At 72.5% G+C, this 461,373-nt stretch carries 342 protein-coding genes, 2 tRNA genes and 5 pseudogenes (2 of these 349 cut by a window edge); 187 read left to right on the top strand and 162 right to left on the bottom strand.

The genetic code is table 11. The features are described from left to right. The 4 genes from WME98_RS51060 to WME98_RS51075 form a co-directional block, all read left to right on the top strand. Window positions 1-173 carry the 3' portion of a type IV pilin protein gene (locus WME98_RS51060; RefSeq protein WP_437948856.1) on the top strand. 445 nt of this gene lie to the left of the window's left edge, so the window shows 173 of its 618 coding nt (coding positions 446-618); the start codon falls outside the window, past its left edge; the stop codon is at window positions 171-173. Between the two features lie 78 nt (window positions 174-251). After that, window positions 252-863, top strand: coding sequence for a type IV pilin protein (locus tag WME98_RS51065; RefSeq protein ID WP_437948857.1), 612 nt, complete (start codon window positions 252-254; stop codon window positions 861-863). Window positions 864-925: 62 nt separating this feature from the next. After that, window positions 926-1,423 carry a hypothetical protein gene (locus WME98_RS51070; protein WP_437322304.1) on the top strand — a complete coding sequence of 166 codons (498 nt, stop codon included), beginning with the start codon at window positions 926-928 and terminating at the stop codon, window positions 1,421-1,423. Continuing rightward, complete coding sequence (locus tag WME98_RS51075) at window positions 1,423-2,409, top strand: hypothetical protein (protein ID WP_437948858.1); 987 nt, start codon at window positions 1,423-1,425, stop codon at window positions 2,407-2,409. The genes WME98_RS51070 and WME98_RS51075 overlap by 1 nt, the downstream gene beginning before the upstream one ends. A gap of 188 nt (window positions 2,410-2,597) precedes the next feature. Here the strand turns inward: WME98_RS51075 and WME98_RS51080 are convergent, their stop codons facing one another. After that, window positions 2,598-4,919 (bottom strand): PEGA domain-containing protein, encoded by a 2,322-nt coding sequence (locus WME98_RS51080; RefSeq protein WP_437948859.1) that lies wholly within the window; start codon window positions 4,917-4,919, stop codon window positions 2,598-2,600. Between the two features lie 410 nt (window positions 4,920-5,329). Continuing rightward, complete coding sequence (locus WME98_RS51085) at window positions 5,330-8,122, bottom strand: hypothetical protein (protein WP_437948860.1); 2,793 nt, start codon at window positions 8,120-8,122, stop codon at window positions 5,330-5,332. A 178-nt stretch (window positions 8,123-8,300) separates the two neighbouring features. Between WME98_RS51085 and gatC the strand changes: the two genes are divergently transcribed. The 7 genes from gatC to WME98_RS51120 all read left to right on the top strand — a co-directional run bounded on the left by gatC (window position 8,301) and on the right by WME98_RS51120 (window position 15,995). After that, on the top strand, window positions 8,301-8,612 hold the full coding sequence (gene gatC, locus WME98_RS51090) for an Asp-tRNA(Asn)/Glu-tRNA(Gln) amidotransferase subunit GatC (protein WP_012236913.1): 312 nt from the start codon (window positions 8,301-8,303) through the stop codon (window positions 8,610-8,612). Between the two features lie 5 nt (window positions 8,613-8,617). Beyond that, window positions 8,618-10,159 carry an Asp-tRNA(Asn)/Glu-tRNA(Gln) amidotransferase subunit GatA gene (gene gatA / locus WME98_RS51095; RefSeq protein ID WP_437948861.1) on the top strand — a complete coding sequence of 514 codons (1,542 nt, stop codon included), beginning with the start codon at window positions 8,618-8,620 and terminating at the stop codon, window positions 10,157-10,159. A 17-nt stretch (window positions 10,160-10,176) separates the two neighbouring features. After that, window positions 10,177-10,773 carry a GNAT family N-acetyltransferase gene (locus tag WME98_RS51100; protein ID WP_437948862.1) on the top strand — a complete coding sequence of 199 codons (597 nt, stop codon included), beginning with the start codon at window positions 10,177-10,179 and terminating at the stop codon, window positions 10,771-10,773. Between the two features lie 93 nt (window positions 10,774-10,866). Next, window positions 10,867-12,039, top strand: a complete 1,173-nt coding sequence (locus WME98_RS51105; RefSeq protein WP_437322310.1) for an NAD-dependent epimerase/dehydratase family protein — start codon at window positions 10,867-10,869, stop codon at window positions 12,037-12,039. Between the two features lie 107 nt (window positions 12,040-12,146). After that, window positions 12,147-13,337, top strand: a complete 1,191-nt coding sequence (locus WME98_RS51110; RefSeq protein WP_437954134.1) for a lysophospholipid acyltransferase family protein — start codon at window positions 12,147-12,149, stop codon at window positions 13,335-13,337. Further along, window positions 13,334-14,470: a tRNA pseudouridine synthase B gene (locus WME98_RS51115; protein WP_437948863.1), complete on the top strand. Its 1,137-nt coding sequence runs from the start codon at window positions 13,334-13,336 to the stop codon at window positions 14,468-14,470. The genes WME98_RS51110 and WME98_RS51115 overlap by 4 nt, the downstream gene beginning before the upstream one ends. 232 nt (window positions 14,471-14,702) lie before the next feature. Then, on the top strand, window positions 14,703-15,995 hold the full coding sequence (locus WME98_RS51120; RefSeq protein WP_061624785.1) for a hemolysin family protein: 1,293 nt from the start codon (window positions 14,703-14,705) through the stop codon (window positions 15,993-15,995). A gap of 297 nt (window positions 15,996-16,292) precedes the next feature. On the opposite strand, the gene WME98_RS51125 is transcribed toward WME98_RS51120, so the two are convergent. Then, window positions 16,293-17,225, bottom strand: coding sequence for a formin (locus WME98_RS51125; RefSeq protein ID WP_437948864.1), 933 nt, complete (start codon window positions 17,223-17,225; stop codon window positions 16,293-16,295). Window positions 17,226-17,930: 705 nt separating this feature from the next. Between WME98_RS51125 and WME98_RS51130 the strand changes: the two genes are divergently transcribed. After that, entirely contained in the window at window positions 17,931-18,905 is a 975-nt protein-coding gene (locus tag WME98_RS51130) for an alpha/beta fold hydrolase (RefSeq protein WP_437948865.1), read from the top strand. Window positions 18,906-19,195: 290 nt separating this feature from the next. Here WME98_RS51130 and WME98_RS51135 read toward each other — a convergent pair whose 3' ends face one another. Both WME98_RS51135 and hutI read right to left on the bottom strand, forming a co-directional pair. Then, window positions 19,196-21,595 (bottom strand): Tex family protein, encoded by a 2,400-nt coding sequence (locus WME98_RS51135; RefSeq protein ID WP_437948866.1) that lies wholly within the window; start codon window positions 21,593-21,595, stop codon window positions 19,196-19,198. A 55-nt stretch (window positions 21,596-21,650) separates the two neighbouring features. Next, on the bottom strand, window positions 21,651-22,949 hold the full coding sequence (gene hutI, locus WME98_RS51140) for an imidazolonepropionase (RefSeq protein WP_437948867.1): 1,299 nt from the start codon (window positions 22,947-22,949) through the stop codon (window positions 21,651-21,653). 540 nt (window positions 22,950-23,489) lie between these two features. Here hutI and WME98_RS51145 point away from each other — a divergent pair. Further along, window positions 23,490-24,398 carry a hypothetical protein gene (locus WME98_RS51145; protein ID WP_437948868.1) on the top strand — a complete coding sequence of 303 codons (909 nt, stop codon included), beginning with the start codon at window positions 23,490-23,492 and terminating at the stop codon, window positions 24,396-24,398. A gap of 110 nt (window positions 24,399-24,508) precedes the next feature. On the opposite strand, the gene nagZ is transcribed toward WME98_RS51145, so the two are convergent. From nagZ to WME98_RS51160, 3 genes are all read right to left on the bottom strand, one after another. Continuing rightward, window positions 24,509-25,624, bottom strand: coding sequence for a beta-N-acetylhexosaminidase (nagZ, locus tag WME98_RS51150; protein ID WP_437948869.1), 1,116 nt, complete (start codon window positions 25,622-25,624; stop codon window positions 24,509-24,511). A 127-nt stretch (window positions 25,625-25,751) separates the two neighbouring features. Next, window positions 25,752-26,762, bottom strand: a complete 1,011-nt coding sequence (locus WME98_RS51155; protein ID WP_437322320.1) for a zinc-dependent alcohol dehydrogenase family protein — start codon at window positions 26,760-26,762, stop codon at window positions 25,752-25,754. A gap of 132 nt (window positions 26,763-26,894) precedes the next feature. After that, window positions 26,895-27,878 carry a DMT family transporter gene (locus WME98_RS51160; RefSeq protein WP_437322321.1) on the bottom strand — a complete coding sequence of 328 codons (984 nt, stop codon included), beginning with the start codon at window positions 27,876-27,878 and terminating at the stop codon, window positions 26,895-26,897. Window positions 27,879-27,994: 116 nt separating this feature from the next. Between WME98_RS51160 and WME98_RS51165 the strand changes: the two genes are divergently transcribed. After that, complete coding sequence (locus WME98_RS51165; RefSeq protein ID WP_437948870.1) at window positions 27,995-29,071, top strand: CAP domain-containing protein; 1,077 nt, start codon at window positions 27,995-27,997, stop codon at window positions 29,069-29,071. Beyond that, window positions 29,068-30,258: a GspE/PulE family protein gene (locus tag WME98_RS51170; RefSeq protein WP_437312363.1), complete on the top strand. Its 1,191-nt coding sequence runs from the start codon at window positions 29,068-29,070 to the stop codon at window positions 30,256-30,258. The genes WME98_RS51165 and WME98_RS51170 overlap by 4 nt, the downstream gene beginning before the upstream one ends. Window positions 30,259-30,310: 52 nt before the next feature. Here the strand turns inward: WME98_RS51170 and WME98_RS51175 are convergent, their stop codons facing one another. The 7 genes from WME98_RS51175 to WME98_RS51205 all read right to left on the bottom strand — a co-directional run bounded on the left by WME98_RS51175 (window position 30,311) and on the right by WME98_RS51205 (window position 40,545). Beyond that, window positions 30,311-31,702 (bottom strand): GH1 family beta-glucosidase, encoded by a 1,392-nt coding sequence (locus WME98_RS51175; RefSeq protein WP_437948871.1) that lies wholly within the window; start codon window positions 31,700-31,702, stop codon window positions 30,311-30,313. Window positions 31,703-31,720: 18 nt separating this feature from the next. Beyond that, window positions 31,721-32,776 carry an ABC transporter ATP-binding protein gene (locus WME98_RS51180; RefSeq protein WP_437948872.1) on the bottom strand — a complete coding sequence of 352 codons (1,056 nt, stop codon included), beginning with the start codon at window positions 32,774-32,776 and terminating at the stop codon, window positions 31,721-31,723. 2 nt (window positions 32,777-32,778) lie between these two features. Continuing rightward, window positions 32,779-33,738, bottom strand: coding sequence for an ABC transporter ATP-binding protein (locus WME98_RS51185; protein ID WP_437322325.1), 960 nt, complete (start codon window positions 33,736-33,738; stop codon window positions 32,779-32,781). Continuing rightward, window positions 33,728-34,684: an ABC transporter permease gene (locus tag WME98_RS51190; RefSeq protein WP_437948873.1), complete on the bottom strand. Its 957-nt coding sequence runs from the start codon at window positions 34,682-34,684 to the stop codon at window positions 33,728-33,730. The genes WME98_RS51185 and WME98_RS51190 overlap by 11 nt, the downstream gene beginning before the upstream one ends. A gap of 21 nt (window positions 34,685-34,705) precedes the next feature. Then, the gene (locus tag WME98_RS51195) at window positions 34,706-35,683 is read right to left on the bottom strand and encodes an ABC transporter permease (RefSeq protein ID WP_437948874.1); all 978 of its coding nucleotides are present in this window, start codon (window positions 35,681-35,683) and stop codon (window positions 34,706-34,708) included. A 48-nt stretch (window positions 35,684-35,731) separates the two neighbouring features. Beyond that, window positions 35,732-37,462 (bottom strand): ABC transporter substrate-binding protein, encoded by a 1,731-nt coding sequence (locus tag WME98_RS51200; protein ID WP_437948875.1) that lies wholly within the window; start codon window positions 37,460-37,462, stop codon window positions 35,732-35,734. Window positions 37,463-38,199: 737 nt separating this feature from the next. After that, window positions 38,200-40,545 carry a right-handed parallel beta-helix repeat-containing protein gene (locus WME98_RS51205; protein ID WP_437948876.1) on the bottom strand — a complete coding sequence of 782 codons (2,346 nt, stop codon included), beginning with the start codon at window positions 40,543-40,545 and terminating at the stop codon, window positions 38,200-38,202. A 1,082-nt stretch (window positions 40,546-41,627) separates the two neighbouring features. Between WME98_RS51205 and WME98_RS51210 the strand changes: the two genes are divergently transcribed. Continuing rightward, entirely contained in the window at window positions 41,628-42,338 is a 711-nt protein-coding gene (locus tag WME98_RS51210; protein ID WP_437948877.1) for a hypothetical protein, read from the top strand. 234 nt (window positions 42,339-42,572) lie between these two features. Continuing rightward, window positions 42,573-44,114: a Glu/Leu/Phe/Val family dehydrogenase gene (locus tag WME98_RS51215; protein WP_061629141.1), complete on the top strand. Its 1,542-nt coding sequence runs from the start codon at window positions 42,573-42,575 to the stop codon at window positions 44,112-44,114. An 89-nt stretch (window positions 44,115-44,203) separates the two neighbouring features. On the opposite strand, the gene WME98_RS51220 is transcribed toward WME98_RS51215, so the two are convergent. Further along, window positions 44,204-46,168, bottom strand: coding sequence for a sigma 54-interacting transcriptional regulator (locus tag WME98_RS51220; protein WP_437948878.1), 1,965 nt, complete (start codon window positions 46,166-46,168; stop codon window positions 44,204-44,206). A 178-nt stretch (window positions 46,169-46,346) separates the two neighbouring features. Between WME98_RS51220 and WME98_RS51225 the strand changes: the two genes are divergently transcribed. Both WME98_RS51225 and WME98_RS51230 read left to right on the top strand, forming a co-directional pair. Further along, a complete protein-coding gene (locus WME98_RS51225) occupies window positions 46,347-46,673 on the top strand; it encodes an Mpo1-like protein (protein WP_437948879.1) in 327 nt (108 codons plus the stop codon). A gap of 354 nt (window positions 46,674-47,027) precedes the next feature. Further along, a complete protein-coding gene (locus tag WME98_RS51230; protein ID WP_437948880.1) occupies window positions 47,028-47,876 on the top strand; it encodes an SDR family NAD(P)-dependent oxidoreductase in 849 nt (282 codons plus the stop codon). Here the strand turns inward: WME98_RS51230 and WME98_RS51235 are convergent. Then, window positions 47,854-50,067 carry a response regulator gene (locus tag WME98_RS51235; protein WP_437948881.1) on the bottom strand — a complete coding sequence of 738 codons (2,214 nt, stop codon included), beginning with the start codon at window positions 50,065-50,067 and terminating at the stop codon, window positions 47,854-47,856. The two genes, WME98_RS51230 and WME98_RS51235, sit on opposite strands and share 23 nt — an antisense overlap. 209 nt (window positions 50,068-50,276) lie before the next feature. After that, complete coding sequence (locus tag WME98_RS51240; protein ID WP_437948882.1) at window positions 50,277-51,128, bottom strand: ferritin-like domain-containing protein; 852 nt, start codon at window positions 51,126-51,128, stop codon at window positions 50,277-50,279. Window positions 51,129-51,517: 389 nt separating this feature from the next. Between WME98_RS51240 and WME98_RS51245 the strand changes: the two genes are divergently transcribed. The 10 genes from WME98_RS51245 to WME98_RS51290 all read left to right on the top strand — a co-directional run bounded on the left by WME98_RS51245 (window position 51,518) and on the right by WME98_RS51290 (window position 61,187). After that, window positions 51,518-53,077: an HAD-IG family 5'-nucleotidase gene (locus tag WME98_RS51245; protein ID WP_437948883.1), complete on the top strand. Its 1,560-nt coding sequence runs from the start codon at window positions 51,518-51,520 to the stop codon at window positions 53,075-53,077. A 50-nt stretch (window positions 53,078-53,127) separates the two neighbouring features. Next, window positions 53,128-53,460, top strand: a complete 333-nt coding sequence (locus WME98_RS51250; protein WP_437322336.1) for a hypothetical protein — start codon at window positions 53,128-53,130, stop codon at window positions 53,458-53,460. A gap of 83 nt (window positions 53,461-53,543) precedes the next feature. Next, window positions 53,544-54,764, top strand: coding sequence for a tRNA pseudouridine(13) synthase TruD (gene truD, locus WME98_RS51255; protein WP_437948884.1), 1,221 nt, complete (start codon window positions 53,544-53,546; stop codon window positions 54,762-54,764). A gap of 60 nt (window positions 54,765-54,824) precedes the next feature. Then, entirely contained in the window at window positions 54,825-55,589 is a 765-nt protein-coding gene (locus WME98_RS51260; RefSeq protein WP_437948885.1) for a MotA/TolQ/ExbB proton channel family protein, read from the top strand. Beyond that, the gene (locus WME98_RS51265) at window positions 55,589-56,092 is read left to right on the top strand and encodes an ExbD/TolR family protein (protein ID WP_437312382.1); all 504 of its coding nucleotides are present in this window, start codon (window positions 55,589-55,591) and stop codon (window positions 56,090-56,092) included. Before WME98_RS51260 ends, WME98_RS51265 begins: the two co-directional genes overlap by 1 nt. Window positions 56,093-56,111: 19 nt before the next feature. Continuing rightward, entirely contained in the window at window positions 56,112-57,128 is a 1,017-nt protein-coding gene (locus WME98_RS51270) for an energy transducer TonB (protein ID WP_437948886.1), read from the top strand. Window positions 57,129-57,195: 67 nt separating this feature from the next. After that, window positions 57,196-57,669, top strand: a complete 474-nt coding sequence (locus WME98_RS51275; protein ID WP_061621876.1) for a cyclic nucleotide-binding domain-containing protein — start codon at window positions 57,196-57,198, stop codon at window positions 57,667-57,669. 118 nt (window positions 57,670-57,787) lie between these two features. Beyond that, window positions 57,788-58,471, top strand: a complete 684-nt coding sequence (locus WME98_RS51280) for a hypothetical protein (protein WP_437948887.1) — start codon at window positions 57,788-57,790, stop codon at window positions 58,469-58,471. A gap of 260 nt (window positions 58,472-58,731) precedes the next feature. Beyond that, window positions 58,732-60,171: an amidophosphoribosyltransferase gene (gene purF, locus WME98_RS51285; RefSeq protein WP_437948888.1), complete on the top strand. Its 1,440-nt coding sequence runs from the start codon at window positions 58,732-58,734 to the stop codon at window positions 60,169-60,171. Continuing rightward, window positions 60,168-61,187 (top strand): hydroxymethylglutaryl-CoA lyase, encoded by a 1,020-nt coding sequence (locus WME98_RS51290; RefSeq protein WP_437948889.1) that lies wholly within the window; start codon window positions 60,168-60,170, stop codon window positions 61,185-61,187. The genes purF and WME98_RS51290 overlap by 4 nt, the downstream gene beginning before the upstream one ends. A 135-nt stretch (window positions 61,188-61,322) precedes the next feature. On the opposite strand, the gene WME98_RS51295 is transcribed toward WME98_RS51290, so the two are convergent. Together WME98_RS51295 and WME98_RS51300 are read right to left on the bottom strand one after the other, a co-directional pair. Then, window positions 61,323-63,002, bottom strand: coding sequence for a MopE-related protein (locus WME98_RS51295; protein WP_437948890.1), 1,680 nt, complete (start codon window positions 63,000-63,002; stop codon window positions 61,323-61,325). After that, window positions 62,993-63,541, bottom strand: a complete 549-nt coding sequence (locus WME98_RS51300) for a hypothetical protein (RefSeq protein ID WP_020737138.1) — start codon at window positions 63,539-63,541, stop codon at window positions 62,993-62,995. Before WME98_RS51300 ends, WME98_RS51295 begins: the two co-directional genes overlap by 10 nt. A gap of 211 nt (window positions 63,542-63,752) precedes the next feature. Between WME98_RS51300 and WME98_RS51305 the strand changes: the two genes are divergently transcribed. Continuing rightward, the gene (locus WME98_RS51305) at window positions 63,753-64,667 is read left to right on the top strand and encodes a lamin tail domain-containing protein (RefSeq protein WP_437948891.1); all 915 of its coding nucleotides are present in this window, start codon (window positions 63,753-63,755) and stop codon (window positions 64,665-64,667) included. A gap of 78 nt (window positions 64,668-64,745) precedes the next feature. Here the strand turns inward: WME98_RS51305 and WME98_RS51310 are convergent, their stop codons facing one another. Next, window positions 64,746-65,555 carry a peptidylprolyl isomerase gene (locus tag WME98_RS51310; RefSeq protein ID WP_437948892.1) on the bottom strand — a complete coding sequence of 270 codons (810 nt, stop codon included), beginning with the start codon at window positions 65,553-65,555 and terminating at the stop codon, window positions 64,746-64,748. Window positions 65,556-65,621: 66 nt separating this feature from the next. Here WME98_RS51310 and WME98_RS51315 point away from each other — a divergent pair, with 66 nt between their 5' ends. Next, entirely contained in the window at window positions 65,622-66,341 is a 720-nt protein-coding gene (locus WME98_RS51315) for a DUF192 domain-containing protein (protein WP_437948893.1), read from the top strand. 56 nt (window positions 66,342-66,397) lie between these two features. Here WME98_RS51315 and WME98_RS51320 read toward each other — a convergent pair whose 3' ends face one another. After that, window positions 66,398-67,243 carry an MBL fold metallo-hydrolase gene (locus tag WME98_RS51320; RefSeq protein ID WP_437322345.1) on the bottom strand — a complete coding sequence of 282 codons (846 nt, stop codon included), beginning with the start codon at window positions 67,241-67,243 and terminating at the stop codon, window positions 66,398-66,400. 137 nt (window positions 67,244-67,380) lie between these two features. On the opposite strand from WME98_RS51320, the gene WME98_RS51325 reads away from it, so the two are divergent. From WME98_RS51325 to WME98_RS51350, 6 genes are all read left to right on the top strand, one after another. Beyond that, entirely contained in the window at window positions 67,381-68,778 is a 1,398-nt protein-coding gene (locus tag WME98_RS51325) for a hypothetical protein (protein ID WP_437948894.1), read from the top strand. Between the two features lie 333 nt (window positions 68,779-69,111). After that, window positions 69,112-69,984, top strand: a complete 873-nt coding sequence (locus tag WME98_RS51330) for a formylglycine-generating enzyme family protein (RefSeq protein WP_437948895.1) — start codon at window positions 69,112-69,114, stop codon at window positions 69,982-69,984. A 206-nt stretch (window positions 69,985-70,190) separates the two neighbouring features. Continuing rightward, window positions 70,191-71,048: a 1-acyl-sn-glycerol-3-phosphate acyltransferase gene (locus tag WME98_RS51335; protein WP_437948896.1), complete on the top strand. Its 858-nt coding sequence runs from the start codon at window positions 70,191-70,193 to the stop codon at window positions 71,046-71,048. A gap of 166 nt (window positions 71,049-71,214) precedes the next feature. After that, window positions 71,215-72,768, top strand: a complete 1,554-nt coding sequence (locus tag WME98_RS51340; RefSeq protein WP_437948897.1) for a serine/threonine-protein kinase — start codon at window positions 71,215-71,217, stop codon at window positions 72,766-72,768. Further along, entirely contained in the window at window positions 72,765-73,784 is a 1,020-nt protein-coding gene (locus WME98_RS51345) for a hypothetical protein (protein WP_437948898.1), read from the top strand. The genes WME98_RS51340 and WME98_RS51345 overlap by 4 nt, the downstream gene beginning before the upstream one ends. After that, window positions 73,784-74,806 carry a hypothetical protein gene (locus tag WME98_RS51350; RefSeq protein WP_437322350.1) on the top strand — a complete coding sequence of 341 codons (1,023 nt, stop codon included), beginning with the start codon at window positions 73,784-73,786 and terminating at the stop codon, window positions 74,804-74,806. The genes WME98_RS51345 and WME98_RS51350 overlap by 1 nt, the downstream gene beginning before the upstream one ends. A 48-nt stretch (window positions 74,807-74,854) precedes the next feature. Here WME98_RS51350 and WME98_RS51355 read toward each other — a convergent pair whose 3' ends face one another. From WME98_RS51355 to WME98_RS51375, 5 genes are all read right to left on the bottom strand, one after another. Next, window positions 74,855-75,658, bottom strand: coding sequence for a hypothetical protein (locus WME98_RS51355; protein ID WP_437954136.1), 804 nt, complete (start codon window positions 75,656-75,658; stop codon window positions 74,855-74,857). Window positions 75,659-75,676: 18 nt separating this feature from the next. After that, window positions 75,677-76,348 (bottom strand): DUF2914 domain-containing protein, encoded by a 672-nt coding sequence (locus WME98_RS51360; RefSeq protein ID WP_437948899.1) that lies wholly within the window; start codon window positions 76,346-76,348, stop codon window positions 75,677-75,679. A gap of 296 nt (window positions 76,349-76,644) precedes the next feature. Next, the gene (locus tag WME98_RS51365; protein WP_437312399.1) at window positions 76,645-76,839 is read right to left on the bottom strand and encodes a hypothetical protein; all 195 of its coding nucleotides are present in this window, start codon (window positions 76,837-76,839) and stop codon (window positions 76,645-76,647) included. A gap of 245 nt (window positions 76,840-77,084) precedes the next feature. Beyond that, complete coding sequence (locus tag WME98_RS51370) at window positions 77,085-77,321, bottom strand: hypothetical protein (protein ID WP_020737154.1); 237 nt, start codon at window positions 77,319-77,321, stop codon at window positions 77,085-77,087. A 116-nt stretch (window positions 77,322-77,437) separates the two neighbouring features. Beyond that, window positions 77,438-78,031 carry a hypothetical protein gene (locus WME98_RS51375; RefSeq protein ID WP_437948900.1) on the bottom strand — a complete coding sequence of 198 codons (594 nt, stop codon included), beginning with the start codon at window positions 78,029-78,031 and terminating at the stop codon, window positions 77,438-77,440. Window positions 78,032-78,130: 99 nt separating this feature from the next. Between WME98_RS51375 and WME98_RS51380 the strand changes: the two genes are divergently transcribed. Next, window positions 78,131-79,420, top strand: a complete 1,290-nt coding sequence (locus WME98_RS51380; RefSeq protein ID WP_437948901.1) for a serine/threonine protein kinase — start codon at window positions 78,131-78,133, stop codon at window positions 79,418-79,420. Further along, window positions 79,417-82,659 (top strand): hypothetical protein, encoded by a 3,243-nt coding sequence (locus WME98_RS51385; RefSeq protein ID WP_437948902.1) that lies wholly within the window; start codon window positions 79,417-79,419, stop codon window positions 82,657-82,659. The genes WME98_RS51380 and WME98_RS51385 overlap by 4 nt, the downstream gene beginning before the upstream one ends. 159 nt (window positions 82,660-82,818) lie before the next feature. Here the strand turns inward: WME98_RS51385 and WME98_RS51390 are convergent, their stop codons facing one another. Then, window positions 82,819-83,676, bottom strand: coding sequence for a hypothetical protein (locus WME98_RS51390; RefSeq protein ID WP_437948903.1), 858 nt, complete (start codon window positions 83,674-83,676; stop codon window positions 82,819-82,821). Between the two features lie 309 nt (window positions 83,677-83,985). On the opposite strand from WME98_RS51390, the gene WME98_RS51395 reads away from it, so the two are divergent. The 7 genes from WME98_RS51395 to WME98_RS51425 all read left to right on the top strand — a co-directional run bounded on the left by WME98_RS51395 (window position 83,986) and on the right by WME98_RS51425 (window position 97,859). Next, window positions 83,986-86,370: a cyclic nucleotide-binding domain-containing protein gene (locus WME98_RS51395; RefSeq protein WP_437948904.1), complete on the top strand. Its 2,385-nt coding sequence runs from the start codon at window positions 83,986-83,988 to the stop codon at window positions 86,368-86,370. A 226-nt stretch (window positions 86,371-86,596) separates the two neighbouring features. Next, window positions 86,597-89,500 carry a vWA domain-containing protein gene (locus WME98_RS51400; RefSeq protein ID WP_437948905.1) on the top strand — a complete coding sequence of 968 codons (2,904 nt, stop codon included), beginning with the start codon at window positions 86,597-86,599 and terminating at the stop codon, window positions 89,498-89,500. Further along, entirely contained in the window at window positions 89,497-91,200 is a 1,704-nt protein-coding gene (locus WME98_RS51405; protein ID WP_437948906.1) for a DUF4215 domain-containing protein, read from the top strand. The genes WME98_RS51400 and WME98_RS51405 overlap by 4 nt, the downstream gene beginning before the upstream one ends. Beyond that, window positions 91,184-93,634: an NAD(P)-binding domain-containing protein gene (locus WME98_RS51410; protein WP_437948907.1), complete on the top strand. Its 2,451-nt coding sequence runs from the start codon at window positions 91,184-91,186 to the stop codon at window positions 93,632-93,634. The genes WME98_RS51405 and WME98_RS51410 overlap by 17 nt, the downstream gene beginning before the upstream one ends. Window positions 93,635-93,718: 84 nt before the next feature. Further along, on the top strand, window positions 93,719-95,278 hold the full coding sequence (locus tag WME98_RS51415; RefSeq protein ID WP_437948908.1) for a vWA domain-containing protein: 1,560 nt from the start codon (window positions 93,719-93,721) through the stop codon (window positions 95,276-95,278). 116 nt (window positions 95,279-95,394) lie between these two features. Continuing rightward, window positions 95,395-96,666: an endolytic transglycosylase MltG gene (gene mltG / locus WME98_RS51420; RefSeq protein ID WP_437948909.1), complete on the top strand. Its 1,272-nt coding sequence runs from the start codon at window positions 95,395-95,397 to the stop codon at window positions 96,664-96,666. 542 nt (window positions 96,667-97,208) lie between these two features. Continuing rightward, window positions 97,209-97,859, top strand: coding sequence for a hypothetical protein (locus WME98_RS51425; RefSeq protein ID WP_437948910.1), 651 nt, complete (start codon window positions 97,209-97,211; stop codon window positions 97,857-97,859). 12 nt (window positions 97,860-97,871) lie between these two features. On the opposite strand, the gene WME98_RS51430 is transcribed toward WME98_RS51425, so the two are convergent. Genes WME98_RS51430 through WME98_RS51440 form a run of 3 tightly spaced genes read right to left on the bottom strand, consistent with a single transcriptional unit; the run spans window position 97,872 to window position 102,804 of the window. Continuing rightward, window positions 97,872-99,356, bottom strand: a complete 1,485-nt coding sequence (locus WME98_RS51430) for a cation:proton antiporter (protein ID WP_437948911.1) — start codon at window positions 99,354-99,356, stop codon at window positions 97,872-97,874. Window positions 99,357-99,367: 11 nt separating this feature from the next. Continuing rightward, the gene (locus WME98_RS51435; RefSeq protein WP_437948912.1) at window positions 99,368-100,672 is read right to left on the bottom strand and encodes a cation:proton antiporter; all 1,305 of its coding nucleotides are present in this window, start codon (window positions 100,670-100,672) and stop codon (window positions 99,368-99,370) included. Continuing rightward, window positions 100,669-102,804: a mechanosensitive ion channel domain-containing protein gene (locus WME98_RS51440; RefSeq protein WP_437948913.1), complete on the bottom strand. Its 2,136-nt coding sequence runs from the start codon at window positions 102,802-102,804 to the stop codon at window positions 100,669-100,671. Before WME98_RS51440 ends, WME98_RS51435 begins: the two co-directional genes overlap by 4 nt. Before the next feature lie 142 nt (window positions 102,805-102,946). Here WME98_RS51440 and WME98_RS51445 point away from each other — a divergent pair, with 142 nt between their 5' ends. Next, window positions 102,947-104,056, top strand: a complete 1,110-nt coding sequence (locus WME98_RS51445) for a glucokinase (RefSeq protein ID WP_437948914.1) — start codon at window positions 102,947-102,949, stop codon at window positions 104,054-104,056. A gap of 180 nt (window positions 104,057-104,236) precedes the next feature. On the opposite strand, the gene WME98_RS51450 is transcribed toward WME98_RS51445, so the two are convergent. From WME98_RS51450 to zwf, 5 genes are all read right to left on the bottom strand, one after another. Next, window positions 104,237-105,385, bottom strand: a complete 1,149-nt coding sequence (locus tag WME98_RS51450; RefSeq protein WP_437948915.1) for a sensor histidine kinase — start codon at window positions 105,383-105,385, stop codon at window positions 104,237-104,239. Continuing rightward, entirely contained in the window at window positions 105,376-106,050 is a 675-nt protein-coding gene (locus tag WME98_RS51455) for a cobalamin B12-binding domain-containing protein (RefSeq protein ID WP_437948916.1), read from the bottom strand. The genes WME98_RS51450 and WME98_RS51455 overlap by 10 nt, the downstream gene beginning before the upstream one ends. A gap of 150 nt (window positions 106,051-106,200) precedes the next feature. Further along, window positions 106,201-106,926 carry a 6-phosphogluconolactonase gene (gene pgl / locus WME98_RS51460; RefSeq protein ID WP_437948917.1) on the bottom strand — a complete coding sequence of 242 codons (726 nt, stop codon included), beginning with the start codon at window positions 106,924-106,926 and terminating at the stop codon, window positions 106,201-106,203. A 22-nt stretch (window positions 106,927-106,948) separates the two neighbouring features. Continuing rightward, complete coding sequence (locus tag WME98_RS51465; protein ID WP_437322373.1) at window positions 106,949-108,025, bottom strand: glucose-6-phosphate dehydrogenase assembly protein OpcA; 1,077 nt, start codon at window positions 108,023-108,025, stop codon at window positions 106,949-106,951. Beyond that, complete coding sequence (gene zwf / locus WME98_RS51470; protein ID WP_437948918.1) at window positions 108,022-109,599, bottom strand: glucose-6-phosphate dehydrogenase; 1,578 nt, start codon at window positions 109,597-109,599, stop codon at window positions 108,022-108,024. The genes WME98_RS51465 and zwf overlap by 4 nt, the downstream gene beginning before the upstream one ends. Window positions 109,600-109,933: 334 nt before the next feature. Here zwf and WME98_RS51475 point away from each other — a divergent pair, with 334 nt between their 5' ends. From WME98_RS51475 to WME98_RS51530, 12 genes are all read left to right on the top strand, one after another. Next, complete coding sequence (locus WME98_RS51475; protein ID WP_437948919.1) at window positions 109,934-110,266, top strand: DUF433 domain-containing protein; 333 nt, start codon at window positions 109,934-109,936, stop codon at window positions 110,264-110,266. Window positions 110,267-110,541: 275 nt separating this feature from the next. Further along, complete coding sequence (locus WME98_RS51480; RefSeq protein ID WP_437948920.1) at window positions 110,542-111,810, top strand: hypothetical protein; 1,269 nt, start codon at window positions 110,542-110,544, stop codon at window positions 111,808-111,810. A gap of 378 nt (window positions 111,811-112,188) precedes the next feature. Further along, window positions 112,189-115,947, top strand: a complete 3,759-nt coding sequence (locus tag WME98_RS51485; RefSeq protein ID WP_437948921.1) for a serine/threonine-protein kinase — start codon at window positions 112,189-112,191, stop codon at window positions 115,945-115,947. After that, the gene (locus tag WME98_RS51490; RefSeq protein ID WP_437948922.1) at window positions 115,944-116,753 is read left to right on the top strand and encodes a lysophospholipid acyltransferase family protein; all 810 of its coding nucleotides are present in this window, start codon (window positions 115,944-115,946) and stop codon (window positions 116,751-116,753) included. Before WME98_RS51485 ends, WME98_RS51490 begins: the two co-directional genes overlap by 4 nt. Window positions 116,754-117,391: 638 nt before the next feature. Beyond that, the gene (locus WME98_RS51495) at window positions 117,392-118,690 is read left to right on the top strand and encodes a polyprenyl synthetase family protein (RefSeq protein WP_437948923.1); all 1,299 of its coding nucleotides are present in this window, start codon (window positions 117,392-117,394) and stop codon (window positions 118,688-118,690) included. Window positions 118,691-118,707: 17 nt separating this feature from the next. Continuing rightward, window positions 118,708-119,427, top strand: a complete 720-nt coding sequence (locus WME98_RS51500) for a hypothetical protein (protein WP_437948924.1) — start codon at window positions 118,708-118,710, stop codon at window positions 119,425-119,427. Beyond that, window positions 119,424-119,816 carry a hypothetical protein gene (locus WME98_RS51505; RefSeq protein WP_437948925.1) on the top strand — a complete coding sequence of 131 codons (393 nt, stop codon included), beginning with the start codon at window positions 119,424-119,426 and terminating at the stop codon, window positions 119,814-119,816. The genes WME98_RS51500 and WME98_RS51505 overlap by 4 nt, the downstream gene beginning before the upstream one ends. Beyond that, complete coding sequence (locus tag WME98_RS51510; RefSeq protein ID WP_437948926.1) at window positions 119,806-120,105, top strand: hypothetical protein; 300 nt, start codon at window positions 119,806-119,808, stop codon at window positions 120,103-120,105. Before WME98_RS51505 ends, WME98_RS51510 begins: the two co-directional genes overlap by 11 nt. Beyond that, window positions 120,102-121,169 carry a hypothetical protein gene (locus WME98_RS51515; RefSeq protein WP_437948927.1) on the top strand — a complete coding sequence of 356 codons (1,068 nt, stop codon included), beginning with the start codon at window positions 120,102-120,104 and terminating at the stop codon, window positions 121,167-121,169. Before WME98_RS51510 ends, WME98_RS51515 begins: the two co-directional genes overlap by 4 nt. Then, window positions 121,141-121,581: an SCP-2 sterol transfer family protein gene (locus WME98_RS51520; RefSeq protein WP_437948928.1), complete on the top strand. Its 441-nt coding sequence runs from the start codon at window positions 121,141-121,143 to the stop codon at window positions 121,579-121,581. Before WME98_RS51515 ends, WME98_RS51520 begins: the two co-directional genes overlap by 29 nt. 13 nt (window positions 121,582-121,594) lie before the next feature. Further along, window positions 121,595-124,021, top strand: a complete 2,427-nt coding sequence (locus WME98_RS51525) for an FAD-dependent oxidoreductase (protein ID WP_437948929.1) — start codon at window positions 121,595-121,597, stop codon at window positions 124,019-124,021. Window positions 124,022-124,077: 56 nt separating this feature from the next. Then, a complete protein-coding gene (locus tag WME98_RS51530; RefSeq protein ID WP_437948930.1) occupies window positions 124,078-124,623 on the top strand; it encodes a hypothetical protein in 546 nt (181 codons plus the stop codon). Here WME98_RS51530 and WME98_RS51535 read toward each other — a convergent pair. Together WME98_RS51535 and WME98_RS51540 are read right to left on the bottom strand one after the other, a co-directional pair. Then, on the bottom strand, window positions 124,620-128,477 hold the full coding sequence (locus WME98_RS51535) for a serine/threonine-protein kinase (protein ID WP_437948931.1): 3,858 nt from the start codon (window positions 128,475-128,477) through the stop codon (window positions 124,620-124,622). The two genes, WME98_RS51530 and WME98_RS51535, sit on opposite strands and share 4 nt — an antisense overlap. 76 nt (window positions 128,478-128,553) lie before the next feature. Continuing rightward, on the bottom strand, window positions 128,554-130,059 hold the full coding sequence (locus tag WME98_RS51540; RefSeq protein ID WP_437948932.1) for a sigma 54-interacting transcriptional regulator: 1,506 nt from the start codon (window positions 130,057-130,059) through the stop codon (window positions 128,554-128,556). 353 nt (window positions 130,060-130,412) lie between these two features. On the opposite strand from WME98_RS51540, the gene WME98_RS51545 reads away from it, so the two are divergent. Then, window positions 130,413-131,303: a hypothetical protein gene (locus tag WME98_RS51545; RefSeq protein WP_437948933.1), complete on the top strand. Its 891-nt coding sequence runs from the start codon at window positions 130,413-130,415 to the stop codon at window positions 131,301-131,303. Window positions 131,304-131,475: 172 nt separating this feature from the next. On the opposite strand, the gene WME98_RS51550 is transcribed toward WME98_RS51545, so the two are convergent. Continuing rightward, window positions 131,476-131,733, bottom strand: a complete 258-nt coding sequence (locus tag WME98_RS51550) for a hypothetical protein (protein ID WP_437948934.1) — start codon at window positions 131,731-131,733, stop codon at window positions 131,476-131,478. A gap of 407 nt (window positions 131,734-132,140) precedes the next feature. Between WME98_RS51550 and WME98_RS51555 the strand changes: the two genes are divergently transcribed. After that, entirely contained in the window at window positions 132,141-133,157 is a 1,017-nt protein-coding gene (locus WME98_RS51555) for a hypothetical protein (RefSeq protein ID WP_437948935.1), read from the top strand. On the opposite strand, the gene WME98_RS51560 is transcribed toward WME98_RS51555, so the two are convergent. Continuing rightward, a complete protein-coding gene (locus WME98_RS51560) occupies window positions 133,139-133,480 on the bottom strand; it encodes a hypothetical protein (RefSeq protein WP_437948936.1) in 342 nt (113 codons plus the stop codon). The genes WME98_RS51555 and WME98_RS51560 overlap by 19 nt on opposite strands. Before the next feature lie 241 nt (window positions 133,481-133,721). Further along, the gene (locus tag WME98_RS51565; RefSeq protein WP_437948937.1) at window positions 133,722-134,639 is read right to left on the bottom strand and encodes a hypothetical protein; all 918 of its coding nucleotides are present in this window, start codon (window positions 134,637-134,639) and stop codon (window positions 133,722-133,724) included. Window positions 134,640-135,495: 856 nt separating this feature from the next. On the opposite strand from WME98_RS51565, the gene WME98_RS51570 reads away from it, so the two are divergent. From WME98_RS51570 to WME98_RS51580, 3 genes are all read left to right on the top strand, one after another. Then, a complete protein-coding gene (locus WME98_RS51570) occupies window positions 135,496-136,512 on the top strand; it encodes a leucine-rich repeat domain-containing protein (protein WP_437948938.1) in 1,017 nt (338 codons plus the stop codon). A 293-nt stretch (window positions 136,513-136,805) separates the two neighbouring features. Further along, a complete protein-coding gene (locus WME98_RS51575; RefSeq protein WP_437948939.1) occupies window positions 136,806-137,618 on the top strand; it encodes a hypothetical protein in 813 nt (270 codons plus the stop codon). A gap of 139 nt (window positions 137,619-137,757) precedes the next feature. Next, complete coding sequence (locus tag WME98_RS51580; protein ID WP_437948940.1) at window positions 137,758-138,867, top strand: hypothetical protein; 1,110 nt, start codon at window positions 137,758-137,760, stop codon at window positions 138,865-138,867. A 1,663-nt stretch (window positions 138,868-140,530) separates the two neighbouring features. Here the strand turns inward: WME98_RS51580 and WME98_RS51585 are convergent. Next, window positions 140,531-140,872, bottom strand: coding sequence for an EthD domain-containing protein (locus WME98_RS51585; protein ID WP_437948941.1), 342 nt, complete (start codon window positions 140,870-140,872; stop codon window positions 140,531-140,533). A 118-nt stretch (window positions 140,873-140,990) separates the two neighbouring features. Between WME98_RS51585 and WME98_RS51590 the strand changes: the two genes are divergently transcribed. The 4 genes from WME98_RS51590 to WME98_RS51605 all read left to right on the top strand — a co-directional run bounded on the left by WME98_RS51590 (window position 140,991) and on the right by WME98_RS51605 (window position 148,261). Continuing rightward, window positions 140,991-141,923, top strand: a complete 933-nt coding sequence (locus WME98_RS51590; protein ID WP_437948942.1) for an AraC family transcriptional regulator — start codon at window positions 140,991-140,993, stop codon at window positions 141,921-141,923. A gap of 1,453 nt (window positions 141,924-143,376) precedes the next feature. After that, on the top strand, window positions 143,377-146,790 hold the full coding sequence (locus WME98_RS51595) for a CheR family methyltransferase (protein WP_437948943.1): 3,414 nt from the start codon (window positions 143,377-143,379) through the stop codon (window positions 146,788-146,790). 46 nt (window positions 146,791-146,836) lie between these two features. Then, complete coding sequence (locus tag WME98_RS51600; protein WP_437932986.1) at window positions 146,837-147,211, top strand: response regulator; 375 nt, start codon at window positions 146,837-146,839, stop codon at window positions 147,209-147,211. 57 nt (window positions 147,212-147,268) lie between these two features. Beyond that, complete coding sequence (locus tag WME98_RS51605; RefSeq protein WP_437948944.1) at window positions 147,269-148,261, top strand: chemotaxis protein CheB; 993 nt, start codon at window positions 147,269-147,271, stop codon at window positions 148,259-148,261. A 27-nt stretch (window positions 148,262-148,288) separates the two neighbouring features. Here the strand turns inward: WME98_RS51605 and WME98_RS51610 are convergent, their stop codons facing one another. Continuing rightward, window positions 148,289-149,050: a Uma2 family endonuclease gene (locus WME98_RS51610; protein ID WP_437948945.1), complete on the bottom strand. Its 762-nt coding sequence runs from the start codon at window positions 149,048-149,050 to the stop codon at window positions 148,289-148,291. Between the two features lie 349 nt (window positions 149,051-149,399). Here WME98_RS51610 and WME98_RS51615 point away from each other — a divergent pair. Further along, window positions 149,400-150,050: pseudogene (locus WME98_RS51615) on the top strand (DNA alkylation repair protein); the annotation flags it as partial. A 341-nt stretch (window positions 150,051-150,391) separates the two neighbouring features. On the opposite strand, the gene WME98_RS51620 reads toward WME98_RS51615, so the two are convergent. The 3 genes from WME98_RS51620 to WME98_RS51630 form a co-directional block, all read right to left on the bottom strand. Further along, window positions 150,392-150,940, bottom strand: a complete 549-nt coding sequence (locus tag WME98_RS51620; protein WP_437948946.1) for a DUF892 family protein — start codon at window positions 150,938-150,940, stop codon at window positions 150,392-150,394. Between the two features lie 156 nt (window positions 150,941-151,096). Continuing rightward, window positions 151,097-153,406 carry an alpha/beta fold hydrolase gene (locus WME98_RS51625; protein WP_437948947.1) on the bottom strand — a complete coding sequence of 770 codons (2,310 nt, stop codon included), beginning with the start codon at window positions 153,404-153,406 and terminating at the stop codon, window positions 151,097-151,099. Between the two features lie 118 nt (window positions 153,407-153,524). Beyond that, the gene (locus tag WME98_RS51630) at window positions 153,525-156,074 is read right to left on the bottom strand and encodes a DEAD/DEAH box helicase (RefSeq protein ID WP_437948948.1); all 2,550 of its coding nucleotides are present in this window, start codon (window positions 156,072-156,074) and stop codon (window positions 153,525-153,527) included. A gap of 295 nt (window positions 156,075-156,369) precedes the next feature. Between WME98_RS51630 and WME98_RS51635 the strand changes: the two genes are divergently transcribed. The 3 genes from WME98_RS51635 (at window position 156,370) to WME98_RS51645 (ending at window position 162,969) form a co-directional block, all read left to right on the top strand. Further along, window positions 156,370-159,192: a hybrid sensor histidine kinase/response regulator gene (locus WME98_RS51635; protein ID WP_437948949.1), complete on the top strand. Its 2,823-nt coding sequence runs from the start codon at window positions 156,370-156,372 to the stop codon at window positions 159,190-159,192. Between the two features lie 594 nt (window positions 159,193-159,786). Then, entirely contained in the window at window positions 159,787-162,564 is a 2,778-nt protein-coding gene (locus WME98_RS51640) for a hybrid sensor histidine kinase/response regulator (protein WP_437948950.1), read from the top strand. Between the two features lie 78 nt (window positions 162,565-162,642). Beyond that, entirely contained in the window at window positions 162,643-162,969 is a 327-nt protein-coding gene (locus WME98_RS51645; protein ID WP_437948951.1) for a rhodanese-like domain-containing protein, read from the top strand. 103 nt (window positions 162,970-163,072) lie between these two features. Here WME98_RS51645 and WME98_RS51650 read toward each other — a convergent pair whose 3' ends face one another. From WME98_RS51650 to WME98_RS51665, 4 genes and pseudogenes are all read right to left on the bottom strand, one after another. Next, entirely contained in the window at window positions 163,073-163,396 is a 324-nt protein-coding gene (locus WME98_RS51650; RefSeq protein ID WP_437948952.1) for a hypothetical protein, read from the bottom strand. Window positions 163,397-163,425: 29 nt separating this feature from the next. After that, complete coding sequence (locus WME98_RS51655) at window positions 163,426-165,354, bottom strand: serine/threonine-protein kinase (RefSeq protein WP_437948953.1); 1,929 nt, start codon at window positions 165,352-165,354, stop codon at window positions 163,426-163,428. A gap of 273 nt (window positions 165,355-165,627) precedes the next feature. Beyond that, the gene (locus WME98_RS51660) at window positions 165,628-165,897 is read right to left on the bottom strand and encodes a DUF5615 family PIN-like protein (RefSeq protein WP_437948954.1); all 270 of its coding nucleotides are present in this window, start codon (window positions 165,895-165,897) and stop codon (window positions 165,628-165,630) included. A gap of 64 nt (window positions 165,898-165,961) precedes the next feature. Beyond that, window positions 165,962-166,024 (bottom strand): annotated as a pseudogene (locus WME98_RS51665) (DUF5615 family PIN-like protein); the annotation flags it as partial. A gap of 404 nt (window positions 166,025-166,428) precedes the next feature. Here WME98_RS51665 and WME98_RS51670 point away from each other — a divergent pair. Together WME98_RS51670 and WME98_RS51675 are read left to right on the top strand one after the other, a co-directional pair. After that, the gene (locus WME98_RS51670; protein WP_437948955.1) at window positions 166,429-167,682 is read left to right on the top strand and encodes a sensor histidine kinase; all 1,254 of its coding nucleotides are present in this window, start codon (window positions 166,429-166,431) and stop codon (window positions 167,680-167,682) included. Further along, the gene (locus WME98_RS51675) at window positions 167,675-168,502 is read left to right on the top strand and encodes a LytR/AlgR family response regulator transcription factor (protein ID WP_437948956.1); all 828 of its coding nucleotides are present in this window, start codon (window positions 167,675-167,677) and stop codon (window positions 168,500-168,502) included. The genes WME98_RS51670 and WME98_RS51675 overlap by 8 nt, the downstream gene beginning before the upstream one ends. 49 nt (window positions 168,503-168,551) lie before the next feature. On the opposite strand, the gene WME98_RS51680 is transcribed toward WME98_RS51675, so the two are convergent. After that, complete coding sequence (locus WME98_RS51680; protein ID WP_437948957.1) at window positions 168,552-168,980, bottom strand: MarR family winged helix-turn-helix transcriptional regulator; 429 nt, start codon at window positions 168,978-168,980, stop codon at window positions 168,552-168,554. Between the two features lie 87 nt (window positions 168,981-169,067). Between WME98_RS51680 and WME98_RS51685 the strand changes: the two genes are divergently transcribed. Continuing rightward, on the top strand, window positions 169,068-170,618 hold the full coding sequence (locus WME98_RS51685; protein WP_437948958.1) for an FAD-dependent oxidoreductase: 1,551 nt from the start codon (window positions 169,068-169,070) through the stop codon (window positions 170,616-170,618). Window positions 170,619-170,682: 64 nt separating this feature from the next. On the opposite strand, the gene WME98_RS51690 is transcribed toward WME98_RS51685, so the two are convergent. Further along, window positions 170,683-171,708: a hypothetical protein gene (locus tag WME98_RS51690; RefSeq protein WP_437948959.1), complete on the bottom strand. Its 1,026-nt coding sequence runs from the start codon at window positions 171,706-171,708 to the stop codon at window positions 170,683-170,685. Window positions 171,709-171,996: 288 nt separating this feature from the next. On the opposite strand from WME98_RS51690, the gene nudC reads away from it, so the two are divergent. Genes nudC through WME98_RS51705 form a run of 3 tightly spaced genes read left to right on the top strand, consistent with a single transcriptional unit; the run spans window position 171,997 to window position 173,508 of the window. Continuing rightward, window positions 171,997-172,833: an NAD(+) diphosphatase gene (gene nudC, locus WME98_RS51695; protein WP_437948960.1), complete on the top strand. Its 837-nt coding sequence runs from the start codon at window positions 171,997-171,999 to the stop codon at window positions 172,831-172,833. Between the two features lie 52 nt (window positions 172,834-172,885). After that, the gene (locus tag WME98_RS51700) at window positions 172,886-173,116 is read left to right on the top strand and encodes a hypothetical protein (protein WP_437948961.1); all 231 of its coding nucleotides are present in this window, start codon (window positions 172,886-172,888) and stop codon (window positions 173,114-173,116) included. Continuing rightward, window positions 173,113-173,508 (top strand): type II toxin-antitoxin system VapC family toxin, encoded by a 396-nt coding sequence (locus WME98_RS51705; RefSeq protein ID WP_437948962.1) that lies wholly within the window; start codon window positions 173,113-173,115, stop codon window positions 173,506-173,508. Before WME98_RS51700 ends, WME98_RS51705 begins: the two co-directional genes overlap by 4 nt. A 79-nt stretch (window positions 173,509-173,587) precedes the next feature. Here WME98_RS51705 and WME98_RS51710 read toward each other — a convergent pair whose 3' ends face one another. The 5 genes from WME98_RS51710 to WME98_RS51730 all read right to left on the bottom strand — a co-directional run bounded on the left by WME98_RS51710 (window position 173,588) and on the right by WME98_RS51730 (window position 177,484). After that, window positions 173,588-175,048 (bottom strand): MATE family efflux transporter, encoded by a 1,461-nt coding sequence (locus WME98_RS51710; RefSeq protein ID WP_437948963.1) that lies wholly within the window; start codon window positions 175,046-175,048, stop codon window positions 173,588-173,590. Between the two features lie 86 nt (window positions 175,049-175,134). After that, on the bottom strand, window positions 175,135-175,260 hold the full coding sequence (locus tag WME98_RS51715; RefSeq protein WP_437948964.1) for a hypothetical protein: 126 nt from the start codon (window positions 175,258-175,260) through the stop codon (window positions 175,135-175,137). Between the two features lie 208 nt (window positions 175,261-175,468). Next, on the bottom strand, window positions 175,469-175,789 hold the full coding sequence (locus WME98_RS51720; protein ID WP_437948965.1) for a hypothetical protein: 321 nt from the start codon (window positions 175,787-175,789) through the stop codon (window positions 175,469-175,471). 149 nt (window positions 175,790-175,938) lie between these two features. Next, the gene (locus WME98_RS51725) at window positions 175,939-176,310 is read right to left on the bottom strand and encodes a hypothetical protein (RefSeq protein WP_437948966.1); all 372 of its coding nucleotides are present in this window, start codon (window positions 176,308-176,310) and stop codon (window positions 175,939-175,941) included. 76 nt (window positions 176,311-176,386) lie between these two features. Next, entirely contained in the window at window positions 176,387-177,484 is a 1,098-nt protein-coding gene (locus WME98_RS51730) for a Nif3-like dinuclear metal center hexameric protein (RefSeq protein WP_437948967.1), read from the bottom strand. A 67-nt stretch (window positions 177,485-177,551) separates the two neighbouring features. Between WME98_RS51730 and WME98_RS51735 the strand changes: the two genes are divergently transcribed. The 3 genes from WME98_RS51735 (at window position 177,552) to WME98_RS51745 (ending at window position 182,453) form a co-directional block, all read left to right on the top strand. Beyond that, complete coding sequence (locus WME98_RS51735) at window positions 177,552-178,451, top strand: MOSC domain-containing protein (RefSeq protein ID WP_437948968.1); 900 nt, start codon at window positions 177,552-177,554, stop codon at window positions 178,449-178,451. Window positions 178,452-179,118: 667 nt separating this feature from the next. Beyond that, the gene (locus WME98_RS51740; protein ID WP_437948969.1) at window positions 179,119-180,891 is read left to right on the top strand and encodes an RICIN domain-containing protein; all 1,773 of its coding nucleotides are present in this window, start codon (window positions 179,119-179,121) and stop codon (window positions 180,889-180,891) included. Between the two features lie 149 nt (window positions 180,892-181,040). After that, window positions 181,041-182,453 carry a WD40/YVTN/BNR-like repeat-containing protein gene (locus WME98_RS51745; RefSeq protein WP_437948970.1) on the top strand — a complete coding sequence of 471 codons (1,413 nt, stop codon included), beginning with the start codon at window positions 181,041-181,043 and terminating at the stop codon, window positions 182,451-182,453. Between the two features lie 151 nt (window positions 182,454-182,604). Here the strand turns inward: WME98_RS51745 and WME98_RS51750 are convergent, their stop codons facing one another. After that, the gene (locus WME98_RS51750; protein WP_437948971.1) at window positions 182,605-183,186 is read right to left on the bottom strand and encodes a hypothetical protein; all 582 of its coding nucleotides are present in this window, start codon (window positions 183,184-183,186) and stop codon (window positions 182,605-182,607) included. 261 nt (window positions 183,187-183,447) lie between these two features. Between WME98_RS51750 and WME98_RS51755 the strand changes: the two genes are divergently transcribed. After that, a complete protein-coding gene (locus tag WME98_RS51755; protein WP_437322428.1) occupies window positions 183,448-183,786 on the top strand; it encodes a hypothetical protein in 339 nt (112 codons plus the stop codon). Between the two features lie 37 nt (window positions 183,787-183,823). On the opposite strand, the gene WME98_RS51760 is transcribed toward WME98_RS51755, so the two are convergent. Further along, entirely contained in the window at window positions 183,824-184,414 is a 591-nt protein-coding gene (locus WME98_RS51760; RefSeq protein WP_437954137.1) for an ATP-dependent Clp protease proteolytic subunit, read from the bottom strand. A 126-nt stretch (window positions 184,415-184,540) separates the two neighbouring features. Here WME98_RS51760 and WME98_RS51765 point away from each other — a divergent pair, with 126 nt between their 5' ends. Beyond that, window positions 184,541-185,473, top strand: coding sequence for an AraC family transcriptional regulator (locus WME98_RS51765; protein WP_437948972.1), 933 nt, complete (start codon window positions 184,541-184,543; stop codon window positions 185,471-185,473). Window positions 185,474-185,558: 85 nt separating this feature from the next. Here the strand turns inward: WME98_RS51765 and WME98_RS51770 are convergent, their stop codons facing one another. From WME98_RS51770 to WME98_RS51780, 3 genes are all read right to left on the bottom strand, one after another. Then, complete coding sequence (locus tag WME98_RS51770) at window positions 185,559-187,208, bottom strand: tetratricopeptide repeat protein (protein ID WP_437948973.1); 1,650 nt, start codon at window positions 187,206-187,208, stop codon at window positions 185,559-185,561. Between the two features lie 229 nt (window positions 187,209-187,437). Beyond that, window positions 187,438-187,764, bottom strand: a complete 327-nt coding sequence (locus WME98_RS51775; RefSeq protein ID WP_437948974.1) for a hypothetical protein — start codon at window positions 187,762-187,764, stop codon at window positions 187,438-187,440. A 9-nt stretch (window positions 187,765-187,773) separates the two neighbouring features. Further along, the gene (locus WME98_RS51780; RefSeq protein WP_437948975.1) at window positions 187,774-194,217 is read right to left on the bottom strand and encodes an FG-GAP-like repeat-containing protein; all 6,444 of its coding nucleotides are present in this window, start codon (window positions 194,215-194,217) and stop codon (window positions 187,774-187,776) included. Window positions 194,218-194,848: 631 nt separating this feature from the next. Between WME98_RS51780 and WME98_RS51785 the strand changes: the two genes are divergently transcribed. Beyond that, window positions 194,849-195,715, top strand: a complete 867-nt coding sequence (locus WME98_RS51785; RefSeq protein WP_437948976.1) for a hypothetical protein — start codon at window positions 194,849-194,851, stop codon at window positions 195,713-195,715. Between the two features lie 106 nt (window positions 195,716-195,821). On the opposite strand, the gene WME98_RS51790 is transcribed toward WME98_RS51785, so the two are convergent. Continuing rightward, window positions 195,822-196,382 (bottom strand): hypothetical protein, encoded by a 561-nt coding sequence (locus WME98_RS51790; protein WP_437948977.1) that lies wholly within the window; start codon window positions 196,380-196,382, stop codon window positions 195,822-195,824. Window positions 196,383-196,562: 180 nt separating this feature from the next. On the opposite strand from WME98_RS51790, the gene WME98_RS51795 reads away from it, so the two are divergent. The 3 genes from WME98_RS51795 (at window position 196,563) to clpA (ending at window position 202,105) form a co-directional block, all read left to right on the top strand. Next, entirely contained in the window at window positions 196,563-199,133 is a 2,571-nt protein-coding gene (locus WME98_RS51795; RefSeq protein ID WP_061626340.1) for a glycogen/starch/alpha-glucan phosphorylase, read from the top strand. Between the two features lie 327 nt (window positions 199,134-199,460). Next, the gene (gene clpS, locus WME98_RS51800; protein WP_020737250.1) at window positions 199,461-199,784 is read left to right on the top strand and encodes an ATP-dependent Clp protease adapter ClpS; all 324 of its coding nucleotides are present in this window, start codon (window positions 199,461-199,463) and stop codon (window positions 199,782-199,784) included. After that, entirely contained in the window at window positions 199,781-202,105 is a 2,325-nt protein-coding gene (gene clpA, locus WME98_RS51805; protein ID WP_437948978.1) for an ATP-dependent Clp protease ATP-binding subunit ClpA, read from the top strand. Before clpS ends, clpA begins: the two co-directional genes overlap by 4 nt. Before the next feature lie 301 nt (window positions 202,106-202,406). On the opposite strand, the gene apaG is transcribed toward clpA, so the two are convergent. Beyond that, the gene (apaG, locus tag WME98_RS51810; protein ID WP_061627952.1) at window positions 202,407-202,790 is read right to left on the bottom strand and encodes a Co2+/Mg2+ efflux protein ApaG; all 384 of its coding nucleotides are present in this window, start codon (window positions 202,788-202,790) and stop codon (window positions 202,407-202,409) included. A 377-nt stretch (window positions 202,791-203,167) separates the two neighbouring features. On the opposite strand from apaG, the gene WME98_RS51815 reads away from it, so the two are divergent. Next, complete coding sequence (locus WME98_RS51815; protein ID WP_437948979.1) at window positions 203,168-204,049, top strand: rhomboid family intramembrane serine protease; 882 nt, start codon at window positions 203,168-203,170, stop codon at window positions 204,047-204,049. 9 nt (window positions 204,050-204,058) lie between these two features. On the opposite strand, the gene WME98_RS51820 is transcribed toward WME98_RS51815, so the two are convergent. Further along, complete coding sequence (locus WME98_RS51820; protein ID WP_437948980.1) at window positions 204,059-205,270, bottom strand: hypothetical protein; 1,212 nt, start codon at window positions 205,268-205,270, stop codon at window positions 204,059-204,061. 150 nt (window positions 205,271-205,420) lie between these two features. Here WME98_RS51820 and WME98_RS51825 point away from each other — a divergent pair, with 150 nt between their 5' ends. Beyond that, window positions 205,421-206,053, top strand: coding sequence for a hypothetical protein (locus WME98_RS51825; protein WP_437322438.1), 633 nt, complete (start codon window positions 205,421-205,423; stop codon window positions 206,051-206,053). A 64-nt stretch (window positions 206,054-206,117) separates the two neighbouring features. On the opposite strand, the gene WME98_RS51830 is transcribed toward WME98_RS51825, so the two are convergent. Both WME98_RS51830 and WME98_RS51835 read right to left on the bottom strand, forming a co-directional pair. After that, on the bottom strand, window positions 206,118-207,308 hold the full coding sequence (locus tag WME98_RS51830) for a 1-aminocyclopropane-1-carboxylate deaminase/D-cysteine desulfhydrase (protein WP_437948981.1): 1,191 nt from the start codon (window positions 207,306-207,308) through the stop codon (window positions 206,118-206,120). 17 nt (window positions 207,309-207,325) lie between these two features. Then, window positions 207,326-208,288 carry a ferritin-like domain-containing protein gene (locus WME98_RS51835; RefSeq protein ID WP_437948982.1) on the bottom strand — a complete coding sequence of 321 codons (963 nt, stop codon included), beginning with the start codon at window positions 208,286-208,288 and terminating at the stop codon, window positions 207,326-207,328. A 217-nt stretch (window positions 208,289-208,505) separates the two neighbouring features. On the opposite strand from WME98_RS51835, the gene serC reads away from it, so the two are divergent. Continuing rightward, on the top strand, window positions 208,506-209,591 hold the full coding sequence (serC, locus tag WME98_RS51840; RefSeq protein WP_437948983.1) for a 3-phosphoserine/phosphohydroxythreonine transaminase: 1,086 nt from the start codon (window positions 208,506-208,508) through the stop codon (window positions 209,589-209,591). A 511-nt stretch (window positions 209,592-210,102) separates the two neighbouring features. Next, window positions 210,103-210,423, top strand: coding sequence for a KGG domain-containing protein (locus WME98_RS51845; RefSeq protein WP_020737259.1), 321 nt, complete (start codon window positions 210,103-210,105; stop codon window positions 210,421-210,423). A gap of 105 nt (window positions 210,424-210,528) precedes the next feature. Here WME98_RS51845 and WME98_RS51850 read toward each other — a convergent pair whose 3' ends face one another. Further along, window positions 210,529-211,473 (bottom strand): fatty acid desaturase family protein, encoded by a 945-nt coding sequence (locus WME98_RS51850; RefSeq protein WP_061622340.1) that lies wholly within the window; start codon window positions 211,471-211,473, stop codon window positions 210,529-210,531. A 382-nt stretch (window positions 211,474-211,855) separates the two neighbouring features. On the opposite strand from WME98_RS51850, the gene WME98_RS51855 reads away from it, so the two are divergent. Beyond that, window positions 211,856-212,914, top strand: coding sequence for an agmatinase family protein (locus WME98_RS51855; protein ID WP_437948984.1), 1,059 nt, complete (start codon window positions 211,856-211,858; stop codon window positions 212,912-212,914). A 52-nt stretch (window positions 212,915-212,966) separates the two neighbouring features. Here the strand turns inward: WME98_RS51855 and WME98_RS51860 are convergent, their stop codons facing one another. Next, window positions 212,967-214,262 carry a M18 family aminopeptidase gene (locus WME98_RS51860; protein ID WP_437954139.1) on the bottom strand — a complete coding sequence of 432 codons (1,296 nt, stop codon included), beginning with the start codon at window positions 214,260-214,262 and terminating at the stop codon, window positions 212,967-212,969. Between the two features lie 242 nt (window positions 214,263-214,504). On the opposite strand from WME98_RS51860, the gene WME98_RS51865 reads away from it, so the two are divergent. Genes WME98_RS51865 through WME98_RS51875 form a run of 3 tightly spaced genes read left to right on the top strand, consistent with a single transcriptional unit; the run spans window position 214,505 to window position 217,546 of the window. Continuing rightward, a complete protein-coding gene (locus WME98_RS51865; RefSeq protein WP_437948985.1) occupies window positions 214,505-215,644 on the top strand; it encodes a quinone-dependent dihydroorotate dehydrogenase in 1,140 nt (379 codons plus the stop codon). Further along, window positions 215,634-216,794, top strand: a complete 1,161-nt coding sequence (locus WME98_RS51870) for a GNAT family N-acetyltransferase (protein WP_437948986.1) — start codon at window positions 215,634-215,636, stop codon at window positions 216,792-216,794. The genes WME98_RS51865 and WME98_RS51870 overlap by 11 nt, the downstream gene beginning before the upstream one ends. 59 nt (window positions 216,795-216,853) lie before the next feature. Continuing rightward, window positions 216,854-217,546 (top strand): hypothetical protein, encoded by a 693-nt coding sequence (locus WME98_RS51875; RefSeq protein WP_437948987.1) that lies wholly within the window; start codon window positions 216,854-216,856, stop codon window positions 217,544-217,546. 255 nt (window positions 217,547-217,801) lie between these two features. Here the strand turns inward: WME98_RS51875 and WME98_RS51880 are convergent. Together WME98_RS51880 and WME98_RS51885 are read right to left on the bottom strand one after the other, a co-directional pair. Further along, window positions 217,802-217,903 (bottom strand): annotated as a pseudogene (locus WME98_RS51880) (hypothetical protein); the annotation flags it as partial. 77 nt (window positions 217,904-217,980) lie between these two features. Then, a complete protein-coding gene (locus WME98_RS51885; protein ID WP_020737266.1) occupies window positions 217,981-219,282 on the bottom strand; it encodes a sigma 54-interacting transcriptional regulator in 1,302 nt (433 codons plus the stop codon). Window positions 219,283-219,674: 392 nt separating this feature from the next. Between WME98_RS51885 and WME98_RS51890 the strand changes: the two genes are divergently transcribed. Next, window positions 219,675-222,020, top strand: a complete 2,346-nt coding sequence (locus WME98_RS51890; RefSeq protein ID WP_437948988.1) for a DUF1588 domain-containing protein — start codon at window positions 219,675-219,677, stop codon at window positions 222,018-222,020. An 8-nt stretch (window positions 222,021-222,028) separates the two neighbouring features. After that, on the top strand, window positions 222,029-223,303 hold the full coding sequence (locus WME98_RS51895) for a DUF1501 domain-containing protein (RefSeq protein WP_437948989.1): 1,275 nt from the start codon (window positions 222,029-222,031) through the stop codon (window positions 223,301-223,303). A gap of 61 nt (window positions 223,304-223,364) precedes the next feature. Here WME98_RS51895 and WME98_RS51900 read toward each other — a convergent pair whose 3' ends face one another. From WME98_RS51900 to WME98_RS51915, 4 genes are all read right to left on the bottom strand, one after another. Next, the gene (locus tag WME98_RS51900; protein ID WP_437948990.1) at window positions 223,365-224,345 is read right to left on the bottom strand and encodes a Shedu anti-phage system protein SduA domain-containing protein; all 981 of its coding nucleotides are present in this window, start codon (window positions 224,343-224,345) and stop codon (window positions 223,365-223,367) included. Continuing rightward, entirely contained in the window at window positions 224,342-226,480 is a 2,139-nt protein-coding gene (locus WME98_RS51905) for a sensor histidine kinase (RefSeq protein ID WP_437948991.1), read from the bottom strand. Before WME98_RS51905 ends, WME98_RS51900 begins: the two co-directional genes overlap by 4 nt. 202 nt (window positions 226,481-226,682) lie before the next feature. Then, entirely contained in the window at window positions 226,683-229,202 is a 2,520-nt protein-coding gene (gene pbpC / locus WME98_RS51910) for a penicillin-binding protein 1C (protein WP_437948992.1), read from the bottom strand. A 3-nt stretch (window positions 229,203-229,205) separates the two neighbouring features. Further along, entirely contained in the window at window positions 229,206-234,977 is a 5,772-nt protein-coding gene (locus tag WME98_RS51915) for an Ig-like domain-containing protein (protein WP_437948993.1), read from the bottom strand. A 364-nt stretch (window positions 234,978-235,341) separates the two neighbouring features. On the opposite strand from WME98_RS51915, the gene WME98_RS51920 reads away from it, so the two are divergent. Together WME98_RS51920 and WME98_RS51925 are read left to right on the top strand one after the other, a co-directional pair. After that, entirely contained in the window at window positions 235,342-237,558 is a 2,217-nt protein-coding gene (locus tag WME98_RS51920) for an ATP-binding protein (RefSeq protein ID WP_437948994.1), read from the top strand. Beyond that, window positions 237,555-238,184 (top strand): response regulator transcription factor, encoded by a 630-nt coding sequence (locus WME98_RS51925; protein WP_061622704.1) that lies wholly within the window; start codon window positions 237,555-237,557, stop codon window positions 238,182-238,184. The genes WME98_RS51920 and WME98_RS51925 overlap by 4 nt, the downstream gene beginning before the upstream one ends. A gap of 428 nt (window positions 238,185-238,612) precedes the next feature. Here WME98_RS51925 and WME98_RS51930 read toward each other — a convergent pair whose 3' ends face one another. Both WME98_RS51930 and WME98_RS51935 read right to left on the bottom strand, forming a co-directional pair. Beyond that, complete coding sequence (locus WME98_RS51930; protein ID WP_437948995.1) at window positions 238,613-240,286, bottom strand: hypothetical protein; 1,674 nt, start codon at window positions 240,284-240,286, stop codon at window positions 238,613-238,615. A 22-nt stretch (window positions 240,287-240,308) separates the two neighbouring features. Next, window positions 240,309-242,303, bottom strand: a complete 1,995-nt coding sequence (locus WME98_RS51935) for a CHAT domain-containing protein (protein WP_437948996.1) — start codon at window positions 242,301-242,303, stop codon at window positions 240,309-240,311. A 179-nt stretch (window positions 242,304-242,482) separates the two neighbouring features. Between WME98_RS51935 and WME98_RS51940 the strand changes: the two genes are divergently transcribed. Beyond that, complete coding sequence (locus WME98_RS51940; RefSeq protein ID WP_437948997.1) at window positions 242,483-243,751, top strand: hypothetical protein; 1,269 nt, start codon at window positions 242,483-242,485, stop codon at window positions 243,749-243,751. A 26-nt stretch (window positions 243,752-243,777) separates the two neighbouring features. Here the strand turns inward: WME98_RS51940 and WME98_RS51945 are convergent, their stop codons facing one another. From WME98_RS51945 to WME98_RS52060, 24 genes are all read right to left on the bottom strand, one after another. Further along, the gene (locus tag WME98_RS51945) at window positions 243,778-244,353 is read right to left on the bottom strand and encodes a hypothetical protein (RefSeq protein WP_437948998.1); all 576 of its coding nucleotides are present in this window, start codon (window positions 244,351-244,353) and stop codon (window positions 243,778-243,780) included. A gap of 2 nt (window positions 244,354-244,355) precedes the next feature. Continuing rightward, the gene (locus WME98_RS51950; RefSeq protein ID WP_437948999.1) at window positions 244,356-246,047 is read right to left on the bottom strand and encodes a hypothetical protein; all 1,692 of its coding nucleotides are present in this window, start codon (window positions 246,045-246,047) and stop codon (window positions 244,356-244,358) included. Beyond that, window positions 246,047-247,402, bottom strand: a complete 1,356-nt coding sequence (locus WME98_RS51955; RefSeq protein ID WP_437949000.1) for a metallophosphoesterase — start codon at window positions 247,400-247,402, stop codon at window positions 246,047-246,049. The genes WME98_RS51950 and WME98_RS51955 overlap by 1 nt, the downstream gene beginning before the upstream one ends. 42 nt (window positions 247,403-247,444) lie before the next feature. Further along, window positions 247,445-248,665: a hypothetical protein gene (locus WME98_RS51960; protein ID WP_437949001.1), complete on the bottom strand. Its 1,221-nt coding sequence runs from the start codon at window positions 248,663-248,665 to the stop codon at window positions 247,445-247,447. After that, the gene (locus WME98_RS51965) at window positions 248,662-250,359 is read right to left on the bottom strand and encodes a peptidoglycan-binding domain-containing protein (protein ID WP_437949002.1); all 1,698 of its coding nucleotides are present in this window, start codon (window positions 250,357-250,359) and stop codon (window positions 248,662-248,664) included. The genes WME98_RS51960 and WME98_RS51965 overlap by 4 nt, the downstream gene beginning before the upstream one ends. A 98-nt stretch (window positions 250,360-250,457) precedes the next feature. Next, a complete protein-coding gene (locus tag WME98_RS51970) occupies window positions 250,458-251,744 on the bottom strand; it encodes a hypothetical protein (protein ID WP_437949003.1) in 1,287 nt (428 codons plus the stop codon). Between the two features lie 70 nt (window positions 251,745-251,814). Next, window positions 251,815-253,098 carry an eCIS core domain-containing protein gene (locus WME98_RS51975; protein WP_437949004.1) on the bottom strand — a complete coding sequence of 428 codons (1,284 nt, stop codon included), beginning with the start codon at window positions 253,096-253,098 and terminating at the stop codon, window positions 251,815-251,817. Between the two features lie 78 nt (window positions 253,099-253,176). Then, the gene (locus tag WME98_RS51980) at window positions 253,177-254,688 is read right to left on the bottom strand and encodes a contractile injection system tape measure protein (RefSeq protein WP_437949005.1); all 1,512 of its coding nucleotides are present in this window, start codon (window positions 254,686-254,688) and stop codon (window positions 253,177-253,179) included. Beyond that, window positions 254,685-256,277, bottom strand: a complete 1,593-nt coding sequence (locus tag WME98_RS51985; RefSeq protein WP_437949006.1) for a hypothetical protein — start codon at window positions 256,275-256,277, stop codon at window positions 254,685-254,687. Before WME98_RS51985 ends, WME98_RS51980 begins: the two co-directional genes overlap by 4 nt. A gap of 4 nt (window positions 256,278-256,281) precedes the next feature. After that, a complete protein-coding gene (locus WME98_RS51990) occupies window positions 256,282-258,273 on the bottom strand; it encodes a hypothetical protein (protein ID WP_437949007.1) in 1,992 nt (663 codons plus the stop codon). Window positions 258,274-258,289: 16 nt separating this feature from the next. Next, window positions 258,290-259,123 carry a hypothetical protein gene (locus WME98_RS51995; protein WP_437949008.1) on the bottom strand — a complete coding sequence of 278 codons (834 nt, stop codon included), beginning with the start codon at window positions 259,121-259,123 and terminating at the stop codon, window positions 258,290-258,292. Between the two features lie 70 nt (window positions 259,124-259,193). After that, on the bottom strand, window positions 259,194-263,408 hold the full coding sequence (locus WME98_RS52000; RefSeq protein WP_437949009.1) for a baseplate J/gp47 family protein: 4,215 nt from the start codon (window positions 263,406-263,408) through the stop codon (window positions 259,194-259,196). A gap of 15 nt (window positions 263,409-263,423) precedes the next feature. Beyond that, entirely contained in the window at window positions 263,424-263,858 is a 435-nt protein-coding gene (locus tag WME98_RS52005; protein WP_061622686.1) for a hypothetical protein, read from the bottom strand. A gap of 7 nt (window positions 263,859-263,865) precedes the next feature. Continuing rightward, window positions 263,866-264,282 carry a GPW/gp25 family protein gene (locus WME98_RS52010; protein WP_437949010.1) on the bottom strand — a complete coding sequence of 139 codons (417 nt, stop codon included), beginning with the start codon at window positions 264,280-264,282 and terminating at the stop codon, window positions 263,866-263,868. After that, window positions 264,272-264,460: a hypothetical protein gene (locus WME98_RS52015; RefSeq protein ID WP_437949011.1), complete on the bottom strand. Its 189-nt coding sequence runs from the start codon at window positions 264,458-264,460 to the stop codon at window positions 264,272-264,274. The genes WME98_RS52010 and WME98_RS52015 overlap by 11 nt, the downstream gene beginning before the upstream one ends. Continuing rightward, window positions 264,457-266,082 (bottom strand): type VI secretion system tip protein VgrG, encoded by a 1,626-nt coding sequence (gene vgrG / locus WME98_RS52020; protein WP_437949012.1) that lies wholly within the window; start codon window positions 266,080-266,082, stop codon window positions 264,457-264,459. Before vgrG ends, WME98_RS52015 begins: the two co-directional genes overlap by 4 nt. A 5-nt stretch (window positions 266,083-266,087) precedes the next feature. Further along, on the bottom strand, window positions 266,088-266,810 hold the full coding sequence (locus WME98_RS52025; protein WP_437949013.1) for a CIS tube protein: 723 nt from the start codon (window positions 266,808-266,810) through the stop codon (window positions 266,088-266,090). Beyond that, window positions 266,807-266,971, bottom strand: a complete 165-nt coding sequence (locus WME98_RS52030; RefSeq protein WP_437949014.1) for a DUF5908 family protein — start codon at window positions 266,969-266,971, stop codon at window positions 266,807-266,809. Before WME98_RS52030 ends, WME98_RS52025 begins: the two co-directional genes overlap by 4 nt. 2 nt (window positions 266,972-266,973) lie before the next feature. After that, window positions 266,974-267,450 (bottom strand): phage tail protein, encoded by a 477-nt coding sequence (locus WME98_RS52035; RefSeq protein ID WP_437949015.1) that lies wholly within the window; start codon window positions 267,448-267,450, stop codon window positions 266,974-266,976. Window positions 267,451-267,513: 63 nt separating this feature from the next. Beyond that, on the bottom strand, window positions 267,514-267,963 hold the full coding sequence (locus WME98_RS52040; protein ID WP_437949016.1) for a phage tail protein: 450 nt from the start codon (window positions 267,961-267,963) through the stop codon (window positions 267,514-267,516). A gap of 9 nt (window positions 267,964-267,972) precedes the next feature. Continuing rightward, the gene (locus tag WME98_RS52045) at window positions 267,973-268,446 is read right to left on the bottom strand and encodes a phage tail protein (RefSeq protein WP_061622682.1); all 474 of its coding nucleotides are present in this window, start codon (window positions 268,444-268,446) and stop codon (window positions 267,973-267,975) included. A gap of 3 nt (window positions 268,447-268,449) precedes the next feature. Then, on the bottom strand, window positions 268,450-269,766 hold the full coding sequence (locus tag WME98_RS52050; RefSeq protein ID WP_437949017.1) for a phage tail sheath family protein: 1,317 nt from the start codon (window positions 269,764-269,766) through the stop codon (window positions 268,450-268,452). Window positions 269,767-269,790: 24 nt separating this feature from the next. Next, complete coding sequence (locus WME98_RS52055) at window positions 269,791-270,603, bottom strand: hypothetical protein (RefSeq protein WP_437949018.1); 813 nt, start codon at window positions 270,601-270,603, stop codon at window positions 269,791-269,793. Further along, on the bottom strand, window positions 270,600-271,178 hold the full coding sequence (locus WME98_RS52060) for a DUF4255 domain-containing protein (protein WP_437949019.1): 579 nt from the start codon (window positions 271,176-271,178) through the stop codon (window positions 270,600-270,602). Before WME98_RS52060 ends, WME98_RS52055 begins: the two co-directional genes overlap by 4 nt. Before the next feature lie 321 nt (window positions 271,179-271,499). Here WME98_RS52060 and WME98_RS52065 point away from each other — a divergent pair, with 321 nt between their 5' ends. From WME98_RS52065 to WME98_RS52095, 7 genes are all read left to right on the top strand, one after another. Further along, window positions 271,500-272,858, top strand: coding sequence for an ATP-binding protein (locus WME98_RS52065; protein WP_437949020.1), 1,359 nt, complete (start codon window positions 271,500-271,502; stop codon window positions 272,856-272,858). A gap of 215 nt (window positions 272,859-273,073) precedes the next feature. Further along, window positions 273,074-273,796, top strand: coding sequence for a tectonin domain-containing protein (locus WME98_RS52070; protein ID WP_437949021.1), 723 nt, complete (start codon window positions 273,074-273,076; stop codon window positions 273,794-273,796). A 175-nt stretch (window positions 273,797-273,971) separates the two neighbouring features. Further along, entirely contained in the window at window positions 273,972-274,400 is a 429-nt protein-coding gene (locus tag WME98_RS52075) for a hypothetical protein (protein ID WP_437949022.1), read from the top strand. 33 nt (window positions 274,401-274,433) lie between these two features. Further along, window positions 274,434-275,453 carry a hypothetical protein gene (locus WME98_RS52080; RefSeq protein WP_437949023.1) on the top strand — a complete coding sequence of 340 codons (1,020 nt, stop codon included), beginning with the start codon at window positions 274,434-274,436 and terminating at the stop codon, window positions 275,451-275,453. 76 nt (window positions 275,454-275,529) lie between these two features. Then, the gene (locus tag WME98_RS52085) at window positions 275,530-279,084 is read left to right on the top strand and encodes an nSTAND1 domain-containing NTPase (protein ID WP_437949024.1); all 3,555 of its coding nucleotides are present in this window, start codon (window positions 275,530-275,532) and stop codon (window positions 279,082-279,084) included. Further along, window positions 279,081-279,848: a hypothetical protein gene (locus WME98_RS52090; protein WP_437949025.1), complete on the top strand. Its 768-nt coding sequence runs from the start codon at window positions 279,081-279,083 to the stop codon at window positions 279,846-279,848. Before WME98_RS52085 ends, WME98_RS52090 begins: the two co-directional genes overlap by 4 nt. A gap of 11 nt (window positions 279,849-279,859) precedes the next feature. Continuing rightward, on the top strand, window positions 279,860-281,281 hold the full coding sequence (locus tag WME98_RS52095) for a PEGA domain-containing protein (RefSeq protein ID WP_437949026.1): 1,422 nt from the start codon (window positions 279,860-279,862) through the stop codon (window positions 281,279-281,281). 105 nt (window positions 281,282-281,386) lie between these two features. Here the strand turns inward: WME98_RS52095 and WME98_RS52100 are convergent, their stop codons facing one another. From WME98_RS52100 to WME98_RS52120, 5 genes are all read right to left on the bottom strand, one after another. Next, on the bottom strand, window positions 281,387-282,586 hold the full coding sequence (locus tag WME98_RS52100; protein ID WP_129576974.1) for a calcium-binding EGF-like domain-containing protein: 1,200 nt from the start codon (window positions 282,584-282,586) through the stop codon (window positions 281,387-281,389). 518 nt (window positions 282,587-283,104) lie between these two features. Beyond that, complete coding sequence (locus WME98_RS52105) at window positions 283,105-284,178, bottom strand: AraC family transcriptional regulator (RefSeq protein WP_437949027.1); 1,074 nt, start codon at window positions 284,176-284,178, stop codon at window positions 283,105-283,107. Window positions 284,179-284,590: 412 nt separating this feature from the next. Continuing rightward, a complete protein-coding gene (locus WME98_RS52110; RefSeq protein ID WP_129576976.1) occupies window positions 284,591-284,905 on the bottom strand; it encodes a hypothetical protein in 315 nt (104 codons plus the stop codon). A gap of 180 nt (window positions 284,906-285,085) precedes the next feature. Next, a complete protein-coding gene (locus WME98_RS52115) occupies window positions 285,086-286,381 on the bottom strand; it encodes a Kelch repeat-containing protein (protein WP_437949028.1) in 1,296 nt (431 codons plus the stop codon). A gap of 344 nt (window positions 286,382-286,725) precedes the next feature. After that, complete coding sequence (locus WME98_RS52120; RefSeq protein ID WP_437949029.1) at window positions 286,726-287,724, bottom strand: hypothetical protein; 999 nt, start codon at window positions 287,722-287,724, stop codon at window positions 286,726-286,728. Window positions 287,725-287,924: 200 nt separating this feature from the next. Between WME98_RS52120 and WME98_RS52125 the strand changes: the two genes are divergently transcribed. The 5 genes from WME98_RS52125 to WME98_RS52145 all read left to right on the top strand — a co-directional run bounded on the left by WME98_RS52125 (window position 287,925) and on the right by WME98_RS52145 (window position 293,007). Beyond that, entirely contained in the window at window positions 287,925-289,025 is a 1,101-nt protein-coding gene (locus WME98_RS52125; protein WP_437949030.1) for an ABC transporter permease, read from the top strand. Beyond that, entirely contained in the window at window positions 289,025-289,954 is a 930-nt protein-coding gene (locus tag WME98_RS52130; protein WP_437949031.1) for an ABC transporter permease, read from the top strand. The genes WME98_RS52125 and WME98_RS52130 overlap by 1 nt, the downstream gene beginning before the upstream one ends. A gap of 82 nt (window positions 289,955-290,036) precedes the next feature. Then, the gene (biuH, locus tag WME98_RS52135) at window positions 290,037-290,735 is read left to right on the top strand and encodes a biuret amidohydrolase (protein WP_437331286.1); all 699 of its coding nucleotides are present in this window, start codon (window positions 290,037-290,039) and stop codon (window positions 290,733-290,735) included. Then, on the top strand, window positions 290,735-292,336 hold the full coding sequence (locus WME98_RS52140; protein WP_437954140.1) for an ABC transporter ATP-binding protein: 1,602 nt from the start codon (window positions 290,735-290,737) through the stop codon (window positions 292,334-292,336). The genes biuH and WME98_RS52140 overlap by 1 nt, the downstream gene beginning before the upstream one ends. Continuing rightward, a complete protein-coding gene (locus WME98_RS52145) occupies window positions 292,333-293,007 on the top strand; it encodes a cysteine hydrolase family protein (RefSeq protein WP_437949032.1) in 675 nt (224 codons plus the stop codon). The genes WME98_RS52140 and WME98_RS52145 overlap by 4 nt, the downstream gene beginning before the upstream one ends. Before the next feature lie 21 nt (window positions 293,008-293,028). Here the strand turns inward: WME98_RS52145 and WME98_RS52150 are convergent, their stop codons facing one another. Continuing rightward, a complete protein-coding gene (locus WME98_RS52150; protein ID WP_437949033.1) occupies window positions 293,029-294,222 on the bottom strand; it encodes a BMP family ABC transporter substrate-binding protein in 1,194 nt (397 codons plus the stop codon). A gap of 103 nt (window positions 294,223-294,325) precedes the next feature. Between WME98_RS52150 and WME98_RS52155 the strand changes: the two genes are divergently transcribed. Further along, complete coding sequence (locus WME98_RS52155; protein ID WP_437331289.1) at window positions 294,326-294,715, top strand: cupin domain-containing protein; 390 nt, start codon at window positions 294,326-294,328, stop codon at window positions 294,713-294,715. Between the two features lie 161 nt (window positions 294,716-294,876). On the opposite strand, the gene WME98_RS52160 is transcribed toward WME98_RS52155, so the two are convergent. Genes WME98_RS52160 through WME98_RS52175 form a run of 4 tightly spaced genes read right to left on the bottom strand, consistent with a single transcriptional unit; the run spans window position 294,877 to window position 298,749 of the window. Next, window positions 294,877-295,518, bottom strand: coding sequence for a hypothetical protein (locus WME98_RS52160; protein WP_437949034.1), 642 nt, complete (start codon window positions 295,516-295,518; stop codon window positions 294,877-294,879). Window positions 295,519-295,527: 9 nt separating this feature from the next. Beyond that, complete coding sequence (locus WME98_RS52165; protein ID WP_437949035.1) at window positions 295,528-296,295, bottom strand: ankyrin repeat domain-containing protein; 768 nt, start codon at window positions 296,293-296,295, stop codon at window positions 295,528-295,530. Further along, complete coding sequence (locus WME98_RS52170) at window positions 296,289-297,518, bottom strand: DUF4150 domain-containing protein (protein WP_437949036.1); 1,230 nt, start codon at window positions 297,516-297,518, stop codon at window positions 296,289-296,291. Before WME98_RS52170 ends, WME98_RS52165 begins: the two co-directional genes overlap by 7 nt. Further along, on the bottom strand, window positions 297,511-298,749 hold the full coding sequence (locus tag WME98_RS52175) for a DUF2169 family type VI secretion system accessory protein (RefSeq protein WP_437949037.1): 1,239 nt from the start codon (window positions 298,747-298,749) through the stop codon (window positions 297,511-297,513). The genes WME98_RS52170 and WME98_RS52175 overlap by 8 nt, the downstream gene beginning before the upstream one ends. 221 nt (window positions 298,750-298,970) lie before the next feature. Between WME98_RS52175 and WME98_RS52180 the strand changes: the two genes are divergently transcribed. Next, entirely contained in the window at window positions 298,971-300,839 is a 1,869-nt protein-coding gene (locus WME98_RS52180) for a DUF2169 family type VI secretion system accessory protein (RefSeq protein WP_437949038.1), read from the top strand. A 9-nt stretch (window positions 300,840-300,848) separates the two neighbouring features. Here the strand turns inward: WME98_RS52180 and WME98_RS52185 are convergent, their stop codons facing one another. Continuing rightward, on the bottom strand, window positions 300,849-302,774 hold the full coding sequence (locus WME98_RS52185) for a type VI secretion system Vgr family protein (RefSeq protein ID WP_437949039.1): 1,926 nt from the start codon (window positions 302,772-302,774) through the stop codon (window positions 300,849-300,851). A 302-nt stretch (window positions 302,775-303,076) separates the two neighbouring features. On the opposite strand from WME98_RS52185, the gene WME98_RS52190 reads away from it, so the two are divergent. From WME98_RS52190 to WME98_RS52220, 7 genes and pseudogenes are all read left to right on the top strand, one after another. After that, window positions 303,077-303,967 carry a hypothetical protein gene (locus WME98_RS52190; protein WP_437331296.1) on the top strand — a complete coding sequence of 297 codons (891 nt, stop codon included), beginning with the start codon at window positions 303,077-303,079 and terminating at the stop codon, window positions 303,965-303,967. 306 nt (window positions 303,968-304,273) lie between these two features. Continuing rightward, the gene (locus tag WME98_RS52195) at window positions 304,274-305,353 is read left to right on the top strand and encodes an ABC transporter ATP-binding protein (protein ID WP_437949040.1); all 1,080 of its coding nucleotides are present in this window, start codon (window positions 304,274-304,276) and stop codon (window positions 305,351-305,353) included. Then, the gene (locus WME98_RS52200) at window positions 305,350-306,075 is read left to right on the top strand and encodes an ABC transporter permease (protein ID WP_020737327.1); all 726 of its coding nucleotides are present in this window, start codon (window positions 305,350-305,352) and stop codon (window positions 306,073-306,075) included. The genes WME98_RS52195 and WME98_RS52200 overlap by 4 nt, the downstream gene beginning before the upstream one ends. Continuing rightward, window positions 306,072-308,030: a Gldg family protein gene (locus tag WME98_RS52205; protein WP_437949041.1), complete on the top strand. Its 1,959-nt coding sequence runs from the start codon at window positions 306,072-306,074 to the stop codon at window positions 308,028-308,030. The genes WME98_RS52200 and WME98_RS52205 overlap by 4 nt, the downstream gene beginning before the upstream one ends. Further along, window positions 308,027-309,070, top strand: coding sequence for a DUF4340 domain-containing protein (locus tag WME98_RS52210; protein ID WP_437949042.1), 1,044 nt, complete (start codon window positions 308,027-308,029; stop codon window positions 309,068-309,070). The genes WME98_RS52205 and WME98_RS52210 overlap by 4 nt, the downstream gene beginning before the upstream one ends. Window positions 309,071-309,216: 146 nt before the next feature. After that, entirely contained in the window at window positions 309,217-309,861 is a 645-nt protein-coding gene (locus WME98_RS52215) for a hypothetical protein (RefSeq protein WP_148313911.1), read from the top strand. Window positions 309,862-309,964: 103 nt separating this feature from the next. Continuing rightward, window positions 309,965-310,498, top strand: a pseudogene (locus WME98_RS52220) (protein kinase domain-containing protein); the annotation flags it as partial. A 29-nt stretch (window positions 310,499-310,527) separates the two neighbouring features. Here the strand turns inward: WME98_RS52220 and WME98_RS52225 are convergent. Further along, entirely contained in the window at window positions 310,528-310,920 is a 393-nt protein-coding gene (locus tag WME98_RS52225) for a hypothetical protein (protein WP_437954168.1), read from the bottom strand. A 167-nt stretch (window positions 310,921-311,087) separates the two neighbouring features. Here WME98_RS52225 and WME98_RS52230 point away from each other — a divergent pair, with 167 nt between their 5' ends. Then, window positions 311,088-311,672: a hypothetical protein gene (locus WME98_RS52230; protein ID WP_437954169.1), complete on the top strand. Its 585-nt coding sequence runs from the start codon at window positions 311,088-311,090 to the stop codon at window positions 311,670-311,672. A gap of 15 nt (window positions 311,673-311,687) precedes the next feature. Here WME98_RS52230 and xerD read toward each other — a convergent pair whose 3' ends face one another. After that, complete coding sequence (gene xerD, locus WME98_RS52235; RefSeq protein ID WP_063823690.1) at window positions 311,688-312,578, bottom strand: site-specific tyrosine recombinase XerD; 891 nt, start codon at window positions 312,576-312,578, stop codon at window positions 311,688-311,690. A gap of 189 nt (window positions 312,579-312,767) precedes the next feature. On the opposite strand from xerD, the gene WME98_RS52240 reads away from it, so the two are divergent. The 3 genes from WME98_RS52240 (at window position 312,768) to rpmB (ending at window position 315,184) form a co-directional block, all read left to right on the top strand. Then, window positions 312,768-313,628, top strand: coding sequence for an N-formylglutamate amidohydrolase (locus WME98_RS52240; RefSeq protein WP_437949043.1), 861 nt, complete (start codon window positions 312,768-312,770; stop codon window positions 313,626-313,628). 13 nt (window positions 313,629-313,641) lie between these two features. Further along, the gene (locus WME98_RS52245) at window positions 313,642-314,745 is read left to right on the top strand and encodes a hypothetical protein (RefSeq protein WP_437949044.1); all 1,104 of its coding nucleotides are present in this window, start codon (window positions 313,642-313,644) and stop codon (window positions 314,743-314,745) included. A gap of 214 nt (window positions 314,746-314,959) precedes the next feature. Then, entirely contained in the window at window positions 314,960-315,184 is a 225-nt protein-coding gene (gene rpmB / locus WME98_RS52250) for a 50S ribosomal protein L28 (RefSeq protein ID WP_061623235.1), read from the top strand. A gap of 268 nt (window positions 315,185-315,452) precedes the next feature. On the opposite strand, the gene WME98_RS52255 is transcribed toward rpmB, so the two are convergent. From WME98_RS52255 to WME98_RS52300, 10 genes are all read right to left on the bottom strand, one after another. Further along, window positions 315,453-316,502 (bottom strand): hypothetical protein, encoded by a 1,050-nt coding sequence (locus WME98_RS52255; protein WP_437949045.1) that lies wholly within the window; start codon window positions 316,500-316,502, stop codon window positions 315,453-315,455. Continuing rightward, window positions 316,499-317,224 (bottom strand): DUF72 domain-containing protein, encoded by a 726-nt coding sequence (locus WME98_RS52260; RefSeq protein WP_061621385.1) that lies wholly within the window; start codon window positions 317,222-317,224, stop codon window positions 316,499-316,501. The genes WME98_RS52255 and WME98_RS52260 overlap by 4 nt, the downstream gene beginning before the upstream one ends. Before the next feature lie 89 nt (window positions 317,225-317,313). Then, entirely contained in the window at window positions 317,314-318,210 is an 897-nt protein-coding gene (locus WME98_RS52265; protein ID WP_061621384.1) for a lysophospholipid acyltransferase family protein, read from the bottom strand. Between the two features lie 136 nt (window positions 318,211-318,346). Next, entirely contained in the window at window positions 318,347-319,528 is a 1,182-nt protein-coding gene (gene queG / locus WME98_RS52270; protein ID WP_437949046.1) for a tRNA epoxyqueuosine(34) reductase QueG, read from the bottom strand. Window positions 319,529-319,598: 70 nt separating this feature from the next. Next, window positions 319,599-320,174 (bottom strand): RNA methyltransferase, encoded by a 576-nt coding sequence (locus WME98_RS52275; protein WP_437331306.1) that lies wholly within the window; start codon window positions 320,172-320,174, stop codon window positions 319,599-319,601. After that, window positions 320,171-320,974: a tRNA (guanosine(37)-N1)-methyltransferase TrmD gene (trmD, locus tag WME98_RS52280; RefSeq protein ID WP_437949047.1), complete on the bottom strand. Its 804-nt coding sequence runs from the start codon at window positions 320,972-320,974 to the stop codon at window positions 320,171-320,173. Before trmD ends, WME98_RS52275 begins: the two co-directional genes overlap by 4 nt. A 40-nt stretch (window positions 320,975-321,014) precedes the next feature. Continuing rightward, complete coding sequence (rimM, locus tag WME98_RS52285) at window positions 321,015-321,527, bottom strand: ribosome maturation factor RimM (RefSeq protein WP_061625140.1); 513 nt, start codon at window positions 321,525-321,527, stop codon at window positions 321,015-321,017. A 12-nt stretch (window positions 321,528-321,539) separates the two neighbouring features. After that, window positions 321,540-321,791 (bottom strand): KH domain-containing protein, encoded by a 252-nt coding sequence (locus tag WME98_RS52290; RefSeq protein WP_012237070.1) that lies wholly within the window; start codon window positions 321,789-321,791, stop codon window positions 321,540-321,542. A 1-nt stretch (window position 321,792) separates the two neighbouring features. Beyond that, on the bottom strand, window positions 321,793-322,059 hold the full coding sequence (rpsP, locus tag WME98_RS52295) for a 30S ribosomal protein S16 (RefSeq protein ID WP_012237071.1): 267 nt from the start codon (window positions 322,057-322,059) through the stop codon (window positions 321,793-321,795). Between the two features lie 465 nt (window positions 322,060-322,524). Continuing rightward, window positions 322,525-322,707: a hypothetical protein gene (locus tag WME98_RS52300; RefSeq protein WP_080682315.1), complete on the bottom strand. Its 183-nt coding sequence runs from the start codon at window positions 322,705-322,707 to the stop codon at window positions 322,525-322,527. Window positions 322,708-322,926: 219 nt separating this feature from the next. Between WME98_RS52300 and WME98_RS52305 the strand changes: the two genes are divergently transcribed. From WME98_RS52305 to WME98_RS52345, 9 genes and pseudogenes are all read left to right on the top strand, one after another. Continuing rightward, a complete protein-coding gene (locus WME98_RS52305) occupies window positions 322,927-324,390 on the top strand; it encodes a DUF4350 domain-containing protein (RefSeq protein WP_437949048.1) in 1,464 nt (487 codons plus the stop codon). Further along, window positions 324,387-325,364, top strand: a complete 978-nt coding sequence (locus WME98_RS52310; RefSeq protein ID WP_129577008.1) for an AAA family ATPase — start codon at window positions 324,387-324,389, stop codon at window positions 325,362-325,364. Before WME98_RS52305 ends, WME98_RS52310 begins: the two co-directional genes overlap by 4 nt. A gap of 6 nt (window positions 325,365-325,370) precedes the next feature. Then, window positions 325,371-327,047 (top strand): DUF58 domain-containing protein, encoded by a 1,677-nt coding sequence (locus WME98_RS52315; RefSeq protein WP_437949049.1) that lies wholly within the window; start codon window positions 325,371-325,373, stop codon window positions 327,045-327,047. A gap of 9 nt (window positions 327,048-327,056) precedes the next feature. Further along, complete coding sequence (gene rsmA, locus WME98_RS52320; protein WP_061625143.1) at window positions 327,057-327,887, top strand: 16S rRNA (adenine(1518)-N(6)/adenine(1519)-N(6))-dimethyltransferase RsmA; 831 nt, start codon at window positions 327,057-327,059, stop codon at window positions 327,885-327,887. A 227-nt stretch (window positions 327,888-328,114) separates the two neighbouring features. Continuing rightward, window positions 328,115-328,711 (top strand): annotated as a pseudogene (locus tag WME98_RS52325) (F0F1 ATP synthase subunit beta); the annotation flags it as partial. A 55-nt stretch (window positions 328,712-328,766) separates the two neighbouring features. Then, on the top strand, window positions 328,767-329,324 hold the full coding sequence (gene atpC, locus WME98_RS52330) for an ATP synthase F1 subunit epsilon (protein ID WP_437331313.1): 558 nt from the start codon (window positions 328,767-328,769) through the stop codon (window positions 329,322-329,324). Between the two features lie 199 nt (window positions 329,325-329,523). Continuing rightward, entirely contained in the window at window positions 329,524-331,473 is a 1,950-nt protein-coding gene (gene dnaG, locus WME98_RS52335) for a DNA primase (RefSeq protein ID WP_437949050.1), read from the top strand. A 120-nt stretch (window positions 331,474-331,593) separates the two neighbouring features. After that, window positions 331,594-333,513 carry an RNA polymerase sigma factor RpoD gene (gene rpoD, locus WME98_RS52340; RefSeq protein ID WP_020737349.1) on the top strand — a complete coding sequence of 640 codons (1,920 nt, stop codon included), beginning with the start codon at window positions 331,594-331,596 and terminating at the stop codon, window positions 333,511-333,513. Between the two features lie 135 nt (window positions 333,514-333,648). Continuing rightward, a complete protein-coding gene (locus WME98_RS52345; protein ID WP_437949051.1) occupies window positions 333,649-333,951 on the top strand; it encodes a hypothetical protein in 303 nt (100 codons plus the stop codon). Between the two features lie 74 nt (window positions 333,952-334,025). Here the strand turns inward: WME98_RS52345 and WME98_RS52350 are convergent, their stop codons facing one another. Both WME98_RS52350 and bamA read right to left on the bottom strand, forming a co-directional pair. Further along, window positions 334,026-334,787, bottom strand: a complete 762-nt coding sequence (locus tag WME98_RS52350; RefSeq protein WP_020737351.1) for a rhomboid family intramembrane serine protease — start codon at window positions 334,785-334,787, stop codon at window positions 334,026-334,028. 295 nt (window positions 334,788-335,082) lie between these two features. Further along, window positions 335,083-337,746, bottom strand: coding sequence for an outer membrane protein assembly factor BamA (bamA, locus tag WME98_RS52355; protein ID WP_437949052.1), 2,664 nt, complete (start codon window positions 337,744-337,746; stop codon window positions 335,083-335,085). 310 nt (window positions 337,747-338,056) lie between these two features. Between bamA and WME98_RS52360 the strand changes: the two genes are divergently transcribed. The 3 genes from WME98_RS52360 to WME98_RS52370 all read left to right on the top strand — a co-directional run bounded on the left by WME98_RS52360 (window position 338,057) and on the right by WME98_RS52370 (window position 343,385). Next, window positions 338,057-340,459: a DNA gyrase/topoisomerase IV subunit A gene (locus WME98_RS52360; RefSeq protein WP_437949053.1), complete on the top strand. Its 2,403-nt coding sequence runs from the start codon at window positions 338,057-338,059 to the stop codon at window positions 340,457-340,459. A 2-nt stretch (window positions 340,460-340,461) separates the two neighbouring features. After that, complete coding sequence (locus tag WME98_RS52365; protein WP_437949054.1) at window positions 340,462-342,399, top strand: DNA gyrase/topoisomerase IV subunit B; 1,938 nt, start codon at window positions 340,462-340,464, stop codon at window positions 342,397-342,399. Between the two features lie 404 nt (window positions 342,400-342,803). Then, on the top strand, window positions 342,804-343,385 hold the full coding sequence (locus WME98_RS52370) for a helix-turn-helix domain-containing protein (protein ID WP_437949055.1): 582 nt from the start codon (window positions 342,804-342,806) through the stop codon (window positions 343,383-343,385). Between the two features lie 85 nt (window positions 343,386-343,470). On the opposite strand, the gene WME98_RS52375 is transcribed toward WME98_RS52370, so the two are convergent. Further along, window positions 343,471-344,289 carry a carbon-nitrogen hydrolase family protein gene (locus WME98_RS52375; RefSeq protein WP_061625149.1) on the bottom strand — a complete coding sequence of 273 codons (819 nt, stop codon included), beginning with the start codon at window positions 344,287-344,289 and terminating at the stop codon, window positions 343,471-343,473. A 59-nt stretch (window positions 344,290-344,348) separates the two neighbouring features. Next, window positions 344,349-345,071 carry a hypothetical protein gene (locus tag WME98_RS52380; protein ID WP_437949056.1) on the bottom strand — a complete coding sequence of 241 codons (723 nt, stop codon included), beginning with the start codon at window positions 345,069-345,071 and terminating at the stop codon, window positions 344,349-344,351. Window positions 345,072-345,222: 151 nt separating this feature from the next. Here WME98_RS52380 and WME98_RS52385 point away from each other — a divergent pair, with 151 nt between their 5' ends. Both WME98_RS52385 and ligA read left to right on the top strand, forming a co-directional pair. Next, entirely contained in the window at window positions 345,223-345,708 is a 486-nt protein-coding gene (locus tag WME98_RS52385; RefSeq protein WP_437949057.1) for an NUDIX hydrolase, read from the top strand. Window positions 345,709-345,721: 13 nt separating this feature from the next. Then, a complete protein-coding gene (gene ligA, locus WME98_RS52390) occupies window positions 345,722-347,746 on the top strand; it encodes an NAD-dependent DNA ligase LigA (protein ID WP_437949058.1) in 2,025 nt (674 codons plus the stop codon). A 19-nt stretch (window positions 347,747-347,765) separates the two neighbouring features. On the opposite strand, the gene WME98_RS52395 is transcribed toward ligA, so the two are convergent. After that, complete coding sequence (locus WME98_RS52395) at window positions 347,766-348,761, bottom strand: DUF2804 domain-containing protein (protein ID WP_437949059.1); 996 nt, start codon at window positions 348,759-348,761, stop codon at window positions 347,766-347,768. A gap of 170 nt (window positions 348,762-348,931) precedes the next feature. On the opposite strand from WME98_RS52395, the gene pruA reads away from it, so the two are divergent. Further along, window positions 348,932-350,572, top strand: a complete 1,641-nt coding sequence (gene pruA / locus WME98_RS52400; protein ID WP_437949060.1) for an L-glutamate gamma-semialdehyde dehydrogenase — start codon at window positions 348,932-348,934, stop codon at window positions 350,570-350,572. Between the two features lie 33 nt (window positions 350,573-350,605). Here the strand turns inward: pruA and WME98_RS52405 are convergent, their stop codons facing one another. After that, complete coding sequence (locus WME98_RS52405) at window positions 350,606-350,884, bottom strand: hypothetical protein (RefSeq protein WP_437949061.1); 279 nt, start codon at window positions 350,882-350,884, stop codon at window positions 350,606-350,608. A 255-nt stretch (window positions 350,885-351,139) separates the two neighbouring features. Here WME98_RS52405 and WME98_RS52410 point away from each other — a divergent pair, with 255 nt between their 5' ends. Both WME98_RS52410 and WME98_RS52415 read left to right on the top strand, forming a co-directional pair. Next, window positions 351,140-352,660, top strand: coding sequence for a hypothetical protein (locus WME98_RS52410; RefSeq protein WP_437949062.1), 1,521 nt, complete (start codon window positions 351,140-351,142; stop codon window positions 352,658-352,660). 100 nt (window positions 352,661-352,760) lie between these two features. Then, window positions 352,761-354,908 (top strand): M3 family metallopeptidase, encoded by a 2,148-nt coding sequence (locus tag WME98_RS52415; RefSeq protein WP_437949063.1) that lies wholly within the window; start codon window positions 352,761-352,763, stop codon window positions 354,906-354,908. Between the two features lie 55 nt (window positions 354,909-354,963). Here WME98_RS52415 and WME98_RS52420 read toward each other — a convergent pair whose 3' ends face one another. Then, entirely contained in the window at window positions 354,964-357,756 is a 2,793-nt protein-coding gene (locus WME98_RS52420; protein ID WP_437949064.1) for a tetratricopeptide repeat protein, read from the bottom strand. Window positions 357,757-357,905: 149 nt separating this feature from the next. On the opposite strand from WME98_RS52420, the gene WME98_RS52425 reads away from it, so the two are divergent. Continuing rightward, on the top strand, window positions 357,906-358,202 hold the full coding sequence (locus WME98_RS52425; RefSeq protein ID WP_061623652.1) for a hypothetical protein: 297 nt from the start codon (window positions 357,906-357,908) through the stop codon (window positions 358,200-358,202). A gap of 13 nt (window positions 358,203-358,215) precedes the next feature. On the opposite strand, the gene WME98_RS52430 is transcribed toward WME98_RS52425, so the two are convergent. Together WME98_RS52430 and WME98_RS52435 are read right to left on the bottom strand one after the other, a co-directional pair. Then, complete coding sequence (locus tag WME98_RS52430) at window positions 358,216-359,565, bottom strand: serine/threonine-protein kinase (protein WP_437949065.1); 1,350 nt, start codon at window positions 359,563-359,565, stop codon at window positions 358,216-358,218. After that, window positions 359,562-360,788, bottom strand: a complete 1,227-nt coding sequence (locus WME98_RS52435; protein WP_437949066.1) for an FHA domain-containing protein — start codon at window positions 360,786-360,788, stop codon at window positions 359,562-359,564. Before WME98_RS52435 ends, WME98_RS52430 begins: the two co-directional genes overlap by 4 nt. Before the next feature lie 105 nt (window positions 360,789-360,893). Between WME98_RS52435 and pilB the strand changes: the two genes are divergently transcribed. From pilB to WME98_RS52465, 6 genes are all read left to right on the top strand, one after another. Next, a complete protein-coding gene (gene pilB / locus WME98_RS52440; RefSeq protein ID WP_061627747.1) occupies window positions 360,894-362,594 on the top strand; it encodes a type IV-A pilus assembly ATPase PilB in 1,701 nt (566 codons plus the stop codon). A 4-nt stretch (window positions 362,595-362,598) separates the two neighbouring features. After that, a complete protein-coding gene (locus WME98_RS52445; protein WP_437949067.1) occupies window positions 362,599-363,738 on the top strand; it encodes a type IV pilus twitching motility protein PilT in 1,140 nt (379 codons plus the stop codon). Between the two features lie 205 nt (window positions 363,739-363,943). Further along, a complete protein-coding gene (lexA, locus tag WME98_RS52450; RefSeq protein ID WP_061627745.1) occupies window positions 363,944-364,636 on the top strand; it encodes a transcriptional repressor LexA in 693 nt (230 codons plus the stop codon). A 175-nt stretch (window positions 364,637-364,811) separates the two neighbouring features. Further along, entirely contained in the window at window positions 364,812-365,090 is a 279-nt protein-coding gene (locus tag WME98_RS52455; RefSeq protein WP_020737372.1) for a DUF4398 domain-containing protein, read from the top strand. Continuing rightward, entirely contained in the window at window positions 365,087-366,250 is a 1,164-nt protein-coding gene (locus tag WME98_RS52460) for an OmpA family protein (protein WP_437949068.1), read from the top strand. Before WME98_RS52455 ends, WME98_RS52460 begins: the two co-directional genes overlap by 4 nt. A gap of 132 nt (window positions 366,251-366,382) precedes the next feature. Next, window positions 366,383-368,128, top strand: coding sequence for a hypothetical protein (locus WME98_RS52465; protein ID WP_437949069.1), 1,746 nt, complete (start codon window positions 366,383-366,385; stop codon window positions 368,126-368,128). Window positions 368,129-368,643: 515 nt separating this feature from the next. On the opposite strand, the gene WME98_RS52470 is transcribed toward WME98_RS52465, so the two are convergent. Then, entirely contained in the window at window positions 368,644-369,009 is a 366-nt protein-coding gene (locus WME98_RS52470) for a PilZ domain-containing protein (protein WP_061627742.1), read from the bottom strand. Between the two features lie 299 nt (window positions 369,010-369,308). Between WME98_RS52470 and WME98_RS52475 the strand changes: the two genes are divergently transcribed. After that, entirely contained in the window at window positions 369,309-370,859 is a 1,551-nt protein-coding gene (locus WME98_RS52475; protein WP_437954141.1) for a TIGR02266 family protein, read from the top strand. Between the two features lie 39 nt (window positions 370,860-370,898). After that, the gene (locus WME98_RS52480; RefSeq protein WP_437949070.1) at window positions 370,899-371,855 is read left to right on the top strand and encodes a hypothetical protein; all 957 of its coding nucleotides are present in this window, start codon (window positions 370,899-370,901) and stop codon (window positions 371,853-371,855) included. A 275-nt stretch (window positions 371,856-372,130) separates the two neighbouring features. On the opposite strand, the gene WME98_RS52485 is transcribed toward WME98_RS52480, so the two are convergent. From WME98_RS52485 to WME98_RS52525, 9 genes are all read right to left on the bottom strand, one after another. Beyond that, window positions 372,131-372,202: transfer RNA gene (locus tag WME98_RS52485), tRNA-Val, on the bottom strand. A gap of 334 nt (window positions 372,203-372,536) precedes the next feature. Beyond that, window positions 372,537-373,679, bottom strand: a complete 1,143-nt coding sequence (locus tag WME98_RS52490) for a pyridoxal phosphate-dependent aminotransferase (protein ID WP_437949071.1) — start codon at window positions 373,677-373,679, stop codon at window positions 372,537-372,539. Between the two features lie 294 nt (window positions 373,680-373,973). Beyond that, on the bottom strand, window positions 373,974-375,089 hold the full coding sequence (locus tag WME98_RS52495) for an MlaD family protein (protein WP_437949072.1): 1,116 nt from the start codon (window positions 375,087-375,089) through the stop codon (window positions 373,974-373,976). Between the two features lie 35 nt (window positions 375,090-375,124). Then, window positions 375,125-375,904, bottom strand: a complete 780-nt coding sequence (locus WME98_RS52500) for an ABC transporter ATP-binding protein (RefSeq protein ID WP_437949073.1) — start codon at window positions 375,902-375,904, stop codon at window positions 375,125-375,127. Window positions 375,905-375,944: 40 nt separating this feature from the next. Continuing rightward, window positions 375,945-377,717, bottom strand: coding sequence for a single-stranded-DNA-specific exonuclease RecJ (recJ, locus tag WME98_RS52505; protein ID WP_437949074.1), 1,773 nt, complete (start codon window positions 377,715-377,717; stop codon window positions 375,945-375,947). A gap of 85 nt (window positions 377,718-377,802) precedes the next feature. Beyond that, on the bottom strand, window positions 377,803-379,044 hold the full coding sequence (gene secF, locus WME98_RS52510) for a protein translocase subunit SecF (protein WP_437949075.1): 1,242 nt from the start codon (window positions 379,042-379,044) through the stop codon (window positions 377,803-377,805). 76 nt (window positions 379,045-379,120) lie between these two features. Beyond that, window positions 379,121-381,274 (bottom strand): protein translocase subunit SecD, encoded by a 2,154-nt coding sequence (secD, locus tag WME98_RS52515; RefSeq protein ID WP_437949076.1) that lies wholly within the window; start codon window positions 381,272-381,274, stop codon window positions 379,121-379,123. A 55-nt stretch (window positions 381,275-381,329) separates the two neighbouring features. Continuing rightward, the gene (yajC, locus tag WME98_RS52520; protein ID WP_437949077.1) at window positions 381,330-381,764 is read right to left on the bottom strand and encodes a preprotein translocase subunit YajC; all 435 of its coding nucleotides are present in this window, start codon (window positions 381,762-381,764) and stop codon (window positions 381,330-381,332) included. A 218-nt stretch (window positions 381,765-381,982) separates the two neighbouring features. Next, window positions 381,983-383,125 (bottom strand): transketolase, encoded by a 1,143-nt coding sequence (locus WME98_RS52525; RefSeq protein ID WP_437949078.1) that lies wholly within the window; start codon window positions 383,123-383,125, stop codon window positions 381,983-381,985. 555 nt (window positions 383,126-383,680) lie between these two features. Between WME98_RS52525 and WME98_RS52530 the strand changes: the two genes are divergently transcribed. The 3 genes from WME98_RS52530 to infC all read left to right on the top strand — a co-directional run bounded on the left by WME98_RS52530 (window position 383,681) and on the right by infC (window position 386,819). Beyond that, a tRNA-Val gene (locus WME98_RS52530) sits at window positions 383,681-383,752 on the top strand. 33 nt (window positions 383,753-383,785) lie between these two features. Beyond that, complete coding sequence (gene thrS, locus WME98_RS52535; protein WP_437949079.1) at window positions 383,786-385,852, top strand: threonine--tRNA ligase; 2,067 nt, start codon at window positions 383,786-383,788, stop codon at window positions 385,850-385,852. A 244-nt stretch (window positions 385,853-386,096) separates the two neighbouring features. Further along, window positions 386,097-386,819, top strand: coding sequence for a translation initiation factor IF-3 (infC, locus tag WME98_RS52540; RefSeq protein WP_437949080.1), 723 nt, complete (start codon window positions 386,097-386,099; stop codon window positions 386,817-386,819). A gap of 174 nt (window positions 386,820-386,993) precedes the next feature. Here the strand turns inward: infC and WME98_RS52545 are convergent, their stop codons facing one another. Continuing rightward, entirely contained in the window at window positions 386,994-388,550 is a 1,557-nt protein-coding gene (locus tag WME98_RS52545; RefSeq protein ID WP_437949081.1) for a serine/threonine protein kinase, read from the bottom strand. Between the two features lie 187 nt (window positions 388,551-388,737). Next, window positions 388,738-389,424 carry an SMI1/KNR4 family protein gene (locus WME98_RS52550; RefSeq protein ID WP_437949082.1) on the bottom strand — a complete coding sequence of 229 codons (687 nt, stop codon included), beginning with the start codon at window positions 389,422-389,424 and terminating at the stop codon, window positions 388,738-388,740. 136 nt (window positions 389,425-389,560) lie between these two features. Between WME98_RS52550 and WME98_RS52555 the strand changes: the two genes are divergently transcribed. The 6 genes from WME98_RS52555 to WME98_RS52580 all read left to right on the top strand — a co-directional run bounded on the left by WME98_RS52555 (window position 389,561) and on the right by WME98_RS52580 (window position 395,669). Then, window positions 389,561-389,815, top strand: a complete 255-nt coding sequence (locus WME98_RS52555) for a hypothetical protein (RefSeq protein WP_437949083.1) — start codon at window positions 389,561-389,563, stop codon at window positions 389,813-389,815. After that, a complete protein-coding gene (locus WME98_RS52560) occupies window positions 389,812-391,440 on the top strand; it encodes a hypothetical protein (RefSeq protein WP_437949084.1) in 1,629 nt (542 codons plus the stop codon). Before WME98_RS52555 ends, WME98_RS52560 begins: the two co-directional genes overlap by 4 nt. A gap of 79 nt (window positions 391,441-391,519) precedes the next feature. After that, a complete protein-coding gene (locus WME98_RS52565; protein ID WP_437949085.1) occupies window positions 391,520-393,001 on the top strand; it encodes a hypothetical protein in 1,482 nt (493 codons plus the stop codon). Between the two features lie 23 nt (window positions 393,002-393,024). Next, on the top strand, window positions 393,025-394,398 hold the full coding sequence (locus WME98_RS52570; protein ID WP_437949086.1) for a protoporphyrinogen/coproporphyrinogen oxidase: 1,374 nt from the start codon (window positions 393,025-393,027) through the stop codon (window positions 394,396-394,398). An 87-nt stretch (window positions 394,399-394,485) separates the two neighbouring features. Further along, on the top strand, window positions 394,486-395,049 hold the full coding sequence (locus WME98_RS52575) for an FMN-binding protein (protein WP_437949087.1): 564 nt from the start codon (window positions 394,486-394,488) through the stop codon (window positions 395,047-395,049). Beyond that, window positions 395,046-395,669: a hypothetical protein gene (locus WME98_RS52580; protein WP_437331352.1), complete on the top strand. Its 624-nt coding sequence runs from the start codon at window positions 395,046-395,048 to the stop codon at window positions 395,667-395,669. The genes WME98_RS52575 and WME98_RS52580 overlap by 4 nt, the downstream gene beginning before the upstream one ends. 534 nt (window positions 395,670-396,203) lie before the next feature. On the opposite strand, the gene WME98_RS52585 is transcribed toward WME98_RS52580, so the two are convergent. After that, window positions 396,204-396,815, bottom strand: coding sequence for a response regulator transcription factor (locus WME98_RS52585; protein ID WP_437949088.1), 612 nt, complete (start codon window positions 396,813-396,815; stop codon window positions 396,204-396,206). A 588-nt stretch (window positions 396,816-397,403) separates the two neighbouring features. Beyond that, window positions 397,404-399,644 carry a 1,4-alpha-glucan branching protein GlgB gene (gene glgB / locus WME98_RS52590; protein ID WP_437949089.1) on the bottom strand — a complete coding sequence of 747 codons (2,241 nt, stop codon included), beginning with the start codon at window positions 399,642-399,644 and terminating at the stop codon, window positions 397,404-397,406. Between the two features lie 372 nt (window positions 399,645-400,016). Here glgB and WME98_RS52595 point away from each other — a divergent pair, with 372 nt between their 5' ends. The 4 genes from WME98_RS52595 to WME98_RS52610 all read left to right on the top strand — a co-directional run bounded on the left by WME98_RS52595 (window position 400,017) and on the right by WME98_RS52610 (window position 406,543). Then, the gene (locus tag WME98_RS52595) at window positions 400,017-401,597 is read left to right on the top strand and encodes an aldehyde dehydrogenase family protein (protein ID WP_437331357.1); all 1,581 of its coding nucleotides are present in this window, start codon (window positions 400,017-400,019) and stop codon (window positions 401,595-401,597) included. A gap of 360 nt (window positions 401,598-401,957) precedes the next feature. Continuing rightward, on the top strand, window positions 401,958-402,191 hold the full coding sequence (locus WME98_RS52600; protein ID WP_437604753.1) for a hypothetical protein: 234 nt from the start codon (window positions 401,958-401,960) through the stop codon (window positions 402,189-402,191). A 641-nt stretch (window positions 402,192-402,832) separates the two neighbouring features. Beyond that, entirely contained in the window at window positions 402,833-403,168 is a 336-nt protein-coding gene (locus WME98_RS52605) for a cupin domain-containing protein (RefSeq protein ID WP_437949090.1), read from the top strand. 294 nt (window positions 403,169-403,462) lie between these two features. Further along, window positions 403,463-406,543, top strand: coding sequence for a hybrid sensor histidine kinase/response regulator (locus WME98_RS52610; protein WP_437949091.1), 3,081 nt, complete (start codon window positions 403,463-403,465; stop codon window positions 406,541-406,543). A gap of 309 nt (window positions 406,544-406,852) precedes the next feature. On the opposite strand, the gene lon is transcribed toward WME98_RS52610, so the two are convergent. The 4 genes from lon to WME98_RS52630 all read right to left on the bottom strand — a co-directional run bounded on the left by lon (window position 406,853) and on the right by WME98_RS52630 (window position 412,840). Beyond that, a complete protein-coding gene (gene lon, locus WME98_RS52615; protein WP_437949092.1) occupies window positions 406,853-409,252 on the bottom strand; it encodes an endopeptidase La in 2,400 nt (799 codons plus the stop codon). A gap of 235 nt (window positions 409,253-409,487) precedes the next feature. Next, window positions 409,488-411,296, bottom strand: a complete 1,809-nt coding sequence (locus WME98_RS52620; protein WP_437949093.1) for an LA_2272 family surface repeat-containing protein — start codon at window positions 411,294-411,296, stop codon at window positions 409,488-409,490. A 54-nt stretch (window positions 411,297-411,350) separates the two neighbouring features. Further along, window positions 411,351-412,241 (bottom strand): hypothetical protein, encoded by an 891-nt coding sequence (locus WME98_RS52625; RefSeq protein WP_437949094.1) that lies wholly within the window; start codon window positions 412,239-412,241, stop codon window positions 411,351-411,353. After that, entirely contained in the window at window positions 412,238-412,840 is a 603-nt protein-coding gene (locus WME98_RS52630) for an RNA polymerase sigma factor (protein WP_061623474.1), read from the bottom strand. The genes WME98_RS52625 and WME98_RS52630 overlap by 4 nt, the downstream gene beginning before the upstream one ends. Before the next feature lie 493 nt (window positions 412,841-413,333). Between WME98_RS52630 and WME98_RS52635 the strand changes: the two genes are divergently transcribed. Then, a complete protein-coding gene (locus tag WME98_RS52635; RefSeq protein WP_437949095.1) occupies window positions 413,334-413,864 on the top strand; it encodes a hypothetical protein in 531 nt (176 codons plus the stop codon). Window positions 413,865-413,888: 24 nt separating this feature from the next. On the opposite strand, the gene WME98_RS52640 is transcribed toward WME98_RS52635, so the two are convergent. Continuing rightward, window positions 413,889-414,212 (bottom strand): hypothetical protein, encoded by a 324-nt coding sequence (locus tag WME98_RS52640; protein WP_437949096.1) that lies wholly within the window; start codon window positions 414,210-414,212, stop codon window positions 413,889-413,891. A 282-nt stretch (window positions 414,213-414,494) separates the two neighbouring features. Then, on the bottom strand, window positions 414,495-415,835 hold the full coding sequence (locus WME98_RS52645; RefSeq protein WP_437949097.1) for a S1 family peptidase: 1,341 nt from the start codon (window positions 415,833-415,835) through the stop codon (window positions 414,495-414,497). Window positions 415,836-416,550: 715 nt separating this feature from the next. Here WME98_RS52645 and WME98_RS52650 point away from each other — a divergent pair. Further along, window positions 416,551-417,552, top strand: a complete 1,002-nt coding sequence (locus tag WME98_RS52650; RefSeq protein WP_061623478.1) for a hypothetical protein — start codon at window positions 416,551-416,553, stop codon at window positions 417,550-417,552. A 95-nt stretch (window positions 417,553-417,647) separates the two neighbouring features. Here WME98_RS52650 and WME98_RS52655 read toward each other — a convergent pair whose 3' ends face one another. The 3 genes from WME98_RS52655 to WME98_RS52665 form a co-directional block, all read right to left on the bottom strand. Further along, window positions 417,648-418,649, bottom strand: a complete 1,002-nt coding sequence (locus WME98_RS52655; protein ID WP_061623479.1) for a response regulator — start codon at window positions 418,647-418,649, stop codon at window positions 417,648-417,650. 91 nt (window positions 418,650-418,740) lie between these two features. After that, window positions 418,741-424,041 carry a trifunctional serine/threonine-protein kinase/ATP-binding protein/sensor histidine kinase gene (locus tag WME98_RS52660; protein ID WP_437949098.1) on the bottom strand — a complete coding sequence of 1,767 codons (5,301 nt, stop codon included), beginning with the start codon at window positions 424,039-424,041 and terminating at the stop codon, window positions 418,741-418,743. Between the two features lie 448 nt (window positions 424,042-424,489). Further along, the gene (locus WME98_RS52665) at window positions 424,490-425,113 is read right to left on the bottom strand and encodes a TetR/AcrR family transcriptional regulator (RefSeq protein WP_437949099.1); all 624 of its coding nucleotides are present in this window, start codon (window positions 425,111-425,113) and stop codon (window positions 424,490-424,492) included. A gap of 313 nt (window positions 425,114-425,426) precedes the next feature. Between WME98_RS52665 and WME98_RS52670 the strand changes: the two genes are divergently transcribed. Further along, on the top strand, window positions 425,427-426,950 hold the full coding sequence (locus tag WME98_RS52670) for a serine/threonine-protein kinase (RefSeq protein ID WP_437949100.1): 1,524 nt from the start codon (window positions 425,427-425,429) through the stop codon (window positions 426,948-426,950). A gap of 10 nt (window positions 426,951-426,960) precedes the next feature. Further along, a complete protein-coding gene (locus WME98_RS52675) occupies window positions 426,961-428,043 on the top strand; it encodes a hypothetical protein (RefSeq protein ID WP_437949101.1) in 1,083 nt (360 codons plus the stop codon). A gap of 6 nt (window positions 428,044-428,049) precedes the next feature. Here WME98_RS52675 and WME98_RS52680 read toward each other — a convergent pair whose 3' ends face one another. After that, window positions 428,050-429,480, bottom strand: coding sequence for a PQQ-dependent sugar dehydrogenase (locus WME98_RS52680; protein ID WP_437949102.1), 1,431 nt, complete (start codon window positions 429,478-429,480; stop codon window positions 428,050-428,052). Between the two features lie 256 nt (window positions 429,481-429,736). Here WME98_RS52680 and WME98_RS52685 point away from each other — a divergent pair, with 256 nt between their 5' ends. The 15 genes from WME98_RS52685 to WME98_RS52755 all read left to right on the top strand — a co-directional run bounded on the left by WME98_RS52685 (window position 429,737) and on the right by WME98_RS52755 (window position 445,304). Beyond that, window positions 429,737-430,387, top strand: coding sequence for a cytochrome c3 family protein (locus tag WME98_RS52685; protein WP_129577074.1), 651 nt, complete (start codon window positions 429,737-429,739; stop codon window positions 430,385-430,387). 113 nt (window positions 430,388-430,500) lie between these two features. Further along, window positions 430,501-433,527 (top strand): TAT-variant-translocated molybdopterin oxidoreductase, encoded by a 3,027-nt coding sequence (locus WME98_RS52690; protein ID WP_437949103.1) that lies wholly within the window; start codon window positions 430,501-430,503, stop codon window positions 433,525-433,527. Then, entirely contained in the window at window positions 433,524-434,867 is a 1,344-nt protein-coding gene (gene nrfD / locus WME98_RS52695) for an NrfD/PsrC family molybdoenzyme membrane anchor subunit (RefSeq protein ID WP_129577076.1), read from the top strand. Before WME98_RS52690 ends, nrfD begins: the two co-directional genes overlap by 4 nt. After that, a complete protein-coding gene (locus WME98_RS52700; protein WP_437604772.1) occupies window positions 434,867-435,400 on the top strand; it encodes a DUF3341 domain-containing protein in 534 nt (177 codons plus the stop codon). The genes nrfD and WME98_RS52700 overlap by 1 nt, the downstream gene beginning before the upstream one ends. Continuing rightward, on the top strand, window positions 435,397-436,029 hold the full coding sequence (locus WME98_RS52705; protein ID WP_437949104.1) for a c-type cytochrome: 633 nt from the start codon (window positions 435,397-435,399) through the stop codon (window positions 436,027-436,029). The genes WME98_RS52700 and WME98_RS52705 overlap by 4 nt, the downstream gene beginning before the upstream one ends. After that, window positions 436,026-437,213 carry a hypothetical protein gene (locus WME98_RS52710; RefSeq protein ID WP_437949105.1) on the top strand — a complete coding sequence of 396 codons (1,188 nt, stop codon included), beginning with the start codon at window positions 436,026-436,028 and terminating at the stop codon, window positions 437,211-437,213. The genes WME98_RS52705 and WME98_RS52710 overlap by 4 nt, the downstream gene beginning before the upstream one ends. After that, entirely contained in the window at window positions 437,210-437,602 is a 393-nt protein-coding gene (locus WME98_RS52715) for a hypothetical protein (protein WP_437949106.1), read from the top strand. Before WME98_RS52710 ends, WME98_RS52715 begins: the two co-directional genes overlap by 4 nt. Then, window positions 437,602-438,438 carry an SCO family protein gene (locus WME98_RS52720; protein ID WP_437949107.1) on the top strand — a complete coding sequence of 279 codons (837 nt, stop codon included), beginning with the start codon at window positions 437,602-437,604 and terminating at the stop codon, window positions 438,436-438,438. The genes WME98_RS52715 and WME98_RS52720 overlap by 1 nt, the downstream gene beginning before the upstream one ends. Continuing rightward, complete coding sequence (coxB, locus tag WME98_RS52725; protein WP_129577082.1) at window positions 438,435-439,520, top strand: cytochrome c oxidase subunit II; 1,086 nt, start codon at window positions 438,435-438,437, stop codon at window positions 439,518-439,520. The genes WME98_RS52720 and coxB overlap by 4 nt, the downstream gene beginning before the upstream one ends. Further along, on the top strand, window positions 439,517-441,175 hold the full coding sequence (locus WME98_RS52730; protein WP_437949108.1) for a cytochrome c oxidase subunit I: 1,659 nt from the start codon (window positions 439,517-439,519) through the stop codon (window positions 441,173-441,175). The genes coxB and WME98_RS52730 overlap by 4 nt, the downstream gene beginning before the upstream one ends. Then, complete coding sequence (locus WME98_RS52735) at window positions 441,150-441,815, top strand: cytochrome c oxidase subunit 3 (protein ID WP_437949109.1); 666 nt, start codon at window positions 441,150-441,152, stop codon at window positions 441,813-441,815. The genes WME98_RS52730 and WME98_RS52735 overlap by 26 nt, the downstream gene beginning before the upstream one ends. A 15-nt stretch (window positions 441,816-441,830) precedes the next feature. After that, entirely contained in the window at window positions 441,831-442,172 is a 342-nt protein-coding gene (locus tag WME98_RS52740; RefSeq protein WP_437949110.1) for a cytochrome C oxidase subunit IV family protein, read from the top strand. A 246-nt stretch (window positions 442,173-442,418) separates the two neighbouring features. Then, window positions 442,419-443,126, top strand: coding sequence for a hypothetical protein (locus WME98_RS52745; protein ID WP_437949111.1), 708 nt, complete (start codon window positions 442,419-442,421; stop codon window positions 443,124-443,126). A gap of 208 nt (window positions 443,127-443,334) precedes the next feature. Then, window positions 443,335-444,405, top strand: coding sequence for a hypothetical protein (locus tag WME98_RS52750; protein WP_437949112.1), 1,071 nt, complete (start codon window positions 443,335-443,337; stop codon window positions 444,403-444,405). Between the two features lie 101 nt (window positions 444,406-444,506). Continuing rightward, entirely contained in the window at window positions 444,507-445,304 is a 798-nt protein-coding gene (locus WME98_RS52755) for a ferritin-like domain-containing protein (protein WP_437949113.1), read from the top strand. 56 nt (window positions 445,305-445,360) lie between these two features. Here the strand turns inward: WME98_RS52755 and WME98_RS52760 are convergent, their stop codons facing one another. The 3 genes from WME98_RS52760 to WME98_RS52770 all read right to left on the bottom strand — a co-directional run bounded on the left by WME98_RS52760 (window position 445,361) and on the right by WME98_RS52770 (window position 449,451). Continuing rightward, the gene (locus WME98_RS52760; RefSeq protein WP_437949114.1) at window positions 445,361-447,145 is read right to left on the bottom strand and encodes a glucuronyl esterase domain-containing protein; all 1,785 of its coding nucleotides are present in this window, start codon (window positions 447,143-447,145) and stop codon (window positions 445,361-445,363) included. 630 nt (window positions 447,146-447,775) lie between these two features. Next, window positions 447,776-448,780, bottom strand: a complete 1,005-nt coding sequence (locus WME98_RS52765) for a Rieske 2Fe-2S domain-containing protein (RefSeq protein ID WP_437949115.1) — start codon at window positions 448,778-448,780, stop codon at window positions 447,776-447,778. A gap of 62 nt (window positions 448,781-448,842) precedes the next feature. Further along, window positions 448,843-449,451, bottom strand: a complete 609-nt coding sequence (locus WME98_RS52770) for a TetR family transcriptional regulator (protein ID WP_061624898.1) — start codon at window positions 449,449-449,451, stop codon at window positions 448,843-448,845. Between the two features lie 577 nt (window positions 449,452-450,028). On the opposite strand from WME98_RS52770, the gene WME98_RS52775 reads away from it, so the two are divergent. Both WME98_RS52775 and WME98_RS52780 read left to right on the top strand, forming a co-directional pair. After that, window positions 450,029-450,622 (top strand): hypothetical protein, encoded by a 594-nt coding sequence (locus tag WME98_RS52775; protein WP_061621211.1) that lies wholly within the window; start codon window positions 450,029-450,031, stop codon window positions 450,620-450,622. Between the two features lie 478 nt (window positions 450,623-451,100). Continuing rightward, on the top strand, window positions 451,101-452,309 hold the full coding sequence (locus WME98_RS52780) for a hypothetical protein (protein WP_437949116.1): 1,209 nt from the start codon (window positions 451,101-451,103) through the stop codon (window positions 452,307-452,309). A 76-nt stretch (window positions 452,310-452,385) separates the two neighbouring features. Here WME98_RS52780 and WME98_RS52785 read toward each other — a convergent pair whose 3' ends face one another. Next, the gene (locus WME98_RS52785; RefSeq protein ID WP_437949117.1) at window positions 452,386-453,915 is read right to left on the bottom strand and encodes a phytoene desaturase family protein; all 1,530 of its coding nucleotides are present in this window, start codon (window positions 453,913-453,915) and stop codon (window positions 452,386-452,388) included. A gap of 171 nt (window positions 453,916-454,086) precedes the next feature. On the opposite strand from WME98_RS52785, the gene WME98_RS52790 reads away from it, so the two are divergent. Together WME98_RS52790 and WME98_RS52795 are read left to right on the top strand one after the other, a co-directional pair. Next, on the top strand, window positions 454,087-455,793 hold the full coding sequence (locus WME98_RS52790; protein WP_437949118.1) for a protein kinase domain-containing protein: 1,707 nt from the start codon (window positions 454,087-454,089) through the stop codon (window positions 455,791-455,793). 176 nt (window positions 455,794-455,969) lie between these two features. After that, window positions 455,970-461,096 carry a translocation/assembly module TamB domain-containing protein gene (locus WME98_RS52795; protein WP_437949119.1) on the top strand — a complete coding sequence of 1,709 codons (5,127 nt, stop codon included), beginning with the start codon at window positions 455,970-455,972 and terminating at the stop codon, window positions 461,094-461,096. Window positions 461,097-461,130: 34 nt separating this feature from the next. Here WME98_RS52795 and WME98_RS52800 read toward each other — a convergent pair whose 3' ends face one another. Then, a protein-coding gene (locus WME98_RS52800; RefSeq protein WP_437949120.1) for a hypothetical protein crosses the window boundary here: on the bottom strand, window positions 461,131-461,373 show its 3' end. It continues 267 nt past the right edge of the window; only the last 243 of its 510 coding nucleotides appear in the window; its start codon lies beyond the right edge, outside the window; the stop codon is at window positions 461,131-461,133.

Consider the following 461,373-nt stretch of genomic DNA (forward strand, 5'->3'; position numbering starts at 1 on the left):
ATGCTCCTGCGGCTGCTGGGGACGCCTACTTCGAGGCGGGCGCGGTCGGAAACCTCGACGCGGACACCGCCCCCGCCGTTTACAGCGTGTTCACGCGCCTGGGTTCGGTGACCAACGCGACGGGGCAGATCACCGTGGCCACGCAGGTCCACGTCGAGCGCGAGTACGAATGAGGTGAGCTCGGGCTGCCCGGCTCACGGATGAGCCGGGCAGCGCACGCGGAACGAGGCCACCGGTCATGAGGGTGTACCATGCGATACACGGCGACGTCTCGTGTGCGCGGATTCACGCTCGTCGAGCTCATGATCGTGGTGGCCATCCTCGGCGTGCTCGCCGCCCTGGCGATCACCGGGGTGCGCAGCTATCTCACGACCGCGAAGACGGCTGAAGCGAAGCAGATCGTCGGCGCCATCACCCGCAGCGCCATCAACCAGTACGAGCGCGAGCGCGATCTCTCCTTGGTGCTTCCTGCCACGGGAACCGCCGCGGCGAGCACCCACACCCTCTGCGCCTCGGCCTCGCCGGTCCCCCTCGATTTCACCTACGTCCTGGGGACGAAGTACCAGCCGAGCGCGGCGCCCGGCGTCGACTTCATGTCGGGCTCGACGACCGAAGGCTGGCAGTGCCTCGGCTTCACCATCAGCCAGCCCATCTACTTCCAGTACTCGTACCAGGTCGGCGGCGGCTACCTCAGCGAGGGCATGACGGACGCGCCCCTCCTCGGCACGGAGGCGTTCGAGGCGGGAGCGCGCGCGGACCTGGACGGCGACGGCCGACCGTGCACGCTGGTCCGCACCGGCGAGGTGCGCGACGGCGAGATCGTGACCAGCACCGTGATCTTCACGAACAACGACCCGGACTGACGCGGGCCACGGCCGTCGGTCGCGCTTGTTGGATCGTGGGGGGGTGAGGTAGACAGGAGCCCATGTCCTGGCGCTCCTGGAGCGCGCTGGAGCTCAGCGCGGCCTTCGCGGTCGGCGGCAGCGTCCTCGCCGTCGCCGTCCCCGCGTTCTTCCGAAACCTCAGCGCATCCAAGCTGAGCGAGCCGATCGAGGGGCTCGACCGGCTGGTGACCAGCGCGGTCGCCTACGCCGAGTCGCGGCCGCAGGAGATCAGCTTCCCCCCGTCCGCCCCGCTGACCCCGGCGCAGGTGCCGCGCGGCGTGCGCGCGGTCGATCCGCCGGAGTCGTGGGAGCACCTCACGTGGCGGTCGCTCGACTTCCGCGTCGAGGGGCCGCACGCGTTCGCCTTCCAGTTCACGAGCGAGCTCGACGCGTCGAAGGCCATGCGCTTCATCGCGACCGCGCACGGCGACCTCGACGGCGACGGCGCGCTCTCCACGTTCGAGGTGCGCGGCGAGCGGATCCCCGGGGAATCGGCCCGCGTGCTCCCGGGCATGTTCGTGGACCGCGAGGTGGAATGATGGGGGCTCGTCCGGCGCCCGGGTCCGCGGACCGTCCGGAAGCCCGCCCGCTCCTCTCCCGCATCGCGCGCGCGCGCGACGCGCTCGTCACGGCCGCGCTCGCGGCCGTCGCCGCCGTCGCGATCGGGAGCGTGCGCGCGCCGGCCGCGGCGCTGGAGAAGCGCGTCGCCGAGACCTCCGACGTGTACGTCCTGCCGCCGCCGGACGAGGTGGTCCCCCTCTCGCTCGGCTATCGCTCCGCGCTGGCCGATCTGCTGTGGTCCCACGTGCTCGTCTCGCAGGGGCTGCACACCATGGAGCGCCGCAGGTTCGAGAACCTGACCCTGCTGCTCGACGCCATCAACGCGCTCGACCCGACCTTTCGCGAGCCGTACCTGCTCGCCGACGCGCTCATCACGTTCCAGACGAGCACGACCCCCCACGACGAGGTCGTCAAGGCGCGCGAGATCATGGAGCGCGGGGTGCAGAACCGCCCCCTCGACGGCGAGCTCTGGCTCGTGCTCGGCCAGTTCGTCGCCTTCATCGCGCCGGCCTCGTACCTGACCGATCCCGCGGAGAAGGCGCAGTGGCGCCTCGACGGGGCCCGGATGCTCGCGCGCGCCGCGGAGCTCGGGGGCAACGACGCGAACATCAGCTGGCAGGCGCTCGGCGGCGCGGGCATCCTCGGGCGCGCGGGCGAGCGCGACGCAGAGATCCGGTTCCTCCAGCGCACCCTCGCCGTCACGGACGACGAGGAGCTGAAGCAGAAGATCCGCGGGCAGCTCGACGTGCTCCTCGGGGAGCAGGCCGCGGAGGCCTACCGCCGGCGCCTCGACGGCTTCAGCGAGATCTGGCGGCGCGATCTGCCGTTCGTCAGCAAGACGGCGATCCTCGTGCTGGGCCCCCCGCGCGACCCGGCGTACTGCGCGGGCGGCGCGCACGCCGAGGAGCCGCGGTGCGCGACGACGTGGCGCTCGTGGGCCGAGCGGGTCGAGGGCGAGCGGTGAGGCTCCTCGACGCCGCCGGGGTGCGGGCGTCGCCCCCGCGACAGCGCCGTTCGAGACGAGCTGTGTCAGGGAGGGTTCACGTGGGGAATCGCGAGATGGCGTCGGCCTCGCCCGACGCCGCGAGGTAGCTCCTCGGCGGTCCGAGCAGCCCCGCCCGTGCGCCGGGCGCCGCGGGCCACCGCGGCGCGTCAGTCAAACCTGACGGCCGCGGTCTTGGTCTCGCCGGCCTTCACCGAGACGGTGACCGACTTCTTCCCGAGCTCCGAGTGGATGAAGGTCACCGTGTGCGACCCCGCGGGGACGCTGACGCCGACCTTGGGCGTGCTCCCCAGCGGCCGCCCGTCGAGGACCACCTTCGAGACCGGGATCGAGTTGATGTTCAGGGTCGCGTTGCCGGCGGCGGCCGCAGGCGCAGCGGCCGGCGCCTCCGCCTTCGGCGCCGCGGCGGGCGCCTCCGACTTCGGCGCCGGGGCGGCCGGCGCAGGGTCCGGCGCGGGCGCGGGCGCGGCGGCGGCGACCGGGGCGGCGGCGGCCGGCTCGGGGTTGCTCGCCTCCTCCAGCGCGATCCGGATCGTCTTCTCGGCCTGCCCGTCCTCGAACGAGATCGCCTGGGAGAAGTCCGTATACCCCTTCTTCTTCGCGACGATCTTCCAGCCCTCCGACGGATTGACATCCACCTTGACGGGCGGCTTCTTCCAGGCCGAATCCGGCAGCTTCTTCTCCGTCCCCTTGGCGCTCACCAGCTTGACCGAAGCGCCCGACGTCGCGAGATCGAGCGTGACCTGCCCCTTCAGCACCTTGAGCGCGACGGTGCCGAGGTCCTTCGTCTGGCCCTGCCCCACCTCGACCGTCTGCTCCACGGGCTCGTAGCGCTCGCCGCCGTCGAAACGGATCTTGTGCTCCCCCGGAGATACGCTGACCTCCAGCGGGAGCGTGCCTTTCTCCACACCGTCGATGAAGACCTTCACGCCGGGCTGCGCGCCCGACGCCTTCACGCCGGTCGCCGTGGACCCGTTGGTCGAAGCCCGCGCCGCGGCCGCGCCGTCGAGCGTGATCACGACGACCTTCTCCTTGCCGCCCTCGACGACCTCGACGGCGTCGTGCGGCGGGAAGTCGGGGGCGAGGATCTTGACCACCTTGGAGCCGGGATCGAGCTCGCGCACGACGCAAGGCACGGTGTCGCAGCGCTTCTGGCCGTCGATGAAGATCTCGGCCCTCGCGACCGAGGTGCCGCCCGGGGCCTTCAGGTCGATGGTGAGCGCGCCCTTCTTCGGCACGAGCATGACCACCGCCAGGATGAGCACGGCGACCAGCGCGAGCCCGCCGAGGAGCACGCCCGCCTTGCCGGCGCCCTGCTGCGTCGCAGGGCGCGGGCGGATCGCCGTCGGCTCGTCGTTGCGCGACAGCGAGCGGTGGCCGATCTCCGAGGGCAGCGCCGGCGCCGGCGGGGCGCTCGGGATCGGCGGCGGCGTCGGGATCGGGGTGCGCGTCCTCGCGGCCGGCGCCGCGCCGCCCGAGCTCGCGAGCAGCGCCGCGGCCGCCTTCGGGAGCGCCGGCGAGCTCACCGTCGGCAGCGGGGTCGTCCGCCCGGGCATGCTGTCGCTGCCCGGCCGGTCGTAAACGTGGGTCGACTCCTCGTCGTCGTCCCAGTCCATGTCGACCGCGGCGCCCTTGCCCGACTGAGGCTTCCCCTCGTCGGCCGCCTTCTGCGGCGGCTTCACCGACGGCACGCGCACCGGCGGCGGGACCACCGGGGGCAGCGCGCTTGTCGGCGCCGGCGGCACCGGGCTCTTCGACGGCAGGGCCGGGGCGGTGACCGGGGGTAGCACCGATTGCCGCGAGGGCGGCGCCACCACGGGCGGCAGAGAGCCCGGCTTGACCGAGGGGGGCATCGGCGGCGGCAGCGAGCCGGGGCTCGTCCCCTTCGCCGACACCGGCGGCGGCAGCGAGCCGGGGCTCGTCCCCTTCGCCGACACCGGCGGCGGCAGCGAGGCCGGCTTGACCGAGGGGGGCATCGGCGGCGGCAGCGAGCCGGGGCCCGTCCCCTTCACCGGCACCGGCGGCGGCAGCGAGCCGGGACTCGCGCCCTTCGCCGACACCGGCGGCGGCGGCAGCAGCGGGGAGGCCATCCCCCCAGGGAGCGTCACCGCAGGAGCGGGCGGCGGCACCGCAGGAACGTTGGGGGGCGGCGGCACCGCGGCGCCGACGAGGGTGCGCTGGCGCGTCGGCGGCGAGGGGGGCACGAGCGCGGGGCTCGTGGCGCGCGATGACTTCTTGGCGAGCCCCTCGAAGACGTCTAGATCGCTGCCGCCCTTGTTATCGGCCATGTTCGAGAACTCCTCAGGACATGCGGCGCCGTTCGCCGCGGCTTCCGAGAAACGATCGCGCATGCGTCGCGCGATGAGCGTGATGTTGAAGAGCGGGCCCTCGTCGCGGGCGAGCTCGGAGAGCCCTGCGCGACCCTGACCCGCTGCAGCGTACCGCTGGTCCGGTGACTTCGCGAGCGCCATCGGGACGATCCCAGGCGCGGCGCCGCGGCGCGCGCGCCGCGATCTCGCGCGGATCTCGCGCGTCGCGGCCGGCGCAACGCCCGATGACGTCCGCGGCGCTCGCGACCTCGGACGAGCGCTCGCCTGCCGTCATCGTCCGGAAACAGACGCCCTGCGCGGCGTGAATCGCGTGGATCGCGTGGATCGATCGCGCGCGGCGCTCGATTGCGCGCCTCGACGCGATCGCGCGCCCGCGCTCCCGACGCGCTGTGCGCGCGACCTCCGCCAGCGAGCCCACGCCGATCCGCGCCACAAGGTCGCAAGCTGCGAAGAACGGCAAACGGTGCACCGACCCCCCGTTTCTAATCCCTCGGACCGCCGACGCACAAGCGCCTACTGCATCCCAGGCGAGGATCCGGGCGCCGCCACGCTCAGTGGTCGCCGTCCGCGGTTTCCTCTTTCTTCGGCTTTTTGAAGTATCGAACGCGCTTCTGCTGGAGCGGATACCAGACGCTGTGCGGAACGATGGGTGTGGACTCGAACATCCGACCCGCGCCGGGCGCCTCGGCGCGGGTGAGCCCGACGGCGCGCGGGCCCGACGGCGGGTGGACGGCGGCGCCGGCGAGATCGGTATCGCCGCCGAGGGCCACCGAGAGCGGCCGGGGGAGATAGATCCGCGAGGAGCACCCGAGCCCCACCAGGAAGTCCTGGAGCAGCTTCGCATCGCGCGGGTCCACGGGCGTCGGGGGCGGCGCCGAGGCGTCCGGCGACAGCGCGGGGTCCGGCGCGCTCGACGGGCCGGCCGCGGCCCGCTCGACGTAGATCAGCATCCCGTCCTCGTCGTTGACCCCGAGCGCGGCCACGGCGCCCGCGCTGCTGTCGGCCCCCGTCGCGATCCGGACCGCGCCGCGCACCGGCGGGGTCGGCGAGGCCGAGAACGCCCCGGCCGAGTGCCAGATGCTCGACGCCCCGCCGTGGCCCGCGCCGGGCGCCGCGCCGCCGTCGCCGAGCACCGCCACGAGCGGGCCCGCCCCGGCCGGCGGGGGCGCCCCGGGCTCGCCCAGCGGGGCGGCCGCGACCGTCCGCGGGTCGACCTTGAGCACCCGCAGGCGCACGCCGGGTCGCGCGGGATCGGGGCGGATCTCGGTGATCGCGAGCGCGTACGGGAAGCCGTGCTGCGGGAGCCCCTGGGTGCGCCAGACGCCCTCCCCCGCCTCGGCCGGCGCGGCGCGCGGCGCGAGCGGCGGCCCCGGCAAGAGGTGCCGCAGCGTCATGTAGAAGAAATCGCGCGCCTCCCGCCGGATGTAACGCGGGAAGTTCATCAGGCCCATGCCGCGGATGAGCCGGCGGCCGCGGAACCGGTAGCCCGAGAGCCCCGAGACCTCGCCCTCCGCCTCCCATTCGCCCTGGAGCGGGCGCCCCAGCGCGGGCAGCTCGCCGCTCGGCGCCACGTGGTAGAATTCGAGCCCGCTGTGGCCCGCGTTCATGTCGAGCGCGATACCGTAGGAGCAGCGGGCCTGGATCATCGCCTGCGACAGCGCCTCCGGGCTCACGTCGGCGCCGTAGAAGTACGCGACGAAGCGCTCCCGGGTCAGGCAGATGCCGGTCCTGACCGTGTGCGTCTTGTCGGCCCAGCCGGGCGGCGTGCCCCCCCACCACGTGCGCCCGAACGGATTCCATTTCTCGTCCTGGACCATGACCGTCATGTTCTGGCGGTACGAGAGCATCCACTCGGGGACGGTCTCGTCCTCCGACCAGGTCCCGAAGAGCGTGCTGCCGTCGCGCCGGACGGCCACGGTCGCGGCGTACGGCTTCGGCGGCAGGTACATCACCCCGTCGGCCATCATGCCGAACTCGCCGTGCATCGCCTGGAAGCCCGCGTTCGACGCGGCGACCACGCGCTTCATGACCTCGGGCGTGCGCGGGATGAGCCCCGGCCCCGCCTCGCCCGTCGCGCCCTTGGGCTCCACCGTGCCCGCCATCATGTGGAGCTCCACCTGCCGCGGATCCCAGAGCGCGATGTAGACGCGCGTCGCCTTGCGCGAGCGGTCCGCCCGGATGAACGTGGTCATGAACGCCGGCGGGAGCCCGTCGAGCTTGCGGACGAAGGCGTCGCCGCCCTGCGGTTTCCACTGCCCCTCCCCGGGCAGCGCCGGCGTCACCCAGGGCTCGAGCGGCGCGGGCGGCCAGCCGATCTCGGGATCGATCGGGATCTGGCGGACGGGCGGATCCAGCGCGCTCTGGCCGAGATCCGCGGCGATGTCCTCGGCGCCCGTGTCGCCGGTCACCGCCTCCTTGTTGCGGAGGACGAAGTCGAGCGCCGTGAACGCCACGGCCTTGACCGTCTGCATCGCGGCGTCGCCGATCACCAGGCGCACCCGGTCGACCGCCCAGGTGACGAGGTTCCCCGGCCGCGCGATCTCGAAGGACTCGGCGCGGATCCACGCGGGCAGCGGCGCGTCCGCGCCGCGCAGCGGCAGGCGCGCCTCGCGGCCGCCCGCGCGGACGACGACGTCGCCGTCGCCCTCCAGCGCGACCGCGACGTCGACCGCGCTCGCGGCGCGGCGGCCCTCGTCGGGCGCCGCGGCGCCGGGGCCCTCCGCGGCGCCCGCGGCGGGGTCCTCCGCGGCGGGGTCCTCGCCGCGGGCGGGGTCGATCGCGAACGTCCGGCGGCCGATCCCGCGCAGCCGGCCGGTCGTCTGCCAGCTGGTGATGGCGTGCTGGAGCCGCTCGATCGGCGACCAGTCGGCGCCGCCCGGGGGCGCCTGTCCGTCGAGGTCGAGCACGTGCACCGTGGGCGACGCCGCCTCGATCAGCGGGCGCGAGACGTACGCGAGCGCCTCGCGGCGGAGCACGGGCTTCGACTCGTCCGCGCCGCTCGTCTCCGTGAGGTTGTGGATGCCCGAGACGTCGAGCAGGACCCCCTCGGGCGAGAGCCGCGTGTCGACGAGGTAGAGGTCGGTGGGCTCCCCGCGGACGGCGCCGCGCGCGACGGCGCGCGCCTCGACGCCGAGCGGCCGGAAGCCGCCGCGCGGCGGGTCCACCCACACCACGTCGCCGGACGCGGCGGCGATGCCCCGCTCCGCGAGCTCCGCGACGAGCGCGGCCGATCGATCTCGAGCCCCTCCGCCCACGTCGGGCGCCATCGCCGCGGCCGCGGCCGCGCAGAGGACGATGATGCCGATGCGCTCGCGGCGCAGGGTGGGCGTTTTCGGGGACTGCATTCGCCTACAACGCGCGGAGGGCCGGGGCTCCTGCCCGAGCGGCCGAGGGCGCGCGAGAGCCCGCCGTTATCACCGTTTTTGTACCGCGGCCAGATTCGGGCGGGCGCCCGCGGAGCGGCGCTGCATGCGTCCGGCTCTAGCGTCCGCCGAACCGGCGGTGCTACATCGGGCGCTCGCCATGTCGAACGCTGACTCGCCCCCTCTCCGCCGCGATGAGGCGCTGACGATCGCGCGCCTCGCTCACCTCGATCTCTCCGCTGAGGAAATCGAACGCCTCACCGGTGATCTCGGCAACATCCTCAGCTACGTCCGGCAGCTCGAGGAGCTCGACGTCTCGGCGGTGCCGCCGACGGCGCACGTGCAGATCGAGCGGCTGCCGCTCCGCGCCGACGAGGAGGCGCCGAGCCTGCCGCGCGAGGTGGCCCTGCGGGAGGCGCCGCGGGTCGAGGACGACGGGTTCGCCGTGCCGGCGTTCGTGGACGAGGGGTGAGGCCGATGGACACAGCGATCCTCGACCGTTCGATCCCGGAGCTCGCGGCGCTCGTGCAGCGCGGCGAGGTGAGCGCCGAGGAGGTGGCCCGGGCCGCGCTCGCGCGCATCGAGCAGCGCGACGGCGCGCTCGGCGCGTTCCTCACCGTGCAGGGGGAGCAGGCCATCGAGGCCGCGCGCGCGCTCGACGCGAGGCGCGCGCGGGGCGAGGCGCTCGGCCCGCTCGCCGGCGTGCCGATCGGGCTCAAGGACGCGCTCTGCACCGAGGGCGCGCCGACGACCGCCGGCTCGAAGATCCTCACGCGGGCGCCGGCCGGCGGCGCCTCGAAGGCGCCCGACGCGGCGCGCGGGTACCGCCCGCCGTACGACGCCACGGTCGTCGCCCGCCTGCGCGAGGCCGGCGCGATCCTGCCGGGCAAGTGCAACATGGACGAGTTCGCGATGGGCTCGTCGAACGAGAACAGCGCCTTCGGCCCGGTGAAGAACCCGTGGGACCGGACGCGCATCCCCGGCGGGTCGTCCGGCGGCAGCGCCGTCGCGGTGGCGGCGGGGATGACGGCTGGCTCGCTCGGCTCGGACACGGGCGGCTCGATCCGCCAGCCGGCGAGCCTCACCGGCGTGGTCGGCGTCAAGCCGACGTACGGCCGCGTCTCTCGCTACGGCCTCATCGCGTTCGCCTCGAGCCTCGACCAGATCGGGCCTTTCGCGCAGGACGTGAAGGGCGCCGCGCGGCTGCTCGAGGTGATCTCGGGCCGCGATCCGCGCGACGCGACGAGCCTCGACGCGCCGGTGGGCGCGTACGAGGCCGCGTGCGGCCGCGACGTCGCGGGCCTGCGCATCGGCGTGCCCGAGGAGTACTTCGCGAAGGGCATCGACGAGCAGGTCGAGGCGAAGGTGCGCGAGGCGATCGAGGGCCTGCGCGGGCTCGGCTGCGAGGTGAGGCCCGTGCACCTTCCGCACACGCGCTACGCGGTGGCGGCCTACTACATCGTCGCGACGGCCGAGGCGTCGTCCAACCTGGCGCGCTTCGACGGCGTGCGCTTCGGGCTGCGCGTCGACGGCGAGCGCGGCGGGAAGGCGGACCTCCAGGGCCTCTACGGCGGCACGCGCGGCGAGGGGTTCGGCCGGGAGGTGAAGCGCCGCATCCTGCTCGGCACGTACGTGCTCTCCGCGGGCTACTACGACGCGTACTACCTGCGCGCGCAGAAGGTCAGGACGCTCATCCGGCGCGATTTCGACGAGGCCTTCCGCGACGTCGACCTCATCGCGGCGCCGGTCTCGCCGACGGTCGCGTTCCGGCTCGGCGAGCGCGTCGACGACCCGCTGTCGATGTACCTGGCCGACGTCTACACGCTGCCCGCCAGCATGGCGGGGCTGCCCGCGATCAGCGTCCCGTGCGCGACCGCGGCGGCCCCCGACGGCGGGCCTCCGCTGCCCGTCGGCCTGCAGCTCATCGCGCCGGCGCTGGAGGAGGCGCGGCTCTGCAGGGCGGCCTACGCGTGGGAGCAGATCTCCCCGGTGCGCGGCCTGCGCGCGCCGGTCGCGTGACGGAGGGGGGCGCGAGGGTGAGCTCCACGATCTCGGTGGCGGCGGCCGGCCCGGAGCACCTGGCCGGGCTCGAGGCGCTCTTCGAGGCCGCCGGCACGCCGTGCTACTGCCGCTACTACCACTTCGAGGGCACCAACAACGAGTGGCTCGCGCGGTGCTCGGACGGCCAGGGCGAGAACCGCCGGGAGTTCGCCGCGGCGCTGGCCGCGCGCAGCGATGAGGCGCGCGGCGTCGTGGCGCTCGCGCAGGGCGCGGCGGACGTGGTCGGGTGGCTCAAGGTCGCGCCCGCCGCGGCCGTGGCGAAGGCCTACGAGCGCCGCCTGTACCGGGGGCTGCCGTGCTTCGCGGGCGATCGCGCCGGCGTCTTCCTGATCGGGTGCGCCGTCGTGCACCCGCGCCATCGCCGGCGAGGCGTCGCCACCGCGCTCGTCGCCGGCGCGGTGGAGCTCGCGCCCGCCTGGGGCGCGCGCGCCCTCGAGGCCCTGCCCCGCCGCCCGCGGGAGCCGGTGAGCGACGAGGAGCTGTGGACCGGCCCGGTCTCCGCGTTCACGCGGAACGGATTCGTCGAAGTGCACACGTTCGAGCCGTATCCGGTCCTCCGCCGGACGCTGTGACGTCGCCGCGACGCGGATCTTGCGGCGAGGCGCGCCTCCGGTCGCGCTGCGCTTGCGTGCGCCGGCCGACCAGGTAGTGTCGCGCCCGCGCGCATGGCTCCCCCGTCCGAGCACCCCGACGCTCCGGCCAACGACCTTGCCGAGCAGAGCTCCTCCGCCGGCGTGGACCGCGCCGCGCCCGCCCCCGGCGCGGGCGCGGCGGCGAGCGGCCCCGGCGCGCCCGCTGCGCCGGCGTCCGCCGAGGCCTCGCCGCTCAGCCGGCAGGCATCGTCGCGGCCGCGGGGCCGGGTCGTCGCCCTCACCGGCGCCGCGTCCTTCCTCGGGCGCAACCTCATCGGGATCCTCGAAGAGGACCCCGGCATCGCCCGCGTGGTGGCCATCGACATCAAGCCGCCGGACACGGGCGGCTCCAAGCTGCGCTTGCACACGGTCGACCTGACGGCGCCCGCCTCGGAGGAGCGCGTCGCCGAGGTGCTCGCGGCCGAGCAGGTGGACACGCTCGTCCACCTCTGCTTCCTCTCGTCGCCGACCCCGGCGACGGCCTGGGCGCACGAGCTCGAGTCGGTGGGCACGATGCACCTGCTCCACGGCGCGCGCCAGGCGAGCCTGCGCAAGCTGATCCTCTGGAGCCAGACGATCCTCTACGGCGCGCACCCCACCAACCCCAACTTCCTCACCGAGAAGCACCCGCTCCGCGCCGATCCGGACGAGCGCTTCTTCGCGGACAAGATGGCCGCCGAGCGGGAGTTCAACGCCTTCGGCGCGAAGGCCAAGGGCACGACCGTCACCATCCTGCGGACCGCGCCGATCCTCGGGCCGACCGTCCAGAACTACCTCACCCGGTACCTGGCGCGGCGGCTGGTCATGACGATGCTCGGCTTCGACCCGCTGTGGCAGTTCATCCACGAGGTCGACGCGATCGCCGCCTTCAAGCTCGCCATCGACGGCGATTTCCCGGGCACGTTCAACATCGTGGGCGACGGCGTGCTGCCGGTCTCCACGATCGTGCGCCTCGCGGGCCGGACGCCGTTCCCGGTGCTGCACAGCGCGGCCGGCCCGCTCGTCGCCGCCCTCTGGGCCGCGCACGCGGCGATCGCGCCGCCCAGCTTCCTGCGCTACCTGCGCTACGTGTGCGTGGCGGACGGCGAGAAGGCGGCGCGGGTCATGGGGTTCCGGCCGGTGTACACCACGCGCGAGGCGCTCCTCGATTACATCAGCGCGCAGCGGCTGCGGGACGTGCGGCTCCTGCAGGAGACACCCGCGTGAGGCGGCTCGGGGGGTAGGGCATGGGCACGGAGCACGATCGAGAGCGCAAGGGAGCAGTGAACGGGCCGCCGGCGTCGACTCGGAAGCGCCCGGAGCGGCCGGGGTCGATGCCGGTCGTGCCGAGCATCGACGTCGAGGAGGAGGAGACCCGGTACCTGGCGCCGATCGGCCCGACGGAGGCCTCCGACGATCGCGAGACGCAGTCGTCCGAGGCGCACGCCCCGGTCGTGCCGGTGACCGCCGACGAGCTGCAGCGCCAGATCCGGGAGCTCGAGTCGCGGCTCAAGGGCGTGCTCGCCGGGAGCGCCCCGCAGGACGCGAGCGGCGGGGCCGCGGGCGGGCCCGAGACCGAGCGGAGCCCCCGCGAGGGCGGCGAGCACGTCGGTCACGGCGGTCACTTCGGTCACCTCGGTTACGCCAGCGAGCCGCCGCTGTCCGAGCCCGGGACCGCGCGAGACGTCCTTTCGACCGATTTCTACCTGCGGCAGTGGGGTCGCGCCGGCCTGCGCAGCCGCTCGGAGGAGGTCGACGAGTTCGGCTTCGATCCCAAGTACGAGGCCCGGTACAGGCCGCTCTTCGACTTCCTGTACCGGCACTACTTCCGGATCGATCTCCAGGGCGTCGAGCACATCCCCGCCGAGGGTCGGTGCCTCGTGGTGTCAAACCACTCGGGCGGTCCCATCCCGTACGACGGGCTCATGCTGCGGGCCGCGGTGCGGCGGGAGCACCCCGCGCGCCGGGAGCTCCGCTGGCTGGCCGACGACTTCGTGTACTACCTGCCGTTCGCCGGCACGATCATGAACCGGCTCGGCGCCGTGCGGGCTTGCCAGGAGAACGCCGAGCGGCTGCTCGCGGGCGAGCGGCTCGTCGCGGTGTTCCCGGAGGGGGCCAAGGGCAGCGGCAAGCTCTACAAGGACCGCTACCAGCTCCAGCGGTTCGGTCGCGGCGGGTTCATCCGGCTCTGCCTGCGCACGCGCACGCCGCTCGTCCCGTGCGCCATCGTCGGGGCCGAGGAGACGAACCCGCTCTTCTACCGGGTCGAGCACGTCACGCGCGCGCTCGGCATCCCGTACCTGCCGATCACCCCCACGTTCCCCGCGCTCGGGCCGCTGGGCCTCGTGCCCGCGCCCACCAAGTGGAAGATCCGCATGGCCGAGCCGGTGCGGTTCGACGCCTACGGCCCCGAGGCGGCGGACGACCAGATCCTGGTGCGGCGCCTCGCCGAGCGGGTGCGCGTGACCATCCAGGGGCTCCTCGACGAGACCCTGGCCACCCGGAAGTCGATCTGGTTCGGATGAAGCAGACGGTGCCGGCGGCTCCTCCGCCCATGCCCGAGCACGCCGCGGAAGGGGCTCCGCCCCCCGCCCCCGAGCGGGCGGCGGCCGTGAGGCCGCGCCCCGAGGGCGTGCTGGTGATCGACAAGCCGCGCGGTCCCACGAGCCACGACGTCGTGGCCCGGCTGCGCCGCGCCCTCGGGGTGAAGCGCATCGGGCACGCCGGCACGCTCGATCCGATGGCGTCCGGCGTCCTCGTGGTGCTCGTCGGCGACGCCACCAAGCTCGCCCCGTACCTGACCGCGCAGGACAAGCGCTACACGGCGCGGGTCGTCCTCGGGGTCGGGACGGACACGCTCGACGCCGACGGGGAGGTCACGGCGGCCCAGCCGCTTCCGGCGTGGCTCGACGAGGAGCTCGGCGCGCTCGCCGGGGCTGGCGGCCCCCCCGGCGGCGAGGCGCTCGCGGCGGCGGCGCCGCGCATCGCGGCGGCGCTCGACGCGGAGCGGTCGCGGCGGGAGCAGACCCCGCCGGCCTACTCGGCCATCAAGATCGCGGGGCAGCGCAGCTACGCCCTCGCGCGCGCCGGCCAGGCGGTCGATCTGGCGGCGCGGGCCGTCGAGGTCCGGTCGCTCGCGGTCTCCGGCGCCTCGCGCGGCGGCCCCGGCGCGCCCGACGCGGTCGCCACCCTCGACCTCGAGCTCGAGGTGAGCAAGGGCTACTACGTGCGCTCGCTGGCGCGCGACGTCGGCGCGCACCTCGGCGTGCCCGCGCACCTGTCCGCGCTCCGCCGCACCGCGAGCGGCGCCTTCACCGTGGCGCGGGCGGTGCCCCTCGACGCCGGCGCCGAGGCGCTGCGGGCGTCCCTGCGCCCGCTCGCCGAGGCCGCCGCCGAGAGCCTCCCCGTCGCCCGCCTGACCGAGGACGGCGCGCGGCGCGCCCGTCTCGGACAGCCGCTCACCGACGCCGACTTCTCCCTGGCTCCTGCGCACCCTGGCGCCGCTGTATGGCTCGATCCGGATGGAGGCGTCGTCGCGCTCGGCGCCCCGGAAGCCGTCGAGGGTGCCGACGCCGAGGGCGCCGAACGCTCGCCAGCGCTGCCCGCGACTCGATTTTCCGTCCTGCGTGGTTTTTCTGGGGAAGATCGACGTCCGTGAAAATCCTGCTCGGTAGGGGAAAAACCACAACAGAGGGCAATTCCCTGGACTTCAGCAGATCCACGGATCATGTCATTGGACAAGCTCGGCGCAGACGACCGAGCCTGGGAGTCTGTCTTGCATCGAGTCCGGAGAAAGCGCGAGGATCCCTCATCTCCTGAGATTTCGCGCCCCGGTCCGGTTGCGCTCCCCTCGCCTGTTCCGTTACGATTCGTCCGTTAGGAGCCTCGGTTTGAGTCCCGATTTCGTTCCATTGCCAGCGCTCGGCGCTGCAGTTCTCTCCGCTGTACTTGGCTCGCTGTTCGTCGGCGCCGACACTGCACTGACGACGCTGAGCGCGACGAGGCTCGGCGCGCTGATTGAGCAGTCGACGGGCCCGACGAAGGCCGCCTACGAGCGGATTCGTCAAGAAGACGCCAAGCTTCGCTCGCGTTACCTGCTCGGCTGGGTCGTATCGACCAGCCTGACCGCCGCCTGCTTCGACCTCTTCTTCCGGCGGAGCTTCCCCGAGGTGGCCCTGCTCCTCGGGCTGGCGACGACGATCGTCGTCAGCGGGGCCCTGTACGAGGTGAGCTCGACGCTGGGCCGCAAGCACGCCGATCGGGCGGCGTCGATGGCGGTGCGCTTCTTGCGCCCGCTGGAGATCGCGATGCTGCCGCTCGCCGTGCCGCTCGGCTGGATCGGCTCCAGGCTGGGGCCGCGGGAGGGTGAGCAGCCGTCGGATCCGCGGGTCGCGGAGGCGGAGGTCGAGATCCTGGTCGATGAGGTCGAGCGCTCTGGCCTGTTCGGGCGAGAACCGGCGGAGATGATCCGGAATGTGCTCGAGTTCGCCGATCGCACGGCGCGGGACGTCATGGTGCCGCGCTCCAAGGTCGAGGCGATCGAGATCTCCACGCCGCTCGAGAAGGTGCTGGAGATCGTGACCGAGAGCGGTCACTCCCGGTATCCGGTGTACAAGGATCAGATCGACAACATCGCTGGTCTTCTCTATGCGAAGGACCTGTTCAAGGTCCTCGAGGAGCGGCGGCTCAAGAACACGACGCTCCGGGAGATCACGCGGAGCCCTGCCAATTTCGTCGCCGAGTCGCAGCCGCTCTCCTCGCTGCTGCGGGAGATGAAGAGCCGGCGACAGCACCTTGCCATCGTGGTCGACGAGTTTGGCGGGATGTCCGGGATTGTCACCCTGGAGGACGTGCTCGAGGAGATCGTGGGCGACATCCGGGACGAGCACGACGAGACGGACGACGGGGCGGCGATCCAGGACCTCGGCGACGGCCGTCTGGTCGCTGACGCGGCCGTGTCGATGAGCGATCTCTCGGCGTACCTGGGCGCGGAGCTCGACCGGGAGGGGAAGTACGAGTCGCTCGGCGGCATGCTCACACAGCATGTGGGCAAGGTGCCCGAGGTGGGCACGGCCGTGAGCAAGTTCGGGTTGCGCTTCATCGTGCGCGACAGCGACGAGCGTCACATCGGAAAGGTCGAGATCGTCCGTCCGCGAGCGATGGGCGCCGGCGGCGCGGCCTGAAGCGGCCGAGTCGCCCCGAACGGACGCCCTGAAGCGGTCGACTCGGACATGACGGCCTGAAGCGGTCGAGTCGTCCCGAACGGACGACCTGAAGCTATCGAGACGGGGGGCGGTCTGAAGCGGTCGAGACGACGGGCGGCCTGCTTTCGGCCGCCTTTCCGGTCTGCCGCGGCCGAGCGGCGCGCGCCCGCACAGGAGACGGGCCCAGATCGGCGTTTTCGGCGCACAGGCGTACTCTCGTACGCCGAGCACCGAAAACGCCGAGGTGGGCCCGTATCCGCAGCGGGCGCGTGCCGCTCAGCGGGCTAGGGAGATTTTGCGGAGCTCGTTCGCGAGATCGTCGCCCTCTTTGATGAGGCCGGGCGTCTCGGTGGCGGGGTTGTCCTTGTTGCCCTCGAGGAGCTGGCGGACGTCGATCATCGCGCCGCGCAGCTTGAAGACGATCTGCTCGCTCGTGAAGGCAGCCACGGACTGAGGATCGACCGGAAGGGCCTGCAGGTCGCCGCCGGCGATGTCGCCCTTCGTCCAGCGGGTGGCCTCCTTCTCGGCGGGCTTCAACCCCTGCTGCGTCCGCTCGAGACGGGTCACCGTGTACTTCGCCGGCCAGTCCTTGCCGAACGGGAACGGCGCCTTGTTCGGAACGAGCTCGGCCAGCGTCTTGTCGCCGTCCCGGCGGAAGACCACCGAGAAGTTCACCACCGGCTCGTCCGCCTCCTTCCACGACTTCTCGACGGGCCCCTGCGCCGCCGCGAGCAGGTTCTTGAGGCTGTCCTTCGTCTTGTTGAGATCCTGGACAGACGTGGTGTAGGCGAGCACCTGGCGCATCACCCGGCCCGGGAGGCTGCCGATCTGCTTCCCCTCCAGGTTGGTGGCGTCGAACGGGACGTTGATCGCGCCGAGCTCGGTCGTGAGCTGCGCGGGGAACTTCTTCTGCGCGAGCTCCGCGGCGGCGTCCTCGAGCTTCTTGTTCAGCTCCTGCATCTTCTCGTTCGCGGCGCGCACGTCCTTCTCGAGCGCCGCGGCGCCCTCGACGGCGGCCTTGCCGCGATCGCCGCGCTCCTTCGCGCCGCCGATCGCGAAGCCCACGGCGATGCCGACCAGGGCCGCGAGGCTCGCGTAGAGCGCCGTCTTCTTCGAGGCCTTCCGGCGCTCCTGCTCGACCTCCTCCCCGACCTCGACCTTGATGGTCTGCGCGGCCGCCGTCGGCTTCGGCGGGGGCGTCTGGATCACGGGGCGCGGCTGCGGCGCGAACGGAGGCAGCGGAATGCCTGGAGAGATGCCCGGCGGGGGCGCGATGCCTCCCACGGACGGCATCGGCGGCCGCGCGCTCGGCGAGGGCACGCCACCGGGGACCGGGCTCCCGTCGGGCGGCGGCCCCGATCCGGGCTGCGGGCCAGGCACGGGGAGGGGGACGGCCGCTCCCGGTGCCCCGCCAATCGACGTTTTGCCAAGCCGAGCCTTCAGATCGATTTTGCTCTTCTTCTTTTCTTCAGCCATCGGCTCCTCGGGGACGGGATCGCTGCACCACTTCGCCCTGAAACTTCCAGCCCGCCCGAGGGAACCGACCCACCACGGCCCGAACCGGAGCTGCTCCCGCGCGAGCGGCGACAGGAGGTGACACGGGCCGGCCTCCAGCGGACCGACATGGGAGCGGGCAGGAAAAGATCAGCAACACAACGGGAGCGTCGGGCGAGCGGACGACCCGCCGGGCACGTTAGCGGCGCGCCGCCTGGAATGTCAACGCGATGGCGATGCTGGCGCGGGATGTGTTTCGGCAGGCGATCGCCAGGCCGCTCCACCGCCGCGCGACGCCGCACCGCCGCCGCGATCCGCGGCAGCGCCGTCGCCGCGGAGTGAGGCCGCTCCCGACCGTGACGCAGGCGGTCATCGGCAGCATGGCCCTCCGCGGGGGGACCGGGTAGGAAGCAGGGGCGCATGGTCTCGTTCAAGTTCGGCGGGGGCCGGCAGGCGCCGCCCCCTTCTTCCCCCGGCGGGGGCCGGCAGGCCTCACCGCCGCGGCGACCGCCGCTCCGGATGGAAACCCGGCGGGTGACGAGCTTTGATGGAACCGACATCGCCTACCGGGTGACGTCGCCGCCGTTCGAAGGGGCGAAGGTGGTGGTCCTCGTCAACGGGCTCGGCGGGCCTTACCTCGCCTGGCGGGCGCAGATCGAGTACCTCGCCGACCAGTACCGCTTCATCACGTGGGACTACCGCGGGATGTACGCGTCGAAGCGCCCGTCGCCGGACGCTCCGGACGCCTACGCCGTCGCGCGCCACGTCCGCGACCTGGAGGCGGTCCTCGCGGCCGAGGGGGTGCGGCACGGGTCGCTCATGGCGTGGAGCATGGGCGTCCAGGTCGCGCTCGAGGCGTTCCGCCGGCTCCCGGGGTTCGCCGCGAACCTGGTCCTGCTGAACGGAACGCATCGCCCGCCGCTCGAAACGATGGGGCCGCTGCCGGGCCTCGGGCGGCTGTTCCCGCCGCTCGTGGCGCTCGCCGCGCGCGCGCACACGGCCGCGAGCCGCGTGACGCGTCGCACGATCGGCCAGGCGGACGCCGTGACGTGGCTGAGGCGGCTGGGGCTGCTCGGGAAGACGCTCGACGGCGAGGTGTTCGCGGAGCTGGTGGAGCCGTTCGGCGAGGTGGACCTGGAGGCGTTCCTCCGGAACCTGCGCGCGCTGGGGATGCACGACGCCGAGGAGGTGCTCGATCACGTCGAGGTCCCCACGCTGCTCATCACCGGCGACCGGGACGCGTTCACGCCCCGGGCGCTGGTCCAGTCGATGGCGCGGCGTATTCCGCTGGCCGAGATCCTCGTGGTCCGCGGGGGGACCCATACGACCGCGCTGGAGTTTCCGGAGCTCGTCTCATTGAGGATCGAGCGGTTTTTTGCGGATCACGGGTTCTAGATCTTCGACCACCGCCTCCCGTCTCCGTCTCCCGTCTCCCGTCTCCCGTCTCCCGTCTCCCGTCTGCGTCTGGCCTCCGCGTGCGCGTGCGCGTGCGCGTGCGCGCTCCCCGTGGAACGGACGACGCGCAGGAGCGCACGAAGACGAAGACGAAGACGAAGACGGTGACGGGACGGCGAGGCGCGGACGAACACGCGCACGCGCACGAAGAGGAACACGGAAGACGAGAGACGAGAGACGAGAGACGAGAGCCGGAAGACGTGACGACGGATGCCGGCGGGGCTCGCCGCTTACTTCCGCAGCAGATCCGCAAACGGATTGTTCCGGAACCCCCCCGCCGAGCCGCCCTGCCCCTGCCCCTGCCCCTTCCCTTGCCCCTGGGCCGGCCTGCGGCCGTCGTTGCGGCCCCGCGCGTCGCCAGCCGGCGGGCCGCCCGCCTGGGGGCGCGCGCCGGCGGGGGCGCCGCCCTTCTTCGCCGTCAGCGAGATGCGCTTGCGCACGAGGTCGACCTCCAGCACCCGCACCTTGATCTTCTCGCCGACCTTCGCGACCTCGTTCGGATCCTTCACGAACCGATCCGCGAGCTGCGAGACGTGCACGAGGCCGTCCTGATGGACGCCGATGTCGACGAAGGCGCCGAACGCCGTCACGTTCGTCACCACGCCCTCGAGCTCCATGCCCGGCTTGAGATCCTCCATCGTCCGCACGTCGTCGCGGAAATTCGGCGGCTCGAACGTGGCGCGCGGGTCGCGCCCGGGCTTCTTCAGCTCGCTCAGGATGTCGTTCAGCGTGAACGAGCCGACGTCGCCGGACTCGTACTTCTTGGGATCGATCCGCGCGATCGCCGCCGTGTCGCCGATGAGCGACCCGACCGGCACGCCGAGATCCGTCGCGATGCGCTCGACGAGGCCGTAGCGCTCCGGGTGCACCGCGCTCGCGTCGAGCGGGTGCTCCCCTCCCCGCACCCGGAGGAAGCCCGCCGCCTGCTCGAACGTCCGCGGGCCGACGCCGGCCACGTCGAGCAGCCCCTTGCGGCTCTTGAACGCGCCGTGCAGGTCGCGGTGGGCGACGATCTTCTTCGCGAGGCTCGGGCCGATGCCGGCGACGCGGGCGAGCAGCGGGGCGCTCGCGGTGTTGAGCTCGACGCCGACAAGGTTGACGCAGCTCTCCACCACCTCGTCGAGCTTCCGCGCGAGCAGGCCCTGGTAGACGTCGTGCTGGTACTGGCCCACGCCGATGCTCTTCGGGTCGACCTTCACGAGCTCCGCGAGCGGATCCTGCAGCCGCCGGGCGATGCTGATCGCGCCGCGCACCGTGAGGTCGAGGTCGGGGAACTCCTCGCGCGCGACGTCGCTCGCCGAGTAGACGCTCGCGCCCGCCTCGCTCACCGGGACGCAGTACAGCTTCTCCGTGGGTCGCGGATCGGCGTTCGCCGTCTGCTCCTTCAGACCCTCCGACGCGAGCACGTCCTTCACGAACGCCTCGGTCTCGCGGCCGTGCGTGCCGTTGCCCACCGCGACGGCGCGGAGCGGGTACTTGCGGCAGATGCGGCGCAGGTCCTGCCGCGCGCGCTCGAGCGCGTCGCTGCTACCGACCAGGTAGATCGTCGTGTGCTCGAGGAGCTTGCCGGTCTCGTCGACGACGGCGCACTTGCAGCCGGTGCGCTGGCCCGGGTCGATGCCGAGCACCGCCTTCGTGCCGAACGGCGCCGCGAGGAGGAGCTCGCGGAGGTTCTGGGCGAAGACCTCGACCGCGGCGCGATCGGCCTGCATCTTCAGGTCGACGCGCACGTCGCTCTGCACCGCCGGGAGCAGGAGCCGCTTCACCGCGTCGTCCGCGGCCTTCGTGAGCTCGCCGGCCCACGGCGATTTCGGCTTCAGCCCCACCGCCGCGTGGATGGGCGGGACGAGCGGCTCGGGCGCGAGCTCGATCGCGGCGCGGAGCACGCCCTCGGCCTCGCCGCGGCGGATGGCGAGGTAGCGGTGCGACGGGATGTTCGCGACGGGCTCCTCGAAGCTCGCGTACATGTCGAACTTCGTCTGCTTGCCCTCGTGCTCCTCGTTCTTCTGGACCTTGATGACGCCCTCCTTGGCGTAGGCGTCGCGGACGAGCTTGCGCACGTCGGCGTGCTCGGCGATGCGCTCGGCGCAGATGTCGCGCGCGCCGGCGAGGGCGGCCGCCGTGTCGGGGACCTCCTTCTCGGCGCTGACGAAGGCGCGGGCCTCCTCCTCCGGGTTGCCGTCCGCCGCCTGCGACCACATGCGATCCGCGAGCGGCTCGAGCCCCCGCTCCTTCGCGATGATCGCGCGCGTGCGGCGCTTCGGCTTGAAGGGCAGGTAGAGGTCCTCGAGCTCGGCCTTGGTGCGGCAGGCGCGGATCTTCGACGCGAGCGCGTCGGTGAGCTTGCCCTGCTTCTGGATCTCCGAGAGCACCGTGCCGCGGCGCTCCTCGAGCTCGAGGAGGTAGGCGCGGCGCTCCTCGATCGCGCGGATCTGCACCTCGTCGAGCCCGCCGGTCGCCTCCTTGCGGTAACGGGCGATGAACGGCACCGTCGCCCCCTCGGCGAGCAGCTTGGCCACCGCCGAGACCCCCTGGCGCGGGAGGCTCAGCTCCTCGGCGAGGAGCGGGACGGGATCGAACGAGCCGTCCGTGCGGCTCGGGACAGCGACAGGGCTCTGCGTCTCAGTCATGGGCGCGGCATACGCGCAGGGTGCACGCGCGTCCAGGCTTGACTTGCGGGCCGCCTCAGCCGGCCGCCGCGATGACCTCGCCGTCGCGCAGCACGGCCAGCGCGCGCGGCGCGCCCCAGGGCTGCACGATCGCGTTCTCGTGCGGCAGGTCCCAGACGGCGAGATCGGCGCGGAGCCCCGGCCGCACGGCGCCGCACACGCCGCCGAGGCCGAGCGCGGCCGCCGCCTCGCGCGTCGCGCCCAGGATCGCCTCGGCGACCGTGAGGCCGTAGAGGCGCACCGCGAGCGCGAGCGCGAGCGGGAGGCTCTCGGTCGGCGCGGTGCCAGGGTTCGCGTCGCTGCCGACGATCAGCGGGACGCCGGCGGCCCGGAGCGCTGCGACGGGCGGGGGCTCCTGCCGCAGCGTGAAGCTCGCCACCGGCAGGAGCGCGGCGGCGACGCCTGCCCGGGCGAGCGCCGCGATGCCCGCGGGCGCGACGTGCTCGAGGTGATCCGCCGACGCGGCGCCGAGATCGGCCGCGAGCTCGGCGCCGCCCACGTCCGCGAACTGCCCGACGTGCACGCGCACGCCGAGCCCCAGCGCGCGCGCCCGCTCCAGCACCGGCCGCGCCTCGGCGACCGAGAACGCGCTCCGGTCGACGTAGGCGTCGACGTAGCGCGCGAGGCCGGCCGCGGCGATCGCGGGCAGCCAGGAGCGCGCGACGACGCCGGCGTAGGCGTCGCGGTCGCCGCCGGCCTCCGGCGGCAGCGCGTGCAGGGCGAGGTACGTCGGCACGACGCGGGGCAGGCGCGCGTCCCTCCCCGCCTCGGCGACCGCCTCGAGCTGCTTGCGCTCCGAGGCCTCGTCGAGGCCGTAGCCGCTCTTCGCCTCCACGGCGGTCACGCCGAGCGCCGCCATCCGGCGGAGGCGGGCGCGGAGCGCGCCGACGAGCTCGCCGGCCGTCGCGGCGCGCACCGCGCGCATGCTCGCGACGATGCCGCCGCCCGCCGCGGCGATCGCCTCGTAGTCGCCGCCGGCCATGCGGACCGCGTACTCCGCGTCCCGCGAGCCGACCCAGGGCGCGTGCGTGTGACCGTCGACGAGCCCGGGCGTGACGACCCCCGCGGCCTCGATCGCGACCGGCACGCCGGCCTCGGGCCGCAGCACCTCGCGCCGCGGCCCGACCGCCTCGATGGCGCCGCCCCGCACGACGATCGCGGCGTCCTCGATGACCCCGAGCGCGTCGCCGGCCGTGGCGCGGGACGGATCGCACGTGACGAGCCGGCGAGCGACGATCGCGAAGCGGCCGCCGCTCAGGAGAGGGCCTCGAGGAGACGGTGTCGGCCGATCCGGGTCAGGTCGCGGGAGAACCATCAGGGCCTCGTGGTGGCTGCCAGCATCACGGCGCGGGCCAGCTCAGGTGCGCTCCCCGCCGTCGCTCCCGCCGGTATAGCCGATGAGCCCTCGCCGCGCCTCGGCGTCGCCGTCGAAGAAGATCCGTCCTGCGCCCGGCGCGAAGCGCACGGGCGACGCGGGGCGAGCGCGGCCGTCGGAGCGCGTCGCGGCAGGCGCGACCGCTCCTCCGTGAGCGTCGGCGCGTCTCCTGAACGCGCTCGATGCTCCGAGACCTCCGCCGGCGCGCGGCGGGCTGGAGAAACGCCAATTGAAGTGACGACATAAGCGTCACCAACATGGAACTTTGACCGATTGAGTTAACAGTCTATCTTCCACTTGGTGGCGGCGCCTACGAAGCGAGCCCACCAGTGCGCTGCGGGCGTGGTCTGTCCGCGTGCTGCCGGCAATTCGGCATGACGGCGATGAGGCTGCTTTCCGCGGCCGCAGCGCGCCATGCCGCTCCAACAACCATGCAGCAAGACTGCGGGCCGTGCTCACGGCCCTTCGCGAGGTATTGCAATGCATCCTTCCAGATATACCGCAGTGGTCCGCGTCTTCTCGATAGCGCTCCTCGGGTCGCTCTGCGCCGTCGGCTCGCCGGGGTGCAAGGCCGAGGAGGGAGCAGAGATCGCGGGCGGGGAGACGTCGGTGCAGCGGGTGCACCACGGCTCGGTGCTGATCGAGGAGCGCTTCGCCGCGCCGGAGCACGACCTCCTGTGGGTCCGCGCCGATCGACCTCTCCAGATCGAGTTCGCCGTGAAGCAGGGTCAGGCGACCTTCGCGGGCGGCGAGGCGCGTCAGGCCGTCTCGGTCTCGTCCGATGGCTTCGTGCGCCTGCCGGCCATCCAGGCGGGGCCCGCGCACGACGAGAGCTTCATCGAGGTGTCGGTCGACGGCGCCGTGCTCTTCGATGATCTCCGCGTGGCCACGCTGCCCGAGGGCGCCGTGGCGCAGCTCGGCGAGCTCGCCGCGCCGAGCTCGGACGCGTTCGTCGCGCTGAGCGATCGCTTCGCGATCGTGGATGAGGTGGTGTTCGCGGACGACGCCGGGTGGTCCGGCAAGCGCGTATCGAGCGAAGACGACGAGGGCGACGGCGCCGGGATCGAGGCGCGCGGGCTCTGTGTCCGGGCAGCGTGGGGCCCCGGCCGGGTGGAGTGGTCGATCTCCAACCCTTCGAGCTGGGGCTACTCCGTCAAGCCGGAGACCACGACGAGCCTCGTATGGGCCGCCTCGCCCGGCCAGGACATCGACGGCATCTACAACAGCAGCTGGGGCTGCGGGACCGCCTACAAGGTGCCTGACTCGTGCACCGCGACGGTCACGAGCAGCGGCATCTCCTGCTGCTGCAACGCCGCGATGGCAGCGCTCGGCCATGTCTGTGCCTGGGTCAACCCCGGCGCGATCGGCTGGGCGAACTGCCCCTTGTGAGGGCGAGGCCCGCCGCGCGCTCCGCGTCGTTCCTCACGGGCCCTCGGGCGGAGTGATCGAGGACGGGAGCCAGCGATCGCAGCGGCGATGAGGCCGTCGCGCGCGCGATCTCACGTCGCCGCCCCGGCCGCGCGCGCGGCCTGCGCCCGCTCGATGTCCGCGAGCACCGCCCGCGACGCGGGCCCGCCGACGACGTCGGCGAGCGCCTCGGGCGACGCGACCGGTCGCGGCGGGCAGCTGCGGCGCAGCTCGAGGCAGCGGCCGGCCGCCTCGGCGCAGCGCTCGCGAAAGCGCGGATCGCGCTCGGCCCTGCGCACGAGCGCCTCGTGCGCGCGATCCTGCAGGTCCTCGTCCTTGCAGACGAGCAGCGCGTCGCAGCCGGCCTCGATCGCCGCGGTGGCGGCCTCCTCGACCGGATGGTGCGCCGCGATCGCGGCCATCTCGAGGTCGTCCGAGAAGAGCACGCCCCGAAAGCCGATCTCGCCGCGCAGGAGGCCGGTGCAGACGGCCCGGGAGAGCGTCGCCGGCACGCCCGGATCGAGCGCCTCGACGACGATGTGCGCCGTCATCAGCGACGCGACGCCGGCGCGGCAGGCGGCGCGGAACGGCGGCAGCTCGATCTCCTCGAGGCGGCCGCGGCCGTGGGCGATGGTCGGGAGCGCGAGGTGGCTGTCGAGCGCGGTGTCGCCGTGCCCCGGGAAGTGCTTGCCGCACGCGAGCACGCGCTCCTCCTGGAGCCCCTCCAGGAACGCGACTCCGCCCTGCGCGGCCGTGCGCGGGTCGCGGCCGAACGCGCGATCGCCGATGATCGGGTTCGCGGGGTTCGAGTCGACGTCGAGCACGGGGGCGAAGTTCAGGTTGATGCCGACGGCCCTGAGCTCGGCCGCGACGGCGCGCGCCGCGCGGCGCAGCAGCGGGAGATCCAGGAGATCGCCGAGCGAGCGCATCGGCGGCAGCTTCAGGAACGGCGCGGGGAGCCGCGTGACGCGGCCCCCCTCCTGGTCGATGCCGAGGAAGGGCGGCCGATCCGGGCCGCACGCCGCGGCGAGCGCCGAGGAGAGCCGCAGCGTGGCGGCCATGTCGGGGACGTTGCGCCGGAAGAGGATCGCGCCGCCCCTCCGCCCCTCGGCGAGCGCCCGGAGGTACCGGGCCGGCGGCTCGGCGCCGTCGAAACCGCCCACGATGAGCTGACCACACAGGACCTCGAGCGCCAGATCGAGCTGCACCGTCCACCACCTCTCGCGCGGCGCAGGCGCGTGGCTGGCCGCAGGGTCCGTTCGTAAACGACTCGGGCCGACGAGGCCACTTTTGAGGGGCGCGCCGGCAGCGAGCCCCGCGCCGCGGCCAGCCCGGTCAGAACCGGAGCGCGATCTTGCCGAAGTGTCCGCCGCTCGCCATGTGGTCGAGCGCCTGCCGGATCTCGGTGAAGGGGAACACCCGGTCGACCACCGGCCGGAGGCCGTTCGCCGCGATCGCGCGGTTCATGTCCTCGAACATCGCGCGCGAGCCGACGAAGATGCCCTGCGCGGTGATCTGCTTCATCAGGAAGGGGAACAGGTTGAGCGCCGGCGCGCCGCCCGAGAGCACGCCGATGAGGCTCACCCGACCGCCGACCCGCACCGCGCGGAGCGACCGGGCGATCGTGCCCTCGCCGCCCACCTCGATCACGTGATCCACCCCCGCGCCGCCGGTGAGCGCGAGCACCTGCGTGTCCCAGTCGGGCGTCGTGCGGTAATTGATGGTCTCCGACGCGCCGAGCGACCGCGCGCGCTCGAGCTTCTCGTCGCTGCTCGAGGTGACGATGACGCGGGCGCCCGCGGTCCGGGCGAGCTGGAGCGCGAGGATCGAGACGCCGCCCGTCCCCTGCACGAGCACCGTGTCGCCCGCCTTGAGGTGGCTCGACGCGAAGAGCGCGTTCCAGGCGGTCACCGCGGCGCACGGCAGCGTGGCCGCCTCCTCGTCCGTGAGGTGCGGCGGGACCGCGACGACCCCCTCCTGATCCACGAGCACCTGCTCCGCGAGCACGCCGGGCAGCTCCCCGCCGAGCGCCGCCTTCGTCTTGGCCCAGGAGATCTCCCCGTCGATCCAGCGCTGGTGGAAGATCGGGGACACGCGATCGCCGACTTTCACCCGCGTCACCCCCTCCCCCGCGCCGATCACCTCGCCGACCCCGTCGGAGAGCGGGACGAGCGGCAGCGAGAACTTCGGGTTGTAAAGGCCCTTCGTCACGAGCAGGTCGCGGTAGTTGAGCGACGCGGCCTTCATCCGGAGGACGATCTGCCCGGGACCGGGCTTCGGATCCGGAAGGTCCATCGGGCGGAGCGCGTCGAGGCCGAACGAACCCTGAATGGCGAACGCTTTCATGCGGATCCTCCTTGAGCGACGGTGGCTATCTCATGAGGGCTGGACTCGGTCAACGTGAGAGGCAACGTGAGAGGCAACGCGAGCGGCAACGCCGGAGGCAATGCGAGAGGTAACACGAGCGGCAACGCGAGGTCAGCGCGGTCGGCGCCGCGCGTCGCGCATCGCCTGGGCGGCGAGCCAGAGGCCGGCCGCCATCACCAGCGCCGCGCCGAGCAGCTGGCGCGCCGACGGGATCTCGCCGAGCCAGGCCGCGGCGAGCACGTGCGAGAGGACGACCCCGACATAGCCGATCGCGCCGATGCGCGCCGCGTTGTCGAGCCCGTAGGCGCGCGTCATCGCGAGCTGCCCGAGGCCGCCGGCAAGCCCCGTCCCGACCAGCAGGACGAGGCCGAGGGCGTCGGGCGTCCGAAAGACCGGGATCGACAGGAAGATCATCGCGGCGCTCGCCACGAGCGAGAAGTGCAGCGCGATCGACTCGGGGCTCGCGCGCGTCCCGCTCCCGCCGATGCGGCGCAGCCAGATCATGGCGAACGCCGAGAAGACGGCGCCGAGCGTGGCGACGAGCGCGACCTCGCCCGCGATCGCGAGCCGCGGCGCGGCGACCAGCGCGACGCCGGCGAACGCGAGCACGGTCGCGAGCCAGAGGCGCGGGCTGCTCCGCTCGCCGAGCAGCCGCGGCGCGAGAAGCGCGACGAAGATCGGGCTCGTCGCGCCGAGCGTGACCGCGTCGCCGAGCGCGATCTCCGGCGTGCCCAGCGTGTAGAAGGTGCAGAGCATCGCGCCGGTGCCGCAGAGCGAGCGCGCCCACGTGAGGCGCCGGTCGCCGCGGCTCATGGAGAGCGGCGCTCGGCGGACGAGCGCGACGCCGAGCGCGGTGGCCGCGCCCACCAGCGTGCGCGAGGCCGCCACCTCGGGCCACGGGGCGCCCTCCGACGAGAGCCGCGCGAGGACGTTCATCGCGGCGAAGAGCGCCTGGGCCAGGATCATCCACAGGACACCCGCGGTCGGGTGCGCCGCGCGCCCCTCGCGCTCCGCGGCGAGGACGATCGCGGAGGCCCCGGGCGGGTGCGCGGCGACCGCACCCTGTGACGACGACGACGTGCTCACGAGGCGCATCGCTTACCACCTCGCCGCCGCGCGCGCCGCCGCGCTCCCTGGTGCGCGCGCGGCAGCGAGGCGCTACCGTCGCAATGATGCGCGCGATCACGAGGAGAGGACGAAGAGCAGGAGCGATGTGCGGCCGGCGGGAGCGCTGGCGCGGGGCGCCCTGGCTGGGGCTCATCGCCGCGGGCGCCCACGCCCTCGGGTGCGGCGCGAGCGCCGGGAGCGCGCCGCCCGAGGGGCCGCCGTGGGACATGACCGCCGAGGCGGCGGCGGAGGAGGGCGCGCGGCCCTCGGGCGGCGAGGCCGCGGGCGCCGAGCCCCGCGGCGGCGGCGCGGCGCAGGCCGCGTCGGCGCCGCCCGCGCGGGGGAAGCTGATGACCCGCGCGGAGGCGGGGCGGTACGTGATCGAGCTGGTGAACCGCGATCGGAAGGCGCACAAGCTGCCGCCCGTCCGGTGGGACGAGACCGCGGCGCGCGCGGGGCGGCGGCACGCGGAGGACATGGTCCGCGTGGGGTTCACCGGCCACTGGGGCAGCGACGGCGCGGTCCCGGAGGAGCGCTACACCGCGGCCGGCGGCGACGGCTTCGTCATGGAAAACGCCGGCTGCTTCGCCGACGCGATCCCGCGCGAGCTCGACCCGGACCCGCGCTTCTCCGCGGAGAGCCTGGAGCGCGTCCACCACGCCTTCATGAACGAGAAGCCCCCGGCCGACGGGCACCGGCGCAACGTGCTCACAGCGTCGCACACGTCGCTCGGGGTCGGGCTCGCCAAGGCCAAGGGGCTCGACATCGCCTGCATGGCGCAGGAGTTCGTCGACGACTACGGGACGTACCAGCCGCTGCCCAAGCGGGCCAAGGTCGGCGAGGTGATCCGGGTGGCCGGCGAGATCGACGCGCCGGCGAAGATCGCGGGCGTCGGGATCTCGCGGGTCGAGGCGGGCAAGCCGATCCCGCCGGAGAAGCTGCTCAAGATGGGCGGATACCCGATCCCGCCGCCCTACGCGACGTTCTTCCCGAAGGGCTTCAAGACGCCTATTCCTCTTCAGGTGAACGGCAATCGATTCGACATCCAGGTCCCGCTGGACGACCGGAAGCGCCCTGGCCTCTACGGCGTCAGCGTCTGGGCGACGTTCCCCCCCTCCAACGAGCTCAAGATGGTCTCGCTCCGCACGATCGACGTCGGCGGCAAGGGAGGCGGTCGGTGAACCACAGCCGCCCCCCCGCGTCATCGGCGTCGGAGGAGCTCGACGCGGTCAAGGTGCTCGATCACCTGGTCCGCCGCGCGGTCTCGATGGGCGCGAGCGACATCCACGTCGAGCCGAAGCGCGACGGCATCCGCGTGCGCTACCGCGTCGACGGCGTGATGGTGGCGCAGGGGCAGATCCCGATCGAGATCGCGCCCGCGCTCACCTCGCGCGTGAAGGTGCTCGCGCGGATGGACATGACCGAGCGGCGCCTGCCGCAGGACGGCCAGTTCAGCCTGGAGCTGTACGGCCACCCGCTCATCCACCTGCGCGCCTCGACGTTCCCCGCGATCCACGGCGAGACGCTGGTGATGCGCGTGCTGCTCAGCCACCAGCTGATCCCGCTCGACAAGCTCGGGCTCTCGGAGGGCGACCTGCCGCGGGTCCAGGGGCTCGCGGACCGCGCCTCGGGGCTCATCGTCGTGTGCGGGCCGACCGGGTCCGGCAAGACGTCGACGCTCTACTCGCTGATCAAGGTGATGAAGACCAGCGAGCTCAGCATCGTGACCCTGGAGGACCCGATCGAGGTCGAGTTCGCCGACATCACGCAGGGGCAGACCAACCCGAGGCAGGGCTTCACGTTCGCGACGGGCCTGCGCGCGATCCTGCGGCAGGACCCGGACGTGATCATGGTCGGCGAGATGCGCGACCCCGAGACGGCGCAGATCGCGCTCCAGGCGAGCCTCACGGGGCACCTCGTGCTGTCGACGCTGCACACCTCGGACGCGGTCGACACGGTCGCGCGGCTCGTGGACCTCGGCGCGGAGTCGTGGATCGTGGCGAACGCCCTGCTCGCCGTGATCGCGCAGCGGCTCGTGCGGCGGCTCTGCGAGGAATGCGCGGAGACGTACGAGCTCGAGAGCGACGTGACGGGCGAGGAGGACGAGGTCCTCATCGAGAAGGGCACAGAGCTGAAGCGCGCCGTCGGTTGCCAGACGTGCCACCTGACGGGCTACCGGGGGCGGATCGGGCTGTTCGAGATGCTGGAGCTCGACGACGACCTGCGGGATCTCGTCAAGGCGCGGGCGGGGAAGCGCGCGTACCGGGAGGCCGCGCGCAGGGTGGGGCTCGTCCCGCTCCGGGAGGCCGGGCTCGCCCGGGTGAAGGAGGGCGTCACCTCCCTGGACGAGGTGCTCCGCGTGACGTGACGCGCTTCTGATGCAGAGAGCGGCGCTCGCCTGGAGCAGCGAGCGCCGCCGGTCAGGTGGCCTGCGAGGCGCCGTCGTCGACGGCGTTCTCGGCGATGACGCCCTTGTACCAGAGCGCGCTGTCCTTCGGGGTGCGGCGCTGCGTCTCGTAGTCCACCCAGACGATGCCGAACCGCTGAGAGTAGCCGCGGTCCCACTCGTAATTATCCATCAGCGACCACACGAAGTACCCGGCGACCGGCGCCCCGGCGTCGATCGCGCGCCGCGCCGCGACGAAGTGATCGCGCAGGAACTTCAGCCGCTGCTCGTCCGGGATGCGGCCGTTCTTGTCCGGCCCGGTCGAGTAGGCCGCGCCGTTCTCCGTCACGTAGAGCTTCGGCACCCCGTACTCCACGTGCAGCCGGATGAGCAGCCGACGCAGGCCTTCCGGGTACACCTCCCAGTTCATCTCGGTCTGCTCGGACGCGGGGGCGACGTGCACCGTCCTCGGCAGGTTCTGCTCCTCGGGGACCTTGGTGCTCCGCAGCACCGCCCGGGAGTAGTAGTTGAGCCCGAGGAAGTCGCACTGCGTCGCGATGATCTCGAGATCGCCCGGCTTGCACACGGTCAGCCCCTCCGGCGGGAGGTAGCCCAGCTTGATGTAGTCCGCGATCATGTCCGCCGGGTAGTGCCGGCCGTAGAGCGGATCGAGGAACCAGCGGCTGAAATACCCGTCGTAGTGGCGGGCCGCGTCGTAATCGGCGGCGCTCGGCGACGCGGGCATCGCGTAGTTCATGTTCAGCGTGATGCCCACCTCGGCGCCGGGGCTGTTCTTGCGCAGCACGGGCACCGCGAGGCCGTGCGAGAGCAGGAGGTGGTGGCTCACCGTCAGCGCCTTGCTGAAATCGCGCATGCCCGGCGCGTGGATCCCCTTCTCGTAGCTGAGGAACGCCGTGCACCACGGCTCGTTGTGCGTGATCCACTTCTTGACGCGATCGCCGAGCTTCCGCGACACCGCGTCGGCGAACTCCACGAACGCGTCGGCCGTCGAGCGGTGCAGCCAGCCCCCGACCTCGTCCTGGAGCACCTGCGGCAGATCCCAGTGGAACAGCGTCGCGTACGGCTCGATCCCGGCCTCGAGCAGGCCGTCCACCAGCCGGCTGTAGAAGTCGAGCCCCTTCTGGTTCACCGCGCCCCGGCCGTTCGGGAGGATGCGCGGCCACGCGATCGAGAACCTGTAGGCCATCAGGCCCAGGCTCTTCATCAGCGCGATGTCCTCAGGCCACCGGTGGTAGTGGTCGCACGCGACGTCGCCGTTGGTCCCGTCCGTGATCTGGCCGGGCGTCTTCGCGAAGCGATCCCAGATCGACTCGCTGCGCCCGTCCTCGCTCGTGGCACCCTCGATTTGATAGGAGGACGTCGCGGCCCCCCAGACGAACTTGTCGGGAAATCTCAGAGACGGCATGTTGTGTTGTGATTCTCCTCAGACAGGCACGGCCTCGACGGAGGCGGGCACCTTGCGGTCGTAGTGCGCGGAGGGCGCGACCGAGCCGGGCGAGTAGAGGTGGCAGCGGACCCAGTGCCCCGAGCCGACGTCGACGGCCGCCGGCATCGCCTCGCGGCACGTGTTCATCACGCTCGGGCAGCGATCGGCGAACGGGCACCCCGGCGGCGGGTTGATGAGCTTCGGCGCGCCGGAGCGGGCCGGGAGCTCGCTGCGGATCGAGCCGTTCGGGTCCGGCACCGCCGAGAGCAGGAGCTTCGTGTACGGGTGCGCCGGCTGCTGCATCAGCTCCTCGCTGGGCGCGCCCTCCACGATGTGGCCGGCGTACATCACCATCGTGCGATCCGCGACGTAGCGCGCGCTCGCGATGTCGTGCGTGATGTAGAGGTACGAGATGCCGCGCTCTTCCTTGAGGCGCTCCATCAGGTTGAGGACGCCCATGCGGATCGAGACGTCGAGCATCGAGATCGGCTCGTCCGCGAGGATCACGCTGGGATCCACGGCGAGGGCGCGGGCGATCGCGACGCGCTGCCGCTGGCCGCCCGAGAGCTGGTACGGGAACTTGGCCGCGACCTCCGCCGGCGGGTTCAGATCGACCGTCTTGAGCAGCGCGTGCACCTTCTCCCGGAGGATCGCGGCGTTCGGCGCCTTGTTGTGGAGCAGGAGCGGCCGCTCCAGGTGGTAGCCGATCGTGTGCACCGGGTTCAGCGAGCCGAACGGATCCTGGAAGATCATCTGCACCTGCCCGCGGTAGGCGAGCGAGGCGCGGTTCGGCTCCTCCTTCAGCACGTCGCGACCCTTGAACAGGATCTGCCCGCTGCTCGGGGGCATCAGCCGCGCGAGCAGCCGCGCGATGGTGCTCTTGCCGCTGCCCGACTCCCCGACCAGCGCGATGACCTCGCGCTCGGCCAGCGAGAACGAGGCGTCGTGCAGCGCCCGGAGCTGCTGCGTGCGCAGCCCGCCGCCGACGGGGAAGAACTTGGCGAGGCGCACCACGTCGAGGACAGGCGAGACATAAGGTTGCGTCATCGTCATCGTCAGTAGAGGTGGCAGGCGCCGCGGTGCTCGGGCGCGATTTCACGGAGGACGGGCAGCTCGTTCTGGCAGGTCGCGAAGGCCTGCGGACACCGGGGGTGGAAGCGGCAGCCGGGCGGCGGGTTGCGCATGTCCGGCGGCGAGCCCGGGATGCCCTGCAGCCTGCGGCGCGGCCCGCGGACCGAGGGGAACGACCCGAGGAGCCCCTGCGTGTACGGGTGCTTCGGATCGCTGAACAGGTCCTTGGCGCGGGCCGTCTCCGCGAGCTTGCCCGCGTAGAGGATGGCGATGCGCGTGGAGAACTCGGCGATGAGCGAGAGGTCGTGCGTGATGAAGAGGATCGAGAAGCCCAGCCGGTCCTTGAGGTCGGCGATCTGCTGCAGGATCTCCTTCTGCACGACGACGTCGAGCGCCGTCGTGGGCTCGTCCATGATGAGGAACGGCGGCTTGAGCGCCATGGCGATCGCGATCACCACGCGCTGGCGCATGCCGCCCGACAGCTGGTGCGGGTAGCTCGACAGGCGCGACGTGTCGATGTTCACGAGCTTGAGCAGCGCGGCCGCGCGCTCCATCGCCTGCGCCGGCGTCACGCCGTCGTGCGCGATGATGGGATCCGCGATCTGCTCGCCGATCGTCAGCACCGGGTTGAGCGCGGTCATCGCGCTCTGGAACACGAGCGCCATCTTCCGCCACCGGAAGGCTCGGAGCTGATCCTCGGTCATGGACAGGACGTCCTGCCCGGCGAAGAGCACGCGTCCGCCCGTGATCACCGCCGGCGGGCGGAGCAGCCGCATGATGGCCATCGCCACCGTCGACTTGCCGCTCCCCGACTCGCCGGCGAGGCCGAGCACCTCGCCCGGGGCGATGTCGAACGAGACGTTGTCGACCGCGCAGACCGGACCCGTCGGGGTCATGAACTCGACCCGCAGATCCTGAACCGAGAGAATCGGACTAGGCGCCATGAGCCCTCACTACCGGCGTTGACGGACCAGCCGCGACCTTGCGGCTCTTGAGCATACGCGACCAGGCCCCCTCCGCGCGGAGCCGCGGATTCGAGATCTCGTCGATGGCATAGTTGATCAGGGTGAGCGCGAACCCGACGAGCGCGACGCACACGCCGGTGGGCACGATGGTCCACCAGGCGCCCGTGAGGAGCGCGGCGTTGTTGCTCGCCCAGTAGAGGTTCGTCCCCCAGGTGACGGCGCTCAGATCGCCGAGCCCGAGGAACTCCAGGCCGACCTGCGCGCCGATGGCGTAGATCGTCGCGTTGATGAAGCCGGACATGAGGAGCGACGTCATGTTCGGCAAGATCTCGAGGAAGATGATGCGCGCGCTGCCCTCGCCGCTCACGAGCGCCGCGGAGACGAAGTCCTTGTCGCGCAGCGCGAGCACCTGCGACCGGAGCACGCGCGCGTTCCACGCCCAGCCGGTGAGGACGAGGACGAACAGGATCGTCAGCGGCCCGGCCGGCAGGTAGGCCGCGATGACGACGGCCATCGGCAGGCCGGGGATGATCAGGAACACGTTCGTGAGCAGCGAGAGCACGTTGTCGATCCAGCCGCCGAAGTAGCCTCCGGCCATGCCGATGATCGCGCCGATCGCCATCACGGCCAGGCCCGTGGCGACCCCGACGGCCAGCGAGGTCCGCGCGCCGACGATCGTCTGCGCGAGCACGTCCTGACCCTGGCCCGTCGTGCCGAAGAGGTGCTCGGCCGAGGGCGCCTCGTGCGGCATGCCCACGAACGCGTGCGGATCCTGCCGCACGAACGTGGGGCCGAGCAGCGAGAGGAGCAGGAAGAAGAGCACGATGAGCGTGCCCACCATCGCCTTGCGGTTCGAGAGGAGGAGGCGGAACCACCCCGCCGCGCGGGAGACGCCGCCCCCGCTGTTGCTTTGTTGCGCAGCCATCGCTTCTCCTGGAGCCAGACCTCAGCGCGTGCGAGCGCGGGGATCAAGGAAGACGTAGATGATGTCGACCAGGAAATTCGCCCCCAGCACGGCGAACGTGATGGTGAGGAAGATCCCCTGCATGAGCGGGTAATCCTGGTTGCGGACCGCCTGGATGAGCAGGTAGCCCTGCCCCGGGTACGAGAAGACGATCTCGGTGAGCAGCGAGCCGGCGAGCACGAACCCGAGCGCCATGCCGAAGCCGGTCACGTTGGGCAGGAGGGCGTTGCGCGCGGCGTAGGTGAACATGACCCGCCACTGCGAGAGCCCCTTGGCCTGGGCCATCGTGATGTACTCCTCGGACAGCACGGTGACCATCGCGCTGCGCATGCCCAGCATCCAGCCGCCGACGGTGGCGATGACGATCGACAGGCCGGGCAGGACCATGTGCGACAGCACGCTCCCGATGAACTCCAGGCTCCACTCGGGCGAGAGCGTGTCGCTGTAGGCGTGGCGCAGCGGGAAGAGCCCGAGCACGAAGCCGAGGATGTAGAGCGACACCATCGCGAGCCAGAAGTACGGGAACGCGCCGAGGAACATCAGGACGGGCGGCATCACCGAGTCGAGCAGGCCGCCCCGCTTCCACGTCGCGATGATGCCGAGCAGCGTCCCCAGGCCGAAGCTGATGACCACGGCGGCGCCCGACAGCAGCAGCGTCCAGCCGAGCCCCGTCGCGATCACCTCCGTCACCCGCGCGGGGAAGTGCGCGACGGAGGTGCCGAGATCGCCCGTCAGGGTGTGGCCCAGGTAGGTGATGTACTGCTTGTAGAGCGGCTCCCCCGTGAACCCGAACGCCTTCCGCAGCGCCTCGATCGCCTCCGGCTGGAGCTGGCCGCGGAAGCGCGCGAACATCGCCGAGGCGGGATCGCCCGGCATGAGCCGCGGGATGATGAAGTTCAGGGTGAGCGAGGCCCACGCCGCGATGAAATACAAGCCCAGCTGTCGAAGAAGGTAACGCACAGAAGCTCTCTCTTCTAACCTGCTCTCCGGATCAGATCACGCCCGACGTCACTTCGGCTTGAGCTCGGTGAGGACGAGCAGGTACTCGGGCGGGTTGTTCGGCGACAGCTTCGCGTACGGGTTCTCCTTGCTGGGGAACCCGGTGAAGCGGCGGGTGTTGAACTCGCCCCACGACGGCCCGGGGAACAGCGGGACCGAGGGCGCCGTCTCGGAGAAGATCTCCTGGAGCTGCTCGAGCAGCTTCTTCTGCTCCGCCGGATCGGTGGCGGCCTCGAACGCCTCGAAGAGGCCGTCCGCCTGCTTGGCGCCGAACCGGTGCCAGTTGCGCGCCGACGACTCGCCGACCGGCTTCACGGTCGCGGAGCCGAGCAGGTCGCGGTAGAAGTTGTACGGCGTCGGCTCCTCGTTCGACCAGCCCATCGACAGGTCGAAGGTGCCCTTCTGGAGCGCCTCGAAGAACGCGCTGAAGTCGTACGTCTTCAGCGTGGCCTCGACGCCGATCTGCTTCACCTGCTGCGTGACGATCTGCGCCGCGCGCACCCAGTCGGACCAGCCCGTGACGACGTTGATGTCGAAGCGCAGCGGCTTGCCGTCCTTCACGCGGATGCCGTCGGCGCCCTTGGCGTAGCCCGCCTCGTCGAGGATCTGGTTCGCCTTGGCCACGTTGAACTTCACCCAGTCGCCGCTCTCGACGACCTTCTGGCTGCGCCAGCGCTCGTGCGCGTCGCTGAGCGCCGTCGCGTCCGCCGGCCGCGTGTAGTTGTTCATCGCGACCTTGACGATCTGCTCGCGGTCGAGCGACATGCTGATCGCCTTGCGCACCCGCACGTCGTCGAGCGGCTTCTTCGTCGTGTTCGTGTAGACGAACACGGTGCTGCCGACGAGCGGGAACCAGTAGTGGTGATTCGTCGGATCCTTGCCGACGTAGACCTTCTCGATCTCCGGGACGAAGTTGCCGGCCCAGTCGACCTCGCCGTTCAGGAGCGCCAGGTTCGCCTGGTCGTTCCCCGGGTAGGCCGGGAAGCGGAGCCCCTTGATCGCGGGCTTGCCCTGCTGCCAGTAGTTCGGATTACGACCGAGCTCGTAAATCTGGTTCTGGAAGTTCTTCACCTCGGTGAAGGGCCCCGTCGCGACCGGGTTTTCGTTCGTGAAGGTGACCGGATCGGCCACGTCCTTCCACTTGTGCTCCGGCACGATCGGCTGGTGGCCGAGGAAGACGAGCCCGGGGACGTACGGCCGCGTGAGCGAGAACTCGACCGCCGAGTCGCCCTTGGCCTCAACCGCGGTCAGCCACTTCCAGACGCCCTGCAGGTCGAGGGCGGCGTGCTTCTTCAGGAGCCCGAAGGTGAAGGCGACGTCCTTCGCCGTGAAGGGCTGGCCGTCGGACCACTTCACGCCGGGGCGAATCGTGAAGGTGAGCGTCTTGTTCCCGTTGCTCCAGTCGTATTTCGAGGCGAGCCAGGGGGTGAACTCGCCCTTCATCGTGTTGTAAACGAGGAGCGGCTCGTAGATGCCAGCGACGGTTGGCCAGCGAACGTTGCCTGGGGCCAGCAGAGGGTTGAAGTTGCGCACCCACGACGCTTGCTGCTCGATCGAGACGGTCAGGAAGGTGTCCGCCGCCGTGGGGTTCTTGACGGCCCCGGGAGCCGTCGGGGCGGTGCCAGCGCCGCCCCCGGGGTCCTTCTTCGCGTCGGGCTTCGGGCAACCTGCCACGGCGCCGACCGAAAGAAGCAACGCCGAGAGAACCAACGTTCGACGCGGCAACAACCAGTTCCTCATGAGAATGCTCCTCGCGGGGCCCTCGTGGACACGCCCGAGCGCCCACCGTCCCTCTCCCACTCAACTGATCTTCCTGGAAGCCGCCACGTGACCCAGCGACTCGCCGGACCCCTTCGCTGCGACGCAGCGCACCATACCGGTATCCAGCCGTCGGCACTGTAGCCGTCTTCGCACAGCAGTGTCAACGGGGATTCGAGGTCGCTACCAAGTTCTCGTGCCGCTCACTCAGGCGCGTTTTCAAGGGAGATGTCGTGGCGCGTCATGTATCGCGGCAGCAATTCCGTCTCATGATGTCATCGCGCGTCATGACACCTGAGCACTCTGGCGCTCACACTGTTATTTTCTTCGATCGCAACAAGATAAGGAGGCAGTCGATGACTGCATCGTGGACGCATCGTTGACGCATCGTTTCAGGGAGCGGACGGGGCACGTCTATACAGATGTCCGCGAGCGATGACAAGACCAGATTTTTCCGGCTCGTCCCTGCGCGCGGACGGGCACTCCACGGGCCGGCGAGGGGCAGCGCGCCCCCTGCGCAGGCGGCGGGAGATCGTGTTCGGAGCGCGCGGCGACGCGCGATACGCAGGTGCGCGCGGCGTCGATTCGGGGGGCGCGATTCGACGTGTGGAGCCTCGATCCGCGCGGCCGTGCCCCGACTAGGATGTATCGGGGGAGATTCCATTCCATGTCTTCTAGGTTTCGCGCGATGGGGCGCGGCGCCATCCGGCAGGCGCGCTTCACGGAAGCGAGGGAGCGGACGCGGGCACGAGGAGGCCGGCGTCGAAGCGCTCGTCTGCCGCGATGTTGCCGGTGAACGCGTTCTCGCCGCCCTTCTTCAGCTCGGGCGCGGGCGAGCCCTGTACCACCAGCCCGAAGAGGTTGTCCCAGGCGCGCACCCGGGAGAGGCGACCCGAGCTCCGATCGAACAGGATGCCGGCCCGCGCGCAGCGGGTCACCCGCACGCCGTCGAGGGTGGCTGTGGATCCGGCGAGCGCGAGGACGCCGTCGGCGACGAGGTCGCCGTGCGGCGCGCCGTTCCCGGCCTGGCCGCCCCCGGTCACGCCGTCGATGACGGTCTCCGCGATCTCCGCCTCGGCGGCGAACAGCGCCACGCCGGCCGTGCGGCTCGCGCGGATGAGGGACGAGGCGAGCCGCAGCTGGTAGCCGGCGGCGGCGACGCCGATGCCGGCGCCGTCGTCGCCCGACGTGCCCTCGATGAGGTCCCCGGTGATCTCGACCTTGCCGCCCGGGAGCTCCGCGCCGGCGAGGACGCCGACCGAGCGACTCCCGCGGATCAGATTGCCCGAGAGCGCCGCGGTGGCCCCGCGGTAGATGACGATCCCCTGCCCGGCCGGCGCGCGCCGGTCCGGCGCGACATGCCCCTCGACGAGGTTGCCTGTCACGGTCGCCTCGGTTCCGGCATATCCCACCGCCAGGCCGGTCCCCTCGTTGTCGCGAAGGACGTTCGACGCGAGCGTCGCGCGGCCCTCGATCACGGACACCCCGGCGCCGTCGCCCCAGGCCCCTCCGGCGATCGTCCCCTCGACGAGGTTGCCCGTGGCGACCAGCTCGGCGGAGAGATCGCCCACGTGAACCCCGGTCCCGCGGTTGCGGACGATGGCGCTGTCGTGGAGACGCAGCGCCGCGCCGCGGGCCACGGCGACGCCGAACCCGCCGAGCAGCGACAGGGGCGCGGCCGCCACCGTCTCCTGGACGAGGCTCCGCGTCATCGTCGCCGCCGTGCCCTCGCCGAGGACGGCGACGCCGATCTCCGCGTTGCCGAGGAGCACGCTCGAGTCGATCGCGACGCGCGCTCGGCTCGCCGCGTACACGCCGACGCCGTAGCTCGGCTCGACGCTCCCGGGCATCGTCCCCTCGACGAGCACGCCGGAGATCGTCGCCGACGCGCTCCCCGTCGCGACGATGCCCGACAGGCGGTTGCCGACCACGGCCGTGCGCTCGACGGACACCTCGGCGCCGTCCCGGGCGACGATCCCCTCGCCGTCCCGGAGGCGCTCCGACGGCGAGGTCCCCTCGACGAGGCTGCCCACCACGGCCGCGGAGGCGCCCGCGTAGAGCGCGGCCACGCCCGCCGCGCGGCTGCCCGTCACGGCGCTCTCCCGCACGAACAGCGCGCCGCCGGCGTCCGCGAGCGCGCCCATGCCGTCGCCCGCCGCGCCGGCGCGCGTCCCCTCGATCCAGCTCTCTGCCACCGAGACCCGCGCGCCGTCGCCCGAAAGGACGCCGGCGTTGGCAGCGCCCTTGATGTGCACGCGCTCGAGCGTCACGGCGCTCGAGCCCTTCGCGACCACGCCGGCGCCGTCGCCGCCGATCTCCAGCCCCCGGAGCGTCACCTCCCCTGCGCCGAGCACGGCCACGATCGCGGGCGGGACGACCAGCGGGCTCACCCCGCGGATCCGCACGCGCGAGGCGCACCGGCCGGCGATGGCGACGGGCCTCGTGATGACGGCCGGCTCGTCGTAGGTGCCGTCCGCGAGCGCGATGGTCCCGCCGTCGGCGACGCGCTCGAGCGCCGCCTCGAGCGTCGTGACCGGCCTCGCCTCGGAGCCGTCGCCGTCCGCGCCGGCGTAGCTCGGGTCGACATACACGTTGCCGGGCGCCCGGGGCACGTCCCCCCACGGCCCGCGCCCGCAGCCCTCGGGGCCGTCGACGCTCACACACCCCGCTTCCGGCGTCGCGAACGTGCCCGCCGGACATTTCGCCATGGCCGGCCTGCAGAGCCCGTCGTCGCCGACGAGCTCGGGAGCGCAGCGCGGCAGGCCGACGGGAATGCACCCCTCGTCGAACTTCGGGATCGTCCCCGGAGGGCATTGGGCCATCGAGGGGCGGCAGAGATCGTCTTTCCCGACGAACAGCTCGGCGCACCCCTGGATGCCCACCGGCATGCACGCGCCCCCGGGCCCGAGGACGTGCCCGCGCGCGCAGGGCGGCGTGCCGGGCCAGCGGTCGAGCGGAGTGTCGGAGCCGCCCGAGGGGTCGCTGCACCCCGCGACGAGCAACGACAGGACCGCGATGCCGGCGGTCAGCCAAGACGAACCCGGGCGCGTCGCGCAGAAGCGCATGCGATACCCTCCTCGGACAGCGCTGCCTCGGCGCGCGCCCCGCGCGCCCCCGCGCGCCCGGATGGGCGAACGGGGCCGAGGAGCCGCCGCCGCGGCGCGAAGACCGCTTGTCGTGCATGAACCGGCGCTCCGAGCGCCGGAGATCACCGTCGAGTCCGCGGCAGGATGACGAGGACAGCGCCTCAACGGCGCCGCGCGAACTCCTTCGGAGTAATGAATCTTACAACAGGAGCCAGCCTCCGGCCAGGCAGAGGAATCGCGATCGCGCCGACTTTCCCTGCGTCGCCGCGGACGTCTGCGCGGCGCCGAGGTCCCGGGCGCGCGCGCGGATCTCTCCGGGCGCGGGGCTCGCGCGCGCCGCCGATCGTGCGGGTCGCACGCTTTCTGTCAACCACGTTGGGCCGCGCCGAGCGCCGCCGGGACGCTCCGCGGAGGAGGCCGTTCCCGCCGCGTCGCGGGGCCGCCGTCCGCGGCCGAGTCCCGCGTCGGCGCCGGCGTTCCGGACGACATGGCGACGGCGCGCGGCTCGGGCGCGCGCTGCGCCGGCGCGGTCGCCGCAGGGGGAGCGCCGCCCTGGGCCGTTGTCGGCTCACGTGGGCTGCGCAGGGCGTGACCAGAGGGCGCCGGGCCGCGGGACGTTGCCGCCCATCAGCGATGATGTCGAGTCCGCAGCCCTCGATTGCAGAGATCGACCAGGTCTTCGGAAATGCGGTTTGCAGGGCCCGATAAAGCTGCAAGTCGGGTCGCCCTCGTCCCGTCCCGCCGCGCGCCGCGCGCCGCGGGCGCCCCGCTGCGCGCGTCGACATTTGCCTTTCTCCAGCGCCCGGGAGCCTCCCACATCGGCGCTGCGAGGCGGCCTCGAAGCGCGCCGGCGCGGCGGCGCTCGGGCGCGATGATGCGGGGCAGGGCTCCCACACGGCGCGGATTCAGACAATGCACTTTCGCCGTCGCCGTCCGGCAGCCGCAGAGGGCCGACGCGGCAGGCTCTGCACACGGCCTGTCAGGCACGCAGCCTGCTCTCCACGCCGCTCAACATGCCACCGCGGCTCTGACAGCCATCGCGGGGCATGGAAGGAGGACGGATGGTTAGCTCGATCGATATGAAGATGGCGCAAGCGGCGATGCTCTTGTCTGCGTTGATGACCGGCTGCGCGGTCGGCGCGGTGACGCCGGCAGAGGCCGACTTGGAGCAGGCCGACGTCGACGTGGCGTCGAGCGAGCAGGCATTGGAGGGAGATACAGCGGGGGATACGGGGGAGACGGGGGAGACGCGGGGCGGCGGCCTGCTCCCTCCCGGCAAGGGCGATCTCGGCGGGCCGCTCGTTCAAGGCCCCGTCGGCAAGGGCCCTGTCGGCCAGGTCCCTGGCGGCATCCCGGGCGGGCCGTTCGGCGGCATCCCCGGCGGGCCGTTCGGCGGCATCCCCGGCGGGGGCATCCCCGGCGGGGGCATCCCCGGCGGGCCGTTCGGCGGCATCGGCGGGCCCTACGGCGGCCTCGGTGGGCTCGGTGGGCCCTACGGCGGCCTCGGTGGGCTCGGTGGGCCCTACGGCGGCCTCGGCGGTCTCGGCTCGCCTTACGGCGGCCTCGGCGGTCTCGGCTCGCCTTACGGCGGCCTCGGCGGTCTCGGCTCGCCCTACGGCGGCCTCGGCGGCTTCGGCTCCCCGTACGGCGGCCTCGGCGGCGGCCTCGGCGGCGGCCTCGGCTTCCCGGGCGGCGGCTTCGGGTGGCCGGGCGGCGCCGGCGGCTTCGGCTCCCCCTACGGCGGCGCGACCCCCGGGATGTTCTCCCCCTGACGTCATGGCCTGAGGGCGCCGGCCACGCTGCCGGTCGGGGACAGCGGTGACCGACGCGACGGGCCGCCGGAATCTCCGCGGGGAGCCGCACCAGCTCCCCGCGAGGCCGGCGGCCCGTGGTCGATCGGCATCTCTCGAGATCGCGCGCCCGCGCGGCGCGCTGGCTCGCTCGGCGCGCCGCGCGGGCGCTCGAAAGGTTGGACCCCCGCCGCGTGGACGAGGCAGCATAAGGCGATGGAAGACGCCCCCCTCCTAGAGCGCGAGCCGGAGACCAACATCTTCGGTGAGTCCATGGCGGTGTTTCACACGGCCGCGGACCTCATCGGCCTGGCCCCGCGCATCCGGCTGGAGCTCGAGCAGCCCGACTACGAGCACATCTTCTACATCACCACGCAGCTCCAGGACCGCCTCGTCCCCTTCCGCGGGGAGGCGGCCGCGACCTACGAGCGGCTCGCTGCCTCGGTGATCCCGAACCGCGCCGCCATCACCCCGCTCTTCAACGGCAAGCTCATCCTCCGCCCCGAGGCGCTCCGGAGCGGCTCGATTCACGTGCAGGACGGCGTGATCCGCCTCGCCGACCAGGGGCTTTACCGGATCCAGCCCGGCGGGTTCGTCCGCTTCAAGGCCTATCGGGTCCAGCACAACCAGGCGCGGGGGCCTTATAAGGGCGGGCTCCGCTTCCACAAGGCCGTGTCGCTCGACCTGTTCAACGCGCTCGCCGCCGAGATGACCTGGAAGACCGCCATCGCGCATGTCCCGTTCGGCGGCGCCAAGGGGGGTATTCGCATGGATCCGCGCGAGCACAGCAAGGAAGAGCTCGAGGCGATCTCGCTCCGGTACATGTACCGGCTCAAGCAGCTCATCGGGCCCAACGTCGACATCCCCGCGCCCGACGTGGGCACGAACGGCGAGGTGATGGCGTGGCTCCTGCGCCAGTACAGCGACGGCGAGCGCGAGCGGCACAACCACCGCGGCGTCGTCACGGGCAAGGACGTGCGCATCGGCGGCTCCGAGGGGCGCGTCAAGGCGACGGGCCAGGGGCTCGCGTACTGCATCGAGGAGTGGTACGCGCAGCGCGGCGCCTCCCTCGCCGGGGCGCGCTTCATCGTGCAGGGCTTCGGCAATGTCGGCTCCGCCGCGGCCGAGATCCTGTGCAGGATGGGCGCCCGGTGCGTCGCGGTGCAGGACGCCGACGGCGCGGTGTTCGACCCGAACGGCATCGACGTCAGCGCGCTGATGGCCTACGTCAACGAGAACCCGCAGAACCTCCGGCGGTCGGTCGCCGGCTACACGGGAGCCCAGGCGATCGCGCGCGACGACTTCTGGAGCGTCGACGCGGAGATCTGCATCCCTGCCGCGCTCGGCGACGCCATCACCGGCGAGGTGGCCGAGCGGCTCAAGGCGAAGCTCGTGGCCGAGGGCGCCAACCGCCCGACCACGACCGAGGGGGACAAGGTGCTGGCGGAGCGGGGCATCAGCGTCATCCCCGACATCATCGGCAACGCGGGCGGCGTGACCGTCTCGTACTACGAGTGGATCCAGAACAAGCGCATGGAGCACTGGACCGAGGGCGAGGTGAACGCGCGCCTCGAGCGCGCCATCAAGAGCAACTACCGCCTGATCTGCGACATCGCGGAGGACCGGCCGCGCCGCACCGAAGACCACGACTCGTCGGGGCTCGTCGTCGGAAAGCGCCTGCCGATGCGGCTCGCCGCGATGGTGCTCGCGCTGAAGCGCATCGAGGCGCACTACATGCTGGAAGGGTTCTCCCAGTAGGCGGCGCCTCCGGCCGCCGGACCGCGGGCGCCGCCGGCGGTCGGTCACCGGAGGAGCGCAGGCGCGCGCCCATGCTCGTCCGGGCGGCGCTACCGGGCGACGCCGTACCCGAGCTTCTTGATGCCGTAGACCTTGATCTTGTGCTGCAGCGTCCTGAGCGGCAGCTCCAGGCGCCGCGCCGCCTCGGTCTGGTTCCAGTCCGACGCGCGCAGCGCCTCGAGCAGGAGGTCGGCCTCGATCTGCTCCAGGCGCGTCTTGAGGCCGCCCGTCGAGGGGGCCGCCGACGACGCCGGCTCCGACAGGCGCGACGGCAGCGGCTCGGACGGGCGCTGGGACAGGGCCGGCATGCCGGGATCGGACGAGCGCGAGGGGTCGTGGGCGCGCTGCGGCGCGGACGGCGCGCTGGGCGCGGTCACCGCCGTGCGGATGCGCTCCGGGAGGTCGCGCGCCATGATCGCCTCGCCCTCGGCGATCACCACCGCCCGGTCGATCGCGTTGCGGAGCTCGCGCACGTTGCCGGGCCACGAGTAGCTCTTCAGCAGGGCCAGCGCCTCGGACGTGATCGACTGGACCCTGCTGAGGCTCGCCGCGTTCGCCTGCTGCAGGAAGCCCGCCGCGAGCGTCGCGATGTCGTCGCGGCGCGCGCGGAGCGGCGGGATGTTCAGCGTCATCGCGTTCAGCCGGTAGAGCAGGTCGAGCCGGAACGTGCCCGCGTCGCACATCGCGTCGAGGTCGCGGTGCGTCGCCGCGATCACGCGGACGTCGACCTCGATCTCCTTGGTCGCGCCGACGCGCGTCACCCGCTTGGTCTCCAGCACGCGCAAGAGCGCGGCCTGCGCGGCGGCGGGCAGCTCGCCGATCTCGTCGAGCAGGACCGTGCCGCCGGCGGCCGCCTCGAAGACGCCCTTCTGTTGCTGGCTCGCCCCGGTGAAGGCGCCGCGCTCGTGGCCGAAGAGGGTGCTCTCGATGAGCAGCGCCGGGATCGCCCCGCAGTTCACGCAGATGAGCGGCTCGCCGCGGCGCGGGCTGCGGTCGTGGATGAACCTCGCGAGCACCTCCTTGCCCGTCCCGGTCTCGCCGCGGAGGAGCACCGGGATCGAGGAGCGCGCGGCCCGCAGCGCCACCTCGACGAGCGATCGCATGAGCGGGCTCTTCGTCGCGAGGACGTGGCCGTCGGCCTCCCACTGGCTCTCGGGCACCGCGCCCGCGGCGCCCTCCTCCTCGGGCGGCCGCGCGCCTTCGACCTTCGGCGCGACGTAGAGCAGCGCGCCCTCCGGGGCCGCGAGGTACACCGGCGCCGCGGGGCTCGCGCTGCGCGACGCCTCGTGGCTCACCTCGATGAGCTTGTCGATCGACGTCGCGGCGTCGGGGAACACCGCGACGCCCGACACGAGCACGGGCTCGCCCTCGCGGCGCGCGACGATCGCCTTCGCGAGCTCCTCCGCGAGCTCGGGCGTGACCTCCGGGAGCAGGATCTCGAGGGTGTCGGCGCTGTAGAACGCGACGCGATCGACGGGCCGCAGCGCCTCGCGCACGCGGAGCCCCCAGTGGCGGAGGTGGCTCGCCTGGGCGCCGAGCGAGCGGACCACGACGAGCGCGAACTTCCGGCTGAAGAACCGGGACCGCACGATCTCGGCCTGCAGGGCGACGCGGAGCGCGTCGGAGCCCTCCAGGCCGAACGGCGGCAGCTCGCCGCCGGCGAGCACGTGCACCGACGCGACGATGCCGCCGAGCAGCACCTCGTCCCCGGCCTTGACCACGCCGCTCTCGACCCGCTGCCCCGAGATGCGCGTCCCGTTGCGCGAGCCGAGGTCCTCGACCACGACCTCGCCGCCCACGAGCGTGAAGCGCGCGTGCCGGCGCGAGATGCTCCTGTCGCGGATCACGACGTCGGCCGGGGGCTCCCTGCCGACGACGACGCCGACGCCGGGGCTCATCGGGGCCATCTCGACGCCGTCATGGTGGTAAACGAGCAAGAGGACACGCCGCTTCTCGGAGCGCGCGCCCTGGATGAGCTCCCCTGTCTTGACTGACAGCGGTGCAGTCGTCGCCATGGGACCGGTTCTTTGACCGCTCACACTGCCCAACTACGCCTCATTGCTCCAAGCGGCAACCGGGAAGCAACGGCGCGGCCGGTCTTCGACGAAAGCGCGGCTGAACGCCGGGTCCGCGTTCGCCGCCCGCGCGCCCTCCTCGCGCGGCGCGGGCGCGGCAGCGTGGTAAGATGGTCGCATGCTCCGTCTCAACGCCGAATGGACAGAGGTGCTCCGCCGTTACAAGGAAGACCACCAGGATCCACGCAACCAGGCGTGTCACAAGGTCGGCATACCGCTCATCGTCGCGAGCTTCCCCGTGGGCGCCACCCTCATCGGCCTCCCGCTCGCGGCCGCGATGTTCGCGACGGGCTGGGGCTTCCAGTTCGCCGGCCACGTTTTCGAGGGGAAGAAGCCGTCGTTCGTGGACGACAAACGCAGCCTGATCATCGGCGTGCTCTGGTGTCTCGAGAAATACGGCGTGCGCGTCTTCGAGGAGACGCCCGCCCCTGACGCGTCGCACTAGACTCGTCATCCCTCCCATCCCGCACGCAGCGGTCCGACGTGGACACACGGTCGGACCCCGCCACCCGACGGCGGAAAATCTGGAATTTACCCACTTCACGCCCGTGCTGCGATGCGCCACGCTCGCTTGACGTGATGCGTGCATGGTCGTACCTGTGTCGCGGGCGGGGGGACGACGACTCTTCTCTTGGGGGTTTCCAGCGGGCATCGCGCCGCTCTGGCGCTCCGGTGCGCGCCGCTGAGGGCTCCTGTCGCCGACGCGCTCCCGGAGCGTCGTGACCGGCCCGCCGCCGCAGGCGATGAGATGGACGAGGACGGCGAGACGAGGAGACGGCAGATGGGGTGTGCGCAAAGCATGAGGGGGAAAGTCGCCGTGATCACCGGGGGGACCTCGGGGATCGGGCTCGCGACGGCATCCGCGCTGGCGCGGCAGGGCGCCCGGGTGACCGTGCTCTGCCGCAAGACCGGCTCCGAGGGCGCGAGGAAGCTCGCCGCGCTGAAGGTGCAGGGCGAGGTCCACCTCGTCGAGTGCGACCTCGGCCGGCTCGCGTCGGTGCGCGCCGCGGCCCGGCAGGTGGCCGACCGGTGCGGGGCCGTCCACCTGCTCGTGAACAACGCGGGGGTGTTCCTGCGCGAGCGCGCGGAGTCCGCGGACGGCCTCGAAATGACGTTCCAGGTGAACTACCTGTCGCATTTCCTGCTGTCGAACCTCCTGCTCGACCGGCTCAAGGCCGCGCGCGACGCGCGCGTGGTCAACCTGGTCGCGCCGGTGGACAGCATCCGGCTCGACTTCGACGACCTCATGTCGAAGCGCTCCTATTCGTTCCTCGCCGCCTCCGCGCGGTCGAAGCTCGCGCTCGTGCTCGCGGCGCGGCGGCTGTCGGACGCGCTCTCGGGCAGCGGGGCGCGGGTGCTCTGCTACTACCCCGGGCTCGTGCGGTCGGGGCTCTTCGACGGGACCTCGCGCGTGCTGAAGACGCTGATCGACGTCGTGGGCGCGACCCCGGCGCAGGCCGCCGCGAACCTCCTCGCGATCCTGGCCGACGCGCCGCCCGCCGCGAGCCCCGCCTTCTTCGAGCGCACCCGGGCGAGGCCCCTCAAGGGGATGGCGACCGACGCCGAGGCGGCCGCGCGGCTCTGGGACATGAGCGCGCGGCTCGCCGGCCTCACCCGCGCGGACGTCACCGTAGCCCCCGCTTCTTGAGGTCCGCCGCGAGCGAGGACTGCACGCGCCCGACCTCCCGGGCGATGGCCTGCACCGCCTCGGTCGCGCTCTCGATCGTCCCGGCGCGCGCCTCCCGATCGAGCCGCGCGCAGAGCTCCTTCAGGTTGAACGCCGCGAGCTCGTCGGCGCTCTCGTAGAGCGCCCAGGCGAGCCGCTCGAGCTCGCCGAGCGCGCCCCGCGCCGCGGCCTCGCCCATCGCGGCCACCCGGCTCGGCGCCTCCGTGAGGAACAGCTCGGTCACCTCGCTGACGACGTCGGGCGGGGCCGCGCGCAGCCCGGCCCGCGGCCTCCCCGGCGCCGCGGCCTGGACGCGCGCCCCGCCCGCCGGCGGCGGCGAGGGCGTGACCAGCGTCGGCGGCGGGAGCTCCACGCTCGGCGGCGCGCTCTCGGGGCGCACCGCCTCGTACGCGCCGGACCGCGACGCCGCGGCGAAGGTCCGCAGCGCGCGATCGACCTCGTCCTGCCTCAGCGGCTTCGACAGCGCGTCGTCCATCCCCGCCGCGAGGCACCGCTCCCGCGCGTCGCGCCCCGCGCTCGCCGTCATCGCGATGATCGGCGTCCGCCGGTCCGGCCGCTCGGCGCGTCGGATCTCCTCGGCCGCCGCGTAGCCGTCGAAGCCGGGCATGTGGCAGTCCATCAGCACCGCGGCGTAGCCGCCGCGCCGCACCGCCTCGACGGCCGCGCGGCCGCTGTCGACCACGTCGGCGCGGTAGCCGCGCTTCTCGACCATGAACGCCGCGACCTTCTGGCTCACCGCGTTGTCGTCGACCACGAGCACCCTCGGGCGCGACGAGCTCCGCGCCTCGGACGTCGGCGCCCCGCGCCGCGACCTCGGCGCGTGCGCGCGCGCCCCGGCGGCCACGTGCTCCGGCGAGAGCCCCGCGAGCAGCCGCAGGCTCGAGTGCAGCTGCGCGCGCCGGATCGGCTTGATGAGCACCGAGTCGGCCTCGGCGCGGCTGGGCGCCTCCCTGCCGGGGTAGGTCATGAGCACGCTGCGCGCGGGCGCGATCGCGGCGTCCGCCTTGATGCGCTGGAGCAGCGTCAGCCCGTCGAGGTCGGCCAGCTCGAGGTCGATCAGCACCATGTCGTACGGCGCGCCGGCGCCCGCCGCCTCGCGCAGCGCGGCGAGCGCGGCGGCGCCGCTCTCCGAGGTGCGGCACGCGAGCCCGAGCTCCTCGATCAGCTTCTGCACCACGCGGCGCACCGAGCCGCTGTCGTCGACGACGAGCACCCGCTTGCCGGGCAGGTCGATGCGCGGGATGAGCGCGCGCTCGGGGCCGCGCCCGCGCCGCTCGAACGGCAGCACGAACGAGAGCCCCCGGCGGCGCGCGCCGGCGTCCGGCGCGGCGCGGAGCTCACCGCCCATCGCGGCGATGAGGCGCCTCGCGATCGCGACGCCGGGCGCCGCACGCAGCTCCGCGGCGCGCGCGTCCTGCTCGGGCAGCGGCCGCGCAGCGCCCCCCGGCGCGCCCGCCCTCCCCGGCGCCTGCGCGCCGCCGGCGAGCCCCGCCGCGGCCGCGAAGCGCACGTCGACGATGCGCACGTCGAAGCGCACCCGCGCGGTCGCGCCCTCGGGCCCGCCCGGCGGATCGCCGTCCCGGCCCGCCTCCAGCGCGGCGCGCACCAGCACCTCGCCCCGGGGCGCCGCGCGGAGCGCGGAGGTCCCGACGCTCAGCAGGACCTGCCGCAGCCGCGCCGCGTCGCCGCGCACCGCGGCCGGCACCTCGGGCTCGACCTCGAGCACGAGCTCGGTCCTGTCGTCGTGCGCGCGATCGGCGAGCAGCTCCGCCGCGTCCTCGACGGTCCGGCGCAGGTCGAAGTCGACGCGGTCGACGTGCAGCCCGCGGCCGCCGGGCTGACCGAGGTCGATGAGCTCGTCGATCATCGAGAGCACCACGTCGCCGCTGCTCCGGATGCGCCGCGCGAAGGCGCGCTGCTCCGGATCGAGCTCGGTGTCGAGCAGGAGGCCGCTGATGCCGACGATCCCGCTGAGCAGCGTCCGGATCTCGTGCCGCACCTGCGCGAGGGCGCCCTCGTCCTGCTCCGCGTCGGCGAGCGCGGACGGCCACGCCTCCGGCTCGTGCGGCGCGAGCGCGCGCTCCGCGGAATCGCTGCTCCTCGTGGCCGGGCTGCTCTCTGGGCCGCTCCGGCGCTGCTCCTTGCCTACCATCGACGCCCCGACTCGACCTTCCGCCCGCCCCGCGCGAGCCGACGCCGGAGTAAAGAGTGTACTGCTTACAATGTTCCGGTGAAAGTTTACCGTGGGTACTGGAACGACCGCCGGCCGCCATGGCGCCGGCGCGCGTTGCGCCGCATTGCGCCGCGTTGCGTCATGGCTCCTTGACGCGCACGCGCGGGCGTTCGCGCGTCTCGCGCGCGTCACGCGTCGCGCGCGCCGCCGAGCGCCGTCACGACGACGCGCTCGCGCTCGACCGCGGCCTCCGCCGAGAGCACGCTGACGGCGGAGGGGTCGTCGGACGACGCGAGCGCGCGGCGGCTGTGCCCGAACAGGCGCAGGAGCAGCTCCGGCGGGGCGAAGTCGAGGTCGCTCTCGTGGACGAAGAGCCGGCCGAGGTGCTCGGCGTAGGCGCCCGCGAGCACCCGGAACGGGATCCTGTCGAAGGCGAGCGCGCGCCGGCGGCTCGCGGCCGCGGAGCCGAGGAGCGCCGCGAAGAGCGTCGTGTAGATGGCGCGCAGCTTGAGGCGCATCGAGGGCGGGCTGCGCTTCAGCGCCTCGCGCAGGAAGTGGACGTTGAGCGGAACGTGGAACGACTCGTCGCGCGTCAGGATCGTGAGCATCTGCCGCACGGCCGGGTAGCGGGCTTCCCGCAGCGCGAGGCGGTACGTCGTCGAGCCGATGGTCTCGAACATGAGGTTCGTGAGCACGATCGTCTCGACCCGCTCCGCGCGGCCGTACAGGCGGTAGAAGGTGCCGGTGACGCGGCCCATGGGCCGGACCTCGCCGCCGATGTGCGCGAGGAACTTCGTGAGCAGCTCGCGGTGCCACCCCTCCTCGTCGCCGTAGAGCCGCAGGCACTCGCCGAGCTCCGGGTCCCAGGCGCTCACCTCGTCGGCCAGGGCGTGGGCCTGCGTCAGGCCGGACTCCTCGGCGCGGAACGCGGCGTTGAAGAAGGCGATCGCCGCCTGGCGCTCGGCCTCGCTCTCCCACGGGATCGGCTGGGAGAGGTCGAGCGCTTCGTCGTACATCCGCTCCGCGCGGCGGCGCAGCATGCTGAGCCACCACGACGTGGGGCGCTGGACGGGGGGCTTGCGAGAGACCGGCTGGGGCGCTGCGAAAAGCATCGAACGAGGTGCCCGTCGGCGACGGATGGGATCCGCCTCCGCGATCGCACGAGACGGGAGCGGCGCGCACCATAGCGCAGTTTTTCGTCGCGGCGCACCAGGAGCGCGCCTGTGCGCCGGCGCCGGCGGAGGACGCCGGGCGGACGAGCCCGGGCTGCGACGACGCGCGGCTAGGCTAGGCTACGCTGGACGAGGCGACGCGACGCGCGACACGTGACGCGTGACACGTGACACGTGACGCGTGACGCCGCGGCGCGCTCGTCGAGGAGGCGCCCTTTGTATGCCTCCTGGGCGTGCGATACCATAGTCGACCCACTGTGTTCTTCGAGCAGCTCCAGCTCCCCCTCGGAGGGCTCACTCCCCAGACTGAGCCCACGCGCATCCCGCGGACCCGGCGCGTCTTCGTCAACCGCAACCTCAAGCTCGCGGGGATCGACTGGGTCGGCTTCGACATGGACTACACCCTGGCCATCTACAACCAGACCGAGATGGACAACCTCTCGATCCAGGGGACGGTCACGAAGCTCGCCGCGCGCGGTTACCCCGAGGATCTCCTGCGCGGCCTCCGCTACCCGATCCACTTCCCCATCCGCGGCCTGCTGATCGACAAGCGCTTCGGCCACGTGCTCAAGATGGACCGGTTCAAGGTGGTCCAGCGCGGGTACCACGGCCTGCGCGAGCTCACGAAGGAAGAGCTCCGGTCGCTCTACCAGCACCGCAAGATCCGGCCGAACACGGCCCGCTACCACTGGATCGACACGCTGTACGCGCTGAGCGAGGCCACGCTCTACGCCGGCATCGTCGACGCCCTCGAGGCGCGCGGCGTCCCGCTCGACTACGCGCGGCTCTTCACCGACATCCGGGAGTGCATCGACGAGGCGCACCGCGACGGCACCATCCTCGACGTCGTCCGCTCCGACCTGCCGCGCTTCGTCGAGCGCGACCCGAACCTCGCGCAGACGCTCCACAAGTTCCGCTCGGCGGGCAAGAAGCTCTTCCTGCTCACGAACTCGCGCTGGCCGTTCACCGAGAAGATGATGACGTACCTGCTCGGGGACGCGATGCCCGAGTACCCGAGCTTCCGGCACTACTTCGACGTCATCGTGGTCGCCGCGCAGAAGCCGGCGTTCTTCCAGGAGCGCCGCCCGCTGCTCATCCGCGACGGCGCCGAGGTCCGCCCCGCCACGGCGCCGCTCGAGCGCGGCGCCATCTACGAGGGGGGCAACCTCCACGACTTCGAGAAGTTCCTGAACATCTCGGGCGATCGCGTCCTCTACGTGGGCGATCACATCTACGGCGACATCCTCCGCTCGAAGAAGGAGAGCGCGTGGCGCACGGCGATGATCATCCAGGAGATGGAGGCCGAGGTCGCCGCCCACGAGTCGTGCCGCCGCGAGCACATGGAGAGCGCGCTGCTCGAGGGGCGCCGCGAGGAGCTCGAGGACCAGCTCCGCTTCTACCAGCAGCGCTACAAGGACCTCACCCGCAAGATCGAGGAGGAGCAGCAGAAGAAGAACGGCTCGTCGAACGGCCGCGGAGGCGCGCTGCACGCGGAGGCGAGCGGCGACCACGTCCCGATCGACTACGCGACGTCGTTCTACGAGGCCGAGCGCGGCCGCACGAAGCGCGCGGTCGAGCGCATCCGCGGCCAGCTCCGGGCCGTCGACGCCGAGGTCGCCAAGCTGGAGCGCGAGATCGCCCGCCGCTTCCACCCCTACTGGGGCTCGCTGCTCAAGGAGGCGAACGAGACGTCCAGCTTCGGCGATCAGGTCGAGGAGTACGCGTGCATCTACACGTCGCGCGTCTCCAACCTGCTCGCCTACTCGCCGCTGCAGTACTTCAGGAGCCCGCGCGACCTGATGCCGCACGAGCTCTGATCGCCAAGGCGGCCCGCGCCCGCGCGCGGCCGCCGCTCCAGGAGATCGCCATGAGCACCGTCAGCCTCCGCTCGCTGTTCCTCGCGCTCGCCGCCCCCGCCTTCCTCTCGCTCGTCGCCGGCGGCTGCGGCAAGCGGGCCTGCTTTCACTGGACCGAGCTCGAGGGGGCGTGCCCGTCCAGCGACGACGCGTACGTCTTCTTCCAGAACCCCGGGTGTCTGAGCTCGATCGAGTCGATCGACAGCGAGGGCGACTTCGACGGTGAGCTCTGCTGCTACGACGTCACCACGGTCGACACGGGCGACGAGGAGTGCAGGCCCGGGCAGAACCCCGTGCCAGGCGGCGGCGGGGTCGGCGGCTTCTCCGGGCCCACGCCCAGGTAGCCGCGGCGCTCCCGGGCGCGCGCGTTCGCCGCTGCGCGCTCGCCGCTGGACGCCGGAGCGATTTCGGTCACGCTGGCGCTCCCATGACCACCACCGCCCCGCCCGCCGCGGCCCCCGCGGCCGCGGGCCCGCACGGCGACCTCCCCACGGCCGTGCTCCGGAGCTCGCCCGCGGATTTCGTCGTCGAAGAGCTCCCCGCCTACGCGCCGAGCGGCCGCGGCGAGCACGTGTTCGTGACCTTCCGCAAGACGGGGCGCACCACGCCCGACGCGGTGCGGGCCATCGCGCTCGCGCTCGGCGCCGACCCGGGCAGCGCCGGCTTCGCCGGCATGAAGGACCGGCACGCGATCACCACGCAGACCGCCTCGGTCCAGCTCCCGCTCGCGCGGGATCCCGCGCCGCTGCTCGAGCAGGCCGAGCTGCCCGGGATCGAGATCCTCTCGGTCGCGCGCCACGACCACAAGCTCAAGCCGGGGCACCTCGTCGGCAACCGGTTCCGGATCACGCTCCGCGGGATCGCCCCCGCGGCGCTCCCGCTCGCCGAGCGCCGCCTCGCCGACATCGGCCGCGCCGGCGTGCCGAACGCGTTCGGGCCGCAGCGGTTCGGGAGGAACGGCGACAACCCCGAGCGCGCGCTCGCGTGGATCTCGGGCCGCGAGCGCGGGCCGCGCGACCGGCGCGAGCAGCGGCTGCTCTTCTCGGCGCTCCAGTCGCTCTGGTTCAACGAGGTGCTCGCGCGCCGCGAGGCGGACGGGACCTGGAGCACCGTGCTCCCCGGCGATCTCGCCAAGAAGCGCGACACCGGCGGGCTGTTCCTCGTGCCCCTCGAGGGCCCGGAGGTCGCGGACGCCGAGGCGCGCGCCGCCGCGCTCTCGATCTCGGCGACGGGCCCGATGTTCGGCCGGAAGATGCGCTGGCCCGAGGGCGCCCCGGGCGCGCTGGAGCGCGAGGTGCTCACGGCGGCGATCGGCGACCCCCGCAAGCTCGACGCGTTCGCCCACGCCGGGGAGGGCACGCGGCGCCCCCTGCGGCTGGAGGTGGACGGCCTCGAGGTGTCCCCCGCCGGGGAGGCGGCGAGCGGCGGCGCGCCGGAGCCCGCGGGCGGTCCAGGCGCAGGGCAAGGAATTGTCGTCTCGTTTGTGCTACCGAAGGGCGGCTACGCGACCACCGTCCTTGGGCGAGTCTTCCGGCTCGTCGACGCCTCCGCCCCCCAGCCGTCCGTCGGCAGGCCGGGCGCGGCGGGCGCCCCCCCTCCGGAGGAGGAGGACGCAGTCGAGGAAGGGCAGCCCAGCGCCGGACCGTAGAACGAACGTCTCGGCGCGGCCCCCACCCACCCCACCATCGGAAAGGCACCAAGGAAGAAGATGAACCTCGTCGAGTGGCTGCAGCGCATCATGGTCGGCTTCGGGGCCGCCTGGGTCATGTGGTTGATGATCGGCCTCAGCGTCGTCTCGGTCGCCATCATCCTCGAGCGCGCCTGGTTCTTCTGGTCGCTCCGCGACGATCTCGCCGTCCTCGCGAGGGATCTCCGGACGTCCCTCGACGACTCGATCGAGGCGGCGCGGAAGCGGATGGAGGCCTCGCCCTCGGCCGAGGCCGCGGTCGTCTCGGCCGGCCTCGCGGTGGCGCACCAGGGGCCCGACGCGGCCGAGGAGGCCATGGCCGGCGCCGCGGCGCTCCAGCGCATGAAGCTCGAGCGGCGCCTCGCTTACCTGGGCACGCTCGGCAACAACGCGCCGTTCATCGGGCTGTTCGGCACCGTCATCGGCGTCGTCGGCGCCTTCGACGCGCTCGGCCAGGCGGCGAAGACGCCGGTCGCGCAGGCCGCGTCGCAGGCCATGGCGCCGCAGGCCGTCATGTCGAGCATCGCCGAGGCGCTCGTCGCGACCGCGGTCGGCCTCGCGGTCGCCATCCCCGCCGTCGCGGCGAACAACTACTTCCAGCGCATGATCAAGTCGACGCTGGCCAACACCGAGGCGCTCACGCGGGTCCTGCTCGCGCACCTCAAGATCGACCCGGCGTTCGCCGGCGCCGCGCCCGCCGTCGCCGCCGAGCCGCGCGTCACGGCCGCGCGGGCGCCGCGCCAGGAGGAGAGCAGGAAGGGCGGCGCGGGCGAGGAGGAGCGCTGATGGCCGCCACGAGCCGCAACGACGATGACGACATGATCAGCGGCATCAACGTCACGCCGCTGGTCGACATCACCCTCGTGCTCCTCATCATCTTCATGGTGACCGCGAAGATCATCGTCTCGCAGTCGCTCCCCCTCGACCTGCCGAAGGCGGCGCAGGGGCAGGAGGTGCAGCTCGTCTTCGGGCTCGAGCTGCACGCGAACGGCGACACGTTCGCCGACGGCAAGAAGCTCGCGGGCGAGGACGCCATCCTGCCGATCGCGCGCGAGGCCCAGGCGAAGAACCCGGAGCTCCGCGCCGTGATCCGCGCCGACACGACGGTCCCGCACGGCCGGGTGATCCGCGCGCTCGATCTGCTGAAGCAGGCGGGCGTCTCCAAGATCGCGTTCGGCGTGACGCCGATCGCGCCGGAGCCCGGCGCGGCGCCCGGCGCGACGCCAGGCGCCCCGGCCGCGCCGGCCCCGGCCGCCCCCGCGCCGGCAACACCGAGCCCCGCGCCCTGAGCGCGCCGAGCGAGAGCTTATGAGCCAGGCCACGAGCCATCGCGCCGCGGGGGCGCTCCACGACGGGCGCCGCCGCGACAAGCGCCCCGACCCTGGGGGCGCCAAGGAGCCCCCGAACGCCGTCGGCGCGCCGGCCGCGGGTCGCCCCGGCGATCGGCGGCGCGCCGCGGATCCGCTCGCCGCGGTGCTCGGGCTCGGCGACCGTGCCTCGCGCGTGGGCGCCTTCCTCGGGGTCACGCTGGCGCTCACCAGCCACAGCGCGGCGTCCGCCCGGGCGATCGTCTCGGGGTCGCTGCACGACATGCGGCAGATGGTCGAGGAGATGCGCGTCGGCATCCATGACTACCTCTGGGCGATCTACGAGGTCGACGTCACGCCGCCGAAGGCCGAGGAGCCCAAGCCGCCCGAGCCGCCGCCGCCCGAGCCCGAGCCGGAGCCCCAGCCCGTCGTGAAGGCCCCGCCGCCTCCGCAGGCGAACACGCCGCCGCCCAAGGACGACCCCTACGAGCCGCCCCCCGCCGCCGCCGAGGCCGCGAAGGTCCTCACGCGCGAGCCGGATCCGGACGAGGTCCTCGACATGACCGACCGCGGGATCGCGAGCGGCGAGGGGCAAGGCGTCGGCTACGGCCAGGTGGCCGGCGCGGGCACGGCCAAGTCCCCCACGTTCAACCCGAACGCCAAGGTCGGCGGCGTCGTCGGCGGCAAGGGCACGGGCGACCCGGTCCCGCCGCCTCCGGCCGTCGCGGGCCCGGACCGCTCGGCCCCGGCCGGCCTGGTCGGCAGCAGCAGCTGGAACTGCCCTTTCCCTCCGGAGGCCGACGTCGACCAGATCGATCAGGCGAAGGTCGTCCTCATGGTCACGGTGCGCCCCGACGGCAGCCCGCTTTCCGTCAAGGTCGTCAGTGATCCCGGTCACGGTTTCGGTCGCGCCGCGCGCATGTGCGCGCTCAGCCGGCGCTACTCGCCTCAGAAGGACCGCGCGGGCTCCCCGATCACCGGCACGACCCCGCCCATCACGGTGAACTTCACGCGGTAGGGCGTCGCGAGAGCTCCCGGAAAATTCGCTTCGCGGCCGGCGCCTCGGCTATCCTCCGCGACAGCTTGTGATCGTCCCCGAACGGATCGAGCAGCTCTCGAAGGTCCCCCTGTTCAAGGGCCTCACTCCGGCCGCGCTCGAGCTCATCTCGCGCGTCGCGAGCGAGGAAACGCACGCCCTCGGCACCAAGATCTTCGAGCACGGCGATCCGGGCGACAAGCTCTACATCCTGCTCGAAGGCAAGGTCCGGATCAGCCGCGAGATCGCCGGGATCGGCGAGGAAGCGCTCGCGGTGCTCGGCCCGGGCGCGGTGTTCGGCGAGATGGCGCTGCTCGACGAGGCCCCGCGCTCCGCCGACGCGCGCGTGCACGAGCGCTGCCGGCTGCTCACCGTGTCGAAGGACGCGTTCGAGGATCTGCTCTTCTTGCACAAAGAGCTCGCGTACGAGGTCCTCTGGAACGTCGTCCGGATGCTCGTCCAGCGGCTCCGCGAGACGAACAACAAGCTCACGTTCCTCTCTGTCTCGGGCAAATTCGAGTAGAGTGCGGCCCGATCGCCCGGCGACCGTGGGAGCGCGCCCCGGCCGGCGCGCCCTGCTGCACGGGCAGCGGCGTTCTGCTCACGATCAACGGTTCCTTTGGAGGAGTATGGCAGCCAGGATGAAGCACGCAGCGCTCGCCCTCGCGCTCTGGATGGGCGCCTTCGCAGGAGCATGTGGCTCCGCCACGCCGCCGCCCGAGACGGCGGCCGACAAGGACGACTTCGACGGGGAGACGCTCCCGAGCGAGGACAAGGCGACCGCCGAAGCGGAGAGCGCGAAGCCCGCCAAGGCGGAGAAGACGGCGGAGGCCGACGAGGGCGAGGAGCACGCGTCGCCCGCCAAGTCGACGCCGATCCAGGCGACCAAGTTCGAGGCAGATCTGAAGAAGATCGGGATCAACCTCAAGAAGATCCCCGCGCTCGAGAAGCTCCCGACGGCGCAGAAGAAGAAGGTGATGCCGCTGCTCCAGAAGGCGCTCGGCTACGACACCTGCGAGGGCTGCCACGCCGAAGGCGACTTCAAGAAAGAGACGCGCGACATGAAGGTCGCCCGCGAGATGTGGCGCAACTTCGTGGTGCCCCTCCGCAGCGAGAGCGGCGGCACCCTCTTCTGCGACAGCTGTCACGCCGGGAACGAGCACGTCCTGAACCGCAAGGACAAGAAGGCCCTGCAGGCGTTCATGGAGGAGGAGTACCAAAACAAGCTCGCGCGGGCGAACAAGGAGGACATGGAGTGCGGCACGTGCCACGGCGACGCCATGGAAACCAAGATCATCGAGAAACTCTGGAACATCCCGAAATGACGGGAATCGTCCGGCTGCCTTGAGCCGCCGTCCTCCTCCAGCAGCGGAATCCATCGCGCTCTGGCGCGCCTAGCGCCCCGCGCCCGCCGCAGATTCGTTAATCTGCTTACCTTCCAGACGCGATCGCCCTCCGGGCGTGCCCGCTCCGGAGCGCGCCCCGGCGCCGGCCTCCGGCCCGGCGCCGGCGCTCGGCCGCCTCATCATGACGACGGATCGCCATGACGGTGGGTCATGCCCCGTTTTCGTACTAGATAGGCGGCATGTGCGGTGTGTTCGGAATCTTTGGCCACCCCGAGGCGGCCAACATGGCCTACCTCGGGTTGCACGCGCTCCAGCATCGAGGGCAGGAATCTGCGGGGATCGTCAGCAGCGACGGGGAGCGCCTCTTCGGCCACCGCGCCATGGGGCGGGTGCAGTCCGGCTTCGCGCCGTCCGATCTCGCGTCGCTGCCCGGCGACCGCGCCATCGGCCACGTCCGCTACTCCACCGCGGGCGGGTCGCACCTGAAGAACGCGCAGCCGCTCGGCGTCGACTACGCGCGCGGCTCGCTCGCGGTCGCGCACAACGGCAACCTCACGAACCACGAGGCCCTGCGCGAGCAGCTCGAGGCGCGCGGCTCGATCTACCAGACCGCGAGCGACACCGAGTCGATCGTCCACCTCATCGCGATGAGCAAGAAGGACGATCTGCGCCAGCGCATCGCCGAGGCGCTGAAGCAGGTGGAGGGCGCCTACTCGCTGCTCTTCCTGACGGAGCGGGAGCTCATCGCCGTGCGCGACCCGCGCGCCATCCGGCCGCTCTGCCTCGGCGAGATGACGAGCGGCAGCGGCGTCGCCCACGTGGTCGCCAGCGAGTCGACGGCGTTCGATCTGATCGGCGCGCGCAAGGTGCGCGACGTCGCGCCGGGCGAGATGGTGATCATCAGCGCGGACGGGGTCCGCTCCGAGTTCCCCTTCGCGCCGGAGTCGCGCAAGCTCTGCATCTTCGAGCACGTCTACTTCGCCCGCCCCGACTCGACGATCCAGGGCGTGAGCGTCTACGAGGTCCGCAAGGCGTTCGGCCGGCGCCTGGCCATCGAGCAGCCGGTCGAGCCCGGCGACGATCTCGTCGTGATCCCCGTGCCCGACTCGGGCGTGCCTGCGGCGATCGGCTTCGCCGACCGCGCGCGCGCCCCGTTCGAGATGGGGCTCATCCGCAGCCACTACGTCGGCCGCACGTTCATCGAGCCGCAGCAGTCGATCCGGCACTTCGGCGTCCGGCTCAAGCTCAACCCGAACCGGGCGGTGATCGAGGGCAAGCGGGTCGTCGTCGTCGACGACTCGATCGTCCGCGGGACGACGAGCCGCAAGATCGTCAAGATGATCCGCGACGCGGGCGCCCGCGAGGTGCACGTCCGCATCTCGAGCCCGCCCACGCGCTGGCCCTGCTACTACGGCGTCGACACGCCGACGCGATCGGAGCTCATCGCCTCGAGCCACTCCGTGGACGAGATCTGCAGCTACCTGACGGCCGACAGCGTCGGCTACCTGTCGCTGGAGGGCCTGATCGAGGGCGTGCGGTCGATCGAGGCGCGCGAGGGCGACCCGGCCGCCGCGCGGCCGTCGGCGGACAGCTACTGCCACGCGTGCTTCTCCGGCAGCTACCCGATCCCCTTCACGCCGGCCGCGCCGAGCCGGCAGCTCCGGATGGTGAGCGGTTGACGCTGCCCCGCCCCTTCGCCGAGGGTCCGCCGGCGACCGAGGGCTCGGCCGAGCGCCCGAGCGCGGGCGGCGCCGCGTCCGCGCCGCTGTTCGCGCGCGTCGCCGACGAGGTCTCGATCTACGAGGTGAGCCCGCGGGACGGGCTCCAGAACGAGGCGGCGATGATCCCGATCGAGGGCAAGCGGCGGCTCATCGCGGCGCTCGTCGCCGCCGGCCTCCGCCGGATCGAGATCACGAGCTTCGTCTCGCCGAAGTGGGTGCCGCAGCTCGCCGACGCCGAGGAGCTCTCGAGGACGATCGCGGCCGAGCCGGGCGTGACCTTCAGCGCCCTGTGCCCGAACGCGCGCGGCCTCGAGCGGGCGCTCGCGGTGGGCCTGCGCGAGATCGCCGTCTTCCTGAGCGCGAGCGAGGCGCACAACCGCGCCAACGTCAACAAGTCGATCGACGACACGCTCTCGGTGTTCTCGGAGATCGTCCCGCCGGCGCGCGAGGCTGGCGTCGCCGTGCGCGCGTACGTCTCGACCGTGTGGGGCTGCCCGTACGAGGGCGACGTCGACCCCGCCCGCGTCGTGCGCATCGCGGAGCGGCTCATCGAGCTCGGGTGCTACCAGGTGTCGCTCGGCGACACGATCGGCATCGGCACCCCGCGGCAGACCCACGACATTGTCCGCCGCTTCCTGGACGCGATGCCGCCCGAGCGGTTCGCGCTGCACCTGCACGACACGCGGGGCACGGCGCTCGCGAACATCCTGGTCGGCCTGGAGCTCGGCGTGCGCGACTTCGACGCGTCGGTGGCGGGCGTGGGCGGCTGCCCCTACGCGCCGGGCGCGGCCGGCAACATGGCGACCGAGGATCTCGTGTTCATGCTCCACGGGATGGGCGTCCGGACCGGCGTCGATCTCGACAAGCTCATCGAGGCGGGCAACGTCGCCGAGCAGGTCATCGGCCGCCCGCTGCCGGGCAAGGTCCACCGCGCCGGCCCGTTCCGGCTGCGCCGCCTGCCGACCCGGGGCTGAGCTCGGCCCAGCGCCCGGCCTCGAGGCGGAGCGCGCCGCCGGCCCGAAGCGGAGCGCGCCGCCAGCCCGAGGCCGAGCGCTGGGCCGAGCTCAGCCACGAGGCCGAGCGCCGCCGCGCGCTCGGCCGCCGGGGCGTCAGTCGCCCGCCCTGCACTCGAGCCGGGTGAAGAAGACGTGGTGCTCGCCGCCCTCGCGATCGTCGCGGAAGAGGATGCCCACGTCTCCGTCCGGCCCGAACGTGGCGACCGGGCCGATGCTGTCGCGGCGCGCGAAGGTGAGCCGCTGCTCGTCGCTGATCGGCACGAGATCGGCGTTCACCGTGACCGCGTAGAGCTCGTAGCCGTCGTTCTGGTCGCGATCGTCCGAGTAGATCGCGAGCAGCCGATCGCCGAGCGGGCGCAGGAACGGGTACCGGGAGCGGAAGGGGCCCGGGTTCGAGATGGCCCTCGGCTGGACGAGGATCTCGCCGTCCTCCGAGACCGCGGCGGCGTAGATCGCCTTGGGGCTCGCCGACTTGTCGTACCACGCGATGACGTAGCGATCGCGGTTCCACACCACCGTGGGATAGACCGCGTCGGTGTCGCCGTTCGTCAGCGAGACGACCTCCGAGCTCGGCTGGAGCTCGGCGTCGAACGTCTGGAACTGGATGAAGTGCGTGACCGCGTCGCCCGCCGACCACGCGACGCCGATGCCGCTCTGGCCCGCCGCCACGGAGGGCGCCTCGTTGTCGAAGCCGCTCGATCCATCGGTGAGCTGGACGTTCTCGCCGATCAGGTTGCCGTCGACGTCGATGCGCTGGGCGAACAGGTCGAAGGCGCCGTTGCGCTCGTCCTGCCAGACGGGGATGAACTCCGCGTCGTTCCACGCGAGCGACACGTTGACCGAGAAGCCTGGCGCGTTCGAGAGCCGCCGGTCGCCGCCCTCCACCTTCTCGCCGTTCTCGTCGAGCAAGGAAAAGTACACCTCGTAGTCGCCGTCGCGCCGGTCCTGCCAGGCGGCGCCGTACCGATCGCCGACCCACACGATCGGCCCGCCGGAGGCGTCGCCGTTCTTCGGGGTGATGATCTCCTCGCCGGGCGCGAGCGGCTCCCCGCCGGCGCTGATCATCGTGCGGTACACGTTGAAGCCCCGCGTGGTGCCGGTGTAGAGCGCCGCGTACGAGGTCCCGCTCCAGGACAGGCCGCCCGAGCTGGCCGGCGCGATGTCGCCCGAGATGCGGATCGCGTCCAGGTCGCGCGGCACGAAGCGCGCCCCGTTGTCGACCGTGCCGTCACAGTCGTTGTCGACGCCGTCGCAGATCTCCCGCCCGCCGGGGTGGGCCGCGGCGTTCGAGTCGTCGCAGTCGTCGCCGCACGCGCGCGGCTCGCCGGGGATCGTGCCGGGCAGCGGCGCGCGGAAGCCGTCGCCGTCGAGATCGAGCGTCGACGGCCCGTAGGTGCAGAGCCCCGTCGCGCTCTCGCAGGTGTCGCGGGTGCACGGATCGCCGTCGTCGCAGTCGACCGGCAACAGGGACACGCACGTCCCGCCGCGCCGGGGGGCGGCGCCGCCCGCCCCGCCCTCGGGCGCGGGCGCCGCGCCGCCCTCGGGCTGCCCCGCCTCGAACAGCTGGCAGACCACCGGCTTGCAGAGATCCTTGGCGCCGGGGCAGTCGGCGTCGACCTCGCACTCCGGCGCGGGCGGCGGGATGTTCAGCCCCGTCCGGGCCCCGCACCCCCCCGAGAGCGCGGCGCCACCGGCGGCGGCCCCGAGCAGGACCAGCGCGAGGGCCGTCCTCCGATGCGAGCGCGGACCCACGGAGCGCGTCGTCACAGGCATCCGCCCATCCCCTCCACGTCGATCGGCTCGCACACGAGCCCCGGAGCGCAGCTGTCGTCGCCGCTGAGCGCGCAAAGCTCCACGCACTGCGTGCCCGAGCCGGTCACGACACAGGCGAACCCGGCGCCGCACTCGCCGCCGCCGCTGCACGGATCGCCCTGCCCGCCCGGGCCGGCCGGCGCGCAGAAGGCGCCGTAGATCTCCTGCCCGCACGGCTCGCTCGGATACTGCACGTAGATGAAGCACCCCTCTCCGGGGGCGCAAAAGCCGCTCGACTGATCGTAGGGATCGCACGCGAAATCGGTGATCGGCGGCTCCATGTCGGGACAGCCGGGGTCCTCGTACTCCTCGAGCGGGTCCGGGCCCGCGTCCGCGCCGCCGCCCCCGACGCCCGGAACGGGAGGCGCGCCGGCCTGGCCGCCCCCGCCTTCCGCGGACGGATCGTCCACGATGACGGTCTGTCCGCAACCGACGGCGAGGCCCAGACCAGGGAGCGGCACGCAGAGGAGTGTCAGGAAGAGCGAGGAGCAGCGTCGCATGGCGCCATGCTATCGATTCCACGCGCGCCTGCCACGCCTTTGGCAACGCGGGCAGCGTCCTGACGCGGTCGCGCGAGGTGGATCCTTTCCCCCAGGCTGCAATCCCACTTGCCTGTTGGCCGGCGCTCTGATGTATCTCTCAACAATGCACAAACGCAACCTGCTCAGTATCGCGCTCCTCGCAGCTTCCCCTCTGACGCTCGCCCACCTCATGGCTTGCGGCGGTGACGACGCGACCGGAGGAGGCGGGGCGAGCTCTTCCAGCACCACCTCGAGCAGCACCGGCGAAGCCGGCAGCGGCGGCGAGGCCGGCGGCGGCGGCGAGGGCGGCGGCGGCGGGGGCGGCGGCGCGGGCGGCGGGGATGGCGGCGGCGGCGGCGATGTCGTCGGTGAGCCCGCCGGCCACCTGCTGATCTCGGAGGTCGTCGTCCGGCCCGGAGCGGCCGAATTCGTCGAGATCTGGAACCCGACCGACGAGGCGGTCGACCTCACCGACTACTACCTTTCGGACAACGCCGTTTATTATGCCATCACCGAGGGGAAGGCCTGGGCCCCGGTCGGCAGCGAAGGGACCGACTTCCTCGTCCAGTTCCCTCCCGGAACCACGATCGCGGCGGGGGCGCGCCTCGTGCTCGCGAGCGACGAGTCGTTCGAGCTCGAGTACAATCGCTGCGCCGACTTCGCGCTTGACGAATCGCCCATCCCCTGCGAGGGGGACGACGTGCCGCCGATGATCGCGCCCACGAACGGCGCCCTCGGGGCGCAGGCCGGGGCGCTGCTCACCGACGGTGGGGAGATGGTGATCCTCTTCGAGTGGGACGGGACCGAGGGCAGCCCGCTCAAGGACATCGACTACGTCATCTGGGGCGCTGAGCTCGGGAACTCGGCGATGGCGTACAAGACGGGGAAGACCGGCTATGCCGACGACACCGCGCGCAACAGCCAGCGGCCGACCGCGGCGCACGGCAGCGGGGAGAGCATCGTCCGCTGTAGCGATCGCGAGGTCGGCGAGCTCTTGACCGAGGGCAACGGCATCAGCGGGCACGACGAGACGAGCGAGTGGCTCGACGTCAGCTTCACCGTGTCGAGCTCGCCCTCGCCCGGCGAGGACAACGACTGCGAGTAGCCCCCTCCCCGCCGGGCTCGGCCCCGCGCCGCGGCGCGGCCGGGGCGCGAGCTCGGCGCGGCGAGCGCCGGGGCGCGCTCACTGCCGGGTGATCGTCACCTTCTTGATGACTGGCGGGTTGACGGGGCGCTCGCCCTTGACCTCGACGCCCGCGAGCTTGTGGACGAGCTCCTCGGGCCCGCACTCACCGAAGATGGTGTAGCCGTTGTCGAGGTGGAACGCCGCCGCGTCGGTGATGAAGAACTGCGCGGAGTTCGTGTTCTTGCCGCGGTTCGCCATGCACAGGAGGCCCGGGCGGTCGTGGCTGCCGTCCTCCCAGACCTCGTCCGGGATCACGTAGCCGGCCTCGCCGGTGCCGTTCTTCTTCGCGTCGCCGCCCTGGATCATGAATCCCTGGATGATGCGGTGGAAGATCGTCCCGTCGTAGGCGGGCTTCTTCTCCCATTTGCCCTCGGGCGTCTTCCAGGGCCTGATCCCGCGCGCCAGGCCGACGAAGTTGGCGACCGTGATCGGCGCCTTGTCGTCGAACAGCTTGCAGGACAGCGTGCCGAGGTCGGTCTCGATCGACGCGGTCAGCGTCTTGCCCGGCGGGAGCCCCTTGGTCGCGTCCTCGAGCGTCCACTTGCCCTTCACCGGGTCGTCCTCGCTGGGCTTGACCTCGGCGACCGGCTTCGCCGAGACCTTGCGCCGCTGCGGCGGGGGGCGCTCCTTCTCGGTCTTCTCGGCCTTCTCCGTCTTGCTGCCGGCCGCCCCCGTCGACGCCGGCGTCGTCGTCTTCGTCTTCGGCGACTCTTCGGCCGTGGGCTCCGGGGTCTTCGAACATCCGGCGAGGACCGCCAGCGCGGCGAGCGCGGCGACGGGCTGCATGGCGAGGGTTCGAGCGATCATCGGGGGAGGGTTTCGCGCGTCGCGGTCCGGCGGTCAAGGGCGAGCCGCGCCGTGGTAGGAAGCGGCATGAGCTCGCGCTGCGCCCTCGCGACCCGTCCGTTCTCGCTCGCCTCGCTCGCCTCGCTCGCCTCGCTCGCCCCGCTCGCGCCCGCCCTGGGCGCGCTGCTGCTCGCGGCCGCCCTCGGCGCGTGCGAGCGCCGCGTCGACGAGCCGCTCCAGGTCGCGCCCCGCGGCGAGGTGACGCCGCCCCGCTCGGCCGAGGCGCCGCCCGCCGCGACCGAGGCGCCGCCCGCCGTCGCCGAGGCGCAGAACGCGGGCCGCTGCATCGAGCCGACCCCGGAGGCGCCGGAGCGGCCCACCCCGAAGGCCGGCCCGGATCCGGCGTGCCCCGAGGACCCGACCGGCCCGTTCCAGCTCGCGACCGGCAAGGTGATCTTCCTCGAGGCCCAGGCGCCCGACGTCCTCGTCGAGATCGCGCGAAAGGAGAAGGAGCGCGCCCGCGGGCTCATGTACCGGAAGAGCATGGCGGAGAACCGCGGGATGATCTTCGTCTTCCAGCAGCGGACCCAACACTCGTTCTGGATGCACAACACCTGCATCCCGCTCGACATGCTGTTCATCGACAGCGATGGCACGATCGTCGGTATCGAGGAGAACACCCCGACGCTCAACGACTCGAGCTTCGACGTCGGCTGCCCCTCGACGTACGTCCTCGAGCTGAACGCCGGCTGGGCGCGGCGCCACGGCGTCCGCGCCGGCCAGAAGGTCCGGCTCGAGGGGATCTGACGCTCGCCCGCGCGGGGGCGTCGCGTCGGTCGACGCGCGCGCACGCGCGCGCGGCGCTACATCCCCGGGAACAGGCCGAGCTGGCGCGGGGGCGCCGGCGGGCCGAGCGCCGAGCGCGCCGCGCCGGGCGGCGGGGCCGGCGGCGCGGCGTCGAGGACGAGCGGCCCCCGCGGCGGCGCGGCGAGCAGGCGCGCGCGCTTGCCGAGGAGCGCGTCGCGGGCGGCGTCGAGGGCGAGATCCGGGCGGTTGTTGACCTCGGACAGGTGCATCAGCGCGACCGTGTGCGTGCCGCCGGGCAGCGCCGCGAGCAGCGCGCACGCCTGCGCGTTCGACAGGTGGCCCCGCGCCGAGCGGATCCTGCGCTTGAGGTGCTGCGGGTACGGGCCGGCCTCGAGCATGTCGGCGTCGTAGTTCGACTCGAGCAGCAGCACGTCGCAGCCGGCGACGTGCTCGAGGAGCCCCGGCGGGACCTCCCCGAGGTCGGTCACGAGCGCGGCGCGCCGCGCCCCGTCGTCGACGACGAGCGCGACCTGCGCTGCGTCGTGCGGCAGCGGCCTCGGCGAGATCGTGAGCGCGCCGATCGCGAACGGCTCGCGCGGCGAGAAGCTCCGGACGCGCTCCGGGTCGCCGAGCTCGGCGGCGCGCGCGGTCGCCTCCGAGGCGTAGATCGGGATCTTGTGCTTCTTGTTGTACTTGGCGGCCACGCCGACGTGGTCGGCGTGCGCGTGCGTGATCACGATCGCGTCGGGGGCCCAGCCGAGCGGGCCGCCCGCGCCCGCCGCCGAGAGGCATTGCTCCAGCACCCGGGGCCCGACGCCCGCGTCCACGAGGACCCGCGTGCCCCGGGAGGAGAACAGGGTGGCGTTGCCTCCGCTCCCGCTCGCGACGATGGTGATCTTCATACCGGGCTCCGCGGAACGGGAACGACGACGGACGGCTCCTGTGACCCGTAGCGCAGCCGAGGGCCTGGCCGCAAGCGCGCTGAGCCGCGCGAAGCGCTCGCGAGCGCGCTGGAACGACGCTAGAGGGATCCCACGTCGTGGTGCCCACCTCCCGCCCCTCCCCTGACACCCGCACGGAGGCGCCGCTCGACGCGCCGCGTGCCCCCGGCGACGGCGGCGCCGCGCCCGCCGCGCCCGGCGACGGCGCCGCGCCGCGCGGAAAGCGCCGCCGCCGCGCCCTCATCGCGGCGCTCGTCGTCATCGCCGCCGTCGGGGCGGCCGTCGCCGCGCTCCTCGTGCTCGGTCCGCCCGCGCTCCGCCGGCACATCGTCGCCGAGGCCCGCGCGCGCGGCGTCGCGCTGGATCCGGGCGCGATCGACGTCGGCCTCGGCGAGGTCCGCCTGCGCGGCGCGCGCTTCTCCCTGCTCGGCGTGCGCGGGCTCTCCGGCACGGTGGCGCGCGCCACGATCGCGCTGCGCGGGCTCTCGCCCGCCGGGATCGCGGCGGATGGGGTCGAGCTCACCGCCGTGGGGATCGACGCCCTGGAGGGCCTGCCAGCGTGGGTCGCGCAGCACGGCCCGCGCGCGGCGTCGCTGCCGCTCACCACGGGCCGCGTCCGCCTCGGCCTGCGGGATCGCGACGGGGGGCCGGAGGTGGTCGCGCTGGCGGACGCCTCGCTCGAGCGGCGCGCGGCCGGCGCGGTCCAGGGCGCCGCGGCGCCGCCGCCGGGCGCGCCGGGGCTAGAGGCCGGCGTCCTGAAGCAGGCGCGCGTGCTGGTCGCCGGCAAGGAGGTGGCGCGCACCGACGTCGCCTGGTCGATCGGCGCGGCGTCCATCTCCCTCGGCTTCGGCGGCGAGGACGCCGCCTCGGCGCCGCTCCGGGCCGAGCTCCGGCCGCGGCCGTCGCCGAGCGCCTCGATCGAGCTCGCGCCGACGCAGCTCGCCGCCGTGGGCGCGCTCCTCGGCGTGGACATCGGCGCCTCGACGATGGTGGTCTCCGGCACGTTCGAGCTGCGGCTCGCGGCCGGGGCAGACCGGACGGCCCTGTCCGAGGCGCCGCTCGAGGGCCCGATCGCGCTCACGGTGAAGGGCTTCACCCTGCCCCACCCCAGGGAGCTCGACGGGCTCCTCTTCGGCGACACCACCACCGTCAAGGCGGACGCGCAGCTCTCGGGCGACCGCCGGCGCATCGCGCTGAGCGGGGTGGAGGTCGCCGCCGGCGCGCTGAAGCTCAAGGGCACGGGGGCGATCCAGCGCGACGGCGCGGACGCCTCGATCGGGATGGATCTATCCGGATCCATCCCCTGCTCGCTGCTGGCCGGCTCCGCGGCGATGGCGCACCTGACCGGCGCCGTGGGCCTGCTCGCGCGCGATCTGGTGAGCCGCACGCTCGCGGGCTCGGTGGCGGTCCAGGTCCGCGTCGACGCCCGCGCGAGCCGGCTGACCGCCGCGCGGGTCAACCCGAGCGCGATCCTCCGCTGCAAGCTCCGCCTGTAGCGGGGAGATCGAGGCGTACGGCGGCCGGAAACCGGGGAAAAGAGCCGCCAAGTACGCCAAGAGGAGAATTTTTCAAGTCGGAGTCTCCCGGCGTCCTCGGCGCCAGGGCGGTTCTCTTGATTCGCGCATGAGCGCCGCGCGCGGGCGTCGCCGCCCCCGGCGGGTGGCTCCGTCCGGGCACAGCGAGGGTCGATGAAGGAGGAAGGCGGAGGACGAAGGTCCGTGTCGAGGACGATCTGGCGCGACGAGCCACGGCGGAGAGCGCGCGGAGGGCGGCGCCCGCGCTCGACGGGACAGCGCGGCTCTGGCACCCTGATCGGCGAGGAGCCCGCCATGCGCGCTCGATCTCTCGCCGTTCGGATCGCCTCGCGCCTCGGGCTCGTCTCCCTCGTCAGCGCTTCCTGCACCGGCGGCCTCGGCGCCGGCGACGACGACGCCTCGGGCGGCGGGGGGGCGACAGCGGCGTCCTCGTCCTCGTCGACCTCCATGGATCTCGCCGGCAGCGGCGGCGCTGGAGGAGGCGGCGGCGCCGGCGCGGCCGGCGCGGGAGAAGGCGGCGCCGGAGAGGGCGGCGCCGGGGGAGGCAGCGGCGGAGTCGACGAACAGGACTTCCCGCTCGACACGCCGCCCGAAGGGCCGTGCCCGCCCGACATGGCGGAGATCGAGGGATACTGCATCGATCGCTTCGAGGCGCCGAACATCGAGGGCGCCCTGCCGCTCGTGATGGAGAGCGCCGTCTCGGCGAACGCCTGGTGCCAGTCGCGCGGCAAACGCCTCTGCACCGAGGACGAGTGGGACACGGCGTGCCAGGGCCCGGAGGCGCTCGTCTATCCCTACGGGAACACCCACGAAGCCGAGCGCTGCAACGACAACAAGACGTGGATTGCGCCCGACGAGGGGGCGCTCAACACCTGGCCTTCCGACGAGGCGCTCGCCGAGGTCCAGGCGCTGTACCAGGCCGAGCCGAGCGGCTCGCGGCCGGGGTGCGTGAGCGCGTTCGGCGTCTACGACATGACAGGAAACGTCGAGGAGTGGGTGGTGCGCACCAAGTACCACGTCAACGAGTATCCCCATGTCCTCAAGGGCTGTTACTGGTCCGGCTGCTTCGGCGGCGCGAAGCCGCGGTGCGGCTCCACGAACCCGGCGCACGCGGACGGGTTCCGCTTCTACGAGACCAGCTTCCGGTGCTGCCGCGACGCGCAGTGACCGGGTGACGCGCCATCGTCGCCGCCCCGGCCCGCGCCGCGGCGGCCTCGCTCGCGGAGGTCCCCTGCGCCGCGAGCGAGGCCGCGCGCCCCGAGCCCGGCGGCACGCGCCCCGGACGAACCGCTTCCCCTCGGTCGCGCCGCAGGCTAGGGCACCGGGACACGGTGCTGACCCTGCCAAGAGAGCCCCGCCCCAGCCTCGACCTCGTGTGGGACGCCATCGCCGCGTTCTCGGCCAAGGGCCGCGAGCGCGCGCGACCGGACGATCTCGACGCGCGCGACCCGGCGTTCATCGCCCGCGTGCTCCCGCTGCTCGGCTTGCTCTACGACGACTACTTCCGCTGCGAGACCGAGCTCGAAGCGGCGCTGCCCGACGGCCCCTTCCTCGCGGTCAGCAACCACAACGCGATGACGGGAATGCCCGATATGTACTGCCACATGACGGCGTTCTGGCGCCTTTATGGGCCCTCGCGCCTGTCCTACGGGCTGATGCACGATCTCCCGTTCAACGTCCCGAAGGCCGGCCCCTGGCTCAACGCCTGCGGGGCCATCGCCGCGAGCCCGGAGAACGCGCGGCGGGCGCTCGCCCGGGGCGCGGCGGTCCTGGTCTTCCCCGGCGGCGATCTCGACGCCTGCAAGCCCACGTCGGCGCAGTACACGATCCGCTTCGGCCGGCGCCGCGGCTTCGTCCGGCTCGCCATCCGCGAGGGCGTGCCCGTCGTGCCGATCGTGAGCGCGGGTGCGCACCAGTCGCTCTACATCGCCACGGACGGGCGCAGGGTGGCCGAGTGGCTCCGCCTCCCCCGGCTCGCGCGCTCGAACGTCGCGCCGCTCGGCCTCGCGCTGCCGTGGGGGCTCATCGTCGGCGTCCCGATCCCTCATGTGCCCCTCCCGGTGAAGATCCACACGCGCGTGCTCCGCCCGCTGCACCTCGGCCTCCCGCGCGAGGCCGCGGACGACCCGGACGAGGTCGAGCGCGCGTTCGCGCGGATCGTCGCGCGGATGCAGGAGGGGCTGGACGAGCTCCGGACGGCCGGCAGGCACGGCCTCTTCCCGCGCGGTTGACGAGACCACCGCAGCAGCATGGCGGCGCGGTGGCGCCCGAGAGCGCCCATGACGCCAGCGGGCAGCGCCCTGCCGCGGCGAAACCTGCCGGCGAATGACAAAGGGCGCTGGGGCGCGCGCGGCTCTCGGAAAACCGAATCCGTTCATGTAGGCTTGAGCGCCAGCCGTGACCCCCGACCGCACCGCGCAGCTCCTCGCACCGGTGGCCCAGCCCGGAGAGCTCATCGCGGCCAAGTACCGCGTCGAGCGGGTCGTGGCCATCGGCGGAATGGGCGTCGTCCTCGCGGCGCGCAACGAGGATCTCGATCAGCAGGTCGCCATCAAGATCCTGCGCCAGGACGCCCTCAGCAACCAGGAGGCGGTCGCGCGCTTCCTGCGCGAGGCGCGCACGGCAGCCCGCCTGCAAGGCGAGCACGTCGCGCGCGTGTTCGACGTCGGCACCACGGAGAGCGGCGTGCCCTTCATGGTGATGGAGTTCCTGAGCGGGCTCGATCTCCAGCAGGTCATCGAGACCCACGGCCCGCTGTCCATCCAGGACGCCGTCGACTACGTATTGCAGGCGCTGGAGGCGGTGGCCGAGGCGCACGCGGCCGGCGTCGTGCACCGGGACATCAAGCCTTCGAATCTGTTCCTCGCCGAGCACCCGGACGGGACACGGCACATCAAGGTCCTCGATTTCGGCATCTCGAAGGGGCAAGGGCTCGACTCGCCGGCGGAGCCGGGGCTCACGTCGACGAAGCAGGTGATGGGCTCGCCCGGGTACATGTCGCCCGAGCAGATGATGGCCCCGAGGACGGTCGACGGGCGCGCCGACGTGTGGTCGTTCGGCGTGCTGCTGTACACGCTCGTGACGGGCGAGCCTCCGTTCCAGGGCGAGACCGTGGCCGCGGTGATGGCGAACATCCTCCACCAGCCGGTGCCGCGGCTGCGCGACAAGCGCAGCGACGCGCCCGCCATGCTGGAGCGGATCGTCGCGCGCTGCCTGGAGCGCGACGTGAGCGCCCGCTACGCCAACGTCGGCAAGCTCGCGCAGGCGCTCGAGCCGCTCGGGTCGAGCTTCGCGAAGCTCTCGACCTCGCGCATCCAGAGCGCGATCGGCGCGGCGTCGCCGGCCGGACAGACGCTGCTCAACTCGAGGGCGGCCGAGGACAGCGATCGCCTGTCCGGCGCCTCGTGGACGCACACGGGCTTCCGCCGCCGGTCGCGGCGCAGGCTGCTCGTGGCCGCCGGCGTGGCCGCGCTGCTCGCGAGCGTGGCCGGCGCGGGCGTGTGGCTCGTCGGAGGCGTGCGCGTGGCCCCGGAGGCGCCGAGCTCGGCCGCGGCGGGCGAGCCCGGTCGGCCCGCCGGCGGCGCCCTCGTCCCCGGCGCCGCGGCCGCGGCGCCGAGCGCGCCGGCCGCGGCGAGCGCTGCGCCCCCGAGCGCGCCCGCCGCGGCGAGCGCCGCGCCCCCGAGCGCGCCCGCCGCGGCGCCGAGCGCGCCGGCCGCGGCGAGCGCCGCGCCCCCGAGCGCGCCGGCCGCGGCGAGCGCTGCGCCCCCGAGCGCGCCGGCCGCGGCGAGCGCTGCGCCCCCGAGCTCTGCGCCGAGCGCGGCCCCCGCGGGCAGCGCTGCCACCGGCGCGCGACCGAAGGCGACCGCGTCGGGCGCGCCGCACAGGCCGGGCCCCGTGCCCCGGCCGCAGGGACCGACAAGCGAGGACGAAATGCTGAGGAGCCGCCATTGAGATCGTTTCGAGCGCGACACGCGGGCGCATGGCTCGCGCTGCTCTCCGGGATGAGCCTGACCTCGCCGCTCCGGGCGCAGCCGACGGCGGCGGACAAGGCGCTCGCCGAGGGGCTGTTCCAGGACGGCAAGAAGCTCATGGACGAAGGCAAGCTGGCGGAGGCGTGCCCCAAGCTCGCCGAGAGCCAACGGGTGGATCCCACGGTCGGGACGCTGCTGAACCTGGCGGTGTGCCACGAGAAAGAGGGCAAGACGGCCAGCGCGTGGGCCGAGTTCAAGGAGGCGTCCGCGCTCGCGGCGACCGCCGGGCAGCAGGATCGCTCCCAGTTCGCGGCCAAGCGCGCGGCCGAGCTCGAAGCTCGGCTGACGCGCCTCGTCCTGGAGGTCGCGGAGGCGGCGCCGGGGATGTCGATCACGCTGAACGGCCAGCAGCTGAGCGCCGCTGCGGCCACGGGCTCGGGCATCCCCGTGGATCCGGGCACGGCGACGATCGAGGCCAAGGCGCCGGGCAAGCAGCCGTGGTCGCAGCAGGTGACGCTCGATCCAGGCCCCAGCGCGCCGCGGGTGGTCATCCCGCCGCTCGCGGACGCCGCCGTTCAGCGGCCGGCGCAGGCCGCTCCCCCGGCGCCGGCCGTCCGGCCGGCGCCCGCCCAGCCCGAGGCGACCGGCAGCCCGGTGCGCGCGCTCGGCTTCGTCGCCGGCGGGGTCGGGCTCGCCGGGCTCGGCGTGGGCGCGGTGTTCGGGATCATGGCGATCCAGAAGGCCGGGGACGTCGAGGAGGGCTGCAGCGGCAATTTCGGCTGCAGCCGCGCGGACGTCGAGGCCAACGAGAGCGCCCGGACGACCGCGATGGTCTCGAACATCGCCGCCGGCGCGGGGCTCCTGTGCCTCGGGGCCGGCGTGGCGATGGTGCTGCTGTCGCGGTCGCCGGAGGCGCCCGTCGCGGGCGAGCGCGTCTGGCTCTCGCCGACCGTCGCCTCGGACGGGGGGCGCATGACGCTCGGAGGGCGGTGGTGATGCGGGGGTCGAAGCGCTCTGCCGCGACGCTCGCGCTCGCCGCGCTCGCGCCGGGCCTCCACGGCTGCGCGGAGATCGCGGGGATCGAGGATCGCCAGGTGATCCCGCTGATCGTGATCGCCGAGAACCAGGGGGCGCCTCGGGGCATCGCGCTCGACGAGGAGGCGATCTACTGGACCAGCGCGAGCGCCGACGGGAGCCAGGGCGGCGCGCTCCGGCGGCAGATCAAGGACGAGCGGGAGGTCATCGACCTGCTCGCGCCGTCCAGCGAGGTGCCCGACGTCATCGTGCTGGACGCGACGCACATCTACTGGTCGAGCACCGACGCGGCGTTCACCGGGGACTGCGACAGCGCCAAGCATCAGCGCGACAAGCTGCGGAAGCTGCCGAAAGCCGCGAGGTTTCCGGCTGCTTTCGTCGAGGAGCCGCTGTGGGGCAGCTGCGGCGCCGCGGAGGCGATCGCGCTGAGCGCCGACAACGTCTACAGCGCTCGCCCGAACGGCAGCCGCATCACCTGGGTCCCCAAGGCCGGCGGCACGCGAAAGGATCTGTTCGTGGGCGACGAGCCCGCCGGGGTCGCGACCGACGGCGCCCTCGTCTACTGGACCGATCGCGCCGACAACACGCTCTCCGTCGACAACACGAGCGACGCCGACGAGGCGGCGCAGCTCCGCGCAGATCTCGTGGAGCCGGGCCTGCTCGTGCTGGACGAGGCCAATCTCTACTGGCTCACCCCGGACAGCGTGATGCGGTATCCGCGGAGCCCGTCGGAGGGGGAAACCCCGTCGCCCCTCCTCGCCGACCTGTCCGGCCCCCCCACCGGGATCGCCGCGCACGGGGACTACCTCTACGTGACCGTCAGGGCGGCGGGGACCGTGTACCGGATTCGCAAGGACGGGACCGCCGATCGGGAGATCCTCGCGGAGAATCAGGGCGGCCCGACGGGCATCGCCGCGGACGGGTCAGGCGTCTACTGGACGAACACCGACGCCGGGCAGATCGTCAGGTTCACCGACGAGTGAGCCGCGGCGCCGGCGGCCGCGCCGCGCGGACCGGCCGGCGTCCCGGGATCAATCGATCTGCAGATGGTAGTGGGGCGGCCGCGACTCCTCGAGCGCGAACACGCCCCCGACCTCGTCGATCCCCTCGATGAAGGCGCGCTTCTCGGCCGGCGTCATGTCCCGGTTCCGGATGTCGACCGCGCCCTCCCTGAGGTGCGCCGAGATGAACACGCCGCGATCGATCTGGGCGCGGATCACCCGCTCGAGGGCCGCGATCACGGCCTCGGTGGGCTCGTCGTCCGAGAGCCCCTCCTCGTACGCGCTCTTGATCTCGCGCGCCGCCGCCTTGTCCTTGTAGAGGCCGAGGACGTCGGCGCCGTGCCGGAAGAGGTCGTGCATCGCCTCGGCCTGCCGCGCGGGGTCGCGCGTGCCGCTCGTGACCACGAGCTCCTTTCCGGTCCGCCGGTGGTAAGCGGAGGCGATCTCCGCGACCTTCTGCTCCACGTCGGGCGCCAGCTCGACGCCCGGCAGGAGCACGTAGCGGCGCTCCTCGTCGGCCGCGGCCGACGTCACGCCCCGCCGGGGCCGGACGAGCGCGGGCGGCTCGTCGTCGGAGCGGTCGACGTCGGACGGGTCGTCCTCCGTGCTCTCCGGGACCTGCAGCGACAGCACCCGGGCCGCGGGGCCGTCGGGCACCCAGAAGTCGAGGTCCCCCTGGTCGCCGGGAGCGCGGGCGGCCGCGGGCGAGCGCCGCGGCCCGGCGGCGTCGGGCTCCCGGGCGACGCGGGAGACGCAGCCTCCCGCGGCGAGCGCGAGGGCGAGGACGGCGGCGCGGCGGGCGCGCCAGAGCAAGGCGAGGTGCGAGCGCAACATGCGAGCCACGGGCGCCTCCTACGTCGTGATCGTGAACGAGGCGCGCGCGAGCTCCTTGCCCGCCGCGTCGTTGACCGTCACCGACCAGAGCCCCGCCGCGCGCGCCTTCCGCGTGGCCGCCCAGGTGCGAAAGCGCCGCTCCGCGCCGACCGCCAGCGGGATGCGCAGCGGCGCGCCCCCGTCGGGCGGCGTGAAGACGACGGTGATCTCCGAGGCGGCCCGGTCCTTGTTCGAGAGCTCGACGAACGCGTAGAGGCGCTCGATCTCCGCGCTCGCGAACGACGTCGCCGGCTCGATCGGCTCGCGGCCGGCGATGCCCTTCGCGACGACGAGCCGCATCACCTGGAGCTCGGGCGCCGCGGCGGCCCCCTCGCCAGCGCCGCTGTCCTGCGGCCCGCGCCCCGCGGCGCGCGCCTCGAGGGCCGACCCCGACCTGCGGCGCCGCTCCCGCGCCGGGCCGCGGGCCGCGATCGCCGCGTCGCTCCGGCCCTCCACGGCAGCGCCGTCCGCCGCCGACCGCGCCTCGGCGTCCTCCGCGGCCCCGCTCGCCTGCCCGTCGCCCGGCCGCCCGTGGGCGGCGCGGCTCAGCGCCGGAGGCTCTTCCCGGGCGATCCGCGCGATCGCCTCGCTGGCGTCGCTGCAACCGAGCGCCCCCCCGCCGAAAGCGGCGACGGCGAGCGCCAAGACCATGGTTTTCCGCGTCGTTCCCCGGGTATGCACACCGACGAGGTGCCACGATTCAGCGGAGCGGGCGAAAAAACGGCGACGCAGCGGCCAGGGGCCCCGTCGCCTACGCCGGGCTCACCGCGCTGGGCTCACGAAGAGCCGCCGGCGCGGAGCGGACGCGGAGCTCGGGCGAAACGCCGCCAGCGCGGCAGGGGCCGAAGCCCTCTCAAGAATGACAACGCACTGCGTCACGACGACGTGGTGTGCCCGCGCTCCACGGGAGCACGGCCACGAGGGTGCGTACGTCGAAGCGCCCGGTGTCAGCGCTTCGGACGGGACCAGCGCGGACTGTTGGCCAGTTCACCCTCCTGGGTGGGCCCGAAGCTCGTGATCGCGCTGTCTTCGATCATCAGGATGAGCAGGCCTCCGCTCGCGCCTCGTGCCGTCGTCGCCCGGGATCCCTGGCTTGTCTCCCGTGACGAGTGGTCCGAGCCTTCCGCTGCGATCTGCTTCATCTCCAACTCCTTCAACACTTCAGTCCGGCTGTTATCGCCCTGGCTGGCTGGCCAGCTGTACTTCCGTGCACCGCGTCTGGGGCGAAAAACGGACCTGGGCGCGAATGCGCCAATGTTCGCAGAATAGTCACGGCTTCGAGGGAAAATCATCAGGAAAGAGCTCGCCCGATGTTTTCTGTCCCGTACAGCCTGCGCTCGCGTTCACCTTGCGCGCTTCTGCCAGCGCGCGCAAGCGCACGAGCGCTTCAGCGGCGGCCGAAGCCGGGCAGCTGGCGGGCTCTGGCCACCACCTCGTCGCAGTCGATGCAGCGCATGAGGCCGTCGACCAGCTCCATGCTGCCGAGGCTACCGCACTCCGGACAGCGGTTCGCGAGCTGGTGCTTGCTCTCCTCGCAGAGCCGGTTCTGCTCCGCCTCGGCCTCCGCCTCGGCGCGGAAGATCTCGGCCGGCGTGCGAGCGTCGCGCTTTCGGTCAGCATCCATGGGGCGCAACGTATCACGCGCGCCGAGCGCCCCGCGAGCGCCGCGCGCCTCCCGCTCGCCGCGCCGCCGACGCGGCGAGCGGGAGGCGCGGCGCTCGCAGGGCGCCGGCCGGACCGCTAACGCACCGACTCGAGCAAGCTCCGGAAGCCCGAGCGCGCCGACTGCACCGTCTCGTCCGGGCCGACCATCCTGAAGAACCAGTTGCCGCGATCGGGCGTCCTCACCGCCGCGCCGACGAGCCGGTAGCCGTCCTTCACCATCTCCACGGGCGCGCGCCTGCGGGCGCCCCCCTGGGGCCCGAGCGGGATCTTGTAGGTGCCGGCCACCTCGACCAGCTCGACCCGCATGCCGCGGACCTCGAACGACTCCCGCCGGGCCTTCGCCCCGACGTCCCCGTCGAACTGCGCGAACCACTCCCTGAAGTTCGCCTCGACGTCCCCCTTGCTGCCCAGGCCGAACGACAGGACCTGCACCTCGACGTCGTCCTTGTCGTCCGCCGCCCTCGGCACCTTGTAAAGCGCCTTGCGCGGGCCGGCGCGCGGCGCCTCGAGCGCGGCCCAGCTCCCCGGGGCGTCCCACGCGAGGGGCGCGGCGACCGGCGCGCCGGAGGCGGCCGGCGGCGGCTCCGGCTCCGCCACGGTCCGCGAGCAGGCCGAGACCGCGAGCGAAAGGATCGCGGCTCGGGCGAGCGAGGCCCGACGTGGGTGCATGGAGGCCAGTTCTACCACCGGACGCGAAATCGGGTGTAAGCCCTTGGTACCGCTCGCACGTAGAAGAGACGCTCCGGCCAGGGAGAGGAGACGGCGCGCATGGACCAGATCGGCGAGTACCTCGTTCGACGCCTCGTCGGCGAGGGGGGGATGGGCAAGGTCTATGAGGGCGAAGAGCGCCTGTCGCGCCGGCGCGTCGCGCTGAAGGTGCTCCGCCCGGAGCTCGCCCGGAGCGAGCAGGGGCGGCGGCTCTTCCTGAACGAGATGCAGATCCTCGCGCACCTCGAGCACCCGAACATCGTCCGGAGCCTCGCCAGCATCGAGGCCTCCGGCGAGCTCGTGATGGTGCTCGAGTACCTGGACGGCCAGACGATGCGCGCCCTCCTCGGCGCCGCCGGCCGCCTCCCCTGGCCGGAAGCGGTGCGGATCACGGCCAGCGTGGCGAGCGCCCTCGCGGCGGCCCACGGGCAGCAGCCGCCCGTGATCCACCGCGATCTCAAGCCCGAGAACATCATGGTGCAAAAGGACGGCGCCGTGAAGGTGATGGATTTCGGCATCGCCAAGGTCGTCGAGGCGATGAACCAGACGAACACGCAGAGCGTCGGGACCCTGCAGTACATGAGCCCGGAGCAGATCGACGCGCGATCCATCGATCACCGCTCGGATCTCTACTGCCTCGGGCTCATCCTGTACGAGGCGCTCTCCGGGCGCCCGCCGTTCCAGTCGGCCTCGCCGCGGGAGCTGCTCAACCTGCAGTGCACGGCAGAGCCCCCGCCGCTCGACGACGACGTGCGGAGCGGGCTTCCCCGCGGCGTCGAGCAGCTGCTCTTCCAGCTGCTCGAGAAGGCGCCCGAGGATCGACCGTACCTCGCGCAGGACGTCGTGGATCGGCTGGAGCCGTTCCAGACCGCCGCGGCCGCGCCGCGCGGGGCGGCGAGCGGCGAGCGCGCCGCCGGCAGCCGAGATCGGGCGAGCGCGCCGCATCGGACCGACGACCACGGCCGCGCGAGCGCGCCGCATCGGACCGACGACCACGGCCGCGCGAGCGCGCCGCATCGGACCGACGACCACGGCCGCGCGAGCGCGCCGCATCGGACCGACGACCACGGTCGCGCAAGCGCGCCGCATCGGCCCGACGACCACGGCCGCGCGAGCGCGCCGGGAGCAGCGCGCGTCACCGGTGGAGCGGGCGCGCCGCGCGCCGACACCATCGCGCTCGTCGAGCAGATCGACCGGAGGCGCGACGTCCCGGCCGGGCTCGCGATCGCCATCATCGTGGCGCTGTCGGCGCTCGCGGGCCTCGGGACCTACGCGCTGCGCTCGACGGGCGGCGCGACGGAGCCGCCCGCCAGCGCCGCGACGCCGGCGCCGCCTCCGGGGGCGCGGTGAGGCGCGCGTCGCCGGAGCAGGCGGGCTACGCGGAAGGCGCGCCCCTCCCGGCCGTGGGCTCCGCGGCGCGCTGGCGCTGCGGCGCGGCGGAGGAGCTGTGGCGGCTCGGCGAGGCGGACCAGGGCGGCCCGGCAGGGCCCGAGCGCGAGGCCGTCGCGGCGCGGCTCCTCGCGCTCGGCAGCGCTGGCGTCGGCGGCTTCGTCGACGGCGGCATCGACGCGCCGGCCGAGGGCGGGCCCGCCGCGGGCCCGGGCGGCGCGCGCGTCTGGCTCGTGCGGAGGCTCGCGGGCGCCCCGCTCGCGGATCGGATGCGCGCGCGGCGCGGTCCGTTTCCGTTTCAGGAGGCGCTCCGGCTCGCCCTCCCGCTCGCCCGCGCGCTCGCCGCCTGCGAGCGGGCCAGCCTGTTCCCAGGCCCGCTCTCGCCCGACGCGGTCCTCGTCGACGACGCGGGCCAGGTGACGCTGCCCGCGAGCGCGCTCGTCGCGGCGCTGGTCGGGGCCCCGGCGAGCGGCGGCGCCGGCGCTTCGCCCCGCGCCGCGGGCGCACGGGTCTCCGCGGAGATCCCGCCGCTCTGGACGCCGCCGGCGCAGGCCGACGGCGCGATCTGGGACAACGCCGCGAACCGGTACGCGCTCGGGCTCGCGCTCTACCGCCTGCTCGCGGGAGAGCACCCGTTCGCGGGCGCGGGCCTGCGGCACGCGCTCGGCGAGGCCGCTCGCCGCGAGCCCCCGCCGTTCGTCGAGAGCGTCGCGACGGCGCTGCCCCCGGGCCTGCAGGGCCACGTCCTGCGGCTGCTCCATCCGGATCCGGCGCAGCGGCCGCCGCGCGCCGAGGCGATCGCGGACGCGCTGAGCGGGTTCCTCGAGGGCGATCCGCCGGCGCGGCCGGCGCAGGCCGCCCGGACCTCGCGCCGCGCCGGGGCGGCGGCGCCGACGAGCGCCGGCCCGTCGGCGCAGACGAGCTCCGGCGCCGCGGCGCAGACGAGCTCCGGCGCGCCGGCGAGCGCGCCGCGGGGCGAGGCGGCCGCCCGCCGCGCGCCGCCCGGGCCCGCCAGCGCCGCGGCGCGGCTGTGGCGGCTCGCGCCGCTCGGCGCCGGCGCGCTCGTCGCGTCGGCCGCGCTCGCGATCTCGCGAGGCGCGCCCGAGCCGGCCGCGCCGCGGGCCGTCGCCGTGGCGCCGGTCGCGCCGCTCGCGCAGGCGCAGACGGCGGCGGAGGACTGCGCGGCGTGCCACGGCCGCCAGGCCTCGGAGTGGCGCCGCTCGGTGATGGCGCACTCGGTGAAGAGCCCGCTCTTCAACGCGCTCGAGAGCCTCATCGAGGAGCAGGTCGGGCGCGACGCCGACTGCCCGAACGGCGCGGGCATCCTGCGCAAGGTCGACCCCGCGCGCGCCTGCCGCGACCGGCAGAGCGGCGTCGTCGTGACCGGCTCGGGCGGCGAGCACTGGTGCGTGAACTGCCACAGCCCGGCCGAGAACCTCGACGCCGCCATGCCCGCGTGGGACGGCCGCGCCGGCGGCGACCCCCGCGCGCGCCTGCCGGTGCGCGACCTGCTCACCCGCCGCGGTCTCGAGGGGATCTCCTGCGGCTTTTGCCACCAGGTGCACGGCCCGGTCGGCCCGCGCGGGCGCCCCGGGTACCAGGGCAACGCGACGTGGACGTCGTTCACGACCGGCGCCGTCTTCGCGGCGCGCCCCGAGGACGCGCGCGGCCTGTTCGGGATCGCGAACAGCGGCTACGCCCTCCGCCCCGAGGAGCTCTTGCTCGCCGCCGGCCAGCCCGCGGACCGCCGCGCCGGGCCCTCGCCGGCGCGGCCGCCCGTCGGCGACGACCCCGTCGTGCACGGCCGGCCGTCGGCGGGCGCCAGCGCGTACCTGCGCTCCAGCGAGTTCTGCGGGGCCTGCCACGACGTGCGCCTCTTCGGCACCGACAGCCTCGCGGCGGCGCGGGGCGAGCATTTCAAGCGGTTGCGCAACGCCTACACCGAGTGGGCGGAGTGGGCGCGCTCCGAGGAGCGCGCGGGCCGCGCCGCGGCGAGCTGCCAGGACTGCCACATGAGCACCTACCCGGGCGTCTGCGAGGCGGCCCCGGCCGGCGCCGCGCAGGCGGCGGCGCCAGATCCCGAGTGCCCGCCCGGCACGCGCTTCGCCCCGCGCGCGCCGGGGGCGCGGCCGCGGGGCCGGATCGCGGATCGCTCCACCGCCCCGGCGGACGTCGCGACCCACTACTTCTCTGGCGTGGATGTGCCGCTGTCGGACGAGTTCCCGGAGGCGCTCATCGACGAGCCGTCGCTCGACGCGCACGGCATCCCCACGAGCGCCCGCCGCCGCCGCGATCTGCTGCTCCGCCACACCTTCCGCTTCGAGCTCGGCGCCGCGCGGCGCGCCGGCGCGGCCGGCAGCCGCGTCGAGATCCCGATCGAGATCGAGAACGTCGGCGCCGGGCACAAGGTGCCGGCAGGCTTCAGCCAGGAGCGCGAGATCTGGGTTCACCTCGCGGTCAGGGACGCAGATCGTCGGGTGATCTACGAGGTCGGCCGCGTCGACCGCGCGGATGAGGACCTGAAAGACAAGGTGTTCACCCGGGTGACCACCCACCCGGACGCGAACAACCCTCTTGGGCCCGCGGGCGCCCAAGGGGGGTTGTTCGGGGCAGACGTGCGCGACGGGCCGGACGTCCCCCTCTGGGCGCCGCCTCCGCGGCTCGGCGGCACCTCGTTCCGCGGGCGAGGGCTCATCAACTTCCAGAACGGGTTTCTGCGTTGCGTCCGCTGCATCGGTGTGGTCGCCGCGGACGGCAGCTGCCAGCCCGGGCCCGGCCAGGGGCTGCACCACGCCGACCGGTACGCGGACGGGGACTACGATCAGGACACCGGCGCGTGCGGCTCGAACCTCGCGGGGCAGAACGCCTTTCTGGAGACCTATTTCCCCGTCGGCGCGCTCGACGCGAGCCGCGGGGCCGTGAAGGGCCCGGACGCGATCATCGACACGCGCTCCGCGCCGCCCGACGTGCCGATCCGGTACACGTACGACCTCCCGGTCGGCGCGCTCCGCGGCCCGCTCCGGGCCGAGGCGCGGCTGCTCTTCCGGGCGTTTCCCCCCTTCCTGATCCGCGCCTTCGCCGCGTACGAGCGGGAGCAGGCGCGGCGCGGCCTCCGGCCGACCGGCCCGCTGGTCACCGAGTCGATGCTCGGCCGCCTCGAGGTCGTCGAGCTCGCGCGGGCCGAGATCGAGATCCCCTGAGCCGAGGTGACCGCGATGGAGCCACCCGCGACGCAGTCCTCTCGGCGCGCCGGCGCACAAAAAGGGGCGAGCCCTCACCCCGGCCCGCGGGGTAAGGGCTTCGCTGGTCAAGAGCTGAAAGGCTCAGCTCGCGGTGATCGTGGAGCGTGGCCCCGGCGATCAGGGAGGGGGCGGGGGCGGCTCGTCCGAGACCGGATCGACGGGCAGCTTGAACAGCCGGCCGATCCGGTAGGGCCGCGTCGAGGGGGAGTAGTAGCTCGTCATCGACGGCGTGACGCTCCACGTGTAGCCGAGCAGGTGGTTCGTGATCGCGTCGGTGTACACGCGCATGGTGCCCGTCCCGGCCCCCGCCGCCATGTAGCCGCCGGTGCACTCCCCTTGCCACCGGCTGTCCGCGTACTCGCTGTCCGCGTCGAAGCACCCGTGCGGCGAGCTTGTCGAGTCCACGATCGGAACGGCGTACTGCTTCGTCCCGGAGTAGCGCGGCATGACCGGGCTGATCTCCGTGGCCGGGCCCGTGATGATGACCGTGTGACCGGCATAGGTGGCCGTGGCGTCGATGACGAGGACATCGCCCTTCTGGATGTCGACCGCCCTGTTGACGCGGCGGAAGAAGTTCTCGGGCTCCCTCGCGAGCCCGCCGACCACCGGGCTCTCGTTGATGAGATCGTAGAGCTCCGCGGACGAGGGGCGAGACTTCACCCACAGGTACCTGATGTCCTCATCCGAGTAGCCCATCGACTTCTTCAGCGACAGCACGAAGAAGCACGCGCCCTTGGTCCTGCCGGTCCAGGGGCTGATCGTGACGTCCTCGCCATCGATTTTGACGACCTCGGGGTCATCCCAGGTCATGTAGCACTTCTCGTCCCCGACGGTCGCGTCGTTGGTGACGGCGTTGTCGATGAAATCGAGGGCCCAGTCCGTGTGGTCCTTGGCGCTCGCGGGCGCCGAGCCCAGCATAACGAAGGACGCGGCAGCCAGCGATGCAACAGCCAAACTCGTCGTGCGCCTGTTCATACTTCTACCTCGTTGATGTGAATGACCTTGCATGTGCACTCTGGAACAGATGCTAGTCATTTCATGCTGAACCATCAAAGCAACCCTGGCGCCGAACATGCCGAGTCTAGCAGGATGGATATTCTCTATGATCGGCTTAGGTGTCAAGGCTTTTTCGGGTCGCTCTTCCTTTTTTTGCAGTTTTTCGAGCGCTCGAACGTGGAGTAAGACCATGTCGTCCCTTACGACAGCTGATGCGCGATGGTATGGAGAGAATCGCGCGCCGGGAGCCGCATTTCCGGCTGTGCTCGGCGACCGGGAGCCCTGCTGATGCCCTCGCCGGACCACACCTACATCGATGCGCTCGATGCGCGCGGCGCGGCGCAAGGCCGCCCCGACGCCTGGCCGCCGGCGGTGTTCGACGCCCCCTTGCTGCGAGGGCTCGACGAGCGCGCGCGGCGCGAGATCGCCGAGGCAGGGCGGCTCCGCACCCCCTCGACCGACGAGGTCGTCTATCGCGCCGGCGACGCCGGCGACGCGCTCTTCGTCGTCGCTTCCGGGCGTATCGCGCTGCGCGCGACACGCCGCGGAGACGATCGCGATACGGAGGTGCGCACCGCCGCTGTGGGCGATGTCCTCGGCGAGGAGGCGGTCGTGGGCATGTCGCGCAGGACCACCGCGATCGCCCTCGCGCCCAGCGTCCTCGCGGAGATCCCCGTCCACCTGTTCCGCCGCGCCGCCGGCCGCTCCGGCAAGGCTGAGATCGCCGAAAAGCTCGAGCGCGCGCTGCGGAGGAGCGCCACGCGCGACCTCCTCGGCACCCTCGCCTTCACGCGCGACCTCGATCCGGAAGACATCGACATGCTCCTTGACGCGGTGAGTCACCGCCGCTTCGAGCGCGGTCAGGCCATCTATCGCGACGGGGATCCCGCGACCGAGCTGTGGCTCATCGCCGACGGGATGGTGCAAATCCAGACCGAGGAGGGAGATCGGATTCATGTGCGGGCGTACCTCACCCGGGGCGATTTCTTCGGGGACGTCGAGCTCGACGAGGGTCGCCGCCGGACGGCGAGCGCCGTGGCCAGCGGCGCGGCGACGCTCCTGTCGGTACCGTCGAAGACGTTCGCCGGCCTCGCGCGGAAGCACCCTGGTCTGATCTCGCGACTCCGGCGCATCACCGGCGACCAGCGCGCCGCCCAGGAAGCGATCGTCGCCGGCCAGGCGCGCAACCACACCGCACATCTCTTCCGGGACCTCTATCGCCTCCAGGTGGCGCGGTCGCTCCTGGTCATCGATCTCGACACGTGCGCTCGCTGCGGACACTGCGCGTGGTCGTGCGCCGACGTACATGGGATCTCGCGACTCGTCCGCCGCGGCGACAAAATACGCGCACGGGTGGATGACGACGCGGCGGACGTGCCCGCCGACGCGCCGGCGGAAGCGCCGCGGAGCCTGCTCCTGCCGAACTCCTGTCAACATTGCGAGAGCCCCGCCTGCATGATCGAGTGTCCGACCGGCGCCATCGGCAAGGACACGGGAGGCGAGGTGTTCATCCGCGACGCGCTCTGCACCGGCTGCGGCGCCTGCGCCAAGGCGTGCCCCTGGGAGAACATCGCGATCGCGCCGCGCCCCCCGGCCGCGCAGCGCCCGGGCGGCGCGGGCTCCCTGGACATCGCGGTGAAGTGCGATCTCTGCCGCGAGCACGACGGCCCCGCGTGCGTGAAGGCCTGCCCCACGGGTTCGATCTTCCGCGTCAACCCGGCGGAGGAGATCGCCGACGTGCGCGATCTGCTCGGCGGGGCGCGGCGCGAGCAGGAGCGCTCCGCCGGGCAGCGGGGCGGCGCGGCGCTCCTCGCCGGGAGCGCGATCGCGGCGGCGGGGCTCGGCGCGGCGGGGCTGTCGGCGCACGCGCGCGGCGGGGCGCGGCCGGGCGACGGCGCCGCGCTCGGGGCGGGCGTCGCCGCGGCCGTGGGGGTCGCGCTGCTCCTCGGGTACGCCGTCCCGAAGCGCGCCGGGCGGCGGCTGTGGATGCGGCCCAGGCGGCGCGACGGGGCGGACGGGGCGGACGCGGCGGACGACGCCGCGCCGGTCCGGAGCCGGCTGCGCCCGCAGCTGTCCGCGCACCTCGCGATCGGCCTCGTCACCGCCGGCCTCGCGCTCGCGCACGCGCCATGGCCGCGGTCCGGCCGCCCGACGCTCGGCGCGGCGCTCCACCTCGCGTTCTGGGCGACCGCGGCGGCCGGCGCCTTCACGGCGCTCGCGTACCGGCTCGCGCCGCGGCGCCTCGCCCGGGTCGAGCGCACCGCCGCGCTCCCCGAGGACTTCGCCGCCGCCCGCCGCGAGCTCCTCGACCGCTTCTACCGCGAGGTGAGCGGGCGCAGCGATCTGGTCAAGAAGATCGTCGAGAAGGTCCTCGTGCCCTACCTGAAGAGCCCCCTCGGCCCGCTCGCGCTCCTCGCCTCGGGGCGCGGGCTGCGCGAGGAGGAGCGCGCGCTGCGCGCCCGCATCGACGCCGTCCTCGAGGGCCGCGGCAGCGAGCGGCTGGCCGGCCTCTCGGAGCTCATCCGCATCGCCGTGGAGCTGCGCGCGCTCCCGGCCCAGCGCGCGCTCCTCGCCGCGCTCCGCGGCGGGCTGCCGGCGCACATCATCACGTTCGGCGTCGCCGCCGCGCTGCTCGTGCTCCACGCGATCACGGCGGCGAGCGTGCCCCGATGAGCGCCCGGCGGCCGGCCGACAGGGCGCCTGACTCGCTATGAAATCGTTGCGGGGCACGGCATTTCTTTGTGCGTCGCGCGCCGCCCGCCGCGCGGCGAGGTCCGCGCCCGCGCGCGGCGACCGCGTTTCGCGCGGCAGGCGGCGCGCGGGCGAGAGGCCTGGACTTTGCCTTCAGCGGCCAGGTACAATTTTCCTGACACCACCCCAGTAGAAGGTAGAGAAGCTGATGGCTGGTCCCTCGACCAAGTGGATGCGAGCGCTCTCCCGATCAGGCTTCGCCGAGGCGTGGGCGCCGAGAGCGCTGCTGCTGGTCACGCTGTCCTCGGCGGCGGCGGTGATCGCCGGGGCGTGCAGCGGAGACGACAGCGGCCCTCCGGGGCCGCAGGGCGGGACGGGCTTGCCCGACGCGGGGGCGGAGGCGGGCGACCCGTGCGTCGACGGCGAAGAGGTGGAGTGTCACATCACCGTCGGCGAGAACGCGGGCGTGCTGACCTGCATGGACGGCGTCCGCCGGTGCCAGGACGGGCGCTACGGCAGCTGCGAGGGGACGATGACGATGCGGAGGTCGCCGTTCGGGCCTTCGCCCCGCGGGGACGGCGAGAGCGGGTATCCGCGCCCGCTCGCCAACTCCGAGGCTTCGGACGGGGGTCTCTGCGCGACGAACCCGTGCGACCCGTCGTGCCAGTCGTTCGAGGAGACGCCGGACGGGGGGCCCATCGACCTCTCGGGGACCGGCATCACGTACACGTGGTCGGTCGGGGACATCAACGAGCTGCCCGAGACCGTCGCGCGGCAGGGCACGCACCAGCCCTGCACGACCAGCGAGGATTGCCAGTTCGACCAGTACTGCGAGCACCCCGCGCAGAGCGCGTGCGCCCACACCCCGTGCGCGACCGGCGGCCCCCTCCTGACGACCTGCAGCGGCTGCATCGCGAAGGTCTGCGACGCTCGGCCGAGCTGCTGCATCCAGCCGACGATACCGGCCGACTGTGGACATGACGCCTGCCAGACCGGCACCGCGACCAACATGACCACGACCTGCGGCGACCCGTGCATCCAGAACATCTGCGCGACAAACCCGCTCTGCTGCGAGATCCACCCCATGAGCTCGTCGGACTGCGCGACGCTCATCGGAATGGGCAGCACCTTGCTGACCGGCGGCCGGTGCCGTCCGCCCATGTCCGGGATATGCCCCACGCCGACCGTACTCACCGACGGCGCGTGCGTGCCGAACTGGGGCAACTTGTGCAGGAACCTCGTCGCGACCCGGTGCGCCCCCAAGACGTGCACCACGCCGACCAACTCGTGGGACGCGACGTGCGTCGCCCTGGCCGAGCAGGAGTGCGGCGCCGCGTGCGGCACCGAGCCAGGCGTGCAACAGGGCCTCTGCAAGTCCTACCTGCCGAACCAGACGAACCCCGCGTGCACCGGCGTGGATCTCACGGTCGGCGTGCCCTGCGGCGGGACGATCCCGGTCTGCAACCGCGGCACCATGCCGGCGCCCGCGGGCATCGCGATCCACCGCTATCCCGCGGGCGCGGGCCAGCTCCCCTCCTCGGCCCCGAGCCGCGTCCTGAACTCCTGCAGCCCGACCGGCGGCGCCCTCGCCTGCACGACCGCGCAGCCGATCGCCCCGGGCGAGTGCATCAGCGTGGCCGGCTGCACGGGCGTCGCCGACGGCATGGAGCTCATCGTCAACCCGCCGGGCCCGGGGCAGATCGCCGAGTGCCAGTGCGGCAACAACGGGAGCATCTATCAGTCGGCCATGTGCGAATCGCCAGGCTGCATCGCCACGGCCAGCGTCTCGATGATCAGGCCGGCCACCCTGTTCGTGGCGCTCGATCGGTCCGCCTCCATGACGTCGGGCGGGGCGAGCACCGACCGATGGACCCCGGCGCGTAACGCCCTCATGGCGTTCTTCGCGGATCCGGCGTCGGCCGGGCTCGGGGTCGCGTTCCGGTTCTGGCCGCACAACGACCCCGGCCCGTGCAACGACCTCGCCGGCGCCTGCCCGGCCGACGCCGTCAAGGACTGCAACCGGCCGATCGTCCCCTTCGATGGCACGACGGCCCGGAGGCTGACCGCGGACCCCTGGCCGATGGATCAGCAGGAGTTCGCGCTCTACAACGCGCTCTACACGAACAGCCCGGGCACGAACGGCGATACGCCCATGTACCCGGCGCTGAACGGCGCCACGGACTGGGCGATCACCTACAAGAACGCCCACCCCGAGGAGGAGGTCGCGGTCGTGCTCGTGACCGACGGCATCCCGTCGGACTGCAACACCGTCCCGAACCAAATCGCCGAGCTGGCGCGCAATGCCTACGACAACCACGGCGTCCGCGTGCACGCGGTGGGCTTCGGCGCCTCGAACGCGGAGATCATCAACCTCATCGCGATGCGAGGCGGCGGGCGGGCGTTCAACCTCACCGCCGGCATGGGGCTGTCGACGACCCTCCGCGACGCGCTCGTCTCGATCCGCGGCCAGGCGCTCGCCTGCGACGTGACGGTCCCCCTCGCCGGCGCGTCGGATCCCGCCTCGGTGTCGGTCGTCCACGTGAACAGCGCCGGCACCGAGACCATCCTCACGCCACGGGCCGACCTCGCCAGCTGCGGCCAGGGCTGGTACTTCGCCGACGCGACGAACACGAGCGTCAAGCTCTGCCCACAGACGTGCACCGCCCTCCGCGACAGCCCGGGGAAGGTCCGCGCGACCGTCCCGTGCGTGACCACGAGCCTCACGCCCATGACCACGAGCTGGGAGCGCTACCACGGCGTCTGCCCGCCGGGGACCAAGACCCAGTGGGGGTTCCTCCGGTACAGGACGGCGACGCCGGGCGACTCGAGCGTCGAGTTCTTCGTGCGCGCGGCCGACGACCCCGCCGAGCTCGACGGGGCCACGGTGCGGCTCGCCGCCACCGCCCACGCGGTGCCCACCGACACCCGGATCTGCGATGAGGACTCGACGCCGCCGTGCGCGATCAACCTCTTCGACGTGCTGCAAGAGCTGCCGGACGCCCGGACCGAGTACCTCGAGATCCAGATGAGGCTCAATCCGACGAGCACGGGCGGCGGCGGTGTTCAGGTGCAGGACTGGGAGATCACGTATTCATGTCCGGATTCCGAATGAGCCGCCGCATTGCGGCGATCGCCCTGCTCTCCGCCGCGGCCGTCGCCGCGGCGTGCGGCGCAGACGACGACAACCGGCCGAGGCCTCAGTCTCCCTCCGGCGGCGCCGGGGCCGCCGGCGGTGCGGGCGGCGGCGGCGACGGCGGCCGCGGCGGCGCGGGCGGCGGCGCCTGCGGCGACGGCGTCGCCGCGCTGGACGAGGCGTGCGACGGGGCCGATCTCGGGGGCGCCACGTGCGAGAGCCTCGGCTTCGACGGCGGCGTGCTGCAGTGCAGCCCCGAGTGCACCGCCGACACGTCGGGCTGCACGGGCGTGGAGGCGTGCCAGGACGGCCGCGACAACGACGGCGACGGCAGCGCCGACTGCGGCGACCCGGAGTGCGAGGCGGCGTGCGCGGACCTGTGCGCCGCCCCGGTGGCGCTCTCGGATCCGGCGTCCGTCACCGGCGATACGAGCGGCCACGCGGCGGTCGAGGGCGGGTGTGCGGCGGGGGCCCCGGGCGTCGCCTACACGTTCACCGCGACCACCACCGGGTTCCTCGACGTGGTGCTGACCCCGGAGACCGACGCCGCGCTCCTGGCGGTGCTGCGCGGCGACTGCGACAGCGCCGAGACGCAGCTCGCGTGCGGCGGCGCCAGCGCCGGCGCGGGCATCGAGAACCGCCTCACCATCCCCGTCCACGAGGGCGACGCGTTCCACGTGATCGTCACGAGCGCGATCGCGGACCAGGCGGGCGCGTTCGAGCTCATCGTGAGGAGCCGCGTGCCCGCCTGCGGCGACCGCATCCAGGATCCGGACGAGGCGTGCGACGACGGCAACGACGAGCCGGGCGACGGGTGCAGCGACGAATGCCGGATCGAGGCGACCGAGGTCGAGCCGAACGACACCATCGCCTCGGCCAACCCCTACGAGGAGCCGTTCTTCGCCATCATCGATCCGCCCGAGGACAAGGACGTCGTGCGCGTCACCGTGCCGACCGGGCCCACGGCGCTCGTCGTGGAGACCGGCGACATCACGAGCTCCGACTGCCTCGACGGCCGGCTCGACACCATCGTCGAGATCCTGGACGAGAGCGGCGCGCTGATCGTGCAGCGCGACTTCGGGGGCGTCGGCCGCTGCGCCCGCGCCGTCGCGCCGGCGCTCCCGGCGGGCGACTACTACGTCCGCGTCACGGCGCGCGTCGGCCCCGAGCAGCGGGCTCCCTACGGGCTCCTCGTGACGCTCGTCCCCGAGGTCTGCGGGGACGGGGACACGACCGCCGGCGAGCAGTGCGACGACGGCAACACGACCGCCGGCGACGGGTGCAGCGCCGCCTGCCGCTTCGAGCTCGACGAGACGGAGCCGAACGACGCGCCGGCGCAGGCCAACGCCCACGCCGCGCCGTGGCTCGCGGAGATCTCGCCGGCAGGCGACGTCGACGTTGTCGCCGTGAACGTGCCCGGGCCGCGCTCGACCTTGATCGCGACCGTCAGCGACAACGGCACCGAGGCCTGCGCGACGAACCGGCTCGACAGCTACGTCGAGATCCTCGGCGGCGACGGGGCCGACGTGCTCGCCTCGGACGACGACTCGGGGGTCGGCTACTGCTCCTCCGCGTCGGCCACCGACCTGGCCGCGGGCACCTATCGCGTGCGGGTCAGGGCCTCGGACCTCGTCCCCGACGCGACCTTCTTCTATCGACTGAATGTCACGATCCTCTAGCCCGGCCGGCGGGGGGAGCCGGACCGCGGCCCCGTCCGGCGGCGCTGACGGGGAGGCTCCGTCCGGCGGCGCCTCCCGGGAGCCTGCGCCGCCGCCCGACCCATCGAGGACGCTCTACCGCGCCGACCTGTCCGATCCGCGCCAGCGCGCCGCCCAGCCGCGCGAGATCGTGCGCGGTCGCGCCGCGCGCCGCGCCGAGTCGACGTCCGACGTCACCCGCTTCCGGGGCGTGCTGCCGGCCGCGCTGGCGGGCGCCGTCGCGACCGGCGCGGCGGCGCTGCTCTTCCCGCCGCCCGGGGGGCACGCGGCGCCGGGGCCGCTCTCGCTGCCCCACGCGCGCGCGCAGCTCGCGTGCGCGTCGTGCCACGCCGAGGAGGCGACCGCGGGGCCGCGGGGGGCTGCGGAAGCTGCGCCGCGGGGGGCTGCGGAAGCCGCGCCGCGCGGGTCCGCGGCGGGCGCGCGCCTGGACCGGGCCTGCACCGGGTGCCACGGCGACCACGGGTCCACCCGCGCGAGCCACGGGCAGCTGCTCGCGAGCGGCGCGATGAGCTGCGCCACGTGCCACCCCATCCACCGCGGCGACCAGGGCGTCGTGTTCGACCCCGCGGGGCCGCCGGTGCGCTTCGCGCCGGGCGCCGAGGTGGAGCTCCCGAGGGCGGCCTTCCGCCCGAGCCAGCCGGCCACGGTCGCGATCGTCGCCGCCGGGAGCTGCGCGCCGTGCCACGACCTCGGCGCGCCGCGCGACCCGATCGCGCGCTGCCTGGTCGAGGCGCAGGCGCCGCTCGGCGACGCCCGGCCGATCGCCTGCTTCGACGAGCACCGCCCTGCCCTCCCCGACGACGCCGCGACCGGCCGCGCCGGCCGCGCCGGAGGCGGCGGCGTGTGCCGCGGCCAGCACACCGAGGACCGCGCCCTCGCCTGGGAGGCCGCGCGCGACGCCGCCGCGGCCATGCCGGTCGTAGCGGGCGCGGCCGGCGCCGCCCCGGGGGGCGCGCTGCCGCGCGGGCGCGCGCTGCTCTGGATGGGCGCCGGCCTCGCCGCCGCCGGCCTCGCGTTCGCGGGCGCCCGCGGCGGCCATGCGCTGCGCGCGCGGCGCTCGCGGCGGCCTTCGCGCGACGCCGAGGCGGCCGAGGCGATGCTGCGCCCCGCGGCGCGCGTGCGCCTGCCCCGGATCGACACGACCACCTGCCTCGGCTGCTACGCGTGCGTCGACGCGTGCCCGTACGACGTGCTCGCGGTCGAGCGGTACGTCGCGGTCGTGGCCCGCCCCGAGGCGTGCTGCGGCCTCACCCTGTGCGAGCAGCGCTGCCCCAACGGGTCGCTCACCATCGAGGGCGGCGCGCCGATCGAGGGCCGCCCGCGCCTCGGCGACGACCTCGGGAGCCTCGACGTGCCGGGCCTGTACCTCGCCGGCGACGTCACCGGGCTCCCCCTCATCAAGAACGCCATCCACCAGGGCGCGTTCGCGGCGGAGCGCATCGCGGAGGACCTGCGGAAGGCCGGCGACCGCGGCCCGGGGCTCGATCTGATCATCGTCGGCGCGGGGCCCGCCGGGATCAGCGCCGCGCTGCGCGCCAAGGAGCTCGGCCTCTCGTTCGAGGTGATCGAGCAGGGCAGCGTGGCGCAGAGCATCCAGAGCTTCCCGCGCGGCAAGCTGGTCTTCGATCAGCCGCTCGACCTGCCCGTGACCGGGAAGCTGTGGCTGAAGGAGTCGACCAAGGAGGAGCTCCTCGCCCACTGGCTCCGCATCGTGCGGAAGGAGCGGCTCCCCATCGCGCAGGAGACCCGGATGGTGTCGGTGGCGCGCCTCGGCGGCGGCGCGGGCGCAGCCGCCGAGGCCCCGGCCGGCTTCGCCGTCGTCACCGAGCCGCGCGACGGCGGGCCGCGCACCGAGCGCCGGGCGCGGCGCGTGCTGCTCGCCCTCGGCCAGCGCGGCTCGCCCCGCCGGCTTCCGTTCGAGCTGTCCGCCGAGGTGGAGGGCCGGGTGTACTACCACCTCGCCGACGCGCGGAGCCTCGCGGGCCAGCGGGTGCTGATCGTCGGGCTCGGCGACGTGGCCATGGAGGCCGCCATCGCGCTGTCCCGCCAGCCGGCCACCGAGGTCACCGTCGTCTACCGCGGCGGCGGGTTCCGGCGCGGAAAGACGCGGAACATCGAGGAGATGCGCCGCCTTCTCGCCGCGTCCCGCCTCTCGCTCCGGTTCGAGACCGACGTCGCCGCGCTGACCGCGGATCCGCGCGGCGCGCTCGCGGCGACCCTCGCGTCGCCGTCAGGGGCAGAGGCGCACCCGTGCGACGCCGTGCTCGTCCTGATCGGGAGCATCCCGCCCTGGAGCGCCCTCCGCGCCGCCGGTGTCCGGCCGACCGTGGAGCCGTCAGATCGTTCGGCGCCCGGGGACGTCGAAGGGACCACGCCTGCGGGCCCTCCGCCGTGAGCCCGGCGTAAGCCGACGGAAGCCGACGAGGCCGACGGAAGCCGACGTAAGATCGAGGGGCGCAGGCCGTTCTCTGGAGGAGCCATGAAGCCGACCCACGTCGCCCTGTTCTCCGCCCTCGGCATGATGTTCACGAGCCTCTCGGTCTACTCGCTCGTCCCCTCGGGCGCCGCCGTGGAGGCCGCCGAGGTGACCGCCGAGCCGCCGCCCGTCGTCCCGGAGGTGACGGGCGGCGCCGTGGCCGCGGTCGATCCGAGCCGCTTCGCCACCGGATCCTGGCTGATGCTGGAGGGGCGCGTCGGGCACGCCCGCCTCCCCCGCTCGGCGCGGGAGACGTTCCTGATGTTCGAGGTCCGCAGCGACGACGCGCCCGCCAGGGCGCAGGCGCAGGCGAACCTCTCGCTGGTCATCGATCGCTCCGGCTCGATGAAGGGCACCCGCCTCGCCAACGCCGTCCAGGCGGCGACCACCGCCGTCGGCCGCATGAACGACGGCGACGTGGTGTCGGTGGTCACCTTCGACACGCGGACCACCGTGGTCGTGCCGCCCACGACCGTCGGGCCGGACACGCGCGGCCGCATCCTCGCGGGCGTCCGCGGCATCTCGCTCGGCGGCGACACCTGCATCTCGTGCGGCATCGAGGAGGGCCTGTCGCTGCTCGCCCAGGCCGGCGGCGGGGTGAGCCGGATGCTCGTCCTCAGCGACGGCGACGCCAACCACGGCGTGCGCGATCTCCCCGGCTTCCGCGCGATCGCGCAGCGGGCGCGCGATCGCGGCGTGAGCATCACGACCATCGGGGTCGACGTCGACTACAACGAGAAGATCCTGTCGGCGATCGCGCTCGACTCGAACGGCCGGCACTACTTCGTCGAGAACGACGCCGCGCTCGCGCGCATCTTCGAGGCGGAGGCGGAGCAGCTCACCGCCTCCGTGGCGAACGGCGCGGAGCTCGCGATCGCGCTCGCGCCCGGCGTCACGCTCGATCGGGTCTTCGATCGCTCGTTCCGGCGGGCCGGCGACCAGGTGATCGTGCCGCTCGGCGCGTTCGCGGCGGGGGAGGTGAAGACGGTGCTGCTCAAGGTGCGCCTCGGCGGCCTCGGCGACGACGCGCGCGGCGCGTCCCCGATCGCCGACGTCGGCCTCACGTACCGGGATCTCGTCGCGAAGACCGACGCCCGGTGCGAGGGCAAGCTCGGCGTCGCGATCGCGGACCGCGACGCCGACGCGAGCGAGCTCGACGCGCTCGTCGCGGGGCGCGTGCAGCGCAGCGAGACGGCGGCGACCCTGAAGCAGGCCAACTTCCTGTTCGAGCAGGGGCGGCTCGACGAGGCGCGCAGCAAGCTCGACGCGCAGCAGCGGTCGCTGCGGAGCGCGGCCGACAAGGCGAAGCGCGCCGCGCCGGCGGGCCGCGCGAAGGACGTGGCGTCCGACTTCGAGAGCCAGATCGCGGCGCTGGAGCGGGCCGACACGAGCTTCGGCGCGCCGCCGTCGTTCGCGACGCCGCCGCCGGCCGCCCCCGCGAAGCCGGGCGGCTTCGCGCAGGCCCCGGCGGCGGCCCCGGCGCCGCCGGCCCCGGCGCAGTCCCGCGAGGGCAAGGCCGCCGTTCGCCGCAACGAGGCGGACGCCTTCGATCTCGCCCGCTGACGCGCGGGCCGGGGCGGCGCGCGCTCCCGCGGCGGCGCGCGCTCCCGCGGCGACGCGCCGCGCGCCGCGGCCGGGACGTTGACACGGGTCGGGCTTTCGGGTTTTGACTCCGGGCGGTGGGCGTTCGACCTAGGGCGAGCCGTCCGGGGAACCGACGGACGGGTGGCGACGGCGCGCAGGGCTCGCCCCCGCGGGAGCCCCCGTCGTCGACCCGGAAGACGACCCCCGCGCGGCGGGGCCGCGGCGCGGGGCAGCGCGCGCCGGCGTCGCGGCGCCCGGCGCGGCCCTGGCCGAGGCGCGGGCGGGCGCTGCTCCTCGGGCTCGCGGGCGCGCTCGCGGTGGCGGGCGCGGCGCTGCTCGCGCTGGTGCTCGGCTTCGGGCGCACGAGGGCCCCGGACCGGGGGCGCGTCGTGGAGATCAACTGGCCGGAGGGGCTCGACGCGGGCGAGGCGGCCTCGCTGCTCGCGGCCGAGGGGCTCGTGGAGAGCGAGCGCGCGATGGCGCTCTACCTCGGCGCGACGGGCGGCACCGAGGCGTTCGTGCCGGGCCCGCACCTGCTCTTCGAGGGCGCGACGCCGCGGGAGCTGCGGCAGCTGCTCACGCGCGCGGAGGGGCGCCCCACGGCGAAGGTGACGATCCCCGAGGGGTGGAACCGCTTCGACATCGCGGCCCGGCTGGAGAAGCTGCGCGTCGCCGGCAGGAAGACGTTCCTCGCCGCGACCGCGGACGGCGCGTTCCTGGACGCGCTCGGCATCGAGCGCGGCGGCGCGGTGGGGGCGGAGAGCGCGGAGGGGTACCTCTTCCCGGCGACGTACGAGTTCCCGCTCGACACGGACGCGCGCGAGGTGGCGAAGCGCCTCGTCGCCGAGGCCGACCGGCGCTGGAGCGCGCTCGCGGCCGAGAGCAAGGACGGGCTCGCCGCGCTGCAGGCGACGCTCGGCTGGGGTCGCCGCGAGGTGCTGACGCTCGCGTCGATCGTCGAGAAGGAGGCGGTCGTCGCGGAGGAGCGGCCGCTCATCGCGAGCGTGTTCCTGAACCGGCTCCTCGACCCGACGTTCCGCTCGCGGCGGCTCCAGTCCGACGCGACGGCGCTCTACGGCTGCGTGGCCTGGCCCGAGGAGGCGCCGTCGTGCGCCGAGTGGGGCGGCAAGCCCACGCCCGCGGTGGTGCGGGATCCGAAGAACCGCTACAGCACCTACGCGTACCCGGGGCTGCCGCCGGGGCCGATCGCCAACCCGGGGGGGCCGTCGATCGCGGCCGTGCTCGCGCCGGCGGCGACGAAGTACCTGTACTTCGTGGCGGCGGGCGGGGGGCGCCACCGGTTCAGCGAGAGCCTGGACGACCACAACGACGCGGTGAGGAAGCGGCGCGAGGCGACGGCGCAGTAGGGCGGGGTGTGGGGGCGCTCGCAGGAGCGCGGCGCCATGGCGGGTGCACCTGGGCGCGCGCTGCGGGCGCCGGTGCCGGCACGAAGGCTTCCCGCGCGCGCCCGAGACCTTCCCGCGCGCTCCGGAAGCTTCGCGCGCGCTCCGGAAGGCTTCCCGCGCGCTCCGGAGCACGAGGTTTCGCGTACTTAGCGGCGTCCGCCGCGGCCCCGGCGCCGTCCGGCGCGCGCCGGGGGACGAATTTCCCGGGAAATTCGACCCTCCGCCCCGCGCGCGAAGCTTCCGGACCGCGCGCGAAGCCTTCCGGAGCGCGCGCGAAGCCTTCCGGACCGCGCCGGAAGCCTTCCGGACCGCGCCGGAAGCCTTCGTTCCAGCGACGGAACCGCTCGCGCGCGCGATGGAGGTCCCCAGCCCACGAACGGGGCCTCCACCCGCCCGCCCCCGGCCCTCCACCCGCCCGCCCGATCGCTCCGGCGGCGCTCCGATCTTCCGCGCGCCGTCCGCTTCCTGCATCAGCGCGAGCCGCAGTAGATTCGCGCGCCATCATGCGCCGTCCCGCCCCGCTCTTCCTCGCGCTCTCCGCTCCCCTCGCCCTCGCCGCAGCAGGCTGCTCGTCAGGCGCCACGCCCCCGGCCGAGCGCCACGCCGCGCCGCAGGCGGAGGCGCTCGCGACCGCGCCGGCGAGCGCCGCGCCGCCGCCGACCGATCCGCCGGCGAGCGCGGCCGCCTCCGCGAGCGCCTCCACCCCTGCCCCCGCGGCCTCCGCGCCCGCCGCCCCCACCGCCAGCGCCGCAGCCTCCGCCGCCCCCGCCGCGGCCGAACCGGCGGCGCCCGCCGCGGCCCCGGCCGACGCCGGGCCGCTCCCGAAGGTGAAGGTCGCGAACATCGGCATGCACATCGGCGGCGGGCCGCACGACGACTTCACCAAGGAGCCGATCAAGCGCTCGGTCGCGCCCCACTTCGACGACTTCCGACGCTGCTTCGCGCTCGCGGAGGACCCGACCAAGGGCGGCGACTTCGGGATCGACCTGCGCATCGAGAAGGACGGCGGCAAGGCCGAGGTGCGCAAGCCGCGCACGGCGCTCAAGGGCGAGGCGTTCACGAAATGCGTGGTCGGCGTCTTCGAGCGGATCGACTTCCTCAAGCCGAGGCGAGGCCCCACCGTGGTGAGCTACTCGCTCCGGTTCACCCCGTGAGCGGGCCGCACCTCACCCAGGGCGCCCGAGGTCCGGCAGCGACTTCGCCAGCGACCCGCGCGACGCCTCCACGGCCGTCTCGCCGGCGCGGTCGAGCGCGTACTTGAAGAGGATCGGGCCGAACACCTCGTTCAGCGCCACGCACCCGATGACGAGCGCGCGGAAGCCGGCGCCCAGGCTCGGGAACGCGCGCTCGATCGTCAGGCTGATGCCCAGCGTGAGCCCGGCCTGCGAGACCAGCCCGCACCACGCCCACTTCCGCAGCACCGGCGGGTCGTCCGCGAGCCGGTTGCCGATGCGGCTCGCCACCCAGGTCACGAAGGCGCGCGACGCGCCGAAGAGCAGCGCGACCGGCCACATCAGCTTGAGCAGCGGCAGATCGAGGTGCGCGCCCGCCGTCGCGAAGAACAGCACGAACACCACGCTCGCGGCGTCCTCGACCGCGTGCACCAGCTTCTCCCCCTGCTTCGACAGGTTCGCGACGACGAACCCGGCGACCACGAACACGAGCAGCGCGTCGAAGCGGAGGTAACGCAGCACCTCCGTGGCCCCGAAGCCGAGCGCCACGAACACCAGGATGAGCTGCCGGCCGATGAGCCGCATGTACGCCGCCAGCGCGAGCCCGAGGGTCGTGCCGATCGAGATGCTCCCGAGGATCTCGCGGCCGAGCAGCTCGATCTCGTGCATCGACATCGTCGTGCCCGGCTCGATCAGCGGCCGCACCGTGGAGAGCGCGACCGCCGTGACGACGATGACGATGATGTCCGACGTCATCACGAACGCGAGCGTGTTCATCGCCACGGGCCCCGTCGCGCGCGTCTGCGAGAGGATGCCGAGCACGGCCGAGGGGCTGCGGGTGACCGCGATCACGCCCCAGAGGACCGCCACGCCGAACGCCGCGGCGATCGGGAGGTCGGCCGCGAACGGGACGAGCGAGCGCGCGGCGAAGAAGACGCCGGTCATCGCCACGAACACGAGGACCGTCTGCACGAGGTTGTGCAAGAGGAGGCTCCTCAGGCTCTTCTTGACCATCTCGAGCCGGAGCTCGGCCCCGCCGGCGAGCGCGATGAGCGCCAGCGCGAGCGCGTTGACCCGCGAGATCTCCTCGACGGCGTGGTGATCGACGAGCTTGAGGACGTGCGGCCCCGCGACGATGCCCGCGAGGATGTAGCCGGAGAGGTGCGGCAAGCGGAGCGGCTCGACGAGCTCGCTCGCGAGCGTGCCCGCGAGCAGGAGGAAGCCGATCGAGGCGATGGTGCCCGCCGGGCCGTTGTCGTGCGGGACCGCGCGCGTCGTCGCGTAGAGCACGCCGAACAGGATCACCAGCGCGACCGCGTGCGTGAGGTGGTTCAGCGGGCCCTTGGGGGCCGAGCCGTGATGGCCGGAAGGAGGCGCGCCGTGCGGCTCGGGGGCGGCGGCGGGCCCAGCCGGGCCAGCGGGCGCGTCGGGCCCGGCGGGCGCGACGGGCGCGATGTCAGGGAGTGCTGCAGCGCTCACGGGGACACCTCCTACCCCTCGCCCCGCTCGGCCACCGGCGGCGGCGGGACATCGCCGTCGCCCGGCGCGGCGTCGCGCGCGGCGCGGCCCAGCCCGCGGCCGAAGAAGAGCGACTCCCGCTCGGGCGCGGCGAGCTCGCCGGCCTTGCGGAGCGTGGCGCGCAGCGCCTGCGGACCGACGAGCTCGCCGAAGACGGCGGCGGCCGCCGCGGCGACGAGGACGGTGTGCCCGACCGGGCCCGGAAAACGCAGCGCGAAGGCGAGCCCGACGCTCATGGCGACGGCGCCCGACGAGAGCAGCCCGAGGCCGAGCCAGGGCGAGGTGTCGCGCGCGTCCGGCGACGCGACCCGGAAGACGAGGCCCGTCGCGAGCTTGCCGAGCACCCGCGCCGCCAGCGCGATCGCCACGATCCAGGGCAGGAACGGCGCCGCCTTCGGGTTCACCTGCGCGCCCGCGAGCAGGAGCGCCGGCAGGATGACCGGCCGCTCGGTCGGCGCGATCATCGCGACGATCTCCTCGCGGTGCCGGGAGAGCGCGGCGATGGTCACGCCCATCGCGAACGTCGCGAAGAGCGGCGACAGGCCGACCCGCGCGCTCGTGCCCATCGTGAGCAGCGACGTGCCGAGCAGCACGCCCCAGCTCTGGATCAGGCGGAAATCGCTGCCGAGGAGCACGACCGCGATGAGCCCGAGCACCACGCCGATGAGCGCCGTGACGATCGTCCACCCCCAGAACGGGAGCGGCCAGTGGCCCGTCGCCTGCGGGACGAGCGCGAAGGCGCCGCCCATCATGAGCAGCGGCCCGAGGTCGTCGCAGTCGGCGATGTCGGCGATGAGGTCCGAGAGCTTGCCGCTCGCGCTGTAGCGCTGCGTGACCCAGAGCACGGCGTGCCGCGTCGTCTCGGCCGAGACGGCGCCCACGCCCGCCGCGAGCAGCACCCGGTCGCCGCTCTCCAGCGACGGCGCGCCGCGCGCCGCCGCGAACCACACCGCTGCGGCCACCGCCGAGCCGGTGAGCAGGCTCATCAGCACGCCGAGCGCCATCCGCGACGGGCGGACGCGGCGGTTGCCGACGAAGCCGAAATCGAGGCCGACCACGACCGCGAGCCAGCCGAGCGCGACGCCCGCCACGGGCTCGAACGCGGCGAGCGACGAGGGCTCGAGCAGCCCGAGCGCCGAGGGCCCGAGCACGAAGCCGAGCACCACGTACTCGGCGCCCGAGGGGAGGCCGATGCCCCGCAGCACGCGGCCGCTGACGAGCGAGCTGCCGAGGTACGACAGCACGAGCAGCCCCATCAGGAGCCAGATGGCGTTCACGAGGCCGCGCCCCGATCCAGCGGCGCGCGGCGCGGCGCGCCGCCGGAGGTCGCCGGCGCGCGCCCGAGCGGGATGCCGGCGGCGACGAGCGCCTGCGCCACGGCGGCGAGCCAGCGGCTGCGCACGTCGTCGCCGTCGCACGCCATCGTGGCCCGGAAGTGCGCGCCCCCCTCGTCGATCGCGACGAGCGCGGCGCGGGCGCGGCTGCCGAGGCTCGATCCGGTCTTGAGGAGCAGCTCCCGCACTCGGTCGAGATCGGCGGAGGGGTCGACGCTGATCTCGACGGCCACGAGCGGGGGGCGGCCGCGGACGCGCGTCGGGTGGAACAGGCTGAGCAGGTGGGGCACGCGCACGACGCACCCGTCCTCGTCCTCGAGGCGCGCCTCGAGCAGCGTCAGCTCGCGGACCCGCCCGGACCGGCCGCCCACGTCGGCGACGTCGCCGACGCGCAGGCGCCGCCCGTAGATGACCGAGAGGCCGACGGCCGCCGAGGCGATGAGCGGCGTGCTGGCGAGCCCGGCCGACGCGAGCACCACGAAGCCGACCCGCGTGAGCGCCCCCTCGTCGGTGCCGGTGATGAGCGGCGCCGCGAGCAGCAGCGCGGCCACGAGGATGCCGAAGCGGACGAGGACCCCGGTCGCGACCGCGAGCTCCGAGGGGAGCCACCCGAGCGACGTCTCGCCCCGGCTGACGCTCCCGAAGAACAGCCCCACGAAGCGGATGAGGACGATGACCGCGAGCGTCGCGAGGATCGCGAGCACGAGCACCGGGACGCTCCGCGCGATGCGCCCCATGAGCTCCGACATCGGCGCGAGCACGAAGCCGGTGAGCTTCTGGCTGTAGTTGCGCGTGGACTCGAACAGGGAGAGCGCGAAGAGGATCCAGATGTAGGCGATGCCCAGCCGGACGAGGATGCCGGCGGCGCCGAGCGCGACGGAGAGCGCGCCCTGGGACGCGGCGGGCCGGAGCATCTCGATGCCGCGGACGTGCAGCGCCGGGAGCCGCTCCGGGTGCTCGGCGACCCAGGCGCGCGCCCGCTCGACGAGCTCGCCGACCTTGCGGAGCAGGAGCAGCGCGATCAGCCCCGAGAAGACGAGCAGCGAGAAGGAGAACACGCTCGTGGCGAGGCGGCTCCGGCTGTGCTCCTTGGCGAGGACGTCGCGCACCGTGGCGGCGATCGCGGCGGCGTGGACGGAGACGGTGGTGGTGCCCGCCGCGACGGCGTCCTCGGGCCCGATGTGGATGAGCGGGCTCTCGCCGACGTAGATCACCGCGACGCCCGCCTGCTCGTCGACGCGGACCTCGGGGATCTGCTTCTCCTGGGCGGCGCGCTCCAGCACCTTCGCCGCCTCGCGGGCGCGCGCCGGGGGGGAGAGGCTGCCGCGGTGCACGCGGATGGCGAACACCGTGCGGCCGAGCAGCTCGACGCGCGCCTCGGGCTGCTCGACCGCCGGCGGCGGCTGGGGGTCGGGCGGGCGCGGCTCGGCCTGTTCGGCGGCCGGCTGCGGCGGCGCGGGCGCCAGCACGACCTGCGCGGCCGCCGACCGGGGCGGCGCGGGCGACGGCGCGACGTGCACGATCGGCGGCTGCACGGGCGCCGGCGGCTGGGCTGCGGGCTGCGCCGGCGGCGTCGCGGAGGCCTGCGCGGGCGGCGGATCGGCCGCGGGCGGCGGATCCGCCGCGGGCTGCGCCGGCGCGGCGGCGAGCTGCGCGGCGGAGGGCGGCGCCGAGGTGGCCTGCACGGGCGCGGGCTGCGCCGGCGGCGCGGACGCGGCCGGAGCGGCCGGCGCCGACGCGGGCGGCGCGACCGGCGGGGCCGAAGCCGGCGCAGGCGCGAGCTGCGCCGGCGGCGCGGACGCGGCCGGAGCGGCCGGCGCCGCCGTGGCCCGCGCCGAGCGCGGCGCGGCCGAGGCGGAGGGCGGCGCGGAGGTGGCCGGTGCGGGCGGCGGCGGCGCGGGCGCGCCCTGAGAAGGCGGCGCGGGCGCGCCCTGCGGCGGCGCGGGCGCAGGCTGCGCGAGGTGCGCGGGCGCAGGCTGCGCGAGCGCGCCCTGCGCCGCGTCGGCGAACGCTGGGCCGGCGAGAGAGACGAGGCCGGCGAGCGCGGCCAGAAGCGCGGGGAACAGCCGCTGCACGCCGGCACTTTCGACCGGAGGCGGTGCGCCGGTCAAGGCAGGACAGCGCCGAGGCCGCTCGCGGGAACCCACGGGCGCCCGCGCCAGCGCGGCGGTCGAGGCTGCAGGCCGCTCCGACGATCGCCCCGTCCGCGCCCGCCCGATGACGGTTCGCCTTGCCGCCGACGCGGGGCGCTGGCAGGGCGCCCGCGTGGCAAGGACCAAGAAATCCGTGGCCCCGTCGCTGCTCGTCGGCGACATCGGAGGCACGAACACCCGGCTCGCGCTCTACGACGCCTCCGGCGAGAGGCCGCTCTCCGAGGCGGTCTTCCGCAGCCGCGAGCACGCGAGCTTCGAGGAGATCGCCCTCCCGTTCCTCGTCCGCAGCGACGCGCCCCACCCCGCCGTCGCGGTGCTCGGCGTCGCCGGCCCCATCAAGGACCACGTCGCCACCATCACGAACCTGCCCTGGCGCCTCGCGGAGCGCGAGCTGTCGCGCCGGCTCAAGATCGCGCGCGTCGTGCTCGCGAACGACCTGGTGGTCGGCGCCCGGGGCTGCCTGCACATCCCCCGCTCCTCGATCGCGCCGCTCACCGAGCGCCGCCCGCGGCCGAAGGAGAGCAACATGGCCGTCATCGCCGCCGGCACCGGCCTCGGCGAGGCCCGGCTCGTCTGGGACGGCGCCCGCCACCTGACGCTCCCGACCGAGGGCGGCCACACCGACTTCGCCCCGCGCTCCGCCGTCGAGGTCGAGCTGTGGCAGTTCCTCGCCGAGCGCCACCCGGATCACGTGAGCTACGAGCGGGTCCTCTCGGGCGACGGGCTCGGCGCCCTCTTCGATTTCTTCGCCGCCCGCGCCGCCCGCGTGCCCCGCGCGATCGAGCGCCGCCTCGCCGAGGGCGACCGCAACGCGGCGATCTCCGAGCTCGGGCTCGCGCGCGCGTTCCGGCCCGCCGCGCGCGCGGTCGACCTGTTCGTCGAGATCTACGGCGCCGAGGCGGGCAACCTCGCCCTGCGCGAGCTCGCGCTCGGCGGGGTCTTCGTCCTCGGCAACATCGCGAGGAACCTCGTCACCGCGCGGCGCGAGCTGTTCATGAAGTCCTTCGTGAAGAAGGGCCGCCTCACGCCGCTCCTCGAGGGGGTGCCCGTCGCCGTGGTCACCGACCCCCTCGTCGGCGTCCGCGGCGCGCTCGCCCTCGCGAGGGAGCTCGCCGCGCGCGGCGACGACGACGACGACGCGCCCCGGCGCCGCGCGCCGTCCCGCAGGTCCTGAGCGCGGCGGGGGGGCGCGCCTCACCGCGCCCCGCGCGCGCGACGTCGCCTCAGCGCGCGCCCGCGTCCGCCGCCCCGCCCGCGCCCCGGTGGTGGCCCAATCTGCCCCGGAGCGATCCCCATGAAGGCGGGAAGGCAAGAAGATCATTGATCTTTTCTTCCCCCCTTCCCGCCTTCATGTTCAAATCCGGTCACCACCCGCGCCGCCGGGCGCCGGGATCTCGAAGACGAAGCGCGCGCCGCCGCGCGCCCCGGCCTCGACCCAGATCGAGCCCCCGTGCAGCGCGACGATCCGCCGCGCGATGTACAGGCCGAGGCCGGCCCGGCCCGCGCGGCCGCCCCGCCGCTGGAAGCGCTCGAACACCGCGGCGCGCTCCTCGGGCGCGATGCCGGGCCCCCCGTCCTCGACCGAGCAGCGCACGCGCGCGCCCTGCGCCTCGAGCGCGATGAGGACCTCGGCCCCCCGCGGCGAGTGCCGGATCGCGTTCTCGACGAGGTTCAGGACGACCTGGTAGAGCCGCCGGGCGTCGCCGTCCACGACCGCGGCGCCCGCGGCCGCGCGGCGGAGCTGCACCCCCGCGTCGGCCGCGATGAGGGCCACCGTGTCGACCACCTCGGCGACCACGTCGCCCAGGGAGAACCGCTGCGGCTCGATCCGCAGCTCCCCCGCGTCGGCGAGCGCGGCGTCGAGGATGTCCGAGATGAGCGACGTCATCCGGTCGACGTTGCGGAGCAGCCGCCCCGCGATCGTCGCGCGCTGCGCCGCCGTCGGAGGGGTCTCGGCGTGCTCGATGAGCGAGCCCTGGAGCCGGATGGCGTGCAGCGAGGCCTTCAGGTCGTGCGACACGATCGACAGGAGCTCGTCGCGGTGGCGCCCGAGCTCCTCGAGCCCGGCGCGCGCCGCCTCGAGCTCGGCGCCCTTCGTCGCGAGCTCGCGGGCGATGTCCGCGAGCGCGGTCGTCAGCGTGATGGCAGCCTCCTTGATCCGGACCGCCTCGTCCAGCGCGGGAGCCCGCCCGAGCAGGATGCGCGATCCGTCCGCGGCCGGGACCACGAGGAAGCTCACCGGCTCCTGCCCCTCACCCTCGCGGCACACCTGGAGCTCCCACGCGGCGGGCGCCTCGTGGGCCAGCGCGGCCGCGAGCTTCTCGCGGCTCTCCTCGTGGAACAGCGACGCGACGTCCCTGCCCGGCGCGGCGCCGCCGAGCCGCCGCTCCACCGCCGCGCTGGCGTGGGAGATCTCGCCGCGCTGCACCACGAGCAGGAGGTCGTCCTCGCTCGCGAGGAGGGCGCCGAGGAGCGCCGCGGCGTCCGGCTGCGTCACCGCCATGCCCGCGCGACCTCCACCGCCCGCGAGGCCGTCGCCGCGATCGCATCGGCCCCGAGCAGCCGAACCGCGTCGGGCAGCGCCGCGACGGCGCGGCCGCCGACGAGGATCTTCACGCCGGGCATGTCCTCGCGCGCGTTCTCGATGAGCGCGCGCGCCGCCGGCAGGTGCTCGCAGAGGGTGATCGACACGGCGAAGAGCTTCACCTCGCTCCGCCGGAGATCCTCGAGCCCGCGCGCGAGCGAGATCCCCCCGCTCGCGAACGTCGTCTGCCAGCCGTCGAGGGCGAGGAGATCGGCGACCATGCGCGCGCCGAACGCGTGGCGCTCGGGCTCGACGTAGCCGACCACCGCCCGCGGCCCCCCCGCCGGCCACCGGATCAGCGGGTAGATGGAGGCGACGGCGGTCTGCGCGACCGCCGTGGCGAGGTGCTCGTCCGCGACGCTGATCCGGTTCTCGTACCAGCGGCTCCCGACCTCCTCCATGGCCGGCACGACGATGCGCTCGTAGATGTAGCCGAGCCCGTTGCCGATCGCGGCGTGCAGCACGCTCCGCGCGGCGATGTAGTTGCCCGTCAGGATCGCGGCGGTGAACAGGCGCGCCTCGGCGTCGTCGCCCTCGGCGATCCGCGGCTCTCGGCTTGCAGCTCCTCCCTCGCCCGACGGCATCTGCGCGCGTGTCGTGGCTTCTGGCGCAAGGAGCGATGGCGTCAAGCCTCGCGCCGCGCGGAATCGCCGCGGCCGCGCGCCAGCGCGTGTCGAGCTGCTGGCGCGCGGCCGCTGGCGCGGCGCGCGCGAGAGGACGCGGCCGCGCGCTCGCTACCCGGCCTGCGCCGCCGCCGCGTCGAGCAGCCAGACGAGCCGCCCGGCGCCGCCGCGCACGGCGCGCGCCGGCACCTCGTCGGCCGGACCCGTCCGCTTCGCCTGCGCCACGACCGCGCGCTTGCTCGCCCCGCCGGCGAGCAAGAGCTTCACCCGCGCCTCCCGGATCACCGGGGCCGTCAGCGTGAGCCGCGCCTCCAGCCCCTTGCCCGGCTGCGCCGGGATCGCGGCGACCAGGCGATCCTCGATGCCCACCGCCCCCGTCCCGGGGAAGAGCGACGCCGTGTGCGCGTCGTCGCCGATCCCCAGCGTCATCAGGTCGAACGCCACCGCCGACGCGACCCCGAAGCGCGCGCGCAGGAGCGCCTCGTAGCGCGCGGCGGCCCCGCCGAGATCGGCCGCCTCCCCCTCCATGCGGAAGAAGCGGCCCTCCGGGACGCGCGCCGCCGCGAGATCTCGGCGCGCGGCGCCGTAGTTCGAGCGGGGGTGGTCGGGCGCGACCGCGCGCTCGTCCACCCAGAACCACTCGGTCTGCGCCCACGGGAGCGACAGCGCCGCGAGCCGCTGGTACGAAGGAGACGGCGTGCCCCCGCCCGACAGCGCGATCCGCGCGACGCCGCGCGCCTCGATCGCCGCGGCGATCGCGCGCGCCATGAGCTCCGCCCCGAGGATCGCGAGCTCCGCCGCGTCCGCCGCGACGAGCGTCTCTTCACCACCGTTCATCTCGGTCCTCCTCCCGGCCTCGTCAGAGCGCGCTCCACGCGGCGGCGGCGAGCACCGCCTCGCGCAGCAGGCGATCGCCCTCCAGCGAGTCGATCGTCTTCGTCAGCACCCACGTCTCGTCCCGGTAGCCGAGCGGGTGCAGGTGGTCGGCCGACCGCGCCCCCTCCATCGTCCACCGCGCCGTCGCGGGCGCCTTGTCGAGCCGCACGCACCCGAGCGCGAGCGGCTCGCCGCGCAGCGACGTGAAGAGGCGCACGCCGTCGATCCGGCGCTGCGCCTGCTCCCCGGCCGGCGGCCCGTCCACAAGCGCGATCTCGATCGGCGCGCCGTCCGCCGCGCGGGCGCGGCCCACGACGCCGGCGCCGGCGGGCTGCGCCGGCCCCCGCGACTCGAACGTCCAGCCGAGCCGCGACCCCATCCACCCGAGGAGCAGCGCCGCCGGATCCGGCTTCGCCCCCGCGCTGCGCGCGATCTCCACCCGCCGGATCGCGCGCGACGCCTCGGGCATGTCGTCGAAGAACCGCGCCACGAGCTCGCGGAACGAGAACGTCCGCACGAACGCCCGATCCGCCAGCGGCGCCTTCGTCCCGCGCGCCACCTCCGCGATCCGCTCGATGCACGTCTCGGCCGAGTCGAACACCAGCCGATCGCAGATCGGCGCGAGCGCGTCGCCGAGCACGTTCGGCGCGCCCGGCGCGAGCTCGACGATCACCGCCACGTCGGAGATCGTCAGCGCGCTCACCACCGACGCGACGCGCTCGGCGGCGGCCACCCCGAACGTGAGCTCCACGCGGTCGTAGCAGATCGGCACCTCCCCGGCGCGGCGGCACGTGGCCGACCAGTCGGCCTGCACGCTCAGCGGATCGAGCCGGTCGTCGAGCGTGATGAGCAGCGTCCGGCCCGCGTGCGTCTCGGCGAGCTCCTCGGCCTGCTCCTTCAGGCGCTCGACCTCGGCGCGGCTGCCCACCGCGACGAAGTTCATCGTCGACGCGCGCGTCTTCGGGGCCGGCTCCGGCCGCGACTCGTCGGGCGACGACCAGAACTCGGCGAGCTCCGACTCGACCCGCTTGATCACCTCGGCGATGCGCCCGGCGCTCACGGCCGCCTCCAGGCCCGCTCCGGCGGCTTCCGCTCGCCGCACGCCCCGCGGGCGCCCTCGGACGGCTGGACCAGGGCGTCGGCCTCCGGCGGGCCCCACGTGCCCGCGGCGTAGCGCGCGATGGGCGCGTTCTGCGTCCGCCACCCCTCGAAGATCGGATCGACGAAGCCCCACTGCGCCTCGACCTCGTCGGCGCGCGTGAACAGCGTGGCGTCGCCGCGCAGCGCGTCGAGCAGGAGCCGCTCGTACGCCTCGGGCGTGCTCGAGCCGAACGCGGCGCCGTAGCGGAAGTCCATGGTCACGCCGCGGATCGCGATGCCGCTGCCCGGGATCTTCGCCGCGAACCGGAGCGAGATGCCCTCGTCGGGCTGGAGGCGCATCACGAGCGCGTTCGGCTCCTCGGTGGCGCCGGGGGCGCCCTTGAACAGGCCGTGCGGCAGCGGCTTGAAGTGCAGCACCACCTCGGCCACCCGCTTCGCCAGCCGCTTGCCGGCGCGCAGGTAGAACGGCACCCCGCCCCAGCGCCAGCTGTCGAGGTGGAGCTTCATCGCGACGTAGGTCTCGGTCATCGAGTCCTTCGCCACGTCGGGCTCCTCGGTGTAGCCGGGCACCTTCTCGCCGCGCACGATGCCGGCGGCGTACTGGCCGCGCACGGTCGACGAAAGCGCGTCAGGCCCCTCGATCGGCCGGAGCGTCCGCAGCACCTTCACCTTCTCGTCGCGCACCGCGTCGGCGTCCCACGACGACGGCGGCTCCATCGCGACGAGCGTGAGCAGCTGGAGCGCGTGGTTCTGCACGATGTCCCGGGTGATGCCGACCTTCTCGTAGAACTTGCCGCGGCCCTCGACGCCGATCTCCTCGGCCACGGTGATCTGCACGTGGTCGACGTGCTGGCGCGACCAGAGCGGCTCGAAGATCGTGTTGCCGAACCGGAGGACGAGGAGGTTCTGGACCGTCTCCTTCCCGAGGTAGTGGTCGATCCGGTAGATCTGCGACTCGGCGAGGTGGGCGAGCAGATCGCGGTTGAGGGCGCGGGCGCTCTCCAGGTCCTCGCCGAACGGCTTCTCGACGACGACGTGCTGGAACGGCGCGTCCTTCTCGTGCGACGGCGGCGCGACGAGGTTCGCCGCGCGCAGGCCGCGCACGATGGGCGCGAACTGGTCGGGCGCGACGGCCAGGTAGAAGACCCGGTTTTTGCGGGTGCCGCGCTCGGCGTCGAGCCGCTCGAGCTCCGCGGCGAGCCGGGCGTACGTCTCGGCCTCGTCGAACGACCCCTGGACGTAGCTGATGCCCTTCTCGAGCTCGCTCCAGGACGCCTCCTCCAGGGGGCGCCGCGAGTACTTCCCGACCGCCTCGCGCATCTCCTGGGCGAAATCCGGTTTCGGACGCCGCGCCACGCCGACCACGGCGAAGCCGCCGGTCAGCAGGCGGCTGAGCGCCAGGTTGTAGACCGCGGGCAGCAGCTTGCGACGGGTCAGGTCGCCCGAGGCGCCAAAGATCACGAGCGCTGCCGGCGAGGCGGTTCGCTCCTCGGGCATTCCTTCGCGAAGCGGGTTCTTCTCGGCTTGGGTCATGGTGGATGAGCTCCGATCGGCGACGACGGGCACGATGCCCGCGCGCCTCCGCGGCGTAGGGTAGCTCCGATCGCGCCGGCGGAAGGCGGAACGACGCGCGGCCGCCACCGCGTCGACGGCTTCGCGCGGGCGTGCGGGCCGAGCGCGGGCGTGCGGGCCGAGCGCGCGGCGTGCTGGCCGAGCGCGCGGCATGCTGGCCGAGCGCGCGGCATGCTGGCCGAGCGCGCGGCATGCTGGCCGAGCGCGCGACGGCGCCGAGCGTGTCCGCCGGCTCGCGGCGCCCTTCCATCCGATCGCGACCGGTACTAGGCTCCCCCGCGCGATGGCCGCGCCGGTGCTCCCGCGAATCCGCGTCCCCCACCCTCACGTGCGGTGCGATAGCCAGGTGCTCGCCGGCAGCCCGCACGTCGCCGGCTCGCGCGTCCCGGTGCGGCGGCTCTGGGCGTGGCACCGCGGCGGCGCGTCGGTCGAGACGCTGCTCAAGCGGTACCCGAACCTCGGGCCCGCGCGCGTGCTCGACGCGCTCGCGTTCGCCTACGACAACCAAGAGCTCATCGAGGCCGACATCGCCCGGGAGCAGGCGCTCTTCGAGAAGAAGGGCGGGCCCACGGTCGGCGCGCGCCCGCTCGCGCAGCTCGACCTCCCCTTCGACGAAGGCGACGAGTGATCACGGCGCGGCGCGCCGCTCCGCCGCACATCCCCGCTCGGCGCGCTCAGCTTGTTTCTTTACAGCCATCGTGACTTAGGGCAATAGGGCGCTCTATCTCTGCTGGGGCCCGGAGTGCGGGGCTGCTCGGCGTTGCGAGCGACGGCCGCGCGGGATCGCGGCTGTCCTGGCTTTCAAGGTCGCGGTCGTTGGTGTAGGGTCCGCGCCCCATGGGGTACCCGTCGAGGTGCCGGAGGGTTTCTGAGATGAGCGTCAATCGATGGAAGTTGGTTGCGATGCCCGTTGCCCTGCTCGGGCTGGCTTCGCCTCTCCTCGTGAACTGTGGCGGCAAGGGGATCCCCGGCGCAGACAGCCTGCCCGGGCCCGCTGGTGACCTGGCGTCCGCCGCGGGCGGATGCGAGGAGCTGAAGAACGGCGGCATCGCCAACCTCAAGTTCGAGGGCGGCGCCGATGTCGAGGGCAAGATCAAGGGCTTCCTCGAGGCCGCTGCCTCCCTCGACAAGCTCACGGCGGACCTGGAGGCGGACCTCATCGCCTCGTGCGGCAAGCTCGGCAAGGATCTCGGCATGAGCGAAGCGGAGCTCAAGGCCGAGCCGAGCGGCGGCAAGGGCGCCGAGAAGGTCTGCAACGCGGTCTCCGCCAAGGTGAACGCCGCCGTCAAGGCGAACGCCGAGGCGAAGCTCGCGGTCCAGATCGAGCCCCCGAAGTGCTACGCCGACATCGAGGCCATGCAGAAGTGCCTCGGCGACTGCGGCTCGCCGGTGCAGCCCGGCAAGCTCGAGGCGAGCTGCGAGGGCGGCGAGATCAGCGGCAAGTGCGACGCCGAGTGCAAGGGCAAGTGCACCGTCGACGCCGGCGCGGCGTGCTCCGGCACCTGCAACGCGAGCTGCTCGGGCAAGTGCGAAGCCGGGTTCAAGGGCACCTGCGGCGGCAAGTGCGACGGCAAGTGCGACGGCAAGGACTCGAAGGGCGCGGCGTGCGCGGGCACCTGCGAGGGCAAGTGCGACGCCAAGGCCGAGGGCAGCTGCACCGGCACCTGCGACGGCTCCTGCTCGGGCTCCTGCGAGATCAAGGGCTCGGCCAAGTGCTCGGGCTCCTGCTCGGGCGGCTGCAGCGCGGAGATCAAGGAGCCGAAGTGCTCGGGCGAGTTCAAGCCCCCGAGCGTCGACCCGAGCTGCCAGGTGCAGTGCACCGCGAAGACCGCCGGCGAGGCGAAGTGCGACGCGCCGAACGTCCGCATCGTGGCGAACGGCAAGGTGAACGCCGACGCGCAGAAGCTCATCGCGGCGCTCCGCGCGTCGCTCCCGGCGATCGCCAAGGTCCAGCTCGGGACCGGCAAGAAGCTGGCGGCGGCCGTGTCCGGCGTCGGCAAGGCGGGCGTCGAGGTCAAGGACGCGGCGCTCAAGGCCGGCGGCAAGGCGGTCGCCTGCGTCGCGGCCGCGGTGGACGCGTCGGCCAGCGCGACGGCCTCGATCGACGTCAACATCAAGGCCAGCGCCAGCGTCAGCGGCTCGGCCAGCGGCTCGGCCAGCGGCGGGACCTGATCCCCGGAACGGCTTGAGTCCGGACGCGGCGGCGGTCACCCCCTCCCGGGGGTGCCGCCGCCGTCGTCATTTTCGGCCCCGACCCGAGGCCGACAGCGCAGTTCTGGATGCGGGCTCACGTTCCTTGTCGCCGCGCGAGGCGCGGACGTCCGGACGAGCACCGGAATCGCCACCCGAACGTGACATGCACGTTTCCTGTCGAACCTGGCAAGACGCGGCAGGCCGTGAAGGCGCGGCGCGCCACGAGGCGGCAAGATGGCAAGATGGCTGCAAAAGTGGCCATTGCGCTCCGTCACGGCGCCGCGTCCGGAGTATCATGATGGTTCTGCGGGTGATGACGGGGTACTCGGAAGGGCAGGTACGATGGTCGGCGGTCCCTTGATCGAGCGCGGCGCCAGGATCGGCGAGTACACGATCGACGAGCCGCTCGGCGAGGGCGGCTTCGGCGCGGTGTTCCGCGGCCACGACGAGTCCGGGAACGTCGCCGCCATCAAGATCTTCAAGGAAGTGAGCGCCCAGAACATCGGGCAGCTCTTCGCCCAGCAGAACGAGATCGAGGCGCTGCTCCGGCTGCGCCATCCGTCGCTGGTGAAGCTCTCGTCGTATGGCGTCCTCGACGGGATCGGCCTCTACCTCGCGATGGAGCTCGTGCAGGGCGAGACGCTCGACCGGTACCTCGCGCGGATGGGCCCGCTCGACACGATCGAGGCCCTGCGCATCGCGCGCCGCGTGGCCGAGGCGCTCGCCCACTGCCACGCGCTCAACGTGCTGCACCTCGACCTCAAGCCGAGCAACATCGTCCTCACCGATCCGTACGAGCCCCGGCTCAAGATCCTCGACTTCGGCCTGGCCACGCTCACGGTGAGCTTTCAGCCCGAGCACGCCCGCGTCAACGCGGGCACCATCGCCTACCTCGCGCCCGAGTGCCTGAAGCGGGGCGGGCTCGCGCGCCCGAGCCCCCGGATGGACCTCTACGCGGTCGGCGTCGTGCTCTACGAGCTGCTCGCCGGCCGCCTCCCGTTCGCGGACGGCACCGTCGACAGCGTCATCAACCAGAAGGTCTACGGCACTCTCGTGCCGCTCTCCACCGTGGCGCCGGAGACGCCGGCGCCGGTCGTGGCGCTCGTCGACGAGCTCATGCAGCGCGACCCCGCGCGCCGCTTCTCGAGCGCGGCCCGGCTCTGCGCGCGGCTCAAGGAGCTCTACTACGTCACGCTCCACGGCACCTCGCAGCCCCCGGCCGCCGACGCGGCCGAGCGCGAGCGCGACGCCGCCCCGCCCGAGGCCCTCGACGACGCGCCGTTCATGGGCCGCGAGCTGGACCTCGGCCGGCTCGCCGAGCTCCTCCAGGCCGCGGTGTGCGGCGAGCCGCGGCCGGCCGTGGTGGTCGGCGACACGGGCGTCGGCAAGAGCCGCCTCGTCGCCGAGCTGCTCCGGACCGTCGAGCAGACGGGCGCGGCCATCGTCGCCTACGGCCGGTGCCGCGAGCTCTCCGGGCTCGTCCCCTACTCCGCGATCCGCGAGGCGCTGACGCAGATCGCGCTCTGGCTGGAGCGGCACAACGACAGCCGCGCGGCGCGCATCCGCCGACTGGTCAGCCTCGTGGTCGCCGACGACGCCGCCTTGCTCCAGGGGCTCGTCCCCGAGCTGATGCGCGCCGTCGGGCTCGCCGACGAGGGCGGCGCCATCGGCCCGGGCGGCACGCGCTGGATCGCCGATCTCCTGCTGCGGCTGCTCGGCGCGATCGCCGAGGAGATCCCCGTGGTCCTCGCGATCGAGGACGTCCACTGGGCCGACGAGGCGACGCAGGACGTGCTCCTCCGGATCTCGGACCAGCTCGGCGAGCGGCCGATCCTGCTGCTCGGCACGGCCCGCCCGCCGTTCCCCGGGCGCGGCTCGCCCGGTTCGACGCTGCCGCCGCCGGCCTCGGCCGGGCTGCGCGGCTCGCCCGGCTCGTCGCCGATGACGCCGCGCTCGGCGGGGTGGCTCGCCTGGAAGGGCGTCGAGCGCCTCGACCTCGGCCCGCTCCCGCCCGACGCGAACCGGGCGCTGCTCTCCGCGCTCGGCCGCGGCGCCAGCGACGACCTCGTGCAGGAGCTCGTCCGCCGCGTCCCGCTGCTCGCCGCCGGCAACCCGCTCTTCAACATCCAGGTCGTCCGCAACATGGAGACCGAGGGCTTCCTGCAGCGCGGCCGCGGCGGCGCGCTCGAGATCTCCCGCGCCGACGCGCACTACCGCGCGCCCGCCTCGGTCTCGGACGTCCTCGCCCGCAGCATCGAGGCGCTCGATCCGACGACGGTCCAGGTCCTCGGCGTGGCCGCGCTCATCGGCCGCCAGTTCCTGCGCGACGATCTCGTCGAGCTCGGCCTCTTCGGCCCGGCGGCGGTCGACAGCGCCCTGCGCGACGCCGCCGCGCACCACATCTGCCTGAGCGAGGACGGGGGCCTCACGTCGTTCTCGCACGACGCGGCGCGCGAGCAGCTCGCCGCCCGCGTGCCGCCCGAGGATCGCGGCGAGGTCCACGGGCGCATCGCGCGGCGCATCGAGCTGCGCGGCGGCGATCCGGGGACGCTCGCGCACCACGTCGAGCGCGCCGGCGAGCTCGATCGCGCCGCGGAGACGTACCTGCTCGCGGCGAACGAGGCCGATCGCCTGCAGGACCCGCACGGCGCGAGCCGCCGCCTCAAGCAGGCGCTCGCGCTGCTCGAGCGGCTGCCGCTCGACCCGGCGCGCATCGAGCTGCGGGCCCGCTGCGCCCACGAGCTCGCGCGCGTCGCGTGCCTGCTCGGCAGCACGGCGGAGCCGCTCGATCTGCTCCGGCGCACGCAGGGCGCGCTGCCGGACACGCCGCTCGTCACGGCGGCGCTCTCCAGCGCGCTGTCGCGCGTGCACTACGTCCGGGGGGAGTTCGCCGACGCCGTGGCGCACAGCCGCAAGGCGCTCCAGGCGATCGGCGCGAGCCCCGAGCTCCGCCCGTACCAGTGCCTGCCCGCGAACATCCTCGGGCGCGCGCTGTGCGCGGCGGGCAAGGTGGGCCCGGCGACCGAGCCGCTGCGCCGCGGCTGCGAGCTCGCGGAGGCGGCGGGCGAGTACATCGAGCTGTGCCACTCGCGCGGCATCCTCTGCGTCGCCCTGAGCCAGGCGGGCTGCTACGCCGAGGCCGAGCAGAGCGCCGCCGACGCCGCGCGCCTGGCCGAGCGCCTGCGCGACCCCGTGCGGCTGTTCGGCACGTGGTTCTACTACGCGGTGCTCGCCGAGGGCCGGTTCGACTGGGATCTCGGGGTGCGGTCGACCGCGCAGCTCCTCTCGTACGCCGAGGAGCACGGCCTGAGCGGGCTCTACCTGTACGTCGGCACGATGTACGCGGGCCGGCACCAGTTCCACGTGGGCCACCTGGCGCGGGCGCGGGTGCTGATCGCCAACGCGTGCAACCTGAGCGGCGTGCTCGGCATCGGCATGGGGCGCGGCTGGGCCGAGGGGTACCTGGGCGACGTGCTCTTCGTGCAGGGCCAGCACCGCGAGGCGCTCGCCGCCTACGACCGGGCGATCGAGATCGGCTCGGCGGGGACGGGCGACGCCTACGCCGTGGGGCTCGGCCGGGTCGGCCGGGTGCACGCGTGCGCGCTCCTCGGCGGCGACGCCGGCGAGCTCCGGGCGTACGGCCGGGAGACGCTCGAGCTCATCCGCGCCTCGGGCAACCGGACGCAGCTCGTGACGGCGCTCGAGCGCTGCGCCGAGGCGTTCGACGCGCTGGGCGACGAGGCGGAGGCGCGCGACGTCCGCGCCGAGCGCGAGGTGCTCGTCGACGAGCTCGGCCTCGTCGAGCCGACGTTCTGGCCGCGGCCCCCGGTCGAGGCGGCGTTCCAGGGTCCCCCGCGGGCGTACTGGACGACCGACGCGCCGCGCGAGGTCCGGTCGTCCGCGCCGAGCAGCCTGGGCACGACGCAGATCGTCGGCGCGACGGTGGCGGAGCTCGCGGCGGCGGCGACGCTCGCGATCACGGAGGACGACCTCGGCGCGCGGACGCACGTGGCGATCCCGCGGCTGCGCCACGTGACGTTGCTCGAGACGCTCGCCTCGGTGGAGGGCTTCGTCCCGCGCTTCAACGGGCCGGAGGCCCCGCCGGTCGCGAAGTGACGGCGGAGCGGGGCGCCGCCGCGGCGCAGGGGGGCGCCGCCGCGGCGCCGGCCGGTCCGATCGAGGTCGCGCGCACGGCGCTCGCCCACGCCTGGGCGATGCTGTTCCTTGTCGTGCTGCTCCCGGTCGGCCTGCTCTGCTTCCCCTTCGATCCGCGGCAGCGGATGCACGATCGCCTGTCGGTCGTGTGGGCGGCCGGGGCGCTCTGGCTCGTCGGCGTGCGCGTCGAGGCCGAGGGGGTCGAGCACGTGCGGCCGGGCGAGCGCTACGTGATCGCGGCGAACCACCAGAGCACGCTCGACATCCTCGCGCTCCTCGTGGTGCTGCAGGCGCGCGCGCCGTTCCGCTTCCTGGCGAAGCGGGCGCTGTTCCGGGTGCCGGTGCTCGGCTGGGGCATGCGCCTCTACGGCCACACGCCGGTCGATCGGGGGCGGGCCCGCGGCGCCGTGGCGGATCTCGGCGCGGCGCAGCGCAACCTGATGCGGCGGTGGTCGACGGTGTTCTTCCCCGAGGGCACGCGGAGCGCGACCGGCCGGCTCTTGCCGTTCCGGCCGGGCGCCTTCCGGGTCGCCGCGGCGGCGGGCGCGCGCGTGCTGCCGGTGACCCTCGTGGGCGCGGGCGCGCTCCAGCCGAAGGGCCGCTACGCCGCCGCGCCCGGCGTCGTGCGGGTCGTCGTGCACCCGCCGCTCGATCCGCCCGGGCCGTCGCTCGAGGAGCTCCGCGCCTCGATGGAGGCGTGCCGGGCCGCGGTGGCGTCGGCGCTGCCGGAGGCGGTCCGGGAGGGGGGCGAGGTGCGGAGCGGGTGAGCGGCGGGGAGGCTCACGCCTTCGAGCAGGGCGCAGGCTGCCCTCGCGCACGGGCTGTACGCCGCACCTGGGATGTCGTCGTGCGGCGGGGCGCGACGAGGAGCGCGCGGGGAGGATCAGCGACGGAGCCGCGCGAGCTCCCCGACGGTTCACGGTCGCGCCGCGCGGCTCACACCGACGTCGAGCGGGCGAACGAGCGCGATCGGCACCCCGAGCTCATCGAACCTTCCTGCAACGCTGAAAGGCATCGACGGCGCGCCTCCGGAATCGACGCATCCATGGCTCGCCGACGTGAGCCTGCTCGAATTGCTCGCGGCATGTGAGCCTGAACGCGCGAGCGGGCGAGGACCGGCGAATGCGCGCCATCCCGATGCGTTATCCATTCATGCGAGGGGCCGCCCTCCACAGCTTGCGAGGAGGTGAGAGCTCCGATCGCGCCGCTCTTATGCGTCCACTTTCGTGGACACGTGTCCACGCGCCTGGACGCCCCGAGCGAGCCCGAGCGAGCCCGAGCGAGCCCGAGCGAGCCCGAGCGAGAACGACGGCCGCAGACGAGCATCAGAAGATGCGTAACCATAACGGAGCGCGGTGAAGGCTCTCTTGCGCGACAAGGCCAAGCTCCGGTACGTTGTCCGACCATGAGCGTCTCTTACCCGAGCCATGTCAGCGAGGGCACGCCGCCGACGTGGAAAGGGGATGTCCCGCCGCACGGTCAACCGTCGGCGAGCGCGGACGAGGCGGTCAGGGCCAGGGGGCCGCTCGGCGAAGGCGAGCTCGCGGATTACCTGGAGGAGTGTCGCAGGCTCACCCTCGAGGAGATCCGACGCATCGTTCCCGACGGCTCACCTCACGGGTCGAGCCTCTACGAGCTCATGCTCGAATACCCGCTGCGCTCGGCCAAGGCGCTGAGGCCGGCGATCTGCATCGCCACGTGCCGCGCCCTCGGCGGGCGCCTCGAGCCGGCGCTGCCGTCCGCCGCGGTGCTCGAGCTCTACCACAACGCATTTTTGATCCACGACGACGTGGAGGACCGCTCCGAGAAGCGCCGCGACGAGCCGACGCTGTACGAGACCTGGGGCATGCCGATTGCTGTGAACGTCGGCGACGCCATGCTCGCGCTCGCGCTCGCGCCGCTGCTCGACAACATGCGCCTCCTCGGGATGGGGAAGGCCCTCCGCATCCTGCAGGCCGTGGCGGAGATGGCCCGGGAATCGGCCGAAGGGCAGGCCACGGAGCTCATGTGGACGCGCGAGTGCACCTTCGACCAGCTCGATGACGATTACGAGGGCATGGTCGCGAAGAAAACGAGCTACTACAGCTTCGTGACGCCGATGACGATCGGCGCGGTGATCGCTGGCGCCGAGCCGGGCCAGATCGACGAGCTCGCTCGTTTCGCGAAGGTGCTCGGCGTGGCGTTCCAGATCCACGACGACGTGCTCAACCTCGATGCCGAGGAGGCGCGCTACGGAAAGGAGATCGGCGGTGACCTGTGGGAGGGCAAGCACACGCTCATCCTCCTTCACGCGCTGCGATCGGCGATGCCCGACGAACGCGAGCGAGCGCGCTCCATTCTTCGCAAGCCGAGGCCCAGGCGGAGCGCGTCGCACGCCGCCGAGGAGCTCGGCCGCATGGACGCGGCGCTGGCGGAGCTCGCCGCGCGTGGCGAGCTGTCGCCTGCGGCGGAGGGGCGCCTGCGCACGTCGGTCGACGGGCTTCGCGCGTCCTTGACGCGCACGGAGAAGACGGCCGACGACGTGGCGTTTCTCCTCGACCTCATCCGGCGGCACCGCAGCGTGGAGCATGCGAGGAGGGTGGCCCTCGACAGGGCGCGCGAGGCGGCGTCGGCGCTCGCGGCCATCGGCGCGTGGCTCCGGCCCTCCGTTCATCGGAGCTTCCTGGAAGGCCTCGTCAGCTACGTCACTCAACGTGATCGGTGAAGATCGGAGCTAGGTGAATGGGAGAGAGACGCCACGGCAAGGCGACACGCGGCGGCCTGGATGACTCGAGCCGGATCCTGATCGGCGGCGTCGTGGAGGCCCTCGCGGGGATTCACCGCGCCAAGCAAGCGCAGAGAGAGGAGACGGAGCGACGCCCGCGCCGGGGCGCGCCCGACGAGGAGGCCCCCAGCGTAACCATCGACGACGACGCCACCGCCAGCAGCTTCTTCTTCGATTTGGCGAGGCTCCAGCTCCGCATGCTGGACGAGGCGCTCAAGCTCCAGCGCAGGCACGCGGACTTCCTGTTTCGGCGCTCCCAGCGCACGAGAGCCCAGCCCGCCGCCGACGGCGGCAGCGCAGGGCTCTTGGTCCTGAAGGGCGCGCTCCCGGCGAAGAGCAGCGCGGCTGCGGCGCACGACGCCTCCGCAGTGTTCGTGATCGAGAACCGCAGCGCCAAGAGCGTCCGCGTCGCGCTGCGCCTCCTCGAGCTGCGGAGCCGCAACGGTCGGCCCCCGTTCGTCCCCCGCGCGAAGTTCGAGCCAGGGTGCGCGCTCGATCTCGGGCCCGACCAGGAGCTGCCGGTGAAGCTGGTGCTCGCGCTGGACAGGAGCCATTACAAGCCCGGCCACCGGTATCGTGGCAGCGTCGAGATCCTCATGTCGGGTCGAGCGAGGCAAACGCTCGCCGTCCGCGTCGACGTGGCTCATGAAGCCGGCCCCGAGGGCAGCACCCGATGAGCGCCCCGGACGACGTCCCTGCCCCGCGCGTGGTGCTCCACGACCCGGAAGACGAGCTGGCCGTCGTGCTCCGGACAGCGCAGCGGCTGCTGCTCCGGTATCCAGCGGCGGCGCAGGCGCTGTTCAGGGCCTTCGCGGCGGAGGGCCGCGCGTTCGCGCAGACGCCGGAGGGGCGCCGGTGGCGAGAGGAGCTCTCGGGCTCGGAGCTGATACGCCGCGGCCGCGTGGTGTGGGAGGTCGGCACGCTGAACCTGCTCGAGGAGGACGCCGACACCATGCTGCCCTCCAAGCTGCTCGACGCCATCGTCCACACCGCCGGCGTCGATGCCCTCGAGCCGCTGCTGTCTCGGCTCTTCGAGTCGGCGTGGGAGCGCGACGATGCTCGATGAGCATGGAGAAGAGTTCGACGAGCGCAACGCGTTCCTGCACCTCGCGCTCGGGCTGGTCTCCGCCTCGCGGCGGCTCGACGCCGTGCTCGCGCGCTATGGCCGGTGCCCGTCGAGCTCGCCCGGGGTCCCGCGGCTGCCGGAACCGGGAGACGAGCGCTTGCTCGATTTCGTCCTCGGCCTCATCAGCTTTCGCGAGAGCGTCCATCACGCGCTCCGGGCCGCGAAGCGAGGGCCGCGCGCGGCGCCCGGGCCCACGCCCAGGGCGACGTTGCGAGGGCTCCTGCGATGAGCCTGTTCGACGTGGCCCGACCCGTCGAGGCGGGGGTGGTCCGCCAGGCGCTGCTCCGCGCTGACTACCTCCGCCGCTCGCCCGCGTCGGTGGGCGGCCCTGGCAGTCACAAGGAATGGCTGCACTTTTGCGTCTACGGCCCGCAGATCGACGTGCTCGTCAACTTCAGCCTCTGCGACGACGTCCGGACCGGCGCCGCGCCCTCCGCGGAGCTCGCGCGGGTGACGGTGCTGGTGCGAGGCGAGGGCTGGGACGGGGACGTGGACCTCTATGCGCCCGCGGACGTCGCCGTGCGCGCCGGCCACATCGACGCGGCCTTCGGGCAGAGCACCGTGGTCTTCCGGGACGGCGAATACCACATCTCGGCGGCGCTCCGAGAGCGGCCCATCGCCGTGGATCTCCGGCTGCGCCCGGCGTCGATGCCCTCCTTGGCCAACAACGTCCAGCTCGATCCTGGCCCGCCGATCAACTGGCTCGTCGTCCCGCGCCTCTTCGCGAGCGGCACGGTCACGGTGGCCGGCAGGCAAACGCGGCTCGAGGGCGCGCCGGCCTATCATGACCACAACTGGGGGCATTTCTCGTGGGGTCGCGATTTCGCCTGGGAGTGGGGCTTCGGCCTGCCTCATGAGCCCGGGTGCCCGTGGAGCCTTGTCTTCGCCCGGCTGTCCGATCGCGCGCACACCCGCGCGTTCACGCAGGCGCTCTTCCTGTGGAAGGGCGCGCGCCAGCACCGCGTGCTCCGCGCCCAAGATCTCGAGATCCGGCACGAGGGCCACCTCCGCCCCGCGCGTATCCTCAAGCTCCCGCGGGTGATGGCGCTGCTCTCGCCCGATCTGTTGCCCGACGTCCCGCGCCGCCTGCACATCCAGGGCGAGGCCGACGGCGACTGGATGGAGTGCGTGTTCGAGTCCAGCGACTGCGCGCAGGTCATCATTCCCAACGATCAGGATCTCGGGGTCACCATCATCAACGAGGTCAGCGGCACCGTGCGGCTATCGGGCCTGGTGCGCGGCGAGACCGTGTCCATGGAGGGACGTGCGATCTTCGAGTTCCTGGGCGCATGACGGCACGTTCGCGTCGTTCCTGGCCCGCTCGCTCGATCTGATCGAGCGCGAGCTGCCGTGGGCGTACGAGGCGATGAGCCGCGCCCTCGCGCCGCGCGAGGTGCTGATCGAGGTCGACGGCGAGCGCGTGGGCGTGGCGTGCGCGCGCGGCGCGGTGCGGGTCGAGGGCGCGGCGCGCGCCCCGGCGGTGGAGTGCCGCACGACGCGCCGGGCCATCCTGGACCTCATCGACGCGCGCTCGACGCTCCTCGACGCGGTCGTGAGCGACGCGGTGTCGCTGCGGGGGAGCGTGGACGATCTGCTCGCGTTTCATGACGGCTTGATGATCTACCTCGGCGGGGCGGTCCGGAGCCCGTCGTTTCCGTGGCTTCTGAAGGAGTTCAGGATCGATGCATCAGCCCGAAAACAATGACGATCGAGGCGAGATGATGAACGAGGGGGGGCCTGTCGTGAACAGCGGCGCGCGGGGCGAGGAGGAGCGCCGAGATCCACCCGAGGCACGGCCGTTGCCGAGGGTCTGGGTCTTCGGCGCGGGGATCGCCGGGCTCACCGTGGCGCACGAGCTCGCGGAGCGAGGGTTCAAGGTGCACGTCGTGGAGCCCGCAGAGGACCCGTGGCGCCCCGGCCACTGCGACGTCGGGGGTGTCGCGCGGACGCAGTGGGCTCAGATCGACGAGGGCGATATGCCCTCGCTGAGCTCGGGCAAGATTGCCCGCGCCGATCCGCTGCTTCCAACGGTGCAGGTAAACTATCAGCTGTGGGCATCGAGCCAGCCGAGAGTCGACAAGCTCGCCGATATCCTATCGACCTATGACAAGATTCCCCCTCTACGGCTCATCGGCTATGGCCACACCGCGGAGGATGGCGAGAGATATGCCAGAAAACTGGAGGAGTACCTCCGCGGCAAGATCAGGCCCGAGCGAGAGCTGCCCTTCAAGCTATTGGGCCAGGAGAGCCCGAAGAAAGCCGGCAAAGTCGACGTAAAGTTGAGTTTCCAACCGTTGCCGGTGCCTGGCGAGCACGGATTCCGGTTTTTTCCATCATTTTACCGGCACGTCTTTGACACGATGAGGCGCATTCCCGTCGTCACGAGCACGCAGGATGTTTCGGAGACGTTCCGAACCGTCCTCGATAACCTCGTCCCGACGAAGAGCTCCTACCTCGCGATGGCGGCGCGCGGCGACAAGCCCGCGCGCACGGTGGTCTTCCCTCGCGAGGCGCCCATAGGGCTGAGCCCGCTGCTGAGCACCCTGAAGGACTACGTGTCGGAGCTCGGATATACCCACGGCGACATCGCCCAGCTCGCGCTCAAGATCTTCAAGTACATGACCTCCTGCGCGGAGCGTCGCGAGGCCGAATATGAGGACATCTCCTGGTGGGATTTCATCGAAGGCGATCGCCTCAGCCCCATCTGCCAGGATCACATGGACAAGGCGCCCGAGGTGCTCGGGGCCATGGTCGCGAGAAAGAGCGATGCTCGAACTCAGGGCAACTGTGTCACACAGCTCCTCCTCGACCCCATCCTGCGCCCGGGGCGCGTGGACGCCACGCTCATCTCGCCGACCTCGTCTTCCTGGTTTGAGCACTGGCGGAAACACTTGCGTAAGGAGCAAGAAGTAGAGTTTCACATCGGGCGACTCAGCGACTTCAGATACGACGACGTCAGCAAACAGATCTTGCCCGTCATCACTGGAGACGGCGCCGATGAGCTCGACGCGGACTGCTACTTTGTCATCGCCGCGTCGCTTCCGGTCATGCTCCGTGGCGACCCAGGCACGGAGGGCGGCACCCCCTATGAGCCGGGCCTGGCGCAGCGATTTCTCGATGTGCACAAACAGCACGCCCGTGATCTTCCCGCAGAGGTTCGGGACTTCGAGAAGCTCGCGGCGTGGGCGGAGGAGCTGAAAGACAAAGACTGGAACGATCCCGGCCACATGCAGGACAACCCGCTCCAGCACCTCACGGGGATTCAGTTCTTTTTTCCGACGGACGTGATGGCCAGAGCGGGGCACACGCTCTACCTCGATTCGCGTTGGCGTCTCTCGTCGATCTCCCAGCCGAGGTTCTGGCACCGTCGCCGCGACACCAGTGACCCGTACCGCGGCCTCCTCTCGGTGGACATCGGGAACGTGTACACGAAGGGCGGCCACGCGGACGGCTCGATAGCAGGACAAACTCAAGGGAAGAAGATGTGGGAATCGACGCGGGACGAGATCGCCGAGGAGGTGTGGTCCCAGGTGGTCGCGACGCTCGCCCCGGATGTCCGCGCCCCGAAGCCCATCTGCTATCATATCGACGACTACCTCGAATTCGATCCGAAGACGGACACACCGATCCGGAACGGAGCGCCGTATCTGGTCAACCGGCCCAGCGACTGGCGGCGGCGCCCCGGGACGCCGGGAGCATACCAGGTGCAGTGTGGCCGGTGGGTGCTCGCCGGCACCTACATGCAGACGTACACCCGGCTCACGACCATGGAGGCCGCCAACGAGTCCGGTCGCCACGCGGCGAACGCCATCCTGGACGACCTTCAGAGGAGAGACTCCTCCCTCAGCTTCCCTCGCTGCGAGACATGGAACCCCGAGGAAGGCGAGCTGCCCGATCTCGAATGGCTCAAGGAGCTCGACCGAAGGCTCTTCTACTACTCGGGGAGCGGAGACAATGAGCCGGCGCACGGCCCCGCGTCCGAGGGCCGCTCCGGAGGGCTCCCCCACTTTGTCGATATCCTCGGCCTCGACGAGCTGCCCGAGGCGCTCCTGCGCGCCATCGCGGAGGGTACGGAGAAAGGCGCGACGCTCTCCTCGATCATGTCGATGATCGCTTCTTCCTTGGGGCTACCGACCAGATCATGAGCACGGCTGCGTGCTCACAGGAATCGATCCACGCGAAACGGACGCGGGAGTCAGCCATGTCGAACCCCGATGTAACAAGCGAATTCAAGACGATACTCGAGAAGCTCCTGGCCGCAGGGCACTCGATCCTGGTGGAAGAAAAAGATTACGAGTCTGATTCGATTCCTGACATCTGGGGTATGACTCAGGAAGGCAAGGTACGCTGGTCGAGAGCGAACGAAATCCACCTCGTAGAGCTATTAAGCCCCAGCAGGACCGAGCCGGCGAGGGTGCACCGCTTGACGAAAGAGCAGCGACAAGAGCTGGTCGAATCGTTGAAAGACCTTGCCGAAGAGAACCTCAAAAGGATTGGGGGTTACGGCGAAGGCAACTGGATCGGCATTGAGGACGAACATCGCAGCATTCCAACAAATAGAACCGCTCCTGGATCTCGTACTCACCTGGGACTCGATTCTCGAGCTCGTCCCGGGTTCGATTCTCGAGTCCGGTTCACGCTCAAATATCGAGTAGTGAACGAAGGCATTCACGAGGGCAAGAGTCTCTTCATGGTCCAGGCGTCCCGCCGGCGCGATGACCGCACAATCTCAGAGCAGCTTCTCTAGCTCATGCCGAAATCTCCCGGCGCGAGCGCCTCCGCGAGGCGGACGACGTCGCACACGCCCGCCTCGCGCAGGCGCGACTCGCCCTCGCTCGACGCGACGGCGCCCTCCCCCGCGCGGGCGCGGCGGCCCATCTGGAGCCGCGCGACGTCGCGGTAGAGCGCCATCCCGGCGCCGTCGAAGCCGCGCGCGGCCTCCGCGAGGAGCCGATCCGCGGCGGCGGGCTCGCCGCGGAGGCTCGCCGCGCCCGCGCGGATCAGCGCCGCGAACGGCGCGGCCGTGGGCAGCGCGTCGCGCTCGATCCGCTCGGCCTGGTCGAGGGCCTCCCGCACGAGGCGCCGCTCGCTCCACCGGCGATCCGGCGGCGCAGCGCGCGCCGCGCGGGCGCCACGCAACGACGCCGCGGCCGCGAGCGCCGCCCGCGCGCGCAGGTGACGGAGCTCGACCCGCGGGCACTCCAGGCGCAGGAACTGCGCCGCCTCGAGGCTCGGCCAGGCCTCGTTCACCCGCGCCCAGGCCCCCCACGGATCGCCGCAGTACAGGTCGGCCTGCGCGCTCGCGATCAGGTGCTGATAGCGCTGCATGTGGAAGCCCTCCTTCGGCCACGTCGCCTTGGCCTGGGCCGCAAGCGCATGGCAGCGCCCCGGCTGATCCAGGGCGAGCCAGAGGATCGCGTGCTGCCCGAGGCGGCAGCTGTTCAGCGCGAACAGGTCGTCCCGCACCTCGGCCGAGCTCAACGCGACCGGCAGCCGCGCGGCGAGCTCGCGGAGCCGCCCCATCAGCGCCAGCGCGGAGAGCGCATAGACCTCCGTCGTCGCGAGCTCCCAGGCGACCCCGCGGCAATGCTCCCGGTAAATGGCCGCGGCGTCGTCGCAGAGGCGCGCGGCGTCCGCCCACCGCGCGCCCAGCCACGCGGACGTGCCCTCGGCCATCTTCGCCCACGCGCGGTCGTACGGGTCCTGCGTCTCCTCGGCGAGCGCCCTCACGATGCCGAGCAGCCGGCGGCTCCGCGCCCGGAAAAAGCGGCCGCCGACGCTCGCGCAGCACGTGGCCTCGTACCCCAGGGCGCGCACGATGCGCGAACGGTCGCCCCAGGCCAGGGCGTCGCGCAGGTGCACGACGCTGAGCGCGTCGGCGTAGGTGTGATGCATCATCGACAGGCTCGTGCTCGCGGCCCAGAGCGCGTCGAGCCGCGCCGCCTTGGCCGCGGGGGTCTCGCCGGCGCTCCGCCGCTCGAAGCCGAGCCCGCGGAGCAGCAGGCGCCCGCGCCCCGCCAGGGCGGACAGCATGGCCCGGCGAGGAGACGCCGGCAGCGCCGCGCCCACCTCGCCCAGCACGGCGCGCATCATCGCCATCCCTTCGTCGTTGTGGCCGCTGCGCAGGAATTGCTCCGCCGCGCGCCGCCGGAGCACGAGCTTGCGGGCGCCGTCCGCGGGCGCCTCCTCGGCGAGCGCGCTGGCCGCCGCCCGGAAGCTCGCCGCCGCGTCCGCGTCCCGCCCGGCGTTCGTGAGCGCCTCGGCCAGGCGCTCGTGCAGCGTCCACCGCGGCAGCGCGTCGGCGCCGAGGTCGATCGCCTTCCTGTAGAGCTCCGCCGACCTGTCGAACGCCAGCGCCGCGGCGGCGCGGTCGGCCGCGGCGACCGCGAAGCGCGCCGCCTCGCGCGCGTCGCCGGCGCCGAGGTAGTACCGGAACAGCGCCTCGGGATCCGCGGCCGGGCTCTCGCGCAGCGCCTCCGCGAGGTCGCGGTGACACCGCCGGCGCCGCTCCGGCGTGAGGTGCGCGAGCAGGACCTCACGGATGCGGTCGTGGTAGATCTCGACGCCGGGGCGCCCGTCGACCTCCGTGGTGCGCAGCAGGCACGCCTGGCCGAGCCGGAGCGCGTCAGGCCGCCCGCTCTCGCCCAGGCCCGCGACCTTGAGCGCGAAGCTGCGATCGATGGGGCCGCCCGCCGTGGAGACGACCTCGAGGAGGCGGCGCTCCTCGGCGCGGAGCCGCTCGATGCGGGCCTGGATCACGAGCGAGAGGCGGCTCCCGTCGACCGCGGCGGCCGCTTCGCCGTGCGGCAGACCCGCGGCGTGACGCGCGAGCTCCCCGATGAAGAACGGCGACCCGGCGGACTCTGCGGCGATGCTCGCCACGAGCTCGTCGTCCGCGCCGCGGCGCCCGAGCACGGTCGTCGCGAGCGCGCGGGCCGGCGCCTCGCCGAGCGGCGCGAGGCGGAGCACGTGCGACGCTCGATCGGGGAGCGCGGCGGCCGCGCGGTCCAGCTCGCGGAGGGTCGGGCCTGGCTCGAGCCCCTCGCGGCGGAGGCCGACGAGGAGGAGCAGCGGCGCGGCGACGCCGAGCAGCAGCGCGCGGAGGAGCTGGACGCTGTCCGCGTCGCCCCACTGCATGTCGTCGATCCAGAGCGCGACCGGCCGCTCGCCGGCGACCGCGGCGAGCAGCTCTCCGAGCCCCTGGAAGGCGCGCCGGCGGAGCTCCTGCGGATCTTGCGGATCGCGCGCCTGCTCGTCCTCCGTAGCCTTCGCGAGCGCCTCCACGCCCGACAGCACCGGAAACACGCGCAGGAGCTCGGCCGTGGTCCGGGGAGCGAGCGCCGCGGCGCGATCGGGCGAGAGCTCCATGAGCCAGCGGCTCAGGGCGTCCACCACGCCGTCGAACGCCTTGTAAGGAACGGACTCCTGCGGGTGGCAGCGGCCCCGGAGCACGAGCGCGCGGCGCTCGCCCTCCAGCTCGTGGGCGAAGCGCCGCACGAGCGCCGTCTTGCCGATGCCCGACGGCCCCTCGATGCGCACCAGCACGGGCGATCCGCCGTCCAGCCGCTCGAACGCGGAGCGCAGCGTCGAGAGCTCGTCCTCTCGACCGATGAGGGGCGCCTCGCGGGCGAGGGCAGAGGCCTCCTCGTCGACGACCGGGGCCCCCAGGCCTCGCAAGACGCCGAGGACGTCCTTGCCCGCGGCGCGCTTGCGTGGATCGGGGTGCAGCATCGCCATCACCAGCTCGTCGAGCGAAGGCGGCACCTCGTCGAACAGCGCCGCGGGGCGGGGCGCGCGGGTGTGCGCCTTGGCGAAGACGATGTCGGAGAGCTCGCCGCGGAAGGGCAGCTCGCCGGTCAATGCCTGGTAGAGGACGACCCCCACCCCGTACCAGTCCGCGGCAGGCGAGAGCGGCGCCCCCCACGCCTGTTCGGGCGCCATGTACTCGAGCGTCCCGACCAGCGCGCCGGCGTCGTCCTGGCGCTGGCCCTCCCCGGTGATCGCGGTCGCGAGCCCGAAATCGAGCAGCACCAGACGACCGCTGGAGGTGACCCGCACATTGGAGGGCTTGATATCGCGGTGCAGCTTGCCGGCCCGGTGCAGGAACGAGACGGCGCGAACGAGCTGCGAGAGCGCGTCGGCGAGCCGGTCGAGCCACGGCCCGCGAGGCGCGGGCGCGGGGCCGGCGTCGCGGCGACGGTGGCCGCGCACGTGCGCGACGAAATCGTGGCCGTCGAGCAGCTCCATCGTGAAGAAGGCCTGCTGGCCGTCGACGAACAGCTCGTAGAGCTCGATGAGGTTCGGGTGGGTGATGCCCGAGAGGGAGCGGAACTCCTCCTTCAGCGCGACGAGCTCCGAGGCGTCGAGCGTCGGCAGCGTCTTCAGCGCGACGTCGCGCCCCATCTCGGCGTCGAACACGCGATAGACGACGCCCATCCCGCCGCGCCCGAGCAGGGAGCGAGGCAGGAAACGCGCGGTGCCGAGGAACGGCCGGAGCTCGCGCGCGTCGCCGGTGCTCCGTACGCCCGAGCCGGTCGTCGTCGTCGGCGCCGTGCCCTCCGGCGAGAACGAGGCGCCGACGGCAGCTCGGGTCGTGGTCACGATCCGTTCTTCTATCACACCTCGCGAGGCGCGACCCCGCGGGGGCGCGCGGCCGCGACCCGAGCGGAGCGCGCGCTCACGGGCCGTTCCTGGCCAGCCGGAAGGACTTGATCAGGTTGTAGACATGGGATCGGGTGAGATCGAGCCGATTCGCCGCCTCGGTGATGTTCCAGCCCGTCTCGAGCAATACTTGCGTCACGAGCTCCGCCTGGAACCGGCGCGTCGCGTCCTGGAAGGTGGGCGCCGCGCCCGAGGAGCGGCCCGCGCCGGCGCCGTCGGGGAACAGGTGCTCCCGCTCGATCTGGGCCACGCCCTCGCCGGCCGCGCGGATCGCGGCCGCCTCGACGGCGTGCCCGAGCTGACGCACGTTGCCAGGCCACTCGGCCGTCTCTGCCGCCCGCAGCGCGCCGCGAGACAGGGAGAGCTGCGCGAGCCGGTGGACCTCGGAGGCGCGGGCGCAAAAATGGCCGCAGAGCTCCGGGATATCTTCCCGGCGCTCGAAGAGCGCGGGCACGCGAATGGGGAGGACCTGCAAGCGGTAGAGCAGATCCTCGCGGAACTCGCGGCGAGCGACGGCCGCCACGAGGTCGGCGTTGGTCGCGGCGATCACCCGCACGTTGGCCTTCACGGGCCGCGAGCCCCCGAGAGGGTAGTATTCCTTCGACTGGAGGAGCTGAAGCAGCTTGACCTGCGCGGAGAGCTGGAGCTCCCCCACCTCGTCGAGGAAGAGCGTGCCTCCCTCCGCCGCGGCGACCTTCCCTTCGACCTTCCGCGAGGCGGTGGAGTGGGCGCCGGGCAGCGCGCCGAAGAGCTCGCTCTCGAGGAGCGCTTCGGGCAGCGCTGCGCAGTTCAGCTCCACGAACGGCGCCCCGCTGCGCGGGCTGTTCGCGTGGATCAGCCGCGCCAGCTGCGTCTTGCCGGTGCCCGAAGGCCCGGTGAGCAGCACCCCGACGTCGAGCGGCGCGGCCAGCGAGACCTGATGAAGCACCTTGGCGATCGCTGCGCTCCTCCCGACGAACCCGTCGAGGCGCAGGAGCTTGCGGAAGGGCTGTGTGGGATCGAGCTCGTTGCGGCGCCGAAGGCGGATGAGCAGCCGGTCGGCGAGCGCCGAGAGGTGCCGCGCGAAGACCTCCGCGTGCTGGCGATCCTCCTCGGAAAACGGCCCTGGCTCGGTGCGGTCCTGGAGGTAGACGACGCCGAAGGGGGGATCGAGCCCGATGGGCGCGCAGAGCACGGCCTCGAGGCGGTTCCGGCGCACGCTGCTGCGCTCTCTGAAGCGCGGGTCCTCTCGCGCGGAGGCGGTGACGATCGTCTCTCCCGTGGCGATCGCCGCCGCGATGACGCCGCGCGAGAAGGAGGCGCGGATGACCTCGACGTCCTCGTCGGTGCACCCGCGGGCGATCCAGAACCGCGGCGGCTTGTCTCCGCCGCTCTCGTCGCGCACCTCGAGATAGCCCCGCTGAGCGCCGGCGATGCCCACGAAGATCGCCAGCGCTTCATCGAGGAACGGCGCGATCTCCTCCTTCGTGCCGAGCTCGAGGAGCCGCCGGTAGAAGTCGCGCTCGCGCCGGACGCGATCCATCTCGAGACTCGAGGAAGGTTCTGGAGCCATGGGTGCAACTGCGGGAGTGTAGACAAAGTTAGGGCTCCCGGGAAGACGCGCGTGGGTCGGGCTCAGGCCCGCCGCGCGTGGCTCACGGCGGCGGCAGGGGAGTGTCCACCCCGGTAGACCCCCAGTCTATCCGCCTGGACATGGAGGCCGGGCACCCGGCCCATCGTCGCTGCCAGGAGGGGCTTCGGGGATGCGGCGCCAGACGCTGGCATCCCCTTTGCAGACCCTTTGCAGATTGAAGCGGCGCGGCATCGCGCCACCCGGGCCATGCGTGTCGTCCGCGGACGTGGCGCGCACACCGGCATGCCTTCCAAGGAGACCCCGTGAAGAAGACCTTTCTCTTGATCGCGGCGACCGCCGCCGCGACCGCTTGCGGCTCACCGCAGCGCAACGTGCGCTACACCGAGCATGACAACGCGGTTGCCATAACCTCATTCTCTACGCCGAACGACCTGAGGCTCGCGTTCCTCAGAAACAAGTCGGACGCGGTGTATTGCGCCGAGCCGATGCCGGACGTGGCGTTGAATTCAGACGCGTCCGGGTCAGGCTCAGTCGCGGGGTCGCTGTCGGCCGCGCAGTCCGCCACGATGGCGGCGTCGCTGAGCGACGAGAACGAACGCCTGCGCGGCGAGCTCCGAAGAGCGCTCGACAAGTACGAGCGAGAGTCGAGCTCCAGCGGCGCATCGTCGACGTCGCGCAGCAATTCGAATTCGCTCGGTCAGTCCGCGTCTGGGAGCTTGAACCTGAACGCGGCAGCGAGGCTCGCGGTGAGCGTCGCCGAGCTCGGCGGCCGAACGCAGCAGGTGCTCCTCGCGCGCGAGTTTCTGTATCGCATCTGCGAAGCCCGCGCGAACAATTTCTTCGAGGGCGGGCAAGCTTATGTCGAGCTGCAAACGAACGCGCTCCGCCTGATCGAGTCGATCGCCGCGTCGCAGCAGAGATCCTCCGACGCCGAGCGCGCGCTCGCGAACGCGGAGCTGCTGAAGCAGGTGAACACCTATAATACGCAGCAGCAGACGCTGTGCGACGAGCGCTTCAAGACGTGCGAGGCCGCAGCCACCAAGGAGGATGAGAAGAAGGCGTGCGCTGCCGCGCGCAAGCAGTGCGTCGAAGCGATAAAGCCGCTGGAGGCGCCAGCGATGAGCGGTGATCCCAAAGCGGCGGCGGCAGGCTCACGCGGGTCGAACCTGCCCACTCCACAACCCACGAAATAGCCGACGCGAGATGGCCCGCTCGCGCCCCGCGGGCGCGAGCGGACGCTGCCCCGCAGGCGAGGGCCGGCCTCGAGCGCGGTCGACTCCTCGACGACCGGCGAGCTCACCGCCGTCCTCTCCGGAGGCGTCGGGCGCGACGCGCGCGCTCCGCGGCCGCTCGCGCCCCGAGCGGTCAGTCGATCATCCGGAAGACGTACCGGACATCGAACGTATTGCGGCCGGCGCCGTCCTCCGCGCGCGCGACGAGCTCCTGCTTGCCCTGTCCGGTGACCCAGTCGGGCGTCTCGCCCGAGGGCGGGACCACGCGCCACTTCGTCTGGCCAGGCGCGCCCTCGCCGTTCAGCTCGACGACGAACCGGTGCATGTCGGCGCCCTCGGGCGTGAGCTCCGCGCAGCGGGCGCCGCGCGGCGCCCTGGGTGTCCACCCCAATGGACAGCCGGTCCAGTGCAGTGGACCGTCACGCCGCGGCCATCGCTCGTCGGCCAGCGTGCGATGGCTCTCCAGGATGCGCGGTGGTCGACGTGGCTGGCCTTCGGGGCCGGCTGGCCCGAGGTCGCCTGCGGTCATTCCCGGGCGCCCCGCCCATCGTCGCTGCGGAGACGAACGTGGGGAGGGATCCTGGAGGCTGGCATTCCCGTTGCACATCCTTTGCAGATGAGGACGGCGCGGTATGGCGCCATCCGGCCCATGCAGGTCGTCTGCGGACCGCGCGGACGGCGCCTCAGCTCTCCGGATCGGAAGCAGAGCGGCGGCGGGCCTCGCCCTGCTGCACCCTCGCCGACCGTGTCCAGCCGAGCCAGAAGGGACGCGCGGAGCCCCTGTTCAGGAGGTTTGTCATGAAGAGTCGAGCGCCGATGAGCGCGTGCAAGAACCGCATTGTACTTTGCTGCTCCTCGATCCTGACAGCGATGCTGTCTCCTGGATGCTACGAGCCTTACGGCGACACCTGCGGCTCCGACAACGACTGCAAGGGAGACCGGGTGTGCGAGCTCGGTGAATGTGTCGAGCCAGGGGAGACCAGCGGGACAGGGCAGCTCGAGTGTGGAGCGGTCGACGTGGCGTGCAACTGCGGCAGCTTGCCCCCGGTGATCCAGGAAGGCACGGTCACGAACGCACCGGCCTGCGCCTCGGGCCAGCACGAGTTCCAGTCGTGTGGGCGCTCCTGCGGAGCGGGTGTCGCCTGGAGGACCGTCTGCCACTGCGGCGACGGGGGTGCCGGGAGCACCGGTGCCGGGAGCACCGGAGCCGGGGGCGAGGGACCGACGACGTGCGAAGGGAGGCCCGCCAACATCGCTCCTGTGAACGAGCCCCCGTTTTCATGCGGAGCGCCTGGACCTTCGACGCTGGGCATCATGGCCGACCTGAACATGATGTGGGAGAGCGAGGTTCAGGCGTGTGCGTGCGGCGTCGATCTGCCGAGCTGCGCGAGCAACGCGCTGGCCCTCGACTACAGGCAGGGAGGCCGCGGGTACGTTTATTACGATCCATCGATACTCCAATGGTTCCTGGAGTCGACGGGCACGATGCTCGCGCCGGCGTGGTTCCTGGGGCACGAGGTGGGGCACAACATCCAGCAGGAGTTCGGAGCGATCTCGCCCGCGATGATCGCCAGAGAGCTGGGCGCGGACTGCTACTCGGGTTATTTCATCGGCTGGCTCCTCTGCAACGGGAGGGCCAACGATGCAGACGTGATGGGGACCCTCGCCGCCGCCTGCAAGGTTGCAGAAGGCACGGGGCACCCGTGGTTCGATATCAACACGCATGGGACTTGCCAGCAGCGGCAGCAGGCCATCAGCACGGGCATCAACGCGTACCTCGGCGGCGTTCCTCCCCTTCAAGCGTGCACGTTCTGACGGCGCGCCCGCGGCCCCCAGCGCGGCGCGGGCGCACGCCGGCTACCGAGCGCGGGCGAGCAGCGCATCCGAATCCGCACGGAGGAGAGAAACGCCTGCCGGTCGCGGCCAAACGGCGTGAGGATGCGTGCGCGCCCATGATACGCCGGCGCCGTCTCGGCGTTATAGCCCTGCACCATGATCGGGCTCACGCCCCAGGTGTCGTTCGCGAGCTCGTCGCGCAGGAACCGCGCGTTCGCGAGCTGCATCTGCCGCGTGACGTCTTCGGACTGCCCATCCCAGGGACCGCCGCCGCGGCGACGGTCATCGCGATCGATGCACACCACAGGGACCCACTGGCGCGGCGACGGTCAGCGTGGGCAGGTGCGAAGGCTGGCCTGCTGACATGCACGCTCGTCCTTCAGGGCATATGTGCTGGGGCGCTGCGGTTCGGCCAGGACAATGGCCACCCATGCGTCGAGACCCTCTGGCACCTTCGGCCGTACGACTCGCGCAGCGCGCTCGCGAGCCGCGCGAAAGGGCCGTGTTCGTGTCGCGCAGCTGCAGGTGCCCTTGGCCGGGCGCTTACGGCGCGCTCGCGGGAGCGGCCCCCGGCAGCGCCTGCGGCCCCGGGCCGGGCGATACGGCGATGGGCGCTGTCCCGCCGACCGGCGGGGGCGCGTCGGGGCTGGCCGGCGCGGCGGCGTCCTCGGCATCGTCGGGCTCGGGCGCCACGTCGCTCGCCCCCGTCGCGCGGCCGCCGCGGCTCTTGTAGATCGACGGAGCGATCGTCTCGGCGTCCCCCTCGTTCCAGCGCAGGTACGCGACGGCGCGGCGGATCTGGTCGTAGGCATGAACGAGCAGCGCGAAGGCGCGCGCCCGCTGGTCCGCGGCCTCGGTCGGCCCGGGTCCCTTGCCGTGCGCCCTGATGCCGAGGGCGGCGAGCAGCTGCGGCCCGATCTCGCCGGCGCGCTTCACCTCCGCCTCGGTCGCCGCCGTCTTGCCGGAGATCTCGCGCCAGTTCCCGCTGAACAGCGCCGAGAGCGCGACGAGGTCGTTCGCCGTATCGATATGCCCTTGCCCTGCGCGTATCTCGGCGACCGCGGCCGCGTCGAGCAGGCCGCGGCGCGCGAGCGCCTCGGCGTCGCCCAGCAGGTTCTCGCGCAGCGGGACCGCCTCGGCGAGCAGCGGCTTCAGCTCGCTCTCGGCGGCTCCGGTGGACAGCCACAGGAGGTGCGCATACCAGGCGGCGAGCGCGTAGGTCTCGAGCCGGTCGAGCCGCGCGATATCGTGCTTGGGCAGCGCTTCCGCGATGGCGGGGCGCAGCGCGAGGAGGCCCGGCAGCACGCCGAGCACCTGGGAGACGGCGCGGGGGATATCGAGCTTGATGGCGATGAGCTGGTCCGGGCTCAGCGCCTCGATCTCGGGGAGCGCCCTGTCGTACGCGGCCGCCGCCTGCGGCGGGGCCGCGGGCTTCCTGGGAGCGGGCTTCTTCTTGGTCACCGGAGTGGAACTTTTGGCCATGAGGGGAACACCTCTCGTTGAAGTCCCTCGCCGGACGGCGGAGGGACACGAACGCCATGCTCCCTGCCCCCCGGCGCTGGACGTGCTGTGAGCGTCCGGTGCGCACCGGACGTGCCGGCCAGGGGTAAGCACCCGTCTCCATGCGCCAACGGAGCTGGCAAGAATGCGACGACAGGGGGCCTGGCGTCGTGATCTTGCGCATGGGCAGCTCAGCTGGCGGGGCGGGACCGTCTCCGGTCCCGGAGGGTAGCCCAGCCATGCCCGGGGACCGGTTCCGGTCCGGGGGGAATGCTCAGCAATCCCGGACGCACCGCTTCCGGTTCCGGAGGGAATGCTCAGCAATCCCGAACGCACCGCTTCCGGTTCCGGAGGGAATGCTCAGCAATCCCGAACGCACCGTTTCCGGTCCGGGAGGGAATGCTCGGCTACCCCGATCGCACCGCTTCCGGTCCGGGAGGGAATGCTCGGCTACCCCGATCGCACCGCTTCCGGTCCGGGAGGGAATGCTCGGCTACCCCGATCGCACCGCTTCCGGTTCCGGAGGGAATGCTCAGCTACCCTCAGCTACCCCGATCGCACCGCTTCCGGTTCCGGAGGGAACGCTCGGCTACCCCGACCGCACCTGTTCCGGTCCCGGGGGGCGCACGGCACGAGAGCGCTCGCGCGTCGAGCGCTCTCCGGCGCGCAGGGCCCAGCGCTCCTCCGAGCACGACGGCGCCAGGCGTTTCTTGCATCTCCGTGCGATGAGACCCGCGCAGATCGCTTGCCGGCGCTTCGTTTCCGAGGGGAAGGCGCCCTGTCCGGCTTTCTCACACCACGAGAGCATATGCGCAACATGGGCAGCGCCAGCCGATGGTTTGGGGTCGCCCTGCTGGCAGGAGCGGCGGGTATCGGGTGCGGACGGGTCGTCGTCGATCCGCTGCCCAGCGCAACCGGATCGGGCGGCTCCCCCGGCGTCACGACGGGGGACGGCGTGGGCGGGTCGACCGACCCGGGGGCAGGCGCCGGCGGCGACACCGGCGGCCACGGCGGCAGCGACGCCTGCTCCGGACCGCTCGATCTCGCCGACCCGGCGCTCGAGGCGGCGGTGCGCGAGGCCGTGGGGAAGCCCTCGGGTCCGCTCCTCCCCGCCGACGTCGCGTCCCTCGAGGTCCTCGCCACCGAGAGCGGGGTCCAGTCGCTCTCCGGACTCGAGTGCGTCAGGTCCCTCGTGGGGCTGCACCTCGGCTATAACCACGTGGCCGATCTCACGCCGCTGTCCTCGCTCGCAGAGCTGCGCTTCCTGGATATGACGGGGAACTCCATCGCAGACATCACGCCGCTGTCCTCGCTCGTCCAGCTGGAGGTGCTGAACCTGGAGGTCAACGCCATCTCGGACATCACCGCCCTCGGCTCGCTGACGAACCTGCGTTTCCTGGGCATCGGCCTGAACCCGATCAGCGACATCGGCCCGCTCGGCGCGCTGATCGAGCTCGAGATCCTGGGCATGAGCGGCCTGCCGCTCTCGACGCTCGCGCCGCTGTCCGGCCTGTCGAAGCTCCGCGAGCTCTATGCGACCGACGCGGGGCTCAGCGACATTTCGGCCCTGTCGACCATGACCAGCCTGCGCACGATGTACCTCGGGGGCAACCGCATCTCCGATCTGTCTCCGCTCTCGACCCTCTCTCGGCTGGCCGTCATGGATCTCTACGACAACGCGATCTCCTACCTGTCGCCCCTCGCCGCCAACCCGAATATCAGCAAAGAATGGTCCGTGGAGCTCTCCCAAAACCCGATCGACTGCGCCGCCCAGGCGAGCAACATCCGCGCGCTCGAGGAGCGCGGCGCGGACGTTCACGTGGACTGCCGGTGACCCCGCGCAGCGCTGGCCGGGGTCGACGCCGCCGGGCGCGGGCGGCGTTCGCCCGCGGGCCGGGCGGACGCTCGACACCCTCCTGAGGGCCCGGCTCCCCCGGCGCGGGCTCCCCCGGCGCGGGCTCCCCCGGCGCGGGCTCCCCGGCGCCTCCACCGCCCCGCCCCACGGTGTGTCCGCCGCCCTCCCCAGGAGCCTCACGGGCCTGCGGCGGAGGGTACCACGACCGCCGCGCCGGCGTTGGCGACGGTCGATTTCCGAACGACCCCCGTGGGCTCCCCGCAAATCTGGGCATGAGCACACTCCTTTCCCCGACCGACGACCCCTCCCGCGCTCCCAGCTGGAATTCCGTTCACGCCGCCGCGATGGAGCTCCTTCCCCGCTCGCTCCGGCTCCTGGGGGTCGCCGAGCCCGACGTCGACGATCTCGCCCAGGAAGTCCTGCTCGCGGCGTACGAGAGCCTGGATCGGTTCGATCCCGCCTACCCCGCCGCCTCGCCGCCGCCTCCGCAGGCGCAGCGCGCTTCGCCAGCGCCGCGTCCCCGGCCCGAGCTGCCGCCGGCACGCTCGCACCCGGACGCGGCACCGGCCGCGGTCGAGCGGCTGCAGATCGAAGCGCGGCTCGGGGCCGTCCTGGGCCTCGGGATCACGCCGGGGCCCGCGGCGGGCATGACGCTGTCCTTCGGCGTTCGCCGGCCCGACTGGTCGATCGCGGTCGAGGGGCGCGGGCTCGTCTCCCTGGCGCAGGAGGTGGAAGCCATGGCCCTCGGCAAGCGGGCCTTCACGGCGGCTGCCCTGGCCTGTCATCGCGGTCGAACCCTGTTCGCTTGCGGCGTTGTGACAGCCGGCGTGGTCCGGTTCGTCCCTCGAGATCCGTGGAACGTCCTCTCCCCCACTCAGCCACTGCTCGGCATCGGCTCACGGTTCGGCAGCGCGTGGCCCGTCTCGGACCGGTGGTCCGTGTCCGCTTACGCCGAAGCTGTCTGGATCGTCGCGGACGCGGTCCTTCGGCGCCAGAGAGATGGAAGTGAACCGCCTCCACCCCTCAGCTGGTCGTCACCCCCGATCGGCGCCGCGCTGGGATTCGGTGTCACTGCAACCTACTGAGCGAGCTCGAAGGACCACGGAATCTTTCGATACTCACCACGATAATTTTCAAATGGAGCCCGCAATGAGCCATGAAGCCGACGATTTCATCATCGATGTACGTTGTCAGCGTGGAGCACCGTCAGGTAGCTTGTCCGGCATGCGCGTATTCCCCTGGTTGTTCGTGGGCGTGTTCTCGTGGGTGGGCTGCTCCGGCGACGCGATCGTCACCGGTCCCTGTCAGCCCCAGGAGTACGGTCACCCTGGCTGCCCGTGGCCCGAGGAAGGCGGCGGCGGGGCCGGCGGCGAGGGCGGCGGCGGCGGGGCCGGCGGCGACGAGAGCGCCTGCGCCGGCGACTGCGTCCCGCCGGCGCCCCTCGGCTGGTTCGGCCCGGCGCTCCTCTGGTACGGCCCCCCGGACCAGGCGCCCGGCTGCCCCGCCGAGGCGCCGAACGTCGGTTACCAGGGCTTCGCCGACCTGGCGCCGGCGCCGCTCGCCTGCGCGGCCTGCCTCTGCGATCCCCCGGCGTCCGCCTCGTGCCAGCTCCCGCTGGGCTGGTCGGCGCACGCGGCGACGTGTGCCGGCGACGTCCCCGGCAGCGTCGAGACCGCCTTCGCGGCCCCCGATGGGTGGGACGGCGCCTGCACCGCCGCGAACGCGATCCCCGCGGGCCAGGGCTGCGGCGGACAGCCGTGCGTGCAGTCGCTCTCGGTCGATGCGCCAACCGTGCTGGTGACCGCCGCGTGCACGCCCAGGGTGGACGAGCCGCCGCCGCCGGCGCGCGAGGATCCGTGGCAGACCCGGGCGCTCGCCTGCCTGCCCGGCGCCTACACCGAGTGCCCGGGCGACCGGGACACCTGCATGCCGTCGCCGGGGCAGCCCGGGGCCGCGCCGCCCGGCGGCTTCCTGACGTGCATCTTCCACGAGGGCGAGGTCACCTGCGGGGAGCCGTACCTCGACCGGCACGTTTTCTTCGGCGGCGCCGAGGACACGCGCGGCTGCTCCGAGTGCGGCTGCGGGGCGCCGGAGGGCGCGTCGTGCACGATCATGGCCTCGGTCTACAGCGACGGCGCGTGCGCCGAGCAGGTCGCGGCGAACCTCGTCAGCTCTATGGCGCCGTTCTGCGGGGTCACGCCGCCGGGCGTCGGCCTCGGCAGCAAGTCGGCGGAGGTCGTCGCCGTGGATCCCGGCGCTTGCGCCCCGAGCGGCGGTGAGCCGCTCGGCGAGCTGCTGCCGGTCGCCCCGTCGACGTTCTGCTGCCAGGCCTAGTACTACAGTCGCACACGCTCCGGGCCGGCCGTCTCGTTCCATGCGGGGTCCGCGCGAATCTGGCGCGAGCAGCAGAGCCCGGGTGCCCACCGTCCCGCCGAGCCCGACGTCGGACTTACCGAGGCTTGGATGGTCGCGCCGGTTCGCCAGGCAGCGAACTGCGACTGTAGTACTGGTTGCCCAAGGTGTCCAAGGTGCTCTTTGGCGGCGTCTCGGGGGGGCGAGTCGGGGGGGCGAGCGGACGCCGTCGCGGCGCATGTGGCCGAGCTCGGGCACGTCGGTGCCGGGGCGCTCGAGCGCAAGCTCGCCGAGGCCCTCCCGTCGGCGCCATGGCCCCCTCAACGAGGCGGAGCGTCTCCCCAGGAAGCGCTGCGTCGCCAGAACCGCCGGAGAGCCGGCGGCCGGCGCTCCCAGGCCTGCCCGCGCCGCTTCGCTGTGCGTCACCAAGTGACGCAACGTTTCACCTGGGGACGCAAGGCCTCGCTGCCCCGGCCCCGTCAGCAGTTACCGCGAGCGCCTCCGCCAACGTGGAGACGGAATCGCGTCGGGCCAAAGCCGCGGGCCCAGGCCCGGGGAACGAGCGCGACGGACCGCCCGGCGCCCGGCGCTCACTCAGCGGCCACGGGCACCGTCGTCGGCTGGATCGTCGATGCCGGAGCAGGCGCGGCCGCCACGGCCGGCGGGCCCCCTCGGAACGCTCGCACGATCTCAGCGCCCGCACCGCCACGCGCCGTCACGACCGCGGCTAGCGCGGCCATGCCATGCGGGCCCAGCCGTAGCGGCGGCGAGCGCGGCGACGGCTGGCCACGGCCATACGTTCGACATGGCACGAGCTTCGCAGAGTCATTCCGCGCCTGGATGGCATACTCGAGTCGGTGGGGTGAACGGATCGCATCATGTCGACGGTCGGTCGGGCAACGGTTGGCACACTGCCGCACCAGCCCGACAACCACCGTACGGAGCTCCACGTGCTCATCGGCGGTGGGAGAATCCACCAGGCAATATCCATCCATACGCCGCATACCCCTTCGCGAAGGGAGATATGCACAACGGAGAGAAACATGCTCAACATTCGCGTTCTCGCCTCTGCGCTCCTCCTAAGTACGGCGCTCGCCGGCTGCGTCGTAGAACCTATTGAGCCCGACGGGCACGACGGGCTCGACGAGGAGATCGCCTTCACGGAGGAAGCTCAAGAGCTAAATGTGTGCAGCGTCGGCACTGTGCAGTGTTGCAATACAACTATGCCGGCGACCGCTTCCAATCTCGCCATGGTATCGGGGTTGTTGGGGATCTCCTTCTCGGGCGCCGATCGCAACGGGCTCATCGGGTTGAACTGTAGCCCCATAAACGTAATAGGCGCAGGTGGGACTGGCTGCACCGCGCAACCTGTGTGTTGCAAAAACAATTTGCTTGGCGGACTCGTCAACTTACAGTGTGCTCCGGTTAACATTAACCCCTAGTACTACAGTCGCAGTTCGCTGCCTGGCGAACCGGCGCGACCATCCAAGCCTCGGTAAGTCCGACGTCGGGCTCGGCGGGACGGTGGGCACCCGGGCTCTGCTGCTCGCGCCAGATTCGCGCGAACCCGCATGGACGAGACGGCCAGCCCGGAGCATGTGCAACGTCGATGCCGCAGTCGGCGTCACGGCGGCAGCGGGCGGCTTCACGGCTGGCCGACGTCGACGAGCTCCTCCGTGACGAGCCAGACCACGGAGGACAGGTCGATGAAGTTGACGTGATCGGGATCGACCCGGGTGCGAAATGCCTCCGAGGCGAAGAGGCCATCCATCTCCTCGAGGTTGTCGAACCACGCCTCGACGACCGCATCGAAGGTGGGCTCCGGCGCATCGGGCGCGAGCAGGGGATACGAGACGACGAGCCGGTGGAGCTTCCTCGCTTCCGGAATGGCAAGGAGGATCGGGACGTGCACGTCTCGGCGGTAATCGCGGAACTCCTGGATGCCCATGCCCTGCCGGCGCTTGAAGCAGATGATGACCTTGTTCATGAATCCTCCATCGTGGGCCGCGCCGCGGTGGGCGGCCGTCGCGACATGGAGATAGCCCTGCGCGGAGGGACGCACTATGCTGGTTCGTCCCTCGTTCTTTCGCGAACGTCCCCCGGCGATGTCACCCGATCCGCTCTCCGACGTCCTCTCCCTTCTGAAGCCACGGACCTACGTCGCCGGGGGGTTCGACCTCGGCGGCCGATGGTCGATCCAGTTCGAGAAGCACGGCGGCGTGAAGTACTTCGCCCTCGTCTCCGGCGCGGCGTGGCTCGAGGTCGAGCGCGGCGGACCTCCGCTCCGGCTCGAGGCCGGCGACTGCGTCCTCCTCCCGATCGGGCGCCGGTTCGTCATCGCGAAAGACCTCGCGTTCAGGACGGTGCCGATCTCCCGGCTCCCGGAGGCCGACTGGAATGGCGGCGTCGCCACGCTGAACGGCGGCGGCGACACGGTGATGCTCGGCGGCCATTTCGATTTCTCCGGCGCACATACCGAGATCCTCCTCGGCGCGATGCCGGCGATCGTCCGGTTGCGCGACGAGGACGACAAGGCCGGTCTCCGGTGGGCGCTCGCGCGGATGGGCCGCGAGCTTGCCGGAACGCAGCCGGGCGCGAAGCTCGTCGTCCAGCACCTCGCCCACCTGATGCTGGTGCAGGCATTGCGGCTCTATCTGGCGCAGGGCGAGGAGCGGGGCGTCGGGTGGCTCTTCGCGCTCGCGGACCCGCGCATCGCGGCGGCGGTCGGCGCGATCCACGCGGAGCCGGGCGCCCCCTGGACGCTGCCGGCACTCGCCGCGCGGGCGGGCATGTCGCGCTCGAAGTTCGCCGCGCGGTTCAAGTCGCTCTCCGGAGCCTCGCCGATGGAATACCTGACACGCTGGCGCATGCTCCTCGCCGGAGATCGCCTCACCCGCGGGGACGAGCCCGTCTCCGCGATCGCCTACTCCCTCGGCTACGCGTCGGAGGCCGCCTTCAGCACCGCCTTCAAGCGGATCACGGGGACCGCGCCGCGCGCCTACGCTGCGCGGCGTCGTGCCGAGGCGACGACTCGCTGAGCGGGCGGGCTCGACCTCCGCCCTCTCCGGCCCACTCCCCCCTCGTCGCCATCGCTTCCTCCTTCGCGATGGGGAGAGGTAACCGGCGCCGCCCGGACGGTCACGATGCCCTTGGCTGGGCGGATACGATGGGCGGGCGGTTACTCTGCGCCATCCGTCGCGGTGCACCGCGTGCGGCCGCTCTCGCATCGCACGGCAAGCCTACGTCCCTGGTCTGCTCGGCGTCAGGATGGGCTCTTCCGGACGGATACTGTGCAACTGTAGTACTAGGGCCTCGACGCCGGCGCTCGTCGAGCTCGCCCGGGTGATCCTCGACGCCGGCGCGCTCGTCGAGCTCGCTGGCATTTGGTCTCGATCTACCGCAATTCCGAGATATTGAACCACGGCGGCGGGCTCACTCGTCACGTTGTCATCGTCGGCGCGGCGGCGGGGTGGCACAAGGGCAGCGGCCATATATGCTTGTTTACAATGACACATACTAACGGGGACGAAGATACTCCGTCCGACGATAGCTCGGCTCATGCGATGGGGTAATGGGTTCTTCGAAGGCATCGCATGCATTGAAGGGCTCTTGAACTGGATCAGATCCGGCTCCTCTTCTATAGCGGATCTGGCAGTCGACCCTTCAACGTTGAGCCGTCGAGCAGAGGCGTTCGAGAGCGCACTATCAGAACTAAAGGAAGGCGTTGCAAGCGGGGAATATGGAAGGAGGACCCCCCGTAGGCGAGGACGACGTCGCTCGGGCCCATCGCCTCAAGACCCTGCTGAAGACCTGGACCCCCGGTAGCGATCTACCGTCAGAGGTCGCGATGCTTGCTGAACAGCTCGTCGCCAGGTTCGGCAACGAGCAGGAACAAGCAAAAACTCCCTAGCTGACGGTCATCTCCTGCCACCCACGTATACACAGTACGCAGGCTGGGGAGCAGCATGGCGAGCCGTGTGGCGGGGGTCCGTCTGGCGACCTTCGCCGGAGATCGCGTGCGGATGCCCGCGCTCGTACGCGCGTACGTGGCGGCGGCGTTCCCGCCGTCGACCGAGGAGGCGATGGATGGTTACGGCCGGCTCGCCGAGGAGCTGGGCCCTCTGGCCGATCGGCAGGGGCCACCGCCCCTCGCCGCCATCGCGGCCCCGCCCGCCAGCCGGCACGCGCACCTCGACGCGGCGGCCGCGCCGTGGCGCAGCACATCGGGCGGGTCGACCTCGTCGACATCATCGACCGGGAGCTCGCCGGAGCCGGGAAACCACGGTGAGCCCCCGGAGAGTGCCGGACCCGCCAAGGCGTCGCTCCCGGGAGCTCCCCGACAGCAGCCCGTCCTCTGCGCAGCCCGCCCGCCGCTGGCGAGCGCGCCCGCTTTCTCTCGAGCGCCCCGCTTTCTGTTGAAAGGCCGTCGCCCGCCGCACATATCCCAGCGTCGCTCCCCGCGCCACGTGTAGTAAAGGCACGCAACGTGTCATGACCGAAGCCCGCTCCAGATCTCAGCTCGTCGTCGTCGGCTGCTCGGCCGGGGGCATCGAGGCCCTCTGCACGTTCCTCTCGACCTTGCGCGCCCCGTTCCCGGCCCCGATCGTGATCGCCCAGCACCTCGACCCCAGGCGGGAGAGCCACCTCGGCGACGTCCTGCGCCGCCGCAGCGAGCTGCCCGTCCGCACGGTCGCCTCCGCCGCCCCGCTCGAGGACGGCGTCGTCTATATCGTGCCCCCGGGCCGCGACGTGGAGATCACCGACCACGAGCTCCGGGTCCAGCCGGAGAGCACCGCGCGACCCAAGCCGTCGGTCGACACGCTGTTCCGCACCGCGGCCGAGGTCTTCGGCGAGAACCTCGTCGCCATCGTCCTGACCGGGAACGGCTCCGACGGCACCGTCGGCGCCCGCCACGTCAAGAAGCGCGGCGGCACCGTCATCATCGAGAACCCCGACACCGCGAAGTTCCGGGGCATGCCCGAGTCGCTGGCCCCGACCACGGTCGACATCGTGGCCGACCTCGATCGCATCGGGGGCATCGTCGGCGAGCTCCTCACGGGGGCGTACGTCGAGCCGCCGCCGGACGAGGACAAGCGGCTCCAGTCGCTCCTCGACCTCGTGCGCGAGCGGAGCGGGATCGACTTCAAGAGGTACAAACAGGCGACCATCCTGCGCAGGCTCCGGCGCAGGATGGCGGCCACGAACACCGAGACCATCGACGAGTACATGCGCTACTTCGCCGAGCACCCCGAGGAGCACCAGCGGCTGGTCAACAGCTTCCTCATCAAGGTCACCGAGTTCATGCGCGATCCGGAGCTCTTCGCGCACCTCCGGGACGTGGTCCTGCCCGCGCTCGTCGCGCACGCCCGCAACGACAACAAATCGCTGCGGATCTGGTCGGCCGGGTGCGCCACCGGAGAGGAGGCGTACTCGCTCGCCATCCTGGTCAGCGAGCTGCTCGGCGCCGAGCTCGACAGCTTCAACGTCCGCATCTTCTCGACCGACCTCGACAGCGAGGCGGTCGCCTTCGCCCGACGCGGGATCTACGGGGCGAGCGCCGTCGAGGAGCTGCCGAGCGACCTCATCGACCGCTACTTCGTCGCGATCGACGGCCAGTACCAGGTGAAGAAGCGCATCCGCAACCTCACCGTCTTCGGCGAGCACGACCTCGGCCAGCGCGCCCCGTTCCCGCACCTCGATCTCGTGCTGTGCCGCAACGTGCTCATCTACTTCACGAGCGACCTCCAGCGCCGCACCCTGCACCTGTTCGCCTTCTCGCTGCGGGAGGGCGGCTATCTCGTGCTCGGCAAGGCCGAGACCACGAGCCCGCTGAGCGAGTACTTCGTCGCCAGCGACATCCACCACAAGGTCTACGTGCGCCGCGGCGAGCGCATCCTCGTGCCCCCCTCGGCCATCACCCCCCCGGCGTCGCCGCCCCGGCGCGCGTCCCGCGGCAAGAGCCCCATCCTTCCGCTACGCGGCGTGGCGAAAGAGCTCCCGCGCGCCCGCATGTCGATCGACGTGCTGCTCTCGAGCTTCCGCGTCGGGATCGTCCTTGTCGACAGCCGCTACGACATCCTGGAGATCAACTTCACGGCGCGGCGCCTGCTCGGCATCCACGGCACGGCGCTCGGTCAGGACTTCGTCCACCTCGCGCAGTCGGTCCCCCACCGGCCGCTGCTCGAGGCCGTCGACGCCGCCTTCCGGGGCGAATCGTCGGAGCCGATCGAGGTCGCCGTCGAGCCGACGCCCTCGGGCGACCCGTCGCATATCCAGATCACCTGCCACGGGCCCCGTCCCGACGTGGAGCATAGCAAGATCGAGGCGGCGCTGGTCGTGGTCGAGGACGTCACCGAGATCGTGCGGCGCCGGAAGGCGAGCCAGGAGAGCCTCGGCCGAGAGGCGCAGCTCCGCGCCGAGATCGCGGCCGCGAAGGCCGAGCGCGAGCGCGCCGAGGAGCGCTTCGCCGTCGAGCGCGAGCAGCTGCGCCGGGAGAACGAGGCCCTCGGCGCCGCGCTCGCGCAGCTCGAGTCCGCCCGCGGGCAGGACCAGGCGGCGATCCAGCGGCTGAACGAGCAGCACCGGCGGCTGCTCCGGGCCAACGAGGAGCTCACCTCCGCGCACGAGCAGCTCCGCGCCGTGAACGAGGAGCTGATGGTCTCCACCGAGGAGGCGCAAGCCGCCATGGAGGAGGTCGAGACGCTGAACGAGGAGTTCCAGGCGACCAACGAGGAGCTCGAGACCGTCAACGAGGAGCTGCAGGCGACGATCGAGGAGCTCAACACGACGAACGCCGATCTGGAGGCGCGGAGCCGCGAGATCCAGGAGCTCGCCGCGCCGATCGAGGCGGAGCGGGCGCGGCTCTCGGCGATCCTGCGCAGCATGGGCGACGCGCTCCTCGTGGTCGACGGCGCGGGGCGGCCGGTGCTCATGAACGACGCCTACCAGGCGATGTTCGGCGGGGGCCGGGTCACGGCGCACGACGAGAGGGGCCGGCCGCTGCTGTACCAGGACACGCCGGAGCAGCGGGCCGCGCGCGGCGAGAGCTTCCAGATGGAGTTCACCGCGCCCGCCCCCGGCGGCTCGACCCGGCACTTCGAGGCCACCGGCCACCCCATCGGCGGGGGCGGCCCGACCGGCAAGGAAGCGGCCGAGCGGGGCGTGATCGTCATCCGCGACATCACGGAGCGGAGCATGCGCAAGCTGCAGGAGCGCTTCATGGCGATGGCGAGCCACGAGCTGCGCACGCCGCTCGTGCCGCTGCGCGGCTACCTCGACATGCTGAGCACGCTGCTGCCTGGGGACGGCGACCCGCGCCTCGCCCGCTTCGCGTCGCTCGCCCGCGCCCAGAGCGAGCGTCTCGAGCGGCTTGTCGACGACCTCGTGAGCGCGACCCGCATCCAGACCGGGAAGTTCGAGCTCAAGCTCTCGGAGGTGGAGCTCGCCCCGCTGGTCTCGCACGTCGCCGAGAGCGCCCAGACGCTCGGGCCGACCCCGGAGGTCCACCTCGATCTCCCCGCCCCGGCGGAGCCGATGGTGGTGAACGGTGACGCCGCGCGGCTGGAGCAGGTCCTCATGAACCTGATCAGCAACGCCTTCCGGCACGCCAACGGCTCATCGAAGATCGATGTGCGCCTGCGGCACGCGGGCGGCACCGCCGAGCTCGACGTGGAGGATTACGGCCCTGGCATCCCCTCGGCCGACGTGCCGCACGTGTTCTCGAGCTTCTACCAGGTGGAGCGGCCCAGGAACAACTCGTCCGGCGGCATGGGGCTCGGGCTCTTCATTTGCAAGGAGATCGTCAGGGCGCATGGGGGGCAGATCTTCGTGCGCAGCGCGGAGGGTAAGGGAGCGACCTTCACCGTCAGGCTACCCCTGATATCGAATCGAGTCAGGCACGATTGAGGCCGAGGGCTCGCGCTGCTTTCCTGCGAACGGCGGAGAAGGGACGATGGCGAAGCGGGCGAAGATCCTCGTGATCGAGGATGATCGCGATTCGAGCGAGATGCTCCTGGAGATGCTGGGGATGGCCGACTACGAGGTGGAGTCGGTCCACTCGGCGGACCAGGCGATCGCCGCGCTCACGGAGCGGCGTTACGGGGCCGCCCTGCTCGACCTGACCGTGAAGGGGGCGACGACGGCCGAGCTCGTCGCGCGGCTGCAGGAAGTACCGGAGAGGCCGCCCATCGTGATCTTCTCGGCGCGCATGCCGGAGGATCTCCGGAAGGCGGCGGAGCAGCTCTCGGCGGCGGCGGTGCTCCAGAAGCCGGCCAGCATGGCCACGCTGCTGAGCACGATGGATCGCGTGGTTCGCCCGGCGGCGTGAGCGGTTGTTCCGACAGGGCGCGTCTACCGTAACCGCATTTCCTCGAGGAGGCCGGCTGTGCCAGGACACGACATCATCACGCTCGGGGCGTCGGCGGGCGGTGTGGAGGTGCTGATCGCGCTCATCGGGGGCCTGCCGTCGCACCTGCCGGCGTCGGTGTTCGTGGTCCTGCACATGCCGTCGACGGCCCGGAGCATGCTTCCGCAGATCCTCGAGCGGACGACCCGGATGCCGGTGGCGACCGCGGTCGACGGCGAGCCGATCGAGCGCGGGCGCATCTACATCGCGCCGGTGGACAACCACCTGCTGCTCGGCGAGGGCGTCGTGCGGGTGGTGTACAGCGCGAAGGAGAACGGCCACAGGCCGGCGGTGGATCCGCTGTTCCGGAGCGCGGCCGCGGCGTACGGCCCGCGCGTGGTCGGCGTGGTGCTGTCGGGCGCGCGCGACTGCGGCACCGCTGGGCTCCTGGAGATCAAGCGTCGCGGCGGCGTCACGGTGGTGCAGGACCCGAAGGACGCGCTGTTTCCGGACATGCCGCAGAGCGCGCTCGACAACGTGCCCGTGGATCACTGCGAGCCCCTGGCGCGCCTGCCGCCGTTGCTCGTCGATCTGGTGCACCAGGGGGCAGGAAAGGCGCCCGAGGAGGCGAAGACATCGTACGGGCTCGTGGGGGAGAAGGTGGAGGCACTCGAGAGCGAGTTCACGTGTCCGGAGTGCGGAGGCAACCTGATCCGGAATGGGGATGGCGCGATGCTCAGCTTCCGGTGCAAGGTCGGCCACCGGTACTCGCCGGAGGGGCTGGAGGACGAGCAGGCGGAGGCGCTCGAGGCGGCGCTGTGGGTCGCGCTCCGCACGATCGAGGACACCGTGGCGCTGGCGCGCCGGATGGCGAGGCGCGCGGAGGAGCGGAATCAGCCGCACGTGATGGCCCACTTCGAGGAGAAGGTCCGGGCGGCCGAGGAGCGGGGCGCGCTGGTGCGCCGGGCGCTGACGGGCAAGGAGGAGGGGAACGGGTCGTCGCTGCGCCTTCGGCCGAGGCGCTCGTCGTAGCGGCCTGAGGACCGGGGCGGGCGGGCGCTAGCGCGGCTCGCCGCCGGGCAGCTTGCCGAAGCGCTGCTCGACCTCGGCCAGCCGCGCCGCGAGCAGCTTCGCCTCGTCCTGCGCCGCGCGCGCCCGCTCCTCGGCGGCGCGCACCTGCTCCTCGGCCGCGCGCGCCTGCTCCTCACCCGTGGGCAGCACACGCCCCGCGGCGTCGAGCCAGCGCAGCCAGTCGACGTCGAGGTTGCGATAGGTGCCGCGGCGGACGCCGAGCCCGAGGTGCAGCCGCGGGCTCGCCACGTCGCCGTTCGCGCCGGGCGCGACGGGCATGTAGGACATCGTGGCGTTATCGAGCGCATACGCCTCGAGAACGCCCGTAAACGGATCGAAGAGGTAGTACTCGGGCACGTGCAGGAGCTTGGCGTAGACCCGCATCTTGTCGGTGCGATCGACCTTCTCGGTGGTCTCGGAGAGCAGCTCGATCACGACGTCGGGCGTCCTGCCATCCTCCTGCCAGACGACCCAGGACTTGCGCTCTCGTCGCACGGTGTCGAGCACCACGAAGACGTCCGGACCGCGGAAGTCGTTCTTCTTCGCCTGGAGCTCGCTGAAGTAGATCGCCATGTTGCCGCTGACATAAACGTCTTCGCGATCCTTCCAGTGCAGCTCCAGCGCCTCGATGAGGAGCTCCATCTGCCTGCGATGCCGCTGAGACTCCATCGGCTCTCCGTCGTCGTACGGCAGCTCGTCCTCACCCGGCGGCGGGGTCGGCACGAACGAGGGGTCGCTCTGAAAGGCCATGCGTCGCTCCTTCGAGGAGAGTACCGCTCCTCGCCAGCGCGGTCGAACGCGTCGCGGAGCGCACCGCTAGCACGGCACGGCGGCGGTCGCGACAGCTCTCCGCCGCGACGTCCTGGCTCCCGCCGCGCGGGCAGCGCCCTCGGCGCGGTCCCGGTTCTTCGCAGGCTCCAGGGTCGGGTCCTCCGCCGGGCAGAGGCACGGAGGGGCGATGGGCCGGACAAACGCTCGACGCAGGGGGTCAACGCCGCGGGCTCGCCCCGGGCCGCGTCGGCAGGCGCGCCGTGGGGAGCGGTTTGCGCGAAAAAAGTTCGTGCGAGCGCGTAATGAGCAGCATGGTTAGGTGAAGGCCATGCATTTCACCGAGGTGATGCGCGAGCTCGAGCGGCTCGGCACCGAGCAGAACCGGAGGGTCTACCTGCGCCACGGCGCGACCGAGCCGCTCTTCGGCGTGAGCTTCGCCCACATGAACGCGCTGGAGAAGCGGATCAAGCGCGACCACGAGCTCGCCGAGGCGCTCTGGGCGACCGGCAACTCCGACGCGCGGACGCTGGCGGCCGCGATCGCCGATCCGGGGCGCTTCACCCGGGACCTGCTCGAGGCGTGGCTCGACGGCCTGCGCGCGCCGATCCTCATCGACCTGGTGGTGAAGCGCATCGCCGTGAAGACGCCGTTCGCCCGCGAGGCGATGGCGCGCTGGACCGCCTCGGACGACGAGTGGATCGGCCGCGCCGGATGGAAGCTCTGCGGCGCGCTCGCGGAGGAGGACCCGTCGCTGCCCGACAGCCTGTTCGAGGAGCGGCTGGAGGCGATCGAGGCGTCGATCCACCGGGCCAAAAACCGCGCCCGCGACGCGATGAACGGGGCGGTGATCAGCATCGGCGCGCGGAACGAGCCGCTGCGGGGAAAGGCGCTCACGGCGGCGCGGCGCATCGGCAGGGTCGAGGTCGACCACGGCGAGACGAGCTGCAAGACGCCCGACGCGAGCGCCCATATCCTGAAGCTGTGGGCCGGCCGGAAGCCGGCCGCCGCGCCGGCGGCGAAGGCGGTCGGGACCAGGGGCGAAAAGTCGGCCAGGGCCGCCGCTGCCAAGCCGGCCAAGGCCACCGCGCCGGCCAGGGCCGCCGCTGCCAAGCCGGCAAAGGCCGCCGCGCCAGCCAGAGCCGCCGCTGCCAAGCCGGCCGCCGCCGCGCCGGCCAGGGCGACCCAGGCGCGCCGCGGCGGCGACGAGGCGGTCCCGGCCGCGGAGAAGCCGAAGGGCGACGCCTCGCCCCGCGCCGCGCCGCGGCGGGGCTGACCGGGGCGCGCGCCGCCCGGCGCGGGCGCGCGCCGCCCGGCGCCGGGTCACGTCGGATGCGCCGCCGCGATGGCCTCGTCCGGCGCGCCGAGCAGCTCCTTCCGCGTGAGCCGCTCGACCACCTCGCGCGTGAGGACCAGGTGGTCCTCCTCCTCGTGCAGGCGGCACCGGAACGCCTCCCTCGCCTCGGCGTCGTCCGCCTCGTCGGCGAGCTCGAGCAGCAGCTGCCAGCCGGCGTTGTCGACGAGCTCCGCGGTGAGCAGCGCGTGGAAGAGGTGGGCCGGGTTCTGGTCGCCGTCGAGCACCACCTGCTCGAGGCCCCGCGACTCGATCTCGATCAGCCGCGACATCTCGGTCTCGGCGTGCGCGTCCCCGCCAAGCGCGCGGATCTGCTCCTCGAGCCACTCCTCATGCTCCTTCTCCTGATTCCGGTGCTCCCGGAGCCGATCGAGCAGGTTCAGCAGGGTGGGCTCGGCCGTGCGGCCGACCTTCTGGATGGTGGAATCGTACAGCTTCACGCTCGCGCGTTCGAACGTGAGCCGCTCGTTGAGCAGGTCGATGGCCTTGTCCTTGTTCACCTGTGCAAGCTTCTGCATGGATGCCTCCGGCCGGGGCAGATGCGATTCGCAGGCCGCCGAGCGGCAACGCGCGCCCGGCCGGTGCGCGCGGCGCGGCGGCGCACGCGGCAGGCGCGCGGCGGCGCACGGGGCAGGCGCGCGGCGGCGCGCGCGAGGCGGGGGCGCGCCGATCGCTCAGAGATGCTCGGTCAGGTACTCCACGATGGTGCGGTTCGCGAAATGGCTCGCGACCGGCGACCGGTAGCCGTGCCGCTCGCCCGGGAACACGACCATGTCGAACCGCTTGTCCGCGGCCATGAGCGCCTCGATCATCTTGGCCGTGTGCGCGAAGTGCACGTTTTCATCCATGAGCCCGTGCATCAGCAGCAGCTTGCCGCGCAGGTTCCCCGCGTGCTTCGAGAGGTCGGTCGCCTCGTACCGGGCGGCCGCCTGGTCGAGGAGCCCCATGTACCGCTCGGTATAGCCGGTGTCGTAGAGCCGATCGTCGGTCGCCGGCGAGCCCGCGACGCCGACGTGAAAGCGGTCGGGCGCCTTGAGGAGCGCCTCCAGCGCCATCCTCCCGCCATAGCTGTGGCCGTAGATGCCCACGCGACCCGCGTCGACGTACGGCAGCGCCTTCAGGAACTCGAGGCCCGCGATCTGGTCGGCGAGCTCGACCTCGCCGAGGCGCCCGTGGATGGGCGCCTCGAAGGCGCGCCCGCGGTTCGCCGAGCCGCGGTTGTCGAGCTGGAAGGCCACCACCCCGCGGTCGGCGAGGTGGTTCCAGAGAAGGAGCGGCGACCAGGAGTTGAACACCGTCTGGACGCCGGGCCCGCCGTACACGCTCACCACGACCGGGTAGCGGCGGCCGGGCTCGATCGTCCGCGGCGCGAGCAGCGCGCCGTACAGCGTGTCGCCGCTCTCGGCGCGCACCTGGACGATCTCGGGGGCGCGCAGGCCGAGGTCCGCGAGCTCGGGGTCGATCGGCGCCGGCATCGCGCCGAGCTCGGCGTTGCCCTCGCCCCGCACCACGGCCTTCCACGGGCGGCCCAGGGCCGAGTGGACGTCCACGTACCCCGGCCCCTTCGGCTCCACGGTGACGAAGTGCACCCCCGGCTCCGCCGTGACCCGCTTCACCTCGCCGCCCGCGAGCGGCACCGTGTAGAGGTGCCGCTCGGTCGGGCCGTCCTTCGTGGCCACGAAGCGCGCCTCGCCGCGCTCCTCGTCCGGCGCGGCGAGCGCGGTGATGTCCCAGTCGCCCGCGGTGAGCTTCGCGAGCTCCGCGCCCGAGTCGGCGTCGCGCAGCGCGAGGTGCCGGTGGCCGCCCGCGGCGGTCACCCAGAGGAACCTCGGCGAGCGCTCGAGGGGCCGCATCTCGCCGAAGTCCGCCCAGCTCGGCGAGGTCTCGACGACGACCTCGGCGGCCTCGCCCGAGCGCGGATTCGCGCGGAGGAGCGCGAGGCGCTTCTGGTCGCGCGAGAGCGTCTGGAACCAGAGCGCCTTGCCGCCGTCGGCCCACGCGAACCGGCCGAGGTAGCGCTCCTCCTGGCCGCCCTTCCACGCGAGCCAGGTCGTCTTCTTGGTGGCGAGGTCGAGGACGCCCGCCCGGACACGGGGGTTCTTCCCGCCGACGCGCGGATAGCGCACCATCTGGAGATCTTCCTTGCCGTCGCGGACGCCGAAGACGGGCACCCGCTCGACGTCGCGCTCGTCGACCTCGAGGTAGGCCACCCGGTCGCAGCCGGGGGAGATCCAGAAGCCGCTCGGCTCGTCGAACTCTTCCTGGCCGTTGAAGTCGGTGAGGCCGCGCGAGACGCCCTCGGGCGCGCCGCGGGTGAGCGCGGTCTCGCGGCGCGAGGCGACGTCGATCATGAAGAGCTCGCGCCCGCGGACGAACACGACGCGCTCGCCGCCGTCGCACACCTTGGGATCGATCTCCGGCTCGGGCGTGCTGGTGAGCCGCGCGATCGCGCCCGCCGGGTCGCGCAGGAAGATGTCGCCGCCGGAGGGGATGAGCATCACCTCGGCGCGCTTGGCCCACGAATACGCGGTGATCCCCCGCGAGAACATGCGCTGTCGCTCGCGGCGGAGCTCCTCCTCGCGGGAGAGCGGCTTCGACTCCTTCAGCAGGTCGCCCGACGCGACGAGCTGCCGTGTCTCGCGCGAGGCGGTGTCGAAGGCGAAGAGCGCCTGCTCCGGCCCGTCCGGCTGCCGCTGGAGGTAGGTGACCAGCTTGCCGCCGGGCGCGTACTGGACCGCCCTGGGCAGCCGCGCGCCGAGCGGCGGTTGCCGGCCGAGGTGCGCGTACGTGACCCGGCTCGCCTCCGGCCCGGCGATGGCCGTCTTCTCCGGCGCGCTGCCCTGCTTCGCCGCGGCGCCGTCCCCGGCGGGGGCGGCCTTCGCCGGCGCGGCTGCCCTGGGCGGGGAGCCCGCGGGCGGGGCGCAGGCGGCGGCCAGGACGGCGGGGAGCACCCACCAGGTTGCGGAGCGCGGCGGAGTTCGCATGGCCGCGATCTCGCCCGACGCGGCGGGGGAAGTCAAACGCCGGCTGCTGCGGCCAGGCCGGAGGCGCCTTTGCGCCTTTGCGACTTTGCGTTGAACTCTCCTCTTCGCGCCTTTGCGATCAGCTCGCGATCCGCCGCAACACGATGACCGGCCTGCCCGCGTCACGCGAGCGCTCGAGATCCACCTTGCAGTCGAGCATCCAGTCGTTGTCGTCGTCCGGGTCGGCGATGATCTGCTCCACCACCCACGAGCCGCCGTCCTCGGCCGGGTGGATGATCGTGTTGCTCGGGCTCCGGGCGGCCGGGTCGGTGCGGATGGCGGCGTGCTCCGCGTAGAAGCCGCGGAGCGCCTCGTCCAGCCGCTCCGCCGTCCAGGGGGCGTCCTCGCCCTCCACCATCTCGGCGGCCACCTCGTAGTCGCGGCGGGCGAGCGCGCGCAGGAAGAAGAACAGCTCGTTCCTGACGAGCACCGTGAAGTCCTTCGCGTTGCGGGTGATGTCGAACGCGGACGGCTCCACGGCGCCGCCGGGGGAGGCCGCGCGCGGCTGGTACGACGGGTCGCGCAGCCGCTCCCACTCGTCGAGCAGGCTCGAGTCCACGCCGCGGATGAGCGCCCTGAAATAGGCGATCATGTCGCTCGTGTCGGCGTCCTTCGCGTAGTCGGGGACGGTCTGGACCAGCGCCTTGTACACCTCGGAGACGTACCTGAGCAGGAGCCCCTCCGCCCGCTCCAGGTTGTACTCCCGGATGTACTCGCCGAACGACAGGTATTGCTCGTACATCTCGCGCGCGACGCCCTTCGGCCGGATGTTCTCCTGCCCGACCCAGGGGTGCCGCCGCGCGTAGTCGTTGAACGTGCCGTAGATGAACTCCGCGTTCGGCTTGGGATAATCGAGCTTCTCGAGCTCCTCCATCCGCTGCTCGTACTCCACGCCGGCCGCCTTGAGCTCCGCGAGCTTCTCGGTCTTCAGCCGATCGAGCTGCTTTTGCAGGATGAGATCGGGGTTCTCGAGGATCGACTCGACGAGCGTCAGGAGATCGAGCGGATAGGTGCCGGTGTCGGGATCCAGCTTCCCCACCGTCTCGAGGACGTAGAGCGAGAGCGCGTGGTTCAGCGAGAAATCCTCCTGGAGATCCGCGTTGATGCGGATGCGCTTGCCGGGACCGTCGTCCTTCGGGACGAACTCGATGATGCGCGCCTCCACGAGGGAGCGGAACAGGAGCATCGCCGTCCTGCCGTGCTGGCGCCGGACCGCGGGCCGGTCGTGCGTGCTGCGGATGAGCCGCTTCATCGCCTGACACCCGCCCTCCTCGCGGCCGAGCACGTTGACCAGCATGCCGTGCGTGACCTGGAACCGCGACACGAGCGGCTCGGGCGGCGACTGGATCAACCGCTCGAACGTCTGCCGATCCCAGTGCACATAGCCCTTCTCCGGCGGCTTCTTCTTCACGATCTTCCGCCGCTTGGCCGGGTCGTTCCCCGCCTTGGCCTCGAGCCGCATGTTCTCGATGACGTGCTCCGGCGCCTGCGCCACGACGCTGCCCTGCGTGTCGAACCCCTTGCGGCCGGCCCGGCCGCTGATCTGCTGGAAGTCGCGGACGCTCAGGATGGCCGTCTTCTCGCCGTCGAACTTGCAGAGCTTCGTGAACAGCACCGTGCGGATCGGGATGTTGACGCCGACGCCGAGCGTGTCCGTGCCCGAGATGATCTTGAGGTGCCCCTGCTGGGCCAGCTTCTCGACGAGGAGCCGGTACTTCGGCAGGAGCCCCGCGTGGTGCAGCCCGATGCCGTGCTTGACGAAGCGCTGCACCTCCCGGCCGTAAGGGCTCGAGAACTTCACCCCGGCGAGGGCGGCGGTGATCGCCCGCTTCTCCTCCTTGGTGCAGTAGTCCTGGCTCATCAGGTTCTGCGCCTCCTCGGCGCAGGCCCGCTGGGTGAAGCTCACGATGTAGATGGGCGCCTTGCCGTTCTTGACGAGGGTCGCCACCGTCTCGTGCAGCGGCGTCTCGCGGTACTCGAAGTCGAGCGGCACCGGGCGCACGGTCGACTTGATCACGGCGGTCTGCTCGCCGGTGAGGCGCGCGATCTCCTCCTGGAAGAACTCGGTGCCTCCCATCGTGGCGCTCATGAGCAGGAACCTCGCCTGCGGCAGCGTGAGCAGCGGGATCTGCCAGGCCGCCCCGCGATCGCGATCCGAGTAGTAGTGGAACTCGTCCATGATCACGTAGTCGCAGAGCGCCTTCTCGCCCTCGCGGAGCGCGATGTTCGCGAGGATCTCCGCCGTGCAGCAGATGATGGGCGCGTCGCGGTTGACCGACGCGTCGCCGGTCAACATGCCCACGTTCTCGGGGCCGAAATCGTTGCAGAGCGCGAAGAACTTCTCGCTGACGAGCGCCTTGATCGGGCACGTGTAGTAGGACTTCATCCCCTCGGCCATCGCCTTGAAGTGCATCGCGGCGGCGACGAGCGACTTGCCCGAGCCGGTCGGGGTGTTGAGGATGACGTTCTTGCCGCCGAAGATCTCGAGGATGGCCTCCTCCTGCGCCGGGTAGAGCTCGAGTCCACGCTCGGCGACGTAGTCGAGGAAGCCGTTCAAGAGGTCGTCGGCCGTGAAGTCGTGGGGGGACGGCGGGAGGCGAGCGAGGAGCGGAGCGGCGGCTTGATCCATGGCAGCTGGGACGCCCGTCGAGGGGGCGCACCATGCAGAAGCCTGGTTCCACGGAAAATGCAAGCAAACTCCTCCGTGTCGCGGTCGGATCGCCAGGCCTGGCGCGAGATCCGGACGGAAAGGGGGCCGAGGGCAGCCGGGGTGAGCCGATGACGTGCGCTCGATCCGGCTGCCACGCTGCCGCAACATGGCGACTTCGTGATAGCGTGGCCGGACAAGCGGGGGGGACGCCGCACGCGCACGTCCGGGGGGGCACGTGGGGCGGGCCGGTGGCCGGGAGAGTGGACGGGCAGCGATGGGGGAGACCGCCGGACAGCCACCCGGGTCGATGCGCTCGCCCGGCAGGGGGAGCGCGCAGATCGACGCGCCGGCCGGGCGGCTCCTGCGCGTCAGCGGCTCGCTCTGCCGGCTGCTGGGCTATGCGGAGCGGGAGCTGCTCGGGAAGCGGTTGCTCGACCTGGCGCTGCCGGACGACCGGACGGGCGCGCTGGCCGCATGGCGCTCGCTGCTCGAGGCCGGCGAGGAGGAGCTCACGTTCGAGATGCGCTGCCGCTGCAAGGACGGCGGCGTCCGCTCGCTCCAGCTGACGGGCGTCTGCGTCGGTGACGCGCGCGACCGGCCGTATCGCGTGGTGGTGTTCGTCGAGGACATCACCGAGCGGCGGCGCGCCGAGGAGCGGGCGCTCGCGGCGGAGCAGGCGCTGGCCGAGAGCGAGGCCAGGATGCAGCGGCTGTTCTACAGCAACATGGCCCCGATGGCGTTCTGGATGCCCGATGGGCGGATCGTCCAGGCGAACGACGCGTATCTGCAGCTCGTGGGCTGCACGCGGGAGGAGCTCGCGGCCGGCCTGGTCCGCTGGGATTCCGACGTGCTGCCGGAGGAGCGCCCCGCCGACGATCGTGCGCGGGCGGAGCTGTTGTCGGGCCGGTGGACGTTCGCGCCGTTCGAGAGGACCCATGTGCAGCGCGACGGGACGCGGACAAGGATGCTCGTGAGCGGCTGTCTGCTGCCCGCGGGGCGGTTCGAGGACGGCGGCTTCGTGCTCGCGCTCGACATGACGGCGCTCCGGCGCGCGGAGGCGGCATTCCGGCAGAGCGAGCGGGTCTTCCGCGCCATCGGGGACTCCATCGATTACGGCGTCTGGGTCAGCGACCGCGAGGGCCGGAACATCTATACCAGCGAGGCGTTCCTGCGCATGGCGGGGCTGACCCAGGCGGAGTGCTCGGAGGGCAGGTGGCTCGACGCGATCCACCCCGACGACCGGCACAAGGTGGCGCTCTTCCGGCGGTGCCTGCCGACGGGCGAGCCGTTCGAAGAAGAGCTCCGCTACGTCGGCGCGGACGGCGTCGCCCACCCCACCCTCAGCCGGGTCGTCCCGATCCGCGACGAAGGGGGCGAGATCACCGCCTGGGTCGGCCTGTGCCTGGACATCGGCCGGCTCAAGCGCACGGAGGAGGCGCTGCGCGAGAGCGAGCGCCGGCTCCGGGCGGCGCTCGACGACGCGCAGCAGGTCATCGCCGAGCGCGAGCGCCTGGAGGACGAGCTCCGCCGGCGCGAGCGGCAGCTCGCGTCGCTCATGGCGAACTCGCCCGACGTGATTTACCGCCTGGATCTGGATCTGCGCTGCACGTTCATGTCGCCCACCTCGCTGACGGTCACGGGGCTCCCGCCGGAGCACTACGTCGGCAGGACGCCCCGCGAGAACGGGCTCCCGCTCGAGGTGTGCGAGGCGGGCGAGGCGGCGTGTCGCGAGGCGCAGAGGACGGGCAAGCCGCAGCGGATGGAGTTCGGCCTCGGAGCGCGGAGGTTCCGCGCCCGGTACATCCCCGAGCTCGGCCCCGACGGCGCGGTGGAGTCGTTCATGGGGATCACCGAGGACGTCACCGCGGAGCGGCTGGCCGAGGAGGAGCGCCAGAAGCTGCTCGAGAGCGAGCGCGCCGCGCGCGACGAGGCCGAGCGCGTCAGCCGGGTCAAGGACGACTTCGTCGCCACCCTCTCGCACGAGCTGCGCTCGCCCATCAACGCCATCCTCGGCTGGGCGCGCATCCTCCGCAGCCGACCCCCGGAGCCGCAGGCCCTCGCGCGCGGGCTCGAGGTCATCGAGCGCAACGCCCGCCTCCAGGCCGACATGGTCTCCGAGCTGCTCGACATGAGCCGGATCGTGTCGGGAAAGCTGCGCCTCGACGTCCAGCCGGTCGACCTGCCCGCCGTCGTCCAGGGCGCCCTCGAGGCGGTCAAGCTCGCCGCCGAGGCCAAGGGCCTCACGGTCGTCTCGAGCGTCGAGCCCGAGGCGCTCTCGCTCAAGGGCGACCCGGCCCGGCTCCAGCAGGTCGCCTGGAACCTGCTGTCGAACGCGGCGAAGTTCACGCCGGCCGGCGGGCGGATCGACGTCGCGCTGCGGCGCGCGGGCGCCCACGCCGAGCTGTCGGTCAGCGACACCGGCCCGGGCATCGCCCCGCAGTTCTTGCCCCACCTGTTCGAGCGCTTCCGTCAGGCCGACGCCTCTTCGACGAGGAAGCACGGCGGCCTCGGCATCGGGCTCTCCATCGTCAAGCACCTGGTCGAGCTGCACGGCGGCACGGTGCAGGTCGCCAGCCCGGGCGAGGGCCGGGGCGCCACCTTCACCGTCAAGCTGCCCCTCGCCGGCGTCTCGCCCCAGGCGCCCGGCGCGACGCAGCGGCCCCCCGCGGCGCGCGCCGAGCCGGCGGCCGCCTACCCGGCCGACGAGCTCACCGGCGTGCGCGTCCTCGTGGTCGACGACCAGCCCGACGCGCGCGAGGTCGCCCAGCGCGTGCTCGAGGAGTGCGCCGCGCGCGTCACCACGGCCGGGTCGGCCGCGGAGGCGGTGGCCATGCTGGAGCGCGAGCGCCCCGACGTGCTCGTCAGCGACCTCGGCATGCCCGGCGAGGACGGCTTTCAGCTCATCCGCAAGGTGCGCGGCCTCGGCCCGGCCCGCGGCGGCGCGACCCCGGCCGTCGCCCTCAGCGCGCTGGCGCGGGCCGAGGACCGGGCCAGGGCCCTCGGCGCCGGCTACCAGGCCCACGTCGCCAAGCCCCTCGACCCGGCGGAGCTCGTGGGCGTCGTCGCCGCGCTCGCCAGGGACCGGGCCACGGGGTGAGACGCCGTTGTTCCTGGGGAGCGCTTCGGAGAAGTAGACGTCCAGCCAGCGTCGAGCGGCGCCGGGCGCACGCTCGACGTGATCACGGCGATCTGCTCGCCAGTGAGCCGAGTGATCTCCTCCTGGAAGAACTCGATGCCTCCCATCGTGGCGCGCATGAGCGGGAGTCTCGCTTGCGGCGGCGGTGGCCGGATGTGAACATGAAGGCGGGGAGGCGGGAAGAAAAGATCAATGAGCTTCCTGCCTTCCCGCCTTCATGTGGGTCACTGCGGGGGAGATTGGGCCACCACCCTTGCGGCAGCGTGCCTTGAAATGACGGAACCATGCGAACAAACGCCTCCATGTCCCGGTCGGATTGTCGGACTCCGCGCGAGACCCGGACGGAAAGGACTCCGAGGACAGCCGGGGTGAGCCGGTGACGTGCGCTCGATCCGGCTGCCATGCTGCCGTAACACGCCGTGTTCGTGATAGCGTGGCCGGACGAAACGAGGGGGACGCCGCACGCGCACGTCCGGAGGGCACGTGGAGCGGGCCGGTGGCCGGGAGAGTGGACGGACAGCGATGGGGGAGACCGCCGGACAGCCAGCCTGCTCGATGCGCTCATCCGGCAGGGGGTGCGCGCAGATCGACGCGCGGGGCGGGCGGCTCCTGCGCGTCAGCGGCTCGCTCTGCCGGCTGCTGGGCTACGCGGAGCGGGAGCTGCTCGGGAAGCGGTTGCTCGACCTGGCGCTGCCGGACGACCGGACGAGCTCGCTGGCCGCATGGCGCTCGCTGCTCGAGGCCGGCGAGGAGGAGCTCACGTTCGAGATGCGCTGTCGCTGCAAGGACGGTTGTATCCGCTCGCTCCAGCTGACGGGCGTCTCCGTCGGTGACGCGCGCGACCGGCCGTATCGCGTGGTGGTGTTCGTCGAGGACATCACCGAGCGGCGGCGCGCCGAGGAGCGGGCGCTCGCGGCGGAGCAGGCGCTGGCCGAGAGCGAGGCCAGGATGCAGCGGCTGTTCCACAGAAACATGGCCCCGATGGCGTTCTGGATGCCCGATGGGCGGATCGTCCAGGCGAACGACGCGTATCTGCAGCTCGTGGGCTCCGCGCGGGAGGAGCTCGCGGCCGGCCTGGTCCGCTGGGATTCGGAGCTGCTGCCGGAGGACGAGCGCGCCCGGGCGGAGCTTTTGTCGGGCCGGTGGACGTTCGCGCCGTTCGAGAGGACCTATGTGCGGCGCGACGGGACGCGGATAAGGATGCTCGTGAGCGGCTGTCTGCTGCCCGCGGGGCGGTTCGAGGACGGCGGCTTCGTGCTCGCGCTCGACATGACGGCGCTCCGGCGCGCGGAGGCGGCATTCCGGCAGAGCGAGCGGGTCTTCCGCGCCATCGGGGACTCCATCGATTACGGCGTCTGGGTCACCGATCGCGAGGGCCGGAACGCTTATGCCAGCGAGGCGTTCCTGCGCATGACGGGGTTGACCCAGGCGCAGTGCTCGGAGGGCAGATGGCTCGACGCGATCCACCCCGACGACCGGCACGAGGTGGCGACCTTCTGGCGGTGCCTGCGGACGGGCGAGCCGTACGAGAAAGAGCTCCGCTATCTCGGCGCGGACGGCGCCGTCCACCCGGCCCTCAACCGGGCCGTCCCGATCCGCGACGAAGGGGGCGAGATCACCGCCTGGGTCGGCCTGTGCCTGGACATCGGCCGGCTCAAGCGCACGGAGGAGGCGCTGCGCGAGAGCGAGCGCCGGCTCCGGGCGGCGCTCGACGACGCGCAGCGGGTCATCGCCGAGCGCGAGCGCCTGGAGGACGAGCTCCGCCGGCGCGAGCGGCAGCTCACGTCGCTCATGGCGAACTCGCCCGACGTGATCTTCCGGCTCGACCCCGAGATGCGGTGCACGTTCACGACGGCCGCCGTCGAGGCGGTGACCGGGTTCCCGCCCGAGTACTACCTTGGCAAGCACGGCTTCGAGACCCTCCTTCCGCGGGAGATGTGCGAGGCCAGCGAGGCCGCGTGTCGCGAGGCGCAGAGGACAGGCAAGCAGCAACGGATCGAGTTCACCATGGGCGAGCGCAGATACCGGACGCGCTTCATCCCCGAGCTCGGCCCCGACGGCGCGGTGGAGTCGTTCATGGGGATCACCGAGGACGTCACCGCGGAGCGGCTGGCCGAGGAGGAGCGCCAGAAGCTGCTCGAGAGCGAGCGCGCCGCGCGCGACGAGGCCGAGCGCGTCAGCCGGGTCAAGGACGACTTCGTCGCCACCCTCTCGCACGAGCTGCGCTCGCCCATCAACGCCATCCTCGGCTGGGCGCGCATCCTCCGCAGCCGGCCCCCGGAGCCGCAGGCCCTCGCGCGCGGGCTCGAGGTCATCGAGCGCAACGCCCGCCTCCAGGCCGACATGGTCTCCGAGCTGCTCGACATGAGCCGGATCGTCTCGGGAAAGCTGCGCCTCGACGTCCAGCCGGTCGACCTGCCCGCCGTCGTCCAGGGCGCCCTCGAGGCGGTCAAGCTCGCCGCCGAGGCCAAGGGCCTCATGGTCGTCTCGAGCGTCGAGCTCGAGGCCCTCTCGCTCAAGGGCGACCCGGCCAGGCTCCAGCAGGTCGCCTGGAACCTGCTGTCGAACGCGGCGAAGTTCACGCCGGCGGGCGGGCGGATCGACGTCGCGCTGCGGCGCGAGGGCGCGCACGCCGAGCTGTCGGTCAGCGACACCGGCCCGGGCATCGCCCCGCAGTTCTTGCCCCACCTGTTCGAGCGCTTCCGCCAGGCCGACGCCTCCTCGACGAGGAAGCACGGCGGCCTCGGCATCGGGCTCTCCATCGTCAAGCACCTGGTCGAGCTGCACGGCGGCACGGTGCAGGTCGCCAGCCCGGGCGAGGGCCGGGGCGCCACCTTCACCGTCAAGCTGCCCCTCGCCGGCGTCTCGCCCCAGGCGCCCGGCGCGACCCAGCGGCCCCCCGCGGCGCGCGCCGAGCCGGCGGCCGCCTATCCGGCCGACGAGCTCACCGGCGTGCGCGTCCTCGTGGTCGACGACCAGCCCGACGCGCGCGAGGTCGCCCAGCGCGTGCTGGAAGAGTGCGCCGCGCGCGTCACCACGGCCGGGTCGGCCGCGGAGGCGGTGGCCATGCTGGAGCGCGAGCGCCCCGACGTGCTCGTCAGCGACCTCGGCATGCCCGGCGAGGACGGGTTCCAGCTCATCCGCAAGGTGCGCGGCCTCGGCCCGGACCGCGGCGGCGCGACCCCGGCCGTCGCCCTCAGCGCGCTGGCGCGGGCCGAGGACCGGGCCAGGGCCCTCGGCGCCGGCTACCAGGCCCACGTCGCCAAGCCCCTCGACCCGGCGGAGCTCGTGGGCGTCGTCGCGGCGCTCGCCAGGGACCGGGCCACGGGGTGAGACGCCGTTGTTCCTGGGGAGCGCTTCGGATAGGTAGAGGTCTTTCCGGCGCCGTGCCGGGGGCGATCGCGAGCAGCCATGGTCCAGCAGATCTCCGTGAAAGAGCTCTTTCTGAAGCTGAAGGCGGGCGAGCCCGTGGTGCTCCTCGACGTGCGCACGCCCGGCGAGCACGAGATCGCGGCGCTGCCGGGCAGCACGCTGATCCCGCTGACCGAGCTCACCGAGCGCGCGGACGAGGTCGCGGCCCCCGACGGCGCGCTGATCGTCGCGTACTGCCACCACGGCGTCCGGAGCCTCTCGGCCGCCGCCATCCTCGAGAAGCTCGGCCACGCGCGCGTCGCGTCGCTCCAGGGCGGCATCGACGCGTGGTCGGTCCACATCGACGAGAGCGTCCCGCGGTACTGACGCGGGGGCCGCGCGCGCGAGGGGGCGGGCGAGCGCCTGTTCGAGGGGCGCGCCCGGCCCGCCGAGGTCAGCGGCGGACCCGCGCGATGGCGCCCAGCGCGGCTCAGTTGAGGGAGGCGGCGCCGAGCCGGAAGTAGAGCCTCCGGCGCGCGCCGCACGCGCTGCAGGCGACCTGCGCGACGCGGAGGCGGACGCCGTCCAGCGTCTCGGCCGTGTGGTCCTCCACGCGGAGGGCGCCGCGGCAGCGCGGGCACGGGATCGACCGCGCGGCCACCTCGACCTGCGAGGCTGCGTCGAGCGCGATGGCGCGCTCCGGGGTGTGGCCCGGCTCGAGCAGCGCGATCCGCTCGATGTCGCGGGTGAGCTTCTCCGCCGCGCGGTCGCCCGCGCGCCGGGCGGCGCGGGCCGAGAGCTTCTTCTTCGCCATGGGGTCTCCCTGCGCTCCGGGTCTACCAGCTACCGGTCGTCGCGGATCGCGGGCGCGGGGTCGTGCGGGGCCGGCGCCTTGAGGTCGCGCGCGGCGCTGCCCGGCGGACGCGGCGGAGGGCGCGCGGGCTTGCGCAGCGCCCCGTCCAGCCGCGGGTCGGACGGCGCCCTGGGCCCGGAGGCGGCGGACGAGGGAGCCGCGCCCGGCCCCGCCCCGCCGGCCGCGGCAGAGCCGGGAGGCTGCGTCGCGGCCGCCGTGCCCGCCGCCGCGCCGGCCGCGCCCTCCAGCGCCTCGCCGGCCGACGCCGGGGTGTCCGGGGGCTCGGGCTCGCCCGCGGCGTCGAGCGACGAGGCGTGGGCCGGCGCCCGCGAGGCCGGGCCGGACGAGGGGGCGACGTTCGGCGATTTCTCGGGGCGGCGGGGCCAGAGCGTCACCCCGACCGCGACCGCGGCCGTCAGGGAGGCGGCCGCGGCGATCCGCGCGGCGGCGCGGCGGCGCTTGCGCAGCATGAGGGAGCTCTGCTGGCCGGGGCGGCGCTCGGTCACGACGGGCACGCTCCCGATGCTCTCCTCGCCTTCGGTCGGCGGGCGCGCCGCGAGCATCCGGTAGGGCCAGGGCAGCGTGGGGCCGTCGTCGTTCGCCATCTTCAGCGTGGGGCCGTCCTCGCGCGCCATCGTCAGCGTGGGCCCGTCCTCGCGCGCCATCGTCAGCGTGGGGCCGTCCTCGCGCGCCATCATCAGCGTGGGCCCCTCGTCGCTGGAGACCGGCACCGAGGTGCGCTCGCCCGGCGCGGCGTCGCGGGTGCGGAGGGCTTCGGCCGCCGCGCCCGGGCTGGGCAGGGTCGTCACGTGGTCGCCGGGCGCGACCACGGTGGCGCGACGGCTGAACCTCCCGTCGGGGTCGTCGTCGGCGCCTGGGCGCGGCCAGGTCGCCGCGGTGCCCTGGAAGCGCGCCGCGCCCGCGGGCGTGGTGCTGGCGGCGGGGTCGGGCGGGAGCGGCGGGGGCGGCAGCGAGGGGAAGGCCTTGCCCGCGGCGATCGCCTCGATCTGGTCGCGCGCGCGCGCCGAGTGCTCGGTGCCGTACGGGGCGAGCGCGCGCGACAGCTCCACGACGCTCTGGAGGCGCTGCTGCACGTCCTTCTCCAGGCAGCGCAGGATGATCTCCTCGAGGTGGACGGGCAGCTCCCACCGGTGCACGCGCGGCGGCCTGGGCGCGTCATTGACGATGGCCACGAAGAGGGCCGAGATGGAGGGCGCGTCGAAGGGGAAGCGCGCGGTGAGGAGCTGGTAGAGGATGATCCCGAGCGCCCAGACGTCGGTGCGCGCGTCGACGTCCTTCGTGCAGCGCACCTGCTCGGGCGACATGTAGCAGGGGGAGCCGAGCATCATCTCCGACGCCGTGAGCTTCCCGTCCTCCTCGCCGGCGTCCTCGGCCGACTTGGAGAGGCCGAAGTCGAGCACCTTGACCAGGGGGACGCCGCTCGGGCCGGTCGTGAGGAAGAGGTTCCCCGGCTTCAGGTCGCGGTGGACGATGCCGCGCGCGTGCGCCTCCGCGACCGCCTCGCAGCTCTGGAGCACGTAGTCGACGGCCTCGGAGACCGGCAGGGGGCCGCGGGCGTCGAGCACCTGCTGGAGGTCGCGGCCGCGCAGGTACTCCATGACGAGGTACGGCAAGCCCATCTCGGCCGTGCCCACGTCGATGACGCGGGCGACGTGGTCGCTCCGGATCGCCGCGGCGGCGCGCGCCTCGCGCAGGAAGCGGGCGCTCGCGCCCGGGAAGTCCTTGGCCCGCGGGAGGAGGAACTTGACCGCGACGCGCTGGCGCAGCGAGACGTGCTCTGCGACGAACACGGCGCCCATGGCGCCTCGGCCCAGGCTGCGCTCGACGCGGTATCTCTGCGCGAAGACCTCACCTATTCTTGGGATGCCTGCGGCGGATGCGGGCGCATCCGGCTTCATGGCCCGACCTCCATCGGCTCACTATAGCCGCACCGGGGTCCATTTTGACCCGAAGATGCGGGCGTCAGGCGCCGCCAGGCGGCGGCATGCGGGGGAGGCGCAGCGCGTGCGCCGCGGTCGCACGGATTGCGTGGGTCGCGCCGGGGCGTGGCGCACGTCCTGCGCCGGACCGCCGGGGGTTGCGCGCGGAGGGCAGCACGATCTTCGAGCGAGGCCGAGGAGCATGCGCCGCCTGTGAAGCGACCGATCGCAGCCGGCGCCGGGCGCGCGGGCTCACTCGTTACGGCCGTCGCCGCGGCCGATCGGCAGACGCCGCGTCCGGATACGGCGATCCTCGAAGACAAGAACGCTTCCCTGGGCGAGGAGCGGCGCGATCGGCTCCAGGTTGGCGAGGAGCAGCGCCGCTTGTTGATCGGGCCGCCGGTCGGTGCCTCGGCGGAAGAGGATCACCGAAGGCCGGTCTGTCCCGCGCACCGCGAGCAGCGTCCCGAAGTCGGCGTCCGCCGAGACGAGGACCCGATCTTCCCGAGCCGCGCACTCCATCACCTGCCACCTGCTCGTCGAGCGCCGCCGCCATCCCGTAGTCCCGCACATGCACGGCGTCGTGCCCCGCCTCGCGCAAGCGTCCGGCCAGGATCGGCGAAAGGGCGTTGTCGATCAGGAATCTCATGAAGCTGCGCGGAGCGGCAGCTCGCCGTCACGCACGGCCTCTGGCTGGAGCAGCTCCCCCAGCGCGCCGCCGAGGGCATCGAGACGAAGCGCCTCGTCCCGAGGAAGAACGACGTCGAGGTCGCCTTCGTCGCGCTCGCGTGGGCCGCGACGCTCGCCGGCACGGCGTGAGCCTTCGCCCTGGCGCCCGGCGGCCCTCGCCACGGCGCCCGCGCCGCCGCCGCAGGCCGGGCCGCCGTGCCCCCCGGCGCCGCCCCGCCCGCAGGCCAGCTCGCTGCAGCCGGGGCGCAGCCCGCTGCAAAGCGCCCCCGCGCCGCCTTCGCCTGTGCTCTGATCCAGGGGAGCCCCCCTCGGCCCGCCTCCGGCTGGCCAGGGCGAGAGCGCGCTGGCACGACGGCGCGCGCCATGGAGCCGAGCCATGCAGACCTCGCGGCAGCTGAGCCCCCCGGGTGGACCGTGAACGGCGGCGCCGGCGCGACCCACGTCGCGCTCCCGCCCCCCGCCGCCGCCCCGGCGCGCGGCCGGGCGCCCTCCCGCGCGCTCGCCGGCCCGAGGTGGGCGGCCGTCTGGCTCGTGGCCGGGCTCTGGATGATCCCGGTGCTCGTCTCGAGCGCGCAGACCTACCTCTTCGTCCAGCAGAAGCAGGAGACGCGCCTCCCGCTCTTCGCCGCCTTCGTGTGGCAGGGGCTGCCCTGGCTCTTCTGGGCGCTCATGACGCCCGCGATCGTCTGGCTCGGCCGCAGGTTCCCGATGGAGCGCCGGGGCCTCGTGCGGAACGTCGCGGTGCACCTCGTCGCCAACCTCGCCATGGCCCCGGGCCACGTCGCGGTCAGCGCGCTCATGGGGCGGCTCATCGGCCACGAGCACTATGTGAAGACGTCGTTCCCCGACGTCTTCGTCAAGCTCATCAGCATCTACCTCGACATCGAGCTGCTCATCTACTGGGGGATCCTCGCGATGGTCCACGCGGCGGACTACCACCGCAAGTACCGGGAGCGCGCGGTCGCGGCCGCGCAGCTCGAGACGAAGCTCGCGCAGGCGGAGCTCCAGGCGCTCAAGATGCAGCTCCACCCGCACTTCCTCTTCAACACGCTCCACGCCATCGCGGTGCTCGTGAGAAAGCAGGAGACGCAGGCCTCGGTCCGCATGATCACCGGCCTGAGCGAGCTGCTCCGGATGGCGCTCGAGAGCGCGGGCAAGCAGATCGTGCCGCTCAAGCAGGAGCTCGATTTCCTCGATCGCTACCTCGAGATCGAGGAGACCCGCTTCCAGGACCGGCTGACGGTGCGCAAGGAGGTCGCCCCCGAGGCGCTGGACGCCGAGATCCCGAACCTCATCCTGCAGCCGATCGTCGAGAACGCGATCCGCCACGGCATCGCTCCGCGGGCGTCGTCGGGGAGCGTGACGATCGCCGCCCGGCGGGAGGATCACCGCCTCGTCGTGGAGGTGACCGACGACGGCCGGGGGCTCAGGGAGGGCTGGGCCGGCGAGGCGAGCGAGGGGACGGGGCTCGGCAACGTGCGCGCGCGGCTCCGGCAGCTCTACCCGGACGACCACCGGCTCGCCGTCGCGCGGCGCCCGGAGGGGGGCGTCCTCGTGACGGTCGCTGTCCCGTTCCGGCCCGCGCGCCCGCAGAAGGAGCCGCGCGCGCATGGATAGCCCCGGCGAGATCCGCGCCGTCATCGTCGACGACGAGCCGCTCGCCCGCGAGGGCATACGCATGCTCCTCGCGGACGACCCCGAGGTCGCGATCGCCGCCGAGTCGGGCGACGGCCCGAGCGCGCTCGAGACGATCCGGCGGCTGCGGCCGGACCTCGTGTTCCTGGACGTGCAGATGCCCGAGATGAACGGGTTCGAGGTGATGGCGTCGCTCCCGCCCGGCGAGCTGCCCGCGGTGATCTTCGTGACGGCGTTCGACCGTTACGCGCTGCGCGCCTTCGAGGTCCACGCCCTCGACTACCTGCTGAAGCCGTTCGACGACGACCGCTTCCACGACGCGCTCCGCCGCGCCAAGAGCCACCTCCGGCTGTCGCGGATGAGCGACCTGAGCCAGCGCCTGCTCTCGCTCCTGCAGAGCTACGGCGATCCCGGCGCGGCGGCCGCCGCGCGCGGGCGGGCGGGCCCCGGCTCGGAGCCGCCCGCTCCGGGCGCAGATCACCCGAGGCGGCTCGCGATCAAGGACGGCTGCCGCGTGGTCTTCCTCAGCGTCGAGGAGATCGACTGGATCGAGGCGGCCGACTACTACGTGCAGATCCACGCCGGCGGGAAGAGCTACCTCCACCGCGAGACGATGAACAGCGTGGAGGGCAAGCTCGATCCGGCGCGCTTCGTGCGGATCCACCGCTCGGCGATCGTGAACCGCGACCGGATCAAGGAGCTCCGCACCCAGGGCCGCCGGGACACGGTCGTGGTCCTCGCCGGGGGCGCGGAGCTCAAGGTGGCGCGGAGCCACCGGGAGAAGCTGTCGGTGCCGCGGTGATGCGCGCGGGGAGCGGGCGCTCGCAGCTCCGCCCGCCGTGGTCTGCCCCTCAGGGCTTCTCCGTTCCGCCAGACGACGCCGTCAAGTCGTCCACGAACCGGCGCATCAGGCGCACCAGGTCGTTGAAGTCTTCCTCACTCCAGTTGGCGAGGATCGGGGCCGCGATCCTCTGACGCGCGGCGTCCAAGGCGTCCGTCATCTGTCGCCCCTTGTCGGTGATCACCGCCTCATGGACGCGGCGATCGGCTGGGCTGGGTCGACGTTCGATCAGCCCCAGGCTCTCGAGCTTCGCGACCTGGCGGCTGACGGTCGTGTAATCGCGCCCGGCTCGGTCCGAGAGCTCGACCACGCCGATCGGCCCGAAGCGCTCGATCCCCACCAGCAGCTGAAAGAGGGCTCGATCCAGGGAGAGGCCCGCCTCCGCAAGCAGCGCCTGATCGCGCTGCGGCTGATTCATGACCGCGATCAGATCGACCATGGCTCCGTGGAGCTCGCGGAGCTTCTTCTTTGTGATGCGTGTAATTTGCACAAATTCTCTTGACGGTTCGGGGGTGCGAACATATGCATGATACACATATCTGAAGCGCAGTCCAACAAAGCGGAGCTGGCCGTGGAACCTCATTTTTCGACGGATGTACTGATCGTTGGCGCAGGTGCTGCCGGGTTGACCCTGGCCATTGAGCTCGCCCGTCGGGGCGTCGCATTCCGGCTCATCGACAAGCTGGACGGGCCGTTTCCCGGCTCGCGCGGCAAAGGGATCCAGCCGCGCAGCCAGGAGGTGTTCGAGGATCTGGGCATCCTCGACCGCGTCGTTGCGGCCGGCGGCATGTACCCACCCCCGCGGGAGTATCGCGACGACGGAGGCTACGAGGCGTCGCAGCTCATGGAGGCTCAGGACCCGACGCCTGGCGAGCCCTATCTTCTGCCGCTGCTCGTGCCCCAGTTCCTGACCGAGGCCGCGATGCGCGAGCGTCTGGCGGAGCTCGGGCGCGCCCCGGAGTTCGGCCGCGAGCTGAAGAGCTTCGAGCAGCATGACGAGGGCGTCGACGCTCGCATCGCCGGCCCGGCGGGCGAGGAGGCCGTCCGCGCCCGCTACCTCGTCGGAGCGGACGGCGGCCGCAGCGTCGTACGGCACGCGCTCGCGATCGACTTTCCCGGCAAGACCATGGGGGTGCGCGCCGTGGTCGCCGACGTCGTCCTGGATGGGCTCAGCAGGGACGCCTGGCATCGCTTCAACAAACAGTCGATGGAAAAGCAGGTGTCGCTGTGCCCGCTCGTCGGCACCGACATGTTCCAGTTGCAGGCGCCGATTCCTCCGGAGGGCGATGTCGATCTCTCCGCGGAAGGCCTCACAGCGATGGTCGCGGGCCGCACGGGCCGAGGCGACATCGTGATCCGTTCGGTGTCCTGGGCCTCCGCCTATACCATGAACGCGCGCCTCGCCGACCGTTACCGGGACGGGCGCGCCTTCCTCGTCGGCGACGCCGCGCATATCCACCCGCCGACGGGCGGGCAGGGCCTCAATACGAGCGTGCAGGACGCCTACAACCTCGGCTGGAAGCTCGCCGCCGTCCTGGCGGGTGCGCCGGAGGCGCTGCTCGCGACCTACGAGGAGGAGCGCCGGCCGATCGCCGCGGAGGTGCTCGGCCTGACGACGAAGCTGCTGGAGGCGGCCAAGCAAGGCGTCATGCGCCGCGGTCGCGAGGTGCATCAGCTCGATCTGGGATATCCGGAGTCGTCGCTCGCCATGGAGAAGCCGAAGCGCAGCGGCGGCATCCGCGCGGGCGCCCGGGCGCCGGACGCGCCCGTCCGCGGCGTGGCGGGGATGCCGACACGGCTCTTCAAGCTCTTCCAGGGTCCGCATTGGACCTTGCTGGGTTACGGGGTGGACCGGCTCTCGGCCGTCGAGCCGCGCCCCGGGCTCCACATCCACGCCGTCGGGCCGCGCGGTGACATCGTCGATGATGGCGGCCATCTCCGCGCTGCTTATGGAGTGTCGCCCGGCGACTGGGTGCTCGTCCGGCCGGACGGGTATATCGGCGCCATCGTGTCGTCCGAGCATGTCCCGGCGCTGGAAGCCTATCTTGCCAGCGTCGGCCTCCCGTCGCGGGGATGACGAGGACGAGAGCGCCTCCGCGACCTTCCGGCCGGACGTCCCCGGGAGGCAGGGGCGCGGCGGGTTATTGGGGGATGACGGTCGGGGCGCACGTCGATACGCCGGCGCCGATGACCTCGGCGGGGAGGTCGTCCCGCAGGAGCTCCGGCGGCGCGCCGGAGGCGGGATCGTAGCGATAGACGCTCGACGTGATCCTCTCGACGGGGTCGGGGTTCGTGACGAAGAAGTAGAAGGCGCCTCCCCAGGTCGCGAACGCCCAGCTCGCGGCGTCGTGGATGCTCACACCGGAGAGGGGTGTCTGCGAGAGCGTGGCGCCGGTCCTCTTGTCGTACTCGCTGAGGGACGCCGGCTCCCCCGGCGCCCCCCGCACGAAGCCGAAGAGCCGGCCGTCGCCCGTGCCGGTGAGGTCCGCGTCCCCACCCTCGCCCACGCCGAGCGGACGGGCGGTGCGGCTCCGCGCGTCGAACATGGCGAGCGCCCGGACGGGATCCGCCTCGTCGCGCGTCCCGCCGAGCAGCGCCTCGCGGAGGTAAAGGGTCTCCTCGCCGGAGACGCCGTCGGACGCGAACGCCATCCCGAACCTCCAGAGCGGGTCGTTCCCCGGCGGGCTGATGACCGGCTCGCAGACGCCGGTCTCGATATCGAGGCGCGCGAGCCGACCGCTATGGCTCCCGATCCAGGCGACGCCGCTCCGATCGACGGCCATCGACAGCGGCGACACGGCCTCGACCCACCAGCGATCCACGGGAGCCGCGCACTCGAACTGGCCGATGAACCGGAAGTCCAGCGTGGCCGGGTGGAACGAGTAGAGCTCGCTGTACGACGAGACCGTGTAGATGTGGTGCGACGTCAGCTCGGAGCACGCGCCGGGAACGGTGACCGACGGAGGGTTCCACACGGCCGGCGGGCCGGGGTTCACCCACGTCGCTTCGATCCACCCGTCGCCGCCCCCGGCGCCGCCGCCCCCGCCGCCCCCGCCGTCGCCGGGGAGCGCTCCGGCGGAAGGATTGAGCGTGGTGCCGCTCGCGCACGCGGCGAGCGACAGGGAGAGCACGCCAGCACAGATCAGACCCAAAGACGACCGCAGCATACCGATCCCTCGATGCGTGGTTGAAGCGCTGCGGGTACGTGGGGACGAGCCGTCGTCCCCATTTGAAATTCGACCTGGCGCCCCCTGTTCCCCGGCGGCAGCGGCGCCTCGCACCCGGGCGCGGCGCGGGACCGCGGCCGCCGCCCTCGCCTCTGGCGGGACTACTGACGCACGGAATGGGCGCTAAGCTCCCCCGCATGCCCCCGATCGGCTCTCCCTCCGGCGGACGTCGCGCAGCGCAGGCCCTCGCAGCGGAGGCCGCGCGGCCCCGCGGGCGGGCCTGACCCCATGCCGCCCTCCCGCTTCCGCCCCGGGCTCGGCCGCCCGAGCGCGCCGGCCCCCGGGATCGCGTGGTTCGCGTTCCGCGGCGACGAGCTCCTCGTCCGCGCGCCGCCCGACGGCGGCGATCGCTTCGACGTCCCGGTCGCGGCGGATCTCGTGGAGCTCGGCGTCGTCGCCGTGCGCGACCAGCCGCTCGGCGAGCTCGACGGACGCCCCTGCCGCTCCGCGGAGCTCGCGCAGGGCTCTCCGGCCCCCGAGGGGCACGCCTACGTCTCGCTGCGGCGCCTCCACGGCCGCATCGACCCGGAGCTGTTCGACGTGGCGGGCACGGCGTACCAGGTGCAGCACTGGGACCGGGCGCACCAGTACTGCGCGGCGTGCGGCGCCGAGCTCGAGTCCGGGCAGGACGAGCGGGTCAAGCGCTGCGTCCGCTGCGCGAGCAACTACTTCCCCCGGATCACGCCCGCGACGATCGTGCTCGTCGAGGACGGGCCGCGCGTGCTCATGACGCGGCAGGCGCGGTTCCCTGCGGGCATGTACGGCCTGGTGGCGGGCTTCGTCGAGCCCGGCGAGACGCTGGAGGCGTGCGTCGCGCGCGAGGTCCACGAGGAGACGGGCGTCGACGTCGCGGACATCGCCTATTTCGGCAGCCAGCCGTGGCCGTTCCCGCACCAGATCATGGTCGGCTTCACCGCGCGCTACGCCGGCGGCGAGCTCCGCGTCGACACGCGCGAGCTCGAGGACGCGCGCTGGTTCCACCGCGACGCGCTGCCGCTCTTGCCGCCGCCGCTCAGCATCGCCCGCAAGCTCGTCGACGCCTGGCTCGCGCGCTCCGCGGGGTAGCGGCGCCGGCGCGGCGCTCGGTGCTCCTGCGCGGCCGTGCTATCGTCCAGGCATGCAGGCGCACCGAGCGCTCCTCGAGACCGACGAGCAAGGCCGGCTGAAGGAAATGCCGGTCCTCCCGCCTCGCACGCGGGTTGAGGCGATCTTCCTGGTGCTCGAGGAACCGCCCTCGTCGCCGACCGCAGTGCGCCGGCCACCGGCGGAGCTCGCTGGGCTTCAGATTCTGGGCGACGTGATCGCCCCGGCCATCGATGAGCCTGACTGGAGCGTGAGCGACGCGTGATCGTCCTCGACACGCACACCTGGCTCTTTTGGATCCAGGGCACCGCCGACGCGCTTCCTTCCAGAACGAAGGCGCTCATCGAGCACGAGCCAGGCCCCGTCGGCATCGCCTCAGTCTCCTGCCTGGAGGTTGCATGGCTTGCGAAGAAGGGTCGCATCGTGCTCCCGGTCTCCGTCGAGGATTTCTTCACGAAGGCGATTGAGCAGGCAGGCCTTGTCCTGCTTCCCCTGACGCCGTCGATCGCCGCGAAATCGGCAGCTCTGCCGGATCTGCACCGCGATCCGATCGACCGGGTGATCATCGCCACCGCGATCGAGCACAGCGCCGAGCTGGTAAGCAAGGACGAGCTTGTCTCCCGCTACCCCGGCGTCCGCGTCCGCTGGGATTCATGACGCAAGGGCGCGATCGTCGTCACCGCGCCACCTCTCGGTTCTCTCGGTTTCGGCGCTGCGGCTGCCCGGGTAGCTCCCCTCAGACGCGGCGCTGTTTCCAGGCCCCGCGGCGGAACATGAGCCAGCCCGCGACCGCGAGCGTCGAGAACGCCACCGCGATCGCGATGGGCACGCCCGTCGAGCCGAGCCCCGCGGCGCGCGCGAGCCACCAGCCGAGCGGGATCTCCCAGAGCCAGAAGCAGGCGAAGTTCAGCATCGTCGGCGTCCACGTGTCGCCGGCGCCGTTGAAGGCCTGCATGAACACCATCCCGAACCCGTAGAACAGGAACCCGCACGCCACGATCCGCAGCGTCTCCGTGCCGGACCGGAGCACCTCGACCTCGTCCGTGAACGCGCCGACGATGGCGCCCGCGCCCACCGCGAAGACCAGCCCGATCGCGCCGAGCATGACCGTGTTCCAGACGCCCGCGCGGTAGACCGCGGCCTCGGCCCGCTCGGGGCGCCCGGCCCCGAGGTTCTGCCCCACCATCGTCGCGGCGGCGTTCGCGAGCCCGAACGCCGGCAGGATCGCGAACGCGATGACCCGCATCCCGATCGTGTAGCCGGCGAGCGCCGCGCTCCCGAACGGGGCGAGGATGCGCAGCATGCCGATCCAGCTCGCCGTGCCGATGAGCGCCTGCAACGCGCCGTTCGCGAACAGGCGGAGCAGCGCCGCGAGCGCCCTCGGGTCGGGCACGAGGTGCCGCGCCTTCACCTTCACGCGACCGCCGCCGCGCGCGAGCAGGAAGACCTGCAGCGCGACGCCCGTCCCGCGGCCGAGCGTCGTCCCCAGGGCGGCGCCGGTCACGCCGAGCTCCGGGAACGGGCCGAGGCCGAAGATGAAGCACGGGCCGAGCACCATGTTCAGCGCGTTCGACAGCCAGAGCACCCGCATCGACAGCGCCGCGTCGCCGGCCCCGCGGAAGACCGCGTTCATGACGAACAGCATCAGGATCGTCCCGTTGCCGAGCAGCATGATCGAGGCGAACGGCGTGCCGGTCGCGACCACCGCGGCGCTCGCCCCCATCGCCCCGAGCAGGCGCGACGCGAGCAGCCCGCCGGCCACCGCGATCGGCAGGGAGGCGAGCACGCCGAGCACGATCGCCTGCCCCGCCATCGCCGCCGCCTCCTCGGGGCGCCCCTCGCCGACCCGCCGCGCGACCGTCGAGGACGCGGCGACCGAGAGGCCCATCCCCAGGGCGTACACCACCGCGAGGAGCGACTCCGTGAGCCCGACGGCGGCGACCGCGTCGGCGCCGAGCCGCGACACCCAGAAGACGTCGACCACGACGAAGAGCGACTCCATGAGCATCTCCATGACCATGGGGATCGCGAGCAGGACGATCGCCCGGTCGATGGTGCCCTGGGTGAAGTCGTGCCCGCTGCCGCCGACCGCCTCGCGGAGCGTCGACCAGACGCCGGCGCCGCGGCGCAGGCCGGGCGAGGGGGCATCGGGTTCCGCGCGCAGGTCGCGGGCAGGAGTCGTGGCATGGTCGCGCATGGGGCGAGCAAAGCTGATCGCGACCGCCCGTCCCGTCCAGCGGCCTTTTCGGGCCCGCGCGGCCGTCCGGGTGGCCGGACCGCGGCTCAGCGCAGGCGCAGGGCGGCGAGCGCCACGCCGCGCAGGACGCCGAGCACGAAAATGACAGCGCCGAGCAGCGCCAGGCGCGACCTGCGCCCGTTGGCCTGGACCTCGGCCGGGACCGCGCGCACCCACGCGTCGATCTCCTCCGGCGGAGCCGCTTGCTCGTCGGCTTCGGCGCCTCCTACCCGCCTCGTCGGCGTCGCTGCGGAACAGCACGCCGCAGTCCCCCTGTTCGCCTGTACCGCCACCGCAGCCGCCCCGGCGCTGCGACGCCCGCCCCCCGCTGAGCTCAGACGGGTACCGCGCCCGTCCCGCTGCAGGTTCGACGCCGACCGCTCAACCTGCGCTCGAGAAGAAGAACCAGGCGTCGTCGGGACCGCAGCCCGGATCGAGAGCGAAGCGAAGGCGTTCGAGAAACCCGCGGTAGCCGAGGACGATCGGCCCTATCCATCCCGGGGCGACAACGATGCTGCCCGATACGGTGAGGCTCTCGCCGCGCTCCGCGACGAGCACGACGTCGAGGTCGTGAAGGACGCCGCGGATGCGACCGAGTCGCGTCAGGAGGATCATCGTCTGTCCCGAGGTACCGAGCTGCGCTTGCAGCAGGTCGGCGAGATCGCCTCCGATGATCGACCACGCGGCGCCCGTGTCGAGCAACGCCTAGCTCTCGAACGGAAGACCAGCGATCCGGCAGCGGACCGCGACGGTCAGCAGCGTTCCTTCATGCTCCGTCGCGACCCGATAGCGCGCCGACGAGACAGCCCACGGCTGCGCGTCCCCGTCGAGCCGCATCGTACCTTTGGCCATCAGTCGACCTGGACGATGAACGCGCCATCGATCTGACCGCGCTCCGTCAGCCGCTCGATCAGCGCGCGCAGCGCGATGTCGGCGTCGAGGAGCTTTCCGTCCTGGAGCGCCACCCAGCGATCGAGGTAGGCCTGCCGGTTCTCTCGCAACCAGGCATAGTCTGCCGCGAAGTCGCTGCGAGGTCGGTCGGGCGACGGCACGACCCGAGGCGGACGGAGGACCTTGGCCCAGCCTTCCACGCTCGTGTCGCCCTGGGCGAGCAGCTCCTGGACGTAGCGGCGCGCTTCCTCGACCCGGTTGGCCTCCACCAGCCTGCGGACGTGCTCGGCCGGAGGGATCGGCGGAGGTAGCACTTCGCTCGCGGAACGCATGCGAGCATCGTAGCACTCCGCCCGCCGCCTTCGCTCGGTCAGGATGGCCACTCCCTCCCCCCGGATCGCCGCGTCTTCAGCGGATCGTGAACGGATCCCGATCTCGCGCGCTCAGCTCGACGCGGAGCGACGGCACCTCGGCGCGGAGCCGCTCGGCCAGGCGCTTCAGCGCGGCGCGCTCGCTGTTCGAGTGCAGCGCGCACACCACCGTGACGCCGGCGCTCGCCGCGCGCAGGGCGTCGTGGTGGCGCAGCTCGCCGGTCAGGTAGAGCTCGGCGCCCTGGGCGATCGCGTCCTCGAGGAGCGCGCCGCCCGCGCCGGCGCACGTCGCCGCGCGCGCGACGGCGCGCTGCTCGGGGCCGGCCACGAGCAGCGCGTCGACCCCCAGCGCCGCCTTGACGCGGCCGAGCAGGTCGCCGACCGGCGCGGCGCCGCCGAGCGGCCCGATCCGGCCGATGCCGACCCGCAGCGGCTCGACGGCGAGCTCGACGAGGTCGAACGCCACCTCCTCGTAGGGGTGCGCGGCGCGCATCGCCTGCAGGACCGCCTCGGTCCGCTCGCGGGGAAAGACCATCTCCAGCCGCACCTCGGTCACGCGCTCGAGCCGACCCTTCTCGCCCACGGTAGGGCTCGTGCCCTCCTCGCCGAAGAACGTGCCCGTCCCGACCGTGCGGAAGCTGCAGCGCGAGTACCGGCCGATCCGGCCCGCGCCCGCCTCGGCGAGGGCGTCGGCCACGGCGTCGGCGTGGTCCTCCGGGACGAAGACGACGAGCTTGTGCTGCCACGCCTTCGACGGCGCCCGCCGCAGCGGCGCGCGCTCCCCGGACATCCCGAGCGCGTCGGCGAGGACATCGTTGGTGCCGCCCTCGGCGACGTCGAGCGCGGTGTGGGGCGAGTACAGCGCGATGCCGTCGCGGATCGCCGCGAAGATGGGGCTCGGCGCGACCACGCGCTTCACCGCCTCGAAGAGCGGCGGGTGGTAGGCGACGACGAGATCGCAGCCGAGCTCGCGCGCCTCCCGGGCGACCTCGGGGGTGTAATCGATGGCGAGGAGCGCCGCCGACGAGGGCCGCGCGGGGTCGCCCGCCAGGAGGCCCACGTTGTCCCAGGGCTCGGCGAACCGGAGCGGGGCGATCGACTCCAGCGCGGCCACGACGTCTTGGAGGAGGGTCATACGCGCATCTATACCAGCGGCGGAGCTCCGGACGCCGAGCTCGGTGGAGATCGGGTAAAGAGACGCCATGCACCCGAGCGAGCAGCCCACCGGAACGGTCGTGTCGATCTGGCGATATCCCGTCAAATCGATGCAAGGAGAGGAGATCGACGAGGCGGCGATCTCCGACCGCGGCGTGCTCGGCGACCGGGCCTACGCCGTCCTGGACCGGGAGACGGGGCACGTCGCGAGCGCCAAGCACCCTGGCAAGTGGGGCGCGCTGCTCGCGTGTCGGGCGGCCTTCGCGGAGCCGCCGCGCCCCTCGGCGCCCCTGCCGCCCGTGTGGATCACGCTCCCGGACGGCGCCGTGATCAGCAGCGCGCAGCCGGACGTGGATCGGGCGCTCTCGCGCGCGCTCGGCCGCGACGTGGCGCTCGTGAGCCGACCGCCCGAGGCGCCGAAGCGCGAGGCGGATCGGTCGCCCGTGGACGGCTCCGCGGCCCAGGCCACGATCGTCGAGGAGCCGATGGCGCTCGCCGCGCCGGCCGGCACGTTCTTCGACGTGGCCGCCCTGCACGCGCTGACCACGGCCACGCTCGACCGCCTGCGCGACCTCCACCCCTCCGGGCGCATCGAGGCGCCGAGGTTCCGCCCCAACCTCGTCGTCGCGACGGCCCCGGGCGAGCGCTCCTTCGTCGAGAACGGCTGGATCGGCCGCGCGCTGGAGATCGCCCCGGAGGTCCGCCTCGAGATCATCGATCCTTGTCCCCGGTGCGTCGTCCCCACGCTGCCCCAGGGCGACCTCCCGCGCGATCCCGGCCTCTTGCGCGCGCTCGCCCGGCACAACGCGGTCGCGAGCGCGACCGTCGCCCCCGGCGTCGTGTTCCCGGCGGTCGCCGGGGTCTACGCGGCCGTGCGCCGCGCCGGCGCGATCCGCCGCGGGGCCGCCGTCCGGCTGGAGGCAGCGCCCCCGTGCCCGCCCCGCTGACCGGCCCTGCCGCTGGCCCCCTCCATCTCCGCGCCCCGCGCCCAGGCCGCGCCCCCGCGGAGCCCTGGAGGGAGCGACCGCCGACAGGACGCGCCGCGAGCGCGCCAAACCACCCACATCGCCGCCCTCGCCCTCACCGGAGAACTCACGTGTTCACCCTCGAGCACGGATTGCCACACTCGCATCAAATCGCTCAGAACACCGGCCAAAATCGCTCGAGCGGGCGAGCACAAGCGCCCTTTCGCCAACTCACGTGATGAACTGGGGTGGTGTTTTCATGTCCATTCAGGATCTCTCGCGATCCATGCCAGTCCCGCAAACATAACATCAGACTGGATCACTGGCCGTTCGCACGTGATTGTTCCGCCGAGACAGGCCAGCTCCCCGTGTCAAGCCGGGAGCACGGCTGTGGCCGCGAATTTGCTCTGAAGGTCCAGGCACCCGCGAGACGGCGACGCGGCGTGACGATCGCGAGCGATGGTCGCGCCGCCGGAAGTGCGGAGTCGTCGTCAAGTTACATCAGCAGCGGAGAGGCTGGCGGCGCTTGCGGCCTCTCCTTGGTAGCGCTCCGTCGCGCCGCGCCTGGGCTCCTGAGGGGGAAGGGTGCGGCGCTCTCCGACACGGGGGGAGACGGGCGCATCGGACCGAGCCAGGAAAGGAAGATTGCATGCAGCGCTTCAAGTCACACCTCACCACGGTTGCCCTCACCGCAGCGTGCGCGTTCGCGCCCGGCTGCCTGAGCATCGACGCCGGTGACGAGGGAGCGGGGCCGGCCCCGACCGCATCGGGGACGCTGACCGTCGCCGTCGCCAATGGCGAGGCGCGGTACATGCTGGAGCGGGAAGACGGGGAGTTCGTGCGCCTGAACCTGGACTCGATGACGGAGGCGCCGCAGGGCGCCGAGGCGCCGATCGACTGGCGCACGGCGAGCGGCTCCCCGGTGGACGTGTTCGGCAGCGAGGCCGAGGACGGCACGATCATCGTCGACGCGATCCGGCCGGCCGAGGGCATCGGCGAGCTGACGAGCGCGCTCGTCACGACCGGGGCCAAGCGCGTCCTGGTGCTGCGCGTGCAGTTCGACGGCGGCCAGACGCTGGGCACGGAGCAGGACGTGCGCAACACCATGGATGGAGCGGCGACCCACCTGGCGGGCTCGTCGTTCGGGAAGATGCAGCTCCAGTACGACGTCGCCGGCCCGTTCAACATCGCCTTCGGCAAGTGCGACGACTACAACCGGTGGCAGAACGAGGCCAAGACCGCGGCGCGCAACGCCGGCTTCGACCTCAACGCGTACCAGCACTACATGATCATGGGCAAGATGGATTGCGGGTACGCCGGCATGGGCGCGCAGCCCGGGAGCGCCACCTGGATCGCCGGCCTCTGGCCCGAGGTCGTCGTGCACGAGCTCGGCCACAACTTCGGCCTGTGGCACGCCTCCTCGCGCACCTGTCGCAGCAACGGGGCGACCGTGACCATGAGCAACGACTGCACCTTCGACGAATACGGCGACGTGTTCGACCCGATGGGCAACGGCGGCAAGCAGCACTTCAACGCCAACTACAAGGTGAACCTCGGGTGGATCCCGTCGACGCAGGCCGTGACGGTGACCGCCGACGGGACCTACACGCTCGCGCCGATGACCGAGGCGAGCACCGGGACCCAGCTCCTCCGCGTCAAGGGCCCGAACGACATCATGTACCAGATCGAGTTCCGCCAGCCGGCGGCGACGAACGTCGTCGACTCGCGCAACCTCTCCACGAAGGGCGTCCTCATCCATGCGTTCTTCACGCAGTCGCGAGAGAGCGGCCGGGCGCACCTGCTCGACATGATCCCCGGCGGGAACTTCAGGGACGCACCGCTCGTGGTCGGCGCTTCTCATCAGCTCTTCGGGACGAACGCGACGGTGAAGGTCCTCTCGGTGTCGGCCACGGGCGCGCAGGTCCAGATCTCCGGGCTGGGCGGCACCGGCGGCGACCCCGGCGGCGACCCGGGCGGCGACCCGGGCGGCGATCCCGGCGGCACCGGCGGCCAGAGCCTGGCGGCCGTCCATTCGGGCAAGTGCATGAGCGTCACCGGGGCGAGCCTGGACAACGGCGCTACCGTCATCCAGCGGCCGTGCACCGGGGCGGGCGATCAGCAGTGGAAGATCGAGACGATCAGCGGCGCCACGGCGACCGTGAAGAACGTGAACAGCGGAAAGTGCCTCGACGTGCAGGGGGCCAGCCGGAACAACTCCGCGAACATCACGCAGGCGGACTGCAACAGCAGCAGGAACAGCCAGAAGTGGGATGTCCTCGATCGCGGCGACGGCGTCATCTCGCTGCGCTCGGTCAACAGCGGCAAGTGCGTGGACGTCAACGGGGTCAGCACCGCCGACAACGCCAGGTTCATCCAGTACACGTGCGGCACCGGCACGAACCAGCGGTTCCGACTGCAGTAGCGCGCGTCCAGGGCCCGACGGCCGGGGGCGCCGCGCCCGGCCGCGCGCCGCGGAGCGGCGGATCGTGATCGGCGTCGGGCCAGGGATCTCCCGGGCCCGGCGCGCTCCCGCGGCCTCCTGTCGAAGCGTTGCGCTGTACAGGAGGATCGATGAACCTCCCCTCGATGAACCGCATCGCTCTCGGGCTCGCGGCCGCCGCGGCGGGCCTCGCCCTCTCCGCCGCGGCGCCCGCGCTCGCCAACGGTCGATACCCCACCGCCGGCCAGATCCTCGTCGATCCCGCCGATCCGGAGCACATCGTCGTCCGCGCGACCTACGGCGTCCTCACCACCCGTGACGGCGGCGAGCGCTGGTCGTGGATCTGTGAAGCGGCGGTCGGTTACAGCGGCTTCGAGGATCCCATGATGGTCGTCACCGCCGACGGCTCGATGCTCGCGGGGCTCTTCGACGGGCTCAGCGCGACGCACGACGGCGGCTGCGACTGGCAGATCGCCGAGGGCGCGCTCGCCCGGCGCAACATCGTCGACCTGTCGATCGACCGCGCGGATCCCGCGAGCGTGCTCCTGCTCGGCTCCAGCGTCATGGCGAGCGACGCGATCTTGACCCAGGTCTGGGCGTCGAAGGACGACGGGAGGACGTGGACCCAGGCCGGGGAAGACTTCCCGAGCACGTTCCTCGGCGTGACCCTGGACAGCGCGCCGAGCGATCCCCGGCGCATCTACGTGAGCGGGCGCCGCAACGGCCCCACGTTCCAGGGGATCGTGCGGCGCTCGGACGATCGCGGCGCGACGTGGGAGGAGCTCGACGTCCCTGGCAGCGACGATCGCAACCTGCCCTACCTCGGCGCCGTGGACCCGGAGGACCCCGACGTGGTGTATGTGCGCCGCGACGGCGACGGCGCGGACGCCCTGCTGGTCTCGCGGGACGGGGGCGCCACCTGGCGCGAGGTGTTCCAGGCGGTGAGCCTCCTCGGGCTCGCCCTCTCGCCCGACGGAACCAGGATCGCGGCCGGCAGCGACATGGATGGCCTGTGGGTCGCGCCGACGGATACGCTGGAGTTCACGCAGGTGGGGCAGCTCGGCGTCCGCTGCCTGACCTGGACCGCGCGGGGCCTCTACGCCTGCGCCGACGAGCTCGTGGACGGCTTCTCCGCGGGCGTCTCCACGGACGGGGGCGCGACGTTCTCGCCGCTCATGACGCTCGACCGCCTCTGCGGCCCGCCGGCCGCCTGCGGGGCGGAGGGCTCGACCGGCCGGACCTGCCCCGACCTCTGGCCGGCGACCGCGAGCTTCGTCGGCGCCGCGCGCTCGTGCGAGGCCGGCGCGGCGTCGGGCGGCGCCGCGGGCGCGGGCGCGGGCGGGAGCGCGGCGAGCGCCGGCGGGGGCGAGGCCGGCGCGGGGGCGGGCGGGAGCGGGGCGAGCGCCGGCGGCGGCTGCTCCTGCGAGGCGTCGGGCGGGGGCCGCGCCGGGGCGCTCGCGGGCTGCCTGGTCGCGGCCGGCGGCGCGCTCCTGCGCGCGCGGCGGCGGGAGCGGAGGCGCGCGCGGGCGCCGGGAGCGCCGTGACGGCCCGGGCCGTTCCACGAACGGGCGCGGCCCATGCGCGCTCGCGCGCTCACGGCGGAGATGCGGTGGTGAGCGGTGGAGAAGGGAAACGCTGACCGGATGAGCTCGGGTGGCGCGGACAGGCACCCTCCGCGGCGCCGCACAGCGCGGCTCAATACAAGAAACAGATTCCTGGCTTCTCCTCGCATTGGCCGAGCACGCAGTAGCCCTCGCAATCGGCGTCGCTCGCGCACGCCTTGCGGGCGCAGGCCCCGCCGGTCGGATCGCATGCCTGGTTCACCGGGCAGTCCGCGTCGGCGGCGCACGGCTTCGCGCGGCAGCGGTGATCCGGCGCGCAGGCCAGCGTCGCCGGGCAGTCGGCGTCGGTCGCGCAGCCGCGGACACAGACGGCGCTCACCTGCAGGGGCGGAGGGCACGTGAAATGCGGTATCTCGCAGATGAACGGGGCGACCGCGCCGCCCCCGCTCCCTCCCGCTCCCCCGCCCTCGCCCGCCATGCCGGCGCAATCCTCGTCAGCCCTGCAACTGGCAGCGCTCTGCACCTCGTAACAGGCGGCGTCGCTGACCGGATTGCAGGTGTCGTTGTCGCAATCCTCCCCGCGCCGGCACTCGAGCTCACCGAGCGCTCCGCCCCCGTTGCCCCCCTCTCCGGCGGGTTCCTGGGTCTCCCCGCCACAGCCGGCGGCGAGGCAGAGGGCCATCCCGAACATCCATCCATCAAGTCGACCAAGCATCACGACAGCGTACCAGAGGCCGCGAGTCCGGGAGATCGCAGCACGATCGCGACCGCCGGACAGCGCCGGGCGCGCGCTGCTCGGCGCGGCCGCCGCGGAGCGAGAGGGCCGCCACGACGGGCACCGCCGTGATCAGGAGAGCCCGGCCTGCGTGCGAGCGCGCTGACGCCGAGCTCCTGGAAGCGCGATGCGGCCGGGCGGGGCCGAGCGGCGCGGCGCCCGGCGCTGCGATCCGGTTTGTTGGCCAGGCCGGACGCCCCGATGGACAATGGCGAGACGGTCACGATGAAGACGTGGAGCTTTCTCGCCCTGGGACGCAGCTACGAGATCACGGATTATGGCCCCAGAGTCGGTATCGAGGTCACGCGGAACGGCTACACGGTGTGGACCGGCTACCGTGACGGCGCGCGGCTCGTGACGGACACGAGCACCCTTCCCGCGCGCGAGCTCGGGGCGCTCCGCGAGGAGCTCCTCCGGCGAGCGGCCTCCCGGGGCGCCGCCCCGGCGGCGGACGCGGGCCTCGGCGCGCGCCGGCCGCAGCGCGCGGTCGAGCAGCTCGATCTGCTCGGGGCGCCCGCGCTCGCCGGCTGCCAGCGCTGAGCCGGAGGGGGCTGCTCCCGGAGGGCTCGCGCGGCGCTCAGACCTCCAGCGCGCTCTCGACGACGCGGTGCACGAGGCCGTACGCCTGGGCCTCGCGCGCGGTCATCCACAGGTTGCGCTCGGTCTCCTGCGCGATCTTCGCGGGATCCTGCCCGGTCGCCTCGGCGAAGATGCGGTTGAGCCGCTCGCGCGCGGCCATGATCTGGGCCGCCTCGATCTCGATGTCCGACGCGGGGCCGCGCACGCCGCCGAGCGGCTGGTGCAGGAGGAAGCGCGTGTTCGGGAGCGCGAACCGGTTCTCCCGCCGCGCGGCGACGAAGATCAGCGCGCCCGCGCTGGCGACCCATCCGGTGCCGATCACCTTGACCTCGGGCCGGATGAAGCGAATCACGTCGTAGATCGTATCTCCCGACTCCACGTGTCCTCCCGGCGAGTGGATCAGGACCCGGATCGGCGCCTCGCTCTGGTTCGCGAGGGCGAGGAGCTGCGCCGTGGTGACCTGCGCCAGCTCGCTGGTGATCTCCCCGAAGATCAGGACGGTCCGGCTCTTCAGGAGGCTGCTCTGGACCTCCTCGGACGGCGCGCGGAGGGGCAGCTGTTCTTCGTTCGGCGTCGCATCGAAGCGCATCATGGCCCCGAGCATCCGGCCGCCCCCGCCCGCGCGCCATGACCGCGACGCGCGGAGTCATGCTCGCGCGTCTCGATCCGCGAGGGAGCGCTGGACGAGCGGCCTCGGCGCGGGCAACCATGGGGCATGGCGGACGAGATGGAGCGGCAGCTTCCCCGCGGCGTGGCGGTCTTCCGGCATCGCGGCCCTCCTGGCGTGCTCTGGCGCGCGATCGCGGGGGATGTGCCGAGCCTCCACGTCGTCGTGCAGGGCGCGTTTCGCCTCTCGCGGGACGGGGCATGCCCCCTGGACGGGGCGTGCTCCCTGGAGCTCGACGCTGGCGACCTCGTGCTCCTCGGGTTCGGCGCGCGCGGCGGCGGGCCCGGCGAGCAGCGCCTCTGCTGCGTCGCGCCGCCGGCCGGCGCCGCTCCCGCGGAGGCGGAGGTGATCTCGGCGACCTACACCGCTGCGCCCGGCGGGGCGCTCGCCGCGCTCGCGCCGGTGGTCCACCTCGCTGCCGGCGAGGTGCGGCGGGCGCCGGGGCTCTCGGCCGTGGTGGGCCTGCTGCGCGCCGCGCTCGCGGATCCATCCCCGGGACAGGCCGCGCTGGCGCGCTCGCTGCTCGAGCCGCTGCTCGCCTACGCGCTGCACTGCCACGAGCGGGCGGGCGAGGCGGGCGCGGCGCGCGCGCGGAGCCGGCGCGGGGCGCGCGCCTTCGACCGGCGCGTCGCGCGCGCGCTCCGGCTCATGCAGGAGAGGCCGGCGGAGCGCTGGACCCTCGAGGCGCTCGCGAAGGCGGCGGGCCTCTCCCGCGCCGCGCTGGCGCGGCGGTTCCTGGCCGAGCTCGGGGTCCCGCCGCTCCGCTACCTCGCCGAGCTGCGGATGCAGCGGGCGGCCGAGCTGCTCGCCGAGGGCGACGGCTCGCTGGCCGCCGTGGCGGCCGAGGTCGGCTACGACTCGGAGTTCGCGTTCAGCCGCGCGTTCAAGCGGCACACGGGCGAGGCGCCGGGCGCGTTCCGCCGGCGCAGCCGCTCCGAGGGGGCCGCGTTCCGGCTGCCGCCGGTGCGCGCGGCGGCGTGAGGGCCTCGCCGGGGCGGAGCGGGAGCCGTTGCCGACGTGGCGCGCGACCGAGGGCGGCGCGCTTGGGGCGGGATCCTGACCGGCGTCACTCGCGGAGCGGGTCGAAGCACTTCTCCGGGCGGGTCGGCGCGCCGTCGCGCACCGCCTTCTCGTGCGCCTGAAAGCAGCGGAGGCGGGCCTCGATGAGCGGATTCTCCACTCCCTCCGGCAGCAGGTCGCGTGCGCGCGACGCTGCGGTGATGGCCTCCGTGACTCGACCTTGCAGGAGGAGCAGCATGCCGTAGGTGTCGTAGCAGCGTACGCAGCTCGGGTCCGTCTTGAGGGCGCGCTGCACGAACGCCTGCGCTTCGTCGAGATCCCGGAGCTGGATGCGGTATCGGGCGACGAAAGTGAGCTGTTCGGCGGTGGCGGCAGTGCGGCTCAGGCGGTCGATGAGCGGAGCGGTGCGTACGATTGCCTGGAGCGGCGTGATGATGCGACGGATCGACATCGTGCGAATCAGTTTTGCCATCGCCAGGAGATACCGAGGATCCGTAGGCCTCGCCGCGAGCGCCGCCGCGAGCTCCTGCTCCGCCTCCCTGAGGCGGGACTCGGCGGTCCGGAAGAGCCCGCGCCAGAAGCGCACGTCGGGGTTGTTCGGCTCGTGAGCGAGCGCCTCGTCAAGCTGCGCCGCCGCCCATGCCCTCCCATCGCCCTGCCACCGCCTCAAACGGGCCCAGAGCACGTGCACCTCGGCGTCGCTCATCGCCCGCTCGACCAGCGGCGGCGGGGGCGGCGGGGCCGTATAGGGGCCGATCTTCCTGATGGGCCGCGTTCCGACGAGGTAGCTCCGGTAATCCCGCTCGAGCTGCTCGGGCGAGATATCGCCGAACGCCTCTTGGAAGGCCTGCCGCACCGGAGCGCCCCGCGAAGCCGCTTCGAGGAAGCTGGCAAAGCGCTGCACGTACGGATCGGGGCCGTTGAGCAGCATGTGAACGAGCCCCCAAGAGCTCAGGTCGTTGAGCGCCACCCGGCGCCGCTCGGCCTCCGACGGATCGTCGGCGAGACTGTAGAAGTCCTCTCGCCTGGCACGGATGAGCTCCGCGGCGGACGCCGCCTCGCTGGCGGGGACCAGCTGGAGCGTGAACGGGCCATTGCGCACGGTGCGCCCGGAGGCCCCCTTCAGGAAGTCGTGATAGGGCAGCGCTGAGCCCACGTATGCATAACCACCCCGCACGCGAAACGTCGAGTAAAACTGGGCGAGGCCCTGTTTGAGCCACGGCGGCGCGGGCCCGATGCTCTGCGCGATGAAGTGGTACGCGAGCCCGCGCTGGAACGTGATGCGCGCCGGCTCCCCGAGCGAGCCATACATGACCATCGTCGGCGCCCGCTCGATGTCGTTTGGCAGCGCGTGAAAGAAGACGCCGCTGGACGGCGCTGGACTGAACCGACGGAAGTCCTGCTCGCGCGCGAACAGGACGATCTGCATGCGAAACGGGTCCGGAGCATCGCTCGGGAAGCAGACGTCTTCGAGGGCATTGTACGATCTCTCGAGCTCCGCGAGGACCCCGCGCGCCTCGGAGCGGTCGAGATCTGTCCGCAACACGACGTGCTGCGAGGAGAGCTCTACCCACGGGGCGCCGCCCTGGGACGCGCAGGTGAGAGGTGGCTTCGGCGGAGCACAACCGAGCCCGCTGGCGGCGCAGAGCGCGAGCGCGGCAGCGCTGAGGGACCGCGCGATGAACGAAGTCGACATGCGATTTCCCCGATGCCCGTCGCCGTGAGGGCGCGAGCTGTGGCGGGGCGTACACCATCGCCGCGCATGCGTCCAGGAGCCATCGACCATCGGCCTGCCTGACGGTGGAGCTCACCGGAACGCAAATCGCATTCCGGCGAGAACCAGCCGATTACCATGCCACGTAAAATCCTCGCGCCAGGGGCATCAACCCTACGGAATTTGGATTTCACGTCTGCGACGCAGATCGCTACCGCGCATCAACGGTGCCACGGAATTCGTCGACCAGTCTCCAGTACAGCTCCCACGATTCTGCGTCGCTCTTGGCCGTGTCACGAATCGCAGCGACGGGCCCACACGATGCACTCCATCCTCGTGTCTCCCAGAGGAACGCGCCGAACTCTCGGTTAAAATCCACAACTCGTTCTTGAATGCGGTGATGGCGCAACGCGAGAGAATACCCGCACAGAAGCTGCTCTAAGTTCTGCAATTGCGTCACGCGTTGAGACTCATCGCCACCGACATACATTCCGGGTCGTTTGCGAATTTCTTCGAGCACCTCAAATACTGATGCCATCCTTCCTCCTCAGAATCCAAAATTGAGAACGTCACCATACTCCCAGAGCTGCTTGTACGCCGACGCTACCATGCCATTAGGACCAGTGAGCGCATCATAGACCACACCATCTTTGACGACAACATGATGATTGCTCCAGCCAGGGGCCTTGTCCCCCGCAGGATTAACGAGAGTTCCCCCAGAGTTGCGCACTCTCCCCAGGAATCTGCCGGGCCCGGTAATGACCTTGATTTCGCCTCCGAGCGCCCTCTGGATCGATTGCGCGACAGCCTCACATCCACTTCGGCAAGCCTTCGCTCCGGGTTCGAGAGCTTCCCAAGCCTTGCCGCCGATCTTCACTCCACCCGCCGCCCCACCCGCCAGCTTCGACAGCACGGCGCCGAGCACCATCGCCGGCCCGATGCCGCTCTCGACGGCGACCGTGACGCCCAGCGCCGCGACATCCATCGCCGCCCGGAGGTCCTGGACGAACGCCTCCGCGTCGTTGCCCGCGTGCCACGCCAGCGCCCCGAGCTCGAGCGCCTCGTGGAAGTCCCGCGCCACGGCCGCCGACCAGTTGAACCGCGGCACGATCACCGGGTCCCCCATCACCGACCCGCTCACCAGCCCGGGCGTCGACTTCTCGCCGGTCAGGTCCGACAGCCGCACCCCGCGCTCCAGCACCGCCGCCAGCGTCTCCCCGGCGCCCGAGTACTCGTCGCCCACCGACGAGCCGCCGCGCTGCTCGAAGTACTCGTCTCCGGTCTGGAAGAACGATGCCCAGTCGCTCTGGAACTCCGGATCCCCTTGCTCCTTCGCCCCACCGACAGACTGCGGCGGCTCATCCTCACCGGAGGGCAGCGTACCAGACGGCGTAACGACGATGGTAGGCGCCATCAACCCGATAAGCTGATCGGTATTGTCGTCGTACTCCGCATACCCCGTACTGCCGTCGTTGAACGTGACCTCCTTCCAGTAGAACCCCGTCGGATCCACGAGGTTCACCGGGTCGTTCATCACGTAGCTGTACCGGTTGTAGCTCTGCCCCCACAGCGGGTCGCTCACCAGCGGATCCGGCGTCAAGAACCGCCGCAGGCTCGGGTCGTACACCCGCCCGCGCATGTCGATCAGCCCCAGCTCATCGTCGTGCCGGTGCCCCGTGAACCCGTGCTTCACCTCGCTCTTCGCCACCCCCGGCGCCTTCCCGTCGGCGTCGATCCGCCTCCCGAACGGCTCGTAGTGCAGCCGCTCCACCTCTTCGCCCGCCTCGTCCGTCAACAGCCCCACGCTCCCCAGCGGGTCCGCGTGCAGGTACAGCGTCTGCTCCTTCCCAGGACCCGCGAACACCACCTGCGCCACCTCCCCCTCGGGCGACGCCACCCGGAACACGTGCCGTGTCCCGCCCGCGTCCGTGCGCCGCTCGTACAACCCGCCGACGTAGACCGTCTCCTCCCCCTCGTGCTTCTTCTTCACCCGCGCACCGAACGCGTCGTACAGAAACGCCCAGCTCTTTCCCTCCTTCTCCACCCGCCTCGGCAGGTCGAACGCCGTGTACATGATCCGCAGCCCCGCGCTCGACCTCTCCAGCCGCCCGGCCGCGTCGTGCCCGAACGTCACCCCATCGCGCCCCGCCACGATCCGCGGCCTTCCTCCCGGCTCGTAGCGGTTCTCCTCCGCCACCACCCCGTCGACCGCGACCGTGCGCAGGTTGCCGAGCTCGTCGTAACCGTACGTCGTCCCCCGCGCCCCGCCCGGCGCCGCGAGCTCCCACCGCTCCAGCCGGCCCGCCTCGTCGTACCCGAACGTCTCCACCCGCAGCGCCACCCCGTCGCGCCGCTCCCGCACCCGCCCGTCGGCGTGATAGCCGTACGTCAGCGCCTGCAGCGGCGCGTTCGTCTTCGCCTCCACCGTCGCCAGCCGACCTGTCACCGGTTCGTACGTCCGCTCCGCGCGCACCCCGTTGCCGAACGTCGCTTCCAGCAGCGCCCCGTCCGCGTTCCGCGCGTTCACCTTCCAGAGCGACCGCGTCGTCCCGTCCTCCTGGCTCGCCCGCAGCTCCGACAGCGACCCGTCCTCGTACACGTGCTTGACCCGGAACCGATCCCGCCCCGGCACCTTCGGATACAAGAGCTCATCGCGCAGCCCGTCGGGCGTGTACGTCACCCCCACCGAGAACGCCTCGCCCTCGATCGTCGTCCACACCTCCGAGACGCGCCCCTGCGCGTCGTACGTAGTGAGCACCTCCGTCCCATCCGGGCTCAGCGCCGACGCAAGCTGCCCCACCCCGTGCTCCGCCTTGTCCCACGTGAACGTCGTCACCCCGTCGGCGCTCGTCACAACGCGCCTGCGCCCCATCGCGTCCCGCTCCACCACCGTCCTCTGCCCCAGCGCGTTCACCTCCTCCCGCGTCTCCCCGTAGCCGTTGTACCGCGTCCGCCGCACCCCGGCGTCCGGGTCGCGCACCTCGATGCGCCGACCGCGGATGTCGTACGCCATCTCCGTCGTGTTCCCCTTCGGGTCGATCACCTTCCAGAGCTTGCCGTGCAGGCCATACGCGAACTGCGTCGGCTGCCACGCCCCGTCCACCTCCACCGCCGTCTCGCTCGGCCGCCCCTCCACGTCCACGATCGTCCGGCTCCGCCGCCCTTCCGGATCGATCCGGATCGTCTGCAACAGCTCGTGCTCGTACCACTGCTGCGCCCCGTCCGGCCCCGTCTCCGACAGCACGCGGCCCAGGCTGTCGTACGTCCGCTCGGCCCGCTCCTCCGCCGCCACGTCGAACCCTGGCCGGCTCGCCGACAGCGGCCGGCCGAAGACGTCATACGACCTTCCGCGCACCTTCATCCGCCCGTCGAACGCTCGCTCCGCCTCTTTCACCGCGAGGCCACGCTCGTCCAACGTCACGACCGCGCTGCCGCCGCTCGCCAGCGTCGTCTCCACCACGAGCCCCGCCGTCTCGCCCGCCTCCACCCAGGCGGCCATCGTCGTCTCGCTCGACGCACCGGCGCCGGACCTCGCCTGCTTCAGCCGCCCGAGGTCGTCGTGCACCCGCGTCGACCACGCGCCGTTCGCGTCGATCTCGCCCATCAGCACGCCATACGCCGGGTGCGTGTACGTCCAGTGCGACACCCCGAGCCCGTTCCACACCTGGCTGACGAAGATCCCTTCGCCCGACACATCGTCGTGCGCGTAGCTCCAGATCCGCGGCGACTCCCCGGCCGCTTCGCGCTTCTCCTCGATCAGCCGCCCGGCCTCGTCGAGCTGGAAGGAGATCGTCTCCCGGACGTCGGGATCGGTGCTGTCCGGCTCGATCTTCACCTCGTCGAGCAACCCGCGCTCGTCGTGGTGGTAGTCGACATGCAGCTTCCCCGGCACGGTCGCACCGGCCTCGTACACGCGCTCCGTGTGTGTATCGATCAGCCCGACGAGCCACCCGTCGGGCCGCACGTCGAACGTCCTCGTCACCTCGCGGCGCACGCCCCCCGCCGTCTCGACGATCGATCTCCGCACGTTGCCGTGAGCATCCACCTCGTACGTCGCGCTCTGCCGGATCGGCGCGGCATCCCCCGGATCGTCCACGTTCGGGCAGTGCAGGCGCACCCCCTCGGCCCAGTCGATCTTCACCTCGGGATCCTCGTACTCGCGCCGCAACGTCCCCTGCACCGAGACGAGGTAGCTGCGACCCTCGTTGAGCTCGACGACCCGGTAGTCGATCTCCTGCTCGACCACCCGCGCCCTCGCGCTCGCGGGGCCCTCCTCGACCGTGCACGATCCGTCGGTCAGCGGGTCGCAGTCGCGCGCGCCCAGCGGGCCGTGGGGCACGATCGGCGTGACCTCCCGGATCCACCGCGGCCGACCCGCGAACGGATACGCCGTCCCCACGCGTGTCTCGTTGTCGAACGCCGTGATCCGCTCCACGGGCCACGCGCTGCTCCACTCGATCATCCGCTCGAACCCGAGCGAGCCGCGCCCGAGCAGGTCGGCCCGCGGATGCTCGAACCGGTAGCTCGTCCCGCCCGGCCGCTCCAGCCCGCCCACCCAGGCCACCACCGGCGCCCCACGGTACACGCATCGCAGCGGATACGTACACACGTCCCGAGGCGACGATGACGGGTTCGTCCGGCCATACCGGACGTGCGCGCGGTAGGCCCTCGGCTCGTCGCCGTCGGACACGCCGCTCAGGAGCTCCACATCCTTTCCGATCGCGCGCGTGACCTCGAGGACGTTCGCTCGCCGCGTGAGCACGTCGGCGCGGCCATCCGCGTCGAAGTCGCCGTGCCACATCGCGCCCCCCGCAGGGAGCGGCGAATAGTGCGTCCCCGTCTCCGGCTCCTCCCAGCCGATCTCCTGGCGCAGGAACGTGCCGTCGCCGCGCGAGAGGAAGGCGAGGATCAGGTCCGTGAAGCGGCCCGCGGGCGGCACGGGGTTGCGCCAGTCGGAGATCGACACGAGGAGATCGTCGCGCCCGTCGCGGTTCAGGTCGAACGGCTCGACCACGAGGCCTCCTGCCTCTAGCGCCAGCGCCTCCGCGACCCCGGGATCCGGGAGCGTCACGACAGGCCGGAGCCCGTTGCCCGTGTTCATGCTGAGCCGCACCGAGCCCGCGTCCACGTCGACCCAGAGCGCGTCGCTCAGCCCGTCGCCGTTGATGTCGGCGAGCGTCGCCGGAGCGCCCCCGCGCTTCAGCGGAAACGCGGGCCCGGTCGTCACTTCCCCGGCGTCGTCGAGCCCGATCGCCACCCCCGCCTCGCAGCTCTCGTCCTCGCCGACGATCAGCTCGCCGCGACCGTCGCCGTCGAGATCGCCGCCAACCGCCTCACACGGCCTGGGCGCGGCGCGTACGCCGGTCACGATGCGGTCGCCGAACCGGCCGCCCTCGTTCATCAGGATGCTCCAGGACGATTCGTCGACCGACTGCGCGAACTCGACGAGCACATCGAGCAACGCATCGCCGTTCAGGTCGACCAGCTCGAGCGCGGGCGCGGACGCGGAGAACTTGCCCGAGCAGACGCGCGCCTTGCCCCCCGAAATCGTGGCGCCCGTGGCGACGAACGCTTCGCTCTCGTCGCTCCAAGCGACCAGCCTGTAGCGACATGCCCCGGTGTCGTAGGCGAGCAGGTCCACCTTGCCGTCCCCGTCGGCGTCCACTGGACGGCTGTGCTTCAGGTTGACCTCCTCGAGCGGAGAGCCCGCCGGGTTGACGTGCACGGTCCGGAACGAGACCTCGCTGCCGGGCTCGGAGAGGCTCAGGAACAGCTGATCCGGCGGCTCCGGCGGGACGGGGGGATGGGGGTGCCCCGGCAGAGGGGGCGGGGACCACGGCGTCGGCACGTCAACCGCGTGGAGGATGTCGTCCCTCCCATCCCCGTTGGCGTCGAACACGCGCACCGAGGTGATCTCCCCGGAGATGGGAAGCACCGGACCGCCGGCGAACAACAAAGGATCCTCGTGGATCCAGTGCAGCCGCTTCGGCCAGAGGCAGGTCCCCTGATGTCCGCACTTCTGCACCGAGGAGAGCAGGCTCCGGCCGAGCTGCCCCATCTCGTAGTCGAGCGTGTACTCCCAGACCTTCTGCGTGGACACCGGGTTCGGGGCCCACATCGCGATCGTCTTGAGCCGCTTCGTCGATCGCCAACCGATCCCGCCCCCGTAGGAGATGCTCGGATCGGGGCGATCCTCGTACTCGAACACGATCTTCCGGCGCGGAGATGACCCCGGCCCGTAGGCGATCGTCTCGATCAGGAACTCGTGCGAGTAGGGCGGCGCGGTGGACCCGTGCTTCTCGTAGAGGTACTCGATCTCGTTCCCCGAGCGATCGCGCTCGCGCGCGAGCAGCCAGAGCGGCCTCACCACGCCCGCCGGCTCCTCGACCTTGCCGCGGGTCACGACGCGCGTGGCGTAGGTCTCCTCGTAGGTGCGGATCCTACCGTCCTTGGTGCGCACCTCGAAGGCCCCCGGCCCGCTCCTGCTCGACCCGCCGAGCGCGCGGATCATCGACATCTCGTCGTCCTCGGTGCGGTATTCGGCTCGACCATCGAACCCCTTCACCGGGACGAGCTTCTTGCCGTCGAGGCAATAGCGGTCGGTCGCGTCGTAGTCCGGGCCGTCGGCGTGCCCCTCCGTGGCGATCGTCGCGTCGCAACGCGCGATCGCCGACGAGCTGCCGGCGACGCTCCACCCGCGCCCCAGCGGACCGTTGCCGCCACGGCTCGAATAGCGGAGCGCGAGCTCCGGCGTCACCCCGAGCCCCGGCGGGACGTCGAGCGGAATCGTATAGATGTAGGCTCCGTCCGCGGTGACTTGCCCCGCGCCGGGCAGGTATCCGACGTCGTCGCCGCTGAGGATCGGGGACTGCGGGAGGTCCAGGGGCTCTGGCAGCGTGGGCCGCTCACCGCCGGTCGACGCGGAGGTGGCCAGGCCGAGCCGCTCGGCCGCCGGCCGCTCGTGCGTGCCGCACGCGACGAGGGCGAGCACGAGGAGGGATAGAAATCAGCCTAGAGACGACGCCCGTGAGGACGCCGCCATCGATGCATGCACCGAGGACCGCCGAGGACGCTGCGAGGCCGCCTGCGCGGCCTCGCGCCGAGGTTCATTCTTCATATCGTCCACCCGTGGAGCGGGGCTTCCCCCCGACACACTCCCGCCAACTCAGGTTCAATCCGCTGCCATGAAGAGCAGCTCGCCGGGGAGCATGGCAAACACCATGGTCATGATGGCGAGTCAATCCGGTTCTTGAGCTCGACTCTCCGTCGAGATCGATGCCGGTCTCCCGGCGAGACCTCACCCTTCCTTCGAGACCACCTCCGGTCTCGGCGCGAAGGGTCCCGCCTCCCCCCGCGACCACCTCCCCTCTCCCGGCGAGACCCTGCTCTCCCTCCGCGACCACCTCAGGTCTCGGGGCGAAGGGTCTCGTCTTCTTCCGCGACCACCTCCCCTCTCCCGGCGAGACCCTACCCTCCCTTCGAGGTCGCTCCCCGGATTGCCTTCATAGTGGAACCTTCTTCCCCCGCCTATCCTCCCCACCGTCGGAATCATGCCTCCTCGCTCTCGGGCGCGGATTCCCAATGACACACACGCGCGCCGTGCATAGGTTGCGACAATGGCCATGACCAAGACCCGATCGACATCGAAGAACACCAAGCCGTCTGCGTCAGCACGCCAGATCTTCACCACCTCGGACGCGAACGAGGCCTATCGCCACTTCCTGCCGCGGGTGCAGGCGGAGGTCCCGGCCGAGCGCGCCGAGGTCTGCCGGCTCTCGATCGAGCTCGTCCGCGCCAACGTCGACCGCGGCGTCCAGGCGGTGCTCCCTCATCTCGGCCGCGTCCGCGAGAAGCTGCCGCTCTGCCCGATCGACGACGTGCTCGAGCTCCCGAGCCTCGCGCTCGGGCTCGTCGCGGCCGCGGGGCGCGTCGCGACGGCCGCGAGCGAGCGCGAGATCGAGGCGCGCCTCGAGAAATTCCGCCCGATGCGCGATCTCACGCTGCGGCAACTCGAGATCTTCGCGGATCTGAAGCTCGTCCCCAAGCAGCGCGTCGCCGCGATCCGGCGCGGATCGGGGCCGGTCGACAGCGCCCGCGACGGCGTCGATATCGCCGGGATGTTCGACGAGCTCGCGGACGCGCTCGACGGCAAACACCCGTTCTCGCGCGACTACCTCGCCGAGATGGCCGAGCACGCGAGCTGGCTCCTCGTCCAGCTCAGGCCCCGGGGCGCCCAGCAGAAGCCCTCCGAGCGCTCGCCGGAGGCCATCGTCCGCGATCAGTTCTGGACCGTCATCCACCAGCGCTACGAGCACCTGCGGGAGGCCGGCGTCGCCGTGTTCGGGTTGCGCCAGCTCGACGCCCACGTGCCCCCGATCGGCGCCCGCACCCCGGCGCCCTCGACCGCGCAGACGAGCGGGACGGCGAAGCCGGGCAGCGCCGGGCCCGTCCCGCCCGCGGCAGCGCCGGACCTCACCGCGGAGCCCTGACGCGCGCCGCGCCGCGCGCCCCCACGCGCGCTGCGGCCCGCGCCCCCACGCGCGCTGCGCCTCACCGCCCCTCCCCCGCAGCCCCCCGGCCGGCCGCGCTCCCGCCCTACCGCTCGGAGGCCTTCCCCTTCGCGCCGGGCGCGGCCGTCCCCGCACCGCCCTCGCCGGGGAGGCACATCTTCCGCCCCGCGCTGTCGGCGATCTCCTCGCACGTCTTCAGACCCGCCGGGCAATCGCCGGCGCCCTCGCAGTACGCCGAGCAGTGCCCCGGCTGATCCAGGGCGCCGGCCCGGTGCAGGCATCGCCCGTGCTGGCACTCGACCGCCGTCATGCACGCCTCGCCGGGCGCCCGGCCCTGCGGCTTGCTGCACACGCCGTCCGGACCGTCGTCCCGGGAGCGGCACACGTGCCCCGCGCCGCACTCCCGGTCGACCCGGCAGCCCTTCGAGCAGACGCCCCCGATCGCGGCACACACCGACGACGCGCACTCCGCGCCGTCCGCGCACGCCTCGCCGAACCCCTTCCTCGCCGCCGGGCTCACCCCCGCGCGCTCCTCGCAACCCGCGCCGAGCGCTCCCAGCACCCCCGCGAGCGCCAGCACCCCGCCGCGCGCCAGCGCCCCGCCGCCCCCCGCCCCGCCTCGCACCGCCCGCCGTCCGTGGATCATCCGCCGACCTCCCGAGGCTCCGGCGGCGACGCTCCCCTGGCGCACCAGGTCGCCGGGCCGCCTGCGCTCCTAGCACACCGGCGGCCTGGTGCGATCGCCAACCTCCCGACCCACGGAACCTCACCCGTGCACGTCGCGCAGCCCACCAGCCTGGGCCGGATCCGTCTAAAGTGCGCCGCCATGGCCAACCCGATCGACGTCGATCCCAACCGTCAGAGAGAAACCCCCGCCCAGCGAGAGCCCTCCCAGCGAGACACCCCTGCCGCTTTTTTCCGCGGAAACCAGGCGCCCGACGCGCGCACCGGCATGCACCCGGTCGCCCTCCGCCGCGCCTTCGCGGACCACCTCCACTACTCGCGCGCCCGGGAATCCCTGTCCGCCACGCCGTTCGACCGGTACGTCGCCCTCGCCCTCTCCGTGCGCGATCGCCTCGTCGACCGGTGGACCAAGACCCAGCACACCTACTACGAGCAGGACGTCAAGCGCGGCTACTACCTCTCCGCCGAGTTCCTCCTCGGCCGCGCGCTCGTCAACAACCTGCAGGCCCTCGACATCTACGACAGCTACAAGACCGTCCTCGCCGAGCTCGGCCTCAACCTCGACGACCTCGTCGAGCAGGAGCCCGACGCCGGGCTCGGCAACGGCGGCCTCGGCCGGCTCGCCGCCTGCTTCCTCGACTCCATGGCCACCATCGGCCTGCCCACCTACGGCTACGGCATCCGCTACGAGTTCGGCATCTTCGAGCAGGCCATCCGCGACGGCTACCAGGTCGAGCGCGCCGACGAGTGGCTCCGCTTCGGCAACCCCTGGGAGGTCGAGCGCCCCGAGCACGCCGTCCCGGTCTCGTTCGGCGGCTACACCGAGCGCGTCCCCGACAAGCGCGGCGGCTTCCGCGTCATCTGGCGCCCCGCCGAGCAGGTCGTCGGCGTCCCCTTCGACACGCCCATCGCCGGCTTCCAGTCGAACACCGTGAACACCCTCCGGCTGTGGTCCGCCCGCGCCGGCGAGGAGTTCGACTTCGAGCTCTTCAACGCCGGCGACTACGTGCACGCCGTCCACGAGAAGAACCAGTCGGAGGTCATCTCCAAGGTCCTCTACCCGAACGACAACTTCGACAAGGGCAAGGAGCTGCGCCTCCGCCAGGAGTACTTCTTCGTCGCCTGCTCCATCGCCGACATCGTGAACCGCTACAACCGGGTCCACCCGGACTTCTCGCGCTTCGCCGAGAAGAACGCGATCCAGCTGAACGACACGCACCCCGCCATCGCCATCGCCGAGCTGATGCGCGTGCTCATCGACGAGCACCTCGTCACCTGGGAGGACGCGTGGAAGCAGACCGTCGCGTCCTTCGGGTACACGAACCACACGCTCCTGCCCGAGGCGCTCGAGCGCTGGCCCGTCGCGCTCTTCGAGCGGCTCCTGCCGAGGCACCTCGAGATCATCTACGAGATCAACCGGCGCTTCCTGCGCGAGGTCATGGACGCCCACCCGCAGGACCACGACCGCGTCGCGCGAATGTCGCTCATCGAGGAGGGGCACGAGCGCCACGTGCGCATGGCCTACCTCGCCGTCGTCGGCTCGCACTCGGTGAACGGCGTGGCCAAGCTCCACTCCGAGCTCGTCAAGCGCGACCTGCTCCGCGACTTCTACGACCTCTGGCCCGAGCGGTTCAACAACAAGACGAACGGCGTCACGTTCCGGCGGTGGCTGCTCGCCTGCAACCCCGCGCTCGCCGCGCTCGTCACCGAGAAGGTCGGCCCGCGCTGGGTGACGGAGTTCGAGCGGCTGCGCGAGCTCGAGCGCCACCTCGACGACCCGGAGTTCATCGAGCGGATCGCCAGCGTCAAGCGCGCGAACAAGGCGGCGCTCGCCAAGTTCATCGGGCAGGAGCTCGACATCTCCGTCGACCCCGCCTCGATCTTCGACGTCCAGATCAAGCGCCTCCACGAGTACAAGCGCCAGCTGCTCAACGCGCTCCACATCGTCGCGCTCTACCTGCGCCAGAAGCGCGGCGAGCACGTCACGCCGCGGACCTTCATCTTCGGCGCCAAGGCGGCCCCCGGCTACCGGCAGGCGAAGCTCATCATCAAGTTCATCCACGCCGTCGCCTACGTCGTGAACGGCGACCGGCGCCAGAGCGCGCTCCGCGTCGTGTTCATGCCGAACTACCGCGTCTCGCTGGCCGAGCGCATCATCCCGGCCGCCGACGTCTCCGAGCAGATCTCGACCGCCGGCATGGAGGCGTCGGGCACCGGCAACATGAAGCTCGCGCTGAACGGCGCGCTCACCGTGGGCACGCTCGACGGCGCGAACATCGAGATCCGCGACGCCGTGGGCCCGGAGAACTTCTTCCTGTTCGGCCTCACCGCCGACGAGGTGATCGCCCGCCGCTGCGAGCACTTCGAGGGGCGCGACGCGGTCGCGGCCGACCCGGAGCTCCGCGAGGTGGTCGATCTCATCTCGTCGGGCTTCTTCTCGCCGGAGTACCGCGAGCTCTTCCAGCCCCTGCTCGACCGGCTGCTCGGCCGCGACGAGTACATGATGCTCGCCGACTTCAAGGCCTACTCCGCCTGCCAGCGCGAGGTCGAGGCGGCCTACGCCGACCGGAAGAGCTGGCTGCGCAAGTCCGCGCTCAACATCGCCCGCGTGGGCGAGTTCTCCTCCGATCGCACGGTGCGCGAGTACGCGCGCGACATCTGGGGCCTCACGCCCGTCGAGATCGACCTCGGCGCCGCCAGGTCGCTCCTGTGACCGCGTGACCCCGCCGCCCCGGCAGGCGCCCGCGCCCGCCGGGGGACGGCGACGCGCGCCCGCGCTCGCGCTCCGGGTCGCCAGAAGACGGCGACGGCGACGCGCGCTCGCCCGCGGCGGTGCCGCGCCGGGCGGACCCGACGGGCGCCGCCGGGCAGACCCGACCCCTCTTCAGCTCGCTTCCAGGACGCGGACGCCGCGACGGACGGAAAAATCCCGGTGCGCGCGTGGCGGACCACGCCCCGCCGGAGCATGCTTCCGGAGCGTGAGCTTCCTCCGTCGGCCGCTCGCCGGGGCGGGGCTCTTGCTATCCTTCCCGACGGATTTATGCCGAACGATCCTGAGGAGAGAGAAGACAGGCAGGGCGACCTCGCGACGGAGCGGGAACGGAAGGTCGAGAAGGCCCGCCGCTACAAGGTCGTGTTCCACAACGACGACTACACGACGATGGAGTTCGTCGTCCTTGTCCTGATGAAGTTCTTCCACCGCACCGAGACGGAGGCCACGCACATCATGCTGAGCGTGCACCACCGCGGCCACGGGGTCGCGGGCGTGTACACCAAGGATGTCGCGGAGACCAAGGTCGCCCAAGTCCAGGACTTCGCCAAGGAGCACGGAATGCCCCTTCGGTTGACCGCCGAGCCGGAATGACCATGCGCATCAGCCCCGAAGTTGAGATCGCCTTTTCGCTCGCCACCCGGGAGGCCTCGCGCCGCCGGCACGAGTTCGTGACCATCGAGCACCTGCTCTACGCGCTGCTCTTCGACGAGGAGACGGCCGAGGTCCTCCGGCACGCCGGGGGCGACACCCCGCTCTTGAAGAAGAAGCTGGAGCGCTTCCTCGACGAGGAGATCGAGGCGCTGCCGGAGGACGCGGACACGAGCCCGACGCTCTCGCTCGGGTTCCAGCGCGTGGTCGGCCGGGCCGCCATGCACGTGCAGTCCTCGGGCAAGAAGGAGCTCAAGGGGGCGAACGTGCTGGTCGCGATGTTCGCCGAGCGCGACTGCCCGGCCGTGACCCTCCTCGGGGAGCAGGGCATCAGCCGCTTCGACGTCGTGAACTACATCTCGCACGGCATCTCGAAGACGGGCCAGGACGACAGCCTCCGCGAGGAGTCGTCGTCCGACGAGGGCGGCGAGCCCGGCGGCGCGCAGCCGGTCAAGGATCCGCTCGCCGCGTTCACGATGAACCTCAACAAGGAGGCGGCCGAGGGGCGCATCGACCCGCTGGTCGGCCGCGAGAACGAGGTCGCCCGGACGATCCAGGTGCTCGCGCGGCGGCGCAAGAACAACCCCCTGCTCATCGGCGACGCCGGGGTCGGCAAGACGGCGATCGTGGAGGGGCTGGCGCAGCGGATCGAGAAGAAGGACGTGCCCGCGCCGCTCAAGGACGCGACCGTCTACGCGCTCGACATGGGCGCGCTCCTCGCCGGCACGAAGTACCGCGGCGACTTCGAGAACCGCCTCAAGGCGGTGCTGCGCGCGCTGGAGAAGCAGCCGGGCTCGGTCCTGTTCATCGACGAGATCCACACGATCATCGGCGCGGGGGCCGCGAGCGGCGGGACGATGGACGCCTCGAACCTGCTCAAGCCCGCGCTGACGTCGGGCCGCCTGCGCTGCATCGGCGCGACCACGTTCCAGGAGTACCGCGGCCACCTCGAGCGCGACAGCGCGCTCGCGCGGCGGTTCCAGCGCATCGAGGTGACCGAGCCGTCGGTCGACGACACGACGCAGATCCTGAAGGGCCTGCAGAAGCGCTACGAGGAGTTCCACAAGGTCACGTACACCGACGAGGCGCTCGAGGCCGCGGCGAAGCTGTCGGCGCGCTACCTCCAGGACCGCCGGCTGCCCGACAAGGCGATCGACCTGCTCGACGAGGCGGGCGCGGCGGCGCGCCTGAAGCACGGCGACGGGTACACGGTGGACACCGCGGACATCGAGCTCGTCATCGCGAAGATGGCGCAGATCCCGCCGCGGCAGGTGTCGACGTCGGACAAGGCGCAGCTCAAGGATCTCGAGCAGTCGCTGCGCTCGGTGATCTTCGGCCAGGACGAGGCGGTGAAGCAGCTCTCGTCCGCGATCAAGCTGTCGCGCGCGGGGCTGCGCGCGCCGGAGAAGCCGATCGGCTCGTTCCTGTTCTCGGGCCCGACCGGCGTCGGCAAGACCGAGCTCGCGAAGCAGCTCGCCAAGGCGCTCGGCATCGGCTTCCTGCGGTTCGACATGAGCGAGTACCAGGAGCGGCACACGGTCTCGCGGCTCATCGGCGCGCCGCCCGGCTACGTCGGGTTCGATCGCGGCGGCCTGCTGACCGAGGCGGCGGCGAAGACGCCGCACGCGGTGCTCTTGCTCGACGAGATCGAGAAGGCGCACCCGGACGTGTTCCAGGTGCTGCTCCAGGTGATGGATCACGGCACGCTGACCGACAACAACGGCAAGAAGAGCGACTTCCGCCACATGGTGCTGATCATGACGAGCAACGTGGGCGCGCGGGAGCTCGCGCAGGCGCGGGTCGGCTTCGGCGAGCGGGGGTCGGCGGGCGACGACGACAAGGCCTACAAGAACACGTTCAGCCCGGAGTTCAGGAACCGGCTGGACGCGCGCATCATGTTCCGGTCGCTGGATCCGTCGGTGATGGGGAGCATCGTCGACAAGTTCATCGGCGAGCTCGCGGCGATGCTCGCGGACCGATCGGTGACCATCGACGTGACCGAGCGGGCGAGGGCGGAGCTCTCGACGCGCGGGTACGATCCGGCGAACGGGGCGCGGCCGCTCGGGCGCGTCATCGAGAACGAGATCAAGCGGCGGCTCGGGGATGAGCTGCTCTTCGGGGCCCTCGAGAACGGGGGGAACGTCACCGTCGACTTCGAAGGGGGCGACTTCACGTTCAAGTTCGCGGCGGCGAGCGGGAGCGGGGGGGACGCGGAGAAGGCGAAGGCGAACGGGGCGAAGGTGGAGCCGGCGGCCGTCGGCTAGCACCCCTCTCGGGGTGCAACGGAGCCAGCAGGGAGGGGGTGCCCGTGCGCGCGGGCGGCGGGGGCCCCTCCCGCGAACTCGCGCCTTTTAGAAGGCAATTGCCATGAGTACGGGGAGAGCCGGTCCGGGAGCGACCCGCTTCGATGCAGGCCGGCGCTCGGATTCGCGGGGCCCTACCCCGCCGCCCGCGCGCACGGGCACCCCCTCCCCGCTGGCTCTTCGCGGCTGGCCGGCAGACCGACCCGCGAGCGCTACCTCATCAGGTCGGACGGGCGAAGTTGCAGATCGCTGGCTTGCTGGATCAGTTCAGCGAGTGCGGCATCGCGAGGGTGAACGGCGCGATCTCGGCGTCGAAGACGCGGCCGTCCGGGCGGTGCATCTGGTAGGTGCCGCGCATCGAGCCGCGCGGGGTCTCGAGCACGCAGCCGCTCGTGTACTCGAAGTGCTCGCCAGGCTTCAGCGAGGGCTGCTGGCCGACCACGCCAGGGCCGCGCACCTCCTCCACCTTCCCGCTGCCGTGCGTGATGATCCAGTGCCTCGTCCTCAGCTGGGCGGGCTCGGTGCCTTCGTTCGCAATCCGCACCGTGTAGGCGAAGACGTAGCGGTGCTCCGTCGGGGATGACTGCGTGGGGACGTACACCGTCGAGACGGTGACCCGGATGCCCTGCGTGATGGCTGTCGACACAACCACGCACTGCCACCGCTGCGCCGCGCGCACAAGGGCCCGGCCGCGCAAGACACGCCAGGAGAACGCCAGGGAGACGCCAGGAGACCGGCAGGAGACGCCGGGACGGAGACGGCCGGGCTCCCCGAGAGGCGGCGTTGACAGCCTCCAGGCTCATCCGCAGGTTTCGTCGAACCTGGGGTCAACGAGCCGTGGAGGGACCCGCCGTGGGCGAACATGACTGTACCGGTGCTCGATGTGCTGAAGGCGAACGGTTCGTCCCGATCGCGATCCTGCCGCCGGCGCGCGGCGAGAGGGCGGCGATGGTTCAAAACAGCGATGCCCCTGGAGGCGTGGGAGAAGGGCCCGGGCCCGGGCTCACGGCCATCGGGCCCGTGATGCCGGAACGCAAGGTCCGCGAATGGGCCCTCGTGCTGCAGTCGAGCGAGCTTTGGCACACCGTGCGGTACACCCCGGCAGGCTGGGTGCTCCTCGTGCGCGACGAGGACTACGACTTCGCCGCGACCTCGATCGATCGGTACGAAGCGGAGAACCGCGACTGGCCCCCGCGCCGCCCGCGCGAACGCCCGCGCCACCCGCCGTCCATCGCCGCCGGCGTCGCGTTCGTCGCCCTCGCCCTCTTCTTCTTCCTCGTCACCGGCCCCGCGAGCGGCGGCGGGCGGCTGTTCCAGCGCGGCGCCTCGGTCGCCGACCTCGTCGTCGGGCCCGAGCCGTGGCGCGCCATCACCGCGCTCACGCTGCACGCCGACTCGGCCCACGTGATCGGCAACGTCATCTCGGGGACCGTCTTCGCGTCCGCCGTGCAACGCCGCCTCGGGCCCGGCGGCGCCGCGCTCGCCGTGGTCGCCTCGGGCGCGATCGGGAACTTCGCGAACGCGCTCTGGCACCACGGGCTGGGCCACCACCACGCGTCGATCGGCGCCTCCACCGCGGTGTTCGGCGCGATCGGGCTGCTCGCCACCACCCAGCTCATGCTCGACCGCGCGCACGACAAGGACAGCGGCGAGAAGCGGCACCTCCTCCAGCTCGTGGCGCCGCTCGTGGGCGGCCTCTCGCTCCTCGGCGCCCTCGGCGCGAGCCCGCGCGCCGACCTCGGCGCCCACGCCTTCGGCCTGCTCAGCGGCGCCGCGATCGGCCTCGTCGCCGGCCTGTCCCTGCGCAACCGGCCCGCGCCGCGCCGCCCCCTCGTCCAGGTCGCCCTCGGCGCGACCGCGACGGGGCTCGTCCTCGGCGCGTGGCAGCTCGCCCTCCGCGCCTGACGCGCGCGCTCAGTCGACCGGCCAGATCCCCACCGTCCCGCCCACCCAGGTCAGATCGCGGTTCTGATCGACCCCGAGCATCTTCCCGCGCGACAGCCGCACCAGGTTGAGCGCGAGCGAGAGCTCGGCCTCGTCCGGCGCGCGCAGGAACATCATCCGGACCTCGGCCTTCACCCCGCCCCCGTCCGGCATCAGGAGCGCCGGCTCGTACGCGACCTTCTCCTGGAGCAGCCACCTCGAGCGCTCGCCCTCCGGGATCGCGGCGAGGTCCTCGCGCGTGACGTCGACCTTCACCCCCGAGCCCGCGAACGAGAACAGCGGCTTGAGCACGTAGCGCTCGAGATCCGGCGGCGCCTCGTCGAGCGCGCTGAGGAGCCGCGCCCGCGGGACCGCCGGGTGATCGAGGTAAGGGAGCGTGTACTTCGACCAGGTCCAGTACCAGTTCGGGTGCGAGCACCACGTGACGTCGAGCGGCTCGTCGTACCGGAACGGGAGCTCGACCCGCTTCGCCTCGAGCTCGTCGAACACGACGCGGTTGTACAGCCGGCGGACGGGGACGAGCCGCCCGCCCACGCGGCGGAAGAGGCGGTCCTTCTCCCGGACGAGCGCCGTCGGGCAGACCGCGTCGACGCCGACGAGGAGCTTCGTCGCCGCGAAGTCCGGGTAGGTCTTCTGCTTCTCCGGCGAGAGGTCGAGGAGCACCACCGACTCCTCGGGCTCGCCCGCGAGGATCGCGCGGCGCAGGTGCGCGACGACATCGTCGCGGCTCCGGCCCCCGAAGCAGCACGTCCAGCGCCGGTCGAGCCCCGGCATGCCGGCCAGCACCTCGGCCACGATCTCGGTCTGCACGAGCATGAGCGCGTAGAGCGACGGGAACGCCTGCAGCTCGACCACCTTGGCGTCGAGCTCGCCGTCCGGGCCGCGCACGATCGCGAAGTCCACCTGCGCGCAGTTCGGGAGCGCGTCCATGCCGGGGGCGTCGAGGTGCGCGGGGATGGCGCGCTTCATCTGCGCGATGAGCGCGGGGCTCGAGATCTGCTGCACGATCTCCGTCGCCGAGCGCTCGAGGCGCTCGCGCAGCCGAGCCGGCAGGAACAGCGGCGTCTCGGCGACGCGGAACGGGATCGCGCAGCCGAGCCGCCGCTCGAGGCGGCTCAGGATCTCCGCGTAGGTCGACGGGCCGAAGGCCGCGTTGAAGGCGCGCCGGAAGGTGGGCTCCATGAATTTTGGTGGTATCACGGCGCCGCGCGCGGCTGCACGACGGACGCGCCGCCGGCCGCAGCGCGGGAACCGCCCGCGCCGATCCGATCCGGCTTGAGGCTCCGGGCGCGGCGACTACAGTCGCGGCGAACCCACGCCGAGGCACCCACGATGATCAAGCTCCGCTCCGCCATGGTCCTGCCGCTGGTCGCCGCGCTCGCCGCGGCGTGCTCGAAGACGCCCGAGCCGACGGCCACATCGGCGCCCGAGCCGCCCGCGACGAACAAGGGCGCTGTCCCCGCCCCGACGACCGAGGCCGCGAAGCCGGCGCACCCCGGCGGCCAGCAGGCGGCCGGGGCGGAGCTCGCCTGGGACGCGCCCGCGAGCTTCGAGAGCGCGCCGAACCCCAACGCGATGCGCAAGGCGACCTACAAGATCAAGCGCGCCGCGGGCGACAACGAGGACGCCGAGCTCAGCGTGAGCCAGGCCGGCGGCAGCGTGGACGCGAACATCACGCGCTGGGTCGGCCAGTTCTCCCAGAAGAGCGACGACTCCCCGAAGCGCACCGACCTCAAGGTCAACGACATCAAGGTCGCGGTCGTCGAGATCAAGGGGACGTTCGCCGGCTCCGGGATGCCCGGCATGCCCGCCGGGGAGCCGAAGTCGAGCTACGCCATGCTCGGCGCGATCGCCGAGACGCCCTCCGGCGACCTCTGGTTCTTCAAGATGACCGGCCCCGAGAAGACGGTCACCGGGGCGCGCGCCGACTTCGACAAGCTCCTGAACAGCCTGCGGCTGAAGTGATCGGCCGCGCGGCCGCCGCGCGCCGAGCCCCCGCAGCGGGCGCTCGGCCGCGCGCGCCGCGCCCTCAGCACGCGACGTCGCCCTCGAAGAACCGCGCGAACGCGGGCGGGAGCGCCGCGGCGCCGCCCTCGGCGAGCGGCGGGCGCGCGCTCGAGAGCGTCTGCCAGAGGAGGATCGTCTCGCCCGGGTGATCCCGCCCGATCTCGCGCAGCGCGGCGAGCGCCTTGGCGCTGTACGTGATCTCCCCCGGGACGCCGATCAGCCGCTCCACCTCGGGGATCGCGGCGATCGACGCGGGGGTCGGCGCGCCGTACCCGGGGCCGATCGCGCGGTGATCGATCGCGAAGCGGACGGGCGGGAGCCGCCGCCGGGTGAAGCGCGGCGCGCGCCGGGCGAGCAGGCGCTTCATGCTGCCGACCTCGTAGCGGACGACGGCGCGGTTCGAGGCGACGCGCTCGGTGATGCGCACGCCGACGATCGTGGTCGGCCAGCCGAGCATCGCCGCGCCGAGCGCGAGCCCCGCCAGCGTCCCGCCCGTCCCCGAGGGGACGACGATGCGATCGGGGCGCGGCGCCTCGCCGCGCCGGACCTGCTCGGCGAGCTCGAGCATCGCGTCGACGTAGCCGAGGCACGGCAGCGCGGCCGACGCGCCGGGCAGGATGAAGTAGGGCCGATCGGCCCGGCGCAGCGCCCGGATCGCCCGCACCGCGGTGGTCGCGTACCCGCCGCCGTGGACGAGCTCGGCGCCGCTGGCCGCGCCGGCGAGCAGCGCGTCGCGGCCGAAGCGGGTGATCGGCTGGTCGAACAGGACCGCGGTGACGGCGAAGCCGAGCGCCCGGCCGAAGAGGGCCGTGGCCGTGACCTGCGTCGACGAAAGCCCGCCGACCGTGACGAGCGTCCTCGCCCCGCGCCGCTCCGCGTCCGCGAGCAAGAACTCGAAGCGCCGCACCTTGTTGCCGCCGTAGAGCGGCGAGATCCGGTCGTCGCGCTTGACCCAGACGCCGCCGCGGCCGAGGTAGCCCTCGATCGCCGCGCAGGGGACGACCGGCGTCGGCGCGTGCGCGAGCGGGCGCCAGGGGATCTGCCCCGCGAGCTCGGGCAGCTCGGCGAAGAGCGGCAGCTCGCGCGACGCGGGCAGGAAGCCCGGCGCCGCGCCGGCGACGCCCGCCGCGCCGGCGACGCCCGCCGCGCCGGCGACACCCGCCGCGCCGGCCGTCCCGGCGCGGTCGGCCCGCCCCTCCTCGTCGCTCGCCACCCTTTCGCCCCTCGCGCTCAGGCGCGCGCCGCCGCGCCGTGCCCCGCCGGAGGGCCGCCCGGCCCCGCCTGCTCGCCGGCGTCGCCGGGATCGTCCTCCGCCCCGGCGCCGAGCCGGCCGCCGCGCACGACCAGCGGATCGCGGAGGTACGTGTCGGTCAGCCGCTTCGGCCCCGCGAGGCCGAGCAGCCGGAGCGGCAAGAGGAGCACCGAGAGCACCCACGAGGCGAGGCCGAGCGCGAGCTTGCCCGCGTACGCCTCCGCCACGAGCGCGAGCTTGCGGGCGGCCGACATCGACGAGATCGGCGCGTCGGTCAGGCCGATGCGCATCAGCCGGAGCTCCGCGATCCCCACGGAGTGGCGCACCAGGTCGGGCAGGCGCCGGAGCGCCGGGTGGTCCATCGGCAGGCGCTTCTTCATGAACGCCTCGAGCCGCGACACGCCCCAGAGCGACACCAGCGCGAGGCCGAGCAGCCGCCGCCGGAGCGCGGGCCGCCCCGCGATCGCCTTCCTCGTCTGCTGCTCGCCGAAGTCGACGTGGCGCTCCTCCTGCCGCACGCCGCGCTTCAGGATCGCGACGATCTCCGGCTCGTCCACGGTGTCGATCATCGCGTAGAACGCCTGGAGGACGAGGCCCTCGCCGAGGGCCATCTCGAGGGCGACGTGCTCGGACCAGTCGCCGCCCATGAGGCCGGTGGCGAGGAAGCGCACGCTCCAGGCGGCCTTCTCCGGCGGCGCGCCGAGGATCTCGAGGATGCGGAGGAAGTTGCCGACGTGCTGGAACTCCTCGACGGCCTGGCGCGCGAGGAAGCGCGCGGACTCGAGATCCGGCGCGTTGTAGAGCCAGTGGCCGATCTGGACGCCGGTGATCTCGCCGTAGAGGAACTGCTGGACGGCCCAGACGATGACGTCCTTGTCCTTGACGGGATCGAGCTTGGCGCCCTGGAAATCGAACGCCATCTCTTCGCGGGTCACCAGCATCGATCGGCCTCCAGAGCGGTGAATTTAGCCCAGATCGCGCCCCCGGGCAGGCCCGAGGCGCGCGGGCCCTGTGCCCTAGCCCCCGCCGAGCGCCCGCCGAGCGCCCGCCGCGCCCGGGCTCCGGCTCGGCCCGCCCGGGCGGAGCCGGCGCCCCCCGTGGTATACGGCCGCGGCGGCGGCATCAGGAGCCGCCGACTCGAACCTCAGGAGAAGCACCATGGCGCGCGTCCACAACTTCAACGCCGGCCCAGCCGGGCTCCCCCTCCCCGCCCTCGAGCGCGCTCAGCGCGAGCTCATCGACTTCGAGGGGACGGGCATGTCGATCATGGAGCACAGCCACCGCGGCAAGGCGTTCGATGCGGTGCACAACGAGGCGATCGCGCTGCTCCGGCAGCTGCTCGGCCTCTCGGACGACTACCACGTGCTGTTCATGCAGGGCGGCGCGGCCATGCAGTTCGCCGTCGTCCCGATGAACCTCCTGCCGCCCGGCAGGAGCGCCGACTACATCCTCACGGGCGGCTGGTCCGAGAAGGCCCTCGAGGAGGCGAAGCGCGTCGGCACCGTCCGCGTCGCCGCGAGCACCGCGGTCGACAAGCGCTACACCCGCATCCCCCACCAGAGCGAGCTCTCGCTCGACCCGAACGCCGCGTACGTCCACATGACGACGAACAACACGCTGTTCGGGACGCAATGGCACTGGCTGCCCGAGACGGGCAACGTGCCGCTCGTCGCCGATATGTCATCCGACATCCTGTGGCGGAAGATGGACATCTCCAGGTTTGCCCTGATTTACGCGGGCGCCCAGAAGAACATCGGGCCGAGCGGGATCACGGTCGTGATCGCCCGCAAGGACATCGTTGACAGCGGGCGAAAAGACATTCCCGTCATTTTCCGTTATGCCACTTACGCTGCCAACAACTCGCTCTACAACACACCTCCGACATTCGCAATCTACCTCATGCGCAACGTACTCGCGTATACGCTTGAGATCGGTGGGCTCGAGGAGGTCGAGCGACGGAATCGCAAGAAGGGTGAGCTGCTGTACGAAACCCTCGACGCGCACCCGGATGTGTTCCGGGCCCCGGTCGAGAAAGAGAGCCGCTCGTTCATGAACGTGGTGTTCCGGCTTGCCAGCGAGGAGATGGAAAAACGCTTTGTCGCGGAGGCGGCAAAGGAGGGTATGGTGGGGCTCGCCGGGCACAGGTCGACCGGGGGTATCCGGGTTTCGATCTACAACGCAGTATCCGTTGAATCGGTGGAGCGCCTTACGGCGTTCATGCGGGACTTCGCCAAGAGGGCCTGATCGCGCTGGGAACACGACATTCTCGGTATTTCCAGGTTCGCCTAGGTTTCCACCTGCGTCTCCGGCGAACCTCCCCCCAATTCGTCGCGTCCCAACCTTCAGCCCGCTTGACGTTGTTCCGCCCGGTACAACAGGCCCCCGCGGAAAGGGCCTGTCGGCCTTTCCGCAGCTGGGAGGGAGGCGGTGAACGCCGCTTCCCGCTCGGCGCCGGGAGGGGATGGCGAACGCTGAATCCCCGACCGAACCTGGGAGGGGACGGCCATGCCGGCCTCGGACCCGCCCGGGAGGGGACGGCGAGCGCCGCCCCCTCCCGGCTCAGAGGCCCCGTTCGGAGACCTGAATCGAGCGAGCCAACCGTAAGGAGAGGATGATGGCGAGCATGGATGATCGTGGGATGATTTCCAGGAGTGAGGAGGACCAGGAGGAGAGAGGGGCCTCGCCGAGCGAGCCCCCGCCTTCGTCAGCGACGCAGAGGCAGGCAAATGAGCGGCAGCAGCGTGGGTTCGCCGCCATGGATGAGGAGCGTCAGCGCAAGATCGCCAGCAAGGGTGGGAAGGCAGCCCACGAGAAAGGCACGGCCCACGAGTTCACGCGCGACGAGGCCCGCGCCGCCGGCAAGAAGGGCGGTGAGGTCGTCAGCCAGAACCGCAAGCACATGGCCGAGATCGGTCGCCGGGGCGGCGAGCGCGTGAGCCAGGACCGGGCTCACATGGCCGAGATCGGCCGCAAGGGCGGCGAGGCCGTGAGCGGCGACCGCCAGCACATGGCCGAGATCGGTCGCCGGGGTGGCGAGTCGCGGGGAGATCAGCCGCGGGAGAATCAGCCGCGTTGATCGAGGGGGCGAGCGGCCCGGCGCCGAGGCACCGGGCCAGCTCTCTGCACGCTTGCGCGGTCCACGGCCCGGGGCTCCCGGCCGTGGCCGCAAGGTGCGCCTTCGTCAGCTCGGCGCGATCGCGCCCAGCGAGACGTCGCTCGGCGTCTCCTTCGGGCCGGGGATCCACTCCTCGTCCGGCTCTTCCCGCGGGAGCACGACCGGGGCGCCGTCGTAGCGCAGGCGCTTGCCGGGCCAGACGAAGCTGCGGAACAGGTAGGCGAGGAGCGAGGGCTGATCGAGGTTCGGGTGGATGAACGGCGCCACGCGCCTCGCGTGCTCGGCCGGCAAGAGGCTCCAGTGGAGGCCGGGCTCCATGTGGTGGATGGAGTGGAAGCCGTTGTTGTACGTCCACCAGTTGACCAGCCGGCCGACGAAGTTGCGCGAGTGGTTGTGCTCGCTGTCCTCGTCGCAGCCGTCGTGCTGGAGGTAGTTCATCGTGACGATCCCCCACGCGGCGTACTGGTGCGGGATCAGCACGTAGAGGAGGAACTTCTTCCAGTCGAGCGCGAGCAGGGCGCCCATCGCGCCGAGGAACACCGCCGACTCGAGGAGCATCTGCCGGAACCACGGCGGGTTGCGCCGGTACATCGCCTTGAAGTAGCGCATGTCGGCGGGCAGGATGTCCCGGACCACGCGGCTCATGAAGAGGAGCCCGTTCAAGAGGTTCCAACGATAGCGCACCTTCGTCGTGCGCATCACGTCGCGCCGCGACTGCGTGTACTTGTGATGGCTGAGGTTGTGGCCGGGCACGTAGGCGCTGACCGGGTGCCCGTACGTGAGCGTGAGCACGACCTGGAACGCGCGGTTCATCCACCGCCGCCGGAAGACCGGGCAATGGACCGAGTTGTGGGTCGCGACGGCCCCGAGGAACGAGAACACGCAGGTCATCGCGAGGAGCGGAATCGCGAGCCAGAGCGCGCGCGGCGCGTAGACCCATTGCACCGCCACGAGGGCGAAATAGGTCGCGACGAAGAGGAGCGTCTTGATGTCGGCGCGGTAGCGGAGCATGGCTGTTCTTCACGGGTGCGAGGGCCCCGCGCGCCGGACATACCGGCAGCGCGCCGGGCGCTGGCCAGTCCGAACGGGCGCGGCGGCCCGTCATCCATCGTCTCGGCCCCCTTCGTACCGCATTTCGTCACAGCTGGAAGCCCCGAAGTTGGATTCCGACGGGCGCTGCGCGCCATCGCGCGGGACATCCGTGTTTCACGACGATGTCCCGCGCGCGGTGCGATCGTCTCTACGCACCTCGCGCCGGAGATCGCCCCGGGCGCGGACGTGGTTCCGCGGGCGCTCCGCAGAGCGCTCCGGCGCGCTCCGCCGCGCTTCTGCGCGCGCTCGGCGGGCACGGCTCGCGCTTGACGATCTCTGCGCGAACCGCCAACGTGGCCGCGTGAGCTCATCCCCTCTCGGTTTCGATCCGAACGGCCCCGCGATCGGCCACGGGATCTACGGGCTGCCGCACACCGCCGAGGACGCTCGGGTGGTCCTCATCCCGGTGCCCTGGGAGCCGACGGTGTCCTACCGTCGCGGCGCCGCCAAGGGGCCGGCGGCGATCCTGCGGGCCAGCCGGCAGATCGACCTCTTCGACCTGCACACGGGCCGGCCGTACGAGCAGGGCATCGCGATGCTCGACGTCGACCCGGACATCGTCCGCTGGAACGCGGATGCGTGCGCGGCGGCCGAGCCGGTGATCGCGGCGCAGGGCGAGGTCGCCGGCGACCGGGACCTGGAGGCGCGGCTCGCGGCGGTGAACGCGCTGTCGCGGCGGCTGAACGAGCGCGTCGCCGAGATCGCGAAGCGGTGGATGGAGCGGGGCAAGCTGGTCGGGCTGGTGGGCGGCGACCACTCCGCGCCCTACGGCACGATCGCGGCGCACGCCGAGCGCTACCCCGGGATGGGGATCCTCCACGTCGACGCGCACGCCGACCTGCGCGACGCGTACGAGGGGTTCACCGACTCCCACGCTTCGATCATGCGCAACGTCGCGACCCGGCACCCGAAGATCTCGCGGATCGTCCAGGTCGGGCTGCGCGACATGAGCGAGGACGAGCTCCGGTTCATCCGCGAGTCGAACGGCCGGGTGGTCGCGCACGTCGACGCCGCGATCGCCGATCGGCTCTTCGAGGGCGAGCCGTTCCACCTGATCGCCGACGCGATCGTGGAGGACCTCCCGGACGACGTCTACGTGACCTTCGACATCGACGGGCTCGATCCGACGCTGTGCCCGAGCACCGGCACGCCCGTGCCGGGGGGCCTGTCGTTCCAGCAGGCCGTCGCGCTGATCGGCCGCATCCACAGGAGCGGCCGCCGCATCGTCGGCTTCGACCTGAACGAGGTCGCCCCCAAGGACGACCACGACGAGTGGGACGGCAACGTCGGCGCCCGCCTCCTCTACAAGCTGATCGGCTTCACGCTCCTCTCGCAGGACAACGCCCAAAACGGTCGCTAGCCCGGCGCGTCGGGCGGCGCTGGGATGCGGCGTGGCGCGGATCTGGGAATGATCAGGTCAGGGCGCGGCGGTAGGTCTCGATGGCGAGGTGCACGTCGAGCGTGCCGGCCATCTCGCGGCAGGAGTGCATGCTCAGCATCGGCGCGCCGACGTCGACCGTGGCGATGCCGAGCGCGGCCGCGGTGATCGGGCCGATCGTGCTGCCGCACGGGAGGTCGCTGCGCACGACGAAGCGCTGCGGGGCGTAGCCCGCGTCGTGGCAGAGCGCCTCGAGCTCCGCCGCCGTCGCGCCGTCGGTCGCGTAGGACTGGTTCGCGTTCGACTTGATCACGAGCCCGCGGTTGACCTGCGGGGCGTGGCGCGGCTCGTGCTGGTCCGCGTAGTTCGGGTGCACCGCGTGGGCCATGTCCGCCGAGACGAGCAGCGAGCCCGCCATCGCCCGGGCGAACGCCTGCGGCTCGCGCGCCGGGTACGTGTCGACGATCCGCGCGAGCACGTCGCGCAGCACGCTGCCCGCCGCGCCCACCGCGCTCCGGCTGCCGCACTCCTCGTGGTCGTAGAGCGCGATGACCCGCGTCGCCGCGCCGGGAGCGCCCGCGCCGATCAGCGCGGCCGTCGCGGCGTGGCAGCTCGCGAGGTTGTCCAGGCGCGATGCGAAGATGAACTCGTCGGCGAGCCCGCCGATCGACGCCTTGAGCGTGTCGTACAGGCAGAGATCGAAGCCGAGGACGGCGTCGCGCGGCGCGTCGACCGCGCGCGCGAGCAGGGCGCTCAGGTCGGCCTCGCGGCCGAGGCCGATCACGGGGGCGAGGTGCTTCTGCGCGTTCAGCACGAGCCCCTCGGAGTTGACCCCGCGGTTCAGGTGGATCGCGAGGTTCGGGACGCGCGCGACGGGGCGGCCGAGGTCGACGAGGTGGCGCTCGACCCGGCCGTCCCTGCGGATGTGGACGCGGCCGGCCACGCTGAGGTCGCGATCGAGCCAGGTCGAGTACAGCACGCCGCCGTAGACCTCGACCCCGAGCTGCTGGTAGCCGCTCCGCGAGAGCTCGGCGCTCGGCTTCACCCGGAGGTTCGGCGAGTCGGTGTGCGCGCCGATGATGCGGAAGCCGCCGACCGCCGGGTGCTCGGCCCCGGCGACGAACGCGACGATCGTCGACCCGCCCCGGATGACGTAGCGGCGATCGCCCGGCGCGATCGCCCACGCGTCGCGCTCCCCGAGCTCCGAGAAGCCCGCCGCCGCGAGCCGCGAGGCGACCTCGCGGACGGCGTGGTAGGGCGTCGGAGAGCGATCGATGAAGGCGCAGAGGTCGCGCGCGGCCAGGGCGCCGCGCTCGCGCAGCGCCGACATCTCGTCGGCGCTCTTCGCGAAGCGCTCGCCAAGGTCGGTCGAAGGCTTGGGATCGCCTGGGCGATCGAGGATCTCGGGGGTCGTCATGAGGTGGGGGCGCCGAGTCTAGCAGAGCCTCCGCGCGCCCCGCCCGGCGCCCTCGCGCCGACATGGCGACCCACGCGGCCTTTGCGTCATGGTATCGCCCACCGCCGCGCCGCGCCGGACCCTCCGGCCCCGCGCCGCAACGGAGACGCGCCCCGATGTACCGCCTCGTCCGACCGCTCCTCTTCGCGCTGCCGCCCCGCCTGGCGCACGAGCTCGGCATGCTCGCGCTCGCGCCGCTCGAGCACGCCGCCCCGCTCCGCGCCCTCGTGCGCGCCCGCCTCGCGCCCCGGGACGGGCGCATCGCGGTGCGCGCCATGGGGCTCGACTTCCCCTCCCCGCTCGGCGTGGCCGGCGGCTTCGACAAGGACGCCCGCCGGGCCCGCGCGCTCGCCGCCCTGGGCTTCGGCTTCGTCGAGCTCGGGACCGTCACGGCGCAGCCCCAGGCCGAGAACCCGCCGCCGAACCTCTTCCGCCTGCCGGCCGACCGGGCGCTCATCAACCGGCTCGGCTTCCCGAACCAGGGCGCGGCGCGCGTCACCGAGCGGCTCTTGGGCCGCGGCGGCGCCGCGGCGGTCGGCGTGCCCGTCGGCATGTCGATCGGCAAGTCCCGCGTCGCGCCGCTCGATCCGATCGAGCCCGCGATCGAGGACTACCTCGCGAGCTTCCGGGAGGTGCGGCGCGCGGCCGACTTCGTCGTGATCAACGTCTCGTCGCCGAACACGAAGGACCTCCGGGCCATGCAGGGGCCGGCGATCGCGCGGGCGCTCCTCTCGGCGATCATGCGGGAGAACCGCGGCGGCGGGAGGCCGCTGCCGCTGCTCGTCAAGGTCGCCCCGGACCTCGGCGACGAGGAGCTCGAGGCGCTGCTCGCCGTCGTGGAGGAGGTCGGCCTCGCCGGCGTCATCGCGACGAACACGACCGTGCGCCGCGACGGGCTCGCGACGAGCCCGGCCGCCGTCGAGGCGATGGGCGCCGGCGGGCTCAGCGGCCCGCCCTTGCGGCAGCGCTCGCTCGCGATGGTGCGGCGGATCCGCGCGCGCCTCGGGGGCGGCGTCACGGTGATCGGCGCCGGCGGCGTCGAGTCGGCGGAGCACGCGATGGACCAGATCGAGGCGGGCGCCGACCTCGTGCAGCTCTACACGGGCTTCGTCTACGGCGGTCCCCTCCTCCCCGCCGCGATCGCGCGCGGGCTGTCGGAGCTCGTGGCGCGCGCGGGCGCGCGAGCGATCCAGGATCTCGTCGGAGGCCGGACGGGCAGCGCTGCGCGCGCTGCTATGATCGGCCATGGAGCTTGAAGCGCACGTCCACGGCACCATCCGCGAGATCCCGGAGAGCGAGTGGAACGCGCTCCACGGCGCGAGCGAGGCGCCGTTCCTCTCGTGGGCGTGGTTCGACGCGCTCGAGCGGACGGGGTGCGTGGGCGAGGAGGCGGGCTGGCTGCCGCACCACATCACGCTCCGGGCCGAGGGGGTCCTGCTCGCCGCCGCGCCCGCGTACCTGAAGGACAACAGCGAGGGGGAGTTCGTCTTCGATCACGGCTGGGCGTCGGCGTCCCACCAGCTCGGCGCGCCGTACTACCCGAAGCTCGTCGTGGCGGTGCCGTTCACGCCCGCCACGACGCCGCGCCTGCTCGTGCGCCGGCCCGAGGATCGCCCGGCGCTCCTCGCGGTGCTCGCCGAGACGCTCCGCGCGCTGGTGGCGCGGAGCCGCATCTCGGGCGCCCACGTCCTGTTCCCGACCGAGGACGAGGCCGCCGCCCTGTCGGAGGCGGCGATGGCCCACCGCTGCGGCATCCAGTTCCAGTTCGAGAACGAGGGGTACGGGTCGCTCGACGACTTCCTCGCGCGCTTCAACGCGAAGCGGCGGCACCAGATCCGGCGCGAGATGCGCGAGGTCGCGAAGCAGGGCCTGTCGATCGAGACGCTGCGCGGCGCGGACATCACGCCCGAGATCGTGGACGTGATGTTCGGCTACTACGTCTCCACGGTGGAGAAGTTCGCCTGGGGCCGGCAGTACCTGAACCGCGCCTTCTTCGAGGAGATCACGGCCCGGCTCCGCTCGTCCGGGGAGCGCGCCGGGGGCGAGGGCGGCGTCGAGGTCGTCCTCGCGCGCGACGGCAAACGGCCCATCGCGGGCGCGTTCAACCTCGCCGGGCCGACGACCCTCTATGGCCGTTACTGGGGCGCCTCGGAGGAGCGCCCGTTCCTGCATTTCAACGTCTGCTACTACCACCCGGTCGAGGACTGCATCGCCCGCGGACTGCGCCGCTTCGAGCCGGGCGCGGGCGGGTCGCACAAGCTCGTACGCGGGTTCGCGCCGAGGATCACCCACAGCGCCCACCACCTCGCGCACCCGCGCCTCGACGCGGCCGTGCGCGACTTCCTGGTGCGCGAGCGCGCCGTCGTGCGCGCGAAGACGGCGGACGCGAGCGTGGCATTCCGCTGAGCGCGCCTCTCGACGCGCGGTGTTGACGTGACGCGCTCCCGGGAGAGATGCTGTCGGGCATGCGTGCCTTTCTTGCCCTCCTCACCTCCTCCATCGTCGTCGGGCTCGCCGCGAGCGGCGGCTGCTCGAGCAGCCCGGCGGCCGACGCGACCTCGACGGCCGCGGCGGCGACGGTCGCCGGCGCCGGCGGCTCGCTCGGCTTCGGCTGCTTCGGCGGCAGCCCGGACGGGCGGTGCACGATCCTCGCCCAGGTCTCCGAGGACTGCGGCTGCCCCGATTGCGCGGATTCGGCGAGCTGCCTCGGCTTCTGCAAGGACGACGGCGCCTGCGATCTGCGGCCCGACGCTCCGGACGGCGAGGATTGCACCTGCCAGGACTGCGCCAACAGCGTCGCGGAGTGCAGCCCGTCGCGCGGGTGCAACAGCGCCATGGGGTGCAACGCCAACGAGGATTGCACCTGCCCCGATTGCACGGACACGCCGCGGTGCACGGACCATTGCACGGACAACGGCTCGTGCGCGCCGTATTTCGAGGGGTGCTCCTGCGCCGATTGCCGCTCCGCGGAGCGCTGCGGCGGCGCCCCGGCCACGACCACCGCGGCCACGACCGGCGGCGGCGAGGGCGGCGGCGGCGGCGCGGGCGGCGGCCCGGCCGGCACCAGCGGCAGCGGCGAGGGCGGCGGCCCGGCCGGGAGCGGCGGGGCCGGCGGCAGCGGCGGGGCCCCCGGGACGGGCGGCGCGGGCGGCGCTTAGAGCGGGTTTCGCTCGGGTTCGATGCAGGCGTCTTCCGTGCGTTGGTTCTCGTCTCCGTCCTCTCGTCTCCGTCTCCGTCTCTCGTCCCCGTCTCTCGTCTCCGTCTCTCGTCCCCGTCTCTCGTCCCCGTCTCTCGTCCCCGTCTCTCGTCCCCGTCTCTCGTCCCCGTCTCTCGTCTCCGTGACCGTCTGCGTGCGCGTGCGCGTGCGCGCTGACGCCGGGGAATCGCGCACGCGCACGCGCACGAGGGACGAGCACGGAAGACGGAAGACGGAAGACGGAAGACGGAAGACGGGAGACGGAAGACGGGAGACGGGAGACGGGAGACGGAAGACGGAAGACGGGGACGAGAACCGACGCACGGTGGTTCAGCCGCAGCTGAAAACCGCTCTAGGAAAGAACAGAGAGGCCGCAGCCGGAAGACGTGCGCTGTCTCACGGCTTCGCGGTCAGGCCGTGCTTCCTCAAGAACATCCGCACGTGGTGGCGCTCCATGCCGGCGCGGCGCGCCATCTCGCTGACGTTGCCGCCCGTGGCGCGGATCAGCTCGCTGAAGTAGCGCTGCTCGAACGCCGCCACGGCGCTCCGCTTCGCCTCGCCGAAGGCCGACGTCGGCGCGACGACGTCGCCGCCGCCCTCGAGCGGGAGGATCGCCGCGATCGCCTCGGCCCCCGGCGGCAGGCTCGCGGCCACGCTGGTGACGTTCATGAGCTCGCGGACATTGCCCGGGAAATCGTGCTGGCCCAGCGTCGTGGTGATGAGATTGACCATCTCCACCGAGCGCTCCGGGCAGCCGAGGCGCGCGCAGACGCTCTCGACGAGCAGCGGGATGTCCTCGCGCCGCTCTCGCAGCGGCGGCAGCTCGATGCGCATCTGGGCGATCCGGAAGAAGAGATCGCTCCGGAAGCGCCCGGTGTTCATGCTGCGGCCGAGATCGCGCCGCGTCGCCGCGATGATCCGCACGTCGACGGGCTCGTAGACCCGCGACCCGACGCGCTTGAGCTTCCGCTCGGACAGCACGCGGAGCAGCTTCGGCTGGAGCTCGGGCGGCAGCTCGCCGAGCTCATCGAGGAAGATCGTCCCGCCGTTCGCCTCGTGGAAGGCGCCGCCCTTGCGCTCGGTCGCCCCCGGGAAGGCGTCCCGCTCGTGCCCGAACAGGAAGCTCTCCGCCAGCGCGCCGGGCAGCGAGGCGCAGTCGACGACGACGAACGGACCGCCGCGCCGGCTCGAGCTGTCGTGGATCGCCTGCGCCGCGAGCTCCTTGCCCGTGCCGGTCTCGCCGGTGATGAGCAGCGACAGCTCCGTCGCGGCCACCTCGCGCAGCAGGCGGAACAGGTGGCGCATCCGCGGCGAGGCGCCGATCAGCGGGCCGAAGCTCTCGTCGAAGCCGACGTCGACGCGCTCCTTGTCGAGCGGCTCGAAGCCCAGCACCGAGCCGCCGACCTGGATGGCGCACGCGGCCGTCAGGATCGCCTCGCGGATGCGCACCGTCGACACGAACGTCCCATTCTTGCTGCCGAGGTCGCGGACGAGGACGCCGGGCCCCTCGGCACGCAGCTCGCAATGCGTCGAGCTGACCTCCGGATCGTCGACGACCACATCGCAGCTGGGATCGCGCCCCACCACGACCGGCGCGATGCCGATCTTGACCGGATCCCGGCCAGCCGCCCGCAGCGTGCCGCCGCGAACGAACCACTGCACCGCGCGAGCGCGGGTCGCATCCCTCGTCGAGCTCATATCCAACGGTTATTCGATTTCCCCGGACTTGACCACATCCACGTACGACCCCGCCACCACATGGCCGCGCCTACCTGGGCGCACCGGGTACGCGCATTCCGGAGGAGCCGCAGCGTCGCGTCAAAAAACTTCACAATCACGAGAGATATCAGGAAAAAATTCACATCAAGCGATGTACGGAGCGCATGGCGGGAGAACCCCTAGAGGGGTTAGACTACGGGGCTACGCAGGAGATGAAGCGGACGATTGTCCAGTCCGCTCCATCGGGCGTCGTTGAACGACAGCCCACCTTGGCTGCTTCGACAGGTTGTCGATCAACGAGGCTCCGGGGGTCCGCACCCCTGGTCCCTTCAACGCGGGGGCGCGCGCAGGCGCCCCCGGCGAGGATGCTTATGCCGAGAACAGGATGGTACCTCCGGAAGCGCGCCGCGACGGCCCTGGGGCTCCTCGGGCTCACCGCGGGCGCGGGCGCGCTCGCGGCCGGGTCGAGCGGCTGCACCGGCGACGCCGGCGGCCCGTGTATCTCCGACGCGCAGTTCTTCGCCGAGAAGGTGTGGGTCCCCATCCTCTCGACGAAGTGCATCGGCTGCCATAACCCGCAGGGGCAGGCCGCGAAATCGAAGCTGATCCTCGCCGGGAGCAGCGAGGCGGGCTTCCTCGACAAGAACCTCGCGACGTTCAAATCGCTCGCCGGGCTCGAGCTGAGCGGCGAGTCGTACGTGCTCCTCAAGCCGACGAAGAAGGTCGACCACGGCGGCGGCCACGTCATCGACGCGGACGGCGCCGACTACGAGGCGCTCCGGGAGATGGTCGACCGCACGAAGGAGCCGTCGTCCTGCGAGACGGACGTCAACGCCTCCTTCGCCGGCGTGGTGATGAGCGGGCCGGAGGACACGCTCCGCTCCGCGGCCCTCGAGATCGCCGGCCGCCTGCCCACCGAGGCCGAGGCGCAGGCCGTCGCGCAGAGCGGCATGGACGCGCTGGACCCGATCCTGGACCAGATGCTCACGGAGGAGGCGTTTTACGTGAGGCTGAAGGAGATCTACAACGATCTCTTCCTCACCGACCGCTACCTGAACGGCGAGGCGGCCGTCGATCTGCTGAAGAGCGACGCGTACGACGCCAAGTGGTACAACAGCCTCCCGCAGGATCCCGCGCTGGTCGAGAAATACGGCGCGCGCGACCTGGAGGACGCCATCAACAAGGTGAAGAGCTGGACGAACCGGGGCGTCGGGCGGGAGCCGCTCGAGCTCATCGCCTACATCGTGCGCAACGACCGGTCGTTCAAGGAGGTCCTCACGGCCGATTACACGGTCGTGAACCCGTTCTCCGCGAAGGCGTACGGCGTGACGGCCGAGTTCCAGAACGACGCGGATCCGGAGGAGTTCGTCCCGGTGAAGCGCGACCCGATCCCGCTCGCGGGCGTGCTCACCTCGCCGGTCTTCCTCAACAGGCACCCGACGACGAGCACCAACCGAAACCGCCACCGGGCGAGGATGGTCTATCAGTTCTTCCTCGGCACCGACATCCTGAAGACCGCCGAGCAGCCGCTCGATCAGACGAAGATCACCGACTTCAACCCGACGATGAACAACGCGGCGTGCACCGTGTGCCACGCCGCCCTGGACCCGCTGTCCGGCGGGTTCCACAGCTTCGACTCCTCGGGCCGCTACAAGGCGGACGACACCTGGTACGAGGACATGCGGCCGCCGGGCTTCGGCGCCGAGTCGGTGCCGTTCAGCGAGTTCCCGAGCGCGCTCTCGTGGGTGGCGCAGCGCGTCGCCGACGACCCGCGCTTCGCGCTCGCGGCCGTCTACACGATGTACACGGGCCTCACCGGGCAAAAGCCGCTCGTCGCGCCGACGAACGACGATCCGGAGTTCAGCGCCAAGTTCCGGGCGTACCTCGCCCAGTACCACGCGTTCAACGCGATGGCGCACGACTTCGCCGACAGCGATTACAACCTGAAGACGGTCGTCAAGGCCATCGTCAAGAGCCCCTATTTCCGCGCGCGCAACGTCGCGCAGGCGTCGTCCCAGGGCGATCCGCTCGCGCAGCTCGGCGGCACGCGGTTCCTCGGGCCCGAGCAGCTGCACCGGAAGATCTGGGCGGTGACCGGGTATCCGTGGCGGCCGAGGGCGTTCGAGGACGACGGCAACCGCTATGACTACCTGCTCCGGCGCGACGCCTACCGCCTGCTGTACGGCGGCATCGACTCGGAGGAGGTGATCCAGCGGATCACCGAGCCGAACGGGATCATGGCCAACGTCGCCGACCGGATGGCGAACGAGATGGCGTGCATCTCCGTGCCGCGCGATCTCTGGCTCCCGCAGGAGGAGCGGCTGCTCTTCCCGTTCGTCGAGACGACGTTCGAGCCGCGGGACACGAACGATTTCGACGTGCTGCCGGCGGTCGAGGCGATCAAGAAGAACATCCAGTACCTGCACAAGCGGGTGCTGGGCGAGTCGCTCGAGATCGGAGATCCGGAGATCGAGCGGACCTACAAGCTCTTCGTCGAGACGTGGGAGGAGGGCAAGGCGGGCATGAAGAAGCCGGAGGGCGAGGAGGGCCGGCTCTCGACGTGGCTGCCGGGCCCCTGCCAGGTGAACAACGACTACTGGACCCGCGACGGTCTGCCCGACGAGGAGAAGCTCCAGCGGGACGAGAACTACACGGTCCGCGCGTGGATGAGCGTCATGACCTATCTCCTGTCGGACTTCAGGTTTCTTTACCAGTAGGAGCAGCCATGGAACGTCGAGACTTCCTCAAACTGGCATCTATGGCGGGCCTGGGCGTCGTCGCGGCGGGCGCGCTGTCGCGGGACGCCGCGGCGGCCGGCCCCTACGAGGGCCCCCTCTGGATCAACATCCACGCGAGCGGCGGCTGGGACCCGACGAGCCTCTGCGATCCGAAGGGCGCGGCGAGCGTCGAGGAGCAGAAGACGCGGGACGCGATGAACCGCAGCTACCTGCGCGAAGAGATCGGGACCGCCGGCAACATCAAGTTCGCGCCGGTCGGCGGCAACGCCGATTTCTTCAAGAAGCATTACAGCCGGCTGCTCATCGTCAACGGCATCGACACGTCGACGAACAGCCATGACGCGGGCGTGCGCAACACGTGGTCCGGGACGCTCCGCGAGGGCAAGCCGGGCTTCGCGGCGCTCGTGGCCGGCGTCCACGGCGGCGCGCTGCCGATGGGGTTCATCAGCAACGGCGGCTACGACACGACGGCGAACGTCGTGGCCGTCACCCGCGTGCCCGACACCGGCCTCCTGCAGCGGCTCGCCTACCCGAACAGGACCGATCCGTCGAACAGCGAGAACCGCGAGCAGTACCACACCGACGCCACGATGACGCGGATCCTCGAGGCGCGGCAGGCGCGGCACATGGCGAAGCTCGAGCAGCAGCGCCTGCCCCACGTGAAGCAGGCGATGAGCACGCTCTTCACCTCGCGCGTCGGGCAGAACGAGCTCAAGCAGCTCATCCAGTTCCTGCCCGCGGAGTTCGAGCGGGCGTCGCTGCGACGGCAGGCGCAGGTCGCGCTCGCGGCCTACCAGGCCGGCATCTGCGTCAGCGCGAACCTGTCGATCGGCGGGTTCGACACCCACGGCAACCACGACGACAACCACATCCCGCGGCTCACCGACATCTGCGACGGGGTCGACTTCCTCCTGACCGCCGCGGAGGAGCAGGGCATCGCCGACCGGATCGTCATCGTGGTGGGCTCGGACTTCGGGCGGACGCCGGGCTACAACGAGGGCAACGGCAAGGATCACTGGAACATCACGAGCATGATGATGGTCGGCGCGGGCATCCCGGGGAACCGGGTGATCGGCGCGACGGACGAGCGGCACAACCCGCTCGAGGTCGATCCGGTGACGCTCGAGCCCAGGGAGGGCGGCGTGCGGATCAAGCCGGGGCACATCCACAAGGCGCTGCGCAAGCTCGCGAAGGTCGCGGACGACCCGCTCGCGCAGCGGTTCCCGCTCTCCGAGGAAGAGGACCTGCCGATCTTCGGCTGACGCGCGCCGCGGGCGGAGGGCGGCGGCGCGCTCGCCGGCCGCCCGCGCGGGGAGGCCACGCTCACACGGAGGGCGCCTCCCCGCCGTTGCGGTAGTCGCGCAGGAACACCAGCACCTCCCGCGCTTCCTCGATCAGATCGTCGTAGGTCATCAAGGTGATGCCCGCCATGAAGCTGTTGTCGAGGGCCAAGCGGTCCCGCTCCCTTTGGCTTCCGGTCCTGCCGATGACCACGAAGCCGCGCGGCCGGTGCAACGACACGCGCACGTTCTTGCGAACCTCGTAGCTCACCTGCCCTCCGGTCTGCTTCTCGGCGAGGTCGATGTACTCCATGACCTGCCCGACGGCCCGCGCGCACTCCTCGCTGTGGTGCAGCCGGTCGCCGTACTCCTTGAAGACCTGCTGATCCGGGCGCTTCAGCTCCCAGATGTCGGGGAAGCCGTCGTGCCGGACGAAGAGCAGATCCACCTTGACGCCGCGATCGACCTCGTACGGAGAGTGGCATTCCCGGTAGCGAGGTCCGAGGAGGACGCGCCAGCTCTTTCGGAGAAAGATCCGGATCTCCTCCTCCCGGGGGTTCCGCGCGATCAGCTCCTCGAAGGCTCGCACCGTGCTGTGCGCGACATAGGCAGGGCTCTCCACCGCCACCGCGACGGCGCGGAGCACCGCCGCGCGGAGGTCCTGGTCATCCTTGAACAGGAAGTGACCGCCACGGTTGCGCTGCATCACCTGACGCATCAGCTCGCGGTTCCGGCTGTGGGCGGTCGCGACCACGACCGGTCGGAACGGCTCGGCACGGAGGAGCGCGTCCAGCACGTGAAAGCCGTTGTCGGTGTGCTCGTCCGCCCGTCCTGGTCTCGATGGGATCTGCAAGTCGAGCACGACGACGTCGGGCTGGAAGCGCTCGGCGACGGCGAGTCCGTCCTCCACGGCCGAAGCTCGCTCGACCTGGTAGTGCTGCTCCCGCAGCCACTCGACCGCCGCCTCGGCGTTCGTCTCGTCGTCCTCCACGATGAGGACCCGCTTGGCTTGCCTGCCGCTCATTCGCCCTCCGTCCATGCCACGAGGTCCACATAGAAGCACGTCTCGGACGCCGTCTCATCGAGCCCCACCTGCCCGTGCATGTGCTCGGCGTAGCGCCGGGCGATGGGCAGCCCGAGGCCGGTGCCGCGCGGCTTCCCTGCCCCGCCCTTCTTCGTCGTGACGAGCGGCTCGAAAATGCGCTGCCGATCCTCGGGAGGCACGCCGCATCCCGTGTCGCGGATCTCGATGCGGATCACCGAGCCGATCTGGCGGGTGACTGCCGTGACGCACGACGCTCGGTCATCCGTGCGCATCATGGTGGCGTGGAAGGCGTTCTCCATCAGGCACTGCATCACCTCGCGTAGCGCGTCGCGCATCGCGCGGACGCGGACCGACGACTCGACGTCGATGACGAGCGTCACGGCCGGGTGGCGCGCGTTGAGCTCCCTTCCGAGCTCCTCGATCACAGGCCGCACGGCGACCTCCTCGATGGGTTCGTCGGGCGCGGTCTCCCAGAGTCGAGTGCGGTCCGCGAGGCTCTGGATGAAGCGCAGCTCCTCCTCGATCTGCTCGAAGGACCGGGCCAGGGCGGTCGCCCGCTCCCTGTCGATGCCATCGCGGATCTCGCGGAGGCGCGCGCGCACCATGCCGACCGGGCGGTTGAGCAGGTGCGCGAAGGTCAGCTGCAGCTTCCGCTCCACCTCGCTCCGGATTTTCTCGTCGAGCTGAGCGACTCGGCCCTGAGTCACCTGCGCGGAGATCTCGGGGGCCACCAGCGCTAGGAACAGAAACACGAACGACGGAAACTGATATCGAAGCAGAATCTCGGAGTTGCCGGCGCTCACCTCGCGAGCGATCTTCCGAGCGATGTAGTAGTCGCGCAGCAATAGGTTCTTGAGCTCGACCTGGGTGACATCAAACCATGTCAGCAGCGAGTCCTGCGCATCTCTCCTCCAGAGCACCTGGGGCACCGGAATCCGACCCGATCGACGCAGCCCCATGGCGAACTGCTCGAGAGCAACGTCTTCGAGGTGCCGCGACAGCGCATCCTCCCCTTCCATCCTCGAAGGCGGGAGCGGTCGTTCCTCAAGCTTCACGGCATCCACATAGGCAACGACGACGGAAGCGATCCATGCGTCGATCGACGCAGGTCGGTCCGCAAGTTCGATGCTCTTGACGGCGGACACGATGCTCCCCAGGTTTGGCAATGCGTCCGACAGGGAGCAAAAGCTGTCGTTTTCAGCGCGGGCGCGCGCAAGCTGACCAGCGGGCTCCTGTGAGCCCACGCGTTCACGGTACCACGAGGTAATTTCTTCGGACGACGGCGGCACGAGAGCGATGCGGACGACGCCTATCCCCGGTGGAGGCAAACCGAGCGTGTCGGCCTCGCTCGCCGCCAGCAGACATCGCCATCGCCAGCGCTCCTCTTGCATCGGCGCGGCTCTCAGGAATGGGGTGCGCGTGATCACCGGCACGGCTGCGCCCGCATCGAGCACGAGCTGCATGACGGAGGGGAGGGACATATACGGAATATCTACGAGCAGGGTGGCCTGCTCCGGATCGTGCGAGAAGCGAACGGCCGCGCGATCGATCGCATGATCCAACGCGGCTTGCTTTCCGGAGCCCGGTGGTCCCTCGATGACGAGCACCGGTCGGTCCGGCCGATCCGTCCATGCCTCGATGAAGGGCTCCAGCGGCACCACCGCGCCGTCGGCGAGCCGCCCGCGCCTGGGCAGGTACGTCTGCCCCCGCCGCTCCTGCTTGCTGGGCTGCGCCCGTTGCCTGGCATGCTCGGCGATTCCGGAGATTTCCAGCAGCCAGCGCCGGAAGGTCAGCACGTTGCTGGTTCGCCCCACGAGATCCGGGGCGTAACCACTGGGCAGTCGTTCGCTCATCACGATCGCGACCGCGCGATCGGCTTTCCGTGCCACGCGAGCCGACTCGAGCTCGGTGAGCGTCTCGTTCAGGTCTTCGGGAGAGCGAGGGAGCACTCGGAAATAGGTGCGAGGGCGGATGAAGCCGCTGCGAGGCGTGGCAAACCAGTCGATCACCCCCTGTTCGAGCCCGACCGCTTGCTGAACTTCGTAATCACAAGCCTCGAGGACCTCGGTGACCCGCGCCTCCAGGGAAGGCGGCGTGCGCCTCTCTTCTTCCATCGACCGATCCCTTCCGCTCGTAGAGCTAGCGAAGCGCAGAACCAGCGTCCAGCGACCCCACGAAGACCTCACGCTCCGCACGGAGGGGAACGAGGACCTCTGCCCCAGGCAGCGGCCGGCAGCGCTCGTTCCAGTTCGTGGAGGAGGAGCACCGCGACCTCGGCTGGACCCCGACCCACGCCATCCTCCCCTCGCCCGCCGCTCACTCCACCGAGAACGCGATCTCCTCGCCGGCGGACGCGCCGTCCGCCTCGACGCGGAGCCGGTGCGCGCCGGCGACGAGCGGCCAGTCGAGCGAGAACGGCGGGCCGACCTCGATCGGGCGGCCGTCGAGCACGAAGCGCGCGCGGCGCACGCCCGGCGGGACGTCGGCGCGGAGCCGGATGGCCTGCTGCGAGTTGACCGAGGGGTCGAGGACGAACCGGGCGCCGTCGGGCGGGTACGCGACGCGGACGCGCGCGCCGGCCGGAGGGACGCCGTCACCCCCGGGGAGCGGGCCGCAGAGGGGTGAAGCCTCCTCGGGCGCGATGGGGCGGCCGGCGGCGCGCGCCCAGGCGGTGAGCTCCGCGTCGTAGCGCTCGAAGACGCGCTCCTCGACCGCGGCGTCCGGGCAGGCGCCGGCGCGCAGGCCGTTCCTGCGATCGACGCGCACGGCCTCGTGCATGTCGCACGGCGCGAGCACCGCGGCGTCGGCGCGCGGGAGGAGCTCCCGGCGGCGGTGCGGGCAGACGGCGGTCGGCTTCATGCCGGACAGGCTGCAGACCTCGGCCTCGACGAGGTGCTCGGGATCGGGCGGATCGAAGGGGCGCGGCGGCCGGACGCGCGCGGCGGCGAGCATGGCGTCGCGGAAGAGCGGGCCCGCGCCGGTGATGCCGCTGACGCCGCCCATGGGCGCGCCGTCGAAGTTGCCGACCCAGACGGCGACCGTGACGTCGGGCGTGAAGCCGACCGCGAGGTTGTCGCGGAACCCCTTGGAGGTGCCCGTCTTCGCGGCCACGGGGAACGGCAGGTCGAGCGCGCTGCCCTCGCCGAACGAGGCGATGCGCGCCTTGTCGTCGGCGAGGATGTCGACGATCACCCGGGCGCGCGCGGCGTCGAGGACGCGCGCGCCGCGCGCGGGCGCCACGTCGGAGACCGGGCCGCCCGCGGGCGACGCGAGCGCGAGCGCGCGCACGGCGCGCACCGGCAGGTAGACGCCGCCGCGCGCGAGCGTGGCGTAGGCGTTCGCGAGATCGAGGAGGCGGACCTCGCCGTCGCCGAGCGCGATCGCGACGCCGTAGCGCGACGGCTCGCGATCGAGCGAACCGAGGCCGAGCTCGCGGAGCCGCGCGAGGACGCGCTCGGGGCCGAGCGCGGCCGCCGTCCAGACCGCCGGGACGTTGTACGAGCTGGCGAGCGCGTCCCGCAGACGAACCGGGCCGTGGAAGCGCCCGTCGTAGTTGCGCGGCGCGTAGCTGCCGTCCGCCGTCGGGAACGAGAGCTCGACGTCGGGCAGGACGGTCGCGGCCGTGAACCCGAGCTGCTCCATGGCGAGCTCGTAGACGAACGGCTTGAGGGCGGAGCCGGGCTGGCGCAGCGCGAGGACGCCATCGTTGTGGCCGAGCCCGGCCGCGTCCTCGATGTCGTGCGAGCCGACGTACGCGAGGATCTCGCCGGTCGCGTTCTCGAGCACCACCACGGCCGCGGCGCCGACGTCGCGGTCCGAGAGGCCGCGGACGGTCTGCTGCGCGAGGACCTCGATCTCACGCTGGAGGCCCCGGTCGATCGTCAGGGTGATCGAGCTCGCCCGGCCGCGCAGCGGCGCCGCGCCGGCGCCGCCCGCCTCGGCGCCGGCGCCCGGGCCCAGCACGCCGCCGAGCACGGCGCGGACGAGGTGCGGCGCGCCGAGGCCGCTGCCCTTCGGGGCGAGCGCGATCGGCTCGGCGCGGGCGCGGGCGACCTCGGCCTCGCCGGCGAGGCCGGCCGCGAGCATGCGGTCGAGGACGCGGTTCCGGCGGCGCTCGAGCGGGCCGGCGCCGCGGCGCGGATCGTAGAGCGCGGGGCCGCGCGGCATGCTGGCGAGCGCGGCGGCCTCGGCGAGCGACAGGTCCGCGGTGGGCTTGTCGAAGTAGAAACGGCTCGCGGCCTCGACGCCGCGCAGGCCCGGGCCGAACGCGACGCGGTTCAGGTACTGCTCGAGGATCTCGCGCTTCGAGAGCGACGCCTCGATGCGCAGCGCGAGCGCCATCTCGCCGAGCTTGCCGCGCACGGTGCGGGGGCGCGGCACGAGCGCGCGCGAGAGCTGCTGCGTGATCGTGGACGCGCCCGAGACGACGCGCCGCTCCGCCGCGAGCTGGCCGAGCGCGCGCACGATCGCGAGCGGGTCGACGCCGGGGTGGACCGCGAACCGCCGGTCCTCCGCGGCGAGGAGCGCGCGCTGGATGCGGTCGCCGGCCTCGGCGAGCGGCAGCCAGCGGGCGCGGGCGCCGTCGCCGGCGCGGAGCTCGCGGAGCACCGTGCCGTGGCGGTCGAGCAGCACCGTGGAGACGGCGCGCTCCTCGGGAGCAGCGAGCTCCGGCGGGAGCTTCGTGAGGGCCGCGGCGACGGCGAGCAGGAGCCACGGCGCGACGGCGAGGACGAGCGCGACCCGCGCCGCGCGGCGCAGGAGGAGCGGCAGGCGCGGGCGGGCAGCCGCGAGCCAGCGCCGCGCGCGGCCGGATCCGGGCGAGGAGAGCGCGCCCACGGCTCAGCGCGGGCGCGGCGCCGCGTCCCGGCTGCCGACCTTGACCGCGAGGGCGCCCGTCCGGCCGAAGACCTCGGGGCTGTACATCTCCTCGGCGCGCGCGGGCGGGACCACGAACGCCCCGAGCGTCGTGGCGCGCGCGAGGTACCGGTAGCGGTACATCCCGGCGGCCATGTGGTCGACGAAGAACAGGACCCGGTCGTCGCGGACCTCGCGGACGAAGCGGCTCGGCTCGTACGCGCGGCCGGTCGCGCGCAGGTCGTCCTGGTCGACGTCGGCGTCGGCGCCCTCGTCGTCCGCCTGGGCCTCCGCCGCGTCGACGTCGAGCGAGCGCGCGGACGTCGCGAGGCGGGCGTCGATCGCCTCGAGGCCGGCCGGCAGCGGGTCGTCGATGACCACGAAGTCGCGCGGCGAGGGCGTCACCACGAGGATCTCGCCGAGCACGAGGTCGCCGCCGGCGAAGGCGAGCGACGCGGGCGCCGCGCCCGCCGCGGCGCCGGGCGGCGCGCCGCCGAGCGCCGCGGCGAGGTCCTCGGGCGCGAGCGCGCGCAGCGACTTCTCGATATAGAAGCCGCGGTCGAGCCCCGCCGTCGGGAGCTGCTTGCGCGCGTAGCGGAGCCGCGCCTCGTAGAAGAGCCGGCCGCGCCCGTCGACGGTGAACGCGAGCGGCGCGCCGCCGGCGCTCGCGAGCCGCGCCGCGGGGATCGACGTCTTGACCTGCTCGGTCGTGGGGCCGTGGAACGGCGCGGAGAACAGCTCGGCCTGGCCAAGGAACACCCGCGCCTCGAAGTCGGGCGCCGCCTTCTCCTGCGCCCTCCGGTACGCATCGAGCGCGATCAGCGCCCACGCCGTCTCCTGCGTGCTGCGCCACGTGCCGCCGCGGCGATCCGCGAGCAGGCCGGCCGCGAGCCGCGCGGCGAGCGGGTGCGCGGGGCGGGCCGCGAGCAGCGCGCGCAGCACGAGCGCCGAGGTGCGGGCCTCGGAGTCCATGAGGACCGCGTACGCGTCGCCGTGGTTGTGGACGGCCCGCGCGATCGGGCCGTCGAGGCGCAGCGCGCCCTCGAGCTCGCCCACGAGCTGGTCGACGGCCGCCCGGTCGCTCTTGCCGAGCACCATCGCGTGCGCGAGCAGCGCCTTCGAGAAGAGCGGCAGCTTCTCGCGCTCGTCGAACAGCCGGCTCGCGCGCCCCGGATCCGGGGCGCCGATCTCCGCGAGCACGTCGAGGATGAACGGCGCCGTCGCCCGGAGCAGCGGATCGTCGCCGGCCTCGTTGAGCCGCGCCCGCACGAACGAGGTCGCGCGCTCCATCGCGTCGGCCGGCACCGCCACCCCGTGGCGCTTCGCCTCGCCGAGGCCCCACAGCGCGTACGCGGTGGTCCACAGGTCGGCCCTGTCCGACTCGGCGAAGAAGCCGAAGCCCCCGTCCCCGCGCTGGTGCGAGAGGATCTCCCGCACCGTCTTGCCGATCACGGCGGTGAGGTCCTTCGGCAGCGCGATCCCGTAGGCCTTCGCGAGATCGCGCAGCGACAGGAGCGGCACCATGCGGCTCGTCAGCTGCTCGGTGCACCCGTACGGGTACTCGAGGAGCTGCTCCACGCCGCCGCCGAGGCCCACGAGCGCCGTCGGCGCGAGGCTCACCGTGAGCCCGCCGGTGTCGTCGCGGATCGCCGACAGATCCCCGAGCTTCTCCGCGCTCGCGGTGGTCGTGTCGCCGTAGAGCGCGACGGCCTCCGGCGACATGGGCGCCCTGATCTCGCGGGTCACCTCGACGACGTCCGACGCGCCGCCGCCGCTCGCGCGGAAGCGCAGCGTCGCCGGGCCGGCCCGCGGCGCCGAGAGCGCGAAGCGGACCTCGGCCGACGCGCCCGGGGCGAGCTCCACGGCGCGCTTTCCGGCGCCCTGGAGCGTGAGCCCCGACGCGGCGACCTCCACCTCGACCGTCGCCGGCTTGCCGAGCCCCTTCGAGGTGACGACCACGCCCGCGTCGATCGCGTCGCCGGCGCGGAGGAAGCGGGGCAGCGCCGGCCGGGCCATGAGCGGCTGGCTCGCCGTCACGCGCGACTCGCCGTAGCCGAAGCGATCGTCCTCGGCGGCCACCACCGCCATCACCCGGTAGGTCGTGAGCGAGTCCGGCAGCTTGAAGCTCGCGCTCACCTTCCCGGCGGCGTCGGTGACGATCGCGGGGTGGTAGTACGCGCTCTGCCGGAAGTCGCGGCGCACGCCCGTGCCGCCCTGCGCGCCGCCGCCGCCCGCGCGCCCCTTGTCGGCGCCGAGGTCGGCGAACGGGTTGCGCACGCGGGCGAGCGCCTCGCGCGTCTCGACGGTCGCCACCCGCAGGCTGCGCGGCGCCCCGAAGACGGGGACCGGATCCGGCGTCTCGTAGCCGGTCAGCGACAGCACGCCCTCGTCCACGGCGTAGAGCGCGACCTCCGCGCGGGCGGGCCGGCCGGCGCGATCGCGGACGTCGACGTCGACGCGGATCGGATCGCCGGGGCGCGCGTCCACCTTGTCCGGGACGACGCGCACCGCGAGCCGCTGCGCCTCCGGGTTCACGCGCAGCGGCGCGTAGCCGAGGCGGAACGCCGGCGCGCCGACGTCGGGCCCCGGCGCCCCGCCCTTCCCGGGCGCGGGCGGCGGCTTCGTGCGCCCGCGCAGGAGCAGCACCGAGACGAACGCGTTCGGCCGGAGGTCGTCGGTGATCGGCACGTCGATCACCGGCATGGCGCCCGACAGCTTCACCCGCCGGTGCGAGGCGATCCCGGCGCGCTCGACCGTGACCAGCGCGTCGGCGGACGCGAACGGCGACTTCACGATCACGCGCGCCGTCTGCCCGACCTCGTAGCTGTCGCGGTCGGGCACGAGCTCGACCTGGAGCTGGTCGCTGTCGCCGAAGCCGCCGCCGCCCTCGCCCAGCGCGTAGACCCCGGCGGCGGCGCCGACCGGGTTGCCGCGGCGGTCCTTGGCCGTCGCGTGCAGGAGGTAGTAGCCGCCGGACGGCACCGTGAGCTCGCAGCTCCGCGGCGCCGCCGCCGTCGTGACGCCGCAGCGCGCGACGACCTTGTCGACCGGCGCGCTCACGCTGCGGTACGCGCTGCCGCTCTCCTCGCGGGCGAGGGTCCACGTCCGCTGCACGAGCTCGACCCGGACGGCGACCTGCGCGACGCGCGCCCCCTTCGGATCGACGGCGAGGATCTCCGGCCGGAGCACGTCGCCCGCCTTCGCGAAGCGATCGGGCTCCTTGAGGGCGACGTAGAATTCGGCCGGGTGCACGAGCGCCGTCGAGCTCCCGGCGATCGCCTGCCGCGACACGTCCGTGATCTCCGCCTCGCACGTCACGGACTCGGTGCCGCGCTGCCCCGGCATGGCGAGCGCCGCGCCGATCGCCGCCTGCCCGGCCGCGTCGAGCTTCTCGCGCCCGCTCTGCACCTCGAACTGGCGCGGGGCCCGGTCCGGCAGCGCGTCGGTGAGCTCGTCCTCGCGGACCGTGAACCCCTCGATCCCCGGCGGCGAGAACGCGGCCGGCGCGCGGGTCACCGAGAGCCGGGCCTCCGCGTTGGTCATCGGCGCCCCGAACAGGTAGTCGCCGCGCGCGATCCAGCGCGCCTTGTCGCCGCGCACGTAGCTCGGCCGGTCGCTCTCGACGCTCACCTTGAACTCGGCCGGGCGGTACTCGGCGACCTCGACGCTGCCGGTCACGTCCGGCCACCCCGCGTCGCCCCCCTGGACCGTGGCGGCGAGGCTGTACGTGCCGAGCCGCGCGGTCTCCGGGATCTTCACGTCGGCCGAGAAGGTGCCGAAGGCGCTGAGCGACGGCGACAGCGTGACGAGCGCCTCGCCGTCGGGCCCCTCGACCTTGAACGCGACGCGCCTGCCCGCCGGCGTCCTCGTCCCGCGCGCCGCCTCCTCGCGGAAGATCCCCTTCACGCGCACGGTGTCGCCCGGCCGGTAGATGCCGCGATCCGAGAACACCATCCCGAACGGGCGCGCCTCGCCGAAGTCGGACGGCGCGCCGAACCGCCACCCGCTGAGCGCGTCGGCCACGCGGCGGTACGTCCAGTCGTCGCCCGAGCGCGCGAAGATCACGCCGCGCTCCGGCCCCGACGAGGCCGACGGGCGGTACACCGCCGCGGGGACGACCGCGAACCCATCCGCGTCGGTGACCACCGCGGCGGGCGACCGCGCGTCCGGGGTCCGGATCCACACGTTGGCGCCGGGCACCGGCGCGCCGGTCGACAGGCGCGTCACCCACACGAGCGAGCCGTTCGGCGACACCTTCGCGCTGATCCCGAGGTCGGTCACCTGCGCGATCACCGCCTCGGACGCGGCGCGCGCGTGCCGCGTGCCGGGCCGGGCGGTGTAGCTGATCCCGATCGCGAGCGGCCCGCGCTTTCCCTCGCCGCCCAGCACCTCGCTGGCCCGCACGAGGTGCGTCGACGGCGTGTTCGTCGCGGCGGCCGGGCGCAGGACCGACCGCTTGCCGGCGGGCAGCGCCGCGATCTCGTCCATCTTGGGGCTCCGCCCCGGGCTGTGCGGATCGGCCTCCAGCGCGAGCACCGCCTCCTCGGTCATGGCCCCGACCGCGAGCGACAGCTCGCGCACGTTCACGGACACGACCGGGATCTCGCGCCGCTGCGCCGGCTCGAACACGCTCCCGGTGAGGCCGATCTGCGCCTCGGGCCAGCGGTCGCCGAACGCGACCTCCCGGGTGGCGGCGCCGGCGAGCGCCTGGCCGTGCTCGTCGCGCAGGCCGGCGGCGACGCGCACCTGGTAGCTGCGCCCCGGCGCGAAGGCACCGCCGAGGTGGATGTGGCTCGTGAACGCGTCGTCCTCCAGCCACCCGGGCCACCTCAGCTTGACGGCGGGCTCCACCGAGATCGCCCGCTTGGCGTCGGCGAGGCGGACGGGGTTCGAGAAGGCGAGCGAGAAGCCGCCTTCGGTCGCGCACGCCCCCTGCGGCGTGTCGCGATCGCAGTCGGTGCGCACCACCCGGAGCGGCCCGTAGGTGCGGTACGAGAACCGCTGCTCCTCGCCGGCCGGCAGCGGCCCTTCGCGGCCGCGGAGGCTCGCGGCCACGGCGAGCTCGATCTCGCTGTCGCGCGGCAGCGGCGCGCGCGGGACGACCTCGGCGAGCAGCTCGTTCTTCGGGTCGGGGCGCCGGACGTCGAACGCCACCTTGGCCGCGCGGCCGCCCGCCGTGAGGGACACGCTCCGCGCGACCTCGGCGGTGTCGACCGGCTGGTTGAACCGGAGCTCGAACCGAGCGTCCGGCCGGAGGTCGTCCTTGCCCGACCACGGCTCGACGCGCGCGACCTTGGGCAGCTCGGTGCGAAAAGAGAGCACGTACGGCGTCTCGAGCGCGCTGCCGTCGAGCGCGCGCGTGCCGGCCGGGACCTCGACGGTGAACGCGGTGCCGCGCGGCAGGTGCCCGTCGGGGGCGAACGTGAGGCCGCTCGTGCCGACCCAGCGCCAGCGCCCCGGCGCGGGCGGCTTGAGGATCGCGGGCGCGGCGGCCTCGCCGCCGGCGAGGTCGAGCGGCCGCATCGGCCGGTTGAAGACGAGGCTGATCTCGGCGGGGCTCGTCGTCTGCCCGCGGGGCGCGCCGAACACCACCGCGAAGGGGCCTTCCGCGGGCCTTCCGCCGGGGTCGAGCGCGCCGGGGGCCAGGGTCCCGCGGGGCGGGACGTTGGGGGCGCGCGCGCCCTGAACGCACGCCAGGCTGAGGGCGATGGCCGCCAGGGCGGCGGGCGCGAACCGGAGGCGCGAAGCGGCGGACATGGCCCGCGACTCAGCAATGGTGGTGCCGCGGGCGCAAGGGGCATGTCGGCAGCGGAAGCCGGAGCGCGATGTGGCAGGCGAGACACACCCGACGAGCGGCGGTGACGCGCGGCCCCCAGCCCCGGCGTCCTCGAACGTGCCCTTCATCCGGGCTGCGCGGCCAGGCGGCCGTGGAGGTCGAGGCGCGCGTTGGCCAGCTCGGCGCATGTCGTCTGCGCGCCTCGGTAACCCCTTTGGACATGATGAGAACGCCGAAACAGCCGTGATAAGTTCATCTCTCTTGTTGACGACACCAGCGCGAAGAAGGGAGCGGGAGCGATCTGCGGCGCCGTCGAGGCATCCACGGAATTCCTGTTCGGCGCTCGTGCTCCCGATCGCGACCTTCGCGATCGCGTTCGGCGCGCCCGCGCCGGCGCTGGCGGACCAAGCGCCGGCGCAGGTCCTGGTCTTCCAGTCGGATGACCCGACCGCGCCGGCCATGTCCTCGATCAACGGCGAGCTCCGGGAATCGGTGCGGGTCGGGTGGGGCGGGCCGGTCACCTTCAAGCTCGAGTTCCTCGACCTGTCGTGGTTCGACACCCCCGATTACACGCGCGAGCTCCGCCGCTTCTATCGGGCGAAATACAGCAGCTATCACCCCGGCGTGATCGTCGCGCTCCGGCTCGACGTGCTCCGGGTCGTGCTCGATCTGCGGCGCGAGCTGTGGTCCGGCGTGCCCGTGCTCTTCCTGAGCGAGGACCGGAGCGCCGCCCTCGCGGTGCCCGCCGCGCCGGACGTCACCGGGATCTGGCTCGACTACGCGTGGCTCCGGACGGCGGAGGGCGCGCTGCGCCTCCTCCCCGACACGCGAGAGGTCGCGCTCGTCATGGGCGCGAGCCCCTGGGAACGCGCGCGCCACGACGGGATCGCCCGCGATCTCGGCCCCCTCGCCGGCCGCGTCGCGCTCCTGGACCTCGCGAGCCTGCCGCTCGCCGAGCTCGATCGGCGCCTCGCCGCGCTCCCGGAGAACGCCATCGTCCTGTTCGACACGTTCTACATGGATGGCGCCGGGGACCGCTTCGTCGGGCTACAGGCCTTCGAGCGGATCCGAGCGCAGACCCAGCGCCCGTTCTTCTCCGTTCACGGCGTCGGGCTCGGCAAAGGGATCGTCGGCGGGGAGATCGTCGACTACGGGCGGGTCGGGCGCGACCTGGGCGGGATTACGCTGCGGCTCCTCGGCGGCGAGCCCGCGGCGTCGATCCCGATCCGCGCCGCGGACGCGAACGCGCTCGCCTTCGACGCGCGCGAGCTCGCCCTCTTCCGGATCCCCGAGGAACGCTTGCCGCCCGGCGCCGAGGTCCACTTCCGGGTGCCGTCCTTCTGGGATCTTTACCGCCGGTGGGCGGTGGGCGCCGCGGTCGCGGTCACGCTCCAGACCACCCTGATCGCCGCGCTCGTCGTCGAGCGGCGGCGGCGCGGGCGCGCTCAGGCGATGAGCGACGCCGTGCTCGCCTCGATGGTCGGCTTCGTGGCGGTCGTGGACAGGACCGGGGTGATGCTCCGCACGAACCGGGCGTGGGCGCGCGCGCCGCGCGAGGGGGCGCCGGGCCCGCTCGACCGTGTCGCCGAGGGGGAGAGCTACCTCGGCGCGTTCCAGCGGGCCGCGGCGGCGGGCGACGCCGGCGCCGGGCGGGTCGTGGAGCTCGTGGAGGGGGTGCTCGCCGGGCGCGACGTCGAGGGCACGGTCGAGTACCGTCACGATGGCGCCGAGCGCTGGACCGAGGTGCGGGCGCGGCGGCTCTCGTGGAAGGACGGCGGGGCGGTCGTCTCCCACTTCGACGTGACCGGCCGGAAGCGCGCCGAGCGCCAGGCGCGCGAGTCGCTCAGCGCGCTCTCGCACCTCAACCGCGTGGCGGCGATGGGCGAGCTCGCGTCCTCGATCGCGCACGAGATCAACCAGCCGCTCTCCGCGGTGCTCACGAGCGCGCAGGCGGCGGAGATCCTGCTGCGCCGCGCGGCGCCGGACGTCGCGGAGGTGGGCGCTGCCCTCGAGGAGATCGTCGCCGGCGCCCGGCGGGCCGGCCAGGTGATCCGGCGGATGCGCGTGCTGCTGAAGAAGGGCGAGGCGCAGAGGGAACGGTGCGACCTGAACGAGGCGGCGCGCGAGGTGGCGCGGCTCGTGGGCAACGACGCGCTCCTGCGCGGGGCGACGATCGCGCTGGAGCTCGCGCCCGACCTGCCCGCGGTGCGGGGCGATGCGGTCCAGCTCCAGCAGGTGGCGCTGAACCTGATCTCGAACGCGCTCGACGCCGTCTCCGGACGGCCGTACGGCGACCGCCGGGTGATCGTGAGGACGGCGCGCACCGACGGGCGCGTGGCGCTCGTGGTGGAGGACTCGGGCGAGGGGGGCGCGATGGATGATCTCGAGCGGTTCTTCGAGCCGTTCTTCACGACGAAGTCGGAGGGCCTCGGCCTCGGGCTCTGCATCAGCCGGTCGATCGCGGACGCGCACGGCGGTCGGCTGTGGGCCGAGCGCGCGCCCGCGGGCGGCGTGGCTGCGCGCCTCGAGCTGCCGGGCGAGGCGGCGCAGGAGGAACGATGACGGGCGTGACGGCGAAGGTCGTGGTGATCGACGACGACGGCGCGGTGCTGCGGAGCGTGGGCCGGTTGCTCGGCGCCTCGGGCTACGAGGTGGAGCTGTTCGAGGGGGCGCGCGCGTTCCTGGCGTCCGCGGCGGCGGCGCCGGACGCGCGGGCCGGCTGCGTGATCGTGGACCTGGCGATGCCGGAGCTCGGCGGGCTCGACCTCCAGGCGGCGCTCAGGGCGTCCGGGTGCCGGCTGCCGCTCATCTTCATCACCGGACACGGGGACGTGCGCGCGTCGGTGCAGGCGATGAAGGAGGGCGCGGTGGACTTCCTGCTGAAGCCGCTCGAGGCGGACGAGGTGCTCGCGGCCGTGAGGCGCGCGATGGACCTCGACGCGCGGGCGCGGGCGGCGCGGGAGGAACGGGAGGCGCTCGCGGCGCGGCTCGACGCGCTCACGCCGCGCGAGCGGCAGGTGTGCGACCGGATCGCGCGCGGGCGGCTGAACAAGCAGATCGCGGCGGAGCTGGGGCTCGCCGAGTCGACCGTGAAGCAGCACCGGGCGAGCGCGACGGCAAAGCTCGGGGTGGCGTCGGCGGCGGAGCTCGCGGCGCTGCTGGAGCGGAGCGGCGGGCGAGACGGGTGAGCGCCGCGACGGGGAGGGTCGCTTGATCTGCGAGGTCTGGCCGAGGACCGGACGCCTGGAGAGCGGATGCGGCCTCGGGATCGACGATGTCGGCGGGCGCTGGATCCGGGCGTGACGAACAGCCCGCTTTCCTGAGCCCAAACGCAGGGCGACATCACGGGTCCCGTCGCGCGTCAAGCTGTCCGAAGGGACGATGGCGCGCGCGCCTGCGCCGGCGTTAGGTACGTGGCCGCACGCTCCTGAGCGGTGATGGCTCGTCTCGGCAAGAGCGCTCCAGACACCGGAGAGACCTCATGTACTTCGCGTCTCATGGCGCCGGGGCTGCTGCGTCGCGCCGGCTCGTGCGGTTCGCACACGTTCTTGATGTGCAGATGCCGGCAAACGCCGCCTGATCGACGATGTGGGTTGCACGACGCCGCGAAGCTCCCTCACCGCCCGAGTCGCTCGCGGCCGCCCGCGCGATAGGCGTCGACCCAGCTCCACAACGTCTCCAGCGACACCCGCGCGCGCGCCGCGATCGCGCGCGGCGCCTCGTCTCCGCGGATCATCGCCAGCACGGCCGCCTCCCGCGCCTGCGCCCCGGGCGCAGCGCCTCCGGCCGGCGCCTCCGGCGGGGTACACCCCACCTCGGCAGGCGCGGGCGCCTCGGCGCGCAGCGCGAGCTGCTGGAGCGGCAGCCGCGCCGCCGGATCGCCGAGCAGCACGTAGCCGCGGAGATCGTTGCGCAGCATCCACAGGTGAGCGCGATCGGCGCGATCCGTGGGATCGGCGCGGCCCGCCGCGCGCGCGTCGGCCTCGCGCTGGTAGCTCTGCGCGAGATCGTCGTTCGCGCCGCGGTAGAACTCCATCAGCGCCTCCAGCGCGATCCCCGCGCGACTGCCGCGGACCAGCACCTCGAGCGGGCGATAGATACGGGACTTCTTGCTCTCCGACAGGCTCCTCGTCCCCGAGAAGCCGTACGTCCACGCGAGGTCGACGTGGCCGATGACGGCGAGCGGCCCCGCCGGGTTGGCCAGCGCGGCCTGCGGCAGGGCCGCGACGAAGGGGCGGTTGCCGGACGCGGGGAGGCTGTGCAGCACGGCTTTCAGGCTGCCGCCATAACGATCCTCCTGCGCGAGCTGCGAGAGCCATGCGTGATAGACGCTCTCCGCCGGCGTGCCCGCGCCGAGGCAGGCCAGGTAGAACCACATGCCTCCCGGCAAGAACGCCTGTCCCCGCAGCCGCTCGGCGTCGAGGATCTCGTCGTGGGCGATCACGAGCGCCCCCTGGCGCCGCCAGGCGTCTTCCTCTCTGCGCCAGCCGCGCCGGGGCGCGCCCAGGCCGTGGCTCACCGAGAGCAGCACCGAGGGGCGCGCGCCGCCGCCCCCGGCGAGCAGATCGTCCACGCTGCCGGCGGAGATCTCGCGCACCGCGGCCGCGGGGAGCTTGCCCCTGGCGTGCGCTTCCATCGACGTGGCCACGCTCGGGTCGACGAGCCTGAGCTTGCCCGCGACCGTGGCCGCCGAGCCGTCGGGCGCGGCGTAGAAGAGCAGCTCCGGCGAGGCCTCGGGCGTGCCGCGCTGCGCGTAGCGGACGACCTTCTCGGCGTAGGCGGCATAGCCGGCGAGATCCGTCTCTCCCGCGCCGTCCGCGAAGTGGACGCGCCCCGCGAGCGCGTCATTGGCGAGCGCGTGCTGGAGCTCCACCGAGGTGTGATGGAGATCGCCGAGCATCATCAGGTAAAGGGGCCTGTCCTCCTCCGCCACCTCCTCGGACCAGTAGATGTCTCTCCGGAAGTCCGCAGATCGCTTGGCGTCCATCCCGTGCGGCACGCGGTACACGCGCGCGGGAGAGCCCTGCTCGGCCTCGCGCAGCGCGACGAGCGGCTGGATCGCCTCGAGCATCCGGTCGCCCTCCCGGCCCTCCGGCGCGATCACCGCCCATCGCTGGAGGGTGAGGTCGTTGCGATCGGCGTCGGTGCGGCGCCAGTGGTTGGCGTCGCGGGCCTTCCTGGGCCTCGGCGCGCGCTGGGCGGTGTCGTCGGGCAGCCCCTCGTCGAGCACGGGGCGGCGCTCGTCGGCGTCGGCGAGCAGGAGGTCCAGCCGGTCCTCGCGGGGGATCATGGTCAATGGCTCCTCGGGTGTGTCACGAGGCGTCCTCGAGCGCGAAGGCGTCGAGCTGCTCCGCGAGCTCCACCAGATCTCCGGTGGTGGCCGCGATGTGGCCCGTGCCGGGCAGCCCGCCGCCGTTGCCCCAGATCTCGATCTCGCTCCCTTCGACCCCAGGCGCGAGGACGGCCAGGCTGTCCGGGGGCGCCGGGCGTTGATCGTAGAGCCAGCGCAGCAGCATGCGGTGGCGGAAGTCGAGGCTCGAGAGCGCGACGAAGAGGCCGGGCTGCACGCGCGGCCGCGCCAGGAGCTCCTCCATCCATAGCGGCGGCCGGGCGCCGTCAGCGCCGAGGGGGCCGTGGATGTGATCGTCCTCGGTGAGCAGCGGCGGCGAGAAGATGGGGCGCGGCTCGGCCGAGTAGCCGCCGTACAGGCGGAGCACGACGATCTCGCTGTCGAGATCGAAGCGCCTGGGCATGACGGGATCCATCTTCCACGTCGCCGCCCCCGCGGCGCGCTTGACGACGCGCGGCTTGCCGGAAGCGCCCAGGAGGGACGGCTGGATGGCGTACACGGTCCGCTGCGGCAGCCTCTGCGCGATCGCGTGCTCGAGGCAGGGCCGCCAGAGCAGCGTGACGTGGACGCCCGGCCGGACGAAGCGCGCGAGCGCCTCGACGAGCGGCGGGGCCGTCGCGGCGGGCGCAGCGGTCAGCGCCTGCTGGAAGAGCGAGTGCAGCACCTCCTGCCCGAACCGGAGCACGCAGCGCTGGGTGAGCGCGCTCAGCGACATCCCCTGCGCCGCCGGCTCGCCGCTCTCCTGCATGAACTGCTCGAGCTCCCGCTGGAGCGCGGCGCGATCGTCCTCGAGATCGCCGAGCACCATCGTGAACGGCCGCTCGAGCAGGCCCTGGAGCGCGGGCGCGAGCGCCCTCGATCGGCCCTTCTTCCCCGGCTTCGTCACGCGGCGGCCCTGGAAGTTGAAGACCACCGAGTCCGAGCCGCGGAGGTACAGGATCGGCGAGAACGCCTCGGCGCTCTGGGACAGCAGCGTCCGCCGCGCCGCCGCCACGCTCGCGCCGATGTCGCCCTGGCCCAGCGAGGCGCCCGTGAGCGCGCGGTAGAGCTCGGTCGAGCACGCGCGCGCCACGTCGGCCTTCACCGGCCAGAGGTGCGCCACCACGGCGTCCGCGCCCGCCCTGGCCAGGATCTCCGCCGCGCTGCCGAGCGCGCCCGCCCTGGCGCCCTCGCAGGCCTCGAGGATCACGAGGCGCAGCTCCTCGCAGAAGGCGGCCGAGAGCTCGCGGCCCAGCGCCTCGGCGGTGATCCAGGCCTCCTCGCCGTCCTCGTCGTCCGAGACGCGCAGGACGGGCTTGCCCGAGAGATCCACGCCGCCGTGGCCGAGCCAGTGCACGACGTGCGGGCTCTTGCCGCGACGGAGCCGATCGAAGAGGGCCCGCGCGCTGATCTCCGGCCCGGCGATCGGATCGAGCCACTCCACCTCGCCGGCGTCGATCGACGGGGCGAGCGCCTCGCGCAGCACGTCGAGGGCCCGCTCGCCGGCGCCCGGCGCGATCCCGAGCACCCGGACGGCGCCCTTGACCTCGCGCGGCTCCCACGGCTCCGACGAGGTGACGCCGCGCGCGAAGAGCACCCGGGGGTCGGTCCCCAGAAACCCTTCGGACGTCCCCGGCCTGCAGAGCGCCTCCCAGGGGATGGCCTGGAGCGCGTGATCGCGGGCGAAGAGCCGCAAGAGGAGCGGCCCGCCCTTCGACGCCTCGCCGAGCCGCACGAGGACGTCGCGCAGCTCCCGTTTGAAGACCTCCTCGTGGAGCGCCTGCGATTCGCTCACCGCCGCTGGATCGAGCGATTTACCGCCGCGGACCGCCCTCCCGATCTTGTTGGCGAAGGTCTGCAGGGCACCGAGGCCCTGCTCGGCGGCTATCGCGTGCCCCGCGGGGCGCTCTCCCCGGCTGCCACGCGCGTTGACGCGCACCTCATCACCGCTGATGTCGAGCTCGATCTCCAACCACATCGAAAGACAAGCCTCGCTACGTTGTGCTCCCTGCCGTGTTCGACTCCGTGGCTTTGTAGACCGCAGCAGGAGGATTTCTCACCTTAAAAACTATTAAGAACGCATCGGCGGAAACGTCCTTGGGGTGTGATTAATGATGTGTGCCGGCAGGCGTGCGCGACTGAGGAACGGACACGATCATGGAACTCACGGACGATTCTCGCTCACGATGGCTCGGCAGATATGAGGCCCCGCGCTCCATCCGCCGTCGCGACGGCTTCCACGTCGTCGCGGCGACGCGCGCCGGGGACGCGGAGCCCTGCGTGGTCATCGTGCCCGGCCCGGCCGTCAGCGCGGCGCGGGCGAAGGCCGTATTCGCCGAGATCGAGCGCGTCCACGCGCTCCTCGATCACCCGCTCATCCCGAAGGTCGCGGCGCGCGGCGTCGCCGACGGCATGCCGTACATCGAGCTCGCCTGTGACGCCGTGATCGACGGCGTCGACCTCACGAGCCTCCTGAACGACGCCGGCTGGACGGTGCCGCCCGGGAGCGCGGCCGGCCTCGTCGCGAGCCTCCGCGAGGCGATGCGGGCGGCCCACGCGGTGATCGATCCGAAGCACGGGCGGCCCGTCTGCATCGGTCGCGTCTCGTGCGCTGACGTCCTCTTCTCCCGCGAAGGGCGCTTTTATCTCGTCGGCTACGGCAGGGATGCCCCGCTCGAGAGGGACGGAGGACAGCCGATCGACAGGGTCCTGGAGTTCCAGGCGCCCGAGGTGGCGGCGGGCGGCGAGCCGACCCCGGCGGGCGACGAGCTCGCGCTGTCGCTCCTCGCGCGGTCGCTCCGCCACGCGGTCCAGGGCAGCGCGGCGAGCGCGCGCGGCGCCGACCGGAACCTCCGCGCGATGGACCTCGAGCCGCCCGGGCAGCTGGAGCGGCGCGCCCCTTTCGCGCCGGCGCACGCGCGGAGGCGCGCCGAGGAGGCGGACCTCCGCCACCACCTCGCGCCCTGCAGCGAGGCGCCGGATCCCGAGGGGTTCGCGTCGCTCGTGGCCAGCTTGCTCGCCGGGCGGCCGCTGCCGCTCGCCGCGGAGGCGCCGCCGGCCTGCCCGCCCACGCTGGTCCTCGGCTGCGAGGTGCGCTGGATCGCGGCGAAGGACGGCGAGAAGCACACGCTCGGGCACGCGCTCAGCCGCATCGTGACGGCCCTCGTCGACCGGCACGACGAGGCGCCGGACGCCTCGCTCTCGCTCCAGGACCTGTTCGAGGCGGGCTGGCCCGGCGAGCGGCCGGTGGCGGGCGCGGGGGCCAACCGCGTCTACGTGGCCCTGACCCAGCTCCGCCGCATGGGGCTCAGGGAGGTCATCGAGCGCAATGAGCACGGTTATCGCCTCGCGCCGCGCGCCGTCGTCCGGTTCGTCTCGCCTCGGACCGACCACGCGCGACCTCAGGACACGCGCTCTGCCCCGTGACGGGCGCGGCGCGCCCGCCGCCGCCGCTATCTCGCCTTCTGCTCCCCGGCGAACGTCTCTGCCACCTTGAGCACGAGCCGCTCGCTGAAGCCGGCGATGAACGCGATCGCGAAGGCCTTGCTGTTGTCGGCGTCCCCGAGGTTCAGCACCCTCGACTGGAGGAACGCGTACGCGGCGAGCCCCGGCAGCGCCCCGAGGACGGCGCGCGAGAGGGTGACCCGCGCGTCCGACGCCTGCGCGTGAGCCCTGGCCCGGCGGGAAGAGCCCTTGAGCGATCGAGCAGCGCTGAAGGTGGCTCCCAGGACGCCAAACGAGAAGACGCCGAGGAGGGTCCGATATCCCCAGGCAGGCCATTGCTGGACGGGAGCTCGCGCCGTGGCCGTGAGCGCCACGAGGAGCATCAGGACGAGGAGGGCGAGCAGCGCGAGCGTCCAGAGCTGCTCCCGGAGGCGCCGGCTGCTGGTGTTGACGCTGTCGACGCGATCGCGTCGGCGCGACCGCAGGGCGAGGCGCCGCCGGGCCCTGCGTGGCGGCGCCTCGCCCACGGCCTCGGCGGGGGGGCGGGCCGGCGGGGCGTCGGGCTCCTCTTCGGGCGCGCGCACCGCTACGGCAGCTCGCCCAGCGCCGCGAGCCCGGCCTCGCAATAGGCGTCGTACCAGCGCTGGAGCTCTTCGCGCGTGATACCGTATCTCTCGGCGATCTTCCTGTCGCCCTCCTCCCCGAGGATCTTCTCGTGGACGGCGCGCTGCATGCGCGCCGCGTCCCGCGCGCGCCCCGCCGCCGGGGCCGGCGGCGCGGTAGGCAGCTGCGGGACGGGCGAGCGCACCTCCGCCGGCGCGGGCGTGGCCTTGACGGCTCCCCTGTCGCGGTCGATCGCGAGCCGCGCCGCCGGATCCCCCAGGAGGACGTACCCCGCGAGATCCTCGCGCAGCATCCACAGGTTCGCCCGCCGCTTCGCGCGACCCTGGTCGGGGGCGAGCGGCTTGCCCGCCGTCTCGGCCCTCGCCTCTTGGTTGTACATCGCGGCGAGCTCGTGGTTGGCGTTCCCCAGGTAACGGAGGAGCTCGTTGTACGAGTTGCCCACGCGGGCGCCCTTGACCAGCGAGCTGAAGACGCCCTCGAACCGCGACGCCCTGTCCTTGCCGTCGGGCCCCATGTCCTGGAAGCTGTAGGTCCAGGCCAGATCGATGTGGGCCATGACCGCGAGCGGGCCGCGCGGGCTCGCCAGCGCGGCCTGCGGCAGCGCGGCGATGAAGGGCCGATCGCCCGGCCTGGGGAGGCCGGCGAGCACGCCGTCGACCCGGCCGCCGAAGCCGCCCGCGTCGCGCAGGCGGGCGAGCCAGTGGTGGTAGGCGCTCGCCGCCGGCGTCCCGCCGCCATAACACGCGAGGAAGAACCAGATCCCGCCGGGCAGAAAGGGCCTGTCGCCGAGGTCCTCGGCCGCGATGCGCACGCCGGAGCCCAGGCTCATCGCCCCTTGCACGGCGCGCTGCTCGTCCGCCGACGTCCATCCCCTGCGGGGCGCGCCCAGGCCGTGGCTCATGGTGAACAGCATCGACGGCTCCGGCCGCTCGAGCTGCTCGAGGAGCGCGCTCCTCGCCGCCTCGGCGCCGTCATACCCGATCTCCTCGATGTCCCTCGCCTTGAAGCTGCCCCTCTGCCGGGTGTCGCGGCACCGCGCCACGCTGGGCGCGACGAGCGCCCTGTGGCCGATGGTGGTCGCCGCGGTGCCGTCCTGCGCGGTGAAGAAGAGCGCCCGCGCCCGCGCCTCCCTCGGAGGGGCGCGCTCCGAGGAGAGGAGCTTGTCCACGTACGCCGCGTAGCCGGCGGCGGACCGGGACACCAGGCGACCGACGAGCGCCTCGCTCGCCATGGCCTGCTGGAGCTCGAGCGAGACCTCGTCGAGGTCGCCCAGCACGAGCAGATACCGCGGCAGATCCTCGAGCGCGGCCGACTCGTCATGATAGACGCTCTTGCTCCACCGGATCGCCGCGTCCGCGTCCATGCCGGCGGGGACGCGGTAAGGCACGACGGGCGCGCCCTGGTCCTGCTCCCGCTTCCGGATCAGGGGCTCGACGAGCGCGAGCAGGGCGTCGCCCGCCGGCCCCTCGGGCGCGATGACGGACCAGCGCTGGAGCGAGAGGTCGTTGGGATCGTCGGAGAAATCGGCGAAATCGTGGATCAGCTCCTCTCCGCCGGGCTGCGCCTCGTCCGCGGCGGACTCGAGCGGCAGCCCCTCTTCGAGGACGGGTCGTTGATCGTCGGCGTGGCAGAGGAGCAGCTCGATGTCGGACATCACGCCTCCCTCCCAGGCGCCGCGCCCCCCGGGGGCACGCGCGCGGCCTCCAGGGAGCGGAGCTCTCCATCGTCCCATTGCACGAGCCGCATCGTCGCGCCGCCGTCCGGGTGCGCGTCGAGGAGCACGGCGGTGAGGCGCCGGACGGTCTTCGCCGCCCGCTGCCGCTCGGGCAGGAGCCTCGGGTTGTTCCGCAGCTCTTCGAGGAACTCGGCCCACGCCTCGTCTCCTGCGTCCGAGCGCGGCAGCTGCATCAGCCAGATCCACGTGCCCGTGTTGGCGAAGGCGATGCCGTCGGCCACCTTCCAGCGGGCCGCGTGCGTGTGGCCGAGCACCACCGCGCCGGCGTCGAACTTCTTCGCCAGGCGCCGGGCGTCGGCCCACTCGGCCTCCTCGGGCTCGAGGCGGAAGTACTCGTCACCGAGCGTGCCTGCGAGCCTCTTCTGCATGCCCGCGTAGAGCTTCAGGCCGGCGCGCGCGAGCTTGAGGCTCGCGGTCGACATCGTCTCTTCATCGGCGAACGCCGCGGGCCCGTCGCCGAGCGTGGCCTCGAGCGCCGCCGCCTCCTCGGCCTCGAGGCCCGCGTCGGCGAACCGCTCGGCGAGCCCGAGATCCTCCTCCTCCTCGGCGAACGAGGCCGCCGACCCCGCCTTCTTGAAGAGCTGCCAGGCGATGTCGAGCGAGGCCGCGCTGAAGAGCTGCTTCACGATCCCGGGCGCGACCGCGAGCGCGGCGAGCGCCGCGCCCTGGAAATCGGGCTTGAGCAGGCTCACGAAGCGCATGCCGTGCCGGCGCGCGATGGGGTTCATGAGCTGCTTCACGAGGACCGAGCCGGCCGCGTACCTGAACCGATCGAGCCGGGCCAGGCGCCCATAGTCGACCTTGTTCCAGTTGTCGTTGTGCTCGCCGTGGGTGACGAGGATCCGGGCGCCGCCGACGTCGAGGATCGCGGGGGCGTCGCCGAGCTGGAACGTGAGGCGCGCTGCGACCTCGGGCGGCTGATCCATCGCCGCGCGCAGGATCTCCTGCACCTCCGGGACGGCGAGCTCCACGTCGTGGTTGCCGAGGCGGACGATGACCTCGCCGCCGCGCGCGAGGACGCGCCCGAACGCCTCCAGCACGGCGGCGCTCGCGGGCGCGGCGGCGATCGCGCGGGCCTGCGCGGCGGCGCGCGCCGGATCGAGCTCCAGCGGGTCTTCGTTCATGAGGAAGTCGACGCCATCGCCGTTGACCACGACCCGCGCGGGCTCGCCCGCGATCCGGTCGAGGAGCGCGGGGAGCGCCTCGCCCCCGGCGAAGACGTCGTAGTCGCCCCCGTTGCCGAGGTGCAGATCACTGATGATGAGGGTACGCATGAGGGTTGTCTCCCGGGTTGCTGGTTCGCCCGCTGCCGCGGCTCAGCGGAGCGCCGCGGGCGGCGCCCAGATCGCCTGGTGAGGGCGGTTGTGCAGGCCCTGGGCCGGGCTCCACGACATCTTCGCGTTGCCCTTTGCATCGCAGAAGACGTCGAGCAGCGGCCGGTTGTCCGGGGCGAGCTTGGTCGGCGCGTCGGACTTCGAGTTGACGCACCACGTGGGCTCGATGCGGTCGTGGAAGGGGGCGCCGCGCAGCGAACGGAGCAGCCAGGAGATGGGGAGGCCCTCGTCCTCCATCGACATCCACTCCGAGCGATAGAGCAGCGCGCCGTCGCCGCGGCGCCGGAGGAGCAGGCGGGCGCGCCCGCGCGGCTTCAGATCGCTCTTGATCTCTCCGAGGCCGTCGATCCGGGCGATCCCGCGGAACGACCACCGACCGCCGGAGAGCGCCGGCGGGATGAACGGCCACCAGTGCGACTCCCAGAGCATGCGCGCGCCCCTCCCGGCGGCGGCGTGCACCGCGGGGTCGTTGAACGACGTGGTGGTGTCCCAGAGCTGCCATTTGCGCTCGACCGGGTGCTTGCGGATCACCATCGCCACGTGGCCGCTCCCGGCGCCCGCGGCGCCGGACGCCGACCAGAAGAGGCACGAGCCGACCGTGACCTTCTCCCAGAGGTCGTCGGGCCAGTCGGCGAGCACCTTCGGGACGGAGGTCCAGCCGTCGCCCAGCCTGGCTGCAGCCGGCAGCGCGTCGGTCCCGCAGCCGATGTCGCCGTACGGGCCGCCGTCCCAGCCGCCGATGCAGAGCGCGGTGGTCACCGACTGCTGGCACTGCCCCACGATCGGGTACCGCCCGCTGCCGGCGATCGCCTTCGCGACCCCTCTTTGCGCGCCGTAGAAGAAGGCTGGCATCGTGTACGGAATGCCGGTCTGGTGCTCGGCGATGGCTCGCGCCCAGTCCTCGCGGTCGCCGGAGGCGGTGTCGTAATCGGGGTGCGAGAAGACGTCGCCGATCCCCTCCCTGGCGCGGGACAGGATGAACGCGGCGAGGCCCTCGGCGTCCTCGGGCCCGCGCAGGCCGTGCTCGGGCGGGTCCAGCAGGTTCACGGTGCGGACGAGCTGCGGCGGCGGCTCGTCGTCGGCGAACGCGACCGGGCGAGCCAGCCACTCCTCGGGCGGCTCGGCGGGCGCCGGGTCCATGTCCACCCACGCGGGGACGCTCGTCCACGGCGGGGCTCCGTCATCGCTCTTCTCTGCGGTCATCGGTGCTCCTCCTCTTCCTTTCGATTCGATGTCTCCGCGCCTGTCGTCCGGGTCGCCGCGCCCGCGGCGAGGGCCGCGTCGATGGCCGCGACCGTCGCCGCGCCGACCACGCCGTCGGCGGCGAGGCCGCGCTCGGCCTGGAACCGCTTCACGGCCGCCTCGAGGCCCGGACCGAACGCGCCGTCGGCGCCGCCAGGCGCGCTCTCGCCCAGCGCGAGCAACGCCTCCTGCAACGCCTTCACCCCGGGTCCCCTCGCCCCTCTCCGGAGCGCGCCCCGACCCGAGGCGACGCTCTCCAGATCGGGCTGCGCGGCGAGGGGCGCGCGCGTGAGGCGCGGATCCTTCGGCGGGGGCGCCGCCGCGGGCGCGCCCATCGCGGTGGCGAACGGGTCATCCGCCGGAGGCCCCGCGGCATGGAGGAAGGGCTCGTCCAGGCAATCGAGCCCGTCGTCCTTCATGTGCCGGAAGTACAGCCGGAACTGCTTGAAGTCCGGGATCCACCTGTGCTTGCGCGCCTTGCCGTAGAAGTAGCGGCCCACGAGCGCGGCGAGGCGCCGGTCGCGCTCCTCCGACGGCGACCCGGGGCCGAGCTGCGGTACGGCCCACTCGAGACACCCGATCACGTACCCGGGCGCCCAGTGCTTGAGGTGCGCGATCAGGTTGAACAGCGCCTGCGTCGCGATCGCGTCGGCGCCGCAGATGTTGCCCGAGCCATCCATGAACGTGCGGAGCTGGGCCTCGGTCACCGCGTCGCGCGTGGCTGGGTTCCTGGCCAGGTCGATCAGCAGGTGGAGGAGCGGGACGGAGCGGCGCACGATCTCGAGCGCTTCCTTGCCTCCGGTGACGACCGTGCCGGCGTCGAGATCGACGACGTCGTACACGTTGCTGCCGCGGTAGCGGACGCCGGCGGCGCCCAGCGCGTCGCGCACGGCGTCGTTCGCGGTCGCCCGCTCCATCACCTTGCCCAGCCAGCCGCGGCCGCCCCAGCCCGTCCCCCAGGTGACGATCTGGTCATCGTAGGTGTTGATGGCGGCGGTGCTGCCCTCGCGCGCCTGGAACGCGCGAAAGGCCATGATCTTCCGCCGGTCGGCGGAGCTCGCCCTCGCCGCCCGGGCGTCGATATACCGGTGCAGGTAAGCGAGGTGAGCCTTGTCCGCGCTGCCTGTGTAGACGTGCCCTGCGCCCCAGGGCTTGAGCCCCGGCTCGACCGGCACGGCGGCGCGGAACCGCGCGATCTCGGCGGTGAGATGCTCGGGCAGCGCGCTCCCTGCCTCCACCGCGCCCGAGCCGCGCGCGTGATCCTCCCAGACCGGGAGAGCGCCGTCCGCGAACGAAAGCGCCCCGCCCGAGCCCCCCCTGGCCCGGGCGGGATCGGGGCCGGGCGCGGGGAGCGACAGATCGGCGTACGCGGCGGAGGATCGGAGCTCGGCCACGCCCGCGAGCGACGTCTGGATCTGCTCGAGCAGCGCGGCGTGGAGCTCCGCGCGCCGGGCCTCCTCGATCTCGTCGAGGCCGATCTCCCAGGTGTACGACGCGCCCTTCCCGCGCAGGATCCGGTGCGCGAAGAGCGCCGGATCGAACGTGGGAAAGGCTCCTAGCGCGAAGGCCGAGGCGCGCGAGAGCAGGTCTCGCTCGACCTCCTCCGCGTCGCCCCGCGTGGCGGCGAGCTCGAACAGAAAGACGTTCCGTGACATGGCAGGTCCCTTTCGGCGGTGACGTCTCCGTATGAAACCGACGAGACCGAGCGTCGTCATCTTAAGAGAAATTAAACGGGGTGTTCCTTCAGGCTCCGTCAGCCCGGCGAGCCCGCCGCGCGGCGCGCGTCGAGGAGCGCGGCGCGGTGCTTCACCGAGCCGGCGACAGCGAAGGTCGGCTCCCAGGCAAGCGATTTGTCCCACGCGTTCGCCCGCGCCCGTTCGAGCTGGTAGGAGGTGGTCACGCGGTCCTCCCGCTGCTTCACGAGCTCCTCCTTCATCCTGCCGCTCTCGTCCTTCGGGACCGAGAGCTGCCCCGTCTCCGGGTCGATCTCGCCCTTGCGGAAGTAGATCAGCATCCGGATCTCGTCGACCACGGGGCCGTCCTGCTTCTTGCCGACCTTCTCGCGCTCCTCCTGGGCCTTGAGCACGAGGAGCAGCGCCAGGCTCTCCACCGAGTAAAAGATGCTCGGGCTCCGGACGCCGTACAACGTGTGGACGCGGACCGTCCCCCGAGCGTTTCCGGCGAAGGCGCGGGACAGCTCGTTCCACAGCTTGTCCGCCTCGGGCGCGTAGTCGATCCCGTTCCCCGAGAAATTGATGCTGTCGAGGAGCTCCCCGGCGATGGTCATCTCCACCGAAGCCGCGTCCAGATTGCCAGCCTGGCTCTCGGACTCGGCGGCCCGCCGGGCGGCGGCCTGAGCGGCCTTGTAGTCGACCCCGCCCGTCCACAGGTGGGTGCCCGCGCCGCCCGAGATCCCCCTCTGCGGGGCCCCGCCCCCGGCCCGCAGCTGCGGGTTCGTGGCGTCGATCCTCGCCGCGAGCTCCTTGGCCATCTGCTCCAGGCGATCGTCGAAGACGCCCTTGTCCGCGGGCGTGGCGTCCGCCTTGGCGACCACCTGCTCGATGAACCGGCGCGCCCAGTCGACGACCCAGCTGAGCTTCAGGCCCGGATAGCGCTCCTCCAGGGCGGCGACCCGCTCCGAGAGGCGAACGTGGGCCGGGTGGGTCTCCCAGTCGAGCTTCGGCGGCGCAGCGATCCCGGCGGCGCCCGGCAGCGCGGCCGCGAGGGCGGAGGCCGCCTCGAGCAGCCGCTCGGCCCCCTCCGCCGGCTTCTGCGCCAGCGCCTCGGACGCGGCCGTGTCGACCCTCTGCGCTCCGGCCGGCGGCCCGCTCGAGCGCGGCGCCCGCGCGGCGCCCGCCCGATCCGCGAAAAGATCAGCCCCGAACGCCCGCTCCAGAGATGCGCGCGCCGGCTCGGCCGGCGGTCGGGTCAGCGGCGGCGCCCTCCGCGGCAGGTGCATCGGCGCCGGAGGGCGCGCCCGCGACGTGCGGGCGGCGTTCCCCGAGCTCTTCGGCGTGGACCGGTCAACGACGATTTGCATGAGACTCTCCTCGGCGCGGGCGGAGAGACGAGGCGGCCCCGCGCGTCACCGCGACCTCGCTACCAAGGCCTCACGGGTGGGGCAGCTCCAGGAACGTACGGATGGCGTGATTGAAGGCCCCATACGCGAAATCTCCCGGTCGACTCTTGATGTTCGCGAACCTGATGTAAGCATCCTGCCATCGATCGAAGTGCTGCGCGCCGCCGTAGGGCCAGTCGAACCCAGCGTTGTCATGAAGATCGGTGGCGAGCTCGGCGCCCTCGGAGAACGATCCGGCGCTGTCGACGATCGGCAGCACCGGATTGAACAGCGATCTCTGCGTGTCCTGCTGAAAACCGCTGAACCTCGACATCCCCGTCGTCAGGCTGGTCAGCCGGTCCGCGTCCGTCGCCGCGGCCCTGGCCGCGTCGATGGCTTGCTCCGAGCTGTGCATGTACATGCCGATGGCGCTGTTGTCCCGCCCGGGGCCAGGGATCAGGTTCGGCCGGTAGTTGTTGAGGACCTCGTAGAGATCTTGCCAGGTGCCGTATTGTTCCTCGAAGTGGTCGATCTGACCTGGTGAGAGCCTGTTTTCCCAGTGGTTCTTCCACGCGGTGAGCGCCGCGACGAAGAGGCTGCTGGGGATGATGTGCCGCCGGTGCTCGCCCGGCCGCAAGGTGATGCTCTGCTGGGTCGACCCCCAGAACGCGGTCCGCTTCGGAGCGGAGCCTCCGTCGAGCGTGCTCTTTCGCTTCCAGCCCCCGGCGCACTGGAGGACGGGCCCGCGCGCGATTTGTGAGTACGCCTGCGACACCTGCCCGCCCGCCGGCGACGGCGTGGCGGTCCTCGCCGGCGGCGCGGCGGAGGCCCCCTGCGCCGCCCGCGCCCCCAGCGCGTCCGCCTCTGCTTCCAGCGCTGCGTCGTCGTTGAGCGCGACCCCCTTGTACTGCGCCGTCGCCTGCACGCGCCCCTGTCGCTGCTGCACCACGTGCGCGAGCTCGTGCCCGAGGAGCTCCTGTCCCTGCCTCGTCTCGGGCGCCCACTGCCCGGGCGCCATGTGGATATCGCTCCCCTGCGTGTACGCGAGCGCCCCCAGCTCCGCGGCACGCGACGATCTCGGGTGCACCCGCACGCCGGAGAAGTCGGCCCCGAACGCCGCCTCCATCTTGCTCCGCACCGGCGCCGGGATCGCCGTGGCCGCAAAGAGCTCAGCCCCGAATGCCCGCTCCAGCGTGGCGCGCGCCGGCTCGGCCGGCGGTCGCGCCGGCGTCATCGTCCTCCGCTGCACGAGCAGCGGCGCCGGAGGGCGGGCCCGCGACGTGCGGGTGGCGCTCTCCGAGGTCTTCGGGCTGGACCGTTCGACGGCGATTTGCATGAGACTCTCCTCGGCGCGGGCAGAGAGACGAGGCGGCCCCGCGCGTCACCGCCAAGCGTGCGATCCACGAAGCCGCGGTCACCACTCCACAGAGAGCGGCGCCTCCATCCAGGGCTGCTTCACCCAGCTCATCCCCCAGGGAAACCGATCCAGCACCGCGTCGTACGAGGCCCGCTCCACGCGGAGGAGCCAGGTGCCGTCGCGGGCAGAGAGCGCGCCCTTGCGCATCAAGAACGAGCCACGGAATCCGGCGATCGACATCTCCCCGAGGATCGGCGCGCTCGCGATCGCCGCCGTGAGCAGGTTGAGGCACTCCTCGGCCTCTGCCTCGGTGACCGGAGGACCGAAGTCGAAGACCTCGGTCACCGCCATGCCAGAGAGAGCTCGGGCGAGGGGAAGCTGGTACTCGGCCGGCTCGAGATCCCCCGTGCAGAGGTGCTGGAGCAGGCCGGCCGCGCGGTGGAGGGCGCGTCGATCCTTGAACTGCGTGTCGGCAAACAGGCCCAGGCGCTCGAACAGGTGCCCGAGGAAAGGCCAGAGCACCACCAGCCCGGCGTTGTCCACGTAGACCTCGTCGGCGTCGCCGTACGCTGGATCGAGGGACAGATCCTCGCCCGCGGCCGCGGCCGCCAGATCGCTCGATGGATCCCCTCCCTCCGTCTCCGGGACCGGCCTCTCTACGACCGCGCCGGGACGCTGCCCGACCGTTCCTGGCGCGGCTGCGCCGAGACTCTGCCCGACCGCCCCCAGCGCGCCCGGCCAGGCCGATGGACTCGGCCCCAGAGGCGCGTGCAGCCCCGAGAGGAGGGACCCGAGGGTCACGCCGGCCTCCAGCGCGATCCGGGCCAGCGCGTCGCGAAAGAAGCCCACCCGCCCGTCGCTCGGGCTCTCCTCCAGGCACGCAGTCCGCAGCGCGCCCGTCCAGACGCACGCCCGGAAGCCGTCCGGCGTGGCCCCAGCGACCGCCCGGTGCGCGCGCAGCAGGGCGACGAGCTCCACCGGCATCGAAGGGAGGTCGGCTCGCGAGGACGCCACGAGAGCATCGAACAGCGCCCAGAGCTGCGCGTCGCGACAGTGGCGGACGATCCTCGTCAGCGCGCCGCCTTCGCGCTCGAGCGCCCTGATCAACGCCACGAGCGGGCGCGCTGCGCGCTGTAGGAGCAGCCCCAGGGTCTCGTCCAGGAGCCGCGGTCGCGCGCTGTCCGCCCACCAGGGGAGCGCGCCGGTGCGGGCGAAGGACGCCACGAGCTCCAGCCGGGAGATCACCTCGGGATCTCCGCCCCGGAGCGCGGTCTCCTCGTCCGCCTCGCGGAGCCGAGCGGCCAGCCCCTCGCGCAGCAGCGGACCGAGCTTGTCGACCAGATCGCGCTCCAGGTGGTCGGGGTCGATCCGCCCGAGATCCACCTCGACCAGCGCGACCCGCTGGAGGCGGTCTGGAGCGCCGAGCTCGGCGCAACACCGATCGATGATCCCTTCGAGGCGCCGGGCGTGGACGCGGCCCAGCTCGGCTTGCAGCCGCCACGCCGCCTCGTGATCCTGGACGGTCACCTCCAGGACCTGCCTGCGGATCCGATGCCGCGGCGCGGTCACGGCTCCGTCGCCGCGGGCTCGGGGGCAGCGCCGAGCTCGCTGGGCGAGCTCTCCTCGGCAACAGGGGTGATCGGGACCGATCGCCTGGCGATCCACCCGATCCCGGTGCGCGCCTTGATGGCCATCACGTCCACCGCGCCGCCGAGGGGCAGCGGCGCGATGTCCACCAGGGGATCGACCGGGCGCATGTGCGCCGGATCCAAGGCCGCAGGCGCCGACGGATCGCGCGTGATCACGAGATCCATCTCGACCCGGAGCCCCCGGCGAGGAACCTTGTCTGCCGCTTCCGGCTCGGTCGCCGCGATGCCCTTGTTCATCGACGGGTCCCGCTCGTCGCGCCGGTGGAAATACGCCGGCAAGCCGAGCTCACCGGCCTCGTTGCTCGGGTAGAAGTGGTAGAAGACGCCGGGCTGGCCGCCCGAGACGAGCAGCGTGCCGCTCGCGCCGTCGGCGTTCGCCGCGATCTGCAGCACGAGCGGGGGCGCCGGCTCCGGCCTCACCAGGACGACCACCGCCTGCTCGAGCTGCACCGCGGACTCGAGCGGCGCGCCGGCCGCCGCGTGGATCTTGCGCGCCTGCACCACGACGATGCTGTCGTCCAGGAGCGGCCCCACGCCGAGCTCGAGGACGCCGCCGTTGCCCGGCGCCGCGTCCCCGTGCTGCGCGGAGCCGGCCGGCGCCCGCCAGACTGCGGGAGGCCGCGGGGTGTACACCTCGACGCCGGACGTGCCGGGGACGGCGATCGCCATGAGGGCAGACCCCGCGTCGGGCACGAAATCGACCGTGGAGAGCGCGCGGACGTGGGCGCTGTAAAGCGCGCTCGGCTGGCTCGCGGCGATGGTGATGGTGGCGCTGCCCTGCGGCAGGACCGGTGATCCGACGGCCGACACCGCGAGATCCCGAGCGGCGCGGACCGCGATCGGCAGCTCCGCGGCGAGCACCGCGTGGAGCGGGGCGCGCCCTTCGCTCTCGTCGAACGTCCTCTGGACGTCGACGCGGATCACCGTGTCTTCGGTCACCCGGCTGGCCGTCAGCGTGATGGCGCCGTCCTTGTTCCCGCTCACGCGCCCGGGGGGCGTCATGGGGATCGGGCGCCCCGCGGCGTCGATCAGCCCATATGTCGCGCCCGCCTGGCTGCCCGAGAGGCTCACCACCACGCGGCTCCCGTGGTCGACGAGGCGAGGCACCTCGGCGATCTCGGGCGTCGAGACAGGGAGATCCGTGGCCAGCCCGACCTTCACCGTCGCGGTCTGGAGCAGGAAGGTCTGGCGCGTCAGGGGATCGAGCTTCCTCGCGCGGATCCGGAAGGTCTTGTCCACCCGGTCGATGATCGGCCCCTCGAGGATCGCCTTCTCTCCGGCACCGTCCACGGAGCAGGCGGGCACCACCGCCGCGTCTCCGTCGAACAGCTCGTACCTGACGCCCAGCTGGGCGGGATCGATGGTGATCTCGCAGGGGGCCCCCACGTTCACGGTGAGCTGCGCTTCTTGAACGTTCACGTCCCGGATCGGGGTGGTCTCCCCGAGCCCGAGGAGATCGATGAGCCGGTCCCGGGCGCATCGCACGTCGATAGGTCTCGCGGTGGACATGGTTCTACGAGCTCCGCTCCTCCAGGTGTACGCCCAACGTCGCGGCGAGGACCTCCCGCCGCTTCTGCGCCCACTGCTCGTGAGCCGTCCGGAATGCCGCCCAGGCGTCGGCCGCCATCCAGAGCACATACGGTGTCAGGTGCGCCGGCGTCTCCGCGCGGAGGGTGTTCTCGACAAGCTGCTTGAACGCTGGATCGCTGAATCGCCCCACCCCGTCGGGGAGGACGAACGTCAATCGCAGCGAGTAGGGGTCCTTCTCCCGCGCGGCCGAGAGCAGCGCGGGCGGCCTGTCCGTGGGCGCGTCCGTCGGCCCGGGGCGCTCCTGCGTCTCGTCGCCCGGCATCGGTCGGAGCAGGATGTGCTCGACGACGGTGATCTCCTCGCCTCCGTCGAGCCCGAGCGTGACGCGGATCCGCTCCTCCAGCCCCGACATGTTGGCGGGGCCAGCGGGCGCGAGGCCATCGAACCCCGTCCCCCGCGCGCTGCTGATCCGGGGGTATCGCTGCAAGAGGCGCTGCTTGCGCCGCACGCGCTCCGTCGGAGGGATCGGCGCGGAGGCCGCGTCGTGACCGGCGATCGGCTCCGCGAAGCGGGCGAGGAGGTGATTCAAGAAGCGGTTCTTCCGCTCCAGGGAGTCGACCTCGTCCGCGGTCTCCACGAGGTCGCCGAGCCGGGTCCGGTGCGCATCGTCGAGCGCGCGGATCTCCTCGAGCCGGAGGCCGGGCTGGTCCAGCGCCTGCGTGAAGTACGTCCGCGTGCCGCCGCCGTGGGAGAACAGATCCTTGACGTGAGCGAGCTGCGCGAACGCGTTGGCGAGGAGCTGATCGAAGAACATCAGGTACGCCGCGAGCTGCCGCGCCTGCGCCTTGCGCGCGGGCGTCGCCGAGTCCGCTAGCCCCGCCTCGCCGACCCCGTAGAGCATCGGGAGGTGCTGCCGTACCGAGGTGTACGCGCCGACGTTCCGGTTGCGCCCCACGGGCACCGCGAGCGCGCTGTCACCCGCGCCCCACGGCGCGGCCGGCGCCCTCTCCGGCTTCGCCTGGGCGATCACCCGCCCGGCGCTCATCAGGGTGATGACGGATGCATCGAAGTTCATCTTCGGGACCCGATCCGGGTCGACCCGCAGGGACCACTCCTCCTTGGCGCCGCCCGTGGAGACGCGGATCCGGCTCACCGCCCGCACCGCCGCGATGTCCGTGATCGCGCGCATCAGATCGGACGTGTGGATCGCGGTCCGCCGCGTCGCGCTCGCCAGGACCTCGTCGGAGAGGAACCCGCGCTCGAGCCGGGGCCCCTCGAACATCGCCTCGACGCTGGCGCCGGCGCCAAGCCGCTGCGAGAGCGTCGCGAAGGGGATGGGCGGCGCGATCTCGTCGGCGATCGCGCGGCCGATCTCGTTCAGCAGCGCCGCGGGGTCGTCCACCGGCGTGATCTCCACGGTGGCCTCGACCTGGATGAGCTGCGGCTCCAGCACCGTGATCTCGGCGAAGTCCTCGCAGAGGGGGCGGTTCTGGTGGAGCGTTCGCGCGACCTTGGCCCTGACCTGGGTGCTCTGGCTGGGCTCGGAGGCCTCGATGAGGACGCGGTAGAGGCCGCGCAGGCGGACCGGCTCGGAGGCGATGTCCTTGGGCGCGAGGCGGAGCTCCTGCTCCACGGGAAGATAGTAGAGCTGGGGCGCGTCCGCCGTCGCCGGCTCGACCCAGGCGTTCTTGACGCCTTCCACGTCGAGGACGAGCCGGCGGAGGTCGGCCAGCGTCACCGGGTGAGAGGTGAGGATCTCCGCCGGCCGGTGGAGGCTCTGGTACGGATCGTCCCCGCCGTCGGCGAGCAGATCCGGGATCTCGTACCCGGTGCGGTAGCCGAGATCCGAGAGCGCATAACAGACCTGCTCCAGGATGGTGATCCCCGGATCGTGGGCATTATAGTCTGTCCATTGCCCGCCGTTCATCCGCTCGAGCGCGCGGATGGCATCCGTGCGAAGAGATGCGTAGTCCATCGCAGCGCCTCCTCGCTCAGGTCCCGATGGCGATGAAGCAGAAGTGCCGATCCGCCGCGCTGCCGTCTGCGCTGCCGGTCTTGATCCGGACCCGATCGCTGTTCGCGACAACGACGGTCGCGTTGTCGCGCGTGTCGCCGCCCGTGTCGTTGGTTCCCGGATAGTGTTGCGTGGCCACCACCGAGGCGCGGGAGTTGAACGGCGTGCTGAAGGTGATGTCGTAGAAGCCCGTGCCGACCTTGCTCACCGTGAACCCTGTCCCCGCGAAGATGCCGCCGTTCGACATGACTCCGCCGCGGACGATGCGGACGACCTCCTCCTTGCACGCGGCCGCGTGGCCGAGGCTCACGTCGACGCTGGAGGCGGACAGGCTCCCGTTGACCTGGAGCTTGTAGCTGGGATCCTGCGTGCCGATGCCCACGTTGCCGTCCTTGATCACGAGCATCGCGGTCCCGTCGGCGCCGTCGACGAGGACGTTCCCCGCCACCCGGAGCTTGTTGCCGGCCGGATCGGCCGTGCCGATGCCGACGCCGCCGGTCGTAGCATCGATGAAGAGGCGGGTTTTGCCGTCGCCGTCGCCGATGCCGAGGCCCTTCTTGCCGCCGGCTTGCAGGCTCAGCGCCCAGGCGGGCTTGGTGTCCGTCGCGAAGCTCTCATAGAGGTGGATCGCCGGCTTGTCGCCGGCCGTCGACGCCGCGATCTGCACCGGCTGATCGGCCGACTTGACGAGGCCGTCGTCCTTCTGGTTCAGCCCCGCGTCGATGAGATCCCTGAAGTTGCTCTCCGTCGGCAGGGCGTTCTTGACGAAGTACGCCTTCAGATCAGTACGGCTCTTCTTGTTGATTTCCATGGTGTGCGATTGCCTTTCTCACCGAGTGGTCGACACGTCGCCCCGGGCGCCCGAGCGCGATCCCAGGCTTTCAGTGGCTGAAGAAATCGAGCTCGAGCTTCATGAAGTTGATGCCCGTCATTCGCGCTTCTTCGTACAAACCTTCGCGGAGGATATCGATCTCGTGCTCCCGGGCCGAGGTGAGGACCTCGTCGGGCCTCATCGTCCCAACGAAGGCCCCGCTCCCGTCGGCCGGAGTCGGCACCAGCTGGAACCTCTCTCCATCGTCGCTGCGGAAGAGCTTGATGCCCGCGACGAAGTCCACATAAGGGCGGCGCTCGACGAAATCGACGATGCTGTTGGCGTAGATCCTCCCGCCGATGGCGAGATCGGCGCCCTCGGCATAGGCCCAGGGAGCGAGGAACCGGTTGAGATCGTCGTTGAGCCGCTGGGTGTAGTAGGCGTCATCGCCGTCGCCCCGGAAGCGCACGCCGAGGCGGACGCGGACGTCCACGTAGTGGGCGTTCACGACCGAGATCGAGGCAGAGGCGGGGGCCCGCGCCGCGAGGTGCTCCCGGATGTCCGCGAGCAGGTTCGCCGGCGCCTTGGGCTTGTAGGGATCTGCCGGCAGCTTGTTCCGGACATCGGGGATGACGACGACCTTCACCTTCCCGGGCTCGCCGAGCGTCGCCGGGACGCACTTGACCCGGTAGATCTCCGGAAACCGATCGAGGACCAGCCGCTCGTGGTCCCACACCGTGAGCGCGCGCTGCTTGTGGCGGAGGCGCTCGCTGACCCGCGTGGCCCAGGTGTCCGCGCGCTCCGCCGTCCGGCCCCCGTAGGACGCGTAGGGCTGGCGCACGCCCGCGATCTCCGGGATCGCCGAGCCGAGCTTGGTGATGGTCCCGGCGGGGAGCGGCGCACCGAAGTGATCCGGCGCGTTGTCATCGTCGACGAAGGTGGCCGTCACCGCCTGGGTGTGGACCGCGACGGTGTCGCAGAGGCTCCGTGGGTCCCGCTCCACGGCGGCGCGGATCCAGTAGAGATCGCCGCGCAGGCGGGTGCTGGGCTCCACCGGGTCGAGGGCGAGCTCGACGATGCCGGAGTTGGTGAGGCCGCGCGTCGAGTCCGAGAGCAGATGGTGCCCGAGGGGGATCCAGCGGTCGCCGCTCAGGTAGCTGAAGCGGACGGGCTGCGGCGGCAGATCCGGGTTGGCGCTGCCCTCCGCCATCTGGAAGAGGAGGGAGACGGTCTGGGGCGGGGCGAGGTCGCGCAGGCCGAGGTAGAGCTCGCCGTCGTTCTCGTACCTGGGCAGGAACGGAAGGCCGGCGCGCGATCGCGCTCTCTCCCCGTCACAGGCGCCGAAGGGATGAACGTGGAACACCCGATCCACGCCCGCGGCGCGCGGCGCGCCGTCGAAGCGGAGCTCCAGCGAAGACGCGTAGTCGAGCGTCAGGCTCTTCAGCTTCGGCGTGTAAGGCGGGTTCACCTGGTACTGCGCGGCGTTGACCGTCGACGGGTTGCTGGCGACGGCAACCGACAGGGCGAGCGCCTTGCTCGAGGCCACCACGGGGTAGCTCCCGTGCTGAAAATCCGGGGCGTTCAGCTCCCATTGCAGGTAGCGCCGCGACGTCGACAGGTCCTGATCGGGCGAGCCCTCGACGAGCGCCTGGGGGTCGACCGCCGCAGCCGCCGCGAGGGCAGTGGTGACGGCGATCGACGTCGGATCGGCGCTCTTCGCGCCGAAGAGCGGCGCTGCCTTGGCGAGCTCCGTCTCCCCGCGCCGATCGATCAAGCTGACCCTGGCGGTGAAGGCGAAGGGGGCAGACGGATAGTTGGCGTAATGAGCCGCGAGGTCCGCCGGCGCCCCCATCCACTGGAAGCGCATGGCCAGGCTGTCGAGCTTCTTGCCGGCGACCTCGCGATGTCCGATGAGGAGGCGCGATCCGACGGCCGGCGCGCTGCCGAACGGCTCGAAGGGCTTCGTGGCGTCCAGGGTCGTCTCGTCGTTCTGGAGCTTGATCGCCCTGAGCCCTCGGGCCTCCACCTTCACGTGCGCGGACACCATCAGGAGCTCGCCGAGCTCCCGGTAGCGGACCACGTACTTCTGGTCTGCCCCGCTCCAGATCGGCCGGAGCATCAGCCGCAAGACGGGCCACCGGCTGTCCATCCCGGCGAGCCCCGCAGGCGGCGCCGCGATCGGGTCGACGCCGGGCGGGAGGGTCAACGTGAATCGAGCGCCGAGCGGGTCGCCCTCGGACGTCGTGCCGGTCAGATCCTTGTACGAACCGATCTGCACCCCGACGGAGGAGCACTCGATCCATCCCTTGGCGGTGCTGAGCTGGAAGAGCAGCGGGAGCTCTCCACTCTTGAGGAAGAGGTCCTCGAGGGCGGCGCGCGCGGCGCTGAACCCCAGGGTGAGGGTGATGACGCGCTCGCCTTCGCCGAGCACCAGCAGCGGAGAGCAGAGGGCCCAGCCGAGGACGGGCCGCGGAGCGGGGCCCGCGCTCGAGGAGGGCCGCGCCGCCCCGAAGGTGGCCCACGCGGGAGCGCCCCCCGCGGTGACCGGCGGGCGGATGGACACCGTGGTGGCGTCCTCCGCCGGGAACAGGTTGAACCACTCTTCCCGCTCCGCCGGCGGCTCGCCGAGCCGATTGCGCTCGGCGATCTCCAGGAGGACATAGATCTCCTCCCAGTCGCTCGCCGCCGCGGACGCCTGGAGCTTGGCGAGATCCGGCTTGCCGAGGTAGGGCTCGAGGCGGTCCATCGCGGCGGGGTCCTCGTCCGGGCTCGGGGCCTCGCCCAGCGCGAACCGGATCAGGTCCACGAGCCGCGCCGGCGGCGTGGCCTCGTGGAGCCGCCGGAGCTCGCCTCTGCGGTCCTTGCGGAGCTTCTCCCGGTGGGCCTCCTCGAGGATCGAAAAGACCTGGTTCCAGTCGTTCTGCGGCGTGTCGAGGACCTCGCCCATGGCGGTTCCGAAGCGCTCCGCCGGCATGTAGAAGTACCCCTCGAGCGCGAGGACCTGTCCCCAGTACGCCTCGATGCCGTCCGTGCCGACAGCCGCCTTCGCGTTGTCGGCGAAGGCCGTGACGTCGGCGGGCGACAGCCGGTAGTCGGGGTCGTTCCGCCTCTTCTGCCCGGCGCTCTCGAGGATGCGGTTGATCTCGCCCCACGCGGCGTCGAACCGCCTCTTGAGCTGCATCATCCGTTCGAAGTCGGCGAGCGCGAAGTACAGCGTCCCCTGGATGAACGCCTGGACGTCGCCGCGCGCCCGGTACTCGTAGAGGTCGTCCACGGTGCTCACCTGGGCGAGCGTGCCGTAGGTGAAAGGCCCCACCGCCTCCTGGAGGTTCGCCTCCAGATCCCGCGAGCTCCGGGCGAGCGTGAACGGCGCGCCCCTCTTCTTCGCGCCGGCGAGCTCCAGCGCGGCGTAGATCTCGCCCCACTCGGAGGGCGTCTCCTCGCGCAGCTTCCGCCGGTTCATCAGGTCGCGCAGCGTGGGGGGCGACATGAAGAAGTCGCTGTCCGAGCGCCTCACGAGGTCGCGGAGGCTCGTCAGCAGGGCGAAGTCGACCGGCCGAGCCACGCCCGGATAGGGCGGGAGCGGGTCTCCGATCGCGAGCGCGAACATCGCCTCGCACGCCCGCTGCTTGTCGTTCGCGTGGCGGCGCGAGATCTCGCGGAGCCCCACGCGCCGTCGATCGATGAAGAGGGAGCTGATCGCTTCGACCTGCGTCCGGTTGACGACGAGATCCCGATCGGTCGCATAGATCCGGGCTCGTCCCAGGCTGTCCGGGCCCGCGTCGAGGCGCGTCCCGGCGGGCAGCAGGACCTCCCGGACGCGGGAGGCGAGGTCGACGATCAGGCTCACCCGATCCGGGACGGGCGGCCTCCGGGCCATCCGCAGGACCTCGCGATAGTAGAAGTCGAGGTGCCGTCCTGTCAGCGTGTTGAGCTCGGCCCGCGATCTCTCGAGGAGCTGCAGGAACGCGAGGAAGAGGACGAAATGCGGCCGGTAGAGCTCGGGCGCGGCCTCGGGCGTGAACTTCCCGGGATCCCGGAGGAACGCCGCGACGTCCTCGGGCCGGAGCTTCGCGCCGACGAACCCGCTCCAGTCGCCCTCCGGCTTACCGCCGGCGCCGTAGTACGTGAGCTCCTTGCCGTAGGCGCGCGCGAACGAAAGGAGCTCCGCGGACGTCCGCTCGTCCACCGAGACGTGGCCGGGATCGAGCGCGGCGAGCGCGCGCCCCGCCTGGCTCGTACCGTCGCGCTCTGCGCCCGCAGGCTCTCTCGACGTGCTCGACATGGATGGCTCTGCCTTTCAGGTTCCCTTGAAGATCTTGTTGGTCGTCTTGAACATGCCCTTGCCTGTGTACGTCGGGGTCGAGTCCAGGATCGGCGGCCCCGGCCCCTTCGGCGGCTGCTTCGCCGGGTTCTGGACCTCGAACGTCGCGGTGAACGTGGTCCCTTTCAGGAGGACCGCCTTGTCGCCGGTCTTCGTCTTACTCGCCTTCTGATCGTCCCCGAGGGCGGTGATCTTCAGCGTCCCCTTGCCCGGGATGGAGTACCCAGGAATTACGTAAGAGCAGTTGGCGACCGATACCTTGCCCTCGTCGCCTTCGACGCAGAGCTTTTTCCCGTTCAGCGTCGCTGGGCCGCTCCCCTTCAGCTCTCCAGGCCTGGGCAGGACGAGCGCGGGCGTGAAGCTGGGCAGGAAGATCGCCTTGTCGCCCTCGATGAGAATCAATCTACTCATGGCGCTCTCACCACCCGGGGAGGGTCGCCTCCGTGAGATAGAACGGGAAGACCATGTTGAAGCGCGAGTTCGTATCCCTGATGGTGTAGTTGACCGCGATGAGCACGCAGCCCGGCTGGGTGTCGCTCGCCGCGACGTCGATCCGATCGACCTGGATCCGGGGCTCGTGCTCGAGGATCGCGTCCGTCAGGAGCCGCTCGATCGTGTTGATCAGGCCCTGATCCAGCTCCTCGAACACCAGGCCCGCGAGGTCGCAGCCGAACGTCTCCGCGAGGACCCGCTCGCCCGGCGAGGTCCCCACCAGGATCTGCAGGCTCTGCTGGATGTCTGCGGGGCCGGAGACCATCTCCACGTCAGCCCCGCCGCGGCTGAACGAGGGCGGGAAGGCCCAGCCTCGGCCGAGGAAAGAGCTCTCAGGTCGCATCCGGCTCCTCCTGGGCGGGCTTGCCGCCGAGCTGCTGGCTCGCCTGCTGCTGCACCTTGGCGACCAGCGCGTAGACCCTGGCGAACGGGAGCAGCCCCACCCCCTCCAGGATCAGGTTCGCCTCGTCCACCGTCACCGAGAGGTGGATCTCCCTCACCTCCTGTCCTGATCGGCTCATTGGATGTCGACCCCCTTGCCGCTGATCGTGACCTTGCCCTTCTCGCTCTTGATCTCGATGCCGTCCTTACCCATGGTGATCGAATTCTCGTGCTGGTCGGAGAGGACGATCGATCCTGCGCCGTCGTCGATGAGCAGCTTGTTCTCGTTGGCCGTCTCGATGGACACCGACGCCTTGTTCTCGTCGGGGTCGAGGAGCTGTATCTTCGTCCCGAACTTGGTGACGATCCCGCTCTTGTCGTTCTTTTTGCTGGGCTTTCCCATCGTATCCGGGGGCGCGTTCTTCGACCCGAAGAGGGCCCCGAGGATCACGGGGCGGCGCGGATCGTCGTTGAAGAAGCCCACCACCACCTCGTCCTTGGGCTCCGGCCGGAAGAAGTACCCGCGCGCCTTGCCTGCGCCGGGCGCGGCGAGCCGGGCCCAGACCGCCTTGTCCTGCTTCGCGTCGACCCCGGGGAGGATGACCTTGACCCGGAGCTCCTCGTCGGGATCGTCCTCGAAATCTGCAACGACGCCGATCTGCAGCCCGCTCACCGCGGGCAGGAGCCCGGCCGCCGGCGCCTCGCGGAGCTCCTCCTTGCGGGAGAGCTCATCGGGCGAGAGCCCGAACTGCACGTCGGTGCGCCAGCCCGACGCGTCGACCCGGTGGCGAAACCCCGTCACCAGCGTCGTGCCGTTGAATCGCTTGCCGACCCCGGCGACCTCCATGACGTCGAGCGGCCTGATGCCGGCGAAGCCCGGCACCGCGATGCGCCCGCGGAGCAGCGCCATCCGGCTCCTCGCCATGCGGGCATCGGCCCAGGCCTGGAGCTCCTCCGCCGCGACGGGGACCGGGTGGGAGAGCGTGCAGGTGCCGTTGCCGACCGCGTCGCCGAGCTTGCCCCCGTCGAGGTTCCCCTGGGTGGCGCGGACGCTCTTCGCCTTGCTGGCCGCGGTGGGCTTCTGCTCCTTCACGTCCCACGCGACGCTCTCCACGGCGCGGTACTGGTGCTCGGCGTCGGCCTCGATCTCGAGGTCGAAGATCTCGGTGATGCCATAAGCGAAGCGGTGCCTGGGCGCGCCCTCGATGGCCATCTTGCGGAGCGAGATCTTGCCGTCCTCGACGACCACGAGGAGGCCGAGCGCGCCTGCCCGTGCGAGGATGAAGTCCCACGGCGTGGCGTGGTATTGCACCATCTCCGCGTGCTCCGGCCTGGTCTCGGCGATGGTGCCGACCTCGAGCTCCGCCGCCTCGATCAGCTGCTTCGCGATCGCGCCGTCGGTCATCTTCCGGAAGACGGCGCTCCGCCGCGCGCCGGTCAGCCTGACCGCGGCGTCCTTGAGCCCGATCACCAGGACGGAGCCGTCGCCGCCAGCCTCCACCCCGTGCCGAACCACCACCCCCTTGAAGACGCACCGGTCCTCTTCCCCCTCGTACCGGAGCTTGATCTCGATCTTCGCCCCCGGCGCGAAGAAGCCGGTATCGCTGATGGCGAACGCCTGCTGCGCGGCGTCGCCGTCGAGCACGCGCAGCTCCGCTCGGGGGATCCGGTCGACCTCTCTCCGGATGTCGATGGAGAGGAGCTCGTAGGCCGGGTCCATCGGCTTGCCGTCGCTGAGGATGGTGGGAGTCACCGCGGGCATGGCGTCTACCCTTCCCCGGAGGTGCCGGCGCCCAGGTTGGCGAGCGGCGGAAAGAAGATCTCCTGGCCGGGGATCAGCCGCCTGAAGTCGTCCAGCCGGTTCCACCGCGCGACGTCCAGGTAGCGGGCGGACGAGCCGTAAATGTCCCTGGTCAGCAGCGGCAGCGTGTCCCCGCTGCGCACGATCCGGCTGTGGGTCAGATCCGGCGACGTCTTGCCCTCCTCCCTGGCGCGCGCCTTCGCGGCCTTGTCGGAGATCAGCGTCACCTCGATCTCTGCCCGGAGCGGGGTGCCGTCGCGCTCGAACGCGGTGTACTTGATGTCGACCGCGGAGAGGCGACAGGAGAAGATCAGCGATCCCCACTCCACGAGAAGATAATTGGGCTCGTGGATGACCCCGTTGTAACGGAAGGTGACGTCGAGGAACGTCTTGACGCGATCCTTCACGCTCTTCCGCACCGGCGCGGCGATCCCCAGCGACTCCACGCCGGTGCCGTCGACCACCAGGGTGAGCGTGAGCTCGCTCGGCTTGCTCCGGCTGTACGAGAGCTGCGGCGCGCTGGAGCCCACCCCCTGCTTGGCCCCCCAGGCGATCGCGTAGCGCTGCGAGAACGACGCCGGGTTGAACATCGCCTCGAACGGCGCCCCGATCGGCTGCCGGCGCCCGACGTCCTTGAACGCCTTGATCTTGAGCTTCTCGAGCTTGAAGAGGTTCAGTCCCACGATCATCTCTCCTTCGACGCCCTGAGGACCCGGAGGACCTCCTTGACCGCCGCCTCGACAATGGCCTCCAGCCCGGCGGCGTCGGGCGCGGCCGCGCGCGCGCCCGACGCCCCCTCCGGGGGCGCGACGACGGCGCGGATCACCAGCTCTTTGATCTCCACTGCCATGGTCACACCCTCATGATCTGCATCCGGGCGTAGGCGAGCTCGAGCGTGTCGACGAGCACGCCCTTCGATGCGGCGTCGAGGTCCGAGATCGCCCACCTGACCGGATAGGCCTTGAAGAAGAACCACGCCGACACGGGGACGTACGCGTCGTTGAAGAGGGTGACGACGACGTTCGACGGGGCGAACTTGAAGAGCGACAGGGCGGCCTCGACCTCGAGGTGCAGCGGCGAGCCCACGATCAAGCCGCGCTCGAGGACGAGGTTGCCATACTCGACCCCATCGGGCAGCCGCTGGGTGTAGAGGTTTTGTCCGCCCTCCGCGAGCGGCGTCGTCTTCACCGTCGCCGAGAGCCCCTTCACCCGCTTGAACCGGATGTCGAGCGGGTTCGGCGCCACGCCGCCGACGAGGAAGAAGACGCCGAAGCGGAAGTCGACGACCAGCTCGCGCTGCGGGAGGAGATCCGGGATGGGCGTGATCATATGCTTGACCTCCAACCCCGGAGCCCGGGGCGTAGACCGAGGCGACTCCCGTCGTCGCGAACGTCAGAGCCTGACAACGGAGACCTCCCTGACCTGCAGATCGAGCGCGTCGACGACGACGTCGTTCGTGGCGGCGCTGAAGGTGGGCGCCTTGAGGCTGACGGGGATCGCGACGGCGACCCTCCAGGCGAGCACCGCCGCGCCCGTCGCGTCGCAGAGGCTGACCTCCATGCGCCGGCCGTCCCCCGCCTCAAGCCAGTCGAAGAGAAACAGCGGATCTGCCCCGAGGACGGCGCCGCGCTTGCAGGTGACGGGCGTGAAACGCCTGGAGTTGAACCTCATGAGCACGGGGCCCTCCCGGAAGCTCAGGCCGTGCTCGTACGTCACGTGCTCGCGCTCCACCGCGAGACCGGAGACCTCGGTGAAGCTCATCGAGGCCTCGCCCACCTTCACGCGGAAGTTGTACGCGGCGAGCGGGTAGCTCGTCCGCTGGTTGTCCGTCGACTGGGCCATCGCGCCGCTCTACGCCTCTTCGATCAGGATCGCGTCCGCCATCAGCTCCATGCTCTCGATCGCGGCCTCGTTGGACGTGGCCGTGAAGGTGGGCGCGTCGAGCCTCGTGGGGAAGGCGTTCTGCACCTTCCAGCTGATCACCGCCTCGCCCTTCTCGTCGCAGAGGCGGACGTAGATGTCCTTCTTCTCGACCTGGTTCACCTGGATCGCGCTGATCCAGGCGTAGAGCGCGGCGACGCTGGTCTTCTTGACGATGCCCTTCTTCAGCGTGAGCGTCGGCGCGGTGCGCTGCGCCGGCATGTTCATCACCACCGGACCGGGCGCCGCCCCGCCGGTGGGGCTCTCCTTGTAGGTCGTCGTCTCGCGCTTGATGCTGAGCCCGGAAATCTCCGAGAAGCCGACCGCGGCGCCCGCGATCTCGACTCGGTAGTTGTACGACGGGAGAGGATACGCGGTCACGATCTCGCTCTTGGTCAGTGCCATGGCCTATGCCTCCTGCATCTTGTGGGAGAAGCGAAGGACGACGAACTCGGCCGGTCGCACCGCCGCGATCCCGATCTCGACGATCATCCGCCCCTCGAGGACGTCCTGGTTGGTCATCGTCTTGCCCAGGCCCACGTTGACGAAGTAGGCCGCCGCCGGGGACGCCCCGGCCAGGGCGCCGCGCTCCCAGAGGCCGTAGAGGAAGCTCTCGATCATCCCCTTGACCTTCAGCCAGGTCGTCATGTCGTTGGGCTCGAAGACCGCGAAGGACGTCGCCTTCCGGGCCGACTCCTCGATCATGATGAAGAGCCGCCGGACCGAGATGTACCGCCACTCGTTGTCGTTGCCGGCCAGGGTCCTCGCCCCCCACACCATCGTCCCCTTGCCGGTGAACGCGCGCACCGCGTTGATCGATTTACCCGCCGTCGGATCGACGTTGAGGGCGTCCTGGGCCTCGCTCGTGATCTTCAGCACCGGCCCGATCACGGCCGCGACGCTGACGTTGGCGGGCGCCTTCCACACGCCGCGATCCCGGTCGACGCTGGCGTAGATCCCTGCGATCGCCGCGCTCGGCGGGAGGACGACCCGCTCGGCCGCGAGCTTCGCCTTGACCTGCTGGTAGATCGCCGTCCGACTCGCCTTGAGGGTGTCGAGGCCGACCCCGGCCGCCGCCCCGTCCTGGATCGTGACGTCCGGGTCCGCGTACGCGTAGCTCAGGGAGGTCTGGAGGTACGGGTAGTAGGCGGCGCCATAGGCCAGATTGCTCGTCCCGATCCCGTCGCGGAACACGTCGATGTCCTTCTTGCCCGGCTCCGCGTCCTTCTTGACGTCGAAGATCGCGAAGCGATCACCGAGCCTCGCGCACTGGGCGAGGGCCGCCTGGCACAGCTCGTGGTAGTCCGCGGCGGCGAGGCTCACGGCGTCGGTCAAGACGATCAGCGTCGGCTCGTCCTCCTTCTCGAGCAGCGAGAGGCCGTCGGCGAGCTTGTCCTTGGCGGGCGGCGACGAGTAGTCTCCGGCGGACACGATATAGCACTTCCCGCCCCCGTTCTTGAAGTAGTGGCTCACGGCGTAGTACAGCAGGAACCCGGGATCGGGCCCCCGCGTCACGCCGGTCACCTGGGACGAGGCGTCCACCGTGACCGTGAAGCTCGCGAGCTTGGGTCCGCCGAAGAGCTGCTCGTACTCGAGCATCGTGCTCACCTGGGCGATCGACGAGCCCTTCTCGGTATATCCTATGAAGGCGGGGACCGCGGTGGAGACCTCCGCCACGGAGGGCGGCAGGGTCGACACCTCTTCCACGTAGACACCGGGCGTCATATAAGCAGGCATTGTTCCTCGATCTCAGGGGGTTTGAAACGGTTGCGTTCGATACGTGATGATCTGAAACAGCAGATCCTCCTCTGCAGCGCTCTGCATCGACGGGTTGGGCAGCGGGCCCGTCACGCGGTCGGGGCCGAGCCGGAGCTCGAGGCTCCTCCTCGGCTCCGCGCGAGCGGCGACGGGCTGGTCGGAGACGAAGCACGCGCAGCGCATCCCGGGATACCGGCGCTCGATCTGCGCGGCGACCGGGTCCGTCGGCTCGAGCGTCACCGCGCTGAAGCGCAGCGCGCCGGCGGCGCTGGCGGGCGAGGCGTCCACCACCGCGAGCTCGCCCGCGGCAGGCGCCAGGTCGGTGACGCAGTAGTAGGCCCAACGCGCCTGCCTGGCCGGGAAGCTCACTTGGAAGCGGGCGGGCCGCGGCGCGCTCCCGGGGCGGATCTCGACGGCGGCGAGGACGCCCGGCGGGAGCCGCGGCCGCGCCGGGTCGGCGGGGGCTAGCCGCAGCTCGCCGTCGGTCCCCGCGCCGGCGTCCGTGAAGACCGGCGCCGAGCGCCCGCGGATGCTGGCGAGATCCGTGATGGCGGCGAAGTCGCCGCCCCGGACCGCCAGGTAGAAGAGGAGCGCCGCGTCCCCCGGGAGCCGGAGGAACGGTCGTCCCGTGGCGTCGAGCGGAGAGAGGACCCGGGCGCCCTGGGAGCTCGATCGAAAGAGACAGCGATGATCGCGGAGCAGGCGCGCCGTGGCGTCGCTCGGCTCGATCGAGAGGTCCGGACACCGGAGGTCGGTGTAGAACGCGTGCTGCAAGAGCACCTCGATGATCGCGGCGTGCTTCACGGGTGGATCCTCAGCACCGGCTCGGTGATCTGCGGCGCGCCGAAGGCGCCCTCGTCCTGGAAGACGACCATCCGGACCTTGTAGAGGAGCGAAGGTTGATACGCGCTCCGGAGCACGCCCCAGAGCTGGTTCAGCTCGGAGAGCGGGAGCGTCAACAGCTCCAGGGTGAGCCTCTCGATCCTGCCGCTCAGCGCCGGCGTGTTCTCGTGATCGAGGACCCGGCGGCCCTGAAAGAACTGCAGGATCAGCGAGATGCACCGCAGGCCTTGCTCGTACTCTTTGAAGCGGGCGGCGAAGAGGACATAAGCGTTCATCTGGATCGCCGGCTGGACGCGCTGCGTGGTGCCGTCCGGCAGCGTCACCCGGAACGGGTCGGCCGGCCTTAGCGTGTGATCCTCCTCGAGGTTGACCAGGAGGAGCGTGACGGCTCCGAGCTTGAGCTCGAGGCTGTCCGCCGCCTCGCCGTCGAGGAAGGCGACTGGCCCCTGGTCGGGCACCGGGCCGCGCCAGCCCGCGCTCGCGGTCAGGTGCTCGTTCACCGTGTTCCTGAGCAGGACGAGGAGTTCGCTGATCACGGCTGATGGCTCCTGGAGCCCTGAGCTTGTCCAGCGCTCATTGGCTCTCATCCTTGAAGATCTTGGGTCAGCGCATCCGCGGCGCGACGCCTGAGCGTCAGGCGGCGTCGAGCGGATCGCCACGATGGAACGGCGCCTCGACGCCCGCGGGCGAGGTCATGGGTCCCCCGCGGGCGCCGAGCTCGACATCGGTAGTACCCGAGGCCGGCCGCATCGACAACTTAAGCCATTTTAAGAAGCCTCGTATTTAGCGGCGCGACCGGGGCGCGTCGTGCCACCTTCGCGCAGCGGTTCTGGAGCGAGGAGGAGCGCCGCGGCTCGATGGGTATGGCAAGGATGACCAAGATCGTGGAGAACGCCGCCGACCTCGAGCGGGAGCTGCTCTGGTTTCGCAGCGTCCTGGAGGCGCGGATCAAGATCCATTTCGGCAACGGTGCGACCGACGAGAGCGTGCTCGACATCGCGCCGCCCGACCTCGGCGGGTCGAGCTCGGAGTACGCCGGCTTCGTGCGGCGCCATCAGCTCTCCTTCGTCGAGCGCCTCGCCCTGGTGCTCGCCCTGGTCCCGCACCTGCGGCCCCAGCTCCTCGACGCCTGCTTCGGCCGCGACACCGCCGCGGATCGGAGGCTCACCGAGTTCGGCGGCGCCCAGCTCAGCTCCGGCGGCGAGCTCCTGCCCACGGCCGAGACGCTGGCGTTCATCGTCGGCGGCGACGACCTCGCGCTCCGGTTCTCGGCGCAGCTCCTCCTGGATCCAGAGCACCTCTTCGCCAGGCACGACGTCCTCAGGCTCGGGGGCGGCGACGAGGTGACGCCGATGAAGGCGCCCCTCTGGATCTCGGAGGAGCTGCTCTGCCTCTTCACCACCGGCGAGCCGCGGCGGCGCGGCTGCGGGCCCGGCTTCCCCGCCCAGCGGATCGAGACGCGCCTCGGCTGGGAGGACGTGGTGCTGCAGCCCAGCACCCGCAAGCACCTCGAGGAGATCGAGACCTGGATCGAGCACGGAGAGACGTTGATGGCGGACTGGGGCATGGCCGGGAAGCTGCGCCCCGGCCACCGCAGCCTCTTCTATGGCCCGCCGGGCACGGGCAAGACGATGACCGCCTGCCTGCTCGGCAAGTCCGCCGGCCGTGAGGTCTACAAGGTGGATATCTCCCTGGTGGTGTCGAAGTACCTCGGGGAGACGGAGAAGAACCTCGGCCGGGTCTTCGACCAGGCCGAGCGCAGGGGCTGGGTCCTGTTCTTCGACGAGGCCGACGCGCTCTTCGGCAAGCGCAGCGAGACGCGGGACGCGCACGACCGTTACGCCAACCAGCAGGTCTCCTTCCTCCTCCAGCGCATCGAGACCTTCAATGGGCTCGCCGTCCTGGCGTCCAACCTGCGCGACAACCTCGACGACGCCTTCGCGCGGCGGTTCGAGTCGATCATCTACTTTCCGATGCCGCGCGCCGAGGAGCGCGCGCGGCTGTGGCGGCAGGGGCTCTCGCCCAAGGCGAGGTTCGACGGCTCCGTGGACCTCGAGAAGATCGCGCGCGAGCACGCGCTCGCGGGGGGCGCGATCATGAACGTGATCCGCTACGCCTCGCTCGAGGCCCTGAGAGAGGGCGGCCGCCCCCTCACGGCAGACGACCTCCTGCAGGGCATCCGGAAGGAGTATGCCAAGCAGGGGAAGGCGGGTTGAGCGGACGCTCGCGCGACACGCCCGACCACGCCGCCGGATCCGAGGCGCATTAAAATAGCTTAAGTTGTCAGCGCGACCGACGACGGATACGACCGACATCGAGATGGCACCGACGGAAGGACGATGGCGTCGTCCGCGGGGCCTCGAAGCGCCGTTCCATCGGGGCGATCTGCTCGACGGAGCCTGGCGCCGAATGGACGAAGGAGATAGAAACAATGCCCCTCACGCTCAGCACGACCATGACTCAGATTTCCGCCGTCTCTTACCCTGTTGGAGGCCGCCCCACCATCTGGGGGGTTGATGGCGCCCAGAACATCTTCCGTTACTCCGGAAGCAGCTGGACGCAGATCCCTGGCTCGCTCGTCCAGGTGAGCGCCTCGACGGACGGGACGGTGTGGGGAGTCAATGCGGCGGGCAACGTGTACAAATACAACGGGACAAACCCCTGGGTCCAGATGCCCGGCACGCTGGTTCAGGTGGCCGTTGGGGTCAACAACGGGTCCGGGGTCTGGGGGGTCAACGCGGCAGGCAACGTCTATCAGTACAACGCGAGCACGAACTCCTGGAGCATGCTCAACGGCGGCGGGATGAAGCAGGTGAGCGCATTCTGGAACTCAGGGGGGAGGAATTGGTATCTGATGGGGCTCTCTACTTCTGGCCACATGCACCAGTACATCTTCGCGGAGAGCAGCTGGACTGACCCCATCCCCAACAACAAAACCAGCGGAACCCTGGTCCAGGTGATGTCCGCAGGCGCCATGTCGTACTATGCCCTCGATTCAGCCGGCAACACGTGGATGTATGCGGGCGCCCCCGACTGGTGGTACCCGCTGGACTTGCTCCCGAAGGCGAAGTCCATCAGCTTCCCTCCCGACTACTCCTATGCGCTCATCGACACCACCGGAAAAACCATCGTTTATAATCCGAACGGTGACTGACACCGCAGCCCTCCTCGAGACAGCGACCGATGCCGCGGCGGGACGGCGCTGCTCCGAAGCTCACGACGTCCGGCGCGGCCTCTCGTGAACGCGTTGCTCCTTAATTTCTCTTAAGCTGACAAAATGCGTCGTCGTCCGTTTCATGGCAGGTATGCCCGTGTCAGCGGAAGAACACATGAATCGGGATGAGCCCATCGCGTTCGGCGGGTCGTCGTGGGTGACGGTCGGCGTCTCTCTTCGTACGCGGCTCGGCCCCGGCGAGCCACCGAGGCGCGCGGTACAGGCCTTGCTGCGGTCGGTGGGCAAGGCCCTGTCCGTCCATTTCGAGGGCCGCGCGGCCGCGCGCCTCGACGCCGAGAGCGCCACGGCCTCGGTGACCCTGCGGATCCCCGAGCCGGAGGGCAGCATCAAGGTGTGCGAGCTCTCGGTCACCCTGCTCGCCGACGAGCTCACCGAGGATGAAGAGCTCGTGGTCGTCCCACGGATCCGCGCCGAGGTTTACCGCCGGAAGGACGATGTCGACTGGCTCGCCAGCGACGCGTCGGCGGACGTCGACCAGCTCGCCGCCGAGATCGAGGACGTCCTCTCGGCCGTCTCGCCCTGACCGCGGCCACGGCGCCCTCGAAGGAGATCCACCGTGAAGATTGACGATGACAGAAGCCGCTCACCGATCCGCCTCGCGATCGCGGCGCTGGCCGCGCTCCCGGTCGCGGCCTGCGCCAGCACCGCGACGGTCACGCTCGACAAGGCGATCAAGGACCTCGCGCCGGACTACCGCGCGCGGACGCCGGCGAGCGGCGCCGCGAGCCTCGGACGGCGGCTGCTCGGGGACCAGCCCGAGACCAACGCCTGCTTCGACGGCGACCAGGGCACCGCGGCGCCGAGCTGGTCGAAGGTGACGCTCCACTACGGGGACGTTCTCGACGGGAAGCTCTCCGGCGACCTCGGCGCTGCCGTCAAGGTCGCCCCCTCGGCCGGCGTGTCGTCGAAGCGGAGCGCGAGCATCACGCTGACGGACCTCGTGGAGAGCAGGCTCTCGGCGGTGTACCTCGACGCGAGCGGCGCGTGCACAAGCCTGTTCGCCGACACCGGGACGAGCTACGTCAGGGTGCTGACGCGCGCGATCAAGGCAGGGACGCTCGAGGTGGCGGCCGAGGAGGCGGTCGCGGCGACCCTGGCGATCGACGCCTCCTCGCTCGGAGGGACCTCCGTGAGCGCGTCGAGCGCGTCGGGCCGGAGGCTCCAGGGGACCTCTCTCTTCTTCGCGGACTACCCCGAGTGCTTCAGCGTGGTTTACCAGAAGAGAGACTGCGCCGGCGCGGCCGTGGGTCCGGGCAACGTCTGCGATCTCGACGCGTGCTCGTTCAACATCGCGGCGCTCGACACCGCCGGCGCGGCCTGGAAGGGGAAGCTCTCGTGCGAGGGCGGCGCGTCGATCGATCTCGGCGGCACCCTCGGCGCGTGGGGGAAGGCGCAGAGGACGGCGCCCGGCGTCACCTACAACGTCCGCGTGCTCAAGGGAGCCTTCCTGGGGACGGTGAACATCGACCTCCGTCGCTGGGTGACCCGCTCGGAGTCGCCCGACAAGTGCGCGCCCCCCGGGAGCGCGCCACCCCCGGGTCGGTCGCGAGCCCCGGAGCGGCCTCTGGCTCCTTAAGAAGCAATAAGGTGTTTGCGCCGAGTCCGTCTGTTACTCGCTCTTCCTCGCTCTTACTCGCTCTCGCTGCCCCGCAATGCAGAACCCCTTTCCAGGTCCGCAACCTTACCGCGCTTCCGACCGTGATCGCTTTTACGGGCGAGGCGACCTGGCCTACCGGCTCGAGGCATCGATCCTCGCCAACCGCTGCGTCACCGTGTTCGGGCCGTCCGGCGCGGGCAAGTCCTCCCTGGTGCAGGCGGCGGTCCTCCCGTCGCTCATCGAGCGCCAGGATGTCCGCGTGGCGCGGGTCGACGCCTGGCCCGAGGATCAGGACCCGACGCGCTGGCTCGCGGACGCGGTGTACGGCGCCCTCGGCCTCGGCGAGCGGCCGGCCGGCGCCTCGCCCGCGGACGCGCTGCTCACGGCGGCGCAGCGCGCGGCGCGCGGGTCGCCGCGGCTCGCCGTCGTCTACCTCGATCAGATCGAGCAGCTGCTCTACGCGACGCGCGGCGCGGCCGAGGCCGAGGCGCTCTTCGACTGCGTGGACCGCCTCGCCGGCCTGCCCACCCGCAACCTGCGCCTCGTGCTGTCGCTCCGCGAGGACTACCTCGGCCGCTTCCGCGATCGGCTGCGCGAGCACCGCCGGCTCCTCGATCACGGCTTCCGCGTCGGCCCGCTCACGGTCGCCGAGCTCTGCGAGGCCGTCTGCCAGGCGGCCGCCGCCGGCGAGCCGCCGCAGGCGTGGGCGCCGGCGGACCTGCGCCCGCTCCTGCTCCAGGTGCGCGTGCCCGGCCAGGCCGCGGGCGACGAGGCCGAGGCGCAGGCCGCGTACGCGCAGATCGTGTGCCGCGCGCTCTTCGAGCAGCGCGCGAAGGGAGCGCCGGTCGACGCGGTCGAGGCCGAGGCCATCCTGCGCCGGTACCTGGAGGCGACGCTCGCCGGCCTCGGCGCGCTGCGCGGCGGCGCCGAGCGGCTGCTCGAGGATCACCTGGTGACGGCGGACGGCAGCCGCACGCTGCGCACCGAGAAGGAGCTGCTCCGGGTCCTCCCCGCGGACGAGCTCGGGCCGGCGCTGAGGGCGCTGGAGGGGGCGGCCATCCTCCACGCGGCGGAGCACCAGGGGAGCCGGTACTTCGAGATCGGCCACGACTGGCTGGCGCGCGAGGTCTTCGATCAGCGGCGGCAGCGCCAGCACCTGGAGGCGCGGCGGCGCGAGCGGGCCGAGGCGGAGGCGAGGCTCGCCGAGGAGCGCGCGCGGCGGCGCCGCTCCGCCGCCGTCGCCGCGGCGGCGCTCGTGGTCGCGGCCGGCGCGGCGGCGCTCGGCGCGGTGGCGTACACCCAGAAGCTCCGCGCCGATCGCCTGCGCGTCGAGGAGGCCCGGGCTCGACGCGAGGCCGACCGGCAGCGGGACGCCGCGGAGGAGCGGCGCTCCGAGGCGCACGACGCCAGGATCCTCGCGGGCTTCCGCGAGCTCGCGGTGCGCGCGCAGCTCCCGCTGGCGATGAAGCTCCTGCCCGAGGCGGAGCTGCCGAGCGCGCGCCGCGGCTGGATCGAGCTGGCGAGCGACGCCCTCAACACGAACGCGCTCCGCGCGACCCTCCGCGGGCACGCGGGCGCCCTCGCCGCGGCCGTGTGGAGCCCCGACGGCGCGCGCGTGCTCACGGCGTCGGCCGACGGCACCGCGCGCGTGTGGCGCGCCGACGGCACCGGCCAGCCCGTGGTGCTGGAGGGCGGCGGCGGGGCCATCCTCGCGGCCGCGTGGAGCCCCGACGGCGAGCGCGCGCTCGCGGGCTCGGAGGACGGCACCGCGCGCGTGTGGCGCGCCGACGGCGCCGGTCAGCCGGTGGTGCTGAGGGGCCACCGCGGCGCCGTCACCGCGGTGGCCGCGAGCCCGGACGGCGCGCGCGTGCTCACGGCCTCGGCCGACGGCACCGCGCGCGTGTGGCGCATGGACGGCGAGGGCGATCCGGTCGTCCTCACGGGCCACCGCGGCCGCATCAACGCGGCCGTGTGGAGCCCCGACGGCGCGCGCGTCGTCACCGCCTCCGACGACCGGACGGCGCGCGTCTGGCTGATCGCGAAGGGCAGGAGCCGCGTCCTCCGCGGGCACACCGGCGAGGTGATCGCCGTGGCCGTGAGCCCCGACGGCGCGCGTGTCGTCACCGGCTCGCGCGACCGGACGGCGCGCGTCTTCACGCTGGCCGGCGCCGGCGCGCCCGTGGTGCTCGCCGGGCACGAGGACAGCGTCCTGCACGCGGCCGTGAGCCCCGACGGCCTGCGCGTGGCCACCGCCTCGGCCGATCGGACCGTGCGCGTCTGGAGCGCCGCCGGCGACGCCGAGCCGGTCGTGCTCTCCGGCCACGCGCTCGCCGTGACCTTCGTCTCATGGCGCCCCGACGGCGAGTACGTCGCCAGCGCCTCCGCGGACCGGACGGCGCGCCTCTGGCCGGCGGACGGCAGCGGCCCGCCGCTCGTCCTGGTCGGGCACCGCGCGCCGCTCCGCTCCGCGGCGTGGAGCCCCGACGGCGCGCGCGTCGTCACCGCGGCGTCCGATCCGTGGGAGCGCTCGTCCGACCGCACCGCGAGGGTGTGGAGCGCCGAGCCGCTCCGGGCGATGCCGCACCGGCGTCGCGACCTCGGCTTCTTCCACGCGGCGTCCATCGTGGAGGGCGGCGAGCGCGTCGTCGCCGCGCACGAGGACCGGACGGCGCGCGTCTTCCGGGTCGACGGCGAGGGCGAGCCTGTCGTGCTCAGGGGTCACGAGGGGTGGGTGGCGAGCGCGGCGCCGAGCGCCGACGGCGCGCGCGTCGTCACGGCCTCGTTCGATCGCGCGGCGCGCGTATGGAGCGCCGACGGCAAGGGCGAGCCCGTCGTGCTGAGGGGCCACGAGGCCGAGGTGCGCGCCGCCGTGTTGAGCCCTGACGGCGAGCGCGTCGTCACGGCGTCCGACGACGGGACGGCGCGCGTGTGGCGCGCCGACGGCGAGGGCGAGCCCGTCGTGCTGCGCGGGCACGAGGACTGGCTCACCTCGGCCGCGTGGAGCCCTGACGGCGCCCGCGTGCTCACCACGTCGCTCGACCACACGGCGCGGGTGTGGAGCGCCGACGGCGAGGGCGAGCCCGTCGTGCTGCGCGGGCACGGCGGCGGCGTCCACGCCGGCGCGTGGAGCCCTGACGGCGAGCGCGTCGTGACGGCGTCCGACGACGGGACGGCGCGGGTGTGGAGCGCGCGCGGCGAGGGCGAGCCCGTCGTGCTGCGCGGGCACGACGGCGCGGTCCTCCGCGCCCTCTTCAGCCCCGACGGCGAGCGCGTCGTCACCTCGTCGGCCGACGCCACCGTCCGCCTCTGGAGCGCTGCCGGCGAGGGCGCTCCCATCGTGCTCGGAGCGTCGGCGCCGGTCATCGCGCTGGCCTTCCTCGACGGAGGGCAACGGCTGATGACCGTCGCCATGGACAACGGCATTCACACCTGGAGCATCGACGTGGACACCCTGCAGAAACGCCTGCTGACCGCGCATACCGATTGCCTGCCGCCGTACATGCGCGTCACCTACCTCGGTGAGACCGCGTCCGCCGCCCGGGATCGGCACGCGGCGTGCGAGCGCTCGTACCAGCGCGCGCCGCTCCTCGCGGAGGGCCGGGGGCGATGATGGCGCGCGACACGGCCGCGGCGGCGGCGCTGGTGCTCGTGTCGGCCCTGGGCGCGTGCGGGCAGCCCGGCGTCGAGGAGGGCGGAGCCGAGCCGGCGACGTCCGCCGGCGAGATCGTCGTCGAGACCCGCGCCCCCGCGGCGGCGCGGCCGGCGGTGCACAGGCTCGGCGCCGGCGAGCGCCGGGTGAAGCTGCTCGTCCTGCCCGCCGACGCCGTGGTCGAGGTCGACGGCGTCCCGGTGCGGCGGCGGGACGGCGTCATCGAGCTCTCGGGCAAGGTCGGGCAGACGCACCGGGTGCGCGTCTCCAGGGGGGCACGGCACGGCGAGACCACCGTGACCCTCACGGACGCCGGCGCCTCGCCGCCCTCGCTCGATCTCGCCGCGCTGGCGCGAGCGGCGCGCCGCTCCGGGCGCGGCCTCCTCCCGGCCGCGCCCGCCGAGCCGCCGGCCGCCGAAGCCGTCGACGCCGCCGCGCCGGAGCTCGCCGAGACGCCGGAGCTCGCCGAGACGCCGGAGCCGGCGCTCGAATCCATGTTGCCCGGCGTCGCCGCCGAGCACGACGTGCTGGCGGGTCACCTGGCGATGGAATCGCCGCCCGGATCCGCGCTGGGCGCTGCGCTCGGCGCCGCGCGGCCGAGCGAGGGTCCGGCGTGCGTCTGCCCCCCGGCGGCGCAGGTCCCCCCCAGGTGCCCGACCGGCGCGGCCGCGGAGGCGCACGGGAAGCCGCGCAGCGGCGTGCTGGCCGGAGACGCCTTCGAATGAGGGCGCGCGCGATGCCCAGCACGGCGCGCCGACGCTCCGCGCATGGCGGCCTCCTCCTCGCGGCGGCGCTCCTGGCGCCGCTGCCCTTCGGCTCGCTCGCCGCCGCGCAGCCGGGCGGGCCCGGCGAGGTTCGGCGTCGCGAGGATGCGCGCGCGCACTTCCAGCGCGGCATCGCGCTGCGCGATCAGGAGCGCTGGGCCGAGGCGCTCGCCGAGTTCCAGACATCGCGCGCGTTGCTCATGACGCTGAACGGGACGACCAACGCCGCCGCGTGTCTCATCCAGCTCGAGCGCTACCTGGAGGCCATCGAGCTGTACGAGAGCGCGCTGCGCGACTTCTCCGAGCGGCTCAAGGGCGAGGACAGGCGCGATATCCTGCTGGTGGTAAAGCTCCTTTACAATGCCGTCGGAGCCATCGGGATCGCGGGCGCCGAGCCCGGCGCGACGGTCCTGCTCGACGGCGTGCCGCGCGGCGAGCTGCCGCTCGGCGCCCCTCTGCGCGTGACTCGCGGCCCCCACACCGTCCGCGTGGTCAAGGCGGGGTACCAGCCGTTCGAGCAGCGCCTCGACGTGGACGGCGGGGAGACGGTCCAGGTGACGGCGCGGCTGATCCGGCTCCAGGAGACGGGCGCGCACGAGACCGCCGAGCCGCCGAGGGAGGGGCCGGACGCACGCCGGATCCGGCTGGCGCGAGACGCCGGGGCCATCGACGACCGCGAGGCGCGCGGCCCGCGCCGAACGCCCCGCTGGCTCGCCGAGGTGAGCGCCGCGGCGCCGCTCGTGGCGTCGTTCGGCGGAGGCACGCCGGCGGTGTGCCCGGGGTCCTGCAGCGAACCCCTCGGGTCTGGCGCCAGCTTGCTCGTCCACGGAGGGTACGGCATCGATCATCTCTCGTTCGGCGCCTCCGCGGGCTATCTGAGCGTGCAGCAAGCCGTCCGTGGGCGCATCGCGACGCTCGAGGCCGCCGGCGGGGCGTCGTACGCGGTGCGCGTCGACGACACGACGGCGCTCCGCGGCGCGCTCTTCGGCGCCTGGGTCGGGTACTCGTCGGGCGAGCGCCTCCTGCTCCACGCGCGGCTGGGCGCCGGCGGGCTGTTCGGCGCGGTCGCGGGGTCGCGCGCGAGCGCGCGGGCGTCGACGAGCGGCGCGCCGTCGTTCGGCCCGATCGAGCGGAGCGCGGCGGCGCGCTTCGTGTACGTCGCGCCCGAGGTGCGCGCCGGCGTCCGGCTGGCCAGGCGGGTCGAGCTCACCCTGGGGCTCGCGGTGCCCCTGCTCATCGCCGTGCCGAGGCCGGCGTCGAGCCAGCGGGTGTTCGTCGACACCGCCGCTGGGGTCGATCACGCCGCCTCGGCCTGGTTTCCGGCCGAGCCCCTCACGGCCCCGCTCTTCCCGCTCTTCATGCCTGCCCTGAGCGCCAGGTACGACTTCTACTGAGGCCGACCAGCCTCCGGCGCACTGCCGCGCGCGGGTGGAGATCCCACGATGACGTTGGAGCCTCGCGGCGCTTTCCGAGGTGATGTTGACGCAGCGTCGCCCAGCTCAGGGGCAGCTGCCGGCGAAGCTCAGGAAGCTCTGCACGCAGAGGTCCGCCTGAGCTTGGCTGGTGAGCGGCATGGTGGTGAGGGTGTTGGCCACCGACACGTATCCGCACTGGTCGGGCTCCGGACCGAACTGGCCGTTGACAGCGAACTCGACGAAGGGGCCCTCGTGGCCATTGGCGTCACTCTTCAGATAGTAGTAGATGCTGCCGGGGCCCATGAAACCCGAGTAGTTGATGCACCGGACGGGGGGAGCAGGGGGACCCCACCCGGGCATGCCATCACACGGGCACGCTGGCCCCGTGGGCCCCGTGGGCTGGCAGGTGCCGCTCTGGCAGGTGAAGCCCGACCCGCACGAGCCGCAGTCGAGCGTCCCGTCGCAGCCATCGGCGATCGAGCCGCAGGTCGCTCCCTGAGCGTCGCAGGTGGTGGGGACGCAGACGGCCGTCTCGCAAGTCGTCCCCGTCCAGCCGGGCGCGCACGTACAGGTGTACCCGTTGACCTGATCGTTGCACGCGCCGTGGACGCAGGGGCCCGACGCGCAGTCGTCGATGTTGGTCTCGCAGTTCGTCCCGGAGAAGCCGGGCGCGCACGTGCAGGTGTACCCGTCGACCTCATCGTTGCACGTGCCGTGGACACAGGGGCTCGGCGCGCATTCGTCGATGTTGGTCTCGCAGTTCGTCCCCGTCCAGCCGGGCGCGCACGTGCAGGTGTAACCGCTCTCGGTCGCGGCGCAGGCGCCGCCGTTCTGGCAGGGGGCCGAGGCGCAGGGGTCGGTGCAGGTACCGTTCTGGCACAGCAGGCCATCGCAGCACGGGAGGGTGGCGTCGCACGGCGCGTTCACGGGGAGGCAGCCCTGGCCGTTGCAGGTCGGGTCGTAGAGCGGCGAGCTCGGGTCGGTGCTGGTGATGTAGTCACCGTCGTGGGCGCTGTGCGCGTTGATGCACGCCTTGTCGCTGATACGAAGGATCGTGTACGGCTTCGTCGCGGAGCCGGTGTGGTGGCAGATCTGGACCGTGCCGCCGGGATCGAAATAGGTGCACTGCTCGGGGGTGAGCGCGTCATGTCCCCCGCCCACGGCGTCCCCGTTTTCGTCGCCGTCGGCCGCGGAGGGGCCGGCGCTGGTACAGCCTGCGAGCAGCAGGGTGGAGAGAGCCGGGATCGTCAGAGCGTGGAGAAGTGAACCTGCAAGATACCGCATGGGTCATCCTTTCAAGGTTGTGCTTGCGCTGGCTGGAGAAGGGTCGGCCGGCATATTCAAGTTAGATGCCAGTGTCGAATCGGCGCTTGCCGAGGTGATGTTGACGCAGGCCCCTGCATGGCATTCGGTGAGTGCGCTCCGCCGGTTCCCGTCGCCCAGGTCCAGTCGCGCGCCGCCGCCTGCTGCTGCCTGAATGCCTCACCTGCGGACACCACGACGCACCGCCGTGACCGACCGCGGCGACCCTGCCGAGTCCGATGACAGAGCGATCTTCCACCATAGGTTCAGGCGAGGATGCAACAGCGACGAGCTCGTCCGCGCGTTTGTCTTGCCGTTCGTGGACAGTTCGCTGCCGTTTCTGGACAGGCGACATCGTTCGCGCACGCGATCGGTAGCGATCTGTGCGATACGTCGAGGTCGAGCCCGGCTGCCGGTATGCCATGGTGTGCTGCGGGCAGTTGGCCCGGGGTGGCGTTGTCGCCGGAGTTGTTGCTCGTGGGTGCCAGCGCTCGTGACGTTCAGGGCCGGCGTCGCGGCCGGAGGCGCGGCAGGCCCGCGGCCGCGCGCCCCGCGGACAGCGTCTCGGAGGGGCTCTCGCCGAACCGGCGCTTGTAGTCGACGCTGAACCGCCCCGGGTTACCGAGCCCGAGCGCGGCCACGACGCCCGCGACCGACGTGCCGGCCGAGGGCTCGGCCAGCTGGCGGCGCGCGAGCTCGAACCGGCGCCACCGCAGGAAATCCATCGGTGGCACTCCCCGGCTCGCCACGAAGGCTGCTCGCAGGGACCGCTCCGGCGCGCCCGCAGCGGCGACGATGTCGGCCAGCGTGATGGGCTCCGCAGCGCGCGCGGCCATGTATTCTTCAGCCTTGCGGACGCACGCCGGGGCCACGCGCGGCGGCGGTGCATCGAGGACCTCCGATAGGCTGTGCCGGGTGTGGACCAGGAGGCTCGTGAAGAGGGCACCACGCAGCCCGGCGAGCAGCATCGGTGAGGCCCATGACTGCTCGATCTGGCGGCGGAAGAGCTGCGCGACCTCGTGTACCGTGCGGCCCGGTCCGTCCTCGATGTCGAGCGCCGTACCGAACCGGATCGGGCCGCGCAGCGCAGCGCCCGTGAGCGTGGTGAAGTGGGCGTCGAGCGCTCCGCGGTCGATCACGAGGGTCCGCCCGTGAAACTCCCCGCTGACATCGAGCGAGCAGGATCGCCCTGGTGAAAACAGCGCGCCCCGCCGGCCCGGCACGACGCGGAAGGGCTCGCCCGCGTGGTCGCCGGCGCTCTCGCCCTCGGCCGAGAGAGACAGGATGTATTGCTCCCCGACTGCCGGCACGAAGGCCCGCCCTCCGCCGGGCCAGTCGCCCGTCACGACACGGATTGTGCCGAAGGAGGCGACCTCCATCGCACAGCCGAACGATGTGCCGCGCCTGGGCTCGAGGGTCGCGTCCACGTAAACGCGGCGGAAGGCCTCCCGAGCCTCGCCGACGTCGCTCGTGCACACAAGCTGAGCCCGCGCGATCCCCGGCGCCTGCGCGGCGCGGGAGGGCCCTTCACCCCTATGGCTTGTCTGGACAAAGCGAGGCGCACGACCCGGCATTGGAGGAGAAGGGAGCACAAATGTCAGGGAATGTGAAATTTTGGGAGCCAGCCAGACAGCGCTCCGCGGCGCGCTCTTCGGCGCCTGGGTCGGGTACTGGTGCCGAAGAAGACGACCTCACCGTCGTGGGTGGCTGTGCCGAGATCCCGAATTTTCCGGTCGCTGAGCATCATGCGCGCCTCGCCGGACGTTTTTTTGGGCAGACCTCCGCCCTCCGGCCGCCGGAGGAGCGGTCGTCACGGCAGGTGCAGGCTGGGAGCGGCGATCCACCCCGGGTGGGGAGAGCGCGGTCCGCACATCACGTCGGGAGCCGCGGCCGTGGAGGGGTGTGAGGGCGTGGCGTGGTCTTCAACGGAGGGAGGAGGATCGTCGCCACCGACGACCCGAGGAGAGCCGCCGGGCAGGATGCGCCCTACGACTGAACGACGTAGGCGACGAACGAGAAGTTCGCGTCTTCCAGCGCACCGCTAGCCTTGTCGACCGAGCAGACATACACCGCTGGCGGGCTGTGCTCGTGGTTGTACGTCGAGAACTGGTTGTCGGCGGACTGTCTGCCGGCATCGTCGACCGGCGTGACGACGACGATCGGAGCCTGCGACGACGTGGCATTGAAGGTGATCTTGTACCTCCCCGTCGAAACCCTCGTGGAAGACCAGCCCCCGGAGCCGGGGTTCAGCATCCCGCCGTCAGACTGCCTCACCGAACCAAACACTACGGACGTTGCCATTTCTCTTCTCCTATCTTGTTGTCAGCGACGCGCGCGCCCGTGGAGGCCAGGACCAGCAAGGCCCTGTGACCTCCTACGCGATTCATGTCGCTGCCCCACGACTGGTAACGCCGAGCTCGTCCGATGTCGCCTTAATCGTTCCTAAGAACGCCTCCTGGCCGTGGCCGACTTCCTGCTCGTTCAGCCGTCGCCGGCGAGGGGGATCGTCAATCTCCACATGTCGTTGAGCAGCACCGGCGCGAACTCCGCGGTCGCTCCCCCGAAGATGTAGAGCTCGTAGGCGGTGGCGGTCCTGCGAGAGAAGGAGAACTGGCCGAACCTCGGCGCCGGCGCCGGCCCCGCCATCGCGGTGTCCACGCGCGTCCAATCCCCGGTGTCGAGATCGAAGTACCAGACGTCGGACAGGGTGGTACCGTCGAACTGGCTGCCCCCGAAGAGCCAGATTCGATGGCCGCGCTCGTCGGCGATCAGCTTCGCGTTGTCGCGGTGGCCCGGTCCGCTGTCCTCGTCGAAGGAGATCTGCTCCCAGGTCTCCGTGTCGACGTCGAGCATCCAGAGATCGCCGAGGTAGTTCTCCGGCGTGAACAGGCCGGTCCCGTTCACGGCGTCGTTCGTGTATCCGCCATAGACCAAGAGGGCGTTCCAGCCCTCGGAGTACACGAGCGGATGATGGGCTCGAGCGCGCGGGACAGGCGAGCCGGTCGCGACCTGCTTCCAGCCGTTCTTGTAGCGGACCAGGTCGTGCTGGAGACCGTCCGGGCGGTTGATGAAGGCCGACAACGTCGACGACGAGCCTGAGAATGCGTACGCGACGGTCTTGCGTTTCCCCTTCCCTCGCACGGCGACCGCCTCCGTGGAGCGATTCGCGAGCCGGACTTCGGCCGGCTTCTGCGCGATCTGCGTCCACCCGTGCGCCCGATCGAACCGGAACGTGTCCTGGTGCGTGAGATCGAGCCCGCGCCGGAAAGGACCTCTCCCGCCGGAGACGAACAGGGCGTCGTCCTCGGCGACGCTCCACATCATCGCCTCGGCCCGGGCGGAGGGCCCGCCCGTGTACTGGCCGAGATCGTGCCAGGTCCGCGTGTCGACGTCGAAGACGCTGAAATCGGCGACGGGCTCGTCGTCCGGGTAGGTCCCGTTCAACCCGCCGAAGATGTAGAAGCGGCCGTCCTGATACGCGCTCGAACCGTCCCAGAGGGCGTCGGGGATGGCTCCGTTCTGCGCGATCGCGGTCCAGTAGGGTAAGCTCGACGGGGCTTCGCTCGGGCGGTCCCCGCAGCTCGTGGGGTGAACGCGGCCTCCCCCTCGATGCACGGCGAGGCGCTGCGCGTCGGTCAGCGCGGCCTCGTCCCCGCCGGGGCGCTCGTGGATCTCCGCCGGCGCCTGCGAGCAGCCGCCCGCGAGGAGCGCGAGGCTGATCGGGACGAGGATACGGAGGAGGGAGGCGATCGGGATGAGCGTACCTTTACGGGTCATGGGTGTTCTCCGGCTCCAGTGAGGGCGCCCGCGGCAGGCTCGGACCGCGCGGGGACGCGACGGGGACGCGACGGGGACGCGACGGGGACGCTACGACGGGGCACACGCCGGCGATAGACGCACGTTCGTCGGATTGCGGAGCGAGGGCGAATCATGGTAAAATGCTTCGTTTTGTGCGCGTGTCGTCGAGCGTCCTCGCGGAGGGCCGGCCCCGTTCACGACATCGTTCGTGGTTCCGGCCCCATGAGGAATAGGGCGTTCCAGCCCTACGAATGACGCGATGCGCTCCTGCTTTGGCGTGCCGGTACAGGAGGTCGGCATTCCTCACGCGACGGCGGACGGCCTCACGGCCAGGTGGCCAGCACCGCGTCGACCCACCGGTCCGGATCTCGAAACCCGGCGTGCTGCTCGATATGGACGAAGCGCCTGGTGGAGGGCGGCGCCGCGAGAGCACCGAAGCTCCCCCCCGCCGGCGCGATGTTGAGGAGCCGCCCCTGGACGTTGCTCGTCGCGTCGAGCGAGCACAGGCCGCTGCCGGCGACGCTGATCCGCCATGTCGGCTCGCGGGCGAGCAGGTGAGCCCTGAGCTCCAGGATCTTGTCCCCCGCCGCGGGGGGCGTATCCACGCCGTGAGAGAGGTGCACATCCACCCTCTCGCACGTGTCCTCCGCCATGCCGTGCCACTGAATGGCCCACCACGGCTTCTCCCCGTAATACGCCATGATCTCCATGTGCGTCGCGTGGAACATGGTCGCCGTGTTGTGGGCGGCGTCCCAGCTCGCCGACGATCCGAGGAGTCCGCCCTCGCCCGGGCTCGCATCGCGGTGCGCGCCGGCCAGGAGAAATGTGCGAGATCGGGTCTCCTTGAAGATGGTGACGGCCTGCGTCTCCGTCCCCGTGTCGGAGATCGGGTGCGCCACCTGATGGCTGAGCTCCCGCTCCGCGCTCGCGTCGACGATGAAGGCGCCGAAGCCCCGATCGAAGATCCCGTCCCCGTCCCAGTCGGCGGTCTCCATGAGCACGCAATAGCTGCGGCCGGTCTCGGCGTCGTGGAATCGCCGGTTCTGCGCCAGAGGCGACAGGCTGTAAGGGAGCGCGAAGCCGCAATCGCCGCGCAGCATGGCGAAGGCGACGCTCCGCCAGGCGCTCATCTCCATGAAGCTCGGGGCGACGAACCTGCGTGAGCCCCTGCCGGGCAGATGATCGCGGATGCACGAGACGAGCGCCTCCAGGGTCGCGCTCGACGCACAGGTCAGGTCGACGGCGCCCGCCGCGCGCGTCGGGACCATCGCCAGAGAGACGCTGGTGCCCAGGACAAGCAGAAACGATCCGCCGCACCGCATGCCAAAGACACCTCCTGTCGGGGTCACCAGGCCGAGGTGCGCGGCGTGCAAGGCCGGGACCCGAAGGGGAGCGGGCGCGCTGTGCGGATCGTTCGCGGTCGCCGCGGCCACCACATCGCACCAGCCCTCGCGACCACCGTCGCCGACCCGCAAGATCCCCGAAAAAGAGAGGAAATATTGGACCCCTTATCCTCGGCGGCGTGAAGCTCCTCCCGCAAGGGCTGCTCGGGCGCGAGACAGCCGAGGCGATCGTCATCCCCGTCGGGGCCCTCGCGGCCTCGCTCCTCGCGTTCGGCGCCTTCGTGGCCGCCCAGGGGGCGAACCCGCTGAGCGTCTATTACGAGATGTACCGCGGCGCCTTCGGCACGTGGTTCTCGTTCCAGAACACCCTCCTGCGCGCCGCCCCGCTCATGCTGACGGCGCTCTGCACGGCGCTGCCGGCGCGCCTCGGCCTCATCGTCATCGGCGGCGAGGGCGCGGTCGTCGTGGGCGGGCTCTCGGCCGCGTCGGCCGCGCTGGCCTCGCGGGCGCTCGGCGCGCCGCCCGCCGCGGCGCTCGCCGCCATGGCCCTGTCGGGGCTCGCCGCCGGCGCGCTCTGGATCGGCCTCGCCGGCGCGCTGCGCGTCTACCGCGGCGTCAGCGAGACGATCAGCAGCCTGCTCCTCAACTACATCGGGATCGCGCTCCTGAACCACCTCGTCGAGGGCGCCCTGCGCGACCCGGCGAGCCTGAACAAGCCGTCGACGGCCCCGATCGGCGCCGACTACGCGCTCGGCAACCTGCCCGGCGTCGAGGTCCACGGGGGCCTCGCCTGCGGCGTCCTCGCCTGCGCGCTCTGCTACGCGCTCATGCACCGGACGACCTTCGGCTTCGCCGCGGCGATGAGCGGCGGCAACGTCCGCGCGGCGCTCCTCGCCGGCCTGCCGGTCAGGCGCCTCGTCGTGATCACCTGCATGCTCGCCGGCGCGTGCGCGGGGCTCGCCGGGATGGTCGAGGTCGCGGCCGTCCACGGCCGGGCGAACGCGTCGCTCGTCAGCGGCTACGGCTACACCGGCGTCCTCGTCGCCTTCATCGCGCGCCACGACCCGCTCGCGATCATGCCGGTCGCCCTCCTGCTCGGCGGCATCGGCGCGAGCGGCGGCCTGCTCCAGCGCACGGCGCAGCTCCCCGACGCCGCGGTGAGCGTGCTCCAGGGGATCCTGTTCATCGCGATCCTCGCGAGCGAGGCGCTCCACGGGCGCGCCCGCGTCGCCCGCGAGCCCGAGCTCCGGCAGGCGGCGCCCGCGCCGTCGGTGGCGTGATGAGCGACGCCGCCGCGCTGGGCCTCTGGGGCATCCCCCTCGCGGTCGCCGCCGGGGCCATCCGCATCAGCACGCCGTTCCTCTTCGTGAGCCTCGGCGAGTGCCTCACCGAGAAGAGCGGCCGCTTGAACCTCGGCCTGGAGGGCACGCTCGTCATGGGCGCGATGGGCGGCTACGGCGTCTCGCACCTCACCGGCTCCGCCTGGCTCGGCGTCCTCGCCGCCGGCCTCCTCGGCGCGGCGCTCGGCGCGCTCCACGCGTGGCTGTGCGCGAAGCCGCGGGTCAACGACATCGCGGTCGGCATCGCGCTCATGCTCTTCGGCGTCGGCCTCGCCTTCTTCCTCGGCAAGCCGCTCATCAAGCCGACGGCGCCCCGCCTGCCCGCGATCTCGCTCGGCTTCTTCAGCGATCTGCCGCAGGTGCGCGCCGCGCTCCAGGTGAACGCGCTCTTCCTCGTCGGCGCCGCGCTCGCCCCGCTCCTCCTCTGGATGCTGCGCCGCACCCGCCTCGGCCTCGTGCTCCGCACCGTCGGCGAGAGCGCCGACGCCGCCCGCGCGATGGGCGTCGACGTGAACCTCGTCCGGCGGCGCGCGACGATGGCCGGCGGCTTCCTCGCCGGCGTCGGCGGCTCGTACCTCTCGCTCTTCTACCCCGGCAGCTGGAACGAGGGCCTGTCGAGCGGACAGGGGCTCATGGCGGTGGCCCTCGTCATCTTCGCGCGCTGGAACCCGGTCCGCTGCCTCGCCGCCTCGCTCCTCTTCGGCGGCGCGAGCGCGCTCGGCCCGGCGCTCCAGTCGGTGGGCATCACCTGGGGCTACCACCTCTTCAACGCCGCGCCCTACATCGTCACGCTGGCCATCATGGTCGCCGCGAGCTCCGCGACCCGCACCCTGCGCGACCAGCCCGCCGAGCTCACGCTCGCCCGATGAGCCCCGAGGATCCCGAACGACCCGAACGACCCGAACGACGACGACTTCGAGCGAACCGCAGAAGGACAGGAGGACCCGACGCATGACCTACGTGGCCGCTGACCCCTACGCCTGGCCGTACGACGGGGCGCTCCGCCCCGAGACGACGGCCCTGATCGTCATCGACATGCAGACCGACTTCTGCGGCGAGGGCGGGTACATCGACCTGCTCGGCTACGACATCGCGCTCACGCGGGCCTGCGTCGCGCCGATCCAGCGCGTGCTCGCGGCGGCGCGCCGCCGCGGCTACCACGTCCTGCACACGCGCGAGGGGCACCGGCCGGACCTCTCGGATCTCCCGGCGAACAAGCGGTGGCGCTCGCGCCGGACCGACGGCGGGCGCGGCACGGGCGTCGGCATCGGCGATCCGGGGCCGCGCGGGCGGGTGCTCGTCCGCGGCGAGCCCGGCTGGGAGATCATCCCGGAGCTCGCGCCGCTGCCCGGCGAGCCGATCATCGACAAGCCCGGCAAGGGCTCGTTCTGCGCGACCGACCTCGATCTCATCCTCCGCCAGCGCCGTATCGACAACCTGATCCTCACGGGGATCACGACGGACGTCTGCGTGCACACGACCATGCGCGAGGCGAACGATCGCGGCTACGAGTGCCTGCTGCTCTCCGACTGCTGCGCGGCCACCGATCCCGGCAACCACGCCGCGGCCCTCAAGATGATCACGATGCAGAACGGGGTGTTCGGCGCGGTCTCGACCTCCGCCGCGCTCCTGGAGGCAATCGCGTCGTGATGGACCCGCGCGCCCTCTCGAGCCCGGCGGCGCGGCCGCTCCGCGCCGCCGCGACGCCCCGCGAGCCCGGCCCGCCCGCGCCCCCGCCGGCGCTCTCCGCCGCGCGCATCACCAAGCGGTTCGGGCCGCTGCTCGCGCTCGACGACGTGTCGCTGCGCGTCGCGCCCGGGAGCTTCCACGCGCTCCTCGGCGAGAACGGCGCCGGCAAGAGCACGCTGGTCAAGTGCATCATGGGCGACCACCAGGCCGACGCGGGCGAGGTGCGGGTCGAGGGCGCCGCCCTGTCGATCCGGAGCCCGCGCGACGCGCGGTCGCTGGGGATCGGCATGGTCTACCAGCACTTCACGCTGGTGATGAACATGACGGTCGCCGAGAACCTCGTGCTCGCGCGCCCGTCGCTCCCGCTCGTGATCGACTGGCGCAAGGAGCGCGAGGCGATCCGCGCGTTCATGGCGCGCATGCCCTTCCGGCTCGACCCCGACGCGGCCGTGCGCGAGCTGTCCGCGGGCGAGAAGCAGAAGCTCGAGATCCTGAAGCAGCTCTACCTCGGGAGCCGGATCATCCTCCTCGACGAGCCGACGTCGGTGCTCACGCCCGCGGAGGCCGACGAGGTGCTCGGGACGCTCCGCGGCATGGCCGAGGACCAGCGGATCAGCGTGCTCATGATCTCGCACAAGTTCCGCGAGGTGATGGCGTTCGCCGACGAGGTCACGGTGCTGCGGCGCGGCCGGGTGGCGGGCCGGGGGAAGATCGAGGACCTCACGCCCGCGGCCATGGCCGAGATGATGGTCGGCGCGCAGCCGCCGCAGGTCTCGGCGACGCGTGGCGGCGCGCCCGCCGGCGATGCGGTCCTGCGCATCGAGGGGCTCGCCGCGGCCGACGATCGCGGGCGGCCGGCGCTCGACGGCGTGACGCTCACGGTCCGCCGCGGCGAGATCGTCGGGATCGCCGGCGTCTCGGGCAACGGGCAGGAGGAGCTCGTCGAGGTGCTCGCCGGGCAGCGCTCCGCGCGGGCGGGGAGCGTGCTGGTCCACGGCGAGCCGTACGGCGCGGGGCGCGACGAGACCCGGCGGCACCGGGTGCGGTGCCTGCCCGAGGAGCCGCTGCGCAACGCGTGCGTGCCGGCGATGTCGGTCGCGGAGAACATCGGGTTCCGCGTCTTCGACACGCCGCCGTTCACCGCGCTCCGCTTCGGCGTGAGCCGCGCGGCGCTGCGGCGGTCGGCCGAGCGCCTCGCCCGGGAGTACGCCATCAAGGCGCCCTCGGTCGACGCGCCGATCGGCAGCCTCTCGGGCGGGAACGTGCAGCGCGCGGTGCTCGCGCGCGAGCTCGGCACGGGCTCGGACGAGGGGATCGAGCTGCTGATCGCCGCGAACCCGTGCTTCGGGCTCGATTTCGCGGCCGTGGCCGAGATCCGCGCCCGCATCCTCGGGGCGCGCGACCGCGGGACGGCGGTGCTCCTCGTGAGCGCGGACCTCGACGAGATCTTCGCGATGGCCGACCGGATCCTCGTGATGAGCGAGGGCCGCATCGTCCACGAGGCGACGGTCGCCGCGGCGGACGTCGCGGAGATCGGCCGCGCGATGGCGGGGCACGGATGACCGCGCGCGCCCCCGAGATCGCGGCGCGTCCGCACCCGTTCCGCCTCGCCGAGCCGGACGCCGTGGCGCTGCTCGTCATCGACATGCAGCGCGATTTCCTGGAGCCGGGCGGCTTCGGCGCGGCGCTCGGCAACGACGTCCGCAGGCTCCAGCGCATCGTGCCGACGGTCCGGTCGCTGCTCGACGCGTTCCGCGAGCGCGACCTGGCCATCCTCCACACCAAGGAGGGGCACCGGCCGGATCTCTCGGACTGCCCGCCCGCCAAGCGGAGCCGCGGCGCGCCGGGCATGCGGATCGGCGATGTCGGGCCGATGGGGCGCATCCTCGTGCTGGGCGAGCCGGGCAACGACTTCGTCCCGGAGCTCGCGCCGGCGCCCGGGGAGCTCGTCATCCCCAAGCCGGGCAAAGGCGCCTTTTACCGGACGGGGCTCGACGCCCGGCTCGCGGCGCTCGGCGTCTCGCAGCTGCTCATCGCCGGCGTGACCACCGAGGTGTGCGTCCAGACCACGATGCGCGAGGCGAACGATCGCGGCTACGAGTGCCTGTTGATCGAGGACGCCACCGAGAGCTATTTCCCCGAGTTCAAGGCGGCCACCCTGGAGATGGTCCGCGCCCAGGGCGCCATCGTCGGCTGGACCGCGCCGGCCTCCGCGGTCCTCAAGGCGCTCTGAGCGCCGGAGGGCCACATCGCTCTAGTGTCGCACGGAGCCGATCGCGCCCTCCACGAGGTAGCTCATGCTCTCCAGCACGATGTCGGTCTGCTTCTGCTCGGCGGACGCGTCGATGACCACCTTGCCCTCGTTGTCCTTGATCGGCCCCTTGAAGATGACGAGCGTCCCCTCCGTGAGCCCCGTCTTCGCCTCCTCGGCCTTCTTCTTCGCCTCCTCGGAGACGGCGGGGCCATACGGCGAGAGCTTGACGAACCCCTCCTTGAAGCCGCCGCGCAGGAGGTGCTGATACGGCTTCCCTTCGCGGATCCACGCCATGTAGTCGGTGTACACCTTGGCCCAGTTCCACTCGGCCCCGGTCAGGTACCCCTTGGGGGCGAGCGTCGCCTGATTCGTGTGATAGCCGGTGCTGAAGGCGCCGCGGCGCTCGGCGAGCTCGATGATCACCTTGGGCGAGTCCACGTGGGCGGTCAGGACGTCGACGCCCTGGTCGATGAGGCTGTTCGCCGCCTCCGCCTCCTTGACGGGCATCGACCAGTCGCCCGTGAAGATCACGGCCGTCGTCGCGCTCGGGTTCACGCTCCGGACGCCCAGCGTGAAGGCATTGATGTTGCGGAGCACCTGCGGGATCGGCTTGGCCGCGATGAAGCCGAGCTTGCCGCTCTTCGTCGTCATCCCGGCGACGACGCCGGACACGTACTCTGCCTCGTCGATGTACCCGAAATAGCTGCCGACGTTGCTCGGGTGCTTCGACGCGTCGTAGAGGCCGCCGCAATGGAGAAAGACCTTGTCCGGGTACTTCTCCGCCACCTTGAGGATGTGCGGATCGAAGTAGCCGAAGGACGTCGGGAAGATCACCGCCGCGCCGTCGAGGTTGATCATGCTCTCGATCGTCTTTTGCACGGCGACCGTCTCGGCGACGTTCTCCTCCTCGCGGGTCTTCACGCCGGCCAGCTTGGCGACCGCGGCGGCGCCCTCCGCGTGCGCCTGGTTGTAGCCGTAATCATCCCGGGCGCCGACGTAGATGAAGCCCACCGTGAGCGGCTGATCGCCAGGCGCCTCCTTGCTGCAGCCGACCGCCGGCAGCAGCGACAGCGAGACGAGCAGCGGGCCAAGGAGGGCGAGGGAGCTCCGGCGGCGTGGCGCGTCGGCCCCACCGGCGAGGCGCGGATTTCTCAGGGTGCTCTTCACACCCTGGATCTGTACGCTCGTCTTCATTTCTGAAAGTTTTCCCGCCCGCGAATTGTTCGCGTCCCACGCGATTGCCATTGAGCGTGCGCGGCGCGATGTGGCAAGGTCCCACCAACACGGGAGATTCGCGATGATGTCCACGAATCCAGCAGCAACGCGGGATGCAGCACCTGTGCAGTTGCCGTTCATCGTCTCGGATGTGGCGGCGCTCACTGCCAATCCGGATCTGATCCCGTGGCGTCGATTCCGGGAAGGCGTCGAGATCCACCAGCTTTACGGGAGCGGCGATGCGGGCGCATCGGCGGCGCTCCTGCGGTATGCGCCGGGCGCGTCCGTTCCGCAGCACGTCCATCGCGGCCATGAGCACATCTTCGTGCTCGCGGGCTCGCAGTCGGACGAGCGCGGGCACCACCGCGCCGGCACGCTGGTGGTGAACACGCCGGGCACCCGTCACAGCGTGTCGAGCGCCGAGGGCTGCATCGTCCTCGCGATCTGGGAGCAGCCCGTCGTCTTCATCTGACTCCCCGCCGGGCCGCCCATCTGGACACCCGGCCGGCCATCTGGACACCCGGGCCGCCCATCTGGACACCGGGGCGGCTCATCTGGACACCGGGGCGGCTCATCTGGACATCCGGCCGCCCATCTGGACATCCGGCCGCCCACCCGGACACCCGGATCCCCTCACCTCCGGATCTGCGCGCCGTCGTTCCTGCCCGTGATGCCCTGAACCAGGCGCAGCGCCCGCTGGAGCCCCGCGAGCACCGACCGGAGCATCTCCAGCACCGGCCCGTTGACGCCGCGCATCAGGGCCATCGTCGCGGCGTTCTCCACGGCCTGCGCCGCCTGCGCCGGCGTCGGAGCCGTCCCCGCGAGCGCCTCGATCCGCTCGCGCGCCGCGCCGAGCGCGAGCGCGTGCACCGGCTGGCCGCGGGGCCCCGACACCTCCATCGCCTGCCGCAGGATCTCCTCGGTGATCTGCCGCGTCCGGACCTGATCGGGCCGCGCGGGCCCGTCCATCGCCTCCGGCGGCGTCCGCACCAGGCGCCCGAGCGCCGTGAGCCGCGCGGCGAGCTCCTCCGGCGACGCGACGTCCCCGGGCCCCGGCGCGCCCGCCCCCTCGCCGCTCGTTCCGACGCGCGCCGCCGGCGCGCCGCCGCGCCCGCCGCCCCCGAGCCGCTGCACGAGCCCCTCGATCTGCCGCCACATCGGCGCGAGCCGCTCGACGCCCTGAACGAGCTGCACGGCGGGGTTGGCCTGCTCCACGGGGACCGCGCGCGCGGGGGTTTGACCGACGATGCGCCCGATGGTGTTGCCGGATCCCATGGTGTCACCTCACCTCGGCTGGCCGACGGGGACGATCGGCTCCTCGCCGCGCTGCCGCATCCGCTCGCGCTCCACCTCGGGGGGGTCGGGCGGCCACCGCACCCCCGCCCGCACGATCCGGTCGCGGAGCGCCGCCATCTTCCGGAGCGCGGCCGAGCCCGGGAGCTGCCGCGCCATGAGCTCCTCCAGCACGCGCGCGAACGACTGACCGAGGCGGTTCACCGCGCGCGGATCGGCGCCGCGGTCGAGCAGCTCCTCCACCTGGTCGAGCTGCAGCGCCCGCAGCGCGTAGGTGATCGCCGGCGTCCCGAGCGAGTCGCGGGCGTCCACGTCCGCGCCGCGGTCGAGCAGGAGGCGCATGCTCTCGACCGTGGCCTCCGAGGTCGCGCGGAAGAGCGCCGGCGTGTGGCCGCGGCCGACCCGCGCGTCGGGCGACACGCCGCCGTCGAGCATCGCCCGCAAGAACGCCGGGCTCTTCGCCAGGATCGCCAGATCGAGCGCGCTCGAGAGGGGCGGCACCACGTGGTGCACGTCGGCGCCCGCGCGCACGAGCTCGGTCACGATCTGCAAACGCGCGGGCTCCTGCCCCGACGCCCAGTGCATCGCGAACACGAGCAGCGTCATGTGCTCGGCGCCGGGCGCGTCGAGATCGGTCGACGGCGCGAGCGCGCGGACGGCCGCGGGATCGCCGGCCGCGATGGCCCGCGCGAGCTCGCGCTGCGGGCCGAGGAAGAAGCGGTCGGGGTCGGGCGCGCGCATCGTGGCTCCGCTCAGCATCGCTTGCCGGTCTTCTCGGCGATCTTCCGCTGGTCCGCCTGCTTTTGCTTCTCGATGCCGTTGATGACGTCGGGCATCAGGTGGCGGTTGTAGGGGTCGAGGCTCGACGCGGGCAGCTCGTGCTTCGTGCCGACGGCGTCCGGCATGACCGCGCTCAGGCCCACCTTGGCCAGGGCGCCCCACAGGCCGCCGGCGGCCCACGCGGCCAGGGTGCCCTTCCACCCCTGCTCCTGGACGCCCGTGAGCACCTCGTCCTGGACGCGGTACGCGGCGATGTCGGCCGGGCGCTCCGTGCCGCCGTAGCCCGTGACCGTGCCCGGGTTGAGGCCCGCCGCGTTGAACGTCCAGCCGCGCGAGCCGCCCGCCGTCGCCGCCGCCGACGCGAGGCCCCCGCCGAGCGAATGGCCCGTGTAGTCCACGCTGTTCCCGAGCGTGTTCCCCACGCGCACGGCGTCGCGGTAGTACGGCGAGTCCATGTTGAGCCCCTGCGCGAAGTTGTTCTGCCAGTCCGCGCCGTTCTCCGTCCCCCGGAAGGCCACCGTCGGCCGCATGTCGCCGCCGAAGACGTCCGGGTCGGGCTCGTAGAGCCGCGTGGCGCCGGGGCGGCTGCCGTCGAGATCGCCGGGCGTGAGCCCGTAGCGCGCGAGCGCCTCGGGGTCGTCGCTGACGTCGCGCCACCCGGTCGGCGCGGGCTTCGAGGGGTCGTAGGTGTGGCCCGAGAGCGCGGCCTTCTCCGCGGCGATCGTGTTGCGCTCGAAGCGCGCGGCGGCCTCGCGCGTCGCCGGGTCGTCGCTGTTCTTGCCCGCCTCGATCTGCTCCTTGCGGCAGTTGTAACGCGCCCTCTTGTCGGCCTTGTCCTGCGCCGCCTTGTCGCCGTTCATCTGCGCCAGGTCGTCGTGGCGCACGACCGGGTGCGCGTTGACCAGGACGCTCGGGCTGTGCGTCTGCGACCAGCTCTGCTGGCCCACGGTGCCGCTCACGACGCCCTTCGCGCTGCCCGGCTCGTCGCCCTCGGTCGTGGGCATCACGGTCGCGGCGTGCTTCTGCACGCGGCCGTCGTTGGCGTGCACGTCCTCGCTCGCGTCGAGCGCGGGCTCCAGCCTGGAGACCACGTTGTACGGCACGGGCGGCGTGCTCGACCCCATCGGCGTCTTGCACACGTCGGGCGCGCACGACACCGCCATCCACGGCTCCTGCTTGCGCGAGAGGACGTTCTCAGCCACGGCCCACCGCCATCTTCAGGAGCGGGGCGCGCGGGTCGACCTCGAAGCGCGCCTCCATCCGTTGCACCCCGAGCGCGCGGGCCACGAGCGCCCGCCACACGCACGTCACGACCATGGACTCGGCGTCCACCGAGAGCGTGTCGAGCGCCGCGGGCACCGGCACCGGCAGCCCCGCGATCCAGACCATCGCGAACGCCCGGTGCGGCGGCAGCTCGAACGCGACGCGCCCGTCGCACGCGAGCCCGGGGCGAGCGAGGTTCCAGAGCTCGACGCGCAGGCCGACGTCGGGGTGCGGGATCTGCTGATCGTCGGGCGCCGCGTTCCAGTACGCGAAGGAGAAGTCGTCCGGGAGGAACGGGTGCCGGCCCGCCACCCACGCCTCGCCGTAGGTGCCCGCGCGCTGGAGCCGCGGCGTCCACGCGCGCCCCACGCACCCGAGGCCCGCCGGCGCGAACGGGTAGTCCGCCGCGATCTCCGCCATCCGCGGGGCGTCCACCGCGTGCGGCGGGTGCGACGCCACGGCGAGGCGCGTCACCCGGCTGTCGGGCCGCTCGATCTGCGGCGCGGCGACGCGGTCGGGCGCCGGCGCGCCGGCGTCGCGCAGCGCGTCCAGGGTGCGCGCCTCCATCCACCCGCAGCCGACCGGGTTGGTGAAGCACACCTCGTCGAGGAGCGGCGCCCTCCCGGGCGCGGCGATCACGAGGCTGCGGCCGCCGAAGGCGCGCTCCCAGCGCACCGGGACGCTCGCCGCCGGCTCCGGGCGGGTGAGCTGCCAGCCCTCCGCCGCGCGCTCGAACCACCGCGGCCCGCACACCTCCAGCGTCTTGTCGACGAGCGCGCGCCGCGGCGGCTCGCGGCCGCCGGCGTCGCCTCCGGGGGGCGGCGCGCCGCGCCCCGTCACGCGCAGCCGGGCCGTCCAGCGCTCCGCGGGCTCCTCCCCGGGCGCCCACGCGGTCGCGCGCACGAGCACGTCGCAGCGCGGCTTGAACGGCGCGAGGTCGCTCTCGGCGCGGACGCTCGACGCGTTCGCCTCCCCCTCGAACGCGTCGCGCAGGAGCAGCCGCCCGGCGCCGTCGTCCAGGAGGAGCTCGCAGCGGTGGGTCGCCTCCCCGCCGTCCCCGGGGACGAGCCGGTAGGCGGCCTTGAGCGCGAGCACATGGTGCTCCTCGTCGTGCGCGTCGAGGGCGCTGTAGGCCAGGGCGTCGAATGGGGTGAGGTTCTGGCACTCCATCGTCGCCCCCCGACGCTATCGGAGGGCACCACCGCCTTCAATGGCCGACCCGCGCGGGACGCTGCGGTGCCGCGCGGCGTCGCGCAGGCGGCGGAGCGGCGTCCCGCGCGTGGCCGCGGCGTGACGGCGGAGGTTCGACCGGACGCCGTCCCGCGGCTCGGATATCCTGAGGGACATCGCTGGGATGCACGTCGCCCAGGAGCGCGCCCGATCCATCGCCGATGCACCTCGTTTGCCAAGGCTTGATACGCGCCAGCTCGCTGGAGTGGCGACCCAGACCCGACGCGTGGGTGCTCACCGTCGCGTGCCACGCGCTGTTCGAGCTCGCGCCGTTCGAGTCGCCGATGACGAGCGGCCCCGCGGCCCCGATGGATGGCGAAGCGGACGAGCGGCGCCTCGTCGAGCCGTGGGGCCCGGTCGCGCCGTTCAAGCGGTGGAGCGAGGTGCTCGTCGTCGGCCACGCGCACGCGCCCGAGGGCAGCGCGGTGACGTCGCTCATCGCGCGGCTCGCGGTGGGCGACATCGACAAGGCGATCGAGGTCCGCGGCGACGCGTGCTTCACGCGCGACGGCTCGCTCGGCGAGCCCGCGCCCTTCACGCGCATGCCGCTCCGCTGGGAGCGCGCCGCGGGCGGTCCGCACACCTCGAACCCGGTCGGCGTACCGACGGGCCACGGAGCGCCCGCCGATCGATGGGGTCGATCGCGCGCGCCGAACCTCCTGACCGCGGCCTCGTCGACGGCGATCCGGCAGGGCCACCTCTGGCCCGCCGGCTTCGGCCCGCTCCGGCCGGAGTGGCCCGACCGCGCGCAGCGCCTGCGCCGGCACGCCGCGGGCTGGGATCACGCGCGCTGGGCCGAGCGGCCGCTGCCCGAGGGCATCGACACCGGGTACTTCAACGCCGCGCCGCTCGATCAGGTGACGAACGAGCTGACGGGCGCGGAGCCGATCGTGCTCGAGCACCTGCACCCGCGCTTCCCGCGGCTCGCGACGCGCCTCCGCGCGCCGGCGCCGAGCGCGATCGCGGTGACGAACGGCGTCGAGCTGCGCGTGCCCCTCCGCTGCGACACGCTCGTCATCGACGCCGATCACGGCGTGGCGGCGCTCGTGTGGCGCGGGCAGCTCATGCTCGATCGCCCGCCGCGCGAGGGCGCCGTGCTCATCACCGAGGGCGAGCCCGCGCCGAGCCTCACGGGCACGATGACGGCCCCGCTCTCGTCGAGGCCCTCCGCGGTGCTCCCGTTCCTGCAAGGCGCCGCGCAGCTCGCCCCGGCGCCGCCGGCCGGAGCCGCGCCGGACGCGGCCGATCCGCGCTTCTCGCCGGCGCCGCCGTCGTCGCCGCCGATCGACGACGAGGACACGTCGCAGACGCTCGTGCCCGCCGTGGTGCTCCCGAGGCCCGCGCTCCCGTTTCACGCGTCCCCGCCGGAGCCCTCCCGCGGCGCGCCGCACGAGCTCGAGCCGGACGACGGGCCGCCCACGCCGCCCGCGCCCCCCGCGTCGCTCGCGCTCCTGGCGCCGCTCCCCCCGCCGGCGCGGCTCGCCGCGGCGAGCGCCGCGGAGCCCGCGCCGGCGGCGGCGATCGCGCCCGCCGCGGAGGTCATCGAGCCGCGCCCCGCGGCGGCTCCGGAGCTGGCGGAGGAGCCCGCGGAGCCGGCCTTGCCCGTCGACGCGTATCCCCTCGCCCGCTGCGCGGCGATCGCGGCGCGGCTCGCGGCGCGCCCCGGCGCGGAGGCCGCGGTCCTCGCGGCGGACTCGCTCTCGTCGGACGCGTGGGAGGCGCTGCACGCGCACTGGCTCGACGCGATCCGCGCCGAGGTGGGGCGCGGGAAGCGGCGGCTGCTCTCGTCGTACGACGCGGCGTACATCGCGGCGCTGGAGGCCGAGCGAGGCCCGATCACGGCGGTCGACTACGCCCGGCTCGCGATCGCGTCCGAGCGCGGGAACGAAGCGCAGGCGCTCGAGGAGCTCCGCTTGCCCGAGGGCGCGCTGATCCGGCTCCGCCGCGTGTGGCTGGAGCGGGTCGTCAAGGATCCCGCGGCGGCCCAGCAGGTGCGCGCGGCGATGCGCGCGGCGGCCGAGGCCCCGTGACCTCGACGGCTAGTTGAGATCGATCGGGTCGCCGAAGACCTGCGTGTGGCCGCTGGAGTGGATCGTGATGTCGGTCCCCGAGATCACGATCTTGCCCGACTTCTCCATCACGATGCTCGACTTGCCGCAGACGATCTCGACCCTGTCCCCGACCCGGGTCGCCTGCACGCTGCCGATCTCCACCGTCTCGCTGATGCCCACCACGCGCGATCGGTTCATCCCGACCACCTCGCGCGCGCTGTTCATCACCAGCTTGGTGAAGTCGTTGCCGACGGTCTGATCCTCGTTGTTGCCGATCGCGCTCACGCGATCGTTGCCGATGGTGACCTGCTCGTCGCGCTTGACGAGCTTGTTCATGTCGCGCTCGGCCTGGACCCGGACGAGCTCCTTGCCCGCCGCGTCCTCGAACATGATCTCGTTGTAGCCGCCGGTCTCGGGCGACGAGCTGGTCTTCCAGCCGCTCTGCGTCTTGTTCTCGGGGAGCTTGTACGGCGTCTTCTGGAGGTTCGTGTACACCCGGCCCGTGATGATCGGCCGGTCGGGATCGGCGCCGAGGAAGTCGACGATCACCTCCTGGCCGATGCGCGGCAGGTTGGTGCCGCCGAAGCCGGCGCCGCCCCAGGGCTGGCTCACGTGGATCCAGCACGACGACGCGTCGTTCATGCGGCCCTCGCGATCCCAGTGGAACTGCACGCGCACGCGGCCGAACTCGTCGACGTGGATCTCCTGGCCGGGCGGGCCGACCACGGTGGCGGACTCGACCCCCTGGACGCGCGGCTTCCGCGTGCGGAGCGGCGGCCGGTACGGGGCGTCCGCGGTCACGGCGCGGCACGCGTGCCGGAAGGCGCCCGGGACCTCGCCCGCGAGCGTCGACTCGAGGACGAGCAGCGGCTTGTCCGGCGCGAGCTCGGCCTTCGGGTGGTCGAGGAACGAGAGGACGGTGCCCGGCGCGAGATCGATCGTGTTGGTCTCGAACGTGATCTCTCGGGCCGAGGCGCGCTTCGCCTCGAGGCGCCGCTGCGCGAGCGCGGCCCCCTCGGCCTCGTCCGCGCGGTACTTGCCCTTGTCGTCGGCGGCCGGCGTGCTGTCGCCCTTGTCGCTCTCGTAGAGGAACGCCCCGGGCACGTAGTGGAAGCGCTCGAGCCGCTCCTCGACGCCGCCGGGGCCGGCGGCGCTCGCCGCGAGCTCGTACGACGCCGGCCTCCGGTAGTCGTGGTCGCGGACCGTGTACTTGCCCGGCCGCAGCCGGCGGCCGACGCGCACCTCGGTGACGTGCTCGAGGTCGGCGTCGGTCGGGTGATCGCGGAACGCGATCGGGCTGCGCCGGGGGTTGCCGTGGGGCCCGTCGTCGAGGACGAGCCGGCTCTCGCCGCCGTTCTCGAAATAGAAGCTCACCCCCGCGTCCTCGAGCATGCGGCAGAGGAACGTGTAGTCGCTCTCGCCGTACTGGACGCGGAACTTGCGCTTCCGGTAGCTCCCGGCGAGGCGCAGCGCCGGGGAGATCCCCCACTCGTCGAGGATCTTCAGCGCGATGTCGATCTCCGACAGGTGCTGGAAGACGCGGTGGTTGCGCCGCTGCGTGGCGAGCCACAGCGCGGGGACGAGCGTGAGCTCGTAGGTGGAGAGGTGGCGCTCCTCGACGGCGATCTGCTGGAGCTGGCTGCAGACGCCGGACCACGCGCGGGCCTGCTCGCGCTGCGCGGCGAACCGCATCGGCCGGCCGATGACGGCCTCGAAGTCGATGTCCGGGTTGTCCGACACGGCGACGATGCGCACCTCGAAGAGCCCCGACATGCGTTCGGTGGCCGTGAACTGGCGCACGTCGAGCGCGTCTCCGGAGGCGACGTGCACCTCTGCCCGGGCCTCGCCGCGCGCGCTCAGCGCGCCCGCCATGCTGCTTCCCTTCCCCTGATGAGCCGGGTTCGCACCGTCCATACATGCTCCCATGCCCGCTCCTCCCGCACGGGACGCGACGGGACCGACCCGCGGATGGTACCCGGCGGAGCGCGCTCGCCACAAGGCCGGCGCTGCGCCCCGCGGTGTCGATCCGGTGACACCGGAGAACGACGACCGCACCGGCGCCACGGCAGCACGACGCCGTGGCGCCGGGGTGCGACATCGCCGCACGCGCAGCTTCACCGGATTCACCGGACGAGAGCGCGCCCGGCGCTCGCTTTCTTCTTCACTCGCGGCACAGAGGTTCAGGTGCACCGCACTTTGCCGTAGGCTGGAGCTCCATGGATCCACGCGGGAAGTCGCTCCCCCCGGCGCCGCTCGTCACCGACGAGGACATCCGGGCAGAGCTCCGGCGGCTGTTCGACGCCGGCCCCGACTCGGGGCTCGTCATCCGGGTCTACGGCGAGCCGGGCGAGGGGGCAGCCGCGGCGGACGCCTTCCGCGAGATGTTCGCGTCGCTCCGCATGTACGAGGGGAAGGCGCAGGATCAGCCCCTCGAGATCCTCGTCGACGCCCCGAGCAAGGCGCACATCGCCCGCGCGCTGTCGGTGCTCGGCAACGAGCAGCACCAGAAGCGGATCCTCGATCACATCCTCACCACGTTCGGCCGCCGGCTGATCGACCCGCTCGCCGAGATCCTCGACACGACCCCGACCGGCTCGGTGACGGCGCGCCTGACCGTCCTGCGCGACATCTTCCTCGCGCAGGTCGCGGATCTGCGGATGACGCCCGAGTCGCAGCAGATCCTCACGAGCGACCTGCGCAAGCTCCTCAGCGACGACTACCTGGCGATGATCGCGGAGAACGAGGAGCGCGTGCAGCGCCCGCGCGTGGCGAAGCTCGCCCAGCAGATCCTGCGGCTCGTCGGCTCGACGTTCCACCGGGCGCTCAGGCGCTGGCCCGCGCACGCCGAGCAGATCGCGTCGTCGATCGCGCGGCGGAGCCCGAAGAAGGTCCGGCTGAGCGAGGTGCCGAAGCTCATCCGCGGCCAGATCACCGACGGCATCGAGGAGTTCCTGTGGATCGAGACGAGCGCGGACATCGAGGGCGCGCTGCGCCCGATGCTCGCCGAGCACCAGGACGTGATGCCGGTGAAGCAGGCGACGCTCGACCGCTCCACCTACCGGGAGTTCGCGGACGCCTGCTGGGCGATCATCGCCGAGCATTGCTGACGCCGGGGCGAGCGCGCCGGCGGCTCGCCGCCCGGCCCCCCTCATGGCCGGACCGGGGCATCCTCGCCGGACGCTGAGATCCGTCACGTCCTGGTCGCTCCGCTCACCGCGCCCGCGGCGTGTCCAGGTCGTTCTCCTTCCCGCGCGGGGGATCGCGCGCCGGAGGGCGCCCCGCGCGCGCCGCGTCGGGAATGATTTCCGTCACCCGCTGTTGTAAGGGGCCGCTGGCGCCTGGACCGCCGCGCTTCGCGGCGTCCGATTCGCCGGCGCGGAGAGCTTCTTCCCTGTGCGGAGGGGTGCACGGCCGTGATCGAAATCAGCGACCTATACAAGTACTACGGCGACCGGAAGGCCATCGGGCCCCTGTCGTTCTCGATCGAAGCGGGAGAGATCGTCGGCCTGCTCGGCCTGAACGGCGCCGGCAAGACGACGACGCTCCGGATCCTCGCCTGCGATCTCCTGCCATCCGCGGGCCGGGTCCTCGTGGACGGGCTGGATGTCGTCGACCACCCGCACGAGGTGCGGTCCCGCATCGGATACCTCCCCGACCGGCCGCCGCTCTACGACGAGATGAGCGTGCGCGCCTTCCTCCACTTCGCCGCGCGCCTGCGCGGCGTCGACGCCGGCTCGGCCGACAGGCGCGTGGCCGAGGCGCTCGCGGTGACGCAGCTCGAGGACGTCGCCGCCGACCCGATCAGCGCGCTGTCGCACGGCTACAAGCAGCGCGTCGGCATCGCCCAGGCGATCGTGCACAAGCCGCGGCTGCTCGTCCTCGACGAGCCGATCAGCGGGCTCGATCCGGTGCAGATCGTCGAGATGCGCGCCCTGCTCCGGAGCCTGCGCGGCGAGCACACCATCCTGCTCTCCAGCCACATCCTCTCCGAGATCAGCGAGACCTGCGATCGCATCCTCGTCATCCGGGACGGCGAGATCGGCGCGCAGGGGACCGAGCAGGAGCTCTCGGCGAAGCTCCTCCACGGCGTCCGCGTCGAGCTCACGGTGCGCGGCCCGGCGGCCGAGGGCGCCGGCTACCGCGTGACGCGCGGCGAGGCGGCGCGGGCGCTGGAGCTCGCGCGCGAGGTCGCGGGGGTCACGTCCGTCGAGCAGCTCCCCACGGCCGAGCCGGGGAGCGACGTCGTGAGCTTCGCGGTCGAGGCCGATCGCGACGTGCGGGCGGCGCTGTGCGCCGAGCTCGTGCAGGCGGGGATCGGCATCCTCGAGGTGAAGCGGAGCGAGCGCGAGCTCGAGTCGGTGTTCCTGCGGCTCGCCACGCGCGCGCCGCGAGCGAAGGCGAAGCCCGCCGCGGCCGACGCGGCGAGGGCCGACGGCCAGGCGAACGAGGCCCCTGCGAGCGAGCAGGCGGAGGAAGGCGAGGGCGAGGCATGAGAGGGACATTGCTCGTCGCGCGGCGGGAGCTGTCCGCGTACCTGAAGTCACCGCTCGGGTACGTCGTCGCCGCCGCGGCGTTGCTCATCGACGGCATCTACTTCCAGGTCGCGGCGCTCGGCTCGGGCGCGCGGCTGTCGGCCGAGGTGCTGCTCAAGTTCTTCGACGGCACGGCGTTCATCATCATGGTCGCGGCGCTCATCCTCTCGATGCGGCTCATCGCCGGCGAGCGCGAGAGCGGGACGCTCATCCTGCTCAAGACGGCGCCCGTGCGCGACGGCGAGATCATCGCCGGCAAGTTCCTCGCCGCGCTGGCGCTGGTCGGGCTGATGACCGCGATCACGATCTACATGCCGATGCTCATCTTCGTGAACGGCCGGGTGTCGGTCGGGCACATCCTGGTCGGCTACTCCGGGGTGCTGCTGCTCGGCGCCGCGTCGCTCGCGATCGGGCTCTTCGCGTCGACGCTGGCGGCGAGCCAGGTCATCGCGGTCATCCTCGGGGCGGCGATCATCGGGACGCTCGGCTTCCTGTTCCTCGTCGCCCGCGTGACGGAGCCGCCGCTCAACGACTTCGTGAGCGCGCTGAACCTCTACCCGCTCAACCAGAAGCCGTTCCTGAACGGCGTGCTCCGGCTGGAGAACGTCCTGTACTACGTCGCGGTCGCGTACTTCTTCCTGCTCGCCGCGACCCACACCCTGAGGGCACGGAGGTGGCGGTGAAGGACCAGAACGCTCAGGCCGCCGAGGCCGAGAACAGCGGCAACGACGCGAGCGCCGCGCCGGGCGCGCAGCACGAGGCGCCCCAGGCCGAGCGGCCGGCGCCCGCGCTGCGCGCCGGGGGCTGGATGGTGCCGGCGTACGCGGGCGCGCTCCTCGCCATCTTCCTGGGCGAGCGCGTGGTGCCCACGGTCGACGGGCTCCGCTACGCGCTGTCGGGGCTCGGGCTCTTGACGCTCGCGCTCGTCACCGCGCTGCGCTTCGCGACCGCCGTGCGCGAGACGGGCGAGCGCCGCGCCGTCGAGCGCGCGCTCGCGATCCTGTCGGCGCTCGGGCTCGTCGCGGTGGCGGCGTACTTCACGACGACCGACGCGGGGCGCAACCTGCTCGGCGTCTCGCGGGCGGCGCCCGAGCTGCGCGCGCGCGTCGAGGCGGCCACGACGGTCGGCTGGATCGCGCTGCTCGTGATCGCGACGGTGCCGCTGTTCTTCGGCGAGGCGGCGCTCGCGCCGATGCGGCGCGCCGAGCGGATCGAGGGCCGGCGCGTGCGCGCCGCGACGCTCTCGGGCGTGACGCTCGCCTTCGCCGCGGTCTACTCGGCGCTCTTCGTCTACGCCGCCAGCCAGCTCGAGCTCAAGGCGGACTTCTCGTACTACCGCACGGCCCGCCCCGGCGACTCGACGAAGCGCGTCGCCGAGAGCCTGACCGAGCCGCTCAAGATCACCGCCTTCTTCCCGCAGCTGAACGAGGTGGGCGCCGAGGTCGAGGGCTACCTGCGCGAGGTGAAGGCGGCGTCGCCGCAGATCACCGTGGAGATGCAGGACCGGCTGCTCGTCCCCGCGCTCGCCAAGGAGGCGAAGGTCACGCAGGACGGCGTGATCGTGCTCTCGCGCGACACCTCGCGCGAGACGCTCAACATCGGCGCCGACATCAAGGCCGCCGGCGCCAAGCTGAAGAGCCTCGACGCCGACTTCCAGAAGGCGCTGCTCAAGGTGATCCGCGCGCAGCGCACCGCGTATTTCACCGTCGGCCACGGCGAGATGAACGAGTCGACGAACGCGGCCGAGGGGCGGACGGCGAAGAACCTCCGCAAGCTCCTCGAGTCCCAGAACTACGTCGTCAAGGATCTCGGGCTCGCGCAGGGGCTCGGCAGCGAGCTCCCGAAGGACGCGGGCGTCGTCGTCGTGCTCGGCCCGCAGAAGGAGTTCCTGCCGGAGGAGGTCGCGGCCCTGAAGCGGTACGCCGACGAGGGCGGGCACCTCCTGCTCGCGCTCGATCCGGAGGCCAAGGTCGACCTCTCGCCGCTCGCCGGCGCCGTGGGCCTCACGTGGAAGCCCGAGGTCCTGGCGAACGATCGGGTCTACGTGCGGCGGCGCTTCAACGAGTCGGACCAGGCGATGCTGGTCACGACGCGGTACTCCTCGCACGCCTCGGTCTCGACCTTGAGCCGCCACGCGCAGCAGGCGCCGACGATCTTCCCGGGCGCGGCGTCGCTCGACAAGGCCGACGGCGGCGACCTGAAGATCGACTTCGTCGTCCGCTCGATGGGCGAGACGTTCGCCGACGCGAACGGCAACTTCAAGTTCGACGAGGGCGAGAAGCGGAGCGCCTACAACCTCGCCGCGGCGGTCTCGAAGGAGCTCGCGCCCGGCGGCGGCGACGGCAAGGACAAGAAGGAGCTGCGCGCGTTCGTTGTCGCCGACGCCGACGTGTTCAGCGACGCAGCGTTCAGGAACGAGCCCAACATCGTGCTCGCGCTCGACGCGTTCCGGTGGCTCGGCGGCGAGGAGAGCTTCGCCGGGGAGATCACGACGAACGAGGACGTCCGGATCGAGCACACGAAGGAGAAGGACCAGGTCTGGTTCTGGGCCACGATCCTCGTGGCGCCGGCGATGGTGCTGGGGCTCGGGCTCTTCATCACGCGCCGCGGGCGGCGCGCGAGCGGGAGGCGCGCATGAGGTTGGATCGCAGCTTTTTCGTGCACCTCGGCCTTGTCGTGGTCGCGGCGTTGTTCGCGGTCCTCGTGTGGACGCGCGACAAGACGGCGGCCGCGCTCTCGGCCGCGGACGTGACCGTCTGGGCCGGCCGCGCCGAGGACGTCGAGCGGATCACCTTCGAGGCCAAGTCGAAGACGGTCGTCCTCGAGGCGAAGAAGGACAAGGACGGCCGCTACTTCGTCGGCACGGCCGAGCGCAAGGCGACGCCCCCGGCCGAGAAGCCGAAGGACGACGTCCACGGCCACGACGACGAGGCAGAGGACGAGCCGCCCGCGGCGCAGGAGCCGACGGTCAAGACGACGACGTTCGTGTCGGTGACCGCCGGCAACAAGCTCGCCGAGGCGATCGCGCCGCTGAAGGCGCTGCGCTCCGTCGGCCGCATCGGGGACGACCGCGCCAGCGAGTTCGGCCTGGCCGAGCCGGAGGGCACGCTCACCGTCAAGCTGCGCGGCGGCGAGCGCAAGCTCGTCGTCGGCGGCGCGACGCCCGGCGGCGCGGACCGCTACGCGCGCGACGAGGCCACCGGCGAGGTGTACGCCATCAAGGGCGACATCTACCGCGATCTCGACACCGCGGAGTCGCGGCTCATGGAGCGGGAGCTGCACGAGTGGAAGGACGTCGACGTCGCCCAGGCGCGCGTGATCGTCGGCGACAAGCGCCGCGAGCTCACGCGCAGCGGCGATGAGGGCAAGAAGTTCTGGGCCGATCCGGCGAGCCCCGAGCAGAAGGACGAGACCGTCGGCAACTGGATGAGCAAGCTCGACCGCCTGCGCCCCACCGAGTACGTGGCGGCGCCCCCGGAGCAGAAGGAGGTCGTGGTGCGGGTCGAGTACACCGGCCGCGCGGGCGACATCGGCTTCGCCGAGCTCGTGAAGGGGCCCCCCGGGGCGAGCGGCAAGCCTGACTACTTCCTGGTCACGGAGCGCACCCGCCTCTACGGCAAGGTGCCGGTGGGCGTCGCCGAGCAGGTCGAGCAGGACGTCGGCGCCGTCGTCAAGTAGCCCCTGCACCCCGCGAGCGCGCCGGAGCAGCCGCCCGGCGCGCTCGCCGTTCCATGCGGCCCCGGCCGCGCCCCGCGGCGCAAGCCGCCCCCGGGGATCGCTCTTTACTTGCCGTCCCGGGGCCGGTCCTGCAACGCTCGTCCGCAATGTTCTTCCGACGATGGCCCACCCTGGCGCTGAGCGCTGCGGCGGCGCTCGCCGCGGCGTGCAGCTCGCCGCCTCCACCGCAACCCGTAACGCCGGAGCCGCCCGTGACCGCGGCGCCTCCGCCTCCGCCCCCGCCTGCCCCGAAGCCCTGCAAGGCGCTCGACGAGCAGTGCCAGGCAGAGGAGTCGACCCGGGCGAAGATCTCCGGGAGCTCGCTCGTGCTCACGCCCGTGAAGGGCTGGACCTACGCCCAGGGAGAGAGCGCCACGATCGCGCAGGCCGCGGACGAGGGCCCTGCCCTGGCGACGGCGCAGGTCGACACGGGCGAGGGCAAGCAGGCCGCCGAGAAGCGCGACGCCGCGCTCGACGCGCTGGCGCGCGAGATCAACGTCACCTTGCCCAAGAAGAAGGTGAACTGGAAGAAGCCCGACGACGTCAAGGAGATCTCCGGAAGGAAGATCGGCCTGTGGCAGAAGGAGGGCGCCGCGCGCGGGACCAAGAAGGGCCCGCTGCTGATCTTCGCCGACACCGGCAAGGACGGCGAGATCGTGATCGGGCTCGGGTTCGTGCCGGACGACGACAGCTCCGGCGCCGACGCGACCATCCTGCAGTCGATCGAGTCGATCGCGGTCGCGGAGGAGTGATCTCGTGACGGCACCGAACGTCGCGCCGGGCAGCGTCGTCGCGGGGAGGTTCTCCGTCCGCTCGCTCCTCGGCTACGGGGGCGCGACGGCCACCTACCGCGCGGTGACGGCGCAGGCGCGCGACGTCGCCCTCAAGCTGTACTCGCCGATCATCGGCCAGCGGCCGGACGCGATGCAGCACCTGCAGCGGTACGTCGCCGAGACGAATCGGCTGCCGCACGAGCTCGTCGCGCACATCCTCGAGGCCGGCTACGACCCGGCGACGGCCGCGCCCTTCACGGTGACGGACACGATCCACGTCCCGTCGCTCGCGGAGCTCGCGCTGCGCCGGCCGCTGAGCTTCGAGGAGGTCGGCTCGATGCTCCGCTCGCTCGCGGCGGTGCTCGACGCGGCGCACGCGCGCGAGGTGCCCCACCACGGCCTCAAGCCGACGAACCTGTTCCTCGACCCGAGCGCTCCGGGCAGCGTGAAGGTCACCGACTTCGGGCCGTCGCTCGCGCGGAGCATGGTGCCGACGTCGGAGGGCTACGTCCTCGCCGCCCCGTGGCTCGCGCCCGAGCAGCTGCAGCCGGGCGCCCCCGCGGGCCCCGCCGCGGACATCTTCTCCGCGGCGCTTGTCGCCTTCTTCGCGCTCACCGGCCGCTCGTACTGGCGTTCCTGCCAGGGTCAGGTCGACGTGCCTGCCTGGCAGCGCGAGATCATGGCGCCGCGCCCCTCCGCGTCGGCGCGCGCGGCGGAGCTCGGCGTTCCGGTGAGCCCCGTGCTGGACGCCGCCTTCGCGCGCGCGCTGGCGCACGATCCGCGCGAGCGCTTCCGCTCCGCGAGCGAGCTCGCGGCCATGCTCAGCGGCTTCTCGGCGGCGGCGATCGAGGTCGGCTCGACGCTCGCCCTGTCCCCCTCGGCGAACGAGGCGCCCGCGCCGCCGGCCCGCGCCGCGAACGCGCCGGCGCCCGTCCCGCCGGCCCACGCCGTCGCCGCGGCGAGCGCGCCCGCGCCGATGCCGGCGCCCGACGCGACGCAGCTGGCCGCCTCGCCGTTCGCGGCCGCGCCGCCCCCCACGCCGTTTTCCCCCCGCGCCGCCGCCGCACGCCCCGCTCTCGCCCGCGCCGGCGCCCTCGCCGGCCGCGTCGCCGTCGCCGCAGCCTCCGGTCGACGCGGGCCTCGCGCAGGCGCCGCCGCCTCCGGCCCAGGGCGTCCCCGCCGCGCCTCCGAAGAGCCCCATCGCGATGATGACCGCGGTCACCGCGCCGCGGTCGCCCTGGGGCAAGGCGGCGTCGCTGACGGTGGGCGTCGTCGCGGTGCTGCTCGTCGGGGGCACGGCCGCCGCGTGGTACGTCTTGGATCGCCGGGAAGAGCCGCAGCCGAGCCCGAGCGCGTCGGCCACGGCGTCCGCCGTGGTCCCCGCCCCGACGGCCGAGCCCACGCAGCCCGCGCCGGCCGCGACCGCGCCGCCGGCCGACGCCGGAGCGCCGGCCACCGCGCCTCCGATCGACGCCGGCGCCCCGGCCGACGCCGGCGCCCCGGCCGACCCGCTCGTGAAGATCTCCTGCAAGCCCGTCGCGTGCGAGGAGATCACCATCGACGGCAAGACGACCCTGGCCCCGGAGGTCGAGCTCGGGCTCAAGCCGGGCGTGCACAAGGTGAGCGTCAGGCGCACCGGCTACATTGCGCGCAGCACGAGCCTCGTCGTCAAGGCCGGCACGCCGCTCGTGCAGGAGTTCCAGCTCACCGAGATCCCCCCGGCGCCGGCGCAGCCAGCGGGGCAGGCCACGAACAAGCCGTGCGGTAAGTTCCTCAAGCGCTGCAAGTAGCCGCGATCGGCCCGCTCACGCGCGAGGGTGCGCCCGCCGGTAGGCGGCGCGCACGTGGTCGTCGGCGAGGTGCGTGTAGATCTCGGTCGTCACCACGTTCGCGTGGCCGAGGAGCGCCTGGACGCTCCGGAGATCCGCGCCCCCTTCGAGCAGGTGCGTCGCGAAGGAGTGGCGGAGCTTGTGCGGCGAGCTCGGCTTGGCGATGCCCACGGCGCGCGCGTATCCGCCGAGGAGCTTCCACACCGCCTGCCGGGTGAGCGGCCCGCCGCGCGGCGACAGGAACAGCACCTGCGTCGCCGCGCTGCGCGGGTGCGTGGCGCGCACCTCCAGGTAGGCGTCGATGGCCGCGAGCGCCGGCTCGCCGAGCGGCACGAGGCGCCGCTTCCCGCCCTTGCCGAGCGCCGTCACGATCCCCTTGCGCCGCTCGATGTCGGACAGCTTGAGGCGCACCACCTCGCTGACGCGCAGGCCGGCCGCGTACATCACGTGGAGCATCGCGCGATCGCGCAGCCCCTTGAACGTCCCCTGCTCGGGCGCCTCGATGAGGAGCGCGATCTCGTCGAACGAGAGCACCTTGGGCAGCCGCCGCCCGACCCTGGGTCGCTCGATCAGCGCGCACGGATCCCGCTCGATCCGCCGCTCGCGGAGCAGGAAGCGGATGAACCCGCGGACCGCGGAGAGGTGGCGAGCCGCCGAGCTCGCGCTGATGCCCGCCTGACCGAGCGCGACCAGGTAGGTGCCGATCAGCGCCTGGTCGAGCCCGTCGACGGACGTGACCCCCGCCGCCTCCGCATGGGCGACCAGCTTGGCCAGATCGTGGCCGTACGCCTCGAGCGTCAGGGGCGCCAGAGCCCGCTCGACGCGGAGGTGGTCCAGGTAGGCGTCCACCCAGGTCGCGAGATCCACGGCCAACGCTACAGCGAAAGCGGCCAAGTGCGCCAGAAAGCCGCCAGAAAGCCGGGGCGGAGCAGATGCACCCTGGACGCCCTGGACGGCAACACTTCTTCCTTCCTTCCGGCTTGGAACCTCCCCGTCTTGCCCCGTCTTGCCCCGTCCTGATTCCAGCCGGACGCGGAATGCGTCACAGTGAGCCCCGTGGTGTCACCCTTCGAGGTCGTCGAGCCCCGCGGAGCGGAAAGCCCGGTCCTCGTCGAAGTACCGCACGCGGGTGTCCACATGGATCCCGAGTCGCTGTCCTGGACCGTCGCGCCTGCGCGCAGCATCGGGCGCGACGCCGATCTGTACGTCGACGCGCTGTTCCAGGACGCCCCGGCCGAGGGGGCGACGCTCCTGTTCGCGCGGATGAGCCGGCTGGTCGTCGATCTCAACCGCAGCGAGGCCGACTGCGACGGCGACGCGGTCGAGGGCGGCGGCCGCGCGCCGTTCCCGCGGGGGCTCATCTGGCGCGTGACCACGGACGGCGAGCCGGTCCTGGTCGCCCGGCTCCCGCGGCGCGAGGTGGAGCGCCGGCTCGACCGCTTCTACCGGCCGTACCACCGCACCCTCAGCGCGATCCTCGCCCGCAAGCGCGAGCGCTTCGGCTTCGCGATCCTGCTCTGCGCGCACTCGATGCCGAGCCAGAGCCGCCGCGGCCACGCCGAGGGCGCGGTCGGCCGGGCCGACATCGTCCCCGGCACGCGCGGGCGGACGACCGCCGCGAGCGCGGTGATCGACGCGGTCGATCGGCACGCGCGCGCCTGCCGCTTCTCGGTGCGCCACGACGACCCCTACAAGGGCGGGTTCAGCACCTCGCACTACGGCCAACCGCACCGTGCCGTCCACGCGGTGCAGATCGAGATTGCGCGCCGGCTGTACATGGACGAGCAATCCCTCGCCATGGATGGGCAAGGATTCACTGCCGTGCGAGACTTCGGGCGCACCCTGGTCGCGCGGCTCACCTCGGCGGAGCTGCTCGGGCAGCTCCGCCAGAACCCCTTCGACGCCCGTGAGATCTGATCCAGCTCCATCAATGGAAAAGCCTTACGGAGAGGCGAACCGCGACCGCCCGCCAGCGAGCCGTCGCGCGATCGCCGAACGGGACAAGGCAGCACCAGCCCAGCCGGAGGGCGCCGCGGCCGGCGACAGCCCGGCCGAGCGGCCCTCCGCGGCGCCGCCCGGCGCCGCTCAGGTCGAGCGGCCCTCCGAGGCGTCGATCGGCGTCGCGCGGGTCGAGCGGCTCTCGGGGTCGAGCCCGGCCATCACGATCGAGGAGCCGCCCCCGAGCGCGCGCGAGCATGTCACCAAGCCGCTGCTCGCGTCCGAGGCGCTCATGGAGGACCTGGCGCCGATGCGTCCGGCGCAGGACGCGGCCCGGGTCTGGTGCGCCGTGGTGGGCGTGGGCTTCCTCCTGTTCGGCGGCCTGTCGGTCGCGGGGCTCCGCCCGGACGGCGTCGTCGCGGGTCCGCCTGCGTTCGTGCTGGGCATCGTCACGCTGTTCACCGCGCTCACGTCGGTGAGCTACCGGCAGCGCGCCCTCGCGATGGTGGTGCTGGGGACGATCGCGACCGTCATCGGCCTTCAAAGCTCCGGTCCCGCGGTCGGCTGGGGCGCCGCCCGGGCCGTGGCGGCGATAGCGCTCCCGGCGGCGCTCGTCTTCCGGTCTCGCTACCGGGCGTACGCCGGCGCGCGCTGGCTGCTCGTCGCCGCGTTCCTCGTCGCGCTCCCCGCGTTCGGGCACGCCGCCGCGCAGCTCACCTTGCTCGATCCTCACCTGGCCCAGCTCGGCGCCCTGATGGTGATCCTGGCGGTGCTGTCCAGCCTCACCGGCTTCATGGGGGCGGAGACGACGGGCGCCGGCTCGTCGCTCGCGGTCGCGGTGGTGCTCGCCTTCACGGCCGACCTGGTCGTCGGCAGGCTCGCCCAGCTCAGCGCCTTTACGCCGCGCGACCTCGGCAGCGTGCTCTCCGCGGGCCTGGCGTTCGCCGCGACGTCCGCGATCACGAGCCTCGGCCTCTTCCAGATCCTGGCCTGGCGCCTCGCCGCCGACGCCCGGCGCATCGACCTGCACCGCCCCGAGAACGACAAGGACGGCCCGGATCGCCGGCCGCCCTCGGGCGGCGAGTGGCTCACCTAGGCCTGCCGCCAGCGATCTCTCGACCCCTCCGCGGGCGATCTCCGGTGCGCTGCGGCGAGATACCCCCCGGTGGACGCTTGACATGTCCCCCGGCTTCCTTCACTTTGCCGCGCTCCCGAGCCCCCCTGCTCCCCCGCGCAGGTCGTGCGCTCGGCCAGCTTGATCGAACTAGGGTCGGGGCACCGAGGTCGGTCCCCTTCCAACCGAGGACGTCATGGCGAAGAGCGACATCACTGGGAAGCGGAAGCTTCTGGCGCAGAATGTCTCCCACTCCAACATCAAGACGAAGCGCTGGCAGCTCGTGAACATCCAGACCCGGCGCATCTGGGTCCCCGAGCTCAACCGCTTCGTGAAGCTCAACCTCACGACGCGCGACATCCGCACGATCGACAAGATCGGCGTCGTCGCCTACGCGAAGCGCCACGGCGTCACGCTCTAGCTCGCGCGGAGCCCGGTCGCGTCTGGGCAGCACGCCGACGACAGCGACCTGAGCCGGAAACCGCCGGGACGCCAAGCACGCCAGGAGAGCCGAGCGTTCTCCTCTTGGCGTCCTTGGCGCTCTGGCGGTTTTTCCTTTGTTCTCGCCGACGCCGCACGGCCCCGCGCCGACACGCTGGGCACCGTCGGCTCCCCGGGCGCTAGCCCCGGACGAGCCGCGCCCCCCGGGGACGACGCCGCGTCAGCGTTCTGCCGGCGACGACGCCGCGTCAGCGTTCTGCTGGCGGCGTCCCTGCTCCTGCCGAGAATCCGGGCGCGAGGTGGACCGCGCGCGCGTCGCGGTCGTCGCGCAGGACGGCGAGGGCGCCGTCGGCGCTCAGCTGCGTGCGGACGTCGTGGAGAGCCGCCTCGAGCGCGGTGCCACGGAGGAGCGCGCCGAGGGCGCTCACCTCGAGCTTGGGCCTGCCGGTCAGCGCGACCGCGGCCGCGAAGGCGCTGCGCTGGAGGATCGCGATCGGCGCCGCCGCCGGCAGGGGCGTGCCGGGCGCGAGGCGCGTGATCCCGCGGCGCACCGGGACGGCGTCGCGGCCGAGCACGATGTCGAGCTCGGGCACGGCGATCCCGTCGTCGGTGCGCGCGTAGGCCAGCGCTGCGACCGTGCCCCAGCCGTCGCAGGCGACGATGGCGTCCGCGGGCCGCGCCTCCTCCCCGACCGGCCACGGCGCCTGGAGCGCCGTCGCGCCCTCCGCGATCGTGGTCGACGCGGCCTCCACCTCGGCCGGGACCGCCTCGGCGAGGTCCTCGGCGGTCAGCGTCCCGCCGGCGACCGGCCCGCCCACGGCGAGCAGCGCCCGCTCCACGTCGCGCGCCCGCAGCGCCAGCGCGCCCAGCGAGCCGACCTCGCGGAGCAGCGCGGCGCGCCCGCTCGCGCCCGCGCGCTCGGCCGCGGCGACGCCCGTGCGGACCAGCTCGCGGAGCCGCGCGCGACCGAGGTAGCCGTGCAGCAGCACCAGCATCCCGAGCGAGCGCGGAACCGCGACGCGCGCGGCCTCCGGCACGCTCTGCCCGTCGACGAACCCGCGCGGCCGCGGCGCGCCGCGCCCGGGCTGGATCGCCCGGCCATCGAAGGCCCGCGCGCCCACGCCGACGCCGGCCGCGAGCGCCACGGCGGGCGCGAGCAGCACGTCGGGCTGCGCGCCAGCCGCCGCGAAGAAGCCGGCGACGATCGCGTCGATCGCGCTGCCGGACGACTCGAGCGCGGCCCGCGCGGCCGAAGCCGCGGAGGCGTCGCTCGCCGTGGCCGCCGCGCCGCGGATCACTGCTCCTCGTCCTCGGCGACGAGGGTGTTCGGCATAGGCATGGTAGGCCTTACCACGGCCGAAGCCGTCGAGCGATCGGGCTTGCGCGCGAGCGACGCCGCGAGCTGGGACTTGATCTGGGACGCGCGGTCCCCCTCGACGACCAGGAACACCTCACGCCGCCCGCGCAGGCGATCGGCGACGCGCTCGAGCGCGGCCGCCCCGATCGACGAGGACTTTCCGAGCGCGCGCAGCCGTGTGTAGACGATGGGCCCGGGCGGCGCCGCGTCGCGGGCGACGTCGAGCACCGGGATCACCTTCGCGGCGCGCGCGGTCGCGACGATGTCGTCGCGCTCCCAGATCCCCCCGGGCTCCCAGCAGCGCACGACCCCTTCGGCGGGCAGGCGCTCGAAGAGCGCAGCGAGCTTCTTGCGGTTGCTCGCCGTCGGGCGGAGCGACGCCGGCGTCTGGAGCACGACGCAGCGGGCCTCCAGCACGGCCGCCACCTCGAGCGAGGTCGACAGCGCTTCGTCGAGCTCTTTCCCGGCCGCGAGCTCGCCGACCACGCGCGGCAGCACGACGCTGAAGACGAAGCCCGGCGGCACCGCCTTGCGCCATTTGCGCAGCGTGGTCGCGCGGGGCAACGACGTATCGACCGGACGGAGCTCGACCAGATCGAAGCGATCTTTGTACTTCTGGATATCCCCCTTGAGCGAGGGCAGTCCGACGAGGAGGCGGGCCATCAGCGCGCACTCTTAACCCAGCTTGCGCGCCGATGCAGCGCATGGCCGACCGCGGCGCGATTTCTCATTTAAGGCTCAAAATCCTTGATTTATTCGAAGTGGAACCACTGCGTCGGGTTCTCCCGCAGGAAGCGCTCCATCTCCGCCGTGATCTGCCGCGCCGCGACGTCGAGCTCGGACGGTCCTGGCCGCCTGGGCAGCGAGACGGGGGGCGCGATGCAGATCTCGTACTCCATGAAGCCGGTCCGCCGGGTGAACACCGGGACGATCGGCGCGCCGCTCGCCGCGGCGAGCTGGAGCGGCCCCTCCGGGACGCGCCAGGGCATCCCGAAGAGCTCGACGTCGCGCCCGCGCATCCCGGACGGGAGCCGATCGATCTGGATGGCCACGACGCCCTGCCGCCGCAGGTGCGCGAGCAGCGGGAGCACCGCGAGCGGATCGTCGTCGACGTGCTGCATCCGCACGCCGACCCGATCGCGCGTGCCGTCCTGGATGGCCTGCGCCCGGCTGTCGCGCTCGCGTTGCATCACGACGAGCACGTCGGCCGCGTGCACGGAGCGGAGGAGCGGCGCGGCGGCCTGCCACCCGCCGGTGTGCGCCGTGACGACGATCACGCCGAGGCCGCGCCGGTAAGCGTTCGTGAAGTGCTCGTCGTTCACGCACAGGCCGGTGAGCCGGTCGGGCCGGTTGCTGCCCGCGATGAACGCGTCGGTGAGGCAGCTGGCGAAGTTGATGAACACCCGCGCGACGTCCCGGTACTCGTCGAGCGCCCCGCGCTCGCCGAGCGCCAGCCGCAGGTTCCTGCGCACGGCCCTCCGCTGCTCCGGCAGCACGGCCCCGAAGACGAGCCCGAACAGCGCAGGGCTGTGCCGGACGAGGAGGTCTGGGCCGTAGGTCACCCCGGCGTCCACCGCACGCCGCCAGAGCACGGAATCGTGCTGGCGCAGATCGTCGAGGAGCGCTCGGAGCCTGGGAGGGAGATCCACGTTCGTGCTCGTGCGCGCGGCGTCTTGCCGGCGGACACCGTAGCGGATCCTCGGCCGCCCGCGAAGAGCGCCCGAGCACCGCCGCGCCCAAACGCCGCGCGCCGCGATCGAAGCCGAACCCGGCGCCCTCTGCGCTTCAACCGGCGCCGGGCTCGTCGAGCGAACCGGCAGGCTCCGGCGCGGCCGGGCTCGCCGGCTCGCCGCGGCCCGCGCGGCGCATGCCCCACGCGGCGACGGCGCGCACCTCGGGGTCGTCGTGGGCGAGCGCCGCGGCGAGCGCGCGCGTCGCGCGCTCCGCGACCTCGCCTTCCGCGCCCTGCGCGAGCCGGTTCGCGGCGACGATGGCCGCGTTCCTGGCGAGCCCGCCGCGCCGCGCGCGCTTCACCGGCGTCCCGACGGTCAGCGCCTCGAACCCCCGCTCGTCCAGCGACGCGAGGTCGTCGACGTCCCGCCCCTCCCATCGCGACAGCGGATGGAACGGCGCGGTGCGCTCGATGGGCGGCGGCGCGGTCCTGTTGAACGGGCAGACCTCCTGGCAAACGTCGCAGCCGAAGACGTGCTCGCCCATGCCCGGCCGCAGCTCCTCGGCGGGCGCGCTCCGCTGCTCGATGGTCAGGTACGCGACGCAGCGCCGCGGATCGAGCACGAAGGGCGCGTCGAAGGCCTGCGTCGGGCACGCGTCGAGGCAGCGCGTGCACGAGCCGCAGCGCTCCGCGATGGGCACGTCGGGGACGAGCGGCAGCGTGGTCACCACCTCGCCGAGCAGCTGGTAGCTCCCCTGCCCCGGCGTGATGAGCAGCCCGTTCTTGCCGACGAAGCCGATGCCGGCGCGCGCGGCCCAGACGCGCTCCATCACCGGCTCGACGTCGCAGAGCGGCCGCGCGAGGACGGACGGCGCGAGCGTTCGGATGAACGCCGCGAGCCGCCGCAGCCGGCGCTTCAGGTGGTTGTGGTAGTCCTGCCCGCGCGCGTACCGCGCGACCGCCTGCGCGAGCGGAGGGTCGCGCCCCTCGCTGTCCTTGGGCCGGGCGTACCTGCGGCCGACGCACACGACCGAGCGCGCCCCCTCGAGGATCGCGTCGGTGTCCAGCCGGCGCCGCTGCTCCGCGTACTCCGCGAGGTAGCGCATCTCGCCGTGCATGCCGCGCTCGATGAACTCGAGGTACCGCGCGTGCTCCACCCCGAGCGGCTCGTCCGCGCGCGCGACGCCGACGACGTCGAACCCGAGCGCGAACGCCTGCTCGCGCACCAGCCGATCGTGCGTCCGTCGTTCCGAGCTCGCCTCTCCCTCGGGGCGATGGGCCTCGCGCTCGCTCATGGCCGTAACATGGACCGCGGCGCCGGCGGCGGCGCTGGCATCGCGCTCGCCGCGCGCGCGCCGCGAGCGCTCACCCGGCGTGCCGGTCGCCGAGCAGCCGGTCGAGCGTGATCGCGCACGCCGCGCGCACGCTCAGGTGGTTGTAGCCGGTGCTCGCGGCCGCCCGGATGGGCTCGATCCGGAGGTCGGCGTCGGCGATGATCTCGGGCGTGAGGCCCCAGCCCGTACCGAACAGGATCAGCACGGGGCGGCTCGCCTGCGCGAGGCGCGCGCGGGTCTCCGCGTAGCTCGTCACCGGGAGCCCTCGCGACGCCGCCGCGGTCGTCCAGACCTCGACGCCCGCGCGCCCTTCGCCGCTCAGCGCGCCGTACACGTCCTCCAGGCTGGGGACCACGGCCAGCACGTCGAGGGCGACGGCGCGATCCGGGATCCGGCGCTTGCCGGACCCGAGCACCCAGTGCTCCCGGATCCGCTCCGCCAGCGCCCGCTGGGCGGCGACCGGGTGCACGACGAACAGCCGCTCGGCCCCGTACGTGCGCGCGCTCCGCGCCATGTCGTGCAGGTCGAGGTTCGTGATCGCGGTGGTCACCGCCTCGCCGGCGCGGTCGAGCACCGGGTAGTGGACGAGCGCGAGCGACAGCCTCATCGCCGCGCCTCGCCGCCATCGTTCGGCAAAGGGCTCGGTGGAGGGCTCGGCGGAGGCTCTCCTCCGCGCGCCTTGCGCCACAGGTCGGGCCGGCGCTCGGCCGTGCGCTGCTCTGCCTGCGCGCGCCGCCAGCGCGCGATGGCCGCGTGGTTGCCCTGCTGAAGCACCTCGGGGACCTTGTGCCCGCGGAACTCCACCGGGCGCGTGTACTGCGGGTACTCCAGCAGCCCGGACATCGCGGGGCTGTGCGACTCGTGCTCCGCCGACACGGCGTTGCCGAGCACCCCGGGGAGCAAGCGCACGCACGCGTCGATCACCGCCATCGCCGCCACCTCGCCGCCCGTCATCACGAAGTCGCCGAGCGAGATCTCCTCGTCGACGAACGCGCGCACCCGCTCGTCGAACCCCTCGTACCGGCCGCACACGAGCGCGACGGCCGGGCGGGCCGCGAGCTCGATCGCCTTCTCCTGGCGGAACGGCTGCCCCTGCGGCGTGAGCAGCACGCGGTGCGCCCGCGGCGCAGGGGCTGGGGGCGCGCCCTCCGGCCCGGGAGGGGCGCCCTCCGCGGCGGCCTCGTCGAGCGCCTCCAGGCAGCGGACGATGCAGTCGACGCGCATCACCATGCCGGAGCCGCCGCCGTAGGGCGTGTCGTCCACGCTCCGGTGCCGGCCGAGGCCGAACTCGCGCGGGCTGCGCGTCCGGACGGCGAGCGCGCCCGAGGCGAGCCCGCGCCCGACCATGCCGATCGCCAGAAATCCCTCGAAGAGCTCGGGAAACAGGGTCACTACATCGATGCGCATCGAACCTGCCGCGGCGGGCCGCCTCGAGCCGGACGGCGGCTCAGACGAGGCCTTCCAGCGTCACCAGCTGAACGATCTGCCGCTCCGCGTCCACGCTGCCGACGAAGCTCTCGGTCAGCGGGATCTCGAGCGGATCTGCGCCGCTCCTCACCACGACGAGCACGTCGCAGGTCGGATACGACTGGAGCGACCTCACGTGCCCGATCAGGTCGCCCTCGGGGGTCAGCACGCGCGCCCCCTCGATGTCGCACGCGTAGAACTCGCCCTCGGCGAGCGGCGCGAACGCATCCCGGGGCACGCACACCGCGGCGCCGCGCAGCGCCTCGGCCGCGTCTCGATCGTCGGTCCCGGCGATCCGCACGAGCAGCGCCTTGTCGTTCGGGCGCGCGGCGACGATCTTCGCGTCCCGCTCGGAGCCGTCCGGGAGGCGCAGCCGGATCGGAGGCCGCGAGAGGAGCAGGTCGGAGCCCTCGTTGTAGACGCGGAGGCGCAGCTCCCCCTGGACGCCGTGCGGCCGGGAGACCTCCGCGACGGGAACGTAACGTCGCTCCACGTTGGGTTCGTCTCAGTCGAGGATGTCGAGGTGCGCGCGCCGCCCCGACTTGCTCGCGGCGGCGCTCAGCAACGTCCGGATCGACTGCGCGGTGCGCCCGTCCTTGCCGATCACCTTGCCGATGTCCTCGCGCGCGACCGTCAGCTCGATCCGGGGGAAGCGGTCGCCCGCGACCTCGCGCACGACGACCCGGTCCGGCTGATCGACCAGCGCGCGGGCGACGAGCGCCACGAGATCGACCAGCGGAGACGTCGAGGAGGCCATGCTACTTCGCGGCGTCCGCCGGGGCGGCTGCCTGGGCGAGCCCAGGGTGCTTCAGGAGCAGCGCCACCGTGTGCGTCGGCTGGGCGCCGTTCGAGATCCAGTGCCTCACGCGGGGCACGTCGAGGCGGATCTCGGTCCTGCGCGGGTCGTACGTGCCCAACCGCTCGATGAACCTGCCGCCGCGCGGGCTGCGCTGATCGGCGACGACGATGCGGTAGAAGGGCGTCTTCTTGGTGCCCGCGCGGGCGAGGCGAATATGAACGGCCATCTGTAGAACCTCGATCGAATGGAAGAGCCCGTGCTCACGTTGCGCACGGCCTGCTCTGAGGCGCCGGAGCGTAGCTCGTTCAGTGCCCGGCGCCAGAAGTGGGGGCGCAACCTAGGCGAAGATCCTGCCTCGGGTCAACCCCGCACACGCGTGGCAAGCCCCACATCGGTCAACTTTTCAGGCCCGCACCACCCCGTCCCTGTGCCGCGTGCCGCGTGCCGCGCACGCGTGCCGCGCACGCGGATGCCCCGCACGCGGCACGGGCCTGCGGTCATCCCGTCCTCGCCGGACGAGCTCGGGTAAGACGAGAAACCGAGCGTCACGCGCGCGCATCGGAGGATGCGTGGACGCCGGTGTTTCGGGATTTGCGGGGAAAGCGGAGCGGGCTCGGGGGGACGTCCCGCGGGCTCGGCCGTTGGGACGGCGTCTCCACGGAGATCGCGGAGGGGCGTGCCGTACGTGGCGTCAGCCCAGGTCGAGGATGATGACGCCCCGGTTGGGATCGTCCTCTTCCGTGTCGGGAAGACGACGAGGTGCAGGGTAGCGTTCGATCGGCAGCTCGAGGCGCGGTCGAATTTCTTCTCTTCGCGACCGATCCTTCTCTTCTTCGCGCTGCCGTATTTGCTCGATGATGAACGGAGGAAGCATCGACTAACCCCTCCACCTCGTAGAGTGCTCGGCCGATTTGGTGGAACGAGGTCTGGGAGAAAGCACCCCGCTCTTAGAAGCGAATCTAGCAATGTGGGATGGCGGGTCAAGGTTATCGCTCGGGCCGACAGTGGTATGTTCGCGGCGCTCATGACGCGGCACGGCGCGTGGCTTGCGCACGCATCCTTCGAATTTCACAGGGATCGTCGGCGTCTGCCGGTGCACCGGCGGGCGACATCCTGCTCCCTCCAGGCCGCGCTCGCGGCGCTCGTCGCCCTGATCGCGCTGCTCGCGTCCGCTCGAACAGCGAGCGCGGCCTTCGACGTGAACGACACGAGCTGGGAGGGGTGCTCGGAGTTCCTAGAGATCGCGCGCGCGGAGCTCGGCGTCGCCAGGGTCCACCCCGTCGCTGTGCTCGACTGGAGCCAGATCGGCCCGGAGGACGGCATCCTCGTGCTCCACCCGATGCAGTCGCTCGACGCGGACGAGACGACCTCGTTCATGAAGGCCGGCGGGCGGCTCGCGATCGTCGACGACTTCGGCCGCGGCGACGACACGCTCCGGCGGTTCCAGATCGAGCGCATCCCGACGCCGACCCGGCCGCTCGCCGCGCTCCGGAACCGCGCCGCCCTCGCCATCGCGGAGCCCGTCGCCGACACCGTCGGCGGCCACTCGGTCGGCCGGCACCCGGTCGTCAGCCACGTCGATCGGCTCGTCACGAACCACGCGACCGGCCTCCGGCACCCGAACCTCTCGCCCGTGCTGCGGATCCGCGCGCTCAGCGAGCCGGACGTGATCGTCGCCGTCGCCGGGCAGGTGGGCAAGGGCCGGCTCTTCGCGATGGGCGACCCGTCCGCGCTGATGAACATGATGCTCCGGTACCCGGGCAACCGCGCCTTCGCCTCGGGCCTGACCCGCTACCTGGTCGACGAGGATGGAGCTCAGCCGCACAAGGGTCGGCTCTACATCGTCGCGAACCGGTTCGACGAGGAGAGCTCGTTCGGCGGCGAGACGTCGCTCCGCAAGGACTTCGACGCGCAGCTCAAGGCGCTCGCGTCCGCCGTCGAGGACGCGCGCCGCGAGGGGCTCCCCGGCGGCGCCCTCCTCGCCCTCGCCGCGCTCGCCGGCCTCGCCCTCGCGATCTGGACCGCGCGCGCCTCGGCGCGGCCCTACCGGGGCCCGCTCCCCCGGTACGCCCGCCCCACGCCGCTCGTCGCGCAGGGAGGCGCCGCCGGGCGCTTCGCCGTCCTCGCCGCCCCCTCGTCCCCGCGCGGGCTCGCGTTCCTCGAGCTGAAGAGCGCCCTGTTCGAGGCCCTGTCCGTGCGGTTCGGCCTCGAGACGAACCCGCCGCAGGAGGCGGTCGCGCGGCTCGTGGCCCGAGAGGGAGCTCTTGACGAGCGGACCCTCTCGGCATTCAAGGAGGTACTGGGCACCATGTACCGAGTCGAAGCGTCCGTCGTCGCCGGGAAGCCGGCGAACGTGTCCCGGCCCGCGCTCCTGCACGCCGCCGACGTCGTGCGGAGCGTCCTCGCCGCCTGCGGCGCCGACGGCCGAAAGCCGCCGCGGGGACCTCACCCTCACCCCGGCGCGCCCTCCGCCCCTTTGACCGCGTCCCCCGAGGCGCGGCCCTCACCCGCGGCAGCGAAGCCCGCAACACCACCCTCTGACAAAGGCGCTCGATGAACCAGGTTCAGGCCGTCGCCGTCGACGAAATCTCCGCTGCCAGGGAGCGGATCGAGGCGGTCCGGCGGGAGATCACGCGCGTTTACATCGGATCGCCGCGCGCGATCGATCTGATGCTCACCGCCCTGCTCGCGCAGGGACACGTGCTGCTGGAGGGCGTCCCCGGCGTCGCGAAGACCACGCTGGTCAAGGCGTTCGCGGCCGCGCTGGGCGCGTCCGTCCGGCGGATCCAGTTCACGCCCGACCTCCTGCCCGCCGACATCACCGGGACCTACGTCCTGTCGCCCAAGGAGGGGACCTTCACGCTGCGCCCCGGCCCGATCTTCGCGAACCTCGTGCTCGCCGACGAGATCAACCGCGCCCCGGCGAAGACCCAGTCGGCCCTCCTCGAGGCCATGCAGGAGCGGCAGGTGACGATCGAGGGCGATCGCTTCGAGCTGCCGTCGCCCTTCATGGTGCTGGCGACGCAGAACCCGATCGATCTCGAGGGGACCTACCCGCTTCCGGAGGCGCAGATCGACCGGTTCCTCATCCGCGTGAGCCTCGGCTACCCGCAGCACAAGGACGAGGTGGCGATGCTCCGCGCGCACAACGTCGAGCCGCCGCGGGCGCGGGCGACGCTCGCCGTCCAGGACCTCCTCATGCTCCAGGGCGTCGCGCGGCGGATCCACGTCGAGGAGGATCTGTACGAGTACGCGGTCAACCTCACGGGGTTCACGCGGACGCACCCCCGCGTGCTGCTCGGCGCGTCGCCGCGCGCCACGCTCGCGCTGATCCAGGCGGCCAAGGCGGCGGCGGTGATCGGCGGGCGTCCGTTCGTGACGCCGGACGACGTGCGCGGCATGGCGCCCGCGACGCTCGCGCACCGCCTGGTGCTCGTGCCGGACGCGGACGTGGATCCGAAGGCGCGCGACGCGATCATCGAAGAGGCGGTGCAGCGCGTCGGCTACCGCCGCGCGGCGCGGCCGGCGTAGCTCCCCATGCAGCTCTACCCCACGCGCACCGCCGCCCACCTGGCCATCGCCGGCGTCGCGGTCATGGGCGCAGGGCTCATCGCGCGCGAGCCCGCGATCGTCGGCTGGGGCGGGGCGATCCTCGTCGCCATCGCGCTCGCCCGCGGCGTGACGCTCGTGTCGGTGGCCCGCATCCGCGCGGCCGGGTTCGAGATGCTCTGGGGCGGCTCGCGGCGCGTCCTCCGGTCCGCGCGCGGCGGCACCGTGGAGATCGAGGCCGAGGTGCGCAACCGCGACACGCTCGCGGCCCGCTACGTCAAGCTGCGCGCGATCGCCTCGTCGCAGCTGGACGTCCGCATCGAGCCGAGCCGCGGAGAGGTCTCCGCCTCGGGGCGCCTCAAGGTGAAGGTCGTCGTGCGCACGCCGCGCGTCGGCCAGCACGGGCTCCACGGGCTCGCGCTCGAGGTGCACGGCGCTCCGGGCCTCTTCGAGGTGCCCCTGACCTTCGCGAACCCCTACGGGATCGAGGTCCTGCCGCGCCCCTTCATGCCGTACCTGACGCAGCCGCGCGGCGGGCGCAGCCACCTGCTCGCGGCCTCCGGCAAGCCCGGGCGCGTGCGCGGCGAGGGCGACGACCTCCGCGAGCTGCGAGAGCACCAGCCGGGGGATCCCTTCCGGAAGATCGCGTGGAAGGCGAGCGCGCGCCGGGGCACGCTGCTCGTGCGCGAGTTCGAGCGCGAGGAGCGGGATGTGGTCTGGATCCTCGTCGACGCGGCCGTGGAGCTCTGGGCCGGGCCGCTCGGCCGCGCGCCGCTCGACCTCATGATCGACGAGGCCTCGGCCATCGCCACGCGGCACCTCGGCCGCGGCGACCGCGTCGGGCTCATCATCCTCGCGCCCGGCCCTCGCGTGACGATCGCGCCCGACCACGGCCCCGGGCACGGCCAGAAGATCGCGCACGCGCTCACCGTCGGGTGCGGCACGTACGACGCGGATCGCAGCGAGCTCGACGAGACGGACGTCGCGGCGCGCGTCCTCGAGCACCTCAGGCCGCTCGACGCGCGAGGCCTCGACGATCTCCGCCGCGGCGACCTCGATCGGCTGGCCGCCCGCGCCGACTCGATGCGCTCGCGCGCGCCGTTCTCGGCGCCGGCGCCGCTCGGGCGCTCGCAGCGCGAGCGCACGCTGCGCCGCTACCTCGCGAGCTACGGCATCGAGTCGCCCGCGCGGTCCGAGCCGGACCGGCGCGATCCCGCCGTGAGCGTCGCGGAGTCGCTCACGCACATCGCGCGCACCAAGCCGCGCGCGAGCATGGTCTACGTCCTCGCGCCGCCGCCCGCCGACGCGCAGCTGGGCCGGCTCTCGGAGGCGGTGCGACGGCTCTCGCGCAGGGCGGTCCACGTGATGTGGACGCTCCCCGACCTCGAGCCGGGGCTCGCTCCTCCCTGGGAGCCTCCGCGGCCGCAGGAGAGCGAGGCGGACGACGAGCAGCGGCGCCCCACGCCGGCAGACAAGGCGTTCCAGGAGCTCGCGCCGATCGCGGCCGAGGCCGTGCTCGTCCGCGCGCGGGTGGCGCAGACCCGCCGCGAGGCGGCGCTCCGAAAGGCCGGCGTGCGCGTGGTGCGGCTTCGCGCGACCACCGCGGCCGCGCCGAGCCCAACCGCGGCCGCGCCCCACGGCGGGGCGCCCCCGCCGCAGACCTGAGGACGAACGATGTCGATCGCAGAGCTGCTCCGCGCGCGCGGCCTCGCCCCGAAGAAGGGGTTCGGGCAGAACTTCCTCGTCGACGTCGAGGCGGCGCGCCGGATCGCCGAGGCCGCCACGACGCCCACGGGCGGCGCGGTGATCGAGATCGGCGCTGGGCTCGGCGCGCTCACGCGGCCGCTCCTGGATCGCGCGGCGCACGTCGTCGCGATCGAGCGCGATCGCGACCTCGTCCCGATCCTGCGCGAGCAGCTCGCCGATCCGATCGAGGGCGGCCGGCTGACGCTGCTTGAGGCCGACGCCGCGCAGGTCGACTGGGTCGCCTCGCTCTCCGGCCGTCCGCGCCCGCACGCGGTGGCCGGGAACCTCCCGTACCAGCTCACGGGCCGGCTCCTCGAGCAGGCGACCACGATCGCCGACCAGATCGATCGCGCGGTGTTCATGGTGCAGCTCGAGGTGGCGGAGCGCCTCATCGCGGCCCCCGGCAGCGGCGACTACGGCGCGCTCTCGGTCTTCGTGCAGGCCGCGTTCGACGTGCGCCGGCTCCTCGTCGCGCGGGCCGGCGCGTTCTACCCGAGGCCCGAGGTCGACTCCGCCGTCGTGGTCCTGACGCCGTGGCGCCCGAGGCGCGCCGAGGAGACCGACGCCTTCCGCGCCGCCGTGCGCGCCGCCTTCTCGGCCCGCCGCAAGACGCTCCGGAACGCCTGGAAGAACCTTTACGGCTGGTCGTCCGAGGAGCTCGCGCGCCACGCGAAGGACGCCGGCATCTCGCTCGACGCGCGCGGCGAGACGCTCAGCGTCGAGGCGTTCGCGCGGATCGCCGCCGAGCGGGGCCGCTGACCGCGTCCGCGCGCGGGCGCCGCTCGCCGGAGGGCGATCGCGCTCTATGGGGCCACGCCCCGGGAAGACAAGGCCTCGCGCCGCACGCGCCTCGCCTCGAGACATCCGTGAGAAGCGCCGCAGAAGCTCCGCGGGATTTCTGGTATGCGGCCACTAGTCGGACGCGCAGGCCCGTGCTAGTGGGCCGCGCGACTCGTCAAAGCTCGTACGAGGAGGGCTCCCGCTCCATGGTTGTTGGAAAGATCACCCAGGTCATCGGACCGGTCGTCGACGTCGATTTTCCGTCGGGCCAGCTGCCCAAGATTTTGAACGCGCTCAAGCTGAGCAACCCGAGCATCTCGGCCGAGCCCGACAACCTCGTGCTCGAGGTCGCCCAGCACCTCGGCGAGTCGACGGTGCGCACCATCGCGATGGACTCCACCGACGGCCTCGTGCGCGGCATGGAAGTCCGCGACACCGGCAAGCCCATCATGGTGCCGGTCGGCAACGAGTGCCTCGGCCGCATCCTGAACGTCGTCGGCGTGCCGATCGACGAGGCCGGCCCGGTGCACGCCAAGAAGCTGGCGCCCATCCACAGGGAGCCGCCCCCGTTCATCGAGCAGTCGACGAAGGTCGAGGTCTTCGAGACGGGCATCAAGGTCATCGACCTCATCGCCCCCTACCGCAAGGGCGGCAAGATCGGCCTGTTCGGCGGCGCCGGCGTCGGCAAGACGGTGCTCATCCTGGAGCTCATCAACAACGTCGCGAAGGCGCACGGCGGCGTGTCGGTCTTCGCCGGCGTCGGTGAGCGGACGCGCGAGGGCAACGACCTCTTCCTCGAGATGGGCGGCATCGACGAGGTGAAGGCTCGGGCTTCGAGAAAGGCGGCCTGACGCGGCCATGGCCGACACCATCCTCCTCGAGATCGTGACGCCGACCGGCGTCGCCCTGCGCGAGCAGGTCACCGACGTGACCGCGCCGAGCGTCGCCGGCGAGTTCGGCGTGCTCCCGGGCCACCTGCCCCTGCTCGCCGCCCTCCGGACCGGCCTCGTGACGTACCACCAGAACGGCCAGGAGCACCGCCTGGCCGTCCATCATGGATTCGTCGAGGTCGCCAACGATACCGCGCTGCTGCTCACCGAGCGCTTCGCCATGAAGGACGACGTCGACGTCGTGCGGGTGCGCCGCCGGCTGAAGGAGGTCGATGCAGAGCTCGACCACTGGCAAGGCGACCTGACTGATCCGCGCCGTCGTGAGCTCATCGAAGAGGAGCAGTGGCTCGCCACCGAGCTCGAGCTCATCGGCGACCCGCCCCCTCCGATGGTCCGCGAGGACACGCGATTCCTCGCCGATCACGCCGAGGCGCCGTCGGTCGAGGAGATGGTCGAGGCCTCCCAGCCCGACGAGAGCCTCACGGACCACAAGAGGCCCGGCTCTCCGTTCCCCGATCCGAAGTGACGTACCTGGCGGCTACCGCCTTGCGCGTGCGGCCGCCGCACAGGACACTGTTCTTCACACAAGCCGCGAGGGGCTGGGGGATCTCCCGCTTCGTGAGCTATCCGCACCGCCGAGGCGGTGGCGCGAACCGCGCCACGCTGTCTGGGTCCACCCGTGATGTTCTGCGGGCCCCGCGCGCACGGGGCCCTCAAGGCAGCCCATGATCTCTCCGGAGACGATCGCGCTCGTGAAAGAGCGCACGGATCTCGTAGCGCTCATCGGCGAAAGCGTGCGCCTCACGCGCCGCGGGCTCTCCTTCACCGGGCTCTGCCCGTTCCACAAGGAGAAGACGCCCAGCTTCCACGTGAACCCGAACCGCGGGTTTTATCACTGCTTCGGCTGCAAGGAGACCGGCAGCGCCATCGACTTCGTGATGAAGCTCGAGGGCCGGACGTTCGCCGAGGCGGTGCGCGCGCTCGCCGAGCGCGCCGGCATCGAGGTGGCGGAGTCGATGACCGAGGCCGAGCGGCGCGAAGCGCAGGCGGCGCGCAGGTCGAAGGACGACCTCTACGCCGTCAACCACCTCGCCGCGACGTTCTTCGAGCACAGCCTCCGCGGCGGCCCGGGCAGCGGCCCCCACCCGCTCGCGCGCCACGCCCACGAGGAGCTCGCGCGACGCGGTCTGCCCCTCCGCGACGGCGACGGCGGCGTCGACCCGATCTCCGAGGCCCTCCAGGCGTTCCGGATCGGCTACGCCCCGTTCGGCTGGGACGCGCTCGCCACCTACCTGCGGCAGCAAGGCGTCTCCCCGGTCCTCGCCGAGCGCGTCGGGCTCCTCGTGCCGCGCTCGTCGGGGAGCGGCCATTACGACCGCTTCCGCCACCGGCTCATGTTCGCCGTGACCGACGTCATGGGCCGGGTGATCGCGTTCAGCGGGCGCGCCTTGCCCGACCCGAGCCCCGCCGAGCTCTCGTCGCTCGGCATCAGCGGCCCTGCGCCGCAGGCCGACGGCGCGCCGGCGAAGTACATCAACAGCCCCGAGTCGCCGATCTACACGAAGGGAGAGCACCTCTTCGGGCTCTACCAGGCGCGCCAGGCGATCCGGCAGCGCGGCGAGGCGGTGCTCGTGGAGGGCAACTTCGACGTCGTCGCCCTCCACGCGCGCGGCATCGGCCACGCGATCGCCCCGCTCGGGACCGCGTTCACGCCCGGGCAGGCGAAGCTCATCAAGCGCTTCGCGCCCGCGGTCACCCTGCTCTTCGACGGCGACGCGGCCGGCAAGAAGGCCACGCGCGCGGCGCGCTCCCCCTGCCGCGAGGCGGGCCTCAGCGCGCGCGTCGCCGTGCTGCCGGCGGGCGTCGATCCCGACGACCTCGCGCGCAAGCACGGCCCCGACGCCGTCGCCCGCATCCTCAAGGCCGCGCGCGGCCTGCTCGAGCACCTCATCGACGAGGCGCTCGACGGCGACAGCTTCGGCGGCTCGTCGCTGCCCGAGCAGCTCGCCCGCGTGCGCGCCGTCGCCGCGCTGCTCGCCGAGGAGGACGATCCGAACCTCAGGATGATGGCGAAGCTCTACGCCGATCGCGTCTCCTCGAAGCTCGTGATCGGCGGCCGCTCGCCCGACGACCTCCGGCAGCTCGAGCGCGTCGTCGAGGAGTCGCTCTCCCGGCCGCGGAGCCAGCCCACCCGCGAGGTGACCCCCTCCGGACAGACGACCGAGACGTGGGAGCGCGCGCGCTCACGCGCGCAGGTCCAGGAGGTCAGCCTCGAGATCCTCGGCTCGATCCTGGATTTTCCTGAGCTTCTGGCCGACGACGACGTGCAGAGCGCGCTGGAATGCCTCGAGGGCGAGGTCGCCCTGGCGGTTGTCGCAGCGCGTCAAAATTTCACATTTGAAATGGGACTTGCCGCCGGCGAATTTCTTGCGCAAGTCCCGGCTCCGATCCATTCATTCGCGGCTGGACGGCTGGTCTCGCCTGTCTTCGAAGCGGCCTCAACGGCCAAGGCGACGCTCTTGGAGAATTCACAAAAGTTGAGCAGGCAGGCCCTGGCGCGACAGAAGGCGGCCGTCATGAGCCAGCTCCAGAAGAGCGCGGTCGACGCCGATGCTGAGAACGCGTTGCTGCGTGATCTATTCCAGCGAAGAGCGGGGGGGCTCGGTCTTCCTTGATGCGTTCCGTGTCGCCCCTACGTGGCGGCCCGACGTGCGTGATCCCTAGAGTTTCTCGGAATCATCTGGTGTGTCTTGTCGGTCGCGGCGAGCTGGTCGCCGTAAGTGGAGCATGAGGTAATGGCGAGCAAGGCCAAGCAATCTTCCGGTCGGGCAGGCGGGGTCGCGAGGGCGGCGGGGGGCGGCGCGCTCAACGGCGCGCGGCACGCTTCGACACGCGGGCACGCTGAGGGAGGGGCACGCCCAAGCAACAAAGGAGACGCGGGCATCCGAGCCGAGCGGTCCGAGAAGGACCGGAAGACCCTGGAGAAGCTCGTCGAGACCGGCAAGAGCAAAGGCTTTCTCACCTACGACGAGGTGAACGACGCGCTCCCCGCGGACGTCGCGCCCGATCAGCTGGACGACGTGGTGGGCGCCCTCGGCGACGAGGACATCGAGATCGTCGACGGCGCGACCCAGGTGAAGATCGCGCCGAAGCGCATCGCCGACGAGGAGGCGGGCGAGAAGAAGCTCGTCGTCACGCCCGACCGCGAGGAAGAGGACGTCGACTACTACTCGAAGTCGAACGATCCCGTCCGGATGTACCTCCGCAAGATGGGCAGCGTCTCGCTGCTCACCCGCGAGGGCGAGGTCGAGATCGCGAAGCGGATCGAGATCGGCGAGCAGAAGGTCAACGCCGCGATCCTCGACTCCCCCATCGCCGTCCGCGAGATCATCGATCTCGGCGAGAAGCTCCGGAAGCACAAGATCCGGGTGAAGGAGCTCATCAAGGACGCCGAGAACGACGACCAGGAGTTCGACGAGGAGGAGGCCGACCGGCGCATCATCCGCCTCATCGACAAGGTGAAGCGCGTCGACAAGAAGAAGGCGGAGCTCCTTGAGGAGCGCAAAGACGTCAAGACCGAGGTCCGCCGCAAGCAGATCGACGTCGAGGTGACGCAGGCGACGGCCGAGCTCGTGACGACGCTCGAGGAGATGCGCCTCAACAAGCGGACGATCGACAAGATCGTCCAGAAGCTGAAGAGCCTCATCTCGAAGGTCGAAAAGGCGGAGGCCGGCGCGACCGAGCTGGAGCGCCGCACGGGGCTCTCGAAGGGCGAGCTCAAGCGCGAGCTCATCAAGGTGAAGGGCAACCGCGCCCTCGAAGGCCGCCTCGCCAAGAAGCTCAACGTCAACCGCGAGGAGCTCAACGACTTCGAGTCGACCATCAAGAACGCCCAGAAGGGCCTGAAGAAGGTCGAGGAGGAGCTCAACATCGACGTCGCGGCGATCCGCGAGACCTACGAGAACATCCGCGAGGGCGAGCGGATGGCGGAGCGCGCGAAGGCGGAGCTGGTCGAGGCGAACCTCCGCCTCGTCGTCTCCATCGCGAAGAAGTACACGAACCGCGGCCTCCAGTTCCTGGACCTCATCCAGGAAGGCAACATCGGCCTCATGAAGGCCGTCGACAAGTTCGAGTACAAGCGCGGCTACAAGTTCTCGACCTACGCGACGTGGTGGATCCGGCAGGCGATCACCCGCGCGATCGCGGACCAGGCGCGGACGATCCGCATCCCGGTCCACATGATCGAGACGATCAACAAGCTCATCCGCACCTCGCGCTACCTCGTGCAGGAGTACGGCCGCGAGCCGACCCCCGAGGAGATCGCCGAGAAGATGGAGCTCCCGCTCGACAAGGTCCGGAAGGTCCTGAAGATCGCGAAGGAGCCGATCTCGCTCGAGACCCCGATCGGCGAGGAGGAGGACTCGCACCTCGGCGACTTCATCGAGGACAAGAGCGTGATCTCGCCGGCAGAGGCGGTGATCAACATGAACCTCGCCGAGCAGACCCGTAAGGTCCTGAAGACGCTGACGCCGCGCGAGGAGAAGGTGCTCCGGATGCGCTTCGGCATCGGCGAGAAGAGCGATCACACCCTCGAAGAGGTCGGTCAGGACTTCGAGGTCACCCGCGAGCGCATCCGGCAGATCGAGGCCAAGGCGCTCCGCAAGCTCCGGCACCCCAGCCGGTCGAAGCAGCTGAAGAGCTTCATCGACAGCTAGTCCGTGGGCTGCCCTGCTCGGCAACCGAAGGTAGCCGCCGCGCGCTCGCCGCGCGGCGTGCCTCTCCCCGGCGAGCCGCGCGCCCGCGCGGGGGGGAGCCCCCTCGGCGCACGGCGCGCCGCTCGGGTTCTCCTCGTGCTCGCGGGCACGCTCCTCGGCGGCGGCTGCGGCAAGACCCTCTCCGAGGACGACTGCCGCAGGATCGGCGAAGCCATGCGCGCCGCGTGGGCGGCGGAGGCGAAGCGATCGGGATCGGCGGAGCCGGGGAGCTCGGGGAAGGCCGCGGTGGTGATCGCGAGCGAGGGCGAGCGGCTCTCGTCGGAGTGGACGTCCGATTGCAAACGGGAGCTCGCCGGGAACGAGGTGGATCCCGGCGAGGTCGACTGCCTCACGCGCGCGAAGACGCTCGACGAGCTCCGCCGGTGCTCTGCGCCCTGACCGCGCGCGAGCGTGCTCAGGGGGCGTGAGGGGCGCGCCGCGACGGCTTCAGCTCACGTAGCGCTCGTCGCGCTTCAGTTCAGGTAGCGCTTGTCCTTCGGCGGGTCCTTCTGGCCGCCGGGGATGACCCGGAGCGGGACGCCGCCGGAGCGGCCGCGCGCCGCGGGGACGCGGCGGAGCGCGGCGGATTGCGCCTGCAGCTGCCGGAAGCGCATCCGCAGGTAGAAGCGGCGGAGCGGGGAGAAATCGCCGAAGAGGTAGCCCGCCAGCATGCCGCCGAACGGCGTGATCAGCCCTTCGGGGGGGGCGCGCATGGCGATGACGTTGAGCACCGAGAGGCCGAAGATGAAGACGAGCAGCATGGTGCCCGTCACCGGGAGGACGAAGAAGAGGCGGACCGTGGCGTGCCGGTGCGCGAGCGCCCACGCGACGGCGACGGCCTCGATCATGCCGAGGCCGCCGTAAAACACGGGCGAGGCCACCCTCGGGAAGAGCGCGCCGATCGCCACCTGGAGCGCGAACGCGAAGGCCGCGGAGCCGAACAGGAACGCCACCATGCGGCCGGGACCCCAGCGCTCTTCGAGCGAGGTGCCGAGGAAGTACAGGCCGAGCAGCGTCGTGATGAAGTGCCACGGGTCGCTCGGGCTGTGGATGAGCGGCGCGGTGAGCAGCCGCCATACCTGGCCGTGGAGGATGCGATCGCCGATGCCGAGGAACGGCTCGAGCACGCCTTCCCCGGCGCCTCCCCAGTTCAGCCCCAGGGTGAACATCACCCAGATACAGCCGACCGCGATCATCATCCCCAGCAAGGCCTTGCCTGGCTTGGGGAACCCCATTGAGCTGTGCTCCGGGCGCATAGCTTTCCACCTAACAGCCGCGCCCCCGCCGGGCAACCCGCTGCCCCCGTACTTTACCGCGATTCGCTCCGTGTCCGGCGCCGGCGCGGGCGCCGCGGGCGCGCCGCACGCAGCGCGCCATCCGGGACGATCCCGGGCAGGGTCCGCCTGGCAGCGCGCGAGAAGGCGCGCAGCGCGCGCCGCGGGCAGCGCGCGCCACCGTGCCAGCGGGCGCGCCGACGGGCGGTGCGCGCTGGAGGCACGCACGTCCCTGCTGCGCCCGCCGACCGGCGACTCAGAAGAAGTTGCCGATGTTGAACTCGAACTTGTACGTCTCTTCGTAGGGCAACCGCTTGAACGGGAAGCCCCACTCGAAGCGCAGCGGTCCGAGCGGGGAGAACCACCGGAAGCCGAACCCCCACGACGTGCGGACATCGAGCAGGCGCTCGAGCGAAAAGCACGGGTTCGTGACGTCGTGCGGCGAAGCGGGGGCGGCGTTGCAGTAGAGCTTCTCGAGGTTCCACGCGTTGCCGAGATCGGTGAACACCACGCCCTTGATCTGCACCGCCTCGATGAGCGGGAACTCCAGCTCCAGGTTCTGGTAGTACATCAGGTTGCCGCCGATGTTCGCGCCGTTCGCGATCGGCGCGGAGTTCGGATCGAGCGACTCGCGGAGCGGGAGGCGCGGGCCGATGTCCCGGATCTCGAAGCCGCGCACGTCGAGGATGCCGCCCAGGAAGAAGCGGGCGAAGATCGGCACGCCTTCCGGGTTCGGGCTCGTCACCATGCCGGCCTCGGTGTTCAGCTTGAGGACCAGGCTGTCCGTGATCGGGTAGTAGAACCGCCCCGTGGCGCGATACCGCAGGAACTCGTTCTGGCTACCGAGCGCGCTGTGGGCGAGCTCCACCGAGCCCTGCAGGTAGATGCCCGACGTCGGGAAGAGCTGGTTGTTGCGCGTGTCGTAGGTGAGCGCCGGGCGGATGCTGGACGTGATCCCGTCGTTGAAGAGGTTGTAGAGCGGGAGCCGCTGGAACGTGGACCGCGGATCCGCCGTGCCGAGGCCGGTCGTCGTGGACGACGAGATCTCGTCGTTCTCCAGCGTGTACGTCAGCTGCGCGCGGAGCTCCGGCTCGATGAGCGGGTAGCCGATCGTGATCGAGCCGCCCGTGGAGGTCTGCGAGAACTCCTTGTAGGCCCGCAGCTGGTTGTAGACGCTCACCGCCGCGGAGAACGGGCTGTCGAACAGGTACGGCTCGAAGAAGCGGATGTCGATGAGGCGCCGCAGGCCCGAGATCTGCGCCTGGAGCGAGAGCGACTGGCCGCTCCCGAGCAGGTTCGCCTGCTGGACCTGCGCCGTCGCGATGAAGCTCTCGACGCTCGAGAAGCCGGCGCCGATCTGGAAGGTGCCCGTCGGCTTCTCGCCGATGTCGACGTTGACGTTGATGTGCTGGTCGTCCTCGCCCTGCTCGGTGGAGATGTCGACCCGCTCGAAGTAGCCGAGCGCCGTGATCCGCTGCTTCGACCGCTCGAGCTTCGTCTCGCTGAAGAGCTGCCGCTCCTCCACCTCCATCTCGCGGCGGATCACCTTGTCCCGCGTCTTGGTGTTGCCGCGGATCTCGATGCGCCCGAAGTAGACGAGCTGGTTCCTGCGGATGCCGACGGAGATGTCGACCTCCCGCCGGTCAGGATCGGGCTGGGTCTCGGGCACCGCCTCGACGTTGGCGTAGCCTGCGTCGCGGTACAGCGTCTGGATCGCGCTGAGATCCTTCGCCAGCTCGGCGCGGTTGAACCAGTCGCCCGGCTTGGCCCGCACCATCTCGCGCAGCGCTCGGCGCCCGCCGAGCGGCTCGATCTCACGGCCGTCGGCGTCCCGCTCGTACACGCGGAGCGAGCGGATGCGGAAGCGCGGCCCCTCGTTGATCGTCAGCGTGACCTCGATGCCCGTGCGATCGGGCGTGAGCATCACCCTGGGGGTCGCGACCTGCACCGCGAGGAAGCCGCGATCGTAATAGAGGGCGTTGATGACGAGGACGTCGCGCTCGAACGCGTCCTGGCGGAACGGACCGCCCGTGCCGAAGGCGAAGAAGCCCCCGTTCCCCGTGAGCATGACCTCCCGGAGCTCCTCGTCCGGGATGTTGTTGTTGCCGATGAAGGTGATGCGCCGGACGGTGACGGGCGCGTGCTCCTTGATGGTGAACTTGAGGGTGACCTGGTTCTCCCGCTCCGGTTTGACCTCGTAGCTGACCTCGGCGAGGAAGTAGCCCTCCTCGGCGTACTTGTCGCGGAGCTTCTGCACGCCGCGGCGGACCGCCGCGTAGCTCAGGATCGTGCCGGTCTTGATCTCGACCGAGAGCGCCTCGGTGAGGTCCTCGCTGTCGATCTCGTTGTTGCCGGAGAACTCGATGGCCTTGATGCTCGGACGCTCGCGGACGAGCACCCGCAGGCTCACCCCGTCGTCGCGGCGGGTGAGGTCGACCTCGACGTCATCGAACAGGCCGGAGTCCCAGAGCTCGCGCACGTCGCGCGCCAGCCCCTCCGGGGTGAACGGCTTACCGACGCGCGTCTGGCCCAGGTAGACGAGCACGTCCTCGGTCGAGACGCGCCGGTTGCCAGCGACCGTGACCTGGACCACCGGCTGGCCACGGGCGAGCTCGGCCTCCGTGGGGGCCACGTCGAGCGTCGGCTCGGCCGTGTCAGCGGCCCCCTGCGCAGGTGTACCGGCGCCAGGCTGGGCCCCCCCGGTCGCGTTGGCCGGGGTCGCGTTGGCCGGAGCGGACGGCTGAGCGGCGCCGGCCGGGGCGGGAGACGGTGGGGCGCCGCCCGCGGGCGGCTGCGCGCCCGGAGCTCCTCCGGGCACCTGAGCTGCCGCGAGCCGCGGCCGCATCGTCGCTGCCGCCACGAACACCAGGAAGAGGCCGAGCCAGACGAGCCGCAGCCAGCGGCCGGGGAGGCGAAGCATTGAACGGGTGCCTGTCGCGTACAAGGCGCCACCCCGTAGCCCAGCGCGACGTGAGTCTCAAGGGCGGACGCCGAAAACAGGGCATCGCCGACGGGTCGCGCCGCGACCCCTGCGTGCGGGTCGATCTCTCGGCGATCTGACGCTATGCCAGGGGCCGCACGAGCGCAGGCGAGCACGCGCTGCCAGAAATTCCCGCGAGGCAGCCTTGACCGAGCGCGAGCCCCTGGGTAATTGCCGAGGCTCGCCAGCGTTCACCTGAACATCGGAGCACCTGTTCAACCCGGTGCCCGCGCACTCCCTGGAGTAACGCGTGTCTCGAACCCCCTCCCTTCCGTCCGACGGTGAGGCGCCTCGCAAGGGCCGCCGTGGCGGCCGGCCCGGCGACAGCGAGCCCCCGCCGCCCCCGGCGCCCGACACCTCGCTCGCCGAAGAGGCGCAGCGCCGGTACCTGAACTACGCGCTCAGCGTCATCACGTCGCGCGCGCTCCCCGACGTGCGCGACGGGCTGAAGCCGGTGCAGCGCCGCATCCTCTACGCGATGCTTCACGACCTGCACCTCGGGCCGGACGCGAAGTACCGGAAGAGCGCGGCGGTCGTCGGCGACGTGATGGGCAAGTACCACCCGCACGGCGACGTCGCGATCTACGACGCGATGGTCCGGCTGGCGCAGGACTTCGTGATGCGGGCGCCGCTCATCGCCGGCCACGGGAACTTCGGCTCCGTGGACGGCGATGCGCCGGCGGCGATGCGTTACACCGAGGCGAAGCTCCGCCCCCTCGCGCTGGAGCTGCTCAGCGAGCTCGGCCAGCGCACCGTCGACTTCCGGCCGAACTACGACGGCACCCGCTTCGAGCCGATCGTCCTCCCGTCCCGCTTCCCGAACCTGCTCGTGAACGGCTCGCAGGGGATCGCGGTCGGGATGGCGACGAGCATCCCGCCGCACAACCTGGGCGAGGTCATCGACGCGTGCGTCGCGCTGATCGAGAACCGCGAGCTCACCACGCAGCGGCTCTTGTCGTACGTGAAGGGGCCCGACTTCCCGACGGGGGGCCAGCTGCACGCGACGAAGAAGGAGCTCGAGGCGGTCTACGCGTCCGGCCAGGGCTCGCTGAAGCTCCGCGGCGAGTGGCAGCTGGAAGAGGGCGACGGCAAGCGCGGCGCCGCGCCGCAGCTCGTGATCACCTCGATCCCGTACGGGATCGAGCGGAAGGCCATCGTCGAGAAGATCGCCGAGGTCATCCTCTCGAAGAAGCTGCCGACGCTCGTGGACGTGCGCGACGAGTCGACCGCCGAGGTGCGCATCGTGATGGAGCTCAAGCGCGGCGCCGACGCGCAGCTCGTGATGGCGTACCTCTACAAACAGACGCCGCTCGCGATCAACGTGCAGGTCAACCTCACCTGCCTCGTGCCCACCGATAACGCGGACATCGCCGCGCCGCGGCGGCTCGGCCTCCACGAGATCCTGACGAAGTTCCTCGACTTCCGCTACGCGACGGTGACGCGGCGGCTCGAGTTCGAGCTCGGCGAGCTGCGGCGGCGGATCACGATCCTCGAGGGGTTCGAGAAGATCTTCGACGCGCTCGACGAGGTGATCCGGATCATCCGCAAGAGCGAGGGCAAGGCCGACGCGGCCGAGAAGCTGATGAAGCGCTTCACCCTGAGCGAGGAGCAGACGGACGCGATCCTCGAGCTCAAGCTGTACCGGCTGGCGCGCCTCGAGATCCTGCTCGTGCAGAAGGATCTCGCCGAGAAGCGCGCCGAGGCGAAGCGGATCGAGGGGCTGCTCAAGAGCGACGCGAAGCGCTGGGCGATCGTCCGCGACGAGCTCGTCGAGATCAAGGGCTCCTACGGCGAGAAGCGCCGCACGAAGGTGGTCGGCTCGATCGACGAGCCCGAGTACCAGGCGGAAGATTTCATCGTGGCCGAGGACGCGAACGTCATCCTCTCGGCGCAGGGCTGGGTGAAGCGTGTGCGCGAGGTGAAGGATCTCTCCTCGACGCGCATCCGCGAGGGCGACAGCGTGCTCGCGGCGGTCGCCGGCTCGACGCGGTCGACGGTCGCGTTCTTCTCGAACCTCGGCGCGTGCTACGTGTGCCGCATCCACGACGTGCCGCAGTCGACCGGCTACGGCGATCCCGTGCAGAAGCTGTTCAAGCTGGCGGACGGCGAGCGGATGATCGCGACGCTCTCCTTCGACCCGAGGGCGCTCGACGTCCCTGCGCCCACGCCGGACTCCGCCGAGCCGGAGCCGCCGTTCGCGCTCGCGATCACCCGCGGGGGCCTCGGCTTCCGGTTCTCGCTGCGGCCGCACCGCGACCCGTCGACGCGCTCGGGGCGCCGCTTCGCCAAGCTGAACGAGGGCGACGAGGTGCTCTTCGTCCACGCCGTGGACGGCGCCGATCGGGTGCTCTGCGCCTCGAGCGACGCCTGGGCGCTCAGCGTCGCCGTGGAGGAGCTCGCGCTGCTCTCCGGCCCGGGCAAGGGCTCGGTCGTCATGCGGGTCGCCGAAGGCGAGCGCCTGGTCGGCGCCGCGCTCGCCCTCGGGCCGAACGACGCGCTCACGGTCGAGACGGAGAAGGGCAAGACGCTCGACATCGCCGCGAGCAAGATCGCCGGCCCGCGCGGCACCCAGGGCGAGCCGGTCGCGCGACGCGACCGCTTCGTCCGCGTGGTGCCGCCGGCCGTCGTCGTACCGACGCTGGAGGTGAGCTGAACATGGCCGCCACGAATCCCCCCGTCCGCGCCGCGTCCGGCGCGCGTTACACGGCCGCTGACATCGAGGTGCTCGAGGGGCTGGAGCCCGTCCGCAAGCGCCCCGCCATGTACATCGGCGGCACCGACGTCAGGGGCTACCACCACCTGCTCTGGGAGATCGTCGACAACGCCGTCGACGAGGCGATCAACGGGCACGCGAAGCGGATCGAGGTGACGCTCGACGCCGATCTCCAGGGCGTGACCGTGACCGACGACGGCCGCGGCATGCCCGTCGACGTGCACCCCCGGTACAAGCGCCCCGCGCTCGAGCTCATCCTCTGCACGCTGCACGCCGGCGGGAAGTTCGGGAGCGACAACTACAAGGTCTCGGGCGGCCTCCACGGCGTCGGCTCGAGCGTCGTCAACGCGCTGTCGGAGCTCGTCGAGGTCCGGGTGCTGCGCGACGGCTTCGAGCACCAGCAGACGTTCTCGCGCGGCGCGCCGATCAGCAAGCTCAAGAAGGGCGCGCCCACGCGCAAGCACGGCACGAGCATCCATTTCCGGCCGGATCCGGAGATCTTCGGGCAGGGCCGGCGCTTCGATCCCGAGACCATCCGCGAGCGCCTGGAGGCCAAGGCGTACCTCCACGGAGGGCTCGCGATCGCGTTCCGCGATCTCTCGTCCGGGGAGTCGATCGAGCTCCTTCACCCGAACGGCATCGCGGACTTCCTGCCGAAGCTGGTCGCCCAGCGCGGCAAGGCGGTGACGCACCCGTCCATCTTCTACATCGCGCGCGAGGGCGAGATCCGGCTGGAGGCCGCGCTCCAGTGGACGGAGTCGACCGACGACTACGTGAAGTCGTACGTCAACGGCATCCCCACGCACGCGGGCGGCGCGCACGAGTCCGGCTTCAGCACCGCGATCGTGAAGGCGGTCCGCGCCTTCATGGACGCGAAGAAGATCCAGCCGAAGGGCGTGACGCTGACGGCCGACGACATCCGCGAGGGGATCGTGGGCGTCCTGTCCATCTACATCCAGGAACCTCAGTTCCAGGGGCAAACGAAGGATCGGCTCAACAACCCCGAGGCAGGCCCGGCGGTCGAGGGCATGGTCCGGCCCGCGCTCGAGCAGTGGCTGCTCCACAACGGCACGGCCGGCGAGTCGATCGTGGCCCGGGCGATCCTGGCGGCGCGCGCCAGGGAGGCGCGGCGCGAGGCGACCCAGCAGGTCCTGCGCAAGACGCCGGTGTCGCATCGGCTCAACCTGCCGGGCAAGCTCGCCGACTGCGCCTCGACCGATCCCAGCGAGAGCGAGCTCTTCATCGTCGAGGGCGACAGCGCAGGCGGCTCCGCGAAGCAGGGCCGGGATCGCCGGACGCAGGCGATCCTCCCGCTGCGCGGCAAGGTGCTCAACGCCGAGCAGGCCTCCACCTCGAAGGTGCTCGGCAACAAGGAGCTCCAGGACATCGTGAGCGCGCTGGGCTGCGGGTTCGGCAAGGACTTCGACGCGTCCAAGTTGCGCTACGGCAGGATCTTTCTGCTGATGGACGCCGACAGCGACGGCCAGCACATCGCGACGCTGCTGCTGACGTTCTTCTACCGGCACCTGCCCGGCCTGCTCCGCGGCGGGCACGTGTTCCTCGCGCAGCCGCCGCTCTACAGGATCGACGTCGGCAAGGAGACGCACTGGGCCCTCGACGACGCAGAGCGCGACCGGGTCCTCGCGAAGCTCCCCAAGACAGCCAAGGCGGATATTTCTCGCTTCAAGGGACTCGGCGAGATGCCCGCGGAGGACCTCAAGGCGACGACGCTCGACATCCGCCGCCGACGCGCGCTCCGCATCGTGATCGAGGGAGAGATCGAGACCGATCGCATCCTGAACGAGCTGATGGGCAAGGACGCGCAGGCCCGCTTCCGCTTCATCATGGAACGCGCGCCGAACGCCGAGATCGACGTGTGACGTCGACCCCGCGCCCCGGAGGTCGCGGCGCCTTCGCGCGCGCGCGCGAACCTCATTGGATGCACGGACGCGCGCTCGTATTCATCCTCTGACAGACACGAGATCGCCGCGACGATGTCGCGATGCGTGCGACCGACGAGCGTGCGTGCGTGCGGCGTGCGCCGCACAGGCACGTTGTGCCAGGCACGGGTGATCTCTGGCGACTGTGCCACGTGAACGGTGGGCCACACCCCCCATGACATCGCGTGCAGGTTGACGAGCAAACGCGGCGTTTTGTGCTGTGGAGCGCCGATTCACCTGAGCCAGCAGCGCTGCGTCCGCTTGCGGCCTACCGGTTGCAATACGTCGCGCCGATGGCCGCGATGACCGCGGCACATCGCCCTTACACCGCTGGAGAGGTACTCGTGACGACTGCGCTTCCCATCTCGACTCCGATCGCACCCTCCTCGTCCCACAGCACGCCGGCCGCACGCTCCCTGTCGGTCTCGGCCTCGCCCATCGCAACCCCGAGCGGCGCGTCGGCGGCGCTCCCGACGTCCGTCGCCGCGGCGCAGAGCTACAGCGCGCCCCCGCTGCGCGAGCGCGCTGCGGCCACCGTCGCCTCGCGCTCCACCCCGCCGTCGCGCTCGGGGGGCCCCCTCCCGCGCAGCACCTCGGAGCGCCTCCTGCTCGGCCGTGACCGCATCCGCAGCGCCGCCGAAGGCGGCCAGAGGATCCGTTCCTACGAGGTCGCGCTGGATCTCGATCTGTCCGAGTTTCACTTCGCGCGGCTCTTCCGCGCCGCCTTCGGGCTATCGCCCCACGTCTACTACGACGAGGTGCGCGCGGAGCGCGCCCGCGCGCTGTTACGCGAGGGGCACACCGAGGGGGAGGTCGCCCGCCGCATCGGCTTCCGCCGGCCGGCGGAGCTCCGGGCCCTCCTATCGAAGCGCGGCGGCGCGCTGCCCCCGGCCGGCGAGGAGGAGAGCGACGCCTCGGCCGAGTGAACGGACGCAAGACGTCGGCCACGCGAAGCGCCGGAACCACCACGCCCCAGCGCGAGACAAAGTGCTTACCCCCATGACATCGTGATCAGAGTCGCCTGTGCTTGAGCGACGGTAGATTCGCCCTGACTCGCTCGAGATAGGCGGGATCGAGCATCGCCATCGCGATCCCCTCCCCTTCGGACGCCTGAGCGATCACCTCACCCCACGGATCGATCACGCACGACTTTCCGAACGTCGCCCGCGCGCCGGGGTGCTTGCCCCACTGGGCTGCGGCCACGACGTACGCCTGGGCCTCGATGGCGCGCGCGCGGAGCAGGACCAGCCAGTGGTCCTTGCCCGTGAGCAGCGTGAACGCCGCGGGGACGACGATCGCCTCGGCGCCCGCCGACGAGAGCGCGCGGTAGAGCTCCGGGAAGCGGACGTCGTAGCAGATCGACAGCCCGACCTTCACGCCGTCGATCTCGGTGACGACAGGCGCATCGCCGGCGGTCGTCGACGCCGACTCGCGGTACTTCGTGCCATCGGCGATCTCGACGTCGAAGAGGTGGATCTTCCGGTAGCGGGCGGTGAGCCGGCCGTCGGGTCCGAAGACCGCGCAGGTGTTGTACGGCCTCGCCGCGTCGGGCGCGCGCTCGGGGAAGCCGCCGGCCACGATGGTCACCCGAGCGGACCGCGCCGCGTCGGCGAGGCGGCGCGCGATGGGACCGCCGCCGGCGTCGAGGTCCTCCGCGATGTGGCGCTTTCCCTCCTCGTTGCCCATGTACGCGAAGTTCTCGGGCAGCACGACCGTCGTCGCGCCACGGCTCGCCGCCTCCGCGATGCGCGCCTCGATCCGCGCCAGGTTGTCGCTCACGTTCTCCTGGCTGGAGAGCTGAAGGGCCGCCCAGATCACCGGTTTCTGCATGCGCCAAGCCTACCGCACGAGGCGCCGGAGCGGACCGCGCGCGAGCGAGGGCGCGGAGCTCACCGGGTTCCTCGTCCCGGGAACGCACGCGCTCCCCCGCCGGCGCCCGCAGCTCCGCTAGCGCCCGCTTCCCCGCCGGCGCCAGCAGCTCCACCGGCGCCCGCAGCTCCACCGGCGCCCGCGGCTCCACCGGCGCCCGCAGCTCCACCGGCGCCCGCAGCTCCACCGGCGCCCGCGCCCCCGGCGCCGGGCTCGGCGCACTCGAGCGGCGCATCGTAGTAGGCGCACCTCGCCGCGCACGCGGCGCACACGCAGGCGAGCACCTGCTGGAATGCCTGGTGCGCGGCGCCCGCGTCGTCCGGGAACACGCACGCCGCCTGGCACGCCTTGTCGTGACCGCAGCCCTTGAGGCACACGCTGATCGGCCTGCAACCGGGCTCGGCGTCGCACGCCGAGAGCTGCGCCTCGCAGCGCGCGCCGCGCGAGGCATGCTCGTTGAAGCAATCGCCGCAGCGCCCGGCCTCGCCGCCGTACGCGGCGACGCACTCGCAAAGGTTCGACGGCCGAGGCCCCTCGTCGACGCCCGCATCCGGCGGCGCGCCGCCCGCTGCGCCCGCGCCGCTCGACGCGCCGGCAGGAGGGCGCGGCGGAGGGAGCCGCTCTTCGGTGCAGCTCGGAAGCGACGCGAGCGCGAGCGCGGCGCCCCACGCCATCGCGCCACGGCGGACAACGCGGCGGTACGATCCGACAGGAGCGCGCAGCGCCCTCTCCACGAACGACATGATGCTGCGAGCGTAGCCTGCCCCTCACCCGGGGCCGAGCCGAGCCGCGCGGCTCACGGACGTGCGAGGAGATCGGCCGAGGTCGCACGGAACCCTCTCCCGGTAGCCGCCGATCGCTTCTATGCTTTGCTGACACGTCGCAAAAATTCTCATGGAAATCGCTCCCCTTTCGTTGATGCCGCGCTCCGTGCTCGCCCTGGCCAAGGAGGTCGCGCGGGCGTTGCTCCGGCGGCCCGTCGTCGGGATCGCCGCCGCCGCGCAGACCCCCGACGGCCGGTGGCTGCTCATCCGCCGCAGCGACACCGGAACCTGGGCGCTCCCAGGAGGAACCCTGGAGTGGGGCGAGACGCTCCGCGACAGCATCGTGCGGGAGCTCGCCGAAGAGGCCGGCGTCACCGAGGTCGAGCTCGGGCGCGTCGTGGGCGTGTACTCGCGGCCCGATCGCGACGTCCGTTTCCACGCGGTGACGGTCGTCGTCGCCGCCCGGATCGGCGCGCCCACGCGCCCTCCGCAGAACCCGCTCGAGATCCGCGAGGTCCGGTTGTTCCGCGACGACGAGCTCCCGGCCGAGCTCGCGATGGGCATGGGGGACCTCCTCGCCGCCGCCCGGCGCGCCGGCGAGGCGGAGCTCGAGTGAGCCGAGGCAAGCGATGACGCAGGCACACCACGACGAGGCCGGAGCGCGCAATCCGCTGCAGGGCGGGCTCGCGACGGATCCGAAGCACAAGGCCAGGATCGATGAGCTCGCCGAGCGCATCGAGAAATACAGGGCGAGCTACTACGCAGGGCACCCGGAGATCTCGGACGCCGCGTTCGACGCCCTCGAGGACGAGCTCCGCGCCCTGGATCCCACGCACCCGGTGCTCGCCCGGGTCGGCTCCGCCTCCCTCATCACGGAGTGGGAGAAGGCGCGGCACGAGATCCCGATGGGCTCGCTCAACAAGGTCGTCTCCGAGGACGAGCTCCGGGCCTGGGTCGCCCGCTGCGACGAGATCCTCGAGAAGGACGGGCACGGCGGCGACGGCGCGGCGCAGCCGGCGAGCTCCGCCCGCGCGAGCGTGGCGGACGACCTGTTCGTCGCGGAGAAGCTCGACGGCATCTCCATCGAGGTCATCTACAAGGGCGGCAAGCTCGTCGACGCCATCACCCGCGGCGACGGCGAGTGGGGCGAGCGGATCACCGCGAACGTCGCGAGGATGAAGGGCGTCCCCTCGCGGATCCGGGAGCGGGGACGGCTGTCCGTGCGCGGCGAGATCATCCTCCGCCTCTCGGACATGAAGCGCTACTTCCCCGGCGTCACCAGCCCGCGCAACATGGCCGCGGGCGCGGCCAAGCGGTTCGACGGCCAGGGGGCGGAGCACTGCACGGTGCTGTTCTACGACGTCGCCGAGCACCTCGAGATCCCGACGTGCCGGGCGCGCTTCGCGTGGCTGCGCGAGCTCGGCTTCGCGACGCCGCAGACCGCGCACGGCGACGTCGAGGACGTCGTGAAGCTCTACCGGCGGTACTCGAGCGAGCTCCGCGCGGGCCTCGACTACGAGATCGACGGGCTCGTCGTGTACGTGGACTCGCTCCACCTCCAGGGGTTGCTCGGCGACGTCAACCGGCGGCCGCGCGGCGCCGTCGCCTTCAAGTTCGCGTCGCCCGCGAAGGTGACGACGGTCGTGGCGATCCAGTGGGACACCGGGCCGAGCGGGCGCGTCACGCCGGTGGCGATCGTCGAGCCGGTGGAGCTCGCCGGCGCCAACGTCCGGCGCGCGTCGCTGCACAACGCGGCCAACGTGCGGAGCCTCGGCATCGGGGTGGGCGACGAGGTGCTGGTCTCGCGCCGCAACGACGTGATCCCGTACGTCGAGGAGGTCGTCGAGAAGCGCGGGCCCGTCGCGGTCCCGCCGTCGGTCTGCCCGGTCTGCAGCGCGCCGCTCGTCGTCGAGGGCGAGTACCTGCTCTGCCGGAACGCCGCGTGCCGCGCCCTCATCGAGGGGCGCATCCACAACTGGATCGACGCCATCGGCGCGCTCGAGTGGGGCGACAAGCTGATCGAGCAGGTGGTGGCCGCGGGCCTCGTGCGAGAGCCGCTCGACCTCTACAAGCTCACGGTCAAGGACATCGCAGAGCTCGATCGACGCGGCGAGAAGAGCGCCACGAAGTGCCTCGACCAGCTGAAGAGCCGGCTGCCGCTCACGCTGCCGATCTTCCTCGCGGCGCTCGGCATCGAGGGGTTCGCGATCCAGACCGCGCGGCTGCTCGTGTCCGCCGGGTACACCACGATCGAGAAGCTCCTCGCGGCCGGCGAGGACGAGCTCGCCGGCATCCCGGGGCTCGGCGCGATCAAGGCCGCGAGCATCGTCCGCGGGCTGCGCGCCCGCGGCGACGAGATCGCGCGGCTGCTCGCCGGCGGCATCGTGCCGGTCGCCCCCGAGGCCGAGGGGCCGCTCGCCGGCCTCACGTTCTGCTTCACCGGCGCGGGCACGCGCTCCCGCGGCGAGCTCACCCACCTCGTCGAGTCGAACGGCGGCCGGGTGCTGAACAGCGTCACGAAGGAGCTCAACTACCTCGTCCTCGCCGACGTGGCGTCCGCGTCGAGCAAGGCGGTCAAGGCGCGGAAGTACGGCACCAAGCTCATCACCGAAGACGACCTCGACAAGCTCATCGCCGATCGCCGCGGCGGCTGACCGGGGCGAGCCGCCGGAGCTACCAGGTGATGTCCTGGGCCTCCGTCACGCCGAGCACGTCCCGGAGCTCGAGGTGCCGCCCGTCCGGGAGGCGGATCGTGCCGGAGTAGAGCCCGATCGGCTGCATGAACTCCGAGGCGACCAGGCCGAGGTTCGTGTGGTTCGAGTGCGCCGCGCCGGGGGCGAACCGGAGGTCCACGGCGCCGTCCACGGTTCGCACGTGCCACGGATCGAGCGGCCGCGCCGCGTCGAAGGTGAACCGGCCCTCGGCGAGCGGGATGAGCTCGCCGTCGAGCCAGATCGCGCACTCGGCGTCGCCGATGAACCCCTCGCCCACGTTGAGACCGACGCGCTCGCCGCTCTCGGCGCGGCCCAGCGCGAGCGCCCAGCGCCAGGTCGTGCGGCGCGGCAGGAGGCCGCTCGTGTAGTCGTAGCTGGCGAGCGCGCCGTCGAGCGAGATCCGGCGACCGAGCACCGACGCCTCGCCTTCGACGCCGAGGAGGAGCCGCTTCTCGGTCGCGATCAGGACGCCGCCCGGCGCCTCGGCGATCGCCGAGAGCGCCTGCGGGGCCGCGCGGGCGGAGAGCCGCGCCGTGAGCTCGAGCCCGCGGAACGCGGCGGTCACCGCGCCCCTCGCCTCCCCGCGCGGGCGCTCGATCCGCACCTGCGCGGAGGGCAGCCACGCGCGCGCGGAGCCGCCCGCGTCGCCCACGCTCGCCGAGAAGGGAGGGCAGAACGTCGAGCGATCCACGAGCAGCCGCCGGCCCGCCTTGTCGAAGGCGACGCCGAACGTGATCGCGAGGTAGCCGAGGTGCACGACCGCCACGGCGATGAAGACCTCGTCGGACGCGATCGCGACGTAGGTCCACCGCTTGTGCTTGAGCAGGCGATCGAGCCCGCGCAGCGCGAGCGGGCTCAGGTCGACGCGAGGGAGCTCGCCCCGGTAGGACCCGACGCGCGCCGCTCCCGTGATCGGATCGAGGATCGCGTCGGGCGGCGTGACGAGCTCGCGCATCGTACGAGCGTAGCGACGGCGCGGTCGGCGCCCAAGGAGGGCGGCGCCTGAACATGGCATCCGCGAAATGCGGCGAGCGCTGTCCTGCGCAGCCATCCTGCTCACGCCGAGGCCCGGATCGGCTGCGCCGGAGCGCTGCGCGCCCGCGTCTCCCCCGCTAGACTCGCGTCATGATCGACGCCATCGCCACGCCGCCGAGCCCCCAGAACGAGCCCGTCCTCGCGTACGCCCCCGGCAGCCCCGAGCGCGCGGCCCTCAAGGCGGAGCTCGATCGCCGGTCGCGGGAGACGATCGACATCCCGATGGTCATCGACGGCGAGGCGGTCCGGACCGGAGCGCTCGACGAGGTCCGCGCGCCGCACCGGCGCGATCTCCTCCTCGCCCGCGCGCACCAGGGCGGGGCCGAGCACGTCGCGCGCGCGATCGAGGCCGCCAAACGAGCGCACGGCGCGTGGTCGCGGACGCCGTGGACAGAGCGCGCCGCCGTCTTCCTCAAGGCGGCCGAGCTGCTCGCGACCCGGTACCGCCCCGCGCTGAACGCGGCGACCATGCTCGGTCAGAGCAAGACGGCGTACCAGGCGGAGATCGACTCGGCCTGCGAGCTCATCGATTTCTTCCGCTACAACGTCCACTTTGCGCACCGGATCGCGGCGGAGCAGCCGGCGAGCGCGCCCGGCATCTGGAACCTCGCCGAGCCTCGCCCGCTCGAGGGCTTCGTCTTCGCGGCGACGCCGTTCAACTTCACCGCGATCGCGGGCAACCTGTGCGCGGCCCCGGCGCTGATGGGCAACACCGTGGTCTGGAAGCCGTCGGCGAACGCGCTCTACGCCGCGCACTTCGTGATGGAGCTCCTCATCGAGGCGGGCCTGCCTCGCGGCGTCGTCAACCTCGTCATGGGTCCGCCCGAGCTCGTGTCGAACGCGTGCATCGATCACCCGGACTTCGCCGGCATCCACTTCACGGGATCGACGGCGGTCTTCCAGTCGATCTGGCGCCGCATCGGGGAGAACATCGGGCGCTACCGGAGCTACCCGCGCATCGTGGGCGAGACCGGCGGCAAGGACTTCGTGTTCGCGCACGCGAGCGCCGACGTCGACGCGCTCGCCGTGGCGCTCGTCCGGGGGGCGTACGAGTACCAGGGGCAGAAGTGCTCGGCCGCGTCGCGCGCGTACATCCCCCGCTCGCTCTGGCCGGCCCTCAAGGACCGGCTCGCGGGCCACATCCAGGCGATCCGCATCGGGGACGTCGCCGACTTCCGCAACTTCATGGGCGCGGTGATCGACGGGCGCGCTCACGCCCGGCTCACCGGGCGCATCGCCGAGGCGAAGGCGGACGCGGCGTGCTCGCTCGTGTGCGGCGGCGGCGCGCGCGCGCACGACGGGAGCGACGGCTGGTTCGTGGAGCCGACGCTGATCGAGACCACGGATCCGCGCCACCCCCTGATGACCGAGGAGCTGTTCGGCCCGGTGCTGACGGTCTGGGTCTACCCCGACGGCGAGGAGGACAAGGCGCTCGCGCTCTGCGACGAGACGTCGCCGTACGGCCTCACGGGCGCCGTGTTCGCGCGGGACCGCGCGTTCATCCAGGCGGCGAGCGACGCGCTCCGCTTCGCGGCGGGCAATTTCTACATCAACGACAAGCCGACCGGCGCCGTCGTCGGGCAGCAGCCGTTCGGCGGCGGCCGCGCCTCCGGCACGAACGACAAGGCGGGCAGCCTGTTCAACCTGCTCCGGTGGGTCTCGCCGAGGGTCGTGAAGGAGACGCTCGCCCCGCCGCGCGCCGTCGCCTACCCGTTCATGGCCGCCGAATAAGGTGCGCGCCGACGAGGCCGCGGGCCTCGCCGCTCAATCCTCCGGCGAGTAGTCGCAGGCGCCGATCGCGAGGTCGGCGCAGGACCAGCCCTCCTCCTCGTAGCACTCGGCCTGGCGCTCGATGGCCGTTCGATAGGACACGCGGGCCGACTCGCTGCGGCAGAGGTCGATACAGATGTCTTCGCCGGGGCCGTCGGGCTGACACTCGGCGCTCTTGGCGCAGACGACCTCGCAAGGATCGCTGCCGCTGCTCGAGCAGCCAGGGGTGAGGGCGAAGAGCAACAGGGCGATGGCGAGCGCGGGGCGGGGCATGGCGGAGGCTCCGCCGGCCATCGGAGCACGCCGCGCCGTCGGCGGCGAGGGGCGAGCACCGAGCTCCACAGCTCGCTCCGCGCGCCGTGAAGATCTCCCTGTGGAGCAGCCACCATCCGCCGCGGATAGTCCAGATCTTGGACCGTCAAAACCGTGCGCTCCCATGGCGCGCAGGATGAGCAGCCGTGTAGGTGTACTATTCCTACGCAGCCACACGAAATGCTGCTGTGGTGCGCAAACGTTCTTGGAGGTGCCATGAGGTCGATGTATTTTCTCGGGTTTTTCGTGCTCGGCACGATGGCGGCGACCGCCGCGGGCTGCGGTGGCGATGACGACGGCAGCGGCGGCAGCGGCGGCGAGGGGGGAGCCGGGAGCACCACGACGTCGACCGTGACGACCAGCACCGGCGTCGCCACCAGCACCTCCTCGGGCTCGGGCCCCGTGGACGACGGGAACGACAGCATCGAGGAAGCAGAGGAGCTCCCCGCCGGGAACAACGGGCTAGAGGGGACGCTCGAGCCGCTCGAAGAGGACGGGGACTACTTCAGCTTCACCGGGACCAAGGGTCTGCCGGTCTACCTCGTCACCGACGCGAAGCCTTCCGACGACGAGCGGGATCCGACCTACCCCGACACGGTCATCACGCTGCTCGACGCCGACGGGAACCAGATCGCGCAGAACGACGATCCCGAGGGCGGCATCACGAACGACAGCGAGCTGCTCACGGTCCTGCCCGCGGACGGCGAGTATTTCGTCGTCGTCCAGGACTGCAACGCCGCCTTCCCGGAGTCCGCCTTCCCGAACGGCTGCTTCGACCCGTCCGAGGTCGTCAGCTTCGACTACACGCTGAAGTTCCTCCCGCTCGATCTGGGGGCCGACGAGGCCGACAGCCTCGTCGGAGAGACGGAGCCCAACAACGACGCCGAGCAGGCCGTGGAGATGCCGTACGAGCTGACCGCGGACGAGTCGGCCTACTACACCACGTTCGTGTTCGGCAGCTTCGCGGATGAGGCCGACGTCGACGTGTACTCGTTCACGCCGCCGGCGACCCCCGAGTTCGAGAACGCCCTCCTCGCCCAGTTCAACTTCTCCGGGCCGAGCGGGCCCGAGGGCAACGGCTCGACGGTCGACGTCAACGAGGTCGCCGTCTTCAACGCGACCGATCTCACGAGCGCCTACGCGAAGGTCGACCCGACGAAGGGCGGCGATATCGCCGTTCCGGTGGAGGCCGGGCAAGAGTACTTCGTCTTCGTCAAGCGCCCCGCAGGAGAGGTGGGGAAGAACGACTTCTACATCCTGCTGCACAGCCGGGCGAGCTCCGATCCGCTCGAGGCCGCGGAGGAGACCAACGGCGACGTGGCGACGCCCGAAGGCGACCTGGCCAGCTTCCCCAACCAAGGTGGCGGCGTCAGCTTCGCCGTCGAGGGCAAGCTCGCTGGCACCGAGGAGGCGCCGGACGTCGATGTCTACGCGCTCCCCCTCGACGACACGGGAGAGGGCTGGACGATCTCGGTCATCTGCGGAGCGCAGCGCCACGGCTCCGGGGTCCGCGAGCTCCGCGCCGAGGTGCTGAACGGCGACGGGACCGAGATCGGCGCCGACTACGCGGCCACGGAGACCGAAGCGGAAGAGCTGTTCGTCGAGTCGCAAGCGATCCCGGAGGCCCCCGAAGGCAACCGGCTGCTCGTCCGGGTGTCGGCCGGCACCCCGGCCGCCGACGTGACGAGCCGAGGCTACAACTGCCTCTTCGCCTACCTGCCGCCGGCAGCCGACTGACGACATGAAGCACCGCGCGGCTCGAGCCCCGCTCGCTCGAGGCTCGAGCCGCCCGGGGGCCCGGCCCCTCCGACCCCCCCCATGGTATAGCCGGACCGACATGAAGGTCGGCCACACGCCCGCGCGCTCCGGGCTCCTCTCCCTCGTCCTGCTGGTCGCCTGCAGCGCCGGCCCTCGGACCGGCGCGGTCGCCCCGCCGGATGGGCCTCGCGGCGCCGCCCCTCCGGCGACGACCTCGCGCCCGGCGACGACGCCGCCGCCGGAGGCGCCGGCGCGCGCCGAGTTCGACCCCGTGCCGCAGGGGATCACCGCGGGCGGGGTGAAGCAGCTCTGCGACGATCACCTGCGCGCCGCCGAGGAGCACCTCGCCGCGATCAGGGCGCTCCGCGGCGCGCCGCCGGAGACGCTCACCTACGCCGCGACCCTCGGGCGGTTCGACGACGCCGTGCTCGAGGTGAACAGCGCGGGCGACTTCCCGTACCTGATGGGGGTCGCGCACCCGGACGCGGCCGTGCGCGAGGCCGCAAGGCTCTGCGAGCCGAAGGTCGACAGGTTCACGACCGCGATGTGGCTGGACGCCGATCTCGCCGCCGTCCTCCAGGCGTACGCCCAGACGGGCGAGGCGCGCGAGGCGCTCAAGGGCGAGCGCGCGCGGCTCCTCGCCGATGTCCTCCGCGACTTCCGCCGCAACGGGCTGTCGCTGCCGCCCGACCGGCAGCAGCGCCTCCGCGACGTGAACGAGCAGATCACCCGCATCGGACAGGAGTTCATGGCGAACCTGTCGGCGTCGACCGGGTCGATCGAGATCGCGCCCGCCTCGCTCCAGGGGCTGCCCAAGGAGTACGTGGCGAAGCGCCCGCCCAAGGCGAACGGCAAGGTCGAGATCAGCACCGACTACCCCGACTTCTTCCCGTTCGTCACCTACGCGAAGGACCGCAAGGCCGCGCTCGACCTCTACGTCCTGTTCACCAACCGCGGCGGCGAGAAGAACGTGAAGCTGCTCGAGCGCCTGCTCGCGCTCCGCTCCGAGAAGGCGAGGATGCTCGGCTACAAGAGCTGGGCCGACTACGCCATCGAGCCGCGCATGGCCAAGACGAGCGGCGCCGTGCGCGCCTTCCTCGACCAGGTCAAGGCCGCGCTGAAGGAGCCCGCGAAGGCCGAGTTCGCCGAGCTGATGAAGGAGCACGTGCGGCTCGGCGGCAAGCCGACCGACAGGCTCCCCCCCTCCGAGCGCTACTTCCTCGAAGATCGGGTCCGCGCGTCCAAGTACCAGTTCGACTCGCAGGCGCTCTCGGCCTACCTCGAGATCGGCGCGGTCAAGCAAGGGCTCATGGACATCACGGCGCGGATGTACGGGCTCGAGTACAAGGAGGTCCCCGCGAACGCCTGGCACCCCGACGTGACGGCGTACGAGGTGCGCTCCGACGGCAAGGCGATCGGGAAGTTCTACCTCGACCTCTACAGCAGGCCCGACAAGTACAAGCACGCGGCGATGTTCGCCGTGCGGACGGCGAAGCGGCTCGCCGACGGGTCGTGGCAGACCCCCGTCGCGGCGCTGGAGTGCAACTTCCCGAAGCCGGGGGCGCAGCCGGCGCTCATGTCCCACGAGGACGTGGTGACGTTCTTCCACGAGTTCGGGCACGTGCTGCACCACCTCCTCACGCGCTCGGAGCTGGCCTCCTACTCGGGGACCTCGACGGTGCGCGACTTCGTCGAGGCGCCGAGCCAGATGTTCGAGGAGTGGGCGTGGTCCCGCGAGGTGCTCGATCTGTTCGCGAAGCACCACGCGACCGGCGAGCGGATCCCGGACGATCTCTTCCAGGCGATGACCCGCGCGCGGGGCTTCGGCCGAGCGCTCGCGACGCAGCGGCAGCTCACCCTCGCGTCGATCGACCTGGAGCTCCACACCCGCGAGCCGGGCTTCGATACGACCCTGGTCGTGGAGCAGGCGCAGCGCGCGAACGAGTCCTTCGTCTTCGTGAAGGGCACGCACCTGCAGTCGAGCTTCGGCCACCTCATCACCTACGACGCGGGCTATTACGGCTACCAGTGGGCCCTGTCGCTCTCGCGCGACGTGCTCACCCGCTTCAAGCAGGAAGGCCTGCTCAACCCGGCCGTCGCGCGCGCCTTCCGCGACGAGGTGCTCGCGAAGGGGGGCGGCGTCGAGGCAGGCGATCTCGTCGCCCGCTTCCTCGGAAGGCCGCCGAGCCACAACGCTTACCTCGCCTACCTCCAGGGCAAGGAGTGAACGCGCGCCGGCCGAGAGCGGACGCGGGGCTCAGGCAGACGTCCGACGCCCGGACCTAAGGCTCGATGGCGACGCCGAGCTCCTCGCGCAGGGCGTGGTAGGCGTCCGCGACGGTGAACGAGAGGAGATCGCCGATCTTCTCCTCCGCCGTGAGCACGCCCGGCGTGTCCCCGCGCGAGAGCGACGACGCCGCGACCGAGAGCTCGCCGGTCAGCAGGTAGCCGACCCGCGCAGCGCACCGCTCCACCGAGCCCACCCAGTGGGCGAGATCCAGCGGCGCGCGGATCTCGTAGAGCTCGAACACCGCGGCCTCCAGCGCGTCCCGCTCGCGCTCCGTCAGCCGCTCGTCGAGCAGCGGCATCAGCGCGAGCACCGCGCCCTCGAGCTCGGCAGGGACAGGCTCCGACGGCCGCGCCACCTTGACCGCCGCGGCGAGGCAGACGCCGAGCTCCTCGAGCGAGGGGAAGTGCAGGAGCAAGCGGTGCGGGCCGACGTGGTAGGCGACGTGGCTGCCCACCAGGAACGCGAGCTCGGCGGCCGTCCGCCCGCGGAGCGCCTCGCCGCCGACCAGGACGCTCGGCTCCTCGACCGTCACCGCCGCGACCGCGATGGGCGCGTCCTTGCGGAGGTAGACCGCCGGCGTGGGGATCGCGAGGCAGCGGCTCGCCCAGGAGAACAGGCGCACCACGCCCGCCGCGTTCCGCTCCGCGTCGGCGCGCGCCGCCGGATCGACGTGCGGGATCTGCTTGTCCCGCGCGCGCTGGGCGAGCCGCGCGCGGACCGCCGCGTCGGCGACCGACGCGAGGACCTCCTCGAGGGCGCGATCACGATCGGCCGCGCGCAGGAGATCCCAGCTGCCCGGGCTGAGCCCGCGCGCGGGCTGCACGAGGCCCGCGGGCCGGTGCTCCTCGAAGATGAAGCGCTCCCGCGCCTCCGCCGCGCCCAGGTAAACCGCCACGCTCGCCGCGGCCCAGGCCTGGTCGACGCGCCTGAGCTTCTGGAAGGTGTCGAACAGGTCGTGAAACACCTGGACGTTGCCCGGATCGAGCACCGCCGCGGCCTGGAGGTGCGCGGCCGCGCGCTCGAGCCGGCCGGCGCCCCGCGCGAGCGACGCGGCGCTGAGCCGCCCCGGGACGTCGTCCGGCCGCTCGACCACCGCGCCCTCGAACGCCTCCAGCGCGGAGCTCGGATCCTCGAGGTGATCGCGGAAGAGCATGCCGAGGCGGCGGCACAGCTCCCAGGTGACGTCGCTCCGGACGCGCAGGTCGGCGATGCGCTGCGCCCGGTCGAGCATGCGGCGGTACGCGAGCTCGAGCTCGCCCCACTCCTGCCGCGCCGAGAGGAGGATCGCGATCAGGGCGAGCGGATCGAGGAACGTGGGGTCGGCGTCCAGCGCGCGATCGAGCAGCTCGATCCCGTCCTGCTCGCGCGTGACCTCGGTCAAGGTCGCGCGGGCCTCGCCCTGCATCGCGGCGCGCGCGAGCTCCAGGAGCGCGACCGCCCGCTGCCGCGGGTCCGGGAGGAGCTCGGCGTGACAGCGGCGCGCGTCGAGCGACGCCGCGAGATCGCCCGTCGCCTCGTAGAGCCGGCCCAGGCTGCGCAGGACGGCGGCGTCGTCGGGGCGGATCTCCCGCGCTCGCTCGAGGAGCTCCTGCGCTCGCGCCGGATCCCCGGCGACGATCTCCCAGCGCTCGGCGAAGCGCACGAGGAGCCCGAAGCGATCGGCGTCCCCCTCGACGCGCGTGAGCAGCCGCTCCTCCGCGGTGCGCAGCTTCGCGAAGTCCTGCTCGGCGAGGTGGAGCTCGACCAGCGCCTCGAGCGCGGGGCGGTGCTCGGGCGCGAGCGCCAGCGCCTTCTCGAAGCCCTCGATCGCCTCGCGGTGCCGCTGCTGGCGCCACCTCGCCTGGGCGATGCGCAGGTGCACCTCCGCGCGCGCGTCCCGCTGCGCGACCCCGACGAGCGCGAGCGCCTTCTTGTACGCCGTGAGCGCCCCGTCGAGGTCCGACGCGGCGGCGAGCGTGTCGCCGGCCGCGAGGTACTGCGCGACCGGGTCGTCCGGCGCGGACGCGGGGGTGGTGGCGGCGCCGCCCGCGGCCTCGATCCGCGCCGCCTCGGCCCTGGCCGGGCGCCGGCCGGGCGCGCCGCCGCGCGGGACGAGCACCGAGAACTCCCCCCGCCCGCTCGCCCGCGCGAAGCACGGGATGGCGCGGGCGAGGCCGGGGTTCCCCTCGACGCGGCGGAAGATCTCCTCGGCGGTGAGGCCTCGATCCGGGTCGGCCTCGTCGAGGTGCTCGACGAAGGCGCGGGTGAGCACCGAGGGCAGATCGGCGTCGAGCGAGCCGATCGGGTGGGCCGCCACGAGGAGCTCGACGCCCGTCACGGGGGACGCCACCGCCTGCTCGGCGGCGGTGACGACGGCGCGCGAGGTCGCCCCGGGGCCGTGGTGGCACTCCAGGACGAAGAGCACCTCGCCGCGCGCGCGATCGCGGAACACCGCGGCCACGTCGCCCAGCGCGTCGCCCACGCCGGGGTTCTCGGGGTCGAGGCAGAGGAAGAGCTCCCCGTCCGGCGACAGCGCGACGGCGGTGGAGGCGTAGAACAAAAACAGGGTCGAGGCCTCGTCGCGCGCGGCGTCGTCCGCGTCGACCAGGGTCCGCCGGGTCGCCGTGAGCTCGTCGAACAGCGCGTCGAGCTGCTCCGCGAGGTCCCGCGCGGGATCGATGTCGACCACCCGGAAGCCGGCGTCGTCCAGCGAGAGGCGGGCCCGGATGAGATCCCCGTCCAGCGAGCCGGGCGCCGGCCGCTGGTCGCGGTGCAAGCTGGGCGTGGCGACGATCGCCAAGCGCATCAGGGCGCCCCCTCCTCGTTGCGTACGCGCATGCAGGCGAGCAATCTACCCAGGGCCGCGCCCGAAGCGAAGAAGGTTGCCATCCGGCACGCAACTCCGACGCAGCGCGAGGTCCCCCGTACGAGACATCACTCCGGGAGAGAGCACGCATGAGCAAAGGCAGGGGTCGTTGGTGGACGGAAGCGCCCGGCAGCTCCGGAAGAGCTCGCGCCGCGTCATTCGCGCTCGCGGTCGCCCTCGCGTCGGGCTGCGAGAGCGTGTGCGACGAGGCCGAGGACCACATGGAGGAGTGCGGCTACCAGGGCAGCGGCATGTCCAGCGAGGCGTCGTGCGAGGGCGCCGTCCACTGCGCGTCGGCCTGCGCCGCGGAGGTCCCCTGCGGCGCGTTCGACGGGACGGACGCGGCCGCGTTCGACCGGTACAGGCGCTGCCTCGACGCTTGCTGAGCCGCCGCGGGGCTCAGCAGACCGCGCGGACGAGCGCGGCGCCGTCCGGCGGCCGCTCGTCGTCCGGGCCGAGGCACCGCAGCGACAGCTCCTTCCAGGGGGCCAGCCCCTCGCCCCCGAGCGGCTCGAGCCGCACGAGGACGTCCTCGAGCACGCGGCCGTAGCCGTAGACATCGTCGCGCGGGTCGCTCGGCCGCCCGGCGAGCCGCTCCGGCGAGACGTACCCGGGGCTGCCGCCGGCGGAGGGCGCGCCGCGGGGCCTGGCCAGCCCGAAGTCGCTGAGCACGGGCTCGGCGAGGCTGCGCAGGAGCACGTTGGCCGGCTTGACGTCGGCGTGGACGTAACCGCGCTCGTGGATGCGGGCGAGCGCGCGCGCGAGCGGGCGCGCCCACCGCGCGATCGGCGCGAGCGACGCCGCGTCGCCGGCGCGGAGCACGTCCCGCACCGAGCCGCGCGCGATCCACTCCAGCGCGATCCACCCCTCGTCGGGGTCCGCGTCGAACACCCGCACCACGCCGGGCCCGGAGAGCGCCGCGACGAGCCGCACCTCGCGGGTGAGGTGCGCCCGGTCGCCGCCGCGCCCGTGGTAGACCTTGAACCCGACCCGCCGGCCGAGCACCTCGTCCTCGGCCTCGTAGACGGCGCCGGCGCCGCCGCGCGCCACCTCGCGGAGCAGGCGGAACGGGGTCCGGCCCGCCGCGGGCGCGACCACGGTCACGTCCTCCACGCGGGCTACGGCGGGCCGCTCCGCGCCGAGCGCCGCCCGCCAGCGCTGGTGGCGCTCGCGCGCGCCGGGCGCGTCGATCTCCCGGACGAGCACCCGCTCGATCGCGCCGACCGCCCGCGGGAGCTGCCCCAGCGACGCGTAGAGGTCGGCCGCGAGGACGAGCCCCTCGGTCGAGGACACCGGCGGCGCGCGCCCCGCGCCGCCGCGCTCGCGCGCCGCGGCGCCCTCGAGCACGGCGAGCGCGCCCAGCTCGTCGCCCCGGGCCGCGAGCAGATCGGCGCACGCCACCCGGATCGGATCCGGCAACGGCCGCTCCGCCATCGCGGCGACGAGGTGCGCCACGGCCTCGGCCTCCCGCAGCGTCCCCCGCGCGCGCCGCAGGATCGCGATGACCTCGTCCGTCGAGGGCCCGTCGCGCGCGCCGGAGCTCCGCAGGCGCGCGATCTCGTCGCCGCCGTCCTCGCGCGCCGCGCGCCCGCGCGCCCGCGCGTCCGCCGCCGGGCGCGCCGCCCGCGCCGGGTCCGCCCCGCGCGCGACGTCCGACGCGCCCGACGCGGCGCCCCCGCCCGGCGCCGGCGCGCCGGCGTCCGCCGCGGCGCCGCCGAGCCGCTCCTTGAGCCGCCGCCACAGGCTCACGCCGGCCCGCCCTCCCCGCCGCCGTCGCGCCGCGTCGGCGAGGCCTGGCCGGCGGCGAGCACCCGGAAGACCGGCGTCCCCCCGCGCGACGCGGCGATCGCGTCGCCCGCGCAGAGCTCGACGGACGGCGCGAGCTGGTAGTCGCCGAGGAACGGCGGCGGCGCCCCCGGCGGCGTCTTCAGCGCCACGAACGCCGAGGCGCCCGCCGGATCGAGGCGGATCCGCCACGGGCCCACCGGCAGCTCGCCGAGCGGCGCCGTGAAGCGCTCGCCCGCGACGTCCACCACGCAGCCCTGCCCGATCCCGGGGGCGATCGCGCACGGCACCTCCCCGCCGAGCAGGATCTGCACGCCGCGGCCGACGGGCAGCGGCGCCGTGAGCCGCGCGCCGGCCAGCGTCGTGCCGTTGCGCGTCCCGAGATCCTCGACCTCGATGCCGGACGGGCCGCGCCGGATCCGCGCGTGCGTCCTGCTGACGGCGCGGGACGCGACGACGATGGTCGCCTCGCCGCGGCCGATCGTGACCTCGTCGCCGAGCGCGCACCGCACGACGGCGCCGCCGAGCTCGATCGAGAGGACCGGCCCCGACAGGAGCCGCGCCCGGATCGCGCGCAGCGCGTCGGCCACCTGCTCGCCGCCGCGGCCTCCGCCCGCCCACGCCTCGGCGACGGCGATCGCCTCGCGGCGCTCGGCCATCCGGTCGAGATCCGCGATCCTCCGCAGCGTCGCGGCGAGCTCGCGCTGGTCCCGCTCGGCGGTCATCGAGGCGCGGAGCCGCTCCTCCAGCCGGTCGATCGCGCCGGCCGCGGCCAGGACGCGCGTCTCCGACTCGGTGTCGCCGACCAAGGCGTACGCGTCCGCGGCGCGCTCGAGCTCGCCCGCCGCCTCGAGCTCGCGCGCGACCGCCAGCACCTCGCTCCGCATCGCGCTCGCGCCCCGCGCGCGCACGAGGTCGAACGCGAGCAGCGCCTTGCGCCCGAGCGCCGCGCGCTTCAGCTCCGGGCTCTCGGCCGTGCGGAACGCGGACGCGCAGAAGGCGATCCGCTTCTCGACGCTCCGCTCGGCGTCGGCGCGGAGGAGCAGGACCCGGGCCGCGTCGTCCGGCATCCCTGCGTCGAGGTACAGCTCGACCGCCCCCGCGAGATCGCCGGCGAGCTCCCTGGCCTCGGCCGCCCTGCGACGGCTGTCCCCCCGCTTGAGCCCGAACCACTCAAAGAGACTCACGCAGCGCCATCCTCACCAGCATCCGACATCCTACCCTTGAAGCGCGCCGGCCCCAACCGCCAGCGTTGACTCCCTCCCTCGCCGCCCGCAGGATTTGCGCCCTCGATGTCGACCAACCACCGCCTCGGCGAACTGCTCGTCCGCGAAAAGCTCATCAGCCTCCAGCAGCTCCGGCAAGCGCAGGAGGAGCAGCGCAAGACGGGGCAGAACCTCGGCTACGCCCTCGCCAAGCTCGGGTACATCTCCGACGGCGAGATCACGAGCTTCCTCTCGACGCAGTACCGCGTCCCGGCCGTCGCCCTCGACGAGTACGAGATCGACGCGGAGGTCTCGCGCCTCGTGTCGCGGGACGTCTGCGAGAAGCACAAGATCATCCCGATCTCCCGGTCGGGGACGGCGCTCGTCGTCGCGATGGCCGACCCGACGAACCTGCACGCGATCGACGACATCAAGTTCCTCACGGGCTTCAACGTCGAGCCCGTCGTCGCGTCCGAGACGGGCATCACCGAGGCGATCGAGCGCGCGTACAACGTCGGGCCGTCGTACGACGAGGTGCTGAGCGAGTTCGGGGAGGAGGAGGTCGGCTTCCAGGTCGAGGCCGACGACGTGAACGTCCTCGAGCTGGAGAAGGCCGCCGAGGGCGCGCCCGTGGTCCGGCTCGTCAACGCGATCCTCCTGAACGCCATCAAGAAGGGCGCGAGCGACATCCACGTCGAGCCGTACGAGAAGAAGCTCCGCGTGCGCTACCGCATCGACGGCGTGCTGATGGAGGAGATGCAGCCGCCGATCAAGCTGAAGAACGCGATCGCGAGCCGCCTCAAGATCATGAGCTCGCTCGACATCGCCGAGCGGCGGCTCCCGCAGGACGGCCGCATCAAGCTGAAGATGGGCAGGGGCCGGGAGATGGACTTCCGCGTCTCCGTGCTCCCGACGATCTGGGGCGAGAAGATCGTCCTCCGCCTCCTCGACAAGTCGAACCTGCAGCTCGACATGGCGAAGCTCGGCTTCGACCCGAAGCCGCTCGCCGACTTCAAGTGGGCGATCGGCCAGCCGTGGGGCATGGTCCTCGTCACCGGCCCGACCGGCTCCGGCAAGACGACGACGCTCTACTCGGCGCTCTCGGAGCTCAACCAGATCGGCTCGAACATCAGCACCGCCGAGGATCCGGTCGAGTACAACCTGCACGGCATCAACCAGGTGCAGATGCACGACGAGATCGGGCTGAACTTCGCGATGTCGCTGCGCTCGTTCCTCCGGCAGGACCCGGACATCATCATGGTCGGCGAGATCCGCGACTTCGAGACCGCCGAGATCGCCGTCAAGGCGGCGCTCACCGGCCACCTCGTGCTCTCGACGCTGCACACGAACGACGCGCCGTCGACGATCTCGCGCCTCCTCAACATGGGCGTCGAGCCGTTCCTCATCACCGCCAGCGTGAACCTCGTGCTCGCCCAGCGCCTCGCGCGCAAGATCTGCCCCGACTGCCGCGTCCCGCTGCGCGTGGACCCGAAGGTGCTCCTCGACTTCGGCTTCACCGAGCAGCAGGTCGCGCGCGCGGACCTCGTCCGCGGCGCGGGCTGCAAGACGTGCAACGGCTCCGGCTACAAGGGCCGCGTCGCGCTCTACGAGGTCATGCGCTTCACCGACGCGCTGAAGGAGATGGTCCTCCAGGGCGCGTCCACGGCCGAGCTCAAGGCCGCGGCCATCAAGGGCGGGATGCTGACGCTCCGGATGAGCGGGATCGAGAAGGTGCTGGCGGGCGTCACGACGACCGAGGAGGTCGGCCGCGTGACGATGGGGGACTGAGCGCATGACCACGGAGCTCGTCGGACAGCAGGAGGGCCTCAGGTACACGCTCCAGCAGCTCCTCCGCGCGATGGTGGAGAAGGGCGCGAGCGACATGCACATCACGAGCGGCACGCCGCCGCTCCTGCGCATCGACGGCACGGTGGTGCCGCTCAAGCTCCCGCCGCTCATGCCGAGCGACACGAGGCAGCTCTGCTACTCGGTGCTGAGCGAGGAGCAGGTGGCGGCGTTCGAGCAGCGGAACGAGCTCGATCTGTCGTTCGGCATGAAGGGGCTCGCCCGCTTCCGCGCGAACATCTACATGCAGCGCGGCGCCGTGGCGGCCGCCTTCCGGCAGATCCCCTTCCGGATCATGAACTTCGACGAGCTGGGCCTGCCGCCGGTCGTGCTCGACATCGCCGCCAAGCCTCGCGGCCTCGTGCTCGTGACGGGCCCGACCGGCTCGGGCAAGACGACCACGCTCGCGAGCATCATCGACAAGATCAACTCCGAGCAGCGCCTCCACATCCTCACGATCGAGGATCCGATCGAGTACCTGCACCCGCACAAGCTCTCGCTCGTGAACCAGCGCGAGATCGGCTCCGACACCGCGTCGTTCAAGGACGCCCTGCGCTACGCCCTGCGCCAGGATCCGGACGTCGTGCTCGTCGGCGAGATGCGCGACCTGGAGACCGTCGAGTCGGCGCTGACGATCGCCGAGACGGGCCACCTCGTGTTCGCCACGCTCCACACGAACTCGGCGATCTCGACGATCAACCGCATCATCGACGTCTTCCCCCCGCACCAGCAGTCGCAGGTGCGGCAGCAGCTGTCGTTCACGCTCGTCGCCGTGATGACCCAGCTCCTCCTGCCGCGCGCGAACGGCCCGGGGCGCGTCATGTCGATGGAGGTCATGATCCCGAACGCCGCGATCCGGAACCTCATCCGCGAGGACAAGCTCCACCAGATCTACTCGCAGATGCAGGTGGGCCAGGCCGGCAGCGGGATGCAGACGATGGCGCAGTCGCTCGTCTCGCTCTACCAGCGCCGGATGATCACGCTGGAGGAGATGTTCGCCGCCGCCGCCGACCCCGACGAGATCCGGACGATGCTCGAGCCCCGCCAGGCCATGAGCTCGCGGAACAACCTCCCGAAGCAGCCCTGATCGCGGGCCCCTGCCCTTCGGTTCACCCTGCACGCTCGACGCGCCCCGCGGCTCACCGCGCGATCCGCCCCGCGCGCCGCGCCGCCCCGCGCGCCGCGCCCGACCAACGCGCCGGCGCCCCCAAAATCGCGGCAAATTCGGGCCTGTGGAGAGGTACCTCCACACTTTTTTGACATCTACCCAACCGTTCAGTAGGTTCCGCCCGATGCAGGGGCTCACCGAGCGACAACAGCAGGTGCTTCACTATATCCGGCAGTCGATCAGCGAGCGCGGGTACCCGCCGACGCTGCGCGAGATCGGCGCGCATATGGGGATCCGCTCGACGAACGGGGTGAACGATCACCTCCGGGCGCTCGAGCGCAAGGGCTACCTCACCCGCGAGGACATGAAGTCGCGCGCCCTGCGGCCGCGCGACCTCGACGGCGGCGGCTCGAGCGGCGGCGCCGAGCTCCGCGGCGCGCTCGTCGGCGGCGGCAACGACGCCCCTGCGAACGACCAGGAGGACGACCTCGTCGAGATCGCGGTCGTCGGCCGGATCGCCGCGGGCCTGCCGATCCTCGCCGAGGAGCACGTGCTCGACACGGTCCGGATTGAGCGGACGCTCGTGCGCGGCGGGCGCGAGGTGTTCGGCCTGCGTGTCACGGGCGATTCGATGATCGAGGCGGGCATCTTCAGCGGCGACTACATCTTCGTCCGCCGCCAGCTCACCGCGCAGCGCGGCGACATCGTGGTGGCGCTGATCGGCGACGAGGCGACCGTGAAGTACTTCTTCCCCGAGAAGGACTACGTGCGCTTCCAGCCGGCCAACGCGGCGATGGCGCCCATCCTGGTCCGGGCGAGCGACTTCAAGCCCGCGATGCTGCTCGGCGTCGTCGTGGGCGTCTACCGGAAGCTCTAACCTCCTCCTCCTCCTCCTAACCTCCTCCTCCCTTCCCCGAGCCGGTTGACGCGCGCCGAGCGCCCTTGATAGCGTCGCGACCACCGGGCAGACGGCCTAAGGGCCCCGCTCCAGAAAGAACGCGATCGTGACGACGCACGGGCGGCGATTCGGGATTTTGATTTCAGGCGCGGGCATGGTGCTCGCGGCAGCTCTCACGAGCGGCTGCGGCGGTGCCATCTACGCGTTCACCGCGAACTCGGCCTCGAGCAAGCTCGAGACCGCCGAGGCGCTCGGCGCGGCAAAGTACGCGCCGTACGAGTACTACACCGCGCGAGAGCACCTCTGGAAGGCGCGCGAAGAGGCCGCGGCCGCCGACTACGGCGACGCGATCGACTTCGCCGACGTCGCGGAGGAGTACGCGGAGAAGGCGATCACCCTGGCGAAGCAGGCGCACGAGGGCGCGGGTCGATGAGCATTCGGACGAGGCATCGCTCTTCCCGCCGCGCTCGCCGCGTCGGCACCGCCGCCGTCGCGTTGATCGCGGTCTCCGCGCTCTCGTGCGCGCAGGTGCCGGTCATGCGCGGCGACATCGAGGCGCTGACCACCATCGCCAACCAGGCGGAGCGCAACGGCGCGCTCCGCTGCGCGCCGCGCGAGCTGGCGATGGCGAAGTCGCACCTGTCGTTCGCCAAGGTCGAGCTCGATCAGGGCTTCTTCGCGCGCGCCAAGGAGCACCTCGACATCGCGAAGGCGAACACGCACGCCGCGTACGATCTCTCGCCGCCGCAGAAGTGCGCCGAGCGCGGGTTCATCGAGGACGCGCCGCCGCCCGCGCCCGGCGACTGCGACGGCGACGGGCTGCTCGATCCGCAGGACAAGAAGTGCCCCTGCGACGCCGAGACGTGGAACGGCTTCCAGGACGACGACGGCTGCCCGGACGATCCGGACACCGACGGCGACGGCATCACGGACAGCAAGGACAGCTGCGTGCTCCTGCCCGAGGACAAGGACGGCTACCTCGACGAGGACGGCTGCCCCGAGCTCGACAACGATCTCGACACGATCCCCGACCTGAACGACAAGGACAGCACCGGCAAGAACTGCGCGAACGACCCGGAGGATCCGGACGGCTACGAGGACGCCGACGGCTGCCCGGAGCCGGACAACGATCAGGACACCGTGGTCGATCTCGAGGACCAGTGCCCGAACGAGCCGGGCGTGGTCGGCGGCGACAAGCCGGGCTGCCCGAAGAAGCCGAGCCTTGTCATCGTCACCGAGAAGGAGATCAAGATCACGCAGCAGATCCACTTCGAGTTCGACAAGGACAAGATCCGGCCCGAGAGCTTCCCGATCCTCGACGCCGTGGTGGAGGTCCTCCAGCAGAACCCGAAGATCAGGATCGAGATCCAGGGGCATACCGACAACAAGGGCGCCGCGGCGTACAACAAGAAGCTGTCGGATCGGCGCGCGGCCTCGGTGAAGAAGTACCTCGTGGCCAAGGGGATCGACGAGGCGCGGCTGACGTCGAAGGGCTACGGCATGGAGCAGCCGATCGTGCCGAACACGTCCGATCAGAACCGCGCCCTGAACCGGCGCGTGCAGTTCGTCCGCACGGAGAGCGGCGCGCAGTAGCCCAGAGCTGCTGGAGCGCCGCCCGACGTGTCGGGGGTACGTGCGATCTCGACCGCGCCGTCCGGGAGCCCCCGTGGCTCCGATCCTGAAAAGCAAGCGCCCCTCCCCAGCCTTTCCTGGAGGTCCGAACCCGTGTTTTTCCGTCGTTCCCGCCGCGCTCGCCTCGCGTTCGCTCTGACTTCGCTGCTCGTCCTCGGCGCGCCGGCGGCGGCCAGCGCCGCCGGTGAGAAGGACGCGGAGGCGATGAAGCTGCACAACCAGGCGATGGACGATGACTATCTCTCTGTCGAGTTCGACAAGGCGGAGAAGAAGCTCCGAGACGCGCTGAAGAAGTGCGAGAGGAACGCCTGCACGAAGCCGGTGATCGGCAAGCTGCACATCGCGCTCGGCACGGTGTACGGCGGCGGCAACAAGCTGGAGCAGGCCAGGGCGGAGTTCGTGCTGGCGCTCCAGGCCGATCCGAAGGCGGCGCTCATCGACGCGCTGACGACGCCCGAGCTGGCCCAGGCGTTCAAGGAGGCGCAGAAGGAGGCGCAGGCCGCCGGGAAGCCGGCGGAGGATGCGCCGGGCGAGGGCGGCAAGCCCGCGAAGGCCGCCGCGGGCGACGTCCCGCACACGCCGGTGGCGGAGCAGGCGGTGAACACGCCGGTGCCCGTCTACATCGAGATCCCGGAGGAGATCGACGCGTCCAAGGCGACGCTGCGGTACAAGCCGTTCGGCTCGCCCAAGTGGAAGTCGGTCGAGATGACGCCCATGGGGAGCGGCTTCGGGGCGGAGATCCCCTGCGAGGATGTCACGACGACCGGCGATGTCCGGTACTTCGTGATCGTGCGGGACGAGGCGGGCGACCCGGTGGGCACGGCCGGCTCGATGCAGGCGCCGCACCGGGTGCCGATCAAGAACGAGATCGACACGGCGCCGTCGCTCCCCGGCCAGGAGCCGCCGCAGCGCTGCGCGGCGAAGGAGGATTGCCCGCCTGGCCTGCCTGGCTGCCCCGAGGTCGGAGGCGAGCGCGGTGACAAGGGCTGGGGCGCGTCCTGCGAGGAGACCGTGGAGTGCCAGTCCGGGCTCGTCTGCCTGAACGGGACGTGCGAGCAAGGGGCCGGGGGCGGCGGGGCCGCTGGGCGCAAGGGCAAGCGCAACGTGTTCGGCCTCTGGGGGGAGCTCGATCTGCTCCTCGTGCGCGGCACGGATTACGTCTGCTCGGGCAGCGACGCCGCGTACGCCTGCTTTTACCCGGGCAGCAACGGCAAGCAGTTCTACGGCGAGCCGGCGGATCTCCCCGGAACGAACGGGGTCAAGGGTGGCCTGAGCCCTGCCGGGGGGCGCGTGATGTTGTCGTACGACCGGCAGCTCTTCGCGGATCTGCCGCTGCTCGTGGGCGCGCGGCTCGGGTTTGCTTTCGGCGGCTCGCCGACCTCCGAGCAGCCGCCGACGCCGTGGGTGGGAGACGACAAGCAGAACCCGCATCTCCAGGCGCTCAGCTTCCTGCCGCTCCACGGGGAGCTCCGCGCCACGTACTTCTTCCTGGGAGATCGGATTGTCGAGAAGGGCGGATTCCGCCCTTACGGGTTCCTGTCGCCCATCGGCCTGGCCCAGGTGAACGCGTCGGTCCCCGTGGATGTGTGCGATCGCCGGAGGGACGACGGTTCGCTGCAGGATGGGAACGCCAGCAACAGGTGCCCGGCGGACACCCGTTTCGTCGAGAACCTCGACGCCTACCAGATCACCGGTCGGAACTTCTCGGCGGCCGGGGCCGGCGTGGTCTACGGCATCACCGAGAACCTCGGTGTGTCCGCCGAGCTGAAGGTCATGCTGATGTGGCCGACGCTCGGGCTCGTCTTGGCTCCCACGATCGGCCCGGTGTTCGCCCTCTAGGGCCTCTCCAGCCAGCTGCCTGCCGAGCTGCCCGGCCCCCAGCGAGGGAGCACGTCGCGCGGCACGGCGCGGGGGCCCCGCCGAACTCGCCTGGGACATCATCCCTCCGGCGCTAGCGCCGGAGAGATGATGTCCCCGGCTCAAACATCGGCCCATCCCCCGCGCCGTGCCGCGCGACGTGCTCCCTCGCTGGGGGCCTACCGTTCCCGACCTGTTCCCGCTCCATCAAGGGCGCTTCGCGCCGCACACCGGACGGGGACTCGTCGAGCCTGGAACCAGGAGCGGACTCAAACCGCGCGCCGCCATTCCCGCACACGCAGCGACATTCCCGGCACACACACACTCCGCCGTGCCGATCCGACCCTCGCCCCCCTTCCCCATCGCCGTCGCAGCGCGGGGGGCGCCCGCACAGGAGACGGGCCCAGATCGGCGTTTTCGGCGCGCAGGCGCACTCACGTGCGCCGAGCACCGAAAACGCCGAGGTGGGCCCGTATCCGCAGCGGGCGCCCCCCGCGCTAGAGGTCGAAGCGTTCGGTGCCGAGCAGCTGGTAGAGCGCATAGAGCGCCCCGGCATCGTGATGCTCGAAGCGAACGCCCGCGCGGGCCGGCCGCCCCGCCGGCCCACGGCGGATCCAGGCGATCCGGCCGCGGAGGCTCAGCGGATCCCACAGGTTCGGGGTCGTGACCTCGAGCGTCACCGCGGTCTCGGGATCGAGCAGCTCCGACGCGAGCTGAGCCTCGGACAGCTCGATGCCGGCGCCGCCCAGCCCCAAATCGCGGATGCGGACGCCGTGCTCCTCGATCGACTGCCGATCGCGCAGCGTCGCTCCAAGATCGACGCGTCGCCTCGCGTGAGCGCGAAAGTGGTCCCGGACAGCCATCCCGGCGCATTCTCCAGTCAGCGCGAACATATCACGAGCGGCGCGCGCTCACGCGCGGTTCACCAACCCCTGCAGCGCAGGGGCACGGGCGCGAGCGCGCGCGCTCGAACAGCGTGCTCGCCCGGTAGCCCATGGCCGCGTTCGGTAAAGCGGACCGCCACGTGTTAGCCTTTGGGCTTCGCGGCGAACCTTGGGTTAACATGCGGACCACATCCGCAGGAGCGAGTCGCGAAGTAGACCGGAGTTCTACCCTGATGGCCCAGGACACACGCAAAGATCCGCGAGCGAGGGTGCTGCAGATGACCGTGCGCTACAAGAGCGCCACGGTCGACGAGTTCATCGAGCACCACTCGCATGACGTGAGCCGTGGCGGCATCTTCATCAAGACGCCGTCGCCCTTCCCCGCTGGCACGCTGCTCAAGTTCGAGATCCGGCTGCAGGACGAGCAAGCCGTCATCGCCGGCGTCGGCCGCGTCGTATGGAAGCGGGAGCCCGCGCAGGCGAGCGACGCGCACCCGTCCGGCATGGGCGTGAAGTTCATCAAGATCGATGAGAAGTCCAAGGCCGTGATCACCCGGCTCGTCGACGCGCAGCAGGGCGCCGGGTCGGCGTTCGAGGCCGGCATCACCGACCGCGCCGACCTGGGCGACGAGGTGACGGAGCCCGCGGCCGCAGCGGCGGCCGCGCCGCAGGCCGAGCCCGCGGCCGCGAAGGCCACGCAGGCCGCGCAGGTGAAGCGGGCGTCGACGATGCTGGGGCTCGGCGCGATCGGGGCGACCTCGAAGGGCGACGCCGGCAAGGGGGACGCGAAGAAGGCCGAGCCCGCGGAGGCCGGCAGCTTCTTCCCCAAGACGAACCCCGAGAAGGAGATGCCGCCGCCCGACGAGCGGACGATGATGAAGCAGGCGGCCGAGCTGCTGAAGCAGGCGCTCGCCGAGGCCGGCGGCTCGCTGGACGAGATCGGCGCATCCAAGGAGCCGCTCATCCCCACCCCGCCGAAGAGGGCCGAGCCCGAGCCCGCGCCCGAGCCGAAGGAGGAGCGGGCGAAGCCGCTGGCCGAGCCGGCGGCGATCCCGGTCGCGGCGGTCGCGCAGCTGGCGAACGAGCGGGAGGCGCGGGACGAGATCCCCGCGGCCGAGGCGAGGCCCGCCAAGGTCGCCGCGGCGAAGAAGCCGGCGGAGGTGGCGGACAGGACGCCCTCCGAGGAGCTGCACGGCAAGGCCGCGCGCCAGGAAGACAAGGCGGCCGACGACGCGGCCAGGGCAAAGCCTGCGGCAGCCAAGCCGAAGGAGGACAAGGCGGTCGCCGCCAAGGCCGCGACCACCGGCAAGGTCCCGCTCGCGCAGGAAGAGGAGAGCAGCGGCACCGGGCGGCTGCTCACGATCCTGCTGGTCGCGGCTGCGCTCTGCGGCGCGCTCTGGCTCGTGTTCGGGCAGAGCGATCCCAAGCCGGAGCCGGCCGCGCCCGCGCCCACACCGGCAGCGCCCGCGCCGGAGCAGCCCGCGGCCAAGCCCGCGGCTCCGGAGGAGAAGCCCCAGCCGGCGGAGGTCGCGCCCTCGGCGACGGAGACGGCCGCGCCCCCGGCGGCGACCACGGCGCCCCCGATCGCCCCTGGGTCGTCGGCGGCACCGGAAGCGTCGGCCGCGCCGGCGGCGACCACCGCGCCGACCGCCGAGGCCCCCGCCAAGGCGACCGCGGAGCCCCCGGCCCCCACGACGACGGCCGAGCCGGCAGCGCCCAAGGCGACCGCGGAGCCCCCGGCGCCCACGACGACGGCCACGCCGGCGCCGCCCAAGCCGACGCCCAGGCCGAGGCCGAAGGCGCCGAAGAACGACGATCCTTACGGTTGAGGGCGAGGCCGTGGGCCATCCGCGGGAGAGGCAGCTGCAATGAGCGGCTCGGGTAGTCAGGTCGGTGAACCGGGTCTGGGTCGCCCGAGGGCGGCCGCCCCCCTGGCCGCGCTCGGCTTGCTGGCGGCCACCGGGCTCGTCTGCGCCGCGGTCGCGCTCCGCAACCCGACGGCCGTGGCGGTGCTCGAGCAGGACCCCAGCGGCTCGGCGCGGACGCCTGCGCCCACCGCCGCCCCCAGCAGCAGCAGCAGCGGTCGCGCCGACGCGCCGTCGCCCGAGCCGGCGCCCGCGCTCGACCCTGCGGAGCCCGACGCCCCGGCGAAGGCCGAGCCTGCCCGCGCGCAGGCCTCGGAGCTCGAGAAGGCCCAAGCCGAGGGGATCGCGGCGCTCGGCGCGCTCGCGCAGCGGTACCCGGAGGACCCCCCGGTCCTCCGGGCGCTCGCGCTCGCGCAGGGGCGCGACAAGGCGTACGCGGCCGCGGTGGCCACGACGAAGCGGCTGTTCGAGATCGCCCCCGAGGAGACCGGCAACGACGAGGTCAAACAGCTCCTCCTGAGGATCGCGAACGGTCCCCCGGAGGTCGCCCTCACGGCGCTCGATCTGATGGCCAAGCAGATGGGGAGCCGCGGTCCCGACCTGCTCTACGAGGTGGTGACCGCGCCGAGGTTCGGCGACTGGATCCGGGACAATGCGAGCAAGCAGCTGCTCGATCCCAGCGTGCGGCAGGTGGCGTCGCCCGCGCTGGTCATCGCCGACGATCTGCGCCGGCTCACCGGGTGCCCCACCAAGGCGCTGATCGCCAGGGCGCGCGAGGAGGGCGACGTCCGCGCGCTGCATTACATCAAGTCGCTGCTCACCCCGCAGCGCTGCGGGGCACGGATGCGCACGTGCCTCAAGTGCGGCGCCGTCGCCAAGGATCTGCGCGCGACGGCCAGCGTCATCGAGAAGCGCAAGAAGGCGGCGGCCACACCGCCCGCGGGGAGCGCCGCGCCCTGATCCGTCCCGTCGAGGTCGGGTGAGCCCCGCCTCGCCGCTGTCACCGCGACGCGGTCCGCGGGCGCCCTCGTCGTCCAGCCCGCGGCAGGGTCGTCGCCGTCGTCCCGCGCGCATGGCCGCGCTGGCACGCCCCGCGAACAGGAGCCCACGGCGCGGACCACACCGCGACCGGCGCGAGCATCTCTCGCCTAGCTGCTCCGTCGCCTGCCGCTGGCGGCACCGTCGCGCAGGCGACTCGATGCGTTGGACCAGCTCGCGACGGGAACGAATCGGGGTGGGCGCAACAGGATTTGAACCTGTGACTTCGTCCGTGTGAAGGACGCACTCTACCGCTGAGTTATGCGCCCGATGCCAGCCGGTCGTCACCCGGCCGTTTCGGAAAGACGTGGCGCTTTTAACTCAGAGATCGGCGTTCGACAAGAAGAACTCGCTGCTCATGTCGAACTTCTTCGCGGCGCTCGGGAAACCAAGCGTCAGCGGCCCCCCTCGGCGCGCCTCCCGGCGCTGGCCGAGGCTCGGTCGCGCGTCGTCGCGCGCTCTCGCGCGCATCCACGCGGGGCGTGGACCAGGCAGGCAACCGCCTCCACGCCCCCCGGGCCGTCACGCCGTGGCGCAAGCAGGGCCGCTGCCGCTGCCCCGATGCTGCGGGCCACGCATCGACCCGCGGTGGGCCGCGCCCCGTCAATCGAGCGTCGCGACCGCGCGCCGGAGCGCGGCGAGGCCCGCTTCGATGTGGTCCTCGTCGCAGGCGTAGGAGAACCGAAGATAGCCGGGCGCGCCGAAGGGGGTGCCGGCGACCGCGGCCACGTGCGCCTGCTCCAGCATCCACGTCGCCACGTCCTCGTCGCTCGCGAGCGTCTTCCCCTGGAAAGAGCGCCCGCACAGCCCCCGCACGTCGGCGAACGCGTAGAACGCGCCCTCGGGCATCCGGCAGCGCACCCCGGGCACGGCGTTGAGGCCCTCGACCATGAGCGAGCGCCGCCGGGCGAAGGCCGCGCGCATCGCGAACACCGCGTCGCGCGGGCCGTTCAGGGCCGCGACGGCGGCGGCCTGGGACACGGCGGCGGCGTTCGTGGTGCTCTGACCCTGGACCACGTCGAGCGCCTTCGCGACCTCGATCGGCGCGATGCTCCAGCCGATGCGCCAGCCGGTCATCGCGAAGGTCTTGCTGACCCCGTCGACGACGATCACGCGCGGGGCGAGGTCCTCCGCGAGCGCGGGGAGCGACACGTGCCGGAAGCCGTCGTAGGTGAGGTCGGCGTAGATCTCGTCGACGATGATCCAGCAGTCGTGGCGCCGCAGGACCGAGGCGAGCGGGAGCAGGTGCTCCTCCGCGTACGCCGAGCCGGTCGGGTTCGAGGGCGTGCACAGGACGAGCGCCTTCACCCGCGGCGTCAGCGCGGCCTGGAGCGCGTCCGCCGTGAGGCGGAAGCCCGTAGCCTCGGTGGTCTCGACGACGACCGGCGCGGCGCCGAACAGGCGCACCTGCTCGGGATAGCTCACCCAATGAGGCGCCGGGATGACGACCTCGTCCCCCGGCTCGAAGAGCGCGGCGGCGAGGTTGAACAGCGCGTGCTTCGCGCCAGCGCTCACGGTGACCTGGCTCGGCAGAGGCCGCCACCCGCGGTGCTGCTCGGTCGCGGCGCAGATCGCCGACTTCAGCTCGGGCGTGCCGGACACGGCCGTGTAGTGCGTGGCGCCGGCGTCGAGCGCCGCCTTCGCCGCGGTGCGGATGTGCTCGGGCGTGTCGAAGTCCGGCTCGCCCACGCCGAAGGCGTAGACCGTGTGCCCCTCGGCGCGGAGGCGCGCGGCCCGCGCCGCCATGGCGAGCGTTGCACTGGGCGCGACGGCCGACAGACGGTCAGCGAGCTTCCTGGGCATCGGGACAGAGAGGAATAAAGGGCGGCCCGGGACGACGCAAGGCGCTAGCCCTCCCGACGATTGCGTCGGCGACCCGGATGTGCCTCGCGCCGCGCGCGCAGGGCCCGCCTACGCCCGCGCCTCGAGCGCCCGCGCGCACGTGCAGCGGCCGAATGCAGGCCAGGCGGAGCCGAGCGAGCCGACGCGAGGCAGCGCCGTAAGCCCGACCACGCGCGGTCGGACGCATGGCGTGCGGCGCTACGGAGAGGGTGACGGCGTCGCGCCGCCGACCTGGACTGCGGGCTTCTGCTCGTCCTGCTTGATCGAGTAGCGCACGAGCGCGCGGAGCACGTCGTTGCGCTGCACGTTGCCGAGGAGGCTCTTCATGTCCTCGTAGATCGACGGATCGACCAGGAGGGCCCCGAGCGTCCCCTTGCCCGCCCTCATGTCGTGCACGATCGCCCGCAGGTCGCCGGTCATCGCCGTCACGTTGGCGAGCGCCTCGGCGCCGTCGCCCTTGCCGCCGTACAGCGCGTCGTGCGCGAGGCTGTCGCTCTCGCGGATGCCCTTCAGCGTCATGGCGACCTCGTCCGCGGCGTTCCCGAACTGCTGGATCTGCTTCTGCGGGCCGTCGCCGTAGATGACGTCGTGCGCGAACCCCGGCCCCTCCTTGACGCGCGAGACGACCCCCCTGACCTCGCGCAGCGTGCCCGCGAGCTCCGTGCTCACGCGGTCGAGGCTCGCCAGGGTGCGCGAGATGCGCTCGGCCTCCGCGGGATCGGTCAGGAAGCGGTGCGGGTAGCCCTCGCCCTCGGTCACCTGCTTCATCAGCGTGTTCGCCGAGGCGACCGTCTCGCGGAGATCCTTGTGCAGCCGCTCGTCGGCGATGTTCTCCGAGACCTTCTGGATGTTGTCGAGCGTGGCCTCGGCCTTCTCGGCCATCCCGGCCACCTTCCCCATCACGTCGGTCGGGACCTCGCCAGGGATGTGGCCGCCCGGCGGCACCGCGTCGGGGCTCTGCCCCTTCGTGAGCTCCAGCATCTTGTCGCCGAGCAGCCCCTTGTTCGCGATCTGGGCCACGCTGTCGGTCTTGACCCGGCCCGCCTCGCTCTCGACGACCTCGAGCTTCACGTAGATCTTCGTGTCCTTCGGGTCGGGGCCGTAGCCGACCTCCGCGACGTGGCCGATGTCGATGCCGCCCATACGGATGGGCGCGCCCGGCTTCAGCCCCTGCACGTCGCTGAAGCTCGTCGAGAACTCGACCGAGGAGTCGAAGAGCCGCCGCTCGTCGCCTATCAGGAAAATGACTACGGCGGAAAGGATGAGGCCCGCCAGCACAAAGAGTCCGACCTTCAGATCGCGCGCTCTGCCCATGCGGAAGGGCATCTTGCGCGATCTTGGGTGGATCGTCACGCCCCGAGAAGCGTTTGGACGTCCTCGTTCACCGGCGCGGTCCCGGTAATGAAATCGGCGACATGCGGATCTTTGGACGCTCGGAACTCCTCGGGCGTGCCGGTCGCGATGACCTCGCCGCGGTAGATCATCGCCATCCGATCCGAGATCGAGAACGCGCTCTTCATGTCGTGTGTCACGACGATGCTGGTCACGTTGAGGGCCTGCTTCAGGCCCTTGATGAGGTGATTGATGCGCTCGGTGTTGATCGGATCGAGCCCGGTCGTCGGCTCGTCGTAGAGCAGCACCTCGGGCTGCACCGCGATGGCGCGCGCGAGGCCGACGCGCTTCTTCATGCCGCCGGACAGGTCCCCCGGGCGCATCTGCTCGATGCCGGGCAGGCCGACGAGCGACAGCGCCCAGTTCACCCGCTCGGCGATCTGCGCCTCGGTCATCTCCTTGCGGTAGTGCTCGTGCAGGCCGTAGGCGACGTTCTCGCCGACCGAGATCGAGTCGAACAGGGCGCCCCCCTGGAACAGCATCGCGATGCGCTGGCGCACCCGGGCGATGCGCGCCTCGCTCACCTTCGTGATCTCTTCACCGTGAAACTGGATAGTTCCATCGTCCGCGTCGAGCAGGCGGATGAGCAGCTTGAGCATGACGCTCTTGCCGACGCCCGACCCGCCCATGACGGTGAGCGTCTCGCCCGGGTACACCTCGAGGTTCAGGTCGCGGTAGATGACCTTCGGGCCGAAGGCCTTGCGCACATGCGAGAACCGGATCAGCGGCTCAGCCACGCGCCCACGCTAGCACGCCGCCGAGGCCCGCCGCGAACGCTCAGTCGGCCGCGGCGACGTGTTCGATCCGGATCTCGACGGCGTCCCCGCCGCGCCAGGCGTCGCGCCGGAGGCGGCCCACCACGTCGACGCGCCCGCCGGCGAACCGCGCCGCGAGCTCGCCCAGCTCGAACCCGAAGCACGAGATCTCGCGGCGGGCGAAGGTGAGCTCCAGCTTGAGGTGGCCCTTCAGGTTCCTCGCCGAGCGCACGGCCGCGCCCGACAGGAGGACGTGCGCCGCGCGGTTCCCCTCGCCGCACGGCTCGAGCCGCTCGAGATCGCGCGCCACGGCCGCCGGATCGTCGCGATCGTCGAGCCGGGCGTGGGCGGCCGCGAGCGCCGCGGCGGCGGGGAGCTCCTGGTCGCGGAAGGCGTCGCACCACGCCGCCCGGAGCGCCTCGACGCGATCGGCGCGCACCTCGACGCCGGCCGCCGCCTGGTGGCCGCCGAAGCCGATGAGCTCGGCGCGGCAGCGGGTGAGCGCGTCGTGGAGCCGCGCGCCCGCTGGGCCGCGCACCGAGCCGCGCCCCTTGGCGCCCTCGAGGCCGATGACGATCGTGGGCTTGCCGAAGCGGGAGGTGAGCCGGCCCGCGACGATGCCGACCACGCCGGGGTGGAAGCCTTGCCGCGCGATGACGATCGCGGGATCCCGATCGAAGCCGGCGCGCTCGATCTCGGCGAGCGCCGACGCCAGCATCTCGTCCTGGATGGCGCGCCGCTTCATCTGCGCCTGCTCCACCGTGGCGGCGAGCGCGGACGCGGTCACGCCGTCGTGCGCGAGCAGGAGCTCCAGCGAGACGTCGGGGTCGCCGAGCCGACCGGGCGCGTTGAGGCGGGGCGCGATCCGGAAGGCGACGTCCTCCGCCGAGGCGCCGCGCCCGAGATCGAGGTTGGCGAGCGCCGCGAGCGCCCGCAGCCCGGGCCGGGGGCCGGTCTGGAGCACGGTGAGGCCGGCCCGCACGAGCGCGCGGTTGTCGCCGGTCAGCGGCGCGACGTCGGCGACGGTGCCGATGGCCACGAGGTCGAGGTAGGGGCGGAGGTCGAGCGACGAGCCGAGCTTCTTGCGCACGGCGGCCAGGAGCGAGAGCGCGAGCCCGCAAGACGCGAGCCCCTTGTACGGGAAGCCGCAGTCGGCGCGGTGCGGGTTCAGGAACGCGATCGCCGGGAGCGGCTCGGCCGGCACGAGGTGGTGATCGATGACGACGCAGTCGATGCCGGCCGCGCGCGCGGCGGCCAGCCGCTCGTGATCGCTGGAGCCGCAGTCGCACGTGATGAGCAGCGTGGGGCAGGCGCGCATCACGCGCTCGAGCGCGGGGGCCGAGAGGCCGTAGCTGCCCTCGGCGCGCGTGGCGAGCAGCGGCACGACCTGGCCCGAGAGGGCGCGCAGCGCGCCCGTCATGATGGCGGTCGCGGTGATCCCGTCGCAGTCGTAGTCGCCGAAGACGGCGATCCGCTCGCCGGCGCGCACGGCGCGCGCGATCCGCTCGGCGCTCGCCTCCCGATCGGCCATGGCGTCGGGCGACGTGAGGTGCGAGAGCCGCGGGTCGAGGAAGCGCCGCGTCGCCTCGTCCGGAGCTCGGCCGGCCCGGTGCAGGATGTCCGCCACCGTGATCGACAGACCGAGCTCGCGCGCCATCGCGAGCGCCTCGGGCGACGCCTCGCCCGGGTCGGCGATGCGCTCGACGAACGGCGCGCTGCGGGCCGCGTGCGAGGCGGGGGTCGGCGCCTCGCGCTCGGCGAGCTCCTTCCAGGCCTCCGTGACGGTGCTCGTCATCGCGAGAGCCGGTACACTGGCGCGGCGGGGGCGTCCATGGTCAGGGTCGGGGGCGGCGCGAGCGGCCGCGGCCGCGGCGAGGCGCTCAGACGACCGCGTCGGCGCGCTTCTGCGCGCGGACGCGGTTGACCTTCTTGCGCTTGCCGGAGGCCGAGCCGAAGAACCGGCGGTCGATCCACTCGGTGAGCGGCGCCGCGACGTAGATGGAGGAGTACGTGCCGACGACGATGCCGACGACCAGCGTGAACGCGAAGTCCCGGATGACGCCCGTGCCGTAGAAGAGGAACATGACGAGCGACAGGAACGTCGTCGCCGACACGAGGATGGTGCGGCCGAGCATCTCGGAGAGCGAGTAGTTGATGACGGCGGCGAAGCTCATGTCGCGGTGCTTCCCCAGGTTCTCGCGGATCCGGTCGTAGACGACGACCGTGTCCGTGATCGAGTAGCCGACGATCGTGAGCAGCGCGGCGACGGTGGAGAGGGTGATCTCGCGCTGCGTGATCACCATGGCGCCGAGCGCGATGCCGACGTCGTGGACGAGCGCGAGGATGCCGCCGGGCGCGAACCGGATGTCGAACCGGAACGCGATGTACGCCATGATGAAGAAGATCGTGATGAGGACGCTCTTGATGGCCGCGTCGCGCAGCTGGGCGCCGGCCTTCGGCCCGATCCACTCCACACGGAGCGCCTGGTCGGGCACCTTGTCCGCGCCGAGGCGCTGCCGGAGGCCGTCCATCAGCTGGTCGCCCTTCGACTTCAGGTAGAGCTCGACCTTGTGGTCGCGCTCGCTCACGACGAGCGGGTTGTTCGCGCCGGGCCTGATCTCGACGCCCTCGATGCCCTCGAGCTGCTTCTTGATCCCCTCTAGGTCGGGGGCGACCTCGTAGCGGGCGGAGATCTTGTCGCCGCCGGGGCTGAACTTGACCTCGGTGGCGCGCACCGCCTCGGGGCAGCGGTCCTCGGGGACGGAGCCGCCCTCGGGCGCCAGGCACATGTGCTCGCGCACCGCCCCCTTCTGCTGCTCCGAGAGCGCCGAGACCTCGTGGACCCGGATGAGGTAGCGGTTCGGGTTGGCCTGGTCCGAGACGGATACGACGTCCGGGGAGTCGAAGCCCGACTTCGTGACGGCCTCGCGCACCTCGGCGCTCGAGACCGGCGCCTTGAAGGCGACCTCGACCTCGGTGCCCCCCTTGAAATCGGTCCCGAGCTTCGGCCCCGGCACGATGAACGAGATGATCGACAGGATGAGCAAGATCCCGCTGAGCCCGATGAAGAGCCAGCGCTTGCTCATGAAGTCGAACTGACGGCCAGGCTTGATGAGTTCCATCGTCGTGTCTCAACCATCGGAGACCGCTCGCGCGTTCTCCCTCAAAGGCCGGAGATCCGCTCCAGCGGCCCCGTTCTCAGCCGAGCGAGAGCGTCTTGATCTTCCGTCCGCGGACGGCCCAGTCGAACATCAGGCGGGTGCACACGACCCCGGTGAACAGGCTGATCGCGATGCCGACGATCAGCGTGATCGCGAAGCCCTTGATGGGGCCGGTGCCGTACTGCGCGAGGATGAGCCCCGAGATCAGCGTGGTCACGTGGCCGTCGAGGATGGCGCTGAACGCCTTGTCGTAGCCGACGTCGACCGCGGCGCGCGGGCTCTTGCCCGCCCTGAGCTCCTCCCGGATGCGCTCGTTGATCAGCACGTTGGCGTCGACCGCGATGCCCATCGTGAGCACGAGGCCGGCGATGCCGGGCAGCGTCATCGACGCGCCGAACATCGCGAGGACGGCGATCTGCAGGATGAGGTTGAAGACGACCGCGACGTCCGCGATGAGCCCGGCGCGGCTGTAGATGATCACCATGAACACGACCACGAGCACGCCGCTCGCGATCGCGCCCTTCATGCTCTGCTGGATCGCGTCCTTGCCCAGCGACGGGCCGATGCGCTGCTCGTTCGACGGGGAGATCGGCGCCGGCAGCGCGCCCGACCGGAGCACCAGCTCGAGCTTACGCGCGTCCTGGAGCTGCTGGTCGGGGTTCTGCGAGCCCATCGTGATCTGCGCGCGGCCGCCGCCGATCTTCGTCTGGATGACCGGCGCGCTCTCGACCTTCTCGTCGAGGATGATGGCGAACCGCCGCTTGACGTTCCTGCCCGTGATGTCCTCGAACCGGTCGGCGCCGGTCGGGGTGAACTCCATCGACACGTACCAGCCGCCGAGACCGCCCTCGCTCTGATCCGGGAGCGCCTGCGCGTCGCGCACCATGTCGCCCGTGATCTCGGCCTTGCTGAAGAGGAAGTACGTCCGCCAGCCGATCTCCTCGATGACGTCCTTCTCCTCGTTGTACTCGTACAGCTTGCCGTAGCCGACCTCGTTGTCCGGCGGCACCTGGAGCGTCCCGACCCACTCGCGCAGCCGCTTGAGCGTGTCGCGCATCTCCTCGTGCTCGGCGCGCACCATCCGGGCGAAGTGGACCGGCTTGGTCTTCCCGGGGCCGACCGGCGCGTTCTCGATCGAGAACGTCAGCCCCTTCGGGAGATCCTCCTCCTTGGCGCTCTTCGCGATCGGCTCGAAGAAGTCCTGGTCGTCGTCGACCATCTTGAACTCGAGCCGCGCCGTCTGGCTGATGATCTCGCGGATCGTGTTGAAGGAGGCCTCGTCGTCGCCGGGGACCTCGATGATGACGTCCTCGTCGCGCGTCGAGACGCTCGCCTCTTTGAGGCCGAGGCCGTCGACGCGGCGGAGCACCGTCTCCTTGGCCTGCGACACCGCGCGCTCGCGGATGCTGCTCGAGACCTCGTCGCGGATCCGGAACCTCACGACCTTGCGGTCCGCCGAGCGCTGGAGCTGCAGCTCCCCGAGGAACTTCGCGAGGAACGCGTCGTTGATCTTCTCGGAGTCCGCCGGGTCATCGAAGGTGATGGCGATCGTGTCGGTGTGCTCGCGCGACTTCTCGATGCGGAGCTTCGTCTGGAGCTTCTGCATCTCCTCGATCGTCGGCGGCTTGTCGCCCTCGTGGAACCCGAACGCCGTCGCGAGCGCCGCGCGCAGGTCGTCGTAGTACCGGTCGCGCTTGTCGCTGATCGCCTCGTCGACGTCGACCGTGTAGACGAGCCGGAGGCCGCCCTTCAGGTCGAGCCCGCGCACCAGCCGGAACGGGACGTTCGAGGTCAGGAAGCGGCTGAACCCGAGCTCCCCGCGCCTCGCCTGGGTCTCCTGCTCGGACACCTCCTCCGACGAGAGGCCGGTGTGGTCCGGCCGGCCGTGCCGCTCGTCGTGGTAGGTCGGGTAGATGCAGAGGGCCGAGCCGAGCGCGAGGAACAGCACGAAGCCCGTCTTCACCCGCCACGCGAAATCGATCCACGGCCCGGCGCAGAACAGCGCCCACGGCACCATCAGGCCGAACACCGCGAGGGCCCAGAACACCTGGTAGTGCGCCGCGACGGCGGCCGCGCCGGCGGCGAGCGCCGCCCAGACGAAGACGCTGCGCCGCGGGCGGCTGAGCCACGCGCCGATGAGGCACAGGCCGGCGACGCCGGCGAACCCGTACTGAAAGATGTTTAGGAGCATGGAGTGTGGCGCCGCGGGGGGCGGTAAAGAGCTTCCTGTTGGGCCGAGCGCCGGCCTACGACTTCTTGTCCTTCGCCGCGTCGGCGACCTTGGCGTCCGCCGCCGCGACCTCGCCCGGGTCCTGGCCCTGGATCGCGCTCTTCAGGATCTGCACGTTCACGCCGGGGGCGATCTCCAGCTTGACCCGGGGCGAGTTCGGGTTGATGTCGGTGATTTTGCCGATGAGCCCGGACTGGGTGACCACCCGATCGCCCGCCTTGAGGTTCGACTCGAGCTGCTTCTGCTTCTTGTTCTGGCTCCGCGTCATCACGAAGATGAGCAGCAGCGGCAGCGCCAGAATGAGGAACGAGAAGGCCCCTCCGCCGAACGGCGCGGGCGGCGCCTCCTGCCCCCCAGAGGGCGGCGGCGATTGACCTTCGACCGGCGCCGCGGGCGCGTTGCCCGCGCGCCCGGGGGCGGCGTTCGGCTGGAACCAGTTTGAGCTTGCCAAGGTGACGCGTGTCTCCGGGCCCCGACGGGCTCGCCCGCAAATTGCGGGCCTCTCCCAACCCCCCGGGGCCCGCCTCCATACCCAGGATCCAAGGGTCGCGCAAGGAGCTAGGCGGGCAGCCTCACCCGGATGCGACGGGAATACAGCCTTACGGCCGTTTCCGGATCCGCCCCACCCGTCCGCCCGGGCCCGCGCCGCGGCCGCCCACCGCCGCGGCGTCAGCCGTCGCTGCCGAACACCATGTGCCGGCGGGCCCGCTCGCCGCTCGCGATCTCCGCCAACGACAGGCGCACGTCGCGCTCGGTGATCGTGCCGTCGATCGTTGCGAACGTCGCGGAGATGATCGGCGGGATGCGCCCGACGCCGGGGAAGCCGGGGGCCCACGTGAGCGCGTCCGCGAACGCGGCCTTGACCAGGGCGGCGACGGGCCCGTGCGGCGCGAGGGGCACGTCGAGCGGCTCGAGCACCACGACGGCCCTGGCGCGGCCGAGCGTCTTCACCATCTCGGCGCCGTAGAACGGCCGCAGCGCGCGCACGCCGACGAGGCCGACGCGCCGGCCCTGCGCGCGCAGGCTGCGCACGACCTCGCGGGCCGCGGGGAACGCGCAGCCCACGACGACCATGATCTCCTCGGCGTCGGCGGTGTCGACGCGCTCGATCGCGCCGAGCGGCCTGCCGGTCAGCTCGCAGAGCTCCCGCATCGCGCTGGCGAGCGCGAACGGCACGCGCGCGCAGAAGCCCCGCTCGGCCCGCTTCCGGACGACGCCGCGCCCCTGCGGGCGAGGGCCCCCGTCGCCGTCGCTCTCGCCCGGCGCCGCGTCGGTGAAGGTCGGCGCGCTCCGCTCCGAGCCGAGGAAGCGGGCGGCGAGATCGCGCGCCGCGCCGAGGGCGGACACGTCCGACGGCAGCGCGTCGACGAGGTGCAGGAACGGCGTCTCGCTGTCCTCGGCGGCGCGCCGCGCCACGAGCGCCACGTCGGCCGCCTCCTGGCTGCTCCAGGTGACGAGCACCCCCGCGCCGACGTCGAGCGCCGGCGCGAGCTCGTCGCGCCCCACGGCGGGCCCGCCGCGCCGCTCGATGACGTGCACCGTCACCGGCGTGCGCACCGCCGCCGCCTCGCCGAGCGCGGCTAGGGCCCCGACGAGCTCGTGGGCGCCGAGCACCACGCTCGCGCGCTGTCCGGCGCGCGAGCGCGCCGCGGCGCCGCGGATCGCCTCGGCGGCGGACGCGGCGCGCTCGATCGGCAGATCGCCGGGCACGGCCGCGTGCGCGGCGAAGAGCGCGCTCCCCGCGGCCACCTCGACATGTGCGATCACCGCCGCCGGATCCGGCGGCGCGCCCAGACCGTCAGGCACTGCCATCCAGCCGTTCGTCGCCCGAGCCGCACGCGAGGTCAAGCGCGAGCGCGATCGGATTCCGCGCAGCGACCGGGCCGAAGCGGCGCCGCGATCGCGATCATCCATGCCTGGACGTAACTCCGAGAAACGACGTTTTCGCCCCGAGGTAATGCTCCTGTCGCACGCGGCTCTGCGGTGGTCGCGCGGTGGGACGCCGTCACCAAGCTCAGCCGCAGGCGGCGTCGCGCTCGTGTCCGATGCAGACGGACGACCCGCCCGCGGCTCGGGCGGGTCGCCTGGCGCGCTGGCCTGCCAGCGCGCCGACGAGCCAGCGCGCTGGTCTGCCAGCGCGCCGACGAGCCAGGGCGCTGGCCTGCCGGCGCGCCGACGAGCCAACGCGCCGACGAGCCAGCGCGCCGACGCGGATACCCACGCGGGAAGCACCTGCGCGGGATGGACGCCGGGCCCTCGCGCCGCAGAAAAAAGCGAACCCGAAAAATTGATCGCTTGACGGACTCTCCGGCCCTTGATAGGAGGCGCTCTCCGTTTCGTCGGCGTCGCGCCGAGCGAGCGGGACATAGGCGCGTAGCTCAGTGGTAGAGCACTACCTTGACACGGTAGGGGTCGCCGGTTCGAAACCGGCCGCGCCTACAAATCAGCAGGAGACCTAGCCTGCGAGGTTTCATGGCCCTCGATCAGACAGCCCAGGCCGCCTCGGCGGCCCGCACCACGGTGCGCGAGGCTCTCGCCGACGAACTCGCCAAGGACCGCACCGTCATCGGCGCCCGCGTCAACGGGCGCCTCCTCGATCTTCAGACCCCCTTCCTTCGCGACAGCGCGACCCGGATCGAGCCCGTCCGGACGAGCGATCCGGACGGCCTTCGCATCATCCGGCACTCGACGGCGCACATCATGGCCGACGCCGTGCAGCGCCTCTTCCCGGGGACGAAGGTCACGATCGGCCCCGCCATCGAGGCGGGCTTCTACTACGACTTCGACAAGCCGAGCGGCCCGTTCACGGACGAGGATCTCGCCAAGATCGAGGCGAAGATGCGCGAGATCATCGCCGCCGGCCGCCCGTTCCGGCGCGACGTGGTGAACCGCGAGGCGGCGCACGAGCTCTTCGCCCAGATGGGCGAGACGTACAAGCGCGAGCTCATCGACGCGATCCCGCCGGGCGAGGAGGTCTCGCTCTACCGGCACAGCGACGGCGAGCGCGAGTGGGTCGACCTCTGCGAGGGCCCGCACGTGCCGGACGCCTCGCTGCTCCAGGCCGTCAAGCTGGTGAGCGTGGCCGGCGCCTACTGGCGCGGCGACGAGCGCAACCCGATGCTCCAGCGCATCTACGGCACGGCGTTCCCGAGCCAGGCCGCGCTCGACGAGCACCTGAAGCTCCTCGCGGAGGCCAAGGAGCGCGACCACCGGAAGCTCGGGAAAGAGCTCGAGCTCTTCATGTTCCACGAGTACGCGCCGGCCATGCCGTTCCTCCTGCCGCGCGGCGCGCACGTGTACAACTCGCTCGTCCAGTACATGCGCGACCTCTACGTCGACTACGGGTACGACGAGGTCATCACGCCGCAGATCTTCGACAAGCGGCTGTTCGACACGAGCGGGCACCTGCCGAACTACCGCGAGAACATGTACCTGCCCGTCACGGCGGAGCACCTCGACGCGGCGCGGCTCGCGCTGCGGCTCGGGGTCTCTCCCGGCGAGGCGGACGCGGCGGTCTACAAGGACGCGGACAAGAAGCGCGACGCCGCGGTCCTGGAGCAGCTCGCCGAGCTCGAGCGGCTCGCCCAGAAGCCGATGAACTGCCCGAGCCACTGCCTCATCTTCGGCCAGCGGCGGCGCAGCTACCGCGAGCTGCCGTGGCGGCTCGCCGACTTCGGCCGGCTCCACCGGTACGAGCGCGGCGGCGTCGTCCATGGGCTCGCCCGGGTGCGGAGCTTCTGCCAGGACGACGCCCACATCTTCTGCGCCCCGGAGCAGATGCACGGCGAGATCCAGGCGTTCCTGCGCCTCCTGCTCGAGGTGTACGCCGCCTTCCGATTCGCCAAGATCGACATCAAGCTCGCGACCCGGCCCAAGAAGCGCATCGGCACCGACGCGCAGTGGGACGCCGCGGAGGGCGCGCTCGCGGACGCCCTGAAGCAGGCCGGCCTCCCCTTCGAGATCGCGCCCGAGGAGGGCGCGTTCTACGGCCCGAAGCTCGAGTTCCACGTCCTCGACGCGCTCCGGCGGAGCTGGCAGCTCGGCACGATCCAGGTGGACTACGCGCTGCCCGATCGCTTCGAGCTCGAGTACACCGGCGCCGACGGCGGCGTGCACCGCCCCGTGATGCTGCACCGGGCGATCCTCGGCTCGCTCGAGCGGTTCTTCTCGGTGTACCTGGAGCACGTCGGCGGGGCCTTCCCGGCCTGGCTGGCCCCGGAGCAGGCGATCATCGTCACGGTCAGCGAGAAGCAGGCCGCCTACGCCCAAGAGGTGGTGGCGCACCTCCGAGGCCGCGGGCTCCGCGCCCGGGCCGACCTCAGCTCCGACAAGCTCGGCGCCAAGATCCGGGCGGCGCGGCTGACGCGCGTCCCGTACGTGGTCGTGGTCGGCGACAAGGAGGCCGAGGGCCGCAAGGTCGCCCCCCGGTCGCGCGATCTCAACAAGGACCTCGGGGCGATGCCGCTCGAAGAGTTCGCCGACCGGCTCGCCGCGGAGTCGAAGCCCCCCCGCCTGGCTGCGAGCGCCCCGAGTTCGTGATCGGTCGTTCCGGCCGGCCCCTCTCGCCGGCAGGCCTTCCCCTACCCCCGTCGAGCCCGGCAGACCAGGGCTCCCGAGCGCCCCTGGGCCGCGGCGGCCGCTGTGCTTGCTGCCGTTGCCTGCGGCGCGGAGTCAGGCGACATTGGCATGGTGATGGTCGCCGCGACCACACTCGGTCGCGAAGCGGCGGTCCGTCGCTTTCGGAAGCACAGAACACAAGGAGGCAGCGAAATATCACATGGCGATGAGACGCTTCGACCCTCGGCAGGCCCAGCGGGGGCCGCAGATCCGCATCAACCAGCGCATCCGCGTCCCGGAGATCCGCGTCATCGGCGATGATGGCGAGATGCTCGGCATCATGCAGACCCACGAGGCGCTGCGCCGGGCTCAGGAGAAGGGGCTCGACCTCGTCGAGGTCAACCCGAAGGCGGATCCTCCGGTTTGCAAGATCCTCGACTTCGGCAAGTACAAGTACGACGAGAAGAAGAAGGCCCGCGAGGCGAAGCGCAAGCAGAGTGTGGTGGAGATCAAGGAGATCAAGCTCCGTCCCAAGACGGACGATCACGATCTCGAGTTCAAGACCAGGGCTGCGCACCGGTTCCTCGGCGCAGGTCACAAGGTGAAGTTCACGGTGCGCTTCCGCGGCCGCGAGATCACGCACCCGGAGAAGGCGCAGGAGCAGCTCGACTGGATCGTCCAGCACTGCGAGGAGATCGCGAACGTCGAGGTGCGCCCGATGATGGAGCAGCGCACGATGACGCTGATGATGGCGCCCAAGCCCGCCATCCTGCAGAAGGTGGCCCAGGCCCGCGCCGCCGCGGAGAAGGCCCGCCAGAAGGCGATCCAGGAAGGGCGCGCCGCTCCGACCGGGGCCGACGCCGAGGAAGAGGAGATCGAGAAGCTCGAGAGGCAGCTCGAAGAGCAGGACGACGACGAGGACGACGAGGGCGAGGGCGGGAACGAGTAGCCCCGTCCGGAGAGCGCGCGCCTCAGGACGACGGCCGCGCCTCTTCCGGGGCGCGCATCGCGTCGCGCCCTCTGCGATGCGGGCTCGTGCGCGGCGCGCTCCCCCGCATCGCGGAGGGCGCTGAGCGCGAGCCGGACCGCCGCGGGCGCGGCGAGGGGCGCGCGCGCCGCCGGCTCAGTGCGGGATCAGGCCGCCGAGCCACGCCCCGGCGGCGAGGACCGCGAGCGCGGCGACGAGCAGCACGGCCTTCACGGCGCCGGCCCCCGTCTTCATCGGACGGAGCTCCGCCTCGAGGTCGTGCGGCGCGAACGGGGCGAGCGGCGCGGGGGGCGCGGGCGGGGCTACCGGCGCCAGCGCGGGCGGCGCAGGGCGCGGCGGGGCAGGCGCCGCCTGCGGGGAGGCCAGCGTCGGCTCGGCCCGCCGCTCGAGCGGCGGAGGCGGGGGCGGCACGGGCGGCGGGCGCGCGGGCTGGGGCGGCGCGAGCGGCGGCTCCGCGGGCCTCGCCTGCGGGTACGCCAGCAACTTCGCAGGCGAGATGCCCGCGTCGGTCTCCTCGAGCGCGGCGAGGTTGCCCTCCTCGACCGAGACCTCGGCGAGCGACCGCCGCATGAGGTCCTCGCCGGGCGCCGAGACCTTGATCTCGTCGGCCCATTTGCCGATGTCCTCGAAGGCCGAGATCTTGAGCGGCTCGCTCGGCCGAGCGGCGCTCGGCGCCGCCTTGTCGTCCGGGAGCGACGTGAACTCGAGCAGCGTCTCCTCGATCAGCCTGTCGATGAACGACGCCTTGTCCGACGCGGGGGCGCGCTTCTTCAGCGCCATGGCGCTGCGGACGTGCTCGGCGATGTCGTACGCGCTGACCGGCCGGCCGAACCTGTACAGGAAGTTCGTGAGATCCCGGCCGAACTCGCGCGCAGAGCCGTAGCGATCGCCGGGCTCGCGGGCCAGCGAGCGGGCGATGATGCGATCGAGCTCGGGGGGCACCGCCCTGTTGATCTCGGAGAGCGGCGGGATCTGCGCCTGCTGCACGAGCTTGACGGTCTGGTAGTCGGTCTCGCCGAGGAAGAGCCGCTTGCCCGAGAGCATCTCCCAGAGGATGGCGCCCACCGCGAAGATGTCGGTGCGGTGATCGACCTCGAGGCCCTGCGCGGCCTCGGGCGAGAGGTAGCTGAACTTGCCCTTGATGATCCCCGCCTCGCTCTTCTCGAGCTGGCTCGTCGCCTTGGCGAGGCCGAAGTCGACGATCTTCACCTCGCCGTACTTGGTGATGAGCACGTTCGGGGGCGACATGTCCCGGTGCACAATCTTGAGCGGGTGCCCGTCGGCCGCCCGGAGCTCGTGGGCGTACGTGAGCCCCTCGCAGAGCTTGGCCGTGATGAACACGGCGGACTCGACCGGGAGGGTGCGCCCGGCCTTGCGCATCGACTCGAGGACGGCCTTCAGGTCGGCGCCGTCCACGTACTCCATCACGATGAAGTAGGCGTTGTCGCCGACCCCGATGTCGAACACCTGCGCGACGTTGGAGTGCGAGAGGTGCGCGGACAGCCGCGCCTCGTCGAGGAACATCGCGATGAAGCGCTTCTTCTCGCTCAGGTGCGGGAGCACGCGCTTGATCGCGACCTGCTTCTTGAACCCCTCGATCCCCGCGCTCTCGGCGAGGAAGACCTCGGCCATGCCGCCCGAAGCGAGCCGCTCGACGACCCGGTAGCGCTGCTGCTGGTGGGCTTCCGTCATGCTCCGCCTAGTACATCACGTCCCACGCTGCGCGCGGAAACAACCGGCTCGTCTCTCCACGCCGCGCCATGCCACGCCACGCCGCGCCACGCCACGCGCGGCGCGCCGTGTGACGAGCGCGTTTCAGGCCTCCGGGCGCGAGCTCCCGCGGAGCGCGGCGCGGCCGGGCTCGGCGAGCAGCGCCGCGTCAGCCCGTGAGCGCGCTCCGCGCGAACGGGCGAGGCTGAGGTGTGAGCGGCACCGCCACCGCGCGCGCGCGGCTCCGCGGCGCGACCGCCGCGCGCAGCTGCGGCGTCAGATCGAGCTGCTCGGCGGCGCGCTTTCGACGATCGTCGAGCTCCGCGGCGAGCATCTCCTTCACCATGTCGAGGAGCTCGGCGAACCCCGAGAGGCGCATCCCGACGTCGTTCGTCCAGAGGATGACCTCGAGCTCGCCGTCCGGCGACCTCGCCTCCGGGTCCCAGGCGAAGACCGTCTCGGCCGCCGCGTCGATGCCGAACGGGACGAGCGCGCTGCGCGCGCTGTACCGGCCGCGCAAGCTCGACGGCGCGACGTCGCGCTCGCCGGCGCGGCGCGCCTCCTCGCCCTCGCACAGCTCGAGCACCATCCGCCCGACGTCCATGTACGAGCCGCGCGCGAGCGCGCGCACCCCGAGCAAGCTGGCGCCGGCGAACAGCTGCGGCCAGCCGTCGTGCCGCGCGAGCAGCTCGCGGTAGCTCGGCGGCAGCGGCATGCCGAGGCGGCGCTCGACGCCGGCGATCGCCGCCTCGGGCGCCCCGGCCGGCGGCGCGATCGGCATTCCCCGCCGCGGGTCCATCCGCGCGAGCTCCAGCTTGAGCGCGCGGATGCGGTGCATCGACTCGAGCCACTCCATGCGCGCGACCCTACGCGCGCGGCGCCGGGAGGAGCAAAAAACGCGCGACGCCAGGCGCCTCCGCCCCGGCCCCGCCCGCGGAACACGCGCGCTTGACATGCATTTGCGTCGGCGGCACGGTGCTTGCGTGGCCGGCTTGGGCTCCTGGGCATCGCTGCGCACCGCCTTTGTGATGGCGGGCGCCACGTTCGTGTTCGTGTCGCTCGCGACCGCGTGCCTCGACTACGCGGGCGAGGAGCTGTTCGACCAGTGCGACACCCCGGCGGCGCCGCTGCCCGGCTCGGGCTCTGGCTCGGGCGCGACCGTCAGCGCCGGCGCGGCCGGCGCGGACGCGCCGGACTGCGGCGCGCCGACGCACGCGCCGGGATCGGGCTCCGGCTCGGGCTCGTGAGCGAGGAGCGGCGCGACCTCGCCGCGCTCGCCGCGCTCGCCGCGCTCACCGCCGCCGCGCTCGCCTCGCGCCTCTGGTTCCGCATCGACCACGACGAGGACATCGACGCGCTCCGGTTCGCGCTCGGCGTCGAGCGGTTCGACGTGGCCTCGCTGCGCCCGCACGCGCCGTACTACCCCGTGTTCATCGCCGCGGCGAAGGGGCTCGCGCTGCTCGGCGCCGCGCCGCGCGCAGCGCTCGCCCTCGTCAGCGCCGTGTCGGGCGCGGCCGCGGTCGCCTTCACCGCCCTGCTGGCGCGCGAGGTCGCCGGGCGGCGCGCCGCGGCGTTCGCCGGCATCCTCGCCCTCGCCTCGCCGTTCTTGTGGCTGTCGTCCGAGAAGCTCCTCAGCGACATGGCCGGCGCCGCGGTGACGACCGCGGCGCTCTGGCTCTGCGCCCGCGGCCGGCGCCTCCGCCGCGCGGCGGAGGACGCGGAGGCCGGGAGCGCCGCGCGCGAGGCGAGCGCCGCGCGCGCGCGCACGGCGGCGCTCGTGCTGCTCGGCGTCGGGCTCGGCGTGCGGCTCTCGTACTTCCCGTTCGCGCTCGCCTGCCTCGCCGTCATCGCCCGCAGCGAGGGCGGCCGCCTCGCGTGGCTCGCGCGCGGCCGCGACCTCGCGACCGGCGCGCTCGCGTGGCTCGTGCCGCTCGTGCTGATCGCGACGCCGCGCGACCTCGTCGCGACGACGTGGGTGCAGGGGCTCGGGCACTTCACCCGCTGGGGCGGGACGGCGATCACCGTCTCGTCGCCGGCCGATCGGCTCCACGGCGTCGTCTGGGGGATCTGGGCCAACGGCCTCGGCGGCGCGTGGCCGGACGCCCCGGCGGCGCGCTGGCTTGGCGCGCCGATCCTGCTCGCGCTCCTCGCCGCGGCCGTGCTCCGCGCCGCGCCGCTCCGGCGGGCCGCGCGCGCGGCGCGGGACCAGCCCGAGCTCTTCGCCTCGGCGCTCGCCTACTTCGTCTGGGCGCTCCTCGGACAGAACATCGCCTTCAAGCCGCGTCACTGGCTGCCGCTCGTCCCGCTCCTGATCGTCGCCCTGGCCGCCGGCGCGGCGGCGCTCTCGCCCGCGCGCTCGCCCGCGTTCCGGCCGGCGGGCGCGGCGCGCGGCCGCGCGCTCCGCTCGGCCGCGCCCGCCGCCCTCGTCGCGGCCCTCGCCGCGCAGTGGCTCGCCGACGCGATCGCCCTCGCGCGCCAGCACCAGGCGCCCTCGCCCGCGGCCGCGATCGTGGGCTTCCTCCGCGACGCCGGCGCCGAGCAGCGCCCCGTGCTCACACGCGACCTCGACCGGATGATCCAGGAGGGCGCGCCCGGCCGGCGGCCGGTGCGCGTCCGCGGCGATGACGAGCTCGTCCGCGCCGTCGAGCAGGCTGGCCCGGGCGGCGCGCTGATCACGAGCGAGGCGCTCTCGCCCGCGGCGCGCGACGCGCTCGCCGGCCGCGGCTACGCGATCTCGATCCGCTTCGCGCGCCCGCGCTCGCGCTACGTCGACGCGCTCTGGAGCGACCTCGCCCTGCTCGAGGCGCTGCCGGCCGGATCTCCGGCGGGCCGAGCGCCCCCGCGCTCGCCGCGCGGCGCGCCGGCCGGCTGAAAACGAGGTTGACCTCCGTTTTCAAGGGCGCGAAGACTCCCGCCCTGCCGAGCGCCTCGCGGGGCTCCCGGTCCTCGTCATGAAAGCGATCTCGTCCCTGTGGCCTCGCTCTGCGGGCGTCGTCCTCAGCGCGCTGCTGCCCCTCGCCGCCGCCGCGCAGCCCGCGCCCGCGCAGCCCGCGCCCGCGCCCGCCGCGCCCGCCGCCCAGCCCGCGCCCGCCCAGCCCGTGCCCGCCCAGCCCGCGCCCGCCGCCCAGCCCGCGCCCGCCCAGCCCGCGCCCGCCCAGCCCGCGCCCGCCGCCCAGCCCGCGCCGGACGGCCCGGTCCTCGACCTCCCGCCCGAGCACGCCGGGCCGCCGCCGGAGCCCCCGAAGCCCGCCGTCGGCCTCGGCGCCGGGCAGGCGCCGGAGCACGAGCTCGTCCGCGGCCTGACCGAGCAGCGGTTCCGGAGCGCCGGCGCGAGCGCGACGAGCACCTCGATCGGCGGCTACGGCGAGGTGCACGTCCGCGGCACCACGACCGGCCGCGAGGGCGAGCGCGCGTGGGTCGCCGACATCCCCCGGCTCGTGCTCTTCGTCGCGCACGAGTTCACGACCGACATCCGGTCCTACGTCGAGCTCGAGGTGGAGCACTCGCTCTCCTGCGCGAGCTGCCCCGGCGCCGCGGAGCTGGAGCAGGCCTACCTCGAGTGGAACGCCGCCGGCCGCGCGCTCGGGCTGCGCGCTGGCCTCGTGCTCGTCCCGATGGGGATCATCAACCAGTGGCACGAGCCCCCGGTGTTCCACGGCGTGGTCCGGCCGAAGGTGGAGACCGTCGTCATCCCCTCGACGTGGCGCGAGATCGCCGTCGGCGCCTTCGGGCAGCCGCTCGACTGGCTGCGCTTCGAGGCCTACGCGATGACCGGCCTCGATCCGCTCGGCTTCCGCGCGGGCGGCCTCGCCGGCGGCCGGCAGAACGGCGGGCTCGCCCGCGCCAACGCGTGGGCCGGCGTCGCGCGCGTCGAGGCCGAGCCGCTGCTCGGCGTCGTCGCCGGCGCGTCGGTGTACGCGAGCGACGCCGGCCCGAACGGCGACGGCAAGTTCTTCCTCCGCGACGGCACCCCGGTCGATCTCTCGGTCCCGGTCCTCGGCTGGTCGCTCGACGCGCGCTGGCGCAGGAGCGGCCTGGAGACCCGGATCCTGTTCGCCCAGTGGCACCTGCCCGAGGCGCGCGCCCTCATGGTCTCGTTCAACCAGAGCGGCGCGCCGAACTTCATCGATCCCACGAGCCCCGTCGCCACCCGGATCCGCGGCGGCTACGTCGAGGCCGCCTACGACGTGCTCCGCCCGCTCGGCGTGGGCCACGAGCTCCTGCCGTTCGCGCGCCTCGAGGCGTACGACACGCAGTCCGCGGTGCCCGAGGGCTACGCCGAGAACGCCTCGTACGGCGTCCGCGAGCTCACGCTCGGGGCCTCGTACCGGCCGACCCAGGGGCTCGTGCTCAAGGCCGACTACCAGCTGCGCGACCGCACCCTCGGGTTCGACCAGACGCAGCTCAACTTCGGGCTCGGCTTCATGTACTGAGCGCGCCGGCCGAGAGCACCGCCATGTCACTCCGCCCAGACGGCGCGGGGCCCGAGCGCCTCGTCGTCGGCGCCGGCATCTCCGGCCTCTACGCTGCCCTGCTGCTCGCGCGCGCCGGCCGGCGCGTGCGCCTCCTCGAGCGCGCGGCGCGCCCCGGCGGCCTCGCCGGCGCCGAGCTGTTCCGCGGGCTGCCGTGCGACCTCGGCTCGCACCGGCTCCACCCCGCCGCCCTCGAGCAGCCGCTCTTCCGGGAGGTGCACGCGCGCTCCCCGTTCCTGTCGCGCCCGCGCCGCGGCGTGCTCGTGCTCGGCGAGCGGCACGTCCCCTACCCCCCGAGCGTCCCGTCGATGCTGCGCGCGCTCGGCCTCCGCGCCGGCGCCGCGATGGGCCTCGGCTTCGTCGCGCAGCGCGGCCGCCGCGCCGCCTTCGCCCGCTGGGAGCACGACCGCGCGATCGCCGGCGAGGACGTCGGCTTCGAGCGGTTCGTGCGCGAGCGCGTCGGCGCCGCGGCCTACGCGTCGTTCTACCGGCCCTACGCCGAGAAGGTCTGGGGCATCCCGCCGTCCGAGCTGTCCCAGACCGTCGCGAAGAAGCGGATCAGCACCACCAGCCCGCTCGCGCTGTTCCGGGGGCTCGCCCGCGACCGCGGCGGCGCGGCCGCGGACCTCGCGCGGTTCGTCTACCCGCCGGCCGGCATCTCGTCGCTCATCGCGTACCTCGAGGCCCGGCTCGCGGAGGCCGGCGTCCGGGCCGAGTGCGGCGCCGCCCTCGACGCGGCCGGGGTGGCCGCGGCCGCCGGCGCGGCGCCGGTCCTGTTCGCGGGCGACCTCGCGGATCTCGTGCCCGACGCGCGCCTCGAGCACCGCGGCCTGTACCTCGTCTACCTCGCCTACCCGCGCGCGCGGCTCGGCGCGCCCGAGACGTACTACTGCCCCGACCCGCGCTTCTGGTTCGGCCGCGTCTCCGAGCTGCAGAACTACGCGCCCGATCTCCGCCGCCCGGGCGAGACGGTGCTGTGCGTGGAGATCCCGGAGGGCGCCTGGGGCCGCGGGCGCGACTTCGCCTCGGGCCGGCCGCTCGCGGCGCTGCTCGATCAGCTCGTCCGCGCGGGCATCGCCCCGCGCGGGGTGGCGCCGATCGAGGCCCGGCAGCGCTTCGTGCCCGGCGTCTACCCGCTCTACCGGCGCGGCTGGCTCCAGGACTGGCGCGCGGCCATGCGCCGCGCCGCCGCGCTCGGCGCGCTCCCCTTCGGGCGGCAGGCGCTCTTCCTGCACTGCAACCTGGACCACTGCGCCGCGATCGCGGCCGACGCGGTGGCCCACGTCGAGGCCGGCCGCAGCCCGGAGGCGTGGGTGCTGAGCGCCGAGCGCTACCTCGACGTGCAGGTGCGCGACTGAGGCACGCGCGCCGCGGGATCCAGCGGATCCCGCGGCCCAACGCTGTTGACTTTGACTTTCACGAATGACAGTTTCCTCGGAGTCTTGATGCGTTCTTCCGGCCTCCGCACCGCCCACTTCGCCGCCGCTACGGCCCTCGCGTTCGCGCTGGCGGCGCTCCCCGCGCACGGCGCGACGTACTGGACGGTCCCTGCCGTCCTGAAGAGCTTCTTCGCGAGCTCGAAGAAGGTCGGTTACCGCAAGGTCGTCCTCGGCGACGCCGAGGCGCAGGAGATCGGCAAGAAGCTCGGGGCGCCGGTCAAGCGCGAGTGGGTGGTCTACGTCGCGGAGTCGGACGGCAAGACCGACGGCTATGCGATCAAGGACGAAGAGAAGGGGATGCACGAGCCGATCGACTTCGCCGTGAAGTTCTCGACGGCCGGCGCGGTGGAGCGGATCGAGATCCTCGAGTACCGCGAGGCGTACGGCGACGAGGTCCGCGGCGATCGCTTCCGCGCCCAGTTCCAGGGCAAGACGGCGAGCGACCCGATCACGGCGGGCAAGGACATCGACATCGTGTCGGGCGCGTCGATCTCGTCGCGCTCGGTCGCGCTCGGCGTGAAGCGCGACGCCCTCGTCCTCCAGCTCGCGCTCAAGCGCGGCGCCCTGTGAGGGATTTCACCGCGGCGGCGGGGCGGCTGCGGTCGCTCTCGCTCGGCGCGAAGCTCCTGTACACGGCGTTCGCGGTCGCCTCGATCGTCGGGCTGCTCGTGTCGTGGCGCCTCTACGGGGCGATGGTGCAGGACGCGGGCGCCGCCGCGTACTACGCGGGCGCGCCGGCCGCCGCGCCGCCGCCCGCGCCCACGCAGGCGCCCGCCGCGGCCGACGGGCCGGCGCTCGAGCTCGGCCCGGAGCTCGAGCTCCCCGCCGCGACGGAGCCGCCGCGGGTCCTGGTCGAGCAGATCTCCGAGCGGAAGCTGCTGGAGGTGACGCATTTCCACCTCTTCTCGGTGCCCGTCTACGTCTTGATCCTAGCGCACCTCTGGCTGCTCGCGCGGCTGCCGGCGTGGCTGCACACCGGGGGCGTGGCGGCGGCCGTCGTCACGAGCGGGCTGCACATCGCGGCGCCGTGGCTCATCCGGAGCGCGCCCGGCGCCGCGGCGCTGATGCCGATCTCGGGCGTGGCCATGCTGCTGTCGCTCGGCGCCATGGCGGTCGTCTCGACCGTGGACATGTGGCTGCCGAGGCGATCGCGGCGGGGCGAGGCGGCGCCGCTCGACGACGCGCGGTAAGGCGGCGCCTTCGCCGCCGGCGACGCGGCCCGACGCTCGGGCATGACGGTGTCCCAGGGATCCTTCGTGAGCCGGTGAGTGTACGTCGTCGACACGGGTGTTCTCCCCCTTGCCTCGTTGCACCCTGTCCGGCGGAAGCGGGATCGCCACGCTCATCCCATCTCCGCCCGGAGAGCGCGCCCCACCGCCGAGCCGCGGGCGGCGGAGCGCGCCGCCGAGTCCGTTCCTTCCATGAAACAGAGTGTTGCGAGAGAAAGGCAGAGCGGCGCCGCGGCTCGACAGCGCTCGCTCTCGAACGGTTCGGCGGGGGCCTGAGCCGGAGGGCGCCAGTTCAGGAGTACCCGGCGGACAGAGGAGCTCCAGGCCGGGCGCTGCCCGGCGCGCTGCGGCCGTAGGACAGAGCCGGTACGGGGGAGCTCACCACCTCTGTACCGCTTCACCGGTGTCGAGGTTGGGGCGTTGGCTCAGGACCCCTGCCGAACCCACTCCAAGGTGGAAACACCGCTCGCGGGGTGTCAACGCCCCCGCGCCGCCTCAGCGCCGGATCGCGCTCCGCTTCAGCCACCGGGACGTGAGCGACCAGGCGAGATCGAGCACGTCCTTGCTCTCGAACGGCTTGCTCAGCAGCCGGAGCTCGGGCCGCTTCAGGCGCCGGATCACGTCGTGCCACGAGTAGTCCGAGTACGCGCTGCAGATCACGGCCTCGATGTCCGGACACTCGGCCCAGATCCGCTCGATCGTCTCGATGCCGTCCCAGCCCGGCGGCATCCGCATGTCCACGAACATCAGCGCATAGGGGCGGCCGACCCGCTGCATCCGCCGGACCCTCTCCAGCCCCTCCTGGCCCTGGCAGGCGCCGTCCACCTGGAACGTGCTCCTCGGGACCGCCGCCGGCGCCCCGAAGATCGCCGCGTCGAGGGCGTCGAGGTCCGCCGATGTCCCCACATCCGGGCACAGGAGCTTCTGAAAATCGCGGTGGATCGCGGGGTTGTCGTCGATGACGAGGACCCTCCGGACCTCGTTCCCGCGCGCGGAGTCAGGCCCCGTCCACGCGGCGGGCGGCGGCTGCGTCAGGAAGCGCGGCGGACCTCCTTGGCTCATCGTCGCGAGCGTGGGACCGAGGAGCTTGCCGTGATGACTCGTCATTGAAAAGGTCCACCTCTGCTCGATGCGAGCCAGTCCATCCCAGCGTACGTTCGAAGAGCAGGCGAGCAGCAGACAGCGTGTCTACGAGATCGGCCCTGCTGGCCGGGTGCGTGAGGGCGAGCGAGCAGCGAGGCCCCCGCCGACAACCGACCGAATCGCTCTTGCCCCGCTCGCCGCCGGAGAAGCGGCCCCGCCAGGACAAGGCTCCCCCCTCGACGCGTTCGCCCCGGGTGAGTCGAGGAGCCCTTTCCGTTGCGGAAACTCCTTAGTAAAGAAATTTGTCAATTCGTGCAAGCCGGTTTCGTGCACGACATCTTGCTCGCCCGGGGCCGCTGTGCAGTGCGCCTGCCTCGGAGCACGGACAACGGAACGAGAGAGAACGGCGCAGCCAAGCGCGGAGAATGCTCCGACCTGGACGGACAATCGATCTCGGTCGCGGTAGAAAAAGGAGAGGGCGAGATGAGCCGGCCGCCTCGCGAGGGCCGGCGGCGGAGGAGCGCGGCGGGATGTCGGCCGTCGCTTCTCTGCCGTCGGTTGCCGTCGGTTGGCGTCGGCGCCGCGCGCCGCGCGCCGGGTGCGGCGTCAGGGCTACGCGTCGCGCTCGGGGATGAGCCAGAGCACCCCGAGCGGCGGGAGCGTCAGCTCGATCGACTGCGGGAACCCGTGGCAGGGGATGTCCTCGACCTCGACGCGACCCATGTTGCCCACGCCGCTGCCGCCGTACTCGGTGGCGTCGGTGTTGAGCACCTCCAGGTAGGCGCCGCGGCGCGGGACGCCGATGCGGTACGGGCGGCGCGGGACCGGCGTGAAGTTGCCGATGAACACGACGTGCAGGCCCGACGGCGACATCTGGTCTCCCGCGCCGTCCCCGTAGCGGATGAACGAGATCACGGTCTGCAGGTTGTCGGTGCAGTCGATCCAGCGGAAGCCGTGGTGCTCGTCGTCGAGCTCGTACATCGCCGGATACTTCTTGTAGAGCGCGTTGATGTCGGTCACGAGCCGCTTGAGCCCGGCGTGGGCGGGCACCGCGAGCAGGCCCCAGTCGAGCTCCGTCTTCTCGCTCCACTCGGCGAACTGGCCGATCTCGCCGCCCATGAAGAGCAGCTTCTTGCCCGGGTGCGCCCACATGTAGCCGTAGAGCGCGCGCAGGTTCGCGAGCATCTGCCAGTAGTCGCCCGGCATCTTCGAGAGCAGCGACCGCTTGAGGTGGACGACCTCGTCGTGGCTCAGCGGCAGGAGGAACTTCTCCGAGAAGGCGTAGATGAGCCCGAACGTGAGCTGGTGGTAGTGGAACGCGCGGTGGACCGGCTCGTGCTTGAAGAAGTCGAGCGTGTCGTGCATCCACCCCATGTTCCACTTGAAGTCGAAGCCGAGCCCGCCGACGTACGTCGCGTGCGTCACCGACGGCCAGGCGGTGGACTCCTCCGCGCACAGGATCGCGCCCGGGAAGCGCTCGTGCACCCGGTTCGACAGCTCCCGGATGAAGTCGATCGCCTCGATGTTCTCGCGGCCGCCGTACCGGTTCGGCACCCAGTCCCCGCCCTGCGCGGCGTAGTCGAGGTAGAGCATCGACGCGACCGCGTCGACGCGCAGGCCGTCGATGTGGAACTCGTCGAGCCAGTAAAGGGCGTTGGCGACGAGGAAGTTCCGCACCTCGTGCCGGCCGTAGTTGAAGATGTACGTGTTCCACTCGCGGTGCTCGCCGAGGCGCGGGTCGAGGTGCTCGTAGAGCGCCGTGCCGTCGAACCGGCCGAGCGCCCACGCGTCCTTCGGGAAGTGCGCCGGGGTCCAGTCGAGGATCACGCCGATGCCCTTCTGGTGGCACCGGTCGACGAAGTAGCGGAAGTCGTCGGGATCGCCGTAGCGGCTGGTCGGGGCGTAGTAGCCCGCCACCTGGTAGCCCCACGAGCCGTCGAACGGGTGCTCCATGATCGGCATGAGCTCGATGTGCGTGAAGCCGAGCTCGGCCACGTAGTCGACGAGGTGGTCGGCGAGCTCGCGGTAGGTCATCCAGCGCATCCCGTGCTCGTACGGCGGGCCGTCTTCGTGCACGCGCCGCCAGGAGCCGGGGTGGACCTCGTAGATGGCGATCGGCTTCTTGCGCGAGTCGAGCTGGCCGCGCGTCCGCATCCACTCGCCGTCCTGGAACGCGTAGCGGCTCGTCGTGACCCGCGAGGCGGTCGCCGGCCGGAGCTCCATCGCCTGGCCGAGCGGGTCGCTCTTCACGGTGATGTGCCCCTCCGGGGTCTTGATCTCGTACTTGTAGAGCGCGCCGTCGCCGACGCCGGGGAGGAAGAGCTCCCAGAAGCCCTCGCCCATCCGGCGCATCGGGTGCCGGCGGCCGTCCCAGTGGTTGAAGTCGCCGACGACGCTCACGCGGCGCGCGTTCGGCGCCCAGACCGCGAACGACGTCCCGGAGACGCCGTCCACCTCGCGCACGTGCGCGCCGAGGACGCGGTAAAGCTCCCAGTGCCTCCCCTCCGCGAGGAGATGGCGGTCGATGTCGCCGAGCGTGGGCGGCATGCCGTACGGATCGCGCTCGACCGAGGCGTTGCCGTCCGGGTAGCGCAGCTCGATCCGGTAGAGGAAGCGGCCGTCCTTCGGGTAGGAGACGCCGGGGAAGCGCGCCTCGAAGAGGCCCGCGGGGTGGATGCGCTCCGTGGGCTGCTTCGGGAGCGAGGGGTCGTCCGGGAGCACCGCGATCTCGGTGGCGTCCGGGCGAAAGACGCGGACCACCAGGTCGTCTTCGTCCTCGTGCGCGCCGAGCACGTGGTGCGGATCCGGGTGCTCCACAGCCGCGATGAGATCGACTTCTCGTTGTTCCAACATGTCGGGGTCCGCCTATACCGGCTCCTCTCGCCGACGTCATGCCGAGAGTCCGCCCGAGACGAGAGCCAGGGTCACCCCGACGAACGCCCGAGCCAAAAGCCAGGGCTCGCCCTACATGCTGCGCGGCCCTCGCCGTCCGGCCTGCCCCTGGCGCAACCGCGGTGTGCTCACCATTTGTCCGCGGCGCAACAGCGGGCGCCGCGGAGGGCGGCGCGCGCGCGCGCTCACCGGGAATCGGCGGGAATCGTCGGGAAATTGAGCAAATGCTCATTTGCTGTACCTTCGCTGGGAGGGTACGGTCCGGGCGCGAGCAGCGGGCCACGGGGGCCATCCGGCGGGTTGCGCGGGGCTCGACAGGTGGAGGGATCGAACATGGGTCAGGTGGTGAGCGAACGCTCGATCGGGGGCAACGGCAGCGGTCCTGGCATGAACGGGCACGGGGGCGCGACGATCCGCAGCTACGCGCCCGCGACCGGGGAACTCCTCGGGGAGGCGCCGAACACGAGCGCCGAGGAGGTGCGGGCCGCGGTGGCCAGGGCGCGGCGCGCGCAGGAGGCCTGGGGCGCGCTGCCGGTCGAGGAGCGCTGCCAGCGCGTCCTCCGCTTCCGCGACGCCATCGTCGACCGGACCGACGAGATCGTCGATCTGCTCTCGCGCGAGTGCGGCAAGCCGCGCCACGAGGCGCTCCTGCACGAGGTGCTGGTCGCGGCCGACATGGCGACGTACTTCGCCGAGATCGCGCCGAAGGCGCTCGAGCCGCGCGAGATCAAGCTCCACCTCTTCAAGCACCGGCGCAGCTTCGTCCACTACGCCCCGCGCGGCGTGATCGGGGTGATCTCGCCGTGGAACTTCCCGTTCCAGCTGGCGCTGCGCGACGTGCTCGCGGCGGTGGTGACGGGCAACGCGGCGGTGCTGAAGCCGAGCGAGGTGACGCCGCTCATCGCGCTCAAGCAGAAGGAGATCTGGGACGGCGCGGGCATGCCGGAGGATCTCTTCCAGGTGGTGACCGGCTACGGGCCGACCGGCGCGGCGCTCATCGACAGCGGCATCCAGATGCTCGTGTTCACGGGCAGCGTCAGCACGGGCAAGCGGGTGGCGGCCGCGTGCGGGGAGCGCCTCATCCCGTGCGTGATGGAGCTCGGCGGCAAGGCGCCGCTCATCGCGTGCGCCGACGCGGACATCGAGCGCACGGCGCAGGCGATCGTCTTCGGCGGCTTCGCGAACGCGGGGCAGGTCTGCGTGGCGGTGGAGCGGGTCTACGCGCACCGCGAGATCCACGACCGGCTGCTCGAGCGCACGGTCGAGATCACGAGGGGGCTGAACCAGGGCGATCCGGGCAAGGAGTTCGTCGACGTCGGCGCGATCATCTTCGGGCCGCAGATCGAGGTGGCCGAGCGGCTCATCAAGGACGCGGTCGAGAAGGGCGCGAGCGTGAGGGCGGGCGGCAAGCGCGCGCCGGGGCAGGGCCAGTTCTTCGAGCCGACGATCCTCGCCGGCTGCGATCACGGGATGAACGTGATGAGCGAGGAGATCTTCGGGCCGGTGGTGCCGTTCATGCAGGTCGCGACCGAGGAGGAGGCGATCCGGCTGGCGAACGAGTCGCACCTCGGCCTGAACGCGTACGTCTTCTCGGAGGACACGGATCACGCCCGCCGGCTCGCCGAGCGCCTGCAGGCCGGCAGCGTGCTGGTGAACGACGTGCTCATGAACGGCGCGCTCCCGGACGCGCCGTTCGGCGGCGTTAAGCAGAGCGGCTTCGGCCGGGTGATGGGCGAGGACGGGCTCCGGCAGATGTGCGACGTGAAGCACATCAACGCGGACCGCGTCGCGCTCGGGTCGAAGGACCCGACGTGGTTCCCCTACACCGAGTCGTCGTACGGCTGGTTCAAGCGCGGCATGCGCGCGCTGTACTCGAGCGGCAGCCTGCTCCGGCGGATCGGGGAGTTGTTCTAGGGCGGGGACGCGGGCGCCGGCTCTTGCGCCGCGCCCGCGTTGTGCCTTCCGACCGCGGCCAGGTGCCAGGCAGGACGGTCGCCGGGCGGGGACGGCGGCCGTTTGGCGACGTGCCAGACGGCGCCCCTTGCTCCCCTGCCCCCTTCCGATCCACGCTGCAGGCATGCCTCGCCCCGACGTCTCGCCGAGCGACCCCATCCTTGCGGCCCTCGATCGCGCGCCGCGTGTGCAGAGGCTCACGCCGGAGCAGCGCGCCGAACTCAAGCAAGACCTCGCCGACATCGCGGCGGGCCGAGCGCGCCTCGTCGCTCACGAGGATCTGCCGCGGGCCCTGGAGGAGCTGGCTCGCGGGCGAGACGGGTGAGCTTCCGCGTCGTCTGGAACTTCCCCGCCCTGGCGACGTTTTACAGCCTGCCGATGCACTCGGCCTTCATGATCGACCGGGCGGTCGTTCGCTTCGCGGAGACGGGTGAGGGCGAGCTCGCGTGGGAGGCGCCCTACCACCTCCTCAGCGCGGGCTTCCACGACGCGGTGCTCGCGATCGATCGCGAGGCGCGGACGATCACCGTGCTCCGCATCTATCGCGTCCGCTGAGCGCGCCTTGGCGCGACAAACGAGTTGAAACCGCTCGAGAGAGCAGAAACTCGAACCGCCAAGGACGCCGGGAACGGCAAGAAGAGGACAAGACCTTCGCGTCTTTGGCGCCTTCGGTTCATCTCTCGGTCGATCACGCGATCGGTGTTCGAGGGCAAGCGCTTCGAAGCCGCCCCCACCGTCGCGCCGCCGCGAGAACAGAGTGCACATCGGCAATACGAGCTGCTGCACCAACACCGATCCTCCCCGTGAGATCTCGGGATGATAGGAAGGGATGCACCAGCCTCTCCACAACACCCATTGGACTGTACCCTCGTCCGTCGCGTCACGCCGCCGCGCGAGGTCCATGGCGACGGCCGCGGTGAGCTCGATCGTGTGATCGCATGTCATCCCCGATCACGGAGCGGGAGCGCGTCCTCGGCCGCGTTCCCCGGCGCGAAGCGGTCGCCCGAATCCGCTCCTCCAGGAGCGCGGGGAACGCAGAGAGACGGCGATGGAGGGGCTTGCGGCGCGGACGAGGGCGGTGGTACCAACCGCCGATGCGTTCCGCCTCCGTTCTCCTGGTTGCATGCTGTCTGTCCGCGAGCGCCTGCGCGCAAAGGGCGCCGCGAAGCGCGGGGCAGGACGCGCACGGGAGCACGGTGGAGGTGGTCGCGAAAGGCGGTGCCTCGTGGGACGGCGCGGCGCTGCCGGCCTACCCGGCGACAGCGCCGGAAGTCACGGTCGTCCGTGTCACGATCCCCCCGCACAGCGCGCTCCCAGTCCACAAGCATCCGTCCATCAACGCGGCCTACATGATCTCGGGCGCCATCACGATCGTAGCGGAGTCGGGCAAAGAGCTTAAGGTGCGCGCAGGGGATGGATTCCTCGAGCTCGTCGACTCCTGGCATCACGGGCGGAACGACGGCGATGAGCCAGCGGTGATTGTGGTCGTTTATGTCGGTTCGCCGGGAGCGCCGCTCACCGTCGAAAAGTAGACGAGTCGCGAGCACGCCGGCGGCCGGGGCAGCGACGCGTGCGAGGGCGTCGAGAGCTCACGCGCGATGGGCCGTCACACCGTCGGCAGCCGGCGCAGGGCCGGTGAGGTCCCCGGCAGGCGACAGAGAAAATAGAAGGATGGGTGACGGAGGACAAACGGAGCGAACCAGATTACCACGCGATCTCGGCGCCCCTCGCCACTCCCGGGCCGCCTCCGCCCGGCTGCCGTGGCCCGCTCCCGCCGGAGGACGCGGCCTGGCCCTCCGGTTCCTTCGCGGTACTCTGGATGGAACATGAACGCGGCAGCGTCGGCGCGAGGACACGACGACGAAGAGGGTAAAGTCGACGCACAGTTCCGCCTGCTCGCCGAGATGCTCCCTCAGATGGTCTGGGCCGCTCGCGGCGACGGAGCATGGGATTACGTCAACGAGCAATGGCGCACGTACACCGCGCTGACGGCGGAGCAGCTGATGCGCGCGGGCTTCGCCGCCGCGGTCCATCCGGACGACGCGGCCCGCAGCGCGGCGGCGTGGCGCGCCGCGGTCGAGCGCGGCGCGCCGTTCGCCGAGGAGCTCCGCTTGCGGCGCCACGACGGCGCATACCGCTGGTTCCTCGCCCGAGGAGAGCCCGTCAGGGACGGCGCCGGCCGGGTAGTCCGCTGGCTCGGGACGTCCACCGACGTCGACGAGCGCAGGCGCGCCGAGGCGGAGGCGCCGCGGCAGGTCGACGACGAGCTGCGCTGGAAGGCGGCCCTCCTCGAGCAGGTCGGCGACGCGGCCTTCGCGCGGGAATTCGAGGACAGCGGCGGGATCGTGTACATCAGCTCGTCCGCGCAGCAGCTCTACGGCTTCTCGGCGCAGGAGGCCCTCGGGCGACCGAGCCACGATCTCCTGTCCGCCGTGTTCCCGGTGCCGCGCCCGGAGATCGAGGCGGCGCTCGAGCGCGACGGGCGCTGGGAGGGCGAGGTGCGGCACACGACCTCGGACGGCCGCGCGCTCCTGGTCGAGTCCCGGATGCAGCTCGTCGAGGGGATGGATCGGCGGCGGCTCGTGCTGGAGACCGCGCGCGACGTCACGGCGCGCAGGAACGCGGAGGAGAGCCTGCGCGAGAGCATGGCGCGCTTCCGGAACATCGCCGATCACGCGCCCGTGGTGATCTGGGTCACGGCCCCTGACGGCTCGTGCATTTACGCCAACCCGCGGTGGCGCGAGCTCACAGGCCAGCCCGAGGCGACCACCCTCGGCTTCGGCTGGCTCGCGACGGTGCACCCCTCGGACCACGAGACGGCGGCGGAGACGTTCCGGCGGGCCACCGCGCGCCGCGAGGCCTTCAGGATCGACTACCGGTTCCGCCGCAGCGACGGCGCGTACCGCTGGTGCATCGACGCGGCCCATCCGTGGATCGGGCCGGACGGCGAGCTCCTCGGCTACATCGGCTCGGTCATCGACATCACCGAGAGGAAGGAGGCGGAGCTGCTCCTGCGCGAGAGCGAGGAGCGGTTCCGCCGCGCCGTGATGGCGACGCCGTTCCCCATCATGATCCACGCCGACGACGGCGAGGTCATCAGCCTGAACCGCGCGTGGACGGAGATGAGCGGGTATGCCCGCGATCAGATCCCCACCCTCGCGGCGTGGATCGAGCGGGCGTACGGGTCGCAGAAAGGCGACGTGAGCGACCTGATCCAGTCCCTCTACGATGCCGACGGCGGCACGGCCGAGCGCGAGCTCCCGATCACCACGGCGAGCGGCGAGCAGCGAATCTGGGCGTTCAGCGCCGCGCCGCTGGGGAAGGACGCGGCCGGCCGGCGACTCGCCATCAGCATTGCCCACGACGTCACCGAGCGGAGGCACGTCGACGAGGCGCTCCGCGAGAGCGAGGCGCGCTTCAGGCAGCTCGCCGACGCGATGCCGCAGATCGTCTGGACGGCGAAGCCGGACGGCAGCATCGATTACTACAACCGTCGATGGTTCGAGCTCGCCGGCGCGGAGCAGTCGGAGGTGGCCGGCGATACCTGGATATCGTTCCTGCACGAGGATGATCGCCAGCGGGTCCTCGACACCTGGTCTCGCTCGGTGGCGACCGGCACTCCCTACGAGATCGAGCACCGCACCGCGTTCCCCGTCGCCCGCGAGCCCCGGTGGTATCTCGTCCGCGCCGTGCCGATCCGGGGAGCCTCGGGCGAGATCGTGCGGTGGTATGGCACCTGCACGGACATCCACGACGCCAAGCTCGCAGAGGCGGCCCTGAAGGAGGCGGACCAGCGCAAGGACGATTTCCTGGCGATGCTCGCGCACGAGCTGCGCAATCCGCTCGGGCCCATTCGCAACGCGGTCGAGCTCCTGCGGCACATGGCCGCGCAGCAGCCGGCGCTCGTGCGGGCGTGCGGCGTGATCGACCGGCAGGTCTCTCACATGGCCCGGCTGGTGGACGACCTGCTCGACGTCTCCCGCGTCGCGCGCGGCAGGATCCAGCTCCGCAAGGAGCGCTGCGACCTCGTGCGCCTTCTCCGGCACACGGCCGAGGATTACCGCAGCACGCTGGAGGCGAGCGGCTTGCGGCTCGATCTGGAGCTGCCGGCGGGGCCGGTCTGGGTGCTCGGCGACCCGACGCGGCTGTCGCAGGCCGTGAGCAACCTGCTGCACAACGCCAACAAGTTCACCGATCCAGGCGGCCAGGTGACGGTCGCGCTGTCGGCGACGCCGGAGAGCTCCGCCGTGGTTCGCATCCGCGACACCGGCATCGGCATGGATCCGGCGACGCTGGCGCGCATGTTCGAGCCGTTCAGCCAGGCCGATCGCAGCCTGGACCGCAGCCGGGGTGGGCTCGGGCTCGGCCTGGCGCTCGTCAAGGGCCTCGTCGGGCTCCACGGCGGCGCGGTCTCGGCCGAGAGCGGGGGAATCGGCCACGGGACGGAGATGGTCCTCTCCCTGCCGATCGAGCGCAGCCCGGATCCGCCGTCGGAGCGATCCGCGCCGCCCTCGAGCGGCTCATCGCAGGCGCTGCGCATCCTGATCATCGAGGACAACGTGGACGCCGCGGAGACCCTGCAGGCGCTCCTCGCCCTGTACGGCTACCACGTCGAGGTCGCGCTGTCCGGGCCTGCCGGCGTGACAGCGGCGCGCTCGTTACGCCCGGAGGTCATCCTGTGCGACATCGGCCTCCCTGGCGGGATGGATGGATATGGCGTGGCCAGGGCCCTGAGGGGAAGCGTAAGCCTCTCATCCCCCTCGCTGATGATCGCGCTGACCGGCTATGGTCAGGAGGAAGATCAGCGCCGGGTCCGGGAGGCTGGCTTCGACATGCACTTCATCAAGCCGATCGATCTGTCGTCTCTCCAGCGGATCCTCGCGTCGCTCACGACATCACCCGCGTGATCCCGTGCGCGCCTCATGGCGGTGCGAACGACGCCCCCCAAACCAACGTAAGCGCCGGCGGGGGGCTGTGCGCGGCGGCGCGCGGGTGGGCGCGGCGAGCACCGAACGAGGTGCCATAAGCTCTCAGGGGGCTCTACGTCTCAGGCGCGCCTTGTGTGGCGCGCGACGAAACGTCCCAGGAGGCATGGCCCGAAGTGAGACATGCCGGGCGGTGTTCTCAGCGCAAGCGCCCTCGTCCCCGCCTCGGCGGATGGCCGAGCGCCCACCCGCGCGCCGCCGCGCACAGCCCCCCGCCGGCGCCCCCCTCCGCTACGCGGCCGCCGCCGGCTCATCTGCCGTCGCGTTCGCCGCCGCGCCGCCGCCCACCGCCTCGATCGGCGCCTCCTCCAGCGCCGCCGCGATCACCTGGCTCATGTCCTCGACGAAGATGATCTCCAGCCCAGCCCGCACCTCCGCCGGGATCTCCTCCGCGTCGCGCGCGTTCTTCTGCGGCAGGATCACCCGCGTGATCCCGGCGCGGTGCGCCGCGAGCACCTTGGACTTGATCCCGCCGACCGGCAGCACCCGCCCGCGCAGCGTGCACTCGCCCGTCATCGCCGTGTCCGAGCGCACGCGCCGCCCGGAGAGGAGCGACGTCAGCGCCGTGAACATCGTCACGCCCGCCGACGGCCCGTCCTTGGGCACCCCGCCCGCCGGGACGTGGATGTGCAGGTCCTCCGTCTCGAGCTTCGCCGTGTCGACGCCGAGCTCGCCGGCGTGGCTGCGCACGTAGGTGAGCGCCGCCTTCGCCGACTCCTTCATCACGTCGCCCAGCTGGCCCGTGATCTCGACCCTCCCCTTCCCCGCCATCCGCGACGTCTCGATGAACAGGATGTCCCCGCCCACCGGCGTCCAGGCGAGCCCGGTCGCGACCCCGGGCACGCTCGTCCGCTCCGCGACGTCGCTGAAGAACCGGACCTTGCCCAGGTACTTGCCGAGATCGCTCGCCTCGATCACCACGCGCGGCGCCTTGCCGTCCGCCGCGCGGGCGATCTCCAGCGCGACCGCCCGGCACAGCTTCTTGATCTCGCGGCCGAGCTGCCGCACCCCGGCCTCGCGCGTGTAGTCGCGCACGATCGCCGCGAGCGCCTCGTCCGTGATCGACAGCGATCCCGCATCGATCGCGTGCTCCTTGAGCTGCTTCGGGACGAGGTGCGACCGCGCGATCGCGATCTTCTCGTCCGGCGTGTAGCCGGACAGCTCGATGACCTCGAGCCGGTCCCGGAGCGGCGCGGAGAGCGCGCCGAGGTCGTTCACCGTGCAGAGGAAGACGACCTCCGACAGATCGAACGGCAGCTCCATGTAATGGTCGACGAACGTCCGGTTCTGCTCCGGATCGAGCACCTCCAGGAGCGCCGCCTCGGGCGAGCCGCGGAAGCCCGCGCCGAGCTTGTCGACCTCGTCGAGGAGCACGACCGGGTTCTTCACCTTGGCCTTCTTCAGCGCGTGCACGATGCGCCCGGGCAGCGCGCCGACGTACGTCCGCCGGTGGCCGCGCAGCTCCGCCTCGTCGTGCACGCCGCCGAGCGAGATCCGCACAAACGGCCGGCCGGTGGCGTCGGCGATCGACTGGCCGAGCGAGGTCTTGCCCACGCCGGGCGGGCCCGCGAAGCACAGGATGGTCGCGCGCGCCTTGCCCGTCAGCTTGAGCACCGCCATGTGCTCCAGGATGCGGCGCTTCACGTCGTCGAGGCCGCGGTGATCCTCGTCGAGCTTCGCCTGGACCGCGTCGAGGTCGTCCTTGACGGTCGCCCGCGCGCTCCACGGGAGATCGGCGATCCACTCGAGGTAGGTGCGGATCACGTTGTGCTCGGCGCTCTGCGGGCCGACCGACTCGAGCCGCCGGAGCTCCCGGTCGGCGACCGCGCGCGCCTCCTCGGAGAGGCCGGCCTCGTCGAGGCGCCGGCGGAGGAGCGACAGCTCGTCCTCGCCCTCCTCGCCGCCCGCGAGCTCCTTCTGGATGGCCCGGAGCTGCTCGCGCAGGATCACCTCGCGCTGGCCCTTGCCGAGCTCGCGCCGCACGTCGTTGTCGATCTTCTTCTTCAGGTCCGCGAGCGCGGCCGCCTCGGCGAGCAGGCCGGCGACCCGCTGGAGCCGCGGCACGACGCGCAGCTCGGCGAGCACCTCCATCTCCTTCTCGGTCGGGAGCCCGAGCGCGCCGGCGACCTGATCCGCGAACAGGCCCGGCTCGGCCCGGCTCGCGGCGGCGATCTCGGCGAGGTTCGTCGCGGTCCTCGGGCCGAGCTCGCGGGCGCGCTCGCGCAGCGACGCGGCGAGCAGGCGCGCCTCCTCGGCGTCGCCGGGGAACTCCGGCGCGAGCGCGCCCTCGGCGCGCCAGTACGGCTCGGTCTCGACAAGGGCCGTGAGCGCGAAGCGATCGAGCCCCTCGATCACCAGCCGGTAGCCGTTCGAGACGCGCGTGACGTCGACGACCCGGGCGAACGTGCCGATGTCGTGGAGATCCTCGCGGCGCGGATCCTCGCGCTTGGGGTCGCGCTGCGCGATCACGCCGATCACGTCGCCGGGGTGGACCGCGCCGAGCAACGCCACCGAGCGGGCGCGGCCCACCGGGAGCGTGAGCACGGTGCCCGGGAAGAGCACGCCCGTGCGGAGCGGGAGCAGGGGGAATGGAGAGCGAGGCGCGCTGGCGCCGCTGCGAAGCTGGCTCATGCGAACTCCTGGGGCAGCGAAAGGCTCGCGCCATCCCTGCCGGATCGGATCGGTGGACGGGTCGTTGCGGAGCGCCGCGCCTCCGCCGGGTCAGGGCGGCGCGCGGCGCGCGGATGGGTCGCTCACGTAGACCGCCGCGAGCGACCGCTCGGGCGAGCTCCATGAATCGATGAACGGAAAGTAAATTCGTTCACGCGTCCGTCAACCCGCCCTGCGAGCGAGCGCGGCGGTCAGGTCAGAACGCCTCGACGCCGAGCACGAGGCCGGGCCAGCCGCGCCAGGGGTTCACGGTGTCGACGTCGCCGAGGGCTTTGCTGCCGTACGGGCTGAGCTCGCTCTCCTCCACGGTGGCGCCGTTGGCGACGTTGTAGCTGGGGCCGCCGAAGACCGCGAGCTCCGGGGAGAGGCGGTAGCCGAGGAGCGCGCGCGCCTGCGTCATCCAGGCCGAGAGGTTGCCCGTCGACGGCTCGACGAGGGAGTACCCGAGCACGTCGAGGTCGATGAAGGCGCGCTCGCGGAGATGGAAGCGGCCGCCCAGGCCGAGCGAGAACGCCAGCAGGGGGCGGTCGCCGGCCACGCGGACGCCGACCCCGTAGATGTTGTGGACGTGGACGCTCCCGTGCTTGAGGCCGGCCATCACGATGCCGGACTCCGTGCCCCACACGTCGACGTGGGTGCGGCCGTTGCGGATGAAGTTGAGCAGCCCGAACGAGAACTGCGATGCGTCGGCGTAGTTGACGAGGCCGATCTGCGTCCCCTCCACCTTGCCGGTGGCTACGTTGACGAGCCCGAGCTGCACGTCGGTCGACGCGCCCGCGGCCACGTTGATCAGGCTGAGCTGCGTGTCGGTCCATTGGCCCGCGGCCACGTTGACGAGGCCGAGCTGCACGTCGGTCGCCGCGCCCACGGCGAGGTTGATGGCGCCGAGCTGCACGCCGGTCGCGTCGCTCACGGCGGCGTTGACCACGCCGAGCTGCAGATCGGCCGCGGCGCCCGCGGCGAAGTTGATCGCGCCGAGCTGCGCCCCGTCCACGGCGCCGGCGGCGACGTTGAGCACGCCGCCCTGCGCGCCCGAGACCGGGCCGGCGGCGACGTTGATCGAGCCGACCTGCGCGCCCGAGAGCGACCTCGCGAGGTTGAATCCGGCGGCGATCTGCGCCCCGCGCGCCGGGCCGAGCGCGAGGTTGGCGCCGGCCGCGAGCTGGGTGCCGCACACGAACGACGAGGCGATGTTGACGCCGCCGCCGGCCTCGATGCCCGAGATGCCCGCCGTGTACCCGCCGACGAGGTTGAGCGAGTAGCGGCGGACGACGTTCGTGCCGTCGAACGTCGAGGTGCCGACGAACGGGGCGAAGTCGGCGCCGAGGAAGACGTGCTTCGCGCCGGGGAGCGAGCACCGGGGAGGCTCCGGGGGCGCGGGCCGCGAGGAGCGCGCGGCCTGCGCGGGGCGCGCGGCGCCCGCGGGCGCGGCCTGCCCGCCCGCGGGCGGAGGCGCCGGGGGCGCGGCGGGCTCCGGCTGCGCGGGCGGCGCCTCGGGGGCGCGCTTGCCGAACGACGCCGCGAGCTCCGCGGCCTCGTCCCGGACCAGGTTGCCCGCGAGCAGGGCGATCGCCTCGGCGGCGCGATCGGGATCCCCGGGGAGGTCGATGGTGCGCTCGATGCGGCGGCCGTCCGCGGCGCTGTAGCTCAGCGTGACGCGGCCGTCGGGCTCGCCGCGGAGCACCAGCGTGGGGCGCCCGGCGGCCGCCGCGCGGGCCAGCGTCACGCCGGCGCCGAGCTCGCGCTCGACGGCGGCGCGCACCGCGTCGGGATCGAGCGTCCACGGCGCGCCGTCGACGACGAGATCGACGCCGGCGGCGCGCGGCTCCTCGGCGAGGGCGCGCGCGGGAGGCGCAGCGGCCGCGGCGAAGGCGCCCGCGGCCGCGAGGGCGCGCAGGAGGGCGACGCCCGCGCGGAGGCCCGCGCCGCGCGCGGACATCGTCCGATCGCGGCGCGGCGAGCCCCGCGGCGGCGCGGGCGGAGGAGCGATGTGGGGTGTGTTCATCGACCGTGCTGTGCCCGCTCGCGGCGCGTTCGTTCACGCGCGCGACGCTCGCGCTCACTCGTCCGCGCTGCGCATCGCCTCGAGCAGCGAGCGCGACTCGGCCTGGCGGTAGCCGCCGAAGGAGCCCTGCGCAAACGGCTCGAGCGCCCGCTGCGCCTCGTCCTTGCGGCCGAGGCGAACGAGGCAGAGGGCGCGGTTGTACTGGGCCTCGACGGCGAAGCGGCCGCGCGGGGCGGCCGCGAGGTAAGCGTCCCAGGCCGAGAGCGCGGACGCGGGATCGCGCTCGACGAAGTGCGCGCGGTGCGCCGCCTGATAGAGCGCGTCCGCGTCGGGCCCCGGCGGCGGGCGCTGGATGGCCTGGGGATCGACCGCCGACGCGCGCGGCGCGGGGCGCACGGCGCTCGGCGCGGTCCGCGCGGCGCTCGGCGCGACGGGCGGGCGCGCGCGCGGCGCGACCGCGAGCTCCGGCGCGCGCTGCGGCGCGGGGGCGACCGGGGGATCGGCGGTGGGCAGGGACGGCGGCGGCGGGGCGGGCGCGACCGGCGCGGCGCTCGCCTCGGCCTCCGGCGGCGCGGGCGCGTCGGCCTCGGGCTCCGCGATCTCGGGCGCCTCGGGCGCGGGCGCGTCGGCCGCGTGCCGCGGCCCGGAGCGCGCTCGCGGCGGCGGCGCGGGAGGATCCCTCGGCGGCTCGGCCGCGCTCAGGCCGAGCTGGGACGCGATGTCGTGGAAGGCGTCCGGGAACCAGCGCGCGGCCGAGGCCCACGCGGCCGAGCCGACGAGCACGGCGGCCAGCGGGACGACCACGCGGACCGTGGTGAGCCGGCGGGCGCGCTGCGCCTTCAGGCTCCTCATCACGCGGGCGCGCGTCTCGTCGCGGCGGGCGACGGACGCGTCCGCCTCCTCGCGCAGCGCGCGCGCGGCCTCGCGGAGCACGTCGTCCTTCATGGGGTCCTCTCTTCCAGCAGCGTCCGGAGCTTCTGCTTGGCGTGGAACAGCCGCGTGCGCACCGTCGCCTCGGGCACGCCGAGGATCTCGGACACCTCGCGCGCGCTGCGCTCCTCGACCTCGCAGAGCACGAACGTCGCGCGCTGCGCGTCCGGCAGCGCGTCGAGGGCGCGGTTCAGGGCCTGGGCCAGCGCCGCGCGGCCGGCCTCCCGCTCGGGGCTCGGCGCGTCGTCCTCGTCCGGCTCCAGGGCGAGCCGCTCCATGGCGGCGCGGCGGCGCGCGGCGGCGCGGAGGTGGTGGCGGGAGTGGTTGACCGCGATCGCGATGAGGAACGTCTTCAGCGACGAGCCGCCGCGGAACCGCTGCGCGGCCTGCGGCAAGCTGACGAAGACGTCGTGCGCCAGGTCCTCGGCGGCGGCGTCGTCGCCGGTGAGGCGGCGGGCGAACCCGCGCACGGCCGCGTAGTGCTTGTCGTACGCCTCGCCGACCGCCGCGGCGTCCCCGCGCCGCAGCCGCTCGACGAGCGCCTCCTCCTCGTCCTGCGCGCGCTCGGCGCCGCGGGAGAAGAGGAACGGCATCACGAGCGCGATGGCCCTCATCGGCCGCGACCTCTCCGCGGCGCTCGCGGGGTCACCGGGGCCCGCCGCCTCTCCCGGCGGAAAGCCCGCCGCTCGCTCCGTCCCTTCTCGGTCCATCCCTGCGTTGTCATGGTTACATCCGAACGGGCCCAGCGGCGCTGCCCTTTTGACGTCGACGGGCGTCGGGGGGGTCGGGGCGACCTGTGGCACAGGGCTTCGTGCCCGGCGTGGCGGGGATCGTTCATGGGGCGGCGTCGGTTTCGTGCCCGGAGGGGCTCGGAACGTTCAACCCCGGCGGGAGAAATCGACCTCGGCCGGCGAGGTCGACCTCCGGGCGTGTTCCACCTCACTGCGTCGAGGGCTCCGGGCGGGGTGAGCGTCGAGATCGTGCGGAGGCGCGGGAGCGTTGAACGGAGCGCGCGGTGGCGGGCACGCAGCGTCGGGTGGGCAGAGGGCGCCGCGGGACGTGCGGCGCCGCTGCCCTGGGTCCATCGCTGATCAGGAGTGATGACGTATGAGCATGCGCACCGCCTTCGAGTGGGGCCTCGGCCTCTCTTTGTGCTTCGTCTCGACGACGATGATGGGTTGTTACATCAACACCAACGATCGCTGCGACTGGGATGAAGATGAGGAGGGGTGCTTCTGGGACGAAGGCCCCGACGCACCCCACGGGGAGCGCCCGGACCGCGAAGAAGAGGAAGAAGATAATGATGATGGCCACTCGGGCACCGGCGGCGAGGGCGGCGTGAGCACCGGCGGCCAGGGCGGCGCGAGCACCGGCGGCCAGGGCGGCGCGGGCACCGGCGGCCAGGGCGGGAGCTCCTCGGAGAACCCCGGCGCCTGCGAGGCGGACTGCGACTGCCCGAGCGGCAGCGCGTGCGTCGAGGGGGCCTGCAAGACGCCCTGCGCGGCGTCGTGCGATTGCCCCGAGGGCGAGTCCTGCGAGGCCGGCTATTGCGAGCCGCCGCCCGAGCCGGCCATCTCCTGCGAGGCGGACTGCGACTGTCCGAGCGGCAGCGCGTGCGTCGAGGGGACCTGCGCCTGAGGCGCACGGCGTATCCCGGGGGCCTTAGCTCACCGTGACCCGGGTCGCCTCGGCGCTCGCGGGTCGGGTCGCCGCGAGGCTCGCGGTGGGCACGTCGGCGTCCAGCGAAGCGCGCCTGGGCTCGCCCCGCGCCTCCGCCACCGGCGGCGGCGGACGCCAGGATCCCTTGGCGAGCCCCGCGAACGTCCGCGCGAGCTCCTCGACCGTCTGAAGTCTCAGCGCGGGATCCCTCTCCAGCGCGCGCTCGAAGAACCCGTCCAGCTCGACGGGCAGCCCCGGCGCGACCTCGGAGATACGGGGGACCCGGCCCATCGAGAGCAACATCAGGTGCTCTCCCAGGGTCGGCATACGTGTCCGATATCAACTTCAGGGCGACCGGGCGCTCCAGATAGCGATCCAGAGCTTGCCAGATGGTCCCCATGCCGCCTGCCGAGATCCGTCGTTCGGTCCAGTAGCGGCCCGGTGGGACGCAGCGCTGAGGGAATTCGTCACATCGTGGCAAAACCATCGTGGCAGGTTCGCCTCGATCGCGATCGGGCTCGCGCCCCAGGGCGCCGCGCGCGCGCCTCTCCGCCGGCGGCGCCGGCGCCGCGCGAGATTCCGACGCGACGGCCGTACGCCGCGCGACGGCTACGGTGCGTGCAAGACATCGACGTTCAGCACCGACTCGGCGGCCCGGATGCCCTGATAGAGGCTGTCGCACTCGCTGTATCCGGCCACCTGGAGCCCGTAGGCCACGTGCGAGGCGTACATCGGCGCGCCGCTGTCGCCGCCGGTCCCGCAGAACGACCCCCGACCCAGCTTGCGCACGGTCACGCCGCCGTACGTGGCCGTCACCCCGAGCTGGGTGACGTACCCGCAGTCGCTGCGGCCGTAGAAGGCGCCGGTGGTGCAGATGCGCATGCCCAGCACGCTCGTGTTGTCGGATTTGATCGTATACGTCGTGTTGGTCGTCGTGTCCGGCCCGCTCGTGACGTGGACCCACGGCTCCGGATCCCATCCGCCCGGGTTCTTGATCCGCAGGATCGCCATGTCACCGCCCTTGTGCCACTCCCAGTGCCACACGGAGCCGATCACATGGGTGGAGTTGTCCGTGAAGCGGGTCGACCAGTCGTCGGTGTTGCCGGGCGCGCAATGGCCGGCGGTGAACTGGTAGAGCACGTCGTCGACTTTGCTCTTGGCGATGAACGCCCCCGTGCAACCCGCTCCGGAGTTGGTGATCCGGATACCGCCGCGTAGCGGCGGGTCACAATGGGGATAGACGCAGGCGCGCGCCGTGGCGCGGCCGGCGTACGAGCCGAGCGCGAGCACGTCGCCGAGCTCCGCCCTCGCGGCGGCGACCAGGTCGCGCTGGGCTTCGGTCAGCCGGCCCTCGGCTGGTACCTGCAGCTCGACCGCATTGAGATCCGCGCGCAAACCGGCGGTCAGGGTCGCGTCCGCGCCGTCGTTGACCTTCTCGATCCGATCGCCGAGCTGGTCGTTGGCGCGCTCGAGCTCCGCCATGGAGTGGCGCACATCGACGATGTCGTACCCTTCGGTCAGACCGATCTTCCGGGCCGCCTCCCGCACGAAAGCGACCGCGTCGGTGCCGGCCTTGCCCGCCACGCCGACGATGATCCGATCGCCGCGCGCGGCGTCGATCCAGGTGCCGCCGAACTGGTCGCCCAGACCGGCGCTGACCAGCTCTTCGAGCGCTGGCGCGAGCGTCTGCCAGCCGAGCCGCTGCTGCGCTTCGGCGTACGAGATGCCACGCTCGCGGGCAAACCCCGCCACTTCCCAGTCCGTCTCGGCCCGGGTGGCGGAAGACGGAGAGGAAAATCCGTTGGGCGACAGGTGTCCTTCCAAGGCGGAGTCCTCGTGGGAAGGCTCCGCGTCCGGATCGGCCGTCAAGCATCCCGAGAGCAGCGCCGTCACGACAGGGATGGCGAGCCATTGGAGGGACAGCGTGGTCTTTCGATCGCGATCGTACATGTTCATCTCCGTTGTCGATCAAAGGCTCTTTCGGGGAGACGCGGCGTGACTCCGCCGGTGAGCCCAGCCAAGGATCCCGATCACAGGCCGCCGCGCGACACGCGCGTTCGCCGCGGAACAACCGCCTGCCGACATCGGCGATCCTGCGGCGCCCGTCCGAGGTAGCGCCGCACTCCGCTGGTTAGCAACGGGCGTGCCGATGAGCTCGCCGCGAACCGAGGTCGGCCGCCGATGCGCTTCAAGATCACCGCGATGCGCGCGGCGTGGCTCTCGCGCCTGCGCGTCGGGACCGAGGTCGCCGATCACGAGGGCATCCAGGGGCTGAGGAGAGCGCGGTCGACATGTCGACATCATCGACAGCCACGAGATCACGGCGGAATCGGTTCGACCTTGCGGTGCGCTCCCGCCCGGCAGCCGACGCGGTTGCTCGACCCTGGGGCGGCTCGCCGGAGGGGCGAGCCTCCACGCCTGGAGGCCACGGCCTCCAGGCCGCGGCCATCATCCCGGCACCTCGCGCCGCCGGCAGCCTCCGGGGCGCGCGGCGCCGCCGCCCAATTCGCCGTCAGCGCATCGACCTCCCTCGCGAGCCACGACCCGCGCGTTCGGCGTCTGATCCCGAGATCAAGTCGTACGACTTAACACAACTTAACAGCAAGCGGACGGAGTCTGCGGTACTCACCCGGCGGGGGAAAAACACCGGCTCAGGAGAATCCTTATGAGCGAGAAGAGCACCCTGTCGATGGATACCGATGCTCGTCGTCCGTCGCGCGCCGTCTGGCCGCGCGTCGGCGCGGCGCTGTTGCTCCTCGGAACCCTCGGCGGCGCCGCGTGCACCGCCGGCGGCGCCGTCGAGGAGGAGAGCCTCGGCGAGGCGAGCCTGCTCGGATCTTACCATCTGACGAGCACCTATACGGGCAACGTCGGAGACACCCGCGGCTGGCTCATCGAGTGGGAGGTCCCCGAGTTCGTCAACGAGTCCGAGGCCTGGGGCGTGGTGGGCCAGTGGTACTACAACCTGGAGTCCGGCATTTACCACACCCCGGACGGGTGGTTCGTCTACTACTTCGGAGATGACAACGGGGTCACGGGGAATCACTCGAGCTGCAACACCCAGTGGGGCTCGGGGGGCACCTGCGGCGGCTCGCTCAGCGGCCTGCAGCCCGGGGATCAGGTCGTCTTCAAGTACGAGTGGTGCACGTCCGAGCGCGTCGCCGACGTGAACGGCTCGCTGCTCTGCCTCTATGTCGACATGAAGGACGGCGCCGGCTGGCAGTTCCTCGCCCAGGACACGCGCACGACCGTCGAGATGTACGCGCACGACATCGAGCATTTCCGCGACGTGGGCCCGCAGTACGCCGAGCCGCAGATCTCCTGCGACACGCCCATCAAGATGCTGCGCCAGCAGCTGAAGACCACCTCGGGCACCTGGCAGAACATGTCGGGCTCGAGCACCTGGTCGTTCTACAACGAGCCTCCTTACGTCTACCAGAACAAGAACCTCAGCGCGTCGCCGTCGACCTGGGAGTCTTGCTTGCAGTGCAGCAGCCTGCCCGCATGGCAGTCGGGGCAGGTGTATACGCCCGGCACGCTGGTCGCCCAGGGCGGACAGTTCTGGCAGGCGACACAGCAGATCTGGTGGTCGCACCCGGACTGCCCGCCCAGCAGCCCGGCCTCCTGGTGCCCGGCCGAGTGGGCCCGCCTCGGGTCGTGTAACTGATCGCGGATCTCTCCCCACGACGCGCGCCGGAGGGCAACCCTGCTCTCGAGGGTGGATGCGCACACAGCGCATCCACCCCCCTGCGAGCAGGGCACCTAAACCTTGTGCCGCCGGAGGGCGAACGCGACGCCCTCCTGGAGCGTCAAGAACGTCCTTAACCCCGAAAGCGAGACGCCGAGCGCGACCAGCTGCAGCGCCGCCTCCGGGCCGAGGCCGGTCAGCACCGGCTCCGCGCCGAGCAGCCGGACCGCGCCGGCCGTCCGCTCGAGCTCCATCGCCATCGGTTCATCCATCCTCGGCACGCCCGTCACGTCGATGATCGCGGTCCGGGTGCCCCGCGCGACGATCCCCGCGAGCAGCGCCGACCGCATGCCCTCGCCGCGCCGCGCGTCGAACTCCCCCACGAGCGGGACCACGACCGCGCGCCGGGAGATCGGCACGATCGGCGTCGACAGCGCCCTGAGCGCCTCGACCTGCGCCCGGAGCGCGATCTCCCGCTCACGCAGCCGGCTCTCCTCCTCCTGGCGCTGCCGGAGCTCGGTGAGGTGCGCCTCCCGCTCGAGCAGCGCCGCGTGCGCCCTCGCGCGCTCCCGCTGGTGCCGCCACTTCGCGCTCAGCGCCGCGGCCATCTGCCGCACCTCCACCGGCTCGAACGGCTTCTTGAGGACCAGGTACCGGTCCACCTGCGAGAGCCGGCTCGCGATCTCCTTCCAGGACAGGTCGGTGTACGCCGTGCAGAACACCGCCTGCACGTCCGGATCCTCCTCGAAGATCCGGTGGATCGTCTCGACCCCGTCGAGCCCGGGAGGCATCCGGAAGTCCACGAACGCCACCGCGTAGGGCTCCCCGCGCGCCCGCGCCTCGCGCACGAGCTCGACCCCCTCCTCCCCCTGGTACGCCAGCGTGAGCTCGACGTCGAGCTCGACCACCGGGAGCGTCATCGGCGCGTCGAGGTCGCCGAAGAGCTCGGCCTCGTGCTCCTCGAGCGACGACCTCTGGGGCCCGACCTTCAAGATCCGCTGGAAATCGCTGTGGATCGCGGCGTTGTCGTCGACGACCAGGATCCTCGTTCTGTGGAGCACGCTCGCCTTGTTCATCGGTACCTCGGCCCGCGCCGGCCCCCTCGATCCGAGCGAGCCGGCCCTGCCGTGCGCGGAAGATCGCCGCTACGCACCGCCCGGGCGCGCGTCAAGCGAGCGCCTCGGCGCGCCGCTTCCCGCTCCGGGGCGCGGTGGCCGGGAGCTCGAGCGTGAACTTCGCGCCCTGGCCGGGGCCGTCGCTCTCCACGCGGAGGTCCGCGCCGAGCAGGCGGGCCTCCAGCACGCTCGCGTGCAGGCCGAGCCCCGTGCCCTCGGGCCACGTGGTGAACCCCTGCTGGAACAGCCGCGCCAGGTGGTCCGACGCGATGCCCACGCCGGTGTCCTCGACCTCCACCGAGCAGCCACCCCCCTCCCGCGGCGCGCACCGCACGAGCACCCGGCGATCCGGGCCCACCGCGTGGCACACCGCCCGCCGCGCGTTGGTGATGAGGTTCGTGACGATCTGGAGCAGCCGGTGCCGGTCCGTCTCGACCCGCGCCTCGTCCGAGAGCTCGCAGACGACCTCGATGCCGTGGTGCGCGCGCTCGGCGCGGTTCAGCCCGACGCGCAGGGCGTCCTCGACCACCGAGGAGACCATGACCGGCTCGACGATGAGCTTCATCCCGGCGTTGCGCAGCTGATCGGACACGATGTCGCGGATGCGGGCCACGCACTCGCCGAGCTCCGCGAGCTCGCCGGCCGCGGACTCCTGCTCGGCCGCGAGGTGGCGCGCCAGCTCGTCGACGTACTCGATCAGCCGCTGGCCGCGCGGGTCGTCCGAGAGGAACCCGGCGAGGTCGTCCCGGTGCGCCTTCAGGAGCTGCGCGACCTGGCCGAGCCGCGGGACGCGCGAGCCCGCGATCCTCTCCGAGAGCTGCATCCGCAGCACCATGACGCTGTTCAGCGCGTTGCCCACGTTGTGCATGGCGCTGCCCGCGACCTCGGCCATCCCGGCCTTGCGCGCGGCGTCGACGAGCTGCTGCTGCGTGCTCCGGAGCTCGCGCGTGCGCTCCTCCACCATGCGCTCGAGGCTCTCGTAGACGAGCGCGTTGTTGAACGAGACGGCGGCCTGCGCGGCGAGCAGGTGCAGGATCTCGAGCCGCTCGGGCCCGAAGAGCCCCTCGAACAGGTTGTTCTCGAGGTAGATCGCGCCGAGCGCCCGCCCCTTGAACAGCAGCGGCGCGCACAGCATCGACCGGACCTTGCGCGCGCTCACGTACGGGTCGTCCCGCACGGCCGGGTCCTGCGAGGCGTCGGCGTAGATCACGCTCTGCCGCGTGCGCACCGCGAGCCGCACCGCCGAGGCGCAGACCTCGTCGCTCTGGTCCTCGAGCGGGATCGACGGCAGCGCCCTCGACGCCGGCGGGTGCGCCGTGCCCAGCGCCACCAGCGCGAGGTCGTCGCCGCGGACGAGCAGCAGCGCCCCCCGCTCGGCGCCGGCGTTCTCGACGAGCACCTGCACCATGCTGCTGAGCAGCCGCTCGACGACCAGCTCCTCGGAGAGCACGCGCGCCGCCTTGAGCAGCGTCTCGGCGTCGAACACGTCCGCCCGCGCGCCCCGCTCGCGCCCGGGCTTGATCAGCGGGAACTCCTCGGTCAAAAGCGCGATCTTGCGGCCCAGGCCCCAGCGGCCGTAGGCCTGCAGCGCGTCGGTGAGGAAGTCGAGCGCTACGCGCGTCCTGCCGCGCGACATCCAGAAGCGGCCGGCCAGCTCGCACGCGAGCGCCTCGATGTTGACGAACGCGTGCTGCCGGCCCAGCGCGATCGCCTGCTCGTACAGCCTCGCGGCCTCGTCCACCCGGCCGTCGAGCCGCGCCGCCTCCGCCTCGACCAGCGCGTGCTTGTGGGCGAAGTTCGCTGGGCAGCTCTCCGCCCAGCCGCGCAGCCGCTCGCGGCACGCGTCCAGATCGGCCCGGAGCCGCGCCCGGTCCCCCTCCGCCGCCTCGGGCAACAGCGCCGCCAGCGCAAGCGCCCGGTAGAACCGGAGCGCCGCGGTCTGGAACTTCCCCGCGAGGAAGCCGAGGTTCTCCTCCGCCTCGTCCGCCAGCCGCAGCGCCTCCGCGGGCAGGCCGTGCAGGTACAGGCACATCGCCTTGAGGATCTGGTAGTGGCAGAGCGCGTAGCGCGTCTGGTGCGCCTCGCAGTCCTTGAGGTACTGCTCCTCCGTCAGCGCCTCCTCGGCGACCGCGGCCGCGTCGCCCGTCAGGTCCCGCAGCGCCAGCAGCAGGCCGAGGATGCTGTGCGTGGCCACCGTGTGCTTGGTGCGCTTGGCGAAGCGCAGCGACGCGGGCAGCTCGTCGAGCAGCCCGCGCGCGCTCGCGCCGCGGAACAGCGGGTTGAGCAGCAGGTAGATGAGGAAGTAGCCCGCGAACTGGAGATCGCCCGCGTCCAGGCCCGCCCGGTAGCCGTCCCGGAACAGCGCGTCCGTCTCCGACAGCGGACGCACCCACGACTGGATGTTGTTGCCGAGGATGTAGCAGGCGCGGCAGAAGTCGCCCTGCATCCGGAACCGAAGGCCGATGTCGGCGGCCAGCCGGCCGAACGCGTAGCCCTGGTGGTAGTCGCCGTAGAAATGCCCGATCAGCCCGCCGTACATGGCGAAGCCGTACGACGCCTCCGGCGCCAGGCCGTGCTCGAGCGAGATCCGCACGATGCTGCAGCACGCGAAGAAGTTCAGCTTCTCGAGCTTGAGCATGTACAGCGGCGCCATCAGCTCGTTGAGCACGCCCACCGCGAGCCGCTGGCTCTCGTCCGCGATCTCCTCCGCCTCGATCAGCGACGCCGGCGCCCGGCCGCCGAGCAGCTGCTCGACCCGCGCCGCCTCGGCCTCGACCAGCGCGTCGAGCTCCGCCGCGCTCGCGCGCGACGGCAGCGCCACGCCGACCAGCGCCAGCGCCTCCCGCCCGGCCTCCACCGTGTCGGTGAAGCGGCCGCGCATCGTGTACTGCACCATCCGCAGCTTCAGCAGGTCCGCCTTCTCGACCGGCGTCCTGGCGTAGCCGAGCGCCTCGGTGACGAGCGCCTCGGCCGCGTCCATCGCCCCGAGCAGGTACTCCACCTCGGCCAGCTGCCGCAGCAGGGCGAACGCGAGCGCGTAGTGCGACCCGAACGCGCCGGCCGGCAGCAGCCCGCGGCCCGCCTCCAGGTACCGCCGGGCGGCGGCGTACGCGGTCGCCTGCTTGGCGCGCACGGCCGCCTCCAGGTTCAGCTGCGCGATCGCGAGCCGCTCCTCGACGGACTGCACGAGGCCGAGCCCCTCGTCGAGCTGCTCGACGATCTCGAAGATGCGCTCGGAGCGCTCCTCCGGCCCCGCGGCCGCGAGCAGCCGCCGGCCGATCCGCAGGTGGACCGCCTCGCGCTGCGGCCTGTCGATGAGCCCGTAGACGGCCTGCTGCACCCGGTCGTGCAGGAAGCGGTAGCGGCCCGCGGCGGCCTCGCCGGGCGCGCTCGAGGGCTCGCCGACCGGGAGGATGTACTCGTCGCGGATCGCCGGCGCGAGGCGGCGCGCGACCTCCGCCCGGTCGAGGCCGGCGATGACCGCGAGGGTCTCGAGGTCGAACGTGTTCCCGATGCACGCGGCGAGCCTCAGGAGCTCGACCGTCCCGGCGTCGAGGCCGCGCACCCGCCCGCTCATCAGCTCGACGACGTTCTCGGTGAACCCGCGCGCCTCGATCTTCTCGATGTCCCACCGGAAGCGCCGCTCCTCCGGGCAGAAGTACACGAGCCCGTCCGCGTCGAGCGCCTGCAGGAACTGCCGCGCGAAGAACGGGTTCCCCTCCGTCTTGTGCATGACGAGCCAGGCGAGCGGCTCCACCGCCCTCGCGTCCTGCCTCAGGGTGTCGGCCACGAGCCGGGTCAGCGACGCGAACGACAGCGGGAAGAGCTTGATCGTGTTCACCGTCACCGAGGTCGCCTGTACGGACCTCAGCGTCAGGCACAGCGGATGGCTCTCGTTCACCTCGTTGTCGCGGTACGCCCCGACGAGGAGCAAGGGCCCGAGATCCTCGCCGCCGTGGAGCCCCTCGAGCAGCCAGAGCGAGCCGGCGTCGGCCCATTGCAGGTCGTCGAGGAACAGGACGAGCGGCTGCTCGCGGCCGCAGAACGCCTTGAGGACCCCGCGGAACGCCAGCAGGAGGCGGTGTTGCGCCTCGGCAGGGCCGAGCTCGGCCGGCGCGGGCGGGACGTTCCCGGCGCCAAGGACGATCCCGAGCTCGGGCAGCACCTCGACGAGCAGCGACGCGTTCCTCCCGAGGCGCTTCAGCAGCGACTGCCGCGCGGCCTCGACGCGCTCCGCGCTCTCCGCCAGCACCTGCTGGAGCAGGCTCCGGAGCGCCTGGATCACCGCGGAGTACGGGATTCCGCGGTGGAGGCGGTCGAACTTGCCCGAGATGAAATAGCCGTGCTCCCGCGTGAGCGGCTTGTAGATCTCGTGCACGAGCGACGTCTTGCCGATCCCTGAATAGCCCGTGATCATGATCATCTCGCGGCTGCCCGCGAGCGCCCGCTCGAAGATCGACAGGTACTGCTGCGCCTCCGCCTCGCGACCGTAGAGGCGCTGCGGGATGCGGAAGTGACCGGAGACGTCGTGCTCGCCGGGCGGGAACGGGTCGATCCGCCCGGCCTCGCGGAGCGCGCGCTGGCACCGCTCCAGGTCCTTCGACAGCCCCTCTGCGCTCTGGTACCGCTCCTCCGCGTCCTTCGCGAGGAGCTTCATCACGATGGCCGACACGGCCGGAGGGACGGAGTCCTCGGGCAGCGGCGCGGGCGGCCGGGCGAGGTGCGCGTGCATCCACTCGAGCGGCCCCGAGGCGTCGAACGGCAGGCGCCCGGCGAACATCACGTAGAACACGACCCCGAGCGAGTAGAGGTCTGTGCGCCAGTCGAGCGTCCGGTTCATCCGGCCCGTCTGCTCCGGCGACATGTAGGGGAGCCTGCCCTCCTCGACCGTGCTCTGGGCCTGCGGGTGCTCCTTGCGGAGCCGCGTCGAGAACATGAAATGGGTGAGCCGGACCGCGCCTGTCCCGGGGTCGACGAGGAAGCTCTGCGGCTGGATGTGCTTGTGGATCACGCCGCCGCCGTGCACCTCGGCGAGCGCGTCGGCCATGCGCGCCGCCCACGAGAGGAGCTGCGCGATCCGGAGCGGAGCGCCCGCGAGGAGCGCGTCGAGGGGCACGAGCCCCTCGTCCTCGAAGACGAGCACCGGTGTCTCGCCGGAGAGCTCCACCCGCGCGGGGCAGAGCGCGCGCGCGGCGTCGAGAGAACGGGTGATCTCGAATTCATTGAGCAGCGCAGAAGCGGCCGCAGCAGCCGTGTGACGAGGTGAGTCGAGGTGCCCCTTGAGCAGCACGCGGCGCTCGTCGCTCTCGCGCACGGCGCGCACGAGGCTCCACCGCTCATTTGTCGTCTGCACAACCTCTTCGCTTCGATAGCCCACAGCTGCTTGCAAGGCTCTGCTCCGATCTGGCGAGGCGATGACTGCCCTCCAGCAAGGGGCGGATAATAAGCCGCCGATCCGCGGCTGTCACAGAAATTGTCGAAACTCCAGGGAGAACTCGGCGGCTATCGACGTTGGCGCGTGCTTGCGCGTGTTGGCGCGTGCTTGCGCGTGTTGGCGCGCCGCTGCGCTCGAGATCATCGAGCCAGGGAGTGCGCACACTGGCCCTGGCGGTGCGCGGATCGAGGTCTCTCGTGCCCGGAAGACGCGAGCTCGCGCCGCGCAGGCGCGTTACGCAGCCCGTCAAACAGCCTCGCTGGCCCGCGCCGCCGCCGGGGCGGCGACTCGGGATCTCGGGCCCGCCGCGCGGCGCCCGCCCGGACAGGCGGGCTGGGCCGGCGAGCGGGGATACGCCCGCGTCGCGTCAGCGCTGCGGCTTGGGGGCGGGCGCGCGGCCGACGAGGCCGTAAAGGACGATCCGGTGGACCGCGGACAGCATCGCCAACGCCTCCTCGCGGGAGCTCTGGAACAGCCACGGAGGGGAGAAGCTCGCGTAGGCGCGGAGGAGCGCGCGCGCGGCGAGCTCCGGGTCCTCGGCGTCGAGCTCGCCCGCGCGGGCGCCGCGGGCGATGAGGTCGCGGAGGAGGGCGCGCTCCTCGTCGAGGAAGCGGGCGTGGGCCGCCTTCACGGCGCGGCTCTGGCAATGCACGAGGTCGCAGGCGTGCGCGCCCGAGCCGGCGAGCTCCAGGAAGGAGCGCGCGCGGGCGTCGAACACCGCGCGCAGCCGGTCGCAGAAGGGCAGGTCGTCCACGGCCGCGGCGGCGCGCATGGCGGCCATGACGGCGCGGTGCTGGCCCTGGGAGAGCTCCTCGACGATGGCGTCCTTCGAGGCGAACTCCAGGTACACGGCGCCGACCGCGATCTCGGCCTCGCGCGCGATGTCGGCGACGGTGGTCTTGGCAGGCCCGTACCGGCGGAGGAGCCGCTCTGTCGCCTCGAGGATCCGCTGACGCCGCTCGCTCGCGCCGCCGGGGTGACCGTGCTCCATGGCGTGAACGATGTTCTCTCGGATTCACGCCCGGGGGAAGCGTCCCGGCGAGGCGTCGGCGGGAACACCCCGGAGGCGGCGCGGACCCCGCGCGGCGCTGGGGGAGGCGCGGGCCGCGTGGACGGCGCGCGGGCGCCGGAGGAGGCGCGGGCGGCGCGCGGGCGCGGGGCCGGGGAGGCGCGCGACGGAGCCGAGCCATGACGTTGATTGCCGTCCGCCCGGCGGCTATCGTGGGCTGGCTTTGCGCCGGATTCTCCGCGAAGATCGCGCGTTTCACGCGATCCGCGATCCGGCGGGCCGAAGGGACCGATCGATGACGAGCACCGCGCCGACACACGACGAAGCCGGAGGGCTGGTTCGACAGGGGCAGGTGATCGCCGGCAAGTACCGCGTCGAGCGGGTGATCGGCGTCGGCGGGATGGGCGTCGTCGTCGCCGCCACCCACCTCCAGCTGGAGGAGCAGGTCGCGATCAAGCTGCTCCTGCCCTCGGCCGCCCACTCGCGCACGCTGGCCGAGCGCTTCGTGCGCGAGGCGCGCGCCGCGGTGAAGGTCAAGAGCGAGCACGTCGCCCGCGTGACCGACGTCGGGACGCTCGAGTCGGGCACCCCGTACATGGTGATGGAGTACCTGTCGGGCAGCGACCTCGCCGACGCGCTCCGCGCCGGCGGGCCCATGCCGCCGCAGATCGCCGTGGAATACGTGCTCCAGGCTTGCGAAGCGCTCGCCGAGGCGCACGCCGCGGGCATCGTCCACCGCGACCTCAAGCCGGCGAACCTGTTCCTGACGCGGCGCGCCGACGGCTCGCCGTGCGTGAAGGTGCTCGACTTCGGGATCTCGAAGGTGGCGACCGGCGGCGCCGATCCGCGGATCACCGACACCACGGCGGTGATGGGCTCGCCGCTCTACATGTCGCCGGAGCAGCTCAAGTCCGCGCGCGACGTCGACGCGCGCACCGACATCTGGTCGCTCGGCGTCATCCTGTTCGAGCTGCTCGCGGGCGCGCCGCCGTTCGACGGCGCGACCATGCCGCAGCTCTGCGTGGCGATCATGCAGGGGATCCCCCGCCCGCTCGCCTCGTTCCGCCCCGACGTGCCCCCGGCGCTCGAGGCGGTGATCCAGCGGTGCCTGGAGAAGCTGCCGGAGCGGCGGTTCCGCGACGTCGGGGCGCTGGCCGAGGCGCTCGCGCCGTTCGCGAGCGGGCGCGCGCGGGTCTCCATCGACCGGATCAGCGGGATCTCGCGGAGCTCGGCGCCGTCGCGGCCGGACGCCGCGGCGCGGAGCGGGACGATCTCGCCGACGATGGCGAGCACCTCCGCGCCGTGGACGGGGACGGTCGTGCGGCGGAAGCGGCCCGTGGGGCTCGTCGCGCTGGCCGGCATCGGCCTGTCGCTCGCCGTCGCGCTCGGGATCTTCGGCTTCCTGAGCGCCCGCGCGGGCCGCGACGGCGCCCCGGCCGAGCCGTCCGCCAGCGCCGCGGCGGCGCCGTCGCCGGCGGGCTCCGCGGCGCTGCCGGACGCGCCCGCGGCGCCGTCGCCGGCGGGCTCCGCGGCGTCGCCGGACGCGCCCGCGGCGCGCTCGCCGGCCGTCACGCCCGGCGGCGTCGAGGCGCCCTCGCCGACGGAGGAGCGCGCCGCGCCGGGCCCGGCCGCGGCCGCCTCCGCGACGCCGGCCGGCGGCAAGCCCGCGGCGGCGCGCCCGGCGAGCGCCGCTCCTCGACCCGCACCCGCACCCGCACCCGCGGGCGCCGCGGCCGCGCCGCAGCCCCGGACCGCCCGGCCGGCCGCCGCTCCTTCCGCCGCGCCGGCGAGCGGCAACCTGTTCGACGATCGCAAGTGAGGACACGACCATGACGAGCCTGCCCATGCAGCACCTCGGGCGCCTGCTGGCGCTCGCGATGTTCCTTGCCGCCCTCGTGGGGGGCGGCCGCGACGCCAGGGCCGACACGGCGGCGGCGCAGGCGCTGTTCGACGCGGCCCGGCAGCTGATGGCCCAGGGCAAGCACGCCGAGGCGTGCCCCAAGCTCGAGGAGAGCCAGCGGCTCGATCCCGGCATCGGCACGCAGTTCAACCTCGCGGCCTGCTACGAGCAGGTCGGCCGGACGGCGAGCGCCTGGTCGACGTTCCTCGACGTGGCGGGCGCGGCCAAGGCCGCCGGCCAGCCGGAGCGCGAGAAGGTCGCGCGGCAGCGCGCCACGGCGCTGGAGCCGAAGCTCATCCGGCTGACGATCACGGCGCCCGCGGACGCCCCGGCCGACCTCCAGGTGAAGCGCGACGGCGCCCTCGTGGGGCGCGCGCAGTGGGGCACGCCGGTGCCCGTGGATCCCGGAAAGCACACGATCGAGGCCTCCGCCGCCGGCCGATCGCCGTTCGTGAAGACCGTCGAGCTCAACAAGGCCGGCGCCTCGGAGACGGTGGCCGTCCCGCAGCTCGCGGGCGCGCCGGCCCGCGCCGCCGCCCCGCCGGTGAGCGGCCCCGCCGCGCCGCCGCCGGCGCGCGCCGCCGCACCGCCGGCGAGCGGCGCCGCGCTCGCGCCTGTGGCCGGGCGCGCGCCAGCCCCCCCGCCGCAGCCGCTGACCCGGCGCCGCAGCAAGGGGATGATGGTCACGGGCATCGTCCTGACGAGCATCGGCGCCGTGGCCCTCCTCGGCGGGGGCCTGGCGATCGCCGCGAGCTCGGCCACGGACCCGGATTACACCGGGGATCCCACCGACCCGTTCGAGGAAGATTTCACCTACGAGGAAGATGCCAGCGCGGAGGACGCCGGGGTCGCGCTCATCGTCGGCGGGGTCGTCTTCGCCGGCGTCGGCATCCCGCTCGCCATCGTCGGCGGCCGCAAGGTGCCGGTCCAGCCGGAGAAGAAGGCCGCCTCCGCGCCGCCGCCCGAGCTCGTCCTCGGCCCGCGTTACGCCGGGCTCCGCTGGTCCATGTGAGCGCCCTCACTCCGGATCGATGCGGTACACGGCGCCGCCGCCGAAATCCGTGACGTAGACCTCGCCCGTGCCGTCCTGCCCGAAGCTGGCGAGCTTGAAGCGGAACGACCCGAGATCGTCCGTCCGGTCGACGGGCGCCGACGCCACCCCGCCCTCGTACCTCAGCGTCCAGATCCGGCCGCTGCAGTAGTCGCCGAACAGGTAGCTGCCCCGGAGCCAGGGGATCTTGCTGCCCCGGTAGACGTAGCCGCCGGTGACCGAGCAATCCTCGATCACTTGCCCCGCATGGCCGTATTCGGCGGCAGGGAGCGTGGTGGTGCCCTCGGGATCGCAGTTTTCCGCCGGCGAGAAGCAGTGCGCGCCCTCCATGACGCGCCAGCCGTAGTTCTTCCGGCCCTGCCCCGCCGGCTCGATGTTGATCTCCTCCCAGAGCCGCTGTCCGACGTCGGCGATGTAGAGATCGCCCGTGCACGCGTCGAAGCTGAAGCGGTACGGGTTGCGCAGGCCATAGTCCCAGATCTCGGGCAGGACGCCCTCGCCGGTCATGTTGCCTTCCGGGATGCGGTACGGGTGCGTCGAGACGTCGAGGCGAAGGATCTTCCCGAGCCACGTCGTGAGATCCTGGCCATTGCCGATGGGCGAGTGGCCGGGGCCGGAATCGTTGCTGTTGCCGCCGTCGCCGAGCGCGAGATAGAGAAAGCCGTCGACGGGGCTGAACTCGAGCGAGCCGCCGTTGTGGTTGCGCGCCGGCTGCGCCTGCTCGAGGTAGGTGGCCACCGGCGTCGGATTGGCCACGTCCGGGCGCTCGCCCCGCGCGAACTCGACGACGCGCGTATCGCCGCCCGTCGCCTTGTCGGAGTAGTGGACGAAGAAGCGGCCGTTGCTCTCGTACTCCGGGTGGAACGCGAGCCCGAGGAGGCCGCGCTCGTCCGCGAAGACGGTGAGGTCCCGGATGTCGAGGAAGACCGTCGGCTCGGTCGCCCCCTCGTCGAGGACGAGGATCTGACCGGGCTGCGTCACGATGAAGAGCCGCGTCGGGTCGCCCGGCGCGGATTTCACGAGGATCGGGGATGCGAGGCCGGTGACGAGCGGGGTGAGCTTCAGCGCGCCCTCGTCCTCGGACGGCGGCGCGCAGCTCAGCCGCGCGCCGCCCCCGCCGGTCGCGCCATCGCCGCCGTCACCGCCGGCCCCGCCCTCGCCGGCGCCGCCCCCGCCGGAGCTGCCCCCGGCATCGCCGCTTCCGCCGGCGCCGCCGTCACCGCCGGCGCCGCTCCCGCCCGGCCCGCCGGTCGAGGAGGCCGAGGAGGCCGCGCCGCCGGTGCCGAGGGGCAGCGGGGAGATCGATTCGTCGCGCGAGCACGCGAAGAAGGCGAGCCCGGCCGCCACCGGAAGCGCGATGACCAGGAGGGGCGATAGGGCAGAGTTCGATGGCCTCATCACGGCAAGATATCGCAGATCTCCGTCCCACGAGGCGAAGATCTGGTGTTCGCGGACGGCGCTCCCGCGCATGGCGCGATCGAGCGCACGCCGGACGGCGCTGCTCCGGGATCGCCTGAGCGCGCGGCTCCCGGGGCGCGCGCGAGGCGAGCTCCCGGCGCGCGCGAGACGAGATCGCGAAACGACCCCGGCGATCTCCGCATCGATGGAGACGGCCGCCACGCCGCCCATCGAGCGAGGCCGGCTACACGAGATCATGGCATCCGTTTTTCCGCGCTGGAGCAACACCGCGTTCCGACTCGCCATCGCGGCCGTCCTCCTCGGCGGCGCGGCGGCCGTGGCGGCGCCGATGATCTACGTGCGCACGGAGTGGAACACCGGGCAGAACCTGCCCGTGCAGCAGCCGGTGCAGTTCGACCACAGGCACCATGTGCAGGACGACGCCATCGATTGCCGGTTCTGCCATTCCACGGTCGAGCGCGCCGGCACGGCGGGGATGCCGTCGACCGCGCTCTGCATGGGGTGTCACAGCCAGATCTGGAATCAGAGCCCCAAGCTCGAGCTCGTCCGGAGCAGCTATTTCTCGGACACCCCCATCGCCTGGAACCGCGTCACCGACGTCCCCGACTTCGTCTACTTCAACCACGCGATCCACGTGAACAAGGGGGTGGGCTGCGTGACGTGCCACGGCCGCGTGGACCAGATGCCCGACGTCCGGAAGGTGTCTCCGATGACGATGGGCTGGTGCCTCGCCTGCCACAGGGCGCCGGAGCGGCACCTCCGCCCGCCCTCCGCCGTCACGGACATGGAGTGGGACGCCGGCCCCGACGCGGAGCGGATCGGCCGCCAGATCGCGCAGCAGCTCGGCGTGCGGCGCCTCGAGCACTGCTCGACCTGCCACAGGTGAACGCGCGGGATCGAGGATCGAGCGGAGGCGCGGAGACGAGGAGACGGCATGCGGCGAACAGCGGAGAGCACTCGAGCCGGCGGCGCCGGCCGCCGAGGACCTGAAGAGGGATGATGGCTGATCAGAGACAGACCCCCTGGAGCGCGGCGCTCGACGGCAAGACGGGCAAGGCATACTGGCGCAGCCTCGCGGACCTCCTCGAATCGCCGGAGCTCCGCGAGGCCGCGGCGCGAGAGCTCCCCGGCGGCGGGGGCGACCCGGGCGCGGTGAGCCGGCGCGGCTGGCTCAAGCTCCTCGGCGCCAGCATGGCGCTCGCCGGCGTCTCCGGGTGCCGAGCGACGCCCGCGGACAAGATCGTGCCCTATGTGACGACCCCGCCGGAGGTGACGCCGGGGATCCTCCGGTACTACGCCACCAGCCTGGAGCTCGACGGGTTCGCCACGGGCATCCTCGTCGAGAACCACGAGGGGCGGCCGACGAAGGTCGAGGGCAACCCGGAGCACCCGGCGAGCCTCGGCGCGACCGGCGTTTACGAGCAAGCGTCGGTGCTCGGCCTCTACGATCAGCACCGGGCGCGCGCTGCGCGGCGCGGCGCGGCGCCGGCGGCGTGGCAGGCGTTCGTCGAGCAGTTCGGCGCACCGCGACCCGACCGCGGCGCCGGGCTCCGGTTCGTCCTCCGGCCGACCGGCTCGCCGCTCGTCCTCGACCTCATCGGCCGCGTCCAGGCGCGCCATCCGGCCGCGCGGTTCACGTTCTACGCGCCCGCCCGGTCGGCCAATCCGGCGCGCGGGGCCGCGCTCGCCTTCGGCGCGCCGCTCCAGGCCCAGTACGACTTCCGGGCGGCGGACGTCATCCTCGCGCTCGACGCCGACTTCCTCTCGTCGGTGCCGTTCAGCGCGCGGTATGCGCGCCAGTTCGCCGAGCGCAGGCGCGTCGGCTCGCCGACGGGCACCATGAACCGCCTCTACGTCGTCGAGCCCGGGCTGAGCCCGACCGGGAGCATGGCCGACCACCGGCTGCGCAAGCGCCCGAGCGAGGTGCCGGCGCTCGCCGCGGCGATCGCGGCGGAGCTCTTCCTCGCGGTCGGCCCGCGCCCCGGGGCCATCCCGCCCCAGGCGCTCGGCGCGCTCGAGCCGCTCCGGGCGCACGTGCGCGCCGAGGAGCAGCCGCTCGTCCGGGCGCTCGCGCGCGACCTCGCGCGCGGCGCCGCGGCGAGCGTCGTCGTCGCGGGGGAGCGGCAGCCCGCGCCGGTCCACGCGCTCGCGCACCTCATGAACGCGGCGCTCGGCAACGACCGCGCCGCGTGGGTCACCGGGCCGACCCTGATCTCGGCCGGCGCCGCCGAGCAGGAGCTCGCCGCGCTCGCCGACGAGATCCGGCGCGGCGGCGTCGATACGCTGGTGATCCTCGAGGACAACGTGGCCTACACGGCGCCCGCGGATCTCGAGCTCGCGGCGCTGCTCCGCTCCGTCCCGAACCGCGTCTACCTCGGGCTCTACGAGGACGAGACCGCGGCCGCCTGCGGCTGGTTCGTGCCCGCCGCGCACGAGCTCGAGGCCTGGGGCGACGCCCGCGCCTACGACGGCACGATCTCGATGGTCCAGCCGCTCATCGAGCCGCTCTTCGGTGGCAGGACCGCCTCCGAGGTGCTCGCCGTGTTCGCGGGCGAGCCGCGCCGGAGCGCCCGCCAGCTCCTGCGCGACGCCTGGTCGGCGCGGCGGGGCGGCGCCGACTTCGAGGCGTTCTGGGAGGAGGCGCTCCGGCGCGGGCTCGTCGAGGGCAGCGCGGCCCCGCGCGAGGGCGCCGCGCTGCGGCCCGACGGGGCGCTCGCGGCCCTCGGGCAGCTCGCGGCGGCGGTCCCGGCGCCGGCGGCGGTCCTGGAGGTCGCCTTCTCGGTGGACGCGAGCGTGTATGACGGCCGGTTCGCCAACAACCCGTGGCTGCTCGAGCTGCCCGATCCGATGACCAAGCTCACCTGGGACAACGCCGCGCTGCTCAGCCCGGACACGGCCAGAGCGCTCGGCGTCGACAGCGAGGATGTGGTCGATCTCGAGCTCCGGGGGCGGGCGATCTCGATACCGGTCCTCGTCGCGCCGGGGCACGCCGACGGCGTGGTGTCGCTCGCGCTCGGCTACGGGCGGAGCGGCGCCGAGTCGATCGCCTCTGGGGTGGGGGCCGACGCGTACCGGCTCCGCACCGCGGACGCGCCGTTCTTCGCGGCGGGCGTCTCGGCGCGCAAGCGGCCGGATCAGAAGCACCGGCTCGCCCTGACGCAGAAGCACTTCAGCGTGCACGGGCGGCCCATCGCGCTCTCTGTCCCCCTCGCCGTCTACCGCGAGCACCCCGACTTCACGAGCGCGTTCAAGGGGCCGGTGCCGTCCCTCATGCCCGCGGTGTCGGCCCCCGGGGTGCCTCTCGCGCAATGGGCCATGACGATCGATCTCTCGATCTGCACCGGGTGCAGCGCGTGCGTCGTCGCGTGCCAGGCCGAGAACAACGTCCTCGTGGTGGGCAGGGACGAGGTCCTGAACAGCCGCGAGATGCACTGGCTCCGCATCGACACGTATTACTCCGGCGACCCGCGCGACCCGGGCGTCGTCCACCAGCCCATGCTGTGCCAGCACTGCGAGAAGGCGCCGTGCGAGTACGTGTGCCCGGTCAACGCGACCACGCACAGCCCCGACGGCCTCAACGAGATGACCTACAACCGCTGCGTCGGGACGCGGTTCTGCTCGAACAACTGCCCCTACAAGGTCCGCCGCTTCAACTGGTTCGATTACCACGAGCTCCACGCCTACAACACGGGGCTCGCGAGGCTCCAGCGCAACCCCGACGTGACCGTGCGGGAGCGCGGCGTCATGGAGAAGTGCACGTACTGCGTCCAGCGGATCCGCCGCGCGGAGATCGCGGCGCGCGTCGAGGAGCGCGGGATCCGCCCGGGCGAGGTCGTCACGGCGTGCCAACAGGCCTGTCCGACGCGGGCGATCCAGTTCGGGGCGCTCGAGCACGCAGAGACGCCGATGGTCGCGTGGCGGAACGAGCCGCGGAGCTACGCGGTGCTGCACGACCAGGGGACCCGGCCGAGGACGATGTACCTCGCGCGCGTCGACAACGAGAACCCGGAGCTCGGCGAGCCGTGACACAACCCCTCATCCTCGGGAGGCCTACCGACGAGGCCCTCTCGGAAGAGCTGCTGTCGGTCGTCTGGAAGCCGCGGTCGCGGCTCTGGTGGGCGGCGTTCGCGGTCACCGGCGCAGGGACGATCGTGCTCTTGACGCTCGTCACCTACACCATCGTGAGCGGCATCGGCGTCTGGGGCAACAACATCCCGGTGGGCTGGGCGTTCGGGATCATCAACTTCGTGTTCTGGATCGGCATCGGGCACGCCGGGACGTTCATCTCGGCGATCCTGCTCCTGCTCGAGCAGCGTTGGCGCACGAGCATCAACCGGTTCGCCGAGGCGATGACCCTCTTCGCGGTCGTCCAGGCAGGCCTTTACCCGCTCCTGCACCTCGGCCGGCCGTGGTTCGCGTACTGGCTCATCCCCTACCCCTCCACGCTGAGGGCCTGGCCTCAGTTCAAGAGCGCGCTGCCCTGGGACGCGGCGGCGATCTTCACGTACTTCACCGTCTCTCTCGTGTTCTGGTACCTCGGGCTCGTCCCCGACTTCGCGTCCCTCCGCGATCGGGCGCCCGATCGCGGCCGCCGGGTGATCTACGGCATCCTGTCGCTCGGCTGGCGCGGCTCCGCGCGAGACTACCGCCATTATCGCCTCCTCTACGGCCTCCTCGCCGGCCTCGCCACGCCGCTCGTCCTCTCGGTGCACTCGATCGTGAGCAGCGACTTCGCGATATCGCTCGTCCCGGGGTGGCACTCGACCATCTTCCCCCCGTTCTTCGTCGCCGGCGCCATCTTCTCCGGCTTCGCGATGGTGCTCACGCTCCTCATCCCGGCGCGCCGGATCTTCCACCTGGAGCGCGTCGTCACCCAGCGGCACCTTGACAACCTCAGCAAGCTGACGCTCGTCACGGGCTGGATCGTCATCTACTCGTACATCATCGAGCTCTTCGCGGCCTGGTACAGCGGCTCGGAGTACGAGATCTACCAGTTCTTCGTCGCGCGCCCGAGCGGGCCGAACGCCGCCGTCTTCTGGGCGCAGATGTTCTGCAACGTCGCCGTCCCGCAGCTGCTCTGGTCCTCGCGCGTCCGCAGCAACATGATCCTGCTCTGGATCGTCTCGATTCTCGTGAACGTCGGGATGTGGTCGGAGCGGTTCGTGATCATCGTCATGGGGCTGCAGCGCGAGTTCATCCCGTCCGGGTGGCACGCCTACGGCCCGACGTGGGTCGATCTCACGCTGTTCGCCGGGACGTTCTGCTTCTTCCTGTTCCTCTTCCTCATCTTCCTGCGCCTGTTGCCGTTCATCCCGGTGGCCGAGGTCAAGGAGCTGAACCGCGAGATCAGCAAGGAGGAGCACTGATGCGGAGAGGTCTGCTCGCCGAGTTCGAGACGCCGGAGGCGATGCTCCTGGCGATCGCGGAGCTCAGGAGCCGCGGGTACCGCAGGCTCGACGCGTTCACGCCGTACCCGGTGCACGGCGTCGACGAGGCGCTCGGCCTGCGCCGCTCGCCGCTCAACTGGATCGTCCTGCCGTTCGCGCTCGCGGGCGCCGCGGGGGGCTACCTCGTCCAGTGGCACAACAACGCGTACGACTATCCCCTCAACATCGGCGGGCGGCCGGGGCACGCGCCCCCGGCGTTCGTGCCGATCACCTTCGAGATGACGGTGCTCGCCGCCGCCCTGGCGGGGTTCGTCGTGATGCTCGTCCTCGCGCGGCTGCCCGAGCTCTGGAACCCGATCTTCGATGTCCCGGGGTTCGAGCGCGCCACCATCGATCGATTCTGGATAGGCATCGACGCCCGCGACCCGGCGCTCATCAGCCCCCTCGCCGAGCGCGATCTCACCGATCTCGGCGCGCTCGCCGTCGCCTGGGCCGGGAAGGGGCGCGCATGAACCGCGGCCGCCTCCTCCCGCTCGCCTGCCTGGCCGCGGCGCTCTGCCTCTCGTGCACCCCGTCGACCCCGGCCGATCCCGAGCCCGGGGACGCCGACGCGCTGGACCTCGAGCGCATGCTCCGCCAGGCGCGCTACGTCCCCTACCAGCCCTCGGAGCTCTTCAACGACGGCTCCGTCATGCGCCGCCCGCCCGAGGGCACCGTGCCGAACGACCGCGCGACCGGCGATCCCGGGCTGACGCGCGGGGTCGCGGGCGGCGCGTACGTGACGCGCATCCCGGTCCCGGTGACGCTCGATCTGCTCCGGTACGGCAAGGAGCGCTTCGAGATCTTCTGCGCCGCCTGCCACGGGATCGCCGGAGACGGCGAGTCGGAGGTCGCGCGCAACATGACCCAGCGCCGCCCGCCGTCGCTCGTCGACGCGCGCGTGCAGGCGTTCCCGCCCGGCCGCATCTACCAGGTCATCGTCGAGGGCTACGGGCTCATGCGGTCTTATGAGCCGAACATCCCGCTCGGCGAGCGCTGGGCGATCGTCGCCTATGTGAAGGCGCTCGGGAGGAGCCGCGCCGCCGCGCTCGACGCGCTCCCTCCACCCCTCCGCGAGCGCGCCCGGAAGGAGCTCCCGTGAACCTCCGCATCCCCGTCTTCCGGGGCGGCCGCGCGATCGTCACGCGCTCGCTCGGCCTCGCCCTCGTCGGCGCCGCGCTGCTCGTCGCCGGCGCGTTCGTGGATCGCGAGCGGCTCTTCTACGCCTACCTCGCGGCCTACGCCTACGCCGTGACCACGGCGGTCGGCGCGCTCATCTTCCTCATGATCTGCCACGCCATGAACGCGACGTGGCCGGTGGCCGTCCGCCGCCTCGCGGAGGCGATCGTCGGCGCGCTGCCGCTCCTCGCCGTGCTGTTCCTCCCGCTCCTGTTCGGGCTGGACGCGCTCTACGGCGAGTGGCTTCATCCCGAGACCATCCGCGAAGAGCACGTGAGGGAGGTGGTGCTGCACAAGCAGCCTTACCTGAACCTCCCCTTCTTCCTCGTCAGGACGGCGATCTATTTCGCGGTCTGGCTCGCCTTCGGCGCCCTGCTCCGGCGCGGCTCGCTCCGGGGCGACGCGACCCCGGCGCTCGCGGCCGGCGGCCACCTCCGCGTGTTCAGCGTCGTCGGCCTCCCGCTCGTCGCGCTCACGCTCTCGTTCGCCTCGTTCGACTGGCTCATGTCCCTCGCGCCGACGTGGGTCTCGACGATGTTCCCCGTCTACGTCTTCGCCGGCGGCTTCGTCGCGGCGATAGCGCTGCTCACGGTCCTCGCGTTCGCCGCCGAGCGCGCCGGGCTCCTGCCCGGGCTCGGCGCGTCGCACTACTACGCCCTAGGCCGGCTGCTCCTCGCCTTCACCATCTTCTGGGCCTACGCCGCCTTCTTCCAGTTCATGCTGATATGGATCACGGACAGGCCCGAGGAGATCGAGTTCTTCCTGCGCCGCTCCCACGGCCCATGGCGGACAGAGACGCTCGTCCTCGTGCTCGCGCGGTTCGTGATCCCGTTCGCGATCCTGCTCAATTACCGGATCAAGCGGCGGCCGGCCTGGCTGTCGGCGATCGCCGCCTGGGTCGTCGCCGCGCACTACCTCGACATGCACTGGCTGGTCGTGCCCGAGGTCCCGGGCGCGCGCGCGCCGCTCCACTGGCTCGATCTGGCGGCGCTCCTCGCCGTGATCGGCGCGAGCGTCGCGTTCGCCGCGCTGCGCATGCGCAATAAGCCGCTCGCCCCCATCAACGACCCGGCCCTGCCGGCCGCCCTCCGCTACGAGAGCGTATGACGTCCCATTACCGCCGCCCCGACGTTCGCCAGGAAGAGGATCTCCTCCCCTGGCGGAGGATCCTCGCCGTCGCGTTCGCCGTCGTCGTGATCTTCTTCCTCCTGGGCATCTGGTCGTGGATGATCCTGCGCGGCCGCGAGGCCGAGCTCCGCCCCGCGGGCAGGACCCTCGCGCGCGCCAAGGAGGGCTTCGAGCCGCGCGGCGTGGTGGCCGGGGTGGATCAGCGGCTCTTCCAGCGCACGGCCAGCGGCGAGGAGGGGCTCGGCACGATGCTGAACCGCAGGAAGCGCGAGGAGCTCGGCCGCTTCGGCTGGGCCGACCGGGGCCGCGGGATCGTGCAGATCCCGATCGAGGACGCGATGAGCCTCGTCGTGGAGGAGAGCCGCTGATGAGGATGCGCCCCGTGTCCACCGCCGCGCTCCTCGCCCTCGCGCTCTCGCGCGCGCCGCTCGCCGCCGCCGCGGATCCGCCGTCGCTCCCGCCCGCCGCGCGAGAGGCCGACATCGACGAGCGCCTCGGGGGCGCCGTGGACAAGGCCCTCCAGTTCACGGACATGGATGGACGGCGCGCGCCGCTCGCGGACCACTTCGACGGGCGGCGGCCGGTCCTCCTCGTCCTCGCCTATTACCGCTGCCCGACGCTCTGCGGCCTCGTGCTGCGCGGCCTCGTCGCCGGCATGGCGAAGCTCGATTACCGGCTGGGCGAGCAGTACCGCGCGCTCACGGTGAGCTTCGATCCGCGGGATACCCCGGAGTCCGCCGCGCGGAAGCGCGGAGCTGCCCTGTCGGCGCTCGGCGCGGCGGGCGCGCCCGATCGCGGGGCCTGGCCGTTCCTCACCGGCGAGCTCCCCGAGATCCGCGCGCTCGCCGGCGATCTCGGATTCCGGTTCGCGTACGACCCGCGGACCGAGCAGTACGCGCACCCCGCGGCGGTCTTCGTGCTCACGCCGGACGGCCGCATCTCCCGCTATCTCTATGGCATCGAGTTCTCCGCCCTCGACCTCCGGCTCGCGCTCCTCGAGGCCAGCCGCGGGCAGGTCGGCACCTCCCTGGATCGCGTCCTCATGACGTGTTATCGCTACGACCCGGCGAGCCGCCGCTACGGCCCTTACGTGGCCGGCTTCCTGCGGGTCGGCGCGGCCTCCATCCTGACCTGGGTCGCCGCGCTGCTCGCCTTCTTTGGCTGGCAGGGGCGGCGGCGCAGGCGGCGGGAGGGCGCGCGATGAACGACCTCCTGCGCCAGCTGCTCTTCCTGCCCGAACAGCGCTCCTCGCTGGCCGGCGAGGTCGACGGGCTGCACTACTTCGTCATCCTGGTGACGATGGGGGGCGCCGCCCTGATCACGCTGATCGGCGGATATTTCCTCATCCGCTATCGCCGCCGGGTCCAGGACACCTCGCGGCCTCACCCCGGGGCCTTCGCGCGGCCGGCGCTCTTCCTGGAGACTGCGGCGCTCTTCGGCCTCGGGTTCCTGTTCCTCACCTTCTGGAACATCGGCACGCGCCAGTTCGTCGACCTGCGCACGCCGCCGGAGGACGCGCTCGACGTCTACGTCACGGCCAAGCAGTGGATGTGGAAGTTCAGCTATCCGGAGGGAGAGAGCATGATCTCGGTGCTCTACGTCCCTGCGCGCAGGCCGGTGAGGCTCGTCATGACGTCGCGGGACGTCGTCCACAGCTTCTTCGTGCCCGAGTTCCGCATCAAGCAGGACGTCGTCCCGGGCCGGTATACCACCGTCTGGTTCGAGGCGAGCGAGCCGGGCGCGTACCCCATCCTCTGCACCGAGTACTGCGGCACGAGCCACTCCGAGATGCGCGGCCAGGTGATCGCGCTCGCCCCGGCCGACTACGAGCGCTGGCTCGCGGGCGGCGCGGCGAGCACGCCGGCGTTCGCGCAGGAGGCCGCCGACCGGACCGAGCTCGCCGCCGCGGAGCCGACGATGCCCCAGCGCGGCGAGCGCGCCGCCGCGCGGCACAACTGCCTCCGCTGCCACACGCTCGACGGCACGCAGCACGTCGGCCCCACCTGGGCCGGGCTCTACCGCACCGTCGTGCCGCTCGAGGGCGGCGGCGAGCGCGTCGCCGACGAGGCCTACATCACGGAGTCGATCATGGATCCGCTCGCCGTCCTGCACCGCGGCTTCTCGCCGGTCATGCCGTCGTACCTGGGGCAGATCACGCCGCCCGACGTCGCCGCGATCATCGAGCTCATCAAATCGATCCGCGACGTCCCCCACGGCCCCGTGGTGCCGTGGGACGGCGTCAGCGGAGGCGGCGCCCCGGCGCCGGGAGGGATGACGACGCCATGACGGCCCATGAGATCGAGGGGACAGCGCCCGTTCACGGCTCGCACGAGCTCGATTACCTCCGCGCCGGCGCCGGCGTGCGATCGTGGCTGCTCACGACCGATCACAAGCGCATCGGGCTCATGTTCTATGCGCTGATCGTGCTGATGCTCCTGCTCGGCGGCGCCTTCGCGCTCGTCCTCCGGACGGAGCTCTTGACCCCCGGGCCCACCGTCATCGACGCGACGACCTACAACCGCATGTTCACGCTCCACGGCGTGGTCATGGTGTGGCTCTTCATGATCCCGTCGATCCCGAACGTCTTCGGGAACTTCTTCCTCCCGCTCATGATCGGCGCCAAGGATCTCGCCTTCCCGCGCCTCAACCTGGCGAGCCTCTACGTCTACGCGGCCGGCGCCGTGATCACGCTGGCGACGGCCATCGCCGGGGGCGCGGACACCGGGTGGACGTTCTACCCGCCGTACAGCACGACCACGCCCGCGGCCGTCCTGCCGATCGTGATCGGCATCTTCACCCTCGGCATGTCGTCGATCATGACGGCCGTGAACTTCATCGCGACGACGCACACGATGCGCGCCCGCGGCATCGGCTGGGGCAGGCTGCCGCTCTTCGTGTGGGCCAACTACGCGACGAGCGTCATCATGCTGCTCGCGACCCCCGTCCTCGGCCTCACGATCCTGCTCGTCGGGCTCGACCACATCTACCACTTCGGCGTCTTCGACCCGGCGCTCGGCGGCGATCCCGTGCTGTTCCAGCACCTGTTCTGGTTCTACTCCCACCCTGCCGTCTACATCATGGTGCTCCCGGCCCAGGGCGTCGTCAGCGAGGTCGTCTGCACCTTCTCCCAGCGGCAGCCGGCGTCCTACTGGGCGATCGCCCTCTCGTCGCTCGGCATCGCGTTCATCGGGTTCACGGGGTGGGGGCACCACATGTTCGTGGCCGGGATGAGCGAGTTCGACGCCGGGATCTTCGGCGCGCTCTCGATGTTCGTCGCGATCTTCTCCGCCATCAAGGTCTTCACCTGGGTGGCGACGCTGCAGAAGGGGTCCATTTATTTCAACACCCCGATGCTCTATTTCTTCTGGTTCCTGTTCCTCTTCGTCTTCGGCGGCATGACCGGCGTCGCCACGGCGACGCAGTCGCTCGACGTGCACTGGCACGACACCTACTTCGTCGTCGCCCACTTCCATTTCATCATGGTGGGCGGCACGCTCACCGCGTTCCTCGCGGCCGCGCACTACTGGTTCCCCAAGATGTTCGGCCGCATGTACTCCGAGGCGATGGGGCTGCTCACCTCGTTCGGCGTGTTCCTGGGGTTCATCCTGACGTTCCTCCCGCAGTTCCTGCTGGGCAACGCCGGGATGCCGCGCCGCTATTACAGCTATCCGGAGCAGTACCAGTGGCTGAACGTCCTCTCGACCGGCGGCGCTTACCTGCTCGCGGGCGCGCTCGTGCTCGCGCTCGTGAACCTCCTCGTCGCCCTGCGCTGGGGCGCGCGCGCCCCGGCCAATCCATGGAGGTCCCGGAGCTACGAGTGGGCGACGCCGCCCCTCCCGCCGGCGCACAACTTCCCCGTGACGCCGATCGTCGAGCGCGGCCCGTACGACTACCAGCTGACCGAGGAGGAGGCCCATGCCCGAATCTCAGCCGCCCTCTGAGCCGCTCGCCCCGGCGCGGCTCGCCATGCAGTTCGAGGATCTCGAGAAGCAGACCCACGCGGCGCACTTCGGGATGTGGATCTTCCTCGCCAGCGAGGTCCTCCTCTTCGGCGGCCTCTTCGCCCTGTACGCCGCCTACCGCGCGATGTTCGGCGCCGATTTCACCGCGGCGATCGCCCACAACAACGCCGTGATCGGCACGTCGAACACGGCGATCCTCCTGACGAGCAGCCTGCTCGTCGCGCTGAGCGTCCACGCCGTGCGCCTCGATCACCCCGCGAGGGCCGGCCGCCTCCTGCTCGGCGCCATCGCGCTCGGCCTCGCCTTCCTCGTGCTGAAGGGCGTCGAGTACACGGCGCACTTCCACGAGGGGATCTTCCCCGGCGCCGCCTACCGCTTCGAGGAGCTCCCGCAGGCGGGCGCGAAGGTGTTCTTCACGCTCTATTACCTGACGACCGGGCTCCACGCCATCCACGTCACGGCGGGGCTCGTGGTCCTCGGCTGGCTCGCGTGGGGGTGCTTCCGGCGCCGGTACGGCGCGGGCAACGAGACGCACGTCGAGCTCGGCGGGCTCTACTGGCACCTCGTCGACGTGATCTGGATCTTCCTCTGGCCGATGCTCTACCTGATGCACCGCTAACAGCACGCAGCGCCCATGATCGTCAAACACCTCTCCTTGCGGACCTACGTGATCGTCTGGCTCGTCCTGCTCGCGCTCACGCTGGCCTCGTACCTCCTCTCGCTGGCCCACCTCGGCCGGGCCGACGTCGTCGCGGCGCTGCTCATCGCCGCGGCGAAGACGGTGCTCGTGGTCCTCTTCTTCATGCACCTCATCGAACAGCGCTTCGCGAACGCCATGCCCATGATCGTGTCGGCCCTCCTCCTCGGCCTGCTGTTCACGCTGATGGTCAGCGACGTCGCGACGCGCGAGACGGTCTCGCGCGGCCCGATCCCGCCAGCGCCGCCGCCGCCCGAGGCCGCGGCCCCGCCCCGGTGATGCGGGGGTCGCCCCGTCGGGGCGCGCACGACGCCGATCTCACCGCATCGGCCGCCGCTCGGGTGACGCCGATCTCACCGCGTCGGCCGCCGCTCGCGCGACGCCGATCTCACCGCATCGGCCGCCGCTCGCGCGGGCTATCCACCGCCCCGGTTCGGTCCTACAAACACGTGCTCTCGGCGCTGCGCGGCGGCCATGCGGAATGGCGCCTGCGCCAGGGGCATTGCACGTTCGGCAGGAGCGACCATGAAGAGGTGGGTTGGACGGGCCGCGGTCTCGTGCGGTCTCGCCGCGGCGGCGTGCACCGCCGGCCCGGCGGACGCGCCGTGGGCCGCGGAGGGCGACGGGTCTCTGGTGCTGGACTGGGCGGCGCGCGCCCCGGCGGCGCTCCGCGGCGCTCCCGGGAACGACGCCCCGGCAGCGCCGTGCGCCGCGCGGGTCCTCCTCGCGGAGGGCTTCGCCGACAACGCGGCCCGGTGGAGCCTCGCGGCGGGCTGGGAGATCGGCCCGGCGCGCGCGTCCAGCGGCCATCGCGCGGGGTTCCCCGATCCGGCGAGCGATCACACGACGTCCGGCGACAACGGGGTCGCCGGCGTGCTCCTCGGCGGCGGCCCGAGCGTCAACGCCTCGCACCCGCAGCGTTACCTGACGAGCCCGGCCGTCGACGCGGCCGCGAGCGGGCGAGTCACGCTGTCGTTCTGGCGCTGGCTGAACACGACCTACCGCAACAAGGCCCGTGTCGAGGTCTTCGACGGCGCGCGCTGGAGGATCCTCTACGAGTCTCCTCACGAGGACGTCGCCGAGTCCGCATGGACGAACGTCACGTACGATCTCACGCCCTACAAGAACCGGAGTCTCCGGGTGCGGTTCGGCTACAGCGCCGTGCTCGCCTTCGGCGGCGCGCCCACGTCCGGGTGGAACATCGACGACGTGCAGATCAGCGCGTGCCGCTAGCCGACCGCGGTTGACCGCGGAGCTCGGGAGCGCGGCAGAAGAGATCGACCACCATCAACTATTTCCACTCTCATCCGAGCTCGCGCCGGGCGGCGCCTGCGACGCTCGCCTTCCGGTCGTCCTGGCATCTCGCTTGCTCAACCAGCACGGAAAGCGCGCAAGGACAGAGCTTGCGCCGGGTTGTGCCACAGAAAGGACATCACAGGCCATGGCCATCCAGAAGAAGCGCAAGGTGCTCCGGACCCCGTTCGTCGTGACCGTCGCCGCGGCAGCCTCGTTCGCGGGCGCCGTGGCCCTGCCGGGGTGCGACCCCACGGTGCACGACGGCAGCTGCCCCGTGGAGAGGCCGGAAGAAGGGTCGAGCTGCGACGCGGACGACGTGTCCTGCACCTACTCGGGCGTATGCGGCGACGACAGCTTCAGGTTCACGTGCGTGGATGGGGCGTGGCAGATGGGGATCGACCCGACGTGCAACCCGCCGCCGCCGGCGTGCCCCGACGAGAGGCCGGAAGCCGGGTCGAGCTGTACCGCGGGCGGCCTGGCCTGCTCGTACCTCGACGACTGCGACAACCCCATCGACTACACGTGCGTGGGCGGGGCGTGGCAGATGGGGCCGGAGATGTCCTGCAACCCGCCGCCGCCCCCGGAGTGCCCCGAGGCGTTCCCGGAGACCGGCAGCGCGTGCTGGCAGATCGGGGCGAGCTGCGCCTATGGCAACCCTCCCGATTGCCCCGAGCCGACCATCGTGACGTGCGGCGAGGACGGCACGTGGTCCGTGACGGTCGCGGTCTCCTGCAACCCGCCGCCGCCGGCGTGCCCCGAGGCGACGCCGGAGGACGGGGCTCCCTGCGCGGGAGGGATCGGGACCTGCGGCTACACGATGCCCACCGGCTGCGGCCCGATGCCGATCGACGCGGAGTGCATCCTGGAAGGCGACGCCTGGCGCTGGCAGGTGCACGAGGTCTTCTGCAACCCGCCGCCGCCGGAGCACTGCCTCACGGCCGCCACCGCGGAGGCGTGCGCGGGCCTCGGGCCGACCTGTCAGTGGCTTGTGCCAGGCTGTGCCGATGGCGACGGAGCGCCGGCGCTGCCGGCGGCGGGCTGCTTCCCGAGCCTGCCGTGCGAGACCGACGCTGCGTGTCCGGCCGGGACGCTCTGCCAGGAAGTCGTCGTCAACCCCTGCGGTACCGCGTCTGGCGACGGGGCGACCTGCGCCGCGTGCGGGTTGTACAAGAACGTCTGCGTGCCGCCCTCCGCGGCGACCGCCGCGGGGAAGTGAGCTCCTCCGCGGCCGGCGCGCCCGGCCAAGGGCGCTCCTCCGCGGCCGGCGCGCCCCCCTCCCGTCTTGCCGCTCCCGGACCCCGCGCATAGCGTGACCCCATGACGGACGCCCCCGACGCAAAGCACGACAGCACCGCGGCCGCGGAGCAGGCGCCGCGCGAGCAGCCATCGCCCGTCGCTCGCGCTCCCCTTCCGCTTCCGCCCGCGAGCGACGCCGTGCGCGCCGAGTGGGGGCGGCGCATCGAGGCCGAGTATCGCTCGGCGGCGATCACGCAGCACCTCACGCTCTGGCTCATCCAGATGGGCGCGTCGCCGGATCTCATCGACGACGGCCTGCGCATCGTCAAGGACGAGCTCGCGCACGCGCGTCTCAGCCATCGCGTCCACGCCCGCGCGGGCGGCGGTGCCTTGCCGGCGCTGCGCCGCGAGACCCTCGGCCTCAAGGGCGGCGACGAGCCGCTCGAGATGGCGGTCGCCCGGGCGGGCGTGGAGGTGTTCTGCCTCGGGGAGACGGTCGCGGTCCCGCTCTTCAAGGTGCTCCGCGAGGGGTGCACCGTCCCGGTCGCGCGCCGGGCGCTCGACCGCATCCTCCGCGACGAGGTGCGGCACCGCGACTTCGGCTGGACGCTGCTCCGCTACCTGCTCGAGCTGCCGTGCGCGCCGGCCGTGCGGCAGCTGGTCGAGCGCGAGCTCCGCGCCATGTTCGCGCGGCTGCGCAGGAGCTACATGCCCCCCGGGGGCGCGAAGCGCGCGACCATCTCGGACGACGACCGCGCCTGGGGCCTGATGCCGGTCGCCCGCTACGGCGAGATCCTCGAGCGCGCCATCGAGCGGGACTACGTGCCCCGCTTCGGCGAGCACGGCATCGACGCAGCCGCCGCGTGGCGCGCAGGGTGAGGCGCCGCGCCTGACAGAGCCCGGCGCCCGGCGCCGGGCTCAGGGCTCGACGACGACTAAGGCAGCGTCGGAGTCGTCCAGTCTCTCCACTCCGACAGGTTGCCAGTCGCCTTGCTCGCCGCCGAGATGACGCCAGAGCTGCTCCCGGTCTTCGTCAAGAATTTACGAATGTTCTGCCGCAGGGGCTCGTTCCACTCGGTGCGCTGCGCGCAATGAGAGCCGTCCGAGACCGCCGAGATGTAGGAGATGTTGCCCTGCGCGCCCAGCGCCTTGTACACCTCTGCGCCGGCCAGCGCGGCCACGTGCGCAGACTTGGGGCCGAGGTTCGCGATGTGCGGATTATCCATGATGAAGAGGCCGCGCGGCGCGACCATGGCCACCACTTCGTGCGTGTCCAAGGGCAGGGACGTGACCCTGCTGGTGAACGATCCGAACGCGTCGCCCAGCCAGTAGGTCTCCCCGTAGGCGCTGCTCGGGCTCTGCGCTCCTTCCCCGGGGATCCCGCGCCAGATCGGGACGCCGCCGCTGCCAGACTCGATCGGCAGGGTCAAGGCGATGCGCTGGTCGAAGGCGCCGATCGTGAATGCCCCCTTGCCGAAGCGGGAGCACCCTGAGACCCCGACGGCGTCTGCTTTGAGGATGGCGCCGCCCGACTGCTCGATGACATCGAGGATCCGGCTGACGCCCCAGGACCACGCGGCGAGGAGGCCCGTGGTGCTGTTCGAGCCGTAGATGTCGTAGAACGCCCCTCGCTTGGCGCTCCGCGACCCGGATTCGCTCCCGACGGCGTAGGGATCGTAGTTGATGATGGCGACGCCTTCGCCCTTGACGAGGGTGGTGTTCAAGGGGAACCCGAGGAAGCCTCCCCCCAGGCCGACGATCGCCGGGTAGGGCCCCGAGCCGGTGCTCGGCAGCTCGACGCTGGCGGTGAAGCTGGTCCTCTTGCCTTGATGAGACACGTTGACGGTAATGCTGGTCCTGGAGACGGTCCCCGTGACGCTCTCAGGCTTCGGCGGCTTCGTGCCGTAGATGTACTTCTCGGCTTGCTTCTTGATCTCTTGCCTTCGGCAGCGCCAGCCGGCCTTGGTGGAGATGCGCGATCCGTCGAGCTTCTTGAACGGGTCGGGCAGCTTGGCGATGGCGGGGAGAGCCCCTGCGTCCGGCAGGCTGGAGACCGCACAATCGGTCCCCTCATCCTCCACGACGCCTCCGCCCGAGCCGCCACCGCCGCCGGAACCGCCCGCGCCGCCGCCGCCTGCGCCGCCGGAACCGCCCGCGCCGCCCGCGCCGCCCGCGCCGCCAGCGCCGCCTCCGCCGCCGGTGCCTGAGCTGCTCGACGCGCTGCTGCTGGAGCCGCTCGACGCGCTGCTGCTGGAGCTGCTCGACGCGCTGCTGCTGGAGCTGCTCGACGTGCTCGATCCGCCGCTGCCGCTGACCGACACGAGCGAAGGCCTCCCGGTGCCGTTCGCGCAGAAGCCCCAGCTCGTCGACCCTGCCGCCTTCAGCGTGCCGTTGTAGGTCTCATTGACCACGCTGAGCTGCCCGCCCGACGGCGTGCCGCGCGCGCCCCAGGCGTTGCTCACCGTGGAGCCGTTGAGCGCGACCACCATCCCCCAGGCGGTGGTCTGGCTGCCGCTCGTGTTGGTCACGGTGACGTTCGCGCAGTAGCCAGTACCCCACTGCGACTGAAGCGCCAGATCCGCCGTTATCGCACCGTCCGGGCTCTTCAGCCCGGAGTCCAGCAGCTCGATGTCCTCGTCCTCGAGGTGCTCACCGCCGCACGCCGTCAGGCCGCAGGCGAGCGAAGCAGAGATATAGCCAAGCAAGCGAGTGATGCGCATTCAGGTTCTCCATGTTCGAACCGCTCGAGCCGCGGTCATCCTCTCGAGCCGCGGTCATCCTCTCGAGAAGGGGATGTGCGCCAGAGAGACGCCTGCGAGCTCTCCCGATCCATCGGTTAGGAATCAAGATTCCCGGCCAGCGCGCTTTTGATCACGGTTGCACCCGCGGGCGTGTGCCGACCCCATGCCTGGCATGCATGACGTTTGTCGGAGCGAACCTCACATCGCGGGCGCCCTGCGAGATGAGGCCGGGCATCGGAGGAAGCAAGAGAAGCTCGGACGCGCAGCCGCACGAAGCGAGTCCGCCCGGCAGCACCATCACCCCGAGTCAACCCCTGAGCGCCCGGCCGAGAACGGTCCAGGTCGCCAAGGGGCGATTAGGCCATCTACGCAGACGCGCGTTGAAAGGCAAGACTCTTTTCGTCCTCACGGCCGTTTTGCCATGCAGCGTACAGCCACATTCCTCCCTTGCGGTGAAGCTTCACGAACAACCGCGCTGGACCGTCGCGGCGGCGTTGTACAGCACCTCTGATATCGCGATGCCCGGGCCGGGGCGCGGGCGGGTGCAGGATGCCCGGAAGCGGCGGCGGAGGGCGCCCCGTTTGCCGTCTGCGTTTGGGCCACACCGAGCTACGCCATCACCCGGAGGACCCGCCGCTCCGGCAGGCTCGCGCGCCGCTGCTCCCACTCGCCGCGCGCCGCCCACTCGAGGATGCGGCGCAGGAGCAGCGCGGGCGCGTCCGCCTCGACGTGGTGCTCACGGAGGTCGCCCTGCCCCGCGGAGGCCGCCTCCGCGCTCTCCAGGAGGAGCCGGTCCTGCCGGAGGATCGCCGGCTCTTCCCGGCGAAAGCGCGCGCGCGCCCCGAAGGGCAGCGCCCTCGCAATCATCCACTCCAGGCGGCACCGGTCGGCCGCGGTCGGGACGAAGTGCAGGACGATCCGGCGCGCGGGCCCGCCCAGCGAGCGGACCTCGACGCGGTCGGGGAGCTTGAACGACAGCAGCGTCTCCGGCGACCGCCGCCCGGCCGCGCCGCCGTCCTCGCGGATCGGCCCGCGCAGCGTCATCCCGTCGGGCGTCGGCCGCACCTCGAGGAGCTCCTCGCGCAGGCCGCGGAGCAGCGCCGTGTAGAACTGCCAGTGCGTCCAGGGGTGCGCGAACGCCGGATGACACCAGTCGAGGTTGTTCTCCAGGCCCTTGGCCGAGGCGCACCCGAGCTCCACCGAGCCCTGGTCCCAGCGGTGCGCCGCGAAGCCCTCGATGCCGGGCACGGGCGGCGGCGCGCCGCCGTCGCCGCCGAGCCAGACCCACACATACCCGTCCTGCTCCGCGCAGGGGAACGCGGGGACACCGCACCTCTCCGGGACGCGCCTCCCGCCGGCGAGCGACGGGATATACACGCACGCCCCGCCGCCGCCGTACCTCCAGCCGTGGTATCCGCACGCGAGCTCGCCCCGGGTCACGCGCCCGAGCGACAGCCTCACGCCGCGGTGGCAGCAGCGATCGGCGAGCGCGCGGGGGCGGCGGCCGTCTCCACGGAACACGACGATGTCCCGATCGAGCACCCGGACGGCGCGGGGGGCGTCCCCGAGCTGCGATGAGGGGCAGGCAACATACCAGTACTCCCTGAGGAACATGATCTCACCTCCAGCAAACATTCACGGATGTATGTAAATCGCCAAAAAAAAGAGCGCCTGTCTCAGCGCCGGAGCCCGCGGACGAAGGTCGCGACCATGCGGCGCACGGCGGCCTTCGACGCCAGCGCCTTCGGGTCCATGAGGTGCAGCGCGGTCGCGCCGTTGACGAGGCTGACGGCCGCGAGCGCGGCCGCCTTCGGGTCGGCGGCGCGGTCGATCTGGCCGGCCGCGATCCCCTTGCGCACGAGGTCGGCGATCGTGTCGACGAGGCGGCGCACGCTCGCGACCTTCTGCTGGAACGCCGGCTCGAGCTCGGGCAGGAGCTCGGTCTTGAACAGCGTGATCGAGAGGACCGCGCGGTACTCCGGATCTTCGTCGAGGACCTCGAGCGATCGCGTGAGCAGGCGCTCGATCGACTCGAGCGGCGAGTAGCTCGGGGAGAGCGCCTCGGCGAAGACCTCGTTCGCCCTGGCGAAGCGCTCGCCGACGAGCGCCGCGTAGAGCTCCACCTTGCCCTTGAAGTGCCAGTACACCGCGCCCCGCGTGAGCCCGGCCTCCGCCGCGACGTCCTGGAGCGTCGCCGCCGAGTACCCCTTGCGGCCGAAGACGAGCAGCGCCGCGTCGAGGATCTGCTCGCGGGTCGCCGCCGCCTCCTCCTTCGTCCGTCGCACCCGGAGGTTATACATTCACGGATGTATGTTTGCAAGCCCGCCCGCCGCCCGGGCTGAGCAGGGGGGCCCGCGGCGGGCCGCCGCGCCCCACCCCGCCGCCGGCGGCGCCCGGCGCCACCCCTCGCCCGCGGTCAGCGTCAAGCGCCAAGTCGCCCCCGGCTGTGACAGACCACGTCCGACCCGGTCCACGTGGAGAGAGCGCCCCGAGGACTCCAGTTCTCCACAGGCTTTCTCCACAGGAAGAGCCCAGGGACAACAGTTGGATTCTGTCGATTACCATCGCAGCGCGCGCCCCCTCTCGCCATGGCCCTCGCGGAGCCTGGCCGAACCTCGCGCGGAAGGGCGAGCCGGCGTCCGAAGCGCGCACACAAGTACGCGGATTCACTTGCTTTTTACGCGCCAGGATCCCGGCCGTCCGACCCTGACAGGTTGGGACAATGTCCGTCCGATCGATCCCTTTTCGGACGGGTCGAAGATGGCTATCCATGGTAGACATCAAAAACGCGGCGCGACGGCGTGTCTCTCGCACGACGCGTGTAAATGGCGCGCCGGAACGCTTCGTTTTGGAGGAGACTTCATGGAAAAGATCTCGCTCACGTACTTTGTCGACTTCGTTCTCAAGGCCGGGACGCCCAAGCTGACCGGCGTCAGGGAGTTCAAGGAGCGGAAGGACGAGCTCCACACGGACTTTTACAGGCAGGTGCGAGAGGCGATCGTCGACATGCACAGGAGCGGAAAGCCCACCAGCGTGCTCGACGGCTTCCTCGCCGCCCAGCACGACGAGCGGCGTCGCCGCATCTACCCGTCGGTGGTGAATGGATACCGCAAGTTCCTCGCCTCGGCGAAGATGACGTGGTTCGAGCCGCCGACGTCGACGTACCGCCTCGGCGATCTCGAGATCAACGTCAATCCGGAGCTCGGGCTCGTCATCGACGGGACGCCGCACGTGATCAAGATGTATTTCCGCGGCGAGCCCCTGTCGTCGAAGCGCGTGTCGGTCGTGCTGAACCTCTTGATGAACGGCCTCGCCGAGAGCACGCCGGGCGGCGCCTTCGCGGTGCTCGACGTGCGGAACGCCAAGATTCACACCTTCAAGGTGCCGAACCCGCGGCTCAACCTGCTGCTCCGCGGCGAGGCGGCCTCCTTCGCCACCATCTACACGGGGCTGTGACCGGCGCGCGGGCGGCGCGCGTCGCACCACGTCATCTCCCGGCGTCCACCGGGCCCGGGGCGCCCACCGCGCCGCCGGCGTCGCCGCGCCCTCCGCCGCTCATCCCGGCGGAGGGCGCGCGGCGCTCCCGCCCGCCCAGCGCAGGGGCCCGCGCAGGCGGCCCGCGCGGCGGCCCGCGCGGCGGACGGTGTGGCGGGCGGTCGCTGCGATGCCGCCATGCGGCGTCGCAGCGACGCCGCGGCGCCGTCACGCCGCAGCAGCAGAAACCTGCAGCGTCGCGGCCCGACGACGCCGCACAGGCAATCAGCTGTAGGAGATCTACGCCTCTGGCCACATCGCAGCACGCACAAGCAGAGCGAAAATGACCGATTCCGTGAAAGAGAACTACGATCAAGCCGGTAGCTTCAGTTATCCTCAGTCTGCCATGGACCGTCGCGCGCAGATCACCGCAACCCCGCTTCATGTACCCAGCATTCTTGTGGTCCTTGATCCGGCGTGGCCGGCGCTCTTCAGCCTGTGCCTCGCGGTGGCGCCGGGCTGCGGGGTGCTCCTGCACCGCTGCGACGCGGCCACGGCCGCGACGATCGCCGCCGAGCGGCGGCCGCTCGCGATCGTCCTGTCGAACGGCGTCTACGCGATGGATCCGGCCGAGTTCGACGCGCTCGCCCGGGACGTCCACTCGACGCTGCTGCGGCTCGACGAGGAGGTCAGCGAGCGGGAGCTGGAGGCGATGCTGAGCGGCGCGCTGCGCGAGACGCGCGAGATGAACGCGCAGCGCGAGGCGGCGCGGCGCGACGAGGGCAGCGGGCGCTACACGGTGATCGGCGCGCAACGCCGCGAGACCGTCGGCGCGATGAGCGCCGTGGACGCGCGCGCGGCGTCGCGGCCGGGCGCGAGCGCCGATCCCCGGCTCGCGCCGCGGCACCGCGATTCGTCGCCGGGGCCGAGCACGATGCCGCCGCCGTCGTCGCGCGCCGGCGCCCCACCCTCGGTCCGGCTGCCGCTGCCGAGCAGCCACCCGGTCACCCCGGTGCCCCCGTCCAGCGTGCCGCCGTCGTTCCGTTCGCCCCCCTCGGTGCGCTCGGCGCCGCCGTCGTCGCGCGCGCAGGGGCCCGCGTACGCCACGGGCGTGCCTCGCTCGGTTCCGCCGCCCGCCTCGCGCCCGCTCTCGAGCCTGCCGCCGGCGCATCCGACCGTCGCGAGCGCCCCGCTGTCGGTCCCGCCCCCCTCGACCCGCGCGGCGGCCGCCTCGGTGCGCGCCGAGCTGCGGTCGAGCCCGCCCCCGTCGACCCGCGCGCTGCCGAACGCGCCGCCGCCGTCGTCGCGCGCGCCGGGAGGCGCGGTCGCGCGGCGGCCGACGCCGATGCCGGCGAGCTCGCCGGCCGGGCCGCCTTCCTCCACGCGGACGCTGCCGAGCCCGCCGTCCGTGCGCGGCATGTCGAGCTCGCCCGCCTCGGTCCGTTCGAGCTCGCCCGGCCGGCTCCCTGGCACCGAGCCCCCGCCGTCGATCCGGACGATGGGGCCGCTGTCGGCCCGCCTGGCCCCGCCTTCCTCGGTGCGCCCCGAGCTGTCGCCTCGCTCGGGCGTGCGGGAGCGGGGCAGCGAGGAGCTCGACGCCGTATTCGAGGATCAGAAGCTGCCGCTCGACGCGCTCGCGCGCGGCAACCGGGGCAGCTCGACGCGCTGAAGCGCCGGGGCGGCGCTGTCCGGCGAGCGCAGGAGCTCGCCGGACGGCGCCGACCTGCTTCCCTTACCCTATCCGCCTACCCGCGCGGGCGCGCGACCCACGACACGGTGGAGGCCGCGACGCGCCCGAGCAGATCGCCGGCGATGTCGATGAGCGCGGGGGGCGCGGGGGCGCCGAGGTCACGGCCCAGGTCGACGAGGATGCGGTCGACGCACTCCATCGCGCTCGAGGCGGCGAGCTCCATGCCGGCGCCGCGCCCGCCGGCGGCGCGACCCGCGAGGTAGAGCCCCCGCACGGGCGTGTACACCGCCGGCCGCGCGCGGCCGACCTGGCCGGGCGTCTGCGCGGTCCCGGCCGCGAGCTCGGCGCCCGGCCCGCGCTCGTCCCCGGGCGAGCCGTCGACGAAGACCGCCTCGGAGAGCAGGCCGGGCACCGCCCCGGCGAGCGCGCGCAGGAGCTCGTCGACCGTCGCGGGGGGCGCGCCAGGCGAGGCGACGCCGCTCGCGCCGGACACGGCGCACGCGCAGAGGAGCTCATGCCCGGGCGGCGCGAGCGACGGATCGAAGCGCGTCGGCGCGACGCAGTAGAACGGCAGGGCCGGCGCACCGGCGCCGCCGCCGAGGCCGGCGAGCGCGCCCGCCGCGGCGAGCCGCCGGCGCAGCCCGATCTTCACCTGGGCCTGCCTCGGCGACGGCGTCAGCGCGCGGACGCGCGCCACGTACGCCTCCGGGAAGTGCGGCTCGCCCACGAGCTCCGCGACGGTGGACGCGAGGCCGGCCGTGCTCACCACGATGCGCGCCGACAGGGTCGTCCCGTCCTCGAGCTCCACGCCGCGCACGCGCCGATCGCGCACGAGCACGCGGCGCACGGCCGTGCCCGTCCGCACGGCGGCGCCGAGCTCGCGGGCCAGGCGGCAGAAGACGTCGGTGACCCGGGCCGCGCCGCCCTCGGGGTAGCTCTGCCGCCCGGAGCGGGCGAGCTGGCGCAGGGCGAGGAGCGCCTCGCCGGCGGACGCCTCGGATCCGGGCAGCAGCAGCGGCAGGCCGAGCAGTCCGCCGAGCCGGGCCGCGGCCGCGGCGCGCGGGAGGAAGCAGGCCGCGTAGGCCTCGGCCGTCACGTCGTCGCACGCGGCCAGGTCCACGTCGCGCATCGCCGTCGCGTGCGCGAGGAGGCGCGCGGCGCGCGCGGCCTCCAGGGGCGTGAGCTCGAGGGCGCGCGCGAGATCCAGCGCGGACGCGGCCAGCCGCCGGAGATCCGCCGGGAGGGCGACGCGGCCGCCGCGCTGAGCCCCGGCGCTGCCCCCGCGCGCGGCGCCGGCGAAGCAGAGCGCGGCGGGCTCGCCGCTCTGGCGGAAGGCGATCGCGTCGCCCTGCCCCACGCGGCGGAGCACGTCGCCGAGCGGGCCGTCCTCGCCGCGGCAGAGCATGTGCGTGCCTGTATCGACACGGAAGCCGTCCCTCTCGACCGCCGCGGCGGAGCCGCCCAGGCGGCGCTCCTTCTCGGCGAGGAGGGTCGGGATGCCGGCGTGCGACAGGAGGAGCGCCGCGGCCGAGCCGCCGACGCCCGAGCCGATCACCACCGCGCGCAAGGGGACCTCGTCGTCCATGACGTCGCGAGAACATAACGCGGCGAGCCCGCGCGCGGCGTATCGCGCAGCACGTCCGACGTCGCGCAGCATCTCGCGAGGCGCGCGACGCCCGCCGCGAGGCGCACGGCGAGCGTTGACCCTCGAGAGCAGCCGCCCGTAGAGTGTAGCCTTGCAGCCGACGTGCCCGCCATGAAGACCTGCCCGCAGTGCCACCAGCGCTATCCGGCCGAGAGCACCTTCTGCTTCATCGACGGCTCGTCGCTCGTCTCCGAGAAGGACCCCCGCATCGGGATGTCGATCGCGGGCCGCTACGTCATCGAGCAGGCGCTCGGGATCGGCGGGATGGCCACGGTTTACCGGGCCTACAACAAGCTCATCGGCACGCCGTGCGCCATCAAGATCCTGAACCGCGAGTTCGCGCAGGACACGACGACGCGCGAGCGCTTCCGGCGCGAGGCGCGGCACGCGCAGCGGCTCGCGCACCCGAACATCATCGAGATCTTCGATCAGGGCGACACCGACGACGGGCTGCCCTTCCTCGTGATGGAGCTGCTCCAGGGGACGAGCCTCGCCGACGTGGTGGAGCGCAGCCGGGTGCCGCTCGCGCGGGCGCTGCCCATCTGGGTGCAGATGGCGCGCGCCCTCGGCCGCGCGCACGACTTCGACGTCGTGCACCGCGACCTCAAGCCCGAGAACGTGTTCCTGCTGAAGGGCGACTGGGTGAAGCTCCTCGACTTCGGCATCGCCCGGTGCGCGCAGGACGCGCGGCTCACGAACCTCGGCGAGATCTTCGGCACGCCGCAGTACATGGCGCCCGAGCGCAGCACGACCATCGACGCGGGCCCCCCGGCCGACCTCTACTCGCTCGGGGTCATCATGTTCGAGATGATCACGCAGCGGCTGCCGTTCGACGCGCCCGATCCGGCGAGCTGGATCCTGAAGCACCTGAACGAGCAGCCGCCGCACCTCCAGGAGCTCGCGCCGGAGATGCCCGACGCGCTCGACCGCCTGGTCAACGCCCTCATGGCGAAGGACCCCTCGGCGCGCCCCGTCGACGCGTACCGCGTGCTCGCGGAGCTCGAGGAGATCGCGGCCGCGAGCGGGATCGCCCTCCCCCCGCCGCCCGAGGCGATGCCGCGCGACTCGGCGGTGCGATCGCGCGGCGCCGGGCGCGATCCCTGGGTGAGCCGGCTCGATCTGTTCGAGAAGATGACGGCCCGCGCCTTCGGCGCGTCCGCGCCGGCGGAGATCCAGCGGCAGCTCGAGGGGCTGCGGGGCCTCGTGCGGGAGCACGTCGATCTCCGCTCGAGGGCGCTCGACGAGCAGCGGCGCCTCGAGGGCGTCGCCGAGGAGTGGCGCGACGGCCGGCTGCAGATCGGGCGGGCGATGGACGCGCTCACCGTCGACGCCTCGCTCACGCGCGAGGAGGCCCGCTCGTTCCGCGCCAGGGTGGCGCCGCTCAACGCGGCGACGCAGGCGTTCGTCCCCGCGGTGCTGAGCGCGCACAAGGAGGCCGTGCGCTGGGAGGGCCGGTGCGGGTTCGCCGAGCCCTACCTCGAGCTCGCCGCCAGCTACCGCCGGCTGGCGGAGCTCGTCGAGGGCTGGTACGCGTCGCGGAAGGCGGATTACGAGGCGGAGAGCGAGGCGATCGCCCGCGAGCACGAGGTGGCCGAGGTGGACGCGCAGATCAAGAAGCTGCGCGAGCGCCTCGAGGAGCTCGATCGGCAGCTCGAGGCGCGGCGCCGGGAGTCCCAGGAGCGCATCGCCGAGATCGGGCGCAGGGCCGATCAGCTCGACGCGGAGCTGCTCCACCTGGCCAGCCGCTTCTGCGCGCCGCTCCGGTCCAAGCCGGAGCTCGGCACGCTCTTCGTGGAGCTCGAGCGGCTCGCCGGCTGAGCGCTCCGGTCCGGCGCGCCGACGGCGGCGGGCGGATCCCCCGGCGCAGCGCGCCGATCCGGCGTGGACGCGCCGACGCCGGGATCATGCCGGCGCCGCAGCAGGCCCCCGTCGCCCGGCATTGCGCCGCGCGCCAGCACGGTCGCCGCGCCTCGCGCGTACTAAGCTAACCCCCCGTGACGCCCGCCCCCGCAGAAGAGCCGCGGCGCCCCTCGCCGCGCGCGCCGGGACGCATGCGCCGCGCCGCGTCCGCCGCGGCGGCGGCGCTCGGGCTGGCCCTGGTGTTCACCGGCGCCGCGGCGGTCGGCGTCGCGCTCCACCTCGACACGCCCGCCGCGCGCCGCGTCGCCCGCGACGCCACGAACCGGCTGCTCGGCTCTCTCTTCTACGGGCGGATCGTCGCCGACGAGATCGACAGGCTCGGCCTGAACGGCGTGCGGATCCGCTCCGCGGTCGCGATCGACCCGCGGGGGAACAAGGTGATCCGCGCGAGCGGCATCGCGGCGCGCGCCGACGTGCTCGCGATCGTCCGCGGCGCGCTCCTCGGGACGGGCGCGCTCCGCGTCGAGGTCCCGTCCATCCGCGTCGAGCAGATCGAGGTGCTGGTCCAGGACAACGGCGCCGACGGGGTCACCCTCGGCGACACGTTCGCGCCGCTGCCGCCGAGCCGCCCGCCGTCGTCGGCGCCCGAGGCGCCGCCGCGCGAGGTCGTCGTCGCGCTCTCGCGCATCGAGATCGGGCGCGGGTGGGTCCACGGGCAGCTCGCGCCGCGCGCGCTGGACGCCGACATCAACCGGCTCGTCGGGTCGGTGCACATCGGCCCGGACGGCGTGGCGGTCGACGTGGACCAGACCGGCCTCGTGGACCGCGCGCTCCTGCCGGGCCGGACCGCGGGCACGGCGAACTACCACCTCCGCGCGGGCGACAAGGTCCGGATGTGGAGCAGCTTCGCCGGCCGGCTCGCCGACGTCGAGATCACCGCGCGGGCCGTGCTCGACGAGGATCACCTCGAGGCGCAGGCGAGCGTCCCGCGCGCCACGCCGGAGCAGCTCCGGAGCCTCCTGCCGGATCACCCCCTCACCGAGCCGGTCGCCGCGCGCGTCGCCGTGAACGGCGACCTCCCCCAGCTCGACGTGGCGGCCTCGTTCTCGGCGGATCCGGCCGGCCCGGCGGGGGGCAACGTCGCCCTCGCGGGGCGGCTCGACGTGACGGGGCCCGTCCGGCTCGACGCCGACGTGCAGGCGCGCGACGTGGATCTGCGGCTCTTCGGCGTGCGCTTCTCGTCCGATACAACGGGCGGCGAGCCCGGCGCCGCGCCCGCACGGACAGGCGCCGCGCCCGCACGGACAGGCGCCGCGCCCGCACGGACAGGCGCCGCGCCCGCACGGACAGGCGCCGCGCCCGCACGGACAGGCGCCGCGCCCGCACGGACAGGTGCCGCGCCCGCACGGACAGGCGCCGCGCCCGCACGGACAGGCGCCGCGCCCGCACGGACGGGCGCCGCCGCGGCCAAGGCCGCGCCGGAGGAAGCGGCGACCGCGATCACCGCCGAGGGCCGGGTGCGCGTCGAGCTCGGCGACGAGCTCCGGCTCGCCGTCGAGGCGCGGACGGAGCCGACCGAGCTGCTCGGAGAGCGGGTGCCGGCCGCGGACGTCCACCTCGTGCTCGACCGCGGCGAGCTCCACGTGCGCACGCACCTCCACGAGCCGGGCGCGCCGATCGACGCCGCCGTCTCGCTCCTGCCGGGCGGCCAGGGCATCCGCTTCGCGGCCACCGCCGACATCCCGGCGATCGCCGCGGCCCCGCGCCTCGCCGGGCCCGTCGACGGCGCCGGCCGCGTGCGCGTCGAGGGGAGCCTGCGCGACGGAGCGCTCGACGCGCAGGTCGAGGGCGCGTTCGCCAGGCTCCGGGTCGGCCCCGACGTCGCGCTCGCCAGCGCGCGCTTCGCGGGGCGGGTCACCGGGCCGCTCGACGCGCTCGCGGTGAGCGGCTCGCTCTCCGGCCAGGAGGCGCTCGCCGGCGGCCGCACGTTCGACGAGGTCACGGCGCAGATCTCCGGCCCGCTCGCCGCGCCGAAGCTCCGCGCGACGGTCACCGACGGCGACGACGCCCTGGACGCCTCGGCCCGGCTGAGCTCCGCCACCGGGGCCCTGCGCGACATCGAGCTCCAGCTGAAGCGCGACGGCGCCGTGGTCGCCGGGAAGATCGCGGCCATCGACCCGTCGGCCGGAGGGCTCGCCGTCGAGGGGCTCGAGCTCGCCTCCCCCGAGCTCGGCTCGCTCAAGGGCCGGCTCGCGGTGCGCGGCGACGACGTGACCGGGCGGCTCCAGGGCGACGACATCGACGTCGGCCGCCTCGCGCGGATGCTCGGGATCCCGATGCGCGTGCGCGGGCGCGCGGACGTCGACGTCGCGCTCGACCACGACCGCAAGGCCGGGCGCTCGGGCCACGTGCGGCTCGACCTCGCGGGCGGCGAGATCGCGTTCCTGTCCGGCGTCTCGGCGCGCCTCACGGCGACCTTCGAGCGCGACCAGCTCAAGGCCGACGGGCTCGTGCGCATCGACGCGGCGGCGCCGCAGCCGGCCGGAGGGCGCGCTGCGAACGGCGCGCCGAACGATGGGGCGAACGACGCGCTGCCGCGGTGCGCCGGCACCCTCGCGAGCGTGCGGGTGTCCGGCGCCGAGGGCACGCTGAAGGGGCCTCTCCTGCGCGCGGAGACGTGGGCCGGCCTCGTGGGGCAGGCCGAGGTCGCCGCGGACGACTGGGACCTCGGGTGCCTCGCGCGGCTCATGCCGATCGCGCACGTCGTGAGCGAGGTCCGCGGCAAGCTCACGACCCGCTTCCGGGTGTCGCGCGCGCCCGGCGAGGCGTTCCCCTCGCTGCACGACGTGCTCGTGCGGACGCAGGGCCTCGCGCTCGCGGGGCCTCACCGCGTGGGCGCCGAGCGCCCCGCCTGGGACTCGCGCTTCATCGACGCGCAGCTCAAGGGCTCGCTCGACGGGACGACCGGCAGGGCCGAGGCCGCGCTGACGCTGTACGACGGCGGGCTGCTCGCCGACGCCTCCGGCTCGATCGACCTCGACCTCGCGGCGCTCGCCGGTCCGCCCGCGGGCCGGTGGACGTCGCTCCTGCGCTCGCCCATCGCCGCGCAGGTCTCCTTCCCGCGGCGCGCCGTGGACGAGCTCACCACCCTCCCCTCGTTCGTGCGCGACGCGCTCCCGCCCCTCGCCGGCGAGCTGCGGATCGACGCCTACGCGGGCGGCACCCTCGCGCGCCCGTCCCTGACCGCACGCACCCTCTGGTGGGGCCTCACGTACGCGCCGCCGGGCGCGACGGGCGCGACGGATCTCATGTTCCCCACCGATCTCGACGCGTGGCTCACGTACGACAGCGAGAAGGCCACGCTGGACGCGCACGTCACGCGCGGCCCCGACGAGATCGCGACCGCGCGCGCCGAGGTGATCGCGCCCCTCGACCGCCTCCTCGCGGCCCCCTCGCCGCGCGCGCTGCGCGGCGCGCCCCCGCCCCCGGCGTGGACCGGCCGCTTCCGCGCCACGCTGCGCGACGTCCCGCTCGGCGAGATCCCGCTGCTCGGCGACAGCGGCATCGGCGGGCGCGTGAGCGGCGAGATCGAGATGCGCGACATCAACGTCGCGCCTGCGCTCACCGCGCACCTCACGCTGCCGGGGGTCACGATCGGGAGCGATCTCGCCTTCGAGCGCGGCGTGCTCTCGGTGCGGATCGATCCCAAGCGCGGGACGGACCGCGGGGAGCTCCGCGTCACAGAGCTCGCGCTCGAGGGCCCGCGCGGCGGCAAGCTCCGGGCGAACGCGTTCGCCAGCGTGCGCTTCCGCCACGGGTTCCTCCCGATCCCCGACGGCGACCACACCGACCTCGCCCTCTCGGCGGAGCGCTTCCGGCTCGCGGCGCTGCAGCCCCTGGTCGGCGGGCTGCTGAGCAAGATCGACGGCACCCTGGACGGCGACCTGCGCGTCGAGCTCGGCGGCGCGTCCGGAGACGAGGGGGGCAGCGTCCGCGCCCAGCTGGAGGTCCGCGACGGGGTCGTGCACATCCCCGAGCTCGGGCAGGAGCTGCGCGACGTCGCCGCCCGCGTCACGGCCGACGGCGGCGTCGTCCGGATCGAGGGCCTGCGCGCGGCGGGCACCACCGGGCTGGCGCAGGGATGGGCGCTCCTCCGGCTCAACGGGCTCGCGCTGCGCGACGGGGCCGGGGCGCTGACCATCGCCGACGACCAGGCGCTCCCGCTCACGCTCGAGGGGGTGCCGCTCGGGACCGCCTCGGGGATGCTGTCGTTCATCGCGGAGAAGAAGCCCGGCGAGCTCGCGCTCTACGCGACGGTCCCGAGGCTCCGCCTCACGCTGCCGGCGACGAGCAGCCGCGACGTGCAGCCGCTCGGCGACAACCCCGACATCTCCGTCTCCCACCCGCTCGGGCCGGAGAAGCAGAAGCGCGCCGCGGACGCGCTCCGCTACGCGATGACGTTCGACGTGCGCGACGCGGCGGTCAGCGGCGCGGGGCTGCGGCTCTCGCTCCGGAGCGACGAGGACGCGCCGCCGCGGGTGGAGATCGGCGAGGACGTGCGGGTGTCGGGCGGCATCGTGATCACGCGCGGCGCGCTCGAGATCTACGGCAAGGCGTTCGAGATCGAGGGCGGGCGCGTGCGCCTGCGCGAGGAGGATGCGTCGAACCCGCACCTGAACGCCACGGCGCACTGGGACGCTCCGGACGGCACGCGGATCCACGTCGCCTTCAACGGCAACCTCCGGCCCATCACCGAGCGGTCGCTGCGCTTCACGTCGAGCCCGCCGAGCTCGCAGCAGGACATCCTCGCGCGGCTCCTGTTCGGCGCCGATTTCTCCGAGGGCGCGCAGGCGGCGGGCGCCGAGACGCCCGGGGGGGTGGCCGTGGGCCGCGTGGCCGCGTCGGTCGGCAGCGAGCTCGCGACGGCGCAGTTCAACGCGCTGCTGAGCGGCATCGCGCCGCTGCGCGGGCTGTCGACGCGGTTCGGGACCACGGCGGACGGCACGCTGCGGACGAGCCTCGTCTACCGCCTGAACGACGATCTGACCGCGCAGGCCACCTTCCAGGAGGGCGCGGTGCGGGGCACGACCAGCGAGAGCGGGCCGACCACGGGGGGCACGGCGAGCGAGCGCGGCACGCGGACCGAGGTCACCATCGACTGGCGCTTCGACGAGCACTGGACGCTCCGCGGCACCGTGGGCGTCGACGAGCGCCAGACGACCTCGGGCGTGCTCGACCTGCTCTGGCACTACCGGTACTGAGCGGCGCGCGGGGCGCCGCCGCGCCGCGGGGGCGTCAGCGCGCCGCGCTACCCGCGGCCCGCGCGGGCAGCCGGATCTCGCGCCCGGCGACGCGGAGCGTGGGCGGCTCGTCCTCGACGAGCAGCGGGGCGAGCTGCGACTGCGCGTGGCGCGAGAAGCGCGCCTCGAGCGCGCCGCCGCGGGCGCGCGCGTACACGACGCCGTCCTCGCCGAGGGAGAGCGTCCCCGGATCGAGCGGCTCCTCGGTCCCGTCGAACAGGACCAGCGTGACCGCGCC

It is taken from the genome of Sorangium sp. So ce296 (genome assembly GCF_051529605.1).
Classification (GTDB): domain Bacteria; phylum Myxococcota_A; class Polyangia; order Polyangiales; family Polyangiaceae; genus Sorangium; species Sorangium cellulosum_D.

Coding starts and splice junctions, on each gene's coding strand:
- WME98_RS52460 (WP_437949068.1), top strand. CDS start 365,087: ATGAGCATTCGGACGAGGCATCGCTCTTCCCGCCGCGCTCGCCGCGTC.
- WME98_RS52790 (WP_437949118.1), top strand. CDS start 454,087: ATGAAGACCTGCCCGCAGTGCCACCAGCGCTATCCGGCCGAGAGCACC.
- WME98_RS51425 (WP_437948910.1), top strand. CDS start 97,209: ATGCGCCGTCCCGCCCCGCTCTTCCTCGCGCTCTCCGCTCCCCTCGCC.
- WME98_RS51750 (WP_437948971.1), bottom strand. CDS start 183,186: ATGCTTGGTCGACTTGATGGATGGATGTTCGGGATGGCCCTCTGCCTC.
- WME98_RS51635 (WP_437948949.1), top strand. CDS start 156,370: ATGGGGGAGACCGCCGGACAGCCACCCGGGTCGATGCGCTCGCCCGGC.
- WME98_RS52625 (WP_437949094.1), bottom strand. CDS start 412,241: ATGAAGGACGACGTGCTCCGCGAGGCCGCGCGCGCGCTGCGCGAGGAG.
- WME98_RS51870 (WP_437948986.1), top strand. CDS start 215,634: ATGGAGCTTGAAGCGCACGTCCACGGCACCATCCGCGAGATCCCGGAG.
- WME98_RS52040 (WP_437949016.1), bottom strand. CDS start 267,963: ATGGCCCAGTCGACGGACAACCAGCGGACGAGCTACCCGCTCGCCGCG.
- WME98_RS51630 (WP_437948948.1), bottom strand. CDS start 156,074: ATGGATCAAGCCGCCGCTCCGCTCCTCGCTCGCCTCCCGCCGTCCCCC.
- gatC (WP_012236913.1), top strand. CDS start 8,301: ATGTCGAACGCTGACTCGCCCCCTCTCCGCCGCGATGAGGCGCTGACG.
- WME98_RS51595 (WP_437948943.1), top strand. CDS start 143,377: ATGACCGAAGCCCGCTCCAGATCTCAGCTCGTCGTCGTCGGCTGCTCG.
- WME98_RS52545 (WP_437949081.1), bottom strand. CDS start 388,550: ATGACGGAAGCCCACCAGCAGCAGCGCTACCGGGTCGTCGAGCGGCTC.
- WME98_RS52145 (WP_437949032.1), top strand. CDS start 292,333: ATGACCGCGCGCGCCCCCGAGATCGCGGCGCGTCCGCACCCGTTCCGC.
- WME98_RS52490 (WP_437949071.1), bottom strand. CDS start 373,679: ATGGCGGCGCGGGCCGCGCGCCTCCGCGCCGAGGGGCACACGGTCTAC.
- WME98_RS51875 (WP_437948987.1), top strand. CDS start 216,854: ATGCGTGCCTTTCTTGCCCTCCTCACCTCCTCCATCGTCGTCGGGCTC.
- glgB (WP_437949089.1), bottom strand. CDS start 399,644: ATGTTGGAACAACGAGAAGTCGATCTCATCGCGGCTGTGGAGCACCCG.
- WME98_RS52140 (WP_437954140.1), top strand. CDS start 290,735: ATGGACCCGCGCGCCCTCTCGAGCCCGGCGGCGCGGCCGCTCCGCGCC.
- WME98_RS51975 (WP_437949004.1), bottom strand. CDS start 253,098: ATGCAAATCGCCGTCGAACGGTCCAGCCCGAAGACCTCGGAGAGCGCC.
- WME98_RS52200 (WP_020737327.1), top strand. CDS start 305,350: ATGAGAGGGACATTGCTCGTCGCGCGGCGGGAGCTGTCCGCGTACCTG.
- WME98_RS52665 (WP_437949099.1), bottom strand. CDS start 425,113: ATGGAGCACGGTCACCCCGGCGGCGCGAGCGAGCGGCGTCAGCGGATC.
- WME98_RS51640 (WP_437948950.1), top strand. CDS start 159,787: ATGCGCTCATCCGGCAGGGGGTGCGCGCAGATCGACGCGCGGGGCGGG.
- WME98_RS51300 (WP_020737138.1), bottom strand. CDS start 63,541: ATGCGACGCTGCTCCTCGCTCTTCCTGACACTCCTCTGCGTGCCGCTC.
- WME98_RS52110 (WP_129576976.1), bottom strand. CDS start 284,905: ATGGCAACGTCCGTAGTGTTTGGTTCGGTGAGGCAGTCTGACGGCGGG.
- WME98_RS52030 (WP_437949014.1), bottom strand. CDS start 266,971: ATGGCAGTGGAGATCAAAGAGCTGGTGATCCGCGCCGTCGTCGCGCCC.
- WME98_RS51940 (WP_437948997.1), top strand. CDS start 242,483: ATGGAACTCACGGACGATTCTCGCTCACGATGGCTCGGCAGATATGAG.
- WME98_RS52480 (WP_437949070.1), top strand. CDS start 370,899: ATGAGCGGCTCGGGTAGTCAGGTCGGTGAACCGGGTCTGGGTCGCCCG.
- WME98_RS51280 (WP_437948887.1), top strand. CDS start 57,788: ATGAAGCACGCAGCGCTCGCCCTCGCGCTCTGGATGGGCGCCTTCGCA.
- WME98_RS52415 (WP_437949063.1), top strand. CDS start 352,761: ATGAAGGTCGGCCACACGCCCGCGCGCTCCGGGCTCCTCTCCCTCGTC.
- WME98_RS52575 (WP_437949087.1), top strand. CDS start 394,486: ATGCGTTCTTCCGGCCTCCGCACCGCCCACTTCGCCGCCGCTACGGCC.
- WME98_RS51845 (WP_020737259.1), top strand. CDS start 210,103: ATGGATGAGGAGCGTCAGCGCAAGATCGCCAGCAAGGGTGGGAAGGCA.
- WME98_RS52760 (WP_437949114.1), bottom strand. CDS start 447,145: ATGCGCATCACTCGCTTGCTTGGCTATATCTCTGCTTCGCTCGCCTGC.
- WME98_RS52785 (WP_437949117.1), bottom strand. CDS start 453,915: ATGGACGACGAGGTCCCCTTGCGCGCGGTGGTGATCGGCTCGGGCGTC.
- WME98_RS51815 (WP_437948979.1), top strand. CDS start 203,168: ATGCCGGAACGCAAGGTCCGCGAATGGGCCCTCGTGCTGCAGTCGAGC.
- WME98_RS51970 (WP_437949003.1), bottom strand. CDS start 251,744: ATGCAAATCGTCGTTGACCGGTCCACGCCGAAGAGCTCGGGGAACGCC.
- clpA (WP_437948978.1), top strand. CDS start 199,781: ATGACCATGCGCATCAGCCCCGAAGTTGAGATCGCCTTTTCGCTCGCC.
- WME98_RS51525 (WP_437948929.1), top strand. CDS start 121,595: ATGATGAACGAGGGGGGGCCTGTCGTGAACAGCGGCGCGCGGGGCGAG.
- WME98_RS52405 (WP_437949061.1), bottom strand. CDS start 350,884: ATGCCCCGCCCCGCGCTCGCCATCGCCCTGTTGCTCTTCGCCCTCACC.
- WME98_RS51250 (WP_437322336.1), top strand. CDS start 53,128: ATGAGCACCGTCAGCCTCCGCTCGCTGTTCCTCGCGCTCGCCGCCCCC.
- WME98_RS51235 (WP_437948881.1), bottom strand. CDS start 50,067: ATGGTAGGCAAGGAGCAGCGCCGGAGCGGCCCAGAGAGCAGCCCGGCC.
- pgl (WP_437948917.1), bottom strand. CDS start 106,926: ATGAACGGTGGTGAAGAGACGCTCGTCGCGGCGGACGCGGCGGAGCTC.
- WME98_RS51415 (WP_437948908.1), top strand. CDS start 93,719: ATGAAGCCGACCCACGTCGCCCTGTTCTCCGCCCTCGGCATGATGTTC.
- WME98_RS51225 (WP_437948879.1), top strand. CDS start 46,347: ATGCTCCGTCTCAACGCCGAATGGACAGAGGTGCTCCGCCGTTACAAG.
- WME98_RS51765 (WP_437948972.1), top strand. CDS start 184,541: ATGGCGGACGAGATGGAGCGGCAGCTTCCCCGCGGCGTGGCGGTCTTC.
- WME98_RS52105 (WP_437949027.1), bottom strand. CDS start 284,178: ATGCCGGGTCGTGCGCCTCGCTTTGTCCAGACAAGCCATAGGGGTGAA.
- WME98_RS52420 (WP_437949064.1), bottom strand. CDS start 357,756: ATGCGCTTGGCGATCGTCGCCACGCCCAGCTTGCACCGCGACCAGCGG.
- WME98_RS52015 (WP_437949011.1), bottom strand. CDS start 264,460: ATGAGCCGATCAGGACAGGAGGTGAGGGAGATCCACCTCTCGGTGACG.
- truD (WP_437948884.1), top strand. CDS start 53,544: ATGACCACCACCGCCCCGCCCGCCGCGGCCCCCGCGGCCGCGGGCCCG.
- WME98_RS52230 (WP_437954169.1), top strand. CDS start 311,088: ATGATGACCGCGGTCACCGCGCCGCGGTCGCCCTGGGGCAAGGCGGCG.
- WME98_RS52090 (WP_437949025.1), top strand. CDS start 279,081: ATGATGGCGCGCGACACGGCCGCGGCGGCGGCGCTGGTGCTCGTGTCG.
- WME98_RS52245 (WP_437949044.1), top strand. CDS start 313,642: ATGGAAAAGCCTTACGGAGAGGCGAACCGCGACCGCCCGCCAGCGAGC.
- WME98_RS51350 (WP_437322350.1), top strand. CDS start 73,784: ATGCGGGGGTCGAAGCGCTCTGCCGCGACGCTCGCGCTCGCCGCGCTC.
- WME98_RS51740 (WP_437948969.1), top strand. CDS start 179,119: ATGCAGCGCTTCAAGTCACACCTCACCACGGTTGCCCTCACCGCAGCG.
- WME98_RS51530 (WP_437948930.1), top strand. CDS start 124,078: ATGTCGAACCCCGATGTAACAAGCGAATTCAAGACGATACTCGAGAAG.
- WME98_RS51200 (WP_437948875.1), bottom strand. CDS start 37,462: ATGAGGAACTGGTTGTTGCCGCGTCGAACGTTGGTTCTCTCGGCGTTG.
- WME98_RS52730 (WP_437949108.1), top strand. CDS start 439,517: ATGACGGCCCATGAGATCGAGGGGACAGCGCCCGTTCACGGCTCGCAC.
- WME98_RS51955 (WP_437949000.1), bottom strand. CDS start 247,402: ATGCGTACCCTCATCATCAGTGATCTGCACCTCGGCAACGGGGGCGAC.
- zwf (WP_437948918.1), bottom strand. CDS start 109,599: ATGACCCAAGCCGAGAAGAACCCGCTTCGCGAAGGAATGCCCGAGGAG.
- WME98_RS51260 (WP_437948885.1), top strand. CDS start 54,825: ATGAACCTCGTCGAGTGGCTGCAGCGCATCATGGTCGGCTTCGGGGCC.
- WME98_RS51650 (WP_437948952.1), bottom strand. CDS start 163,396: ATGGCGAAGAAGAAGCTCTCGGCCCGCGCCGCCCGGCGCGCGGGCGAC.
- WME98_RS52740 (WP_437949110.1), top strand. CDS start 441,831: ATGATCGTCAAACACCTCTCCTTGCGGACCTACGTGATCGTCTGGCTC.
- biuH (WP_437331286.1), top strand. CDS start 290,037: ATGACCTACGTGGCCGCTGACCCCTACGCCTGGCCGTACGACGGGGCG.
- WME98_RS52375 (WP_061625149.1), bottom strand. CDS start 344,289: ATGCAGAAACCGGTGATCTGGGCGGCCCTTCAGCTCTCCAGCCAGGAG.
- lon (WP_437949092.1), bottom strand. CDS start 409,252: ATGAGCCAGCTTCGCAGCGGCGCCAGCGCGCCTCGCTCTCCATTCCCC.
- WME98_RS51825 (WP_437322438.1), top strand. CDS start 205,421: ATGATCAAGCTCCGCTCCGCCATGGTCCTGCCGCTGGTCGCCGCGCTC.
- WME98_RS52680 (WP_437949102.1), bottom strand. CDS start 429,480: ATGAGGCCATCGAACTCTGCCCTATCGCCCCTCCTGGTCATCGCGCTT.
- WME98_RS52565 (WP_437949085.1), top strand. CDS start 391,520: ATGAAAGCGATCTCGTCCCTGTGGCCTCGCTCTGCGGGCGTCGTCCTC.
- WME98_RS51395 (WP_437948904.1), top strand. CDS start 83,986: ATGCCCTCGCCGGACCACACCTACATCGATGCGCTCGATGCGCGCGGC.
- WME98_RS51850 (WP_061622340.1), bottom strand. CDS start 211,473: ATGCTCCGCTACCGCGCCGACATCAAGACGCTCCTCTTCGTCGCGACC.
- WME98_RS51110 (WP_437954134.1), top strand. CDS start 12,147: ATGCCGGTCGTGCCGAGCATCGACGTCGAGGAGGAGGAGACCCGGTAC.
- WME98_RS52165 (WP_437949035.1), bottom strand. CDS start 296,295: ATGCTGAGCGGAGCCACGATGCGCGCGCCCGACCCCGACCGCTTCTTC.
- WME98_RS51590 (WP_437948942.1), top strand. CDS start 140,991: ATGTCACCCGATCCGCTCTCCGACGTCCTCTCCCTTCTGAAGCCACGG.
- WME98_RS52690 (WP_437949103.1), top strand. CDS start 430,501: ATGGCTGATCAGAGACAGACCCCCTGGAGCGCGGCGCTCGACGGCAAG.
- WME98_RS51175 (WP_437948871.1), bottom strand. CDS start 31,702: ATGCCGTCTCTGAGATTTCCCGACAAGTTCGTCTGGGGGGCCGCGACG.
- WME98_RS51950 (WP_437948999.1), bottom strand. CDS start 246,047: ATGTCCGACATCGAGCTGCTCCTCTGCCACGCCGACGATCAACGACCC.
- WME98_RS52715 (WP_437949106.1), top strand. CDS start 437,210: ATGACGTCCCATTACCGCCGCCCCGACGTTCGCCAGGAAGAGGATCTC.
- WME98_RS51450 (WP_437948915.1), bottom strand. CDS start 105,385: ATGGCGGTGACGCAGCCGGACGCCGCGGCGCTCCTCGGCGCCCTCCTC.
- WME98_RS51400 (WP_437948905.1), top strand. CDS start 86,597: ATGGCTGGTCCCTCGACCAAGTGGATGCGAGCGCTCTCCCGATCAGGC.
- WME98_RS51785 (WP_437948976.1), top strand. CDS start 194,849: ATGACCAAGACCCGATCGACATCGAAGAACACCAAGCCGTCTGCGTCA.
- WME98_RS52475 (WP_437954141.1), top strand. CDS start 369,309: ATGACCGTGCGCTACAAGAGCGCCACGGTCGACGAGTTCATCGAGCAC.
- recJ (WP_437949074.1), bottom strand. CDS start 377,717: ATGACGAGCACCGTCACGGAGGCCTGGAAGGAGCTCGCCGAGCGCGAG.
- WME98_RS52070 (WP_437949021.1), top strand. CDS start 273,074: ATGCCCCTCACGCTCAGCACGACCATGACTCAGATTTCCGCCGTCTCT.
- WME98_RS52570 (WP_437949086.1), top strand. CDS start 393,025: ATGTCACTCCGCCCAGACGGCGCGGGGCCCGAGCGCCTCGTCGTCGGC.
- WME98_RS51710 (WP_437948963.1), bottom strand. CDS start 175,048: ATGCGCGACCATGCCACGACTCCTGCCCGCGACCTGCGCGCGGAACCC.
- WME98_RS51960 (WP_437949001.1), bottom strand. CDS start 248,665: ATGACCGCAGAGAAGAGCGATGACGGAGCCCCGCCGTGGACGAGCGTC.
- WME98_RS52655 (WP_061623479.1), bottom strand. CDS start 418,649: ATGAACAAGGCGAGCGTGCTCCACAGAACGAGGATCCTGGTCGTCGAC.
- WME98_RS51310 (WP_437948892.1), bottom strand. CDS start 65,555: ATGATCGCTCGAACCCTCGCCATGCAGCCCGTCGCCGCGCTCGCCGCG.
- WME98_RS51355 (WP_437954136.1), bottom strand. CDS start 75,658: ATGTTGCGCTCGCACCTCGCCTTGCTCTGGCGCGCCCGCCGCGCCGCC.
- WME98_RS51915 (WP_437948993.1), bottom strand. CDS start 234,977: ATGTCCGCCGCTTCGCGCCTCCGGTTCGCGCCCGCCGCCCTGGCGGCC.
- WME98_RS51890 (WP_437948988.1), top strand. CDS start 219,675: ATGCCGAGAACAGGATGGTACCTCCGGAAGCGCGCCGCGACGGCCCTG.
- WME98_RS52000 (WP_437949009.1), bottom strand. CDS start 263,408: ATGTCGAGCACGTCGAGAGAGCCTGCGGGCGCAGAGCGCGACGGTACG.
- secD (WP_437949076.1), bottom strand. CDS start 381,274: ATGCTCCTAAACATCTTTCAGTACGGGTTCGCCGGCGTCGCCGGCCTG.
- WME98_RS52275 (WP_437331306.1), bottom strand. CDS start 320,174: ATGAGGCTGTCGCTCGCGCTCGTCCACTACCCGGTGCTCGACCGCGCC.
- WME98_RS52260 (WP_061621385.1), bottom strand. CDS start 317,224: ATGGCCCGCCTCCTCGTCGGACTGCCCTCGCTCAAGGGGGATATCCAG.
- WME98_RS52640 (WP_437949096.1), bottom strand. CDS start 414,212: ATGCCGACCCTGGGAGAGCACCTGATGTTGCTCTCGATGGGCCGGGTC.
- WME98_RS51625 (WP_437948947.1), bottom strand. CDS start 153,406: ATGCGAACTCCGCCGCGCTCCGCAACCTGGTGGGTGCTCCCCGCCGTC.
- WME98_RS52155 (WP_437331289.1), top strand. CDS start 294,326: ATGATGTCCACGAATCCAGCAGCAACGCGGGATGCAGCACCTGTGCAG.
- WME98_RS52395 (WP_437949059.1), bottom strand. CDS start 348,761: ATGCGCGAGCTCGTCACGCCGCCCGACGCGATCCTCGATCCGATCACG.
- WME98_RS52095 (WP_437949026.1), top strand. CDS start 279,860: ATGCCCAGCACGGCGCGCCGACGCTCCGCGCATGGCGGCCTCCTCCTC.
- WME98_RS52215 (WP_148313911.1), top strand. CDS start 309,217: ATGTTCTTCCGACGATGGCCCACCCTGGCGCTGAGCGCTGCGGCGGCG.
- WME98_RS51455 (WP_437948916.1), bottom strand. CDS start 106,050: ATGCCGTCGGGCGAGGGAGGAGCTGCAAGCCGAGAGCCGCGGATCGCC.
- WME98_RS52675 (WP_437949101.1), top strand. CDS start 426,961: ATGACGAGCCTGCCCATGCAGCACCTCGGGCGCCTGCTGGCGCTCGCG.
- WME98_RS51790 (WP_437948977.1), bottom strand. CDS start 196,382: ATGATCCACGGACGGCGGGCGGTGCGAGGCGGGGCGGGGGGCGGCGGG.
- WME98_RS51360 (WP_437948899.1), bottom strand. CDS start 76,348: ATGGTCTTGGCGCTCGCCGTCGCCGCTTTCGGCGGGGGGGCGCTCGGT.
- WME98_RS51885 (WP_020737266.1), bottom strand. CDS start 219,282: ATGAGCTCGACGAGGGATGCGACCCGCGCTCGCGCGGTGCAGTGGTTC.
- WME98_RS52130 (WP_437949031.1), top strand. CDS start 289,025: ATGAGCGACGCCGCCGCGCTGGGCCTCTGGGGCATCCCCCTCGCGGTC.
- pruA (WP_437949060.1), top strand. CDS start 348,932: ATGATCGACGCCATCGCCACGCCGCCGAGCCCCCAGAACGAGCCCGTC.
- WME98_RS52050 (WP_437949017.1), bottom strand. CDS start 269,766: ATGACGCCCGGTGTCTACGTGGAAGAGGTGTCGACCCTGCCGCCCTCC.
- WME98_RS51965 (WP_437949002.1), bottom strand. CDS start 250,359: ATGTCACGGAACGTCTTTCTGTTCGAGCTCGCCGCCACGCGGGGCGAC.
- WME98_RS51600 (WP_437932986.1), top strand. CDS start 146,837: ATGGCGAAGCGGGCGAAGATCCTCGTGATCGAGGATGATCGCGATTCG.
- WME98_RS51895 (WP_437948989.1), top strand. CDS start 222,029: ATGGAACGTCGAGACTTCCTCAAACTGGCATCTATGGCGGGCCTGGGC.
- WME98_RS52350 (WP_020737351.1), bottom strand. CDS start 334,787: ATGGGGTTCCCCAAGCCAGGCAAGGCCTTGCTGGGGATGATGATCGCG.
- WME98_RS51655 (WP_437948953.1), bottom strand. CDS start 165,354: ATGAAGCCGGATGCGCCCGCATCCGCCGCAGGCATCCCAAGAATAGGT.
- WME98_RS51990 (WP_437949007.1), bottom strand. CDS start 258,273: ATGGACTACGCATCTCTTCGCACGGATGCCATCCGCGCGCTCGAGCGG.
- WME98_RS51295 (WP_437948890.1), bottom strand. CDS start 63,002: ATGCCTGTGACGACGCGCTCCGTGGGTCCGCGCTCGCATCGGAGGACG.
- WME98_RS51540 (WP_437948932.1), bottom strand. CDS start 130,059: ATGGATCGCGTCCGGCGCGAGCGCGACTTCTACCGGCGGCTCCTCGAG.
- WME98_RS51775 (WP_437948974.1), bottom strand. CDS start 187,764: ATGGCATCAGTATTTGAGGTGCTCGAAGAAATTCGCAAACGACCCGGA.
- WME98_RS52120 (WP_437949029.1), bottom strand. CDS start 287,724: ATGCGGTGCGGCGGATCGTTTCTGCTTGTCCTGGGCACCAGCGTCTCT.
- lexA (WP_061627745.1), top strand. CDS start 363,944: ATGCAGGGGCTCACCGAGCGACAACAGCAGGTGCTTCACTATATCCGG.
- WME98_RS51390 (WP_437948903.1), bottom strand. CDS start 83,676: ATGAACAGGCGCACGACGAGTTTGGCTGTTGCATCGCTGGCTGCCGCG.
- vgrG (WP_437949012.1), bottom strand. CDS start 266,082: ATGCCCGCGGTGACTCCCACCATCCTCAGCGACGGCAAGCCGATGGAC.
- WME98_RS52685 (WP_129577074.1), top strand. CDS start 429,737: ATGGCATCCGTTTTTCCGCGCTGGAGCAACACCGCGTTCCGACTCGCC.
- WME98_RS52160 (WP_437949034.1), bottom strand. CDS start 295,518: ATGGGATCCGGCAACACCATCGGGCGCATCGTCGGTCAAACCCCCGCG.
- WME98_RS51270 (WP_437948886.1), top strand. CDS start 56,112: ATGAGCCAGGCCACGAGCCATCGCGCCGCGGGGGCGCTCCACGACGGG.
- WME98_RS51365 (WP_437312399.1), bottom strand. CDS start 76,839: ATGAAGCAGATCGCAGCGGAAGGCTCGGACCACTCGTCACGGGAGACA.
- WME98_RS51080 (WP_437948859.1), bottom strand. CDS start 4,919: ATGGCGCTCGCGAAGTCACCGGACCAGCGGTACGCTGCAGCGGGTCAG.
- WME98_RS51985 (WP_437949006.1), bottom strand. CDS start 256,277: ATGTCCACCGCGAGACCTATCGACGTGCGATGCGCCCGGGACCGGCTC.
- WME98_RS51700 (WP_437948961.1), top strand. CDS start 172,886: ATGCAGGCGCACCGAGCGCTCCTCGAGACCGACGAGCAAGGCCGGCTG.
- WME98_RS51320 (WP_437322345.1), bottom strand. CDS start 67,243: ATGAAGATCACCATCGTCGCGAGCGGGAGCGGAGGCAACGCCACCCTG.
- WME98_RS51645 (WP_437948951.1), top strand. CDS start 162,643: ATGGTCCAGCAGATCTCCGTGAAAGAGCTCTTTCTGAAGCTGAAGGCG.
- WME98_RS52645 (WP_437949097.1), bottom strand. CDS start 415,835: ATGTACGATCGCGATCGAAAGACCACGCTGTCCCTCCAATGGCTCGCC.
- WME98_RS52720 (WP_437949107.1), top strand. CDS start 437,602: ATGAGGATGCGCCCCGTGTCCACCGCCGCGCTCCTCGCCCTCGCGCTC.
- WME98_RS52010 (WP_437949010.1), bottom strand. CDS start 264,282: ATGCGACCTGAGAGCTCTTTCCTCGGCCGAGGCTGGGCCTTCCCGCCC.
- WME98_RS51745 (WP_437948970.1), top strand. CDS start 181,041: ATGAACCTCCCCTCGATGAACCGCATCGCTCTCGGGCTCGCGGCCGCC.
- thrS (WP_437949079.1), top strand. CDS start 383,786: ATGGCCCTCGATCAGACAGCCCAGGCCGCCTCGGCGGCCCGCACCACG.
- WME98_RS51735 (WP_437948968.1), top strand. CDS start 177,552: ATGCACCCGAGCGAGCAGCCCACCGGAACGGTCGTGTCGATCTGGCGA.
- serC (WP_437948983.1), top strand. CDS start 208,506: ATGGCGCGCGTCCACAACTTCAACGCCGGCCCAGCCGGGCTCCCCCTC.
- WME98_RS51620 (WP_437948946.1), bottom strand. CDS start 150,940: ATGCAGAAGCTTGCACAGGTGAACAAGGACAAGGCCATCGACCTGCTC.
- WME98_RS51230 (WP_437948880.1), top strand. CDS start 47,028: ATGAGGGGGAAAGTCGCCGTGATCACCGGGGGGACCTCGGGGATCGGG.
- WME98_RS52175 (WP_437949037.1), bottom strand. CDS start 298,749: ATGGAGTGCCAGAACCTCACCCCATTCGACGCCCTGGCCTACAGCGCC.
- WME98_RS51160 (WP_437322321.1), bottom strand. CDS start 27,878: ATGCGCCTCGTGAGCACGTCGTCGTCGTCACAGGGTGCGGTCGCCGCG.
- purF (WP_437948888.1), top strand. CDS start 58,732: ATGTGCGGTGTGTTCGGAATCTTTGGCCACCCCGAGGCGGCCAACATG.
- WME98_RS51070 (WP_437322304.1), top strand. CDS start 926: ATGTCCTGGCGCTCCTGGAGCGCGCTGGAGCTCAGCGCGGCCTTCGCG.
- WME98_RS51215 (WP_061629141.1), top strand. CDS start 42,573: ATGGAAGACGCCCCCCTCCTAGAGCGCGAGCCGGAGACCAACATCTTC.
- WME98_RS51075 (WP_437948858.1), top strand. CDS start 1,423: ATGGGGGCTCGTCCGGCGCCCGGGTCCGCGGACCGTCCGGAAGCCCGC.
- WME98_RS51405 (WP_437948906.1), top strand. CDS start 89,497: ATGAGCCGCCGCATTGCGGCGATCGCCCTGCTCTCCGCCGCGGCCGTC.
- WME98_RS52210 (WP_437949042.1), top strand. CDS start 308,027: ATGAGGTTGGATCGCAGCTTTTTCGTGCACCTCGGCCTTGTCGTGGTC.
- WME98_RS51205 (WP_437948876.1), bottom strand. CDS start 40,545: ATGCGCTTCTGCGCGACGCGCCCGGGTTCGTCTTGGCTGACCGCCGGC.
- WME98_RS51480 (WP_437948920.1), top strand. CDS start 110,542: ATGCCCGTTGCCCTGCTCGGGCTGGCTTCGCCTCTCCTCGTGAACTGT.
- WME98_RS52705 (WP_437949104.1), top strand. CDS start 435,397: ATGAACCGCGGCCGCCTCCTCCCGCTCGCCTGCCTGGCCGCGGCGCTC.
- bamA (WP_437949052.1), bottom strand. CDS start 337,746: ATGCTTCGCCTCCCCGGCCGCTGGCTGCGGCTCGTCTGGCTCGGCCTC.
- WME98_RS51580 (WP_437948940.1), top strand. CDS start 137,758: ATGCGCGTATTCCCCTGGTTGTTCGTGGGCGTGTTCTCGTGGGTGGGC.
- WME98_RS51240 (WP_437948882.1), bottom strand. CDS start 51,128: ATGCTGCGCCGCCGCGCGGAGCGGATGTACGACGAAGCGCTCGACCTC.
- WME98_RS51105 (WP_437322310.1), top strand. CDS start 10,867: ATGGCTCCCCCGTCCGAGCACCCCGACGCTCCGGCCAACGACCTTGCC.
- WME98_RS51755 (WP_437322428.1), top strand. CDS start 183,448: ATGGACAATGGCGAGACGGTCACGATGAAGACGTGGAGCTTTCTCGCC.
- WME98_RS51210 (WP_437948877.1), top strand. CDS start 41,628: ATGGTTAGCTCGATCGATATGAAGATGGCGCAAGCGGCGATGCTCTTG.
- WME98_RS52075 (WP_437949022.1), top strand. CDS start 273,972: ATGAATCGGGATGAGCCCATCGCGTTCGGCGGGTCGTCGTGGGTGACG.
- WME98_RS52380 (WP_437949056.1), bottom strand. CDS start 345,071: ATGTCGTTCGTGGAGAGGGCGCTGCGCGCTCCTGTCGGATCGTACCGC.
- WME98_RS52065 (WP_437949020.1), top strand. CDS start 271,500: ATGGGTATGGCAAGGATGACCAAGATCGTGGAGAACGCCGCCGACCTC.
- WME98_RS51085 (WP_437948860.1), bottom strand. CDS start 8,122: ATGCAGTCCCCGAAAACGCCCACCCTGCGCCGCGAGCGCATCGGCATC.
- WME98_RS52185 (WP_437949039.1), bottom strand. CDS start 302,774: ATGGACGGTGCGAACCCGGCTCATCAGGGGAAGGGAAGCAGCATGGCG.
- WME98_RS51575 (WP_437948939.1), top strand. CDS start 136,806: ATGAGCACACTCCTTTCCCCGACCGACGACCCCTCCCGCGCTCCCAGC.
- WME98_RS51795 (WP_061626340.1), top strand. CDS start 196,563: ATGGCCAACCCGATCGACGTCGATCCCAACCGTCAGAGAGAAACCCCC.
- WME98_RS51660 (WP_437948954.1), bottom strand. CDS start 165,897: ATGGAGTGCGCGGCTCGGGAAGATCGGGTCCTCGTCTCGGCGGACGCC.
- WME98_RS52620 (WP_437949093.1), bottom strand. CDS start 411,296: ATGAACACACCCCACATCGCTCCTCCGCCCGCGCCGCCGCGGGGCTCG.
- WME98_RS51930 (WP_437948995.1), bottom strand. CDS start 240,286: ATGATCCCCCGCGAGGACCGGCTGGACCTCCTGCTCGCCGACGCCGAC.
- queG (WP_437949046.1), bottom strand. CDS start 319,528: ATGAGCGAGCGCGAGGCCCATCGCCCCGAGGGAGAGGCGAGCTCGGAA.
- WME98_RS52085 (WP_437949024.1), top strand. CDS start 275,530: ATGCAGAACCCCTTTCCAGGTCCGCAACCTTACCGCGCTTCCGACCGT.
- WME98_RS52190 (WP_437331296.1), top strand. CDS start 303,077: ATGGATCCACGCGGGAAGTCGCTCCCCCCGGCGCCGCTCGTCACCGAC.
- WME98_RS52775 (WP_061621211.1), top strand. CDS start 450,029: ATGGAAAAGATCTCGCTCACGTACTTTGTCGACTTCGTTCTCAAGGCC.
- WME98_RS52765 (WP_437949115.1), bottom strand. CDS start 448,780: ATGTTCCTCAGGGAGTACTGGTATGTTGCCTGCCCCTCATCGCAGCTC.
- WME98_RS51305 (WP_437948891.1), top strand. CDS start 63,753: ATGGCTTGCGGCGGTGACGACGCGACCGGAGGAGGCGGGGCGAGCTCT.
- WME98_RS52385 (WP_437949057.1), top strand. CDS start 345,223: ATGGAAATCGCTCCCCTTTCGTTGATGCCGCGCTCCGTGCTCGCCCTG.
- rpmB (WP_061623235.1), top strand. CDS start 314,960: ATGGCGAAGAGCGACATCACTGGGAAGCGGAAGCTTCTGGCGCAGAAT.
- WME98_RS52425 (WP_061623652.1), top strand. CDS start 357,906: ATGAGCAAAGGCAGGGGTCGTTGGTGGACGGAAGCGCCCGGCAGCTCC.
- WME98_RS51585 (WP_437948941.1), bottom strand. CDS start 140,872: ATGAACAAGGTCATCATCTGCTTCAAGCGCCGGCAGGGCATGGGCATC.
- gatA (WP_437948861.1), top strand. CDS start 8,618: ATGGACACAGCGATCCTCGACCGTTCGATCCCGGAGCTCGCGGCGCTC.
- WME98_RS51900 (WP_437948990.1), bottom strand. CDS start 224,345: ATGAGCGGCAGGCAAGCCAAGCGGGTCCTCATCGTGGAGGACGACGAG.
- WME98_RS51445 (WP_437948914.1), top strand. CDS start 102,947: ATGACGGTTCGCCTTGCCGCCGACGCGGGGCGCTGGCAGGGCGCCCGC.
- WME98_RS52735 (WP_437949109.1), top strand. CDS start 441,150: ATGCCCGAATCTCAGCCGCCCTCTGAGCCGCTCGCCCCGGCGCGGCTC.
- WME98_RS52025 (WP_437949013.1), bottom strand. CDS start 266,810: ATGATCGTGGGACTGAACCTCTTCAAGCTCGAGAAGCTCAAGATCAAG.
- WME98_RS52635 (WP_437949095.1), top strand. CDS start 413,334: ATGAGCATGCGCACCGCCTTCGAGTGGGGCCTCGGCCTCTCTTTGTGC.
- rpsP (WP_012237071.1), bottom strand. CDS start 322,059: ATGGCCGTTCATATTCGCCTCGCCCGCGCGGGCACCAAGAAGACGCCC.
- WME98_RS51820 (WP_437948980.1), bottom strand. CDS start 205,270: ATGGAGCCCACCTTCCGGCGCGCCTTCAACGCGGCCTTCGGCCCGTCG.
- WME98_RS51370 (WP_020737154.1), bottom strand. CDS start 77,321: ATGGATGCTGACCGAAAGCGCGACGCTCGCACGCCGGCCGAGATCTTC.
- WME98_RS51315 (WP_437948893.1), top strand. CDS start 65,622: ATGAGCTCGCGCTGCGCCCTCGCGACCCGTCCGTTCTCGCTCGCCTCG.
- ligA (WP_437949058.1), top strand. CDS start 345,722: ATGACGCAGGCACACCACGACGAGGCCGGAGCGCGCAATCCGCTGCAG.
- WME98_RS51725 (WP_437948966.1), bottom strand. CDS start 176,310: ATGCGTTCCGCGAGCGAAGTGCTACCTCCGCCGATCCCTCCGGCCGAG.
- WME98_RS51925 (WP_061622704.1), top strand. CDS start 237,555: ATGACGGGCGTGACGGCGAAGGTCGTGGTGATCGACGACGACGGCGCG.
- WME98_RS52745 (WP_437949111.1), top strand. CDS start 442,419: ATGAAGAGGTGGGTTGGACGGGCCGCGGTCTCGTGCGGTCTCGCCGCG.
- WME98_RS51510 (WP_437948926.1), top strand. CDS start 119,806: ATGCTCGATGAGCATGGAGAAGAGTTCGACGAGCGCAACGCGTTCCTG.
- WME98_RS52585 (WP_437949088.1), bottom strand. CDS start 396,815: ATGACGAGTCATCACGGCAAGCTCCTCGGTCCCACGCTCGCGACGATG.
- WME98_RS51145 (WP_437948868.1), top strand. CDS start 23,490: ATGCATCCTTCCAGATATACCGCAGTGGTCCGCGTCTTCTCGATAGCG.
- WME98_RS52300 (WP_080682315.1), bottom strand. CDS start 322,707: ATGCTTCCTCCGTTCATCATCGAGCAAATACGGCAGCGCGAAGAAGAG.
- WME98_RS52630 (WP_061623474.1), bottom strand. CDS start 412,840: ATGAGGGCCATCGCGCTCGTGATGCCGTTCCTCTTCTCCCGCGGCGCC.
- WME98_RS52595 (WP_437331357.1), top strand. CDS start 400,017: ATGGGTCAGGTGGTGAGCGAACGCTCGATCGGGGGCAACGGCAGCGGT.
- WME98_RS51760 (WP_437954137.1), bottom strand. CDS start 184,414: ATGCGCTTCGATGCGACGCCGAACGAAGAACAGCTGCCCCTCCGCGCG.
- WME98_RS51330 (WP_437948895.1), top strand. CDS start 69,112: ATGCGCGCTCGATCTCTCGCCGTTCGGATCGCCTCGCGCCTCGGGCTC.
- WME98_RS52315 (WP_437949049.1), top strand. CDS start 325,371: ATGCAGCTCTACCCCACGCGCACCGCCGCCCACCTGGCCATCGCCGGC.
- WME98_RS51115 (WP_437948863.1), top strand. CDS start 13,334: ATGAAGCAGACGGTGCCGGCGGCTCCTCCGCCCATGCCCGAGCACGCC.
- WME98_RS51165 (WP_437948870.1), top strand. CDS start 27,995: ATGTGCGGCCGGCGGGAGCGCTGGCGCGGGGCGCCCTGGCTGGGGCTC.
- WME98_RS51220 (WP_437948878.1), bottom strand. CDS start 46,168: ATGGCGACGACTGCACCGCTGTCAGTCAAGACAGGGGAGCTCATCCAG.
- WME98_RS52525 (WP_437949078.1), bottom strand. CDS start 383,125: ATGGCAGTGCCTGACGGTCTGGGCGCGCCGCCGGATCCGGCGGCGGTG.
- WME98_RS52445 (WP_437949067.1), top strand. CDS start 362,599: ATGACCACGGAGCTCGTCGGACAGCAGGAGGGCCTCAGGTACACGCTC.
- WME98_RS51185 (WP_437322325.1), bottom strand. CDS start 33,738: ATGGCGCCTAGTCCGATTCTCTCGGTTCAGGATCTGCGGGTCGAGTTC.
- WME98_RS51410 (WP_437948907.1), top strand. CDS start 91,184: ATGTCACGATCCTCTAGCCCGGCCGGCGGGGGGAGCCGGACCGCGGCC.
- WME98_RS52750 (WP_437949112.1), top strand. CDS start 443,335: ATGGCCATCCAGAAGAAGCGCAAGGTGCTCCGGACCCCGTTCGTCGTG.
- nudC (WP_437948960.1), top strand. CDS start 171,997: ATGCCGCCCTCCCGCTTCCGCCCCGGGCTCGGCCGCCCGAGCGCGCCG.
- WME98_RS51685 (WP_437948958.1), top strand. CDS start 169,068: ATGATACACATATCTGAAGCGCAGTCCAACAAAGCGGAGCTGGCCGTG.
- WME98_RS51835 (WP_437948982.1), bottom strand. CDS start 208,288: ATGCTGGTGACCCGCGAAGAGATGGCGTTCGATTTCCAGGGCGCCAAG.
- WME98_RS51610 (WP_437948945.1), bottom strand. CDS start 149,050: ATGGCCTTTCAGAGCGACCCCTCGTTCGTGCCGACCCCGCCGCCGGGT.
- trmD (WP_437949047.1), bottom strand. CDS start 320,974: ATGCGCATCGATGTAGTGACCCTGTTTCCCGAGCTCTTCGAGGGATTT.
- dnaG (WP_437949050.1), top strand. CDS start 329,524: ATGATCTCTCCGGAGACGATCGCGCTCGTGAAAGAGCGCACGGATCTC.
- WME98_RS51500 (WP_437948924.1), top strand. CDS start 118,708: ATGGGAGAGAGACGCCACGGCAAGGCGACACGCGGCGGCCTGGATGAC.
- WME98_RS51505 (WP_437948925.1), top strand. CDS start 119,424: ATGAGCGCCCCGGACGACGTCCCTGCCCCGCGCGTGGTGCTCCACGAC.
- WME98_RS51675 (WP_437948956.1), top strand. CDS start 167,675: ATGGATAGCCCCGGCGAGATCCGCGCCGTCATCGTCGACGACGAGCCG.
- WME98_RS52365 (WP_437949054.1), top strand. CDS start 340,462: ATGGCCGCCACGAATCCCCCCGTCCGCGCCGCGTCCGGCGCGCGTTAC.
- WME98_RS52650 (WP_061623478.1), top strand. CDS start 416,551: ATGAGCGAGAAGAGCACCCTGTCGATGGATACCGATGCTCGTCGTCCG.
- WME98_RS51995 (WP_437949008.1), bottom strand. CDS start 259,123: ATGGAAATCAACAAGAAGAGCCGTACTGATCTGAAGGCGTACTTCGTC.
- WME98_RS51860 (WP_437954139.1), bottom strand. CDS start 214,262: ATGTCGGCGCTGCGCGAGCGCGGCGCCCTGGCCGCGCGCGACCTCTGC.
- WME98_RS51375 (WP_437948900.1), bottom strand. CDS start 78,031: ATGCACCCACGTCGGGCCTCGCTCGCCCGAGCCGCGATCCTTTCGCTC.
- WME98_RS51905 (WP_437948991.1), bottom strand. CDS start 226,480: ATGGAAGAAGAGAGGCGCACGCCGCCTTCCCTGGAGGCGCGGGTCACC.
- WME98_RS52045 (WP_061622682.1), bottom strand. CDS start 268,446: ATGGCACTGACCAAGAGCGAGATCGTGACCGCGTATCCTCTCCCGTCG.
- WME98_RS51690 (WP_437948959.1), bottom strand. CDS start 171,708: ATGCTGCGGTCGTCTTTGGGTCTGATCTGTGCTGGCGTGCTCTCCCTG.
- WME98_RS51770 (WP_437948973.1), bottom strand. CDS start 187,208: ATGTCGACTTCGTTCATCGCGCGGTCCCTCAGCGCTGCCGCGCTCGCG.
- WME98_RS52005 (WP_061622686.1), bottom strand. CDS start 263,858: ATGAGTAGATTGATTCTCATCGAGGGCGACAAGGCGATCTTCCTGCCC.
- WME98_RS52755 (WP_437949113.1), top strand. CDS start 444,507: ATGACGGACGCCCCCGACGCAAAGCACGACAGCACCGCGGCCGCGGAG.
- WME98_RS52115 (WP_437949028.1), bottom strand. CDS start 286,381: ATGACCCGTAAAGGTACGCTCATCCCGATCGCCTCCCTCCTCCGTATC.
- WME98_RS52150 (WP_437949033.1), bottom strand. CDS start 294,222: ATGAAGACGAGCGTACAGATCCAGGGTGTGAAGAGCACCCTGAGAAAT.
- WME98_RS51190 (WP_437948873.1), bottom strand. CDS start 34,684: ATGGCTGCGCAACAAAGCAACAGCGGGGGCGGCGTCTCCCGCGCGGCG.
- WME98_RS52610 (WP_437949091.1), top strand. CDS start 403,463: ATGAACGCGGCAGCGTCGGCGCGAGGACACGACGACGAAGAGGGTAAA.
- WME98_RS51670 (WP_437948955.1), top strand. CDS start 166,429: ATGGAGCCGAGCCATGCAGACCTCGCGGCAGCTGAGCCCCCCGGGTGG.
- WME98_RS51495 (WP_437948923.1), top strand. CDS start 117,392: ATGAGCGTCTCTTACCCGAGCCATGTCAGCGAGGGCACGCCGCCGACG.
- coxB (WP_129577082.1), top strand. CDS start 438,435: ATGAACGACCTCCTGCGCCAGCTGCTCTTCCTGCCCGAACAGCGCTCC.
- clpS (WP_020737250.1), top strand. CDS start 199,461: ATGCCGAACGATCCTGAGGAGAGAGAAGACAGGCAGGGCGACCTCGCG.
- WME98_RS52455 (WP_020737372.1), top strand. CDS start 364,812: ATGGTGCTCGCGGCAGCTCTCACGAGCGGCTGCGGCGGTGCCATCTAC.
- WME98_RS52290 (WP_012237070.1), bottom strand. CDS start 321,791: ATGGCCTCCTCGACGTCTCCGCTGGTCGATCTCGTGGCGCTCGTCGCC.
- WME98_RS52180 (WP_437949038.1), top strand. CDS start 298,971: ATGCACCTCGTTTGCCAAGGCTTGATACGCGCCAGCTCGCTGGAGTGG.
- WME98_RS51065 (WP_437948857.1), top strand. CDS start 252: ATGCGATACACGGCGACGTCTCGTGTGCGCGGATTCACGCTCGTCGAG.
- WME98_RS51555 (WP_437948935.1), top strand. CDS start 132,141: ATGAAGAGTCGAGCGCCGATGAGCGCGTGCAAGAACCGCATTGTACTT.
- WME98_RS51730 (WP_437948967.1), bottom strand. CDS start 177,484: ATGACCCTCCTCCAAGACGTCGTGGCCGCGCTGGAGTCGATCGCCCCG.
- rpoD (WP_020737349.1), top strand. CDS start 331,594: ATGGCGAGCAAGGCCAAGCAATCTTCCGGTCGGGCAGGCGGGGTCGCG.
- WME98_RS51155 (WP_437322320.1), bottom strand. CDS start 26,762: ATGAAAGCGTTCGCCATTCAGGGTTCGTTCGGCCTCGACGCGCTCCGC.
- WME98_RS51935 (WP_437948996.1), bottom strand. CDS start 242,303: ATGTGGTTGGAGATCGAGCTCGACATCAGCGGTGATGAGGTGCGCGTC.
- WME98_RS52700 (WP_437604772.1), top strand. CDS start 434,867: ATGCGGAGAGGTCTGCTCGCCGAGTTCGAGACGCCGGAGGCGATGCTC.
- WME98_RS52470 (WP_061627742.1), bottom strand. CDS start 369,009: ATGGCTGTCCGGGACCACTTTCGCGCTCACGCGAGGCGACGCGTCGAT.
- WME98_RS52100 (WP_129576974.1), bottom strand. CDS start 282,586: ATGCGGTATCTTGCAGGTTCACTTCTCCACGCTCTGACGATCCCGGCT.
- infC (WP_437949080.1), top strand. CDS start 386,097: ATGAGACGCTTCGACCCTCGGCAGGCCCAGCGGGGGCCGCAGATCCGC.
- rsmA (WP_061625143.1), top strand. CDS start 327,057: ATGTCGATCGCAGAGCTGCTCCGCGCGCGCGGCCTCGCCCCGAAGAAG.
- WME98_RS51515 (WP_437948927.1), top strand. CDS start 120,102: ATGAGCCTGTTCGACGTGGCCCGACCCGTCGAGGCGGGGGTGGTCCGC.
- WME98_RS52310 (WP_129577008.1), top strand. CDS start 324,387: ATGAACCAGGTTCAGGCCGTCGCCGTCGACGAAATCTCCGCTGCCAGG.
- WME98_RS51570 (WP_437948938.1), top strand. CDS start 135,496: ATGGGCAGCGCCAGCCGATGGTTTGGGGTCGCCCTGCTGGCAGGAGCG.
- WME98_RS51180 (WP_437948872.1), bottom strand. CDS start 32,776: ATGACGATGACGCAACCTTATGTCTCGCCTGTCCTCGACGTGGTGCGC.
- WME98_RS52670 (WP_437949100.1), top strand. CDS start 425,427: ATGACGAGCACCGCGCCGACACACGACGAAGCCGGAGGGCTGGTTCGA.
- WME98_RS51135 (WP_437948866.1), bottom strand. CDS start 21,595: ATGACTGAGACGCAGAGCCCTGTCGCTGTCCCGAGCCGCACGGACGGC.
- WME98_RS51265 (WP_437312382.1), top strand. CDS start 55,589: ATGGCCGCCACGAGCCGCAACGACGATGACGACATGATCAGCGGCATC.
- WME98_RS51130 (WP_437948865.1), top strand. CDS start 17,931: ATGGTCTCGTTCAAGTTCGGCGGGGGCCGGCAGGCGCCGCCCCCTTCT.
- WME98_RS52035 (WP_437949015.1), bottom strand. CDS start 267,450: ATGATCACGCCCATCCCGGATCTCCTCCCGCAGCGCGAGCTGGTCGTC.
- secF (WP_437949075.1), bottom strand. CDS start 379,044: ATGGAACTCATCAAGCCTGGCCGTCAGTTCGACTTCATGAGCAAGCGC.
- WME98_RS51380 (WP_437948901.1), top strand. CDS start 78,131: ATGGACCAGATCGGCGAGTACCTCGTTCGACGCCTCGTCGGCGAGGGG.
- WME98_RS51865 (WP_437948985.1), top strand. CDS start 214,505: ATGTACCGCCTCGTCCGACCGCTCCTCTTCGCGCTGCCGCCCCGCCTG.
- hutI (WP_437948867.1), bottom strand. CDS start 22,949: ATGGTTCTCCCGCGACCTGACCCGGATCGGCCGACACCGTCTCCTCGA.
- WME98_RS51680 (WP_437948957.1), bottom strand. CDS start 168,980: ATGGTCGATCTGATCGCGGTCATGAATCAGCCGCAGCGCGATCAGGCG.
- pilB (WP_061627747.1), top strand. CDS start 360,894: ATGTCGACCAACCACCGCCTCGGCGAACTGCTCGTCCGCGAAAAGCTC.
- atpC (WP_437331313.1), top strand. CDS start 328,767: ATGGCCGACACCATCCTCCTCGAGATCGTGACGCCGACCGGCGTCGCC.
- WME98_RS52550 (WP_437949082.1), bottom strand. CDS start 389,424: ATGGAGTGGCTCGAGTCGATGCACCGCATCCGCGCGCTCAAGCTGGAG.
- WME98_RS52410 (WP_437949062.1), top strand. CDS start 351,140: ATGAGGTCGATGTATTTTCTCGGGTTTTTCGTGCTCGGCACGATGGCG.
- WME98_RS52495 (WP_437949072.1), bottom strand. CDS start 375,089: ATGGGCAGAGCGCGCGATCTGAAGGTCGGACTCTTTGTGCTGGCGGGC.